The sequence below is a fragment of the Mesorhizobium sangaii genome (genome assembly GCF_014207355.1).
In the GTDB taxonomy this organism is placed as follows: domain Bacteria; phylum Pseudomonadota; class Alphaproteobacteria; order Rhizobiales; family Rhizobiaceae; genus Mesorhizobium; species Mesorhizobium sangaii.
Map to the genome: position 1 here is coordinate 445157 of NZ_JACHEF010000001.1, position 350746 is coordinate 795902.

The following is a 350746-nucleotide window of genomic DNA, read 5'->3' on the forward strand; positions in this document are numbered from 1 at the left end:
GCGTGGCCAGACCCGCTGTCCAGGCGGTGTGGATCAGCGGCCCGAGTTCCAGCACATGGTCGGAATGCAGATGCGTGATGAAGATCAGGTCGAGCGCCTTCAGCCCGATGCCGGCATCGACGAGACCCCGCGTCACGCCAAGTCCGCAGTCGACGACAATGCTGCGACCGCCGATCCGCAGCAGCGACGAGCTTGGCCATGGGCCACCCGGCCGCAGCGCCGGGCCGCCCTTCGAGCCCAAAAGCACCAGCCGGTCCGGCATGGACTCGCTGCTCAAGACCAGTCGCCCTCGGGCGTGCCGTTGAAGCGCTTCTTCAGATCGGCCCAGCAGTCGATGTAGTTGTCCTGCCGGGTTTCCAGTTCGGCGCCGTAGCGGGTCAGCATCTGCGGAAAACGGGTCTCGAACATGAAGGCCATGGTGTTGTCGAGCTTGACCGGTTTCAGGTCCGCGCGGAAGGCTTTTTCAAAACCTGTCGAGTCAGGCCCATGGGCCAGCATCAGATTGTGCAGGCTGATGCCTCCGGGAACGAAACCCTCCTCCTTGGCGTCATACTGGCCGTGGATCAGGCCCATGAATTCGCTCATGATGTTGCGGTGATACCAGGGCGGCCGGAACGTATCCTCCGCCACCAACCAGCGCGGCGGGAAGATGACGAAGTCAATGTTGGCGGTGCCTTCCTCGCCGCTGGGCGCCGTCAGCACGGTGAAGATCGACGGATCGGGATGGTCGAAGAGGATGGCGCCGACCGGCGAAAAGGTGGCCAGATCATATTTGTAAGGCGCGTAGTTGCCGTGCCAGGCAACGACGTCCAGCGGCGAGTGGCCGATCTCGGTCACATGGAAGTTGCCGCACCATTTCACCGTCAGCCGGCACGGTGTCTCCTTCTCCTCGAACCAGGCGCAAGGCGTCTTGAAATCGCGCGGATTGGCCAGGCAATTGGCGCCGATCGGGCCGCGGTCCGGCAAGGTCAGCTTGGCGCCATAGTTCTCGCAGACATAGCCGCGCACTTCGGCATCGACCAGCTCGACCTTGAAGACAAGCCCGCGGGGCAGCACGGCGATCTCGCCGGGCCGAAGCTCGATGACGCCCATCTCGGTGACGAAGCGCAAGGCGCCGACCTGCGGCACGATGAGCAACTCGCCATCGGCGTTGAAAAAATGGTCGTCAACCATCGAGCGGTTGGCGACATAGACGTGGGCCGCCATGCCGGTTTGCCCAAGCACGTCGCCGGCGGTGGTGATGCTGCGCATGCCGGCGATGAAATCGGTCGGCTCCTTCGGCATCGGCACCGGGTTCCAGCGGTACTGGCCGAGCGCCAGCTCGTGATCACCGACATTGGGAGCGCTCTTCCATAATGGATAGTCAGCCGGTTTGAAACGGCCGGTGTGCTTCACGCTCGGGCGGATCCGATAGAGCCAGGAGCGCTCATTGGTGCCGCGCGGCGCGGTGAAGGGCGAACCGGAAAGCTGCTCGGCATAGAGGCCATAGGCCGGCCGCTGCGGCGAATTCCGTCCCTGCGGCAGCGAGCCGGGCAAGGTTTCGGTTTCGAAGTCGTTGCCGAAGCCCGGCATGTAGGAAAAGGCCATCGCTTCCTCCCGGAATTGACCAAACTGGTTTCATTTGTAACCATCGAAAATGTAACTATCAATGCCAATGCTTCTGCCGGGATGTGCAACCATGGAAATCCTCGACCTGGAAAACTTCCTGCCCTACCGGCTCTATCGCCTGGCCGACGCGGTCAGCCGGGAATTCGCGGGGATATACAAGGACAGCCATGGCCTGACGCGGCCGGAATGGCGCACCCTTTCGGGGCTGGGCCAGCACGGCACGATGACGGCGACAGCCCTCGGCGAGCAATCGGCCATGCACAAGACCAAGGTGTCACGCGCCGTTGCCGAACTCGAACGACGGCGCTGGCTGACGCGCACTCCCGATGAAAACGACCGCCGCGTCGAGCATCTGACCCTGACCAAGGCGGGCCTTGCCGCCTATGGCGAAATGGTGCCGCTGGCGAAGGCGTTCGAAAGGGGGTTGCTGGAGGAACTGAGCAATGGCGACCGCTCGGCAATAAAAACAGCGTTGGCCACACTGGAAGCTTGCTTAGGAGTAAGTCACCCTGAACGAAAAGGCTAGGCGCTTGGAAATTGTCGAGTAAGCGACCAGTCTTCAGCAATGACTTCGATGGTGTCATCGCGAAAATAGAACAGGAATTGCCGCGATTCAGGTTCGTCTGAAGACAGAACTTCCCAGTCGTCCTCGCCAATTGGCCGACTATCGCCGATCACCTCGTAAAACTCGCCCCATTTTGGAGCTTGCTTGCCGTAGAGGCCTTTCCCTGCGAACCAAGCGTAATCGTTCGTGGAGTCCCATCGCCATCGGCTGCAGCCGATGAACCGAAGGGTTCCCGTCTCTCCCGTACTTGCGTCATAGGCCCACGAATTCAAGAGAAATACAAGCTGAACCGTGTCACCCTCAACCGTCAGCTCTACATTGGGAGCGTTGGGCTCAGCGTTCCAGTCCGAGTTCAGGTGACGAAAAAATAACTGCCTCACCAGTCCATCACCACCTTGCCGGAACCGCCGCTGCGCATCGCATCGAAGCCAGTCTGGAAGTCGTCGATTCCGATACGATGCGTGATCAGCCCGGAAACATCCAGCGGGCCCTGCACCAGCGCGATCATCTTGTACCAGGTCTCGAACATCTCGCGGCCGTAGATGCCCTTGAGATGCAGCATCTTGAAGATGACCTTGTTCCAGTCGATCTCGAAGCCGGTGGGCGCAATGCCGAGAATGGCGATCTTGCCGCCATTGTTCATGGTGTCGATCATGTCGCGGAAGGCGGGTGCCGCTCCCGACATCTCGAGACCGACGTCGAAACCCTCGGTCATGCCGAGCACCGGCATGACGTCGCGCAGCTTTTCCTTCGAGGCGTCGACGACATGCTGCACGCCAAGCTTTTTCGCCAGCGCCAGCCGCACCGGGTTGATGTCGGTGATGACCACCTTTCGCGCGCCGACGCATTGCGCCACCAGCGCGCCCATGATGCCGATCGGCCCGGCCCCGGTGACCAGCACATCCTCGCCGACCAGGTCGAAGGACAGGGCGGTGTGAACCGCATTGCCGAGCGGATCGAAGATCGCGGCGATCTCGTCCGGCACGTCGTCGGGGATCGGCACGACATTGTGCTGCGGGATCGCCAGATACTCGCCGAAGGCGCCGGGGCGGTTGACGCCGACGCCGAGCGTGTTGCGGCAAAGGTGCCCTCTGCCCGCGCGGCAGTTGCGGCAATGGCCGCAGACGATGTGGCCTTCGCCCGACACGCGCTGGCCGACTTTGTATTCGGTGACCGCGGCGCCGAAATCGGCAACCGTGCCGACGAATTCATGGCCTGTCACCATCGGTACCGGCACGGTCTTCTGCGCCCACTGGTCCCAATTGTAGATGTGGACGTCGGTGCCGCAGATCGCCGTCTTCCTGACCTTGATCAGCACGTCGTTCGGGCCGATCTCCGGCACCGGCACCTCTTCCATCCAGATGCCTGGCTCGGCTTTGGCTTTCACCAGCGCCTTCATCATGTTCGACATGCTTTTGTCCCTTGAATCTCTTGTTTCGAAATCGCTTTGCGATTTCGGCCTTTCAGGAAATCACCCCGAGCTCGCGCCCGACGGCGCCGAACGACTCCACTGCGCGGTCGATGTCGGCGCTGGAATGCGCGGCCGACATCTGCGTGCGGATACGCGCCTGGCCCTTCGGCACCACCGGGAAGGAAAAGCCGATGACATAGATGCCGCGCTTCAGCATGCGCGCCGCCATCTCCTGCGCCAGCGTAGCGTCGCCCAGCATCACCGGAATGATCGGATGATCGGCCCCGGCCAGCGTGAAGCCGAGCTTACCCATCTGCGACCTGAACCGCGCCGCATTGGCATATAGGCGCTCGCGCAAGGCGTCGCCATTGCGGATCAGGTCGAACACCTTGATCGAAGCGCCGGCGATCGCCGGCATCAGCGTGTTGGAAAACAGATAGGGCCGCGAGCGCTGGCGCAGCCAATCGACCACTTGGCTTTTGCCCGATGTGTAACCGCCGGATGCACCGCCGAGCGCCTTGCCGAGCGTGCCGGTGATGATGTCGACCCTGCCCTCGACGCCGCAATGCTCTGCCGAGCCGCGGCCATTCTGGCCGACGAAGCCGACCGCATGGCTGTCGTCGACCATCACCATGGCATTGTACTTGTCGGCGAGGTCGCAGACACCCCTGAGATTGGCGATGATGCCATCCATGGAAAACACGCCGTCGGTGGCGATCAGACGGAAGCGGCAATCCTTCGCCTCCTTCAACCGTGCTTCGAGGTCGGCCATGTCGTTGTTGGCGTAGCGGAAGCGTTTGGCCTTCGACAGTCGCACGCCGTCGATGATCGAGGCGTGGTTCAGCGCATCGGAAATGATCGCGTCGTCCTCCCCCAACAGCGTTTCGAAAAGGCCGCCATTGGCGTCGAAGCAAGAGCCGTAGAGGATGGTGTCCTCTAGACCGAGGAAGGACGAAATCGTCGCCTCGAGCTGCTTGTGCTCCTCCTGCGTGCCACAGATGAAGCGCACCGAGGCCATGCCGTAGCCATAGCGGTCGAGCGCCTGGCTGGCCGCCGCGCGCAGGTCAGCGCTGTCGGCAAGGCCGAGATAGTTGTTGGCGCAGAAATTGAGCACCTTCTGGCCGCCGACCTCGATCTGCGCCGACTGGGTTGAAGAGATCACCCGCTCGGATTTATAGAGGCCGGCCGACTTGAGCCCGGCGAGTTCGCTGTCGATGTGAGAGAGAAATGCTGCGGTCATGATCGGGCCTCGTTTGATGTGGCCCGACTGTCGTCCGGCCCGCTCGAAAAATCCATCGCAAAAACGACCGGATCGGTGGGCAGGCGGCCCCGATATCAATCGTCATGCGGCCGCGGAAGCGACGTCACGACAACGGTGCTGACCGACGACCGCTCAAATGCCGACACAGCGCTAAACCAGCCGATAACCATTTCGCGATCTTTAAGCGTTTCCCCCTCGCCGTCCGGCTGTCGATTTCCAGACCTGTTAACGTTTGCGCGCCAATGGTCCTCGCAACAAGAATCCGTTGGCGAGAGGGCCGCCCCCCAACATGTCGCAGCAGCCGGTGCAAACCGTTTCAGGCAAGCTCATACTGCTGATCAAGGCTGGCTACTGGCTGGCCCTGCTGATCATCGCCGCCATGGTGATAGCATCCTTCATCCTGCTGCAGCAGATGATGGCCACCCAGCAGCACAACAACACCTTGCTCGACATCGTCAGCACGCAAAAGACGCTGTCGCAGCGCATCGTCTTCCTTGCCGGCGCAACGAGTTCTGGTTCGCGTGACAAGCAGCCAGCGCTGGTCAGCGCTCTCAAGCAGGCGACGGCGGAGTTCGAGACGAACTACGATCTGCTGCTCGAGCAGACCAACGCCGACCCGATGTCCCCTGCCCGATTGGACCCGAAATCGACCGAGAGCGTGCTGTTCGCCAAGCCGTTCCATCTCGATTACTTCTCGGTAGGCCTCGTCGCCAATGGCAAGCGGCTGATTTCATCCTTTGAATCCCAGCTGACGGGCGCCAGTGACGGCTACAAGGGCAGCGGCGAGCGCGTCAATCTCGATGCCTCTGTCGCCAACGCGACCTTGTCGGGCTACGCAGCGCTTGGCCAGCGCATCAGCGCCGATGCCGACGAGCGCTCCGAGAAGCTGCTCGCGCTTCACCGCACGCTGTTCTACGCCACCCTCGGCGTGATCGTGCTGGTGGCGCTCTTCATCTTCAGGCCGATGTCGAACACCATCCTGCGCAAGACGCATGAGCTGATCGACGCGCGCAATTCCATGGCCTTCATCGCGGTGCACGATGGTCTCACCGGCCTGCACAACCGCACCTTCCTGACCGATCATTTCGATACGCTGATCAAGGGCTCACAACGGCGCCGTGAGCGGCTTGCCGTCGTCCAGCTCGACCTCGACCGATTCAAGCAGATCAACGATACGCTCGGCCACGCCGCCGGCGACTATGTGCTTGTCGTCACGGCGCAGCGCATGCGCGATTCCTGCCGGGCATCGGACCTGTGCGTACGCCTGGGTGGCGACGAGTTCGTCATGATCCTCGGCGGCGCCGGCGGTACCGAAGACATCAACATGCTGGCGCGGCGTATCCTGGCCCACATCAACGAGCCGATCGTCTTCCAGGGCACGAACATTCTTCCGGGTGCCAGCGCCGGCATCGCCGTCTACCCGGTCGACGCCGACAATGCGCAGGACCTGTTGGTCCACGCCGATCTGGCGCTCTACTCCGCCAAGAAGCTGGGAGGCAGCAACTTCTCGTTCTTCTCCGAGGAGTTGCGCCGCGAGCTCGACTATCGCAAGCAGCTCGAGCACGACATCAAGGTCGCCATCGCGGACCGGGCGTTCCAGGTCTATTTCCAGCCGCAGGTCTCGCTGACCAATGGCACGATCAGCGGCATCGAGGCGCTGGTGCGCTGGAACCATGCCGAGCGCGGCATGATCCCGCCCGGCGAATTCATTCCGGTCGCCGAAAAATGCGGCTTTATGCCGGAGATCGGCCGCATCGTCATCTCCAAGGCGATCAAGGAAGCTGCCGAATGGAACCGCGCCGGCATTGCCTTCGGGCGGCTTGCCGTCAATGTTTCCGGCACCGAACTGCGCGAGCACGATTTCGATGCGTTTCTTTTCGAGACGCTGGAGAAGGCCGGGCTGCCGCCGCAGAAACTGTCGCTGGAAATCGTCGAATCCGTCATTCTCGACGACGAGAAGACCGGCATCGCCGCCAAGCTGCGCCACATCAGGGCAGCCGGCGTCCATCTCGAACTCGATGATTTCGGCACCGGCTATGCCTCGCTCAGCCATGTCAACCCCAACGAGATCGACCGGCTGAAGATCGACCGCCGCTTCGTCCAGAACATCCATGAGAATGGCGACAACTCGAAGATCGTCCGCGCCATTACCGAGCTGGCGCGGGGCCTTGGCATTTCGATCGTTGCCGAAGGTGCTGAAACCGAGGCCGAGCTCGATTCGCTGATGGCGATCGGCTGCGACCAGGTGCAGGGCTATTCCATCGCCTTCCCGATGCCGCACGATAAGGCGCTGGAATGGCTTACGGCCCGCATGCCGAAGAAGGCCAGGCTGACGGTGCTGCAAGGAAGCCTGACGTAGGCGCTGCCCAAAGCGCGTCGCGCTTGAGCGGAGTCATGCGCCGCGCTTTGTGTCCTTGTCTAGTGCATGTCGCATTCCAAAACCGCTGCGCACTTTTGGGCGACATGCACTGGCCGCCTTGACAAGCCATTGTGGACATGGCGGCCTGTCGTCATCGCAATCGGATAGCGCAGTTGATGGCACCGTTTCGGTTTGTCCTGGCGGCACTGTTGATTTTTGCGTGCCCATGGGGCGGATCGCACCATCTATCTCACCTTTGACGATGGCCCGCTGAACGGCACCAGCAACATCCTCGACGTGCTGGAGGCCGAGCAGATTCCGGCGGCCATGTTCATGGTCGGTATGCATGCGCAAGCCAACGCCGCCAACAGATCGCTCGTCCAGCGCGCCAAACAGCTTCCGCTGGTGACGCTCGGCAACCACAGCTACAGCCACGCCAACAACCGCTACCAGCATTACTACGCCGACACCGAAGGCGTCGTCGCCGACATGATGCGGGCCAACGCTGTGCTCGGCCTGAAGCCGGTGGTGCACGCCCGGCTGCCGGGGCGCGACGTGTTCAGGCTGCCGTCGATGTCGAAGAACGACACCTCGCTTGGCCTGGCCCAGGAGGGGCGCGAGGAGCCCGACTATGAGTTTGTCGCGGCCTCAGGGTTTTATCTCTATGGCTGGGACCACGAATGGGTGCACAAGGACAGTGGCGAGCCGGTGCAGAGCGTCGACCATCTGGTCAGCGAGATCGATCACCTGTTCGGCTACGGCCGCTTCGTCAAGCCGCGCAAGCTGATCCTGCTGATGCATGACGAGATGTTCCAGGACAGTTTTGACGGCAAGGCGAAGCTGACCAACCTGATCACCGCACTGAAGCTGCGCCACTACACCTTTGGCGCAATCCAGAGCTACGACGACTGAGCCTCATCCTGCCTTAGCTTTCCACATTGGCCCGCAAGGCCTCCAGCACCTGCGCGAACTCCGCCAGCCGCTCGTCGGACAACCCCACCCGCAGCCGCTTGTCGAAAACAAGCGCTGCCTTGCGCAATGTCTCGAACATCGCTTCTCCGGCCTCGGTCAATTCGACCAGGTGAACCCGGCGATTGACGGGATCGCGGCGGCGCGTCAGCAGGCCCTGCGTCTCCATCGCGTTGAGATGGTGTGTCAGCGTCGCGCCCTGGATGCCGATCATGCCCGCAAGTTCGCGCTGGTTGGCAAGCTTGCTCGACTTGACCGAAAGCAGCGTGAGCCAGACAGGCAGCGTGCCGCCGGCTTCGACCAGGGCGGCATCGAAGGCCTGGGCGACAAGCTTGGCGGTGCGGCCGAGATTCATGCCGACTGGCGGGCGTTCGAAAGGCGTCATCACAAGACACTAGAACAAGGGAAAGGCCGATGGAACTGGCTCCGGTTTATACATTGACACCTAACCGTTAGATATCTAACTATATGGCAATGGCGGACGAAAGAGGAGAACCGGTCATGCAGTACGTCTACATCGTCGTTATCGGCCTTCACGTCATGGCCGGTGTCTTCTGGGCAGGCACGACGATCACGCTGGCGCGCGATCCCGATATCCGGGCCGAGCGCTTCATCCAGCCGCAAATGGGCGCGGCCGGCATGGTTTTCCTGACCGGCGCGCTGCTCTGGTATTTCTTCCACGGCGCCTATTTCGGCTCGATGGAAATGGTGCTGGCGCTTGGCATCCTGGCCGCTTTCGCCGCCGCGGGCGTGCTCGGCGCCATGGTCAGGGCGCCCAGCCGGCGGCTTGCCGGCGCAAATGCGGAAACCGAAACGCAAGTGCGCGCCAGAATGGCTAGGGGTGAGCGGATTGCGGCGCGGCTGCTGGTCGTCACCGTGTTCTGCATGGCCGTCGCCAGGATGGTCTGAGACGTAGCAACTCGTAGAATCGTACGTTGTCTGGCGACAAGCCAATGACGTGCGGGCGCGCGGTCTGACCGACGTACACGGGCTCTCGTACGCAGGGCCGACCGCGCGCCACCAACAATGCCGGGCACTTTTCGGTCCGATGGTTCAGATCCTATTTAATCATCGGAATCGTCCGAAAACCGCTGCGCGCTTTTCGGTCCGATGCTAATGAGCGGCAAATTCGAAGGAATGCTGCCATGACCGTAACCAAGAACCTCACCCAGCTCGGCGCACACGTCGAGACGCCACAGAGCCCCGATCAGGCGGTGCTGGAGACCGTGCCGTTTACGCGCGGCGACGGCCCGCCGGCTATCGTGCGCTTCACCTGCCCGGAATTCACCTCGCTGTGCCCGGTCACCGGCCAGCCGGATTTCGCCCACATCGTCATCGACTACGCCCCCGATGGACTGCTGGTGGAATCGAAGTCGCTGAAACTGTTCATGACCTCGTTTCGCAACCACGGCGCCTTTCATGAAGAATGCACCGTCATGATCGGCCGCCGCATCGTGGCGGCAACCAAGCCGCTGTGGCTGCGCATCGGCGGCTACTGGTTTCCGCGCGGCGGCATTCCGATCGACGTGTTCTGGCAGACCGGCGCGCCGCCGGAAGGTGCCTGGCTGCCGGATACCGGAGTGGCGCCCTATCGCGGGCGTGGCTGATGCATGTCGGCCAAAGATGGCCCCGGTTTTGGGCAACGCATGTATAAAAACAAAGACTTAAAGCGCGTCGCCAGAATCCGTTTCTCGCGACGCGCGTTTGGTCTCCCGCTCATTCGCACTGATATTGGCTGAGCGCCCATTCGCCGGTCACCGACAACAGGTCCGATATCTTCCAGTCGCCGTCGACCTTCCTGAACTTCCATTCCAGCCGGTGCGGGTTGCCGGCGACGACGAAGGCGACAATGACCTTGGCCTGGTCGCCACTGATCGCTTCAAGCGTCTTCAGGCTCTTGTCGATCTCGGCCTTGTCATAGTTCGCGTTGTCGAGCGCCATGTTGGGGTCGAGGCATTCGCCCTGTCCGGATTTGCGCAAGGCGTCGCTCTTGTCGAGAACGGTTTTCGCCGGATCGATGAAATGGCTGCGCTGCGCCGGATCGAGTTCGAGCCCGACCTGATCGTAAAATGGCCGCACCACCGCTGTCGGCGATCCCGGCTGGATGGGGGCGGCGGGCTCGCTGGGCGGCCATGCAACTGGGGGCGTTGCGGGTTCCGCCGCACCGCCGGGCGCATTTGCGGGTGGCGCCCCGCTGTCGCCCGGGGCGGTGTCAGCCGGCGCGTTTGCCGGCGGCGCACCGAACAGCCCTTGCGCGGCGGCGCCGCTCAGACCCGCCGCCAGCAGGCAAATAGCCGGCAGTGCCAGGAACAGGCGACGGACCATCGCCTTACTCCGGCGTCTGGCCGGCCGTGCATTCCAGCGCGCTGAGCTTCCAGGCGCTGGTCTTGGAGGCAATGTCCGATATCTTCCACTTGCCGCCGATCTTCTTCAGCGACCAGACCATTTCACGTTTGGAGTCATCGCCTTCCGAAAAAAGGCTGAAGGACGCTGTAACCTCGGCGTTGTCACCATCCAGCTTCTCGGCCAGTTTCAGCGTTTTCGAAACAGTCTTCTGATCGAAGTCCTGGGCGTCCAGGCCAGGATCGAAATCGATGCAGGCGACCTCGTCCGGGTTCTTTTTCGTTGCCTGGTCGTTCAGGTTGAACAGGTTCGTCACCGGCTCGGTGAACCGATCCCGGTATTGCTCGTCGGCCTCGAATTTGACCGCCGGCACATAGAAGAACTTCACCGCGTCGGACGCTGGTCCGGCGAAGGCGGCCGCGGGCAAGGCTATCGAAAGGGCGGCAACGAGCACTGTCAGTCTCATGCAGGATCTCCGGCTTTTGATGGCTTGAGGCTATCAATACCACACATCCTGCATATCGACTTTTTTGCGGCTCATGAAGTCCTGCGGCGCCTTGTTTCAGCCGTCCGGCCAAACGTTCTGGAGGTTCGCAAAAGCACGTCCGCGGTTAACTGCGGACGATACGGGCAGATACAATCGCCGCGAACATCACAGGATCCTCAGCCTCCGAAAGTCGCGACAGGCGCTTTGAGCCGGGAGCGCTCAGGCTTGACACCGAGCCCTGGCATCTGCGGGACGCATATATGCCCGTTTTCGATGACGACGGGGCTTACCGGGTCGGTATGCCCTTCGATGTATTCCTGCGCGATCCAGGCGCCCTCAAAACGGCTCGGCTCGACGGTAGCGGCGAGGTGCACGCAGGCCGCGGCGATGACGTCCCCACCCCAGGCATCGTCGCAGCTGTGCGGGAGCGATCGTATCGCACACAGGTCGCGCACCGTGACCATCTTGGTGAGGCCACCAAGGCGGGTGACCTTCAATCCGAATCCGTCCGCGATACCTGAGGAAACTGCCCGCAGGACGGCATTCAAATCCTCGGTATTCTCATCGAGGTAGACCGGATGGGTCACGCGCCCCTTGAGGCTCGCGACTTCCTCCATGGTGTTGCAAGGCTGTTCGAACACGAACGGGATTGCCTGGCAAAGCCGATCGATGTGCAGCGCGGCCGCGGCGGTGAGGCCACGATTGGCGTCGACAGCTATCCGGGCCTTGAAGCCAACCGCTTCCCATACCTTGTGCACGGTGGCGACGTCTTGCTCGAGATCCCGTCCGCCTATCTTGATCTGAAGTCGTGGGTATCCGGCCTTGACCTTGTCGACGGCAATACGCGCCGTCTCGTCCGGTGCACCGACAATAGTCGAGTAGTAAGACGGCACACGATCGGTGAGCGCCCCGCCCAGAAGTGTTGAAACCGGAACGCCCAGCCGCAGGCCGGCGAGGTCGAGGAAGGCTATGTCCAAGGCTGCCTTGGCATAGTTGTGACCGTTCAACCGCTCGTCCATTCTTTTCGCGAGGCGGCGCATGGACGCAGTGTCCTCACCAACGAGCCCAGGCGCTATTTCGGCAATTGCCGCTCTCGCACCCAGAGCATGCTGGGGCTGATAAACAGGGCCGACCGGGCACGTCTCACCCCAGCCTGACAGTCCGTCCTCGGTGGTCACTTCAACGAGTGTGCTATCCAGAATCTGCACGGTATCGCTAGCCATCCGGTAGGCGCCGCCTTTGACAGGCAGAAGGACCTGATAGACTTTGATCGACTCGATGCGCATACGGACCTCAACCCCCTTCGAGCCAAGCGATTCTGGCCATCTTGCCATCCGGGTCCATGACGGCGCTCTCGGTCACAAACATGGATCGAACTGCTGTGCTCAAGTCCGCACGTTGTGCTTGCGCTTCATGAAGTCCTTGGCGGTCTCGACCGCCACCGCGGCGTCGCGGCAATAGGCATCGGCGCCGACGGCCTTGCCGAATTCCTCGTTCAGCGGCGCACCGCCGACCAGCACGACGTAGTCGTCGCGGATGCCCTTTTCCTTCATCGTGTCGATGACGACCTTCATGTAGGGCATGGTCGTGGTCAGCAGTGCCGACATGCCGATGATGTCGGGCTGGTGCTGCTCGATCGCATCGAGATACTTCTCGACCGCATTGTTGATGCCGAGGTCGATGACGTCGAAGCCGGCACCTTCCATCATCATGCCGACGAGGTTCTTGCCGATGTCGTGGATGTCGCCCTTGACGGTGCCGATGACCATCTTGCCCTGCTTCGGCGCGCCGGTGGCGGCAAGCAGCGGACGCAGGATGAACATGCCGGCCTTCATCGCATTGGCCGACAACAGCACCTCGGGAACGAACAGGATGCCGTCGCGAAAATCCTCGCCGACGATGCGCATGCCTTCGACCAGCGCTTCGGTCAGCACCTTGTAAGGTACCCAGCCGCGCTCGAGCAGGATCTGCGTGCCTTCCTCGATCTCTTCCTTCAGCCCGTCGTAGAGATCGTCGTGCATCTGTTGCACCAACTCGTCGTCGGAAAGTTCGGAAAGGATGATCTCGTCGTCGGACATTTTGCCTGCGCCAATTGCTTGTCAGTGATTTACGGGCCGCCAGCACCTTTTGTCATAGGTGCCGGCGGCATTTGCTTGCACGTCTCGGGAGTTAAATCAGGCGTCCAGCCAAACGTTCTGGAAGTCCATTTCGTAGGTCTGGTGCATTCCGTAGTTCTTCACCTTCTTGCTCATGTGGCAGTAGAGCTTCTGCCAGAACGGCTGGATGATGACGCCGGAATCCTGCAGGATCTGCTCGACGTCCTTCATCACCTCCTTGCGCTTGGCAGGATCGGCCAGCGAAAGCGCCTGCTTCAGCTTGGCGTCGAAATCCGGGTTGGCATAGGCCGTTTCGTTCCAGGCCTCGCCCGAGCGATAGCCGAGCGCCAGCACCTGGACGCCCAGGGGCCGCATGTACCAGATGGTCATCGAGTACGGATACTTCGTCCAGTCGTTCCAGAAGGTCGAGCCCGGCAGCACCGTACGCTTCACCTTGATGCCGGCATCGCGCAATTGGCCGGCGATCGCATCGCCAGTGTTCTTCTGCCATTCGTCCTCGACGGTGATCAGCTCGTGCTCGAAGTCGGCCTGCCCGGCATCCGCCATCAGCTTCTTGGCGGCGGCGGCATCGCGTGTCTTCTTGGGTAGCGGATAGTATTCGGGATGGATGGGGGCGACGTGGTGGTTCTCGCCAACCGTGCCAAGCCCGGCGTAGCCGAGCTGCATGACGGCATTGTTGTCGACGGCCATTTGGAGCGCATTGCGCACCCGCTGGTCGTCATAGGGCTTGTGGGTGATGTTGGTGCGGGCAACGAGCGTGGTCGCCGTCGCGACCTCCGATTTCACCAGATCCATCTTATCGAGGGCGTCGATGAAGTCGGCCGGCGTCTCGAAATCGAGGTCGATCTCGCCAGATTCGAAGGCATTCAGCGTGGCGTTGAAGTCGGTGCCGTAGTCGATGAACTCGACACCGTCGAGCGGCGTTTCACCACCCCACCACTTGCCGTTCTCGCGACGCTTGACGACCGCCTTCGAACCCACGGCATAAGACACCAACTCGAAGGGTCCGGTACCGATCGGCTTCTTGATCGGGTCGGCGCCATCCTTATCGAAGTCGCGATGCACGACCAGCGCCGGATAGTCGGTGAAGCCCGGTATGATCGCGATGTCGGGTTCGGTCAGCTTCAGCTTGACTGTGAGGTCATCGACCTTGGTGATAGCGCCATCCCTGGCCTTGCCGGTCTTTGTGTCGATCAGCGCGCCGACGCGTGCCGCCATGGAATTGCCGGAAGCACCCTTCTCGCACCAGCGGTTCAGATTGGAGACCACGTCATCAGCGTTGAAGGCATCGCCGTTGTTCCAGGTGATGCCTTTGCGCAGATGCAGTGTGTATTCGGTGGCGTCGTCATTGACGTCCCAGCTTTCGAGCAGGACCGGCTCGAAAGTGAACTGGTGCGTATAGCGGACGAGCGGCTCCAGCCAACAACGGGTGACGTTTGCCATCTCGGTCCAGTCATAGGTGCGCGGATCCTTCTGCGCCTTGACCGACATCGCGACATGCAGCGTTCCACCCTTTTTCGGTTCATCGGCCAGGGCTTTTGTCGGCGCGGCAAGGCCGATCATGCCATAGGCGAAAGCCGTCGACGCGCCGAAGGCGCTGGCCAGCGCCAGGAATTCGCGCCGGTCCATGCGGCCTGCACGCGTCTCTTTCGCCATTGTCTCGATAGCGCCCGGCACGCAGTCGCCATTGCTTCTGAAGAGCGTCATGTTTTCCTCCCTTGGTTGTTCCGTCAGGTCTTCGCCTGACACATCAACTAACGCTGTCCGGCAGTTTTTCCTCACGCCGCGCGATCAAATCCTTGAGACCCTCGGCGATGCCCTCGTCGAGCTTCGGCTCCTCATAGTCGGCCAGCATGTTGCGCGCCTTCTCGCGGCCGCGCGTGTCGTGGTCCTTCGCGCCTTCGGCCTTCCACTGTTCGTACGAATTGAAGTCCATGATGGTGGGCATGAAGAAAGCGGACTCGAAATGTTCGAGCGTGTGCTGGGTGCCGAGGAAATGGCCCTGCGGCCCCACCTCGCGGATCGCGGCCATCGCTTCCTTGAAATCGTCGAACGGAAGGCCACCTGCATATTTGTACCAGCCGATAAGCTGCTCGCAGTCGGTGGCGAATTTCGAATAGCCGCAGGTGAGCCCCGCCTCCAGCCATCCGGCCGAGTGCCAGATGTAGTTGGCGCCGGCGAGGATGGCGGCGTGCATCAGCATGTTCGCCTCGTAGCCGGCCTGGGCGTCATTGAGCTTCGAGCCGACATGGAAGCCGGACGTGCGCCAAGGCAGCCGGTATTTCCGCGCCAGCGCGCCCATCAGGTACATCATCTGGGCGGCCTCCGGCGTGCCGCCCATCGGCGCCCCGGTCTTCATGTCGACCGTCACCATGAACTGGCCGTAGATCTGCGGCGACCCCGGACGCAGGAGCTGCGTGAAGGCGACGCCAGCGAGTGCTTCTGCATTGACCTGCGCCACCGCGCCGACGGCAGAGGCCGAGGTCGAGGCGCCGCACAGCGCGAAGGGCGCCAGGATCAACGGCTGGTTGCTGCGCGCATAGACCTTCATGGCGTCCAGCATGGTGGCGTCCCACACCAGCGGCGAGTTGCAATTGGTGATCGACACCAGCACCGGGTTGTCGCGGACGAACTCTTCGCCGAAGACGATGCCGGCCATCGCCATCGTGTCTTCGGCGCGCTCCTTCGAGGTGACGATGCCCATGAACGGCTTGTCGGAGTGCTTCAGCGCCGAATGGATGATGTGGAGGTGACGCTTGGGCACTGCAATTTCCATCGGCTCGCAGATGACCGAGCTCGACGAGTGCAGCGCCGGCGCCATGTAGGCGAGCTTGTGAAAATTGCTTAGGTCGGCGAGCGAACCGTAGCGCCTGTTGTTGTCCAGGTCGCGCACATAGGGCGCGCCATACATCGGCACGAAGATGGAATTCTTGCCGCCGACGCGGACGGTACGCTCGGGGTTGCGGGCATTGAGGGTGAATTCCGGAGGGACCTTCGAGACCAACTCCATCAAGAGCGCACGATCGATGCGGACGCGCGTCTCGGATACATCGGCCCCGGCGGCCTTCCACAGGGCGATCGCCTCATCGTCGCGGAATTCGCAGCCGACCTCTTCGAGGATCAAGAGCGATTCCTGGTGGATCAACTCCACCGCCTCGTCAGGCACCATCTGATAGGCGGGGATCTGGCGCACCAGCGTAGGAAACGAGGCTACGGGAGCGCCACGTATCGCCTTGCGCCCCAGGCGACCGCCGCTTCTGCGGTTGGCGTGTTCGTTCACTGCAACGGCCGGTTCATTCATGGCACTCATCCCTCCAACAGCCCGTCAACTTAGCGAGACGGAATATAGCTGTGACGCTGGAAAATCCTGATCTCTTGTATAAACTCTCCTTATGCGAAGCCTGCGCCACCTGCTGCCATCCGCCGGCAGCCTGATCGTCTTCGAGGCGGCCGGCCGGCTGTCGAGCTTCACCGCCGCCGGGCGCGAGCTCGGCATGACGCAGGCGGCCGTATCCTACGCCGTGCGGGGGCTGGAGGAACAGCTCGGCGCCAAGCTCTTCCAGCGCCGCCACCGCCAGGTTCTCTTGACGGAGGCCGGCGAGCGCTTCCACGCCGACGTCTCGCTCGGCCTGTCGCATATCCGCAAGTCGGCGGAGGATCTGCGCCTGCAGGCGACCGGCGGCCATGTGACGCTGGCCGCCTCGACCGCTTTTGGCTCGTTCTGGATGATGCCGCGCCTACAGCAATTCCGCGACGAACTGCCGGGCGTTGATCTGCGTATACAGACCGCCGACCGCGACCTCGACATCATCGCCGAGGGCATCCCGCTCGGCGTGCGCGGCGGCGTGCCGCGCGACTGGCCGGACTATCATTCGCTGTTGCTTGCAGACGAGGAGATCTTCCCGGTCGCTGGCCCCAGCTATCTGGCGAAGTTTGGGCTGCCAGAGACTGTCGCCGAACTTGCCATGCATCGGCTCATCCATCTCGAGGAGCCCTACCGCGAGGCCCCGAACTGGGACGAATGGTTCGCGGCAGCCGGAACCAGCCTTCGTAATGCCGAGCGCGGGTTGCGCATCAATGATTATGCCTTGGTGATTCAGGCGGTCATGGAGGGACAAGGCATCTCGCTCGGCTGGCGGCATCTCGTCGAGCGCCTCGTGGCATCAGGCCTGTTGGTGCCGGTGACGGATCATGTGCTGACGACCGGCATCGGATTCTACGTCATCTGGCCAAAGAACCGCGAGCTCAGCGACAATGCGCGCAAGGTAAGGGATTGGCTGGTGGCGCAGGCGTGAGAGGGGCTGAATCTTGCAAGGCCAATGAAGACCGCCGCGATCCTTCCCCCCTCTGCCCCGCCGGCATCGAAAGCTTCCGCATCCGTTCCGAATCCGCCTATACTATCTCCATGCCCATTCGCCAGCTTTCCGAAACGATGATCAACCAGATCGCCGCCGGCGAAGTCATCGAGCGTCCGGCAAGCGTGGTCAAGGAACTGGTCGAGAATGCGCTCGATGCCGGTGCCGGCAAGGTAGAGATCGTCACCGCCGGCGGCGGGTTGAACCTGATCCGCGTCACCGACGACGGCTCCGGAATTCCAGAGCCGGAGCTGGCGCTGGCGGTCGCGCGTCACTGCACCTCCAAGCTCACCGAGGATATCAACGACATCCGTTCGCTGGGCTTTCGCGGCGAGGCGTTGCCGTCGATCGGCTCGGTGTCACGGCTGTCGATCCGTTCGCGCACGGCAACAAGTGACAGCGCCGCCGAGATCGGCATCGAGGGCGGCCGCGTCTTGCCCGTCAGGCCGGCGGCGGCCAACCGCGGCACCACGGTCGAGGTGCGCGACCTGTTCTTCGCCACACCGGCAAGGCTAAAATTCATGAAGGGCGAGCGCGCCGAAAGCTCTGCCACCAGCGATGTAGTCAAGCGAATCGCCATCGCCTTCCCCGCCGTGCGCTTCACGCTGGCCGGCTCCGACCGCTCGACACTGGAATTACCCGCGACGGACGACAGCGCGGAAGGCAGCCTGCGCCGCGTCGCCCAGGTGATGGGCACCGACTTTCCAGACAATTCGATTGCCATCGACGCGATGCGCGAAGGCGTGCATTTGACCGGCCACGTGTCGATCCCGTCCTTCACCCGCGCCAACGCGCTGCAGCAATATGCATATGTCAATGGCCGCCCGGTGCGCGACAAGCTGATTGCCGGCGCCATTCGCGGCGCCTTCGCCGACGTCCTGCCGCGCGACCGCCACGCGGTGACGGTGCTGTTCCTGACGCTCGATCCGGCCGTCGTCGACGTCAACGTTCATCCCGCCAAGGCCGACGTCCGCTTCCGCGATCCCGGACTGGTGCGTGGGCTGATCGTCGGCGCCATTCGGCAAGCGCTCGCCGATGCCGGCATCCGCGCCGCCACCACGGGGGCGGCCGGCATGATGTCGGCGTTCCGGCCCGGTGCGGCATCCTACGGCCATGGCGGGCCCGCAAACGGCCATCGCAGTTACGAGGCTTCATACCATGCCTCAGGCTCAGCCGGCTTCGATCCGGCGCGATCGCCGCAGCGGCCGCTCGACATGCGGTTCGAAGGGGCGGGTTTCGAGGGCCCCGGTCAGCGCGGCTTGCGCGAAAATGAGCAGGCAGCGTTCGATGCCGGCCCGCTCACCAGCGCCGATGCTTGCGCTGGGCAGAGTGACGCGGCCGAGACGCTGCTTGGGGCAGTGCTGGGTGCGGCGCGCGCGCAGGTGCACGAGAACTATATCGTCGCTCAGACTAGGGATTCGCTCATCATCGTCGACCAGCATGCGGCGCATGAGCGGCTGGTCTATGAGGCGCTGAAGAATGCGCTGCATTCGCGTGCGGTGCCTTCACAGATGCTGTTGCTGCCGGAAATCGTCGACCTGCCGGAAGAAGACGCCGAACGGCTGGCGATGCATTCCGAGACGCTGGCCCGCTTTGGACTTGGCATCGAGCGTTTCGGCCCGGGTGCGGTCGCCGTGCGCGAGACGCCGTCGATGCTGGGCGAGACCAATGTCCAGCAACTGGTGCGCGACCTCGCCGACGAGATCGCCGACAACGACACCGTCGACACGCTGAAGGAGCGGCTGGACAAGATCGCGGCGACCATGGCCTGCCACGGCTCGGTGCGCTCGGGCCGCCTGCTCAAGGCCGAGGAGATGAATGCGCTGCTGCGGCAGATGGAGGCGACGCCCGGCTCCGGCACCTGCAACCACGGGCGGCCGACCTATATCGAGCTGAAGCTCGCGGATATCGAGAGGCTGTTCGGGCGAAGGTAAGAGGTTGGCGGCGGGGTGGAGTGCGAAAAGGGCCGCTTTCTTAGCGGCCCTTTCGATTCAAGTAATCCTTATAACTGTCTGATTCATCGCTTCAAATTCACCACGATAACACCGCCCAGCGCCAGTGCGCCGCCGAGCATGCCGAGCAGCGTCGGCACTTCGCCCAGCCAGAAGAAGCCGATCAGGGCGGACATGGGCGAAACCAGATAGAGGAAGTTCGAAGCACGTGCGGCCGGCAGGCGCGACAGCGCGGTCGCCCAGGCAGCATAGGCGATCAGGCTGGGCACGATGCCGAGAAAGAGCACGGCGCCGAGGCCGGCTGTATTGGCAACCGCTGCCTGCGTCAGGCCGCTCGGCAGGAAGGGCGCCAGGCAGAGCGCGCCGAGCACCATGTTCGAAGCCGAAATGGTCAGCGGGTGGTGGCGGGCGAACAGCGGTTTCTGGACGATGGTGTTGACGGCCGAGCACAGCGCCGAACCCAGCACCAGCAGCGCCCCGGCGTCGAAATGCAGGCCATCCCCATCGCCGATGGCGATAATGCCGATGCCGGCGAAGGAAATGGCGGTGCCAACCCATGCCATGCCTGAAAAGCGTTCGCCAAGCAGCGCCATCGCCATGATGGCGGTGAAGATCGGGCTGACATTGATGATGAAGCCGGCAGCGCCGGCCGAGACGGTCAGTTCGCCGAAATTGAGCATTGCCGTGTACAGCGCCACGAAAATGGCGCCGCCAAAGGCCAGGCGCCACAATTCGTCCAGCCTGGGCAGCGCCGGACGCTTGACGGCGAGGAAGATCGCCGCCGGCACCGCGGCGATGGCAAAGCGCAGCGCGCCGAGTTCCAGCGGCCCGAAGGAGGCAAGGCCGGCACGGATGGCTGGAAAAGCAGAGGCCCAGCCGACCACCGTCAGCGCCACTGCGATGGCTGCCGTGGTGTCCATCCGTTGTGTCGGATTCAACGTGCTGGTCATTGCGCTCATCTCACTGTCCTCGTGTTTCTCGTGCCCTGAGATGCAGAAAACGCCTTTTCGGGCCAGTTGACAAACGACCAAATCGAGGATCAGCTGTGACTATGGATCACAGCTCAGACACAATGGTGCCACTCGAAACGCTACGCGCCTTCGACGCGGCGGCGCGGACGGGCAGCTTTTCGGCGGCCGCTGAAAAGCTCAACATCACCCACGGCGCGGTCAGCCGGCAGATCGCCAAGCTCGAGGATTGGCTTGGGCTGAAAGTGTTCGATCGCGGCGCGCGCGGTGTCTCGCTGACGATCGAAGGCAACAGGCTACATCTGCGCACAGCGGAAGCTTTCGCACTGATATCGACCCATTCCGACCGCTGGGTCGAGCCACGCGGCACCGCCGTGGTGCGGCTGACCTCGATCCCCTCGGTCAGTGGGCTATGGCTGATGCCGCGCATGGCGGCTCTGGAGAACAATCCCTCCAAGCTGCGCATCGTGCTCGACGTCGATATCCGCCAGGCCGACCTTGCCGACGAGGGCATCGACCTGTCGATCCGCTGTGGACGCGGCGGCATTCCGGGTCGCGTCTCGGTGCAGCTTTTCGAGGAGCATGTTTTTCCCGTCGCGTCGCCCGAGCTTGCCCGCGAGATCGGCCGCGGCGACCCTGCCCGGCTGCTTAAATTTCCACTGATCAACGATTCCGACGCTTCGGCCTGGCGCGCCTGGTTTGCCGCGCAAGGCATGGACTATCGTCCGCGCCCACAGGATCGGCGCTTCGAGGACTACAATCTGGTGCTCGACGCCGCCGCCTATGGGCTCGGCATCGCGCTGGCGCGCCCACCCCTGACCGGGCATCAGCTGAAATCGGGCCGTATCACCGCGGTCGACGAGCGCACCGCCCTCAATCCGGTATCCTACTGGCTCGACCGGCCGATGGGACGGCCACGTGCGGCAGCGGCAGAACTGGCGCGCCGTATTGCGGTGCAGGCCGGGCTTGCATCGGAAAAGATGGAAGCCTTTATCGAGGCTGAGGGTTAGCGCAGCACCACCAGAACGAACCCGACGACCGCGGCGGCCAGCAGCCCGGCAGTCAGCGACATCAGCCCGACACTCGTCTGCCTGTTTTCAGGCGTGGCCGCTTCGCTCGGCCAGACGGTTGCACGCCTTTGCCTGGCCACGGCATCGTTGTCATGCGCGCGGCGCAGCGGCAACAGCTCGGATGCGAGAAGCGGCAACCATGGCAAGGTCGCCGGCCTTACCGGGGCACCCTCATCGCCCCTTCCCAAAGGCAGCGCCAAGCCGAGTTGCGCAGCGTCACCGTCCGCAGGTCTCCTCGTTGCAGTCGTTGAGGCCATCGCCGTATCCCCGGCTGTTTCGCCGTCCGGTTCCGCGAGTGCCAGATAGGCCTGGATTATTTCGGCCGAGGCCGACTGCTGCGCTCTTATGGCTGTCGCCTCCGACAGCATCGGCAAAGGCGGTGTCGCCGCAGGGCGCACGGGTGCGCCGGAGGGCGCCGGCGGCGCGACCAGCGCCTTCACCAGCGCCGTTTTGACCGGATCGGCCCTTGCCGACGGAACGGCCTGCGGCGTCATTGCTTCCTTGAGCAAGGCGGCAAGACGAGCGGAGGAAATGTCCATAGCGCCCCGACAACAGCATTTTTCCACCCAACAATGACCGATCAGCATTGTCTCAGGCTTGTCACCTGCTTGACCTTGCCGCCAATTTATGGCGATGAAATCCTCATGAACCTCGGCGCCGCTGTATGATGAACCGTTTCGAAGGCCCTGGCGGCAAGGAAGCCCGTATCCGCTATCTCGATGGCGACTTCCAGGTTACCAGCCCGGGCGCTTTCGTGCGCTGTGCGGTGACCGGCGAAAGCATCCCGCTCGACGAGTTGAAATACTGGAGCGTCGCCCGGCAAGAGCCCTACGTCAACGCCGCCGCCTCGCTGCGCCGCGAAATCGAGGTGCATCCGGAGATGCGCAGCCGGCGCTGATGTTCGCAAGTCGTTGTCGTCCGGCCGGCAACGCACTTCTGGATGACAGGTCAGCCCTTCAGCTTGCGTTGGCGCCAGGCGTCGAGCGTCTCGTCGATGATGCGTTCCGGCACGCGATCAAGCTCGAAAACGGTTTTGATTTCCAAGACCTCGAGTCGGCCGAGAAAGTCCTGTGGAGCGCCATGCCGCAGCCGGGCGGCGTCCTTGGCGGTCGTGATGAGGCCGAGCCCTTCGGCCCGCGCCGTCGCCGCCAGTTCGGCGAGCTCGTCCTCGCCATAGAAATGGTGGTCCGGAAACGGTCGCTTCAACGCCACTTCGCCGCCGGCCTCGCGCACCGTGTCGAAGAATTTTTCGGGATGGCCGATGCCGGCGAAGGCCAGGAACCGCTTGCCGGCAAGCCCCTGCTTGCCGCGCGGTTCGGTGTGGGCCTCGAAGATCGGCCGGGCGGCGCGCGCCGCCTGGCGGACCACGGCGTCGGCGGCGGTGCCCTCGCCCATCTTCAACAGCCCGCTGGTGAAGACCAGCTGGTCTACGATCCTGGCCCGGAGCGGACCGCCCGGAATGACGCGGCCATTGCCGATGCCGTAGCGGGCATCGACGACGACCAGCGCATAGTCGATATGGATGCGCGCGCTCTGGAAGCCATCATCCATGATCAGGAAATCGCAGCCATGCTTTTCCAGCAGCAGCCGGGCGCCGGCGGCACGGTTCGGCGTCACCGCCACCGGGGCGTGTTCGGCCAGCAGCAGCGGCTCGTCGCCGACATGCCTGGCGCTGTCGTGATGGGCATCGACGACATGCGGCTCGGCGAACAAACCGCCATGGCCCCGCGACAGGAACCCGGGTTTCAGCTGCATGCGCTTGGCCTGTTCGGCCAATGCGATCGCCACCGGCGTCTTGCCGGTGCCGCCAACGGTGAAATTGCCGATGCACAGAACCGGCGCCTCGATCTTCTCGCGCCGGGCCCGCCGCATGCCGCGGCCGGCGACGAGCGAATAGATGGCTGAGAGCGGCGACAGTGCCAGGACCCGCCAGTCCGGCTTTTCCCACCAGAATGGTGGTGCTTCGGAAGCCACCTTAGCGCCCGTTCGCGCCCTTCAGGCGCGACTTGATGACCAGAGGCTGGATGTAGGGTTCAAGCGATTTCAGCGTGCGCGCCAGCGCGCCGCGCATCTCGTCGACGGTCGCCACGCCAGCCGCCATCATCTCGTGACGCGCCACTTCGTTGGTCAGCAGGAAATTGACGGCGCCGGCCAGCATGTCGCGATCGCGCACCAGCTTGGCGCCGCCGCTGTCGAGCAGGCGCTGGTAGGCCTCGCGAAAATTCTGCACATTGCGCCCGGCAAGAACCGCCGTATCGAGCATGGCCGGCTCGAGCGGGTTCTGGCCACCCTCGGAAGTCAGCGAGCGGCCGACAAAGGCGATTTCGGTGAGCCTGAGATAGAGCCCCATTTCGCCGATCGTGTCGCCGAGCAGGATGTCGGTGTCGGCGGCGATCCTGTCACCCGTGCTGCGCCGCGCGACCGTCAGGCCCATGCCCGAAATCTGTGCGGCAAGCGCCTCGGCGCGATCGGGATGGCGCGGAACGACGATGGTCAGAAGACCATGATGACGTTTGTGCAGCGTCGCATGAACCTCGGCGGCAACCACTTCTTCGCCATCATGCGTCGAGATCGCCGCCCAGGTCGGGCGGGCGCCGATCTGACGCCGCAGTGTCGCCAGCACCCGTTCGTCGACGGGCGGCGGCAAGGTATCGACCTTGAGGTTGCCCGACACGGTCACCGGGCGGGCACCGAGCGCAAGGAATCGCTCGCCATCGACATCCGACTGGGCAACGACATGGGCGAGATTCTCGAACAGCGCCTCGGCGATGTTGGCCCGTTTCTTCCACGAGGTGAACGAGCGGTCTGATAGCCTGCCATTGACCAGCACCTGCGGCACGCGGCGCGCGCCAAGCTCGAGGATGGTCATCGGCCAGATCTCGGATTCGGCGATGATCGCCAGATCCGGCTGCCAGTGATCGAGAAACCGGCTGACCGCCGGCTTGAGGTCGAGCGGAACATATTGGTGGATGATGCGATCGCCGAGGCGCTCGTCGACGACCTGCGCCGAGGTCACCGTGCCGGTCGTCAGCACGATGTTGACGCCGTAATCGAGAATGCTTTCGACCAGAGGCACGACGGCCAGGGTCTCACCGACGCTCGCCGCATGGATCCAGATCATCGGTCCCTCGGGGCGCGGCCGGCCGGCGACGCCGTAGCGCTCGCGGCGGCGGCTGCGGTCTTCCTTGCCGCGCGAGGTGCGCCAGGCGACATACGGCCCAACCAGCGGATAGGCGGCGGCACCGGCGAAACGGTATGCCGTCAACATGGTTCGCGCCCAGCGACCGCTCATCGCGGACCATCCACGAGACGGTAGGCCTCGGCGGTCGCGGCATTGAGCGCGACCGTGATTTCCTGGCGCTTGCGCTCCATTTCGGCTTCGTCGGCGCCGGTCGGCACGAAGATCGGCGCGCCGATGACGATCGACGAGCGGCCGAACGGCAGGTTGATGGTGGTCTTGTCCCAGCTCTTCTCCAGCACCTTACGGCGGCTGGTGGTGATGGCGACGGGCAGCAGAGGCCGACCGGAGAGGCGTGCCAGGAGAACGATACCAAGCCCCGCGTCACGCGGCGTGCCGTGGGGAATGTCGGCGATCATGGCGACGTTCTTGCCGGCGGCGAGCGACTTTTTCAGGGCGATGAGCGCCTTTGCCCCGCCCTTGTCAAGATGCCTGGCATTTTCACGCCCGCCCGAACCGCGCACCGCCTCGATGCCGAACTTCCCCAGCATCAGCGCGTTGAGCTCCGCATCGGCGCTGCGCGAGACCATGGCGACCAGTGGCTTGCGCTTGGGGTAGTAGGCTGGCGTCAACAGATGCTGGCCGTGCCACAGGGCGATGATGCCGGGTTCGAACTCGGCATAAGCGCTGCTTGAGAACCGCGCCGACCCCTCGGCAACGCGATTGGTCAGGCGCACCAGCCGCACAAACTGGGCGAACAGGCTGGCGATGGCATTCTTGACGAATCGCGACTGCGCCAGCGGTTCGCGAATCCTGCGCCAGAAGGCCTTGGTCGTACGGCTGCGCCCCCTGCCCGTGGGCGCGGCCTCCGTGGCTGGCTCTTTCGCCAGGTCATGCTCCATCGAAGTCAACCGACAGCCTTGTTGTCGGGGTCCAGCAGCCGGTGCAGATGAACGACGAAGTAACGCATGTGGGCATTGTCCACGCTGGCTTGCGCCTTGGCTTTCCACGCTGTGTGCGCGGATTGATAGTCCGGAAAGATGCCGACGATGTCGAGCCCGTCGAGATCGCGGAACTCGGTGCCGCCAAGCTTCTTCAGTTCGCCACCGAACACCAGGTGCAAAAGCTGCTTTTTTCCGTCTTCCGCGGCCATGTCGGTCCTTCACATATCGTGAGTTTGTGACAGGTCTAGACCAAAGCCGTCGACTTTGGAACCTTCGAAAACGCTTTCACCCATCCAGCCCGGCAATGACGGCGGCGAGCACGGCCAGCAGTTCACCGCTGCCGGCGGCGAGCGCGCCGTGGCGGGTCACCTCGCCGGCATAGAGCGGCGCGCGGCCATGCCGGTCGAGCAACTGGCCTCCGGCCTCGCGCAAAATGAGATCGGCGGCGGCAATATCCCAGTCATGCGCGTTCGGCTTGACGAACGTGGCGTCGAGCGAGCCATTGGCGATCATGGCTAGCCGATAGGCGAGCGAAGGGCTGTAGGGCGCCCGCTTCAGCCGCGCCTGCCAGTCGGCAGGCACCAGGTCGGTCAACTGCTTCAGCCCGGAAATCTCGGCCGTATCCGCCAGCTTGCGCACCGCGATGCGCTTGCCGTTGCGGAAGGCGCCCTGTCCGGGCAGCGCCCAGTAGGTCTCGTCCATCGCCGGGCATTCCAGCACGCCGGCAAGCGTGCGGCCACGCTCGACGACGGCAACGCTGACGCACCAAGTGCGCTGACCTTCCAGAAAGCCGCGCGTGCCGTCGATGGGGTCGACGACGAAGGTGCGGCGCGCCGAAAGCCGGACTGGATCGTCGGCCGTTTCTTCCGACAGCCAGCCATAGTCGGGCCGTGCCGCAAGCAGCGTCTGGCGCAGATAGGCGTCGGCGGCATGGTCGGCTTCGCTGACCGGCGATGTGCCCCCCTTCATCCAGACTTGCGGGTTGTTGCCGAAGTAGCGCATGGCGATGACCCCGGCCTCGCGGGCGGCATCGCGCAGCAACGGCAAATCCTCAGTAGCACTGGCAGAGATCAGGTCATGCTCCGGCAAGGGTCATGCCTTCGATCAGAAGCGTGGGGGCAGCGGTGCCGAAATTGCGGTCGAGGTCATCGGCCGCCACCATGTTGAGGAACATGGTCTTCAGGTTCGAGGCGATCGTGACCTCGGCAACGGGATAGGCCAGCGCACCATTTTCGATCCAGAAACCGGAGGCACCGCGGCTGTATTCGCCGGTGACCATGTCGACGCCCTGGCCGAACACCTCGGTGACGTAGAAGCCGGTCTTGAGCGATTTGATCAGATCCTCGGGCGACCGTTCGCCCGGTTCGATGGCGAGATTGGTCGAGGACGGCGAGACGGACGAGCCGCCGCGCGCACCGCGCCCATTGGTGACGAGACCAAGCTCGCGCGCGGCCGATGTCGACAGGAACCAGTGGTTGAGCACGCCTTTTTCGACCATGAACAGCTTCTCGCCCTCGATGCCTTCGCCATCGAACGGGCGCGAGGCCTGGCCACGCTGCCTGAGCGGATCGTCGGTTACGGTGATGGCGGAGGCGGCGACCTGCTTGCCCATCATGTCGCGCAGGAACGACGTCTTGCGCGCGACCGAGGCGCCATTGATGGCGCCGGCAAGATGGCCGGCGATGCCGCGCGCGACGCGCGGGTCGAACACAACGTCGATCGGCCCGGTCGCCGCCTTGCGCGCGCCGATGCGGCGCACGGCGCGTTCGCCGGCCTTCCGGCCGATGTCTTCAGGCGCATCGAGATCGGCAAAATGCTGGCGCGAAGAGAATTCATAGTCGCGCTCCATGCCGGTGCCTTCGCCGGCAATGACGCTCGCCGAGCGCGAGAAACGCGAGCCGATATAGTGCCCGAGGAACCCGTACGAGGTGGCCAGCACCAGGCCGCCGAGGCCGGCACCGGCACTGGCGCCGGCCGAATTGGTCACGCCCTTGACGGCAAGAGCCGCCGCTTCCGCCGCAAGTGCTGCTTCCTTCATTTGATCGGCCGACACCTCGGTGGCGTCGAACAGGTCGAGATCGCGCGTCTGTTTCACAAGCAATGCCGGGTCGGCCAGCCCTTGATAGGGGTCCCGCGGCGACACTTTCGCCATCGCCACGGCACGCTCGGCCAGGGTTGCCGGATCGGATGCCGCGGTTGCCGAGACGCTGGCCACCCGCCCATCGACGAAGACGCGCAGCGAGACATCCTCGCTCTCGGCCGATTCGGTGCCCTCGACCTTGCCGAGCCGCACCGACACACCGGTCGAGCGGCTACGCACGGCGACTGCGTCGGCGGCATCGGCGCCAGCCTTCTTGGCAGCTTCGACCAAAGCCGCGACGCGATCGGTCAATTTTGCTGCATCTGTGATATCGGTCATGCGCGTGATCCTGCTGGCGCGGCGAGCTTTGGCCGCTGCCACCATCTATTGTTCCGGTCCGGCTTGTGCAATGGCATAGGCTTCAATCAAAATGCATCGGTTCACGGTTCACATCGCCAACTGAGGCATGGTAACCCGGCCCGCAGCCCGCTCGGAGCATTTTCGATGACGCCTTTCCATCTCGCCTTCCCGGTCCGTGATCTCGATGAAACCCGAGTTTTCTATGGCGAGGTGCTGGGCTGCGCGATCGGCCGCTCATCGGAGACCTGGGTCGATTTCGACCTTTACGGCCACCAGATGTCGGCGCATCTGCGGCCACAGGCCACGCCAGCCGCCAGCGACGGCAAGGTCGACGGCATCGTCGTGCCGATCCCGCATTTCGGCGCCGTGCTCTTGATGGACGATTGGCAGCGACTGGCGACGCGGCTGGAGGCGCGCGACGATATCGACTGGCTGGAACGGCCAATGGTCCGCTTCAAGGGCGAGCCCGGCGAACAGGCAACGCTGTTCATCCGCGATCCCTCGGGCAATGCGCTGGAATTCAAGGGCTTTCGCTCGCTGGAGCAGGTTTTCGCGCACTGAGCAGACCAGATCGTCGCGGGGCCGACGGCAGTTCAGGACGCCGCAACAGGCGTCCAGATGACGTCCTCGATCTTCTGCGCGCCGGTGGCCAGCATCACCAGGCGATCGAACCCGAGCGCGATGCCGCTGGCCTGCGGCATGATGGCAAGGGCTGCGAGAAAATCCTCGTCCAGCGGATAGCGCTCGCCATAGATGCGCTCTTTCTCGTCCATCTCGATGATGAAGCGTCGGCGCTGCTCATCGGGTTCGGTCAGCTCGCCAAAGCCGTTGGCGAGCTCGACGCCGCAGCAATAGAGTTCGAAGCGCTCGGCAACGCGTGGATCGCGCGAGCTCGGCCGCGCCAGTGCCGCCTCGGCGAGCGGATATTCGCACAGGATGGTCGCCCGACTTTGCCCGAGCAACGGCTCGACCTTTTCCACCATCACCCGGCTGAACAGATCAGCCCAGCTGTCGTCAGGCGCGGTGCGCAGGCCGGCCCGGACCAGGGCGGCGTAAAGCGCGTCGCGGTCGGTGGCGCCGTCGGCGGCGACCGTGGCCAGCAGATCTATGCCGGAATAGTGGGTGAAGGCATCCGCCACCGTCAACCGTTCCGGCTCGGCAAACGGATCGCAGTCGCGACCCCGAAAGGAAAGGCGCGTCGCCCCGGCTCTTGTTGCGGCCAGCGTCAGAAAGGCCGCGCAATCCTGCATCAGGCTCTCATAGGCCTCACCCACCCGGTACCATTCCAGCATGGTGAATTCGGGATGGTGCAAGGGACCGCGCTCGCGGTTGCGGTAGACCGGACCGAGGCTGAAAATGCGCTGTTCGCCGGCGGCGAGCAGTTTCTTGCAGGCGAATTCCGGCGAGGTGTGCAGATAGAGCGGCGATCGCGTGCCGTCAGGTCCGATCGCTTGCGTGGCGAAAGCCGCCAGATGCGCCTCGTTGCCGGGCGACACCTGCAGGGCCGCCGTTTCCACCTCGACGAAATCGTGGGCAGCGAACCACTGACGCAGGCTGGCGGCGATGGCGTTGCGCAGCATCAGCCGCGGTCGGCGGTCGGCGTGGACATGCGGCGTCCACCAGGGCGAGGCATCGGGCGACGTATCGTTCATGGGGTTCAGATCATATGGAATGGGGCTGGCGGTTGCGGCCAAGATGCGCTAGTCCGCAGCGGACGGCTGCTGAAGCCGATTTGTACCAATCAACCATTTCAGGATTGTAAGCCGTGGTGAAAGTCATCGCCAGTTCGCTCCGTAAAGGCAATGTCGTCGACAAGGACGGCAAGCTTTATGTGATCCTCTTTGCCGAAAACATCCACCCAGGCAAGGGCACGCCGGTCACCCAATTGGACATGCGCCGGATTGCCGACGGGGTGAAGGTTTCGGAGCGCTACCGCACCACCGAGCAGGTCGAGCGCGCCTATGTCGAAGAGCGCGAGCACACCTTCCTCTACGCCGACGGCGAAGGCTATCATTTCATGAATCCGGAAAGCTACGACCAGGTGGCGGTGTCGGAAGCCGTGGTCGGCGACATGGCGCCCTACTTGTTGGAAGGCATGGCGGTGCAGATCTCACAGTTCAACGGCATCGCCATTTCACTGGTGCTGCCGCAGCGCGCCACTTTCGAAGTGGTGGAGACCGAGCCGACGACCAAGGGACAGACGGCCTCGTCGTCCTACAAGCCGGCCGTACTCTCCAACGGCGTGCGCACGCTGGTGCCGCCGCACATCGCCCCCGGTACCCGCGTGGTGGTGATGACCGCGGACGGGGCCTATGTGGAGCGGGCGAAGGACTGAGACCAGCGCCTTCGCCCATAAGCCCTTTGGTTGTATTACTGCTTAAAGCAGTTCTCGCGGTGCCATTGCAGGAAATGAGGATGCGGGCGTTCGACTTGTCGACGAGGCGGAATCGCGCGGCGCGACTTGTTTATGAACCCATGCACGCTGTCGGGGTCGTTGACCTGTCGTGAGATCAGGATACCCAGATCATCGGACAAGCTGATTAATCCGCGATCGAACATCCAATGCGCAGTACCGGACAGTGCGATCCCATTGTTGACGACATCAGGTCCGTTCGCTTCGACTGGTCGAATGTGCGCGGCAGAAACCTCTGCCCGGCCACCGCGATTTATCAGCTTGAGACCCGTGATCGCGCAGCGCTCATCATAGGCGCGTAAGACGATACGACGGAAAATTCGGTCGCGCACGATACGCGACCGGAAATCCGCCCTTGATCGTTGAGTAGACCGCGCTCAACGAGACCGTCCACCCCGCTAAACGGAACATGATTGGCGAAATCGAGATAGGATCCGGGCTCTATCAACGCGAGGTACATGCCAGGCGCCACAGGGTCTGAAATAACCTGTTGGACTTTGGCTATGGCGAAATAGCCACGGGTGTCATCTACCTTGCTAGGTTCGTAGTAGATGATCCAATCGCCAACACAGGCTTCGACGCGGCGCAGATATTGGCTCGGAAACTGATATTGCTCAGCGGGGCTGTCATCGTAGATCGAATCCGAGCGGTGGATGAAGACCCCAAATCCCATGATCTTCCTGCGATACGTTCTTGGGAATAACTGCTTGCGATGTACCACCAAAATCCGATCTTGGGGGTTTAGTCCAGGCCGATCGAACTTCTCCCATGGAATCGGTCTTTCGTAAGCTCGCGCTGAAAGCTGCCCTTAGACTAAGCACCGCGACATTTTTCACGAAGCGTGTCGCAGAGGGCTCGCGCGGTTCGTCCTTTGTCAGAAGAAGGAGAACGCCATGCGAAAACTTATCGTCACCGAATTGATCAGCGTCGATGGCATTGCCGAGGTCGAGAAGCTGCCCAGCGTGACCTGGAACGATGAGATGAACAGGTTCAAGGAGGACGAGCTTGCCGACAGCGGCGCCATGCTTTTGGGGCGTACGACCTTTGAGATCTTTGCCGGTTCGTGGCCCAAGGAAACCGGAGATTTTGCCGACCGCTTCAACGCGCTGCCGAAATATGTCGCGTCGACCAGCCTGAAGGCGCTCGACTGGAAGCCGGCCGAATTGCTGATGGGAGCCCTGCCGGAAGCTGTCAGGGCGCTGAAGCAAGGCAGCGGCGGCAACATTTATGTGCATGGCAGCCTCAGCGTCGCGCGGGAACTGCTGCGCCACGGTCTGGTCGACCGTGTCAGGCTGCTCAGCTACCCCGGCGCCGTCGGCCAGGGCAAGCCGCTGTTCCCCGTCGGCGAGCCAGTGGCGCTCGAGCTGATTTCGGCCGCGCCGTTCAGCAACGGCGTGGTGGCCCTGGAATATGCGCCGGTGGCGGCGAAGTCGTAGTTGGCTTCCATGCTTGCATGACAACAGCGCTCGACCTAGATGATGGATTGTCGAGTCGCGCCGCCCCTCACCCGGCCTTCTTCCTCCGCCTCCCCTTGACGGCAGCGCCATTCCTAGCCTCCACCACCCGCTCCACTTCCCGCTTCAGTTGATCCTTTATGTCGGCCGTATCGTTCATCAAAGCGTCGATCTTCAGGAAATCGAGCACGCGGTATTTTGATACCGCGGGGCGGACCAGGATGTCGGGGCTGCACTGCTTCAGCTTGTTGGCGATGATCGACTGCATCATCAATTGTGTGGCGCCGAACATCAGGTCGACCGAGGTCGGATGCCTGCGGTCGGCTTCTTCCGGCGCACCGACGACGTCGACGCCGATGATGATGTCGGCATCGTTCTCGATCAGGTCGAACGGCACAGGGTTGTAGATGCCGCCGTCGATCAGCAGCCTTCCGTCGCGCGTCACCGGGCGGAACACGGCGGGTATGGCCGCCGAGGCGGCAAGTGCCGAGTGCAAGTCGCCGTCATGGAACACGGCGAGCTTGTGGCCGAAATAGTCCGTGGCCGTCACCTTGAGCGGGATCTTGAGCTCGGCGAAGCTCTCGGGAATGGCCTCGGGCAAAAAAGCCTTCAGGATGCGCTCGACGTTGAACTGGCTGACGCGGATGCCGTTCTGCATGGCTTCGGCGATGGTGCCCGGTCGCGCCCGCCACATCCGGCTCGCCACTTCGGCGCGGCGGCCGAGGATCGAGCGAGCGTAGTCGTGGATGTCCCTGCCGGTCATGCCGGAGGCCATGCCGGCGCCCATGATGGCGCCGATCGACGAGCCGGCAATGGCCACCGGCCTGATGCCCAGTTCGTCCAGCGCCTCGATCACATGGATATGAGCCAGCCCGCGCGCGCCGCCGCCGCCGAAGGCGATGCCGAAGGTCGGACTCATCCCTTGCCGGCCCCGGCCAGTTTCGGGCCGATGACCATGACGGTCGGCTCGGCCGACAGCAGTTTTTTCGCCGCCGCCTTGACCTGGTCGAGCGTCACCGCGTTGATGTAGCCGGCGCGGCGCTGCATGTAGTCGATGCCGAGATCGTCGAGCTGCAGTTCGACCAGCGTCGAGGCAATGGAACTTGAAGAGTCCAGATTGTTGATGGCGTAGGCGCCGATCATGTATTTCTTGGTCGCCGCCAGCTCAGCCTCGGTCGGACCTTCCTCGGCCAGTTGCTTGACCACGTCGCGGACGATGCCCAGCGTCTCGGCCGCCCGGTCCGACCGGGTCCCGGTGCTGACGACCAGCGCATCGGCATGGTCCTGGTTGATCAGCGAGGAGTTGACGCTGTAGGCCAGCCCGCGCTTTTCGCGCACCTCCTGGAACAGGCGCGAGGTGAAGGTGCCGCCGCCGAGGATCTCGTTCATCAGCACGGCGGCAAAGAAATCCGGCGCCTTGCGCTTCACGCCGGGATAGGCGAGCTGCAGCGAGGTCTGCGGCAGGTCGTAATCGACCTCGACATGCTGCGCCAGCTTCGGGTCGATATCGGCCACCGGCCTCAGCGCCTGGTTTTGCGGCAGGTCGCCGAACACCATGTCGAGTTTCTTCTTCAGCGTCTCGGGGTCGATGGCGCCGACCACGGCGACATGCAGGCCGCCGCGCGCAAACACCGCCTTGTGCAAGGCTTTCAAATCATCCGGCGTGATGGTGGCGATGCTCTGCCTGGTGCCCTGGTCTGAGCGGGAATAGGGATGATCGCCATAGAGTGCGCGCGCCCATTTGTCCTGCGCGACCGTATCGGGATCGTTCTCGCCGGCGATGATGCCGGACAGGATCTGGGCGCGGATGCGGTCGATCGGCGCTTGGTCGAAGCGCGGCTGGTTGACCGCCAACCGCAACAGGTCGAACGCCTCGTCGCGCTGCTCGGCCAGCATGCGCATCGAGCCATAGATGCCGTCGCGGCTCTCGTCGAAGCTCATTTCGGCGCCGGCATCGTCGAGCCTGATCTGGAAGGCTTCGCTGTCGAGAGGGCCGGCCCCTTCGTCGAAGAGGCCGGTCATCAGATTGGCCAGGCCCTCCTTGCCAACCGGATCCTGCGTCGAGCCGCCGCCGAAGACGAAGCGGATGGCGACGACCGGCACGGAATAGTCCTCGACCAGCCAGGCGCTGATACCTTTTGGCGAGGTGACGGACTGGATGTCCATGGCGCGCGCCGTGAGTGCCGGCAGGATCAGGAAGAGGATGGAGAGGAAGAGCGTTGCGAGTGCTGCGGCAGCGCGCCTTGGAGCGATCGCCTTGGAAAGATAATAGGTTCCGGCTTCCGATCGAGGCGAACAATTGTCGAAGCCGGCGCTGCCCCTCATCGCCCTGCCGGGCACTTCTCCCCGTATAGTGACGGGGAGAAGGGAACTAGCCGCAGCCGCAGCGCCTGTTTTGCAACGCTGATGACTGGCGAAACCGTCGATGACAGCGTCCCTCTCCCCGTCACTATACGGGGAGAGGATGCCGGCAGGCAAATGAGGGGCGGCGCCGGCTTCCGCAACGTGCGAAGGACGCCCAAAACGGGTTTGGAACATATCCAAGGACTGAAGCAGCCGCCCCGCGTGCATAAGAGTGAGATGCTCGGTCAAATCAGTTCTCCGCCTTGGCTTGCGGCAGCAAATAGCCGGTCGTCGACCGATCGAGCACCAGATAGCGCGCGGCGACGGCCTTGATCTCGTCTGTTGTGACCTTGCGGATGCGCTCCGGCCATTGCTGGACGTCTTGCACGTTGCCGCCGGTGGCCAGTGTCGAGCCGTAGATGTTGGCCATGGACTCCTGCTTGTCGCGGGCAAAGATCATCGAGCGCACATAGCGGTCCTTGGCCTTTTCCAGCTCCGACGGCGTGACGCCGTCCTTGGCGATGCGCGCCACCTCGGCATCAACGGCCGCTTCGACATCGGCGAGCTTGGCGTCGCCGCGTGGGGTCCCATAGACGGTGAAATTGGTGTCGTCGAGCATCGTGCCCTGGAAATAGGCGCCGGCGTTGGACGCGATGCCTTGCTGGACGACAAGTGCTTGGTAGAGCCGGCTGCGGTTGCCGCCCCCGAGGATCTCGGCCAGCAGATCGAGCGCTTCGGCCTCGCCCGGCTTGCCCGAATGATAGGACGGCACCACCCACTGCGTGGAAAAACTCGGCACGCTGACGCGAGCGTCGGAGAGCGTGACCGTGCGCTTGGTGTTCTGCTCGGGTTCAACCGGACGGATGCGCGGCGGCAGATCGGGCCCGCGCGCCACCTTGCCATAGGTCTTCTCGGCCAGCGCCCGCACCGTGTCCGGTTCGACATCTCCGGCCACGATCAGCACGGCGTTGTTGGGCCGGTAAAATTTGTCATAGAAGGCGGTGGCGTCGGTACGGTTCAGCTGCTCCATCTCCTGCATCCAACCAATGACCGGAATGCGGTAAGGCTGGTTCTGCCACAGCGTGGCGTCGACTTCCTCGTCCAGCACCGCCTCTGGATTGTTGTCGATGCGTGAACGGCGCTCCTCGAGGATGACGTCGCGCTCGGTCTTGATAACGTCGTCGGTGAGGATGAGGTTGCGCATGCGGTCGGCCTCGAAGCTCATCATCAGCTCAAGCGCCGACGGCGCCACCGTCTCGTGGAAGGCGGTGTAGTCGTAGGAGGTGAAGGCGTTGTTGGAGCCGCCAATGTCGGAGATGGCGCGGTCGAACTCGCCGGCCACATGATGGGTCGTCGCCTTGAACATCAGATGCTCGAAGAAATGGGCGATGCCGGATTTGCCGGGCGGCTCGTCGGCGCTGCCGATCTTGTACCACACCATGTGGGTGACGATCGGCGCGCGGTGATCGGGGATGACGACGACCTCCATGCCGTTGTCGAGCAGGAAATCCGTCACCTTGAACGCGTCTGGTGTCGCGTTGGCCAACACGGTGCTGTCGGCCAGGACCGGGCCGGTCATGGTGATAGCCAGCGATGTCGCCAGCAGTGTTGCGCGCAGCCATTCAACTCTAGATGTCATCAATGGCTCCGATTTCCAGGTAGGACGATAGGCAAGGCGCTGGCGACAGCAAAGTGAATTGTTGGTCATGTTGCCGGCAAAGGCGGCGGCAAAGAGGCCGGCATCGATGCAAGGCGTATCACGCAACCTCGATAAACCGGATCACCGTCTCGCCGTAATTGCGCTCGTCCAGCACGGAAAAGCCAAGACCCGGCTCGAAGGGGGCTACAGCCGCCTCCTCGACCACGCATAGCGCGCCGGGGCGAAGCCAGCCGCCTGCCCTGGCCGACTGCAGCGCGCGCTCGCCGAGGCCCTTGCCGTAGGGCGGATCGGCGAAGACGAGGCCGAAGGGAGCGAGCGTGCCAGCCTCGCCAAGGCCGGTGGCATCGCGGCGAAAGATCTTGGTTCGGCCGGTCAGGCCGAAGGCCTCGACATTGTCGCGGATCAGGCCACGGCCTTCCGCCGATTCCTCGATGAAGACGCCGTAGGAGGCACCGCGCGACAGCGCTTCGAGGCCGAGCGCGCCGGTGCCGGCGAACAGATCGAGCACGCGCGCCCCGTCCAGTTGCTCCGCAAAACGGTGCGCCAGCACGTTGAAGACAGCCTCGCGGGTGCGATCGGTCGTCGGGCGGATAACGCTGCTGCGGGGCGTCGCCAGGGGACGCCCGCGAAACTCACCGCCAACGATTCTCATCTTGCGCTGGGTCTCATTCCAATCCGGGCCTCATTTCGTCCTGGGACCCTTGGGGCCGCTGCGCGGCCGTTCGCCGCCACCGGCGCCGCCCGGACGCTCGCCACGCGGCTTGCCGAACGGCTTGGCGCCGGCCGGTTTGCCATAGGACGGCTTGAACGATGCCTTGCGCGCCTTGGCGTCGGCCGCCTTGGCGGCGTCTGCCTCAGCCCTGCCCTTGCCGATCGGCCGCGCGCCCGGTGCCATCCAGACATTGGCCTTGCGCTGGCCGGGCGGCTCGATCGGCCGCTGCTCGCGCTCGGATTTCTTACCACCGCCCGGCTTGCCGCCAAAACCACCGCGCGGCTTGTCACCAAAGCCGCCACGGGGCTTGTCGCTGAAGCTGCGTTCGGGCCGCGGACCGCGCTCGCCATAACTCTTTTCCGGCCCGGCGCCTTTGTCGGGACTTGTCGACAGCTTGCCCAGTGCCTCGTCGCGGCTGCCTTCACGGCGCTTGCGGTTCTTGATCAGCCCGCCCTCGCCGATCGGCCGGCGCTCGCCGTCACGGGTGAACTTCGGCCGTTCCGGCTCCGGCTCGCGGATCTCGGTGCGCCGCACCGGCTTGTTGGAAAACGGCTTTGAAATCTCGGCATCGAAATTGGCGCCGGATTCCTCGACCAGACGCTCGCCAAGCTGGTCGCGCAGCACCCGCCCCTTGATCTCCATCACGTGGCCCTCGGCGAGGTCATCGAGCTGGAACGGTCCGTAGGAAATGCGGATCAGCCGCGTCACATCCAGGCCAAGCGATCCGAGGATGTTTCTGACTTCGCGGTTCTTGCCCTCGCGCAGGCCGATCGTCAGCCAGGCATTGGTGCCCTGCTCACGATCGAGCGTCGCTTCGATGGCGCCGTAAAAGACGCCGTCGACGGCAATGCCTTCACGCAGGCCGGCAAGCGCGCTTTCCTCGACCTTGCCGTGGACGCGCACGCGGTAGCGGCGCAGCCAGCCGGTGGCCGGCAGTTCGAGCACGCGCGACAGGCCGCCATCATTGGTGAGCAGCAGCAGGCCTTCGGTGTTGATGTCGAGGCGACCGATGGTCATCAGCCGCGGCAATTCGGCCGGCAGCACGTCGAAGACGGTCTTGCGGCCCTCGGGATCGCGGTTGGTGGTGACGACGCCGGCGGGCTTGTGGAACAGGAACAGGCGCGTGCGCTCGATCGGCGGGATTTCCATGCCGTCGAGGTGGATGATGTCGCCGGGCATGACGTTGAAAGCCGGCGAGGTCAGCGCCCGGCCATTGACCTTGACTCGGCCGGCGGCGATCAGTTCCTCGGCATCGCGGCGCGAAGCAAGGCCGGCGCGCGCCAGCCGCTTGGCGATGCGCTCGCCTGCCTCTTCCGTCACTTCCGCAGAACGCGGACGCGGCTTGAAGCCGGCACCCGGTGCCCCTTGCGGCCGATCACTGAAGTCGCGCTTGGGGCGGTCAGCGAAGTCGCGCTTCGGACGATCGCCGCCGTCGCGCGGCGCGCGATCGCTGAAATCTCGCTTGGGACGGTCGAAGCGTTTTTCGCCGCCCTCCACCGCCGCAGCGGCCGGACGATCGCCGCGTGGTGCGTAAGGCTTGCGCGGTCCTTCGCGCTTTTCATACGGCTTGCGCTCGCCTTCGGTCGCCATGGGACGGTCGCCGCGCGGCGCATAGGGCTTGCGTGGTCCCTCGCGCTTTTCAAACGGCTTGCGCTCACCTTCGGCCGCCATCGGGCGGTCGCCACGCGGCGCATAGGGCTTGCGCGGTCCTTCGCGCTTTTCATACGGCTTGCGCTCGCCTGCGGCCGCCATCGGGCGGTCGCCGCGCGGTGCGTAGGGCTTGCGTGGTCCCTCGCGCTTCTCAAAGGGCTTGCCTTCGGGACGCGGCCCCTTGCCGAATGGCTTGTCGCCGCCCTTGAAGTCGCGCTTTGGCCGCTCGCCCTCAGCGGCCATTGGCCGATCGCCGCGTGGGGCGTAAGGTTTCTTGGCGCCAAAGGACGGCTTCCCGCCTTTGCCGGCGGCGCCATCACGGCTGCGTGGTCCGGCAGCTTTCGAGCCGCTCCTGACCGGACCCTTTTTGGGTCGGAATTTCTTGTCGTTATCGTCCATGTGGCCTTTGTCCGTTTGCGCTGCTACAGCGTGGCGCATCCTTTTGGGCGCGCAACGAACGCTGTAGCACTTTTGATTGGGCGCATGATCATTTCCGAAAACCGAGTCCGATTTTCGGGGTTATGCGCTCAATAACAGGATCACCGGAGTTTGTCAGGGAAAAGTGGAGACCGGTTTTCCGAGAGACAAACGAAAATCAAAAGCCTGGAGCAAGTGCGGTTCATTCTGAAACGGACTTGCTCCAGCGAGTGGCGAGGAGATAATCGGAATGGAGTTCGCGTGAAGCGGCCGGATTTCATGGCGCTGGCGCTGAGAGAGGCTGAAGCCGCCGCCTTGCGCGGCGAAGTGCCGGTCGGCGCCGTGATCGCCAGCGGCGGTACGGTCGTTGCCAGCGCCGGCAATCGCACCCGCGAACTCGCCGACCCGACGGCGCACGCCGAGATGCTGGTGATCCGCGAGGCCTGCCGCAAACTGTCGAGCGAGCGGCTCACCGGCCATGATCTCTATGTGACGCTGGAGCCTTGCGCCATGTGTGCCGGGGCCATTTCCTTCGCCCGGCTGCGTCGGCTCTATTTCGGCGCCGCCGACGACAAGGGCGGCGCGGTGATCAATGGCGCGCGCTTCTTCGCCTCGACGACCTGCCACCACGCGCCCGACATCTATCCGGGTATGGGCGAGACCGAAGCGGCCCTGCTGCTCAAAGGATTTTTCCGGGAGCGGCGCGATTGAACCGGGCGCACCGCAAAGGCAACGAAGCGTGGCCCGTTTTTACAGGGACGGCAGCCAGTCGAACCAGCCACTGCCCTTCTTGCCTTCCGCCTCTTTCTTCAGGCGGCGTTCCTTCTTGTACTCGTCTTCGCCAAGCTGATCTTTCGGCGCGGTGTCGGCGGCGACGCGATATTGCACCGGCGGCTCGCTCAGATACTTGCGGGTGTTCGGGTCGCCCTGCTTGCTTTCGACAAGGCGGCGCTGGATCTCGGCGGCACGACCCTTGTCGGAATCCGCGGGGCTCCACGCCGGCGGGTGGCTCGAGCCGGAATCCGCCATTGCCTTCTTGATCGATGCTGGATCGGTTTGCACGTCTTCGACGATCTCTGACTGATAAGCCGGATCGTTCTGATGAGCGGTCGCGTCGGCACGCAGGCGGGCGCGGCGCTGCTCCGGCGATTCGGGCCATTCGGCGCTCGCCGTCTCGATGCTGTCCTGCGGCGCCGGCAGCGCTTCCTTCTGGCCTGGCGCCGGCTTCACCAGCGTCGGGCGCGGCTTGTAGTCGATCCGTTCCTTTTGCTTCGGCGCAATAGAAAAGGCGCTTGAAATATCGCCGGCCAGCTGTTCGCCGGCGGTCTTGTCCGTGCCATAGGTCGGAGAGCTCATGCAGCCGGACAGAGCGAGGCCCGATGCGACAAGCGGCGCCAGCAGCGCCAGGCGCGCGTTGTATCTCTCGGTCATGCCAAAAAGTCCCACTGTAGACGGCCTCTCGATTGCCACCGGCCTTTATGTCCGGTTCCCCATCGTCCAAGCACTTGCGACGGAAATCCGGCGACAATTTGTCTTCCGGAGTTTCGCGTGTTTACCTCAACCACTCGTTAAGGGCAACGCGCGGGCGGTTTTCGCCCGCCCGGCGTGGCATTTGTGCACCGATAGCGGCTTTCTGCCCCATCAAAGCCGGCCAAGCGCCTTCAATTCGTGCAGCACCGCCGCATCCCTGGCCGAAACGTCGGGAAACGCAGCGTCCTGTCCGACGTCGGCGGTGTAGCGCCAGGAACGTGCGCATTTCACCAGGCCGCGATCCTCGGCCTTCTCGACCACGACGGCGACACCCCTGACGTCGTCGAGCGTGAAGGCGCCTGCCGGCACCTCGCCATGCGCGATGACCAGATCGCTGGTGATCGCCATCTCGGCCATGTCGACATCGGATATCGCCGCTTCGAGCGCTGCATCGTCGATGGTGACGACCGGCACCGCTTCCAGCGACGAGCCGATCACCTTCTGGGCGCGCGCGATCTCTAGCGCGCCGGTTACGACGCGTCGCACCTGCCGCACCTTGCGCCACTTTTCCGCCAGCGCTTCGTTCTTCCAGTCCGCCGGGATTTGCGGAAACTGGTCGAGATGCACCGAGACGGCGTCCGGATGACGGTCGAGCCAGGCTTCTTCCATGGTGAAAGGCAGCATCGGCGCCAGCCATTTCACCAGACAGTCGAAGAGATGGCGCACCACCTGCACCGAGGCCTTGCGCTTAACGCTCGACGGCGCGTCGCAATACAACGCGTCCTTGCGGATGTCGAAATAGAAGGCCGACAGTTCCACCACCATGAAATCAAGCAGCGTGCGCGTGATGCGCTTGAATTCGAAGGCGTCGTAGCCCGATCGCACCACCTCATCCAACTCGGCCAGCCGGTGCAGCATCAGCCGCTCCAGCTCCGGCATCCTGTCGAGCGGCACCTCTTCGCCATCGTCATGCGCAAGCGTGCCCAGCATCCAGCGGATGGTGTTGCGCAGCTTGCGATAGGCGTCGATGTTGGTCTGCAGCACATTCTTGCCGAGACGCTGGTCTTCCCAATAGTCGGTCGTCACCACCCACAGGCGCAGGATGTCGGCGCCCGACTGCTTGATGACGTCCTGCGGCACGACGGTGTTGCCGAGCGACTTCGACATCTTGCGGCCGTCCTCATCCATGGTGAAGCCATGGGTGACGACTGTTTCATAGGGCGCCCTGCCCCTGGTGCCGCAGCTTTCGAGCAGCGAGGAGTGGAACCAGCCGCGATGCTGGTCGGAGCCTTCGAGATAGACATCGGCCGGCCATTTCAAATCCGGGCGATCCTCCAGCGTGAAGGCGTGGGTCGAGCCCGAATCGAACCAGACGTCGAGGATGTCCATCACCTGCTTCCACTTGGATGCATCGTGGTTGCCAAGGAAACGCTCCTTGGCGCCAGCGGCGAACCAGGCGTCGGCGCCCTCCTGCTCGAAGGCGTCCATGATGCGCTGGTTGACCGCCTCGTCCTTCAGCACATTGCCGTCGGCATCGGCGAAGACGGCGATCGGCACGCCCCAGGCGCGCTGGCGCGACAGCACCCAGTCAGGGCGCTCCTCGATCATGGCGCGGATGCGGTTCTGGCCGGCGGCGGGCACGAAACGGGTGTCGTCGATCGCCTTCAGCGCGCGGCTGCGCAACGTCGAGCCGTCGCCGAGGTCCTTGTCCATATAGACAAACCACTGCGGCGTGTTGCGGAAGATGATCGGTTTTTTGGACCGCCAGGAATGTGGATAGGAGTGTTTCAGCCGGCCGCGTGCGAACAGCGCGCTGCGCTTGATCAGCTCATCGATGACCGCCTGGTTGGCGTTGCCCTTCTTACCATTGTCGTCGATGACGCGCGCGGCTCCGCCCTCGCGGTCCGGGCCAAAACCCGGCGCGTCCTTGGTGAAGAAGCCGCCATCGTCGACGGTGAACGGAATGGCGCTGTCGATGCCGCGTGCGCGCAAATCCGCCGCGGCATCCATCCAGGCGTCAAAGTCCTCGCGGCCATGGCCGGGCGCGGTGTGGACGAAGCCGGTGCCGGCATCGTCGGTGACATGGTCACCGGCGAGCATCGGCACCGGAAACTCATAGCCGCCGCCAAAACCCTTGAACGGATGGGAAAGCGTAAGGCTTCCAAGCTCTTGCGCCGAAACACTGCGAAGCCGATTCAAGGTGACCTTGGCCTTGGCAGCGGACTCTTCGGCCAGCGCGTCGGCGAAGATCAGCTTTTCGCCCGGCTGCGGGCCGAACGCGTTCTCGGCCACCGTCACCTCGTAGAGGCCATAGCTGATGCGCGGCGAGTAGTTGACGGCGCGGTTGCCTGGGATCGTCCATGGCGTCGTCGTCCAGATGACGACGTGGGCCTGCAACAGATCCAGCGCCCCTTCTGTCAGTTTGGTCACGCCGTCATCGACCGGCTGGACCAGGCTGACGACGGGGAACTTCACCCAGATCGTGTCGGACTCGTAGTCCTGGTACTCGACCTCGGCCTCGGCAAGTGCCGTGCGTTCGACCACACTCCACATCACCGGCTTGGAGCCGCGATAGAGCTGGCCCGACATGGCAAACTTCAGCAACTCGCCGGCGATGCGTGACTCGGCATGGAAAGCCATCGTCGTATAGGGATTCTTGAAATCGCCGATGACGCCGAGCCGCTGGAACTCGCCGCCCTGCACCGTGATCCAGTGCGCGGCGAACTCGCGGCATTCCCGGCGGAACTCGTTGACCGGAACCTCGTCCTTGTTCTTGCCCTTGGCCCGATACTGCTCCTCGATCTTCCATTCGATCGGCAGGCCATGGCAGTCCCAGCCCGGCACGTAGTTCGAGTCATAGCCGCGCATCTGGAACGAGCGGGTGATGACGTCCTTGAGGATCTTGTTCAGCGCATGGCCGATATGGATGTTGCCGTTGGCGTAGGGCGGCCCGTCATGCAGCACGTATTTGGTGCGGCCGGCCGCGCTCTCGCGCAGCTTGCGGTAGAGGTCCATGTCCTGCCAGCGCTGGACCAGCAGCGGCTCCTTTTCGGGCAAGCCGGCGCGCATCGGGAAATCCGTCTGCGGCAAATAAAGCGTCTTGGAATAGTCGATTGTTGAATTATTGGGCGTTTCGTCGGTCATTGGTCTGCCATGTACATTGCCCGGCGGCGAAGGGCTCGGGCGTGAGGTCTATGCTTTGACGCATATCGATTTCCCAAAACCGAAGCCACTTCTGGGCGATAAGCGCTGATGATCTGGAAAAAGCGCGAGAGGCCGCGCGCAAGATTCCCGGCGGCTCCGGCGACCCCTCAGGTCGCCCGGAACACCGGGCCGGTAATTCGTATGGTCAGCGCGTGAAGGCGCGAAAAGCTCATCATCGGTGGGCTTTTAGCGGAGATAGGCGCAGGAATAAAGTGTCTCTCGCTCGATTCCGTTACATCGTAAAATCGAAGCGATAGCTGGTCGACACGCCGATCATGAACTGATTGCGGTCGCCGCGTTGCCTGACCAGGCTGGAATCGGCCGCCGGTCCCATCAGGCGCGAATACTCACCGAACAGGCTGGCGGTCATCGGCTCCGTCACCTTCCAGGTTATGGCGCCACCGAGGCCGGTCGACTTCAGGCCGCCGCCGGGATCATATTCGCTGAGGCCGGAGGCCACAGCCTCCTGCGCGTCGACGCCGTAATAGGCGTCGAAATATTTGGCCGAGGCGAATGACACGCGTGGTCCGCCAGAAATCCGGACAGTTGGCGTGACGTCATAAAAAGCGTCGGCCGCAATATCGGCGACAAAGCCGTTATGAGCGCGGACGCCGTGGCGCAGTTCGGCGCGGGCGCGCAGCCAGTCAGTCGGATAGAATTCGAAGAAGCCGCCGACCTCGCCGCCCGAGCGCACTGGATCGAGGCCCTTCAGTTCATCGGCATTGTCGTCGTCACGGGAAAACAGGAACTTGCCGGTCAGGCCGGCGCGAACGCCGCCATCGTCGATCAGCGCCAGCGAGATGTTGTCGTTGCGCGAGGTGAAGCGGGCCGCCGGTCCGGCCTTGCCCAGCGAGATGATCGGTGAGGCGCTGAGCAGGTATTTCTTGCCGCCCTCGAAGTTCGGCGCGATCATGCCGGTTGCACCGACGGTCAGATACCAGTCGCCGGACAGCCAGCTCCCCTCGCCTGCATTGGCGGCGCCCGCGCCGCCAAGCAGCGCAGCGGCTAACACCACAGAGATTCTTCCGACCGGACTCATGGCCACTCCACTAACACAACGCGCACGGTTTACCGATGACAGCTTTGAAGGCCGTTTGGTAAAATTTGATTTAAATCCGAGACATCCGATCGCGGATTGCGGCGCTGCCTCCATAGGCCATCGACTGGACGTTGGCAGGCGCCGGGATTAACCTCCGCCTGGCAGTATCCCGCAGCCCCTGATGGAGACCGCGATAATGACCCTGCATGGCGACGCCTTGAGAACCGCGATGGAACAGACACGGACAAAATGGGGGTGGTTCGTCGCGCTCGGCGTGCTGCTGCTCATCTTCGGCGGCATTGCCTTCGGCAATCTGTTCATCGCCACGGTGGCTTCGGTCTATGTCGTGGGCTGGCTGATGCTGATGGCCGGCGTCATCGAAATCGTGCATGCCTTCGGCGTCAAGACATGGAGCCGCTTCTTCTACTGGCTGCTCAGCGGGCTGCTCTATGCCATCGCCGGATTTTTCGCCTTCGACAATCCGCTGCTGGCTTCGGCGGTACTGACGTTCCTGCTGGCGATCGCGCTGGTCGCTTCCGGGGTGCTCCGGGCCTGGGTCGGCTACAGCCACAGGCCGGAACCCGGCTGGGGCTGGATCGTTGCCGCCGGCGTCATCAGCGCGCTTGCCGGCCTGATCATCGCCATGGGCTGGCCTGTCAACAGCCTGTGGGTGCTCGGGCTGTTTCTGGCGATCGACCTGATCTTCCAGGGCTGGACCTTCATTGCCGTCGGCCTGGCGCTGAAAAAGTAAATTTTGCCTGGGCATGATCTTGCCCGAAAACCGGTTCCCACTTTTCGGGATCATGCTTCTTGCCTGGGCATGATCTTTTCCGAAAACCGGTTCCCACTTTTCGGGATCATGCTTCTTGCCTGGGCATGATCTTGTCCGAAAACCGGTTCCCACTTTTCGGGATCAAGCCTAGAAGGCCATGGCCGCGTCGAGTTCGGAGAGCGGCTTGACGCCGGCAAGCAGCGCGCGCGCTTCGGTTTCATCGCGCTTCATCTGCACGACCAGCGCGTCGAGCCCTTCGAACTTCAGTTCCGGGCGCAGGAAACCGAAGAAGGAAACCTGGCAGACCTCACCATAGAGGTCGCCTGAGAAATCGAAGACGAAGGTTTCCAGCAGCGGCGCGCCGTTGTCGTCGACGGTCGGGCGGCGGCCGAAGCTGGCGACACCGTCGTGAAGCGTGCCGTCGGCGCGACGAAAGCGGACGGCATAGATGCCCTCCTTAAGCGCGGCTTCCGTAGAAAGTCTCATATTCGCGGTTGGAAAGCCAAGCGTGCGGCCGAGCTGCTGGCCGCCCACAACCTCGCTTTCGACGGTGAAGCGATAGCCGAGCAGTCCGGCGGCCTCGGCCACCGCGCCCTCGCTCAGCAGGCCGCGGATGCGGCTCGACGACACCACCTCGTGGCCCTCGTCACGAAAGGCGTCGACGAGCGTGACACCGAAGCCATGACGCTCGCCGGCCGCCATCAGGTAGGCCGGGCCGCCTTGACGGTCCTTGCCGAAATGGAAATCGAACCCGGTCACGGCGTGGATAATGCCAAGGTTCCTTTCCAGCACGTCGGTCACGAATGCTTCCGCCGACAGCGAGGCGAAGTCGCGCGTGAACGGCTGCTCGACAAGCGCGGCAAAGCCCAGCAACGACAGCAGCCTCGCCTTCATCGGCGGCGGCGTCAGCACGAACAACGGCATGTCAGGCCTGAAGACCTTGCGGGGATGCGGTTCGAATGTCAGCACCAGGGCCGGCACCTGGCGCCGACGGGCTTCGGCGAGGGCTCGCTCGAGCACCGCCTGATGGCCGCGATGGACACCGTCGAAATTGCCGATCGCCACCACGCCGCGACGCAAATCGGCGGGCAGCGGCGCGGTTGACAAAATGTGCTGGAAGGCCGCCATCGTCACCTACCGCAGTCTGGGAATAACAGCCACCGGACGGTACCCATGCTTTTCCAGGAAGGTCGCCAGCCTTGCCGGATCGGGTTGCAATGCATCGCCATAGTCGCGCGCATGGATGCCGCCGGACACATAGAGAACGTCGAAACCATTGTCGACCGCGCCCTTCACGTCGGTCATCATGCCGTCGCCAATGGCCAGCACCTGCGAACGCTCTACCGGCCGGCCAAGAATCTCGGCAACCTCCTTGATCGCAACGTCATAGATCGGCGCGTAGGGTTTTCCGGCGATCAAGGTGCGGCCGCCGAGCTGGGCATAGTCGCGTGCCAGCGCACCGGCACACCAGATGATGCGTTCGCCGCGTTCGACCACGATATCGGGATTTGCACAGATGAAGGGCAGGTTCCTGGCGCGCAACCGCTGCAGAAGCTCGGTATAGTCCTCGGGCTTCTCGACCTCGTCATCGAACAGGCCGGTGCAGACGACGCCGGACGCCTCGAATTCCTCGACAAGCTCGACGTCGAGACCGTCATAGAGGGTGAAATCGCGGTCGGCGCCAATATGGAATATCTTTCGAGGCCCCTCGGCTATCAGGTCGCGGGTCACGTCGCCTGATGTGACGACCCGGTCGTAGGCTGATGGCGGGACGCCGATCGCGTTCATCTGCGCCACGACATCGGCACTTCTGCGTGGCGAATTGGTGATCAGGACGATGGGGATTTCTGCCTCGCGCGCCCTCGCCAGCGCCGAGGCTGCAACAGGAAAGTGCGTCTCGCCATTGTGCACTACACCCCAGACATCGCACAGGATTGCCGAGTAGCCCTTCGACACGTCTTCGAGCGAGCCGATGATTTCAGGCGAATCCGCCATGCCGTTTCCTTCAGTCATGATCATTGCGAGCGCCGCGGCCGACGGTTCGCCGCAGCCGGTTCCGATTAACCGAACCGCCCCGACCTGTCACCAGCTTTCGCCCGGATGCCGTGTTGGTTAGCGGTTGGTGAAGCGTGGACCAAGCAATCGAGCGGTTTCCCAAACCCGTCCTTCAGCGTTTTGTGGAAAGTTGGCGCCTGATCAAGAATCCGCCGGCGGGGGCCGCAGCAAGACATGCATGAACTCTGGCGCCAGTTCTGCCGCGACAAACGCGGCAACTATGCTCTTATGACGGTCGTTGCGCTGGTTCCGCTGATGGGCAGCCTGGCGATGGCGGTCGACTACACCGAGATGAATCGTCAAAAGCAGACGGTGTTGAATGCGCTCGATGCCGCCAACTTCGCCACGGCGCGACGGCTGACGGAAGGTGCGACCGACGACCAGTTGAGGGCCTATGCGCTCGACTTCTTCAACGCCAACCTCAACAGCGTAGATCCCGCCAACACGACGCTCAACGTCACCTTGCCAAGCAACACCAGCGGCGGCGGCTTGCTCAAGATGAGCGCGCGTCTTGACTACCAGCCCTATTTCTTTCCTGCCTTCGGCCGGCTCATCGGCAAATCCCAAACCGACGCGAACCAGAAGATCAGCTTCGACGTCTCCTCGGAAGTGCGGCTGAAGAACACGCTGGAAGTTGCCCTGGTGCTCGACAATTCCGGATCGATGACCACGACCGGAACCGGCTCTGGGCAAAGGCGCATCGATCTTCTCAAAACTGCTGCCAAGCAGCTGGTCGACACGCTGGCCCTGCAAGCGGCAATGATCAAGCAGGTGGACAAGCCGGTGCAATTCGGCCTCGTGCCATTTGCGGCCTCGGTCAATGTCGGTGCCAGCAACGGCAACGCGTCGTGGATGGACACCGAAGGCCTATCGCCGGTATCGAACGAGAACTTCGACTGGTCGACGCTGAACACGGCCAACAAATACGCCCAGCAGACCAACGGCATCTGGTACAAGCGCGGCTCCGGATGGGGTGCCGATGAAGGCCAGATGCTGACCCGGTTTTCGCTCTACCGTGACATGAAGGTCGTCGCCAATCACGAGCGCGTCACCAACAGCAAACGCGTGGTGTGCGACGAGTACAATTCGAACAACACCTGCAAACGAAGCCACGACGAGTATGACTACATCGATTCCTATGGCCCGTTCGCCAGTTGGCAGGGCTGCGTCGAAGCCCGGCCCTACCCCTACAATGTCAACGACGCGCCGCCGTCCGGCGGCTCGGCGAACACCGGCATAGGGGTCGGCGATCCGGCGACGATGTTCGTGCCGATGTTCGCCCCGGACGAACCCGGCAATCATTGGAAGCTCACCCAGGATCCCGATGAGGCCATGCCGACGACCTATGGCGCCGTGAACAGCTGGTGGAATGACGACCCGACGAGCAGCACTGGCCAATCCCGGCTGCGCAACATGGCCAAATATTTCCAGCCGCGGCCGATCGATGCGCCGGCGCTGCCGGCCGGAAACGGCCCGAACTACAGCTGCACCACCAACCCGATCACGCCGCTGACCGATGTCAGCGTCACCGACGGACTGACCTCGATCAAGGCCGCGATCGACCTGATGCAGCCGAATGGCGGCACCAGCGTTCCCGAGGGCATGGCCTGGGGCTGGCGGGTGGTCTCGAGCGGCGAGCCGTTCACACAAGGACGCCCGGAAACCGAAAGAGGCAACGACAAGGTCGTGATCGTGCTGACCGACGGCGCCAACACCTACTACACGCCTGCGTCGCTCGGCTATTCCGATCCCGCCGATTCAAAGTCGACCTACGCGTCCTACGGCTATCTCAACCCCGGCTACAACGGCACCTCGGTTGGCCGCATGTTTCTGGGCACATCGAGCGCCATTGGCCAGTTCGACTATTCGAACGGCAACTACACGAGCGCGCTCAACGAGCAGATGGCGACGCTTTGCAACAACGCCAAGGCGGCCAACATCATGGTGATGACGGTGGCGCTCGACCTGTCCACGACCAAAACCAGCGACCAGGCGGCGATCGCGGCGCTGAAATCCTGCTCGTCGAACTCTCGCTTCCGCAAGGATCCGACGGATCCGAGCAAGCCGGCCAAGCTGTTCTGGAACGCGACCGGCGCCACCTTGTCGAACGATTTCAAGGAAATCGGCAACGAATTGTCGAACCTGCGCGTCGTCAGCTGATCCGGGGGCACTGGCAGCCATCTGGCGCAACGGCTGGCGGCGCCATGGCCTTGCGAACGCCTGCCGGTGCGGGCAGAAAGTAGCCGCTTGCTTCCGCACCGGGGTGCGCAGGGGAACGAACAGATGCCCGAAACCGCCAATCATCTCGCCTTCGCGCTGGTCTGCCTCGGCATGGTGCTGACGCCAGGCCCCAACATGATCTACCTGATCTCGCGTTCGCTGTCGCAAGGGCCAAAGGCGGGGCTGATCTCACTTGGCGGCGTTGCGCTCGGCTTTGTCTTCTATGTGCTGGCGGCGGCATTCGGCATCACCGCGCTGCTGCTTGCCGTGCCCTATGCCTATGATGCGCTGCGCCTTGCCGGCGTGCTCTATCTCCTGTGGCTCGCCTGGCAAGCGGTGAAGCCGGGCGGACGCTCGCCATTCCAGGTACGCGAGCTGCCGCGGGACCGGCCGCGCAAGCTGTTCGCCATGGGCCTGATGACCAATCTGCTCAATCCGAAGGTGGCCGTGCTCTATCTGTCGCTGCTGCCACAGTTCATCAGCCTGGACAAAGGCCATGTCCTGTCGCAGCTGCTGGTGCTTGGTGCGACGCAGATATCGATCAGCCTGACCGTCAATGCCATCATCGCGGTGACAGCGGGCTCGATAGCCACCTTCCTCGCCGGCCGGCCGCTATGGCTGGTCATCCAGCGCTGGATGATGGGCACCGTACTGATGGCACTCGCGCTGAAGATGGCGACCGACGCACAGCGCTGAGCGCGGTTCCTTACATCGGCCGCCGGATTTGCTGCGCCCGCTCCGGCTCGACCACCTTGCGGTAGAGATGCCACGTGGCATGGCCGAGCACCGGCATGACCACGGCGAGCCCGGCAAACAGCGGGATCGAGCCGATCACCAGCAGCACGGCGACCATCAACCCCCACAGCGCCATCTGCAGCGGGTTTGCCATCACCGCGCGCGCCGAGGTCTCGATGGCCGAAACGGCGCCGACATCGCGGTCGAGCAGCAGCGGGAACGCAACCACGGTGGTGGCGAGCACGACAACGGCGAAGACGAAACCGGCGGCGTTGCCGGCGAGGATGAGGGTCCAGCCCTTGCCGGTCGTCAGCACCTCGCGGACGAAGTCGCCGATCGATGCCGGCGGCTGGTCGCCGAAGAGACCGGTGTAGATCGACTGCGCTGTGAAGAGCCACAACAGGAACAGCGCCACCAGCATGATACCGATCGCCGCGATCGACGGAATCGCCGGCGAGTGGCGCACATCGAGGGCATGCCGCCAGGAGGTGTTCATGCCGAGCTCGCGCCGGCGGCTGATCTCGTAAAGACCGATGGCGGCAAACGGGCCGACCAGCGCGAAACCCGACATCAGGGGATAGATGAGCTGGATGGCATTGGCGCCGGACGTCCATCGCGTCAGGATCAGGCCGACAACGGGATAGATCAGGCACAAGAACACGTAGTGCGATGGTTTTGCCCAGAAATCCTCGGCGCCGAGGCGCAGCGCATCCCTGAGATCCGCCGTGGTGATGCGGCGCACCGTGGGCTGTACGTGCATCCCGTGCGCGTCCGCCATGACATGAAAGCCGGCCATAACCTTCCTCCCAAGTGTCGGGGACGGTCACCGCCAGGATGGCCGCCCGCAGCTGCCACTAGTAGATGTAGCACCATAGCCGATTTGCCAGGGGTTGTCGCCGCGTCAATAGCTTGAAGCTGCTCCTCGTGCTCATCTCTCCCTGTCGCCTCTCATATGGCCGTGCGTTGGCAGGCTTTCGTTTGGTCGGCCATCTCGCTGCATTTAAGCATTACAAATTTTAGTAATTACTGAAATAGCGCGTAGAGACCCCTGGCGTATCACTTGGGCTTTACAGGTTTTGGCGAGGGGCGATGTTCGAATTGAAGAGCTTCTGGTCTTCGGAGCGCGGCAACTTTGCCATGGCGACGGCCATAGCAATGCTGCCGATAATGCTTGTCGTGGCCGGTACCATCGATCTGACCGGCACGAGCGACGACGCCGCGCAATTGCAGAATTCGCTAGACGCGGCTGGGCTTGCCGTCGGCACAAAGTACCTACCCAGCATGACCGCGAGTGATGTGCAGGAGCTTGGGCTGGCATTCTTTACGGCCAATATGAGCGTCGCCGACCAGCAGGAGTATGCGGGCAGCGTCTCCGCCTTTTCGGCAAGCGCCAGTGGCGACCCGAGTGCCTATTACATCTCGGTTTCGTCCAGCATCAGCCGTCCGAGCTTCATCAATGGCGCGGCCCCCTGGCCAGCCCACCGCTCGGCCACCGTCAAGATGGACCCCGGCGCGCAGGCCTGTGTGCTGGCGCTCGATTCACATGCGTCGGCCGCCGTGAGCCTGCAGGGCTCGACCGATGTCTCCATGAGCAGTTGCGTGATCGCGGCAAACTCGGATGCGTCCGATGCAGTCAGCAGGGGCGGTTCGGCGCAGGTGTCGGCGGGCTGCGTCTCGACCGCCGGCGGCACTTCCGGGCTGTCGCCGCCCAACGCCAATCTTACCTGCGGTGCGCCGCTCGAACATCAATATGCGTCTTTCGATCCACTGGCGGACGTCGTCCCACCCCCCTACACATTGTGCCTGCCCGTGCCGAACGGCAAAACTTACACGCTGTCGCCAGGCACGTATTGCGACAAGACCTTGTCGGGAAACATCACGCTCAATCCAGGCGTCTACATCCTGCGCGGCACCACCATAAAGCCGGGCGGCAACGGCAGCCTAAACGGCCAAGGCGTGACCATATTCCTCGTGGAGGACGCACAGATCTACATAAATGCAAATGAAGTGGTGAACCTTTCCCCTCCCACCAGCGGTCCATACGCTGGCATTACCATTTTCGAGAGTCATGGCAACACTTCGGCCTTGACGCTGAATGGCGGCGCAAATTCCGTGATCAGCGGGTTCGTCTATGCGCCTGACGCTCCCATTTCCTTTGCCGGCAACTCAGATATGAGCGGTCAAGGCGACTGCCTGAGGCTTGTTGGCCTGACCGTACTGATGACCGGCAACTCATCCATCAAGACCGACTGCACAGCCGTGTTTGGAAATCGCGAGATGTATGCAAGCCGCCTCGTCACCCTGGTGAAATGAGCGGGCAACTGCTGTTTCGATTCCAGATTTCCACCGCCCTGCCCGGCAAAAGCCATGATCGCGACTATCTCAGGCAGGCATGACCACTTCGGGAATCGAACACGACCAGATCGCGAACTTGAACAGGCGCAAATGGCTCAAGGCAGTCGGCCTTGCCGCCCTGGCCGGGCTCGCTGCCTGCAGCACCGTTTCGCTGCCGACCGGCGAAGGCGCCGGTGTCTCCTCGTCCGCCACCGGCACGCTGGCCAGCATCCGCGCCTCGGCCGGGCTTCCGCCGCTGGTTGCCGACCCACAGCTCGAGCAGGCCGCCCTGCAGCAGGCCGGCTACATGGCGCGGCGTGGCCGCATGAGCCACACCACCGGCTGGGGCAAGGATTTCGCCTCGCGCGTCAAGGACAATCGCATTGACGGCGCCGCCGCAGAGAATATTGCCGAGGGCCGTTTCGACCAGCAAAAGCTGTTCGACATATGGGAGCACTCGCCCGGCCACCGGCGCAACATGCTCGACCCGCGCTTCACCCGCTTTGGCCTCGCCTATGTGCGCGACGGCCACGATGGCGCCCTGCGCTACTGGAGCCTTGTGCTGGGAAGATAAGGCGGGATTCCTCTAGTTGGTCGTCCCCTTGAATTTCGAGGGCGACGACCTCTAGTCCATGTGGGCGGCTGGTGCGCCACCGGCCGGCGCCTGTTTTGGCTTGCGCAGCAGGAAAACAAACGGAATGGAAATCAGGGTCATCACCATGAGGATTTTGAAGTCATTGACGTAGGAGATCATCATCGCCTGCAGATTGACCATACGATCAACCTCCGAAAGCGCCATTGGATCACCGCTTGCGGCCGCCGGCGAGACCGCCCACAGATTGGGGTTGAACGGATTGATGAACGCCGAAAGCTCGGTGTGATTGACCTGCGTGTTGCGCACCATCAGAACCGTCACCACCGACACGCCGATGGACGAGCCAAGATTGCGCACCAAGCTGAACAAGGCCGTGGCATCGGTGCGGAAGCGCACGTCAAGCGTGGCGAAGGCCACGGTCGAGAGCGGCACGAACACCATTCCCATTCCCAGGCCCTGGATGACGCCGGAGGTGATGATCAGCCAGTTGTCCATCTGCGGCGTGAAGCTGGACATTGTGTAGAGTGATTGCGCGGTCAGCAGAAAGCCGATGACGACGAGGATCCTGGCGTCGATCTTGCTCATGAGCCGCCCGACTACGAGCATCGAAATCATCGTGCCGACACCACGTGGCCCAAGTACAACGCCAATGGTGATGGTCGGATAGCCGAAGATGGTCGACAGCATCGGCGGAAGCAGCGACATGCTCGCCAGGATGAGCACACCCATGACGAAAATGAACGCCAGGCCGGTGACGAAATTGCGGTCGAGGAATATCTTGGGATCGATGAAGGGATGTTCCGCCGTCACCGTGTGGATGATGAACACCCAGAAGCCGGTCAGCGAAAGACCAAGCTCGATCCAGATCTCATTCGAGGAAAACCAGTCGACCTCGCCGCCCCGATCGAGCAGCAGCTGAAGCGCGCCGACGCCGAGCGATATCATGGCGAAGCCGAAGAAATCGAAACCGCGCACCCGCCGGGCAACAGCCGGCAAATAGGCGGCCATGCCGAATAAGGCGACAATGCCGACCGGCAGGTTGATGAAGAACACCCAGCGCCAGTTGAAATTCTCGGTCAGCCAGCCACCGAGCGTCGGGCCCAGAATTGGCCCCAGCATGATGCCGGCGCCCCAGATGGCCATCGCCTGGCCATGGCGTTCCCTTGGGTTGATGTCGAGCAGGAAGGTCTGCGACAACGGCACGATCGCGGCGCCGAACACGCCTTGCATCAGCCGGAAGAACACTATGCTCTCCAGGCTCCAGGCGATGCCGCACAGCATCGAGAACACCGTGAAGCCGACCACCGCCGTCAGGAACAGTTCCTTGCGGCCGAAGCGGTCGGCCAGCCAGCCGGTGACCGGCGTCATGATGGCGGCGGCAACGATGTAGGACGTCAGCACCCAGTTGATGTTGTCCGGGGAGGCGCCGAGATCGCCGGTCATGGTCGGCAGCGCGACGTTGGCGATCGTCGTGTCGAGCGCCTGCATGATCGTCGCCAGCATGAGCGCGACCGTGATCAGGCCACGATGCGGCACTTCTTTGAAGGGTTCGGGCGTGCTCATGGTGCGGAACTTCCGGCAGGTAACAAAATCGTGTAGAACAGGTTTCCGGGCGGCGAGGCCTTCCGTTGAGAGACCCTCATTCGCGGTGGGACGCGATGGTCGATGTGGGGGTTACATCGACCGAAAGTCTCTGATGAGCGGATGCCTGCCGCCCGGAAACATGAGGACCGAGGGGTCCGTGTCGAAGATTTCAGATTCTGGTCGATCCGCGACGCGGCTCCAAGCAAACGCTGATTCTTCCCACTCCTCCCATCAGACCAATCCCCGCTATTGGCTTGCACCCGCTTGGTTCCCCACGGGCTTGCGCCGATTTTACTCCGCCGCCTAGCCCGCCGTAGCGTGGCCGAATATGGCGGGAAACCCGCGGGCAACGCCGGTGTCGACGGTAACGGTCGCGCTCATGCCGGTGCGCAACGCCATCTTTGCGTCGGCATCGGTCAGTTCCAGGCGCACCGGAATGCGCTGCGTGACCTTGACCCAGTTGCCTGTGGCATTCTGCGCTGGCAGCAGGGAGAATTCGGCTCCCGTGCCGGCGCCGATCGCCTTGACCGTCGCCTCGAAGGTTTTACCCGGATAGGTGTCGACCACGATCTCGGCCTTCTGGCCGGGCTTCATGTGGGTCAGCTGGGTTTCCTTGAAATTGGCGTCGACCCAGGTGTCGCCGGTCTCGACCAGCGAAAACAGCGGTGTGCCGGAGCCGACATACTGACCGACCTTGAACGAGGAGGCCTGGCTAACGACGCCGTCGGCCGGCGCCTTGACCGTGGTCTGCGCCAAGTCGTAGGCGGCCTTGTCGCGCGCGGCGAGCGCGGCCATCACGGTCGGATGCTTGTCGGTCTCGATGTCGGGATTGCCGCCAAGGCCTGCCTTGGCGCTGATGATGCCTTGCTCGGCAACGGCAAGCTGCTGCTTGGCCTTGTCGAGATCGTTCTTGGCCTGGTCGAGCGACGACTTGGCGTTGATGCCCTTCTGGGCAAGGTCGGCGGCACGGTCGAACTGCGACTGGGCGAAGGCGACCTCACTGGCATCGGACCTTTGCTGTGCCATCGACTGGCCATAGGCCGCGCGCAGCTGCTCGACATTGAGACGCGCGCCCGCCACCGCCGCGTCGGCCTGGGCCAGTGCGATCCGGTAGGGCTCCGGGTCGATGGCAAACAGCACATCGCCCTGCTTGACCAGCTGGTTGTCGAAAATGTCGACCTGAACGATGCGGCCGGCCGTGTCGGAAGCGATCGACACCTTGGCCTGCTGCAGATTGGCGTTCTCCGTCTCCTGGTAGCGGCCGCCGGTGATCCAGACGTAACCGCCGCCGATGGCCAGCGCCGCAGGCAGCGCAACCATCAGCAGGGAGCGGCCCAACCGGCGCTTTTTCTTCACCGGCGCCGGGGCCGGCTGCATCGGAGGAGCAACCGCCACTGGGGCCGCTGCCGGCTGCGCCGGCGCTTCCATTTCTAGCTCGGTCACCTTCTCGTCTATCTTGGCTACCGCGTTCATGCTGCTGCGCCTTCTGTACTCTTCACTTTTTCAACGGATGGCGTCTCGTCGTCAGTCAGGTTGCGGACCATCGTCTCAAGCCCCTCGATGAGGACGCGACGGGCTTCCGGTTTCACGCCGACCAGCGATTCCTCATAGACCTCTCCCGCAATGCTCTTGATCACGGCGTAGGCGTCACTCGCCTTGGGCGTCAGGAAGATCATGCGGACGCGGCGATCGGCTGCGTCGGGACGACGCTCGATCCAGCCACCCTCCTCCATGCGGTCGACCAGACGCGAAACGCTGATCGGCTCGATCTCGAGAAGTTCGGCCAACCGCGCCTGCGCGACACCATCTTCCTTGGCAACGCGGACCAGAAGCCGCCATTGCGCCGAGGAAAGCCCCAAGCCACTGGCCCTTGCCTCGAAGCGCTTGCGCATCAGGCGCTGCACGTCGTGGATCAAGAAGCCCAATCTGTCTATGCCATCAGAAACCATGAGCGGCATATATAATAAGCGTGCTTATTATTCAAGATGCTGGGTTGCTCCAAAAACCGGCAAATGTGCATGACAGCCGTGCTTCGCAATCATGGTTAGCGGGTGGTGAACGTCGGGTCGGTGGCAATGGCAGTCGGCATGACCGCATCTACCACATCAGGATGTGCGCACTAGAGAGGCGCCGCTTCGTGCCGCTGGTCGAGTGTGACAGATTGATGTACAGCCGCTGGTCAGGATCGGGGGATCAATGACATGCCGACGCTCTACGCTCTCAAGCCGGCTTTCCAGGGAAGGCTGCGGCCGCTGGTCAATCGGCTGGCGGCAATCGGGGTCACCGCAAACAGCATAACCATCCTGGCTGCCCTGATGTCGATCGCAGCAGGGACGGCCATCGCGATTTTGCATGAATGGCGCTCGCTGCTGCTCGTTCCCGTCGTAATGTTCGTGCGCATGGCGCTGAATGCCGTGGATGGCATGCTGGCGCGGGAACACGGACAGGCCTCGACGCTCGGCATGTATCTGAACGAGTTTTGCGACGTCGTTTCGGACCTCGCGCTGATCCTGCCTTTCGCCGCCTTTCCGCAGTTCAGCCCATGGGGCGTCGTCGCCTTCGCCCTGGCCGCCGTGCTGACCGAGTTCGCCGGCGTGCTCTGCATCGCCGCAGGGATCGGGCGAAATTATGCCGGGCCGTTCGGCAAGAGCGACAGGGCCCTGGCGCTGGGCGTGGTCGCCGTGCTGTGCGCCGCCGGGCTCTGGCCGGCTTCCATCGCGCCGCTTGTGTTTCCGGCCATGGCAACGCTTTCACTGTTGACCGCCATAAACCGGATACGCGCTGGCCTTATTGGCAGCGCCAGCTAAGCATCGAGGCTTCGCCATGCCGCCGGAGGGAAAGACCATGATGCACGAACCGATCGCCGCGGAAAGCCTTGAGCGGCAAGCGCAAGAGCGTGTCTTCCGCAGCCATGATGGGACGGAGATTTTCTACCGCTTCTGGCCGGCAGCTTCCGCCAATGCCAAGGGCGCGGTCGTGCTCTTCCACCGCGGCCACGAGCATGGCGGTCGAATGGCCCATCTCGTCGACGAATTGCAGATGCCGGACCACGCCTTCTATGCCTGGGATGCCCGCGGCAATGGCCGCTCGTCCGGCGAGCGCGGCTATGCCCCTTCCTTCTCGGCCCTGGTGCGCGACATCGACTGCTTCATGCGCGAGATTGCCGCCAGGGATGGCTTTGCCACGCAGGATATTGCGCTGATCGCGCAATCCTTCGGCGCCGTGCTCGCTGCGGCCTGGGTCCACGACTATGCGCCGAAACTGCGTGCCATGGTGCTGGCTTCACCGGCCTTTTCGGTCAAGCTCTACGTGCCTTTCGCCAAGGAAGGCATCGCGTTCTGGCAGAACATCAAGGGCCGCTTCTTCGTCAATTCCTACGTCAAGGCGAAGTTCCTGACCCATGATCCCGTGCGCATCGCCTCCTTCGAGAGCGATCCCCTGATCACGCGGCCGATCGCCTCCAACATCCTGGTCGAACTCTACCAGCACGCGGCTCGCATCGTTGCGGACGCCCGCGCCATCACCGTGCCGACGCAGCTTCTGCTTTCCGGCAGCGACTGGGTCGTGCGCCACGGCCCGCAGCACGCGTTTTTCGTCAATCTCGGCAGCCGCATAAAGGAACGCCATGTGTTGCCGGGTTTCTTCCATGACACGCTGGGCGAGCGCGACCGGGCGCAGGCCCTCGACCTGATCCGGCCGTTCCTGGAAAAGCAGTTCGCCTCGCCGGATGCGCCTGTCGACCTGAAGCAGGCCGATATCGCCGGGTACACGCGCGACGAGGCCGACAGGCTTGCCTCGCCGCTCGACCTTTTTTCGCCCAAGGGACTTTATTGGGCATTCAGCTGTGCTTCCATCCGCATGGGCGCCTGGGTCTCGTCGGGCATGAAGGCGGGCGTCACCACCGGCTTCGATTCCGGCTCGACGCTGGATTACGTCTACGAGAACGACGCGCGGGGTCTTACGCCGCTTGGCCGCTTCGTCGACCGCATCTTCCTGGAAGCCATCGGCTGGCGCGGCATCCGCCAGCGCAAGCTGCATCTCGAAGAGCTGATCGGCTCTTGTCTGGCGACGCTCAAGGCCACCGGCCGGCCGGCGCACATTCTTGACATCGCCGCCGGCCACGGTCGCTATGTTCTCGATGCCATCGTGAAGAGCGCCGACCAGCCGGCGAGCGTGCGGCTGCAGGATTATTCTGACCTCAATGTCCAGCTTGGCCGCAAGCTGATCGCCGAGCGGCAATTACCGGCGAGCGTCTCGTTCCAGCGCGCGGACGCTTTCGATGCCGACATGCTCGCCTCGATCGATCCGGCGCCCGACCTCGCCATCATTTCCGGACTCTACGAACTGTTCTCCGACAACGCCATGATCGCCCGCTCGCTCGGTGGATTGGCCAGCGCCATGCAGCCGGGCAGCCTGTTGCTCTACACCAACCAACCCTGGCATCCGCAGCTCGAGATGATCGCCCGCAGCCTGACTTCGCATCGCGGCGGCCAGGCCTGGGTGATGCGCCGGCGCACGCAAGGCGAAATGGACCAGCTCGTCGAAGCCGCCGGTTTCGAAAAGCTCGAGCAGCGCATCGACCAATGGGGCATCTTCACCGTCTCCGTCGCAAGGCGCCGCTGAACGGGATGGTGTCATCGCTTGCATCCACGGTGCGCGCAGAACCTTATGGCCGGGTGGTCGTCAGGGCAGCGCTTTGGCTGGCCTTCCTGGCGCCGTTCTTCTACCTCAGCTACGGCTTCGCCAACTGGCTGGCGTCGCGGCGCGACGACGTCGGCAGCATCGTGTTCGCCTGGGAACACAGCATCCCCTTCCTCGCCTGGACGATCGTGCCTTACTGGTCGATCAACCTGTTCTACGGCCTGTCGCTGCTGCTCAACGACAGCAGGCAAAGGGTCGACCGCCTGGCCGGGCGTTATCTCACCGCGCAGATCGTCGCAGTCGCCTGTTTCATCCTCTTCCCGCTGACGCTGACTTTCGTGCGGCCTGCAACGAGCGGCCTGCCGGGCTTCCTGTTTGCCGTGCTTGGCGGTTTCGACAAACCGTTCAACCAGGCGCCCTCGCTGCACATCGCCCTGCTGGTGATCATCTGGGATCACTGGCGCCACCGGCTCGGCGGCCTCCTCCTGCCGCTCTGGCATGGCTGGTGCTTCCTGATCGGCGCGTCGGTGCTGACGACCTGGCAACATCATTTCATTGACATCCCGACCGGCGCGCTGCTCGGATTTTTTGCCCTGTGGCTGTTTCCACGCACTGGCGAGCTGCCGTTTTCAGGCGCCCGGCTGACCGGCGATGCCAAGGCGCGACGGCTGGCGCTGTACTATGCGCTGGGCGCCCTCCTTGCGCTGGCCGGTGCCGCGCCAGGCGCCTTCTTTTCCGCCACAACACTTATTCTGCTCTGGCCGGCGCTGGCGCTGGCCATCGTCGCCTTCGGCTATGCCGGGGCTGGTGCAAAGGTGTTCCAGAAGACCGCGGAAGGTCATGTGTCCCTGGCAAGCCGCGTCCTGCTTTGGCCCTACCGGCTGGGCGCTGAGGTGAATGCGGCGATTTGGACGCGTAAGCTCCCGCCGTTCGTAGCCGTCAGCGACGGTGTCTTTCTCGGCCGATTTCCGACGGCAAGCGAGGCCAGCGGCTTCGGCACCGTGATCGACCTCACCGCCGAACTTGAAAAGCCGGCGGGAGCAGATTGCCGCTGGATCAGCTTTCCGATGATGGATCTGTTGCCGACGCCCGTGACGATGCTTGAGCAGGCGGCCAGCGCGTTGGAGAGTGTGCGCCGCGACGGCACTGTGCTGGTCTGCTGCGCGCTCGGCTTCCAGCGCAGCGCCGGCGTTGTCGCCGAATGGCTGGTGGCGACCGGCAGAGCCGGGACGCCGGCGCTTGCCCGCGAGGCGCTGATGGCCATCGGCCGACCGGTTCATCTTGCCGAAGCCGCGGAGCCGGCGGCGTCATGACGGGCAGTGCCGACCAGGAACGCGCCGGTCGCTTCGCTCGCTTGCTGATGCAGCAGGCCGCATGGCCGGCCGCGATTGTGGTGGCCGCAAATATCCTTGCGCCTTTGGCTGCTTCGGCGCGCGGCGCCTTCGAGACCTTGCCCGCGGCCATCGCGCTGTCGGTCACAGCCGCGAGCGCGGTCGCCGTGCTGGCGCTGTCGGCGCTCCTGGTGTTCGACGCGCTGTTGTTCCGGCTGATGGCCAGCCACGATGACGAGGCTTCCGGTGGTGCCGCGGTGGATGACATACTGGCGCGCATGCGCCTGAAACCCTCCCCGTCCACGACACGCTCGCTCGATGACCGCATGGCAGGCACCCGCCGCCTGTTGTTCAAGCAGCGCACCGCGCTGGCCCTGTTTGCCGCAGCGCTACTCGCCGCGGGTTTCTGGGCGCCGCGATGAGCATGCTTTCGCTCAAGACCTTCACCTTGCTGCAGACGGCAACCTCCGTCGGCCTCTCGGCGCTGGCCTGGGTGGTGACCGGGGTGCGTCCGATCTGGAATGGCAGCCTGCCGTCCGACCGGCAGCGCATCTATTTCGCCAATCACACCAGCCATGGCGACTTCATCCTGCTGTCGGCCTGCCTGAGCGAGAAGGAGCGCGCGGTCACCCACGCGGTTGCCGCCGGAGAGTATTGGGGAAACTCGCGGCTGCGCCGCTTCATCGCCGAGGACATGCTGTCGTCGGTGCTCATCAACCGGCAATGGACGAAACCTGAAGAAAATCCGATCGAGATCATGCTGTCGGTTCTCGACCAGGGCCATTCGCTGATCCTGTTTCCCGAGGGCACCCGCAACATGACCGAGGAGCCGCTGCTGGCCTTCCGCTCCGGGCTCTACAATCTGTCGATGGCACGGCCTGAGGTCGAGCTGATCCCCTGTTGGATCGAGAACATGTCGCGCGTGCTGCCCAAGGGCCAGTTCCTGCCGGTGCCGCTGCTGTGCCGCGTCGTCTTCGGCGCGCCTGTGGCGGTGGCTCCGGGCGAAGAACGCCGCGCCTTTCTCGAGCGCGCCCACGCCACGCTTCTGGCGCTCAACCCGCGCCCCGAGCGAGACGATTGATGCGCCACGAAATCTCCATTCTGATCATCGGCCTGCTTGCGGTGCTGACCACCGCCAGCATCGTCGCCGCCATACTTTCGGCACGGGCGCCGAAGCCGCTCAGTTCAACCCTGGTCAACCTCACCCAGCGCATCAACGCCTGGTGGGTGATGGTGGTGCTGATAACGGTCGCGTTCTTCTTCGGCAGCGACGGCATGACCATCCTGTTCGCGCTGATTTCGTTTGCGGCGTTGCGCGAATTCGTGACGCTGACGCATACAAGGCGCAGCGACCATTGGGTGCTGCTCGGCATGTTCGGCATCATCATACCGTTTCAATACTGGCTGGTGTGGACGGCCTGGTACGGGCTCTTCGTCATCTTCATTCCGGTCTATTGCTTCCTGCTGATGCCGGCCATCACCGCGCTGCATGGCGACACCGAACGCTTTCTCGAGAGGATCGCCGCACAGCAATGGGCGGTGATGATCTCGGTCTATTGCGTCAGCCATGTTCCGGCGCTGCTGACCCTCAATGTGCCAGGCTTCGAAGGCCGCAACCTGTTGCTGATCGCCTTCCTGATCATCGTCGTGCAAGGCAGCGACGTGCTGCAATACATCTTCGGCAAGCTGTTCGGAAAACACCGTTTTTCGCCGAACGTCTCGCCTTCGAAAACCTGGGAGGGCCTGATCGGCGGACTGGTGTCGGCGAGCCTGCTCGGTGCGCTGCTGTCGTTCGTGACGCCCTTCTCGCCGCTGCAGGCGGCAGCCGTGGCCTTCGTCGCCTGCTCGATGGGTTTTCTGGGCGGGCTGGTCGCCTCGGCCATCAAGCGCGACCAGGGCGTCAAGGATTGGGGCCACTTGATCGAAGGTCATGGCGGCATGATGGATCGCACCGACAGCCTGGTCTTCGCTGCCCCGGTCTTCTTTCACATCGTGCGTTATTTCTGGACGGTCTGAGCCCTGTTTGGAAACTCTACGCTGGGTCGGTTGAGCGCCAGATGCTTGACGGCGTTGGTGCGGCAGTCTCTTGTCCCGCCAGGCTCGGCCGGCAAAAGAGGTGCCACATGGAAAAGATCATACTGGACTGCGACCCTGGGCATGATGACGCTATCGCCATCCTGCTGGCGGCAGGCAATCCACAGATCGATCTCCTCGGCATCACCACGGTGTCGGGCAACCACAATGTCGAAAACACCACACGCAATGCCCTTTCGGTATGCACCGCCTACGGCATCAAGGTGCCGGTGGCGAAGGGCTCTCCCGGCCCGCTCCTCATCGATCAAGTGCTAGCCATCGAAATCCACGGCGAAACCGGGCTCGATGGCCCTGTGCTGCCGCCCGCCTCGTTCGAGCTCGACAAGCGCCATGCCGTCGACTTCATCATCGATACGGTCATGGCGCATGAGCCGAAGACGATCACGCTGGTGCCGGTCGGTCCCTACACCAACATCGCACTGGCCGTCCGCAAGGACCCCCGCATCGTCGAGCGGGTAAAGCGCGTCGTCGCGATGGGGGGAAGCTATACCAGGGGCAACATCACGCCCGCGGCTGAGTTCAACGTCTATGCCGACCCGGAAGCCGCCGATGTGGTGTTCCGGGCCAACTGGGACGTAACCATGGTGGGTCTCGACCTGACGCATCAGGCGCTCGCCACCAAAGAGCTTCAGGACCGGGTGCGCACCGTCGGCGGCCCGATGGCCAAGTTCATCCTCGATATCTGGGAGTTCATCGCGACCACGCATGGCGGCCTCCTGCAGATCGAGTATCCCGCCGTCCATGACGCATGCTGCGTCGCGGCCATGATCGACCCGACCGTCTTCACCACCGAGAAGGCCGACATCCGCGTCGAGCTTGCCGGACGGTGGACCAAGGGCATGACGGTGTGCAATTTCGAGAACATGGGTGGCATGCGCCATTTTGGCGGCACGGCGAGCGAGCAGGTCGACTTCCGCCACACCGTTGCGATGAAGCTCGACCATCAAAAATTCCGCGATTTGATTGTGGATGCGCTGGAGCGGCTGACGAGGCAGAAGGCATGACACACCCCTCCTCCGGATAGTCGTCGTAGCGATATTGCTATCTTCCACGCCCTCGACAGTGAAGCCATGCGCCACCGCAGGGCGGGGTCTGGACCCCGCCCTGGATCTGACAATCTACAAGAGCTTACTTGCCGGCAAGCTGCTTGGCGTTCTCGGGCGTAATCGCGGTCGTGTCGACGGTGACGGTCGTATCCACCGATGAGGCGCAGTCGAGCAGGATCTTCTTCGACATCTCGATCGCCTCCTTGGCACCGGTCGGATAGGTGAAGGTCGCGGCCCAGTCGCCTTTCGCCACCGCCTCGATGCCGCCGGCAGGTCCCGGCAAGCCATCGGTGCCGATGATCTTGACGTCCTTGCCGGCGCCCTTGGCGGCGAGCAGCGCGCCGGCCGCCATCATGTCGTTCGAGGCATAAAGCACCTTGATGTCGGGGTGCGCCTGCAGCATGGCCGCGAAGGCGGTCTGGGCTTTGTCCGGCACCCAGTCGGCGGCCTGCTCGGCGACGACTTGGATCTTGGCATTCTCCTTGACGCCATCCTTGAAGCCGTTCAACCGTTCGACTGCGGGCGTGGAGCTTGGCAGTCCTTCGAGCACGGCTGCTTCGCCACCGTCGGGCAGCAAGGTCTTGGCGGTATACTTACCCGCCTCGAGCGCGATCTTGTAATTGTCGCCGCCGATGAAAGCGGTGTAGTCCTTGCCGGGATCGCCGACCGTCTTGCGATCGAGTTCGATGACCGGGATGCCGGCATCCATGGCGCGTTTGACCGCCGGCGTCAGCGGTGCCGCCTCGAAGGGCGAGATGAGCAGCAGATCGACCTTCTGGGTGATGAAATTGTCGACCTGCGAGGTCTGCGTGTTGACGTTGCCGGCACCGTCGGCGATCTGCAGCGTGAAGCCCGGCACTTCCTTGGCCGCCGCGGTCAGCTCGTCATTGACGTGCTGACGATAGGGTTCGGCATTGTTGGCTTGCGAAAAGCCGATGATGAACTGGCCGTCCTTGGCGCAGGCCTTGACCATCGGGTCGGCAGCCTGTGCGGCTCCCGCGATGCACAGGCCAGCGCCTGCCAGAAGCACGGCCCTGAGGGCACGCCTTTGTCTTGTGGTTTTCATACTCACTCTCCTCCTCGTCGGGCCGGGGCCAGACCTTGGTTGACTTCTACTTGCTGCCACCAACCTCCTAACGACCCAAACCCTCGCGGCGGCGAACGAGGGATTGAAGCACTGCCGCCAGCACGATGATCGCGGCGGTCGCGAGCAGCTGCATGGCGGGGGTGATGTTGTTGAGCTGAAGGATGTTGGCGAGCGCGCCGAGCATAATGGTGCCGGCGACGGTGCCGACCATCGAGCCGGCGCCGCCGAACAGGCTGGTGCCGCCGATGACCACGGCGGCAATCGCGGTAAGCTCGTAGCCCATGCCGTCATTGGCACTGCCAAAATTGAACTGGCCGGCATGCACGATCCCGGCCAGTGCTGCGGCAAAGCCGGTGATGGCGTAGACCGATATCTTGACCATCGACACCGGCACGCCGGAAATACGCGCCGCGCGCTCGTTGCCGCCGACGGCAAAGACATAGCGGCCGAAACGTGTGGTGTTGAGCACGATCGTGGCGATCGCGGCAAAGACGATGAACACGATTGTCGCCACAGGCACGGTGTTGTCGAACAGCCGTTCACCCAGCACCGCGAACACCGGTGGCGCCAGCCCCGGCCCGTCGCCATAGGAAATGTTGATGTACTGATTGCCCGACACGACCAGCGCCAGGCCGCGCGCCGCCTGCAGGCCGGCGAGCGTCACGATGAACGGCTCGAGCCGGAAGCGGCTGGAGATGGTGCCCTGGATGACGCCGAAGGCGATGCCCATGGCGAGCACCGCGAGGATGGTGGGGATGAGCCCGAAGCCGCCCGAGATCATCATCGATGCGGTGACGACGCTTGAGAGCCCGAGCACCGCGCCGACAGAAAGGTCGATGCCGGCGGTGATGATGACGAAGGTCATGCCAATTGCGATGATGCCGGTCTCAGACACGGCGCGAACGATATTGGCGATGTTGTCGGGGTTGAGGAACAGGATTTCGCCATGCCGGCGCGGCGAGAAGATGACGCCGCCGATCGCCACGACGACGAGGCCGATCAGGCTCTGGAATCGCACCACCAAGGCTAGCGGATCGCGATGCACCGGTGCTGCGGCCACCGGGCCGCTTGCCGCCGAAATCTTCTGCTCAGACATCAGGCCTCCCTGCCATTTGCCGCATCAAGGACTGTGTGTTCGTCGACGCCGCCGATGAATTCCGCCACGTTGCGCCCTTGGCGCAGCACCACGATGCGGTCGCACAGGCCGATCAGCTCCGGCATCTCGCTGGAAGCGACCAGAATGCCGAGGCCCTGTGCCGCCAGTTGCCGCAACCGCGTGTAGATCTCACCCTTGGCGCCGACATCGACGCCGCGCGTCGGTTCGTCGAGCAGCAGCAGCCGGGGATTGCCGAGGATCTCCTTGGCGAGCACCACCTTCTGCTGATTGCCGCCCGAAAGCGCCCCGACGGCGATGTCGGGATTCTTAGGCCTGATATCGAACTGGCCGAAGGACTGCTTCACCGCGTCAGCCTGCCGGCGCGCCGACATCAGCCCGAAGGGTGAGATGCGCCGGATCACCGACATGACCAGGTTGAGGCCCACCGCCATCCTCAGCATCAGGCCGCTGCCGCGCCGATCGTCGGTGACGAAGGCGATGCCGGCGTCGCGTGCGGCCTTGATGGAATCGAGCTTCACCGGGCGGCCGTCGACCGCGACATCACCCTCCCAGCGGCCGGCAAGGCCGGTGCCGTAGAGCGCACTCAAGAGCTCGGTACGCCCTGCCCCCATGATGCCGGCCAGCCCGACGATCTCACCCGCCTTGACGTCGAGTGAGATGCCTGTCGGCGGCTGCCATCCAGCACTTTCATGGGCGAGCCTGAAGCTCGCATTGCGCAGGCTGAGCAGCATCTTGCCAGCCTCCCTGGCGCGTTCGGGATAAAGCTCATCCAGTGGTCGCCCGACCAGAAGGCGCACCAGCTCCGCCTGCGGCGCGTGCGGCTCGGTGACGCCGGCGACGCGACCGTCGCGCATCACCGTAACCCGGTCGGCGATCTGCGGGACCTCTTCCAGGCGATGCGAGATATAGACAATGCCGACGCCGCTGGCGGCGAGCTTGCGCATGATGTCGAACAGCCTTTCGACCTCGCTGACCGTCAGTGCTGCCGTCGGCTCGTCCATGATGAGCACGCGCGAGGCGTAGGACAGCGCCTTGACGATCGCCACCACCTGGCGCTGGCCGATCGACAGGTTCGCCACCATGCTGGCTGGATCGATGGCAAGCTCTATGGCTTCGAGCCGCTTGCGGGCCTCGCTGCGCATCGCCGGCACATCGAGGAAGCCGCCCGGCCGCATCAGCTCGCGGCCGAGGAAGAGGTTGGCAGCCACGTCGAGCGTTGGCACCAGATCGAGCTCCTGGAAAATGGTGGCGATGCCGGCCGCCTGCGCTTCACGCGGGTTGTTGAAGCGCACTGGCTTGCCGTCGATCTGGATGGTGCCCTCGTCCGGTGCATAGACACCCGACAACAGGTTCATGAGGGTTGACTTGCCAGCGCCGTTTTCACCGAGCAGCGCATGGATCTCGCCGGGTTTGAGGTCGAAGTCGACGCCACGCAGCGCCTGGACGCCGCCAAAGCGCTTGACCGCGCCGGTGACCGACAGCAGCGGCGCACTCATGCCGGCCTCGCGCAGGATTGACGGACCTGCAGCGTGGCCTGCAGCCGCACCGCCTGCGGCTCCAAACCGGTGGATGCGATGCGGGCGCAGAGCAAGGTAGCCGCCTGTCGTCCGATCTCGGTACAGGGTTGCGCGACGAGCGTAAGGCGCGGCTCGAAGCAGTCTGCCCATTCGAAATCGTCGAAGCCGGCAAGCGAAAGGTCCGCCGGTATCGAGAGGCCTCGTTCGCGGATCGCCCGCACCGCTCCGATCGTCGTCATGTTGTTGCCGGTGACCAATGCCGTAGGCGGCGAAGGCAATGACAGGATGGCGTGGGTCGATGCAGTTGCGCTCGCCGTGTCGACGTTCTCCGGCGAGACATAGTGCGGCAGGCACTCAAGTCCATTGGCGGCCAGCGACCCGCGAAAAGCGTCGATGCGCTCGCGCGTCGTCGCCAGGTCCGGCTGGCCGGCGATGTAGCCGATGCGCTTGTGGCCGAAGGAGGCGACGTGATCGATCAGCGCGCGCATCGACGACTGGTTCTCGACGCCGATCTGGTCGAAGCGGTCGTCGGCGAAGCGGTCGATGAGCACGCAGGGCAGCTTCTTCTCCGCCAGATAGTCGATGGCCCGCTGCGGCGCGCCCGACGGCGCCAGGATGACGCCGTCGACCCGCCGCTGGTGAAATGCGCGCACCACCGAAAGCTCGCGGTCGGGATCCTCCTGCGTATCAGAGAGGAAGACCATGAGGCCAAGGCGTGCGCATTCCGCCTCCACCGCGCAGATGATGTCGGTGAAATAGGGGTTGGAAATCGCCGAGATCGCCAGGCCCACGCTGTTGGTCGAGGCCACTTTCAACGATCGCGCCAGCTCGTTGGGCTGATAGCCCATGGCGGCGATCGCATCATTGATGAGCTGCGCCTTCTGCGGCGAGACAAAGCGGGTGCGGTTGATAACATGCGAAACGGTCGAAACCGACACGCCGGCGCGACGCGCGACCTCAGCCATTGTCGGCATGATAACTCAAACGGAGTGCTGGCAAGCGCTCCTCCCTGATGATGCGTTCCAGTCCGCTCTCATTGTTTTTGGCGGATTTTCACAAACCATAGTGTTATCGAAACGTTTGCGCAATCGCTTCGATAGCCTTTTCCGACCCAATTCTCGGCGCCCTGCAAGATGGGTGTATTGCCAGATCGGCGCATTCCATGAAACTGACCGGGTATCGCTTGCCGCTGTTGAGCGACGCTCTCCCGAGGCTTGTCCACTCAAGGCAACAGTCCCGGCCCGCGCCGTGCCGGGATCCTTGCCGCGCCGATAGCTCCAGGCGGTGGCGGTTCCCGCACAAGCAGACGACCAACTCAACCAAACATCGGAAAATTTTCAGAAACGAATCGGGATTTTTCGGCCCCGAAATCGCAAGACCATGCGGCTGGCGAAAAAGTCCGCACTGTTCAAGGAGAAGAAAAATGAGCATGTCAAAGACCAAGGTCCTCATTGCCGGCGCCGGGCCAACCGGGCTGACGCTAGCGCTCTGGTTGACGCGGCTCGGCGTGCCGGTCCGCATCTTCGACAAGGCGTCCGCTCCGGGCGAAACCTCGCGTGCGCTGGCCGTCCAGGCACGTACGCTGGAGTTCCATCGCCAGATCGGCATCGTCGAAGACGTGCTCGCCGCCGGCGTGCGGATCGAACAGCTCACCGTGCACACGCCGGCCGGCATAGCAGCCACGCTGCCGCTGGCCGACTTCGGCCGCGGCATCAGCCCCTACCCGTTCGCTTTCGCGTTGCCGCAGGACATCCACGAGCGCGTGCTGATCACGCACCTGGAACGTGCCGGCATCGAGGTTGAGCGCGACACGGAGCTGGTCGCCTTCGAGGACAAGGGCGATGCTGTCGTCGCTACCTTAAATAGGGACGGCCGCACGGAAACGGTCAGTGCCGCCTACCTGGCCGGTTGCGACGGCGCTCGCAGCGCCGTGCGCCACGGGCTGAACATCGGCTTTCCCGGCGGCACCTACGAACAGTCCTTCTACGTCGCCGACGTCGACGGTCGCGGCGACGTCACACGCAATGGCATGGACACTGTCATCAGCGCCTATGGCTTCGCCATCGTCATGCCGGTCCGGCAATCGGGCTCCCTGCGCCTGATCGGCATCGTGCCGAAAGCGCATGAGGCCGACGAGTCGATCACCTTCGAGACGATCCGCGCCGATGTCGAGCGCGACACCGGCGTGGCGGTCGACAAGGTCAACTGGTTCTCGACCTACCGCGTCCACCACCGGGTCGCAGAGCGCTTCCGCGTCGGCCGCGTGTTCCTCACCGGCGATGCCGGCCACATCCACAGCCCGGCCGGGGGCCAAGGCATGAACACCGGCATGGGCGATGCGGTCAACCTCGCCTGGAAACTCGCCGCCGTAGTGCAGGGCCGGGCCGATGCGCGCCTGCTCGACAGCTACGAGCCGGAGCGCATCGCCTTTGCCCGCAAGCTGATCGACAGCACCGACCAGGCGTTTCGGGTCGCCACCAGCCGCTCGCGGCTGGTCGGGCTGTTCCGCCGCTACCTGATGCCGAGGATCCTGCGCATAGCGCTCGGGACGACGACGGGATCGCGCGCGTTTTTCGGCCTGATCTCGCAAACCCGTATTCAATACCGCGAAAGTGCGATCAGCAGCGGCAAGGCCGGTAGGATCGAGGGTGGCGACCGCCTGCCTTATGTCGCCGGCGCCAAGGACGACAATTTCGAGCCGCTGCGATCGCTGGATTGGCAGGTGCATGTCTATGGCGAACTCAATGCCGAGTTCCGGGCGATGCTTGCGCCGGCCGGCATCCCAATCCATGCCTTCGCCTGGTCGGACATGGCCAAGGCCGCTGGTCTGCAGCGCGACGGCGCCTATCTGGTGAGGCCGGACGGCCATGTCGCTCTGGCCTCGCCGGTCCAGGAGGCAGCCGCCTTCCAGCGGTACATCGCAAGCCTCGCCATCAGGCCGCGGATCGCCGAGCGTGCGCCCTATCGCATCTCGGGCACCATGCACAGCCTGGCTTGAAATGCGCGGCGCCGGCCGACCGGCCTATCAACAATGCCCGCCAGCCGGCCACCCCAAGTCGCGCATTCGCGCGTTCTGAAAAGAAAGTTTCATCAAGACCAACATCGGGAGAGAGAAAATGCCTATCGAATCCGTGAAGAAAATCAGCGTGATCGCCACGGCGGCCGCAATTGGCCTCGCCGCCGTCGAGATCATCGGCGGCACCGTGCCGGCGCTGTCGCTCGTCAGCCAGGCCGAAGCGCGTATCGGTCAGCCCTGGACGCCCCGCAGTGCCGCAGGCGTTGGGCGGCGGACCACTGCATGGCGCGTGCTGAGACACACCACGGCCTGGGTCGCCACACTGCCGACAGGCTGCGTGCGCACCAAGGTCAACGGCTTCGATGTCTGGCGTTGCGGTGGTACCTACTACCGTGCCTATCAGGGCCGCTATATCGTGGTGGTCGTCGATTGACCGCCCTCGGACGTGGTCTCGCCGAGGGCGAGCCTGACGCCTTCGGCGAGATGCTCCGCGTCGGCCTTGTTCTCAAACGGTACGCCGCGCAGCGCATAGTCGATCGGCGAAAACGGATCGCCCGCCTCGATGAGGGCGATCTGCCGCCGCGCCCGTTCCATGTCGCCTATCTGAGCATAGCAAGCCGCCAGCCTGGTGCGTATCCAGGGTGCCGGACGCGTGGCTAGCTCCAGCGCCTCCGCCGCCTGCCGGTATTCCCCCATCATGTAGAGCGCCAGAGCCCGGTCAAACTGGTACCAGTGCGGGTGCAGGGGATCGATGCGGATGCCGCGAGCCAGCCACGTCAGTGCATCGAGCGGCCGGCCGCGCATGGTGAGCAGCATGCCCATCTGCTCGATGCAGTCGGCATCGTAGGGATTGAGCTGCAGCGCGATACGCATGTGATGCTCGGCCGCTTCATGGTCGCGCATATACAGCCTAATCAATGACTGCACACGATGGCCGGTCGGCTGGTCCGGCGACAATGCCAGGCCCTTGTCGGCGAGGTCGCGCGCATTTTCCAGCACTGCGTCGCTGGCGCGCCCGAATTCTCCATCCAGCGCCCGCGTCAGGGCGAGATAAGTGTAGGCCAGTCCATAGTTCGGATCCTTGGCGATTGCCGCCTCGAACATTGCCTCCGCCCCTTTCTGGTCGGTCTGGGCTGGATCGCGCAACAGCGCAAAGCCACGCAACGCCAGTTCATATGCGGCCAGGCTGGTGACCGGCTTGCGCGATGCCTGTTGCAGCCCTGCATTGGTGACCCGCGTAACCAGCCTGCCGACGATCTGCTCGACGACCTCCTGCTCGATGGCGAACAGGCCTGTGCCCTGCGACTGGTAGCGGTCGCCCCAGAGTTGGCTCGCAGTCGCGATGTCGATCAGGTTCACGGCTGTTATGACTTGCTCGCCTTGGCGTCGCAGCGATCCTTCGACAAGATAGTCTGCGCCGATGCGGGCGCGGATTTGAGACCACTCGTCGCGTCCGAAGGAGGCGAACGAAAAACTCGAATTACGGGCGAGCACCGTGACCGTCCCAAAGCGCGCCAGGCCGTTGATGATATCCTCGGCAAAGCCGTCGACCACCGCCTCGTCGGCCGGATCACCGCTGTCGTTGCGAAAGCGTATCACGGCCACGACCGGTTGCGCCCCGATCTCCGGCGCAGTCTCGGCTTCGGCGGCGAGCATATAGCCGCGCTTGGATACAGTGCGCACCATGTCATCGCCGAGCACCTTGCGGATTTCGCGGATCGACTGGGTCAGCGAATCCTCGGTGACGTAGACACCCGGCCATACGACATCCATCAGTTCCGATTTCGGAACGACGCGGCCCATGTTGCGGGCAAGGTGCGAAAGCAGCGCGTAGGCCTTCGGGCGCAGGAACAGCGGCTCGTTGACGCCACGCAACGTTCCCCTGTCGAGGTCGAGAGTGTATCCGCCGAACCGGAAAAGCTGACCGGCAGTCGCCGTCGTCATTGGGACCCCTCCCCGGACACTGCACATCGTGCCGCGTCGATCCCACATCAACGCGGCACGGGATTTGGTGCATTATTGCCCAGTGCGCAATTTCAATCAAACTGGCCGCTTGGAGAGACAGCAAGATGATCTGGCCAACGCGGGAAGGAACTCGATGAATCCGACGGAAAAAGCGCTGTGGTTCGTCGAGAGCCATCTGCTCGAAGCGGTCTCGCTCGACGATATCGCCCAAAGCAGTGGCGTGTCGCGCTTTCATGTGACGCGGGCTTTCGGGGCCGCCACCGGCCGCTCGGTGATGGGCTACATGCGCGCACGCCGGTTGACCGAGGCGGCGCGCAAGCTGGCTGGCGGAGCGCCCGACATCCTCTCGCTCGCGCTCGACGCCGGCTACAACTCGCATGAGGCGTTTACCCGCGCCTTCCGCGACCAGTTCGGCACTACGCCGGAACTGGTGCGCGCGCGAGGCACGCTCGACAACCTCGATCTCGTGGAGCCGATCCTGATGGACCAGTCCTTTCTTGCCACCCTCGAACCGCCACGCTTCGAAACCAGCCGGCCGTTCCTGATCGCCGGCCTCGGCGAACGCTATAGCTGCGAATCGAGCGCCGCCATTCCGATGCAGTGGCAACGCTTCGGCCCCTATATCGGCAACATTCCTGGCGAGACCGGCGATGTCGCCTATGGCGTCTGCGTCAACGGCGACGATGCCGGTAATTTCGACTACATCGCCGGCGTCGAAGTGTCGGATTTTTCCGACCTGCCGAAGGAGCTCAGCCGGGTACGCGTACCGGCGCAGAAATATGCCGTCTTTGCCCATCGCGAGCACATCTCGACCATCCGCCGGACCGTCAACACGATCTGGAACAAATGGCTGCCGGCCTCCGGCCACGAGATCGCGGATGCTCCCGAATTCGAACGCTACGGCACCGAATTCGATCCGCGCAGCGGCAATGGCGGGCTGGAGATCTGGATACCGGTGAAGGCGTAGTCGTTCATCCCATCGGCAGAGCGGGCCATCGCTCGACGATCCTGCCACCGGAGAACACCGCGATCGATCCGAACTGCTGCAGCACGGCCTCGCTCTGTGTCGGGCGCAGGAACGCGTAGTCGCCGGGCTTTGCGGTCGCATCAGCCGGCAGGCCCATGAATTGCTGGTTCGAGGAGAGGCCGAGCAGGCCGTTCGTCTTCATCCCTTGGGGAAAGACCGGCTCGACCATCCACTTGCCGCCATAGAGATAGCAGCCCTTGCGCGGAAACCGGCCCAGCGCCCGCAGCAGGCGGGTGACCGCCGGCGCACCGGGCAGCTCCGGCTCGACCACTTTCAGGATCGGTGTCGCGATAAAGGCCGCCGGCTGGAAGCCTTCGAGGCCGGGCGTATCGAAATCGCTGGGCAGCACAAAGGCCGAACCCATCGACACCTCGTTGGCAGTGCTGCGATGATGAAGCAGCGCGGTCTTGCTGCCGCCGATGTTGAGGATACCGCGCTGGTCGGCGCCGAGGCAGGCAACGAAGGCGGCGGCCTTTTCCGAAGCTTGTCCCAATGCCTTGGCTGCCCCCCCAAAGAGGTAGGGGATATGCGGCGCATGCGCTTCGTAGGCCATGACGCCTTCACAACGCAGCCGTTTGTGGGCCGGCAAGATACTCAATGCCTTCGACAAGGCCTCCGGGCCGGCAAAGCCGCCGCGATGCAGCCCGACATCGATCTCGAAGGCGATGCGAAGCTCGGCACCGAGTCCGTCCGCGAGCGCGCCGTACTCGGCCAGCCTCTCCTGGGTATCGATCAGCCAGCAGACGCGCGACCAGTCGGCGTCCCCTTTCACCAGTGCCGCCCTTGCCGCGTGGACCGGCATCGGCTTGCCATAAAGCAGATCGGCGTCTGGAAATGCCTTCAACACCGCTCCGCTGATCGGCGGATGGAAAGTCATGAAGCGATCGGTGCCTAGAGCCTTGCCAATGTGCGACAGCAGCGGCAGGCACGCCAGCGACTTGTCGACCAGCCGCACGGCAAGGCCGGGGTCAAGCCGGTCTTTCACCAGGGCAATGTTGCGGTCCAGCCGATCGCGATCGAGCAGCAGGCAAGGCTGGATGACGCCGGCTTGCTCCAGCGCGTCCGAAAGACTGGCGAAATAGGCGTTCATCGTTCGATGCCGAACAGGCCGGCCATGTAGGGCGAGATGAACCGGTTTTGCGGGTCGATGTCGCGGCGCACCGCCATCGCGTCGTCCCAGCGCGGATAGAGCTTTTTCAGGTCCGCAGCCTTCAGGCTGTGCATCTTGCCCCAATGCGGCCTGCCGCCATACTTGCGGAAGATCGGCTCCGCCGCCCGCATGAACGGCAGCGGATCGCTTGCCGCGTCATGGTGGATGGCGATCGAGCAGGTCAGCCTGTTGTGGAATGGCGAAAGCCAGAACTGGTCTGGTGCGACGGAGCGCACCTCCATCGGGAAATAGACTTCGGGAAAGCGCTTCTCCGTCAGGTCGATGATTTCGGCCAGCGCCTTCGGCCCCTCCTCGAACGGCAGATGATATTCCATCTCGTTGAACTTGGTCTGCCGGTCGCTGGCATAGACGTTGAGCCAGTCCTGCACATAATCCTCGGCGGGCACTTTTGCGACGGCGCCGCGGATCAGCCGGCGGCGGAGCGACGGCAACCAGGCGAGCCCAGTGCGCAGCCGGCGCAGCGTCCTCAACCCACCCTCGTCATCCTCGGTCGGGCGCACGGTGGTCGCCCCGGTGCTGAAATCGCTGGCGATGAACTGCGCATAGCCGGAAAAAGGGATGTAGTAGAATTCGGCCGAACGGTGCGCGGCCATCATCGTTTCGAAATCGCGCAGCATGTCGGCGATCGGCAGCACCCATTTGCGACGGCGCAGCCGGTAGGTCGCGATGTTGTTCAGCGTCACCTCGGTCATCACGCCGAACGCACCAAGCGCGACGCCGATAGCATTGATCGTCTCCTGATCCCCTGCCCGCTTGAAATCGCGCAATTTTCCCAGCCCGTCGACGATCTGCACCGTTTCAAGCTGGGTGTGGTAGGCGCCAAGAGTCGGTCCCGAGCCATGGGTGGCTGTGCCGAGCGCGCCACCAACGGCCTGGCGATCGATGTCGCCCATATTGGGCAGGCCCTGGCCGATGCCTTGCAGGATATGCATGAGCGGGCCGAGCCGGGTCCCTGCCCGCACGCGCGCCTGATGTTTTTCGACGTCGTGCGCGACCAGCCCTTCCAGTCTCTCCAAGGACAGGATCGCGCCCTCGGATTTCACCAGCGGCGTGAAGGAATGGCCGGCACCGACGACGCGGACCGGACCGGGTGCGGTGCGAACGAGATCACCGAGTTCACCGGCGTCAGTGGGGCTGGCAATCAGCTGTGGTTCGGCAGTGACAAAGCCCGACCAGTTGCTCCAGGTGTTCGCCATGTTGCCTCCTCAGGCGACGGCGCGGCGACGCCGCGACACGAGGATGAACAGGCCGAGCAGCGCCGCGCTGGCAATAGCGCTGGTAGCGGCGAATTCCGGCACCGGCCGAAAATCCTTGCCGTCGATGAGCAGCGACGCTGCGACCGGCCCGATCGCCAGGCCAAAGAGCTGCGCCGCCGGCACCAGCAGCACGGCGGTGCGCGTCTCATCGGCGGTGATCGCCAGCCGGATCTGGTAGGGCACGATGAACAAGAGGATGAAGCCCATGACCAAGGCGGCAACCCAGAATGTGATGAGGTCAGGTCCGCTTGCGAGGACCAGGGAGCTGACAAACGCAACGGCGCCGATCGCCGCGATGGCAAGGCGGTAATCGATACGCGCCTCGAACACGGTCGCTGTCATCGCACCCAGGACCTGAACTGCGAGGCTGGCCGAGACGATCAAGCCGACGGTGCGGCCATCGATGCCGTATTGTGCCCCAAGCGGCTCCAGAAAGGCCCACACCGCGCCAAAGAACATGAAGTAGCAGAAGACCGACAGCAGCGCGGTCATCGAAGGGGCCGTCAGCACATTGGCCAGGCTCTCTTCCTTGGGCAGATCGGCATAGTCACTGGGAACGGTGAAGGCGATGGCCAGCGACACGACGCAAACGATGGCGAGAACGATGAAGCCGCCCGCCGACCCGGCAGACGGGATGACATAGAGCGCCAGCAGCAGGGCAAGCGCGCATTGCGCCAGCGTCTGCATGGTGACGAAATAACCTCCGATGCGCTCGGCCCGCCGCGAGCGGGCAATGAGTTCGGTGGCGACCGCCACCAGGCCGCCCTCGGCCAGCCCGGCCAGGGCGCGGGCCGCGATCAGCATGTTGGCGCCGGCGGCATAGGCCGTCCAAACATTCGCCAGCCCCAACAGGAGCAGAAGGGCCGCACTTTTCCAGCGCATGTTATGGGCCGAAAGCAGCATCGCCACGATTGCCGAGCCGATGGCAATGGCGATCATCTCCGCGGTGGCGACCAGCGCCAGCTCATCGCCGCTGACATGGCCCTCGGTGAAAAGGGCGCCGAGCAGCACCGGCTGCAGTCCGAGGATGAGCAGGCCGACCGAACCGATCCACAGGGCCGAGGCAAGCTGCCTGCCGGTCGGATTGCCGACCAGCCAGTCGCCGCTTCCGGTGTGCCCGGTATCTGTCGAAGTCAAAGGCGCCTCCCAACGTCCTTGCCGTGCGGCAAAAAAACTGACAACCTGTCAGCATTTCAGAAACTGATACTTGATCATATTTTTTGTCAATCAGAATTTGGAAACTCGTGCGAAAGACCGGTGCACATGATGGAAGCGACGCGAACGGCCACCGAACCCAGGCGCAAACCCAAGCAGGAGCGCAGCCGCGAGCGCATCGACGCGATTCTGTCGACAACCATGCGGCTGATCGGCGAAAAGGGCATCGACGCCGTCACCATGAAGGAGGTCGGCATGCTGGCGGGCGGACCGATCGCCACCGTCTATCATTACTTCCCCAACAAGTCGGCGATCCTGGCAATGCTCTACGAGCGGTTTTCCGAGGTAAGCCGCACTCGGCTGACAGCGATCATCAGCGACATCCGCGAGGCCAAGGACGTGATCGTGGCCGCCGACCGGCTGCTTGACGACTATCACAGCCGTGTCGCGGGCGATCCGGCCATCCAGGATCTGCAGAACGCCATCCAGGCCGACAAGGCGCTCAAGAATCTCGACATCGCCGAAACCCGGCATCAAGCCAAGATGTTCTGCGACCACGTCATCGGCCTGCTCGAACCCGAGAAGCGGGAGCAATTCGAACGCATCGTGTTGCTGATATTCCAGCTAGCCGGTGGTGTGGTGCGCCTGGCGCTTGCCGAGGGAAAAGCGGAAAGTCGCCAGACCATCGAGGATTACCGGTCGATCATCCACACCCAATTGCGGCTCTTTCTCTAGCCACCGCCCCAGACGAAATTTCGTGCGTTTCGGAATTGCGCCGCGCCTTGACTCTGGCAGGCCGGCGGCCTATCTCAGCGCCACGTTGGCACTCGCCATTGGTGAGTGCTAACCGCATGTCCGGCACCGCCGGATGGAGGAACTGTTCTCACCGTTCTCATCGAGGAAGAAAAAATGGCAAAGTCGAAGTTCCGCCCGCTTCATGACCGCGTGGTCGTTCGCCGGGTCGAATCCGAATCCAAGACCGCCGGCGGGATCATCATCCCCGATACGGCAAAGGAAAAGCCGCAGGAAGGCGAGATCATCGCTGTCGGCTCCGGCGCTCGTGACGAAGCCGGCAAGCTCGTCCCGCTGGACGTCAAGGCCGGCGACCGCATCCTGTTCGGCAAGTGGTCGGGCACCGAAGTCAAGCTCAATGGCGAAGACCTTCTGATCATGAAGGAATCCGACATCATGGGCATCATCGGCTGATATCAGCACTTTCCGTCAACTGAATTCCCGGGCTCAATCCAAGCCCTTGCCAGGAGTTAAAAATGGCTGCCAAAGACGTAAAATTCTCCCGTGATGCCCGCGAGCGCATGCTGCGCGGCGTCAACATCCTCGCCGACGCGGTGAAGGTCACGCTCGGCCCCAAGGGCCGCAACGTCGTCATCGACAAGTCGTTCGGCGCCCCGCGCATCACCAAGGACGGCGTCACCGTCGCCAAGGAAATCGAGCTTGAGGACAAGTTCGAGAACATGGGCGCGCAGATGGTCCGCGAAGTTGCTTCGAAGACCAACGACATCGCCGGCGACGGCACCACGACCGCGACCGTTCTGGCGCAGTCGATCGTCCAGGAAGGCCACAAGTCGGTTGCCGCCGGCATGAACCCGATGGACCTGAAGCGCGGCATCGATCTGGCCGTGACCGAAGTCGTCGCGGCGCTTGGCAAGGCTGCCAAGAAGATCAAGACCTCCGAGGAAGTTGCCCAGGTCGGCACGATATCGGCCAATGGCGACGAGTCGGTCGGCAAGATGATCGCGGAAGCGATGCAGAAGGTCGGCAACGAGGGCGTCATCACGGTCGAGGAAGCCAAGACCGCCGAGACCGAACTCGAAGTCGTCGAAGGCATGCAGTTCGACCGCGGCTACCTCAGCCCCTACTTCGTCACCAACGCCGACAAGATGGTTGCCGAGCTCGAGGACGTCTACATCCTCCTGCACGAGAAGAAGCTTTCCAACCTTCAGGCCATGCTGCCGGTTCTCGAAGCCGTCGTGCAGACCTCGAAGCCGCTGCTCATCATCTCGGAAGACGTCGAAGGCGAGGCTCTGGCCACGCTGGTCGTCAACAAGCTGCGTGGCGGCCTGAAGATCGCCGCCGTCAAGGCGCCGGGCTTCGGTGATCGCCGCAAGGCCATGCTGGAAGACATCGCCATCCTCACCGGTGGCCAGGTCATCTCGGAAGACCTCGGCATCAAGCTCGAGAACGTCGGCCTCAACATGCTCGGCCGCGCCAAGAAGGTGTCGATCTCCAAGGAGAACACCACCATCGTCGACGGCGCCGGCAAGAAGGCCGAGATCCAGGGCCGCGTCGCCCAGATCAAGCAGCAGATCGAAGAGACCACCTCGGACTACGACAAGGAGAAGCTGCAGGAACGTCTCGCCAAGTTGGCGGGCGGCGTTGCGGTGATCCGCGTCGGCGGTGCGACGGAAGTCGAAGTCAAGGAAAAGAAGGACCGCGTCGATGACGCCCTCAACGCGACCCGCGCGGCCGTCGAAGAAGGCATCGTTGCAGGCGGCGGCGTCGCCCTGCTGCGCGCTTCGGCCAACATCAAGGCCACCGGCGCCAATGCCGACCAGGCTGCTGGCATCAACATCGTTCGTCGTGCACTGCAGGCTCCGGCCCGCCAGATCGCGGCCAACGCCGGTGCGGAAGCATCGATCGTTGCCGGCAAGATCCTCGAGAACAAGGGCGCGACCTTCGGCTACAACGCCCAGACCGGCGAGTATGGCGACATGATCGCCATGGGTATCGTCGATCCGGTCAAGGTCGTGCGCACGGCTCTCCAGGACGCGGCCTCGGTCGCTGGCCTGCTCGTCACCACCGAAGCCATGATCGCGGAGGCTCCGAAGAAGGAGTCGGCTGGCGGCGGCATGCCTGGCGGCATGGGCGGCGGCGGCATGGGCGGCATGGGCGGAATGGACTTCTAATCCAGCCCTATCAGCCTTCAAATACGGAAAGGGCGCCGAAAGGCGCCCTTTTTGTTCGCGTGCACCTTGATCGCAGCGCCTCGACTGGCCTCAGACCGCGGCATCCGCGCGTCGCCGTGCCTCTCCAGCCAGCACCGCGCCTTCAATCAGTGCCGCGACTTCGTCGGCGACCGCCTGCAATGGGGCGCGGTCGCGGGTGGCGCGCGCGATCACCATCAGCCCTTCCAGCGACGATTCGACCAGCAGCGCCAAGGCTTGCGCGCGGCGCCCGGGCACCCCTGCCCTGACGAAGGCCTCTCGCAGCAAGCCGATCCATTGCTCGAAGGCCGACCGGCACAGTTCGGCCAGCTCCGGCACATCGGTCGGCGAATCCAGCACCACGGGTGCGATCGGGCAGCCGAGCGTGAATTGATTCTCCTCGAGCATGTGTCCGACCTCTTGGTAGATATGGTGGACGGCCACTGCCGGATCCCGCTCAGCGGCGAGCGCCTCGCCCAGCCTTTGCGTCACCTTGTCGACGCTATCACGCGTCACCTCGATGACCAGCTGGTCCTTGCCGCCGGGAAAATGGAAGTAGAGCGAGCCGCGCGGCGCACCGCTGGCGCTCAATATGTCGTTGAGCGAGGTGCCGTGATAGCCGCGCTGCCTGAGCAGCAGCGCCGTCGTCTCGAGTATGCGGGTGCGGGTGTCGTTGGCCATGTCAACCTCTGTCAGCACGCATCATTATAGGTCTTGCATCGAATATGACAATCGGTCTACATAATATGTAGATCAGTCTACATATTATGTAGAGGCCGACATGCTCACCTATCGTCTTGAAGGGTCCGGCGGGACCGAATGCCTGGTGATGCGCGACGAGGTCCGGCCGGAGCCGAAACCGCATGAGATCGTGGTGCGCGTTCGCGCCACCTCGCTCAACCGGCGCGATACGATGATCCTCAATGGCACCTATCCGCTGACGCCGCGCCAGGGCATCGTTCCCCTCAGCGACGGGGCTGGCGAGATCGTCGCCATCGGCGATGCCGTCACCCGCTTTGCCGTTGGCGATCGTGTGACCGGTAGCTATTTCGCCCGCTGGGTCGACGGCCGTATCAACGCCGGGCTCATCGATCAGCTCGGCTGCACGCTGGATGGCATGCTGGCCGAATATGCCGTTCTCGACGAGCAATGGGCGGTGCGCCTGCCCGATCATCTTGACTGGCATGAAGCAGCAACGCTGACCTGCGCCGGGCTGACCGCCTGGAATGCGGTGACGGGCGCCGGAATTCCGAAGCCTGGCCAGTGGGTTCTGGCCATCGGCTCGGGTGGCGTCTCGCTGTTTGCGCTGCAGTTCGCCAAGCTGCTCGGCTGCCGCGTCGTCGCCGTCACCTCACGCGGCGGGAAGGCCGACAGGCTGCGCGCGCTCGGCGCCGACCTTGTGATCTCGACATCGGAGACGCCCGAATGGGGTGCGGCTGTCCGCGACCAAACCGGCGGCATCGACCTCGTGGTCGAAACCGGTGGCCCGGCGACCTTCGCGCAATCGCTGATCGCCAGCACGCTCTACGGGCACATCGTGCTGCTGACGCTCCAGGACCAGCAAGGCAGGTCAATCGAGATGCCGGCAGCGCTCTACCAGCGCAGCCTCGCCACCATCAGTCGGCTTTTCGTTGGCAGCCGGACCAATCTCGAAGCCATGCTGCGCGCTGTCTCACAGCATCGACTGCGGCCCGTCATCGACAAGGTCTTTGCCTTCACCGAAGCCGGTGATGCGTACCGCTATTTCCAGAAGGGCGACGTCTTCGGGAAAGTGGTCGTCGACGGCGCCTGACCCAGCCATTTCTCACAACCAAAGGAGCGCAGACAATGACAATTCGTGAAGCTTCGGCCGAATGGCAAGGCACGCTGAAGGAAGGTTCAGGCCGGCTACGGCTCGGCAGCGGTGTGTTCGAAGGCGCCTATTCCTTCCCGTCGCGTTTCGAAAACGGTCGGGGCACGAACCCGGAGGAACTGATTGCGGCGGCGCATGCCGGCTGCTTCTCGATGGCTTTGAGCGCTATACTGGGCGGCGCCAAGCACATCCCGACAAGCATTAGCACCATCGCCAAGGTGCATCTCGGCGCAACCGCTGCCGGGCCGACGATCACCCGCATCGAAATCGAGACCCAAGCCGAGATCCCGGGCATTGACCCGAACGAATTCCAGAACCTGGCGGAAACGGCGAAAGCCGCATGCCTTGTGTCGCGCGCCCTGGCCGGCGTGGCAACCATCACGCTCAAAGCCGAGCTCGTCGCGACCGCCACCACGCAACAATGAAATCAGGAGGATGAGATGAAACAGGACAGCAGCGTGACCCTTCATCCGGACGAACACTCCCGGCAGACAGCTGAAATCATGCAGCGCTTCAACGACGTGTTCCAGCTGCATGATCCGTCGGCACTCCCCCGCCTGGTCGCCGAGCACTGCGTGATCGAAAACACCGTGCCGGCACCGGACGGCGCCCGTCATGTCGGTCGGGAGGCATGCGTCCAGCTGTGGTCGGCGATCGCCACCCAGCCCGGCACGCGATTCGACCTTGAGGAGACATTCGTTGCGGGCGAACGAGCGACGATCCGTTGGCGCTATTGGCTCGCCGACGGCAACTCCATCCGCGGCGTCAATCTGATGCGCGTCGAGGACGGGCTGATCGTCGAAGCGATGGGGTACGTCAAGGGATAGCCGCCCCTGGCCGCGCGTCGCTAGCGGTCTGCCAACGCCAGTTTTGCGCCGAGCATGACAAACGCGCCAGCGAAGGTCCGGCGCATCCAGGTCAACACCATCGGCCGCGATACGACATGGCTGCGGATCGAGGCGGCGAAGACGCCGTAGCCGACGAAAACCACAAAGGTCAAAAGCATGAAGACGGAGCTGAGCTCCAGCATCTTCGACAGTGCATTGGGTTCGGTGGTGCTGACAAATTGCGGCAGGAAGGCGAAGAAGAAGATCGACAGTTTCGGATTGAGCACGTTGACGAGGATGCCGGTGGCAATCACCTTGCCGGCCGAGCGCGGCGTCACATCCTGCTCGACGCTCAGACCACCTTTCTCCTTCAGCGTGTTCCAGGCCATGTAGAGCAGATAGGCGACGCCGAGATATTTCAGCGTCTCGAAGGCAACCGCGCTGGTGTGTAGCAGCGCCGCAAGGCCGGTGATGGCGGCGGCCATGTGCGGAATGATGCCGAGTGTACAGCCGAAGGCGGCGATGATGCTGGCGCGCGCGCCGCGCGAAAGACCGGCGCTCAAAGTGTAGAGAACGCCGGTGCCGGGCGAAGCTACGACGATCAGCGAAGTCAACAGAAATTCGATGCTCACGATGGTTTCCTCCGGCGCCCTGCCTGCGAGGAAGGTATCGAGCTGTGGCGCGGCGCACAAGCGGCGGCGATTAGCGTAATCTCCCCTCGTGGGGGAGATGTCCGGCAGGACAGAGGGGGACGCGAAGGATCGCCATCCTCTCACTCCTTTTTGCCGTTCGAAAGCTGTTCAATAGTTTGGTTTGGAACCGGATTGATCCGTTGGCGGGACAGCGCCCCCCTCTGCCCTGCCGGGCATCTCCCCCACGAGGGGGGAGATCGGCAGTTCAACCGGCAATCCGTGCGCCCGGCGCGCCATCAGGCAATCGTCGTCGCCGGGCATGCAGGCGCGGCAGACATCCGGGCGGACTTCATAGATGCCGCAAGCGGTCGACTTGCCGATCTCGCCGGAGAGGGCCGAGCAGCGCACGCCCTCGCAACGCATGCCAGACAAGTTGGCCGCCACATATTTTTCCGGAATGCGGTCGAGCTGTGCGTCGTCCTCGGTGGAAAAGCGCGGCCACTCCGCCGAATAGGAACAGCAGGCGCCGCAGCTCTGGCAGTCGAAGACAGGATCGATGCGTTGCGACGACGAAAGGCTTGCAGCGCCTGCCGAGGCGAATAGCTCCGGCGCGGCAGGGTTGTGATCGGCGTCTTGCGGCAAGACGTTATTTCTTCTTGCCTGTCTTGCCCTTTGGCGCATCCACCGGCGACTTGAACAGATCGGTCGCGGCTTCGTTGGCTTTCGGCGCGGCAACCGGCTTGGCCGGTTTTGCAGCAGCAGGCGTTGCAGGCTGGTCCTTAGCGGAGAATTTTATGGCCATGTCAGTCCTCGTCGGCGAAGCGCGATGATGGTGCGCGCGGATTGCGCAAGCGGCCGATCAGCGCCGAAACCGCCGTGATGTTCATTTCCTCGGGCGACCAATTCTTCACCGCCTCGATGTGGTGGGACGCCAGTTCGCGATGCGTGCTGCCGCTGTAGGCGGCATCCTGATAAGTCACCCGCTCATGCGTCTTGGTGTCTTCGCGGACATATTCGATCAGGTAGTTCGGGCACTCAGCCCGGCCACGCACGCCGACGCGCACCTGCGCGTCGCCATGGGCACGCTTGCAGCGTTCGAGTTTTTCCAGCACGCGCCGGACATATTCAACCGGCTTGTCGAGGCCTTCGACCATGTCGGCAATGGTCGCGTCGGTCGCGATCGGCGTTGGCGGGACGCGCTTGGTGGCCATCAGCGTTTTCCGACTCGTTTCGGCAAGGCCGCAAGCGCCGCAGCCGCGGCCATCTCATCAGCCTCTTTCTCCAGGCGCTGTTCGCGCAGCCGCGCGGTCTTAGCTTCCCGGGCCTCGCTGACGGCATCGCGCTCGGAAATGATGCGGTTGAGCGACATCGACTGGGTCTGCGTCTTGCTGAACAGGGACGCGGCCTGATCAGGGGATGTCTTCGAATTGGCGGTCAAAATCTTTCTCCTGTCAGGAGCTGGTGCAGACATGGCGAGACCGGGTCTTCGGTCAGGACCACGCGCAAAGCAATGCGGCAGCGGATTCAAATTTCTGGAGCGTCCCTTAGCACGTTCAGGCCGACGCGCAGTGCACTTTCGGCGGCAAGACGCGCAAAATGAAAAAGGCCAGGCACCGCCTGACCTTCCATGAGAGCTCCGCGCATCCAGCGACATCCAGAAGGATGCACAGGGATGGATGCAAGGCAACGCCCTTCTCATGCGCATGACATGCCGTGGAGACTCAGGCCTCCGCGGCCATGCGCCCGAATTCGCCATTCACCGGTGCCAGTACATCCGTGGTCACCGGGAAGGCCGAATCCTGTTTTCAGGCCGCCTTCAACTGGTCGGCGGACATTTTGCCAGACTTGTTGTCGCGGACCATCTCGTAGCCGAGCTTCTGGCCCTCGACGATGTCGCGCATGCCGGCGCGCTCTACGGCCGAAATGTGGACAAAAACGTCGGCCGAGCCGTCGTCAGGCTGAATAAAACCAAAACCCTTGGTGGCGTTGAACCATTTAACTGTGCCGGTGCTCATGACGAACCCTTTCCATGGCAAATATTCGTTAATCGCCGTGCGAATGCACAACGATTTTTGTCTCGATTTTTGATGGGGAAGTTCGTCAAAAGCGCGCATGCGTGCGCGGATAACAAAAGTCGGTCAAACAAATATCGACGAAACTCTTGTAGGCTTCTTTTTGCGTCGTGTCAATTTCTGTTTAGCCGCCACCGGTAGCGGACGCGAAGTTGTCTGGCGAGAAGGAAGCGAAACGCGGCAGCTCCAAAAAAACGCAAAATGCCGGGAACCGGATCGGCGCCCGTGCATTTTGCCTGTGTCGTCAGCAGTTCTTGAGAGCAATCGAAGGAAAGGCTGATGGTAAAAGACGCCTCCCGCGCGATAAAAGGCGCGAGGGGCGTTTTGTTTTGGCCCCCGAACCTCACATCACGGCGGTCATCATTGGCAGGATCTCGTACCGAAAGCCCAACCCGGAACGAACCGTCGGGTCCGCCTCGGTCAGCGCCCCGACGGCGGCCTCATCGTCGGCACACACGATACCGAGCCCCCATGGACCGGCAGGATCGGCGACCGGCCCAAACAGGATGACACCCCCCTCACCCAATTTGCCGCGCAGTTAGTCCGAGTGCTGCTTCATCAGTGTTTTTTCTGCATCGGTCAGGGTGAAGGCAAAGTCGGGCCGAGGCGGGATCAGCCGGCAGTGGAACACGCCTTGTGGCTTGCTGCCGGCTTCATTGGTGAGGAAAGCGGCCAGCCAACCGAGCACGCGCTCCCAGCCGGAGCCGTGATCGCGGCACGCGCCTTGGCGGACTCCAAACCCTTCATGGCGTAAGGTCAGCCGGGTTGGGAGACAATCGTGGAAGGGGTGGCCGACTTCCTCGACCAGCACTGGCCGGACAGACAGGCGCCCTCCGCCGCATCGCCTGAAACCATATTTGCGGTTGCGCGGCTCGAAGCCGCACGCCAGGTCAGTCCTGTTCGTGCGGACCGGGCTCGGGCCAGGTTTCCTTGGCCGCTTCCGCGTACCAGTGACGCATTGCCGGCATTGAAAGCACCGCATCGACATAGGCTCTAGTGTCGGGTGCCAGGGTGCCACCATAGGTGTCGAAGCGGGTGACGATCGGCGCATACATGGCGTCGGCCGCGGTGAAATGGCCAAACAGGAACGGGCCACCCCTGCCGTGTTTTTCCCGGCACTCACGCCACAGTGTCTCGATGCGCTCCCGCTGCGCCTCGCCCTCGGCGTCGAGCGGCTTGTGGCCTTTCGGTCGACGCAAATTCATCGGCCAGCCATAGCGGACCTCGCGAAAACCGGAATGCATCTCGGTCGCAACGGAGCGCGCCAACGCACGGGCGCCGATATCGGCCGGCCAGAGAATCTTCTCGGGAAACAGATCGGCAAGATATTCAAGGATGGCAAGGGTTTCCCAGATGATCCTGCCATTGTGATTCAGGACCGGCACCAGCCCTGTCGGCGAGACCTTGCTGAGATTGGCAGCGGTCTCAGGCGTGCGCAGCCGCACAAACCCTTCCTCGAACGGAATCTCCAGATGCTTCATCGCCACCCATGGCCGAAGCGACCATGAGGAGAAGCACTTGTTGCCGATATAGAGTGTGAATTCAGCCATTTTTCTCCCCGCGCGCACGATTATCCTGAAGTCCTTTAGCCTGCCAGCCTTGCCGCCGAAAGCGGTTGCGCAACTTTGATCCGCGGCTGGGGAGGCTTGGAACCTAACCGACGCCGGCTCGTTAGCCTCCGCGGACGAATTCCTCGAATTCAAACTCCCAGGAGATGCGGAAAATGGTGAACAAGGATCAGGTCGCGGGCGTGGCCAAGCAGGTCAAGGGCTCGATCAAGGAAGCTGCCGGCAAGGCGACCGGCAACAGGCAGACCCAGGCCGAAGGCACGGCCGACAAGATCGCCGGCAAAGTGCAGAAGACCTATGGCGACGTGAAGGACAAGGTCAAGAAGGCGCTCTGATCCCCATCGGGTGTCGCTTTTGCCTGAAAAAGGTGGCCGCCGGGTCCGCCTTTTTCATGTGCTCCAGTCCTTGCTGAAGGCATTGGTGAAGGCGACCTCGCCATGATCACCGGTCGCCTCGCCCAGCACCACGTCCATGGCGTCGCTGGTCACCCTGGCCAGCGCGAAGCCACCCATATAGGCCGCCTTCGGCTTGATGAGGTCGAGCCCGTCACGGCGGTAGATCAGCGGCGTGTCGTGCTTGTGGCCGTGGAAAATGGCGACGACATTGTAGCCCTTAAGCGCCGCCAGTAGGGCCTGCCGGTCGGCCTCGCTCCACCAGTGCGGCGCGCCGGAACCGTCATCGTCATAGGTCTTTTTGGCGGCATCCCACCGTTCTATCGAGAAGGTGTCCCAGCCATAGTGCTGGAACAGGATGACCGGGCGGCCATCCGCCGCGTAGGTCGCCAGATCCTGCTTCAGCCATGGCAGGCTGCTGTCGGCGCCGTGCCCGGTGTCGCCGGCGAAACGATGCGTCTGCACAAGATGCAGGCCGCCCCAGTCCCAGGAATAACAATCGGTGTCGACGTCGTAGTCGGTGGCCGGCACCGGCGGCTTGAAGAACACGCCGGCGCGGTGATTGACCTCGACATAGTCGCGCATTTCGCGCCGGTACCAGTCGACATGGTGCGGCGGTCCGTTCTGGTCGAGATCGTGGTTGCCGAGCCCGACATAGACAGGCACATGCACGCGATCGGAACCGACGCCTTGCTGGTAGCGCTGGCTGAATTGGAGCAGTTGGGTGCCCTCGCTCGGCTGGGTGATCTGGCCGCCGCCATCGTCGGTGATGTCACCACCGACGACGAGGCCAAGCGGCGTGGCGATACGGCTGCCGGCCGAGCGCAGACCGGTGGCGACGCCGTTGATCTCGGCCGGCCAGTCCTTGTCGCCGAGTGCGTTCAGCGCCGCGACGTTGCGCAGCAGCGCGGCGTCGGTCTTGCCTTCCTTCTGGCAGTTGGGGCTCAAGCCGCTCACCATGCGACAGGCATGGACATCGGCGATGAACAGGAAGGTGGCGTCGATCGGCTGAATACGCTGCCCGGTCTGGCTGCGTGCCGGGCACGACAACGCGCCGGCCGCGGCAAATCCCGCGGCCTGGGCCAGAAAGCTGCGTCGAGAAAACAAACCAGGCGAGCGGCGATTCATCGTGAGGTGAATTTCAGCATGGAGAGCGGCCGGCCGTCCAGTTCAACGCGAGACATCGCGACAGCAGCGTGACAGAACAGCTCGATCACGTTTCGGGATCATTTCCAGGCCTCACCCTGCGCCGGCAGGCAGTCGCGCAGCACACCCGCATCCTGCGCCGTCTTGGCCATGGACATGGCGCCGGAATAGGTCGCTACGGCAAGTGCTGCAAAGCGCTGCGGGTCGGTGCCTTGCTCCCTGCCCTCCCGCTGGTCGGCCCTGACCTTGTCGGCGATCGCCTGGCGCCATGCCGAAAAGATGCGGGCAAGTGCCGCCCGGAAATCGGGATCGGCGAGCGACAGTTCATGCGCCAGATTGTTGAGTGGGCAGCCGCGCACGAAACCCTGTTGTTCCAGTTCGGCGGCCACAGCCTCGAACACCGCGCGCACGCCGTCGCGTGCCGAGGCCGCCGCCTGCACCGGCGCGATCCATGTCGCCTCGACCGCTGCCGCCACACGCTCGTCGATCACCGCCAGCGCCAGCGCCTTCTTGGTCGGGAAATGGTGATGCAGCGCGCCACCGCTGACACCTGCGGCCGCCATCAGGTCGCCAAGGCTGGAGGCATGATAGCCGCGCGCCTGAAACGCCGCCTCCGCGACATCGAGCACTTTGTTGCGCATGCCTTCGGGGTCATTGACGCGTTTTCGCGACCGAAGCCTTGCCATGGCGAATCTCCCCTTCTCCCCCTGTGGGAGAAGGTGCCTGAACGAAGTGAAGGCGGATGAGGGGTGCTCCAGCTTGGCACAGACGGCGCTCCGTCCAGCACCCCTCATCCGTCTTGGCGCTGCGCGCCAGTCCACCTTCTCCCACAAGGGGAGAAGGCAGAAGACGATAGCATGTTGACAAAACAGGACAACCGGTCTGTTTATAAACAGGACAACCGCCCTGTTTTTGGAGACTGACGGATGAACCTGCCCCTGAATGCCACGCCGCAACCTGCGGTGCTCGCCTCGCCTGTGGTCGAGCTGCGGCAATACACGCTGAAGCCCGGCAAGCGCGACACGCTCATCGACATCTTCGACGGCAGACTGATCGAGGGCCAGGAGGACGTCGGGATGACCATCATCGGCCAGTTCCGGGATCTCGATCGTCCGGACATGTTCGTCTGGATGCGCGGCTTCGACGGCATGGACGCGCGCAGGGATGCACTGACCGCCTTTTATGGCGGGCCGGTCTGGGCGGCGCACAGCAATCCAGCCAATGCGACAATGATCGATTCCGACGATGTGTTGCTGCTCAAGCCGGCATGGCCAGGCGCCGGTTTCGACCTCTCGGGCACACTGCGGGCAGGCTTCACCGCTGACAAGAAATCGAGCCGGAACAAACCCCTGTCGGCCATTGTTGTGACCCAGATTCATCATTTGCGGCCAGGCGCCGAGGGCATTTTCGCCAATCGCTTCGAGACCGAAATGGCGCCGCTGATGACGGCGCCCGGCGCGCGTCTGTTCGCCGCGTTCGTTACCGAGCATGCCGAAAACAGCTTTCCGCGCCTGCCGGTACGGGCCAGTGAAAACGTCTTCATCAGCGTCATGGGTTTTGACAGCCAGCAAACACACGCCCGCCTTGACGCCACGCTTGCCGGTTCGCCTGCATGGCAGGCGTTTTGGCAAGCGGCCCGGCAGGATCTGACCAGACCAACGGAGACATTGCGTCTGTCCCCGACCTCGCGTTCTCGACTTGGACATCAGTTCGATAGCAACGGTGCCGAAGCCCAGCAGGACGTGCCACCGGCACGCCCATTGTTCGGGCGCTAATCGAACCCGAAACTCTTACCGATGGCGTTGGCAACAAAGGCCGGATCCTCCCAATGAGGATTGTGGCCACACTCCTCGGCGTGCACGAGGCTTGCCCCAACAAGGGCATCCAACAGCCTCCGCTGATGCGCCTCGCCGAACAGCGGGTCGTGCGCGCCGGCAATGATCAGCGTTCGAGCCTGCACGGCTCGTGCCGCACCACTCAAATCCGTGCGGCGAATTTCCTTCAGGGTCGCTTGCCAGCGTGATGCCGGCATCTCCGAGGCGTCTTTCGCCAGGCCAGCGAGAAAGGCCCGGGGCACGCCAGGCCGGCAGGCATGCCACCAGGCATAGAACGGGTTGGCCGGCGATATCGGGTCGCGCAGAGCCTGAACGCCCATGACCAGTGGATGGTTCTGCGCCAGGTCGGGCTTCAATGTGCCGGCCAACAGCACCAGCCCGCCGATGAGCTCGTCATGCCGCGCAGCCAACGCGATAGCCACCATGGCGCCCAGCGAATGGCCGACGACCACCGGCCGGTCAAGCCGCAAGTGGACGATCAATCCGGCAATGTCACTTGCGAAATCAGCAATGCCAAAGCGCTCGCCAGTTTGCGAGCCGCCATGGCCGCGCAGATCCGGCATGACCAGCCGACGTCCCGCCAGATGCGGCGCCAGGAGCGAAAAGCTGCGGCTGGTGTCGGTGAAGCCGTGCACCAACAGCAGCGCCGGCTCGGCGCCGGCGACCTCGACATAGGCGATGTCGAGTGCGCCGCTGTTGACGAATTGCTTGCGGCCAGCCCAGCCGTCCTGTTCCGCCCAGGCATTCGGCAAGGCATCAAATGCTGCCGGTCTCACAGGCCAAGCTTTTCCTTGACCGCGGCAAGGCCGGGCTTGCCGTCGAATGTGGTGACGCCGGCAAGCCAGGTGTCCAGACGATCCTTGTTCAGCTTGATCGCCTTCAACCCCGCCTCTTCCGGCTTCATGCCGTCATTGATCAGGTATCCCATGCCGACATTCTCGATATCGATGTCAAAGGTGAGGTTTTTCAACAATTGCCCGGCATTCGGGCACTGTTGCAGATAGCCTTTACGCACCTGCGTGGTCACCGTCGCGGCACCGAGGTTGGGGCCATAAAATTTGTCGCCGCCGGTGAGATACTTGAAATCGTACATCGTGTTCATCGGATGCGGCGCCCAGCCCTGGAAGACGATGAATTGCTTTTCCTTGATCTCATAGCCGACCTCCGACAGCATGCCGGCTTCGCTCGACTCGACGACCTGCCAGCCGTCTAGGCCAAGCGAGGGATCGGCAATGGCATCCATCATCAGCTGGTTGGACCCAGGTTCGATGCCGTACATTTTCTTGCCGAACTTGTCGGCGAACTTGTGCAGGTCGGCAAAATCCTTGACGCCGGCGTCCCAGACGTAGGTCGGCACGGCGAAGGTGTATTTGGCGCCTTGCAGATTGACGCGCACGTCTTCGACCGAGCCATCCTTCTTGTAGGGCTCGTAATAGGTGACCATGGCCGGGTTCCAATAGCCGAGGAACAGGTCGAGATCGTTGTTCTTCATGCCTTCATAGATGACGTTGATGCCCAGCACCGAGCTCTGCGGCTGGTAGCCGAGTGCACCGAGCAGGACATTAGCAACGCCGGTGGTGAAGGCAAGATCGTTCCAGCCGGGTTCGGCCATACGGACCGCCCTGCACTGTTCGGCCTCGGTCGCTTCAGCCGCATGACAGGCCAACGCCAGGGCAGCGAGACAGGCACCATTTGCAAGGATGCGGAACATTTCGGTTCTCCTCATTTTCAAAATTGACCTTTTGGTCTGTTTATTGTCCCATTGGTCAATTGTTGATCTGGGCGGACGAAAATGTCAATGTGGAATCGCAATGCATGGATCGATCCGGTGAAACTCAAGCGTCTTAGCGAGATACGCCGCAGGGAACTGCGGCAGGCGGCGTTCGCGGTGCTGGAGCGCGAGGGCATTGCAGGCGCGACGCTGGAAAAGGTGGCGGCCCAGGCCGGCGCCTCGAAGGGAATCGTGCTGCACTATTTCCGCAACAAGCAGGAATTGTTCGAGCACGCGATGCGCGAAGCCAACGCGGTCCTGTGCCAGGCGGTGATCGCGCGGCTTCGCCGGGCGATCACCCCGATGGAGCGCATGGATGCTGTGATCGAGGGTAATTTCGAACCGCATCTTTTTCAGCCTCCTCTCTGCCATGCCTGGCTTTCGCTCTGCGCCGAGGTGCCGCGCGACGAGAAGATGGCGCGTATCCAGAGAGTGATCCACGCGCGCATGCGCTCGAACCTGTTGTCCGGCCTGCGCGGCCTCGCCTCGCCGGCGGATGCCGACGACATCGCTCTTGGCGTCACCGCGCTGATCGACGGGCTTTGGCTGCGGCTCGGCCTGCAGCCGGGCAGCGTCTCGCGCGAACAGGCGGTCCGCCAGGTCAAGAATTTTGTCGCGGGGCGGCTCGCCATTCGGGAGCCGGTGCGAGAGCCGGCGGTCGAAGTTAATACCGTCGGATAGGTCGATGGCTTGACCGCAGCCGCTTATATGCGGTGCTCTCGACGGCCAAGCTGCCTCGGAGCGTAGAATGAGACTTCACGACAAGCGCGCGCTGGTTACCGGCGGATCGGACGGCATAGGCCTTGCGATCGCCGAGTCCTTTTCGCGTGAGGGTGCCGACGTCCTGATCGTCGGCCGCGACACCAGAAAGCTCGATGCCGCCGCCAGGCAGCTCGGCGGCAATGTCGAGACGCTGTCGGCCGATCTTGCCACCGGCGCCGGCATCGAAGCCGTGGCCGGGCACGTGAAAAACTGCGCTCGGCCGCTCGATATCCTCGTCAACAATGCCGGGGTGGCTTTCCTGGTACCGTTCGAGACGGTCAGCGAGGAGCAGTTCCAGCAATCCTTCGCGCTCAATGTGACGGCGGTGTTCTTCCTCACACAGGCTCTGCTGCCGCATCTGGCAGCCGGCGCGTCGGTGATCAACATCTCGTCCTACTTCGCCAACAAGATGATCCCGAAGCGGCCGTCGAGCCTCTATTCCCTGTCGAAGGGCGCGGTGAACTCGCTGACCAAATCGCTGGCTTTCGAACTCGGCCCGCGCGGCATCCGCGTCAACGCCATCGCGCCCGGCACTGTCGACACCGCCATGCGGCGCAGGACAGTCGACTACCTGCCGGCCGAGGCAAAGGCGGCGCTGAGCGCCTATGTCGAGCGCAGCTATCCGCTCGGCCGCATCGGCCGCCCCGACGATCTGGCCGGTATCGCGGTCTATCTCGCCAGCGACGAGGCCACCTGGACCAGCGGCGGCATCTTTACCATCGACGGCGGCTACACGGCTGGGTGAGTGCCCCGGCTCTCCCGTCGAGGGGTGAAGGCTTCAACCGATTTGCATCCGTCCCGCCCGCAATCTCCGCTTGAAGCCGTTTATGCAACGCGATACGCCGTTGCCGACTTCGACAAGGAGAGACCCGTGACTGCTGCAAAGACCAGAACCGAAACCGACACGTTCGGCCCGATCGAAGTCGCCGCCGATCGCTATTGGGGGGCGCAGGCACAGCGTTCGCTCGGCAATTTCAAGATCGGTTGGGAGAAACAGCCGGCGTCGATCGTTCGTGCACTCGGCATCGTCAAGCGGGCGGCGGCGGAAGCCAACATGGAACTGAAGCGGCTCGACCCGGCGATCGGCAAGGCGATCATCGGGGCAGCGCAAGAGGTCATCGACGGCAAGCTCAACGACCATTTCCCGCTGGTTGTCTGGCAGACCGGCTCGGGCACGCAGTCCAACATGAACGCCAACGAAGTGATCTCCAACCGGGCGATCGAGATGCTGGGCGGCGTCATGGGCTCGAAGAAGCCCGTGCATCCCAACGACCACGTCAATATGAGCCAGTCGTCGAACGACACCTATCCGACGGCCATGCACATCGCGTGCGCCGAGCGCATCGTGCACGACCTGCTGCCGGCCCTGAAGCACCTGCACAAGGCGCTGGACGCCAAGAGCCGGGCTTTCGCCCACATCATCAAGATCGGCCGTACGCACACGCAGGATGCTACCCCCCTGACGCTCGGCCAGGAATTTTCGGGCTATGCCGCGCAGGTCGCCTCGTCGATCAAGCGCATCGAGCTGACGCTGCCCGGCCTGCAGGAGCTGGCGCAGGGCGGCACCGCCGTCGGCACCGGGCTCAATGCGCCCGTCGGCTTCGCCGAGAGGGTGGCGGACCGCATCGCCGCCATCACCGGCATCGCCTTCGTGACCGCGCCGAATAAGTTCGAGGCGCTCGCAGCCCACGATTCCATGGTGTTCTCGCACGGCGCCATCAACGCCTGCGCCGCCGCCCTGTTCAAGATCGCCAACGACATCCGCTTCCTCGGTTCCGGCCCGCGTTCGGGCCTCGGCGAACTGTCCCTGCCGGAAAACGAGCCGGGCTCGTCGATCATGCCGGGCAAGGTCAATCCGACCCAGTGCGAGGCAATGACCCAGGTCTGCGTGCAGGTGTTCGGCAACAATGCCGCGCTCACCTTCGCCGGCAGCCAGGGCCATTTCGAGCTCAATGTCTACAACCCGCTGATGGCCTACAACTTCCTGCAGTCGGTGCAGTTGCTCAGCGACGCTTCGGTCTCTTTCACCGACAATTGCGTCGTCGGGATCGAGGCGCGGGAGGACAACATCAAGGCGGCACTCGACCGCTCGCTGATGCTGGTGACGGCACTGGCGCCGACCATCGGCTACGACAATGCCGCCAAGATCGCCAAGACCGCGCACAAGAAGGGCACCACCTTGCGCGAGGAAGCGCTGGCCACCGGGCTGGTCAGCGAAGCCGACTACGACCGGCTGGTGCGGCCGGAGGACATGACGCACCCGGGGTAAGATTTGGCGACGGGAAAAATTACTCGCGTCGCGACCTCACTCGACGCGAATTTTGCGTAAGTCGCCCGATCACGGAAACGTAGGTACTGTGAACAATGTGTCGCCAGTCTGGCGGCTTTGGTGAACAGTCGGCTTGCTCTATTTGGGTTGTATTGAACCCTTCCAGAGAGAGCCACCATGTCCATCAACACTTCAGTCGCCGGTTCCGGCGCTTCCAATGCCTCAGCCACCATCCTCCTCGGCCGCGTCCTGCTTGCCGTGATCTTCCTGCTTTCAGGTTTCGGCAAGCTCACTACGATTGCCGGCACAGCCGCCTATTTCGGCAGCCTCGGCCTGCCCGTGCCGACCGCGACGGCCATCATCGTCGGCCTGATCGAGCTTCTCGGCGGCGCCGCCATCCTTGTCGGCTTCCAGACCCGGATTGCCGCCTGGGTGCTCGCTATCTTCACCGTCGCCACCGCGCTGGTCGCCCACACCGGTTGGGCCGATCAGATGCAGATGATCAACTTCCTCAAGAATCTGGGGATTGCCGGCGGCTTCATCGTGCTGGCCACCTCGGGCGCCGGCGCCTATTCGATCGACGCCAAGCGCGGCTGATCCACAGCCAGAATTCGAAAACAAAAGCGGCGCGGAATTTTCCGCGCCGCTTTTTCGTTGTCGGTGCACAAGTCCATGTCCCGATTTGCCAGCCGGATTTGTGCCCGCATTGCTGGTAGGATCGACCGTCGGATGTGCAACAGGACCAGCCGGCCCGAGTGACAGCGGAGATAAGCATGCCACGAAACGCACTGCTTCTGCTTTCCCGGCTGCTGCTTGCCGCCTTGTTCGTACCCTCCGGCTTCCAAGCGGTTTCCGACATTGCCGGCACGACGGGCTATTTCGCCGGCCTCGGCCTGCCGCTGCCGACCCTTGCAGCCTGGGGTACCGGCTTGTTCGAACTGATCGCCGGGCTGCTCATCCTGGTCGGTTTCCAGACCCGGGTCACCGCTCTGCTGCTCGCCGCCTTCTGCATCGTCGCTGGTTTCATCGGCCACTACGGCCAGGGCGGCGACGATGCGATGCTCGCCTTCCTGCATTCGCAGATGCTGATGAAGGACATCGCCATATCGGGCGGCTCTTTGGCGCTGGCGATGGCCGGCGCGGGTGCCTGGTCTGCCGACGGGCGCGGTTCGGCGTAAGGCCTACTTCACAGATACGTTCTATTTCACCGAAACGCTTGGACCGCCCTCGACGGCCAGCACCAGCCGGCGGTTGGTTATCCTTGCCAGTTGCGCCAGGCGCCCGGCCGGTCGTTCGCCATAGAGGTCGGCCAGCGATGCAGGCAGCACCAGCGCCAGCACGCCGTTGCCGCGCTGTTCCCATTTCAGCCGGGGCATGATGCCGGGCATCGATGCCGTCAGCAGATAGACGACGCGCATCATCGCCGCCAGCACGCGTGCCCGCTCCAGGTAACGCGGCGAAGCCAGCGCCTTGATCTCGGGTGCGATCGCTTCGTTGAAGATGCCGTCGTGACGATAGGCGTTGGCCAGTGCCAGGAAGGCACGGCCGGGATGGTCGACGCCGAAGAAGGACGCATGCGCGATGATGTTGAGCGACTGCTTGCCGCGATATTCGGGATGCGCGCGCCAGCCGATGTCGGCCAGCAATGCGGCGGCGTGGCGATAGCGCGCCTCGTCCTCGGTCTCGTCGATGCCGAAGGCGGCAAAGGTCCTGGCGGTCCAGTCGACAAGTTCATGCGCATGGGTGACGGAGCGTGAGCGCAGCCGGGCGAGTTCCTCCGACGCGGAAATCAATGGATCGGCCTTCTGCTCGGCCTGGTCGAGCAGGGAATAGAGAAAGCCCTCGCGCACACCGAGCGCCGAGACGATGATCTTCGACGGCTGCATCGCCGCCATGATCTCCTGCAGCACGATGGCGCCATAAGGCAGCAGAGAACGGCGGTTCTTCGAAACGCCTTCGATGCCCTTGACCTTCTCGATCTCTGCCTTGGCCACCTGCTTGAGGAAGTTCGTCGCACTTTCGGCGCTGATCTCGTAATGGTGCATGACGCCAAGTGGGTAATTTGTCATTTCCATGTGCAGCCGGGCGAGATTTCGCCAGGTGCCGCCGACAGCGTAGAAGGGCCTGCCCTGCCCGCCTTTCAACAGCTTGGCCCTCGACAGTTCGTCACGCGTGATCTTGGCCGCCTGGGTCAGCGAGTTCTTCGCCATGTCCTGCAGGCGCAGGCCGCCCAGCGGCAGCGTTATGCCGTCGCCGATCGCCTCGCCGTTGACGTCGACCAGTTCCAGACTGCCGCCGCCCAAATCGCCGGCGATGCCATTGGCCGGGTGGAAGCCCGAAATGACGCCGAGCGCCGAATAATAGGCTTCCTGGCGGCCACTGATCACACGGATCTCGGTCTTGAGCACGTCCTCGGCGCGATGGATGAAATCGGGACCGTTGATCGCCTCGCGGGCCGCGGCGGTGGCCAGGACATACATGTGCTCGGCGCCGGCCTGGTCGGAGAGCGCGCGAAAGCGGCGGAACTCCTCCATCGAGCGGGTCACCGCCTCGGGGTCGAGCTTGCCGGTGGAAACAATGCCGCGGCCGAGGCCGGCTAGCATCTTTTCGTTGAACAGCATGGTCGGCGAGCGCGCCAGCCCCTCATAGACGACGAGGCGGATCGAATTCGACCCGATGTCGATGATGGATAGCGGTCGGCGGTCCTGCAACCGGCCCTGGGAATCAGACAGCATCAGGTGGACGCTGCGGCGTTCTTCTTGCGGCGCTTGAACTGCGCGATGCGCTTGGGCGCGTGCGACTTCAGCGCGTCACCCCGTCCCGACAGGCTCGGATTGGTCATGAAATATTCCTGCGCGTTGAACGGTTCCTCGCCCTCCTCCAGCACGACGCGCCGGGAGGTTCCATCAGCCAATACGTCGAAACTTTGCTGATTGTCCATGATGTTGCCCAGCATGATCTGGCCCAGGATCTGTTCATGCACAGTTGGATTGGTGATCGGCACCATGGTCTCGACACGGCGGTCGAGATTGCGCGGCATGAGGTCGGCCGAAGAGATGTAGAGGATCGCCTCGTCCGATGGCAGCCCATGGCCGTTGCCGAAGCAATAGATGCGGCTGTGTTCCAGAAAACGGCCGACGATCGACTTGACCCTGATATTCTCCGACAGGCCCGGCACCTGCGGCCGCAGGCAGCAGATACCGCGCACGACGAGGTCGATCTCGACGCCGGCACGGCTTGCGTCATAGAGCGCATCGATGATGATCGGATCGACAAGCGCGTTCATCTTCATCCAGATGCGCGCCGGCCTCCCGTCCACCGCGTGGGCAATCTCGTCGGCAATATGCTTCAAGATGCGGCTTCTCAGCGTGAACGGTGAGATCGCCAGCCGCATTTCATCCGTCGGCTCGGCATAGCCAGTGATGAAATTGAAGAGCTGGGCGACATCGCGGGCGATCGTCGGGTCGGTGGTGAAGAAAGACAGGTCGGTGTAGATGCGCGCGGTGACCGGATGGTAGTTGCCGGTGCCGAGATGCACATAGTTGCGCAGCTTGCCGTCCTCGCGCCGCACCACCAGCGACATTTTCGCATGGGTTTTCAGCTCAAGGAAGCCGAACACGACTTGCACACCGGCGCGCTCCAGGTCGCGCGCCCAGCGGATGTTGGCTTCTTCGTCGAAACGCGCCTTGAGCTCGACCAGCGCGGTCACTGACTTGCCGGCCTCGGCCGCATCGACCAGCGCGCGCACGATCGGGCTGTCGTTGGAAGTGCGGTAAAGCGTCTGCTTGATCGCCACCACTTCCGGATCGGCCATCGCCTGGCGGAGGAACTGCACCACCACATCGAAGGATTCGTAGGGGTGATGGACGACGATGTCCTTCTCGCGGATGGCGGCGAAGCAGTCGCCGCCATGCTCGCGGATGCGCTCGGGAAAGCGCGGATTGTAGGGCGTGAACTTGAGGTCGTCGCGCGGGACGGCGACGATCTCGGAAATCTGGCTGAGCGCCAGCGGACCGGTCAGAACGCTGATGCGGCTCGACGATACGCCTAGCTCGCCGGCAACGAAGTCGCGCAGTTCGGCCGGCATCAATACGTCGAATTCGATGCGGATCACCGAACCGCGGCGGCGGCGCTTCAGCGCCGTCTCGAACAGGCGCACCAGATCCTCGGACTCCTCCTCGACCTCGATATCACTGTCGCGGATGATACGGAACGTGCCGGAGCCCTTGACCTCGTAGCCCGGGAACAGCTTGCCGATGTAAAGGCCGACCGCCTCTTCCAGAGGGATGAAGCGGACATGGTGCTTGCGGTCCGGCAAACGGATGAAGCGCTTCAGCGCCACCGGCAGGCGCAGAAGCGCGCTCATCTCTTCGCCGTTCTTGCGGTGGCGCAATTGCAGAGCCATCGAGAAACCGAGATTGGGGATGAACGGGAACGGATGCGCCGGGTCGATCGACAGCGGGGTCAGGACCGGAAACACCTGCTCCTGGAAATGGTCTTCCAGCCAGATCTTTTCGTCCTTGGTCAGTGCGTCGCGGGTGATGCTCTCGATGCCTTCCTTGTTGAGCAGCACGATGAGCGCCGAAAGGCTCTTCTGCTGGTCTTCCTGCAGCCGTTCGACCTCCCGCAGCAATTGTTCGAGCTGCTGTTCGGGGGTGCGGCCGTCAGGGCTCTTCAGCGTGATGCCCTCGCGCACCTGGCCGGCAAGACCGGCGACGCGGACCATGAAGAACTCGTCGAGATTGGCCGCCGAGATCGACAGGAAGCGGACGCGCTCCAACAGCGGGTGATTGAGGTTCAGCGACTCCTCGAGAACGCGCCGGTTGAACTGCAGCCAGGAAAACTCCCGGTTGACGAAGCGATCCGGGTTGCCGGCCTCCGGGCGAGCCACCTCGACATTCACGAATTCGCTCTGCACCGGCTTCAGTTCGTTCATTTTTCCTGCTCTTCCCTCACGCTCCGCCGCCGAGCGACGCAACCGTCCCGGATGCGCCGCAGGTGCCCTGAAGCGAGGCCTGACCCTCTCCGTAAACCGATTCCGTTTTCGGGGTCATTGCCTTAACCGGCTTAGCTTATCCTCTGACAGGCTTTTGCGACAGTTTGATTTCATCGAACTTGCAAAGAGACCGGTTATGATCCAGATGCAGAAGAGACTGCGTTAAGGAGACGACGATGGCAGGCGGTTCCATTCCCCATTTCCAGAACGATGCGGGCCACCCGGCGATCGACATCGGCGTCAAGGAATTCATGTGCACGGGCGCCAACCCGCCTTTCGACCACCCGCATGTGTTTCTCGACATGGGCGGCGACAACGAAAAAGTCTGCCCCTATTGCTCGACGCTCTATCGCTATTCGTCGAAGCTGAAGGCGACGGAAACGCTGCCTGCGGGCTGTATCTACATCGACCAGGCCGCCTGATTCCTTCGCGGCAAGCCCGATGGACGACACGCGGTCCCGGCAAATCGTCATCGCCGGGGCGGGCGTCGCCGGGCTGACCGCCGCGCTGGCGTTCGCCGAACGCGGCTACCGAGTGCAGGTGTTCGAACAGGCGCAGCGCCTGGAAGCGGCTGGCGCCGGCATCCAGCTTTCTCCCAATGCGACACGCATTCTTCGCCAGCTCGGCGTGCTCGACCGGCTGCTCCCGGCAGCGGTGCGGCCGGAAGCGGTGGTGTTGAAGGACGCCGCGACCTTGCGCGAACTGGCACGCGTGCGACTGGGACAAGCCGCCGAAGCCCGCTGGCAGGCACCCTATCTCGTTGCGCACAGGGCTGACCTGCAGAGCGCACTGACTGCGCGCGTTGCCGAGATGCCGAACATTGTTCTTTCTCCCGGCGCACATGTCAGCGGCGTTGCCAAAGGCAGCCATGGCGTCACCGTGGCTGCCGAGATGGCTGGCGAGACCGTCGAGGCCGAGGGCTTGCTGCTGGTCGGCGCCGATGGCGTCTGGTCATCCGTGCGCGGACTTGTCGATACAGCCAAGGGCGCGGCCTCGCCGAGAAGTCACTTTTCGGGCGAACTGGCCTGGCGTGCCACCGTTCCCGCCGACAGCGCTGCCGGACAAGCCTTTGCCGCGATCGGTGCCGCCAATTGCGTCACCACCTTCCTGCATCCCGGCTTCCACATGGTCGCCTATCCCGTCAGCAAAGGTGCTGCCTTCAATCTTGTCGCCTTCACCAAGGGCGAACGCATCGCCGAGGGCTGGTCCGGGAACGCCGACACCAGGATCTTGACCGGTGCCATGGGCGGTACGGCGGCAGCACTTGCCCGTCTGATCGAGGCAACCAGCCCGTGGACGGCATGGCCGATCCATACGGTTGACAGCAAACAGCCTTGGACGAACGACCGCATGGTACTGATCGGCGATGCCGCGCATGCGATGACGCCGTTCGCGGCGCAAGGGGCCGCCATGGCGATCGAGGATGCGGCGATGCTTGCAGATGTCGTTGCAGACTTGCCCGCCGATCCGGCACAAAGTCTTCAAATCTGGGAGAACCTGCGGCGGCTGCGCGTCGCCAGGGTCGCCCGTCGCGGCGCCCTCAACCGCCTCGCCTGGCATGCCGCGGGTCCAGTCTCCATCGCGCGCAATCTGTTCCTGAAAATGCGCTCGTCCGAAAAGCTCGCCGCCGATCTGGACTGGCTTTATGGCTGGCAGCAGCAGAAAATCATCCGACGCTGAAACCTGGGCATGGCCCGGATGCCGGCCGTAGGACGGAGTCAATTGTAGATTCGCATCGACAGGCCAAGCGAAGCCGGCAGCGGGTTCCACCAGCCGGTTCGCAAGCCGGCGGTACGCAAGGCCGCCGCCGTCCAGGTGTTGCAGCCGACCAGCGCGTTGAAATGGCCGTTGGCTTCATAGAAGCGGTCGAACCTGGAATAGGCCGCGCCCGGAACAAGAAGCGAGCCTTGCGGCCTCCGCTGGAAACTCGCATCGATGAAATCGAGTAGCGCCGCCAAACGCTCCTCGCCGATGTCGAAGCCGGCAACATCCGCATTCGGTTCCACGATGGCGCCAGCGACATCGACATGCATGACCGACGCGTCGAGGGTCAGTGCCTTCATCACCGGGACAGCCTTGAGTTCGGACCATGTCGGCGTCTCCAGGTAGAAGGCGCGACCACCCCAGCCGAAGACGATGTAGCGAACCTCCGGGCTATCGACCGGTATCCCGGCGTCGACCAGGAAATGGAACCGCTGGCGCACCCTGTCCTCGACCGGGATGGCGATGTCGGTGTGGATCGGATTGTTCAGCACCAGGATGTGGCGCGTGGTGGCGGGATTGGCGCCGGCCGGCCGCCACAGCGGCCGCGGCACGAAAGTGCCCAGCATCACAGCGAGCGCAACGACGGTCAACAGCAGGCCTAGAAAACGTCCGAGCTTTTTCATGAACGGCGGCCTTGCAAACGCACCCTGGCGCGACACAGACCGCCCGCCTCCTGCCCATACGCAAAAGAGCCCGGCACAGTTTCAGCCGGGCTCTTCCTGGTTATCGAAGGCCTAGTGCAGGATCTGCGACAGGAACAGCTTCGTGCGCTCATGGCGCGGATGGTCGAAGAACTCGGCCGGCGTGTTCTGCTCGACGATCTGGCCCTGGTCCATGAAGATGACGCGGTTGGCGACCTTGCGGGCAAAGCCCATTTCGTGGGTGACACACAGCATGGTCATGCCTTCTTCGGCGAGGCCGACCATCGTCTCCAGCACTTCCTTGATCATCTCCGGATCGAGCGCCGAGGTCGGCTCGTCGAACAGCATGATGCGCGGGTTCATGCACAGCGAGCGGGCGATCGCCACGCGCTGCTGCTGGCCGCCGGACAGCTGGCCCGGATATTTGTTGGCCTGTTCCGGGATCTTGACCCGCTTGAGGAAATGCATGGCGATTTCCTCGGCCTGCTTCTTCGGCGTCTTGCGCACCCAGATCGGCGCCAGCGTGCAGTTCTCCAGGATGGTCAGATGCGGGAACAGGTTGAAGTGCTGGAACACCATGCCGACCTCGCGGCGCACCTCGTCGATCTTCTTCAGATCGTTGGTCAGTTCCTTGCCGTCGACGATGATCTTGCCCTTCTGGTGCTCTTCCAGCCGGTTGATGCAGCGGATCATCGTCGATTTGCCGGAGCCTGACGGGCCGCAGATGACGATGCGCTCGCCGCGCATCACTCTCAGGTTGATGTCTTTCAGCACATGGAACTCACCATACCATTTGTGCATGGCGACGATGTCGATGGCGACATCGGTGTCGGAGATGTGCATCTTGGCGGCGTTGACCTTGATCTCTTCCGCGCTGACGGCGTTTTCGGTGGCCATGACAGGGTCCCCTTGTTCTTTTGTTTAGCGTTTGTGGCCGGTGTCGAGTCGGCGTTCCGTGTACATTGAATAGCGCGACATGCCGAAGCAGAACAGCCAGAAGACAAAGGCGGCGAAGATCAGACCCGACTTGGCGGTCTGCGCCGTCGCCCAATTGGCGTCGGAGAAGTTCTGCTTGACGATGCCGAGCAGGTCGAACATCGAAATGATCGTGACCAGGCTGGTGTCCTTGAACATGCCGATGAAGGTGTTGACGATGCCTGGGATGACCAGCTTCAGCGCCTGCGGCATGACGATGAAATACATCTTCTGCCAATAGCCGAGGCCAAGCGAATCGGCGCCTTCATACTGGCCCTTGGGGATCGCCTGCAGGCCGCCGCGCACCACTTCAGCCATATAGGCGGCGGCGAACAGCGACACGCCGATAAGCGCGCGCAGGTACTTGTCGAAGGTGACGCCCGGGGGCAGGAACAGCGGCAGCATGACGCTGGCCATGAACAGAACGGTAATCAGCGGAATGCCGCGTACGGCTTCGATGAAGATGACGCACAGCATCTTGACGACCGGCATCCTGGAGCGACGGCCAAGCGCCAGCATAATGCCAAGCGGCAACGACACGACGATGGCCACGAAAGACAGCGACAGCGTCACCAGCAAGCCGCCCCAGCGCGCCGTTTCGACATGCTCCAGACCGAACGCGCCACCGACCAGCAGGAAGAACGACACAATGGGGAGACCGACGATCAGCAGCAGGGCGTTGAGACCCTTGCGCGGCACGCTCGGCATCAGCATCGGCACCATGAGCACGACCAGCAATATGCCAACCAGGATCGGCCGCCAGCGCTCCTCTACCGGATAGGTACCGAACATGATCTGGCCGAACTTGGCGTTGACGAAGGCCCAGCAGGCGCCGGACCAGCCATCCGGCTGGATACCGCCCTGCGCCACCGTGGCGCACACGGTTCGGTTAGGTCCCGTCCACACGGCGTTGATGAAGGCCCAGTTGATGATCTGCGGCAAGATCATCACCACCAGCGCGAAACCGATGATGGTCAAAATGGTGTCGCCCGTCGACGCAATCAGGTTCTTGCGCACCCAGGCGCTGAAGCCTGTGACGCCGGCCGGCGCCGGCTGCGCCAGTGCCATTTCGGTGCGAACCCAGGACATATCATGTTCTTGCATGTCCTTACCTCTCCACCAGCGCCATCTTGGCGTTGAACCAGTTCATGAACAGCGAGGTCAGAAGGCTGATGGCCAGATAGATCACCATCATGATGACCACGCATTCGACCGCCTGGCCGGTCTGGTTGAGCACCGTGCCGGTCGTTGCCGTCAGATCGGGATAGCCAATGGCGATGGCGAGTGAGGAATTCTTGGTCAGATTGAGATACTGACTGGCCAGCGGCGGAATGACGATGCGCATGGCCTGCGGCACAACCACAAGCCGCAACGCCTGGCCGGCACGCAGGCCGAGGGCTGACGAGGCCTCGCTCTGGCCCTTGGCAACACCGCGAATGCCGGCCCGCACGATCTCGGCGATGAAGGCGGCGGTATAGAAGGACAGTGCCAGATAGAGTGACAGGAATTCCGGCTTGACGACGAAACCGCCAGTCAGGTTGAAAGTCGATTGCTTCGGAAAATCAAAGGTTACTGGGAAGCCGCTCAACACATAAGCGAGCAGCGGAAGCCCGATGATCAGCGCCAGCGACGTCCAGAACACCGGGAATTGCTGTCCGGTCGCCATCTGCCGCTGGTGCGCCTTGCGGGCGACGAACCACGCCATGGCGATGCCGACAAGCAGCCCCACCGGGATCAGCCAGGAGCCGTCGCCCCACACGGCACGCGGAAAATAGAAGCCGCGCTGGTTGAGGAAGGATCCGAACGGCAGGTTGATGCTATCGCGCGGCGCCGGCAGCACGGCCAGCACGCCGGAATACCAGAAGAAGATGACCAGGAGCGGCGGAATGTTACGGAAGACCTCGACATAGACGGTGCAGATCTTCTGGATCAGCCAGTTTTTCGACAGCCGACCAATGCCGACAATGAAACCAATGATGGTGGCGGTGATGATGCCGACAAACGCGACGATCAATGTGTTGATCAAGCCGACGATGATGGCCCGGCCATAGGTGGAGTCCGACGTATAGGCGATCGCCGTATCGGAAATGTCGAAGCCGGCGCGGCCTCTCAAAAAGGCGAAGCCGGAGGCAATATGCAGGTTCGTCAGGTTCACGATCGTGTTGTGGACGATCCACCAGACACCGGACACCAGCAAGGCGACGACCAGGCATTGATAGAAAATGCTGCGGACTTTTGGGTCATTTATGAGAGAAGCGCGACTTGGCTCCTCGCGAAGAACTTCCTGCGATGCCATTCGACCGTCCCCTGAAAGAGAAACCGGAAGGCAGACAATCTGCCTTCCGGATCACATTTCGATCAGCGGATCGGCGGAGCGTATTGCAGGCCGCCCTTGGTCCATAGCGCGTTGATGCCGCGGGCGATCTTGAGCGGGCTGCCCGAGCCGACATTGCGGTCGAACATCTCCCCGTAGTTGCCGACAGCCTTGACGATGTTGACGACCCAGTCATTGGAGACGCCGAGATCGGTGCCGATCTTGGTATCGGCTTCCTGGCCGAGCACGCGCTTGATCTCCGGGCTGGCGGAGTTCTTCATTTCGTCGACATTGGCCTTGGTGATGCCGAGCTCCTCGGCGTCGAGCAGCGCGAAATAGGTCCACTTGACGATGTGGTACCACTGATCGTCGCCCTGGCGCACGGCCGGTCCGAGCGGCTCTTTCGAGATGATCTCGGGCAGCACGACATGGTCGGCCGGCGCGCCCAGTGTCAGGCGAATACCGTAAAGACCCGACTGATCGGTGGTGTAGACGTCGCAACGGCCGGCATCATAGGCGGCGTTGACCTCTTCCAGCTTCTCGAAGACGACCGGATTGTACTCCATCTTGTTGGCCTTGAAGTAGTCGGCGAGATTGAGCTCGGTGGTCGTGCCGCTCTGCACGCAGACGGCGGCGCCGGAAAGCTGCAGCGCGGAATTGACGCCGGGCAGCTTCTTGGCGTTGATCATGAAGCCCTGGCCGTCATAGTAGGTGGTGCCAACGAAGTTCAGGCCAAGCGCCGTGTCGCGATTGATGGTCCAGGTGGTGTTGCGCGACAGTATGTCGACCTCGCCGGACTGCAGCGCGGTGAACCGCTCCTTGGCGCTGAGCGGCGTGAACTTGACCTTGGTGCCGTCACCAAAGACGGCGGCCGCGACTGCGCGGCAGAAATCCGCGTCGATACCTTGCCAGTCACCCTTGTCGTCCGGCGCCGAGAAGCCAGCCAGACCGGTCGAGACACCGCACTGGATGAAGCCTTTCGCCTTGACGGTGTCGAGCGTCGTTGCCGAGGCGGCGGACGCCATCAACCCAAGCGTGGCGGCGCCAAGAATGCTGATAGCAATATGTTTCATGACCCACAGACCCTTTTCTCTGTTTTTCAGGCAAACCCTGATCTTTTCCCGTGTGAACGCAGCTCCCATTCCGGCCCATACCCGGAACCCCGCATCGTAACCGACGCGCCGCCTCCCATTCACGAATGGCATCGAAGGCGATAATTCCTGTGAGGTCAAGGAAAATGACCGAATTCGAAAGAGTTTGAAAACCAACGGCCGCAAATGCCCGAATAGCAGCCAAGAGCGTCAGGAAATTAGCAAGCCGCGCAAACAAAATCGGCAAAGTCCGGTCGGCCGGGGTTCCGGACTATGCCAGCGAAATCTGTCCCACGGATTTACTGCGCGCTCCTGAAACTCCCCTAATGAATTGGCCTATCCAAAGACTAAACGCATGACGAGCAACCCGGGTCGCGTGGCCATGCCGCCCGGAAACGGGAGGAGCGCGAGCTCAGGATGCTTGGACGAGCAGCCAGGCGCCGATTGCCACCATCAGCGTGCCGGAGATGCGCGGGATCAGCCGCCCGGTCGGGACGGTCTTTTCCAGGAGAACGAGGATGGCGATGCCGGCGATCCACAGCACGTTCATAACGCCGCCGACGAACAGGAGCGCCATGAGCGCCCAGCAACAACCGAGGCAATAGGCGCCATGAACGATCCCGAATCGAAGCGCACCGAGCGGATCGGAACGGAACCCGCCATGACTGGCCAGAAATGCGATCGGTGCCTGGCATTGCTGCAGGCAGACGCCCTTCATCGGCGTCCATTGATAGAGGCCGGCCGCGATCAGGACGAGGCCGCCGAGAACCGTACTGTTGGTTGCCATCATCGGGCTCAGCAAAGCCTGACTGGCCAGCAGCCATTGCGCGTCGGCCGCGGCCAAGCTGAAGGCAACCCAGACGAGCAGATAGCCGGTAAAAAACCATGCAGTCGATGCTATGGGCCGCCCACCCGCCCGCGCCTTGCGACCGACCCCGGCATAGAGCAGCACCATCGGCGCGACCGACGGCGTCATCATGCCAACCATCATGACGGCCCACATGGCAAAGATGAAAGCGAAGTCGGCTGGCGCCCATGCGCGGAAACCGGGCGCCATCGTGGCGCCCACGTCCATGCCACCCATATCCATGCCCGGCATCTCCATACCACCCGAATCGGTACCGGACATGTCCATGCCAACCATGTCGCCAGTTGCGGCGCTCGGGGTGGCAGCATCCTGCATGGTCATGTCGGCGGCGAGCCACAGTACATAGGCCCATGCGAGCACGGCAATGATGATGAGCGCGGCCGTCACGACTGTGCGGTCGCGCCGCAGCACCGCCTCGAGAGCCGTGTCGCTCATTGGATCAGCTCAATGCACGATGCCACTTTGCGAGAGGTGCAAATTGGCGAAATGGCTGTGCGTATCCGCCAGTTCGAACTTGATCGGGCCGGTTGCCTTGGTCCAGCCACGCCCGACCTCGGCAAGCGAATATTCGAAACCATGCGTGAGGTCGATGCGCGCCCGATGCTCCGCACCGGTGACGGGATTCTTGATCGGCTCGCCGTGGCCCGAGGTTACGCCCGGCACGTGCAGGCGAGCCGCTCGGGCATCTATGTCGACTTCGAAGTCTATTGCGGCGAAGATCGGATCGTGAACCGTCTCCAGCGTCGTCGAAAAAACCTGGAATATGGTCGCGCCGGGTTCGGTGTCCTCACCACTGAGAATGCGAAGCAGCGCTCCGCGCTGCGCCTCGGTCGCCCGCTCGTCGATGACCACTGCCGCCTCACCCCTGCCTTGGTGAATTGCGCCAGGCCAGCGGAAGACACCGGCAAAGCGCAAGCCATCGAGCTTGGTGTCGCCATGATAGCCGCTCTCGATTTCCACGCCGACCACCGCGCGGCAGGATCCACCCGTCGGCAAGGCGTTGAACTGGCATGGGCAGCCATAGGCGCAGTTGCAGTTGACGAACTCGCGCGCCTTGATCATCCACTTGACGTCGGTCATGCCATTCCTCCCCTGGCTGCATTCATTGCTCTGCAACCGAGATGCCCGGATCGCGGGGGATCAGGAGGTCAACCGGGAAGGATCATCCGGCAGTGTCTGATCGACGCAATCCGGGGAAACTATTAGAAATCAATCATATATTTTTCCCGGCCGTCTTCAATAGACGATCGGCCAAGGGCGCAATGCGTTCGGACCGGGCAAGACTGTGCGCCCCTCCATCAGGAATCGACTTGGTACATCCGAAGTCGGTACCCTGGCGGGTGCAGGCCGGTTGCACGGCCAAAGCCGTCGCACTATGGCTAGCGCCTTGTCGAACAAGGCGAAGAAGAATGGCGAAAGACCGCGACGGGCAAGTTACCAGCAGCATGGGTATCAACACGCGGCTGGCCCATTCGGGCAACAATCCGCATGACTATTTCGGCTTCGTCAATCCACCGGTGGTGCATGCCTCGACCGTGCTTTATCCCGACGCGGCGTCGATGGCGGCACGCAGCCAGAAATACACTTACGGCACGCGCGGCACGCCGACGACCGATGCCCTTGCCGACGCCATAGATGCACTGGAAGGGTCGGCCGGCACGATCGTGGTGCCTTCGGGCCTTGCGGCGGTGACCGTGCCGTTGCTCGCGTTCGTGTCGGCGGGCGACCACCTGCTGATCGTCGATTCCGTCTATCACCCGACGCGCAACTTCGCCGACACGATGCTGAAGCGGCTGGGCGTCGAGGTCGAGTACTACGCCCCCCATGTCGGCGCCGGCATCGCGGCGTTGATCAAGCCCAACACCAAGGTGGTGTTCACGGAATCGCCGGCGTCCAACACGTTCGAGCTGCAAGACATCCCGGCGATCGTCAAAGCGGCGCACGCCGCAGGCGCCATCGTCATGATGGACAATACCTGGGCGACGCCGCTGTATTTCCGCCCGCTCGACCACGGCGTCGACATCTCGATCCACGCGGCGACGAAATATCCGGCCGGCCATTCCGACGTGCTGCTTGGCACGGTCTCGGCCAACGAAAGCTGCTGGAAGCATCTTTATGAAAGCTTCTGCACGCTTGGCTGCTGCGCCGGGCCCGACGATGTCTACCAGGTGCTGCGCGGCCTGCGCACCATGGGCGTGCGCCTCGAGCGCCATCAGCGCAGCGCGCTCGCCATCGCCTCCTGGCTCGAGGGCCAGAAGGGCGTGGCGCGCGTGCTCCACCCTGCCCTTCCCAGTCATCCGGACCACGGCCTGTGGAAGCGTGATTTCTCCGGCTCGAGCGGCATCTTTTCCATCGTGCTTGCCGGCGGCGGCCAGAAGCAGCAGCACGCCTTCCTCGACGCGCTGCAGATCTTCGGCCTCGGCTATTCCTGGGGCGGCTATGAGAGCCTTGCGGTGCCGGTCTGGCTCGCCGACCGCGTCGTCGCAAAGGGCCCGTATGAAGGCCCGTTGATCCGCCTGCAGATCGGCCTCGAGGATGTCGAAGACCTGAAGGCCGACATTCTGCGCGGCCTGACCGCCGCGGCTTCTGCCTGAGCGATCAAGGCACCAGCCAGCTGATTCAGCAGATCACGGAATTCTATTTCTCAAAACCGCCTCTTCGCGGATCAATTTGGCTTTCAACTTCGACGATGCCGCGTCATTGCGGTGCGATCATCAGTTTCAACTTTCCTCTGGAATACCGGCAGAGTTTTCCGACTCCCATGGCCTTTCGCCTTTTTGTTCCGATTCTTGCCGGCGCGACGCTGCGCGAGCGCATCATCGCCTGCATCGGGGCGACGATCGGCATTGCACTGACCGGCGCGATCGGCGGCCTGGTGCTCGGCAACGGCCCGCACGTGCCGCTGCTGGTGGCGCCGATGGGAGCCTCGGCCGTGCTCCTGTTCGCGGTGCCGGCCAGCCCGTTGGCGCAGCCATGGTCGATCATCGGCGGCAACACGATATCGGCCCTGGTCGGCGTGATCGTGGCGCATTTCATCCACGAACCCGCCCTTGCCACCGGCATCGCCGTGGCGCTTGCCATCGCCGCCATGTCGTTCACGCGCTGCCTGCATCCGCCGGGTGGAGCGGCCGCCCTGACCGCGGTGTTGGGAGGGCCTGCCGTCATCAGCGCCGGCTTCCTGTTTCCATTCGTGCCCGTGGCATTGAACTCGCTGCTGCTGGTGGCGCTCGGCTACGGCTTCCACAAGCTGGCCCGTCGCAACTACCCGCACGTGCCGATTCCCCCGACGAACAGCCATGGCACCGTCGATCCGCCGGCGCAGCTGCGCGTCGGGTTCCAGCCTGAGGATATCGATGCCGCGCTTGGCGCGCTCGACGAGACGTTCGATATCGATCGCAACGATCTCGACCGGCTGCTGCGGCAAGTCGAATTGCAGGCTCTGGTGCGCGCGCAGAAGGGCCTGCTGTGTGAGGATATCATGTCGCGCGATGTGATCTCGGTCGACGAACACACGTCCACCGAGGCAGCGCGCCATTTGCTGCTCGACCACAACATCCGTACCTTGCCGGTCGTCAACGCAGAGGCAAGGCTGGCGGGCACCGTGGGATTGCGGGAACTGGCGTTGGCCTCGGGAACGGTCGGATCCGTGATATCGCCGGCAGCGACAGCCGCCGCCGATTTCGCCGCCATGGGTCTGCTGCCCGTACTCACCGACGGCCGCAGCCATGCGGTCATCGTCGTCGACGACGACAAGCGCATTCTCGGGCTGATCACACAGACCGATCTGCTGGGGGCCACGGCGCGTCTGCAGGCTGCTGACAAGTCCTCGCCGGAAGCGGTACGATAGCCACCGCCGGACCCCACGAAAAATGGCCGGGAACCTTTTGCCGGCAATGCCATCCAATCTCTCAATCGGGTTGCTGTCCGGGATTGGGTTGAGGAACTGGTCATGCCTGCTGTCTTGACGGCCGTGCCTTCTGTCGCTTCGGGCGAGATGCAACTCGTGCGCCGCGCCTTGGCGCGCGAGGGCGACGCTTTCCGCACCATCATCAAGACGCACAACCAGCGGCTCTATCGCATCGCCCGCGGCGTGGTGCGCAACGACAGCGAGGCCGAGGACATCGTGCAGGAGGCCTATGTCAGGGCCTTCGCCCATCTCGATGCGTTTCGCGGCGATTCCTCGCTCGCCACATGGCTGTCGCGCATCGTCATCAACGAGGCGCTCGGCCGCCTGCGCAAAAGGCGCAGAACGGTGGCAATGCCGGAAAATCCACAAGCCGAGATCATCCGGTTCCCCCTCAACCCCAGCGACGATCCGGAACGGACGATGGCGCAACGGCAAATCCTCCAGCTGGTCGAACAGGCCACCGACAGCCTTCCCGATGTCTACCGCACGGTGTTCGTGGCGCGGGTGATCGAGGGGCTGAGCATCGAAGAGACCGCCGATCTTCTCGGCGTGCGGCCACAAACCGTCAAGACGAGGCTGCACCGCGCCCGCGCCCTGGTGCGCAAGGCGCTGGACGACCAGATCGGGCCGGTGCTGCTCGATGCGTTCCCCTTCGCCGGCCGACGTTGCGAAAGGCTGACCAACGCCGTGATGCGGCGGCTCGGCCTAGAAAGCTGACTTTCGCCGATTCGTTGGGAACGTTTGCCGCCGCCCGGCATCCAATGACCGTCAACCAAGAAACACAGTCCGGCGCGTGTCCTGCGTCCGGCGAAGGAGATGCCATGCTTATCCGACACACCGCTACCCTGGCCGCCATGCTGCTGCTTGGCACTGCCCCGTTCGCCCAAGCGGCCGACAAGCCGACCGACCCACAGATCGCCCACATCGCCTACACGGCCGGGGTCATCGACGTTGAAGCCGCCAAGCTGGCGATCGGGAAATCGAAGAACAAGGACGTCGTGGATTTCGCCAACGACATGGTGCGCGACCACGAAGCCGTGAACTTGCAGGCGCTCGACCTGGTCAAGAAGCTGAAGGTGACGCCGGAAGACAACGCTACCAGCCAGGCGCTGAGCAAGGCAGCCGCCGATGAAAGGGCCAAGCTTGCCAAGCTCGAGGGTGCTGCCTTCGACAAGGCCTATGTCGACAACGAGGTCGCCTACCACAAGCAGGTCAACGGCGCTCTCGAAACGCTGCTCATCCCGTCGGCCAGCAATGCCGAGCTGAAGAGCCTGCTGGAGACCGGTCTGAAGATCTTCCAGGGCCATGAGCAGCATGCCGAACATGTCGCCGGCATGCTGAAGTAAGGACAGCCAGCATGTCGAAACGCCATCTGTGGATCGCGCTGACGCTGGCAATCGGCATCGTTCCGGCGCAGGCTGAAACCATCCAGGTCACCATCGACAAACTGGTGTTCTCGCCAGCCAGTGTCGAGGCCAAGGCCGGTGACACGATCGAGTGGGTGAACAAGGACGTGTTCGCCCACACGGCCACCGTCAAGGGCGGCTGGGAGGTGATGATCCCGCCGAAAAAGTCCGCGAGCCTCACCCTGCAGAAGGCAGAGACGGTCGATTATTTCTGCCGTTTCCACCCCAACATGAAAGGCCGTTTGGTGGTGGCGCCCTGATCCAGCGCCAACGAGGCCCGCCTGGCCTCGTCAGGCCGCGCGATATGCGTCCATGAGCCGTCATGGCGCGGCGCGCGGCGCGTCAGCCAGGCATCCAGCCCTTCGCGCAGGTCGGCGGTCGGAGCCATGCGGGCAAACTGCTCGGCTTCGACCAGCAGGCCTTCCGCGATACTCTGGTTTAGGCCGCGCGCCACCGCTGTGAGGATGCCCGCGATCGCCAGATCGGAGTGCCGCAGGATACGCTTGGCGAGGCCAATTGCGGCCGGCATCAAATCGCCATGCGGCACCACCTGGTTGACGAGGCCAAGTTCGAGGGCGCGCTGCGGCGGAAACCAATCGCCGGTCAAAAGCAGTTCGAGCGCCCGCTTGCGCCCGGCAAGCCTGGGCAGGCGCTGCGTTCCGCCAAAGGTCGGCGGCATCGCAAGATTGATTTCCGGCTTGGCGAACAGGGCGCGTTCGCTGGCGATGGCCAGCGGCACGGCCTCGGTGATTTCGCAGCCGCCACCAAAGGCAATGCCATTGACGGCGGCGATGACGGGTTTGCGGAATGCTTCCAGCCTTGCGGTCAGCCGCTGCCCGCGCATGACAAAGTCACGCATCGCGACGTCGACGCCAAGCGCCACACTGGCCGAGAATTCGTGGATATCGCCACCCGCCGAAAACGCCCGCTCCCCTGCTCCGGTAAGAATGACCGCCCGAACGCCGGCATCGACTTCGATGTCGTCGAGGACCGCGAGCAGGCGGTCGATCAAGGCATAGTTCAACGCGTTGAGTTTCTCCGGCCGGTTGAGGGTGAGGATGGCAATCCCATCCCGGGTTTCGTTATGGACAAGATCGGTCATTTGGCTTCCTTCCCCAGTATGCTCATGGGCTGGAAGGTTACGCCCTTTGCCGCTTGTGTATATTCACTAGTCGGTATACATAGGCTGATGCCTGAAGCGCAAAGTCCTACCCGCAAACGTATTGTCGATGCCGCGACAAGACTGTTTTACGCTGAAGGCATTGGCAGGGTCAGTGTCGATGCCGTTGCCGAGGAAGCCGGGCTCACCAAGCGGACGCTCTATTACCACTTCAAGAGCAAGGACGACCTGATCGCCGCCTATCTCGATGGCCGCGACCAACCCAATCTGAAGCGGATGGCCGGTTGGTTCGATGCCGCCGAAGGCGGAGTGGATCGCAAGGTCGAGGCGATCTTCACCAATCTGGCAAAGGCCGCTCACCATCCCAAATGGAAAGGATGCGGCTTCCTGCGCACGGCCGCGGAACTCGCCTCGATGCCAGGACATCCGGCGATCAAGGTCGGGTCGCGACACAAGTCAAATTTTGAAACATGGCTGGCTGGCGAGTTGTCCGACTGCGGCGTCGAGGAGCCGCAAGCGCTGGCACGCGAGATCGTGCTGCTGATAGACGGCTCCTTTTCGATCATGCTGATCCACCGCAACCCCGATTACGTCGAGGCAGCCGGCCGCGCCGCGGCGACGCTTGTCCGGGCCCGAATTGCAGGCGACCAGGTCTAAAGCGCGTCGCGCTTGGACGGATTCAGGCAACACGCTTCAGGTCTTTTCATGCATGTCGCCCTCCCAAAACCGAGGCCACTTTTGGGCGTCCTGCATTAGAATCCAAACGCCAGCCATGCCGTGCCGACCACCAGCGTTATCAACGTCAGCGGCAAGCCGACCTTGAAGAAGGCGCCGAACGACAGCTGCGTGCCGGCGGTCCTTGCCTGCTCGGCGACAATCAGGTTGGCGACCGAGCCGAGCAGCGTGAAATTGCCGGCCAGCGTCGAGCTCATGGCCACCACCAGCCAGGCACGTTCGGGGTTTTCGAGGCCGGGTATGAAGGGCCGCAGCGCCAGCACGGCCGGGACATTGCTCATGATGTTGGAGAGTACCGCGGTGAAGCCGGACAGGCGCCAGACATCGTCCAGCCCAAGGTTCTTTGCCGAGGCGATCATGTCTGGCGTCAGCAGCGTCTTTTCCGCGCCGGCAACGACCACGAACAGACCGGCGAACATGAACAGCAGCGGCCCGTCGATCTCGCTGTAGATGCGTTCCGGTTTGATGGCACGGGTGAGCAAGAGGATGGCACCGCCGATGAGTGCCGCCTTGGCGACGGGCACGCCGGCGAAGAAGGCGATGGCCAATCCGATGCAGACCACGACCGCCTTCAGCACCTGTCCCTTGTGCACGCGGCCACGCGAGACTTCTGGGGTCAATTGGGCCGTGCGGGCGAATTCTGCCCGGTAGACGATGCGGATGATGACAATGACCGCGACCAGGCCAAACAGAGCGACCGGAGCAAGGGCTGCCGAAAAGGCAGGATAGGAAATGCCCGACAGCGCGCCGATCACCATGTTTTGCGGATTGCCGGTGATGGTGGCGACGCTGCCGCAATTCGACGCGGTGGCGGTGGCGATCAGATAGGGGATGGGGTTTCGCTTGATGACGCGGGTGACGTGGACGACGATCGGCGCCATGACGAGGCAGATGGCATCGTTGACCAGGAAGGCAGACAGCACGCCGGTCAGCAGCGTCACCATGACCAGGAGCATGAAAGGCGCGTGCGCATGCTCGATGGCGACGGCGCCAAGACCGCGAAAGGCACCGGACACCTTCAGATGCGCTACCACGATCATCATGCCGAGCAGCAGCGTGATGGTGTCGAAATTGATCGCGCGGTAGGCATCCTCCATGCTGACCGCGCCGACGGCGATCATCGCGGCCCCGCCGAGCAGCGCGATCCCTGCCCGGTCGAGGCGCAGGCCCGGGACACGGCCAATGGCGACACCGGCGTAAGTCAGGATCAGGATCAGCAGTGCCGCCGCGCCCATCAATATCATCGGTAAAAAGTCCTGCTCAGTCTGTGGCGCGCCGCTGCCCAGCTTTAGCGTGATGCCGAGGGTGTCCGCAAAGCCCGGGGGACGATGTGCCGCTAATGCAGATAGAAATCCAGCCGCCGTCGAAGTGCCTGCGAAGAAAACAGCTGCTCAACTGTCCGCCGCGCCTCGCGACCCACTGTCGCCCGCAGCTCCGGATCGGCTTTGAGGTCGGTCAGGATCTGCCGCGCTTGTTGCGTCGTCTCGAACAGAAAGCCATTTTGGCCATGCCTGATATGGTCGGCATAGCCACCATGCGAATGGCAGACCACAGGCAAACCACAGGACATCGCTTCGAACACCACCCGGCCGAACGTTTCCACATGCGAGCCGGTACGGTAGTAGAACACGTCGAGCGTCTGCAGGAACTCTTCGGCCGCAAACCGGCCTTGCGGAAGCAGTTCGAGTTGCGGATGCGGTTTGAGCTTGTCCTTGAGCAGCATCCCGCCCTGGATCCGCAGCGCGACGCCGCCCGCCAGCAATCCTTCGTAGAGCGGCACATCGTCCGCATGATGTTTGTCAGGGGTGTCGCGGCTCAATCGTCCCAGCGTGAACGGACGACCGGGCTTGGCCGGTTTTGGTGAAAAACGTTCGATATCGATCGGCGACGGATGCACGACGCCATCGACCCGCAGCATGCGTTTTTGAAAATCGGAAATCAGCACCAGTTCGGCGTCGGGCCAGTTGAGCATACGGGGCATGCGCGTCGTCAGCGCGATGACTTTCGGGTGAAAGGTATTGAAGACATAGATCAGCCGGCGCGGCCGCGGAATCAGGTAGGGCCATATTTTGTTGCGCCAATGCGTGCCGAGGAAGACGTAGGTACCGCCGTCCGGCACATTCGACTTTGGCAGCGAGATGCGGCGAATCGGAAATTGCCGCATCAGGTCGCCGGACACCCTGGAGGACGTTGCCCACAGACGCACCTCGGAGTCAGCGCTCAACAGCCGGTACAGTTCCAGGGTTTCGAGGTCACTGCCGCCAAAGGGGTTCTTAAAACCATTGAACAGATGAATCATAGTTGCCGCGCTGATCTTGCCTGAACCGTCCCGCCATTCGTTCGCCGGCATTGAGAAAGGCCGTGACTGGACCCCCGGTCCGGACGCTTGGTGAACTCAGGAAAGCAGTAACGTTTTTTAGCGCGATGTCAGCAAAGCGAAAGCACTGTCAGCGCGACAGTTTACTCAAATCAGGGTGCTGTGCCCGAGGTTTCGTGCCCAACCGTGACAGGAACGCGACGGTTCTAGTTTGCGACGACCATTGTCAATGCACGATGGCGCTGCTGGGCACCAGAGAGGCCCCTGTCGGATCAAAGCTGACTTGATCGCGTCCGTTCGATTTGGCCGCGTAAAGCCGCCTGTCGGCCGCCACGAAAATCTCTTCGAAAGTGGTCGGCCCGGAAAAGCTTGTGCCGCCAATGCTGACGGACAATGGGCATGGCCGCCCGCCCGGAGAGAAGTCCATCTCACGGATGCGCCGGCGAATGCTTTCGGCAACCACCCATGAATGCGAGGGATCGACGCCGGGCAGGAACACGCCGAACTCTTCGCCGCCGATACGGCCAACGATGTCGCCGCCGCGCAGTTGCCCTTTAATCGCCTGCGCGATCAGCTTGAGCGCCTGATCTCCGCAGTCATGTCCGTGCCGGTCGTTGATCGACTTGAAATGGTCGGCGTCGATGATCAGCAGTGCCCCCGAATGAACCTGCTCCTGTTTGCGGGTCTGCTCGAGATAGGCTTCGACCAGCATCGAGAAGGCGCCGCGGTTCAGCACTGCCGTCAGGCTGTCGGTCGCGGCAACGATGCTGAGATCGCGCTGGGCGATGGCCAGCTGGCGGATCTTCCACATCAGGAAAAACAGAAATGAGCCGCCGAGCACCAAAGGCAACATCAGATCAGTTAGTTGCGCCCGCCAAAGTGCCTCAGGTGAAAGATAGGGGAAATTGAAGGAATCGACGAAGAACGCCACGGCGATGAAGAATGCAGTGCCGGCTGCCGTGACAGCGATCACCCTGCCCCAGCTCGTCGGCGACAGATCGATCCTCATCGCGTTCCACTCCGTTAGCCGCCACTACTATGACGCACCAACACAAACAAATTGATAAGACTTTCCTTCCAATTCGATATCGGCAGACACGACAACGCAACGGCCACCGACGGCAGCCGTGCTCGCTCCCGCGGTGAAAACCGTCGCGTTGCTGGACTTCGGGTTGATCCAGGAATCCTGAATGTCAGCGGTTGGGCGCGGGTCCACCCAGCGCCTCGGCAACGAACGATGCCGCGATCAAGTCGTCGGCATCCAGTCGTAGGGAGCCGTCGCCTGCCCCCATGATGGCGGCGACCTTGTGAAACGTTTTCATCTCATGGTCGGAAATTTCGGCATCCTGCATTCTGGCCTTGAGTTCAGCGATACGCCGCCCCAACGCAGGGGACGTTCCAATTTCACGTTTCGACATAACCTGGCTTCTCCTCCCCCAACCCGCGCTTCTTTTACCCCACCCCATTCGTGGGCCCGCACATTGCCTTTTTTATGAGACACCGCGAATACAAGGCCCCGAACGCGTGGTGGGCGCTAAGGTTCCAACCCCGCAATATCACGAAATAATTCCGGATCGCTGCGCAGAGCCCAGGCTCAACTCCCTGTTGCACAAGGTGGTGGCGCTGGCAGTCGCGAGATGGCAGATCCAGCGGCCCTGAGCAGGCTACCCGGTACAAACTTTTGAAATTATTGGCGATCCCGACAGGATTCGAACCTGTGACCATCGGCTTAGAAGGCCGGTGCTCTATCCAGCTGAGCTACGGGACCGCTGGCCGGCCGCCGGGCCGGCTGAATACTTGACGCTGGCCGCCGGTCAATGCGTCCAGGGCGTCCTGCGGTCATAGCGGAAATTCTCCGCATAGGAAATCTGGCGGCGCTTGGTCTCTTTCGGCTCCTCGACGCGGAAGGCGAACCCTTCCTTTTCGGCGTAGGCCACCGCCTCTTCCCTCGTATCGAAGGTGAGCCTGATCTGGCTCCTCATGTCTCCCGACGTGGTGTAGCCCATCAAGGGGTCGATCTTTTTGCGCATCTCGGGGTCGAATTCCAGCACCCAATGGCCGGTCTTGGCCTTGCCGGACTGCATCGCGGTTTTGGCTGGGCTGAAAATGCGCGCGGACATGGCCACCTCGTTATTGTGCAAGGCAGCATCGCCACCCTGCGTCGTCATTACTGCGCAATGCGCAACACGGCAAGGTTTTTGCACTTGCCATGCAACACCGAAATGAATAGGCAACAGACCGTTCGGAGTGTAGCGCAGCCTGGTAGCGCATCTGGTTTGGGACCAGAGGGTCGGGAGTTCGAATCTCTCCACTCCGACCATCCCCTTAGACAATGCAATGTTGGCGCCACTTGCGCGACTGTATGGGCACGTTGCGCCGATTCCGGCTACGGGCCTTGTCCTGCTGAGAAATCCTAAATCTCGAACTCGCCCTGCCCCTCGTCCATGGCGCTGACGGTTTCGGCCGCCAATGCCCGCGTGATCGGTGTCTTGCGCTCGAGCGCTGTGCGGTCCAGCCGTTCCACCACACGCATCGCGGTCGCCAGCGAGCGCTCGATGCGGCGGACCAGATACTGCACGACATGCGGCTCGACCTCGACCTGGCGGTCGGCGAACAGCTTGGTGATGACGCCGGCGAGCAGGACGTCGTCGGGCTCATGGATCTCGACCGTCGCCGCCGCCTTCAGCCGCGAGGCCAGATCAGGCAGCGCAACACCCCAGGCCGATGGAAAGCGGCGCGCCGTCAACAACAGCGTCGAGCCGGCACCACGCACCGCATTGATCAGATGGAACAGGCCTTGCTCGTCCACCGCCCCGGTATCGACATCGTCGATCACTGCGGGCCGGGCGCCGAGATTGGCGATGGTGTCACCGATACGCCTGGCGTCGACCGCCACCGCGTTGGCGCGCGCACGCCAGATCGAGGCCAGATGCGTCTTGCCGGAGCCGGCGGGCCCGGCCAGCACCACCACCGGCGAGGGCCAGTCCGGCCAGCGGTCGACCAAAGCCACCGCTTGCGCATTGGTGCCGGAGACGACGAGGTCGTCGCGCGAATAGCCGGTGCCGTGGCCGAGATCGAGCGGCAACTGGCGCGGCGGGTCGGCTTTCTGGTCGCTCATACGGGCTCAGCCATGGGCCCGGCAAGGAACCTGGTCACCGGCCGGATCATGGCTTGATGGCCTTGCGCCGATCGGCCGGGAGCTCCGGCGCCGTGCTGCCATGGCCCTTGTAGAGCGGCGATTCGAGATAGCGGGCGATGGCAAAGCGCACCAGCACGGCAACTGCCGCCGAAGCCGGCACGGCAATCAGCAGGCCGACGAAGCCGAACAGCGCGCCGAAGGCAAACAACGAGAACATCAGCCACACCGGATGCAGGCCGACGCTCTTGCCGACCAGCCGTGGTTGCAGGATGTTACCCTCGATGAACTGGCCGATGAAAAACACCACCGCGACGGCGACGATCATCGCCCAGTCCGGCCAGAACTGGACGAAGGCGACGCCGACGGCCAGCACCAGTCCGGTGAGCGAGCCGACATAGGGGATGAAGGAGATCAGTCCGGCGAACAGGCCGATCAGGATGCCGAAATTCAGCCCGGTCAGCGTCAGCCCGGTGGCGTACATTGCCCCCAGCACCAGGCACAGCGTGCCTTGGCCACGCACGAAGCCGGCCGTTGCGGTGTTGATGTCCTTGGCGATGGCGCGCACCGTCGCGACATTGTCGCGCGGCACCCAGCTATCGATGACCGCAACCATGCGGTCCCAGTCGAGCAGCATGTAGAAGGCAACCACCGGCGTCACCACGAACAGGCTGACCACCGAGACCAGCGCCACGCCGGAACTCCAGATCGAGGTGAAGACCGTGGTGAGCAGGCCGAAGCCGGAGGTCAGCAGCGAATTCAGCCCGTCGCGCAAGCTATTGGCGTTGACGCCGAATTTCTGTTCCAGCCATTTCGGATCATACGACGTGATCAGGCTTTGCAGCCGGGTCAGATATTCCGGCAATTTGCCGGCGAAATCGGCCATCTGCGTCGCCAGCACGGGAATGAGGATGACGAAGGCCAGCACCAGCACGATGAGGAAGGTGATGAGGATGACCACCGTCGCCATGAAGCGGGACAGGCTAAGCCGCTGCAGCCGGTCGGCGACCGGATCGAGGAAATAGGCAAGCACCATGCCCGCAACAAAGGGCAACAGGATGGCACTGAAGACATAGAGAAAAAGCGCGAGCACGGCTGCGCCGGCCAGCCAGAAGAATATCTGCCGGCGGAAGGTGGAGGATGCGGCGAGATCGGCAGCCGCAGCCTCGATCACCGCCGCTTCTCTCTCAACCGCCGCTTCTCTCTCAGATGTCCGGATTGGAGCCTTCGCCATAGCCGCTCATATGCCTCAGCCAAGCCACGAGATAGGCCCCGGCCGAAGCCACGGTCAAGACCCCGGACAGCAATATGAGGGCTGGCCGCAGCGGGTCGAGGTGAACGGCAAGGGCGAGTTCGCCCAGCACAACCGCCGCCAGCACGATCTGGATGGCGGTGTTGGCCTTCGACACGAAAAGCGGCTTCATCTCGACTGGATGGGCCATGACGGACGACAACACAACGGCGCAGACGATCAGCGCGTCGCGCGACACCACAGTGACGACCAGCCACAGCGGCAATTGCCCGATGAAACCCATGACGATGAAGACCGAAACCACCAGCAGCTTATCGGCCATAGGGTCGAGATAGGCGCCGAGCCTGGACTGCTGGTTGAAACGGCGGGCGATGAAGCCGTCGACGCCGTCCGAAATGCCGGCAATGAGGAAACCGGCAAAGGCCCAGTCCCAGCGCGCCTGCAGCATCGCCAGCACCACCGCTGGCACCAGAACCAGGCGCAGGATGGTGATCAGGTTCGGGATGGTCAAATGCGTGCCTGTCGGGTTTGCTGGCTGATACATGATGGAGACGCAGGGTGGACGCAAGGGAGAAGCTGCCGATCTCTCCACGAGCGGAAGACTGGCATTTTTGGCGCCGCCCCCCACGCTTTTATCAGGGGGCAAAACTCCGGCATTCCGTCCGTTATCCTTGCGGACCGAAACCGTTCATGCGAAGAGCCCGCAAACGAGCAGGAAAATTGCGATGAGCAAGCGCGACACAAGCCAGCCCAAAATGGGCCAGCCCAAAACGGGCAAGCGCAAGAACGGGCTCACCTATGCCGAGGCTGGCGTCGATATCGATGCCGGCAATCTCATGGTCGAGAAGATCAAGCCGCTGGTGCGCGCCACGCGCAGGCCGGGCGCCGACGGCGAGATTGGCGGCTTTGGTGGCCTGTTCGACCTCAAGGCTGCCGGCTTCACCGATCCGGTTCTGGTCGCCGCCAATGACGGCGTCGGCACCAAGCTCAAGATCGCCATCGATGCCGGCAAGCACGATACGATCGGCATCGATCTCGTCGCCATGTGCGTCAACGACCTCGTCGTGCAAGGTGCCGAACCGCTGTTTTTCCTCGACTATTTCGCCACTGGCAAGCTCGATCCCGACCAGGGTGTCGCGATCGTCGGCGGCATTGCCGAGGGTTGCCGGCAGGCCGGCTGTGCGCTGATCGGCGGCGAGACGGCGGAAATGCCAGGCATGTATCACGGCAATGACTACGACCTAGCCGGCTTTGCGGTGGGCGCGGCCGAACGCGGGCAACTGCTGCCCACCGACGACATCGTCGAGGGCGACGTGCTGCTTGGGCTCGCCTCCTCGGGCCTGCATTCGAACGGATTTTCGCTGGTGCGCCGCATCGTCGCCGCCAGCGGGCTCGCCTGGAGCGATCCGGCGCCGTTCAACGACGAGGCGACGTTGGCCGAGGCGCTGCTCGAGCCGACCCGCATCTACGTCAAGTCGATCCTCAAGGCCATACGCGGCACGCATGGCATCAAGGCGCTGGCCCACATCACCGGCGGCGGCTTTCCTGAGAACATTCCGCGCGTGCTGCCCAAGGATTTTTCGGCCGAGCTCGACCTCGAGGCGATCGACGTCCCCGCGGTGTTCTCGTGGCTGGCCAAGACCGGCGGTGTTGCGCCGGAAGAAATGATGCGCACCTTCAATTGCGGCATCGGCATGATTTTGGCGGTCGCCTCCGGCCAGGCGGCGCAGGTCGCCGCCGTCTTGCAGGAAGCCGGCGAGACGGTGACGCCGATCGGCCGCATCGTGCCGCGCCGCGATGCCGGCGTCATCTACCGGGGCTCGATCGGCCTATGAGCGCGCAGAGGAAACGCACTGTTGTCCTGATCTCGGGACGCGGCTCCAACATGACCGCGCTGATCGCGGCAGCCAGCGACCCGGCTTTTCCTGCCGAGATCGTCGGCGTCATTTCCGACAAGGCCGACGCCGCCGGCCTCGGTGTCGCCAAGGCGCGCGGCATCGCCACACAGGTTATTTCCCGCGCCGGCCATGGCAGCAAGCAGGCGCACGACGCGGCGATCGATGCGGCACTTGCAGCATTCAATGCCGAGATCGTGGCGCTGGCCGGCTATATGCGCATCCTTACTCCCGGCTTCGTGCAGAAATGGCAGGGCCGCATGATCAACATCCACCCTGCCCTGCTGCCGGCGTTCAAGGGGCTCGACACCCATGCGCGCGCGCTGGCTGCCGGCATCCGCATCCACGGCTGCACGGTGCACTTCGTCACGCCCGAGATGGATGACGGCCCGATCATCGCGCAGGCTGCCGTGCCGGTGATGGTCGGCGACAATGCGGATACCTTGGCTGCCCGTGTGCTGAAGGCCGAGCACCAGCTCTATCCGCTGGCGCTGGGGCTGGTCGCCGAAGGCAAGGCGCGCATGGCTGCCGGCCGTACCGTGCTTGCCCACTTTGCCGACGATGCCGACAACGCCACCTCGGTGGTGATGGCGCCCGACCCGCTGCGCGAGGAAGCCGACCTCGAGCATTTGGCGCGGATAACCCCCTAAGCCGGGTAGATGGGGATGAAACAGCTTCTCCTGCTTCGCCACGCCAAATCGAGCTGGGAAGACCCTAAGCTCGCTGATTTCGACCGGCCGCTCGCCGGGCGCGGTTTGAAGGCCGCCGTGCTGATGGGACGCGAGCTTGCGGCGCGCGCCTGGCTGCCTGACTTGGCGCTGGTATCGACGGCGCTGCGAACCCGCGACACCTGGCGGCTGGTGGCGGCGGAGCTGCCTGCGCACCCCCGGGTCGCATTCACCGATGCACTCTACGATGCTTCGGCAGCGGATATTCTGAGCCAGCTGCGGCAGGCCGACGCTTCGAGCGACAGCTTGCTGGTGGTTGGCCACAATCCGGGCCTGGACGATCTGGCGAACCAGCTTGCCTCGCCGGAGTCGGAGGCCAAGGAGCGCAAGAGGCTCGAGGAAAAGTTTCCGACTGCAGCCCTTGCGCGCTTCGTCTTCGAGGGAGAGTGGTCCGGCCTGTCCTCGGCCCGACTGACGCATACTCTGCGGCCGAGGGATTTAGGCTAGGGTGCAAGACAGGTGTAACAGACAAGCTGCCGTGCACCCTGCTTAAGACATCAGTTGCCCCAAATGCCCTGGCCAGATTCGGGCAAGTCGATTGTGGCTTTCGTCTTGGTATCGGCAGCCTTGTAGCCAGCCATATCCGTGTTGTTGACCGCGCCAGTGATGGCATGATCGACGCCGGCGACCGGCGCAACCGTCTGGTTGGTATTGTCGGAGCCATAGTGGTCGCTGGCGGCGAAAGCGCTGCCTGTGGCAACGAGGATGGCGGTGGCGACGAGGGCAATCCTGTTCATTTTTCAAGTCTCCTGGTTCTTGGGTTGGGCGGCGTCTTGGGAGGACGGTTCCGCTAAGGACAAGACCCCAGGCAGTGCGGTTTTATTCCTTGAGACTGAACTTTTTGCCGACTGCGAAGATCGGTTGGCCCAGCGCGCCGTAGCTGGCGGCTATCCCTTTTGCGCAAAAACAAGAGCGGCGGGCCAAGCCCACCGCTCTTTGTAGTCAAGGTCTGCGTCGTGGATCAGCGGCCCCAGATGCCCTGGCCAGACTGAGGTGGTACGTTGGCATTGGCGTCAGCCTGTGCCTTTTCGGACTTCAGGATCGAGCCGGTGTGCATGGTGTCGATGTTGGAAACCGAATGGCTGGCGGCTGGCTGGTTGACGTTGCTGGAGCCATAATTGTCGCTGCTGGCGAAAGCGGTGCCCGTGGCAACGAGGACGGCGGCGGCGGTGAGCGCTATCTTGGTCATTTCAAATACTCCTGATCGAGGATTGATGGTTCTGGTCTGGGAGGGGCTGGACAGACGCCGGCTTACCGGCCCCAGATACCCTGGCCGGATTCCGGCTGGTTCGAATCGGGGGTCAGCCTGAAGCCCTGATGCTCGACTGGCCTACGGATCGAAGCCGTGAAGCTATGGTCGATTCTACCAACGGGCGCGGACACGGCCGGCTGGTTGACATTGTCGGAGCCATAGTGGTCGCTGCTGGCAAAAGCGGTGCCCGTGGCAACGAGCATGGCGGCGGCGGTAAGAGCGATCTTGGTCATTTTCTTAACTTCCAGTAGTTCTCAGTTCAGTCCGTCTAGTGGCGTGCCCTTGGGAGGAATTTCGCGTCGCTCGGACCACACCGAAATGGGTTTTCCGTTCGCCGACTTCCAATCACGAAGATGTTCCTCCGCGCTCCGAATCCAGGCCTTGAAACGAGGCCAGTAGCTGAAGCTGTTAGAATTTTCGTTATAAATATCAGATGGTTATCAGACGCATTAGCGAACCGTACGGTCGTCCGCCGAGCCGGCGTTCACCATCTCATCACGGTCCGTCAACATAAATTGAACCGACTGGTTCGATCGACAGTCGGCACTTGCGGCCACAAGCCCGGATATGCGCCGTAGGTACAAGAGATCCGGTGGCTTGCGCGGCCCAGCCTGCAAAAAACCCATTGTCATCAGCCGCAAGACCGCATTTATCTTGCGTTGAAATCGATACTGTCGCTCATTTCAGTCGGCATTGTCGGACGCCGCGGCTGATCAGGCCCGAGGCGGTGACTGAAGGCGGCGGATAGTGAGACAGCGATAGAAATGCGGCTGTTGCTTGTCGAAGACAATCTCGAACTGGCCGACTGGCTGGGCAAGACCCTGCGCCAGGCGAACTATGTCGTCGACGTCGTCCATGACGGCGAGGATGTCGAACACGCGCTGGCCGCCGGCGGCCACGCGCTTGTCATCCTCGACCTGGCATTGCCGCGCATGGGTGGCCTCGAAGTGCTGCGCATGCTGCGGGCGCGCGGCAACCGGGTGCCGGTGATCGTGCTGACCGCCAACGCCAGTCTCGACGGCCGGGTCAAGGGCCTCAATGAAGGCGCCGACGACTATCTGGCGAAGCCGTTCCAGATCGAGGAACTGGAGGCGCGCATCCGCGCGCAGTTGCGCCGCGCCAATGACCGCACCGCGCCTGTGGTTGCCTGCGGCGATCTCGTCTTCGACACCAACACGCGGCTGTTTTCGCTGGCCGGCGAAACGCTGGCGCTGACACCGCGTGAGCATGCGGTGCTCGAACAACTGATGGTCAAGGCCGGACGCACGGTGAGCAAGGCAGCACTGTCGGCGGCGATCTACGATTTCGAGACCGATGCCGACCCCAGCGCCATCGAAATCTATGTCCACCGTGTGCGCAAGAAGCTTGAAGGGTCGCGCGTCCAGATCGCCACCTTGCGTGGCCTCGGCTATCTCTTGCGTCATGAGGAGTAGCAGCCTCCGCCTGCAGTTGCTGGCCTGGGTGGTGCTGCCGCTCGCCGGGCTCGCCACCATCAATCTGTGGACCAGCCATGGGAACGCCCTGGCCACCGCCGACCTGGTCACCGACCGGATGCTGCTGGCTTCGGCACGAACCATCGCTGAACAGGTCGCCATGACTGACGGCGTGCTCGATACCTCGATTCCACCGGCGGCGATCGAGATGTTCGATACCGGCGATCGAGACAGTGTCTACTACCATGTCAAGACTGCCAGGGGGCGGCTGCTGACCGGCTATCCCGACCTGCCGGAGGCGCCGAAGCAGCCCAGCGTCGAGGCAACCTATCGCGATCACCGGCTGCGGCTGCTTACTTTCAGCCACACCGTGGTCGGCGCCGGAGACGACTCGCCGATATCCGTCACCGTTGGCGTCACGCTTGCCGGGCACGATGCGATGGTGCGGCATTTGTGGTTCAACGCTTTCGCCCAGCAACTGGCGCTGGTCGCTATTGCCGGCATCTTCGTGCTGCTCGGCCTGCGTCGCGGCCTGGCACCGCTAATCAGGCTGCGCGACGCCGTGCGGTCGCCAAGCCGCAGCGATCTCGATCCCGTGGAAGTACCAGGCGCGCAAAGCGAGATCCGGCCGCTCATCGATGCACTGAACGCCTATATGGAGCGGGTGCGGGCGCAGATGGCGGCGCAGCGCCGCTTCATCGCCAATGCGGCGCACCAATTGCGCACGCCGCTGGCGTTGCTCTCAACGCAGGCGAGCTACGCGCTGCGCGAAACCGTCCCCGACGCGCGCCAGGAAGCGCTGGTGGCGCTGCAGGCTAGCTCCGGCAGACTGGCGCGGCTGGCCGAACAGCTCCTGACCCTGTCGCGCGCCGAACCAGGCAGCCGGCGGCCACGCGCCGACCTCGTCGACTTGACCGAAGCCGCCCGCCACGTGCTCGAAACGCAGGCGCCGACGGCAATCGGTCGCAACATCGATCTCGGCCTTGAGGAGGCCGGACCCGTGCCGGTCATCGGCGACGGCACCATGCTGCGCGAGATGATCGTCAACCTTGTCGACAACGCGCTGCGCTACTCGCCGGCCGGCGGCAGCGTCACGGTGAAGCTGGCGGCCGTTGACGACGAAGCCGTGCTGACGGTCACCGACGACGGGCCCGGCATCCCGGTGGACGAGCGAGACCATGTTTTCGAGCGCTTCTACCGCGTTGCCGGATCGACCGAGGAAGGCAGCGGGCTTGGCCTCGCGATCGTGCGCGAGGTCGTCGAAAATGCCGGCGGCCGCGCCACCCTCGGGGATGGCGCGACCGGCGGCCTGGTGGTTGAAGTGCGGCTGCCGCTGTCGAGCAGCTAGGTTATGTCGCCGCTCACTGCGTTTCATGCAGTGGCTGAGGACGCCATTTCGCCAGGCGATTCTCGACCATGGTCATCAGATATTCGGCACCGAGCGCCACCACCATGACGATGATGATCGCGGCATACATGCCGGCGGCGTCGAAGGATCCCTTGGCGATGTTGATCAGCAGGCCGATGCCGTAACGCGAACCGACGAACTCGCCAACGATCGCGCCGATGATGGCAAAGCCGAAGCTGACATGCAGGCTGGCGAAAATCCAGCTCATCGCCGAAGGGACGATCACCGAACGGGTCAACTGCCAGTTGGATGCACCCAGGATACGCGCATTGGCGATCATCGCCCTGTCAGCTTCCCGGACGCCCTGGAAGGCATTGTGGAACACGACGAAGAAAACCATCACGAAGGCAAGTGCCACTTTCGAAGCGAGGCCGAGGCCGAGGATCATGATGAAGATCGGCGCCAGAACCACGCGCGGAATGGAGTTGATCACCTTGATGTAGATGGAGAAGATATCGGCGGCCATCCGGTTACGGCCGAGCGCGACGCCGATGATGATACCGGCAACCGAGCCGGTCACAAAGCCGATGACCGATTCCTCCATTGTGACATAGAGGTGGTACCACAGAGGCCCCTCCGACGTTCCTTCTGTCGTCCACTCGTACAGCCGCTGCGCGATCGCGCTCGGCATTGCGTAGAAGAACGGATCGATCCAGGCTTGGCGCGCGGCGATTTCCCACAGGCCGAGAAAGGCGATCAGAATGGCGACCCGCCAGAATATCACGGTGCGGCGGCGGTGCCGTGCCGCCTTCGCGGCGGCTGCCTCGATTTCCGCATCCGAAGTGCCCGGCCTGAAAGCTCCTGCTTTGATGTCAATGGCGGCATCGGTCATGGCGTTCCTCCTCAGGCTGCGGCGCGCGCATAGCTGGTTTCGACCTCTTCTTTGAGGTCGGCCCAGATCGTGCGCGAGTAATTGATGAAGCTCTGCTCGTAGCGGATATCGGCGACCACGCGCGGGCGCGGCAGATCGATGGTGTAGACCGACTTCACCGTGGCCGGTCCGGCAGTCAGGACATAGACCTTGTCGGCGAGCGCAATCGCCTCTTCGAGGTCATGCGTGACGAAGACCACCGAAGCCTTCGCCTCAGACCACAGGCGCAGCAATTCCTCGTGCATCAGCACGCGTGTCTGCACGTCGAGCGCGGAAAACGGCTCGTCCATGAGAAGAATCTCGGGTCCGTTTATGAAAGTCTGGGCCAACGCCACACGTTTGCGCATGCCGCCGGAAAGCTGATGCGGATAGTGCTGCTCGAAACGTGACAAGCCGACACGCGCCAGCCAGTCGCGCGCAGCGGCCGCAGCGTCAGGCTTCGCTCTACCGCGAAAAAGTGGACCAGCCATCACGTTTTCGATCACCGTTCGCCAGGGAAACAGGGCGTCACTTTGGAAAACAAAACCAATGCGCGGGTCTATTCCCGTGACCGGCGCCCCCATGACGCGAACCTCGCCGGCACTTGGGCTTGCCAGCCCCGTGACAAGGTTGAGGGTGGTGGACTTTCCGCAACCGGTCGGGCCGACAACGGCGACGAATTCGCCGCGTTCGACGGTCATGGTGAAATCGCGCAACGCTGTCAGCGATTTGCCGGTGGGTGAAAGGAAACGCCGGCTGACGTTGATCAGCTCGATCGCTGGTGCATTTTTTTCAATGGCCATGGTGGAACTCCTGGGTACGAGCAAACGCCCGCCGTCGGCCCAAGGCCGCCGGACGTGAAAACTGACGGGCACCGGCGCGATGTCGTTCATCGCGCCGGCACTGTCTGCTACTTGGCGTTCTTGACGAATTCCGACGTGTAGGTCTTGGAGAGGTCGATCTGCTTGCCCTGCAGTTCCTTCTTGAAGGCTGAAAGAACCGTCAGCACCGTCTCAGGGCCCCCTTCGGGCATTATCCCGTCCGGGGTGAACATTGCCTTGCCTGCATCGAGGGCCTTCACGTAACCCTCCTTGTCGCCGACATAATAGTCCTTCGGCATCTTGTCGGCGATTTCGGCGCCCGTATGGGTGTTGATGAATTTCTGCGTCTTGACGAAGGCATTGGCCAGCTTCTGCACGGTGTCCTTATGCGCTTCGACCCAATCGGTCTGCATATAGAGGGAGGCGGCCGGGTAGGTGCCGCCGAGAGCAGCCTTGGTGCCTTCCATTGTGCGCATGTCGATGAGAACGGACGCTTCGCCGGTCTTCAGCAGTCGCGTGATCGTCGGCTCGGTCGTCATGCCTGCCTGGATCTTGTCCTGCTGCATGGCGGCGATGAAGGTGGTGCCGGCGCCGACCGGAACCGAGGTGAAGTCACCGAGCTTCAAACCGTTTTTGACGGCGAGATATTCCGTAAGAAAATTCGTCGATGAGCCAAGACCGGTCACGCCCAAGCTCATTCCCTTGAAGTCGGCAGGCGATTTGATCTCGGGGTGTTTCGCTGAAACAAGCTCGACCTCGCCCGGCGCCTGGCTGAACTGGACGATGGATTCGACGAATTTGCCCTTTGCCTGCAGATCGATGCAATGATCGTAGAAGCCGACAACCCCTTGCACGGCACCGGCGAGCATCTCGTTTTCGGCATCGACGCCGGCCGGTTCATTCAGCAACTCGACATCGAGACCCTCGTCCTTGAAGTAGCCGAGCGCTTCGGTCAGCTTGGCGGGCAGATAGATCTGTTTCTCATAACCGCCGACCATGATGGAAACCTTTTCGTCGGCGCGCGCGGACGGCGCGGACAAGGCCATGGTGGCGACGAGTGCGGTTGTGGCGGCTGAATCAAGCAGTATTCGCGCGAGCGACATGGCCTCTTCCCTTTGTTCGTTTCCCGCGCCCTCTCTCTCCCATCGCTTTCCGCGACAAATATGGGCGCGCGCCCAAGACTTATGGCACCAACCTTTCATTCACCTTTCAAGGCCGAGCCGAAAGTCACCGCAAACCTTACGGATCGGTAAGCCGATGCTGACCCGATCATGATCTGGATAGAGCCAGTTTGGCTAATCACGAGATGCCGTCGCGGACCGTTCGCCTCGCTCGATCGCTCAATCCCAGCACATCGCGCATGTCATATTCACCGGGCGGGCGCCCCGCGACCCAGAGTGCGGCGGCGATGGCGCCACGGGCAAACATGGTGCGGTCGCCGGCCGAATGCGACAAGGTCACGGTCTCGCCCTCGGCGCAGAAGCTGACGCTGTGCTCGCCGACGATGCTGCCGCCGCGCATCACCGCAAAGCCGATCTCACCAGGCGGCCGCGGGCCGGTGACGCCATCGCGAACGCGCCTTGCGACCGTAGCCAGTTCGATGCCGCGTCCGCTGGCGGCGGCCTGTCCCAGCATCAGCGCCGTCCCCGACGGCGCATCGATCTTGTGGCGATGATGCGCCTCGACAATCTCGACATCCCAGTCGTTGGGATCAAGCGCTCGCGCCGCCTGCTCGACCAGTCCGACCAGCATGTTCAGCCCAAGCGAAAAGCTGCCGGAGCGGACGATGGCGATGGTTTTCGCGGCATCGGTCGCCAACTCGGCGGCATCGAAGCCTGTCGAGCCAATGACCAGGGCTGGCCCGCCGCGTTCGGCGCAAAACCTGGCCAGATCAGCCGAGGCCGCCGGCGTGGTGAAATCGATGACCACGTCGGCCGTGGCAAGCGCCTCGTCGCGGCCCACCAGCGCCTCGCCGACAATGCCCGGTCGGTGGAAGCTGGCGGCGAGCGCCAGTCGCGCATCGGCCTGGACGGCGTCCGCCATCTGGCGGCCCATGCGGCCAAGCGCACCCGCGATTGCGATCCTGATCGGTGGTTGGGGCATGGCGCTATCCCGCGGCTATTTCCACATGCCGCGCATGCGCGCGCCAATGTCGACGCGCACCTCCGGCCGAGGCGCCCTGCCCTGTGCCGCCTGCGCGCTCGGCCACGAGACCTGCTGGAAGGCGGCAAGGATGGAGGCCGGGATGAAACGGGTGCGCGAGGCATAGAGGTGGCGGTCGCCCCGCGCCGCCTGGCCGTGCGGAAAGAAGCGCTGCGGCATGACCAGGCTGAGATTGTCCTTGGCCCTTGTCATCGCCACGTAGAGCAGCCGGCGCTCCTCCTCGATGTCCTCCTTGGTGCCGACCCCAAGATCGGCAGGAATGCAGCCGTCGACGGTGTTGAGCACGAAGACATTCTTCCACTCCTGGCCCTTGGCCGAATGGATGGTCGACAGGATCAGATAATCCTCGTCGCGGTGCGGCGGTCCGGCCTGGTCGCTGGTGGCGTCCGGCGGGTCCAGCGTCAGCTCGGTGAGGAAGCGTTCGCGCGAGGCATAGCCCGAGCCGATCTGCTCGAGCTGCAACAGGTCGGCCCGGCGCGTGATCGCATCCTCGTGGATGCGCTCCAGATGCGGCTCGTACCAGAGCCTGACCTGTTCGAGATCGGCCGGCCATTTGGCGCCTGCCCGCAGGCTGGAATAGAGCGCGACGAAGCCCGGCCAGTCATCGGCCGCGCGTTGCGGCGGGCGCCAGCCGGCAAGGCCCATAGCCTCATCCAGCGCCGTGGTCATGGTCTCGACGATCTGCGCGGCGGCCGAAGGACCGATGCCCGGCATCAGCTGCAGCACACGGAAGCCGGCGACACGGTCGCGCGGGTTTTCGGCAAAACGCAGCACCGCCAGCACGTCCTTAACGTGAGCGGCATCGAGGAATTTCAAGCCGCCGAACTTGACGAAAGGAATGTTGCGCCGCGTCAGCTCGATCTCCAGCGGGCCGCTGTGGTGGGAGGCGCGAAACAGCACCGCCTGCGATTTCAGCGCCGTGCCAGCTTCTCGTTCGGCCAGAATGGTCTCGCAGACGAAATTGGCCTGCTCGACCTCGTCACGCACGGTCACCAGCCTTGGCTTGTCGGTGGATTTGCGCTCCGACCACAGGTTCTTGGTGAAGCGCTCCGAGGCCTCGCCGATCACCGCATTGGCGGCGGCCAGGATGGTCTCGGTCGAGCGGTAATTGCGCTCCAGCATGACCACGTCGGCGGCCTGCGCGAACTGCCGGGGAAAATCAAGGATGTTGCGGACCTCGGCGGCACGGAACGAATAGATCGACTGCGCATCGTCGCCGACCACCGTCAGACCGGCGCCATCGGGCTTGAGCGCCATCAGGATCGATGCCTGCAGCCGGTTAGTGTCCTGGTATTCGTCGACCAGTACATGGTCGAAACGCCCACCCAGATGCGCGGCTATTTCGGGCTCGGCCGCCATCTGCGCCCAGTACAGCAGCAGGTCGTCGTAATCGAGTACGTTCTGCGCCTGCTTGGCCTCGACATATCCGGCGAACAATTGCTTCAACTGCTCCGCCCAGCCGGCACACCAGGGAAAGGCGGACCCCAGCACTTCGCCCAGCGGCGCCTGCGCATTTACCGCGCGCGAATAGATGGCAAGGCAGGTGCCCTTGGTCGGAAAGCGCGCCTCCGTCTTCGAGAACCCCAACTCATGCCGGATCAGATTCATCAGGTCGGCTGAATCCTCGCGATCGTGGATGGTGAAGGCCGGATCGAGGCCAATCTCCAGCGCATAGTCGCGCAGCAACCGGGCGCCGATGCCGTGAAAGGTGCCGGCCCAGGTTAGCGCATCGGTGATCACCGCGGCGTCGCGGCCGAGCACCTCGCCGGCGATGCGCTCGACGCGCCTGGCCATTTCGGACGCGGCGCGGCGCGAAAAGGTCATCAGCAGGATGCGGCGCGGATCGGCCCCCTTGACGATCAGATGGGCGACGCGATGCGCCAGCGTGTTGGTCTTGCCTGAACCGGCGCCGGCAATGACCAGCAGCGGTCCTGCAATCTGGCCGTCGCCATGCTCGACGGCGAGGCGCTGGGCGTCGTTCAGCCGGGCGAGATAGGCAGGCTGGACGGTCGGTTCCCGAAAGTTCGAATCAGGCGTGGCGAGGTTCATCGCCCATCAAGCATCGTTTCTGCTTTGTTCGCAACGCCGATGCGAGAATGTCCAACTGCCCCGCAGCCGAAGCATGACAGCCGTGCCTAGCGCTGGGGATCGATCCCCATCGCAGCCGACTGGCGGCGCAAGGTCTCACGATCATGTTGCGATGGCGGCAGCAGCAGCGGGTCGACCGTGTCGGGCACGTCCTCGACCATCTTCCTGGCGATACGGTAAGTGACATAGGCCAAAGCGCCGGTGACAAGCAGACGGAACATGGTTGCAACACTCCATTGGAGCAGGACCAACCGGGGAAACGGCATTTGGTTCCCCTGCCGACCGTCTTGACCGCATAGTAGAAGATCGAGGCGCGGCGAATAGAGCTTCTTGGAGAAGAAGGCCGGCGCCGCTTGGGAGGAAGAATGAAGCGCCGGCCAAGCGGATAAATCAGGTCCGCCGCAACAACAGGCTAGCTGAGTCTTTCCCCTGCGTCACCGGGTGATTGTCTTCGTCAAACGCTGACAACCTGCACGTCGCCCCATCACGCCCGTGTCTCGACCATCATCCCGGCAATTTCCTTGAGGAGTTTCGCCGCCACGATGGCGGTCAGCTTGGCGATGTCGCGAAGCGGGTTTAGTTCAACGATATCAGCCGCCACGATCGGCTGGTTGACCGATTGAATCAGGTTGATGACCTGACGGGTGGTCAGACCGCCGGGTTCGCGGTGCGAGACGCCTGGCGCAAAGGCCGGGTCGAGCCCGTCGAGGTCCATCGAGATGTAGACCGGCGCGAAATCCTGGTCATCGGCGTCCGATCTCCGTCAACGGGGAATTTCAGTAAACGCGGGAGCTGGCAGGCGATAGCGATGGTGTTTTGGGCCAGCGGCGGGCGCGCCCTGGCAATCAAAACACAATCAACTCCCGGCTTCTCCGCCCAGTCTTTGCCTGACCATGGCGACATGGAAATCCGTGCCGAACAGCAGCCCGTCATCATTGAAGTCGTAGCTCGAATTGTGCAGCGGCGCCGACGCCTCGCCATTGCCGAGGAAGACGAAACAGCCCGGCACATGGTCGAGGAAGCGGGCGAAATCCTCCGAGGCGGTCATCGGCTCGCGGGCGACGGCAATGTTGCCGAGCTCGAAGACACTTCTTGCGGCAGCAAACGCCGCATCGACCAGTTCGGCATCGTTGCTTAGCGGCACGAATTCGCGGCTGTAGTTGACCTCGGCGGTGACATTGTAGGCGGCGGCGGTGCCCTCGGCGATGATGCGCATCTGCCGCTCGATCTCGGCGCTGACCTCGGGGCGGAAGCTGCGCGTATCGCCGAGAATGCGGGCAAGACCGGGCAGTGCGTTGCGGGTGCCGTCGGTGATCAGCTCGGTCACCGAAACCACTGAGATATCGGCCGGGCTCAGCCGGCGCGAGACGATGGTCTGCAGATTGGTGACCAGCGCACAGGCGGCGACCAGTGTTTCGTTGCCCGATTGCGGTCGCGCGGCGTGGCCGCCGAGCCCTTTCAGCACGATCTCGAAATTGTCCTCGGCCGACATGATCGGGCCGGCGCGGGTCTCGAAGTGCCCGATCGGCAGGCCGGGCATGTTGTGCAGGCCAAAGATTTCGTCGAAGGGGAAGCGTTGCATCAGGCCATCGTCGAGCATGGCCAATGCGCCCTTGCCCCATTCCTCGGCCGGCTGGAAGACGAAGCGCACGGTGCCGTCGAAACCGCCCTCGGCGGCCAGGCGTTTTGCGGCACCGAGCAGCATGGTGGTGTGGCCGTCATGGCCGCAGGCATGCATGACGCCGGGATTGCCGGAACGGTAGGGCGTGGCGGATTGCTCGGTGATGCGCAGCGCATCCATGTCGGCCCTGAGCGCAATCGCCCGGTTGCCGCTACCGCGCTTCAGCGTGCCGACGACGCCGGTGCCGCCGACGCCCTCGGTGACATCGTCGAGGCCGAATTCGCGCAGCTTGGCGGCAACGAAGGTCGCGGTGCGCCTTTCCTCGAAGCCGAACTCCGGATGCGCATGCAAATCGCGCCGCCAGACAATCATCTCCTGCTTCAGCGCGTCACGATCGAATTCGGACATTTCTTCTGTCCCCCTGACCTATTTCGCAAGGTCTGTGACCACATCAAGCAGGATGTTGGCGCCGGCAACAAGGTCGGCATCCTCAGTGTGCTCGCGCGGATTGTGGCTGATGCCGCCGGCGCTCGGCACGAAGATCATCGCCGCCGGCGCGATGCGCGCCATCATCTGTGCATCGTGACCGGCGCCTGATGTCATGCGTTTGACGCCGAGGCCGCGGTTTTTCGCGGCAGCCTCGATCAGCTCGACAATGCGGATGTCGAAGATCACCGGCTCGAAGCGGGCCAGCCGCTCGACCGAGATCGTCACGCCTTCGGCGACGGCAAGCTGTTCGAGACAGGCAGCAAGTGCGGCCTCCTCCGCCTGCAGGCGCTGCTCATCGGGATGGCGCAGATCGACGGTGAAGACGGCCTGGGAGGGAATGACGTTGATTGCATTCGGCTCGAAGCGGATCGTGCCGACGGTGGCGACCGTCGGCGTGTTCGAGGCTTTGGCCCTGTCGTGCAGGAAGGTGATGACCCGCGCGGCGGCGTGGCCGGCGTCGCTGCGCATCGACATCGGCGTGGTGCCGGCATGGTTGGCGACGCCGTCGATGGTGATGCGTTGCCAGGAGATGCCTTGCAGATTCTCCACCGCGCCGATCGGCACGCCTTCGCGCTCCAGCACCGGCCCCTGCTCGATATGCAGTTCGAGATAGGCGTGCGGCTTGAGGAAGCCGGGCTCCTTGTCGCCGGCATAGCCGATCCGGGCAAGCTCCTGCCCGAGCACGCTGCCGTCGGTGCCGACAGCCGCCAGCACTGTCTCGAAGCCGATGCCGCCGGCATGGACCAGCGAGCCCATCATATCGGGGGTGTAGCGCACGCCCTCCTCATTGGTGAAAGCGGCGATTGCGACCGGGCGCGGCGGCGAAAAGCCCGATGCCTTGAGGGTCTCGATCACCTCCAGCCCGGCGAGCACGCCGTAGCAACCGTCATAGATGCCGGCATCGATGACCGTATCGATATGCGAGCCGATGAGCAGTGGCGCCTGCCCGGCATTGTCCGGGCTTTGCCAGATGCCGAAGATGTTGCCGACCCGGTCTATGGCGACATCGAGCCCGGCCTGCCGCAGCCAGCCAACGAAGAGGTCGCGGCCCAGCCTGTCGGTGTCGGAGGCGGCCAATCGGATCAGCCTGCCCTCACTGTCACGGCCGACGGCGCCGAGTTCACGGATACGGCCAAGCAGGCGCTGCGCGTCAACCGCGATCACAGCGTTGCTGCCGCAAGCATCTTGCCGGCCAGCACATCGGCCGGGCTCATACCGACCAGTTCGGCATAGCGATGCGGGTCGGTGGCCCCTTCGGTGTTGATCACCAGCACCCGGGATTTGCCGTCGAGCCCAAGGTCGGCCTGGTGGTCGGCCACTGCCCGGATCAGCCCGGCAAGGCCGACGCCGCCGCTTTCGCCGGCGACGATCACCGGATCGCCGGCACTTGGCTGCGCCAGCCGCCGCATCACCGCGATGGCCTCGTCCTCATCCACCGTCATGAAGGCGTCGGCGGCACGCGCCAGCACCCGCCAGGCGACCGGAGAGGCCTCGTAGCATTCCAGCATCGCCATGACCGTCGCCTCGCCATGCGCAACCTTCACCACGCGCCCCGCCTGGGCGGCCGCGACAACGCACGCGGCACGCGCGGGCTCGACCACGATGAAGGTCAGCCTGGCATCGCCGAGCACGATGGCAAGATAGCCGGCGACCGCGGCGGCAATGCCGCCGACACCGGCCTGCACGAAGACATGGGTCGGAGGCTCCCGGAGCTGGCGCAGTGCTTCACGCACGATCGCCGTATAGCCCTGCATGACGAGGCCGGGAATGCGCTCATAACCAGGCCACGAGGTGTCGGAGACCACGGTCCAGCCCTTCTGAGCCGAAACTTGAGCGGCTTGCCTGACCGAGTCGTCATAGTTGCCATCGACGCGGATCATCTCGGCGCCATAGCGCGCGATGGCGGCGATGCGCTCCTCGCTGACGCCGGCGTGGACGAAGATCGCCGCACGCGCCCCGACGAGTTGCGCACCTTGCGCGACCGACCGGCCGTGATTGCCGTCGGTGGCGCAGGCAACCGTCATCGTCGCTGCAACCGCCCGGACATCCGGCTGATCAAGGTCGGCCACATCGACGGGTCGACCAAGCGACCGACCTGCCTCTTCCAGCACCAGACGGAAGACTGCATAGGCGCCGCCCAGCGCCTTGAAGCTGCCGAGGCCAAGGCGAAAGCCTTCATCCTTGACATGCAAGGCGCCGAGGCCGAGTTCAGTCGCCAGCGCCGGCAGCGCATGCAGCGGCGTTATGCAGTGATTGTCGCGATGGGCAAGGAAACGCTCGACCGTGTCAGCCCCGGCGACCCCAAGCGTTTCGGCATCGGCCGGGTCGAGCGGTTGGCGGTGCAAGACATTGTGGTTGGGCAGGAACACTGGGCGATTGGGCAGGAACACTGGCGGCCTCCTTGGCAGTTCAGCGAGAACATATTGCAGGATCGGCGCAAAAAGCGCTGTAATGCGACCCTCGAAATGCAAGTTTGTTTCGTCAGGGATGTCTCGATTGCCTGCATTGCCACCCTCACTCGACAGTTTCGATCTCGCCATCTTGCCATCCTACAGCGGGACAACACGACGCCGCAGCGGCTGATCGGCGAAGCCGTCAACCTTTCGGCGCCGGCAGTGCAACGCCGCATCAAGCGCATGGAACAGACCGGCGTCATTGCCGGCAATGTTGCGCTGGTCGCGCCGGCGGCGGTCGGCCAGCCGATCACCATCTTCGTCGAGGTGGAACTCGAGAGCGAACGCACCGAACTCATCGACGCGGCCAAGCGGCAGTTCTCGGCCGCCCCGGAAGTGCAGCAATGCTACTACGTCACCGGTGAGGCCGATTTCATCCTGATCATCACCGTGGCCGACATGGGCGCCTACGAGGCGCTGACGCGAAAACTGTTCTTCGACAGCAACAATGTGCGGAAGTTCCGCACCTTCGTCGCCATGGACCGCGTCAAGGTCGGGCTGACGGTGCCCTTGCCCGGATGAGAATTTGCTGGCAGGCACGCTCCGGCTGCCATGCTTTTGACATTCTCCGGACGCGAATTTGTTGGCGGAGGCGCGCTTGGACGACACCACCCCAGTTGCAATCATCGGTGCCGGGCCAGCGGGTCTGGCTGTTGCCGCATGCCTGCGGCAGGCCGGGGTTGACTTCGTTCTTCTCGAAAAAGAGGCGCAGGCCGCACCCGCCTGGCGACGCCACTATGAGCGCGTCCACCTGCACACGACCAAACGCTATTCCTCGCTGCCTTTCGTGCCCTTTCCCAGGGATTATCCGCGCTATGTGCCGCGCGATCTTTTCGCCGACTACCTCGATGCCTACGCGCAACGCTTCGACCTGCGGGCCCGTTTTGGACAGTCAGTGCGGATGATCACCCGGCAAGGTAGAGGCTGGCATGTCGAGGCGACATCCGGCGACCTGCATGCCTCTCACGTTGTGATCGCGACGGGCAACAACGCCGAGCCGTTGATGCCCGGATTTGCCGGCGCCGATGCCTTCAGGGGTGAAAGGCTGCATAGTGCCGACTATCGCAACGCCACGCCATTTGCCGGCCGGTCGGTGCTGATCGTCGGCATGGGCAACACCGGCGCCGAGATTGCGCTCGATCTGGTGGAAGGGGGCGCGCGGCCGACGATTTCGGTGCGCGGCGGCGTTCATATCGTGCCGCGCGAGCTGCTTGGCGTGCCTATCCAGATGATCGGCATGGCGGCTCGCCTGATGCCGCAACGCATCAATGATGCCTTGTTCCCCGTCATCCTCGATCTGACGCTGGGCAGGCTGGAGAAATACGGGCTCAAGCGGCCTAGCCAAGGGATGTTACAGCAGATCGCCGTGGCGTCGCGCATTCCCGTGATCGATGTCGGCACGGTCGACAAGATCCGCGAAGGCGCGATCAAGGTCGCACCCGACATTGCCGAGATCACCGAGCAAGGCGCCCATTTTGCCGACGGCAAGCACCACGAGTTCGATGCGATCATCTTCGCCACCGGCTTCCGGCCGGGCTATGCCAGGTTGCTGGAGCCTGGCATCCAGCCGGGCCGCAGCGGCGTCAACGCACGCGCTTCGGAGCTCGGCCTCTATCTCATCGGCTTTCACAATACGGTGACCGGACTGCTGCGCGAAATCTCGATCGAGGCAGGGCAGATCGCCGACGACATCCGGCTGCGACGGGATCGAAAGAATGCGGCCGAAATCCTGCCAATATGACTTGATGACTTGGCACGGGGAGCAGAGCTCTCTTCGGCCTCAGTCTGCCGCGCGCAGCCACACCTTGTTGTCGTGGAACGCAGCGCCACCATACGGTGCCGGCGCATCGGCGCCGGTCAGCACGTTGATGCCTTCGCCGCGCTCATGCGCGCTGTTTGGCCAGATGCCTTCGGCGATGACGACGCCGCGTTTGATCCCGTCGAACAGTCTTGCGTGCAGCACCACTTCGCCGCGCTGGTTGCCGACCTCGACGCGGTCGCCGTCGGCAAGCCCATGGGCCGCCGCATCGTCGGGATGCAGAAGCAGTTCCGGCCGCACTTCCTTGGCCTTCGACACCGGTGTTTCCGAAAATGTCGAGTTGAGGAAGTTGCGCGCCGGCGATGTCGCCAGCCGGAACGGATGCGCCTCGTCGGCGACCTCGATCAGGTCGACATGGTCGGGGAATTCCGGCAACCGCTCCACCGGGCCGAACAGGCCCATGCTCTTCGGCGGCCGGTTGGGTGCCGCCTGCCCGGTCCAGTCGGCGCGGAAGTGGAATTTCCCATCCGCATGGCCGAAACCCTTGATGAAATGCGCGGTGTCGAAATCCGGCTGCAGGTCGACCCACTTGTCTTCCTTCAAGCTGTCGAAGCTACCCAACCCGCGCTTGCCCAGGATGATGTCGATATGCTGCTGTTCGGTCAGGCCGAAGCCCGGACGATCGGCGACGCCGAGGCGCTCAGCCAGTTCCTCGATGACGAAATGGTTGGTGCGCGGCCCTTCCGGCGGGTCGATCAGCTTGGGGCCGAGCGTGATGTGTTGGTTGCCGCCGCCCTTGTAGACGTCGTCATGCTCGAGGAACATTGTCGCCGGCAGCACGACGTCGGCGAGCTTTGCGGTGTCGGTCATGAATTGCTCGTGCACGCAGGTGAACAGGTCGTCGCGCAAAAAACCCTGCTTCACCAGCCGCTGCTCGGGCGCGACATTCACCGGGTTGGTGTTCTGGATCAGCATCGCCGTCACCGGCGGACCGCCATAGAGCGCGTCCTTCGCCCCAGTCAGCACCGGGCCGATGCGCGAATGGTCGAGATAGCGGATCGAGGGATCGCGCATCCTCGTGCCTTCCAGCACCTCCTGGTTGAGCTTGAAGATACCGGAATTGGAATGGAAGGCGCCACCGCCCTCATATTGCCAGCAGCCGGTGACGGCGGCGATGGAGGCGGCGGCGTGCATGTTGACCGAGCCGTTGCGCTGGCGCGAAAACCCGTAACCGAGACGGAAATAGGTTTTCTTGGTCGTGCCGACGAGGCGGGCGAAAGCCTCGATCTCGGCGACCGTCAGACCGGTGATGCCGGCCGCCCATTCCGGTGTGCGCGTCCGCAGATGCTCTTCCAGCCCCTTGGGGTCGTCGGTGTATTTTTCGAGATAGGCGCGATCGGCCATGCCTTCCCTGAACAGGACATGCATGACCGCGCAGGCCAGCGCGCCATCGGTGCCGGGCTTCAGCACCAGGCCGAGGTCGGCCTGTTTCATCGTCGCGTTCTCGTAAACGTCGATGACGACGATCCTGGCGCCGCGCTCCTTGCGCGCCTTGATGGCGTGGGTCATGACGTTGACCTGCGTGACCACGGCATTGGTGCCCCAGATCACCACGCAATCGGATTTCGCCATTTCGCGCGGATCGGGGCCGCGCAAGGCGCCGGCCCCCATCATCCAGCCGGTCCAGGCCAGATTGGTGCAGATCGAACCGAAAAAGCCGGAGTACTTCTTGGCGTGGCGCAGCCGGTCGATGCCGTCGCGCTGCACCAGCCCCATCGTGCCGGCATAGTAGTAGGGCCAGACCGTCTCTGAGCCGTATGTCTTCTCGGCCGCGATGAACTTTTCGGCGACGAGGTCTAGCGCGGCCTCCCAACTGGCGTCCTTCCAGGCGCCGTCGCCCTTGGCGCCGGCCCGCACCAGCGGCTTCAGCAGACGGTCGGGATGATGGACGCGGTCGGCATAGCGCGCGACCTTGGCGCAGATGACGCCTGCGGTATAGCTGTTGGTCTTGGCGCCGTGGACACGGCCGATGCGGTTGCCATCGAGCAGCTCAACCTCGAGCGCGCAGGTCGACGGGCAATCATGCGGACAGGCCGAATGGCCGATGCGAAGCTTTGCGTGCTGGTTCATGCCGCGTACCTAACGGCTTTCGGGCGCGGTGTGTAGGGCCAGCTCTTACCCTCCCCTTGATCGGGAGGGTCGGCGCGCAGCGCCGGGGCGGGGTGAATCGTCGAGCTGCCCCCACCCCGCTCCGCTTCGCGGATCGACCCTCCCCCCAAGGGGAGGGTAATCACTCCGCCGTGCCTTCCTCGTATTCGGCCGACATGGTCAGCCATTTTTCCTCGTGGCCGGCCAGCGTCTGGGTCAACTGCGAGCGCTCCTTGGCCAGCCGGGTCGCCGTCGAGGGATCCTTCTCGTAGACGGCGGGATTGGACAGTTCGTCCTCGATGCCGTCGATGCGCTTGCGGATGCGGTCCATCAGCGCTTCGGTGGCGCGGATTTCCTTGGCCAGCGGCTCGAAGGCGGCGCGACGCGCTGCCGCATCGCGGCGGCGGTCGGCCTTTGACGCCTTGTCCGCCTCGCGCTTGCCGCGGCGGTCGCCCGACGCACCGGTGACAAGCGTCTTGTAGTCTTCGAGGTCGCCGTCATACGGGTTAACCGCGCCGTCCTTGACCAGCCACAGCCGGTCGGCGGTCGCCTCCAACAGATGACGATCGTGCGAGATCAGGATCACCGCGCCCGGAAATTCGTTCAGCGCATGGATTAGCGATTCGCGGCTGTCGATGTCGAGATGGTTGGTCGGTTCGTCGAGGATGAACAGGTTCGGGCCCTCGAAGGCCGACAGACCCATCAGAAGTCGCGCCTTCTCGCCGCCCGACAGATCCTTGGCGGCGGTGTTCATCTTCTCGGTGGTGAGACCGAACTGGGCGACGCGGCCGCGCACCTTGGATTCCGGAGCCTCCGGCATCAACCGGCGGACATGCTCATAGGCGTTCTCCTCCGGCCGGAGGTCGTCGAGCTGGTGCTGGGCGAAGATCGCCACCTTCAGGCCCGGCGCCACTGTCATGGTGCCGCTCTCCTGCTTCAGCCGGCCGGACAGCAATTTGGCGAAGGTCGACTTGCCGTTGCCGTTGGCGCCGAGCAGAGCGATGCGGTCGTCGGCATCGATGCGCAGCGTCATCTTCTTGAGGATCGGCTGCCCCTCGGTGTAGCCGACATTGACGTTGTTCAGCGCCACGATCGGCGAGGCCACCGTCTTCACCGGCTCGGGGAAAGAGAACGGCCGCACCGTATCGTTGACGATCGCGGCGATCGGCTTCATCTTCTCCAGGGCCTTGATGCGCGACTGCGCCTGCCTCGCCTTGGAAGCCTTGGCGCGGAAGCGCTCGACGAAGGATTCCATATGCTTGCGGGCGGCTTCCTGCTTGACCCGACCCTTCTCCTGCAGTTCCTTCTGCTCGGTATACTGACGCTCGAACTGATCGTAGCCACCACGCCAGAAGGTCAGCTTCTTCTGATCAAGATGAACGATAGAATTGACGGCGCGGTTGAGCAGGTCGCGATCATGCGAGATCAGAAGAACGGTGTGCGGATATTTCGACACATAGTTTTCCAGCCACAGCGTGCCTTCGAGGTCGAGATAATTGGTCGGCTCGTCGAGCAGCAAAAGGTCGGGCTCGGCAAACAGCACCGCCGCGAGCGCCACGCGCATGCGCCAGCCGCCCGAGAAGGACGAGGCCGGGCGGCGCTGCGCAACATCATCGAAGCCGAGACCGGCAAGAATGGTGGCCGCGCGCGACTCGGCCGAGTGCGCGTCGATATCGGCCAGCCGCATGTGGATGTCGGCGATGCGGTGCGGATCGGTGGCGGTCTTTTCCTCTTCAAGGAGTGCCGTCCGCTCGAGATCTGCCTTGAGCACGATCTCGATCAGCGGGTCCTCGGTGCCGGGTGCTTCCTGCGCCACCTGGCCGATGCGCGTGTTCTTGGGCAGGCTGATCGAGCCCGTCTCGGAGGCGAGGTCACCGGTGATGGCCTTGAACAGCGTCGTCTTACCGGTGCCGTTGCGACCGACAAGACCGGCCTTGGTGCCGGCCGGCAAGGTCAGCGAGGCGTGGTCGAGAAGCAGGCGTCCGGCCATGCGGAGCGAAAGGTCGTTGATGATCAGCATGGCCGCGCTTTTGCACCGGACATCAACGCTTCGCAAGACCTTGCGGGCCAGTTGGCCGCACAAGCCCTGAAAACGACGCCCGCAAAGGCGCCGTCAAGGCAGCCGATCAGCCCGCCTACCCGGCCGGGGCAGCGCTCAGGCAGTTCCCTTGCGCTTCGTCGTCTTGGCCACGACGGCCGGCGCTGCTGCCGGCTTGCGGCCAAGTCCCGTCGACTTTGCCAGCGCCGACCGTGTCGCCGAATAGTTTGGCGCAACCATCGGATAGTCCGGCGGCAAGCCCCATTTGGCCCGGTAGTCGTCCGGGCTCAGGCCATAGTCGGTCCTGAGGTGTCGCTTGAGCGACTTGAACTTCTTTCCGTCCTCAAGGCAGATGATGTAGTCGGGAAACACCGACTTCTTCGGGTTCACGGCCGGAACCAGGGTTGGGCTTTCAGTGACAGGCGCACCAGCCAGCTTGCGAACCGAAGCGCTGACGCTGGCAATCAACTCGGGCAGACCGGAAGCCGGAAGCGGATTGTTGCCTATATAGGCCGAGACAATATCGGCCGTCAGTTCGATAACGGTCTTATCATCGATATTTGACAATTCTTTCACCCTATTTGCGACAAAGTCGTCCACCCCAGTGAAGACTTGTCTCTTCGTATCTTTTTAACCGGCCCCCCCAACGGACCGCCAAGTCTCAACAAGGAATCAAGACTCGCAAAAATTACTTTTCATGGGAAATCGACGTCGCGCAAATTAGAAAATCTAATACTTGGGACTAGCAGACTTAGCAGCGCGACCGTCGGCCAATATCTCTAGAATACGCTTCCAACGGGCACAACGCCCGAAGTCCTTTTGCTCTATGGCCTTTTCGGCCTTCATGGCGGCATAAAGCGGTGCCTCGGCGCCGAATTCCTTGATCAGCCAATGCGCTTCCTGCCTGGCAAGACGTTCGTTTTCGTCAAACATGGTTCTCGGCCTCCGAACGTTCCACGCCAACCGCGACGCAACTGCCGATGACGAGGATGGCTCCGACAATGGCCGTCATCGTCAGCCTTTCGCCCGACAGCGTCAGCAGCAGCGTCGAAGCAATCGGGGTGAGATAGGCGACGACCGCGACCTTGCCGCTGCCTTCGAGCTTCAACGCGCGTGACCAGAAGTAGTAGCCCAAGCCCATCGGACCGGCGCCGAGATAGAGGCCGAGAGCCAAGTCCGTGCCGACGGGCCAGGCGAAGCCGTCGCGAGCGCACCACAAGAACGTCAAGGCGACACCGATGAGCGACGATGGCAGCAACAGGCGATCCGACGAGGTGGCAACCCGTCCCACCATGATCGAATAGAAGGCCATGCACAGTGCGGACCCGAATGCGGCGACATAGCCGACGAGATCGCCCTGGAGCCAGGATTGGTTACGGCCTCCCGAAATCACCAGTGCAACGCCGATGAAGCCCACGACCGCGGCGAGGCCCAGCAGCACCGGGCGCCGCGGATTCTGCAGAGCGATGACCGCCGCCGCGACCATCAACGGCCAGGTGTAGGCCACCAGATTGGCCTCGATCACCGGCATCGATGCGAAGGCGATGTATTGCAGCACCATGGTGCCGACCAGACCGATGAAGCCGACCGCGAGAGACACCAGCGCGGGCCCTGCCGAAACTGGCACGGCCCTTTCCCCGCTCATCAACCGGATGGCGGCGAAGACGAGGGCAGCTCCTGTAAACTGCAGGAACTGCACCTGCGACACCGGATGGCTGGCCAGCAGGGATTTGCCGACCAGCGCATTGGTCGACCACAACGCCACCGCGCCGGCGGCAAAGACCAGCGCGGATACCGAGCCGGATCCATGCCCAGGGAGCCGGCGTGGACCTCTATCTCTGTGTTCGACCATGATCCTGTCCGAAAACCGGTTCCCACGTTCCGGGATCATGGCTGATTACCATGATTCCCTGGATCCGCCCGGAATCGGCGCCTCGGACGACGCCGGGACGGGATGCTCTTGTTCGAACCGGCGATAGGCCGGCAACTGGTTGTTCCAGACGTCTTCGGCCAGTTCGCTGACCCATTCGCGGTCATGGTCGTTATCGGCGGCGAGATAGAACATGCGGTTGTCGTCGACATAGGGCTTGGCCACCGAGCGCTGGTTGAGCACCAGCGTGACGCGCTCGCCGAACCGGATCGGCGCGGTGCGATGCAGGACACCGAGAAACTGCCCAAGCGTGGCGTAGTTGATCTTGTGATCAATGCGCATGACACGGTTGCGCGGAATCTCGCGGCCGGATTCGAGGATGGCGCGGCCGGTTTCGGAGTCGTCGCAGTAGATTTCGAGATGGCCGCCGACCAGCGGATTGCTGATCGACAGCGGAATGAGCTCGGTGACCGGGACGCCATCGCAATGCCATTCCACGGCGCCATCCTTGGGATTCATGAAGGTCACCGTCGAGCCGACGATCGACAGCGGATAGGGCTCCAGCTTGGTGCCCATCATGTCGGAAAGCCGCTCCAGGCGCAGCTTGTCATGCAGCAACTCCTTGATCTCGGGGATAAAACGGTCGGCGCCGGTGATGAAGGTCAAGTCGAGGTGCTTGTGCACGGCATGGCTGGCCTTGAGCTTCAGAGCAGCCTCCTCAATTGCGGCAAGCAGTGCCGGATCATAGCCGTGCAGATATTGCGCAACGCCGAAACTCGACACTTTCCAGGCGGTTTCGTGACCGATGATGGCTTCGCGGCTCATCGCATAACGCAGTTCGGGGATGGTATGGGCGTTCATTGTACTTCTCCAGGATGGGGGCAACACTTGATAAACAGTCGATTAGATCACCCACCCCTGTAAAATTAGGAATGCTGGTGCTAGTGTAAGCCCAGCTTAAGGTCGAAACCGTGCGTCTGCTCAGTCAGGTCAACCTCAATTCGCTGAAAATCGTGGAGAGTGCTGCGAGGCACGGGAATTTCACGCGCGCCGGCGAAGAACAGTTTATCACCGCGTCAGCGGTCAGCCAGCGCGTCAAAAGCCTTGAGGATCAACTGCGTTTCAAGATTTTCCAGCGCGGCGGCAATGCAGTGTCGCTGACGCCGGAGGGCGAGACTTATGTCTCGCGCGTTCGCGAGGCGCTGGAGCGGATCGTCGCCGCCAGCATGGAGGCGACCGGGCAATCGCAGGAGCATCTGTTGAAGATATCGGTGCTGCCGACTTTTGCGGCACGCTGGCTGTTTCCGCGCCTGCCGCTGTTCCAGCGGCAACATCCCGATATTGTGATGCGGGTCTCGACATCCTACGCCACGCATGAATTCACGACTTCCGAGTTCGATCTCGAAATCCGCTATGGCGACGGCCACTTCCACGGGCTGCGGTCCGATCTGCTGTTTCGGGAAGACCTGACGCCGGTGTGCAGCAGGAAACTCTTCCACGAAATCCTGGGCGACAAGCCGCTATCGAAGGTGAGGCCCGAAGATCTGCGCCACTTCACGCTGCTGCATTCCGACACATGCACCCAGAACTGGCAATCATGGCTCGACTTCGCCGGCGCCGGCTTCGTGCTCCGGGAGACCAAGAGCATCTATTTCGATTCCTGCATGATGTCCTACGAGGCGGCTAACGCCGGATTGGGATTTGCAGTGGCCAATCGTGCCTATATGGCCAGCGATATCCGGGCCGAAAGGCTGGTGGCTCCATTCAAGGTGCACCACCCGAATACGGCGGGGTGGTATTTCGTCTGCCCCGACAAGGCGCTGCACGCTCGCAAGGTATCGCTGTTCAAACAGTGGATCGTGGCGGAAGCCGCACTGACGCAGAACCAGTTGGACAGCGAGACCGCCGGCTGAACTTCGAACAGCCCCAACCGGGATCAGGCGAAAGCCCTGCCCTCCTCGGTGCGCTGGAAGAGCATCAGGTCCAGACCCAGGCTTGGCCGTCCCAGGATGGTCAAGATCGTATGCGCCTGGCCGCGGTGATGCGTCTGGTGGTTGAAGACATGATCCAGCGCCGGTGCCAGCCTTTGCGAGACCGTGCGCATGTCCGAGACTGTCATGTAGGTGAAGCGGCCCGTCAACGCCTTGTCACTGAGGCCGCCGACCCAATCGACGATCCTCCTGTCCTCGGCTTCACGCGCCATCCGCAGGCCGGGCAAGCCCCGGTGGAGGACGGCATCCAGCGTCGTCGGCGCGTCGCCCTCGCCGGTGAAGCGCTTCATCCAGATGCGGTCGGCTGTCAGCAAGTGGTTGAGCGTGCCCATCATTGAGCCGAAGAAGGCACCGACATTGCGGTTGAATTCCTCTTCGTCGAGTTCGGCCGCAGCATCGTAGATGCGGTTGTTGGCCCATTGATTATAGGCCGCAAACATCATGAAATGCTGTCTCATGGCTTCCCTCGGCTCGCATCGATGCGGGGGCCTACCTAACCCGCTAGGACCCCAACGCCAATGACCATTCTGCTCTATGACCTCGTCGGACGCGACGCGAGCCGTCCGTTCAGCCCGCATTGCTGGAAGGTGGCGATGGCGCTTGCCCACAAGGGGCTCGACTTTTCGACCGCACCGACGCGCTTTCTCGAAGTGCCCGCTGTCGAGGGCGGCGTTTCGAAAACCGTTCCGGTGATCCGCGACGGCGAGACGGTCGTCGCCGATTCCTTCGCCATCGCGCTCTATCTCGACGAAACCTATCTGGATCGGCCGACGCTGTTTGGCGGCGAAGGCGGCAAGGCGATGGCGCGCTTCATCGAACGCTGGTCGCAACTGACGATCCATCCCTACGTCACCACCGCGGCGATCATCGACCTCCACGCCATGCAGGACGAGGACAACGCCGCTTATTTCCGCCAGAGCCGTGAGCAACGCCTTGGCAGGAAGCTGGAGGATGTCGTCACCGCGCGCGCCGCCGGGCTGGCAACATTCCGCGCCGCACTGGAGCCGCTGCGCTCAATGCTCGGCTACCAGCCCTACATCGGCGGCGCGTCGCCGCTGTTCGCCGACTACATCGTCTTCGGCGCCCTGCAATGGGCGCGTATTGCCTCGCCCTACCAGCTGCTCGACGACAGCGACGTGGTGGCGCAATGGTTCGCCCGCTGCCTCGACCTGCACGGCGGGCTGGCACGAAAGGTGGCGGCGGCGTGACGCCGTAGCGCCTGACCTTGGCGCTGGGCAGGCACGCGGGCCGTCAATCCCTTGCGGGGAAGGCCAGCTGCGAGATAGCCAAGCCTACTTGGCTGCCGCCTTTTTTGGCTTGCTGGTCTTTGTGGCAGGCTTCGCCACCTTGGGGGCGGCTTTTGCCTTGGGAGCGGCTTTTGCCTTGCCGGCGCCAGCTGCCTTTTTGGCCGCCGACTTCCCCCCGGCATCCTCCTGGTCGATGTAGGCTACCGCCTGATGCCAATGGCGATCATGCTGACCGGCCGGTTGTCCCTCTTCCAGCCAGATCTGATGCGCGCGGTTGCGAATGCGTTCCTGACGATCGTCTGCCATGATCATGTTGTCTCCCTTCGGGCCGACTTCAGCGCGGCGCCGACACGCAACTATAGCAAGCAAAGCATCGCATTGCAGCCATCCGATCTCGCCTGTTGTCCGCCTCATCGGCGCCGGCCTGACACAGAAACGCACAGCTGCTCCGGCCCTTCGCATCGCTGCGGGCGTTAGTTACTCTGAAAGCCAAGCAATTGGCTTTCCGTCCGCCTCGCTGACCATCCCTCGCCCCTTTGGCCTCACCCCTTGGCAATGGGCCGGGCGGCTTGTATAGAGCCCGCCACTCTCAATTCCATTCTCATCACAAGGACGACCCATGGCGCTCGAACGCACCTTTTCCATGATCAAGCCGGACGCTACCCGGCGCAACCTCACCGGCGCCATCACCAAGATGCTGGAAGAGGCCGGCCTGCGCATCATCGCCTCGCGCCGGGTCTGGATGAGCCGCCGTGAGGCGGAAGGCTTCTATGCCGTCCACAAGGACCGTCCGTTCTTCGGCGAACTGGTGGAATTCATGTCGTCGGCACCGACGATCGTGCAGGTGCTGGAAGGCGAGAACGCCATTGCCAGGAACCGCGAAGTGATGGGCGCCACCAACCCGGCCAATGCCGCCGAAGGCACCATCCGCAAGGTGCATGCGCTGTCGATCGGCGAAAACTCGGTGCACGGTTCCGATGCGCCGGAGACGGCAGCAGAAGAGATCAAGTACTGGTTCTCGGACACCGAAATCGTCGGCTGACACGACAGTCCAGACCTTTGAACCCCTGTAAAAAGGCCGGCGTTTCGCCGGCCTTTTTCATTGGCGCAACGATCTGCGCCCATTGAGATCGTCAAGGCCAAGGCGACGGTGGCGCTGGGGTGACGCCGGACCGGAATCAGCTTGCGGCGCTGAAGCGCAGGATCTCTCGGCCATGCTTGTCTGATATGACGAGCTTGCCGTCGCCGACACTGTATGACGCCGCCTTGGTCAAGGCATCGAACAGCGCCTTTTCCTCAGCCATCACTTCGGGCGCGCAGGCCTTGTAGGTCGAGCCGATGTCGCTGATCGCGATCGCCTGGCCTTCGACCTTGGCGGTGGCGAAATAGGTGTTGCAGGGACCGCTGCCACCCGCCTTGCCGGCCTCGCTGATCCTGAACGTGGCTTGCGGCGCGGAGATGGCGCCAATGCCGTCGACATAGTCGACCAGCCAGATCTGACCAATGACAGAAGCCGTCTGCTCGGCACTCGGCGTGACCATCTTCAGCACGATGGTCTGCGGCACGTCGGTCAGCGGATCGACCTGATGGCGCATATCGGAGATGAACAGGAGCTTGCCGTCGACGGTAATGCGGGCTTGCAAGGCGTAGTTCATCTGCGACCGGATGACGGACGAATCGAATTTGATCTCGAAGCTGATCGGCACCTGGCCGGCCGGCTTCACGTTCTGCTCGCCGATGATCGTGGCCGGCGCGTCGGCGACCGAGACATCGGCAAGCTGGACGGAGAGCACGGCACTTGGCGGCAAGGCGATGCGCTCGCGATAGATCACCTCGCCTCGAACGGTATTTTCGGCGGCAACAGACAGTTCCGGCACGGCCAATATGCCGACGACCAGAGGCACGAAACCGAAGACGAAAAACTCCGCGATCCTCTCCAGCATGACCATCTCCCTCGCCCCGGGCTGCCAATGCCCAAGCTGACCAACCGCGATCAATTGGCCAAAGGATTGCGGTCAATGCATGGCTGCGACAGGATTTTATTCGGACGGTTTCCAGCGCTGTGCGGCCTTGGCGTCGGCTTCCTTGGCCTCGACCCAGCCGCCCTCGGAGCCGTCTGCGCGATGTTCCTTCTTCCAGAACGGCGCACGCGATTTCAGGTAGTCCATGAGAAAGTTCGCTGCCTCGAACGCCGCCTGGCGATGCGCCGATGCCGCCACCACCAGCACGATGTTGTCGCCTGGCGCGATCTTGCCGTGGCGGTGGATGGCGGTGAGGCCTTGTAGCGGCCAGCGCTGAACCGCTTCAACGGCGATGCGGCTGATCTCGGCTTCCGCCATGCCGGGATAATGCTCGAGTTCGAGTGCCGAGAGCGCACCCTGCTCGTCGCGGCAAAGGCCGGAGAAGGTCACCACGGCGCCGATGTCGGCGCGGCCTTGCGTCAGCCTGGCGATCTCTGCAGCGACGTCGAAATCTTCGCGCTGGATCCGCACCGTCGGCACCACGGCGGCCGACATGGATCAGCCCCCGGTCATCGGCGGGAACAGCGCAATCTCGCGGGCGCCCGATATTTTCTCGCGATGCTCGACATGTTCCTGATTGATGGCGACGCGGATCACGTCGGGATATTGCAGCGCGTGCTCGTAGCCCTCGCCACGCGATTTCAGCCAGCGCAGGAGGTCGGCGACCGTCTCGATGCCGGCAGGCAAGTCGACGTCTTCCTCAGGCAGGCCGATCCGCTCGCGCACCCAGGCAAAATAGATGAGCCGGGTCGTCATCTCACTCGTCCATGATGTGCTTGAGGCCGGCGCGGAAATAGTCGTAGCCGGTGTAGAGCGTGACCAGCGCCGCGATCCACAGCAGCACCAGCCCGGTCTGGGTGGTCAGCGGGAAGATCTTGTCGCCGGCCGGCCCCGCCAGCAGGAAGGCGATGGCGACCATCTGGATCGCGGTCTTCCATTTTGCCAGTTGCGTCACCGGCACCGAGACCTTGAGCGCCGCCAGATATTCGCGCAGGCCGGAAACCAGGATTTCGCGGCACAGAATGATGATCGCCGCCCACAGCGACCAGCCGGCGATGCCGGCATGGCGATCGGTATCGGCCGCCAGCAGCAGCAGGCAGGTGGCGACCAGCAGTTTGTCGGCGATCGGGTCGAGCATCTTGCCGATGTTGGAGGTCTGCTGCCAGGCGCGCGCCAGATAGCCGTCCAGGTAATCCGTGACGCTTGCGAGCAGGAAGATGATCAGCGCCGACCAGCGGGCGAAGTCGCTCGACTTCAGATGTCCCTCGAGAAAAAAGCACAGCACCACGAGCGGCACCGCGACGATGCGGGCGTAAGTGAGCATGTTGGGCAGGTTGAACGCGCGCTTGGCCATATCTTCGGGGAACTCTTTCTGCCTGCCTACTCAAATCAGAAGCTGTTGTAGGGGGTCAACAGGCCAAAATCGATTGGCCAGCCGAAAAGTACCGAATCCGCGTCAAAGTGCGATGCAGGTCGTTGTCCCAAAACCGCTGCGCACTTTTGGGCGACATGGACTCTTCCTTCATGCATGTCGTTGTCCCAAAACCGCTGCACACTTTTGGGCGACATGGACTCTTCCTTCATGCATGTCGTTGTCCCAAAACCGCTGCACACTTTTGGGCGACATGCATCAGCTCTCGTGAAAATGATTGTAGACCAGTTTCGCCACCTGTTCGGAAATGCCGTCGACTTTCCTTAGATCCTCGATGGCGGCACGGCTGACCGCCTTGGCGGTGCCGAAATGCATGAGCAGGGCGCGCTTGCGGCCCGGGCCGATGCCGCTGATCTCGTCGAGCGGGCTCTTGACCATCTCCTTCTTGCGGCGCGCACGGTGCGAACCGATGGCGAAACGGTGGACCTCGTCGCGCAGCCGCTGGACAAAGTAGAGGACGGGATCGCGAACCGGCAACGAAAACGAATCCCTGCCCCTGACGAAGAAACGCTCGCGGCCGGCATCGCGGTCCTGACCCTTGGCGATGCCGATGGCCACGACGCGGTCCTCGATGCCGAGATCCGAGAGGATCTTGCGCACCGCCGTCATCTGACCCTGGCCGCCGTCGATCAGGATGACGTCGGGCCAGGCCGGGAAACTGCCTGAGATGTCGTCTTCGATATCATCGGCCGCCTCGCCTGCTGCCGCATCGTCGGCCACGACGACATCGCCATGCTCCTTGAGCAGGCGCGAGAAGCGCCGCTCCATCACCTCGCGCATCATGCCGAAATCGTCGCCCGGCGTGATCTCGGTCGAGCGGATGTTGAACTTTCGATACTGGTTCTTGACGAAGCCTTCCGGCCCGGCGACGACCATGGCGCCGACGGCATTGGTGCCCATGATGTGCGAATTGTCGTAGACCTCGATGCGCACCAGAGGCTTGGGCAAGCCGAAGGTCTCGGCAAAACCGGCGAGCAGCCGGCCTTGCGTCGAGGTTTCGGCCAGCCTGCGGCCGAGCGCCTCACGGGCATTCTGCAGCGCGTTGTCGGTCAGGTCCTTCTTCTCGCCGCGCTGCGGCACCGAGATCGCGACCTTCCGGCCGGCGCGGGTTGAGAGCGCTTCGGCCAGCAGTTCCTGGTCCTCGACGGGGCGCGACAGAAGAATGGTGCGCGGCGTCGGCTTGTCGTCATAGAATTGCGCCAGGAAGGAGCCCAGCACTTCTGATCCCTCCAGCGCCGGATCGGCCTTGGGGAAATAGGCGCGGTTGCCCCAGTTCTGGCCGGTGCGGAAGAAGAACACCTGGATGCAGACCTGGCCGCCTTCCTGATGGATGGCGAAGACATCGGCTTCGTCGACGGTCGCCGGATTGATGCCCTGGTGGCTCTGCACATGCGACAGGGCCGCCAGCCGGTCGCGATAGATGGCGGCGCGCTCGAAATCGAGGTCTTCCGAGGCCTGTTGCATGGCGGCCGAGATTTCCGTCTTCACCTTCTGGCTGCGGCCAGACAAGAAATCCTTCGCCTCGCCGACCAACTCGGCATAGTCCTCGTGCGAAACCTCTCCGGTGCAGGGGCCGGCGCAGCGCTTGATCTGGTAGAGCAGGCACGGCCGCGTCCGGTTCTCGTAGAAGGAGTTGGTGCAACTGCGCAGCAGGAAGGCGCGCTGCAGCGAATTGATGGTGCGGCCGACCGCGCCGGCGGAGGCAAAGGGGCCGAAATAGTCGCCTTTGCGCGAGCGCGCGCCGCGGTGCTTGTAGATGCCGGGCGAGACATGGTCGCCGGTCAGCAGGATATAGGGAAACGACTTGTCGTCGCGCATCAGAACATTGAATCGCGGCCGCAAGCGCTTGATAAGATTGGCTTCGAGCAGCAGCGCTTCGATCTCGGTGCGGGTGACGACGAACTCCATCGTCGAGGTCTCGCGAACCATGCGGCCGATGCGGCTGGTGTGGAACCTGCCTTGCGCGTAGTTGGTGACGCGCTTCTTCAGGCTGCGGGCCTTGCCGACATAAAGCACGTCGCCGGCCGCGTTCATCATGCGGTAGACGCCAGGCGCGTTGGGCAGCCGCTTGACCAGCGTCTGGATCACCTCGGCGCCGACCATGCCTTCAGCGTCGCCGGCATGCGGCGTCCAGTCGATTGCGGTGAAGGCTACGTCGGGCCCAGCGGGTTCGACGATCTCCTCCACCGCCTCGTCCTCAAGGTCGACTTCGGGAGGCATGTCTTCTGCGCCCCGGCCCGGCTTGCTTTTCTGATCCACGGGACTCATTCCGCCATGCCTGTCACATCGGGCGTCTGCCATGCAAGATGCTGGCCGCCATCGAGCGCGATCATCTGCCCGGTCACAGAGCGCGCTTCCCAAAGATACCGGATGGTGGCCCCGAATTCCGGCAATTCCGGGCCGCGCTTGAGGATCAAACCCTCGACCTGTGCGGCAAAATCGCTGTCGTCCTGGCGGGCATTCTTCAGGGTCGGCCCTGGGCCAATGGCATTCACCCGGATGCGGGGACCGAGCGCTTGCGCCATCATCTGCGTGGCCGTCCACAGCGTCGACTTGGACAGTGCGTAGGAGAAATAGCGCGGCGTCGGCCGCCAGACGCGCTGATCGATGATGTTGACGATCAGGCCCTCTTGTTCCTGCGGCAACGCCCGGGCGAAATTCTGCGCCAGCAGCGCCGGCGTCTTTACATGCACGGCAAAATGCCGATCCCAGGCCCGCCAGTCGAAGTCCAGCACAGAATCGTCCTCGAACAGCGACGCATTGTTGACCAGCAGTGAGAGCGGTCCGAGCGCTGCTTCCGCCTGGCCTACAAGGTCACCGGCGGCGTCCATGTCGGCCAAGTCGGCGGCGACCACGGCGGCGCGGCCACCGCTCCGGTTGATCAGCCCGGCCATTGCATCCGCTTCGTCGCGCGACCGATTGCAGTGGATGGCGACGGCAAAACCATGGGCGGCGAGATCCTCGACGATCGCCCTGCCGATCCGTTTCGCCCCGCCCGTCACCAGCGCCGTGGCAGTGGCTATGCTCATATGGTGTCAATCCTCAATTTCGGCCCGAAAACACGATGCCGGCGAAATATGGCCCCGCATGCGTTAAATGGCGTTCGCACCTTGGGCAGCATTGTGGCGAACCCACCGATTGGGCATTCCGACTCGTCCTGGGGTGGAGCAGCCCGACCGCAATATAGGACGCTGGACTCCTTGCACCAAGCGGTGTGCAGTGCAGCATGAGACAGCTCCTGCCATTTCGCTGTTGCGAAGATGCAACGTCAAGTTTCCGCCTCATTCGCGCCGGGGAATGACCCAAGTTCAGGTTCGCTTCAGCCGCATTTTGACACGACATTTGGAACCGACGAACGCCAGATCCGTTTCACCCCCCGGACGGGTCGATGGCGATCGTGAGAAACAAGCCTGTGTCCTGTGGCTTAAGGAGTAAAGAACAATGCAAGCCAATTTCAAATTCGCACGGCCGTTGGCCGTGGCGCTCGGGCTCTTCGCCCTCAGCGGAACCGCCTACGCCGCAGACGTCGTCCAGGAAGAGCCGCCGGCACCTGCCCCGGTTGCTGAATTGCCTGTGGCGTCCTGGGCCGGCCCCTATGCCGGTATCAATCTCGGCTATGGCTTTAGCGGCCGTACCAAAGAAAGGGATTTCGACGTTGAAACCGATACCAAGGGTTTCATCGGCAGTGTCTTCGGCGGCTACCAGTGGCAGCAGGAGAACTTCGTCTACGGTGCTGAAGCCGAACTCGGCTACAATGGCGTCAAGGGCGACGATAACGGCATCGACTCCAAGGCCGGCTTCGAAGGCTCGCTGCGTGCCCGTCTTGGCTATGCCGTGACCCCGGAAATCCTGCTCTACGGCACCGGCGGTCTCGCCGGCAGAAACCTGAAGGTGGAAGACACTGTCCTTGGCACCAGCGATAGCGCTACCATGCTCGGCTGGACCGCCGGTCTTGGCACCGACATCAAGCTGACCGACAACGTGTTCGGCCGCGTCGAGTATCGCTACACCGACTTTGGCAGCAAGGACTTCGGTGGTGGCATCGGCAGCGTCAAGGCAACCGACAACCGCGTCACCTTCGGCGTCGGTATGAAGTTCTAAGTCGTTCAAGCCACGACACGAAAAAGCCGGGCCTCGCGCCCGGCTTTTTTTGTGTTCAATGGATCACTTCACCCGGGGATGCAGCCTTTCAACTCGGGAAATTTCTCATCGAAGCGCGCTGCCCAGCGCGTCAGCCGGGCGCGGCCCTTTTCCCACTTTCCGGCAAAGCGCAATGCGAGATAGCCAAGGCAGGCGCGCAACGCGATCTGCCCGGCGGTGATCTTCTTCGGCAGCTTTGGCGGGTTGGCGTTGAGCAGATCGAGTGCTGCCGTGATCTTCGCCCACTGCCGGTCGAGCCAGGGCTGGTAGACCATCTCTTCAGGTCGCGTCCGTCGTTCATAGACCATCGACAGCGCGCAGTCGCAAATGCCGTCCGCCAACGCCTCCAGCACCTCCGCCTCGAGACGCTTGTCGGAGTTGCGCGGGAACAGTGCGTTTTTCGAAACACGGTTGAGGTGCTGGGTAATGGCGCGGCTGTCATGGATCGAGCGGCCGTCGTCGAGGATCAACACTGGAATCTTGCCGAGCGGGTTGGCCTCGATCAGCACCGCAGGTTTGTCCTCGGTCTTGACCGGCACCGCATCGATGGCGATGCCGGCATAGGCCGCGGCCATACGCACCTTGGAGCTGTAGGGAGAGGTTGAAGCGTAGAGCAGTCTGGGCATGATCGGGTTCCTGTTTGCCGGCCGGCACTTTTGACCGGGAGCGGCTGCCCGGCAATGGCCAGGCAACAAAAAACCAACTGCCAGAAACCCGGTGATGGTTTCCTGCGATGACCATCGTGACCTGGCTACAGACGGATACGCGATCCACATCGAGCGAGAGAAGACCACAGCAGAGCGGTACATCCGATCTGCTTTTCAATCCTCTGCAACCCCGGCTTGGCGGCGGGGCATTCGTTTCATTGCCAGGTGTGAGAGAAGACCAAACCGCGCGAGCAAGCGAAGCAGCCTGTCCGGCGCTTCGCTTTGCTGCCCTGGCCCCCTTCGCCGACGGTCTTGCGCACGGCCCGAAAACCAGTTGCGGTTTCCGGAAGGATCATGCGCCGATCGCAAGTGTCAGAGCGTTCTCCGCGCATCCAGCAGGACACGCAGTGCTCCAACCAGACCTGGTCTACTTCTTGGCCGGCGCCTTCGCCTTTGCCGGCGCTGCCTTGGCCTTGGGAGCCGCGGCTTTCTTCACGGCGGGCTTTGTCGCTGCCGCTGCCGCTTTCTTGGCCGGTGCTGCCTTGGCGGCGGGCTTGGCCGCGGCCTTCGCGGGCGCTGCCTTCTTGGCTGCGGGTTTCGCCGCCGCCTTGGCTGCCGGCTTCTTGGCCGGTGCTGCCTTGGCGACCGGCTTTGCCGCGGCCTTCGCCGGCGCTGCCTTCTTCACTGCCGGTTTTGCCACGGCCTTGGCCGCTGCCGGCTTCTTGGCCGGTGCTGCTTTTGCCTTTGCCGGTGCTGCCTTCGGCTTGGCTGCGGGTGCTGCTTTCTTCACTGCTGCCGCGACCTTGGCCGTTACTGCTTTCACAGGTGCTTTCTTTGCCGGTGTCTTGGATGCCGGCGCCTTAGACGACTGCTTCGCCATGTCATGCCCCTTGCGTTACGCCGACGGCCGTGAATGACCTCGACGGGCAATGCATATCTGACTCGCGGCTCTCTAGCCAGCGAAGCAATAGACTGATTTTCGCAGCTTAACTTTTGGTTACCAACGGCACACGATCATGCTGATCATCACAAAAATCCGCTGCTGATCTTCAATCATTGCCAGCAATTCACCGCCGACATTCTCCACGCCCTGCTAGACCGATCGCGCGGCGAAGCTCCGAAGGTCAGCGAGCGGCTTTGTGCATTGATCTTCGGCCGCGAACATCATCACCTGCCGCTTGTTCGGAGTGATCATCTCGTGCAGGCGAACGATCTACACAGATCACGAGAGCAATGCGATGACCGATCGCTGCATCACCTTGTCAAGCACGATCCCACCACGCTTGTAAGTGAGTTGACAGATAACTCTGGATCGCAGAGTATTCTGCATGAGATACGGGATTGCTTCGATGTCGATCGCACAAGAGCAGGCGGCGCTTTCCGGGATCGTCGGGACGGCGCGCCATGGCTTTGGCCGCGTCGATCGCAGCGCCTGGCTTGGCCGCACCGGAGCCGCTCGATGAGCGCCGACGAAATCATCCACCAGAGCACGCGGCTCAGGATCATGGCCACCCTGAACGCGCTGGAAAGGCGGGAAATGCTGGAGTTCACCCGGCTGAAGGCCATCGTTGGCGCCACCGACGGCAATCTCGGCGCGCATCTCGACACGTTGGCCAGGGCCGGTTACGTCGATATCGAAAAGCTGTTCGTCGGCCGCCGGCCGCAGACACGCATCAAGGCAACGACGAGCGGGCGGCGCTCGTTCCGCGGTCACGTCGCGTACCTGCGCAAGATCATCGATCGGGCCGAGGCGACGCAGCGCAGAAAATAGCGCCGCGATTGCGCGACGTCTCTCAGCGCGTGGCGACCACGGCGAAGCCGGCGCCGATCATCGCACCGCCCGCCGCGCGGTTGACCCGGCGCACGATCTTCGGCGTGCGCAACAGGCTGCGGGCGCGGTGGGCCAGGATGACGTGGCCGCCGATCACCACGACCTCGACAACCAGGATCACCATCGTCAGCACACCAAGATGACCAGCGTCGAGAGACGCGCCAACCACGCTCGGCAGCAGTGCCACGTAGAACAGCGGCATTTTCGGATTACCGAGGTTGAGCGCGATGCCCGTAGCGAAGATCGCCAGCAGCCCGCGCCGTCCAGAGATGGGTTGCAGTTCCGGCACCACCGGTACAGCGGTCCATAACCTGATGCCCATCCAAATCAGATAGAGCGCTCCGCCATAACGAAGCACCGTCATGGCGATCGCCATCTTGGTGGCGATGAAAGACAGGCCGAAGACGGCGAGGACCAGGAAGATGAGAATGCCGACCACCGTGCCTGCGCCATAGGCAATGCCCGATGCGGCACCGCTGGAAATCGTGCGGGCGACGATCGTCATGTTGTCCGGACCGGGACTGGCCGCGAACACGAAGAAGGCAGCCGTGAAGGCAAGGATGGTGGCAAGGTCCATGAGGACTCCCGAAAGTGAACTGTTGCTCTCGGGCGTTCAGACTAGCTGATTTGCCCATCGGCAACATCAGGAAATATCGAGCTCTGCGCGACGCGCATTTTCGTCATTGATAGCCGAGGCAGATGGCGCCGAGGGCGACGATGGCGCAGGCGCCGATCCGCCTCGGCGTCAGTATCTCGCCGAGAAACAGGCGTCCGATGAAAGCGGCGAAGACGACGCTGGTTTCGCGGATCGCAGTGATGGGAGCAGCCGGTCCGAGCGCGAAGGCCGCGACCACGACACCATAGGCCAAAAGCGCGAATAGGCCGCCCCCTAGCGCCTTCCAGGTTTCCGGCGCCCGCAGGTCGACGACGAGCCGGCCACGACAGGCAAGGAAGGTCGCCGGCAGCAATGCGCCATAGATCACGAGAACCCAGGCGGTGTAGGCGCCGGCATTTCCCGCCGCGCGAACACCGATCGCATCGACCGTCGCATAGGCAGCGATGATCGCTCCCGTTGCCAATGCATAGAGTATCGATGTCGTGGCGGCCCTGCCTCTCCCGAGCGAAAGGCCCATGATGCCCCCGGCGACCAGCGCGACGCCGAGGGTCTGCGGCTGGGTGAGCTGCTGGTTGGCCAGGAAGAAGCCGCCGAGCGCGACAAGCAGCGGCACGCTGCCGCGAACGATCGGATAGACCTGTCCCAGTTCGCCATATCTGTAGGCGGCCACAAGGAACACGCTGTAGCCGACCTGAAGGCAGGCCGAGAGCACGACATAGGGCCAGGCCGGTGCGGCCGGAAGGGCGAGGAAGATGGCGAAGGGGATGGCGAGCGCCGTACTGGAAAAACTCATGACGGTGACGGTCCACAACCTGTCGGCCCCGGTTCGCAGGAAGGCGTTCCAGGTGGCGTGCAAGATCGCGGCAAACAGCGCGAGCCCGATGACCAGCGGGCTCATCTCGGCCTGCGCGAAGCGGCGATGATGTCCAGGGCCGCCTTGCGGGCGTCGCGAATGGCGGTGTCCGCCTGCCCCATCTGCGCCAGCAGGGTCGCACCTTCGATCAGCATCAGCAGGACCGCAGCCACGCTTTCGGCGCGGCCACGCGGCATTTCCTCTTCGAGGATCAACTGCATGCGCTTCTTGAGGCCGTTCTTCTGCCTGGCGACAGCTTTGAACACCGGATGTTCCGGATCGCCGAACTCGGCCAGCGCATGCGCGAACAGGCAGCCATGAAAATCCGGGCTACGGAACCAGCGCTGGTGCCAGTCGAAGATCTTTGCAATTTTCTGCCCGGGCGTGGCGACCTCCTCGGCGAGGCGGTCCAACTGGCGGGCAAAACGCCTGGCGCGATAGTCGAGCACCTCGACGATCAGTTCGTCCTTGCTGGGAAAGTGACGGTACATCGTCATCTTGGCCACATCGGCCTCGGCGATGATCCGGTCGATGCCGGTGGCATGGAAACCGGCGCGCTTGAACAGCCCGTAGGCCGTTTCAACGACGTGCTGGCGTTTGTCGGAAGCAGGCGACGACGTCATGGCGCTTACCAAGTGGTGAAACAGGTCTGTCTCATATCTATGCGACGGATCGCCTCTCCTGTCAACACAGCACAAAAAAACGCCTGCAGCGGGTAGAGCCGCAGGCGCCAAAAGGAATCGGAAAGGAAACCCGCGCTCGAGAGGTTCACCGTTTCACGGAAACGCCGAACCTCTCTACCTCTTTGTTTTGACGCAATTCCTAAGGGAAAGCGCTACGCGCTTTCCCGGGAAAACCGTGTCACACTTTTCCTGGAATTGCTCTAGCGCAGGATGCGGCAGCGGCCGTTGTAGACCATCCAGCGGTCGAAGCCCGAGACGCAGAATTCGACATTGTCGCCGATCGAGGCGAAGCCCTGGCCTTCCTCGATCAGGTACCAGATCGTGCGATCGCGGCCGTCGGACAGGCTGACGGTGGCGCCGCAATAGCGGCGGCCGATCGGCCAGGTCTCGTTAGCCGCCAGATAACGATGCTGGTGGATGCGCCGGAAATCGGTGATCTGCACGTTGGGCAGATGCGGCACGTGATGCACCTGATGGGAAAAGCGGCTGGTGATCTTGTTCAACACCCAGGCTTCGCCACAGACGCCGCCATCGTCGTCGGAATAGACGCCAAGGTCGGCCGCCTGCACGGCTTGGGTAACGCCGAGAGGCACGGCAAGCGGAGTGCAGAGCGAAATCAGGGCAGCAAGTGCGGATTTGGCGAAGCGAGTCATGGCAGCCTCTCAAGGTCGATTGCGCGCACTCTGCGGATTCGCTTGGCGGCGGTCAAGCGGTTGCGGAAACAATGGTTTCCCAGTTCGGAACGGCGTTGGCCAAAGCCGGACCTTGCATGGAAACCGGAATGGCTCCGGGCACGTGGAGACCCGGACGCAAAAGAGAGCTCGAGCCCCCGCGCCTCTCTACTCGCCGGCCAGCCATTCCAGCGACCAGTGCGCCGGCTTTTCCACGGCTAGCACCCTGTGCAAGGCCGGCAGCAATGCCCGCAGTTCGCCCTCCAGCGTGAACGGCGGGTTGACCACCAGCAGGCCGCTGCCGTCGAGACTGGGTTGCGAAGAGGCGGGCCTGATCTCGAATTCTATGTCGAGCAGCTTCGGGATGCCGGATTGCTTCAGCGCCTTGCGGAAAGCGATGATCGACTTGCGGTCCTTGATCGGATACCACAGCGCATAGATGCCGCCAGGCCAGCGCTTGTGTGCCCTTATGAGCCCGTCGACGAGGCGCTCGAACTCACCCGCTTCCTCGAATGGCGGATCGATGAGCACAAGGCCGCGCTTTTCCTTCGGCGGCAGATGCGCGCCGAGCGCCAGCCAGCCATCGAGTTCGATGACACGGGTCTGGAAATCGCCGGCAAAGAGGGTCCTCAGCTTCGCGACATCCTTGGGATGCAGCTCGATCGCCGACAGCCGATCCTGCTTGCGCAGGAGTTGGCGCGCAATCAGCGGCGAGCCCGGATATTTCTGGATGCCGCCCTCGGGATTGAGCGACAGCACGGTCTCCAGATAGGGCGCGAGCAGTGCCGCCACCGGCGCGGCGAACGAGGCATCGATCAGCCGGCCAATGCCGCCTTGCCACTCGCCGGTCTTTTGCGCTTCGAGCGAGGACAGATCGTAGCGGCCGATGCCGGCATGGGTGTCGATGACGCGAAACGCCTTGTCCTTCTGCTTCAGATAGTCGAGCAATCGCGTCAGCACCACATGCTTGACGACATCGGCAAAATTTCCGGCGTGGTAGGCGTGGCGGTAGTTCACGTGGAGCCCCTGCCCCAGCGCGGCGGTGGCGGCTGCGAATTCGGATTTTCCGGCCGGCCGCCACGACTACGCAGGGAGAGCAAAAACCCGATCAGGCCGATCGCCATCAGCGCATAGCCGATCGGCCGCGCACGGCGGTCGATCTCCCCGGCACCGGAGCGAAGGATCAGATCGACCGCGCGCATCGGAATGTCATCGGCATCACCGGGTCCGACGGTGAAGAGGTACGGACCGGGGCTGACGCTCGCGATCACGCCGGCCTCATCGCGAAAAATCTTGTCGGGCAGTTGCGGGCTAGCCTGGCGTGGGTTGTCCGAATGGTTGAACTGCAGCGTCGAGGCAAGCACCGTTCGGCCATTGGTGGCCGATGTCAGCGTCAACACCGTGCGCTGCTGCGAGACGATGCGCTCGGCCCTCGCGGTCAGGTCGACCAGCACCCGAACCGGTGCGTCGCGGCTGCTAAGCGGCACCGTCAGCGGCTTGAAGCGGCCCTGCTCGTAGACGCGCCAGGTGCCGATCTCGTGGCCGGAGAAATTGCTCATCGCCCAAGGATAGATGAAACCGCTGCCGATGCCGGCGAGCAAGATCAGGACAAACAGAAAGCGCATTCAGACAGCCACCTTGTAATCGTACCTTGCCGGACAACTAGCTCGCATTGGTGCTGTCGCGCAGGCGTTCCATTTCATCCAGCAGCATCTCAAGGCCGAGCTCGAATGTCTTGTCGAAACCGGCCCTACCAAAATAGGCCCCAGCTGTCATGACGCTGGGAAAATCCCGCGCCAGCTCCTCATCGCTGACCGTGGTCACCGCCGAAGGACCCTTGGCGTAACCCGCGGTCTCGTCGAGGATCGCGCCCATAAGGTAGTAGCTCGCGGCGCGAAACAGTCGTGCGCTCAGTTCCGGACCGAAGCCACCTGCTTCGAACAGGCCGATGACACTATCCAGCTTGGCAAGACATGGCGGCGAATTCATGCGGTAGACGACAACGAATGGGGCGAAGGCCGGATGTTCGGTCGCGACGCGACGGTATTCCTGCATGCCGATGCGGATCCTTTCGCGCCAGGGCACGCTGGCGTCGGGGATAACAATCGCGCTGATCTGCCGATCGACCAGCGCCTCGTAGAGATGCGCCTGGGAGGGGAAGTGATGGTAGATGCTCATCGCCTCGCAGCCGAGCGCGGCCGCCAGCTTGCGCATCGAAAAGCCGGCAAGACCCTCGCGCTCGATCACCTGGAAGGCCGCGTCCTCGATCATCTCGCGAGACAGCCGACCGCGCACTCTCTTTTTCTTGATCGATGAGTCCATGGCTTCGCTTGACAACTTACACTGTAAGGTTCATTTTCGAGATTACCTTACACAGTAAGGCTAACAAAGACCAGAGGAGAAAACCATGTCGAACCGTCGCATTTCCAAATCCGTTCAGTCGTCCATCCGCCGTGCGTTCTTGCTCACCGCCGCAGCCTGCGTCCTGTCGCTCGGCGCGGCTCCGGCCCATGCCGATGAATACGATGCAACCATCAAGGACATCCAGTCGACCATGGGCGGTGTGCCCAGCTTTGTGAAACAGTTCCCCAAAGCCGGCCTGCCTGGGGCCTGGGCCGAGGTCAAGGCCATCCAACTCAGCGACAAGACAGCGCTGCCACCAAAGGTCAAGTCGCTGATCTCGCTGGCGGTGGCGGCGCAGATACCTTGCAACTATTGCATCTGGTCGGACACCCAGGACGCCAAGCGCGCCGGCGCCACCGACGAAGAGATCCAGGAAGCCGTGACAATGGCTGCGCTGACCCGCCACTGGAGCACCATCTTCAACGGAATGCAGGTCGATTTCGACACGTTCAAGAAGGAAATGGGCGGGGAGTAGCATATCCCGACCCTCGAAACGGGCAGCGATTCCGGGCCGATCCGGGATAGCTGGTCGCCTTGTTCCGTCGCTAATTCCTGACGGTGATGGCCCGCGGGATGCGGCCATCACTGTCTCAGGCACCCAGTCGCGCCCGGGTGCCGTTCCGCCCAGTGCCCGGTCGAGCAAACCGTGGAAGACGACACTCTTCCTGTGCGCTCAAAAGCCACGCTAAAATGACCGATACTCCCCTGTGAAATGTATACCTATGCGCGCATCGCCACAAAATGAGACGATTGCCACGGCCTTGGCGAAGAGGTGGCTTGATGCACGAGGATTACAAGCAAAACCTGGAAAAAGCGTGAGAGCCAACTTCAGCGCCGCTCAGCAATTTTTTTATCGCTTTTGGGCTTTTTGTTTTCTTTCGGTAACAGCAGGCTGTGACGCGTCAGCTTTTTATCAAGCTGCATTGATGAAATATGGACATCAAAATCTTTATATTTGTAGCCCGAGCGGTTTTGGGCAACAATCCCATTGCACGCTGAAGGTCTGACGATCGCCCCAGATAGCTTAAGTCTATTTTCAGTTGTATGTTTCCTGGATCATACTCTGAATTGGACCATGGGTGCCGATCCCGGCATTTCCTCGCCGTCAGGGCTTCGACATCGCTTCGAAACAGCTTGCCAGGCCTGTCGACGGATTTTTCGGCAGCGAACCAATACATTGATTCACAACGAGGATCCGCTTCCTAGAACCGGAGAGGCCGACCCGCTCATGATTAACCATTCGCGAACAGAGATGGTTAAGGATTCGCTAATTTAGTTGACTAGGATTTCCACAGGTATATTTTCAATGCGTTGGGATGTGCAATTTGGGCGAGCAATCGACGATGATGACACTGGCCGTGTGATCGCGATTTCGGGGCGCAGACAATGCTGAACGGCAGCATACAGATCGTGTAGCAGCACAAGCTCCGCGAGCCCAAGAACATTAGCGCACATCAATGATGGCGGTTCCGCAGATGCGGAGGTTTGCCACGTTCTGAAGGACGTGGCCGGGCAATGCTTTTGTCCCGGCCCGGGCGGTAGCGTGCGCGGTGCGTGAGAGGAAAGCATGAGTAAGCTCATCAAGGTTCTGAAACTGGAGTCCGGGAGCAGTCAAAGGGGCGCGAACCAAAACCGAAGCCGCGCCCTCGTTGCCGGAGGTGCGGGATTTTTGGGATCGCATCTGTGTGAACGTCTTTTGCGGGACGGATATGACGTTGTCGCGCTGGACAATTTCCACACCGGCAAGAGATACAATCTCAATGCCCTTCTGCGAAATCCCAGATTCACCTGCATCGAGCACGACATCGTCAATGCCCTTCCTTTGGGTCTTCAGTTCGATGAGATCTACAATCTCGCCTGCCCAGCCTCTCCGCCGCATTACCAGGAAGACCCGATCCACACCTTCAAGACGAGCGTGCTTGGATCGCTGAACCTTCTGGAACTGGCGCGACAGAACAACGCCAAGATATTCCAGGCCTCGACGTCCGAAGTCTATGGCGACCCTTTTGTTCACCCACAGCCCGAGAGCTACTTCGGCAACGTCAATACGCACGGACCACGGTCCTGCTATGACGAGGGCAAGCGCTCGGCCGAAACCCTGTTCTTCGACTATTCGAGAACATATGGCCTCGATATCCGCGTCGCCCGGATTTTCAACACCTATGGCCGCCGCATGCAGCCCGATGACGGGCGCGTGGTTTCGAACTTCATCGTCCAGGCGCTGCGCGGCCAAGACCTGACCGTCTATGGCAGCGGCATGCAGACGCGTTCCTTCTGCTATGCCGACGACCTGATCGAGGGCTTTGTCCGGCTGATGAATGCGCCGAGTGCGCCCGCGCATCCGGTCAACCTCGGCAATCCCGGCGAATTCACCATCATGGAACTGGCGACGCTGGTCATCAGCTATACCAACTCCCGATCGAAGATCGTGCATCGGCCGCTGCCGGTCGACGATCCCAGACAGCGCAAGCCGGACATTTCCTTTGCCAGGGCCAATCTCGGTTGGGAGCCGAAAATCAGCCTGAGCCAGGGGCTCGCGCAGACCGTCGACTATTTTGACACCCTGCTCTACGGAAGCAAACTGGTCAAAGGAGCCGCGGCGTCATGACTCGCCCGGCAATCCTGGTGACGGGTGGTGCCGGGTTCATCGGCAGCCACACCTGCAAACAGTTGGCGGGCGCCGGCTATTTGCCGGTGGTTTTCGACAATCTGAGCCGCGGCAACGAGAAATCCGTCGCCTGGGGCCCGCTTGTCGTCGGCGATATCCGGGACCGGGATGCGTTGCAGCGGGCGATGAAGACGTACCGGCCGACAGCGGTCATCCACTTTGCGGCGCTCGCCTATGTCGGCGAGTCCGTTCACGAGCCGGCTGACTACTATTCGACCAATGTGACGGGCACCATCGCCGTGCTCGATGCGGCGCGCGCAAACGCCATCGACGACATCATCTTCTCCAGCAGCTGCGCAACCTACGGCGTGCCGGAAGCGTTGCCCGTTCGCGAGACGTCCTCGCAAAATCCGATCAGCCCTTACGGGCGCACCAAGCTGATGGGCGAACAGATCATCGGCGACTATGCGTCCGCATACGGAATGAAATTTGCCATCCTGCGCTATTTCAACGCTTGCGGCGCCGATCCCGACGGCGAGCTTGGCGAGTGGCATTCGCCCGAGACGCACCTGATACCCAGAGTGCTCATGGCCGCATCAGGCATCATCGACGAGATCGAGGTTTTCGGCACGGACTACGACACGTCGGACGGCACGTGCGTACGGGACTACATCCACGTCAGCGATCTGGCCCGCGCCCATCTGAAAGCTCTCATGCATCTCGAGGGCGGCGGACAAAGCCTGGCGGTCAACCTCGGCACTGGACGGGGCGTGTCCATCAAGGAGATTGTCCAGGCAGTCAGCCGAGTGACGGCAAGATCGGTTCCGGCCGTCTTCAGGACCCGCCGCCCGGGAGACCCGGCGGAGCTCTACGCCGATCCGGGAAGCGCACGCGAATGTCTTGGCTTTGTGCCGGAGCTCTCCGACATCGACACGATCGTCAGGACGGCTGCCCCATTCTTTGGCCTGAAGACGAAACCGACGAGACTGCCGCTAGCCAAGACGGCAGCGCCTGTCGCCCTTCGCTGGCTCAGGAATAGCGGGGGCGGCAGCTCGCGCGCTGGCCAAATCCGCTAGGGCTGCAAATATAAGGCGAATTCCCCAGGAACGTGCCGCCGTTACCCGGATTGTAAGAGGCCTTTACCGGCGCCGGCGTGCGAGCCTTGATCCGCGGCGGCGATGCAAAAGCGTAGGCTCTTTCAATCGTCCGCGCCGCGCTCGTCATTTGGACAAGAGGCTCGCTTCTGGACGAATGAGCGATGAACATGGCGCGGACCGGCTCGACCGCGGGTTTGCTGCCAAGCGAGTGGACCACAGGCTTGCCCAAGACCGAATTGGTCTTGGTTGCATCGACGCTCTGGCAACCCGAAACCATCGCGACTGCCACCGCAGCCACAATCATGAATGCGTTATTTTTGCTCGAGCGAAACGCGCCCATTGCGGATTTTTTCATTAGGTGTCCCCTGTCGAAGGCGCGTTGCGATATACTTTGCGTTCGTCGCTTTCACGCCGCGTAAGCGACTGCTCGCTACCACATACGCAGGAACATTAGACTTCACTTATTAAGATTCATGAAAACCGAATGGTGAGCTTACCGTCTGGTCGTTCCGTCGGATTTTATTAGAATGCGATCAATTGCCGATGGCACTGGCCGGACTGCTTGAAGCTTCACGATAAGCGATTCGGCAATGCCTTGACAGGCACCCGACAGGAGCAGCCTGTCTCTCAAGACAGAGTCGGATCTGGGTCGTTTCTCGACCGGTCAGGATGGGTGCCGGCGCGGGGTTGCGAAAATCACTGGCTGTGTCAGGGCTAGTGCCAGGCGGCAGTTCCGCTCAACCGCCGCTTTTGACCGGCGCTGGCTTCTGATCAGGGCCGATCATCTGACGCATCTTGTCGAAAGTCGCAGCGGTCGTGTCGCCGGATTTGAACTTGTCGTACTCCTGCCCGGGCTGCGCCGGCGACGCCTGGAAAACATACCAGGAACCGCTCGGATCCTTCATCTGGTATATCGTGCCGCCCAATCGGTGATGGCTGAAGCAGGTTCGCCCCTGCGTGCTGCCGGCAAGCGTCTTCCATTTCGCATCCATGCATATTTTGCCATTCTTGGTGACCAGCCACCTGCCCTGGCCGATCGACGCGTTCGCGCCGCCGGTCCAGGCGCGAAGTTGGCGGCCATCCTTGGCAAAATAGGCAGCACCGTTTTCCCAGACCCATGTGCGGTCGGCATAGAGCGGAAACAGTTCCGCCGGGGTCAGCGGCGCAGCCGCGGCGACCGCAGACATATCAACGTCTTCGGCCGTCGCGGCGCCTGGGCCGCTGACCAACAACGGCGGCGCAACAATCATCGCCAACAGGAAGCAGCGGATCGACAGGATACCAACCACAGAAGTGATCCTCCAAATGACAACGGCTGAGGGTGAGACAGGGCGCGTCAGCGTACCACCTCTCTCTTCTGTCTGTCACCGCTTCTCGTTCCAGCCAGGATCGAAGTAGAAGTTGCGGTCGCCGGTCTCACCGCGGCCAGCGCCGGAAACCACATAGGCGATCCTGACGATGCGAACGCTGCCGGCGCCCTGCTGCAGCCCATAGATGCCTTCCAGTCCGCGGTCGTAAAATCCCGCCGCCGGAACCGAGAGCGCAACACAGGCGAGCGATGCCTGCCAGGCGAGTTTCATACCATTGGCGCGCAGCGAAATCCTGTTCTCGATGAGGTGCCTGGTGATGATCACAACCACAAGCAGCCCGTAGATCAGCGCATTGAATGCGGCGAACCAGTAAAAGCCGGTGGAATTCGAAGGATGGTCCACGAGAAGAACCGGCAATGACGCACCGATTGCAAGCACGACATAGGGAACGATGACGCGCGCCGGCAGAAGGTCCTTGGGGCCGCTGCCCTTGGGAGTAACGCGGAAATCTACGAAGGATTTGGTCAGATAGTCGCGGATCGACGACAGCGTTCCAGCGAGCACCCACGGCCAACGTGCGAAGAACAGGAACAGCGTCCCTTCCCAGCTTAGCGTCTTGGCTGTGATCGGGCGCGAAAGGCCGAACGCCTTCAACATCATCACCAGGATGATGAGGGCAATCGAGTTCGGGGCATAGTAGAATAGGAAGTCGATATACATCACGCTGGCGAAGTTCTGGCCCGAGCAGAGCGCGTAGATGGGCATGACGTACATCAGAAGCGCAAATGTCGCGAACAGCGGGTACCAGAGCTGGCAAAAAAGGAACTGAAATTTCAAGCGCGGCGGCAGCTTGGAAAGGTAGCTGGGCGAGTATTCGAGCAAGATCGTCATCAGGCTCCGCGACCACTGGAATTCCTGCGTGACAAGATCGGCAAAGGTCTGCGGGCCATCGCCATGCGCGATGGCGTCGATGGCATGCACACCTCGCCATCCGGCCGCATTGATCAGCATCGACGTTGAATGGTCCTCGGCCAGTTCCGGACCAAGACCACCCGCTTGCCTCAGCGCGGCGGTTCGCACGGCATAGTGCGAGCCGATGCAGAGCGGAGCTCCGCCGCCCGTATGGCCGGACTGCAAGGGGCCGTGGAACATCCCCTCCGGAAACAGCCTGCCGCGCGCCGACCAGCTCTCGGCGGCATTGTTGTCGCAAATGCTCGGCGCCGAGACATAGCCAACCGCGGGGTCGGCGAAGGGAAACAGGATCTCCCTGAGATAGGTTGGCGTCGGCACGTGGTCCGCATCGAGCTGAGCGACAAAATCATAGCGCTCATAGCCATAGTGATCGTAGAAAAATGCCAGATTCCCCTCTTTGCAGCGCGTCCGGCGCGGCCACACCTTGCGATGATAATCTTCCCGGCCGCGTCGGGTCGAAATCATGACGTTGTGGGCATCGCACCAGGCGATCGTCTCCTCGGATGGGTCCTCGTCTGCCAGCCAGGTATCGTGCGGATAGTCCTGCACCAGCATCGCTTCGAGCGTGCGCGCGACCACGGCAAAAGGCTCGGACGGCGCCTTGGTGACCACCATCGCGACCCGCGAATGCTCAGGGATTGCGTGAATTTTGGACGGCTTTTTCGACGCATGCACGTTCAGCAGGAAGTACAACGGCATGAGCGTGAGCCATACCAGAATGAGCGTCGCGAATGCGTATGGCCCGACATGCTCGACATGCTCGGGCTTCAGCCACCAGAACCAGAAAAAGCCGAGCGTGACGAACCAGAAGGCCAGTGCCAGTCTCAAGACCCATTGCTGTGTGGCCGACAGCACCGGCACCAGAAAAGGGCCCTTCCGCGCAGCGGCGAGAGCCGTCTCAGGTCGCCCCGCCCGCCTGCTCGCATGGTCGACAATGCCTGCCTGAACGGAAGCACTCATACACTTATCCGCCGCCACTTTGGGCTCTCCGCCGACAGATGGCCGAAAGCTCTCAAATCCCGGCGACAGAATCAGTCCGCGCTTTGTTAGAGTCAACTAAATTAAGCGTTCGTTAACCATGATTCTTGCGATCTGGTTAACCTAACACCTTGAATCGGGAGGGGAATAACCGCAACCGATGCAGCCCCGCAATGTCGAGCCGGCAAAGTTTTCTTGTGTCGGAAGTTCGCTGACGAGGCCTAGCCTGTTCGGCAGCGATCAGGCTTGAGAGCAGCGTTAACCATGTTGTGAAAGACAGGGTTAAGCAACCGTTAATTGCGCTTGACTCCTGGCCGCGACCGGCTCTTAATTTAACCAGGGATGATATATCGGGATATTGGCGCGAATTTGTGAGTATCGCGGCGAACCTTCTCTCTGTAACTCGTCGATGTCGGCGCCTTGAGAGATAGATAATCGTTTGGTGGGTTCTGTGCGAAGGTTCGCACACCCGCCTATGGTCGCTCAGAAATCCCGCGGATTCCACCAATAGGGCCGATCGGTTGGGTAGTCGTGTCGATCAAGCATCGGCGCGCACGGGCGAGGCTTCAACTTCCGCAGGATGTTGAAGCTATGGGAGTATCAAACATGAAACACACCACAGCAAATGCACTTGCGATCGCGCTTGTATTGGGCGCAAGCGCCGCGTTCCCCACTGCGGGAGGCGCCGGCTCAGTGGCCACGACCGACCCCGTTCAGACGAGCAGCGCCGCGTCGGCGTTCGGATCCTATGATCCCTACGGTGACTTCAGTGCCGACAAGAGCGCCAGCATCGAAGAGTTGTTCCTGCCCTGGGAAGACGTCGACCTGGCGAGCCTTCCCCTGGCCGACGCCTATGCCCTTCAGCGAAACCGGTCGCTGTTGATCACCATCGAGCCGTGGACTTGGTCGAAGGACTGGCGCATCACCCCGCCCGAACTGCGCAACGGCATATTGAGCGGAAAGTATGACGCCAACATGCGGGCAATCTGCAATCTGGTGGGGGCCATGAAGAGCCCGGTAACAATTCGCTGGGCGCAGGAAATGGAGGACAAGAACGGCCGCTTCACCTGGGCCAACTGGGCTCCCAAGGACTGGATCGCCGCTTACAAGCGCGAGGTCGATATCTGCCGCAAGGCTGCCCCCGCCGCCAAATATATGTGGTCACCCAAAGGCGAAGAGGGTCTGGAAAAATACTATCCCGGCGACGACTACGTCGACGTGATCGGCCTGTCGGTGTTCGGCCTGCAGAAGAAGGACAATAACGAGACCGGCCACGACCGGACGTTCGCCGAGGCGCTGAAGCCCGGCTATGACCGGGTCGCGGGCTTCAACAAGCCGGTCGTGGTGGCGGAGCTCGGCTATGTCGGGAAGCAGGAATATGTCTCGAAATGGGAAATCGATTCCCGCAAGTCCTATTCGGAATTTCCAGCCCTGACCTCGGTCGTCTACTTCAACCAGAAGGAAGTGTGGCCGTGGCTGGGGGACTATGGACTGCCCGATTGGAGGGTTACCCAGCATATCTTGCCCTAGGGGGTGCTGTACCGGGTGTGGTGCAAAACTGGGCGTGGCGTAAAATAGTGGGGTAGGGTCGTGAAACGAGTGTTGGGGAATTGTATCGGAACGGCGCTTGCTTGTTCCATTGGTGTCTTTGCCTTCCAGCTTCCCGCGGCAGCGGCGACAGCGGCGCAGGTCGCCGAACTGGCCAGCCAAGCGGAGGCGGTGCCCGATGCGGGTATCTACCAGATGTACCAGAACCGTTCGTGGCTCTGGGGTCAAAACGGCGCTGGATTTTTTGCCGTGCAGCGCCGCCAATTCAGCGCCTGGACCTCGGACAAAGGCAAACTGGGCTACGGCGACGGCATCTGGTTCCTCCCTGGAGGAGGCAAGCTCTGCTTCCGTGCAAAATGGCATGGAGCAGGCGGTGACTCCGATGCCCTCACCTGTTTCGAGCATCGCCAGGCCGGCAGGGTGGTTTACCAGCGCAAGATTCCGGATGGCGACTGGTACGTTTTCAGGAGCTCGGATCGCAACATGGCGGACGAGTTCATGAAAATAAAATACGGCGACTACGCCACCTGGAAACAAAACCGAATCAAGGCAAAGCCGTAGACAGTGTCATGCGCGACAAGGCCTACGCCTTGCGCTCCCAGCGCCGGTCCGCCGTCTGCTGCCAGTAGGTGACGGCGTGGCCGGCGTCCTTCATCGTCTTCCAGTGCCCCCGAGCCGCCTCGACCTGGGCGGCATCGTGGCCGTCGAACAGGAACACCGCACGCTCGTAGCCGCCAAGCTCGGGCGGCATGGCGCCATCGACCAGAAAGCGGATCTTTGCCTCGTTGGGATTGCCGTCGCCGGTGGTCAACAGGATCGGCTGTTCACCCGGAGAGGCCTCACGATCGGTTGCATGGGCGAGGAACGAATCGTCGCGAAAAGTCCAAAGATGCTGGTCGAGTGCATCGCGGCGCTCCTCGGTGCCGGTCTGCACCACGGCGCGCCAGCCACGGTCGATGCTGCGCTCCAGGAGGCCGGGCAGCGCATCTTCCAGCGTCGATTCGGTCAGGTGGTAGAACAGGACGTCGGCCATCGCCGCAGCCTATACCGGATGAACCCGCTCACTGCTCATAATTGTCTCGCACCAGCCGATCGAGCAGCCTGACGCCGAAACCGGAACCCCACGACTGGTTGACCTCGTTCGACGGCGAGCCCATCGCCGTGCCGGCAATGTCGAGATGCGCCCAAGGCGTCTCCTTGACGAAGCGCTGCAGGAATTGCGCCGCGATGATGGCGCCGCCATAGCGGCCGCCAATGTTCTTCATGTCGGCATTCTTGGAATCGATCAGCTTGTCGTATTCGGCGCCGAGCGGCATGCGCCACAGCCGCTCCTGCGTCGCCTGCCCCGCCGCCGTCAGCCTTTGCGCCAATTCGTCGTTGTTGGAAAACAGGCCGGCATAGTGCTGGCCGAGCGCCACCATGATAGCGCCGGTCAGCGTCGCCAGATTGACCATGAATTTCGGCTGGAAGCGGTCGTTGCAGTACCACAGCGCGTCGGCCAGCACGAGCCGGCCTTCGGCGTCGGTGTTGAGCACCTCGATGGTCTGGCCCGACATCGAAGTGACGATGTCGCCGGGGCGCTGGGCATGGCCGTCGACGGCGTTCTCGACCAGGCCGATGACGCCGACGACATTGGCCTTCGCCTTGCGCGCGGCCAGCGCATGCATTAGGCCGGTGACGGCGGCGGCACCTCCCATGTCGCCCTTCATGTCCTCCATGCCGGAGGCCGGCTTCATCGAATTGCCGCCGGTGTCGAAGGTGACGCCCTTGCCGACGAACGCAACCGGGCTGTCCTTTGGCTTGCCACCGTTCCACTGCATGATCGCCATGCGGGCGCCGCGCGGCGAGCCCTGCGCGACACCGAGCAGCGAGCCCATGCCGAGCTTCTTCATTTCCTTCTCGGCCAGGATCTCGACCTTGACGCCGAGCGCCTCGAGTTCCTTGGCGCGGGCGGCGAACTCAACCGGCCCAAGCACGTTTGCCGGTTCGTTGACCAGGTCACGCGCCAGAAGCACGCCGTCCATCACCGCCTCGGCGTCAGCGAAGGCCTTCTTCGCAGCGGCCGGAGCGGCGGTGTGGATGGTGACCTTGACCGGCTTTTTCGGCTCGGCCTCGTCCTTGTCCTTCCTGGTCTTGTACTTGTCGAAGGCATAGCTGCGCAGAAGAATGCCTGCCGCGAGGCTTGCCGCCTCCTTGCCGCTCGGCGAGGCGCCGACCATTTCGAGCACCACGGCCACGTCGGTCGCCTTGCGCAGCGACCCGGCAATGGTGCCGCCAAGCTTCAGCCACGCATATTCGTCGAGCCCCGACACCTTGCCGGCGCCGATCGCCACCAGCCTGTCGAGCGACGCTCCTTCGGGCGCCAGAACTTCGACGGTGCTGGCGAACTTGCCGGTGAATTCGGCGACCGGAAAGGCCCGCTCCAATGTCTTGCCCGGATCGCAAGCCTTGGCGGCGTCGCTCAGGCCGCCCTCATCCGCCGACAGCACGAAGACCGTGCCATTCTTCGGCGCGGAAAATTTGGCGAAGGCGATCGACGGTCTTTGGCTCATCATGTCCTGCTTTCGGAAAATGCGTAGCTTTTGGGGAAGTGGTTCGAAGCGATGCGCGACATTTGGTCGTTTTCCCGCATTTGGCAAGACTTTGCCAAATTCGCACCCCATATGACCAACGGAATCGATGGTGATTCTTCGCGGCACGGCCCCGCTTTTTGCCGCAACTTGTTGTTAACCATCGATGTTTTCCCTTTCTTATCCATTGCCGCCGACACTCCGACCCGCCGGGGCGCGCGCAATGTGGGACGGAACCGGATCGACCATCCATGGAGCCAGTTGTGCAGGCGCCGCCGGACAGCTACCTTGTGCGGTGGCATGATGCCGTTCGAGAAAATCGAGAAAAGCCTTCATGAAGGTCATTGAACGCTACATCATGCGCCGCGCTCTCGTGGTCTTCCTGGCTGCGCTGGTGTGGACGCTGGCCATCGTCTGGACGACGCAAGTGCTGGCCAAGATCGACCTGGTCACCGACAGCGGCCAGTCGTCGCTGACCTTCTTCGAGGTGGCCGCTCTCATCCTTCCCTCCATCATCCCGATCGTCGTGCCCTTTGCGGTGGTGGTGGCCGTGGCACAGACACTCAGTGTCATGAATTCGGATTCCGAGCTCGCCGTCGTCAACGCCGCGGGCGCCTCGCGCTGGACGATCGTGCGGCCGATCATGCTTCTGGCACTCGCCGCAAGCGTCTTTTCCTTTGCCGTCGACAATGGCATCGACCCTTATGCACGGCAGAAAAACCGGGCCCTGGTGGCGGCGTCGCACGCGGATCTGCTGTCGCTGATCATCCAGGAAGGCACCTTCCGCAAGATCGAGGATGGGCTGTTCCTGCAGATCGGCGAGCGGCTTCCCGATAATCGTCTGGGCGGCATCTTCGTCGCCGATTCGCGCGAAGAAGGGGTCAACCTCGTCTACTACGCCAAGACCGGCAGCATCATCGAACGCGGCGGCGAAAAGGTGCTGATGATGAATGACGGCGTCATCCATCGCAAAACACTGACCGGCGACCTGTCGGTCATCCGGTTTACATCCTATGCCTTCGACATGTCGGCCTTCATGGCGGCAGCCTCGGAGGTGACGCTGCTGCCGAAGGACCAGACGACGCAATACCTGCTCCATCCAAACCCCAACGACAAGAACTATCAGCAAATCCCCCTTGAATACCGGGCCGAGCTCAACCAGCGGTTTTCGGAATGGACCTATTCCATCGTCTTCGCGCTGATCGCGCTCGCGGTCGCCGGGGACGCGCGCTCGCACCGCGAGGCACGCGTCAATCCGCTGATCACGGCGATTTCAGTATCGCTGTTCGTGCGCTGGCTGGGCTTCTTTGCCGCCAGCAAGGCCGATGAGGTCCCGCAATATGCCTATATGGTCTACGGCGTGCCCATCGCGGCTTCGGCGGTGGCGATCTGGTTCATTGTCTCCAACCGAACCTTGGAACTGCCGGTAGCCTGGGCGGACTGGATGACCAACTTCGCCACCCGCATCGGCGACAGCTGGAACGCGTTGAAACTGCGCATGTCCGGGCGCGGCACTTCAGGGCAAGGGGTCAGCTGATGGGCTGGACGCTGGGCCGCTATTTCTTCTTCCGCTACGTGACGATCACCGTCTGGTTCTTCATCGGCCTCCTGGCGCTGGTGTTCCTGATCGATTTCACCGAGCTTTCCGGCCGCACCACTGGCCTGCCCGGCTTCACCTACGGGACGGCGGTGGCCATTTCCGGGCTGCGGATGCCGATGATCATGCTGCAGACGGTGCCGTTTGTCGGCCTCTTCTCGGCGATGGCGACGCTGGTGTCGCTCAACCGGCGCTACGAACTGGTCATCGCGCGTTCCGCCGGCGTTTCGGCCTGGCAATTCCTGTTGCCGTGCTGCATCGGAGCATTGCTGTTCGGCGTCCTGTCGGTTGGCGTCATCAATCCACTCGCTGCGCACGCCTTTTCCTGGTCAGAGCAGATCGAGACAGAGCTGCGCTCCGGCAAGTCGAACACGGTTTCGGCCGATGCGGCACCCTGGATCCGGCAGAAAACCAGCTCCGGGGACACCATCATCGGCGCGCGGGCCATCCTCAACCAAGGCCTCGAGATGGCCGATGTCGTCTTCTTCATTCTCGACCCGCAAGGCAACATAGTCGAGCGCAAGGATGCCGCGCGCGCCTTCCTGCGCGACGGCTATTGGGAATTGCAGGACGTCAGGACGTTCCAGAACGGCACGATCCAGACAGCGACAAACGATCGCGTGCCGACCAATCTGAAGCCCGAATTCGTACAGGAGCGGCTGGCGCGCCCCGAAACCATTCCTTTTTATGATCTGCCCGGAAAAATCGAGGTTGCCCGCTCCTTCGGCCTCAAGGCAAATGCCTTTGCCATGCAGTTTGATTCGCTCGTGGCGTTGCCGTTCCTTCTCGTCGCCATGACGCTGATTGCGGCAACGGTTTCAATGCGATTTGCTAGAATGGGACAGTCAGCAACGATGATTCTGGGTGGCATCGTCGCCGGGTTTCTGCTTTATGTCGTTTCGGTTCTGGTGAAGGCATTCGGCGTGGCGGGATTTGTGCCGACTGTCGTAGCCGCCTGGGTGCCGGTCGTGGTGGCTATGTTCTTCGGGGTGACTTTCCTGCTATACAAGGAAGACGGCTAGTGAGGGAGGCGTTTTTGCCCAGCAACAGGCAGGCCGGTTTGGTGCGCCTCTATGCGGCTAGCGCCTTGGCGTGCCTGCTTGCCTGCGCCGTGCCGATGCCCGCGCTCGCGCAGGATGTGAGCGACATGGCGGCCACGGTTCCGTCTGGCTCGCAGATGCTGCTGGCGGCCGACACGCTGGTCTACAACAATGACAACCAGACGGTGACCGCTGTCGGTGGCGTGCAGATCGACTACGGCGGCAATCGCCTTGTCGCCCAGCGGGTCGAATACAATCGCAACACCAAGCGGATGGTCGCGAGCGGCAATGTCGAGGTCGTCAACAGCGACGGCACCAAGATCAATTCGGAACATATCGACATCACCGACGATTTCGCCGACGGCTTCGTCAACGCATTGCGCGTCGAAACCATCGACAAGGCCTATTTTGCCGCCGAAAGCGCCGAGCGCATGGGCGGCGTGCTGACCACGTTCCACAATGGCGTCTACACCGCCTGCGAACCGTGCGAGGACAAGCCCAACAAGGCGCCGACATGGCGCGTCAAGGCCAGGAAAATCATCTGGAACGGCGAGAAGAAGACGGTTCGCTTCGAGAACGCGAATTTCGAGTTCTTCGGCTTCCCGCTTGCCTACCTGCCCGCGTTTGAGATTGCCGACCCGACAGTGAAGCGCAAGAGCGGCTTCCTGATCCCCAGCATCGTCTACAAGAGCGATCTCGGCGTCGGCGTAAAGGTTCCCTATTATTTCGCCTTGTCACCGACCTACGACCTGACCGTCACCGGCACCGGCTACACCAAGCAAGGCTTCCTCGGTGAGGCCGAGTGGCGCCAGCGCTTCAACAATGGTCAGTACAGTTTGAAGATTGCCGGAATTCAGCAGCGGGATCCTGATGCCTTCCTGGACACGGATGCATTCCCGGCCACCGCTGGCCACAACATCAATTCAGGTGAGATTGGCGATCCGAACAAATTCCGCGGCATGATGGGCACCCAGGGGCAGTTCGCCATCAATCCGCGCTGGAATTTCGGCTGGGATGTGCTGCTGCAGACCGACAAGAACTTCTCGAACACCTACAGCATCGACAAGTACGGCAGCAGCGTCCACCAGTCGTCGGTCTACCTGACGGGTCTCAACGGCCGCAACTATTTCGACCTGCGCGCCATGCACTTCGAGGTGCAGGAAGATACGCCCAACAGCAATATCTCCGCACGCAGCAACCAACAGCCCTGGGTGCTGCCGACGCTCGACTATGCCTACATCCCCGATATGTCGGTGGCCGGCGGTCAGTTGTCACTCAATGCCAACGCGCGCGTCATCCGCCGCGACGATCTCGATCAGACCTACTTCACTCCCTACACACCGGCGTCGGGTGTCCAGCGGGTCCGCGGCATCGAAGGCGAATCCGGACGTCTCACCACCGAGGCCGGGTGGAAGCGGTCCTTCGTCACCGATAATGGGCTGGTGCTGACGCCATTGCTGGCGCTGCAGGGCGATGTCGACTACGTCAACGCGTCGTCGGCTTCGCTTGCCGCCGTCAACCAGATGGCGACGAATTTGGGCCAGCAGGACGATATGCGTTCCTCGTTTGCTCGTTTCATGGCGACCGCCGGGCTCGAAATGCGCTGGCCGGTGCTGTTTTCGGCTGCCAATTCGAGCCATGTGGTCGAGCCGATGGCACAGGTCTTCATGCGCCCGAACGAGCAATATGTCGGCGGGCTTGCGGTTCCCAATGAAGACGCCCAAAGCATGGTCTTCGACGCGACCACTTTGTTCGAACGCGACAAGTTTTCCGGCTACGACCGTGTCGAAGGTGGTTCGCGCGCCAATGTCGGCCTGCGCTATTCCGGCTCCTACAACAATGGCTGGGGCACCAATGCCATCTTCGGCCAATCCTATCAGATTGGCGGCGAGAATTCCTTCGCCGCGCCGGATCTGGTCAATGTCGGCGCCTTTTCGGGCCTCGACAACACCAAGTCGGACTATGTCGGCCTGTTTGGCGTCAACAGCCCCAATGGCTTTGCTGCCTCGGTTAGCGGCCGGTTCGACGAACAGACTTTTGAAATGCGCCGCGGCGAGCTAAAGGCCGCCTATACCGGCCTGCCGGTATCGCTGACCGCCAAATACGCCTTCATCCAGGCACAGCCGCTTTACGGTTTCACGACCGACCGCCACGAGGTCTCGCTCGGTGCGTCGACGCATCTCGCCGAGAACTGGCGCATCTTCGGGACCGGAACCTACGATTTGCAGGAAAGCCTGCTGGTCAGGGACGGCGTCGGCTTCGCCTACAACGATTCCTGCTTCACCTATCTGATGACGTACTCGCAGTCGCGCGACCTGAACACCAGGGAGGTGTCGCAGACCATCGGCTTCAACCTGTCGTTCCGCACCCTCGGCGATTTCGGTTCGTCGAGCAGTGCCATCGACTCGATCCAGTAACAGTCGGCGACATCGTTTCGCCGCATAGGGCTGGCACGGATTTCGTGCACCCGGAACGCGTGAATTGGGCGGAACCGGGATAGAATTGGGATGCCAACGATGAGGAAATACCTCTTTTCAGCAGGGTTCGCGCTGCTTTTGGCGGCGACGTCCGTGTCGGTCACCGTTATGACGCCGGCTTTCGCCAGCGAGATCAAATACGTCGTCAACGACGTTCCGGTCACCTCCGGCGACATCGCGCATCGCGCCGCCTTCTTGAAGCTGCAGCGCAAGAAGGGCGATGCGGCGCAGGAAATGATCGACCAGACGCTGCGCCTGGCCGAGGCCAAAAGGCTTGGTATCCGCATCACCGATGCGCAGGTCGACGCTGCCTACCAGCGCTTTGCCTCGGGCAACAAGATGCAACTCAGCCAACTCGACGGCGTGATGGAGAAATCAGGCGTCACCAAGGGCCACTTCAAGGAATTCATCCGCGCCCAGATGGCCTGGAACCAGGCCTTGAGCGCGCGTTACCGTTCCGGCGATGGCACCGGCGCCGTCAGCGAGCAGGACCTTGTCAGGAAGATGCTCGAAAAAGGCGGCTCCAAGCCGAGCGCTACCGAGTACATGCTTCAGCAGGTCATCTTCGTGGTGCCGGCAGCGGAGCGCAGCGCGACGCTGGCCAAGCGCAAGCGTGAGGCCGACGCCATGCGCGCCCGCTTCAACGGCTGCAGCACGACGCATGAGTTCGCCAAGGGCCTGATCGACGTCACCGTTCGTGACCTGGGCCGGGTGCTGGCGCCGCAACTGCCGTCGGACTGGGCCGAGCAGATCAAGGCAACCAAGGTCGGCGGCGCAACCGTCACGCGCGAGACCGAACGCGGCGTCGAATTCATCGGCATCTGCTCGTCGCGCGAAGTGTCCGACGACAAGGTTGCCCAGATGGTGTTCCAGAGCGAAGGCGCCGGTGGCGACAAGAACGCCGATGAGCTCAGCAAGAAATATGTCGACGAGTTGAAGGCGAAAGCCCGCATCGTCAAGCGCTGACGTGGGCAGCACAGTGATTGCGCTCGCCTTGAGCGCCGGCGATCCGTCCGGCATCGGGCCGGAGATCGCGATTGCCGCGTTCATGGCTCGCGAGGCCACCGCCTTGCCTCCCTTCTATCTGCTCGCCGACCCGGCGCTGATCGCCTCCCGAGCCCGCCTCCTTGGCATTTCGTTGCCGATCGTTGAAACGACGCCCGCGCAAGCGGTGCAAGTGTTCGCCCGCGCCCTGCCGATCGTGCCGCTGGCCGCTCGCTGCATCGACAGCCCCGGCCGGCCGGGTCCGGCTAACGCGGCCGCCACAATCGAAGCCATCGACCGCGCCGTCGCCGACTGCCTTGCCGGCGACGCTTCCGCCGTCGTCACGTGCCCGATCGCCAAGAAGCCGCTCTACGATGCCGGCTTTGGCTTTCCCGGCCACACCGAATATCTGGCGCATCTGTCGGCCCGACACACCGGCGTCGAGGCGATGCCGGTGATGATGCTGGCCGGCCCGGACCTGCGCACCGTCCCCGTCACCATCCACATCGCGCTGGCGGAGGTGCCCAAGGCGCTGACCACCGAATTGATCGTCGCGACGGCGCGCATCACCGCCGCCGATCTCATCACCCGCTTCGGCATCGCCAGGCCGCGGCTGGCCGTTGCCGGGCTCAATCCGCATGCGGGTGAAGGCGGCGCCATGGGCCTCGAGGACGAGCGCATCGTGCGCCCGGCGGTCAACATCCTGCGTGCCGAAGGCATCGACGCTTTCGGCCCCCTGCCCGCCGACACATTGTTCCACGCCCGGGCACGGGCCCGCTACGACGCAGCCTTGTGCATGTATCACGACCAGGCGCTGATTCCGGCCAAGGCACTGGCCTTCGACGAGGCGGTCAACGTCACGCTTGGCCTGCCCTTCATTCGCACCTCGCCCGACCACGGCACCGCTTTCGACATCGCCGGCAAGGGCGTGGCGCGGCCCGACAGCCTGATGGCGGCATTGAAGCTCGCCAGGCGATTGGCCGACAGCGCCACAAGGGCCGCCGCCGCATGAGCGCTTTCTGCCAGAGCCTGCGCGCATGAGCATCGATGGGCTGCCGCCGCTGCGCGAGGTGATCGAGCGTCATGGGCTGCAGGCAAAGAAGGCGCTCGGCCAGAATTTCCTGTTCGACCTCAACCTCACCGGCAAGATCGCCCGCACCGCCGGCGACTTGTCCAATGCAACCGTGATCGAGGTCGGTCCCGGCCCCGGCGGGCTGACCCGCGCGTTGCTCGCCAACGGAGCGCGCCACGTCATTGCCATCGAGCGCGACGAACGCTGCCTGGCGGCGCTCGCCGAAATATCGGATCATTATCCCGGCCGGCTGGAGATTGTATCCGGCGATGCGTTGAAGACGGATTTCGCGGCACTTGCCCGTGGGGGAGCCGGCGGCCAGGTGAAGATCATCGCCAACCTGCCCTACAATATCGGCACGGAGCTGCTGGTGCGCTGGTTGACGGTCGGTGAATGGCCGCCCTTCTATGCATCGATGACGCTGATGTTCCAGCGCGAGGTGGCCCAACGCATCGTCGCGACACCCGGCAGCGATGGCTATGGCAGGCTTGGCGTGCTGGCCGGCTGGCGCACGCAGGCCAGGATCGCCTTCGACGTGCCGCCCCAGGCGTTCACACCGCCGCCCAAGGTCACCTCCTCAGTGGTGCATCTGGAGCCGCGCGCGACACCGCTGCCCACTGACGTGAAAAAACTCGGCCGCGTCACCGAAGCCGCCTTCGGGCAACGCCGCAAGATGCTGCGTCAGAGCGTGAAAAGTCTCGGCGGCGAAGCCTTGCTCGAACGCGCCGGCATCGATCCTACACGCCGCGCCGAAACACTCAGCGTCGAGGAATTCGTACGTCTGACCAACACGGTGTAGCTTTCTTCTCCCTGTTCACAGGGGAAGGAAGAGGCATCAGCCCGTCTTCTCGTCCAACAGCCCCGAGACGAAATCGAACAGGCCGGGCCGGCGATCGCGTCTTAGCCGCTCGGCGACGACGATGCCGCGCACTTCGGCGAAGGCGCGATCGAGGTCGTCATTGACGATGACGAAATCATATTCCTTCCAGTGCTCGATCTCGTTGCGGGCGTTCTTCAGCCGCGTCTCGATCACCGCCTCCTGGTCTTCGGCGCGACGCTTCAGCCGCGCCTTCAATTCCTTCATCGACGGCGGCAGGATGAAGATCGAGACGATGTCGGCGCGCATCTTCTCCTTGAGCTGCTGTGCCCCTTGCCAGTCGATGTCGAACAGCATGTCGCGCCCTTCAGCCAGCGCCAGTTCGGCCGGCTCGCGCGGTGTCGCGTAGCAATTGCCGTGCACTTCGGCCCATTCCAGCAAGGCGTCGGAATCGCGCAGCCGCTCGAAATCGCGCATTGTCCGGAAATGGTAGTGAACACCCTCGATCTCGCTACCGCGGCGCGGTCTGGTGGTGACCGAGACCGACAGTTCGAGGCTGGAATCGCTTTCCAGAAGGTTGCGCGCGATCGTCGACTTGCCGGCGCCGGATGGCGACGACAGGACGAGCATCAGGCCCCGGCGGCGAATGCGGGACCCTAAATCCTTGGCAACCATCGGCTACTCCAGATTCTGGATCTGTTCACGAAACTGGTCGACCACGGCCTTCAATTCCAGCCCGATCGCGGTGACCGTAGCGGCGTTCGACTTCGAGCACAGCGTATTCGATTCGCGGTTAAATTCCTGTGCCAGAAAATCGAGCTTGCGGCCGACCGCACCGCCGCCCTCGAGCAGTGCCCGACCAGATGCGACATGCGTTTTCAGGCGGTCGATCTCTTCGCGAATATCGGCTTTGGTGGCCAGGAAAGCCGCCTCCATGTGCAACCGGCTGGCGTCCAGATTGGCGGACGCGTCCATCAGCAGCCTGACCTGCTCGGCGAGGCGTTCGCGGATCGCCGCCGTCTCGCGCGACGGATCCGCCTCGGCCCGCAGCGTCAACGCCTCGATTGCGTCGATATGGCCCGCCAGCAGCAGCGCCAGTGCGGCACCTTCGCCCTGTCGCGCCTGTTCCAGTCCTTTGAGGGCCACCTCGAGCGCGGCCATGATCGCGATGTCGAGCGCGGCCCGCACCTCTTCGGTTTCGACGGTCTCGGGAATATCGAGCACGCCGCGCAGCGAAAGCAATCCGTCCGATGTCGCGGGGGCGACACCGAACTGCTCCTGCAACCGCTTGGCGAGCCCCGCCAGGTCCTTCAGAAAGACTTCGTTGACGACGGGCTGCGCCTGCGCGCCGGCGGCACGGCCAATGGTCAGCGTCGCCTGGAAATTACCCCGCGCAAAGCGCTTCTGAAGCGTCTGCCTGACAGCCGGTTCCAGCCGTTCGAAACCTTGCGGCAATCGCAGCCTCACCTCGACGCTCTTGCCGTTGACTGACTTGACCTCCCAGGCGATCGCGGTGCCTTCATGCTCGGCGACGGCACGTGCAAAACCGGTCATGCTCTGCAAATTCATATCGCCCACAAGTCCCTGGCACATCGCTTCCGAAACCGGTTTTCCGGAGGAGAGCACGTGCGGCTCAAATGACTGCGCCGCAGGCGCGTCGAAATCGGACGCGCGGCGCTCCTCCAAATGTCAGGGATGCCGCCTTGTGGCAACGCCCTTCTTCGTCCTACTGGGCAGCGCCCGCATCACCGCCGCCGCTGTCGTCGCCTCCGTCAGCCGGCTTGTCAGCATTGCTGTCAGCCGGCTTGTCGGCATTGCTGTCGCCGGCGCCGGTGGTGGAGGTGGCGCCTTTGGCGGCGTCGTCGGCCTGCTTCTTCTGCAAGGCGCGATAGCGGGCGACGTTCTCATTGTGCTCTTCCAGCGTCGCGGCAAAGACATGCCCGCCGGTACCATCGGCGACGAAGTAAAGATCGTCGGTCTTCGACGGATTGGCCACCGCCTCCAGCGCCGCACGACCCGGATTGGCGATCGGCGTCGGTGGCAGGCCGTTGATCATATAGGTGTTGTAGGGTGTCTGTTTCTGGATGTCCGACTGATAGATCGGCCGGTCCGCCGGCTTGCCCTTGCCGCCGAACAGACCGTAGATGATGGTTGGGTCGGATTGCAGGCGCATGCCCTTGGCGAGCCGGTTCAGGAAGACGGCGGCAACCCGTGAACGCTCGTCACCCTTACCTGTTTCCTTCTCGACGATCGAGGCCAGCGTGACGAACTCTTCGACATTGGCCAGCGGCAGGTCCGGCGCACGTCGCTGCCAGACATCGTCGACCAGCTTCTTCTGATCCGCCAGCAGCTTGTCGATCATCTGCTGGCGCGTCGCGCCGCGCGTGAAGCGCAGCGTGTCGGTGGCGAGGCTGCCCTCGGGAGGAGTGGTCGCCGGCATATCGCCGCTCAAGGCCGGCTCATCGGCGATGCGCTGCAGCGCCTGATCGACCGTCAACCCTTCTGGAACGGTCAGCGAATACATCACCGACTTGCCGCTCTTCAAAAGCTCCATGATGTCGCGCATGGAAGCCTTGGGCTTGATCTCGTACTCGCCGGCCTTCAGCGCCGAATCGTTGCCGTAGGCGCGCACGCCAAGGCGGAAGATCCGGGCGTCGCTGATCAGTCCGCGGCGTTCGAGCTGGTCGGCAATATCCTGGACGCCGGTATTCGGCTTGACCAGGAACGTGTCGCCATTGGCCGAGGGGCCAGCTCCAGTGAATTCCTGCTTGCCGAAATAGACCGCGGCGCCGGCCGCCAGAACCATCAGCATCACCGCGGAGATGATGAAGTTCATGAACACGACGACCTGGCTGCGCGAAGCACGCGAGCGCTTCGGCGGCGGTGTACCGGCTTCCGGCCGCAAGGCCTCGCTCGCCGTCTTCGGCACGATCGGACCAGATCCCGGACGCTGTCCGAATTCTCCGTTGCCCGCCGGATTTGTGTTCATTTTGCCCTACCGTTTGATCGCTCAACGAATCCCCTGCGGCAGAGTAGGGGCGAATATGGCAAAATTGACGGCATGCCGAAGCATCGCCGCGCAGTTGGACGGTCAGCCATTGTAGCGCTGGAAGACGAGCGAAGCGTTGGTGCCGCCAAAGCCGAAGGAATTGGACAGCGCAACGTCGATCTGGCGAGCGCGCGGCTTGTTGGGCACCAGGTCGATCGCGGTCTCGCGCTCCGGGTTGTCGAGGTTGATGGTCGCCGGCGCGACATTGTCTCTGATAGCGAGGATCGAAAAGATCGCTTCGGCAGCACCCGCCGCCCCCAGCAGATGGCCGATCGACGACTTGGTGGACGACATCGAAATCTTCGACGCGGCGTTGCCGACAAGCCGCTCGACGGCGCCGAGTTCGATCGTATCGGCCATGGTCGAGGTGCCGTGCGCATTGATGTAGTCGACATCGGCAGGCGTCAGCTTGGCCCGGTTCAACGCCGCCGTCATGCAGCGGAAGGCGCCGTCGCCGTCTTCGGCTGGCGCGGTGATGTGATGGGCATCACCGGTGAGGCCGTAGCCGGTCACCTCGGCATAAATCTTGGCGCCGCGCGCCTTGGCATGTTCGAGCTCTTCAAGCACGACGACGCCGGCGCCCTCGCCCATGACGAAGCCGTCGCGGTCGCGGTCATAAGGGCGCGACGCCGTTTGCGGCGCATCGTTGCGATCGGTCGACAGCGCCCGGCATGCGGCGAAGCCGGCGATCGACAGCCGCGTCACCGGCGCTTCGGCGCCGCCGGCGACCATCACGTCGGCATCGCCCCACATGATCAGCCGGGCTGCGTCGCCAATGGCGTGCGCACCGGTCGAACAGGCGGTAACGACGGCGTGGTTCGGACCTTTCAGCCCGTGCCTGATCGAGACCTGTCCGGAAACGAGATTGATGATCTGGCCCGGGATGAAGAACGGGCTGATGCGGCGCGGGCCGCGTTCCTTGAGGATCATCGCGTTCTCGGCGATGCCTTCGATGCCGCCGATGCCGGAGCCGATCAGCACGCCGGTGGCGCACTGCTCGGCATGGGTCTTCGGTTCCCAGCCGGAATCCTTCAGCGCCTCGTCGGCGGCGGCAATCCCGTACAGGATAAAGTCGCCGATCTTGCGCAATTCCTTCGGCTCGAGCACGGCCTCGGGATTGAAGGTGGCATTGCTGCCATCGCCACGCGGGATGACGTGGGCGATCTTGCAGGCAAGATCCTCCACCTCAAACTCGGTGATGCGTTTTGCTGCGCTGCGGCCGGTCAGAAGTTCCTTCCAGCTGTGCTCGAAGCCCATGCCGAATGGCGACAACAACCCAAGGCCCGTGACGACGACACGCCTCATCGCAGGTCCTCCCCGGTGATGACTGCGGAAAGCGTCAGGCGGATGCCTTGTCGATATACTTCACTGCGTCGCCGACGGTCAGGATGGTCTCGGCCGCATCGTCGGGAATCTCGACGCCGAATTCTTCTTCGAACGCCATCACGAGTTCAACCGTGTCGAGGCTGTCGGCGCCCAGATCATCGATGAAGCTCGCCTGCTCCGTCACTTTGTCGGCATCGACGCCAAGGTGCTCGATGACGATCTTCTTGACGCGCTCTGCGGTGTCACTCATTTGGGGCATCCTCGTCTTTTGTTTGTCTGTCTTCGTTAGCGGGCAGAATGCCGCTAATCAAGCTGAAAGATGGTCCTGCCGGAAACGCAACGGCCACGGACCGGTTTTTGCCCGAACCGCCGGGTTGCGGGCCGCATTACACGAAAAAGTGCGGAGGTCCAAGCCGAAATGGTCTGTTTTCACAAGCCGGCAACAAACTCCACCGGACCTCGTTCAGATCATCGCCATGCCGCCATTCACATGGATGGTCTGGCCGGTGACGTAGGCGGCTTCGTTGGAGGCGAGATAGGCAACGGCGGATGCGACTTCAGCGCCGGTGCCCATGCGGCGCGTCGGGATCGCCGCCATGATCGCCTCCTTCTGCTTGTCGTTGAGCTTGTCGGTCATGGCCGATTCGATGAAGCCCGGGGCGACGCAGTTGACTGTGATGTTGCGGGTGGCGATCTCCTGCGCCAGCGATTTGGAAAACCCGATCATGCCGGCCTTGGAGGCGCAGTAGTTGGTCTGGCCGGGATTGCCGGTGACACCGACAACCGAGGTGATGTTGACGATACGGCCGTGACGGCGGCGCATCATTGGATGGGTGAGTTCGCGGGTCAGCCTGAAGACAGCGGTTAGGTTGACCTCGAGTACGGTGTCCCAGTCGGCGTCCGACATGCGCACGAACAGCCCGTCCTTGGTGATGCCCGCATTGTTGACCAGGATGTCGACACCTTCGAGGTCGGCCTCCGCCTTCTGGCCGAGCGCCTTGACCTCGTCACGGTTCGACAGGTTGGCAGGGAACAGCTTGACCCGATCGCCAAGCTCGGCGGCCAGCGTCTCCAGTTTCTCGACCCGCGTGCCATGCAGGCCGACGATGGCGCCTTGCGCATGCAGCACCCTGGCGATCGCCTCGCCAATGCCTCCCGATGCGCCGGTGACGAGTGCCTTGCGGCCAGTCAATTCGAACATTTTTGTCTCCTGATTGAGAAGAGAACACCCTTTGCACAGGCAGGGTCAAATGGCACTAGATTAAGCAAGCGTCGCCAGCACCGCCTCGACATCAGCCGCGGAGCCGACCGACGTGGTGGCGATGTCGCGGTTGATGCGCCGCGCCAGGCCTGAAAGCACCTTTCCGGCGCCGATCTCATAAAGCGTGGCGACGCCGTTTGCGCCGAACCATTCCACCGTCTCGCGCCAACGCACGCGGGCAATCACCTGCTCGACCAGACGCCGCGCGATCTCGTCCGGATCACTGGTCGGGGTGACGGTGACGTTGGAGACGATGGGAACCACAGGGGCGGCCTTCGCCACGCTGGCCAGGGCCTCGCGCATGATCTCGGCCGCCGGCGTCATCAGCGCGGAGTGGAAAGGCGCCGAAACCTCCAGCATCAGCGCCCGCTTGGCGCCCTTTTCCGTGCAGAGCTTCGCCGCCAGTTCCACGGCGGCCTTTGTGCCTGAAATGACCAGTTGGCCGCCGCCATTGTCGTTCGCCACCTGGCAGACAGAGCCAGCCCCTTGGGCAGCCTCGGCGCAGGCGGCTTCGACATCCGCCTGCTCGAGCCCGATGATTGCCGCCATGGCGCCCTCGCCGGCCGGCACCGCCGCCTGCATGGCATTGCCCCGGATGCGCAGCAACCTGGCGGCATCGGCAACCGAAACGAAGCCGGCGGCCGCGAGCGCCGAATATTCGCCCAGCGAATGGCCGGCGACATAGGCGACCTTGTCCTTCAGCGAGAAGCCGCGCGATTCCAGCGCCCTGATCGCTGCCAGCGACACCGCCATCAGCGCCGGCTGCGCATTGGCGGTCAGCGTCAACGTCTCCTCCGGCCCTTCCCAGATCAGCTTCGACAGGTTCTCGCCAAGCGCGTCGTCAACCTCCTGGAAGATCCTGCGCGCCTCGGGAAAGGCATCGGCGAGATCCTTGCCCATGCCGACAGCCTGGCTGCCTTGTCCAGGAAAGGTGAATGCAACGGCCATGCGAGGGCTCCCAAGGGCTGGTTTTGCTTGCCTGATAGTCGGGTTTTTCTTGCCTGTGACGCAAGGCAGGCCGCCAAGTCAAGCCCAGTTCGACCCTGGCCGGCGGCACCATCGCCGGCCGAGTGCCTGTTCCGAAAGGCTTTTTGGCGATCACTCCTGATGAAAACCGCTCACGAATCGTTTGCTGGCTCTTCTTATTTCCGCCACAGGCGCTAGCTTTGCGTGACAATTATATGACAATCGAGTGACGAGTTTGTCGCTGGGTGGGGAAGTTAAAGTGGCAATGAGTTCTAAACGCGTCGGCAAAGCCGCGCCACAGTTCCTGGAAGACGACCCGTCCACCGGCTATCTGCCGGGCAGGACATGGCCGGTCGTGCGCTATGGGCTGGTCAGCCTGGCAATCGCTGCCGTCATGGTGTTTGCGATCGAATTGATCGTGCGCGGCGACTTTGCCGGGACGGTCGCCTTCTTCCTGCAGCCGCTCAAGCCGGGCTGGACCACCATCGTCGTGTTTGCGCTGATCCTGATCGGCCTCGATGCCGTGCTTGGCCGCAGCCACCAGAGCCTTATGATCGTCGCGCCGCTGACCCTGTCCCTTGCCTTCGTCGGCCACCAGAAGTCGCATTATCTCGGCGATCCGCTCTATCCCACCGATTTCCTCTATGCCCGCCAGATCTTCGCGCTGTTGCCGCTCCTAGTGCGCGACCGGCCGATGACAGCGCTCGCCATGGTGGTCGGCATCGTCGCCGGCCTGTCGCTGCTCGTCTATGGCTGGCGGCGATGGCGCCGCAAGGTTCCGGCGCTCAGCCGCAAGGGCCGCCTTGCCCGGCTGACGCTGGCGGTGCCGCTGCTCGCCTTCTTCGTTTCGATCATGGACTACGCCACCTTCTCCTGGACCAGGGACCGGCTGCAGATCATCCCGATCATGTGGGACCAGAAGGAAAACTATGCCTCCAACGGCTTTGCCCTGGCCTTTGCCCTCAACGTGCCGATGGCGCATGTCTCGGCGCCGCCAGGCTATTCCGACAAGGCAATCGCGGCGATCGACAGGACCGATGTGACCGCCTCTATGCCTGCCGAAAAGCCCGACATCATCATCGTCATGAGCGAATCCTTCTGGGATCCGACCAAGCTGCCCGGCGTCACAATCACGCCCGACCCGATCCCCAACGTGCGCGCGCTGCGCTCGGGCTCGATGTTCTCGCCCGAATTCGGCGGCATGACCGCCAACATCGAGTTCGAGGCGCTGACCGGCTTTTCCAACGCCTTCCTGCCGGCCGGCAGCATCCCCTATCAGCAATATGTGCGCACGCCGACGCCTTCGCTCGCGACGTTCCTCAAGAGCCAGGGCTACCGGGCGCGCGCCATCCATCCCGGCACCAACTGGTTCTGGAACCGTGGCGCGGTCTATGCGGATTTCGGCTTCAACGATTTCAAATCAGAAGAGACGCTGCCGCCCTTGCAGAAGCGCGGGCCGCTGGCGTCCGATGCGGCGATGACCGACGAGATCATCAGCGAGGCCGACGCCAGCGATGAGCCGGTGTTCTTTTTTGCGGTCAGCCTGCAAAACCACGGCCCTTACGAGCCGAACCGCTATTACAATCCGACACACACGGTGCAGGCACCGATCAGCCAGTGGGCGCGCGAATCGCTGCTCAGCTATGCCGAAGGCTCAGCCGACGCCGATCGTGGCCTTGAACGCCTTGTCGAATGGGCGAAGAAACGCTCCCGTCCCACCGTGATCGCCTTCTTCGGCGACCATCTGCCGCCGCTGGGGCCGGTCTATGTCGAAACCGGCTTCCTTAAAGACAATGTCGCGCCGCGCAAGGAACCAACGCCGCAAGCCGCGCTTGAACATCACCAGACGCCGCTGATTATCTGGTCGAACCAGTCCGGTCCGGTCGAGAACCTGGGCGCGGTGAGCCCGGCGTTCCTGCCCTATCATATCCTCACCACCGCCGGCATCACCCACCCTTACTACACCGGCTTCCTGGGTGAGATGCGCGAACGCTACCGCGTCGTCGACCGCAATTTGTTGCTGACGCCGACGGGCGAAGCCACGCCCGATTGGGCACGGCAGAAGGAGATCGACCCGACGATCCGCGATTTCCGGCTGCTGCAGTACGACATGATGTTCGGCAAACGCCTCGCGGCGCCGGACTTTTTCCCCGAAACGGTCGACAAAATTGTCGCCCATATGACCCATATGAGTTGAGCCAAACGATCCCGAGAGGATCCGGCCCGGCGCCCTTGGGTCACACGTTCAATCCGTCAATTGCAGCTTCGAGAACTTGTTGGCGATCTGCTGGAAGACATCCGGCAGCTTGGTCGGATCGTTGACGGCATAGTAGCCGCTCGGATCCGAGGCGCACGCGCCGTAAAGCGCGCGGTTGGCGGCGGTGTCGGATTGCAGCACCATGGTGTAGATCTGCACGCCCTCGTTCTTCAATTGCGTGCAAACGCTTTTGGTCCAGCCGTCGACGTTGCGCGCCGCGGTCGTCTGGCTGTCCGATCCGAAACGGCCACCTGCCAGATAGCCATAGGATGTGTAGTCGGACTTCGTCGGCTGTTCGCTGGCGCCATAGACGACGTTCTCACCGTCGGTGAGCAACAGCACGATCTTGCTGACGCCGGGCGTCTTCCACGGCGCTCCATCGGTGTAGGGCGCGGCGGGCGACAGCACCCGCATGCCCCACGACAGGCCCTCGGAGACATTGGTGCCTGAACCGTTCCACTCGGTCATCTGGCTTGCTGCCTTGCGCAGCTTGTCGAAATCGTCGGTCAGGGGGACGACGGGTGTGGGGCAGGCGCGGTTCGGGCCAACGGTGACGGGGGTGCCGGCCTCGGTGATGAATTCCTTGGCGGGCGCAACATATTTGGCGACCTTCTCCTTGGCGCTCGTACCGGGTGTCAACAAATCGCCGAGGAGATCGCCAAGATCGATGCCGAGAAGGTTGCCCTTCTGCTTGGCGAGCTTGGTCTTGTCGCTGACGTCGTCGAGATAGGAATTGTTGTAGTATTTATCCGAATTGCCATAGGAGGCAGACGGCTTCTGGGCATCTTCAGGATCGTCCGGCGCAAAATACGGAACGAACAGCGTGTCGGGCTTGTCCGGGTCGGGTGGCGTGTCGGAAATGTTGTAAGCGCCCGGCCGCGCCTCGACGCAGCCCTTCCATCCGGTGTTGTTCCATCCGGGCTCAGTCCATCCGGTCTGCTTGAGCTGCTTGAAAAGCGCCATATGGTTGGGACGCTTGCCGTCGATGACCGGGAAATTGACGCCGTTGGTAGAGGACTTGCCGTCCATGTCGATCCAGGACGGGTCGAATTCATCGCCATCGACGTTGACCGCCGTGACGAACGGAACCAGCGAGGCGCGGATCTGGCGCGTCGGCGATTTTGTCGCCTCGAGCGTGTCGAGCAATGATTTGGTCGCCGTCCTCAATGCCGTCATGCGCGCGCCGGCCATGGAGCCGGTGTTGTCCAGCACCAGCACGACTTCGAGCTGGTTGTTCGATTCGACGGCGGAGGCATCGACCTCGATGTGCTTTTCCTTGCCGAACAGGAAGGCGAAGTTGAGATTGACGTCGGCTGAGGCAACCGCCTTCGTCTTGACGAAGTTGATGCCCCTGTCGACGGTCAACGTCGCCTTCGCATTGCCGAGTTCGCCATGGCCGGCGATGTTGGCCTGGAAATAGCGGTCAAAGGCGTTATTGCGGGTGATATCGAGATCGCCAAGATGCGAAGAGGCAAGGTTTGCCGCATCGAGGGCATTCTGCAGGTTGCTCTTGGCCCGCATCAGGGTGGAGACATCGGTTGCGAAGGCGACAGCCGTCAGGATAGCCGGCAACCCCAGCCCCAGCACAAGCGAAAAATTGCCGCTCGTTGAGCGCCAGAACTTGTTGAGAAGCATCCTTACCCCCGGAAATGCTTGCCGCTTTTGTGCGCAGATTGGCCTGGCTTCTGCGCCTCCCTTGATGAATCGACCGTTGACGGCGGCATTTCAACTCCACACAACCTGACATTGTGGTTAAAGCCTGGTTGCAGGAAACCACGAAGCCTGGCCGTTGTTGCCGCTTGATTTTTCCGCCCCTGCGACACAAGGGAATGCCGCTTGCGCTTGCGTTGTGGGCGGATTGCTGTATAGACGCCCCCAATCTGCCGGTCCCAGCTGGGGGCTGAACGGAGGGCCGGAGGTTTTTTCGAAAACCTTCGTGTGAAGCCAGAAGTGCTTCCGCCTCCCGTGTCTCCGCTCTCGACCGTCTCGTCATGCTCCTTTCTTCCCCGCCCCCTTTTACCGGGAACGGCGGGTCAGAGAAGTTGCAGAGGCTTTTGCCGCCGGGAACCGGGAGAGAAACGAAGAAAGGCACTGATACACTATGGCTCTTTACGAACATGTGTTTCTTGCCCGGCAGGACCTCTCGCAGCAGCAGGTCGATGCGCTTGTCGAACAGTACAAGGGCGTCATCTCCGCAAATGGCGGGTCCGTCGGCCGGGTCGAGAACTGGGGACTGAAGTCCCTCACCTACCGGGTCAACAAGAACCGGAAGGCTTACTACACGCTGATGGACCTGAACTGCCCGCCGGCGGCGCTCAACGAGATGGAGCGCCAGATGGGCCTGTCCGAAGACGTGCTGCGTTTCCTGACCATCAAGGTCGAGGCGCATGAGGAAGGCCCGTCGGCCATGATGCAGAAGCGCGAAGAGCGCTCGGAACGCGGTGGCTTCGGCGACCGTGACCGTGGCGATCGTGGTCCGCGCTCGTTCGGCGACCGTGATCGCGGCGACCGTGGCGATCGTCCGCCGCGCTCGTTCGGCGACGCCGGTGCCGATCGTGGTCCGCGCCGTCCGCGCGAAGGCTTTGAAGGGGGTGCAGAATAATGGTCGACATCAACCAGATCCCGACCCGGCGCCCGTTCCATCGCCGCCGCAAGACCTGCCCGTTCTCCGGCGCCAACGCGCCCAAGATCGACTACAAGGACGTGCGCCTGCTGCAGCGCTACATTTCCGAGCGCGGCAAGATCGTGCCGTCGCGCATCACCGCCGTCAGCCAGAAGAAGCAGCGCGAACTCGCCAAGGCGATCAAGCGCGCCCGCTTCCTCGGCCTGCTGCCCTACGTGGTTCGCTAAGACTTTCGAGCGGGCGGCTGGCCGCCCGCTCTTTTCACCTCGGCGACGGGCGCCGCGGGGATCGCATTCAAATCCCGAGTTGAGGTCAAACCTCTAACTGCCTGAACAGGCAGGACAGCGACACCGGCGCCAAAGCGCGCCCCAAGCTTCCTGACCTGTTCCCAAGACATTCGGCGTCGACCCCAACGATTGGCGCCCAACCGAAGGAACAAAACCATGGAAGTCATTCTTCTCGAACGCGTTTCCCGCCTCGGCCAGATGGGCGATACCGTCAAGGTCAAGGACGGCTTTGCCCGTAACTTCCTGCTGCCGCAGGGCAAGGCGCTGCGCGCCAACGAAGCCAACAAGAAGAAGTTCGAAGGCCAGCGCGCCCAGCTCGAAGCCCGCAACCTCGAGCGCAAGTCGGAAGCCAGCCAGGTCGCCGAAAAGCTCGACGGCAAGAGCTTCATCGCCGTGCGTTCGGCTGGCGAAACCGGCCAGCTCTACGGCTCGGTGTCGACCCGTGACATCGCGGATCTGCTGACGGCGGAAGGTTTCACGGTCAACCGCAACCAGATCCTGCTGAACCAGCCGATCAAGACCATCGGCCTCACCAATGTGGCGATCGCGCTGCATCCGGAAGTCGAGGTCACGATCACGCTCAACATCGCCCGCACGGCCGACGAAGCCGAACGCCAGGCCAAGGGCGAGACGCTGACCACCGCCGAAGCCATCTATGGCGACGACATCAACGACAATGCGCGGCCGGAAAACTTCTTCGACCCGAACACCGAGTTCGAAGGCGGCGAAGACAACGCCTGACGGTCTGAATTGCTGGCGCGCCCTGCCGGGCGTGCCGCACAGCTTCGATCCCAGTTGGCCTCAGCCATACTGGACCAATGCCCGGGTCTCTCGCCCGGGCATTTTTGTGCCAAATGGAACTTTGCGAACCCCTATATATTGATGCAGACTACAGCGTCGCGCGTCCATTGGCCGCGCAAAGGACGCTGTGAAACTTTGGTTTGGCGCACGATCCCTTTCCCGAAAATCGATTTCGATTTTCGGGGTCGTGCGCCGAGACAGCCTGTCTGAGGGGACATTTGGTCATGAATATTCTGCTCAAGCGCGTTCTCGACCGCCTGGTGCGCACCGGCAATCTCAAGGTAACCGGCCCCAAGGGCGCCGCGGTGGTGTTCGGCGACGGCAGCGGCGAGCCGGTGCACATGCACATCAAGACCGCGCATGCCGAGCGCGCCATCACCTTCGATCCGATGCTGGCGGTGCCGGAAGCCTATATGGACGGCGAACTCGATATTCTCGAAGGCGGCGTGCTGGGTGTGATGCGCATCGCCTTCCAGAACATGGGCAGCGGCGGCATCGACGCTACATGGTCGAAAGCCATAGAAGGCCTGCGCCATGCTTTCCGCCGCCTGCAGCAGATCAACACCGCCTCGCGCTCGCGCCGCAACGTGCAGCGCCACTACGACCTGTCGGGCGAGCTCTACCGGCTCTTCCTCGACGAGGACATGCAGTATTCCTGCGCCTATTTCGAGCAGCCGGACATGACGCTCGACGAAGCGCAGGCCGCCAAGAAACGCCACATCGCCGCCAAGCTCAGGCTGAAGGCCGGCCAGACGGTGCTCGACATCGGGTCCGGCTGGGGCGGGCTCAGCCTCTATCTCGCCAAGGCGTTCGACGTCGACGTGCAAGGCGTGACGCTGTCGACCGAACAGCATGGCGTTGCCACCGACCGCGCGCACGCGCAAGGGTTGGAAAGCCGCGTGCATTTCGAGCTGAAGGACTACCGCGAGCTCAACGAGCGTTTCGACCGCATCGTTTCCGTCGGCATGTTCGAGCATGTCGGCGTCAACCACTACCGCACCTTCTTCGACAAGTCGGCGACACTGCTCAAGCCGGATGGCGTCATGCTGTTGCACACGATCGGCCGCTCCGGCGTTCCGTGGGCGACCAGCGCCTTCGTCCGCAAATACATCTTCCCGGGCGGCTATATCCCCGCGCTCTCAGAAGTCATGCCGGCGATCGAGAAGTCGGGGCTGGTCGTCACCGACATCGAAATCCTGCGGCTGCACTATGCCGACACGCTGAAGCACTGGGGCGAGCGCTTCGCCGCCAACCGCGACAAGGCCAAGGCGATCTATGACGAGCGCTTCTGCCGCATGTGGGAGTTCTACCTGGCCGCTTCGGAAGCCGCTTTTCGCTGGCAGGATCTGGTGATCTTCCAGATCCAGATCGCCAAGAAGAACGACACCTTGCCGACGACGCGCGACTACATGGCCAAATGCGAGAAGGCGCTTGAGATGCGCGATATGGGGCACCGTGAAACGGATCCCATCAAGAAGAGCCCGGCTGCCAAGCCAGTCCGCCGCCGCAAGGTTGCGGACTAAAGCGCGCCGCGTTTGAACGGACGCATGCGACGGTCTTTGTTGTTATGCATGTCGTTCTCCCAAAACCGGAGCCACTTTTGAGCGACACGCATTGGAAATAGTATTGCCGCTTGCCATTGCCCGCCCATGCACTGAAAAAGGTCCCGTGATCGCCACCGGACCTTTTTGATGACCTATGTCCTCTATGTCGCTGCCGCACTGGCCGAGATCGCCGGCTGCTTTTCGTTCTGGGCGTGGTGGCGGCTGGAGAAGTCGCCTCTATGGCTGCTCCCTGGTCTCGCCTCGCTCGCTCTGTTCGGTTTCCTGCTGGCGCTGGTCGATGCCAATGCCGCCGGCCGCGCCTACGCCGCCTATGGTGGCATCTACATCGCGGCGTCGCTTGGCTGGCTGTGGCTGGTGGAGGGCGTGCGCCCCGACCGCTGGGACCTCGCAGGCGCAGCGCTCTGCATCGTCGGCGCATCGGTGATCCTCGTCGCGCCACGCGGGGTCTGAGCATGGAGTTACCGGCCCCACTTCGCCAGGGTGTCGAGCGCCTGCTCGAAAACGTTCCGCTGGCGACGCTGAAGCAGGCGGCAAAAACCCTGTCCGACCGCTACCGCGCCGAGTTGCGCGACGGCCGGCTGCATATGGCGGAGAACTTGGCCGTGCAAGCCTACCTCGCGACGCGGCTACCGGCGACCTACGCCGCCGTCCGCGCCAGCCTCGATGCGCTCGGCGACGCCAGGCCCGGTCTTCAACCCAAGAGCCTGCTCGATGTCGGGGCCGGTCCTGGTACGGTGCTTTGGGCCACGAGCGACCTATGGCCCGATCTCGAACAGGCGGTGTTGGTCGAAGCCAGCGCCGCGGCGCGCAAGGTCGGCGAAACGCTTGCCGCCGGCGCGATTGCCTCCCGAACCAGATGGCTGGCCGGCGACGCCACCATCGACCTCGCCGACCTCGAGCCGGCCGATCTGGTCACTTGCGCCTATGTGCTCGACGAAATTGTCCCTGCGTCTCTGCCAAAGCTCATCGGTCGGCTGTGGCAACTCACCGGCGATACGCTGCTGGTCGTCGAGCCGGGCACGCCGGCCGGATGGCAGCGCATTCTTGCCGTGCGCCGGCAGCTGATCGAGGCGGGCGCGCATGTGCTTGCGCCCTGCCCGCATCAGGCGCCCTGCCCGCTCGCCCCGCCCGACTGGTGCCATTTTTCCCGCCGCGTCGCCCGCTCGCGCCTGCACCGGCTGGCCAAGGAAGCCGACGTGCCATGGGAAGACGAGAAGTTCATCTATGTCGCCGCTTCGCGACAGGCTGCACCTTCCCCGCAGGCACGGGTCATCGCGCCGCCAAAATCAGGATCCGGCAAGGTGGTGCTGAAACTTTGCGAGAGCAACGGCAGTGCCGGCGAAAGGCTGTTCACCAAGCGCGACGGCGAGACGTTCAAGGTTGCGCGGCGGTCGGACTGGGGCGACGTTCTGGAGATTTGACCGGCACAATTGTTCTTGCTTCGTTCTTGTTTTTCGGGTAAATTGTTCCCCTGCCGAGTCAACTGAAATCGGGGCACGGGAATTCTGTCCTGTGGACGATTTGTTGTTCCTGTGAACAAGCGAGCATTGATGTTGGTTGGCATCGGCACTGTTGCAGATAAGTCAGCACTGACTTTTGCCATTCTGGTATCGAAGAGCCGGGATCGAAATCGGGGATATCATGGTAGAGGCAGCGCGAAAATTCGGCGTCGCGGAAACACCGCTTTATCGTGAAGCGCCAAACAACATCGAGGCCGAGCAGGCACTGCTTGGCGCCATCCTGGTCAACAACGACGCCTTCTACCGCGTCTCGGACTTCCTGAAGGCCGGCCATTTCTACGAGCCGCTGCACCGCAAGATCTATGAGGTGGCGTCAGAGTTCATCCGCATGGGCAAGGTGGCGACGCCGATCACGCTGAAGACCTTCCTGCCGGCCGACGAGAAGGTCGGCGACATGACGATGGCGCAATATGTCGTGCGGCTGGCGGTGGAAGCCGTCACCGTCGTCAACGCAACCGACTATGGCCGCGCCATCTATGATCTTGCGACGCGCCGCGCGCTGATCACCGTCGGCGAGGACATGGTCAACATCGCCTATGACGCGCCGGTCGACATGGCGCCCACCGAACAGATCGAGGACGCCGAGCGGCGGCTGTTCGAGTTGGCCGAAAACGGCCGCTACGACGGCGGCTTCGAGAGTTTTTCCGATGCGTTGAAGAACGCCGTGGACATGGCGAGTGCCGCCTATATGCGCGATGGCCACCTGTCGGGCATCGCGACCGGCCTGCGCGATCTCGACCACCGCATGGGCGGCCTGCAGCCGTCGGATTTGATCATCATCGCCGGCCGCCCTGGCATGGGCAAGACGTCGCTGGCCACCAACATCGCCTACAATATCGCTGCCGCCTATGAGCCCGCCCAGCAGGCCGACGGCTCCGTCAAGGCGGCCAATGGCGGCGTCGTCGGCTTCTTCTCGCTCGAAATGTCGTCGGAGCAATTGGCCACCCGCATCATTTCCGAGCAGACCGAAATCCCATCGTCGAAAATCAGGCGCGGCGACCTGACGGAAGCCGATTTCGGCAAGCTTGTTGCCTACACGCAGGAGAACCACAAACGCCCGCTCTACATCGACCAGACGGGCGGTATCTCGATTGCTCAGCTTGCGGCTCGCGCCCGCCGCCTCAAGCGCCAGCGCGGGCTGGATCTGATGGTCATCGACTATATCCAGCTCATGCAGGGTTCGTCCGCCAAGGCGTCGCAGAACCGCGTCCAGGAAATCACCGAGATCACCACCGGACTGAAGGCGCTTGGCAAGGAGCTTGGCGTGCCGATCATCGCGCTCTCACAGCTCTCGCGTCAGGTCGAAAGCCGCGACGACAAGCATCCCCAGCTGTCCGACTTGCGCGAATCGGGTTCGATCGAGCAGGACGCCGACGTGGTGCTGTTCGTGTACCGCGAGGAATACTACATCAAAAACAAGGAGCCCGAGAAAGGCACGCCCGAGCACCTCGCCTGGGAAACAAAGATGGTCGAGGTCCAGGGCAAGGCCGAAGTGATCATCGCCAAGCAGCGCCATGGACCGACCGGCACTGTCAGCCTTGCCTTCCAGGGCGAATTCACCCGCTTCTCCGACCTTGCCGAAGAGCATCATTTGCCGGAAAGGTTCGAGTGACCTCTTGAGAAAGGTCTCGTTCGTTCGCCAGGCAGCATCCAACTGATGGCCAAATCGCGCGTTCAGTTCATCTGCCAGAACTGCGGATCGGTGCACCAACGCTGGGCCGGCAAATGCGATGCCTGCGGCGAGTGGAACACGCTGGTCGAGGAAGGCACGTCCGGCGGCATCGGCTCAGGACCAGCCAACACGCGAAACGCCCGCAAGGGCCGCGCAGTGGTGCTGACAACGCTGTCGGGCGACATCGAGGACGCGCCACGCATCATCTCGGGCATCGGCGAACTCGATCGCGCCACCGGCGGCGGTTTTGTACGCGGCTCGGCGCTGCTGGTCGGCGGCGATCCCGGCATCGGCAAATCGACGCTGCTCACCCAGGCCGCCGCAGCACTCGCGTCCAAAGGCCACCGCATCGTCTATGTCTCGGGCGAAGAGGCCGTCGCACAGATCAGGCTGCGGGCGCAGCGGCTCGGTGTTGCCGCAGCCCCGGTGGAGCTTGCCGCCGAGACCAATGTCGAGGACATCCTCGCCACCATCGCCGACGGCAAGCGGCCGGACCTGGTGATCCTCGATTCGATCCAAACGCTGTGGACAGACCTTGCCGATTCGGCGCCTGGCACCGTCACCCAGGTGCGAGCTGCCGCCCAGGCGATGATCCGCTATGCGAAATCCACGGGTGCCGCGATCGTCCTGGTCGGCCATGTCACCAAGGAAGGCCAGATCGCCGGGCCGCGCGTCGTCGAGCATATGGTCGACGCCGTGCTCTATTTCGAGGGCGAAGGCGGTCACCATTTCCGCATCCTGCGTACGGTGAAGAACCGGTTTGGGCCGACCGACGAGATCGGCGTCTTCGAAATGTCGGACAAGGGCCTGCGCGAGGTCGCCAATCCGTCCGAGCTTTTTCTCGGCGAGCGCCATGCGAAAGCGCCGGGTGCCGCGGTTTTCGCCGGCATGGAGGGTACAAGGCCTGTGCTGGTCGAGATCCAGGCGCTGGTCGCCCCCTCCTCGCTCGGCACGCCGCGCCGCGCCGTCGTCGGCTGGGACGGCGCCCGGCTGTCGATGATCCTGGCGGTTCTGGAAGCCCATTGCGGCGTGCGCTTCGGCAGCCATGATGTCTATCTCAACGTCGCCGGGGGCTATCGCATTTCGGAGCCCGCGGCCGATCTGGCGGTGGCGGCGGCCCTGGTTTCCTCGCTCACCGGTCTTGCCCTTCCCGCCGATTGCGTCTATTTCGGCGAAATCAGCCTTTCGGGCGCCGTGAGGCCGGTTGCGCATGCGCAACAGCGCCTCAAGGAAGCCGAAAAGCTGGGTTTTGGAAGCGCGGTTCTGCCCTTGGGCAGCGAGGAACTTGCCGGGGGGATCGGGGCCGGCGCTTTCCAGCCGACCGAGCTTGCCGACCTCGTGGCACGCATAGCCGGCACACGCCGAAGCCGCGTGGACGAGCAGGACTAGAGCATCGGACCCAAAACTGGGAACCGGTTTGGGAAAACCCGATGCTCCGCGCTATAATGCGGCTCATGGAGTGGGGCGAAAGAACATGCCGATTACGCTGCTTGACGGAATTCTCGTCGGCTTCACCCTGGTCTCGGCGATGCTTGCCATGGTTCGCGGCTTCTCGCGCGAAATCCTGTCCGTCGTCTCCTGGGCAGCGGCGGCAGCGGCGGCGTTCTTCTTCTACAAGCCGGTCCTGCCTTACCTCAAGCCTTACATCGACAACGAAAAGATCGCCATGGCGGCCGCCGCCGGCATCGTCTTCGTCATCGCGCTGATCGTCGTCTCGGTCATCACCATGAAGCTCGCCGACTGGATCATCGATTCCAGGATCGGCGCACTCGACCGCACGCTGGGCTTTCTCTACGGCGCGGCGCGCGGCATTCTGGTCGTTGCCGTCGCCCTGCTGTTCTTCAACTGGCTGGCAGGCGCCAAGGCACCAGCCTGGGTCACGGATGCCAAGTCGCGGCCGTTGCTGGAGCAGATCGGCGCCAAGCTCGAAAGCCTGCTGCCCGAGGATCCGGAAAACGCCATCCTCAAGAAGCTCAATCCGAATCAGCCGGCCGCCGAGACGCCCGCCGCTCCGGATGCACCGGCCGCGGATGCCCCGGCAGGTGGCGAGGATGCCAACACGCCCGCTCCCGACGATGACGCGGCAACACCGCCCGCGGAGAACGCCCCGGCCAATCCGGCGCCGGCGGCACCGGCAAACTGACCCCCGGAACGGGCGCCGGGAACTGACGATGGTGTGAACGGCTGCACGGTGCGCGTTGCTTTCGACGCGAACCCGCACTATATGGCGATTTTAGCGGAGCTTAAGATGGCAGACGCAGACGACGTGCTTTCCGCCGAGGCCGACGACCATTTCCACGACGAATGCGGCGTGTTCGGCATTTTCGGCCGGCAGGATGCCGCAGCGATCGTTACACTTGGCCTGCATGCGCTGCAGCATCGCGGCCAGGAAGCGGCCGGTATCGTTTCCTATGACGGCACCCAGTTCCATGTCGAACGCCATGTCGGCCTGATCGGCGATACCTTCACCAAGCAGCGCGTCATCGACAGCCTGCAAGGCAACCGCGCCATCGGCCATACGCGCTACGCCACGACGGGCGGCGCAGGCATGCGCAACATCCAGCCCTTCTTTGCCGAGCTGGCCGATGGTGGCTTTGCCGTCGCACACAACGGCAATTTGACCAACGCCATGACCGTGCAGCGGGCGCTGCAGAAGCAGGGCGCGATCTTCTCCTCCACCTCCGATACCGAGACGCTTTTGCACCTCGTCGCCACCAGCAAGGAGCGCGATTTGAACTCGCGTTTCATCGACGCGGTGCGCCAGGTCGAGGGCGCCTTCTCGCTGGTGGCGATGACATCCAAGAAGATGATCGGCTGCCGCGATCCGCTCGGCATTCGGCCGCTGGTGCTCGGCGATCTCGACGGCGCCTGGATCCTGGCGTCGGAAACCTGCGCGCTCGACATCATCGGCGCGCGTTTCGTGCGCGATCTCAAGCCCGGCGAGATGGTCGTCGTCACGTCCAAGGGCATTGAAAGCCTGTTCCCGTTCGAGCCGCAAAAGACCCGCTTCTGCATCTTCGAATATGTCTACTTTGCCCGGCCGGATTCCTCGGTCGAGGGCCGCAACGTCTATGAGGTGCGCAAGCGCATCGGCGCCGAACTGGCGCAGGAAAGCCCGGTCGAGGCCGACATCGTCGTGCCGGTGCCGGATTCCGGCACGCCGGCCGCGATCGGCTTTTCGCAAGCCGCAGGCATTCCCTTCGAACTCGGCATCATCCGCAACCACTATGTCGGCCGGACCTTCATCCAGCCGGGCGATTCGATCCGCCACATGGGCGTCAAGCTGAAGCACAACGCCAACCGCCGCATGATCGAGGGCAAGCGCGTGGTGCTGGTCGACGACAGCATCGTGCGCGGCACCACCAGCCAGAAGATCGTGCAGATGGTGCGCGATGCCGGCGCCAGGGAAGTGCATATGCGCATCGCCTCGCCGCCGACGCGTGCCTCCTGCTTCTACGGCGTCGACACGCCGGAAAAATCGAAGCTTCTGGCATCGCGCATGTCGGTGGAAGAAATGGCCGAGTTCATCCGGGTCGATTCGCTCGGCTTTCTCACCATCGATGGCCTTTATCGCGCCGTCGGTGAGGCCAGCCGCGACAACGACCAGCCGCAATTCTGCGATGCCTGCTTCACGGGCCAGTACCCGACCCGCCTGCTCGACTTCGAAGGCCACGACAATGTGCGCACGCTGTCGCTGCTGGCGACGAGCGGGTCGTAGGATTGCCGGACCGTCATCCGCGTTAGTCAAATTCCCGGAATCCATAGCATGACCCTCGACCTTACCGGCCGCGTTGCGGTCGTCACCGGCGCCTCGCGCGGCATCGGTTATTTCATCGCCAAGGAGTTGGCTGCAGCCGGCGCGCATGTCGTCGCGGTAGCGCGTACCGTCGGCGGGCTGGAAGAGCTCGATGACCAGATCAAGGCGGCCGGCGGCCAGGCGACGCTGGTGCCGCTCGACCTCGCCGACATGGCCGGCATCGACCGGCTGGGCGGCGCCATCCACGAACGCTGGGGTAAGCTCGACATTCTCGTCGCCAATGCCGCCGTGCTCGGCGTCATCTCGCCGATCGGCCATGTCGAGGCGAAAACGTTCGAGAAGGTGATGACCATCAACGTCACCTCGACATGGCGGCTGATCCGCTCGGTCGACCCGCTGCTGCGGCTCTCCGACGCCGGCCGCGCGATTTTGCTATCCGCGAATTCGGCCCACTCGGCGCGCGCCTTCTGGGCGCCCTACGCGGCGTCCAAAGCGGCGGTCGAGACAATGATGCGCTCCTGGGCGCAAGAGACGCAAAGCCTCCCGCTCAGGGTCAACGCCGCCGACCCAGGCCCCACCCGCACCGCGATGCGCGCCCAGGCCGTACCCGGCGAGGATCCGGCAACACTCCCGCATCCCTCGGAGGTCGCCAAACTTATCGTGCCGCTGGCCAGCCCGGACCTGAAAGAGACCGGACTGATCTTCCAGGCCAAGCACAACCGCTTTGTCGCCTATCGTCAGCCCGAATAGCTGCTTTTTGCCGGAAGATTCTCGGCACCGCCAACGTTGTTCGAAGGTCAGATATTCGAAACCTGAACGGAGGACCGCCATGCGCAGACTGCTTCTCGCCACCGCCGCCGCCCTGATCGCGGCAGCGGGCGCCGCCTATTCGCAAGACGCAAAGATGAGCTTCTTCGTCACCAGCGTTGGCTCCGGCAAGGGCGCCGACCTCGGCGGCCTCAAGGGTGCGGACGCGCATTGCGCCTCGCTGGCGGAAGCCGCCGGCGTCACAGGCAAGAGCTGGGCCGCCTATCTGTCGACCAGCGACACCGACGCGCGCGACCGTATCGGCAAGGGGCCGTGGGTGAACGCCAAGGGCGTGAAGATCGCCGACGATGTCGCCTCATTGCACGGCGACGCCAATGGCATCACCAAGCAGACGGCGCTGAATGAGAAGGGCGAAGTGGTCAACGGCCGTGGCGATAAGCCAAACCGCCACGACATGCTGACCGGCTCCAAGCCCGATGGCACGAAGATCGCCGACCAGACCTGCGGCGACTGGACGATGAGCGGGGCAGAAGGTGCCGCGATGATGGGCCATCACGACCGCACCGGCCTCGACGATTCGGCGGCTGCCAAATCCTGGAACTCCTCGCATGCCTCGCGTGGCGGCTGCAGCCAGGAGGCGCTGAAGGGCACCGGCGGTGACGGCCTGTTCTATTGTTTTGCCACCAACTAAGCCCGCTTGGGTTCAAAATTGGGGGCTTGGATCAGCCATGACATCACGCGCCTGTGATGTCATGGCGGAAGGCTGCACGGCGGTCATGCTTTCGTCATTTCGGCGGAGTTGATAGGATCGCAGCGACTCCCGCAACAAACGCCCTGGCTGGGCAGAACAAGGAAATTCCCCATGGCTTCGACTGTAGCGTTGGTCTGGTATCTGGTAATCGCCGGCCCGCAGGGCGGCATGGTCGTGCTGCCCAGCACCTTCGACAAGCGCGAACAATGCACCGCCGCCATCACCGAATATCAGAAGCAGCCGACACCGACCGGCTGGTCAGTGCAATGTGTGCCGAGCGCCTCGCCTTTCACCGACGAGGGCGACGCCGAGCAGCCGGCGGCGCAGTAAGCATCCGGCGCACGGCGTTTCAGCGCCGTGCGCTCACCGTCAACTCCGGCTTCTGGTTGATGGTCTGGAACACCACGCAATAGCGCTCGGTCAGCTTTAGCAGCGAATCTATCCGCTCCTGCGGCTCATCGGTATCGAGACTGAATTTGAGCCGGATGGCGCGAAAGCCGACCGGCGCATCCTTGGCGACACCAAGCGTGCCGCGAAAATCGAGGTCGCCTTCGGCCTCCACCGTGGCAGCACCCAGCTTGAATTCCAGCGCCGTCGCCACCGCCTTCAGCGTCACCCCGGCGCAGGCCACCAGCGCCTCCAGCAGCATGTCGCCAGAGCAGAGCTCGAGACCTGAGCCACCGGTTGCCGGATGCAGTCCGGCGATCGCGATCGCCCTGCCTGTCTCCACCTTGCAGGCAACCGCCTGGTCGTCGATCGACCCTTTGGCGCGAAGCGTGATCAACGCCTGCGAAGCGTCGTCGCGATAGGCCTGCTTCAGTGGCGCCTGCATGGCCTTCAGTTCGGTCGCGTCCATTTCCGTTCCTTCGCTCTCGTGGCCGGCCAGCGGCGTGGCTTTGTCAGATAATGGCTTTGTCAGATATAAAGTGCCGATTGCCTTCTGGAAGCAAGGTCGCCATCCCCTGCCCCAACGCAAGCTTAGGGCTGGCGTAGCGCTGCGCCGACTTTCGCCCGTATAGCTTCTGCTACGGGAGACTCCTCTCGCGTCGCTCCACACAACATTTTTGTCGCCTCCTGCAACTCTGGTCCCGCGCCTTATGGCCGATGTCGCGATTCTCGAAACACGCGAAAGGGTTCTCGCCGGAATCCTGCTGACAGGTGCGGCCTATTTCCTGTTTTCGACGCAGGATGCCTCGATCAAGTTGCTGGTCACCGGCATGACGGTCTGGCAGATCATGTTCTTCCGCAGCATCACCACTCTCAGCGCCTGCGCCGCGATCGGCGGGCGAAAACTGTTTGCCGATACGGTGCGCTCGCCGATCGTGCGGCCGATGCTGGTGCGCAGCGCCTTCACGCTCGCCGCCTGGCTTTGCTATTACAACGCCGCGCGCAGCCTGCAGCTTGCCGAACTGACCACCGTCTACTACGCGGCACCGATCATCGTCACCGTGCTTTCGGTGGTGATGCTCGGCGAAAAGGTGCCGATGCTGCGCTGGCTTGCGGTGCTGATCGGTTTTGCCGGCGTCTTCGTCGCTTGCGACCCGACCCATCTCGGCCTGTCCGTGCCGGTGCTGCTGGTGCTGGCGGCGGCCTTTTTGTGGGGCATTGCCATCGTGCTTCTGCGCAAGACGGCGCTTGCCGAGCGCTCGATGATCCAGCTTCTCCTCAACAACTTCTATTTCCTGCTCTTTTCGGCGGGACCGGCGCTGCTCTGGTGGCAGACGCCGGACTGGACCCAGTTGCTGCTCCTTGCCAGCGTCGGCGCGCTCGGTGGGTTTGCGCAATATCTTCTGTTCGAAGGTATGAAGCGGACAGCGGCTTCGATCCTCGCACCCCTCGAATACAGCTCGCTGTTGTGGGCGTTCGCGCTCGGCTTTGCGATCTGGGGCGACGTGCCGCGCCGTGAAGTGTTCTTCGGTGCCGCCCTTATCATCGCCGCCGGGCTGCTGATTGTCGGCACCGAGCATTTCCGCAAGCGGCTATGATATGGATCGCCGTCACTGCTGACGCTACGATGTCAGGACGCAACGGCGTAGGCTGGCAACATGAGTGACATTGCAGCCACGCGGGACAGCACCACTGAGCGCACGCTGGGTATCCTGCTGGTGTCGTCATCGGCGGCGGTGTTCGGCCTGACCGGGGTGCTGACCAAGTCGATCCATGCCGATCCGCTGACCATCACATGCTGGCGCGGCTTTGTCGGCTCGATCCTGATCAGCCTCTATGTTCTGTGGCGACGACATCGCTCCGGCAACCGCGAAACGTTGCGCCTTGGCTGGCGCGGCTGGCTGCTGGCGGTGGAAGGGGCACTGGCCAGCATCGCCTTCATCTCTGCATTCAAGTTCACCTTCGTCGCCAATGTCGCGATCATCTATGCCACCGCGCCTTTCATCACAGCGCTGCTGGCCTGGGTTCTGACGCGCGAGCCGTTCCGATTGCAGACGATGGTCGCCGCCGCCGTCTCGCTGTGCGGCGTGACGATCATGGTCTGGTCCGGCTTCGGCACCGGTCATCTGTTCGGGGACGGGTTGGCGCTGCTTATGACCATCGGCAGCGCGCTCTACATGATCATGGTGCGTGCCTTCCGAGACACGCCAGTGGTGTGGGCTGGCGCAGTTTCGGCTTTCCTGTTGTTCGTGCTCGGCTGGTTCGTCAGCGATCCGCTGGCGGTCACGCCACGCGACGCGATGCTGCTTGCCACCTTTGGCTCATGCTTTGCGCTGTCCTCGATCCTGTGGACGGAAGGTGCGCGGCTCATTCCGGCGGCCGAATCCGGTCTGCTCGGCTCGGCCGAAGTGCCGTTCGCCATCCTATTTGCGTTCCTGTTCCTGGGCGAGATCGCACCAGCCGCCAGCATGATCGGCGGCGCCATTGTGTTGTGCACGGTGTTTGCCCATGCGGGACGGGATTGGCTGATGGCCCGCTCGCAACGCGTGGCGTCAAATATTTCGTAAAAAAGTTACAAAGTCACGGAACCATCATCCGGCTCATGCATTGTTGGTGTGACGGGCCACCCCCAAGTCCCCCCAAACCCCTCGGCCCGTCCTACTCCCAAGCCGACCGTAAGGTCGGCTTTTTCTTTGGGCGTTTGATCCGCAGCGAGATCAGATCTTGTCGATTCAGCCTAGGAGCCCGGGTGGAGCCAAATTGCCACTGAACAGTGCCGCCAGATCGGCTGCCGGACCATCGGCACCGGCGCGCAGCTGTATCGCAAACTCCGCTATCGGAACCTGCGGCAGACCAAATTCGCGCGGCGCCTCGACAATGCCGGAATGGGCAAAGCGCGCCGTGCGTAGCGTCAGCGCAACACCCGCATTCACCGCCGTGCGCAGGCCGGCCAGGCTGGCGCTACCTGCGGCGATGCGATAGCGGCGGCCGGCCGCATCGAGCGCCGCAAGTGCGGCTTCGCGAAAGCCGCAATAGGGATCGAGCAGCGCCAGCGGCAATTCTTCCTGGCGCGAGGCCAGCCCTTTTTGCGAACACAGCCATATCATCGGCTCGCGCAGCACACCGACTTCGTCCGACGTTGCCACCTGGCGCATGACGATTGCCAGATCGAGCCCGCCGGATTGCATCGCTTGCGCCAGTTCGGCGGAGCGGCCGACACGCAATTCGATCCGGACGCGCGGATGGCTGACGGCGAAGGCGCGCAGCAGCTCTGGCAAACCGCTGTCGGAAAAATCCTGCGTCGTCCCGATGGCAACGCGCCCGGCAGCACGCGCGCCCTTCAAGGCCAACCATGCCTCGCGGTGAGCGGCAAGGATGCGCCTTGCATGGCCGACGAGATCCTCGCCGGCCGGCGTCAGGCCTCGGCCCCGGCCCTGCGGCGCCAGGAGCGCCTCGCCGACGATTTCCTCGAGCCGCTGCATCTGCGCTGTGACCGCCGAGGGTGAACGGCTGACGCTTGCCGCCTATGGCTATGGCGGCAAGACGCAGGAGTTCCGCTTCATCAGCGGGCGGTTGAAGGCGGCGTGAGGAATATTGGCAGGAGGAAGGGATAGCGCCCCCTCTGCCCTGCCGGGCATCTCCCAACAAGGGGGAAGGAAGAGCGCGCTGCGCCTCCACATTGACCTTGCCCTCCATTCCGCTACGCTCTGCCCCGAAGCGGTCGCAAAGAGCCGCGATGCTAAGATCGTTGGGAGAGAAGCGGCATGATCCTGACACTGGCGTTGCTTGCGGGTCTTGTTCTTGCCTGGCTGCTGATCGGCGTGGTGGAGAAATTCCGCCTCGGCCTGCGTTTCACCCAGGCACTGCTCTATGTGCCGTTCAAGCTCGCCTACCGTGTCAGCGACGATCGCATCAGGATCGCCCGCAAGGCTCAGGCCCCCGTCATCTACGTCATCTCGCATCAATCGCGTTTCGAACCGGCGCTGATGCTGTCGCTGCTGCCGGACGACACGCTCCATATACTCGACGAGGTCTCGGCGCGGTCGCCATGGCTCGAACCGTGGCGCGAGCTTGGCCGCACCATCGCCTTCAACGCCGAACATCTCTTCGTCAGCCGCCGGCTGGTGCGCGTGCTGAAAGGCAAGGGACGGCTCGCCGTCTATCTGCCGGACGCGGTCGAGCCCGACATCAAGACGTTTCGGCTGTTTCGCGCCGTCACCCGCATCGCCATGCAGGCCGACGCCAAGATCGTGCCGATCTTCGTCGCCGGCGCGCGCGGTCTGCCGGTGTCGCTGACCCAGGCGGACAAGGCGCCGCGGCACTGGTTTCCGCAGCTGTCGATCAGCGTGCTGGAACCGATGACCGTCGCCGAACTGGCAGCGCGCAACCCGGACCAGGCCTCGAACACCAACGCGCTGTTCGACCGTGTCGCCGAGGCCCGGCTTTTCGGCGCCGACCTCGATCGTGGCCTGTTCCTGGCGATGCGCGACGCCGCTGCCCGTGTCGGCGCCTCGCACCCGATCATCGAGGACGTCATCTCCGGCGCGCTGAGCTACCGCAAGATGTTCATCGGCGCCCGCGTCCTGGGCCGCCGGTTCGAGGCGGTGACGGCGCCGGGCGAAGCGGTCGGCCTGCTTCTGCCCAACGCCAATGGCGTGGTGCTGTCGTTTGTCGGCCTATTGTCTGGCGCCCGGGTGGCGGCAATGATCAACTACACCGCCGGCCCGGCCAGCGTCACCGCCGCGGTGCGCACGGCGGTGATCCGCACGGTTGTCTCCTCCCGTGCCTTCATCGAGAAGGCCGACCTCGCCGATATCGTCGCGGCGGTCGAGAACGGCGGCGCCAAGCTGCTTTGGCTGGAGGATGTGCGGGAAAGCGTCACCGCGCTCGACAAGCTTGCCGCGGCCTTGCTGTGGCGCTGGCCGCTGCAGCAGCAGGATGCGGCCAAGCCTGCGGTGGTCCTGTTCACCTCGGGATCGGAAGGCACGCCCAAGGCAGTGGTGCTGTCGCACAAGAACCTGCTTGCCAACGCCATGCAGGCCGAGGCGCGCATCACCATCTCGCCCGCCGACATCCTGCTCAACGTGCTGCCGGTATTCCACTCCTTCGGCCTGACGGGCGGCACCATCCTGCCGCTGGTCACCGGGGTGAAACTGTTCCTCTACCCCTCGCCGCTGCACTACAAGATCATCCCCGAGATCGCGCGCAAGGTGAAACCGACCGTCATGTTCGGCACCGACACGTTCCTCGCCAACTATGCGCGCACCGCCAAGGACGGCGACTTTTCCAGCCTGCGCTTCGTCGTCGCCGGCGCCGAGGCGGTGAAGCCGGAAACCCGCCGCGTCTATCGCGAACGCTTCCAGGCCGAGATCATCGAAGGTTTCGGGCTGACTGAAGCCGCACCCGTCGTTGCCGTCAACACCGCGATCCATGGCCGCGACGGCACGGTCGGCCGGCTGCTGCCGGCGATGCGCATGAAGCTGGAGCCGGTCGAAGGCATCTCCGACGCCGGCCAGTTGTGGCTCGACGGGCCGAACCTGATGATGGGCTACATGACTGCCGATCGCCCCGGTGAGCTACAGCCGCTGACCGGCTGGCACGACACCGGCGACATCGTCGCCGTCGACCGCGAAGGCTTCATCACCATTCGCGGCCGCGCCAAGCGCTTCGCCAAGATCGCCGGCGAGATGGTGTCGCTGGGTGCTGTCGAGATGCTGGTGCAGTCGCTGTGGCCGGAAGACCGCCATGCGGCAGTGGCCGTGCCGGACAAGAGACGCGGCGAGCGCATCGTGCTGGTCACCACCGCCGACGATGCCAATCCCGACGAGTTGCGCAAGTTCGGCAAGCAGGCGGGCGCCGCAGAACTGATGGTGCCGAACGACATCATCAAGGTCGAGGAAATCCCGGTTCTGGGTTCCGGCAAGACCGACTATGTGTCGACCAGAAAGCTGGCGATCGACAGGCTGGGGCTCGGCGTCGCGGCCTGAAGAAAATCTTCGTCATCCCAGGGCAGACGCGGAAGCGGCGCGCAGACCCCAGAATGACGAATGCGGAGCGGGCTTCGAGAAACCCTACCCGATGTCCGAAGGCGGCACTTTCTCGCCCTCCTGCCTGGCGCGCTTCGAATAGGCGCGCACGCTGAACGGCAGGAAGAGCAGATAACCGGCGACCGAGGCGGTCAGCGTGTACCAGGGATAGGTCATCAGCAGCAGCACGTAGAGCACGACGCCAAGGATGATCGGCAGCACCTTGTCGCCTGGTACTCTCAGGCTCTTGCCGGAATAGACCGGCAGCCGGCTGACCAGCAGGAAGGCGACCAGGATGGTGAAGCCGGTGGCGACGAAGGCAGCCGGGCGACTGGGCTCCAGACCTGTGCGCAGGAAATAGAGATAGAGCGGCAGCATCACCAGCACGGCGCCCGCCGGCGCCGGCACGCCGACGAAATATTCGGACTGCCATACGGGGCGCTCGGCCTTCTCGTCGTCGAGCACGTTGAAGCGGGCAAGCCTGAGCCCGCAGGCGATGGCGAACAGAAGTGCGGCGATCCAGCCCGGCGATCCGGCGCGGTCGAGCAGGAAGGCATAGAGCACCAGGGCGGGCGCAACACCGAAGTTGACGATGTCGGCCAGCGAATCCATCTGCGCGCCGAATTTGGAGGTCGCCTTCAGCATCCGCGCCAGCCGCCCGTCAATGCCGTCCAGGAAAGCCGCGAGCAGCACCATCACCACTGCCGGTTCGAAGCGGCCCTCAAAGCCGAAACGGATGCCTGACAGGCCGGCACAGATGGCCAGCACCGTGACGAGGTTGGGCAGCACCATGCGCATCGGGATCTCGCGGATGCGCGGGCCGCCGCTGGCATGGGCTTCGAACTTTTTGTATTGCGTGCCCACCGGTCAGGAAATCCGCACGAGGGGGGTGCCGGCGACACCGCCGAATTCGGCCAGCACGGTTTCGCCACCGACCGCGGTCTGGCCGACGGCAACGCGCGGCGTGGCGGCGAGCGGCAGGAATACGTCGACACGGGAGCCGAAGCGGATCAGGCCGAAACGCTCGCCGATGGCGATCGAGCCGCCGGCCTCGGCCCAGCAGACGATGCGGCGCGCCACCAGGCCGGCGATCTGGACAGCCGCGACCGTGCCGTTGGGGCTGTCGATGACCAGGCCGTTGCGCTCGTTCTCGGTGCTCGCCTTGTCGAGTTCCGCATTGAGGAATTTGCCCGGCCGGTGCTCGATCTTGGATATGCGGCCACGCACCGGGGCGCGGTTTACATGGCAGGAAAACACGTTCATGAACACCGAGATGCGGGTCATCTCGATATTGCCGAGGCCAAGTTCGCGCGGCGGCACGGCTGGTCCGACCGCCGAGATGATGCCGTCGGCGGGGCTCACCACCAGGCGGTCGTCGACCGGCGTGACGCGCTCGGGATCGCGGAAGAAATAAACGCACCAGGCGGTGAGGATAAGGCCGACCCAGAACAGGATCGACGAGAAATAGCCGAGGAAAAGCGTCGCCGCGCCGAAGGCCGCGATGAAGGGATAGCCTTCGCGATGGATCGGTACGAACGCGTTCTTGACCGTATCGACAAGGCTCATCGGGCTGGGGCAGGCTCCGTTTCAAGTCCGGCCTCAATAGCCGAAAGCCCAATTCATCGCAACGCAACAATCGGCAAGGCCGTATTGGCCGCAATTGGGAGCCGTGCGAACTGAAAATTGTTGCGCGGTGCCTGTCGGCAACCCGCCCGCTCGCCCGTCCTTGGTGAAGACAGCGCTTCATCACGCCCGCGAGGGCCGACGACGCGTGCAACGGAGGCTCCCGATCATGCAGGCATCATCTGGCAACAAAGCTCGTGTCGTGACGGAAGGCCTCGCCTTCGGGGAATCGCCGCGCTGGCATGACGGACGCCTGTGGCTCTGCAACTGGGGTACCGGCGAGATCATCGCCGTCGACGACCACGGCAACCGCGAGATCGTCCTCACCGTGCCGGCTGTACTGCCCTACTCCATAGACTGGCTGCCTGACGGTCGCCTGCTCGTCGTCTCCGGTCGCGAGGGGTTGCTGCTCAGGCAGGAAGCCGATGGCTCGCTCGTCACGCATGCCGATTTGCGAGGTCTGTCGAAAAGCCCGTGGAACGAGATCGTCGTCGACGGGCGCGGCAACATCTATGTCAATGGCGGCGGCCCGGCGCCGGCTCCCGGCCAGCAATTCGGCCCAGGTACCGTCGTGCTGGTCACGCCGGACGGCGCGGTCCGGCAAGTGGCGGAAAATATCGCCTTTGCCAACGGCATGGCGGTGACGCCGGACAACAGGACGCTGATCGTCGCCGAATCGCACGCCAACCGGCTGACCGCGTTCGACATCGCCGCGGACGGCAGTCTCGCCAACCGCCGCGTCTGGGCCGACCTCGATGGTTTTCCCGACGGCATCTGCCTCGATTCGGAAGGGGCGGCCTGGTACGCGGACGTCCCCAACAAGCACTGCGTGCGGGTGGTCGAAGGCGGCGAGGTGCTGCAGACCGTCAATGCCGATCGCGGCTGCTTTGCCTGCATGCTGGGCGGCGCGGACAGGAAAACACTGTTCATCGCCGCCGCCGAATGGCGCGGCTTCGAGCATATGACCGGGGATGCCCGCACCGGCCAGGTGCTCAGCGTTGAAGCGCCGGCACCTGGCGTCGGCTGGCCGTAGGAGCGTTAGACCCCGGGAATCCGCTGATAGTTGGCGATGTCAGCCCGCACGCCGAGCCGGGCGATCGTCTCCTGCGGATTGAAACCGGCACGCGCATGCTCGGCCTTGACGATCGGTACGACCCGGTCGACAGCCGCCTGGCTTTCCCATTCGACGATCGTGACGAGGTTGAATTCGCCCGGGCCCGAGAATTGCTCGAGCAGGAAATCCTGCACGAAGCCATCCTGCCGGCGCAGCACCTCATGCGTTGCCCTGACCTTGGAGAGTATCTCTTCGCGGGCGGCGGCAGGGACGACGAACTTGTCCACCCTGAACACGCTGCCGCCATCAGCACTCTGATTTATCTTGCTCATTTTCGATTGTTCCGTTCCTGGATCTTGGTGTTTGCGGGCTCCAAGAACGGCCTACAATCTCAACTAAAGTTGAGGTCAAGCGATTTTTTTCCCTTCTCCCCTTGTGGGAGAAGGTGGATCGGCGCGCAGCGCCGAGACGGTTGAGGGGTGTTGGAAGAAACGAGGCATCGGAGATTGAGCGAAGGTACGACCAAGCTGGAACACCCCTCATCCGGCCGAGCTTTCGCTCGGCCACCTTCTCCCACAAGGGGAGAAGGAGAGCTGCCGCTATGACACCTCAGACGTGCGGCGGCGGACGATGACGCCAAGCTCGTCGCCCTCGCGGGCGATGCGCAGCCGCTCCTCGGCCTCGGTCGCTTCGCGCTGGCGGTCCCACATCGAGGCGTAGAGGCCATGCTTGCGCATCAGATCGGCGTGGGTGCCGCGCTCGGCGATCTGGCCATCCTGCAGCACGATGATCTCGTCGGCGGAAATCACCGTCGACAGCCGGTGGGCGATGACGATGGTGGTGCGGCCACGGCTAACCAGGTCGAGTGCGGCCTGGATCTCCTGCTCGGTGTGGCTGTCGAGCGCCGATGTCGCTTCATCCAGCATCAGGATCGGCGGCGCTTTCAAAATCGTACGGGCGATCGCCACGCGCTGCTTCTCGCCGCCGGAGAGTTTCAGCCCGCGCTCGCCGACCATCGACTTGTAGCCATCGGGCAGCCGCTCGATGAACGGGCCGATCTGGGCGAGTTCGGCCGCCTTGCGCATGTCCTCCTCGCTGGCGCCGATGCGGCCGTAGCGGATGTTGTAGGCGATGGTGTCGTTGAACAGCACGGTGTCCTGCGGCACCATGCCGATCGCCCCTCGCAGGCTCTCCTGCGTCACGTCCCTGATATCCTGGCCATCGATCAGCACCTGGCCGCCCTGGACGTCGTAGAAGCGGAACAGAAGCCGCGAGATGGTCGACTTGCCTGCGCCCGATGGCCCGACGATGGCGACCGTCTTGCCGGCCGGCACCTCGAAGCTGATGCCCTTCAGGATCTTGCGGTTCGGGTCATAGGAGAAATGTACGTCGCGGAACTCGACCTTCCCTGCGCTGACGGCGAGTGGCCTGGCATCCGGCTTGTCGACGATCTCCTGCGGTACATCCAAAAGGTCGAACATCTGCTCGATATCGGTCAGCCCCTGGCGGATTTCGCGGTAGATGAAGCCGATGAAATTGAGCGGCACCGACAGCTGCATCAGCATGGCGTTGATGAAGACGAAGTCGCCGACCGTCTGCGTGCCGGCCTGCACTTCCAGCGCCGACATGCACATGACGATGACGGTGCCGAGACCGAAGATGATGCCCTGGCCGAAGTTTAGCCAGCCGAGCGAAGTCCAGATGCGCGTCGCGGCGATCTCGTAGCGCGCCATGGAACGGTCGAAGCGCTCGGCCTCCATGCCTTCATTGTTGAAATATTTGACCGTCTCGTAGTTGAGCAGCGAGTCGATCGCCTTGGTGTTGGCGTCGGTGTCGCTGTCGTTCATGTCGCGGCGGATCGAGATGCGCCAGTCGCTCGCTCGCACCGTGAACCAGACATAGACCCAGACCGTTACCGCGACGACGACGACGTATTTCCAGCCATAGGTGTAGGCGAAGATGCCGGTGGTCAGCGCAAATTCGAGGATGGTTGGAGCGGTGTTGAGCATGATGAAACGCACGATCGTCTCGATGCCCTTGGTGCCGCGCTCGATGATGCGCGACAGGCCACCGGTGCGCCGCTCCAAGTGAAAGCGCAGCGACAGTTCGTGCATGTGGACGAAGGTGCGGAAGGCGAGCTGGCGCACCGCGAACTGGCCGACGCGGGCAAACAGCGCGTCGCGCAATTGGTTGAAGCCAAGCTGCACCAGGCGCACGACATTGTAGGCGACGACCAGCATGACGGGCGCCAGCAGAAAAGTCGGCAGCGGCGGCACGGACTTGGCGTCGCCGGCCAGCGCGTCGGTCGCCCATTTGAAAAAATAGGGACCGGCGACCAGCGTCAGCTTGGCGACAACCAAGAGAAGCGTCGCCCAGGTGACCCGTGCCCGGAGATCGGCGCGGTCCGCCGGCCACATGTAAGGCCACAGATTGAGCAGCGTCTTGAAGGTCGAGGAGTCGGAGACGGTCTTCTTGGCCATTTTTAGTGCCTTCTTCTTATTTTCAGCGGCCGGAGCAGCAGGAATTGACGAGCGCGGCGACCGAAGCGGAAACATCGGCGAGCGCGGCGTGGTCGACCGCATAGCGCGAGCGCTGGCGATCAGGCTCGAAGCGGACCAACCCGGCCTCGACCAGTATCTTCAGGTGTTGTGACACGGTGGACTGCGCCAGATCGAAACGATCGACGACTTCACGGCAGCAACAGGAGTTGCTGGCTGACAGGTGCTTTATGATTTCGATGCGTGCCGGATGCGAAAGAGCGGCAAGGCGGGCTGCGACAACGCGGCTGTCCGGGTCGCAGTTGCGCGGCGCGGGGCGGCATCCGTCTGTTTCGAAGGGGGATTCGGTCATCGTCTATCGGCGATAAACGATGACCACCCGTGAGGCAAGCTAACCCGATGGGTAGAACTGCCAATCTCCCCCACAGGGGGGAGATCACGCGCTCAGTCGCTGGCTGACTACTTGGTCTTGGGCGGAGCCGTCGTCGCCTGCTCGCCCATTGCCTTGAGATCAGCGGCTTCGCCTTCCTTCGACTTTTCCGGGACCTTGAACACCTGCCCCGGCCAGATGCGGTCGGGATCGCTGATCTGATCCTGGTTGGCGAGGTAGATGGTCGAGTAGCGCACGCCATGACCGTAGACGCGCCGCGAAATCCGCCACAGCGTATCGTTGCGGCGGATGATGACGGCACTGCCGGCATGCTCGAGCTTGGGCGCCACCGTCTCGGGCACACCGCCTGGCGGCGTTGCCGCAGCCACTACTCCCGGAGCGTCGGTGGCGGGAGCGGGCGTCGTGGCCGGTGCCGTCCCGGCCGGAGCCTGGGTGGCCGGTGCAGCAGGAGCCGATGCGGATTCCGCCGGAGCGGCCCCGGCGACGGCGGGCGCGGCCGGCTTTGCTTCGGCGGGCGCCACGGCGGCGACAGAATCACCCGGCTCGCGCTCGAACGGTACGGCTGCGCGGGTCACAACGGTCACTCCATCGGCATCGAGGCCGTCGACATGGATGGTGTAGCTGCCAACCGGAATGTCGCGCGTCGCCTCGACCAGGAAATGACCATCGCGCGACGTCTGCGCGTCGCCGAGCAGGATGTCATTGGCATAGGCGCGCACCTTGCGGCCGGCATCGGCGAGACCGGCGACAAAGATCTTCTTGCCGTCGATCTCGACCGCTTCGACGACGATCTTGGGTTCGGCCACCGATGCGGCGGGCGGCGTGGCCGGTGCCGCCGGAGCGGGTGCTGCCGCGACCACGGCTGGCGCTGGAGCCGCCGGGGCGGCGGCCTGGTCGCCGGCGGCCGGTGCGGCCGGCTTTGTCTCGGGCGCCGGAACGGTGAGCAGTTCGGCCGGCTTGCCCGGCTCCTCGACCATCGCCAGCACCTGGCCTGCCGCATCCTTGGGAACCGAGACGACGGCGGTTTGCGCCGAGGCGGTCACGACATCGCCGGTGGTGGCGCGCAATGCGATTGTATAGTCGCCGGGTTTCAGCGGATCGTCGAGCACGATGACAAAGGCGCCATCGGGGCCGGCGACCGTCGAGCCGAGCACGGTGGTGCCGTTGAGGATCTCGACCTTGGAATTGGGCGCCGCATTGCCGGCAATGACGATCGAGCCATTGCCCTCGACGCGCACCACATCGAAGGACGGCACGATCGGACCGGCTGTAGCGGGCGCCGCCGCATCCGTTGCGGGCGCGGCCGGGGCCGTCGCCTGAGGCGCCGCGGCGGGAGCGGCCGGAACCGCCGCTGGCGGCAGCCGCGCTTCCGTGCCGGGATCGGCTGGTTTCGGCGTCGCGGGAGGGGTCAGTGCTGCCACTTCCGCCGGCGGCGTGCGATTGAGATATGGGTCGAGTGCGCCTGATATGTAGGCGGTTCCTGCGGCCGCAACGGTCCCACCCGCTGCGAACAGGAACGCCTTCAGTGGATTAATCGCCATATTTCCCTACCCCTTAGCCACCTAATGCCGGTCTAGCCTGTTTTGCCAAGGCCGACAAGAAAAAGCCCGCCCCGGGCTTGACCCCGCTTTCAGACCCAATCACCAATCATCAGTATGAACACGATTCGATCCGTCTGCGTCTATTGCGGCTCGTCTCCGGGCCGCGATGAAACCTATGCCAAGGCCGGTCACCTGCTTGGGCGCTCGATTGCGCGCTCCGGCCTCAGGCTGATTTACGGCGGCGGCACCAAAGGCATAATGGGCGCCGTCGCCGAGGGCGCCTTGCGTGCCGGCGGCAAGGTGACGGGCATCATTCCGCGCTTCCTGATCAACAAGGAGGCGACCGAAACCGCGCTTGACCGGCTCGACGAACTCGTAATCACCGACAACATGCATGAGCGCAAACACAGGATGTTCGAAAAATCCGACGCCTTTGTGGCGCTGCCAGGCGGCATCGGCACGGTCGAGGAGATCGTCGAGGTCATGACCTGGGGGCAACTCGGCCATCACCGCAAGCCGATCGTCTTCGGCAATATCGGCGGATTCTGGGATCCGATGCTGGCGCTGCTCGACCACATGGCCGCCGAGGGCTTCATCCATACCGCGCAACGTGTCAAGCCGCTGGTGGTCAACGACCCCGAGGCAATCGTCGCCGCCATCATGGTGGCAGGCTCCTCGGTCGACGCCCCGACCGAGGGCATGCAGTCGGTGATCGACAAAATGTAGGAGGAGGAGGCCAGTAGCCCTACTGTCTCATTGTCCTACTGTCTCACTGTCCTACTGCCCTACCCTCTTCCTCCGCTGCCTCCCGCAGGCCGGCGATCACCGTGCGACGGTCGTGACGCCGCCAGGCAAGATGGATGGAAACGGTGCGCTCGAACCATGGCAGGTCGCGAAACACGATCCGTGACGGTGCGGCGGTACGCAGGCTGGCCTGCACCGTGGCCAGGCCAAGACCGGCGCTGACCAGACCGAGCGAGGTCAACGGATCGGCCGTCTCATAAGCGATGTCGGGGTGAAAGCCGGCCTTGGCGCAAGCAGCCAGGAACTGGCCCCGGTTGGTGTCGACAGGTTGGCGCACGACGGTGATCCAGGTGCGGCCGTCTAGGTGGCGCGGCCTGATGTCCGACAACCCTACAAGCGGGTCATCTTCGGGGATCGCCAGCACCAGCGGTTCATGGCGCAGCGCGATGGTGGCGATGTCCGCGTCATCTTCAGCCGGCGGCGAATAGACGAAACCCAGGTCGAGCGAGCGCTGCCGCAGTCCCTCCAGTTGCGCCGCCGACCGCAGGCTTCGTAGCTGAAGGTGAAAATCCGGCCGTTCGCGACGGAACTGACGCAGCATCCCGGCGACAAGCCCGGCATGCACGGCGCCTTCGACATAGCCGATGGCGAGACGGCCGACGGCGCCGCTGGCCAGGTTGCGGCCGAACTCCTCCAATCGTCGCGCGTTGGACAGCAGCGAGCGGGCCTCGGTGAGGAAGGCGCGGCCCTCGGCGTTGAGATGGACCCGTTGCCTGGCTCTTTCAAAAAGGGGTACGCCAAGCTGCTCCTCGAGCTGCATGATCTGCCGGCTGAGCGGCGATTGCGAAATATGCAGCATCCCGGCGGCGCGGCCGACATTGCCGGTTTCGGCGACCGTGACGAAATAGCGGAGCTGGCGCAGGTCGAACATTTTTTCTCCGAGCTTCAAGTCCTTCGAGGTCTCAATTTTATCCTATTCAGTCTTGGACAGTCTGACTAGGCGCGGCGATAGTTGGGCCATCCCAACCAAAGGAGACCCGCCATGCAGTTCTTTGCCCTTCTCACCCGCAACACCGAAAAGTTCACCGACGCCGATTTTGCGCCGCTGCTGCCCGGCGAGGCCGAACAGCGGCGCACGCTCTATGCCGAAGGCGCCGTGCGACAGGTGTGGAACCGCGGCGACATCCCGGGCAGCGGCATGATGTTCGAGGCCGGCAGCGACGCCGATGTGCGCCACCATCTCGCCACCTTGCCGCTGGTCAAGGCAGGCATGATGGACATTGCCGCCATCGTCCCGCTCAACCCCTATCCAGGCTTCGGCCCGAAGCGCTGACGGGCGCAGGAGCCACGGCGGTCGGCCAAGCTTGCCGCCCGCTCTCCCTCCAAGACGTTCGCCGGATCCGGTGAGCAAGCTCGTCCTGTAGCGATTTCCGTTTGCGGCTCGCGGGCGAGTTGGCTATCGGGGAATATCTACAGGGGGACAAACTTTGGAGAACAGATCCGAGACGGGAACAGATCTCGCTCCACGCGCCTCCGTCGTCATGACCGTCTACACCGACCAGCGTTTCCTCGACGCGGCGGTCGACAGCATCCTAACCCAGGAGTTCCGCGATCTTGAGCTTGTGATCGTCGACGACGCGACGGGCGACGACGCGGTCTTCGAGGCACTGGCACGCCGTGATCCGCGCATCCGGATCGTGACCAATCCCACCAATCTTGGCCCAGCCGCCGCCGCCAACCGCGGCATCGAGGCGGCCCGCGGCGACATCATCGTGCGTCTGGATTGCGATGACATTGCCGAGCCGACGCATGTCGGGCGGCTGGTCGCCGCGCTGGACGAGGACTCCGAGCTTGGCCTCATCGGAAACGCGGTAACGCTGATCGACGAGGCCGACCGCGTCGTCGGCGGGCAATTGATGCCCGAAACGGATCTTGCGATCCGGTGGACCATCCTGTTCCACAATCCATTCTATCATTCATCCATGGCCTATCGCCGCAGCGGCTTCGAGGCCGTCGGGGGTTACAAGGCCGATCAGTGGATATCGCATGATCACTATCTGTGTTTTGCCCTGCTGCCTTTGTGCCGGGCACGAAACCTTGCCGAGCCGCTGACGCGCTACCGGCTGAACACGCAAGGGCTGAGCACGAAGCACTCGAAGAACGCGCGCAACCGGACGCATCCGATCCGCGAGGCGCTTTGGGCCAAGCTCGGCCTGACCTACGATCTTTATGACGACGCCTTCGCGCGCGATATGACCGAATTCATCCGGGGGCATGAGATCGCCGTCGAGCGGCGCGCCGCCGCCTACTGCAAGCTGCTTCGCGTGCTTCGCGTCTTCCTCGCCGCGGCCCGGCCGTTCGAGCGGGCCGAGGATGCGGATGCCGCCAGGCAGCTGGCGCATGACCTCGTTGCCCGCATGCTGGCCAGTCCGCCGTTGCGGATACACGAGATGCTGAGGGTCTGTTCCCTGTGTTGGCCGCTCGACCGGCGTGCTGCGACCAGAGCGGCAATGAGGCGGCTAGCGGCTGGCCTGAGGGCTCGGTTGCGCGCGACGGGGAAGTGGCTCGGCGAAACCGCGAAAATCGAGCCTTCACCGGCACCCCCGCCGGGCGTGCCGGCACTGCCGCGGGAGGCTGACCAGGCGCGCGACATCGCCGAAAAGAGCGTCGAATTTGTGCTGATTGCCGAGGCGGGCATTCTCGAAGCGCAAGCCCTGCTGCTGTGCGAGAGCATACGATGTTTCGCCGGTGCCTATTCGCGGTGTCCGATAACGGTCGTGTCGCCCAGGAGCAGCCGTCGCCCATCCGTGTCGACGCTGCGCAAACTTGAGCAGATGGATGTCGAATATCTGCCGATCGAGATCGAGAGTTACTGCCCGCAATATGGCACGTCGTATCGCATTCACGCGCTTGCTCACGTCGAACGTCGGCCGGGCCCGCCTATCATTGTGCAGCTCGACAGCGATACGATATTTGTCGCCGAGCCCGATTTTTCGTTGGGTGCAAGTTCGGCCGCCGCGCGCCCTGTAGACGTCAAGGGAATGTGCACGACGGGTCCTGGCGACCCCTTCGACAGCTACTGGAGAAAGTTGTGCGCCCTTGTCGGCGTCGACTATGAACATCTGCCCATCGTGCACACAACGGTCGGTGGCCAGGCGGTCAGGGCGAGCTACAATGGCGGGCTTTTTGTAGCAAAAAGGGCGTGCGGGCTTTTCCAGCGCACCGAAGACATTTTCAGACAATTGGTGGCCGCCGATATGAAGTCGTGGGCCGACGGGCCAACCTACAACACCGGGACCGGGGTTCTGCACGGAGAGGCCACCGCCTATTGGGGTACAAGCCAGGCCGCCTTCTCGCTGGCGGCAGTCGCTGGAAACCACTCCGTGCGAATCTTGCCGGATACGCACAATTTTCCCCTCAACAACCTGGCGGGGCTGTCGGCACCCGACGCGGCGCGATTGGTCCACATCCACTATCATCACTTGTTCAGCGCCGGATCGGCAGAGGCAAATCCGATATTGGACGGAACGCTGGCCCTTCCGGCAGCAATTTCCGAATGGCTCCTGGCCCGGCTGCCGCTGCAGGAACACCCGCAGCCGACGGTCACGACGCGTGACCTCCCACTCGACCATGACGCACTTGTTCGCACCAACCACGACCTCAGCCTCCAACGCGACATGCTCGTCCGCGACCGAGACGCTCTCCGCGTAGAACGTGACGCGATCCTCGCGTCACGCAGCTGGCGGCTGACCGCACCATTGCGTTGGGCGTTAGGCCCGTTCGCGCGCCGAAGATGACGGGCAACATCGAAAGCGATGCCGGTGATCGGCAGACTGTGATCGACCGTCAAGAAACCGTCACACGCAAGCGGACTCGTCCGTGCTAGAAATCGCGGTCAGGCTGCCGCCACGCGGCGCCATGTCCGAAAATCGCATCTGGTACTGCCCATGGATGTCGCTCTTGCCCCGGTAGGCACCGACCTGTCGCCTTACCTGCCCGACGAGCACGGGCTGTTCTTCATCTATCATTTCACAACCGATGGCCTGCGCACCAAGGACCCGGCACAGGCGTGCTGGACCTGGCGCAGCTATCAGATCACCGACCTGCATGCACGCCAGGAGATCGGCGCTGAAAGAGCTTTGCCGGGACCGGTGCGCGACGCCTTCCTTGCCCCCAGCCATGGCTGTCACATCGACTTCGAGGATGGCTGGCTCTATGGCGATCTGCCGGATCTCAAACACGACTTTTCGGAGGCGCGCGGGCTTGTCCATTTCCGCTTTGCCTTCAACGAGACGATGCTGGTCGGCGCGCGCAAGCAGCCGCTGGAATCGGTCGATGCCGTCCGCAAGGCGGTGGAGAATGGATCGCGGAAATTCCGCTCGCCGGCGGAACTGATCGAGGCGGTCACGGGCCAGTCGCTCGACGGCATGTCGGTCGAGCTCGGCAAGCTGGGCGACACGCTCGACGGCATCGAGGACCGCGTCGTGCGCGATGCATGGCACAATGAACGACAGGCGCTGGTCGAGGCGCGCCGGCAGCTGGTGGTGATCCATCGGCAGATGGCGACGATCACCAATCTGTTCCGGCATCTCGACCATTCGCATCGCAATGAGCTGCCTGACCCGATCAACGACATGGCGGCAAGGCTCTCGCAGCGGGCGCATACGCTCTATCATGACGGCGAGCAGTTGCAGGCGCGCACAAGGCTGTTGCAGGACGAGCTGATGGCTAAGCTCACCATGCAGTCGAACCAGTTACTCTATGTACTCTCTGTCATGACCGCGGTGCTGCTGCCGATGACCATCATCTCGGGCCTGTTCGGCATGAATGTCGGCGGGCTGCCCTTGGTCGACACGCCCATGGGTTTCTGGGTGGTGACCGCGGTCTCGGTGTTTATCGCGGCAGCCACCTATCTGTTCGTCAGGCGGCTTGGCCGGGGGTTGTAGCGCACGGCCGGCGGTATTTACGCTGTGGCGCGAAGATCCTCGATGATGGTGCCGGCGGCATGGATTTCCGCCTCGTGGTCCGGGTCGCGCCAGGTCTCGGCAAGGCCGGCCGCATACCATTCCCGCATCGCCGGCAGATTGAGCAGCTGTGCCGGATAGGCCGCAGCCGCCCCCTCGAAGGTGAGCCCATAGGACTGCGCCCGAAACGCCACCGGGGCAAAGAAGGCATCGACGGCGGTAAAATGGGCGCCGGCGAGAAACGGCCCGCCGAAACGGGCAAGGCCATCGTTCCATAGGTCGCCGAGGCGGAAGAGATCCTGCTTCAGTGCATCGGACATCGGGAACGGCTTGATGCGAACGCCGCAACTCATCGGGCATGCGTCGCGCAGTGCGGTGAAACTCGAATGCATTTCGGCTGCGGCCGAGCGCGCCCAGGCGCGCGCCTTGGCCTCGACGGGCCAGACGCCATGGTGACGCTCGGCCATATACTCGACGATGCCAAGTGAATCCCAGACCGCCCAGCCATCGTCGACCAGGCTGTTGTCTATCAAGCATGGGACCCGGCCGCTGGGTGAGAACGGCCGGTAGAGATCCCAGCTCGATCCGGCCGGAAATGGCGTCAGCCGCTCCTCGAATGGAATATCCAGCTCGCGCATGAGCACCCATGGCCGCAGCGACCATGAGGAATAATTCTTGTTGGCAATGTGCAGCAGGTACATGGAAACTCCTTATCGGACAGAAGCCTTGCGCGCGCTCGTCAGCATCGACCAGGAATAGATCGCCAATGCCGCCCAGATCAGGGCAAAGGCAACGGCCTGGGTGGTGCCGAAGGGTTCGTCGAAGATCAGGACGGCGATCAGGAACACCATGGTCGGCGCGATGTATTGCATGATGCCGATGGTCGAGAGGCGTAGCAGCTTGGCACCGAAGGCAAACAGCAGCAGCGGCACCGATGTGACTGGACCGCAGCCGATCAGCAACGCCGTATCGGCGCCACTACCGGATACGATGTGGTCCTGCCCGGTCGCTATCAGGTAGGCGATGTAACCGAGGGCCGGCACCGACAGCAAAAGCACTTCGAGCAGGAACCCCTGGCTCGGGCCGATCGGCAGCGTCTTGCGGAAGAAGCCGTAGGCGGCGAAGGAAAACGCCAGCGCCAGCGACACCCAGGGTAGCTTGCCGCCCTCGATGGTCAGCACCATGACGGCGACTGCCGCCAGCACCACCGCCGCGATCTGCAACCGGTCGAGACGCTCGCCCAGCAGCAGCGCACCGACGACGACGTTGACCAGCGGGTTGATGTAGTAGCCGAGCGCGGTCTCGACGGTGCGGTCGACGGCGATCGCCCAGACATAGATGCCCCAGTTGACCGAAATCAGCGCCGCTGTCAGCGCGGCCATGGCGATGGTGCGGGGCGAGCGAAGCGCGGCCTTGAAATCCGCCGTACGGCCGGCCCAGACCAGTACGGCAGCGGCGATCGGCACCGACCAGACGATCCGGTGGGCGATGACTTCGGCCAGCGGCAGGTGAGCGACCGCCTTCATATAGAAGGGCAGCAATCCCCACAGCAGATAGGCGCCTAGCGCCAAGAGAAAGCCGCGGCGGGCCTTTGAATCGGTGTCCAGGGCAATTGCTTCAGTGGCCATGGGCCAACGCTATGGCCCAGCCACCTTGCCAAGACCATCACAAAGTTCTGATGGATCAACGGACTTTCGCTGATGGTTCAACCTACTCCGCCGCCACCAGCCCGGCCATTTCGCGGTTCTTCATCAGTTTGTAGACGATGGAATCCATGAGAGCCTGGAACGAGGCGTCGATGATGTTTTCGGAAACGCCGACCGTCCACCAGCGCGCGCCGGTGGCATCATGCGATTCGATCAGCACGCGGGTGATCGCCTCCGTGCCGCCATTGAGGATACGCACCTTGAAGTCGGCGAGTTCCATGTCCGCGATCTCGTTCTGGAATTTGCCGAGATCCTTGCGCAGGGCAATGTCGAGCGCGTTGACCGGGCCATGCCCCTCGGCCACCGACATCTTCTCCTCGCCGTCGACCAGCACCTTCACGATCGCCTCGGACACCGTCTTCAGCTGGCCGTTGGCGTCGAAGCGGCGCTCGACCATGCAGCGGAACGAGGTGACGTTGAAGAACTCCGGCAGGCCGTGCAGCATCTTGCGCGCCAGAAGCTCGAAGCTGGCATCGGCGCCTTCATAGGCATAGCCTTCGGCCTCGCGTTCCTTGACCACGGCAATCAGCGCGTCGAGCCGGTGGTCGTCCTTCGGCACATCGATGCCGCGCCGCTTCAGTTCGGCGAGGAAATTGGCCTTGCCGCCCTGGTCCGAGACCATGACGCGGCGGCGGTTGCCGACCGCCTCCGGCGGCACGTGCTCGTAGGTCGCCGGCTCCTTGGCCAGTGCGGAGGCATGGATGCCGGCCTTGGTGGCGAAGGCCGAGGCGCCGACATAGGGCGCCTGCGCTTCCGGTGCACGGTTCAAGAGTTCATCGAAGGCGCGAGATAGCCTGGACACGCCGGCGAGCGCCTCCGCCGAAACACCTGTTTCGAAGCGGGTGGAGAAGGCCGGCTTCAGCGCCAAGGTAGGCACGATCGAGATCAGATTGGCGTTGCCGCAGCGCTCGCCGATGCCGTTGAGCGTGCCCTGGATCTGGCGCACGCCGGCCTCGACCGCGGCCAGCGAATTGGCGACCGCCTGGCCGGTGTCGTCATGGGCATGGATGCCGAGATTGCCGCCGGGGATACCTGAGCCGATGACCTTCTCGGCAATGGCGCGGACTTCCGACGGCTGCGTGCCGCCATTGGTGTCGCACAGCACCACCCAGCGCGCGCCGGCATCAAAGGCAGTCCTGGCACAAGCCAGGGCGTAGTCGGGATTGGCCTTGAAGCCATCGAAGAAATGCTCGCAATCGACCATCGCCTCCTTGCCGGCGGCGATCGCCGCCTCGACGGATGCCTTGATGGCGTCGAGGTTCTCCTCGTTGGTGCAGCCGAGCGCGACGCGGACGTGGTAGTCCCAGCTCTTGGCGACGAAGCAGATGGCGTCCGACTTCGATTGCACAAGGGCTGCAAGGCCGGGATCGTTGGACGCCGATACGCCTGCCCGCTTGGTCATGCCGAAGGCGACGAATTTGGCGCGCGCCGTGCGCTTCTCCTGGAAGAAGGCGGTGTCTGTCGGATTGGCGCCGGGATAGCCGCCCTCGACATAGTCGAGGCCGAAAGCGTCGAGCAATTTTGCGATGGCGATCTTGTCCTCGACGGAAAAGTCGATGCCCGGCGTCTGCTGGCCGTCGCGCAAGGTGGTGTCGAAGAGATAGAGGCGCTCGCGAGTCATGGTCATTTGCCCGCAAACTTGTCCGTCGCCCGGATCAGCCGATCCAGGATGCCCGGCTCCGAATAGGCATGACCGGCGCCCTCGATCAGGTGAAAATCCGCCTTCGGCCAGGCCTTGTGCAGCGCCCATGCATAGTGCGCCGGACACGGCATGTCGTAGCGGCCATGGACGATGGTGCCGGGGATATCCCTTAGTTTCCAGGCATCGCGCAGCAACTGCCCCTCTTCCAGCCAGCCGGCATGGACGAAATAATGGTTTTCGATACGGGCAAAGGCGACGGCATAGTCGTCTTGTCCGAAAGGCCCGCTGGTTTCGGGGTCGGGCAAAAGCGTGATCGTCTCGCCTTCCCACAGGCTCCAGGCGCGGGCGGCCTCGATCTGCGCCTTGCGGTCGCTTCCCACCAGCCGCTTGCGGTAAGCCGCCATCATGTCGCCGCGCTCAGCCTCCGGGATCGGCTCCAGGAACCGCTCCCATTTGTCCGGGAACATTTCCGAGACGCCGAACTGGTAATACCATTCGAGCTCCGCACGGGTCAGCGTGTAGATGCCGCGCACCACCAGTTCGCTGACGCGATCAGGATGGGTCTCGGCATAGGCAAGCGCCAGGGTCGAGCCCCAGGAGCCGCCGAACACCAGCCATTTGTCGAAGCCGGCCATCTCGCGCAGGCGTTCGATGTCGGCGACCAGATGCCAGGTGGTGTTGGCTTCGAGGGAGGCGTTGGGCGTCGATTTTCCACAACCGCGCTGGTCGAACAGGATGACGTCGTAAAGTTTTGGGTCGAACAGCCGCCGGTGTCTTGGCGAGATGGTGCCGCCCGGCCCGCCATGCAGGAACACCGCCGGCTTGGCGCCCCTGGTGCCGGAGCGTTCCCAATAGATCTGATGGCCGTCGCCGACGTCGAGCATGCCGGACTCGAACGCCTCGATCTCGGGATAGAGGGTACGCAATTGACTGCTCATAGCTGCAAACCTTTGGTCGGCCAGTCAGCCGCTTCGTGGTCGGGATGCTGGAAGGAGATGATTTGCTCCTGCCGGGCGTAGTAATCGGGGTCCTGGTGGACGGGCTGGTCGAAGATCGTCTCCACCCAGGGCAGCCGCGCGGCGTAGTTGACCTGGATTTGCGGGGCGAGATCGGAGCGGTCGTCGAAGGCGCCGATGGCGATCTCCAGTCCGCCGGGTTGCCGATAGGTCAGCGGCGTGCCGCAGCGGGCACAGAAGCCACGATCGATGTTGACCGACGACTGGAAATAGCTTGGCTCCTCATGGGTCCATTCGACGCCATCCTTGGGCACCGTCACCAGCGCACCAAAGAACGAGCCGAACTGCTTCTGGCACATGCGGCAATGGCAGATCGACGGGCGGCCGAGCGCCCCCTTGATGCGGAAGCGCACCGCGCCGCACTGGCAGCCGCCGGTTCGTATTGTCTCGGTCATGATCTTTCCTTCGGCGGCCATTGTTCGGTGTCGTGGTCCGGGTGCTGGTAGGATACGAGATCGGCCAGGTAGGGGGCCGACGACATGTCCGCCATCGTCTCCTCGCCCGGCAATTGCGGGATCGTGTCGACATAGGGCAGCTTTGCCTCGGTGCCCCACTGGATCAGCGGCACGATCTCCGCCGGATTGTCGAACGCGCCGATGGCGAGGCCAACGCCGTCCGGCGCGGTGAAGGTCAGCGGCGTGCCGCAATTGGCGCAAAAACCACGATCGACATGGCTGGACGAGCGGAAATATTTCGGCTCACCACGCGTCCAGTCGAGCTTTGCACCGCGCACCGATACCAGCGGCGCGTAGAACGAGCCGAACGCCTTCTGGCACATGCGGCAATGGCAGATCGAAGCGTCGCCAAGCGCGCCCTCGACGCGAAAGCGCACCGCGCCGCACTGGCAGCCGCCGGTATAGATCGGCCGGTTGTCGAGGCTCATCGCGGTTCACTCCGGGGCATGGCAGACGGCCTCGACATTGTTGCCGTCGGGATCGAAGACGAAGGCGCCGTAATAATTCGGGTGATAATACGGCCGCAGGCCCGGCCCACCATTGTCCTTGCCGCCGGCGGCGAGGGCCGCGGCATGGAAGGCATCGACCTCGGCGCGGCTGCGCGCGGTGAAGGCGACGTGCTGGTGGTCTTTCGGCTTGTCCTTGCCGGAACTCAGCCAGAACACCGGCCGGTCGCGGCCATAACCGCCGACCTTGGCGCCGCCGGTGTATTCCAGCGGCACCATATACAGCAGCGAGGCACCCAGCGGCGCCATCGCCTTGTCGTAGAAAGCCTTCGAAGCATCGAAATCGGCGACGGTGATACCGAGATGGTCGATCATGGAACGGACTCCTTTGCTGGTTCGCTCGCCAGCATTTCGGCACCGGCAAGGCCGGCTTCGATCACGATGTGCTGGCAGACATTGTCGATATCGCGAATGACGTCGTCGTTCCAGAAGCGCAGCATGGTCCAGCCTAGGGCTTCGAGCTTGGCAGTTCTCATGGCGTCGGATGCCGAAGCTTCAGCCTGAGCATGCTGAGAACCATCCAACTCGACGATCAGCTTCTTGCTAGAGCAGGCAAAATCGACGATGTAGCCGGCGATCGGCATCTGGCGTCGAAACGCCAGCCCCATGAGCCGATGCGCGCGAATCTCATTACAGAGTTTCAGCTCGGCATCGGTCATAGCCTTGCGCATCTTGCGCGCATTGTTGCGGTTGCCGACGGGCACTCGATAATGCGTCATCGCGGTTCGCCCCCCTCTGCCCTGCCGGGCATCTCCCCCTCAAGGGGGGAGATCGGCAGCTTGTCCGGAAACGCCCAATGATCAACGGAGACGGTTGGCGAAAGCCGATGTGACATCCAATCTCCCCCCTTGAGGGGGAGATGTCCGGCAGGACAGAGGGGGGTGTTTCGCGCCACCCTCACCGCTTCACCTCCCACGTCGTCACGCGCTCTCCGGTGACGGGGTCCTTGCCGTCCTTCAACTGTACGCCTTGTGCCAGCAGTTCGTCGCGGATGCGGTCGGCCTCGGCCCAGTTCTTCGCGGCGATGAGCGCGAGGCGATCGGCGATCGCCTTGGCAACACCACCTTCATCAATGTCGGCCGAGGCGACATCGAAGCCGAGGAACAGCAGCGACGCCTTCAGCGAAGCCGCCGCTTCGTTGCCGTCCACGGCCTCGGCGGCCAACTGCGTCAGGACCTGGAAGGCGGCGTAGGTGGCGAGATCGTCCGACAACGCATCGATGACCTCCACCGGCAACTGCCCCGCGGCCGGCGCAAGATCCGCCGCCCGTTTCCATTTGCGCAGCATGTTTTCGGCCTCCTCCAGCTTGCGCACGGAAAAGTCGATGGGTTCGCGATAATGCGTCATCAGCATCGCCAGCCGCAGCACCTCGCCCGGCCATTTGCGGTCGCCAAAGGTCTTCGTCTCCAGCAACTCGTTGATCGAATAGAAATTGCCGAGGCTCTTCGACATCTTCTGGCCTTCGACCTGAAGGAAGCCGTTGTGCATCCAGATGTTGGCCATGACGTCGGTGCCATGGGCGCAACGCGACTGGGCGATCTCGTTCTCATGGTGCGGGAAGATCAGGTCGAGGCCGCCGCCATGGATGTCGAAGACCTCGCCGAGATAGGCGGCCGACATTGCCGAGCATTCGATGTGCCAGCCCGGCCGGCCCCTGCCCCATGGGCTGTTCCAGCCCGGCTCTTCCGGTGACGACAGCTTCCACAGCACGAAATCGCCGGGGTTTTTCTTATGCGCGTCGACAGCGATCCGAGCGCCGGCCTGCTGCTCGTCGAGATTGCGCTTCGACAATTGTCCGTAGTCCGGCATCGAGGCGGTGTCGAACAACACTTCACCCGCCGCGACATAGGCATGGCCGCGTCCAATCAGGCTTTGAATCAAGGTGATCATGTCGGCCTTGCCATCAGCGCGGGGCTCGACGAATTCGGTGGCGCGCGGCTCGACCGTCGGCTCCAGGCAGCCGAGAACAGCCACATCCTTGTGGAACTGGTCGGCGGTCTTTTCGGTGACGCGCCGGATCGCCTCGTTGAGAGAGAGCGTGCCTGAAGCGATCTCGCCGCCGAAGTCCCGCAAGGCGCGCGCATTGATCTTGTCGTCGACGTCGGTGATGTTGCGCACATAGGTGACGTGCGTCTCGCCATAGAGATGGCGCAGCAAGCGGAACAGCACGTCGAAGACGATCACCGGCCTGGCGTTGCCGATATGGGCAAAGTCGTAGACCGTCGGACCGCAGACATACATACGCACATTGAGCGGATCGATCGGAACGAAATCCTCTTTCGTCCGCGTCAGCGTGTTGTAGAGGCGCAGGCCATGCGATGCGTCAGACATTCGTGCCTTCCCGGTTCGTTATGTTTTGACCGGAGCCGGGCGCCCGTCGAGGCGCAAAACGGACTCCAGCCTGCTGGCCGGGGCGTTTGTCCAATCTGGGGAAGATGAGGCGAAAACGTCCGGACCAGCGCGAGGCTAGCCAATAATGCAAATGCCACAAATGGCGAAAGACGTTTTCATGGGCGGCTTTATCGCCTTGGCCGGTGTTGCCGTCAAGTCGCTAGTTTCAGCAAAAACGTCGTTGGATCACAGGTAAAGGGGCAGTGAAACATTTTATTAAACATGTCGGCACAGTGATGAAACATTCGTCGACTAGTTCAGCAGGCGTCACGATTTGGTCAGAATCGGCTATCAAACGGCAGACACGAAAATGTTACCTGGGAAGAGAGACATGCCCCGAACCAAGCAGGAATCCAACCGCGCCAAGCAACCGGCGCTGGCCAACCACTACCGCGCCATCGGCCCGGCTGCGATCGTCGCCGCCCTTCTCCATACCGCGAAGAAGAAAAAGCCGACGCAGAAGATCGTATCGCCTCGCGCCGCCTGAACTGGTGCGCGACCGCCCCGAAGGCGCCGGCAACATAGCGCTGACATGTGCCTCTAAAGCTGACATGCGCCTCTAAAATAGCGTCATCTGACTGTCGTCCGCGCCAGGCTTCTGGCGCCTGACCTTTTCGGGCTCCGGCCTGATCTCGCCTCTCTCCTGAATCTCCGGTCCGGTGTTGGCGACCTTGTTGACGAGGTCGGACACGGGAATTGCCTCGAAGAAATCAGTCTGCGCCGGGCGCAACAGGTCGGCGACGTCGCGCGGCTCGAGCGTGCGGCAATCCAGCCAGCGGGCAAAGTCGCTGGGATCGATCACCACCGGCATGCGGTCATGGATATGGGCGATATCAGCATTGGCATTGACGGTCAGGATGGCGCCGGTGTCCATTTCCGAACCGCCCGGCTCGGCATAGGTCTCGATCAGTCCGGCAAAGGCGACCACGCCGCCATGCCTGGGCCGTATCCAATAAGGTTGCCCCTTCTTGCCCCCGGTTTGCCGCCACTCGTAAAAGCCGGATGCCGGCACCAACGCACGGCGATGGCGCATGGCGGCCTTGAACGAGGCCTTTTCGGCGGCCCCTTCCGAGCGTGCGTTGAACAGCAGCGGAAACTCTCTGGTGTCCTTCACCCAGGTCGGAATCAGCCCCCAGCGCACCAGCATCGGCTGGCGGTCCGGCAGATTGGAGCCCGGCGCCCGCGGAGCACCGGCGATCGCCACCAGGATCGGCTGCGTCGGCGCGATGTTGTAGCGGGCCGGGAAATCCTCAAGCCCCGCCACGCCCAGAAAGGCGGCGGTCCGATCCGGCGTCGCGGTCAAGGCAAAACGTCCGCACATGGTCGACTGGTGCCTTCGAATGGTTCGGCCGAATGGTTCAGTTTGAAAGTGGCGATGGAACCGGCGTTGCGCAATCGCTAAAGCTTCCCCATGCTGGGCGGTCCACAACAGACCTGCCTTCAAATGAGCCTGATCGGGAATTCATGAACGAAACGCGCAAGACACTTCCGGCCGTCTCGGTGGCCGTCGTGCGCGGCGACGCCGTGCTCCTGGTCAAGCGGGCGCGGCAGCCATCGCAAGGGCTCTATGCCTTTCCGGGCGGCAAGGTCGAGACCGGCGAGACGCTGGAGGCCGCGGCAAAGCGCGAATTGCTGGAAGAAACCGGCTTGCACGCCACCGACTACCGCCCGCTTCGGGAAATCCACATCGACGGCAGGGATGACGGCCACCCGGTCGATTACCTTCTGACAGTGTTCGGAGCCGCCTATGCCGGCGGCGAGGCAGTGGCAAGCGACGACGCCGAGACAGCCGCCTTCTACACGCTTAGCGAGATGGCGGTGCTGCCGCTCGCCGGCTCGGTGTTCGCGGTCGCCGAAGACTTGCTGGGCCTTGGCGCAAACGCCGGGCTGCTCTGAAAATCGCCTTGCGGGCGACAAATTGTTTCGCCACAAAGGCTTATGCCGTTTGGCCAAGAGAACTTATGAACCGTTCATCCCTGCTCCTCGCCATATGTCTGGCCGTCAGCTCGGCCGTCTCGACGCGGCCGGCGCTCAGTGCCGAATCGCCATTTGAACCGGGGCTGATGCGGCTGGCGGAAGTTCTGGGATCGCTGCATTTCCTGCGCAATTTGTGCGGTGAGAAAGGCGACCAGTGGCGTGTCGAGATGCAGAAGCTGCTCGATTCGGAAAATCCGGACGCCGAGCGGCGCGCCCGCTTCATCGCCAGCTTCAATCGCGGCTACCGCTCCTTCGGCGGCACCTACACGCAGTGCACCCCCTCGGCCACCGAAGCCATCAGCCGTTATATGAAGGAAGGCGAGACGCTGTCGCGCGACATCGCCTCGCGTTATGGCAACTAGGCATTCCGAACTGCCCATCCACAGATATCCGGACCATCACTGGCAACGACCGACATATCCGACTTGTGCCAGGTGACATCTTGGTGCAATCCTTATGTGGCACTTCTGCAACAGTCTTAACGAAACCTTACTCCGCGAATGCGGAATTAACTCAAACTGAAGGTTTTCGCCCCGCAGGCCGCCCTAATCGGCTAAGTTTGACCCGAGTTGAACGCAGCTTCGCGCAAGGCAATCGGGCTTTGTAAAAGACGACCAAAAAAATGTCGTATTTACAGATACTTAATTGACCCTGCGTGTGAAATGAACAGATCAAGCCTGATCCACATCGACGGATCGCCGCTTGAAAGGGTGGACATCGCATATGGAACATGGTGTCAACGACATCGACGCGCTGGTCAGGGAAGAGAAGCGCCTGACCGCCGTGGAAAGCCACAGCGAAGCCTGGGCGGAAGGTCTCTCCGCCGGCATAGAGCCCGAGATTATTGCCGAGGCAGCGCTCGAGACGGCGTTCGGCGAGATGTTGCGTGCCAATGGCGAGACCTCGGCCCTTGCCCTGCTCGACCGTATGCGTGAAAAGGTGATTGCTGGCGCCTTCGAACCTGAACGGCTGCGGCACTGAACCGACATCCGGTTCTTTGACGGCAGAATGCCGCTCGGGCGTCATGCCCGGAAGCAGGGAGAAACGGGCAGTGAGTTTTTCGATGTCAGGCAAGCCGGTTGGCTTGGTCCTCTACATCTGCTTCGCCGCTGGCTGTGCCGCGATCCCCCTGGTTCTCGTCAGCAGCCCCGCTTATGCGCTGAGTGAGATCAAGCGCGAAGAGCTCCCCGCACCCGTCGCGCCGCCGGCGGACGACGACATGTCGCCGCCGGGAAGCACCGTGCCAATGCCCGACCCCCTCGGAACGCCGCCTCCAACCAGCAAGCCGGCCGGCTCTGACGAAGCCGAGCCGGACAGCCCGCCAAGCGGTGGCGGCGTGACCAGGCCGCGCGTCGATCCGGAAACGCCGGTGCCCGAGGTCGTCTACGATCTTAGCAAGCTGCCGGAACCGGTGCGGCGCATGCACGACCTGATCGTCGAAGCCTGCAAAGGCGGCGACATCGAAAAGCTGCGGCCTTTGATCGGCACGGGCGACAACACCACACAATTGTCGCTGACCGATATAGACGGCGACGCCATCGCATTCCTCAAGGGTCTCTCCGGCGACCCGGACGGCCAGGAGATCCTGGCCATCCTGGAAGAGGTGCTGAGCGCCGGCTACGTCCACCTCGATGCCGGCAAGCCGGAAGAGCTCTATGTGTGGCCGTATTTCTTCGCGCTGCCGCTGGACAAGCTCGACGCCAAGCAGAGGGTCGAACTGTTCAAGATCGTCACCGCCGGCGATTTCGACGACATGAAGCAGTTCGGCGCCTACATCTTCTACCGCGTCGGCATCACGCCCACCGGGCAGTGGACATTCTTCGTCGCCGGCGATTGAGCCTTTTTGGACCCGCCTTGCGGGATGTAGGCGCTTAGCGAGGCAATGCCTCGGAAAACTCCACCGCCCTGCCCTGGCCCGGCGTGACGATCTCGCCTTCCCACATGATGCGGCGGCCGCGAATGACGGTGCCGACCGCCCAGCCGGTCACTTGCTTGCCGTCATAAGGCGTCCAGCCGGCTTTCGAGCCGGCCTGCGCATTGGTGACGATTTCCTGCCGTTTCATATCGACAATGGTGAAATCGGCGTCGTAGCCGGCGGCGATGCGGCCTTTTCTCGCCATGCCGAAGATGCGCTGCGGACCGTGGCTGGACAGGTCGACAAAGCGCTGCAACGTCAGCCGGCCGGCGTTGACATGGTCGAGCATGATCGGCACGAGCGTCTGCACACCGGTCATCCCCGACGGCGAGGCCGGATAGGGTTTGGCTTTCTCGGCCAGCGTGTGCGGCGCGTGGTCGGAGCCGAGCACATCGACGATGCCTTGCGCAATGCCATGCCAGACGCCATCGCGGTGTCTGATGTCGCGCACCGGCGGATTCATCTGGATCAGCGTGCCGAGCCGGGCGTAATCGTAAGCCGACAGGGTCAGGTGATGCGGCGTCGCCTCGCAGGTCGCGACATCCTTGTGCTGTTGGAGGAACAGGATCTCCTCGGCCGTCGAGATGTGCAGGACATGGATGCGGGCGCGAACAGTGCGGGCGATGCGTACCAGCCGCTCGGTGCAGCGCAAGGCGGCGATCTCATCGCGCCAGATCGGGTGCGATGACGGGTCGCCTTCGATGCGTTCGCCCTGACGCTCGCGCAGCCGGAATTCGTCCTCGGAGTGAAAGGCGGCGCGGCGGCGCGTGTTCCTCAGGATCGAGGCGACGCCTTCATCGTCCTCGACCAGAAGGTCGCCGGTGGACGAACCCATGAAAACCTTGATCCCGGCCGCACCCGGCAGCCGCTCGAGTTCACCGACGTCTTTCGCATTCTCGCGGGTGCCACCAACCCAGAAGGCAAAATCGCAGTGCATGCGACCGCCGCCGCGGCGGACCTTGTCGGCAAGCGCTGCCTCGCTGGTGGTCAGCGGATTGGTGTTGGGCATCTCGAACACGGCGGTGACGCCGCCCAGCACCGCCGCCCGCGAGCCCGTCTCCAGATCTTCCTTGTGCTCAAGCCCGGGCTCGCGGAAATGCACCTGGCTGTCGACGACACCCGGCAGGATATGCAGGCCGCGGCAGTCGATCGTCTCGCCAGCCGAGGCCTGGCCGAGATCGCCGATGGCAGCGATGCGGCCGTCCTTCACACCGACGTCGCGAGCCCCTTCGCCGTCATGGTTGACCACAGTGCCGCCTGTCAGGATGAGGTCGTAGGTCATGGCCATGCTCTCTTGCGGGGGGAGTGCCAGCGGCTTACGTAAAGGCCGACCGTTTTGCAAGATCAGGCTGCTTTCGCCAATGCCCTTTGCCCAGCTCAAAGACCGCGCACTCATCTCCGTCTCGGGCCCCGATGCCGAGCATTTCTTGCAGAACATCCTGACCACCGATCTCGACGTATTGGCACAGGGCCAAGCAAAACCGGGCGCGCTGCTTTCGCCGCAAGGCAAGATCCTGTTCGATTTCCTGATCTCGCGTGCCGGCGACAATGCATTCAGGCTCGAATGCCGTGCCGACATTTCAGATGATTTCGTACGCCGGCTGACACTCTACAAGCTGCGCGCCAAGGTCGAGATTGCCAAGGCCGATCAAGCGCTTGTCACCGTCGCATGGGGAGATGAGTCAACCATCTCACAATCTGATTCAACGGCGGCCGACGCGCGCTTTGCAAACGGCGCCGTCACGCGTTCCTATGGCCAAGCGGATGAGCGGAGCGACCTTGCCGCATGGCAGGCCTCCCGCATCGCCAGCGGCATTGCCGAAAGCGGCAGCGACTACCAACTTGGAGACGCCTTCCCGCACGACGTGCTGCTGGACGAAACCGGCGGTGTCGGTTTCAAGAAGGGGTGCTATGTCGGCCAGGAGGTTGTCTCGCGGATGCAGCATCGCGGCACGGCCAGGCGGCGCGTGCTGATCGTCCAGGCTGCACTTCCCCTGCCCGTCGCGGGAACCGAACTGACCGTCGAGGGGCGGCCGGTCGGCACGCTTGGCTCGAACGCCGGCACGACCGGGCTCGCCATTGCCCGCATCGACAGGGTCAAGGCGGCGCTCGACGCCGGCCAGCCGATCATGGCGGGCGACGTGCCGGTTACCGTGGCCATCCCCGCCTGGGCGAAGTTCAGCTTTCCGCAGGAAGCCGTCAGCGCGGAGGAGGCCTGATGGCGGCTGATCGCGTCGGCGCGCCGCCGCGCGCCTGGCAGCGCATGCTATCCGGCCGCCGGCTCGACCTGCTCGACCCCTCGCCGCTCGACATCGAGATTTCGGACATTGCGCATGGGCTCGCCCGCGTTGCCCGCTGGAACGGCCAGACCAGAGGTGAGCACGCCTTTTCGGTCGCCCAGCACTCGCTGCTGGTGGAGGCGCTGTTTTGCGACCTCGTGCCTGCGCCTTCGGCCGACGCCCGGCTGGCGGCGCTGCTGCACGACGCCCCCGAATATGTCATCGGCGACATGATCTCGCCGTTCAAATCGGTGATGGGCGGCAGCTACAAGGACTGTGAATTGCGATTGCAGCGTGCCATCCATCTGCGCTTCTCGCTGCCGCCGGAACCAGCCGCGACGCTGCGCAAGGAGATCAAGCGCGCCGACCAGATCGCCGCCTATTTCGAAGCGACGCTGCTTGCCGGCTTTTCGACCGCCGAGGCGACCGAGTTCTTCGGCCGTCCGCGCGGCTTCAATGCCGATCGCTTCGATTTCACGCCACGCTCGGTCACCTCAGCGCAAAATGCGTTCCTGAAGCGCTTTTCGGCAATCGAGAAGTCGCGTCACCAGGTTCCGGCACCCGTGATTGGCTAAAAAACGCTAAATTAACCGGCGGCGACCACACTAGCCAGTTCGATCACGATCCGCAGGCGCTCCTTATGCCCGTCGCTGATGCCAAGGATGGTTCGGCCGTCCCGGAACCGGGGGCCGAAGGCATGGATCGGCCGCGCTCCATTGAAGACGAATTGCGCGAACAGAACGAACGCTTTTCGGCTGCGGTCGAGAACATGTCGCACGGGCTGTGCATGTTCGACGCCGACGAGCGCATGATTATTTGCAACGTCAACTACATCAACATCTTCTGCCTCGACCCCAAGGTGATGCGGCCCGGCATCCGGTTCCTCGACATCCTGCGCCACAGCGTCGACATCGGTATCGCCTCGCAAAGCGCCGAAGAACTCTACGCCATCCGCAAGCCCTATATCGACCAGGCGAAAGCCTCGACCTACGAGGAGACGCTGTCGGACGGTCGTATCATCAACATTTCGCATCGCCCGCTGGCTTCGGGCGGCTGGGTCTCCATCTACGAGGACATCACCGAACAGCGACGCGCAGAGCGGGATCTCAAGGAGCAGCATCGCCGCTTCGACGCAGCACTTGCCAACATGTCGCAAGGCCTGCTGATGTATGACGCCGACGGCAGGCTGATCGTGCGCAACCAACGCATTCTGGAGCTCTATGGTGTCAGCGAGGCAGACCTTCCGTTGGGCATGGGTCTGCGCGAACTCCTTGAGCGGCTTGTACGCCTGGGTGTCTATCCGCCCATCGATATCGATGGCGAGGTCCTCAAAACTGAAGCCCGCCTGCAGGTCGGCCAGACGCGATCGACCCCCCGTCAGCTTGCCGACGGACGAACGCTGATGATCGCGCGTCGGCCGATGAGTGGTGGCGGCTGGGTCGCCACATTCGACGACGTCACCGAAAGCAGGCTGGTCGAAGAGCGCATGACCCATCTTGCGCATCACGACACGCTGACCGGACTGCCCAACCGCTCGATGCTTCGCGAACGGCTCGACCAGGCGCTGGAGGATGCGACTTCACCGCTGGCGATCTTCTCTCTCGATCTCGACCGCTTCAAGGCGATCAACGACACCATGGGGCATCCGGCCGGCGACTGGCTGCTGAAAAGCGTGGCCGAGAGGTTGCGGCGTTGCCTGCGCGACGAAACAGACATCGTCGCCCGTTTCGGCGGTGACGAGTTCGTCATCATCCAGTCTAACTTCAAAGACCTTGTCGATGCGGAAAAACTGGCGAAACGTATCGTCGAGACTATCGCACAACCGTTTCGCGACAAGAGCCGGGAGATGCATGTCGGCATCAGCCTTGGCATCGCCGTTTTCCCCAACGACGGCAGGGATGCCGATACGCTGCTGAAGAACGCCGACACGGCGCTGTACCGGGCGAAGAGCGAAGGACGCAACCTGTACCGATTCTTCGAGCCAGCAATGGACGCCACGGTGCAGGCGCGCCGGGCGCTTGAGGTCGACCTTGAGACAGCGCTGCCGCGCCACGAATTCGATCTCGATTTCCAGCCCATCATGAACATAGGATCCGGCGGGATCGTCGGCGCGGAAGCCTTGATGCGCTGGCATTCGCCGACACGCGGCACAGTGGCGCCGGACAACTTCATTCCGGTCGCCGAAGAAACCGGGCTGATCGTGCCGCTTGGCGAGTGGGCATTGAGGAAAGCCTGCGTGGCGGCGGCAAGTTGGCCTTCCCTGCGCATTGCGGTCAATGTCTCGGCCGTGCAGCTCAAAAGCGGCGGCTTTCCCCGCAGCGTCATCTCGGCGCTGGCCTTCTCCGGCGTCCCGGCCAGCCGGCTGGAACTGGAAATCACCGAAACCGTGCTGATGGACGAAAGCGAGACCGTGCTGAAGACGTTGCGTCAATTGCGCGGGCTGGGCATCCGCATTGCGCTCGACGATTTCGGCACCGGCTATTCCTCGCTCGGCTATCTCCGGCGTTTTCCCGTCGACAAGATCAAGATCGACCGTTCGTTCATTCGCGACATCGGCAACCGCGACACAGCGGCGATCGTTCGCACCGTCATCGGGCTGGGCGCCGAGCTCGGCATCACGGTCACCGCCGAGGGTGTCGAGACCGAGATGCAGTTCGACTTTCTGCGCGCCAATGGCTGTGTCGAAGCGCAGGGCTATCTAATCGGCGTGCCGTCAAAGGCGGCGGATATTCAGCGCCTGCTGAAATCGCGCGCGTTGCACAGCCAGACCGGCTGAGGTCGGCGCAGCATCAGCGCAATGTCTCGATGTATTTTTGGTGGAAGCTGACATAGCCCGGTTCGACCACCTTCAGATGCCGCTCGATCAGCGCATGAAACTGCGGCAATTGATGAAACGGCACTCCGGGATAGGCATGATGCTCGGCATGGAACGGCATGTTCCACGTCAGCTTGCGCACCAGCCAGTTGGTCAGCGTGGTCCTGGTATTCTCCAGCATGTTGGCGACGAACGGACAGCGGCCGTGCTCGGCCAGGAGATAGAGGCGCAGAAATGGCTGCCCGAGCAAGGCCGGCACAATCCAGACATAGAGAAGCACCGTGAGCCGGAAATAGACGGCCAGCAGGATGACCACGGCATAGATGGCAAACATGGCCCGCGCCTCGATGCGCACCTTGGCGTAGCCTTTTGGCGGCACATAGCCTTCGCCGCCGCGACCCATCGCATTGCCACAAAGCGTCTTGAGGTGCCCCCACCACACGGGGATGCCGGAGACATGGACGAGGTATTGCCGCCATGTCTCCGGTTTGGGGAAAGCCAGTTCCGGATCATTGTCCGGGTCCTGGGTGTATCGATGGTGGGCGAAATGGAAATAGCGGAACCAGTCCGCCGGCAGCGCGATCGCCAGGCTGCATACCCGCGCCACGGCATCGTTCAGCCACTGCGTTTCGAAGGCCGTGCGATGCACCGTCTCGTGCAGCAGCGTGAACAGGAAGACGATCAAGATGCCTTGCGGCAGCATCAGCAGCGGCCAGAACGGGACCCTGGCGGCGATCAGCGATCCGATGATGACGATCGCACCCCAATGAGCGCCAAGCTGGACAAGGCCCGCGACGTCCGATTTGGCGGTCAGGCGATTGCGCTCTTCCTGCGTCAGGGATGCAATTACGTCGCGATGGTCCACTGGCGTCATCCGGGGTTCGAAAATGTCGACGCTCATCCTATTCAACAAGAAAGCTTTCTAAAAACGAGGAATTATGCAATTTAGATAAGGTTACCTTATCTATCGGGCAGCATGATCGCTTTTCCATCCTTGCGCGGGCTCCAGGCTTTTGAAGCGGCGGCGCGTTCCGGCAGCTTTGCCGCGGCCGCCCAGGAGCTGTCCATCTCGGCTGCCGCGGTCAGCCAGCTGATCCGGACCATCGAAGACCAGATGGGCCGCAAGCTGTTCAACCGGGTCAACCGCCGCGTCGTCCTCACCGACGCCGGCAGGGAAATACTGCCTCGGCTGACAACGGCATTCGGTGAGATCGGCAGCGTGTCACGCGAACTGGGCGGCGCCGAGTCCCGCTCCCGGCTCGTCGTATCGGTCCCGCCATCCATGGCGATGGGGTGGCTGTCATCGCGCCTGGCGGGCTTCGTCGCGGCCCACGGCGCTGTCGACATATCGCTCAGAGGCGAAGACGATCCGGTATCGTTCGACCGCGACCTGATCGATATCCGCCTTTCCTATGGCCGTTCGCACTATCGCGACCAGGCAACGGAGGACATCGCCACGGATGCCGTCTATCCGGTTTGCGCCCCTGATCTCGTCGCGACGAACAGATCTCTGGACGCCACCGCCCTCACCGGCCTGCCGCTGATCCACACCGACTGGGGACCGACGGGCGCGTCGTTCCCGTCCTGGCGCAACTGGTTCGAGGCGATGGGCATCGAGCCTGGCCGGGCAGCGCAACGCGGCCTTTCGGCCAATTCGTCGCGGGCCGCACTCGATCTTGCCATTTCCGGCCTTGGCGTGGCGCTGGCGCAAGGGGTCTATTGCGCCGAGGCGCTGGAAGGCGGCCGGCTGGTCAGGCCGCTGACCCAGGCGCTGGAGCTGCGCCAGCCCTATTGCCTGACAATCCCGGAGCGCAGCGCCAGACGCGAGGTGGTGGCGGCATTTCGCCAGTGGTTGATCGAGGAATGCGTACGGACGGTCAAATCGCCGGCGCTGATCGAGAGCCGTTGACGGCTCCCCCTCAGAGGTGCCCGCTCAATGCCGCAACCATGTCCTTGTTCGTCGCCACGGGGACGATCTCGAACTCCACCAAATCCGCCCATTCGATGACCCAGCGCTGCAGCAGCGTGACGTCATCGGCCTCCACCAGCAGGAAGCAGCGGCTCATATCCGCCGCGATCCAGCTATGGTGCACGAGAAGCTCGTCCGGCTTCAGGCGACCACGGTCGTGGAAGCGGCGGTAGATCTCCTTGCGATCGCAGCCGGTAAAATCCTCGATCACGATGAACAGCATCTTTTCCCCTCGGTGATTACCGGCCTGGCCGGTCCAGCCGCTCCAGGAACCACTGCGTCAGCCGCACCCAGACCTCGTCCTTTTCGCCGGAATCCTCCCAGCCATGGTCGAGGTTCGGATTGTCGTTGACCTCGATGACGAAGACGCCATCCTTTGTTTCCTTGAGGTCGACGCCATAGAGCCCGTCACCGATGCAACGCGCCGCCTTCACCGCCGTCTCGACGACATGCGCCGGGGTTTCCTTCAGCGTGAAGGTCTTGATGCCGCCCTGGTCGGGCTTGCCGTTGGCCTTGTGGTTGACGATCTGCCAGTGCTTCTTGGCCATCAGATAGTGGACGGCAAACAGTGGCTGGCCGCCGAGCACGCCGACACGCCAGTCATATTCGGTCGGAATGAATTTCTGCGCGATCAGAAGGTCGGAATCCTCAAGCCATTCCGTGGCCAGCGTCTTCAACTCCTCGAAGTCAGCGCATTTCTTGACGCCGCGCGAGAACGACGAATCGGGGATCTTCAACACCAGCGGAAAGCCGAGCGTCTGCGCCGCCAGTTCGAGATCCGAGCTGCCGGCGATCATCACGGTCGGCGGCACCGGCACCTTGTTGTAGGCCATCAGCTCGTTGAGATAGACCTTGTTGGTGCAGCGGATCATCGAAAGTGGATCGTCGATCACCGGCATACCTTCCTGCTGGGCACGGCGGGCGAAACGATAGGTGTGATTGGAGATCGAGGTGGTCTCGCGGATGAACAGCGCGTCGTAGTTGGCGAGCTTGGCGAGGTCCCGCTTGGTGATCGGCTCGATTTCGACGCCCATCTTTTCGGCGATCTTGGCCCAGTAGCGCAGCGACGAGATCTCCGACGGCGGCAATTCCTCATGCGGATCGACCAGCGTGGCGAAGGTGTAGCGCGCCGGCGTGCGGCCCTTGGTGTCGCGCCACTCGCGGCTGGTGTAGGTCTCCAGGCACTGGATGAAGGTTGTTTCTTCGTCCTCGGTCATCCGCGCCAGCGGATGGAAGCCGATCTTGCGGATCGAGGCCCACTCGGCGCTGTCCTTGATGTGGACTTCGAGCGCCGGTGCGCGGAACCAGTCGAACAACAGCTTGGCGAAACGGTCCCAGATTTTCGAGGGGCCGATGCCGAAGAAAATGCAGACCTTGGTTGGAAAGGCGCCGCCGAGATCCTTGCGGCACTTGTTGAGTGCCAGTTCCAGTTCCGGCAACGCATGTTCGTAGAGCTTGCGCTCCGACAGGTCGATCATCGTCTCGACGGTCGGAATGACCTTGTGGCCACGTGAGCCCGCCAGCAGCGAGGCGTAATAGCCGCGGCTCTGGTAGCCGTAATTGTTCGACAGGTTGATGACCTTCGGCCGCTGGCCGCGAAACAGCGACGGATGCGCAAGATAGTCACGGTTGGTGATGATCTTGTGCGGTGTCGCCACCTGGTCGAGATCGCTCTGCCGGCCGGTAAGGATGACCCAGGTCATTGTCTGTCGCGCTTTCCCAGAGTGATGGCGGCACGCAGTCCGTCGCGGCCGAACTGCGCCATGTTCATGAAGATGCCGTAGGGCACAGGAATGTTGGCGGCATCAAGTATGGTCTCCTGTCTTTCGTCCTCGACCCAGGGATCGTGGATCAGGATATGGTCGCCGTCATCGCCGATCGCCAGCACCCAGTGCGGCACCTTCTTGCCGAACATAAGGAAACCGCTGATCAGCACCAGCACCAGTTTTCCCTCCGCGATCGCGGCGCGAATGTCGTCGATGGTGAATGGACGGTAATTCACCGGGATGCCGTAGAGTTCCGCGCGGCGGCGAAAGTCGACCTGGGCCAGTTCCATCACCCGGCGCTTGTCCTCGCTGCGCACCGACTGCAGAAACAGCGCGCCGTAGAACGAAACATAGATCTCCGCCGCAAGCCCGCTTTCGTAGCCCGAGACAGCCAGGCCGAACGGTTCGCAGCCACCGGGTCCCGACATCATGAAGACCGTCGTCGCCTCGCGCCACAGTCGGATTTCCATGACCGGATCCGGCACGAAGCCGCGATCGAAATTGGCCATCGCCATCATCAGGCAGCATGGGCCGCAGGTGAATTCACAGGTCTGCTGGTAGAACGGCACCTTGGTGGCGATCGGAATGTCGCCGCGCAAGGTCTTTTCATAGCGAAGCGCTGTCTCGCCGTCCTCGTAGTAGCCGGATTCGCGGCCGATCTTGCGATAGCCGGCGTGCTCATAGATGCGGATGGCCCGGCTGTTGTCTTCGCGCACCTCGAGACGCAGCATCATGCGGCCGTGCTCGAAGGCGGCGTCTTCCGCTGATCCGAGCAGCATGCGGCCAACACCCAGCCCACCGAAGAAGGGACCAGTGGCGATCGAGTAGAGGCGTGCCACGCCGCTACCCTTGCGAAACAGCACGATTGCATAGCCGGCCACGCGGCCATCGACTTCAGCGACCAGCGTCTCGGCGGTTTCGCGCTCGATGAACAGGCGGAAGGAGCGGCGGGAAATGCGGTCGCTTTGGAAAACAGCTTTCTCGATGGCGGCGAGATCATCGACGTCAGACGCGCGGGCCGTGCGGATCTCGGCAGGCATGCGGCTTGAGAAAACCTCGATTGGTGGTGGGAAATGTCCTACTCGAAAACGCTCAAGACATCAGCGGAAATACGGATGGCCATAAAGCGCTATCGCTCCTCGAATAGGGCCGAATTGTGACAGATTCGGCAGCAGCCTGGCGATGCAAAACGCTTTGAACAGGATCACTATTCATGGATTGGCGTCGCCATCAAAGCGGCGCCTTTTCAACTGGCCAAGCCAGCCATAAGCTGGCCATAGGCGCTCTTTGCCACGACGGCCAATTGCTCGCGCGGCAGCGAACCAACGACGGCACAGCCATAGCCCTTGTCCAGCCAGTAGACGGCTTGGGGACCGTCTTGCGCCGATGCATAGGTGCCCTTGGCATTCTGCGACGATTGCGCCGTGACGAACAGAGATATGCGCTCGCCCTTGTCGTCCTCGTAGAGCAGCATCGCGGCCTTGCTTTCTCCGGCCGGCAGCAACCGGCCACCGACCAGTTGGAAGCCGTTGGCGGTCAGGTCCGGCGCCACCAGCTTCAGCCCGACCCGGTTGGACAGCCAGGTCTGCAGATGATCCTTGTCGCTTGCCGGCACCTCGACCGCATGCCGCTTTTCGGCGGCGAAGACGACGTGGGCCGCGATCGCCTGTTCGGCCAGTTGATCCTCGGCCGGATTCTCCTGTCCGACGCGGTCGATGCCGGCAAGGTAGCCGCCAAGCCCGCCGGCGACCACAAGCACGGCCGCCGCGGCGGCAAGCCACCAGCGCGAGCGTGACACCGCAGCCTTGACCGGCGTCTCGCCGAACACGACCTTGCGCAACCGCACGGGGACGGCTTCGTCCAGCACGCCGGCGAAGGCGGCGCGCAATGCCGTCCGATCGGCGGTGAAACGGGCGCTCCTGGCCTTCATCTCGGGATTGGCGTCGAGCCAGGCATCATAGGCGGCGCGCTCGTCAGCTGGCAGCTCGCCATCGATCGCCATGTGGATGTCACGTTCGGAGAAGTCGCGGCGGATCATTTCTCGACGATCCTTATTGCGCGACGGCGCGCCGTGTCGTCCAGCAGCCCGCGCAATTCCTCACGCCCGCGCGCGATGCGCGACATCAGCGTGCCTGCAGGGACGCCCAGAATGTTGGCGGCTTCGGCATAGGAAAACCCTTCGATGGCGACCATGACAAGAGCTGCACGGCGGTCGGGGCTGATCGCCTGCAATGCGTCGATGATCTCGCGCGAAGCGATGCTCTCCATTTGCTCGGCCGGCTGGGCCACCGCCTCGCCGGCTTCCAGCGGAAGCATCGTCGCCTCGCCGCGACGGTTCACCTTGCGCATCTGGTCGATGAACAAATGATGCATGATCGTAAACAGCCACCTCCTGGGGCTTTCTCCCGTCTGCCAGTTGTCGAGCCGGACAAGCGCCCGCTCGAGGCAATCCTGAACGAGATCGTCGGCAGCATCGCGGTCGCGCAAAAGCGAGCGTGCGTAGCGGCGCAGTCGCGGTATTTCGCCAAGGATTGCTGCCTTCTTTTCGTGCATGACCGCTGGTTCTGGGTCGCCCTTGTTGATCCGATATTGAACGCGCCTTCTCGGCGCGGCGCAAGCGGCCAGCGCGAAGCGGTCCGCCGCCCCGGTCACCCAAGCAATGAGATAACGAGATGACCGGCCGTTTTATTCCCACCGATCAGGGGAGAAGCCGAATTATCCTAAATCCGTTAGCAAGAAATCGTTACCCTTGTAGAGCAGCGGAACATTGAGGGTCTTCGCACAAGCATAAGCGAAACAGTCACCGAAATTCAGATCGGCTTGATGCCCAATGGCCTTGCCATAGCTAGCGCTGGCATTGATGGCGTGGAAACCGATCTCTTCACCGATCACCACATTTTCTCCGCCAATTTCCAAAGTGAATTGATCGACCAGATCACGAGCCTTGAGGAGGGCCTCAGCCGTCGGTTTGCGGGAGCCGGAGGCTGCGCGCGCCAGCGCCTGTGTCGCTTCAAAACGCACCAATGGAGAAACGTAGAACGGGCCGGAAAAACCGGAAAGCCGCTTGATCAATTCCTCCCAACCCGGTTCCCGGTTGAGAATGGCGACGATCACCGACGCATCGACAAACATCAGTCTTCCCACATCTCGTCGGTGAACTTCTTCATGTCGAAGTCGGGATTTGGCAGCCCTATCTTGGTCGCCTCCGCCTGCAGCCTCGCGAGCCGGTCGAGCAGCGGCACCTTGGCGCGATTGCGCTCGAGTTCGTGCACAAGTGCGGTCCTAACCGCCTCCGTCTTGCTCGGAGCGTTCGTCTCGCGCTGCAATTTGGCGGCCAGCGCATCCACTTCGTCGTCACGGATATAGAGCGGCATCTGAATATCTCCTAATCGATATGCAGATATTCCATCTTGCATATTCTATCAAGGATGCATCTTCATGTTCCTTTTGCCGCCCGCGTCAAGAGCCGCTGGTAGAACAGGCCGATGCCGATGAGCACGGCGCCAAGGCCGATGAAGGACAACGCCCGCAACACGCCTTCCAGCTCCGACATGTCAAAGACAAAGACCTTTAGCACGGCTACCGAGATCAGGACGGCCGAGGCAATGCGCAGCACCTGCGATTTCAGCCAGACGCCGGCGGTGAGCAGGACCACACCGATGACCAGCCAGAGTGCCGAGTAGGTGTAGGTTTCCAGCTGGCCGAGACCGCTCCACAGGCCAATGAACTCGCCCTTGAACAGACGCCTCACCGACAGGGTGGCATAGGCGAAGGCAAGCACGGCCGCCACCAGCGCCAGCATCTGCGCATACCATTTCGGTCGCTTGTCCCTGGCATAGAGCGCCAGTCCGCCGGCAGCGATTGCCGGCAGGAGATAGGCGAGGAACAACAGGTTGAAGACCGGGATCTGGCCTGTCGATTCGTCGGTGAACAGCGGATTCAGCACCACGAAATGCCGGACAACGATGAAAGCCACCGAAACCACGCCCGCCGCCATCGAGCCATAGCGCAGCACCGAGCTTGGCGAGCGCATGTCGATGGCGACCAGGATGGCGCCGGCGCCGATGGCGATCAGCGTGTAGATCGCCTGCTCGGCGAGCGTCATCGCACCCGTGTCGATGACACCGCCATGCATGGCATGGCGGACCAGCATGGCGAGCGCGAGCAGCGCAAACAGTGCCGCCGCCGCTTCCATGGCGAGGCGTGGACGGCCGCTGGTGGTGCGGGCAAGCTGCCAGGCGGCGAAACCGAAGGCGAGCGCCGGCACGCCGTAGCCCGGCAGCAGCCAGTTGAACACAGGTGTCGTCGACAGGAACTCCGCGCCGACAATGGTCGGATCGAAGGCGACGCGGCCGAGCACGGCAATCACCGCGCCAACCGAAATCCAGCCGAGCACCGGATAGGAGCGCCAGCGCGTCGCCAGCGCCGGCACGATCGCCGCCGCGCCGAGCAGGATGGTGGTCCAGCCGGAATTGAACGCCATATGCAGCATCAGGAGGCCGGCGACGGCCGCACCACCCAGGGCAAACGACACCGCCACGCCGCCCTTGAGAGGCGGCTCTTCGCTGCGTGCGATCCACTCGCTGCCGGCCGCGAAAGCCGTGACCAGCAGTGCCGCGACGGCGGCGTAGACAAGGTCGCGGTCGAGATTGCCGAAGGTGGACCAGAGCGCCAGCAGGATGATCAGCGGGACGATGACGCCCCACGCCGCCCATGAGGCCGCGCGGATCTGTGTCGCGGCGGCAAACCTGCGGGCGGCCCAGAAGCCGGCGCCGATGAAGACCAGGCCAAGCGCGATGCCGATGCGCAATGTCAGCGCGTTTGACGTGGCCACGGGCAGGCCATCGACGCCCAGAGCACCGGCCGAAAAGTCGGAGGCGATCGAGGTCGGCGGGATGATGCCGAGATAGATCATCACCGTCACTAGTCCTGCGGCATAGAGGAGCGGCAGCGCCAGTGGGCGATAAAGCGCGACGGCCACCATGGCGGCGATCAGCACGGCGCCCGGCAAGGCATCGCCGGCGGCGGCGAAGACCGGGTCGACTGACAGGCCGAGCGCCGAGAATGCGACGAACAGGCCAGGTACGATGGACGGCCAGTCGAAAGGCTTGGCTGGTCCGGCCTCGTCAGCACGGCGGCCGAGCCAGACAAACGCAAGTACGGCCAGCGTGACGGCGTCGATGAACAGGATGGTGGAGAGGTTCGCGCCCGGTGCATCGGTCATGTAGAGGATGGTCCAGGCACCGGTGCCGAAAAAGGCCGCCGCCATCAGCAACGTCCAGTCGCGCATGCGGGCGATGACGCCGGTGGCGGCAAGCACGATTGCGAGATAGCCGAACAGGGCCCACGGATTGGGTGCCTGCGAGGCGACCAGCATGGGCGTCACCATGGCGCCGACGAGGCCAATGCCGGCCAGCGCCTGGCCATGGACCAGGGCTGCGGCGATGGTCGCCACGCCGATGGCGCCGAGCAGCGTGAAGGCGAGCGCCGGGCCGATGAAGCCGTAAATGCCATGTGCGGCATAGACGGTGCCGAACAGGATGAAGGCACCGGCCGCCGTCAGGATCGCTGGAATATAGGCGCCGGCAGCGCCTTGCACCGGCACCTTGAAGCCGGTGCGGCGGATGAATTCGCCGCCGGCGACCAGCGCCAGGCCGAGAACCGCGGCCATGGTCAGCCGCACGCCGGGACCGAAAATGCCAGCCTCGATGGTGTAGCGGATCAGGAACAGGCCACCCAGCGCCAGGGCGATGCCGCCAACCCAGACCGCCCAGCGGGTGCCGAGTGCCGTTTCGACATCTGACTGGCGGGCGGCTTTCGCTGCCACGGCCGGCGCCGCAGGTTCCGCTGCCGTCGGCGCCGCGTCACTTGGAGCCCATGGCCCGGGAACGGCCTCGCCGGTCGGGATTTCTGCCTCCGTCACCGGAGCCTGCACGGCGACCGCTTCGCTCACCGCCGGTAAGACGATATCGGCCGCTGCCGCAACGGCCGGAGCCACATCGGCGGGCGGCGCGCTGTCGGCCGCTGCCTGCTCGGACGGCTTGGCCGCATGCGGCACGGCGCCCGAAAGGACAAAGCTGCGCAGCGCGCCAAGCTCGCGCTCGATCAGGCCGATGCGGCTCTGCTGGCGCGAAATGATCACGAACAAGGCAATGATGGCGACAAGGCCGATCAGGCTTTCAAACATGGCGGTTCCCCCAAACCAGGCCAGTTTTCACTGACGTTCAGTCTCACTGACATTCAAATGCGGCGGCCAAACGGCCTGAAAGTCAACGCGCCGCCAGATTGGCCGCAGGAAAGATCGAGCATGTTTCGGTGCCAAAAGCCAGCAGCTTGCCGCTGGCGTCCTTCAGCGTCGCTTCCGACACCGCGAGCGTACGACCCTTGTGGATAACCTTGCCCTCGCAGACCACCTCGCCGGTCTTCGGTGTGATGGGTCGCGTCAAATTCACCTTGAACTCCGCGGTCGTGGAGGCCTCACCCTTTTCGAGCAGCGTCTGCACGGCACAACCCAATGCCGAATCGAGCAGCGTCGCGGCCCAGCCGCCATGCACGCTGCCGAGCGGGTTGAGGTGGCGCTCGTTGGGCACGCCACGGAACACCGCACGGCCTTCCGACACTTCGGTCAGCGCGAAGTTGAGCTGGAAGGAGATCGGCGGCGCCGGATACTTGCCGTCGATGATACGCTGCAGCAGGTCCAGGCCGGTGTATTCCAGGATGTCGGCATGCGGAATCGTGCCGAGGCCGAGCAGTGAGACCCAGCCCGGATACAATTCGACCTCGCTCATGCTGCGTTCTCTCCGGCAATGGTCTTGCTGCGCGCGTGGTGTTTGCGCAGTGCGGCAAGGAAGCCGGCGCGGGCGTCGGGCGGCTCGATGCCGCGGGGCTCATAGACGTGGCGGGTGAAGAAGAAGCCGGTCAGCCGGAAAGCGTCGTCGACCGCTGCCGGATCGCCGCGCTGGCCTGAGCCGCGCTGCAGGAAGGCCGGCAACGCCAGCATCTTGTCGCGCCAGGGCAAGCCTGCTTCACGAGACACGGCGCGTCCGGATTTCGGCGAAACATAGGCCAGGTCCTGCCGCGTGCCGGTGGCGGCGCATTGGCTGAGGTCGAGGCCAAAGCCGAGTTCGTCCAGCACCAGAAGCTCGAAGCGCGCCACCAGTTCGCCGGCAGCGTCGGCATCGTCGAGATGGACGATCATCACGGCAAGCGTTTCGTAGAGACCTTCATGAGCGTCGCGCTCGGGCAACAGGCGCAGATGCGCGGCCATGGTCTGCAACCCGTAGACGGCCACGGCGCTGTCCATCAGCCGGGCGGCGTTCATCTCGATCGCCTCGGCCTGGAACGTGCCGAGATGCTCGTCAAGCCGCGCCCGCCACAACAGGTCGACGCGATTGCCGGGCTGGAGGACGGGCTGCTGCTTGCGCGAACGGCCGCCACGCACGAGACCGAGATGACGACCATGCGCACGTGTCATCACCTCGAGAATGGCGCTGGTTTCGCCATGCTTGCGGGTGCCGAGAATGATTCCCTCGTCGCGCCATTCCATTTCCAGAGCTTTTCACCGGTTGGATGGCGAAATCAAGGTATGGCGTTTGGCTCAACCGACAGATCGTTACAGCACAGTGCACAAAAAAACGCCCGCAGCGATAACGCTGCGGGCGGCTGGTGAGATCAATCGATCCGCTAGAACGAGCGCTGGAAGCGGAGAATGCCGCCGACGCTGCTCTTCTTGTTCGCTTTGGTCCAGTTGCTGAAGTCGGCGTCGTCGAACTTTCCAGCATTGAGGTAATCAACTTCGGCCGTGACCGTAAAGCCGGGCACAACGGTGTAAGCAACGTTGGCGGCGACGCCGAGGTTCTTCCAGTCGTCATAGGAGATCTGGGCGTTGAACGCGGTCTTGTCGTTGAACTTGTAGGTGCCGCCGCCCCAGACTGCCCAATTGCCGCCCCACTGCTTGTAGAAGCCGCGACCTTTGGCATCGATGGCGTTGGTCGGATCGTTGAGGTTGTCGTCGGTGCCATAACCGCCGATGATGAACAGCGACAGTTCCTTGGTGACATTCACGTCCAAACGAACCTTGCCGGCCACTTCCTCGTAATTGCTGTCATAGGCAACGACGCCTGTGATCGCACCCCAGTCGCCCTTGTACTTCAAGCCGCCGACGACGTGCGGGACATAGCTGTCGATGGTGCCTTTGCCGGCGCCTTCTTCGAGAGAGACCAATCCCGTGAAGCCGTTGCCTGCGTCGAAGTAGTACTGAACGACGTTGCTCTCCTGCCCGCCATACGGAACCAGCGTGTCCTGGATGACGCTGCCGGCATAGCCGATGAACGTATCGAAGGCGGTATCGTCCTTGCCGACGCGCAGGCCGCCGAGCTGAATCCAGGCGAAACGCAGCGAGAGAGACTTGTTACGGCCTTGCCAGTCGTCCGCATTGGAGGCGGCCTGGTTAAGATAGTCGCCGCTGCTGTTGCCGTAGTTGAAGCGGGTCTCGGTGTAGGTCTTGAGGGTACCGAGCTCGGTCTCCTGACCGGTCCAGGTCTTCAGCGTGAAGCGGGTGTTCTTATAGTAGGTCGAGTGCGTGTCACCGGCGCTCTGGTGGTCCGGAACGTGGTTGACGCCATCGAACGAGCCGGCATCGCCGACGCCGATGTCATAACGGACATAGCCGCCGATGCGCAGGCAGGTTTCGGTGCCCGGGATGTAGAAATAGCCGGCGCCGTAGACGTCGCAGATCTTGACGTATTCGGCCGGTTCCGGTTCGGCGACGACGACAGCGTCAGCCGCGCGCGCGCCGCTGACCGCGATCATTGCCGCGGCTGAGCCGAGAAGGAGGCTCTTGATGTTCATTTTCTGACTCTCCAGTCATAGTTTTAAATGGCTTCGGATTTGTGGCTGGCGGCAATGTTTTCCCGCCTCACCCCCACAATGAAAAATGCGCGCACCGCTCGCCTTTTTCCGCGGCGAACATACCCATCGACCTTCTGCCTTCAATGACGATTCCGGAAATAATCCCGATTCCACCAACAGATTAATTCCGTGTTGCACAAATAACACTTACCGTATTTGGAGTTGGCACAATTGGAACAACGTCATATATTCAATATACATTCACATAATTTCGCGGCTAACTATTTTTTTGAGACATCAAATTTCTACAATTGCGCCCTGAACGCGAAATATGCGCCTGTTTTCGGCGAAAAACTGACTGGATATTTCTTTAACCTCCGACCATCCGATGACATCCGTCCGCCGATCGCGCTCTGGCGCTGCGCCGAAATGCAGGGCGACGCCTGCCCGGCCAGTTTTGCTTTTGCCGAGGCGATCGAACTCGCCGGAGCGCTGTTGTGTCGCTGATTGTGACGGCAGCCAACCGTTGAAGACGATTCCATGTGGTTGGTCACGCGCCATTCGAGGCGACTCGTCCTGTAGCGACAAGACAGCCGAGCGATGTCTGTCCGGCGGAAATATCGGAAATCTTTCAGAAAGCGCTCGGGATTTTTGGCCGCGCCGGCGTCAATAAGAACGGGTCGGCCAGCGCGGTCGGTACGGACCTGTCGAACAATTCGGCTGGTCCGTTTCCAGATGCACGTCGACCGATCGGGCAGCCCGGCGACCTCTCATGACCAACCTGCCCGCCGAGAGGATCCGACATGAATTCCGTCCCGAGCCTGGTGCGAAGGCACCAGCTGACCACCTTCTTTTCGCTTGCGCTTGGCCTGACCTGGCTGGCGTTCATCCCCTTCTGGCTGTCGAATGGCGACAGCATTCCCTGGTTCACCTTCGGTCCTATGGCCGCCGGCTTCATCGTCGCGGCCCTGTCCGGCGGCTGGGGTTCGGTCAAGGCCATCCTCGCCTCGATGGTGAAATGGCGGGTTCACCCGTTCTGGTACCTGGTGGCATTCGGCCTGCCCTTCGGAACACAGTTGATCTCGATCCTGATCAATCCGCTGTTTGGCGAGACGGCACCGGCCTGGAGCAATATTCCGGCCCTCTCCGAGATGCTGCCGATCATAGCGCTATACGCAGTCTTCAGCGGCCCGCTCGGGGAAGAGCCTGGCTGGCGCGGCTTTGCGACGCCACGCCTGCTCGCCAGCCATTCAGCACTGAGAGGCAGCCTGATCCTCGGCGTGATCTGGGCCATCTGGCACTTCCCGCTCGGCCTGGTCGGTGACCTCAGCCTCTACAGCACGATCAATGTCGTGCTGGCCGGAATTGTGTTCACCTGGCTCTATCAGAACACCGGGAGCGTGCTGCTTGCCTTCATTATGCACGTGACGCACCAGAACAGCGTGCGCTTCCTCGGCAAGGTCTTCACCGGCGGCGACTATGTGCAGCAGCAGTGGATCGGCGTGGCCATCTGGGCGATCATCGCCGTCGCCATCGTCGGCTATTACGGCACCGAGAGCTTCGTTCGCCGACCAAGGACGCAGCTTGCCGTGGCTGGCGCTGTCTAGGCGCGCAATGAGCGCGGTGTCCGAAGCCGGGCACCGCGCCTTTTTCGACGGCGCGGATGGGTATTGCTGGCGCTCGGGGAGCAGCGAAAGCCCCGCCAACAGGGCGACATCACGTCATCCGTGCATGGTCGACAAGCACTTCATCGATCCCCGGGATTAGCGCGGGAATTCGAGCCCCATCTCGCGATAGCGCTCGGGGTCGTCGCCCCAGTTCTCGCGCACCTTCACGAACAGGAACAGGTGCACCTTCTGTTCGAGGATGCCAGCGATCTCCATGCGCGCTGCCTGCCCAATGGCGCGGATGGTTTCGCCCTTGTGGCCGAGCACGATCTTCTTCTGGCTGTCGCGCTCGACATAGATTGTCTGGTCGATGCGCACCGAGCCGTCCGGCTTCTCTTCCCATTTCTCGGTTTCGATATGGGAGGAATAGGGCAGTTCCTGATGCAGCCTCAGATAAAGCTTTTCGCGGGTGATCTCGGCCGCCAGCTGGCGCATCGGCAAGTCCGAAATCTGATCTTCCGGATAATACCAGGGGCCGGCCGGCAGGGCTTCGGCCAGATAATCGAGCACGTCCTTGCAGCCGGAACCGGTCAGCGCCGAGACCATGAAGGTGCGCTTGAACGGCACTCTCTCATTCGCTGCCGCGGACAAAGCCAGCAGCGCCTCGTGCTTGACCCGATCGACCTTGTTGAGGATCAGCACCATCGGCTGGCGGACATCCTTCAGCCGCTCGAGGATGGCATCGGCATCACCCCTGATGCCGCGCTCGGCGTCAATCAAAAGCAGCACGATATCGGCATCCTTGGCGCCGCCCCAGGCGGTGGTCACCATTGCCGTGTCGAGCCGCCGCTTGGGTTTGAAGATGCCAGGCGTGTCGACGAAGACGATCTGCGCATTTTCGTGCGTGGCGATGCCGCGCACGATGGCCCGGGTCGTCTGCACCTTGTGGGTGACGATCGACACCTTGGCGCCGACCAGCTGGTTAACCAGTGTCGACTTGCCCGCATTGGGCGCGCCGATCAGTGCCACGAAGCCGGAGTGCGTGGCCGCGACCTCCGTTGCCGGAGAGGTGTCTTCGGTGGCGGTCATGCCGCGCTCCCTTCCTTAGAGGGCCGCGCGTCGATCTGGACGCGCAAAGGACGCTCTAAAACTTTGACTCTACGCATCGTGCTTTCCAAAAAACGGCTCCGATTTTTGGGCCGATGCGTTGGCCCAGACGCCTTCACGCAACAGAAATGCCGAAGCCGCCGCTTCTTCGGCAGCCCTGCGGGAGCCGCCGGTGCCGGTGGAAGGCGCAAAGCCGCTGACCTGCAAGGACACGGTGAAGACCGGCTGGTGGTCGGGCCCTTCGCGCTTTTCGATCACATATTCGGGGCGCGCATCGCTGGTCTTGGCGATCCATTCCTGCAGATCGGATTTCGGATTGAGTGGCTTTGCCACAACCGTGCGCGAGCGCGGCTCCCAGTAGCGCAGGACGAAGCGCCGCGCGGCGTCGATGCCACCGTCAACATAAACCGCCGCGATCAGGGCTTCGACCGCATCCGCCAGATAGTTTCCGCCCGAGCCACGCGACCGCGTCTTCAACGCAGCGTCGGCCCGAACCAGGTCCTCCAGTTGCATTTCGATGCCGATCTCGGAGCATGTTTTCGCATCCACCAGCGCATTGAAGCGTGGTGCGATTTCACCTTCAGGCGCGTCGGGAAATTTTTCGAAAAGCATATCGGCGACGATAAGCCCAAGCACGCGGTCGCCAAGGAATTCAAGACGCTGATTGTTGCTGGCCGCCTTGATCGCACTGGAGTGCGTCAAGGCGGTCTCGAGCAAGCGGAGATCCTTGAAGACATGGCCGGTCTTGGCCTTCACCAAACCGGCCAGTGTTTCCCCTGTCGGGCGCTTCAAAGCCATCAATTGACGAAGTGGAACAGGCGCGAAGCGCGCATCAGCGTCGGCCATTTCCAGATTTCGAGCGGGCTCGCCTTGCCGGCGATCGAGAAGAAAACAAGATTGGCGCGGCCAACCAGATTTTCAGCCGGGACGAAGCCGACGGTGAAGCGGCTGTCCGAGGAATTGTCACGGTTGTCGCCCATCATGAAATAGTGGCCAGGCGGCACGTTCCATTCGCGGGTGTTGTCACCGATCGAATTGGGCGAGATGTCCAGCGTGTCATAGCTGACGCCGTTGGGCAGCGTTTCCCGGTAGACGTCGATCGGCCGAGGCTCTTCGGTGATGTCGGGATTGTCGATCTGGCCGGTTTTCACACGCGGCACGCCGACGTCGTTGATGAACAGCTGACCGTCCTTGACCTGGATCTTGTCGCCCGGCAGGCCGACCACGCGCTTGATGTAGTCGACGGACGGATCAGGCGGGAACTTGAACACCACCACGTCGCCGCGCTTCGGCTCGGAGCCCCAGATGCGGCCCGAAAAGATATCGGGGCCGAAAGGCAGCGAGTAACGGGAATAGCCGTAGGACCATTTGGTGACGAACAGATAGTCGCCTTCCAGAAGCGTCGGGCGCATCGATCCCGATGGGATCGAAAAAGGCTGGAACAACAGCGTGCGGATGACCAGGGCGAGCAAAAGCGCCTGCACGATGACGCTGACGGTCTCGCCAAGGCCGCCGGATTTCTTCTCAGATTTATCAACCACGCTCATGTCGTCCTCGATTGTGCGTTGGATGGTATAGAGTCTCGGCGCGCGCTGGGCAACGTCGTGCCGGTCGTCAGATGCAATCAATGTGGCGCTTCTTCGACGGGCAACGCCTCGATGATCACAAAGGCTTGAGCGAGCGGGAAATCATCGGTGATGGTGAGGTGGATTGCCGCCCGATGGCCCTTGGGCAGGATTTTGTCCAGCCGCGCCCGTGCCCCTCCCGTCAGCGCCATGGTCGGCGCGCCGCTGGGCAGGTTGACGACACCCATGTCGCGCCAGAACACGCCCTGTGCCAGGCCGGTGCCCAACGCCTTGGCGCAGGCCTCCTTGGCCGCGAAGCGCTTGGCGTAGGATGCCGCACGCGCACGGCGGTTCTCGGAGCGGGCCTGCTCGAGATCGGTGTAGATTCTCTGGATGAAGCGCTGGCCGTGACGCTCCAGCGACTTTTCAATGCGTCTGATATCGATCAGGTCACTGCCGATGCCGATGATCATCGTGCGGCGGAACCGATGCTTCCGCCGGGATGAGTCGATTGCCCATGCCGCCTTGCGCGCTCGGCAAGGCGCTTGCGCCGTTGCTCACGGAAAGCGTTCATGCCCCAGCGTGTGATGCCATAGAACAAGAGACCGAACACCAGCCCGAGCGGGATCGCGCCGATCAGCATCGGCTCAAGCACGGGCTTCCACAATTGCGCGAAGGAAAGCTTGTGCAGCATCTCGCCCAGATGCGCCGGCGGACCATGAGCAGGCAGGCGGTCATGCAGGATCAACTTACCGGTTTCCCAGGAGGCGCCCCACAGCAGCGGAAAGGTCAGCGGGTTGCCGAAAAAAACCGCTGCAAGGGCCGCCGCCACCAGATTGCCGGCAATCACCCAGCACAGGATGGCGGCAATGGCGAAATGAAAACCCACGGGAAAGAACGAAGCGAAGACGCCGGCGGCGACACCGGCCGCCACGGCGTGCGGTGTGGCCTTCAGCCGCAGGATGCGCTTGGAGAAATACTGAAGCGAGCGCGAAAATGATCGGCGCGGCCACAAATAGGTACGCACCCGCTCGAGAAGGCCATCAGGCTTGCGGCGTCGAAAAAGCACTCTATACCCGTTTCACAGCTCCCGCGCCGGCACTTTCGGCCGGGCGTAACAGCACCATCTTGCGCTTGACGATCGCCCAATGGCAATCTCAACCTTGATGTAGCGACGCGCGGGCAGAAAAACAACCAAACCGCCTGTGCGGCGCGCGTTTGTTGCCGCCCTTTCGGGGCGGGCACTCCTCGCTTCGAACATTGGACAATCGCGCGAATTTAAGGAGCCGGCATTGCCGCATGGCCGAAAGGCGCGGCGGCGTCGGCGGCTACGGCAAATATTCGCTGACCTCGACCAGATTGCCGTCCGGGTCGCGGAAATAGACCGACATCATCGGACCACGAGCCCCGACGCGTTCGACCGGTCCAAGTTCCACCACCACGCCATTGGCGGCAAGCCGGGTGCTGACTTCGCCCAGCGGCCGGTCGGTGATCAGGCAGAAGTCGCCCGAGCCGGGCGTCGGCGCCTTCGCCTTCGGCTCGAAGGTGCGGCGGACCTCGTGCACATTGATCTTCTGGGTGCCGAAAGCCAGCGCTGTCGGCCGGCCTGGCGCATCTATGCGTTCAAAGCCCAGCACGCGCTGGTAAAAGGCACAGGTCACTTCCAGTGACGCCACCGTCAGTACGAAATGATCGATGCCTGCGATCATCTCCAATTTGTTTTCATGCATGTCGTTAACCCAAAACCGCTGCACACTTTTGGGCGACACGCATGGGTCAGATATTGCGGCTGCCCGGCTTGACCGCCGGTATGGCGGCCAGCTCCGGCGGCAGCCGGTCGGCCGGATAGGCCGGAACCTCATATTCGGCGAGCGCTATAAGCGGCACGCCGACATGGGTCTTGCCGGCCGAACGGTCAATGATGCAGGCGGCGGCAACCACTTCGGCGCCGAGCTCGCGCAGGCACTCGATGGTCTCGCGGATCGACAGGCCGGTGGTGACGATATCCTCAACGATGACGACGCGCGCGCCGCTGGCGATCTCGAAGCGGCGCAGGCGGAATTCGCCCCCTTCCCGCTCGACCCAGATCGCCGGCACGCCGAGATGGCGCGAGGTTTCGTAGGCCGGGATCAGCCCGCCGATCGCCGGACCGACGACGTAGTCGATCTTGCCCGGCACGCCAGCGCGGATCTTTTCGGCCAGCGCCTTGCACAGCCGCTCGGTCTTGTCGGCATGCATGAACACGCGTGCCTTCTGCAGGAAGACCGGGCTTCTCAAGCCCGATGTCAAAATGAAATGCCCTTCGAGAACAGCACCCGCCTCGCGGAAAATCCCCAGCACTTCATCGGTGTTCATTTCTGCCTGTCCCCACACAGTCGTGTCAGCCGTTGACGCGCCTTGCATCGCTGACGCTCGAATTGTCCTTGAGCTGCGACAGCAGCCGGTTGAGGTGCTTCAGATCCCAGACTTCGAGATCGATCAGCATTTCGGTGAAGTCGGGCGCGGTGCGCACCATCGACAGCGTATGGATGTTGGCGTCGTTGGACGCAACGACCTGGGCGATATCGGCGAGCGAACCGGGCGCGTTGATGGCGGTGACCGAGACGCGCGCCGGAAACCGTTCCTTGGTGCGCTCGTCAATGTCCCAGCGCACGTCGATCCAGCGTTCGGGCTGGTCGTCGAAGGCCTGCAGCGCCGGCGACTGGATCGGATAGATGGTGATGCCGGTGCCCGGCTGGACGATGCCGACAATGCGGTCGCCAGGCACCGCCCCTTCTGGCGCAAAACGCACCGGCAGATCGCCACGCACGCCGCGGATCGGCACGGCGCCATCGCGCGGCTGGTCCTTGTCCTTGCGCGCCGCGCGGCCCGGAATCTGGAACAGCATGCCGGCGGCGTTGCGGATTTTCGACCAGCCCTCCTCGCGCTGCTTGGGCGCGGCGGTGGTGACACGCTCGTCCTTGTAGTCGGGGAATACCGCCTTCATGACATCGGTGGAGGCGAGCTCGCCACGGCCGACCGAGGCCAGCACGTCCTCGATATCCTTGCGCGCCAGCCGGTGCAGCACCTGCTTCAGGCTCTCCTTGGTGAAGGTCTTGCCGGCGCGCTCGAAGGCGCGTTCCAGGATGCGAATGCCGAGACCCGAATACTGCTTGCGGATGGCATTCTTGGTGGCGCGGCGGATGGCCGAGCGCGCCTTGCCGGTGACGACGACCGATTCCCAGGCCGCCGGCGGCACCTGCGCCTTGGAGCGGATGATCTCGACCTCGTCGCCGTTCTTCAGTTCCGTCATCAGCGGCATGATGCGGCCGTTGACCTTCGCGCCGACGCAGGTGTCGCCGACATCGGTGTGCACCGCATAAGCGAAATCGATGGGCGTAGCACCTCGCGGCAAGGCTATCAGCATGCCTTTCGGCGTGAAGCAGAACACCTGGTCCTGGAACAGTTCCAGCTTGGTGTTTTCGAGGAAGTCTTCCGGATTGTCACCCTCGGCAAGCTGCTCGATGGTGCGCCGCAGCCAGGCATAGGCGTTGGTTTCCTTCGAGATCGCATGGGCGGCGCCATTGGTCTTGCCGCCGGTGTCCTTGTAGATCGAATGCGCGGCGACGCCGTATTCGGCGATCTTGTTCATCTCGCGGGTCCGGATCTGCAGCTCGACGCGCTGACGCGAAGGCCCGACGATCGTCGTGTGGATCGACCGGTAGTCGTTCTGCTTCGGCGTCGAGATGTAATCCTTGAAGCGGCCGGGCACCATCGACCAGGCGGTGTGGATGGCTCCAAGCGCACGATAACAATCCTCGACCGTATCGACCACGACACGGAAGCCGAAGATGTCGGACAACTGCTCGAAGGACAGGGCCTTGGCCTCCATCTTGCGGAACACCGACCACGGCTTCTTCTGACGGCTTTTCACGCTGGCCTTGATCGCATGCTTTTCGAACAGCGCGGACAACGCCTTCTCGATTTCGGATAGCACATCCTTGTTGCGCTCGAATATCTCGGCGAGCCGGGCCGTGACGGCGCGATAGGCTTCCGGATTGATATAGCGGAAGGCGATCTCCTCCAGCTCCTCGCGCATGCCTTGCATGCCCATGCGCCCGGCCAGCGGCGCATAGATGTCCATCGTCTCCTCGGCGATGCGCAGGCGCTTGGCCTCCGGCATATGGTCGAGGGTGCGCATGTTGTGCAGGCGGTCGGCAAGCTTGACCAGAAGGACGCGGACATCTTCCGAAATCGCCAGCAGAAGCTTGCGCAGGTTTTCCGCCTGCTCGGCCTTCTTCGACACGAGGTCGAGCTTCTTGAGCTTGGTCAGCCCCTCGACCAGCTTGCCCATTTCGGGCCCGAACAGCTCATCGATCTCGGCCCGCGTCGCCGTGGTGTCCTCGATGGTGTCGTGCAGCAGGGCGACCGCGATCGTCGCCTCGTCCATGTGCATTTCGGTGAGGATGGCGGCGACTTCGAGCGGATGCGAGAAATAAGGATCGCCGGAAGCGCGCTTCTGGTGGCCATGCTTCTGCATGGCATAGACATAGGCCTTGTTGAGCAACGCCTCGTTGACGTCAGGCTTGTAGCGCTGGACGCGCTCGACAAGCTCATACTGACGCATCATGGGCGGGATCTCGCAGCGGTGAAATGAATCATGCGCCGCACTGCTGTACGGCGCATGCCATAGATAGCCACGAAACTGCCGATACGGAAGTGCCGGACGATTATTCCAGCGACCTCCAGAACGGAGGCTCGCTTAGTAGTCGTCGCTCTTTTCCGGGGGCACCAGGCCCTCGATGCCGGCCAGGAGATCTTCCTCGGTCATCCGATCGAAGGTGATGTTCTCCTCGGCGTCGTCGGCATCGGTGGCCGCGACGGCGGCGCCGGTCTGGTCGGCAATCGCCTCGCCATCGGCCTCGGGCTCGTCGACCTCGACATGCTTCTGCAGCGAGTGGATCAGGTCTTCCTTGAGGTCGTCGGGCGACAGTGTCTCGTCGGCGATCTCGCGCAGCGCCACGACCGGGTTCTTGTCGTTGTCACGCGGCACGGTGATCGGCGCGCCCTGGCTGATCTGGCGGGCACGGTGGCCGGCAAGGAGCACCAGCTCGAAGCGGTTGTCGACCTTGTCGATGCAATCTTCAACGGTTACGCGGGCCATGGATTGCCCCTTTCATGCGATGGATTTGATGGAAATCAGGCGCGGTCCTTAACCCGAACGCCGCTAAAATACAAGCATCATGGCAATGGCCGGGTTGCAGGCCCCCCAATCGCTTCATTTAAACACCGATCGGCAAAATCAGGCTGCATCCATGGGTTCGGCGCGCGATCACAATTGCTTGCAGTGCGGCAACCGCCCTTGGATTGCCGTGAAACTGGCGTTATCTCGGATAGCGCGAAGGTCAGCCGGTTTATTATGAGCCTGACCGATAGTCGCTATCGCATTTCGTTAGACGGCCGATTATTTCGAAAAGGACTATTTTCCATGTTCGACCCTCGTGAAAAAATCGCCCTATTCATCGACGGCGCCAATCTCTACGCGACGTCGCGCGCGCTCGGCTTCGACATCGACTATCGCAAGCTCCTGTCGAGCTTCCAGAAGCGCGGCTATCTGCTGCGCGCTTACTACTACACCGCGCTGGTCGAGGATCAGGAATACTCCTCGATCCGTCCGCTGATCGACTGGCTCGATTACAACGGCTTCAAGGTGGTCACCAAGCCGGCCAAGGAATTCACCGACTCGACCGGCCGCCGCAAGATCAAAGGCAATATGGACATCGAACTCACGGTCGATGCGCTGGAACTCGCCGATGTCGTCGACCATTACGTCATCTTTTCCGGCGACGGCGATTTCCGTACGCTGGTCGAGGCGCTGCAGCGGCGCGGCCGCAAGGTGTCGATCGTCTCGACCATGGCCTCTCAGCCGCCGATGATCAGCGACGATCTGCGCCGCCAGGCCGACCATTTCATCGACCTGACAACGTTGAAGAACGAGGTCGGTCGCGATCCGTCCGAGCGGCCGATGCGCCGGCCCGAGCCCGCCGAAGTCGACGAGGACGACTACTGAGGCCGGTCGCGTTGACCGCCCTTTCCATCTCCGAACCAGGCCGCGACTGCCCGCTCTGCCCGCGCCTGCATGAGTTCATCGCCGAATGGCGGCAACGCGAGCCATCCTGGTTCAACGCGCCGGTGCCGACTTTTTTGCCACCCGACGGTGATGATGCCGTCCGACTTCTGATCGTCGGTCTGGCGCCCGGCCTGCGCGGCGCCAACCGCACCGGACGCCCCTTCACCGGCGACTATGCCGGCGACCTGCTGTACTCGACCTTGATTTCGCACGGTTTTGCGCGCGGTGAGTTCAAGGCGCGGCCGGATGACGGGCTGGAGCTGGTCGGCACGGCGATCACCAATGCGGTGCGCTGCGTGCCGCCGGAGAACAAGCCTGTGGGCGCCGAGATTGCCACGTGCCGGACGTTCCTGGTGCCGACGATCGCCCGCTTTCCCAACCTGCGCGCCGTGCTGGCGCTGGGATCGATCGCGCACCAGTCGACGGTGCGTGCGCTGGGTGGACGCGTCGCCGCCTATCCGTTCAAGCATGGCGGGCAGCTGCCGGCCGGGGGCATCACGCTGTTTTCGAGCTATCATTGCTCGCGCTACAACACCAACACAGGTGTGCTGACCGAGGCGATGTTTGTCAGCGTGTTCAGCCAGATCGCTGCGTTCCTGCAGGAATAGCGCCGCGCTTCAGAACCCCTCCAGCACGATCTTGCCCTTGGCCTTGCCCGTCTCGATCAGCGCGTGGGCGCGCTTCAGATTGGCGGCATTGATAGGACCGAAGGTCTCGCCCAGTGTCGTGCGGATAGTCCCGGCGTCGACAAGCCGGGCCAGTTCGTTGAGGTGCTCGCCCTGCGTGGCCATGTCCTGCGTCTCGAACATCGAGCGGGTGAACATGAACTCCCAATGCACAGAGACGCTCTTGCGCTTGAACGAATTGATGTCCAGCGATTTGGGATCATCGATCAAGCCGAAACGGCCTTGTGGCGCGATCAATTCGGCGATCTCGGCCAGATGCCGGTCGGTGTTGGTTGTCGAGAACACAAAGGCTGGTGCGCCGAGGCCAAGGGCTGCGACTTCGGCGGCGAGCGGCCTGGAATGATCGACGACATGATGAGCGCCAAGCCCAAGCGCCCAGTCGCGTGTCTCGGGCCGCGATGCGGTGGCGATCACCGTCAGATCGGTCAGTTGGCGCGCCAGCTGCACCGCGATCGAACCGACGCCGCCGGCGCCGCCAATGATCAGGATGGGCTTAGCCGCGCCAGCCACAGGTTTCCTGACATCGAGGCGGTCGAACAGAGCCTCCCAGGCGGTGATCGCCGTCAAGGGCAGCGCCGCCGCCTGCGCATAGCCGAGCGAGCCGGGTTTGCGGCCGACAAGGCGCTCATCGACACGGTGGAACTCGGCATTGGTGCCTTGTGGCGCCAGGGCGCCGGAATAGAAGACATCGTCGCCCGCCTTGAACAGGCTGGCCTCCGGACCTGCCGCAACGACCCGGCCGGCAGCGTCCCAGCCGAGCACACGCCACGCTCCGGCCTCGGGTCTGGCGCTTTGCCGCACTTTCGTGTCGACCGGGTTGACCGAGATTGCCTTCACCTCGACCAGCAGCTCACGGCCTTTCGGCTCCGGCTTGGGCAAATCGATATCGACCAGGGAGGTCTCATCGGTGATGGGGGCTGGGATTTGATAGCCGACGGCGCGCATTTTGGTCTCCGCGATTGTAGTTGAGTGTTGTTCGGAGCAGAGATGCGGATTATGTGCCGGGAGCGCAAGAATGCACATATAAAGCACATAGTGTCGAAAAGGATACCGCAATGCCGCGCATTCGCCATGAGCGATTCGATTGCAGCCCCGGCTGCACCGTGGAGGGCACACTCCGCTACATCGACGGGAAGTGGAAAGGCGTTGTGCTCTACCATCTGTTCGAGGGCACGCTGCGCTTCAACGAGATACGCCGGCGCATTCCGAACTGCACGCAGCGCATGCTGACCAACCAGCTCCGCGAACTGGAGGCCGATGGGTTGATTGCGCGCAAGATCTATCCTGAAGTGCCGCCGAAGGTGGAGTACAGCCTGACGCCGCGCGGCAGAAGCCTGGAACCGGTGATCACCGCGCTCAAGGTCTGGGGCGATGCCAATGTCACGCTCGCGCCCGAGGTTTCCCAGGCTGCGGCATGAGACAGCGGGCGAGCGAGGTTCCTGAATGGCTTCGGGAGATCACTTGGCTTTGGGAGGTCACTTGGCTTCCGGAGCGATCGATCCCGATGATGGCGCGGACAGTGCGGCCAACACGGCCGGACCACCCTGCAGCACATTCAGATCGACATCGCCGTTGATGCCGTCGACGCGCCCCTTGTTGTGATACTGCCAGTAGATCCAGTCGCCGCGGTCCGGCTGCAGCAGCAATGAGCGGAGCCAGAGCGGCCGGGCGGGGATACGGCCGGCATAGGCCTGCTCAGCCTCGTCGGTCAGGTAGACAATCGCCGGCTTGCCGAACGCGGCCTCGACTGGAGCGAGGAACGCGGCGAGTTCTGCGTTCAGTTGCTCGGGTGTTGGCCGCTGCGGGCAATTGCCGCCGAACTCGATGTCGACCACCGGTGGCAGCAGAGGCTGGTCGTGCGGCACCACCGAGATGAAATTCTTCGCCTGGTCGGCGCCCGGCCGGCAGAAGGTGAAGAAATGATAGGCGCCGACGGCAAGTCCGGCCGCGCGGGCCTCACGCAGATTGGTGGAGAAGGCATCGTCGACATGATCGCCACCTTCGGTCGCCTTGATGACGGCAAAGGCGACATCGTCGGCGGCAACGCGGCGCCAATCAATCTGGCCCTGGTGATGGGACACATCAATGCCCCGCACCGGATATTTGCCATGGTCTGGCGAGAATGCCCTGAAATAGAGATAGCCGCCCGCAGCGATGAAACACACCAGGACCAGGCTGGCCAAACCCCAAAGGACAATCCGGCTCGTCAAACGAATGCCCCTGCCTACCCCCGCTCTTTCAAGAGCCTGCCCTTCTCGCGCGACCAGTCGCGCTGCTTCTCGGTTTCGCGCTTGTCGTGCAGTTTCTTGCCGCGGCCAACGGCGAGCAGCAGCTTGGCGCGGCCCTGATCGTTGAAATAGATCTTCAGCGGCACCAGCGTCATGCCTTCGCGGTCGACGCTCTGTGCCAGCTTGGCCATCTCACGCTTGTTGAGCAGGAGTTTGCGCCGCCGGCGCGGCTCGTGGTTGAAGCGGTTGGCCTGCAGATACTCCGGCAGATAGGAATTGATCAGCCAGATCTCGCCGCCTTCGACCGAGGCATAGCTGTCCTGGATGTTGGCCTGGCCCTGGCGCAGCGACTTAACCTCGGTGCCGGTCAGCACCAAGCCGGTCTCGATCGTGTCGAGCACCTCATAGGAAAACCGCGCCTTGCGGTTTTCCGCAACGGTCTTGTTGTTGGGATCGGCTTTTCTGACTTGATTCATGATGTGGAGAGGTGGCGCCTCATCCCTAGTTTATCAAGCCGGCGTGCTTCATCGCCGCATCGATCCTGTCGGCGGTCGACTGTTCGACCGTCATCAGCGGCGAACGCAGCACGTTCTCGACCTTGCCCAGCTTCGACAGCGCATATTTCGCGCCTGAAACGCCGGGCTCGAGGAAGATCGCCTTGTGCAGCGGCAGCAGGCGGTCCTGCAAGTCCAGCGCCTTGGCGCTGTCGCCGGAAAGCGTTGCTTCCTGGAATTCGGCGCAGAGCCGCGGCGCGACATTCGACGTCACCGAAATGCAGCCGACGCCGCCATGCGCGTTGAAGCCGAGCGCCGAGGCGTCCTCGCCCGAAAGCTGGATGAAATCCTTGCCGCACGTAGCGCGCTGCTCGGAAACCCGCTCGACCTTGCCGGTGGCATCCTTGACGCCGATGATGTTCTTGAAGTCGTGCACCAGCTGGCCCATCGTCTCCGGGCTCATGTCGATCACCGAGCGCGGCGGGATGTTGTAGATGATGATCGGCAGGCTGGTTGCCCTGGCGACGGCGGCGAAATGCGCGTAGAGGCCGCGCTGCGTCGGCTTGTTGTAATAGGGGGTGACGACGAGTGCGGCGTCGGCGCCGGCCTTCTCGGCATATTGCACCAGCCCGACCGCTTCCTCGGTGTTGTTGGAGCCGGCGCCGGCGACGACCGGGGCGCGGCCCCTGGCCACCTCGATGCAGACCTTGACGACATGGCGGTGCTCGTCATGCGACAGCGTCGGCGACTCGCCGGTGGTGCCGACGGGGACCAGGCCCGTCGTGCCCTCGGCGATCTGCCAGTCGACGAACGCGCGAAAGGCTTTCTCGTCGAAACGCCCGCTCTTTTCGAACGGTGTCACGAGCGCAGTAAGCGAGCCTCTCAGCATGTCGTCCAACTCCTTGGCACTTCTTTGTTCATGCATGTCATTGTCCCAAAACCGGTACCCACGTTTAGGCGACATGCATCGGTGTTTTGTCGTGCGCGCCTTCTAGCCGAAAGCGAAGCGGCGCACCATAGTCTCGACATTGTTGCGCGGCAAGCATTGCCATGGTGCCAGCAAGCGCAATTCGAACGACCGCGCTAACTCTTTGTTTACGGCCTCTTCACGACCTAAGTTTGGGCTTCGAAGCCTCTGCGCCTGCTGGTAGAATGCCAGGACAAGGAAAGACGTAAAGACCATGCCGACAAGTCGGCCTCACCTCTTCGCGCTGCTTGGCGCCACGCTCGCGCTGATGCCGGGCATGGCGATCGGCGGCAGCGTCGATGTGCAGGTCACTTCGACCATCCCGATGCCAGACCTGCAGGCCGAGGCGCAACAGGTTGCCTCGCCCAGCGTCGCCCTGTTGAAAAGCGGGCTGGATGCGCTGGCGGCTGGCGACATTCCCGGCGCCCGTGCGGTGCGTGATGCCCTTCCCGGCCACTCGCTCGACCAGCATATCCTTGCCTGGGCGATCGCGCTTTACGGCGGTGACAAGGTTCCGAGCGGCGATATTGCCGCCGCAGCGAAGATGCTGCCCAACTGGCCCGGCACCCTCGCCTTGCGCAAGAACAGCGAGCGGGCGCTCTATCGCGAGAACCCTGCCCCCAACACCGTCATTGCGGCATTCGACGGCAGCCAGCCACAGACATTCGAAGGCGTGATGGTGCTCGCCCGCGCCTTTGTGGCGTCGGGCAATGCCAAGGCGGCGCGTTCGGTGCTGTCGCCATTCTGGCGCACCGCAATCCTGGAGGCCAAGGACGAGTCGGCGCTGCTCAAGGAATTCGGCAGCCTGATCCCAGCCGCCGACCACCGTTTTCGCATGGAGCGCATGTTCTATGCCGATCGGGCGAATTCGGCGCAGCGGGTCGCCGGCCTCGCCGGTGCCCAGCAGCTTGCCGACGCCTGGGCGGCGGCGGACAGAGGCGACAAGAACGCGCCGAAACTGCTGAAGGCAGTGCCGGCGGCGCAGCGTTCGGCCGGCTATTTCTTCGCGCAGGCCGAATATCTGCGCAAGAAAGAGAACTTTGCCGACGCCGCGGCTGTCGTGATGCAGGCACCGGCCGATCGCGAAGCTTTGGTCGATCCGGACGCCTGGTGGGTCGAGCGCCGGGTGTTGTCGCGCGAACTGGTCGACGAAGGAGACATGAAGACGGCCTACCGGATCGTCGCCACGCATGCCGCCGAAAGCGCCACCAATGCGGCCGAGGCCGAGTTCCATGCCGGTTGGTATGCGCTGCGTGGCCTGAACGATCCAAAGCTTGCTGCAACGCATTTTGCGCGCATCGCCGACCTCGCCCAGGGACCGATGACCCTGTCGCGCGCCTACTACTGGCTCGGCCGTGCGGCGGAAGTCGGCGGTCCGGGCAGCGCCAAGGACTATTTTGTGCGCGCCGCTGCCTACGGCACGACATTTTACGGCCAGCTTGCCGCCGAACGTGTGGGCCGGCAGGCGCTCAACATCGCCTACCCGCAGCCCGATGCCGCCGACCGGCAGAATTTTGCCGGCCGCGAGGCCGTCAGCGCCATCAAGCGGCTGCAGGAGGCGGGCTATGACCGCTATGCCGATACACTCTATCGCGACCTTGCCGGGCAGTTGACCAGCCCAGGCGAGCTGGCGCTGCTCGCGGTCTTGGCGGAAAAGCAAGGCAACCATTTCATGGCGCTGAAAGTCGGCAAGATCGCCGGCGCGCGCGGCATCGATGTCGGCGCGCTGTCGCATCCGCTCGGCGTCATTCCCGATTCGGCCAATATCTCCGGCTCGGGCAAGGCGCTGGCCTATGCGATCGCCCGCCAGGAGAGCGAATTCAACATCGGCGCAGTGTCGAGTGCGGGCGCCCGCGGGCTGCTGCAGCTGATGCCGGGCACCGCCAAGCAATTGGCGAAAAAGGCCGGCATGCAATTCTCGCAGACACGACTGACCACCGACGCCGGTTACAACGCGACGCTTGGTTCGGCCTTCCTTGGCGAACAACTCGACCGCTTCAACGGCTCCTATGTTCTGACCTTCGCCGGCTACAATGCCGGTCCCAACCGGGCCAGCCAGTGGGTCGCGAAATACGGCGACCCGCGCGGCAAGGACATCGACGCCGTCGTCGACTGGATCGAGCGGATTCCCTACACGGAAACAAGAAGTTACGTGCAGCGCGTGATGGAGAATTACGAGGTCTACAAGATGCGTATTTCCGGCAAATACGACATCGTTGGAGATCTGGTGAACGGGCGCAGCTGACGAAGCCGACCCCTCAAAAGGCGACTTCGCCGATGCTGTCGATTCTGCCCCTCGCGGTTTGGCGGCTCTCTCCAACCCGGTCTCAATTTGACCCCACCTTCCCTCGCCTGTAGCAGTCGGAAGACGATCAGGCAGCCGGAAGGAATCGCGTCCCGATGTCGAACAGCGAAGGTTTTTCCGACTTTTTCTACAGCGCGCCGGATGGGCTAAAACTTCACGCCCGCGTCTATGGTGACGCGAATTCCGGACACTGGCCGGTCGTCTGCCTGCCCGGTCTGACCCGCAATGCCCGGGATTTTCATGAGCTTGCGCTCCATCTTTCTTCTCGAGTTCAGGCTCCGCGCAAGGTCGTTGCCTTCGATTATCGCGGGCGCGGGCAGTCTGCCTATGATGCCGATATCAGCCATTACAATGTCGGGGTCGAAGCCGCCGACATCCTTGCCGGGCTGGCGGCATTGGAAATAGAGGCGGCCGCCTTTATCGGAACATCACGCGGCGGGCTGATCATCCATGTGCTCGGCATGATGCAGCCGGCTATCCTGAAAGCCATTGTTTTCAACGACATCGGGCCGGTGATCGAGGTGGCCGGCCTCGCCCATATCAAGTCCTATCTTGAACGGACACCGACCCCCAGAACCTTCGCCGAGGCCGTGGCTGCCCAACGCAGCGTTCACGGCCAGGACTTTTCCGCGCTCACCGACGCGGATTGGGCGCGGATGGTACGGGCGCTCAACCGCGAGACGAATCAGGGCCTGTTGCCGGATTTTGACCCAAAGCTGGTCGACACCGTCGCAAGTCTCGACCTAACACAGCCTTTGCCTGCTCTATGGGCGCAGTTCGACGCGTTGGCCGCGATCCCATTGCTCACCATCCGCGGCGCCAACTCGAGATTGCTGTCCACAGACACGCTACGGCAGATGCAAGAACATCATTCCATGATGGAAACGATCATCGTCGAGGGCCAGGGCCACGCGCCTTTCCTCGAGACCGGCGACTTGCCGGACGCCATCGCGGCTTTCCTTGATCGCGCCGAACGACAGTACATCTAAAGCAAACCTCAAGACCAAACAAGGTCCTGGGGTCGTCACAACAGTATAGGGCAGATCGCCCGCCTATTTGGCTTTTGACTTTTTCCGAGGCGCTTTCGGCGAGGCCGCAGCTGATTCGTCCCGCTGTTTCCGTGCTGTGGACGGGGATGAAGGCGTGGTCACAGGCGACGAAAACATGGAGCCTTCCCCACTGCTTGCCGGTTGCTCGCCGCGAGGTGTTTCCAGGACAACCACACAGCCATCGAGGTCATTGGTGGCCAGATGCGCATAACGCATGGTCATCGACAGCGTCTGGTGACCGAGCCACATCTGCACACGGCGGATGTCGATCCCACCCTGGACGAGACGCGAGGCGCAGGTGTGTCGCAAGATATGCGGCACCACCTGGTCATCGGCGCCAAGGCCGACTTCGGCTTTGGCATCGTTCCAGATGGCACGGAACTGTGCCTGGCTGAGTTTGGTGAACGGGCCTTTGGGCCGGCGGCCTTCGGCAGCCGGGAGCTTGATGACCTCCTTGACCCGCTCGGTCATCGGAATGGTGCGGCTGCGGCCGGATTTGGTGATCCAGAAACTGACGCGATGCTCCTGTATGTCGTTCCAGATCAGCCCAAGCGCCTCACCGAGACGGCATCCTGTATCGACCAGGAAGACTGAAAGCCTGTAGGCATCCTCGCTGCGGCTCCTGATGGCGGCGAACAGCCGTGCCTCTTCGTCCCTCTCGAGGAAACGAATCCGTCCCGCCCGCTCCTTCTGGCGGCGGAACTCGGGCAGGCTGTGGATATCTCCCATCTTGTAAGCCTTGCGCAGCAGTTTGCTGAGGGCAGCCATCTTTCGATTGATGGTTGCGTTGCTGTTGCCGCGCTGGCGCAAGGTACCAATAAGGTTATCCAGGGTACTCTGGTCAAAGGCGCTGAATCGCTCTCCAAGGAGAAGCTCATCTATCTCGCCGATGAAAGAGCTGACATTGTACTTATGCCGCCCATCATCCCATAATATGTCCCGGTATGCTAAAAAGAGCTCTCGAACCCTATACGACTTTACTTCTCTGATCTTGTTGTAACTGTATCGTATATTCGCATTTTGAGAAGAAAACATCGAAAAATGATCAGAAGGCTCACCCTCTTGAATCGCTTCGGTCGTCATCATTTGCCACACCCCCGAGTGGGATAGATCAGCCCTATCCGCTTGGAGGCGTCCTTTCAAGAGATTTGAATCACGCAGTTGTGATTTCATCCGCCCATCAGCGGATCCCACGAAATCACCCACGGACCCTATTCAGCTACCGTTACCCCCTGTTCCTTCTGTCTGCCTTGACCCAGTCACGAAACAAAAACAGCCCGGGCGTTTGCGCGCCCGGGCTGGATTTCACCTGTGTAGAACCAGCCCTTAGAACGAGCGCTGGAAGCGGAGGATACCGCCGACGCTGCTCTTCTTGTCGGCATTGGTCCAGTTGGAGAAGTCGGCGTCGTCGAACTTGCCTGCATTGAGGTAGTCGACTTCGGCCGTGATCGTCATGCCGGGAACGATGCTGTAGGCGATGTTCGCGGCAACGCCGAGATTCTTCCAATCGTCATACGAGATCTGAGCGTTGAACTTGGTCTTCTCGTTGAACTTGTAGGTGCCACCGCCCCAGACTGCCCAGTTGCCACCCCACTGCTTGTAGAAGCCGCGGCCGCCGGCATCGATGACGTTGTTCGCGTCGTCGTCAAGATTGTCATCCGTGCCGTAGCCAGCCATGACCCACAGCGTCAGGGCGTCGGAGGCAGTCACGTCCAAACGAACCTTGCCGGCAACTTCTTCGTAGTTGCTGTCATAAGCGACGACGCCGGTGATGGCGCCCCAGCCCTGCGTCCACTTCACGCCGCCGACGACATGCGGAACGTAGCTGTCGATGGTGCCAACGGTGCCTGCACCTTCTTCGAGCGAGACGACGGCCGAGAAGCCGTTGCCAGCGTCGAAATAGTACTGGACGACGTTGGTGTCGAAGCCGCCGTAGGGAACCAGCGTATCCTGGATGACTTCGCCGGCGTAGCCGATGAACGTATTGAAGGCCGATTCATCCTTACCGACGCGCAGACCACCAAGCTGGATCCAGGCGAAGTTCAGGCTGGCGCCCTTGCCATGAGCGGGGTTGTCGGTGAAGGCGCCCGAGACTGGATCGAAGTCGGCGTAGGCGTTGTCGTTGCCGAAGTTGAAGCGGGTCTCGGTGTAGGTCTTCAAGGTGCCGAGTTCGGTTTCCTGGCCGGTCCAGGTCTTGAACGTGAAGCGGGCATTCTTCTGCCACGTGTCATGGATGTCGCCGTCCTGGTGGTCGACGTTCTGAGCGCCGTCGAACGAGCCGACGTCGCCGCCGGCGATGTCGTAACGGACATAGCCGCCGATGCGCAGGCAGGTTTCGGTGCCGGGGATGTAGAAGTAGCCAGCGCCGTAGACGTCGCAGATCTTGACGTATTCAGCGGGCTCCGGCTCGGCGACGACGACGGCGTCGGCGGCGCGCGCACCGGAAACTGCGAGCAGAGCCGCAGCGGAGCCGAGGAGAAGGCTCTTAATGTTCATTTTCTGACCTCCAGTCAAAAGTTAAAAAACGGGTCTGGGTATTCTTTGCTGAAGGACAGCGTTCCCTGCCCCATCCCCACTACCGAAAAAGATGCGCACCGCGCCGCTCCTTCGAATTCGACATTACCCATGAGACGGCGGCGTTCAACCACGATCGTACCGGCGAAAGGGCTGTTCGGCTGCTATCCCCTGGCGTTGTTGCACAAATGACACGATTTGGCCTCACTCAGAAAGCTCTCGTTAACCATTAGGGCCGCCGCAACCGCTTGTTTCCAGTCGAATCCGGCGATCGGCAGACGGAATCATGGCGAGGTCCCGAGTCGCCAGCCAGGAAACTGCCGCAGAACCGCCGCATCCATGGAAAGCAGCAACTCGGCGCGTTCTTATTTTTCCATATAATGACGCGGGCTTGTTGATTGTGCCGGCGCTTTTCTTTATCCAGCGGCGCAACGGAGAGGTGGCCGAGTGGTCGAAGGCGCTCCCCTGCTAAGGGAGTAGAGGTCAAAAGCTTCTCGTGGGTTCGAATCCCATCCTCTCCGCCATCGCTGCCTGCTTCGAAGGCGGCACATCAAACATTATCCCATTAAAACAGCTTGATAGGCAGATATTCCGTTGCCGCCGGAGCGCGACTCCGCGCCAAAATGCACTGAAAACAACGCTGCTTTGTTCGATTCTGACTGGAGGTCAGAAAATGAACATCAAGAGCCTTCTCCTCGGCTCCGCTGCGGCTCTCATCGCAGTTTCCGGTGCGCGCGCCGCCGACGCCGTCGTCGTCGCCGAGCCGGAGCCCGCTGAATACGTCAAGATCTGCGACGTCTACGGCGCTGGCTACTACTACATCCCCGGCACCGAAACCTGCCTGCGCATCGGCGGCTATGTCCGTTACGACATCGGCGGCGGCGACGTCGGCTCGTTCGATGGGGCGCGCGCCGAAAACCAGCTTGGCGATCCCAAGCTGCAGGACACGTGGGCGAAGAACACCCGCTTCACGCTGAAGACCTGGACCGGCCAGGAAACCGAGCTGGGCACGTTGAAGACCTACACCGAAACCCGCATCCAATTCGGCAACTCCAACGGCTATGGCGACGAATTCGGCAATGATGCCCACAACAAGGGCATCACGCTGAACTTCGCCTGGATCCAGCTCGGTGGTCTCCGCGTCGGTAAGGACGAATCGGCCTTCAATACGTTCATCGGCTACGCCGGCGAAGTCATCCAGGATACGCTGGTTCCCTATGGTGGCTTCGACACCAATGTCGTCCAGTACTATTTCGACGGTGGCAACGGCTTCTCGGCCGTCGTCTCGCTCGAAGAAGGCTCCAGTGATGCTGGCGCTGCCACCTTCGACGGGGCCGGCAACTATCTCTTCAACGCGACTTCCGGCAACGACACGATCGACAGCTACGTTCCGGACGTGGTCGGCGGCGTGAAGTACACGCAGGGTTGGGGCACCATCACCGGCGTGGCCTCCTATGACAGTACCTGGGAAGAGTGGACCGGCAAGGTTCGCCTGGACGTGAAAGCGTCTGACGCCCTGACCCTGTGGATCATGGGCGGCTATGGTTCGGACGATCACATAGACCGCAACTTCTACAAGCAGTGGGGCGGCAACTGGGCAGTCTGGGGCGGCGGCACCTACAAGTTCAACGAGAAGACCTCGTTCAACGCTCAGGTGTCGGCTGATGACGCCAAGAACGTCGGCGTCGCGGCCAACGTTGCCTACGACATCGTCCCCGGCTTCACGGTCACGGGCGAAGTCGACTACAACCACGATGGCAAGTTTGGCGATGCCGACGATCGCAACTGGGTCAACGCCGACAAGAAGAACAGCGTCGGCGGTATCCTCCGCTTCCAGCGCTCGTTCTAATAGACTAATAGATTCGACTTGTCGAAATCGAAAACCCGGCGGGCAACCGCCGGGTTTTTTCAACACTTTGTGCGACCTTTGCATCCGGTGCTGCAGCTCACGGTCTTAACTTTGGTTCGGCCTCAACAGCGCAGGTCGCGAACGCATTGCGCGCTTCACCACCACCCACTCTGCATATGCTCGATTGCTGGTGAAAATTCACTGAGCCCGAGGCCAGGCCAAGGTGGTAGCAGGGGGTTCTTTGGCTCCTCGTTGGCCGCGCGTGCGAAATACCGCAAGGCCGCGTCATCGTCGTAGCCCAAGCACACGGTCCCCAAAAATATACAGGGCGAGTGGATGGTTAGGCGTGCGCGCCAGCCAACCGAAGGCACAGCTCCTGAGCCTCGTTAAGCCGCTTGGCCTGCTGAAACTGGTACGCCTGCTCCAGCAGCGCGTCGTCTGCCTGCGTACGCGAAAGCGGATTTTCTTGCCGCAGATTTTGCTGCGGGAACTTGGGTTTCGGCCCGGTTTGGACCTTAAGGTGCTTGGACCAGGCTGGCGGAAGACGATTGTTCATCGTGTCTCGCTAGCAAAAAGAGGCGAAGGAATCCAGCATTGCGGTTGGGGGCCGCGCGCAACTTGCACCGACCATGCGGGCAGGCTAGCAAGAAGGCCCTTTTCAAGCGAGCTCCCACCATGCGCCCACACCCTCCCCTCACGCCGCTCGTCGCAGCGCTTCCCTCGACGGTGCCTTTTGTTGGTCCCGAGGCACAGGAGCGCGAGCGTGGCCGCGCTTTTCGCGCCCGCATCGGCGCCAATGAGAGCAGTTTTGGTCCTTCTCCGCGCGTCATCGAGCGCATGGCCGGAATTGCCCGCGACATGTGGATGTATTGCGATCCCGACAATCACGACCTGAAGGTGGCAGCCGCCGCGCATCACGGCGTCAAGGTCGAAAACGTCGTGGTCGGCGAAGGCATAGACGGGCTGCTCAGCTTGGTCGCACGCATGTATGTGGCGCCCGGCGATGCCGTGGTCACGTCGCGCGGCGCCTATCCGACCTTCAACTTCCATGTCGCCGGTGTCGGCGGGCGGCTGGTCACCGTCCCCTATCACAACGACAAGGAAAGCCTGGACGGCTTGCTCGCGGCTGTGCGCAAGGACAAGGCGCCGCTGGTCTATCTGTCCAATCCGGACAATCCGATGGGCAGCTGGTGGGAGGCCGACGAGCTCATCCGCTTCATCGAGGCGCTGCCGGAAACCACCATGCTGGTGCTCGACGAGGCCTATGGCGAACTCGGACCGGCCTCGGCACTGCCGCCGATCGATATCTCGCGGCCGAACATCATCCGTATGCGCACCTTCTCCAAGGCCTATGGGCTCGCCGGCATACGCTGCGGTTATGCGGTGGCCGAGGCCCAGGTGATCCGCGATTTCGAGAAGATCCGCAACCATTACGGCGTCAGCCGCATGGCGCAGATCGCCGGCGTCGAGGCACTTGCCGATCAGGACTATCTGCAGAGTGTGGTGGCGCGGGTTGCGGCCGGCCGCCGACGCATCGCCGGCATAGCCGAACAGAACGGGCTGAAGCCGCTGGCCTCGGCAACCAATTTCGTCACCATCGACTGTGGTGGCGATGGCGCGTTCGCGCTGAAAGTGTTGCAGGGGCTGCTGTCACGCGACATCTTCATCCGCAAGCCGATGGTGCCGGTGCTCGACCGCTGCATCCGCGTCAGCGTCGGCCTGGATCACGAACTGGACATTTTCGCCGAGGAACTGCCCGGCGCGCTGGCGGCGGCGCGGGGGAATTAGAGCTGCTCCATCCCAATGGAACGGCCGGGTCGCGCTTACAAATCCAGCTCCCAGGTCTGGCCGGTCAAGTCCTTGCCAAAACTGTGGTGGCGCTCCTCCGAGACCAGTTTGAAACCGGCACGCTCATAGATCGCGCGCGCCGCGACGAGGATATCGTTGGTCCACAGCACCAGTCGCTTGTAGCCGCACGCGCGGGCCCGGCTCACGCATTCCGCGACCAGGCGTTTGCCGATGCCCAGGCCGCGTGCCGCCGCCTCGACGTGCAGCATCCTCAGCTTGGCCACCTCGTCGTCCAGATGGACCAGGAACACCGCGCCGACTGGCTCCCCGCTGCCGCGCTCGGCAATCCAGCAGAAATCGCGGCCGGGCACGAAATTGCGGATGAAGTCGGCGCCGATTTCGGCAAGCATGGCTTCGAACTCGATGCTCCAGCCATATTCATCGGCGTAGAGCTGGGCCTGCCGCTGCACGACCCAGCCGACGTCGCCGACGCGGTGCGGCCGCAGCGTCACCTCGGCGTTTTCGCTGGCGGGATCACCCAGCAATTCCCCGGCCTTGCGCAACGCGTCGCCCAGCTCGTGCAGCCTGTCGTCGGGGATGCTTTCGATCAGCCGCGCCGTGTCCTGATCGGCCGCCGCCTGAAGCCTCGCAAGAGCGGCCTCGCCCCTCGACGTCAGCGACAGAACCCTTCGGCGCCGGTCGGCCGGATCCGTCCGGGCCTCGGTCAGGCCCTCGCCGGCGAACTTGCGCAAGATCCGCGTCAGATAGGCGGCATCGACACGCAATTGGCTGGCGATTTCGGCGGCCGCCGGGCCGTTCTCCAGCCGAAATGCCCCGGCCAGGAAACCGCGTTCGCCTGCGATCTCGGCCGAAGCCGGGCGGCTGTGGTGGCCGAGTTCGAACAGCACCCGCGCCTCGGTCAAGGTGAACGCGCTCTGGGTCAAGGTCTCGTCGAGAAGGCCGACGGTGCGGGTGTAGAAGCGGTTGAAGTGGCGGATCTGCGCCACCAATGCTTTGCGTTCGTCCAACATCGGCGTCCAACCCCAATGGCAGCAGCCGATTTTCCAAAATTAATGGACTGAGTCAACTAAATTTCAAACCCGGAAGGCCCGAGGTCGTGCGCACAATTCAGGTTGCATTCCCTGAGCCATGCGCCAGATTCCAGGGAGACAGGCTTGGAGAGATTTCATGGCTGGTCATCGCAGGGAAGTACGGGCGCGCGTCTACGGCAATGTGCAAGGCGTCGGCTTCAGGATCTGGGTTCGGGGCGAGGCCACAAGCCTTGGCCTTGCGGGCTGGGTTCGCAATGAAGCCGACGGGACTGTGACGACCCAGATTGCGGGACCCGATGAAGCGGTCTCGACAATGATCGAACGACTATGGAAAGGGCCGTCCGAGGCTTCGGTCTCCAGGGTCGACGTCGAGGAGTTGGCTGCCGGAAACGCTTCTATCGAGTTCAGGATTGTCGCATGACGATGGACTTGGCTCGAGCTCTCTTGAATTAATTGAACGTTCGTTTTATTATTGTCCCGCAAAGGGGCTGACATGGCGCGCACCACCGGATCCGATGGCGAAAAGACCGAAGCGACCATCCGCGAGGCGGCCGTCAATCTGATCGCGCGGTTTGGCTACGAGGCAATGTCGATGCGTCAGCTCGCCACCGAAGTCGGCGTGCAGGCAGCGGCGCTCTATCGCTATTTTCCGACCAAGGAAGGGCTTTTGTTCACGCTGATGCGCGAGCATATGGAAGGCCTGACCGATGCATGGGAAGCAGCCCGCCCGACCAGCGCGGATCCCGTGCGGCGGCTCGCTGCCTATGTCGAAAACCACATCGCTTTTCATATCGAGCGTCGCCATGCCACGCATGTTTCGAACATGGAGTTGCGCAGCCTGTCGCCCGAAAGGCTGACACAGATCCTGCGGATGCGCACGGCTTACGAAAAGGAGTTGCGCGCCATCCTGCGCGACGGCGCCGAGGCCGGCGTCTTCGACATCGATGACACAGGGCTGACGGCCATGGCGCTGATTCAGATGATGACCGGCGTCATCGTCTGGTTTCGGCCGGGCGAGCGGCTGTCGATCACTGAAGTGACGGCGACATATCTTTCAATGACAATGCGCCTGGTTGGCGCCGCATCGAGTACAGCGCCGCGCTTCCTTTCGGGCGCGCAAAGGACGCTGTAGCATTTTATTTCGCGTATGATCCCTTTCCGAAGATCAAAGTCGATTTTCGGAGTCATGCGGCAGGAGGAAAGCATGTACACGAACACGCTCAGCTTCGGGCATGACGAAGACATCGAGGCGCTGCGTGACTTGGTGCGGCGCTTCGCGCAGGACAGGATCGCGCCGGTCGCCGCCGACATCGACCGCTCGAACGAATTCCCGGCGCATCTGTGGGGCGAACTCGGCGCGCTCGGACTGCTCGGCATCACCGCCGACCCGGATTTCGGCGGCAGCGGCATGGGCTATCTTGCGCATGTGATCGCCGTCGAGGAAATCTCCCGCGCCTCGGCTTCCGTCGGCCTTTCCTACGGCGCCCATTCCAATCTCTGCGTCAACCAGATCAATCGCTGGGCGACGCCGGCGCAGAAGGAGAAATTTCTCCCTGCCCTGTGTTCCGGCGAGCGGGTCGGTGCGCTGGCGATGTCGGAATCCGGCGCCGGCTCGGACGTCGTCTCGCTCAAGCTGCGTGCCGACAAGCGCAATGACCGCTATGTGCTCAACGGCACCAAGATGTGGATCACCAATGGGCCGGACGCCGAGACCCTGGTCGTCTATGCCAAGACCGATCCGGATCGGAAATCGCGCGGCATCACCGCCTTCATCGTCGAGAAAGCGATGGCCGGGTTCTCGGTGGCGCAAAAACTCGACAAGCTCGGCATGCGCGGCTCCAACACCGGCGAGTTGGTGTTCGAGAATGTCGAAGTGCCGTTCGAAAACGTGCTGCATGAGGAAGGTCGCGGCGTCGAGGTACTGATGTCGGGCCTCGACTACGAGCGCACCGTGCTCGCCGGCGGGCCGATCGGCCTGATGGCGGCGTGCCTTGACGTGGCGATCCCCTATGTGCACGAGCGCAAGCAGTTCGGCCAGCCGATCGGCGAATTCCAGCTGGTGCAAGGCAAGCTCGCCGACATGTACACGACGATGAACGCTGCGCGCGCCTACGTCTATGCCGTCGCCGCCGCCTGCGATCGCGGCCAGACGACGCGCAAGGATGCCGCCGGCTGCGTGCTGTTTGCCGCCGAAAAGGCAACGCAGATGGCGCTCGATGCTCTCCAGCTGCTGGGCGGCAATGGCTACATCAACGACTATCCGACCGGCCGGTTGTTGCGCGACGCCAAGCTGTACGAAATCGGCGCCGGCACCAGCGAGATCCGCCGCTGGCTGATCGGGCGGGAAATCATGGCTGAGGGGGTGTGATGTCGCCGCGCAAAGACTGGCACCGCGTCCGTGACAATGTGGATTGCTCGCCACGGCAAATAGCTGTCTCTTCAACGACTGCGGCATACGGAGATAGGCGAGGCGAAAGATGGTTCCGCTACGAGTGAATCCCGTGAACAGGCGCAGGCTATTGTCGATGATTCTTTCTACGCTCTTTGCCAGCCTGCCGCGGCGAGCCAATGCACAGAAGCAGCGCTTTCCCGACATAGCGGAATTCAGAGGCCTTGTGATTGCCGCCATTAGGCGGCAGCCGGGTGTAGACACCGTGGTTGCGGATCCATCTGATCCCGCGAGGATCAATTCGAAGATCGACGATGTCGATATAGGCTCGGATGTCACGAACCTGTTTGGCTATTTGAATTCGTACCCCGATGAAGACGCCGACGCCGCCATCGAGCGGTTCGCCCGAGCTTCGGCGGGAGCTCGTCTCTCCAAGGTCGGAGAGAATGATCTCGTCGCCGTGATCCGAACCCAACAGCATATCGATCAACTCAAATCGATGGGTACGGATCCTCTGCATGAGCCGTTGGTTGGCGAACTTGCGGTCGTATACATGGCCGACCTTCCCGACTCGTTGTCACCGGTTGCGCCAAAGGATTTCCCTGCACGAGCGCTGTCCGATTTGCGCGTCATAGCGCTGAACAACGTTAAAAAATGGCTGCCCAAAATCGTCTCCGACGACGGGTCCGATATCCTTCATCTGTACTACGTCGACGGCAATACGATGCTTTCAACGAGCCTTGTTCTGCTCGATGAATTCTGGCTTACGATCAGTGCGAATTTCCCCGGCGACGTCTTGTTCGCGGTGCCCCGCCGTGACCAATTGTTCGTCTTCGACGCAAGCAATCCGAAGGCGCAAAACGCAGCCAGGCAGATAATAGACGTCACATTCAAGGATGGCTTCAATCTGCTGTCCGACAAGATTTTCGAGCGCCGTAACGGCAAGCTCCTGGCTCAAGCGTAGAGTTTGGCAATGGCGGTATTGCAATCCCAGATCTCCCCGTCCTCCGACACCTTCCGCGCCAATGCCGAGCGCATGCGGGCGCTGGTCGCCGACATTGCGGACAAGGCGGCAAGCGTCGAGCGCGGTGGCTCGGAGGAGGCACGTGAGCGCCACGTTTCCCGCGGCAAACTCCTGCCGCGCGAGCGCCTTGCGCAGTTGCTGGACATCGGCTCGCCCTTCCTCGAGATCGGCCAGTTCGCCGCATGGTCGATGTATGGCGAGGAGATTTCCGCGGCCGGAATGATCGCCGGCATCGGCCGCGTTGAAGGCACCGAGGTGATGGTCGTCGTCAACGACGCCACGGTGAAGGGCGGCACCTACTATCCGTTGACAGTGAAGAAGCATCTGCGGGCGCAGGAGATCGCGCTGCAGAACAATCTGCCTTGCATCTATCTGGTCGACAGCGGCGGCGCCAATCTGCCCAACCAAGATGAGGTGTTTCCCGACCGCGAGCATTTCGGCCGCATCTTCTACAACCAGGCCAACATGTCGGCGGCCGGCATCCCGCAGATCGCCTGCGTGATGGGTTCCTGCACGGCGGGCGGCGCTTATGTGCCGGCGATGTCCGACGAGACCATCATGGTGCGCAACCAGGCGACCATCTTCCTCGGCGGCCCGCCGCTGGTGAAAGCCGCCACCGGTGAAGACGTCAGCGCCGAGGACCTCGGCGGCGCGGACGTGCACACGCGGCTTTCCGGCGTTGCCGACCACTATGCGCTGGATGACGACCATGCGCTTGCCATCTGTCGTCGTATCGTCAAGAATCTCAATCGAAACAAGACTGTAAGCCTGCACTTACAGACATCGATTCCGCCGCTTCACGCAGCCGATGAACTCTACGGCATCGTGCCGACGGACCTGCGCCAGCCCTATGACGTGCGCGAAGTGATCGCGCGCATCGTCGACGGCTCCGAATTCGACGAGTTCAAGCAGAACTACGGCACCACGCTGATCACCGGCTTTGCCCATCTCCATGGCATGCCGGTCGGCATCGTCGCCAACAATGGCGTGCTGTTTTCCGAGAGCGCGCTGAAGGGCGCGCACTTCATCGAATTGTGCTGCCAGCGCAAGATCCCGCTGGTCTTCCTGCAGAACATCACCGGCTTCATGGTCGGTCGAAAATACGAAGCGGGCGGCATCGCCAAGGACGGCGCCAAGCTGGTGATGGCTGTGGCCACCGCCAGAGTGCCGAAGGTCACTGTTATCATCGGCGGTTCGTTCGGCGCCGGCAATTACGGCATGTGCGGCCGCGCCTATTCACCGCGCTTCCTGTGGATGTGGCCGAACGCCCGCATCTCGGTGATGGGCGGCGAGCAAGCGGCGACGGTGCTCGCCATGGTCAAGCGCGAAGGCATCGAGCGCAAGGGTGGCGAATGGAGCGCCGAGGAGGAGGCGAAATTCAAGAAGCCGATCCTGATGAAATACGAGCATGAAGGGCACCCGCTCTACTCGTCCGCCCGCCTTTGGGACGACGGCATCATCGACCCGGCGAAGACGCGCGACGTGCTGGCGCTAAGCCTGTCCGCCGCGCTCAATGCCGAGATCGAGGAGACGCGCTTCGGCGTGTTCAGGATGTGACATGAACGACCGTCCGCGGATTCAGGTTCATACCGGCGACATCACCAAGCTGGCAGTCGATGCCATCGTCAACGCCGCCAACACCTCGCTTCTCGGTGGTGGCGGGGTCGATGGCGCTATCCATCGCGCTGCCGGCCGCGAGCTCGAGTTCGAATGCCGCATGTTGAATGGATGCAAGGTCGGCGAAGCCAAGATCACCAAGGGCTATGAACTTCCGGCGCGGTACGTCATCCACACGGTCGGCCCGGTTTGGCAAGGCGGCGGCAAGGGCGAAGCCGAACTGCTGGCCTCCTGCTATATCCGCTCGCTCGAACTCGCCACGGCCAATGACTGCCGCACCGTTGCGTTTCCGGCGATCTCGACGGGTGTCTACCGCTATCCGAAAGATGAAGCGACGCAGATCGCCGTCGACACGGTCAGCACGTTCATCGAGAAACGAACAATGCCGGAAGCCGTCACTTTTTGCTGCTTCGACGACCAAACGGCGGAACTATACCGGCAGGCCGTTGCTGCCCTGCGAAAAGGCTGAGCTGCATGGACCAACCGATTCACCAGAATAGGCTGCGCCGAATCTCCGCTGGCCAGCTGACGGCGAGACAAAATATTCGCTATCGCTCATCCTGCACAGTGCAATGGGGACAGGGCGGAAATGAAACTGAAATATTCCCAGAAGACGATTGCTTCGATTCTTGCAAGTTTGCTCATATTCGCAACGCATGGCATCGGCTCGGCGGAATCGCTGGCGGGCAAGATGGGCGACAAGCGGTTTTCTCCGACCTTGTCGCTCGACCCGAAGGAAGCCTGCTACAAATCCTACCTTGCCTATATCGCGGCGAGCGGCCATTCAGCCTACGCCACGACGTTCTATTCACGCGTCGTCGATCTCCACATTTTCTGCAGCGGAAAGCTGAACGCACCTTTGCAGAAGGCCGCCGAGGAGACTGCCTTGCGTATCTGTCGGAGCGGCTTCGTCAGGTGGAAGGTCAAGACCGCAAGCGGCGGCTGCGCGATCGCTGCGTCGAAGTAAGCCGGCGGCCAGACTGGCGCCGCCCGAGGCAAACCCGGGAGGCTCCATGTTCGCCAAGATCCTGATCGCCAATCGCGGCGAGATCGCTTGTCGTGTCATCCGCACGGCGCGCAAGCTGGGCGTGCACACCGTTGCCGTCTATTCGGATGCCGATGCGAAATCCCTGCATGTCGAGTTGGCCGACGAAGCCGTGCACATCGGCCCCTCGCCTGTCGGCGAAAGCTATCTGCGTGGCGACAAGATTGTCGCCGCGGCGCTGGCGACCGGCGCGCAAGCCATTCATCCCGGTTACGGCTTCCTGTCGGAAAACCCCGATTTCGTCGATCAGGTAGCGGCGGCGGGGCTGGTCTTTATCGGCCCGTCGGCGGCCTCGATCCGTGCCATGGGGCTGAAGGATGCCGCCAAGCGGCTGATGGAAAAGGCCGGCGTGCCGGTGGTGCCGGGCTACCATGGCGAGGCGCAGGAGATCGTGGTGCTTGCCTCCAAGGCGCGCGAGATCGGCTATCCCGTCCTGATCAAGGCGCGCGCCGGCGGCGGCGGCAAGGGCATGCGCCGGGTCGAGCATCCCGATGAGTTTTCCGAGGCGCTGTCCAGCGCGCGACGCGAGGCAAAGGCCGCTTTCGGCGATGACCGCGTGCTGGTCGAGAAATATGTCGACAAGCCGCGCCATATTGAGGTGCAGGTGTTCGGCGACAACTTCGGCAATGCCGTGCATCTCTACGAACGCGACTGCTCGGCACAGCGCCGCCACCAGAAGGTGATCGAGGAAGCCCCCGCACCCGGCATGACTCCGGCGTTGCGCAAGGCGATGACGGACGCGGCGGTGAAAGCCGCCCAGGCGATCAATTATTCCGGCGCCGGCACCATCGAGTTCATCGTCGATGCCTCGCAGGGCCTCAAGGCCGACCGCTTCTGGTTCATGGAAATGAACACCCGCCTGCAGGTCGAACACCCGGTCACCGAAATGGTCACCGGCACCGACCTGGTCGAGTGGCAATTGCGGGTCGCCAGCGGCGAAAAGCTGCCGAAGACGCAGAGCGAGATCGCGCTTTCCGGTCATGCCTTCGAGGCCCGCATCTATGCCGAGGACGCGACAAAGGGGTTCCTGCCGGCGACCGGCACCTTGCATCATCTGAAGTTTCCGGACGCGGCCCCTGAAGGCGCCACGATGCGCATCGAGACCGGCGTGCGGGCCGGCGATGCCATCTCGCCCTATTACGACCCGATGATCGCCAAGTTGGTCGTCCACGCAAAGGATAGGCCAGCGGCCCTGGAAGCGCTCGGCACGGCGCTGTCGCAAATCGAGATCGCCGGCTCGACCGTCAACACTGCCTTTCTCGCCGCTCTGGCCGCCGATCCGGACTTTGCCGCGGGCGATGTCGACACCGGCTTGATCGCCAGGCATCAACCGGCATTGACCGAGGTCGCGCGGCCGAGCGATGAAGCCGTTGCGGCAGCCGCGCTTGCGGCCTCGGGTGCCGGCGCATTGCCGTCGTCGAGCGACCCATGGTCGTCGCTTGCCGGCTATGCGCATTTCCACAGCGTGGCCCGGCGCACACGGTTGAAGTTCGGCGAAATCGATATAGCGGCAAGGGTTTCGATGCGACCGGACGGGCGGTTCCAGGTGGCGCTGGACGAGCCCTATGACAATGCCAACGCGCATGATTTTCGCGCCACGCCACGCCTCGCCCGCTGGCCAGGCCATATCACTGTGTTCGAAGGCGCTGTTGGCCATACCTTCGCGGTGCCGGACCCGCTGGCACGGGCGGATGAGGCGGCGGCAGGCGCCGGCAGCCTGCGCGCGCCGATGCCGGGACTGGTCAAGCTGGTGCGCGCGGCAAAAGGCGATGCCGTGATCAAGGGCCAGCCGCTGCTGATCCTTGAAGCGATGAAGATGGAGCACACCATTGCCGCGCCGCATGATGGGGTGATCGCCGAGATCGCTACCGAAGGGGCGCAGGTCACCGACGGGACGGTGCTGGTGCGGTTCGTCGAGGATCAGAGCGCCCCGACCGCGGCCGCAAGCTGATAGCCGAAAGCGGGCGATGGATTGCAAGGGAAATGGTCGGGACGCCGGCGGGCCTGGGTCCCGCCAGCGCGCGTTTCGGTGAAGCGATGGCGGGACCGCGTTGCATGACGTGTCGGCGTCGCCCTCGTTGACCAGACATCTCTGCCGCCGCTCTGGCCGCAGCGCGCCGGCACGGGCGAGCCGCCCTTCAGTGGTGATGAGCGGAAACGCTCTTGACGTATTCGGACACCATTTCCCTCGGTGCCGACTGACTGACGTCGCCGACGCTAAGGATGCCGACCATCCGCATATTCTTGTTGATCACCGGCAACCTGCGGATTTTCAGTTCTTCCATGTGCTGTACGGCCTTGGCCAGATCGTCGTCTTCCCGGCAGCAGTGAATGCCGGTCGTCATGACATCGCGCGCCGTTGCCGTGCGGCCGTCGAATCCATCGTCCGCCAGTCCTTTGCAGACAATATCGCGGTCGGTCACCATTCCGATCAGTCGGTCGTTCTCTCCAATGGGAATCGACCCGATATCCTGGGCTCGCATCATTTTCGCCAGTTCGGTGACATCAGTTTCGGGGCTGACCCAGTCGACACCCTTATGCATTGCGTCTTTGACTTTCATGGCGGACCTCCCTTGCTGGGTTGGTGAATGTCCCCCTGTCCCATCTTAACGCGGGCGGGGTTTGACTGCCAGAGGCCATCATCCAGACCCGCGTTTTAGAATGGTTATCGGTGTCGCCGATGACCCCTTTTGCGGTTGGTTGTCATGCGTCCGATACACTCCGCAATAGCGCCTACATCTCGTTGTTTTCGGTGATGCCGGCTTCGCCTCCTCGCCGATATATCTTTCAGCCGACGGAACGTTTGTACTCGCCCGGTGTTATCACCATGATCTCCGCATAGGGATCATAAAGGGCCTTGCCCCCTCCAGGCCCTGGTTTGAGTCCGCTGTCTCCCCGGCAGCGGACCCGACACATTCAGTGATCGCTCGATCCCTCCAAACGCAAAATGCCCTACGACCTAACTGCCTCCGGCTCGACTGAATACAACCGTGCCATCGTCTTTGCGTATTTCCACCGCTACGATACCGTCATCCCGCTTCCGAGCGGCAAAGGTCGCAAAGACGTGGTCCCTCGCAGCCTTCTCGGCATCGAATGGCGTCTTTTCAACGACGCCCTGTTTCCCATACCAAATCACTGTGTAGGCCACCGCTGCGATGCTCCTTACTCCGCCGATCCATTGTCGGCAAAGGGTGAGGCGCTCGGGACGCACTGCAGTGACCAGCCGGCCGGTGTCGGCTGCTTCTGATATTCGGTGATGGCGGCGGTGCATTGTTCGCGCTTGTCGAAGGTGCTGGGCAGCACGACCATTCCGCCTTGCGGACCGGCGATTACTAGATACCAGATCAACGCTGCGGTCGAAGCCATGGGAAATTCCTTTTTTCCGCCCGCTCGGGAGCCGCGGATGGGTCGGACGACGTCAATTAGACTTCGGCCGGGTGGCGAAAGCATGGCCGGCGCGCAAGCTTCGCCCTCGCAAGGGCGTGCTTGACCATTTCAGTAGGAGGAAGAAGGCCGGCGCCAGGAGGCGCCCGGCCAAACTGGGAATTGCCGCGACGAGATGGCTTCTGGCGGCGCTTGGCCACCAATAAAATATAAAGCGCAATCCCGGCTCATATTGTCGAGATTATCAGTTCGACCTTGATGATCATCCGATCGGCCGTAGCAGAAAATCATATATATACAGTTTTACTTAAAGACCTTTTTCCCGTCAATCCTGCGGAAATTTGCTTTAGGTTTATTTGTGGCCTATGCTTTCTGCAGGGTTTGATATCTGCAAACAATGGGTTAGCGTTGACGGGATCGGGCGGATTTCCTTACGCGGCCTTTCGGGGGAAAACCCATGAAGCCTTCAATCAAAGCGCTCGCTTTGACCGCCGCATTTCCGTTGCTGTGGTTCAGTCCCGCTCAGGCAGCGACCGCTACCGGCAACATGACAGTCCGGATAACCATCCAGGCGGAGTGCAAGGTTCAGACCGCGACCGATATGGATTTCGGCACGAACGGTGTCATTGACGCCAATGTCGACCAGACCAGCACCATTTCAGTGCAATGCACCAACAGTACGCCCTACAATGTGGGCCTGAGTGCTGGTGCTGGCGCCGGGGCGACGATTGCCGTCCGCAAGATGACTGGCCCAGCGGCCGCGGTCGTCAACTACTCGCTTTATCGTGACGTCGCGCGAGCCCAGCTATGGGGCACCACCATAGGCACCGACACGGTGGCCGGCACCGGCAATGGCGCCGCGCAACCGCTGACGGTCTATGGACGCGTGCCGCCGCAAACAACGCCAGGCGCGGGTGTCTACACAGACACGGTTGCGATCACCGTCACCTATTAGGGTGCTGTCAAACAAGGAGGACGCCATGCGTTCCATGCTCAAAAGCATTGGCGCGATCGCGCTTTTACTGCTCGCGGCCGGTTTGGCGCAAGCAGCGTCGCTTCGGGTGGCGCCGACCAACATCGAGATGATCGCGCCGGACAGCGCGGCGGTCTTGACCCTGCGCAATGAGGCGAAACAGCCCATCAACGTACAGATGAGGGTGTTTCGCTGGACGCAAGAGGGCGGCATCGAACGGCTCGAGCCGACCAGTGATGTTGTTGCCAGTCCCCCGGCTGCGAAGCTTGGCCCCGGCGCCAACTATCTGGTGCGGGTTGTGCGCGTATCGAAATCAGCCGTTGCGGGCGAGGAAAGTTATCGTGTCATCATCGACGAACTTTCTGATCCGTCGAGAAAGAAGGCCGGCACCGTCAGTCTGGTCCTGCGCTATTCAGTTCCGGTGTTCTTTCGCAATCCCGATGCGGCTGCTCCAAATGTTTCCTGGAGCCTCTCGGGCAAGGGTCGCAAGCTGGTCCTGACAGCAAGAAACTCCGGCGAAAGTCGCTTGAGATTGTCCGATTTGACGCTGACGCAAAGCGGGCGAAAACTCGGCAGCCGAAACGGTCTTGTCGGCTACGTGCTCGGCGGTGCGACCATGCAATGGCCGGTCGCGGGGAAGGCGCTTTCGGGCGGGGCAGTTTCGCTGTCGGCCCAGAGCGATTTTGGACCGTTCGATGCCAACGTTGCGATCAAAGGCCAGTAGGGTCGCAATCACCGCTGTCGTGGCCGCATTTCCCACCATGCAGGTCAAAGCCCAAGATGTGTTGCCGGCCGCCTCGGTGACGGATTCCACAGCGGCCGCGGCCGACGGCCGCGATCTGTATCTGGAAGTCTTCGTCAACGACGTCTCGACGGGGCTGATCGGCGCTTTCAAGCAGCTATCGGATGGCGGCCTGGCTTCCACGCCGGACGAATTGCAGCAGGTTGGGCTGGAGCCTGTCGAAAGTGCGATGGGTGCCGATCACCTGGTGCGGGTCGATCGGCTCCCGGACGTCTCCTATCGTATCGATGAAGCGACCCAACGTCTCTATGTGACGGCCACCGATGCGGCACGCTCCGCCCACGTCATCGACATTGCCCAGCAGGGCAAGCAGGACAGCCTCGAGCCACAAGCCGGTTTTGGCGGTGTGCTGAACTACTCGCTGTTCGCCAGCACCAACGATCTGAAGGATAGCACCTCGCAGCTCTTTCGCGGCGTCTCAGGCGGTTTCGATGCGCGGCTTTTCAGCCCTTACGGAACGCTGAGCCAAGGCTTTATCGCCAGCCTGTCCGACGGCGAACTTGCCGGCTTCACCCGGCTGAACACGACCTGGAGTTATTCCGATCCCGAGCGCTTGCTAACCTACAAAGCGGGTGACTTCGTCTCGGGTGGACTGGCGTGGACCAGGCCTGTGTATCTCGGCGGCTTTCAGCTCCAGCGCAATTTCTCCTTGCGTTCCGATCTGGTCACCTTGCCGCTTCCGAGCTTTTCGGGAACGGCTGCTGTCCCCTCGACGCTCGAGGTCTACACACAGAATGCGCGGACCTATAGCAGCGACGTCCCGGCCGGGCCGTTTCAGGTGACAAACCTGCCAATATTCACTGGCGCTGGCGAAGCCCAGATTGTCCTGCGCGACAGCCTCGGCCGCGAAACCACCGTGACGTTGCCATTCTACAATTCCAACATGCTTCTGAAACAGGGCCTGCTCGATTTCACCGCCGAGGTCGGCTCTCCAAGGCGCAATTTCGGTGTCGAATCCTATGATTATGACGGGGCCATTTATGGCTCGGCAAGCGCGCGCTACGGGCTGACCAACTGGCTGACACTGGAAGGCCACGTCGAGGGTGGCGAGGATCTTGTGAATGGCGGCGCCGGCATGGCGTTTCCGCTCGGCTATTTCGGCGCTGCCTCCGTCGCGGCGGCAGGCAGCCGTCACGACGGCCAGACGGGTGCGCTCGTCAACGCCTCGCTTGAGTTGAGCCACGACGGATGGTCCCTCTATGGCCGCATGCAGCGCGCGTTCGGCGACTACGAGGACATTGCATCGGTCACCGCCGATATCGACGCTGTACCGGGTCCGGACGAATTCCCGATCTTCAGCGCCGGCGTTCCTCGCGCGCTCGACCAGGTGACACTAAGCGTACCGATGCCGCTTGATTTTTCAAACCTCAACCTCTCCTACGCGCACATAGAGAGCGCCGAGGGAGAGAGCAGCCAGATCGTGGGCGTTTCGTACAGCCAGACAGTGTTCAAGGACGGCAGCCTCTATGCCACTGCCTTCACCGACCTTGACGACAAAAACAGCTTTGGCGTGTTCGCAGGGATCTCCATGCCGCTCGGCGATGATGTCACCGCCTCGACCGGGGTCGCAGACGGTCCTGATGGCGCGTCGGTGTTCGCCGACATCGCCAAATCCGAACGGTTGGAGAACGGCAGCATCGGCTGGCATGCGAGGACGTCCGAGGGCGGCACGCCCAATCGGTCGGCTGCCGTCAGCTACCGTTCACCATGGGCACGAGTGGAGACCGGCATCCAGCAATTCGACAAGAGCGTTCGTGGAACCGCAGAGGTCGATGGGGCAATCGCCATCGCCGGCGGCGGCATTTTTGCCAGCAACCGTATCGACGACGCGTTTGCGGTTGTCGATGTCGGCGTTGCTGGCGTGGAAGTCCAGCACCAGAACAGGCCGGTCGGCGTCAGCAACCGGCAGGGAAAGATCCTGGTTCCCGATCTGAACTCCTACGAAGACAACATCATTTCCATCGATCCAAGGAACTTGCCGGTCGATGCCGACGTGCCGGAGACGCGCAAAATCGTCGTGCCGGCCGATCGAAGTGGCGTCGTCCTTGATTTCGGCGTTTCAAAGGCCGCTGATGCGGCGCTTGTCTCCCTGGTCGACGGCAAAGGCACGCCGATCGCCGTCGGCGCCAAGGGCCGCGTCGAGGGCTCCGACGAGGAATTTGTGATCGGGTATGACGGCGAGGCCTATATCCGCACCCTTCACCGGCAAAATGCCGTGGCCATTGAATTGCCGGATGGCAGCTCGTGTCGAGCTGAATTCGCCTATCGGGCAGTACCCGGCCAACAGGTGATCATCAAGCAGGTCATCTGTTCTTGAGGCGAGGACGAACAATGCTCCGTTTCGTTATGCTGTCGGCCGCCCTGCTGTTGCCGACCGTTGCCTGTGCCCAAAGCTGCAGCTTTGGCGTATCGGCGATGAATTTCGGGCTGGTCGATACGCTTTCCGGTTCGCCGAGCAATTCAACAGCCACACTCAGCGCAAACTGCACTGGATTGTTGTTGCAGCGCATTCTCGTCTGCCCAAATCTGGGTACGGGCACCGGCGGCGCCACGGCTTCGGCCCGTCAAATGCTGAGTGGCGCCAATCATCTCGACTACCAGCTTTATTCGGATTCCGCGCGCTCGGCGGTGTGGGGCTCCTATGCGTGGCCGTATCCGCCCGGGGCGCCGCCCTTTGCCCTGACGCTGAACGCGCTCGGCAGCGGTTCCAGCAGCCAGACGATCTATGGCGCCGTATTGGGCGGACAGGCGATTACCGCGGTGCCGGCGACCTATCTCTCCACATTCTCCGGGAGCCACGTCGAGTTCCGTTATCGATACAGCCTGCTGAACGATTGCAGCACCAGCGCCGGCTCAGTCGACAGACCCACATTCACGATCAATGCGACCGTTCCGGCCAATTGTTTGCTGGCAATCCAGAACATCGATTTCGGATCAAACGGCATTCTGGGCGCCAATGTCGATGCGACCGGCGAAGTTTCCGTCAGATGCACTCCGGGCACGCCTTACACAGTGTCGCTTAACGGCGGAACGACCGGTTCGCCGCCGACCTCGCGCAAGATGTCCAAGGGCGCGGAAACCGTAACCTACGGCCTCTACAAGGATGTCGCACGCAGCCAGCCATGGGGCGATGCGTCGACGCCAGGCAGTACCGTGGCGGGAAGCGGCGACGGTGCGGCGCATGATCTCACCGTCTACGGCCGTGTTCCCCCGCAGACGACACCCTCGGCAGGTGTCTATACCGACACCGTTGTCGTTACCGTGACCTATTAGGTCGTTGCATCAAAGCGCCGCGCATCCAGAAGAACGCGCGGCGCTGCAATGCCTTGTCAGCGATTACTGCGCGATTGGCGCGTACTTGCCGTCATGCCACTGGTTGATGTCGTAGCTGGCATTCTTGAGGTCGCCCTTTTCGTCGAAGGTGACGTTGCCGACAACGGTGCTGATCGGCGTGCCGTTCTTCAACGCTTCGGCAACCTTGCCCGGATCGTCGCTGCCGGCGCGCTTGACGCCTTCGGCGAAGGCCTGGACCACCGCGTAGGAGAACAGCGTGAAGCCCTCCGGTACGAAGCCGCCCGCCTTGATCTTCTCGACGGCTGCCTTGGCTTCTGGCTTTGCCTGCGGATCCGACGGGAAGACGAACATCGTGCCTTCGCCGGCCGGGCCGGCAACCTGCCAAAACTCCGGCGAAGCGATGGAGTCCGGCATGATCAGCTGGAACTTCAGGTTCTGTTCCGCCGACTGGCGCAGGATCAGGCCGGCTTCAGGATGGTAACCACCGAAATAGACGACGTCGGCCTTCAGATCCTTGAGCTTGGTGACGAGAGCCGAATAGTCCTTCTCGCCGGCATTGATGCCGTCATAGTACACCTCCTTGAGGCCACCGGCATTCATGGTTGCCCTGACGGCGTCGGCCACGCCCTGTCCGTAGGCGCTCTTGTCGTGCAGGACGACGACGTTCTTGGCTGCAAACTTCTTGGCGATCCATGGGCCGATGAAGGCGCCTTGCGCATCGTCACGCGTATAAAGCCGCATGATCGTCGGCCAGCCGGCCTTGGCCGCGGCGTCGGTCAGCACCGGGTTTGACGAGGCCGGGCTCATCATGAGGGCGCCGGCTTCGGCATAGACGGCAGAGGCCGGGATGCTCGAACCCGAACAGGCGTGGCCATCGACGAACTTGACGCCATCGGCGACGATGCGGTTGGCGACCGACACGGCCTGCTTGGGATCGCACTGGTCGTCCTGGATGCTCAGCTTGATCTGGCGGCCGTCGACACCACCTGCCGCGTTGATCGCATCAGCAGCGGCCTGTGCGCCCTGCTTGAACTGATCGCCGATGGTGGCGAGTTGCCCCGTCATCGGACCGACCACCGCAAAGGTGATGTCGTCGGCGAATGCGACCGGCGCACTCATCATCAGGCCAAAAACGGCCGCGCTCAAAATACTCATTTTTTTCATGGTGATAGAACTCCTCCACTCACGCGCGGCCGCCCGGCCGCGCTTCTTCCAGAGAGGCGGGACAATTTCATCCTTCACCGGACCTGTCTAGGCGCATCGGCGGCACTCGATTGGGCCTGCAAGATGTCATCCACGCAAAAAAGCCACGCCAGCCTTGTTCCGGCTGGTCGTGGCTTTTTGCTCGTCAAGCGGCCCCAAGCGCCCCCGCGCCCCGAAATCCCGCTCGCCTTCCCCGCATCGCGCGACTGAGCCCGGCCGGCCTGTCGCGTTCTTTTCATTTCTTGTTTGAGCCTGGTTCCGAAAACCGTGCTCCAGGTCGTCGACCGTCTTGCGCGGCCTTCCATTCCGCCGGGTCCGGCCGTCTGTGCGGTCTTGATCCCGGGCTTCCCTGTCTTGGATAGGTCTATCCGCGGTCGGCGGATCTCAGTGCATGGTCATCCATTCGCGAGCTTCGCGAAGCGCCTTCGCGATCTCGACCTTAGACATCGCTGCCGACAGTTCGGAACGCAGTTCCGCGGCGCGGGCCGAGCCCTTGATGGCGGCAATGTTGAACCATTTGTGGGCGGCAACGACATCGGTCTCGCAATCGCGACCCGTCGCATACATCATGCCCAGTTCGAAAAGAATGTCGGCCTGGGCAGTTGCCCCCATGGCGCCGAAGCCTGCTTCAAGCATTTCAAAACGTGCCATTTTTCAATCCCCTGTTCTGGCCCTGTCTGGCTCCCGAGAGCTGCCTTCGTTTGTCCTTGCGGGCTGCTCTTCCGATGCTTTCGAGAATGCCGTGGAGGCTTGAATCCGCCGTTAAATGGCGTGCTTAATTTGAGGAAAACAAAGCTAAAACAAGAGGTAAACGCGGAAATTCGTTAAGGATACAAAGCCAGCAATCGCGCCGGTTTTATTCAAATTCGACGAAAATTCTCGCGGCGAGAATCAACACTCCGCTAACCACGGGAAACAAACACGATCCGCGGATGCTTTCCCTTCTTGCCTGTGCGGCCCGCGCGGGGCGCCTTTCAGAATCGCGAAATCTTACGCTGCGGCACCGCTTTTGTTTTGCCAGGAGCTGGATTAGCTTACGTTTGCGTAAGCGGCAGACCGGCGAGGCGGAGCGTCGGGCCGCATATCCAAAGGGAGGAAGCCCATGTTTCGAAAAGTGAGCCTGGCCCTGGCGGCCACATTGATCATGGCGGGTGCGGCGTGGGCCGATCCGATCGAAGGCAATTGGAAGACACAGGCCGGAGATACCGCAGCCATCGCCGGCAGCGACACATTTTCCATCACGCTCAAGTCGGGCAAATTTGCCGGCAAGACCATCGGCTCGCTCAAGGCCGCAGGCGACAACAAATATGCCGGCAACATCACCGATCCGGCAAACGACAAGACCTATTCAGGCAAGGCGACATTGTCGGGCACCTCGCTCAAGATGAGCGGCTGCGTGCTTGGCGGACTGATCTGCAAGAGCCAGACCTGGCACAAGCTCTGATCGACCGCATCCTCACGACATGAAAACGGGGCCTCGACTGGCCCCGTTTTTATTTGTCCGGGCGCAAGGAGCCTGCCCGTGGTTCGCCTCCCACCGTACCTGCCGGACTGACGCCGGCCCCGTCAGAATCCGATCAACCAATTTGAACCGCAGATGAACGCCGGCATCAGAGCCGGTTCAGTCGCGCTCGGGCATTCTCCTGCGTGTTGAAGGAGACACGACCCAATGCTTGCGCGCCGCTTCACCATCGTCTGCCTGCTGATGAGCCTGTTTGGAATGTTCTTCGCCATCCTCGTCGCCGAAACGGGCCGTCCGGCCCGCGCCTGGGACGAAGCCGGTTCCAGGACCTGCCACCTCGCCTGCCCCAACCACCTTCGCAACTGAACAAAGAAACCAAGACCTCGAAAAGAAAAGCAGAACACCATGAACCGCATCGCCGCCAACGCTCTCAAGACCCTTCGGCTTCTGCCGCGGGCGGCGCTTATCCTGATGGTTCTGGCTGCTCCGGTCCTGGCTGTGCCGATGATGCGCGCCGATGCCGGCTCGACGATCGAAGCGCCAGCCTTGAGGAAGTCCGGCGTCGGCTTCGTGCTCCTGGTCAGCCTGCAGCGCGGTTAAAGAAAAAGGACGCTTTGGCAGCCTTCGGTCGCGACACCCCTCCCAAGAGCCGATCCAAGTCTCTATATTGAGCCATGGAAAAGCGAATCTATCCACAAGCCATCGAATCGGTCGTCATGCCGGAGCCTTTTGGCCGGCAAAGCTTTGATAACCCCAAAAAGGCCGTCGCCGCACTGCAGGCGTTGTACGACCGCAACACCAAGTTCCTTCGCGATTCCTTTGCGGCGCTGGCGGCAGCGGGTGGCGACAACAGCAAGCGCTACCGCGCCTTCTACCCGGAGATCGGCGTCACCACCAATTCGTTCACCCAGATCGACTCGCGCCAGGCCTACGGCCATATGCCGACGCCGGGACATTTTTCGACCACCATCACCCAGCCGGGCCTGTTCGAGAGCTACCTGGTCGAGCAGTTGCGCCTGATCATGCGCAATCATGGCGTCGCGGTCACCGTGTCGGAATCGACCACCCCCATACCGTTGCATTTCGCCTTTCTCGAAGGCACCCATGTCGACGGCTCGGCCGCCGAGCGCATCAAGCGGCCGATCCGCGACCTGTTCGACGTGCCGGACCTCGACGGCACCGACGACCAGATCGCCAACGGCACTTTCGAAGTGGCCTTCGGCGAACCACGGCCGTTGGCGCCCTTCACGGCGCAGCGCATCGACTATTCGCTGCACCGCCTGTCGCACTATACGGCGACCACGCCGCAGCATTTCCAGAACTTCGTGCTGTTCACCAATTACCAGTTCTACATCGACGAGTTCGTTGCCCGGGCGCGCGACCTGATGGCCAGCGGCGGCGGCGGATATAGCGAGTTCGTCGAGCCGGGCAATGTCGTCACCAAGGGCGGGCAAAGCGCGCCGAGCGAAGGGGTCGCGCCGCCACGCCTGCCGCAGATGCCGGCCTATCATCTGAAGAAGCCGAACCATGGCGGCATCACCATGGTCAATATCGGCGTCGGGCCTTCCAACGCCAAGACGATCACCGACCATATCGCGGTGCTGAGGCCGCATGCCTGGGTCATGCTTGGCCACTGCGCCGGGCTGCGCAACACCCAGGCGCTCGGCGACTATGTGCTGGCGCATGCCTATGTTCGGGAGGATCACGTTCTCGACGACGACCTGCCGGTCTGGGTGCCGATCCCGCCGCTGGCCGAGATCCAGGTGGCGCTGCAGGAGGCAGTTGCCGAAGTCACCGGCCTGTCCGGCTATGACCTCAAGCGCATCATGCGCACCGGCACCGTCGCCACCATCGACAACCGCAACTGGGAGCTGCGCGACCAGCGCGGACCGGTGCAGCGTCTATCACAGTCGCGCGCCATCGCGCTCGATATGGAATCGGCGACGATCGCGGCCAACGGCTTCCGCTTCCGCGTGCCCTACGGCACGCTGCTGTGCGTTTCGGACAAACCCCTGCATGGCGAGTTGAAGCTGCCCGGCATGGCGACCGAGTTCTACAAGCGGCAGGTGGCGCAGCACCTGACCATCGGCATCCGGGCGATGGAGAAACTCGCGGAAATGCCGATGGAACGGCTGCATTCGCGCAAGCTGAGAAGTTTTTCGGAGACGGCGTTCCAATAGGCTAATTGCGCATCGCACAACGCGTGTCGCGTTGAAACCGCCGCGCATTTTTGGGCGACATGCATTTTGTTTTATGCATGTCGTTGCCCCAAAACCGCTGCGCACTCTTGGGCGACATGCATTTGTTTTATGCATGCCGTTGCCCCAAAACCACTGGGCACTTTTGGGCGACATGCATTGGGCATTTCGTCATCTTGATTGGGCCGCATTTTTGCCGATAACCGTGCAGCATCACAGTTGGCAACCCGTGCAGACCTGACCCGATGAGACGCAGTCGAGACATGGCAGCTTCACTGGCATTCATCGCGATGATGATGTTCTCGGTTGCCGTGGTCGCCGGGTTCTTCGGCGCCTTGCACCCGGCCTTCGATTCCTTCTCGCATTTCCGGGTTCATCTTGCCGTGCTGATGGCGCTTTGCGCGCTGCCGCTGTTGGCCACGACATTTCGCCTGCAAGCGGCCGCGGCGTTACTTTTTGCCGTGGCGGCCTTTGCCACCACAATGAGCGCGCTACCACAGCCGTGGCCGGTGGAAGCGGTCGCCAAGCCCGCTGGCCAGATGGTCTACAAGCTGCTGCAGATGAACCTGCGCTACGACAATCCGACGCCGAAGAAGGTGCTGTCGCTGATCGGCCGGACCAATCCCGACGTGATCACCCTCGACGAGGTGTCGGCGATGTGGACCACCGAGCTTAGCTATATCAGCAGCGCCTATCCATACCGGATCCTCTGTCCCTACCCCAACGGCATATTCGGCGTCGCGCTGCTCTCGCGGCGGCCCTTTGCCGCCGGCACCGAGCCGCATTGCGAGCGGCGCGGCGCCATGGCGACAGCGACCGTCGACTTCGGCGGCATTGGCGTCGATGTCGCGGCGATCCATCTCAGCTGGCCTTGGCCACGCGAGCAGCACTGGCAGATCGGTGAGCTAGCCGAGTCGCTCTCCTCGCTCGGCGAGACAGCCATCATGGCGGGCGACTGCAACGCCGTGCCATGGAGCGCCGCCGTGCGCCGCGTCGCCGCGCTCGGCGGGCTGACCGTCATGCCATCCGCCGGACCGACCTGGACATACATCAAGCTGCCGGACTTCCTGCGGCGTTTCGCCGGCCTGCCGATCGACCAGGTTTTCAGCAAGGGCGGCGTGACCATTCATTCCGCGACACGGCTGGAAGAAACTGGCTCGGACCATCTGCCGGTGCTGGTCGAGTTCTCGCTCAGGCTGAACGAGCAAAAGCCGACCGACGAACACGAGACCGCGACTGCGATGCTGACACCGACGGGAAAATCGCGAAACGGATATCAGGGTTAGAGGCCGTTAGAAGATGATCCTTTCCGACAACCGGATTCCACTTTTTGGGATCATACTCTAAGTCGGAGTTCGGACCCTTGGCGTGTTCGATTTGACATGGCTCGATGGTCCGCCGAAGGTCGGCCAGCTCAACATACGGGGTGCCGTGCATGTCGCCCACCTTCATCGTCAGACGCGCCACGCCGGAGGACGAAGCTGGGGTAAGCGAGTTGCTTCTCGCTTCATACCCCGGCCTGATGCGCACTACATACGATCAGACCATTCTTGAAGCTGCGCTGCCTTTGATCACTCGGGCAAATCCTGCGCTGCTTTCGGCTGGCACCTACTATCTCGCGGTCAATGACGATGGCTTTGCCGTCGGCTGCGGCGGTTGGTCCCGGGAACGGCCCGGAAGCTCCGAGGTAGAGCACGGACTCGCGCACATCCGACATTTCGCCACACGTCCCGAATGGTTGGGCCGTGGGATCGGGCGCCAGCTTTACCGGCGTTGCGAAGAAGATGCAGGCTCGTCCGGTGTGCGCCGTTTCGAATGCCAGGCAAGCCTCAACGCAGAGGGGTTCTATGCAGCCTTGGGCTTCAGGTCGGTAGGGCGGATCGAAGTGCGCATTGGCCCTGGGCCGATGTTGCCTTCCGTCCTGATGGAACGGACCATTTGAACGTCAAGCCTGGCGCAGTGTGCTCGTTCCCGCCGATTGATTTTTGCCCCTAGGGCCGCTCCAGGGCCTCGACCAGATATTCTACGTGACCGCCTTCCCGGTGTTCGCGCGCGTCGAAGGCATTCTGCCTGGCTTCATAGTCGACAAAGACCGCGTCGATCCGCCGCCGCGCCTCACGCCGTGCCTTGGAACACTGGGGGTCATTGGAGACTGTCAGGCCCCTGAGCGATTTCTCGGTCGCACTCATCATCTGCCTGGCAATGTCGCCATGGGTCGCCTCATGCGCGCGAACGCCGGCGAAGAACCGCGCCCAGCGCTTGTCGAGGGCCGGCGGGAGGGCGGACGCGACACGGGGGTAGGTGAAATTCAGGTTGAGCGTTCCGTTGACTTGCCCGATGCGGCAGGTGCCCTTGACCTCAACAAGGTCGAACTCCCAGGCCTTTGTATAGCTTGTCTGTGCGATGGCGCGAGCCATGAAGCCGTGCCTCGGCCCGTTGCGGTCCATGGACTCGATCAGAGCCTCTCCGGTCTTGCCGGAGATGTCGTATGTCTGCGTCTTTACCAGGATTTTCACGCCGGCCGATGCGGCCGTCGCGGAACCGCACAAGGCGCCGACGATCGCCAGACCTGAAAGAATGAACAAGCGCATATCCGGCTCCTTTCCATGACGATGAGTGGACCGGCGGCAGAGTACCGCCGGCGCGATCCACTTCACATGCCCTGGTAGACCGGTCCCTCGCCGCCCTGCGGCGGGACCCAGTTGATGTTCTGGTTCGGATCCTTGATGTCGCAGGTCTTGCAGTGGACGCAGTTCTGCGCGTTGATGACGAAGCGCACGTCCTTCGCCGCCGGATCGGCGGCGGCGTTGCCGTCCTTGTCGACCCACTCATAGACGCCGGCCGGACAATAGCGTGTCGAAGGCCCGGCAAAGACATCGTGCTCGGAACGCTTCTGCAACTCCATATCACCGACAAGCAGGTGGACCGGCTCGTTTTCCTCATGGTTTGTGTTGGACAGGAACACCGAGGACAAGCGGTCGAAGGTCAGCACCCCGTCGGGCTTCGGATAGGCGATCTTCTGGTGCTGGGCGGCAGGCTCGAGCGTCGCATAGTCGGCCTTGCCATGCTTAAGCGTGCCGAAGGGCGAGACGCCGAACAGCGTGTTCAGCCACATATCGAGGCCGCCGAGACCGACACCGACGATTGTGCCGAAGCGCGACCACAGCGGCTTGACGTTGCGCACCTTCTTCAGGTCCTTGCCGATGTCGGTTGCCCGCCAGGCCGCCTCATAGGAGGAAAGCTCGTCATTGGCCCGGCCAGCGCCGATCGCCTCGGCGACATGTTCGGCCGCCAGCATGCCGGACAGCACGGCATTGTGCGAGCCCTTGATGCGCGGCACGTTGACGAAACCGGCCGCGCAGCCCATCAGCGCGCCACCGGGGAACGACAGTTTCGGCACCGACTGCCAGCCGCCCTCGGTGATGGCGCGCGCACCATAGCCGAGGCGCTTGGCACCATCGAAGGTGCCCCTGATCGCTGGATGCGTCTTGAAACGCTGGAATTCCTCGAACGGCGACAGCCAGGGGTTCTTGTAATTGAGGTGGAGGACGAAGCCGACCGCCACCTGGTTGTCCTCGAGATGGTAGAGGAACGAGCCGCCGCCGGTCTTCATGTCGAGCGGCCAGCCGAAGGAATGCTGGACCAGGCCCGGCCGGTGGTTTTCCGGCTTGACCTGCCAGAGTTCCTTGAGGCCGATGCCGTATTTGCCGGGCTCGCGGCCATCGGACAGCTTGTATTTGGCGATCAACTGCTTGGCGAGCGAACCGCGCGCGCCCTCGCCGATCAGCACATATTTGCCCATCAGCGCCATGCCAGGCGCGAAGCCCGGGCCGTGCGTGCCGTCCTTCTCGACGCCCATGTCGCCGGTGACGACGCCGGTGACGGCACCTTCCTCATTGTAGAGCAGGCCGGCGGCGGCAAAGCCCGGATAGATCTCGACGCCAAGCGCCTCGGCCTTGGTCGCCAGCCAGCGGCAGACATTGCCCAACGAAACGATGTAGTTGCCGTGATTGTTCATCAGCGGCGGCATCAGGATATTGGGCAGACGGAACGAGCCGGCCGGGCCAAGCACCAGGAAATGATCATCGGTCACCGGCGTCTTGAACGGGTGGCCTTCCTCGTCGCGCCAGCCCGGCAGCAGCCGGTCGATGCCGATCGGATCGACGACGGCGCCGGAGAGGATATGGGCGCCGACCTCGCCGCCCTTTTCCAAGACGACGACCGAAAGTTCGGGATTGACCTGCTTGAGGCGGATCGCCGCGGCAAGGCCGGCGGGACCGGCGCCGACAATGACCACGTCGAATTCCATGCTTTCGCGTTCGATGTCGCTCATCAACCCCTCCGCACTGGCTTATCCCTTTCGGGTATCTTGCTGGCTCCTGCGCTGCATAGCGCATCAATTGGCGACAGGAAACCGGCGCATACGTGACAATGCCGTTTTGGCCAAAAAGTCGCGCATCGCGAGGGCTTGGCGGCTGTTTTTCGTCTTGCAGGGCCGTCGGCGCTTATGTTTTTAATTGTTCGACGGCTCGCTTATCGGCCATACTTCATGCCATGCGCATTCCTGGGCCAGGCGGCTTTTCATCGACGCGCTTTCCATCGACGCCCGGCCGGGCCTGCCGGGCGCTTCTTTTGGCCCTTCCGATGCTGGCACCGGGTCACGTCGCCGCAGACGAGGTGAAAGTCTGGGCGACTGGAGCCTACTCTTTCTCCGACGAGCTTGGCGGCTTCCACATCACCGGCGCTTCGGGCATCGGCACCAAGGACGATCCGCTCGTCATCACCGAAGAGCTGAATTCGTCAACGCCGGTGACGCTGACCATCCGCACGACAAAGCCGATCCAGGCCTTCGGTAAGGCCGGCGAATTCGCCAATGGCATCATGTATATGCGCATCGACGTGCTCAACAACAGCGGCCAGGCCTGGGTCGAATTCCAGTTCGAGCTGCAGGAAATCCTGAACCAGCCAAGCGTGTTCGGCGACGGACTTTCGTTCGACCAGCGCAACAAGACACCGGACAATATCTGGTCGAGCAGTTTCGCCGATTTCGATCGCGATTTCGAACCCTATGACCGCCTGCTGTTCAAGAACGGCAAGGTCGACCCTCTGAAAACCGCCAGGTTCGAATTCCTGATGACCGATTATACGCCGCGCTGGACGTTCTATCTGGTGCAGGACCCACGCATACCGACGGGCTAGAGCAAGCGGCCAGCCTTGCAAATTCCAGTCATGCGGACGAATGTGCCGCCATGACTGCCGCTTCCCCAATCAACAGACAGGACCTTGCCGACCTGCTGGCCTTTTATGCCAGCGCCGGTGTCGACGAGGCGCTTGAAGACCAGCCGGTGAACCGGTTCGCCGAGGCGCCAAAACCGGCGGAGCGGGCGGTGGCGCCGCCCGCCGACGCGGTTGCGCCGCCTGGCTCGACGAGCACGTCGCGCCCCGAACCGGCCGACAGGGCAAATCTGCCGCCCGTGACGCGTGCACCGTTGATAACCGCTGCGGTTCCAGACGAGGCGCAGGCGGCGCTGGCGCGCCACCTGGCAACGACGGCAACGACGCTGGACGAGCTTCGCCAGCACATGGCGGCCTTCGACGGCTGCAATCTCAAGGCCACCGCCAAGAACCTGGTGTTCGCCGACGGCAACCCGGAGGCCGCCGTCATGCTGGTGGGCGAAGCCCCCGGCCGCGACGAGGACATCGAGGGCCTGCCCTTCGTCGGCCGCTCGGGCCGGTTGCTCGACCGGATGCTGGCGGCGATCGGCCTCGACCGCACTTCGGCCTATATCGCCAACGTCATTCCGTGGCGGCCGCCGGGCAATCGCACGCCGACGCCGCACGAGACCGAAATCTGCCGGCCGTTCATCGAGCGGCAAATCGAGCTGGTCAATCCGAAGGTGCTGATCAATCTCGGCGGCCCGTCGGCCAAGACCTTGCTCAACACCTCGGAAGGTATCTTGCGGCTGCGCGGCAACTGGCGCGTCCACACGACAGCTTCCGGCATCGCCATCCCGGCCATGCCAACCCTGCATCCGGCCTATCTCCTGCGAACCCCTGCGCACAAGAAGCTGGCATGGCGCGATTTTCTCGAAGTGAAGGCGAAGCTGCGGGCACTTGGTTGAAGCGCGGCAGCTCTTCCCTTCTCCCCTTGCGGGAGAAGGACAGGGCCATAACCTCCCAGGTAATTGAAATCATCCACTGCCAGCCTAACCATGCCCCCATGACAACACTTCAAAATTCCGCCGGTAGCCTCATCCGGGAATGGCGCACCCGCCGCCGCATGAGCCAACTCGACCTCGCCATGGAAGCCGAAATCTCGCAGCGCCATCTGAGCTTCGTCGAGAGCGGGCGTGCCGTGCCCTCGCGCGACATGGTGCTGCATCTGGCAGAGCAATTGTCGATCCCGCTCCGGCAGCGCAACCAGTTGCTGCTTGCCGCGGGCTTTGCGCCGAGCTTCGGCGAGCGGTCGCTCAGCGACGCGACGCTGGCGCCGGCGATGGCGGCGGTCGAGATCGTGCTCAAGGGACATGAACCCTTCCCGGCGCTCGCCGTCGACCGGCACTGGAACCTGGTTTCGGCGAATGCCGCCATCGCTCCCTTCCTTGCCGATGTCAGCGAGGCTTCGCTGCTGACGCCGCCGGTCAACGTGCTTCGCCTAAGCCTGCATCCGGGCGGCATCGCACCGCGCATCGTCAATCTCCAGGAATGGCGCACGCACCTGCTCGAGCGTCTCAAGCACCAGAACGACGCCAGTGGCGACCCGGGGCTGATCGACCTGGAGCGCGAACTGCGGACTTATCCGTCCGGGCTGAACGGCAGCCGGCCGGCTCCTGTGGAGCCGAATGCCATCGTGCATCCGCTCAGGCTAGCGCATGGCGATCAGGTGCTGTCGTTCATCAGCACCATCACGGTGTTCGGCACGCCGCTCGACGTGACGCTGTCGGAACTGGCGATCGAATCGTTTTTCCCGGCCGACGAACAGACGAGGACGGTGCTGGTGCGGCTGGCAAAGGAGCAGGCCGAACGATCGTAGTCACCCCTGGGGCAGAGTCGCCTTTCGCGTGCGGGTGCGCTCCAGGCCGAGCTGGCGCTCGCGCCAGATGATGAAGATGCCTGCAGCGACGACGATCAGGCCGCCGACGAGCATGTTGAGCGTGGCAACGTCGCCGAAGACGAGATACCCGACAACGACGCCAAGGATCATCGAGGTGTATTCGAAGGGCGCCACGACCGAGGCTTCGGCATGGCGATAGGCCGAAGTCATCAGGATCTGGCCGAGGCCGCCGCAGAAGCCGGCGGCAACCAGAAGTGCCGCCTGGAGCGGCGTCAGCGCCTGCCAACCGAACGGCAGCGACAGCAGCGCCATGACGCTCGCCGTTACCGAAAACCACAGCACGATGGTCGCGGTGCGTTCGCTTTGCACGAGATTGCGCACGAGCAGCATGGCAACGGCCGAGATCGCCGCCGCGACAAGGGCGGCGATGACGCCGAGCACCTCCTGGTCGTCAAGCGCCTCGTCGGAACTCAGCAGCGTCAGTTCCGGCCAGGAGATGATCAGCACGCCGACCAGGCCGACGGCGACTGCGCTCCAGCGATAGACGCGGATGGCTTCGCCGAGGAAGATCGAGCTGAACACCACCACCAGCAGCGGCTGCGCGTAGTTCAGCGTGATCGCCTCCGGCAGCGGCAGCCGCGTCAGCGCGAAAAAGCCAAGTCCCATGGCGCAGACGCCGACGACACCGCGCGCAATGTGATTGAGCGGGCGCTTGGTCGAAAAAGCAGTGCCGAGTTTTCCCTTGAAGGCAAGAAAGGCAATGATCGGAAAGATGGCAAAGAAGGAGCGGAAGAAGACGATCTGGCCCGCCGGCACGGTGCCCGCCGCCTTGATGCAAGTCGACATCCCGACGAAGACCGCCACCGACACGATCTTGAGCGTGATGCCGGTGAGCGTGCTGTGCCCGACGGGATGGTCGCTGGCTGCTAAGGCCTGACCCGGTTTTGCTGTCACGCTCCCGTCGCTTCCTGGATCGTTGCCCAGATGCGCGCCGGCGTCGCCGGCATGTCGATGTGCTTGACGCCGTAGGCGCGCCAGAGCGCGTCGGTCACCGCGTTGAGTGCCGCCGGCGTCGAGCCGATGGTGCCGGCCTCACCAGCCCCTTTGATGCCGAGCGCATTGGTGGTCGAAGGCACGTTGCGGGTCTCGAAATGGAAGAACGGAAAATTGTCGGCGCGCGGCATGGCGTAGTCCATGAAGCTTGCCGTCAAGAGCTGTCCATCCTCGCCATAGATGGTGTCCTCGGTCAGCGCCTGGCCAATGCCTTGCACCACGCCGCCATGCACCTGACCTGCGAGCAGGATCGGATTCACGGTGACGCCGAAATCGTCGACGATGGTGTAGCGGACGATGTCGGTGGTGCCGGTGTCGGGGTCGATCTCGACCTCGCAGATATGGGTGCCGTTGGGATAGGTGCACTCGTCCTGCACGAACTCGCCGAACCCCTTGAGATCATCCGGCGTCTTGGCGGCCTTGGCGATGGCGGAAAAATCGATCGTGCGGTCGGTGCCGACGATGCGGGCAACGCCGTCCGACAATTCGATGTCGCCGGCCGAGGCCTCCAGCTCGTCGGCGGCGATGCGTTTGATCTTGTTGGCCAGGTCCTCGCCGGCGCGCGACGCCGAGACGCCGCCGAGCGGAATGGAGCGCGAGCCGCCGGTGCCGCCGCCAGCCTTCAGCTCATCGGTATCACCCTGGCGGACATGGATCTTGTCGATGTCGAGATTGAGCTTTTCCGACAGGAACTGCGCATAGGCGGTGGCGTGCCCCTGGCCGTTGGTCTGGGTGCCGATCTTCAGCGTCACCGTGCCGTCGCCGTTGAGTTCGACAAAGGCCGGTTCCGACCCCGGAAAGGCGCAGGCCTCTATATAGGTCGCCATGCCGAGGCCGCGGATTTTTCCACCCGCTTTCGACTGTTCGAGCCGCGCCGGAAACGCCTTCCATTCCGCCTGTTCGATGGCGCGGGTCATGTGGCCCTCGAATTCGCCAGTGTCATAGAGGCGGCCGGTCTGCGTGCGGTAGGGAAACTGCTCGGGCCGGATGAAATTGCGGCGCCGGATTTCTTCGACGGGCAGACCCAGATCGTGGGCGCAGGCATCGACTAGCTTTTCCAGCAGGAACGCCGCTTCCGGCCGGCCCGCGCCGCGATAGGCATCGACCGGGCAGGTGTTGGTGTAGAGGCCGGTGACCGACACGTCGAGCGCCTGGATGTCGTAGACGCCGGTCGACATGGTGACGCCGATATACGGAATGAAGGGACCGTATTGCGAGACATAGGCGCCCATGTTGGCGAGCAGGTCCACCTTCATGCCAAGGAAGCGGCCGTCTCTGTCCAGCGCCATCTCGGCCTTCACGACATTGTCGCGGCCTTGCGCGTCGGTCAGGAAGTGTTCGGTGCGGTCGCCCGCCCATTTCACTGGACGGCCAAGCCGCTTCGCCGCCTCAAGCACCAGCGGATATTCGCGGTAGACGAAGCTCTTCGGCCCGAAACCGCCGCCGACATCCGGCGTGATGACGCGCAGCTGGTTCTTCTTGATCTTGAACAGGCTGACCAGAATGTACTGCATGGAATGCACGCCCTGCGACCCCGTGGTCAGCACGAAGCGGTTCTCCTCAACGTTCCACTCGCCGATCGCCGAGCGCGGCTCCATGTAGTTGCAGACCAGCCGGTTGTTGACGAATTCGATGCGGGTGACATGGGCGGCCCTGGCGAAGGCCGCGTCCGTCTTTTTCTTGTCGCCCGTATGGTAGCTGAAGGCCCGATTCGAGCCGAGTTCCGGCCAGACCAGCGGCGTGCCTTCGGCGAGCGCCGTCGCCGTTCCGGACGCCGCATCTTCGCTGTCATAGTCGACGTCGATCAGTTCGGCGGCATCCTGCGCCAAAGCGCGGCTGTCGGCGACGACGAAGGCAACGGCGTCGCCGACATAGTTGACGCGGTCACGGCACAGGACCGGTATGTCGCGGGTCGGCGCCTTGGTGCCGTCCGGCTGTTCCTGCATGACGCCGGACTTGAGATCGCCGAGATGAGCAAGGTCCTTGCCGGTCAGCACCAGATGCACGCCGGGCGCTGCCTTCGCCGCCTCGGTCGAACCGATGGTGAAGCTGGCCTTGGCGACCGGCGAGCGCAGGACATAGCCATGCAGGACGCCGGTTGGCTGGATGTCGTCGGTGTAGCGGCCCTGGCCCTGGATGAAAGCAGCATCCTCGCGCCGCAGCACGGATGCGCCCATCCCGAATTTCGGCGTGACGACGGTCATGGATGCCTCGTGATGATGACTTGGAGGAGGAACGCCTGAAATAGGCGCTGTCTCAGTTTTGTCGAGGGGCTGTTTCGTGTAAAGAGCGCGAACTTCAATTTTCTTGGACCAGCGGAAACAACCCGCCGCCAACGCAATCGACAGGAAAACCCACGGAATGCGCACGGACACCGGCCAGGTCTTCAAGCTCGAAGACTACCGCCCCAATGACTACCTCATTCCGCAAACCAACCTCACCTTCCGCCTTTCGCCAGACGCAACGCGCGTCACCGCCGTGCTCACGGTCGAGCGCCGTGACGGCGTATCCGCGTCGGCTCCACTGGTGCTCGACGGCGACGGGCTGACGCTCAAGCGCATCGAGATCGGCGGCAAGAAAGCGAAACCGGCCGAAATGCTGGTAACGCCCGACCAACTGACGATCCTCGAGCCGCCGGCCGCGCGGCGCTTCCAGCTGCTCATCGAGACCGAATTGACGCCGGTGGGCAACGAAGCCCTGATGGGCCTTTACCGTTCGAGCAATGTCTACTGCACGCAATGCGAGGCCGAGGGCTTTCGCCGCATCACCTATTTCCTCGATCGCCCCGACATCCTGTCCGTCTACACGGTGCGCATCGAAGCCCTGCGCGAGGAGGCACCGCTGCTTTTGTCCAACGGCAACCCGGTCGACAAGGGTGACGTCGGCGATGGCTGGCACTATGCGGTGTGGCACGACCCCTTCCCCAAGCCGTCCTATCTGTTCGCGCTGGTGGCCGGCAATCTCGGCAAAGTCGCCGACAGTTTCGTCACCCTATCCGGCCGCATGGTCGAGCTCGGCATCTATGTCGAGCCCGGCAAGGAGAAGCTGGCTGGCTACGCGATGGACGCCCTGAAGCGGTCGATGAAATGGGACGAGGAGGCGTTCGGCCGCGAATACGACCTCGACGTCTTCAACATCGTCGCCGTCTCCGACTTCAACATGGGCGCGATGGAGAACAAGGGCCTCAACATCTTCAACGACAAATATGTGCTGGCCGACCAGGAGACAGCGACGGATGCCGATTTCGCCAATATCGAGGCGATCATCGCGCATGAGTATTTCCACAATTGGACAGGCAACAGAATCACTTGCCGCGACTGGTTCCAGCTCTGCCTGAAGGAAGGGCTGACGGTTTTCCGCGACCACGAATTCTCCGCCGACCAGCGCTCGCGCGCGGTCAAGCGCATCGCCGAAGTGCGCACGCTGCGCGCCCACCAGTTTCCCGAGGACCAGGGCCCCTTGGCGCATCCGGTGCGGCCGCGCCGCTACCGCGAGATCAACAATTTCTACACCGCGACGGTCTACGAGAAAGGCTCCGAAGTGGTGCGCATGATCCGCACCATTCTCGGGCCCGATGCCTTTCGTGCCGGCATGGACCTCTATTTCGAGCGTCACGACGGCGACGCGGCGACGATCGAGGATTTCATCAAGGTGTTCGAGGATGCGTCCGGCCGCGATCTGTCGCAGTTCGCGCTCTGGTACCACCAGGCAGGCACGCCCAATTTGACCATCAGTTCGACGCACAATCCGGCGTTGCAGGAGTTCATGCTCGAAATCGAGCAGTCGGTGCCGCCGACGCCCTCCGAAAGCCGCAAGCGGCTGATGCATATCCCGCTCGCCTTCGGCCTGATCGGCGCCGGCGGCCAGCCGGTCGACTATAGCGGCGTCGAGGGCGCCAGCGTCGAGGACGGCGTCATCCATGTCCGCAAGCGCCGCCACATGGTGCGGTTCTCAGGTGTTGCCGAACGCCCGGCGGTGTCGCTCAACCGCGGCTTTTCGGCGCCGGTGACGCTGTCCGTCGAGCAGAAGGCCGACGACCAGTTCTTCCTCGCCCGCCATGACAGCGACTCCTTCTCGCGCTGGCAGGCCTTCAACACGCTGTTGACCGACGCGCTGATTGCCGCCTCCCGCGAGATCCTCGGCGGCAGGCAGCCGGTTTTCGCGTCGCGGCTGACCGAACTCGCCGGCGCCATCGCCGGCGACGAAACGCTGGAGCCGGCCTACCGGGCGCTGGCGCTGGCGCTGCCTGGCGAGGCCGACATTGCCCGCGACATCGGCAGCAACATCGACCCCGACGCCATCTACGCTGCCCGCGAGGCACTTGCACTGGCAATAGGCACCGCCAACCCTGACAATTTTGCCGGCCTCTACGACAGGCTTGCCGACAAAGCGGCGTTCAGCCCGGATGCGGCGAGCGCCGGACGACGGGCCTTGCGCAACACCCTGCTTGACTATCTCTCGATGCAGCTGGGGGGAGCAGCACTTGCCGCCGGACATTTCCAATCGGCGACCAACATGACCGACCGCGCGGCGGCCCTTGCCGTGCTTGCCCATCGCCACCACTGTTCGCCCCAGGCGATCCAGGCGCTGGCGGCTTTCGAGACGACTTATGGCTCCGACCCGCTGATCATGGACAAATGGTTCCAGATCCAGGCCAGCGTGCCCGGCCCGCAGGCCGTCGACACGGTGCGCGCGCTGACCGCTCATCCCGCTTTCTCGATGCACAATCCGAACCGGGTGCGCTCGTTGATCGGCACATTCTCCAGCGCCAACCAGACCGGCTTCCACCGCGCGGATGGCGAGGGCTACCGGTTCTTCTCGCAGACCGTGCTCGAGGTTGAAAAGCGCAATCCGCAATTGGCGGCGAGGCTGGCGACGGCACTCCGCTCATGGCGTTCGCTCGAACCTGGCCGACAGGCCAAGGCCAGGGAAGCGCTGCTTTCGATCGCCAAAGCCGGAGACCTGTCGGCGGATCTGAGCGATATTGTCGATCGCACCCTGGCGTAGGCCTGCGCTCTCTCCCGGAAAAGGCCGTTTCGGCACTATTTTAGTCGATTTTTAATCTTTTTTCGCCGGACCACTGGACAAGGCGAATCACCTTTGATTCTTTACTGACGATTCGGATGTGCGGCGTTTGCCGGATCAAAGCAGCATAGGCAACTTCGGGGAGTGCCATTTATGGCGAAGGCGGACGCGTGGGGCGCGCCCGGGGGGAAGGTTTTTGCGCATCGCGAGACGCGAAGCGACGGCCTTGCCGGGAACACGCGGCTCATCGCCGAACCGGCCTACCGGCGGCTTCTGGCCGCCGAGCCGCTGCTGCGCCGATCGATACCGGCCCTCATCATCACCTTCCTGATCGTCATCGCAGCATTGCGGGTCCTGTCGCTGATGAACGAGCGCGACGATGTCGAACGCAACGCCAAGGCGATCCTCACGCTGGCGGCGGGTCAGCTGGCGAGTTCGCTCGCCACCACTTCGGACACGATGCCGGGCGCCATCCAGGACCTGCTGGAGACCACCAGCCGTCAGGGCGCGATGGGGCGCAGTCATGTGCTCGTCATCACCGACAGCGCTTTCAAGATCGTCGCGGTGACACCGCGCTCGATGCCATGGCAAAGCCATTCGCTCGACGGCCTCGTCCAGGGCGGCCAGCCATTGTTTATGTTCGGCGACCGCGCCGGCGTGATGGAGGTCAACATCGGCGGACGGGACTGGTATGCGGCGGTCAGCCTGGCGAACGGGCGAAAGGGTGCCGCGGCGGCCCTGGTCCCACAGGACGCGGTTTTCGACACCTGGCGCAAGACTGTTTCGTTGAACGTCACCCTGTTCGTGCTGACGGCCGGCGTGCTGATCGTCATCCTCTACGCCTATTTCGGCCAGGCGGCACGCGCGCAGGCCGCCGATCGCATCTATCTCGAAGCGCATCAGCGCATCGACATGGCGCTGGTTCGCGGCCGCTGCGGCCTGTGGGACTGGGACATGGTGCGCGGCAAGATGTACTGGTCGCGCTCGATGTACGACATGCTCGGCTACAAGCCTTGCGACACGATGCTGTCCTTCGGAGAGGTCGACGAGATCATCCATCCCGAGGACGGCGACCTGTTCGAGCTCGCCAACAGAATCGTCGCACGCGAAATCGACCATATCGACCAGGTGTTCCGCATGCGGCATGCCGACGGCCAATGGGTCTGGATGCGCGCCCGGGCACAGGTCATCGATCCTGAAGCGCCGGAGATCCAGCTCATCGGCATCGCCGTCGATGTCACCGAACAGCGCCATCTGGCGCTGCGTTCCGAGGCGGCCGACCTTCGCCTCCGAACGGCGATCGAAAACATCAACGAATCCTTCGTGTTGTGGGATTCGGCCCAGCGACTGATCATGTGCAATTCCAAATACCAGCAGGACAACGGGCTTTCGGACCGCGACGTGATGCCGGGCACCGCGCGCGCGGTGCTGGAAGAACGGATGCTGGCCTTTGCTTCCGAACGGCGGCTTGCCAACACCAGCGGACTGCAGGGCGGCGCCACTTTCGAGCGGCAGCTGGCCGACGGCCGCTGGCTGCAGGTCAACGAACTGAAGACCCGTGACGGCGGCATCGTCTCGGTCGGCTCCGACATCACCCAGATCAAGCTGCACCAGGAGAAGCTGGTGGACAGCGAGCGCCGACTGATGGCGACGATCCATGATCTGAGCCTCGCGCGCCGGGCCGAAGAGGAGCGATCGCGCGAACTGGTCGACCTCAACCGCAAATACATGAAGGAAACCGAACGCGCCGAAGCGGCGAACCGGGCGAAATCCGAATTCCTGGCCAACATGTCACACGAATTGCGCACGCCGCTGAACGCCATCATCGGCTTCTCCGAACTGATGGAACAGGGCCTGTTCGGTCCGCTGGGGTCGGAGCGCTACGAGGAATATGCCACCGACATCAACAGCAGCGGCAAATATCTGCTGGGTGTCATCAACGACATTCTCGACATGTCCAAGATCGAGGCTGGCCAATTCTCGCTGGACCAGGAACAGATCGACCTCGGTCCGCTGATCAGCGAGACGGTTCGCGTCGTCTCGCTGCAGGCGGCGCAAAAGGCGATCACCGTGGAAACACGCATCGCCGACGCGCTGACGCTGTTCGCAGATCGCCGCGCGATCAAGCAGATCGTCATCAACCTCTTGTCCAACGCGGTGAAATTCACCGGTCAGGGCGGCCACATATCGGTCAGGGCCCGCAACACCTCCGGCGCACTGGTGCTGACCATCGAGGACAATGGCTGCGGCATCCCTAAAGACGCGCTCGGCAAGCTCGGCCGACCCTTCGAACAGGTGCAGAACCAGTTCTCCAAGAGCCATGCCGGATCCGGCCTTGGCCTCGCCATCTCACGCTCGCTGGCCGAGCTCCAGGGTGGCGCGCTGAAGATCCGTTCGACCGAAGGCGTCGGCACGATCGTCTCGGTGCGTATTCCGGTGAAGAAGAGCGCGCCTGCGATCAAGGTCGCGGCCTGAGCAACCACAGGCTCCGACTGACGTCGCCGGAGCCTGGATCGGACAGCCTCACTGCATGCCGCCTTCGTTGTCGTCGCCATCCCATTCATGATGACGACCAAAGCGGCCGCCCTTCGGCAGTTCGCTCTTCTCGATCTTGCCGTCATTGTTCCTGTCGAGCATGGCAAAGACCTTCTTCTGGCGACTGGTGATGTCGTCTGATGTCAGCGTGCCATCGCCCCTGGTGTCGTAGCGGGCGATGATGCGTTTGGCCATCTGCTCAAAACGCGCCTTCTCCAGTGCATCGGCGAGCTGGGCGACGGTCAGTTTGCCGCCATTGTCGGCGACGAGTTTCTTCAGCCGCGCGTTCATGGCGTCGGAAAACTGGTCGAAGCTGATGGTGCCGTTGGAATCGCTCATCGCCTTGCTGAGGCGCATCATCGTGCCCTCGCGCAGCTTTTCGCTGGCATTGTTTTCGGCATAGGCAGTGGTTCCGACGGCGCCGGCCAGGGCGACGAAGGCAAGGGCAAGCTTGGTTGTCGTTCTCATGGTCTTCTCCTGTTGCATCGTCACCCCCGATGCGGTCAGAGATAACCGCTCGTCGCGATCATCCCGTACGAAGCAAAAGGTCAAAGTCCTTCCTGACCTTTTGCGACGTCTCCTTGAGGTGCGCTTCCAGCACACCGAAATCCGGCAGGTCAGTCACCGCCAGAAGCAGATCCGAAAGCCCCGGCGGAACATCGTCGCGCTCGAAAGGTCCGGTGAGGCACAGCCGCGTCATCTGGGTCAGCGCCAGATAGAGCGCATAGGCATCGCCAAGTTCCTGCCTGACCCCGGCATCGGCAAAGCCCGGCGCCAGGCGCGACAGGATTTCGGCCGTGCCGGTGGCACGTATAACGGACGAGGCACGTGTAACGGCCGGGGCACGTGCAACGGCCGGGGCACGTGCAACGGTCGGGGCACGTGCAATTGGCACGGCCGGGGCACGCGGCGCGGCTTCGACCTGCCCGGTGAGTACGGCTACCTGGGCGATGAATTCGAGATCGATCAGGCCGCCGGGGATCAGTTTGATGTCCCATATGTCGCGCGGCGGCTTTTCCTTTTCGATCATGGCGCGCATTTCCGAGGCCCCGGCCATCACCTTTTTCGCATCGCGCGGCTGGCCGAGCACTGCCGCCACTTCCGCCTCAACCTCGCTGCACAGGCCGGCATCGCCGGCAATGGCACGCGCCCGCGACAGCGCCATGTGCTCCCAGGTCCAGGCCTCCTGGCGCTGGTACTTCTTGAAGGCATCGATGTGGGTGGCGACTGGACCCTTGTTGCCGGATGGCCGCAGGCGCAGGTCGAGTTCGTAGAGCACGCCTTCCGCGGTTGGCGCGGACACGGCCGCGATCAGCCGCTGCGTCATGCGGGTGTAGTAATGCGAAGGCGCCAGCGGCTTGTCGCCATCGGATTCCTCGGCGTCCGGCGCGTGGTCGTAGAGCAGGATTAGGTCGACGTCCGATCCGGCGGTCAACTCGCGGCTGCCGAGCTTGCCCATGCCGAGCAGCGAAACCACGCCGCCGGCAATCGTGCCATGGCGTGCCGCGAATTCAGCGGTCACCGCCTGCAACGCCGCCTCGATGGTGAGATCCGCCAGATCGGAAAAGGCGCGGCCGGCTCGAGCCGGATCGATCGAGCCGGCCAGCAGCCGGACACCGATCAGGAACTTTTGCTCGGAGGCAAAAATACGCAGCCGGTCGAGCACGTCCTCATAAAGCCGGTCGCCCTCGACAAAGGCGGAAAGCCGCGCCGACAGATAGGCACGGTCCGGCAATTCGGTCAGCAAGGCCGGGTCGAGCAAGCCATCGAAGACATGCGGCCGGCGCGTGATGATCGCCGCCAGCCGGGGTGCGGCACCCATGATCGTCGCCATGAGCTTCAACAGGGCCGGATTGGACTGCAGCAACGAAAACAGCTGGATGCCGGCAGGCAGGCCAGCGAGAAACTCGTCGAAGCGTATCAAGGCTTCGTCGGCCCGGCGCGTCTGGCCGAAGGACCGCAGCAGCGCCGGCGTCAGTTCCGTCAACCGCTCACGCGCTTCCGCCGACTGAGTGACGCGATAGCGGCCGAAATGCCAGCCGCGGATGACCCGGCAGATGTCGCTCGGCCGCTGAAAGCCGAGACCGTGCAAGGTCCGCAGCGTGTCGGGATCATCGACATCGCCGGTGAAGACCAGATTGCCGATGCCTGTCGAAAGCTCCGGCGCGGTTTCGAACAGCGCTGCGTAGTGGCGTTCGACCTTTTGCAGCGAGGCGCGGAAGGCCTGGGAAAAGGCGGCGGCATCGTCAAAGCCGAGCATGTGGGCGATGCGCTCCAGCCCTTCGTCGTCTTCCGGCAGCGTGTGCGTCTGCTCGTCGGCAACCATCTGCACGGCATGTTCGACACGCCGCAGGAACCAGTACTGTCGGGCCAGCGCATCGCCGGCGTCCGATGTGATCCAGCTGCGCGTCGCAAGCTGGCCGAGCATCGGCACGGTCTCTCGCCCGCGCAGTTCCGGGAAACGTCCGCCGGCGATGAGTTGCTGGGTCTGGACGAAGAACTCGATCTCGCGAATGCCGCCACGACCGAGCTTGACGTTGTGGCCCTTCACGGCGATCTCGCCATGGCCCTTGTGGGCGTGGATCTGGCGCTTGATCGAATGGACATCGGCAATCGCCGCGTAGTCCATGTATTTTCGCCAGATATAGGGCTGCAACTCCTTGAGGAAGGCAGCGCCGGCGGCGAGGTCGCCGGCGACCGGACGCGCCTTGATCATCGCGGCGCGCTCCCAGTTCTGGCCGCGCGCCTCATAATAGCGCAGCGCGGCTTCGACAGGGATCGCCAGCGGTGTCGAACCGGGATCGGGGCGCAACCTCAGATCGGTGCGGAATACATAACCATGCTCGGTGCGGTCCTGCAGGATGCGCACCAGGCGACGCGTCAGGCGCGAAAACAGCTCGGTAGCGTCGAGCGGATCGACGACGGCGGGCGCTTCCGGATCGAAGAAGACGACGAGATCGATGTCGGAGGAAAAATTCAGCTCGTGCGCGCCGAGCTTGCCCATGCCGAGCAGGATCCAGCCCGATTGCTTCGATGGATCGTCGAGATCCGGCAGTTTGAGCTTGCCCTGGCCATGGGCGTCGCGCAGCAGGAAGTCGACGGCGGCGCGGGTGCAGGCGTCGGCAAGGTCGCTCAACCGCCGCACGGTCAGCGCCGTTTCGGCTTCGCCGGCAAGATCGGCCAACGCGATCAGGAAATGCGCCTCGGCCTTCCACTGGCGCAGTTCCATCATCAGGCCGGATTCCGAGACCGCCTCGGCCAAATGCGCTTGGCCGATGGCGGCGCCGATCGCTTTCAGCCGCGCCTCGACAGTCTGCTCGAACAGTCCGTCCAGGATCTCCGGCCGGCGACGCGCCGTATCGCGCAGGAACGGCGACAGATCGAAGACGGCTGCCAGAAAATCCTGGCCTGGCCCCTTATCGGCGAGGAATTTGGCCAACCGCGCCAGCCCCTCTTCCCGCGCTGCGGAAGCGATCTCGGCCAGCCCTTGCCCCGCCCGGTTTTCGTCGAGCGGAGCAAGACTGGCGACCAGCTTCAGCAGCCAGTCTGTCTCCACCTGCTCGGCAGCCGTGCTCATCAGTGATCCTCCCGCGAGGGGAAACTCATGACCACGGATAATCCGGGATCGCCAGGCAAGAGATCAAGCCGGCCATTGTGGAATGTCATGACCGCCTTGGCGAGGCTCAGGCCAAGACCGGAACCCGGCTGCGAACGGCTTTTCTCCAGCCGCACGAAACGCTCGGTCGCGCGGGAACGGTCGCCATCGTCGGGAATGCCATGGCCATTGTCGACGACCGACAGCCGAACTTCAGTGCCGATCCGCTCAACCGCCACGCGCACGGCCGGTTGGGCGTTGGAGTCGGTCGAATATTTGATGGCGTTGTCGACGATGTTCGACAGTGCCTGGCCGATCAATTCGCGGTTGCCGTTGACGAAGACCGTCTCCCGCACGTCTGTCTCCAGCGAGACACCTGCCTCCTCCGCCACCGGCTCGTAGAGCTCGACGACGTCGCGCACGGCTTCCGCAAGGTCGACGCGGTTGGTGTTCTCGGAGGAGTAGCCAGCCTCCAGCCGGGAGATCATCAGGATGGCGTTGAAGGTTTTTATGAGCTGGTCGGACTCGGCAATCGTGCCTTCCAGCGCCTGGCGGTAATCGGTCGTCTTGTGCTTGCCCGCAAGAGTCGCCTCGGCCCGGTTGCGCAGCCGAGTCAGCGGCGTTTTCAAATCATGCGCGATGTTGTCGGAAACCTGTTTCAGGCCTTCGTTGAGCGTGGCGATCCTGGCCAGCATGGAATTGAGGTTTTCGGAGAGCCGGTCGAACTCGTCACCGGCGCCGGTCACGGGCAACCGGCCGGAAAGATCGCCGCCCATGATGCGGCGGCTGGCTTCCGACACGCTGTCGATGCGCTTCAGCGCGGCGCGGCCAACAAAGAACCAGATCAGCAGTCCGCCCAGCCCCATCATGCCAAGCGCCAGCATCAGGGCGCGGCGAATGACGGCGCGGAACCGCTCCGGCTCGCCGAGGTCGCGGCCGACCAGCATGATCATCTGGTTGGGCAGCCGAAGCACCAAGGCAATGGCGTTGTGGCCCTTCTCGCCCTGCGCCTGCGCTTCGTTCGGGTCGGATTGAGTGGTGCTCTGGTCCGCCGGCAGGTTGCGCTGCCGCTCGAGCTCGCCCTCGCCAAAGCGCTGATAGGAGAACGGGCTGTTGGTCCAGCCTTCGGTTTCGAGCACGCCCGGCTCCAGGCTCTGCACGTTGCCGGTCAGGATCTGGCCGTTGGCGTCGGCGATCAGATAGAGGTTGGCGCCGGGCTGGCGCGAGCGCTGCTCGACAACGCGCACCAGGATCGGCAGGCCGCCACGCTGATAGGCGCGGGCAAGGCCAAGCACTTCGTCGTTGATGGTCTCTTGCGTCTGCGCGGTCAGCATGCGCGCCGACAGCGAGGTCATGTAGAAGACGAGCAGTACGGCGCAGAGGGCGAAGAGCAGGAGGTAGAGCGCCGAAAGCCGCGCTGCCGTCGTCTTCATGATGGCTGGCACGGAAAGGGCCATGCTGCAGCTAGCCGCTCTTCAGCATGTAACCGGCGCCGCGAACCGTATGCAGTATGGCCTTGTCGAAACCTTTCTCGATCTTGCCGCGCAGCCGCGAAACATGGACGTCGATGACATTGGTCTGCGGATCGAAATGGTAGTCCCAGACATTTTCGAGCAGCATGGTGCGCGTCACCACCTGGCCGGCATGGCGCATCAGATACTCCAGCAGGCGAAATTCGCGCGGCTGCAGCGTGATCTCCCGCGCCGCGCGGCGGACCGAATGCGACAGCCTGTCGAGTTCCAGATCGCCGACGCGGTAGACGGTTTCCGCTTCCTTGGCGCTGGCGCGGCGGTTCAGCACCTCGACGCGGGCCAGAAGCTCCGAGAAGGCATAGGGCTTGGTCAGATAATCGTCGCCGCCAGCGCGCAGGCCGGTGACCCGGTCGTCGACCTCGCCGAGCGCCGACAGGATCAGCACGGGCGTCGTATTTCCCCTGGACCTCAGGCCGGCAATGACCGACAGGCCGTCGCGGCGCGGCATCATCCGGTCGATGACCATCACGTCGTAGTCGCCGGCGTCGGCGAGCGCAAAGCCGGTTTCGCCGTCTCCGGCAACATGGGCAGTGTGACCGGCCTCGGTGAAGGCTTTCTGCAAGTAATCCGCAGCCTCGCGATCGTCTTCTATGACGAGAATCTTCATAGGACTGTTATACGCGATTTCGCTGGAAGGTTGAGTGGCAGACATCTGCATTGTGGCCTTTGCCAAAGCGCATCGCGATCAAGATCATCCGAAGCCGCGCGCGATAAAAATCCTTGTCCGACGTCGTTGCGCCAAGACCGCTGAACGCTTTTTTGACGACATGCCTGGGGTGCGGCAGCGGGCGATGGGAAGCCCGCTGCCGCCGGGGAGAGCGCGATGACTGACTAACGCGCGCTCCTCCATGCTTTCCCGTACGTCGGCTCGGGGGTGTTGAAACCGCCGCACTGGAAAAGTCGAACCTGCCGCCGGGGCGCCCTCATCCGCAGGGAGAAGACAAGAACGCTCCGGAGACGTGCCTCAGCCCTTGGCGACGGGCAGTGCGACGAAACGATTGTTGTCGTCGCGGGTGATCTGCATCAGCACGGCCTTGCGGCCGGACTTGACTGCCTCGGTCATCGCCTTGGTGACGTCGTCGGTGGCGTTCACTTCGGTCGAATTGACCGATGTGATGATGTCGCCCGGCTGGATGCCGCGGTCGGCGGCATCGCTGTCGGGATCGACATCGGTCACCACCAGCCCCTTGCCGTTTTCGGACTTGGTGACGGTCATGCCGAGATCGGCCAGCGAGTCGGGCTTGGCCGGAGCGGCAGGCTGCTGCTGGTCGGCAGAAGCCTGCTTGTCGCTCGAGGGCAGTTTGCCGAGATCGACCTTGACCGTCTGGCTCTTGCCATCACGCCAAACGGTGACGTCGACCGACTTGCCGGGCGAGTAGGCGCCGATCAGACGGGCCAGTTCCTTCGGCGAAGCAACGTCCTTGCCGTCGACCTGGGTGATCACGTCACCAGCAATGATGCCGGCCTTCTTGCCGGGACCCTCGTCCTGAGCGCTGGAAACCAGTGCCCCATTCTGCGACTTCAGGCCCAGCGATTCGGCGATGTCGGAGGTGACCGGCTGGATTTCGACACCGAGCCAGCCACGCTGCACGGAACCGCTCTTCATCAGGTCCTGAACGACCTGCTTGGCGGTCGACGCGGGAATGTCGAAGGCGATGCCAACGCTGCCACCTGACGGCGAGAAGATCGCGGTGTTGATGCCGACGACCTGGCCGTTGAGGTTGAAGGTCGGGCCGCCCGAATTGCCGCGATTGACCGAAGCGTCGATCTGGAGGAAGTCGTCATAGGGGCCAGCGCCGATGTCGCGGCCACGGGCCGAGACGATGCCGGCGGTAACCGTGCCGCCGAGGCCGAACGGATTGCCTACGGCCACCACCCAGTCGCCGACGCGGACCTTGGAGTCGTCCGCGAAGTCGACATAGGTGAACTTGCCGACGCCGTCGACCTTGAGCACGGCGAGATCGGTGCGAGGATCGGTGCCGATCAGCTTGGCGTCGAGTTCCTTGCCGTCGTTCATCACCACGGTGAATGCCGAGCCTTCCTCGACAACATGGTTGTTGGTGACGAGATAGCCGTCATCGGAGATGAAGAAGCCGGAGCCCTGCGCCACTGGGCGCGGCTGGTCGTTGTTGTGATCGCGGTGGCCGAAGCGACGGATACCACCCTGGCCATTCTGGTCGCCAAAGCCACGGAACTCCTTGAAGAAGCGGCGCAGCTGCGGATTGTCGGGCAGGTTGTTCATGCCGTCCGGATCGTCGGACTGATCGGAGCCATCATCGGCCGCTGGGCTGATCTTGGCCTTGACCTTGACGCTGACCACAGCGGGAGAAACGCGCTCGACGACGTCGGCGAAGCCCGGCACCTGCGGCGCCTCGACACGCACGGCATCGGCCAGAACGGGCCCTGTTCCAGTCGTCAGCGCACCGATACCGATCGCGCCGGCAACGGCGATGGATGCGACGGCGGCCATCAGACGCTTGCGGGTGACGGAATATGAATTGGGGGCAATATTCATGGGGTCTCGTATCCTCTTTCAAATGGACGCCCTTGATCGGCATCCTCGGGAAAGAGAATTAGAGAGGCGCACATTACAGCGCCATTTCCGACACATGAAACTTTGGTAATGTTGCGGGGTCACCGCAGCCGTCAGTCGCGGCGCAAAATGGCGTCCAGCGATGCCTGCTCTTCCGCGGACAGGGATTTTGTTGCCAGCGTGCGACGCGACCGCGCCGTCATCACAATGAACATGCCGCCAACGAGCAGCAGAATGACCGGCGTACCCCACAGCAACGCATTGCGCAGGTCGAAGCGCGGCCTCAGCAGCACGAACTCGCCGTAACGCGACACGACATAGTCCATCACTTGCTGATCGGTATCGCCGGCAACGAGGCGTTGGCGCACAAGGATGCGCAGGTCACGGGCGAGATCGGCGTCGGATTCGTCGATCGACTGGTTCTGGCAGACCATGCAGCGCAGGCCTTCGGACAGCGCCCGCGCCCTCGCCTCGAGCGCCGGATCGGCCAGCATCTCGTCCGGCTTCACGGCCTGTGCCGCGCCGGCAAAGAGAAGCGCCAGCAGCAGAACGATCGAAGCCAGCGAAAGCCGGGCGCTCATGGCAGGCCCGTGGACGGAATGGCGCTGGCCTGCTTGCGCCGGCGCGACGGTGCTCCGACACGCAGGCGCCTGTCCATCAGCGACATGGCAGCGCCCGCCATCATCACCAGGCCGCCGCCCCAGATCAGCGTCACCAGCGGCTTCCACCACAGGCGCACCACGACGGAGCCATCCTTGCCCTCGTCGCCGAGCGAGATGTAGAGCTGGGAGAGGCCCATCGTCCTGATGCCGGACTCCGTCGTCGTCATCTGCCGCACCGAATAGAAGCGCTTGGCGGAGCTGATTTCGCCAATTGCGCTGCCGCTGACGCCGATCAGTTCGAAGCGGCCGCGATCCTCGCTGTAGTTCGGACCCTGGGCAGGATAAAGCCCGACGAAGCGCAGCGTGTGGCCGGACAGCTCGACGGTTTCGCCGGCATGCATCGACAGGATCTTTTCAGTGCCGAAGCAAAGCGTGCCGACGATGCCGAGCGTGGTCAGGCCAAGGCCAAGATGCGCAAAGGCAGTGCCGAAGACCGAGCGCGGCAAGCCGAGCAGGCGCCTGACCATGATCCCGGTTGCTACATTGCCGAAGCCTGACTTGACCGCGAGATCGGTGAGCGCGCCAAGGATCAGCCAGACGGCGAGGCCGACGCCAAGCGCGGCGAACACCGAGGCGCCGTCGATGAACAGAGCGGTGACCAGCGTCGCCAGAAGGGCTGCGGCAAAGGCCACCATCAGGCGCTGGGCGACAGCGAAGACGTCGCCGCGCTTCCAGGCCAGCAGCGGCCCGAACGGAACCAGTACCAGCAGCGGCACCATCAGCGGGCCGAAGGTCAGGTTGAAGAACGGCGCGCCGACCGAGATCTTGTCGGCGGAAAAGGCTTCGACGGCGAGCGGATAGAGCGTGCCGACGAGCACGGTCGCAGTCGCCGTGGTCAGGAACAGATTGTTGAGGACGAGCGCGCCTTCGCGCGAAATCGGGTGAAACAGACCGCCAGCCGTCAACCGGGAGGCGCGCAAGGCGAACAGCACCAGCGAACCGCCGATGAACAGCGTCAGGATGCACAGGATGAAGACGCCGCGCGTCGGATCGGTGGCGAAGGCGTGGACGGAGGTCAGCACACCCGAGCGCACCAGGAAGGTGCCGAGCAGCGACAGCGAAAAGGTCAGGATGGCGAGCAGCAGCGTCCAGATCTTCAGCGCCGAGCGCTTTTCCATGACGATTGCCGAATGCAGCAGCGCGGTGCCCGCCAGCCACGGCATGAAGGAGGCGTTCTCGACCGGGTCCCAGAACCAGAAACCACCCCAGCCAAGCTCGTAATAGGCCCAGTACGATCCCATGGCGATGCCGCCGGTCAGGAACATCCAGGCGACCAACGTCCACGGCCGCACCCAGCGCGCCCAGGACGCGTCGATGCGCCCTTCCATGAGGGCGGCGACCGAGAAGGAAAAGCAGATCGAGAAGCCGACATAGCCGAGATAGAGAAACGGCGGGTGGATGGCGAGGCCGAGGTCCTGCAGGATTGGGTTGAGATCGCGGCCTTCGATCGGCGCCGGATTGAGCCGGATGAACGGATTGGACGTCGCCAGGATGAACAGGAAGAAGGCGGCACCGATGGCGCCTTGCACGGCAAGCACATTGGCGCGCAGCGTTGCCGGCAGGTTTGATCCGAAAGCGGCGACAAGCGCGCCGAAGAAGGTCAGGATCAGCACCCAGAGCAGCATCGAGCCTTCGTGATTGCCCCAGGTTCCGGTGATCTTGTAGATCATAGGCTGGAGCGAATGCGAGTTTTCCCATACGCTCGCCACCGAGAAGTCGGAGCTCGCATAGGCGCTCGCGAGCGCCCCGAAGGACAGCGCCGTCAAGGCAAAGCCGGTCACCGCAACCGGCCCGCCGACCGCCATCAGGCGCTGGTTGTTCAGGCGTGCGCCGAACAGCGGCACGATCGTCTGCACCAGGGAAAGCGCAAACGCCAGGACCAGCGCGAAATGTCCGGTTTCAACCATGGTTGCGCCCAGACTTTTGTTTGGCCGCAGGTTCTTGCCGCAAAACCGTGGGACACTTTTGCGGAACCTGCCTATTCACTCTTGCTCTCCTGCCAGACGCCCTTGGCCTTCAGGCCGTCGGCCACCTCCTTGGGCATATAGCGCTCATCATGCTTGGCCAGCACGCTGTCGGCAACGAAGGTGCCGTCAGGGCCGAAACTGCCCTCGGTGATGACGCCCTGCTCTTCGCGGAAAAGGTCGGGCAGGATGCCGGTGTAGGTGACCTTGACCGATTTGTGGGTGTCGGTGACCGAGAAGGCGACGGTCGCCCCCTGCCCACGCTGGATCGTGCCTTTCTCGACCAGCCCGCCCAGCCTGATGCGCTGGCCGGGCTGCACGCTGGCGGTGGTGAGGTCGGCCGGCATGTAGAAATAGGACGCCTTCTGGCCGAGCGCATAGAATGTCAACCCGGTGGCGGCACCCAGGAAGGCCAGCCCGCCCGCGATCACCGACAATCGTTTCTGCTTACGCGTCATATCAAGGTCTACTCCGTCGCCGTCAGGCCAAGCGAGGCGGCAAAGGCGGTGAATTTCTTGGCTTCGTCACTGTCGGCTCCGAAGACGGCAATTGCGCGACCCAGCGCGTCACGCGCCTGGTCGGCCTTGCCGAGCACGACATACGAACGAACGAGCCGCATCCATCCTTCCGGGTCACGCGGATTTTGCCGCAGTTTGTCGTCGAGACCGGCAACCATGGTGTTGATCATGGCTTCCCGGTCGGCGGGAGACATGGAGGATGCAGCGTCGACATCGCCGGCATCGGGGCCGTTGGTGGCGCCGCCGGAGGCGACTTCGGGGCTGCCGGATTTGGCCAGCGCCTGTTCGATCGCACCGCGCCATGGCGAATCCGGCGGCAGCCTGCCCAGCATCGCCTGCCAGGCCGCGACCGCTTCCTTGGCGCGGCCCTCCTGCGCCAGCGCCATGGCCAGGTAGAAGCTGGCTTTCGCAGTGGCCGGATCGAGCTTCAAGGCCGCCTCAAAGGCATCCTGGGCATCGGCCGACACAATGCCGCCTGCCGCATTGGCGATCGCCTCGCCAAGACCGGCCCTGCGGACCGCGCTGTCGCCGTCGAGGCGAATAGCATTGCGATAGGCCGCCGCCGCATCGGAAAAGCGCTGCATGCGCAGATAGACGGGGGCGAGCACGTCCCATCCCCTGCCATCGGAAGGATTGGCGGCAAGATGGGCTTCGGCGCGCGCCACCAACTCGTCCACCGAACTGTCGGCCGGATTCTTGGCCAACCGCTCACTGAGTGGCTGCGATGGCAGGTCGGGAGAGCCGAGCTGGCTGTAGAGACCCCAGCTGACCAGCGGGACCGCCAGAACGGCCGCCGTCGCCACCAGCCTTGCCGCGACCGAGGCCTGCCTGGTGGATGCCTTGCCGGAAGCTGCCGCATTGTCGAGGCGAAGGATGCGGCGCGCGATCTCGGCGCGCGCTTCAGTCGCTTCCGCCGGCTGGATCAAGCCACGCGCGGCGTCGCGGTCGAGTTCGGACAATTGATCGCGATACACTTCCAGATCGTGATCGCCGGTCGACGACGTGCCCTTCGAACCGGCGGCCAACGGCAGCAGCACCGCCAGGCTCGCACCCAGCGTGAGAATTGCGGCTATGACCCAGAACAGCATGGTTCTTCCAATAAAGGCAGAGCCATGCCCTGCCAACAGATGCATCCTGCGACGCTTTGACGGCAGACGCGCCGCATGTCCTTGATCGACATCAACCGGCCGGATACCAGCCGGACCCGGGTCAGGTCAGCGGCGTCCAGCTGCCGTCGGCGTTGCGGCAAGCGGTACCGCGCGCCGTCACCCCGGCTCCGCCGGCAAACACCGTCTGCGTATACTGGCGACAGTCCTGCGAACCAACGCGGTAGGGTTGGCCCGGAACCACCTCGCCATAGTGCGAAGCCTGGTCGCCCTTCCATGCCACTTTCTGGCCACTGGTCGTATATTCGAGCGCCTTGTATTCCGCCTCGAGCGCGCTGCGCTTCTCGGTCTCGCTCAGGCCGTTGCCGATCGAGCCGCCGACCAGGCCGCCGTCCATCGCCGAAATGATCGTCGTGGTGACCTTGCCGCCGGAAGGAGGCGTCGAGGCCGGTGTCGGCGCGATGGTGGGGCCCTTGCCGCTCAGGGTGGTGCAGCCGGAAACGGCCAGCAAAGCGGAAACAAGGGCGACGCGAATCTTCATGCCAACAACCGGTTTTCTTGAGTTGGAGCCTGTCATGGATGAGCCGGGGGCCGCGTCATCGAAGAAGTCGGCATGGCCATAGTATTGATATTTGTCGGAAATTTGGCCGCTGGGACCAATCGGCATACCGCCATAGTAAATACTGTCCGTCGATCTCGGATTGATCCGGGAAGGCATCATTGAAGGCTCCGCAATCGCACCATCGCCTTCAATCCGCCCATGCCGGACCGTTCGAGCGCCAGAACGCCTCCATACTCGTTGACGAGGTCGGCGACAATGGCCAGCCCAAGGCCTGTTCCGGGCTTTGTCTCATCCAGACGCCGTCCACGCTTCATCGCCTCGCGCGCCTTGTCCTCGGGAATCCCCGGGCCGTCATCCTCGATGCTGATCTCAAACAGGCTGGCCGCCTCGTCCTTGCCGGTCAAAGGCAAGACCGAGACCAACACCGCGCTCTTGGCCCATTTCATCGCGTTTTCGAGCAGATTGCCCAGCAATTCCTCAAGGTCCTCCCGCTCGCCGGCGAAGACGATCTCGGTCGCCGGCATGGTCAGCGACAGGTTGGTCTGCGGGTTGAGTTTCTGCAAAACCCGCACCATGCGCTGCACCAGTGGTGCCACCGGCGTGCGGTAGACGACGCTATCGCGTTGCGCCGCGACGCGGGCACGCTGCAGATAGTGATCGACCTGCTTCTGCATGGAAGCGGCCTGTTCGGCAATCAGCTGCCCCTTGGCGCCGCCAAGCGCACGGCCCTCGTTGAGCAGCACCGCCAGCGGCGTCTTCAGCGAATGGGCGAGATTGCCGACCTGGGTTCGCGACCGCTCGACGATGCGCCTGTTGTTTTCGATCAACGCATTGGTTTCGTTGGCAAGCGGTTCGATCTCGGCCGGAAACTGGCCGTCGAGCCTGTGCGCAGTGCCCTCGCGCACCATGGCAAGGGCATTCCTGACCCGACGCAGCGGCTGCAGGCCGAGCAGGATGGCGATCGCGTTGATGGCGATCATGCCGACACCGAACAGGCTGAGATAGGTCAGCAGGCGGCGCTGGAAGGTCGAGATTTCCTGTTCGAGTTCGCTCTGGTTGCCCATGACGCGGAAGCGTGCAGCGCGGTTCTTGGAGTCGAGAACGAATTCGCTCTCGAACACTTCGAGTTGCTCGCCGTTGATGCCTTCGGTCGGATAGCTGCGCTGGAAACTGGAGTTGAAAGGCACATCGGCAACATCGGGCGATGGGATCGTCTTGGTCATCGACGACGAGTGAAGATCTCCGTGCACGCCTTCCGAAGCAGGTTCCACCGACCAGTACCAACCCGAATTCGGCTCCGAGAACCGGAGGTCGCCAAGGTCGGGAGCGCCGGTGAGAGCACCGCTGTCGGAAATGCCGATGGAGCCGATCAGGTTGAACAGATGCGCCGAAAGCAGGCTGTCGAAGCCGCGCTCGCTGGCCTGGCGATAAAGCGTGGTGATCAGGGTGAAGATGATGACAAGGGTCACGATCGCCCACACCGTGGAAAAGGCGATCACACGGAACGTCAGCGAACGCGGCCACAAACGCAGCGAAAGCGGCGTCCTTGCGGTTTGTTTGAGCGGTTCCGAGTTACGCCTCCGGCTCACGCATGCGGTAGCCCATGCCGCGCACGGTTTCGATCATGTCGATGCCCATCTTCTTGCGCAGCCGCCCGACAAAGACCTCGATGGTGTTGGAATCGCGGTCGAAATCCTGATCGTAGAGATGTTCGACCAGTTCGGTCCGCGAGACCACCTCGCCCATATGGTGCATCAGATAGGCAAGCAGGCGAAATTCGTGCGAGGTGAGTTTCAGCGGCACGCCGTCGACATCGGCCTTCGACGCCTTGGTGTCGAGGCGCAGCGGTCCGCAGGTCAGTTCGGACGAGGCATGGCCGGCGGCGCGCCGGATCAGTGCCCTCAGCCTCGCCAGCACCTCCTCGATGTGGAACGGCTTGGTGACATAGTCGTCGGCGCCGGCGTCGATGCCGGAGACCTTGTCGCTCCAGCGGTCGCGCGCCGTCAGGATCAGCACCGGCATCTTGCGGCCGCCACGACGCCAGCGCTCGACCACGCTGATGCCGTCCATCTGCGGCAGGCCGATGTCGAGCACGACCGCGTCGTAGGGCTCGGTGTCGCCGAGGAAATGCCCCTCCTCGCCATCGAAGGCGCGGTCGACGACATAGCCGGCATCGACCAGCGCGTCCGATATCTGCCGGTTGAGATCCTTGTCATCCTCGACGACGAGTACGCGCATGCGAAAATCGATACCTGTTGATGGGCTGGGGCCAGATATAGGCCGATTCCGGCGGCCTGGGAAACGAAGGCCTGTAAGATGAAAGACTGGTCAGTTCTGCGGCACGACGATTTCGGAACGGCGCGGACGCTGCCCGTCCTTGCCCGGGACGAGCACGACGATGACGCAGACCGGCTGGCCGCCGCGTGTCGATTGCGAGGCCTTGGCCAGCGTTCCGCCATTCTGCTCGGCCACCTGCTGGCCGATGGCGTAGCAATCGGAAGCCGCCAAAACGATCGGGCCGCCCTGGTCAGGCGCGACGACCGGTGTCGCCATCGCCTGCGACGCAAACAGCCCGGCAGCACAGAGCGCCAGTGTCGCGGTTCGGAAGTGGGAGCGAAGCGTTTTCATGGCTGGCGTTGTAACGCATCGGTGCTGAACGTGAAATGAACGGTGAACGCCACCAAGACCATGCCCGCTACCCCCTGAAACGCGAGACAACCGATCGGATTTCGCCGCCCACCCGGCGAAACCCCGGAAGTGTTAGTCTAGACCCCGTTTGGACCATATTGGAAGCGCATCAATCATTATCCTGCGTTATGGCGCGAAAACGCAGCAAGCCATGATGCACCAGCAGGTCCTCGTCATAGCGCGCCTCGGCAAACTCCAGCACGAGACGTGTCTGTCCACGCGGGCCGATGATCAGCACCGCGTCGGCGAGGCGCGCCTTGATGCTGTCCATGATGGCACGCGTTTCGGCCTCGCCATGGGTCTTCGACCAGACATGCAGCGTGACCAGCTGATCGGCATCGTTCTGGACCCCGGTATCCCAGTCGAAAGCGCTGGTCTGGCCGCAGGTTACGTGGGGAAAGGCGGCATTGTCGGCCGCGTGTTCAAGCAGCCCGGCGCCGCCCAGCAGCGCCGACAGCGATGCATCGCTCCTCAATCTCTGGAACAATGCCTGCTGCAAATCGCCGGACGCGGTCATCGTTTTCCCTCATCGAAGCGGCTTGCGGATCATGTGCCGTGATTGCCCTTCAAGGGTATCCGGATTCTGCCCGGCTTGCCAATCAGCGAACGCCGCGCAACCTAACCACGAAACTGCGCAGCGCAAGCACCAGCACCGTGATGATGATCAGAATCACCGAAAGCGCAGCGATCGCCGGATCGATGTTGTCGCGCAGGCCCATCCACATCAGCCTGGGCAGCGTGATGGCGTTGACCGAGGTGATAAACAGCGTGACGCCGATCTCTTCCCAGGACAGCACGAAGGACAAAAGTGCCGCGGTGATGATGCCGAACATGATGTTAGGCATGATGATGCGGGTGGCGCGCTCCCATACCGACGCGCCAAGGCCGCGCGCGGCGAGATCGATGCGCCGGTCGAGTTGGCTCAGTGAGACCAGCATCAGCACGGTGGCGAAGGGCACCGTCATCACCGAATGCGCCATGGCAACGCCAAGCCAGGTGTCGTAGCCGAAGAGCGAGCTGAAGCCCGAGATCGAAGTGAGCAGGAAGTAGAGCGTGATGGCCGAGACCACCGGCGGCACGACCATGGGCAGTAGTACGAAGCCGACGAGTGCAGCGGTGAAACGCGGCTGGAACATCCACACGCCGAGGCTGAAGCACAATGCCAGCACGGTGGAAAAAGCGCTGCTGACGATGCCGATGCGGATGCTGAGCAGGATCGAATCGATCCAGCGCGGATCCTCGATCAGCGCCCTGTAGTGGCGCAGCGACAGTTCACCGGACGGCATGGCCAGCATGCGGCTCGGCGTCAGCGATACCGGGATGACCGCGAGCAGCGGCATCAGCAGGAACAGCGCCACGAAGGCTGCGATGATCAGGGAGACGGGACCAGGGCGGTAAGTCGGCATCAGATCAATTGCTTCGGTCTGACATAACGGAACAAGAGCGCCATCAGCGCGCCGACGAACAGCACCAGCACGACGCTGATCGCCGCGCCCAGCCCCCAGTCAGGGCTCTGGAATATCCTGAGATAGATCAGCTCGGCGACCATGACGCTGCGACCGCCGCCGAGGATCGCCGGCGTCACGAAGAAGCCCAGCGAAAACACGAAGACGATGAGGGCTGCACCGATGATGCCGGAGCGGGTCATGGGCACGAAGACCGACCAGAAGGTGCGCATGCGGCTGGAGCCGAGCCCGCGCGCCGCCAGCAGCACACGATCGTCAAGGCTGCGCATGGCAGACGCCAGCGGGAAAACGGCGAAAGGAATGAGGAAATGCGTCATGCCGACAATGACGCCGAATTCGTTGCGCACCAGAGCCAACGGTTCGGAGATGAAGCCGATCGCCTGCAGCCAGGTGTTGATCAGGCCGCGATTGGACAAAAGCGCCACCCAGCCGAAGGCCCGGGTCAGCACCGAGATCCAGAAGGGAACGAGAATGCAGAACTCGGCAACCAGGCGCTGAGCCGGGGTTCCGCGCACCCAGACGACCGTGATGGCATAGGCAGCCGCCACCGAAACCACGGTGACGACCGCCGCTATGCGCAGCGTGCGGATGAACACCGACTGCACCAGATCGTCGGTGAGCAGCGCCTCATACTGGCCGAGCCCCGGCGTCGGCAGCGTAAAGCTCCATTTGACGACACCGAGGAACGGCCAGGCATAGGCCAGCACTAGAAACAGGAGCAGCGGCGCCATCAACAGCGCCGCGCCCATCCTGTCGGAGAGATATGCTCTCATGTCGACCCGATAACCCCTGCCTCTGTCAGGCGGAGATGATCTTGGTGTATTCGTCGAGTGCTGGTCCGTAGTTCTTGGCGTACCAGTCCATATCGAGCGCGATCTGCTTCTTCATGTTCTCGGGGTCGACCGGGTTGATGCGCTTCTTGTCGGCGGGGATCAGCGCGTCGGCGGCCGGGTTTGCTGGACCCTGGCCGAGCTTGTCGAACATGACCAGCTGCTTTTGCGGGTCCTGGGCGCTGGCGATGAACTTCATGGCCGCATCCTTGCCGCCGGGATTGCCCTTGAGCACGGCGAGCGCGCCGGGCGAGATCAGCCCCTGGTCCCAGATGAACTTGATCTTGCCGCCGGAATCCTGCTCGATCAGCGAAGCGCGGGTCGACCAGACGATCGCCATCGAGGCCTCGCCATTGAGCAGCACGCTCTGGCTCTCGGCACCGCCGCCCCAATAAGCGACGACATTCTCCTTGAAGGCGGCGATCTTGTCATGCGCGCGCTTCAGGTCGAGCGGATAGAGCGAGGCGGGCGCGATGCCGTCGGCCAGAAGGGCCGCCTCCCAGCTCGACACGCCCCATTTGTAGAGCGAGCGCTTGCCGGGGAATTTCTTCACGTCGAAGAAATCGGCCATGCCGGTCGGGGCGTCCTTGCCGTATTTCTCGGAATCATAGGCGATGACATAGGAGAAGAAATAGGTCGAGGCGGCATAGTCCCAGCCGAAGCCGGGCCGCATCTTCTTCTTGTCGACGATGTTGTAGTCGATCGGCTCGAGCATGCCTTGCGCGCCGAGCGTGATGGCCGAGAAGGGATCGACGTCGACGAGATCCCAGGTCGGGGCGCCGCTCTTGAACTGCGCGGCGATCGCGCCTTCGGTCGGGCCGGAGCCGTCCATCTTGACAGTGATACCGGTGTCCTTGGTGAAGGCCTGGCCATAGGCGGCATCATAGGCCGTGATGGCGTCGCCGCCCCAGTTGACCAGCACCAGTTCCTTCGCCGCGGCAAAGGCTCCGGTCGAGCGCATCAGCATCGGCGTGCCGGCCAGCACGATTGCCGCCAGCTGCGCGAATTGCCGGCGCGAAATCTCGCCGCGCCCTGCCCTTGCGGACAGGCTCTCGATGGCCTGTTTCTTGGCGTCGCCAGTTTTTGAATTGCTTGTCATGTCAGTTCCCCTTTTTGTTGTTGATAGTGCCGGAAAAGCGATGGTGCCGATATCTCGCCACACCGTTCGTCATTGTCCTCCATGCGGAAGGAGGAAACCCTTGTCCGCCGGCCAGGTGAGCCAGACGGAGTTGCCCTTGCCCAGCGCAGCGGCAGCTATCTCGTTCGGCACCGAGACGGTGACCTTCGCGCCTTGCCGCGTCGTCAGGTCAAGCCGCGTTGCCGCGCCAAGATAGGTGGAGTTGGTCGCCGTCGCGGCGATGCCGTTCTCGCCGGCTGTGGCCTCGCCCGATATCGACATGTATTCAGGCCGGATCGCCAGGATTGCATCGCCGCGCACCGTCTCAGCCTTGCAGCGCATGGACACCGCGCGGTCTTCGCAGAGGCCGGTTGAGCCATTGTCGGCCGGGCGCACCCCCTTCAGCGGCAGCATGTTGATCTCGCCGAGGAACTCGGCGACGAAGCGGTTGTCCGGCCTGTCGTAAACCTCGTCGGGCGCTCCGACCTGCAGCAGTTTGCCATGGTTGAAGATGGCGACGCGCGACGACAGCGCCAGTGCCTCGCTCTGGTCGTGGGTGACGAAGACAAAAGTGGTGCCGGTCTCCTGGTGCAGCCGCTTCATCTCGGCCTGCATCTGGCCGCGCAGGCCCTTGTCGAGGGCGGAGAACGGTTCGTCGAGCAACAGCACGCCCGGCTCGAACACCAGCGCGCGGGCGAGCGCGACGCGCTGCTGCTGACCGCCCGAAAGTTGCGCCGGCAGTTTCTTCTCATGGCCCTTGAGGCCCACGCGCTCGATCATCTCGCCGACACGGCGCTTGATGTCGGCCGCCGATTTCTTGCGCACCTTGAGTGGGAAGGCGATGTTGGCTTCGACGCTCATATGCGGAAACAGCGCGTAGCCCTGGAACACCATGCCGGCTGCACGCTGTTCGGCCGGTCGTTCGGTGATGTCGATGCCATCGCTGAACAGCCGGCCCTCGGTCGGCTGCACGAAGCCGGCAAGGATCATCAGGAAGGTGGTCTTGCCCGAACCAGACGGCCCGAGCAGGGTCAGGAACTCGCCACGGCCAATATCGAGCGTCAGATTGTCCAGCGCACGGAACGAGCCGAAGCTCTTGCCGATTCCGATTGCCTTGATCTCTGCGGCCCGGCCGGGTTGCTGCATCCTGCCTGTTTCCTCAATTCCGGTAGAAATCGTAGGGCAGCGTGCGGCCTCACCGCAACCGAATAGTTTTCGCCGGATCGGCAAATTCCATTCATCTGTCCAATCGGTGGCGCCCGTGGTCGGCCATGACCTTGGCTATGCTCTCCGCGAGTTTCGATCGCAGCCATCCGGCAAACGCGTCAAGCACCGGGTGCGTCGCCTTGGCGTGTTCGGAGACGAGGAAGTAGGAGCGCGGCGATTTGATCGCGATGTCGAACGGACGCACGAGCCTGCCTTCGGCCAGGGCCTTGCCGCTGGTCAGTTCGTCGCCCATGGCCATGCCCTGGCCGGCGATGGCGGCCGAGAAGACGAGATTCATGTCGGAAAAGAAGATACCGCCTTCCGGGTCGGGGTTCTCGACCTTGGACAGCGCCAGCCAGCGCGCCCAATCCTCGGTGTCGCCGAGATGCAGTAGATTGGCACGCAGCACATCGGCGGGCTTGGAGAATCCGCCGACCTTGTTGAGGAGCGTCGGGCTGCAGAGCGGCGTAAAGGAAATCTCGCACAACAGTTCGGCGGCCCGGTTCGGCCAATTGCCAACGCCAAAGGCGATGAAGGCGTCGGCGTCGGCGTTGCTGACATCGTCCAGCCGGCGCGGCGTCAGGATGCGCAGCGCGACATCGGGATACATTTGCCTGAACTCGCCGATATGGGTGCACAAGAACAGCGAGGCGAAGCCCGGCGTGCAGCTGATGCTGAACGAGCCACCGACGCCGGTGCCGGCATGGCGCGTCACCGCATCGCCGAGCACGGTCAACGCTTTGCGCACGTCGCTGGCATAGCGTTGGCCACGCGGCGTCAGCGCCACACCCTTGCCGATGCGTTCGAGCAGATCGAAGCCGAGGTCGCGTTCAAGCAGGCGGAGTTGATGGCTCACGGCGCTGCGGGTCAGATGCAACTCGTCGGCGGCGCGCCAGACGCTGCCGTGACGAGCGAAGCTGTCGAGCGCGCGCAGCGCCTGGGTGGATGGTATGCGCAAGAGGCCTCAGGTGAACCGAATTTGCATGAGCCGGGAAAACATATCACTTTTTGGCGAACCGCTTCACTGCTTTCTTCTCGTCTCATGGAGGAACCCGTGGCCACCTCGGCGCAAACAACCGCCCTTGCCTGTCTCGACGACATCCAACCGTTGCTGTCGGCGTGGACGCGCACCATTTTCGACTTCGGCGAGACCGCATGGCGCGAGTATCAGTCCGCCGCCTGGTACGTGGAGCGGTTGAGGCGCGAAGGCTTTTCCGTCGAAGAAGGTTCCGGTGGCATGCCTACCGCCTTCTGTGCGCATTGGACCAACGGTCCCGGCCCGACCATCGGCATGTACGCCGAATACGACGCGGTGCCGGGCAATTGCCAGGATGCCGCGACGGTCAAGCGTCCGCGCCCAGGCCTCTCCGAACATGCCGGCGGTCATACCGACCCGCATTCAGGCCTGGGCATTTCGAGCCTCGGCGGGCTGCTGGCGACCAAGGCGGCGATGCAGCGTCACGGCATACCAGGCACGCTGCGGTTCACCGGCGAGCCGGCGGAAAAGGTGCGCGGGTCAAAGCCGATCCATGCCGCCAAGGGCTATTATGACGGCCTTGCCGGCATGATCTCCTTCCATCCGTTCTACATGCTGCCGCTCTGCAACACGGCGCGCTGGGACACGCATTGCGGCGCGGCCTACGCCATGATCTATCGCTTCATCTGCGACCAACCGGAGCGCTGGGCGCGCGCGGCGGGTGGCGCGGCGCCCATTCCGCAGGCGCATTCGGCGGTGCGCGCGCCCGGCACCAACGACGCGCTCATGATGATGTACATGGCGTCCAAGGCGCTGCGCGATTCCATGCTGCCGCACCAGGGCGGCTGGTCGATCAGCGAGGCGATCCTCACCGCCGGCCAGGCGACCGCCGACAACCTGCCGGCCGAGCTGGCCGAGATCCAGTACATGATCCGCGTGCCGACGCTGGCGATGGCCGAGCAGGTCACCGCCGTGCTCGACCGCAATGCCGAGGGCGCTGCCGGCATGAGCGGCTGCCGCCATGAGCGGCATTGGGTGTCGAAGTCGCGGCCGGGGCTGGCCAATCACACCATGGCCGAAATCGCCTATGAAGCGCTGTCGACCGTCGGGCCGCCGCGCTGGGACGAGGACGCCAAGGCAATCGCGCGCGACATGCAGGTCAATGCCGGGCGCATGGCGAGCGACGAGCCGTTCATCGAAGAACTTGAGCGCCTGATCGAGCCGCAGGCGGCGGAAGCGATCCTGCGCCGCGATCTGCCGCCCTCGCAGGTGAATTCGACCTCCGACGATTACACCGACATGAGCTGGCATGCGCCGACTGCGCGATTCTATGTCGCCCGCCCGGCGCTGCGCTCGGAAACCGGCTACCCCTATCCATCATGGGTGATGAATGCGCTGGGCGGCATTCCCGCCACCATCGACCCGATGGTCACCTGCGCGTCGAAGACCATTGCGCTCGCCGCCCTTCGGCTGCTGGAAGACCAGGCCGCCCGCGATGCGGCGATGAATGAATTCGTCGCCCGCACCGGCGGAGGAATCGGCGGCTCGAACTGGATCGCGCCGCTTTGCGACTACGAACCGCCGATTGGATTTCGTTGGCCGGAATATGTCACCACCCCGCGCGGACGAGACTGGTGGATACCGGGCAACCAGCCCAAGTCAAACGCATAATCCATAATCAAAGCACGAGGAGAACCCCATGACCGTTCATGACCGCATCGTCGCCGAGCCGTTTTCGCTGCAGCGCCGCAACCCGGCCGGCGGCACCAAGCCTCTGACCGCCTGGGGCTTTGCCAACGAGACCGATGTCTTGACCGACGTGCTGCTTGGTTCGCCCAATTTCCTGCGCCACCTGTCGACCAGTTCGCTGTCGCGCAAGCATCTGCGCGAGGCGCCTTGCAACGTCCAGATCGCGCAGGCGCAGCACAAAGACCTTGTCGCCGCCTATGAGCATTTCGGCGTCAACATCCACTGGCACGAGCCGACGCCGGAACTGCCGATGCAGGTCTATTCCCGCGATTCCAGTGTCATGACGCCTTACGGCGCCTTCATCACTGCGATGGCCAACTGGTGGCGGCGCGGCGAGAATTATGCCGCCATCCGCACCTACGAAAAACTCGGCATTCCAATCTACGACATGGTCACGGCGGGCACGTTCGAGGGTGGCGACTTCAACGTCATCGAGGAGGGCGTCGTATTGATCGGCTGCGGCGGGGCCCGCACGCAGGAAGAAGGCGCGCGGCAGGTGCAGGCCTGGTTCGACAAGGAAGGCTGGGAAACCCGCATCGCCTTCATCGACGAGTACTATGTCCATATCGACCTGATGGTGGTGCCGATCGCCGAGAAACTGACCGCCGTATGCCTCGCCTGCACCGAACCCGGCATCGTGGACTGGCTGAAGGGCAAGGGCCACGAGATCATCGACGTGCCGTTCCAGGATACGATGGCGCTCGGCTGCAACTTCATGTCGCTGGGCAAGGACCGGGTGATCGCGCCGACCTCCAGCCAGACGCTGATCGGCCAGCTCAAGGCGCGCGGTTTCGAAGTTGCGGCGATCGACATGAGCGAGATCTCGAAGACCGGCGGCGGCATCCACTGCATGGCGCAAGCGCTCAAGCGCGAACCGGCCTGAGGAGTGGAATAGCGCTGCGCTGCTTCGTTCACATTCGCATCAGCATGATCGGCATTCTGCCGGCCGAGGGTGCAAGGTCGGGCGTGAAAACCGGGTGAGATCGCCGGCTGGCAGAAAGCTGAGATCGCCGGCTGGCAGAAACATGTGCCCAAGCCAATGCAATCACTACATTGGCTGCGGACGCCCGCTTGGGCGCCGCAACGCTGGCCAATGCGAAACTTGCACGATATCTAATATAAGCGCACAGTAAAAATGTTCTTTGGGGAGGGGGACGGCTCATCTGCAAATCGGGAGGAAACCATGAACACCATGAGCCTCACCACGCTTGAACGCGGCAAAACCATAATCGACGCTGCTGCCCTGGAAGCATTTTCGGCACAATTGCGCGGCACAGTGCTGAGCGAAGGCGATGCCGCTTACGACGAAGCACGGACTGTCTGGAATGCCACGGTCGACCGACGGCCTGGGTTGATCGTGTGCTGTGTGGGCGCTTCCGACGTCATCAGTGCCGTGAATTTCGCCAGGGAGAACAGACTTCTCGTCTCCGTGCGAGGCGGCGGCCACAACATTGCCGGAAGTGCGGTCTGCGATGGTGGCCTGGTGATTGATCTGTCGTTGATGAAGTCGGTGCGGGTCGATGTCGCTGCGCGGCGGGCATGGGTCGGGCCTGGCGCGACGCTTGCCGATGTCGACAAGGAAACGCAGGCCTTCGGGCTGGTGGTGCCGACCGGCATCAACTCGACCACCGGCATATCCGGCCTGACACTGGGTGGCGGCTTCGGCTGGATCACCCGCAAATTCGGCCTGACCATCGACAATCTTGCCTCCGCAGATGTGGTCACCGCCGACGGCAAACTGCTCCGGGCCAGCCAGACCGAAAATCCGGACTTGTTCTGGGCGCTGCGCGGCGGCGGCGGCAATTTCGGCGTCGTCACGGCATTCGAGTTCCAGCTCCATGAGCTTGGACCGCAGGTGCTGGCGGGGCTTGTCGTCCATCCCTTCGCCGATGCCAAAAAGGTGCTGCAGGAGTATCGCAAGGCGCTCGAAACCGCTCCTGACGAGTTGACCTGCTGGGTGGTCATGCGGCAGGCGCCGCCGCTGCCCTTCCTGCCGGCCGAGTGGCATGGCAAGGAGGTGCTGGTTCTGGCCATGTGCTATTGCGGTGACATCGACGCAGGCGAAAAGGCGACGCATAAGCTTCGAGCCATCGGCACGCCGATTGCCGATGTCGTCGGCCCCAGCCCGTTCACCGGCTGGCAGCAAGCATTCGACCCGCTACTTGCGCCCGGCGCCCGCAACTACTGGAAGAGCCATGACTTCACCGAGTTTTCCGAGGAGGCGGCTGCGGTCGTCACGGGGGCAATAGCCAAGCTGCCGGGACCCGAATGCGAGATATTTGTCGGCCATGTCGGCGGCGCGGCGGGTCGCGTCAAGGCGGATGCAACGGCGTTTCCACAGCGCAGTTCGCATTTCGTTATGAACGTTCACGCCCGCTGGCGCGAACCGGCGATGGACAAGGCCTGCACCGACTGGGCTCGTGCTATCTACGAGGCGGCCAAGCCTTATGCGGCCGGCACCGTCTATGTGAACTTCATGCCGGAGGACGAGGTTGACCGGGTCGAAGCGGCCTATGGCGGCAACCATCGGCGGCTTCTGGAAATCAAGCAGCGCTACGACCCACTGAACCTGTTCCGCATGAACCAGAATTTGCGCCCGAAAGAGAACCTGCGAGCCGCTTGAAGCGTTCAATCGCAGATCGCTTTGACGTCGAGCCAGACCCCCTGACCTGCCAGTTCGAGGCACACCGTTTCGAACTGGCGATCGTCGACATGAGCGAGATCTCAAGACCGGCGGCGGCATCCACTGCATGGCCCAGACGTTGAAGCGCGAGCCGGCCTGAGGAGACTGTTTGGAAATTCTACCCTGGCGGCCATCTGTTGGCGTTTTCTGCGCTTCCGCTGCTCACGGACCAAATGTCCGCTGCGCTACGGTTCTCGAAACCACCACCATATGACTCGCCAGAGCGAATTTCGAAACAGTCCCTAAGGCGGCTCGGCCTTCTCGCAACAAACCCCGGCACTGTGTCTTCGCCGCCCTTGTGAGAACTTGAGAAATGGAGGAATAGTCTCCCACGGTGGATCGCCCTGAAATTGCCGGTTTGCGGTCTTCAGGTCGCGCCATCGCCGAGCCGGATTTCCGAATGGCCAGTCCTGAACCGCACAAGAGAAGAGGTCCGATCGCCGCCCGGCTGCTGGCGCTCGATGCATGGCTCGATTCCTCGCTCTACGAGATCGGTTTTAAAGCGCGCCAGTTCTGGGAAGCCGCGACGATCTTCTCGCGGCGCTTTCGAGTCAACGGCTGGCGCCGCGGCATCATCGAACTGCTGAGCGAAGGTTTTACGCTGGGCGCCGGTGGCATTGTGGTGATGCTGGCGCTGGCCGTTCCGGCTTTCCAGGATACGGCGGGCGACTGGCGCGCGCAGGGCGACTTCGCCGTCACCTTCCTCGACCGTTACGGCAACGAGATCGGCCAGCGTGGTATCATCCAGCGCGATTCGGTGCCGGTCGACGAAATGCCCGATCACGTCATCAAGGCGGTGCTCGCCACCGAGGATCGGCGCTTCTTCGATCACTACGGCATCGACGTGCTTGGCCTTTCACGCGCCATCTTCGAGAATGTACGGGCGAACTCCGTCGTCCAGGGCGGCTCGAGCATCACCCAGCAGTTGGCCAAGAACCTGTTCCTCACCAACGAGCGCACCCTGGAGCGCAAGATCAAGGAAGCCTTCCTGTCTCTGTGGCTCGAGGCCAACCTGTCGAAGAAGGAAATCCTGCAGCTCTATCTCGACCGCGCCTATATGGGCGGCGGCACGTTCGGCATCGAGGCGGCCGCCGACTTCTATTTCGGCAAGAGCGTCAAGGACCTGAACCTCGCCGAGGCGGCGATGCTGGCCGGCCTGTTCAAGGCGCCGACCAAATATGCGCCGCACATCAATCTGCCGGCGGCGCGTGCGCGCGCCAATGTGGTGCTGTCCAACCTTGTCGATTCCGGTTTCATGACCGAGGGTCAGGTCCTGCAGGCAAGGCTGCACCCTGCCGATGTCGTCGATCGCGGCGAACAGAAAAGCCCGGATTATTACCTCGACTGGGCGTTCGACGAGGTCAAGAAGATCGCCAAGCCGGGCCAGCACTCGCTGGTGGCGCACACCACCTTCGACGCCAATATCCAGAAGGCGGCGGAAGAATCGGTGGAGTTCCACCTGCGCCAGTTCGGCAAGGAGTATAACGTCACCGAAGGCGCCGTCGTCGTCATCGAGACCAACGGCGCCGTCAGAGCCATCGTCGGTGGCCGCGACTATGGCGCCAGCCAGTTCAACCGCGCCACCAAGGCGCTGCGCCAGACCGGTTCATCGTTCAAGCCCTATGTCTATGCAACGGCGATGGAACACGGTTTCACGCCCAACTCCATCATTTCCGGCGGCCCGATCAGCTGGGGCACCTGGTCGCCGCACAATTACAGCGGCGAATCGGCCGGCAAGATCACGCTGATCATGGCGATGGCCAAGTCGATCAACACCGTGCCGGTGCGGCTGGCCAAGGACTATCTTGGCATTCCGCCGATCAAGGCAATGGCCGAGGCGATGGGGGTGGAATCGCCCCTCGAAGCGCACAAGACGATGGTGCTCGGCACCTCGGGCATGACGGTGATGGATCAGGCGACGGGCTACAGCGTGTTCGCCCAGAACGGCTTCGTCGGCTCCCGGCACGGCATCACGCAGCTCGTCACCCGCACCGGCGAGGTGGTTTATGATTTCGCCAAGGATGCGCCGCCGCCGCACCGGGTGCTGTCCGAGCAGGCGCTCAAATCCATGAACACCATGCTGGCGGCCGTGCCGGTGATGGGCACGGCGCGCCGCGCGCAAATTCCCAACATCGTCGTCGCCGGCAAGACCGGCACGACGCAATCCTACCGCGACGCCTGGTTTGTCGGCTTCACCGGCAACTACACGGCGGCCGTATGGCTGGGTAACGATGATTTCACGCCGACCAAGAACATGACAGGCGGCTCGCTACCGGCAATGGTTTGGCAGCGTCTCATGGTCTATGCCCATCAAAACATCGACCTCAAGCCGATCCCCGGCATCGACAAACCTTTTGTCGACGAAGAGATCGCAGCCAAGGCCGAGGAAGCGCAGAAGAAGAGCGACGACCAGGCGGCAGCCGATGCAGCGGCCGAACGGCCGCCGGTGTTGTCCAGCCGGACCACGCAGACGTTGAGGGACATGACCAAGCAGTTCCAGTCAGCGCCGGCCATCGCCGCGCCTCAACCGCCGGAAAAGCTGTCGGCACTGTGATTGCCGCACCGAGCGACCCCAGCCACAAGGCTTGTCTGCAATTCTGCACCCGCCGCTTGCCACGGGACCCCACGCCGCGATATCCCCGAGCGGCAACTCTTCGTGTCCCCGGCCCTTCATGCTCAAGAATGCACTCCTGACGCTGCTTTCGCTTGTCATAGCCATCGGCGGCGGTGGCGGCAGCGTCTGGTATGCGCTGAAAGCCCAGGATGGTGTCGGCGCCATCCGGATCGGCCAATGGACGGCTTTTCCCGATATCGGCACGCCGGCCGCCGACCCCTATTCGAAGGCCCGCGTGGCGCGCGAAGGCGTGCTTGCGCTTGGCCGCGCCGAAGGGCTGTCCTTCGTCGCCGAGCGCGACGCTGGCGGCGGCGAACTCAAGCGCGAATGCACCTACACGATCGAGGGTGGATTTCCGACGGCACGGTTCTGGACGCTCTATGCCGCCGATCAGTCGCTCGGCGTGGTCGAAACCGGCAAATCACGGCCTGCGGCGCTGCAATCCTATGGGGTGGTACGACAACCCGACAACTTGGTCATCATTTCCGCCAGCGATCACCCGATGCCGGGCAACTGGCTGCTTACTGGCGGCTTCGGCAGGATGTATTTCGTGCTGACATTCTACGACACGCCGATCGCCAGCAGCACCGGCCTGTCGGACGTTTCGCTGCCGCGGATCCTGAAGGTCGGCTGCAATGCGTAGCTCTTATGCGGCGATGCGCAAGCTTCTGCATGCTGTCCTGCTCGGCCTGGTCGGTGCCGGCATCGTGCACATCGTCGTGTTGCTCCTGGTGCCCGAATTTTCCGAACGCGACGCCTGGTCGCGGCTGTCGATGGCCTCGGACCTCTACAGGATGACCCGTCTCGATGCGGAGGCCGGTGGCGCGCCAGTGGTGAAATCCGTCGACCCGTTGTTTTACGCCACGGCATGCCGGTTCGACCTGGGCGAAGGAGTGGTTCGCATCAAGGCGCCCGGACATGTGCCGTTCTGGTCGGTGTCGGTCTACGACCGCAGCGGTCACAACATCTATTCCTTCAACGACCACACCGCGAACGACGGCGTGCTGGATGCCGTCGTGCTGACACCGGCGCAGATGATCGACGTGCGCAAGGACCTTCCCGAAGACCTTCAGGGAGCAATCTTTGTCGAGGCGCCGATCGAGGAAGGCATCTTCGTCATCCGCACCTTCGTGCCCGATGACAGCTGGAAGCCGATCGTATCAAGCTTCCTCGAAAAGAGTTCCTGCGAGCTGCAGGACTTCTAGTGGTGAGGAACCGGCTTCGTCCCTGGCGATCCCGGCTTGTCGGGATCGACCGGCCGCACCTCGCCGGCATGCGACCGCTCGTAGCGGATGCCGGGGAAGATGATCACCGCCGCCGGAATTTCGGCGGGTTGCTTTGTCCGATTGCTTGGTGCCGTACGCGGCACGAAAGACAGTACCATGCCCATGATTCGCGCATTCCTCTCGGTTTCCCCGGAGCACAACGCAACGCCTCCAAATATCATTAAGGACGGCAGAGGGTTAACGGAGCGCTAACGGATCGTCGCTAACTTGATCTTTGTCTCGAGGTCAGGGCGTTCTGACCCGCGGCAAACGCGAAACCGACACGGTCCCGGTGAGCGTGGTCGAGTTTGTGTCGAGTACGGGCGTATCCTTCGTGTCATCTTCCGACTTCAGGCAAATCGCGATACGGACGGACTCGGGCAAAGCTGAAAGGCTGTTCCGCGCCGCGGTATCGGCGTTCTGCTCGCTCACCCGCCCGTCACGCCGCGAGATCGGTCAGCTCGAAGACCTGACGCTGCCGCTGTTCGACAATGTGTCCGTCGAATCACGCCGTTACGTGGCGGCCGCTCTTTCCGAATGCGAATATGCCCCCGCCGCATTGGTACGCCGCCTGTGCGAGGAGCCGGTCGACATTGCCGCGCCGTTGCTCATCCGCTCACGCGCGGTCAGCGACATCGACCTCATCGCGCTGATCGGGCGGCACGGCCTGCCGCATGCACGCGCCATTGCGCGCCGCAAGGACTTGAACCCGACCATCGCCGATCTGATCAGGGCGCTCGAAAGGCCGACCCTGGTACGGGTGCGGGAGCCGGAAGCGAAGGCCATGGCAGCGGACGGGGCCGCGCCAGTAGCGGACAGAGCCGCAACGGCCGCAGCGGACAAGATTGCACCGATGAGTACGGAATCCGTCTCCGAAGGGCTCGCCAGAGAACGAGCGGCCGGCATTGCCGCCGAAAACGCACGACGCAGGCTGCGCTCCATGATGCGCAGCGGCGACGATGCGGCGACAAACGCTGATCCGTTCACCGGCGCGGACACCTATGTCAAATTGCGCGAGACGGCGCTGACCGGAAACGCGGCGTTCTTCCAGACCGCGCTCGCCGACGCACTCGATATCGATTTCTCGGTCGCGCGATCGCTCACCGGCAACCAGAACTATGCCTCGCTGCTGGCAGCACTGCGCTCGCTCGACCTCAGCGAGGATCGGGCATTCCTGATCACGGTTGCGGTCTATCCCAGCCAATTCCCGCATCCGCAGGCCATCCGCGCCTTCCTCGACCGCTACCGCCTGCTCCATCGCGATGCGGCCCAGGACAAGGTACGGCTGTGGAAAGCCGAGACACTTTCGAGAGCGGTTCGCGACGCGGCACCGGCAAACGGCGATACCCGCACGGCATCGAACAGCGACGATACGGCGGCTTCGTCCGGCCTCAAGGCATCTTCACGGAAATAAGCTCCTCGATAGGAACGGCGCCGGCCTCGATCTCGACCACCCAGATGTCTGGATCGAATTTCTTTTCCCGTTCCAGCCGTGCTTCGAGCACGGCGGCATCATCGCCGGCACCGAGAAGGCTGAAGAAGCGATCGTCGGGCTTCGCCGAATCGTAGCTTGTCTGCGGTGCCGGCCCGAACAGCGCAATGTCTCCCGACCTGCCGCGCGCCAGCACGAACACAGCGCCGGCTTCGGTTGCGCCGCGCTTGACCACGGCGGCAAATCCGCCGGCGCCGAAAACCCGGCGCAACAGGGCCGAGACCCACAGATCCGATGTGACGCGCATGAGAGAACTCCAGAAGGCGTGCGGGCTATCTATCGATATTTCCGCCACTCCGCGAGCCGTCGTTTCAGCCCTCAGTTGGTCAGGCCGATTTCGCGCATCTTGACGTAAACGAGCTCATCGGGCTCGCCGGTCTGGGGCAGCCCGAACAGCGACTGGAATTCCTTGATCGCCGCCTTGGTGCGCGTGCCGACGACGCCGTCCAGCTGCATGTCGTCATTGCCGAATGCCTTGAGCCCGGCCTGGATCTTGACGATGCGGGCATCGGGTGCCTGCGTCTGATCGGCATTCGCCTGCCCGGTGTTCGTCTGCCCGGAATTGGTCTGCCCAGAATTCGTCTGCAGCGATACTGGAACGGCGGCCGGCATATCCGGGCGCGGCTGCGGTCTCGGTATGACGGCCGCCGTTTTCGGCGTCGCGCCCAATTGGTCCAGAAGAAGCGCGTCGATCTCGCCGGACGCATTGAGCCCGACCTTCTGTTGATAGGCCTCGATGGCCTTGCGCGTGTTGGGCCCGGAAATGCCATCGACCGTTCCGGAGTAGAAATCGAGATCCTTCAGTATGCCCTGCACCTGCTCGACCACCGGATCGCCCTTGATCGGTGCCGGCGCGCCGAATGGCCGCACGATGTTGAATGTCGTCTCCGGTTCGTCGGCGGTGTGCTGGAAGCCTTGCATGCTGCGGGTCGCGAAGAACGCGCCGGCATGCGGGAAAGGCTGGTACCACAAGGCATTGGCGGAAACGTAGAACAGCGTCACCAGGAATGCCGTCGACCCGCCCACCAGGACGGGATTGCGCGAGATCATGCCGCCAACCGCGACGGCGCCGTCCTGAAAGGCGTTGCTGCGGCGCTTGACCGCCTTAGGCCGTTTTGCGGAGCGAGCCATTTCTGTCCCCTTTCGCCATGGCCACCGGCATCGTCAGCACTCCGGCCTTCTCCGCCTGATGTCCTTTCGGTCCGTTCACCGGCAGGCTGATGGTCACCGTGGTGCCCTCGCCCGGCATGCTTTCGATGGACATCGTGCCTTCGTGCAGCGCCACCAGGCCCTTGACCAGCGAAAGGCCGAGGCCAGTCCCCTCGAACCGGCGGGTGTAGTCGTTCTGAATCTGCATGAATGGCTTGCCGAGATTGGCAAAATCCTCCTCGGCGATGCCGATGCCGGTGTCCCTGACCCAGAAGTGCAGGCGCGAACCAATCCGCTTGGCGCCGACGACCACATCGCCACCATCGGGGGTGAACTTGATCGCATTGGAGACAAGGTTGATGAGCATCTGCTGTACGGCACGCCGGTCGGCATTGATGTCGCCGGCGTCCGGCGCGATCTGCGTCTGCAGATCGATGTTCTTCGCCTGCGCTTGCAACCGCAGCATGGACTGGCACATGTCGACCGCTTCCGCGAAACGGAACGGCTCCGGTTCGGTCGCATAGACGCCCGACTCGATCCTGGACACGTCGAGTATCGAAGTCACGACGGCAAGCAGATGCTGGCCCGAATCCCTCACCAGACCGACATATTCCTTCTGGCGCGGATCCTTGAAGGCGCCGAACATCTCGTGCAGCAGCATGTCCGAGAAGCCGATGATGGCATTCAACGGCGTGCGCAGTTCGTGGCTGACCACCGCCAGGAAGCGTCCCTTGGCGACTTCGGCCGAGGCCGCTGCTTCATTGGCCGCCGCGAGATTTTCGCGCAGCCGGGCAATGTCGTCATTCTCGCGCAGGACAAGCATGAAGACGTCGCCCTGTTCTTCACCCCGCACCAGATCGAGCGCGAACGGCCGGTAATTGTCGACCGCATGGCCATTGCCGTTCTGAGGCAGCCTGATGCGCAATTCGAGCCGGCGCGACAGCGCGCCATCGCGCATGTCGGCCAAAGCACTGAGATAGGAGACGCGATCCGACAGGTGGACGCGATCGAAAAAGCCGTTTCCGGACAGCAGCTCGGGCGGCAGCTTCAAAAGCGTGCGCGCCTTTGACGAAGCGTCCAGAACCTCGCCATGGCGGGCGACGCGCAGCACCACCGCATCGATGATGTCTTCAAGACGGTCGGCCGTTTCGGCGACATCGGCCGCACTGGTCGTGTTTTGAAACGCGGACGCGCGCGGGATCAATGTGAGCGCCCAGGCCAACGGCAACAGCCAGTGCCACGCGGCAATCTGCGCTCCGGCGAACGGCAACAGAATTCCTGCCCCAGGCTGCGCCAGGATGGCGACAGCGGCCGACACGGCTCCCCACAGTACCGCACGCCGCGAGGCGCCGATCCACCAGGCTTCGAACGGCAGCGCCACAACGAGCATGGCGACGGGAGAGCTCAACCCGCCGGCGGCGGCGATGAGGCCGCCGAGCGCAATGCCCGCCATCGCCAGGGCGACCTGGGCAGCGATGGCCATCTTGCCGGTCGCCGCCACCAGCAAGGCGACAAACCAGCACAAGCCAAAGGCCGCAAAGATGGCGGCCACGGTGATGGCGGCACCCATGCCCGACGTGACCAGCGTGACCGCGGCACCGGCGGCAAAGAAAGGCGCCGCCAGCATGACGCCGATGAAGCGGCGCTGGCGCTCGCGGTCGCTCGGTCCAAGGATGGACGGGTGCACCATACGTTCGCAACCAGCGGCCATCGCGCCAGGCAATTCAACGTATCTGGCCTTGATCGAACTCAACTCAACGCACCCGTACTCGTCGTGGACAGCTCTGCTTTGGCAGATTGTTTTGGTTGACTCCGAAACTCGCATCCAGCGTTTAAGGAATGGATAAGGCAGCGCCGACCAAGACCCGGCCTGCGGCAAATATTGGGATGCGGGCGGCCGAAAGCCCCGGCAAATGCAGCCATAGTAAACGGAGAGTTATCCAGTGCCGGCGTGCATGGGGTGGATTCGGCCGGCGCCCGGACTTCCGGGTTTCACGAAAAACGCATTCAAGACAGACAGATAGATGGTTATCCGGCGTTAAGGAAAATCGTTCGGATTTGAAACAAACTGATTGCACAATGGTTCGTTTCGGATTTGCCTAAAATTTGCGGAAAATTCTCGGCGAACCTGCAAGCCGTCCTTTGCGCCTGTGTGCCACCATCCTGCCTACAAAAGAGGTCATGCCATATGGATGCATGATCCGGGTCACGACGAGAGGCAAGGGAATGGTCTTCCTGATAAGAATGGCTTTCTGGTTCTCGCTGGTGCTGCTGGCGCTGCCACTTGCTGTCGGTCCCGATGAATCGGGCCGCGAGAGCGTCGGGCCGATCCAGGCGCTGTTTGCGGCGCGTGAAGCGGTTGGCGACATCGCCGGCATTTGCGAACGCAAACCCGACGTCTGCGAAACCGGCAAGTCGGCCATGCACACCATCACCGCCCGCGCCAAGGAGACCGCCAAGATCGCGGCAGCGATGCTGGACGACAAGTCCACCGCGGGCCCTGACATTTCGACGATGACCGGCAGCCTGCCGGAGGAAATCGTCTTGCCCCAAACGGTCAATTTGCCAGTCAACCTGCCGGTCCAGAATTAAGCCGTCTCGACGGCGCACCGCGGGCTGTCTGCCCTCTCGACGCCCGCGGTGTCCTTGTTTTTTCCGTGACGTGGCGCCGCCGCGTGACTATATCCAAACTATGACGACGACGATCCAGACGATCCGCGACGACTTCTCGTTCCTTGAGGAATGGGAAGACCGCTATCGCTACGTCATCGAACTCGGCGAGGCGCTGCCGCCATTTCCGGACGATGAGCGCAACGCCGCCAACAAGGTGCCGGGCTGCGTCAGCCAGGTCTGGCTGACCACCGAACGCGGACCGGGGGCCGATCCGGTCATCACCTTCACCGGCGATTCGGACGCCCATATCGTGCGCGGGCTGGTCGCGATCATGCTGGCGCTGTTTTCCGGCAGGACCGCCAGCGCGATCCAGAAGACCGACGCGGAAGCAACGTTGAAAGAGTTCGGCCTCGACGAACATCTTTCGCCGCAGCGCGCCAACGGCCTTCGCTCCATGGTCAAGCGCATCAAGCGCGACGCCGAGGCGGCGCTGAAGCAGACAGCCTGACAGCCCGAGCGGTTCATCGTTTCACGGAACGTAGGACGCAATTCCGGACGGAAAACCGTCTCACACTTCTCCTGGAATTGCTCTCTTTGTTTAACGCAATTCCG

350 protein-coding genes, 3 tRNA genes and 3 pseudogenes (1 of these 356 only partly in view) are annotated in these 350746 nt (G+C 63.0%); 149 read left to right on the forward strand and 207 right to left on the reverse strand.

All coding sequences use genetic code 11. From position 1 onward, the window contains the following. Both HNQ71_RS02295 and hmgA read right to left on the reverse strand, forming a co-directional pair. Positions 1 to 262, reverse strand: partial view of an MBL fold metallo-hydrolase gene (locus tag HNQ71_RS02295; protein ID WP_184872207.1) — the 5' portion only. 593 nt of this gene lie to the left of the window's left edge; 262 of the gene's 855 nt are visible here — the first part of the coding sequence; its start codon is at positions 260 to 262; its stop codon lies beyond the left edge, outside the window. 11 nt (positions 263 to 273) lie between these two features. Next, the gene (hmgA, locus tag HNQ71_RS02300) at positions 274 to 1587 is read right to left on the reverse strand and encodes a homogentisate 1,2-dioxygenase (RefSeq protein ID WP_184870988.1); all 1314 of its coding nucleotides are present in this window, start codon (positions 1585 to 1587) and stop codon (positions 274 to 276) included. A gap of 91 nt (positions 1588 to 1678) precedes the next feature. On the opposite strand from hmgA, the gene HNQ71_RS02305 reads away from it, so the two are divergent. Then, positions 1679 to 2134, forward strand: a complete 456-nt coding sequence (locus tag HNQ71_RS02305; RefSeq protein WP_184870989.1) for a MarR family winged helix-turn-helix transcriptional regulator — start codon at positions 1679 to 1681, stop codon at positions 2132 to 2134. Here HNQ71_RS02305 and HNQ71_RS02310 read toward each other — a convergent pair. The 3 genes from HNQ71_RS02310 to HNQ71_RS02320 are packed head-to-tail and all read right to left on the reverse strand — an operon-like array spanning position 2131 to position 4824. Further along, positions 2131 to 2553: a hypothetical protein gene (locus tag HNQ71_RS02310; protein ID WP_184870990.1), complete on the reverse strand. Its 423-nt coding sequence runs from the start codon at positions 2551 to 2553 to the stop codon at positions 2131 to 2133. The genes HNQ71_RS02305 and HNQ71_RS02310 overlap by 4 nt on opposite strands. Beyond that, the gene (gene tdh, locus HNQ71_RS02315; protein WP_184870991.1) at positions 2550 to 3584 is read right to left on the reverse strand and encodes an L-threonine 3-dehydrogenase; all 1035 of its coding nucleotides are present in this window, start codon (positions 3582 to 3584) and stop codon (positions 2550 to 2552) included. The genes HNQ71_RS02310 and tdh overlap by 4 nt, the downstream gene beginning before the upstream one ends. A gap of 52 nt (positions 3585 to 3636) precedes the next feature. After that, on the reverse strand, positions 3637 to 4824 hold the full coding sequence (locus tag HNQ71_RS02320; protein ID WP_184870992.1) for a glycine C-acetyltransferase: 1188 nt from the start codon (positions 4822 to 4824) through the stop codon (positions 3637 to 3639). Between the two features lie 310 nt (positions 4825 to 5134). Between HNQ71_RS02320 and HNQ71_RS02325 the strand changes: the two genes are divergently transcribed. After that, positions 5135 to 7204, forward strand: a complete 2070-nt coding sequence (locus HNQ71_RS02325; protein ID WP_184870993.1) for a putative bifunctional diguanylate cyclase/phosphodiesterase — start codon at positions 5135 to 5137, stop codon at positions 7202 to 7204. Between the two features lie 216 nt (positions 7205 to 7420). Further along, positions 7421 to 8116, forward strand: coding sequence for a polysaccharide deacetylase family protein (locus HNQ71_RS02330; protein WP_184870994.1), 696 nt, complete (start codon positions 7421 to 7423; stop codon positions 8114 to 8116). 13 nt (positions 8117 to 8129) lie between these two features. On the opposite strand, the gene HNQ71_RS02335 is transcribed toward HNQ71_RS02330, so the two are convergent. Next, positions 8130 to 8558, reverse strand: coding sequence for a MarR family winged helix-turn-helix transcriptional regulator (locus HNQ71_RS02335; RefSeq protein ID WP_184870995.1), 429 nt, complete (start codon positions 8556 to 8558; stop codon positions 8130 to 8132). A gap of 116 nt (positions 8559 to 8674) precedes the next feature. Between HNQ71_RS02335 and HNQ71_RS02340 the strand changes: the two genes are divergently transcribed. After that, complete coding sequence (locus HNQ71_RS02340) at positions 8675 to 9082, forward strand: hypothetical protein (RefSeq protein WP_184870996.1); 408 nt, start codon at positions 8675 to 8677, stop codon at positions 9080 to 9082. Positions 9083 to 9318: 236 nt separating this feature from the next. After that, the gene (queF, locus tag HNQ71_RS02345; RefSeq protein WP_184870997.1) at positions 9319 to 9780 is read left to right on the forward strand and encodes a preQ(1) synthase; all 462 of its coding nucleotides are present in this window, start codon (positions 9319 to 9321) and stop codon (positions 9778 to 9780) included. A 109-nt stretch (positions 9781 to 9889) separates the two neighbouring features. Here queF and HNQ71_RS02350 read toward each other — a convergent pair whose 3' ends face one another. The 6 genes from HNQ71_RS02350 to HNQ71_RS02375 all read right to left on the reverse strand — a co-directional run bounded on the left by HNQ71_RS02350 (position 9890) and on the right by HNQ71_RS02375 (position 16421). Continuing rightward, a complete protein-coding gene (locus tag HNQ71_RS02350) occupies positions 9890 to 10498 on the reverse strand; it encodes a hypothetical protein (RefSeq protein ID WP_184870998.1) in 609 nt (202 codons plus the stop codon). Between the two features lie 4 nt (positions 10499 to 10502). Continuing rightward, positions 10503 to 10982 carry a DUF3828 domain-containing protein gene (locus tag HNQ71_RS02355; protein ID WP_184870999.1) on the reverse strand — a complete coding sequence of 160 codons (480 nt, stop codon included), beginning with the start codon at positions 10980 to 10982 and terminating at the stop codon, positions 10503 to 10505. Positions 10983 to 11179: 197 nt separating this feature from the next. Further along, positions 11180 to 12289: a mandelate racemase/muconate lactonizing enzyme family protein gene (locus HNQ71_RS02360; RefSeq protein WP_184871000.1), complete on the reverse strand. Its 1110-nt coding sequence runs from the start codon at positions 12287 to 12289 to the stop codon at positions 11180 to 11182. A gap of 99 nt (positions 12290 to 12388) precedes the next feature. After that, positions 12389 to 13081 carry a corrinoid protein gene (locus HNQ71_RS02365; protein WP_184871001.1) on the reverse strand — a complete coding sequence of 231 codons (693 nt, stop codon included), beginning with the start codon at positions 13079 to 13081 and terminating at the stop codon, positions 12389 to 12391. Positions 13082 to 13177: 96 nt separating this feature from the next. Further along, positions 13178 to 14827, reverse strand: coding sequence for an ABC transporter substrate-binding protein (locus HNQ71_RS02370; RefSeq protein ID WP_184871002.1), 1650 nt, complete (start codon positions 14825 to 14827; stop codon positions 13178 to 13180). Positions 14828 to 14870: 43 nt separating this feature from the next. Beyond that, positions 14871 to 16421, reverse strand: a complete 1551-nt coding sequence (locus HNQ71_RS02375; protein ID WP_184871003.1) for a trimethylamine methyltransferase family protein — start codon at positions 16419 to 16421, stop codon at positions 14871 to 14873. A gap of 91 nt (positions 16422 to 16512) precedes the next feature. On the opposite strand from HNQ71_RS02375, the gene HNQ71_RS02380 reads away from it, so the two are divergent. Further along, a complete protein-coding gene (locus HNQ71_RS02380) occupies positions 16513 to 17415 on the forward strand; it encodes a LysR substrate-binding domain-containing protein (protein WP_184871004.1) in 903 nt (300 codons plus the stop codon). Between the two features lie 110 nt (positions 17416 to 17525). Continuing rightward, positions 17526 to 19409, forward strand: a complete 1884-nt coding sequence (mutL, locus tag HNQ71_RS02385; RefSeq protein ID WP_184871005.1) for a DNA mismatch repair endonuclease MutL — start codon at positions 17526 to 17528, stop codon at positions 19407 to 19409. Positions 19410 to 19492: 83 nt separating this feature from the next. Here the strand turns inward: mutL and HNQ71_RS02390 are convergent, their stop codons facing one another. After that, positions 19493 to 20386, reverse strand: coding sequence for a DMT family transporter (locus HNQ71_RS02390; protein WP_184871006.1), 894 nt, complete (start codon positions 20384 to 20386; stop codon positions 19493 to 19495). Positions 20387 to 20478: 92 nt separating this feature from the next. Between HNQ71_RS02390 and HNQ71_RS02395 the strand changes: the two genes are divergently transcribed. Continuing rightward, positions 20479 to 21405, forward strand: coding sequence for a LysR family transcriptional regulator (locus tag HNQ71_RS02395; protein WP_246461156.1), 927 nt, complete (start codon positions 20479 to 20481; stop codon positions 21403 to 21405). Here HNQ71_RS02395 and HNQ71_RS02400 read toward each other — a convergent pair. Next, positions 21402 to 22004 carry a hypothetical protein gene (locus tag HNQ71_RS02400; protein ID WP_184871007.1) on the reverse strand — a complete coding sequence of 201 codons (603 nt, stop codon included), beginning with the start codon at positions 22002 to 22004 and terminating at the stop codon, positions 21402 to 21404. The two genes, HNQ71_RS02395 and HNQ71_RS02400, sit on opposite strands and share 4 nt — an antisense overlap. A gap of 125 nt (positions 22005 to 22129) precedes the next feature. Here HNQ71_RS02400 and HNQ71_RS02405 point away from each other — a divergent pair, with 125 nt between their 5' ends. Beyond that, the gene (locus HNQ71_RS02405; protein WP_184871008.1) at positions 22130 to 22363 is read left to right on the forward strand and encodes a DUF2093 domain-containing protein; all 234 of its coding nucleotides are present in this window, start codon (positions 22130 to 22132) and stop codon (positions 22361 to 22363) included. Positions 22364 to 22413: 50 nt separating this feature from the next. On the opposite strand, the gene lpxK is transcribed toward HNQ71_RS02405, so the two are convergent. From lpxK to HNQ71_RS02435, 6 genes are all read right to left on the reverse strand, one after another. After that, complete coding sequence (gene lpxK, locus HNQ71_RS02410; protein ID WP_184871009.1) at positions 22414 to 23439, reverse strand: tetraacyldisaccharide 4'-kinase; 1026 nt, start codon at positions 23437 to 23439, stop codon at positions 22414 to 22416. A gap of 1 nt (position 23440) precedes the next feature. After that, the gene (gene waaA / locus HNQ71_RS02415; RefSeq protein ID WP_184871010.1) at positions 23441 to 24757 is read right to left on the reverse strand and encodes a lipid IV(A) 3-deoxy-D-manno-octulosonic acid transferase; all 1317 of its coding nucleotides are present in this window, start codon (positions 24755 to 24757) and stop codon (positions 23441 to 23443) included. After that, the gene (locus tag HNQ71_RS02420) at positions 24754 to 25545 is read right to left on the reverse strand and encodes a lysophospholipid acyltransferase family protein (protein WP_184871011.1); all 792 of its coding nucleotides are present in this window, start codon (positions 25543 to 25545) and stop codon (positions 24754 to 24756) included. The genes waaA and HNQ71_RS02420 overlap by 4 nt, the downstream gene beginning before the upstream one ends. Before the next feature lie 5 nt (positions 25546 to 25550). Next, positions 25551 to 25796: a DUF4170 domain-containing protein gene (locus HNQ71_RS02425; RefSeq protein ID WP_111545860.1), complete on the reverse strand. Its 246-nt coding sequence runs from the start codon at positions 25794 to 25796 to the stop codon at positions 25551 to 25553. A gap of 76 nt (positions 25797 to 25872) precedes the next feature. Next, complete coding sequence (locus HNQ71_RS02430; RefSeq protein ID WP_184871012.1) at positions 25873 to 26676, reverse strand: 3'(2'),5'-bisphosphate nucleotidase CysQ; 804 nt, start codon at positions 26674 to 26676, stop codon at positions 25873 to 25875. Continuing rightward, positions 26663 to 28006, reverse strand: a complete 1344-nt coding sequence (locus HNQ71_RS02435) for a TldD/PmbA family protein (protein WP_184871013.1) — start codon at positions 28004 to 28006, stop codon at positions 26663 to 26665. The genes HNQ71_RS02430 and HNQ71_RS02435 overlap by 14 nt, the downstream gene beginning before the upstream one ends. Positions 28007 to 28171: 165 nt before the next feature. On the opposite strand from HNQ71_RS02435, the gene HNQ71_RS02440 reads away from it, so the two are divergent. Then, complete coding sequence (locus HNQ71_RS02440; protein ID WP_184871014.1) at positions 28172 to 28588, forward strand: VOC family protein; 417 nt, start codon at positions 28172 to 28174, stop codon at positions 28586 to 28588. A 32-nt stretch (positions 28589 to 28620) separates the two neighbouring features. Here the strand turns inward: HNQ71_RS02440 and epmA are convergent, their stop codons facing one another. Continuing rightward, positions 28621 to 29679 carry an EF-P lysine aminoacylase EpmA gene (gene epmA, locus HNQ71_RS02445; protein WP_184871015.1) on the reverse strand — a complete coding sequence of 353 codons (1059 nt, stop codon included), beginning with the start codon at positions 29677 to 29679 and terminating at the stop codon, positions 28621 to 28623. Positions 29680 to 29792: 113 nt separating this feature from the next. On the opposite strand from epmA, the gene efp reads away from it, so the two are divergent. Next, the gene (gene efp / locus HNQ71_RS02450) at positions 29793 to 30362 is read left to right on the forward strand and encodes an elongation factor P (protein ID WP_184871016.1); all 570 of its coding nucleotides are present in this window, start codon (positions 29793 to 29795) and stop codon (positions 30360 to 30362) included. A gap of 35 nt (positions 30363 to 30397) precedes the next feature. Here the strand turns inward: efp and HNQ71_RS02455 are convergent. Then, a pseudogene (locus tag HNQ71_RS02455) lies at positions 30398 to 31113 on the reverse strand (HNH endonuclease). Between the two features lie 220 nt (positions 31114 to 31333). Between HNQ71_RS02455 and HNQ71_RS02460 the strand changes: the two are divergent. After that, positions 31334 to 31876, forward strand: a complete 543-nt coding sequence (locus HNQ71_RS02460) for a dihydrofolate reductase family protein (protein ID WP_184871017.1) — start codon at positions 31334 to 31336, stop codon at positions 31874 to 31876. 67 nt (positions 31877 to 31943) lie between these two features. Here HNQ71_RS02460 and HNQ71_RS02465 read toward each other — a convergent pair whose 3' ends face one another. From HNQ71_RS02465 to HNQ71_RS02485, 5 genes are all read right to left on the reverse strand, one after another. Then, positions 31944 to 32813, reverse strand: coding sequence for a patatin-like phospholipase family protein (locus tag HNQ71_RS02465; protein WP_184871018.1), 870 nt, complete (start codon positions 32811 to 32813; stop codon positions 31944 to 31946). Beyond that, a complete protein-coding gene (locus HNQ71_RS02470) occupies positions 32810 to 34219 on the reverse strand; it encodes a M16 family metallopeptidase (protein WP_246461158.1) in 1410 nt (469 codons plus the stop codon). Before HNQ71_RS02470 ends, HNQ71_RS02465 begins: the two co-directional genes overlap by 4 nt. Positions 34220 to 34487: 268 nt before the next feature. Continuing rightward, positions 34488 to 35876 carry a M16 family metallopeptidase gene (locus HNQ71_RS02475; RefSeq protein WP_184871019.1) on the reverse strand — a complete coding sequence of 463 codons (1389 nt, stop codon included), beginning with the start codon at positions 35874 to 35876 and terminating at the stop codon, positions 34488 to 34490. A 118-nt stretch (positions 35877 to 35994) separates the two neighbouring features. Beyond that, entirely contained in the window at positions 35995 to 36549 is a 555-nt protein-coding gene (gene rsmD, locus HNQ71_RS02480) for a 16S rRNA (guanine(966)-N(2))-methyltransferase RsmD (protein ID WP_184871020.1), read from the reverse strand. 30 nt (positions 36550 to 36579) lie between these two features. After that, entirely contained in the window at positions 36580 to 38658 is a 2079-nt protein-coding gene (locus tag HNQ71_RS02485) for a pseudouridine synthase (protein ID WP_184871021.1), read from the reverse strand. Positions 38659 to 38937: 279 nt separating this feature from the next. On the opposite strand from HNQ71_RS02485, the gene HNQ71_RS02490 reads away from it, so the two are divergent. Then, entirely contained in the window at positions 38938 to 39387 is a 450-nt protein-coding gene (locus HNQ71_RS02490; protein ID WP_184871022.1) for a deaminase, read from the forward strand. 39 nt (positions 39388 to 39426) lie between these two features. Here HNQ71_RS02490 and HNQ71_RS02495 read toward each other — a convergent pair whose 3' ends face one another. The 3 genes from HNQ71_RS02495 to HNQ71_RS02505 form a co-directional block, all read right to left on the reverse strand. Then, positions 39427 to 40107, reverse strand: a complete 681-nt coding sequence (locus tag HNQ71_RS02495; protein WP_184871023.1) for a hypothetical protein — start codon at positions 40105 to 40107, stop codon at positions 39427 to 39429. A gap of 210 nt (positions 40108 to 40317) precedes the next feature. Beyond that, complete coding sequence (gene ileS / locus HNQ71_RS02500; RefSeq protein WP_184871024.1) at positions 40318 to 43290, reverse strand: isoleucine--tRNA ligase; 2973 nt, start codon at positions 43288 to 43290, stop codon at positions 40318 to 40320. Positions 43291 to 43582: 292 nt separating this feature from the next. After that, positions 43583 to 44389 carry a MipA/OmpV family protein gene (locus tag HNQ71_RS02505; protein WP_184871025.1) on the reverse strand — a complete coding sequence of 269 codons (807 nt, stop codon included), beginning with the start codon at positions 44387 to 44389 and terminating at the stop codon, positions 43583 to 43585. 196 nt (positions 44390 to 44585) lie between these two features. Here HNQ71_RS02505 and HNQ71_RS02510 point away from each other — a divergent pair, with 196 nt between their 5' ends. After that, the gene (locus HNQ71_RS02510) at positions 44586 to 45140 is read left to right on the forward strand and encodes an HdeD family acid-resistance protein (protein ID WP_184871026.1); all 555 of its coding nucleotides are present in this window, start codon (positions 44586 to 44588) and stop codon (positions 45138 to 45140) included. Positions 45141 to 45308: 168 nt separating this feature from the next. On the opposite strand, the gene HNQ71_RS02515 is transcribed toward HNQ71_RS02510, so the two are convergent. Together HNQ71_RS02515 and HNQ71_RS02520 are read right to left on the reverse strand one after the other, a co-directional pair. Next, positions 45309 to 46289, reverse strand: a complete 981-nt coding sequence (locus tag HNQ71_RS02515; RefSeq protein ID WP_184871027.1) for a bifunctional riboflavin kinase/FAD synthetase — start codon at positions 46287 to 46289, stop codon at positions 45309 to 45311. Positions 46290 to 46295: 6 nt separating this feature from the next. After that, positions 46296 to 47156, reverse strand: a complete 861-nt coding sequence (locus HNQ71_RS02520) for a TIGR01459 family HAD-type hydrolase (protein ID WP_184871028.1) — start codon at positions 47154 to 47156, stop codon at positions 46296 to 46298. 234 nt (positions 47157 to 47390) lie between these two features. On the opposite strand from HNQ71_RS02520, the gene HNQ71_RS02525 reads away from it, so the two are divergent. After that, on the forward strand, positions 47391 to 49376 hold the full coding sequence (locus HNQ71_RS02525; protein WP_184871029.1) for a TadE/TadG family type IV pilus assembly protein: 1986 nt from the start codon (positions 47391 to 47393) through the stop codon (positions 49374 to 49376). A gap of 123 nt (positions 49377 to 49499) precedes the next feature. Then, entirely contained in the window at positions 49500 to 50132 is a 633-nt protein-coding gene (locus tag HNQ71_RS02530) for a LysE family translocator (RefSeq protein WP_184871030.1), read from the forward strand. A gap of 10 nt (positions 50133 to 50142) precedes the next feature. Here HNQ71_RS02530 and HNQ71_RS02535 read toward each other — a convergent pair whose 3' ends face one another. After that, the gene (locus HNQ71_RS02535; protein ID WP_184871031.1) at positions 50143 to 50967 is read right to left on the reverse strand and encodes a DUF2189 domain-containing protein; all 825 of its coding nucleotides are present in this window, start codon (positions 50965 to 50967) and stop codon (positions 50143 to 50145) included. Positions 50968 to 51260: 293 nt separating this feature from the next. Between HNQ71_RS02535 and HNQ71_RS02540 the strand changes: the two genes are divergently transcribed. Both HNQ71_RS02540 and HNQ71_RS02545 read left to right on the forward strand, forming a co-directional pair. Continuing rightward, positions 51261 to 52484 (forward strand): TadE/TadG family type IV pilus assembly protein, encoded by a 1224-nt coding sequence (locus HNQ71_RS02540; protein ID WP_184871032.1) that lies wholly within the window; start codon positions 51261 to 51263, stop codon positions 52482 to 52484. A 79-nt stretch (positions 52485 to 52563) separates the two neighbouring features. After that, entirely contained in the window at positions 52564 to 53079 is a 516-nt protein-coding gene (locus HNQ71_RS02545; protein ID WP_184871033.1) for a CAP domain-containing protein, read from the forward strand. A 51-nt stretch (positions 53080 to 53130) separates the two neighbouring features. Here the strand turns inward: HNQ71_RS02545 and HNQ71_RS02550 are convergent, their stop codons facing one another. The 3 genes from HNQ71_RS02550 to HNQ71_RS02560 all read right to left on the reverse strand — a co-directional run bounded on the left by HNQ71_RS02550 (position 53131) and on the right by HNQ71_RS02560 (position 56633). Beyond that, positions 53131 to 54663 (reverse strand): DHA2 family efflux MFS transporter permease subunit, encoded by a 1533-nt coding sequence (locus tag HNQ71_RS02550; RefSeq protein ID WP_184871034.1) that lies wholly within the window; start codon positions 54661 to 54663, stop codon positions 53131 to 53133. A gap of 324 nt (positions 54664 to 54987) precedes the next feature. Then, a complete protein-coding gene (locus HNQ71_RS02555; protein WP_184871035.1) occupies positions 54988 to 56157 on the reverse strand; it encodes an HlyD family secretion protein in 1170 nt (389 codons plus the stop codon). Then, positions 56154 to 56633, reverse strand: a complete 480-nt coding sequence (locus HNQ71_RS02560) for a MarR family winged helix-turn-helix transcriptional regulator (protein ID WP_184872211.1) — start codon at positions 56631 to 56633, stop codon at positions 56154 to 56156. Before HNQ71_RS02560 ends, HNQ71_RS02555 begins: the two co-directional genes overlap by 4 nt. A 252-nt stretch (positions 56634 to 56885) precedes the next feature. Here HNQ71_RS02560 and HNQ71_RS02565 point away from each other — a divergent pair, with 252 nt between their 5' ends. The 7 genes from HNQ71_RS02565 to HNQ71_RS02595 all read left to right on the forward strand — a co-directional run bounded on the left by HNQ71_RS02565 (position 56886) and on the right by HNQ71_RS02595 (position 63754). Next, positions 56886 to 57491 carry a CDP-alcohol phosphatidyltransferase family protein gene (locus tag HNQ71_RS02565; protein WP_184871036.1) on the forward strand — a complete coding sequence of 202 codons (606 nt, stop codon included), beginning with the start codon at positions 56886 to 56888 and terminating at the stop codon, positions 57489 to 57491. 37 nt (positions 57492 to 57528) lie between these two features. Beyond that, entirely contained in the window at positions 57529 to 59307 is a 1779-nt protein-coding gene (locus tag HNQ71_RS02570; RefSeq protein WP_184871037.1) for a bifunctional alpha/beta hydrolase/class I SAM-dependent methyltransferase, read from the forward strand. Positions 59308 to 59312: 5 nt separating this feature from the next. Continuing rightward, positions 59313 to 60638, forward strand: coding sequence for a phosphatase PAP2/dual specificity phosphatase family protein (locus tag HNQ71_RS02575; RefSeq protein WP_184871038.1), 1326 nt, complete (start codon positions 59313 to 59315; stop codon positions 60636 to 60638). Continuing rightward, positions 60635 to 61078, forward strand: coding sequence for a hypothetical protein (locus HNQ71_RS02580; RefSeq protein ID WP_184871039.1), 444 nt, complete (start codon positions 60635 to 60637; stop codon positions 61076 to 61078). Before HNQ71_RS02575 ends, HNQ71_RS02580 begins: the two co-directional genes overlap by 4 nt. Then, entirely contained in the window at positions 61075 to 61737 is a 663-nt protein-coding gene (locus tag HNQ71_RS02585; RefSeq protein ID WP_184871040.1) for a lysophospholipid acyltransferase family protein, read from the forward strand. Before HNQ71_RS02580 ends, HNQ71_RS02585 begins: the two co-directional genes overlap by 4 nt. Continuing rightward, a complete protein-coding gene (locus HNQ71_RS02590; protein ID WP_184871041.1) occupies positions 61737 to 62672 on the forward strand; it encodes a phosphatidate cytidylyltransferase in 936 nt (311 codons plus the stop codon). The genes HNQ71_RS02585 and HNQ71_RS02590 overlap by 1 nt, the downstream gene beginning before the upstream one ends. Before the next feature lie 107 nt (positions 62673 to 62779). Then, positions 62780 to 63754, forward strand: a complete 975-nt coding sequence (locus HNQ71_RS02595; protein WP_184871042.1) for a nucleoside hydrolase — start codon at positions 62780 to 62782, stop codon at positions 63752 to 63754. Between the two features lie 124 nt (positions 63755 to 63878). On the opposite strand, the gene HNQ71_RS02600 is transcribed toward HNQ71_RS02595, so the two are convergent. From HNQ71_RS02600 to HNQ71_RS02615, 4 genes are all read right to left on the reverse strand, one after another. Next, positions 63879 to 64862 carry a substrate-binding domain-containing protein gene (locus HNQ71_RS02600; protein WP_184871043.1) on the reverse strand — a complete coding sequence of 328 codons (984 nt, stop codon included), beginning with the start codon at positions 64860 to 64862 and terminating at the stop codon, positions 63879 to 63881. A gap of 67 nt (positions 64863 to 64929) precedes the next feature. After that, positions 64930 to 65979 (reverse strand): ABC transporter permease, encoded by a 1050-nt coding sequence (locus tag HNQ71_RS02605; protein WP_184871044.1) that lies wholly within the window; start codon positions 65977 to 65979, stop codon positions 64930 to 64932. After that, positions 65979 to 67496, reverse strand: coding sequence for a sugar ABC transporter ATP-binding protein (locus tag HNQ71_RS02610; RefSeq protein ID WP_184871045.1), 1518 nt, complete (start codon positions 67494 to 67496; stop codon positions 65979 to 65981). The genes HNQ71_RS02605 and HNQ71_RS02610 overlap by 1 nt, the downstream gene beginning before the upstream one ends. Further along, positions 67493 to 68491, reverse strand: a complete 999-nt coding sequence (locus HNQ71_RS02615) for a LacI family DNA-binding transcriptional regulator (protein WP_184871046.1) — start codon at positions 68489 to 68491, stop codon at positions 67493 to 67495. The genes HNQ71_RS02610 and HNQ71_RS02615 overlap by 4 nt, the downstream gene beginning before the upstream one ends. A gap of 449 nt (positions 68492 to 68940) precedes the next feature. Between HNQ71_RS02615 and HNQ71_RS02620 the strand changes: the two genes are divergently transcribed. Together HNQ71_RS02620 and HNQ71_RS02625 are read left to right on the forward strand one after the other, a co-directional pair. After that, complete coding sequence (locus HNQ71_RS02620) at positions 68941 to 70515, forward strand: FAD-dependent monooxygenase (protein WP_184871047.1); 1575 nt, start codon at positions 68941 to 68943, stop codon at positions 70513 to 70515. A 118-nt stretch (positions 70516 to 70633) separates the two neighbouring features. Then, on the forward strand, positions 70634 to 70966 hold the full coding sequence (locus HNQ71_RS02625) for a hypothetical protein (protein ID WP_184871048.1): 333 nt from the start codon (positions 70634 to 70636) through the stop codon (positions 70964 to 70966). Here HNQ71_RS02625 and HNQ71_RS02630 read toward each other — a convergent pair. Next, complete coding sequence (locus HNQ71_RS02630) at positions 70942 to 72477, reverse strand: winged helix-turn-helix domain-containing tetratricopeptide repeat protein (protein ID WP_184871049.1); 1536 nt, start codon at positions 72475 to 72477, stop codon at positions 70942 to 70944. The two genes, HNQ71_RS02625 and HNQ71_RS02630, sit on opposite strands and share 25 nt — an antisense overlap. Before the next feature lie 154 nt (positions 72478 to 72631). Here HNQ71_RS02630 and HNQ71_RS02635 point away from each other — a divergent pair, with 154 nt between their 5' ends. After that, complete coding sequence (locus HNQ71_RS02635) at positions 72632 to 73465, forward strand: AraC family transcriptional regulator (protein ID WP_184871050.1); 834 nt, start codon at positions 72632 to 72634, stop codon at positions 73463 to 73465. Between the two features lie 4 nt (positions 73466 to 73469). Here HNQ71_RS02635 and HNQ71_RS02640 read toward each other — a convergent pair whose 3' ends face one another. Genes HNQ71_RS02640 through HNQ71_RS02650 form a run of 3 tightly spaced genes read right to left on the reverse strand, consistent with a single transcriptional unit; the run spans position 73470 to position 77089 of the window. Further along, positions 73470 to 74615, reverse strand: coding sequence for an alanine racemase (locus HNQ71_RS02640; protein ID WP_184871051.1), 1146 nt, complete (start codon positions 74613 to 74615; stop codon positions 73470 to 73472). Further along, positions 74612 to 75892: a D-arabinono-1,4-lactone oxidase gene (locus tag HNQ71_RS02645; protein WP_184871052.1), complete on the reverse strand. Its 1281-nt coding sequence runs from the start codon at positions 75890 to 75892 to the stop codon at positions 74612 to 74614. Before HNQ71_RS02645 ends, HNQ71_RS02640 begins: the two co-directional genes overlap by 4 nt. 9 nt (positions 75893 to 75901) lie before the next feature. Next, a complete protein-coding gene (locus HNQ71_RS02650; RefSeq protein ID WP_184871053.1) occupies positions 75902 to 77089 on the reverse strand; it encodes an MFS transporter in 1188 nt (395 codons plus the stop codon). A gap of 126 nt (positions 77090 to 77215) precedes the next feature. Here HNQ71_RS02650 and HNQ71_RS02655 point away from each other — a divergent pair, with 126 nt between their 5' ends. The 3 genes from HNQ71_RS02655 (at position 77216) to groL (ending at position 80031) form a co-directional block, all read left to right on the forward strand. Then, a complete protein-coding gene (locus tag HNQ71_RS02655) occupies positions 77216 to 77842 on the forward strand; it encodes a TetR/AcrR family transcriptional regulator (protein WP_184871054.1) in 627 nt (208 codons plus the stop codon). A 174-nt stretch (positions 77843 to 78016) separates the two neighbouring features. Beyond that, positions 78017 to 78313, forward strand: a complete 297-nt coding sequence (groES, locus tag HNQ71_RS02660; RefSeq protein ID WP_006203049.1) for a co-chaperone GroES — start codon at positions 78017 to 78019, stop codon at positions 78311 to 78313. Between the two features lie 62 nt (positions 78314 to 78375). After that, the gene (gene groL, locus HNQ71_RS02665; RefSeq protein WP_095086076.1) at positions 78376 to 80031 is read left to right on the forward strand and encodes a chaperonin GroEL; all 1656 of its coding nucleotides are present in this window, start codon (positions 78376 to 78378) and stop codon (positions 80029 to 80031) included. A gap of 90 nt (positions 80032 to 80121) precedes the next feature. On the opposite strand, the gene HNQ71_RS02670 is transcribed toward groL, so the two are convergent. Further along, positions 80122 to 80730, reverse strand: a complete 609-nt coding sequence (locus tag HNQ71_RS02670) for a TetR/AcrR family transcriptional regulator (protein WP_184871055.1) — start codon at positions 80728 to 80730, stop codon at positions 80122 to 80124. A 100-nt stretch (positions 80731 to 80830) separates the two neighbouring features. On the opposite strand from HNQ71_RS02670, the gene HNQ71_RS02675 reads away from it, so the two are divergent. The 3 genes from HNQ71_RS02675 to HNQ71_RS02685 are packed head-to-tail and all read left to right on the forward strand — an operon-like array spanning position 80831 to position 82728. Next, a complete protein-coding gene (locus HNQ71_RS02675) occupies positions 80831 to 81841 on the forward strand; it encodes a zinc-dependent alcohol dehydrogenase family protein (RefSeq protein ID WP_184871056.1) in 1011 nt (336 codons plus the stop codon). 35 nt (positions 81842 to 81876) lie between these two features. Beyond that, positions 81877 to 82326, forward strand: a complete 450-nt coding sequence (locus HNQ71_RS02680) for an OsmC family protein (RefSeq protein WP_184871057.1) — start codon at positions 81877 to 81879, stop codon at positions 82324 to 82326. Positions 82327 to 82341: 15 nt separating this feature from the next. Beyond that, positions 82342 to 82728 (forward strand): nuclear transport factor 2 family protein, encoded by a 387-nt coding sequence (locus HNQ71_RS02685; protein WP_184871058.1) that lies wholly within the window; start codon positions 82342 to 82344, stop codon positions 82726 to 82728. Positions 82729 to 82748: 20 nt separating this feature from the next. Here the strand turns inward: HNQ71_RS02685 and HNQ71_RS02690 are convergent, their stop codons facing one another. From HNQ71_RS02690 to HNQ71_RS02725, 9 genes are all read right to left on the reverse strand, one after another. Beyond that, positions 82749 to 83360, reverse strand: coding sequence for a LysE family translocator (locus HNQ71_RS02690; protein ID WP_111549411.1), 612 nt, complete (start codon positions 83358 to 83360; stop codon positions 82749 to 82751). Between the two features lie 168 nt (positions 83361 to 83528). After that, positions 83529 to 84002 (reverse strand): YkgJ family cysteine cluster protein, encoded by a 474-nt coding sequence (locus HNQ71_RS02695; protein ID WP_425492163.1) that lies wholly within the window; start codon positions 84000 to 84002, stop codon positions 83529 to 83531. Positions 84003 to 84006: 4 nt separating this feature from the next. Next, a complete protein-coding gene (locus tag HNQ71_RS02700; protein WP_184871060.1) occupies positions 84007 to 84162 on the reverse strand; it encodes a hypothetical protein in 156 nt (51 codons plus the stop codon). Between the two features lies 1 nt (position 84163). Then, the gene (locus HNQ71_RS02705) at positions 84164 to 84571 is read right to left on the reverse strand and encodes a hypothetical protein (protein WP_184871061.1); all 408 of its coding nucleotides are present in this window, start codon (positions 84569 to 84571) and stop codon (positions 84164 to 84166) included. After that, positions 84571 to 84798: a hypothetical protein gene (locus tag HNQ71_RS02710; RefSeq protein WP_184871062.1), complete on the reverse strand. Its 228-nt coding sequence runs from the start codon at positions 84796 to 84798 to the stop codon at positions 84571 to 84573. The genes HNQ71_RS02705 and HNQ71_RS02710 overlap by 1 nt, the downstream gene beginning before the upstream one ends. Positions 84799 to 85165: 367 nt before the next feature. Further along, positions 85166 to 85375, reverse strand: a complete 210-nt coding sequence (locus tag HNQ71_RS02715) for a cold-shock protein (protein WP_010915421.1) — start codon at positions 85373 to 85375, stop codon at positions 85166 to 85168. 400 nt (positions 85376 to 85775) lie between these two features. Next, entirely contained in the window at positions 85776 to 85958 is a 183-nt protein-coding gene (locus tag HNQ71_RS34685; RefSeq protein ID WP_246461160.1) for a YciI family protein, read from the reverse strand. A gap of 12 nt (positions 85959 to 85970) precedes the next feature. Further along, positions 85971 to 86243 carry an SRPBCC family protein gene (locus HNQ71_RS34690; protein ID WP_246461162.1) on the reverse strand — a complete coding sequence of 91 codons (273 nt, stop codon included), beginning with the start codon at positions 86241 to 86243 and terminating at the stop codon, positions 85971 to 85973. Positions 86244 to 86322: 79 nt separating this feature from the next. Next, positions 86323 to 86982: a glutathione S-transferase family protein gene (locus tag HNQ71_RS02725; RefSeq protein WP_184871063.1), complete on the reverse strand. Its 660-nt coding sequence runs from the start codon at positions 86980 to 86982 to the stop codon at positions 86323 to 86325. A 164-nt stretch (positions 86983 to 87146) separates the two neighbouring features. Between HNQ71_RS02725 and HNQ71_RS02730 the strand changes: the two genes are divergently transcribed. Next, positions 87147 to 87335 (forward strand): CsbD family protein, encoded by a 189-nt coding sequence (locus HNQ71_RS02730; protein WP_184871064.1) that lies wholly within the window; start codon positions 87147 to 87149, stop codon positions 87333 to 87335. A 54-nt stretch (positions 87336 to 87389) separates the two neighbouring features. On the opposite strand, the gene HNQ71_RS02735 is transcribed toward HNQ71_RS02730, so the two are convergent. Both HNQ71_RS02735 and HNQ71_RS02740 read right to left on the reverse strand, forming a co-directional pair. Beyond that, a complete protein-coding gene (locus HNQ71_RS02735) occupies positions 87390 to 88520 on the reverse strand; it encodes a metallophosphoesterase (protein ID WP_184871065.1) in 1131 nt (376 codons plus the stop codon). Between the two features lie 98 nt (positions 88521 to 88618). Further along, entirely contained in the window at positions 88619 to 89224 is a 606-nt protein-coding gene (locus HNQ71_RS02740) for a TetR/AcrR family transcriptional regulator (RefSeq protein ID WP_246461164.1), read from the reverse strand. A 240-nt stretch (positions 89225 to 89464) separates the two neighbouring features. On the opposite strand from HNQ71_RS02740, the gene HNQ71_RS02745 reads away from it, so the two are divergent. After that, complete coding sequence (locus HNQ71_RS02745) at positions 89465 to 90313, forward strand: NIPSNAP family protein (RefSeq protein WP_184871066.1); 849 nt, start codon at positions 89465 to 89467, stop codon at positions 90311 to 90313. Here HNQ71_RS02745 and HNQ71_RS02750 read toward each other — a convergent pair. Then, positions 90310 to 91149: an alpha/beta fold hydrolase gene (locus HNQ71_RS02750; RefSeq protein WP_343068005.1), complete on the reverse strand. Its 840-nt coding sequence runs from the start codon at positions 91147 to 91149 to the stop codon at positions 90310 to 90312. The two genes, HNQ71_RS02745 and HNQ71_RS02750, sit on opposite strands and share 4 nt — an antisense overlap. Beyond that, positions 91146 to 92084, reverse strand: coding sequence for a choline ABC transporter substrate-binding protein (gene choX / locus HNQ71_RS02755; RefSeq protein WP_184871067.1), 939 nt, complete (start codon positions 92082 to 92084; stop codon positions 91146 to 91148). Before choX ends, HNQ71_RS02750 begins: the two co-directional genes overlap by 4 nt. An 81-nt stretch (positions 92085 to 92165) precedes the next feature. On the opposite strand from choX, the gene betI reads away from it, so the two are divergent. The 5 genes from betI (at position 92166) to HNQ71_RS02780 (ending at position 96353) form a co-directional block, all read left to right on the forward strand. Continuing rightward, positions 92166 to 92825 carry a choline-binding transcriptional repressor BetI gene (betI, locus tag HNQ71_RS02760; protein ID WP_184871068.1) on the forward strand — a complete coding sequence of 220 codons (660 nt, stop codon included), beginning with the start codon at positions 92166 to 92168 and terminating at the stop codon, positions 92823 to 92825. Between the two features lie 67 nt (positions 92826 to 92892). Then, on the forward strand, positions 92893 to 93651 hold the full coding sequence (locus HNQ71_RS02765) for an SDR family NAD(P)-dependent oxidoreductase (protein ID WP_184871069.1): 759 nt from the start codon (positions 92893 to 92895) through the stop codon (positions 93649 to 93651). Between the two features lie 126 nt (positions 93652 to 93777). Continuing rightward, entirely contained in the window at positions 93778 to 95175 is a 1398-nt protein-coding gene (gene fumC, locus HNQ71_RS02770; RefSeq protein ID WP_184871070.1) for a class II fumarate hydratase, read from the forward strand. A 177-nt stretch (positions 95176 to 95352) separates the two neighbouring features. Continuing rightward, a complete protein-coding gene (locus HNQ71_RS02775; protein ID WP_184871071.1) occupies positions 95353 to 95772 on the forward strand; it encodes a DoxX family protein in 420 nt (139 codons plus the stop codon). A 176-nt stretch (positions 95773 to 95948) separates the two neighbouring features. Further along, entirely contained in the window at positions 95949 to 96353 is a 405-nt protein-coding gene (locus HNQ71_RS02780) for a DoxX family protein (RefSeq protein WP_184871072.1), read from the forward strand. A 21-nt stretch (positions 96354 to 96374) separates the two neighbouring features. On the opposite strand, the gene ppx is transcribed toward HNQ71_RS02780, so the two are convergent. Then, a complete protein-coding gene (gene ppx / locus HNQ71_RS02785) occupies positions 96375 to 97910 on the reverse strand; it encodes an exopolyphosphatase (RefSeq protein ID WP_184871073.1) in 1536 nt (511 codons plus the stop codon). Beyond that, complete coding sequence (locus tag HNQ71_RS02790; protein ID WP_184871074.1) at positions 97910 to 100111, reverse strand: RNA degradosome polyphosphate kinase; 2202 nt, start codon at positions 100109 to 100111, stop codon at positions 97910 to 97912. The genes ppx and HNQ71_RS02790 overlap by 1 nt, the downstream gene beginning before the upstream one ends. A gap of 236 nt (positions 100112 to 100347) precedes the next feature. Between HNQ71_RS02790 and HNQ71_RS02795 the strand changes: the two genes are divergently transcribed. Beyond that, positions 100348 to 100593: a zinc-finger domain-containing protein gene (locus tag HNQ71_RS02795; RefSeq protein ID WP_184871075.1), complete on the forward strand. Its 246-nt coding sequence runs from the start codon at positions 100348 to 100350 to the stop codon at positions 100591 to 100593. A gap of 19 nt (positions 100594 to 100612) precedes the next feature. After that, positions 100613 to 101851, forward strand: a complete 1239-nt coding sequence (locus HNQ71_RS02800; RefSeq protein ID WP_184871076.1) for an FAD-dependent monooxygenase — start codon at positions 100613 to 100615, stop codon at positions 101849 to 101851. Positions 101852 to 101889: 38 nt separating this feature from the next. On the opposite strand, the gene HNQ71_RS02805 is transcribed toward HNQ71_RS02800, so the two are convergent. From HNQ71_RS02805 to HNQ71_RS02835, 7 genes are all read right to left on the reverse strand, one after another. After that, a complete protein-coding gene (locus tag HNQ71_RS02805; protein ID WP_184871077.1) occupies positions 101890 to 102558 on the reverse strand; it encodes a TIGR02117 family protein in 669 nt (222 codons plus the stop codon). A 111-nt stretch (positions 102559 to 102669) separates the two neighbouring features. Beyond that, on the reverse strand, positions 102670 to 103419 hold the full coding sequence (locus HNQ71_RS02810; protein ID WP_184872215.1) for an amino acid ABC transporter ATP-binding protein: 750 nt from the start codon (positions 103417 to 103419) through the stop codon (positions 102670 to 102672). Positions 103420 to 103497: 78 nt separating this feature from the next. Then, on the reverse strand, positions 103498 to 104655 hold the full coding sequence (locus HNQ71_RS02815) for an amino acid ABC transporter permease (RefSeq protein WP_184871078.1): 1158 nt from the start codon (positions 104653 to 104655) through the stop codon (positions 103498 to 103500). A gap of 4 nt (positions 104656 to 104659) precedes the next feature. Then, entirely contained in the window at positions 104660 to 105847 is a 1188-nt protein-coding gene (locus tag HNQ71_RS02820; protein ID WP_184871079.1) for an amino acid ABC transporter permease, read from the reverse strand. A 62-nt stretch (positions 105848 to 105909) separates the two neighbouring features. Continuing rightward, positions 105910 to 106938: an amino acid ABC transporter substrate-binding protein gene (locus tag HNQ71_RS02825; RefSeq protein ID WP_184871080.1), complete on the reverse strand. Its 1029-nt coding sequence runs from the start codon at positions 106936 to 106938 to the stop codon at positions 105910 to 105912. 430 nt (positions 106939 to 107368) lie between these two features. Beyond that, positions 107369 to 108259: a DUF2182 domain-containing protein gene (locus HNQ71_RS02830; RefSeq protein WP_184871081.1), complete on the reverse strand. Its 891-nt coding sequence runs from the start codon at positions 108257 to 108259 to the stop codon at positions 107369 to 107371. A 9-nt stretch (positions 108260 to 108268) separates the two neighbouring features. Beyond that, the gene (locus HNQ71_RS02835; protein WP_184871082.1) at positions 108269 to 108904 is read right to left on the reverse strand and encodes a DUF1326 domain-containing protein; all 636 of its coding nucleotides are present in this window, start codon (positions 108902 to 108904) and stop codon (positions 108269 to 108271) included. 329 nt (positions 108905 to 109233) lie between these two features. Between HNQ71_RS02835 and HNQ71_RS02840 the strand changes: the two genes are divergently transcribed. From HNQ71_RS02840 to HNQ71_RS02860, 5 genes are all read left to right on the forward strand, one after another. Further along, a complete protein-coding gene (locus tag HNQ71_RS02840) occupies positions 109234 to 110418 on the forward strand; it encodes a cystathionine beta-lyase (protein WP_184871083.1) in 1185 nt (394 codons plus the stop codon). A gap of 167 nt (positions 110419 to 110585) precedes the next feature. After that, entirely contained in the window at positions 110586 to 111671 is a 1086-nt protein-coding gene (locus HNQ71_RS02845) for an HPP family protein (protein ID WP_184871084.1), read from the forward strand. Positions 111672 to 111773: 102 nt separating this feature from the next. Beyond that, the gene (locus HNQ71_RS02850; RefSeq protein WP_184871085.1) at positions 111774 to 112448 is read left to right on the forward strand and encodes an RNA polymerase sigma factor; all 675 of its coding nucleotides are present in this window, start codon (positions 111774 to 111776) and stop codon (positions 112446 to 112448) included. A gap of 104 nt (positions 112449 to 112552) precedes the next feature. Then, complete coding sequence (locus tag HNQ71_RS02855) at positions 112553 to 113077, forward strand: DUF4142 domain-containing protein (RefSeq protein ID WP_184871086.1); 525 nt, start codon at positions 112553 to 112555, stop codon at positions 113075 to 113077. An 11-nt stretch (positions 113078 to 113088) separates the two neighbouring features. After that, positions 113089 to 113397: a cupredoxin domain-containing protein gene (locus HNQ71_RS02860; RefSeq protein WP_184871087.1), complete on the forward strand. Its 309-nt coding sequence runs from the start codon at positions 113089 to 113091 to the stop codon at positions 113395 to 113397. On the opposite strand, the gene HNQ71_RS02865 is transcribed toward HNQ71_RS02860, so the two are convergent. Continuing rightward, positions 113343 to 114239 carry a crotonase/enoyl-CoA hydratase family protein gene (locus HNQ71_RS02865; protein ID WP_184871088.1) on the reverse strand — a complete coding sequence of 299 codons (897 nt, stop codon included), beginning with the start codon at positions 114237 to 114239 and terminating at the stop codon, positions 113343 to 113345. The genes HNQ71_RS02860 and HNQ71_RS02865 overlap by 55 nt on opposite strands. An 87-nt stretch (positions 114240 to 114326) precedes the next feature. On the opposite strand from HNQ71_RS02865, the gene HNQ71_RS02870 reads away from it, so the two are divergent. Then, entirely contained in the window at positions 114327 to 114914 is a 588-nt protein-coding gene (locus HNQ71_RS02870; RefSeq protein WP_184871089.1) for a TetR/AcrR family transcriptional regulator, read from the forward strand. Between the two features lie 95 nt (positions 114915 to 115009). Here the strand turns inward: HNQ71_RS02870 and HNQ71_RS02875 are convergent, their stop codons facing one another. The 6 genes from HNQ71_RS02875 to HNQ71_RS02900 all read right to left on the reverse strand — a co-directional run bounded on the left by HNQ71_RS02875 (position 115010) and on the right by HNQ71_RS02900 (position 119429). Beyond that, positions 115010 to 116236, reverse strand: coding sequence for an anion transporter (locus HNQ71_RS02875; protein ID WP_184871090.1), 1227 nt, complete (start codon positions 116234 to 116236; stop codon positions 115010 to 115012). A 92-nt stretch (positions 116237 to 116328) separates the two neighbouring features. Next, positions 116329 to 117342 carry a glycosyltransferase family 4 protein gene (locus tag HNQ71_RS02880; RefSeq protein ID WP_246461166.1) on the reverse strand — a complete coding sequence of 338 codons (1014 nt, stop codon included), beginning with the start codon at positions 117340 to 117342 and terminating at the stop codon, positions 116329 to 116331. Between the two features lie 193 nt (positions 117343 to 117535). Beyond that, complete coding sequence (locus HNQ71_RS02885; RefSeq protein WP_184871091.1) at positions 117536 to 118318, reverse strand: GGDEF domain-containing protein; 783 nt, start codon at positions 118316 to 118318, stop codon at positions 117536 to 117538. Positions 118319 to 118502: 184 nt separating this feature from the next. Continuing rightward, positions 118503 to 118727: a hypothetical protein gene (locus HNQ71_RS02890; protein WP_095086203.1), complete on the reverse strand. Its 225-nt coding sequence runs from the start codon at positions 118725 to 118727 to the stop codon at positions 118503 to 118505. A gap of 273 nt (positions 118728 to 119000) precedes the next feature. Further along, positions 119001 to 119077 (reverse strand) — tRNA-Arg (locus HNQ71_RS02895). Between the two features lie 46 nt (positions 119078 to 119123). Continuing rightward, positions 119124 to 119429: an ETC complex I subunit gene (locus tag HNQ71_RS02900; RefSeq protein WP_095086744.1), complete on the reverse strand. Its 306-nt coding sequence runs from the start codon at positions 119427 to 119429 to the stop codon at positions 119124 to 119126. Between the two features lie 123 nt (positions 119430 to 119552). Between HNQ71_RS02900 and HNQ71_RS02905 the strand changes: the two genes are divergently transcribed. After that, a tRNA-Pro gene (locus tag HNQ71_RS02905) sits at positions 119553 to 119629 on the forward strand. 93 nt (positions 119630 to 119722) lie between these two features. Here the strand turns inward: HNQ71_RS02905 and hdaA are convergent. Genes hdaA through HNQ71_RS02920 form a run of 3 tightly spaced genes read right to left on the reverse strand, consistent with a single transcriptional unit; the run spans position 119723 to position 122208 of the window. Beyond that, the gene (hdaA, locus tag HNQ71_RS02910) at positions 119723 to 120427 is read right to left on the reverse strand and encodes a DnaA regulatory inactivator HdaA (protein ID WP_184871092.1); all 705 of its coding nucleotides are present in this window, start codon (positions 120425 to 120427) and stop codon (positions 119723 to 119725) included. Between the two features lie 46 nt (positions 120428 to 120473). After that, positions 120474 to 121679, reverse strand: a complete 1206-nt coding sequence (locus tag HNQ71_RS02915) for an AI-2E family transporter (RefSeq protein WP_184871093.1) — start codon at positions 121677 to 121679, stop codon at positions 120474 to 120476. Continuing rightward, positions 121651 to 122208 (reverse strand): CDP-alcohol phosphatidyltransferase family protein, encoded by a 558-nt coding sequence (locus HNQ71_RS02920; protein WP_184872217.1) that lies wholly within the window; start codon positions 122206 to 122208, stop codon positions 121651 to 121653. Before HNQ71_RS02920 ends, HNQ71_RS02915 begins: the two co-directional genes overlap by 29 nt. Positions 122209 to 122422: 214 nt before the next feature. On the opposite strand from HNQ71_RS02920, the gene purM reads away from it, so the two are divergent. Genes purM through HNQ71_RS02935 form a run of 3 tightly spaced genes read left to right on the forward strand, consistent with a single transcriptional unit; the run spans position 122423 to position 124767 of the window. Continuing rightward, on the forward strand, positions 122423 to 123532 hold the full coding sequence (purM, locus tag HNQ71_RS02925; RefSeq protein WP_281391353.1) for a phosphoribosylformylglycinamidine cyclo-ligase: 1110 nt from the start codon (positions 122423 to 122425) through the stop codon (positions 123530 to 123532). Beyond that, positions 123529 to 124242, forward strand: coding sequence for a phosphoribosylglycinamide formyltransferase (gene purN / locus HNQ71_RS02930; RefSeq protein WP_184871094.1), 714 nt, complete (start codon positions 123529 to 123531; stop codon positions 124240 to 124242). Before purM ends, purN begins: the two co-directional genes overlap by 4 nt. 15 nt (positions 124243 to 124257) lie before the next feature. Then, positions 124258 to 124767 (forward strand): SixA phosphatase family protein, encoded by a 510-nt coding sequence (locus tag HNQ71_RS02935; RefSeq protein ID WP_184871095.1) that lies wholly within the window; start codon positions 124258 to 124260, stop codon positions 124765 to 124767. Between the two features lie 50 nt (positions 124768 to 124817). On the opposite strand, the gene HNQ71_RS02940 is transcribed toward HNQ71_RS02935, so the two are convergent. The 3 genes from HNQ71_RS02940 to HNQ71_RS02950 all read right to left on the reverse strand — a co-directional run bounded on the left by HNQ71_RS02940 (position 124818) and on the right by HNQ71_RS02950 (position 125805). Continuing rightward, positions 124818 to 125057 (reverse strand): DUF680 domain-containing protein, encoded by a 240-nt coding sequence (locus HNQ71_RS02940; protein ID WP_184871096.1) that lies wholly within the window; start codon positions 125055 to 125057, stop codon positions 124818 to 124820. A 224-nt stretch (positions 125058 to 125281) separates the two neighbouring features. Further along, positions 125282 to 125509 carry a DUF680 domain-containing protein gene (locus tag HNQ71_RS02945; RefSeq protein WP_184871097.1) on the reverse strand — a complete coding sequence of 76 codons (228 nt, stop codon included), beginning with the start codon at positions 125507 to 125509 and terminating at the stop codon, positions 125282 to 125284. A 62-nt stretch (positions 125510 to 125571) separates the two neighbouring features. After that, positions 125572 to 125805, reverse strand: a complete 234-nt coding sequence (locus HNQ71_RS02950; RefSeq protein ID WP_184871098.1) for a DUF680 domain-containing protein — start codon at positions 125803 to 125805, stop codon at positions 125572 to 125574. Between the two features lie 531 nt (positions 125806 to 126336). On the opposite strand from HNQ71_RS02950, the gene HNQ71_RS02955 reads away from it, so the two are divergent. Beyond that, positions 126337 to 127005, forward strand: coding sequence for a response regulator (locus tag HNQ71_RS02955; RefSeq protein ID WP_184871099.1), 669 nt, complete (start codon positions 126337 to 126339; stop codon positions 127003 to 127005). Continuing rightward, positions 126995 to 128353 carry a sensor histidine kinase gene (locus HNQ71_RS02960; RefSeq protein ID WP_184871100.1) on the forward strand — a complete coding sequence of 453 codons (1359 nt, stop codon included), beginning with the start codon at positions 126995 to 126997 and terminating at the stop codon, positions 128351 to 128353. Before HNQ71_RS02955 ends, HNQ71_RS02960 begins: the two co-directional genes overlap by 11 nt. Positions 128354 to 128366: 13 nt before the next feature. On the opposite strand, the gene HNQ71_RS02965 is transcribed toward HNQ71_RS02960, so the two are convergent. The 10 genes from HNQ71_RS02965 to HNQ71_RS03010 all read right to left on the reverse strand — a co-directional run bounded on the left by HNQ71_RS02965 (position 128367) and on the right by HNQ71_RS03010 (position 138814). Next, positions 128367 to 129245, reverse strand: coding sequence for an ABC transporter permease (locus HNQ71_RS02965; RefSeq protein WP_184871101.1), 879 nt, complete (start codon positions 129243 to 129245; stop codon positions 128367 to 128369). Positions 129246 to 129256: 11 nt separating this feature from the next. Continuing rightward, the gene (locus HNQ71_RS02970; RefSeq protein ID WP_184872219.1) at positions 129257 to 130066 is read right to left on the reverse strand and encodes an ABC transporter ATP-binding protein; all 810 of its coding nucleotides are present in this window, start codon (positions 130064 to 130066) and stop codon (positions 129257 to 129259) included. Positions 130067 to 130173: 107 nt separating this feature from the next. Further along, the gene (locus tag HNQ71_RS02975) at positions 130174 to 131130 is read right to left on the reverse strand and encodes an ABC transporter substrate-binding protein (RefSeq protein WP_425492188.1); all 957 of its coding nucleotides are present in this window, start codon (positions 131128 to 131130) and stop codon (positions 130174 to 130176) included. 253 nt (positions 131131 to 131383) lie between these two features. Then, positions 131384 to 132187, reverse strand: coding sequence for a 4-hydroxy-tetrahydrodipicolinate reductase (dapB, locus tag HNQ71_RS02980; RefSeq protein ID WP_184871103.1), 804 nt, complete (start codon positions 132185 to 132187; stop codon positions 131384 to 131386). Positions 132188 to 132202: 15 nt separating this feature from the next. Further along, positions 132203 to 134296, reverse strand: coding sequence for an ATP-dependent helicase (locus tag HNQ71_RS02985; RefSeq protein ID WP_184871104.1), 2094 nt, complete (start codon positions 134294 to 134296; stop codon positions 132203 to 132205). 86 nt (positions 134297 to 134382) lie between these two features. Next, positions 134383 to 134556 carry a hypothetical protein gene (locus tag HNQ71_RS02990; RefSeq protein WP_184871105.1) on the reverse strand — a complete coding sequence of 58 codons (174 nt, stop codon included), beginning with the start codon at positions 134554 to 134556 and terminating at the stop codon, positions 134383 to 134385. Between the two features lie 263 nt (positions 134557 to 134819). Then, positions 134820 to 135056, reverse strand: a complete 237-nt coding sequence (locus HNQ71_RS02995) for an arginase family protein (RefSeq protein ID WP_343068106.1) — start codon at positions 135054 to 135056, stop codon at positions 134820 to 134822. Between the two features lie 135 nt (positions 135057 to 135191). After that, a complete protein-coding gene (locus HNQ71_RS03000; RefSeq protein WP_184871107.1) occupies positions 135192 to 136364 on the reverse strand; it encodes a M20 aminoacylase family protein in 1173 nt (390 codons plus the stop codon). Positions 136365 to 136382: 18 nt separating this feature from the next. Then, on the reverse strand, positions 136383 to 137609 hold the full coding sequence (locus tag HNQ71_RS03005) for an allantoate amidohydrolase (RefSeq protein ID WP_184871108.1): 1227 nt from the start codon (positions 137607 to 137609) through the stop codon (positions 136383 to 136385). Beyond that, a complete protein-coding gene (locus HNQ71_RS03010) occupies positions 137606 to 138814 on the reverse strand; it encodes a diaminopropionate ammonia-lyase (protein WP_184872220.1) in 1209 nt (402 codons plus the stop codon). Before HNQ71_RS03010 ends, HNQ71_RS03005 begins: the two co-directional genes overlap by 4 nt. A gap of 118 nt (positions 138815 to 138932) precedes the next feature. On the opposite strand from HNQ71_RS03010, the pseudogene HNQ71_RS03015 reads away from it, so the two are divergent. Both HNQ71_RS03015 and HNQ71_RS03020 read left to right on the forward strand, forming a co-directional pair. Then, positions 138933 to 139420 (forward strand): annotated as a pseudogene (locus tag HNQ71_RS03015) (Lrp/AsnC family transcriptional regulator). A gap of 76 nt (positions 139421 to 139496) precedes the next feature. After that, on the forward strand, positions 139497 to 140639 hold the full coding sequence (locus tag HNQ71_RS03020; RefSeq protein WP_184871109.1) for a flavin-containing monooxygenase: 1143 nt from the start codon (positions 139497 to 139499) through the stop codon (positions 140637 to 140639). A gap of 39 nt (positions 140640 to 140678) precedes the next feature. Here HNQ71_RS03020 and HNQ71_RS03025 read toward each other — a convergent pair whose 3' ends face one another. The 6 genes from HNQ71_RS03025 to HNQ71_RS03050 all read right to left on the reverse strand — a co-directional run bounded on the left by HNQ71_RS03025 (position 140679) and on the right by HNQ71_RS03050 (position 147574). Then, the gene (locus HNQ71_RS03025; RefSeq protein ID WP_184871110.1) at positions 140679 to 142787 is read right to left on the reverse strand and encodes a molybdopterin-containing oxidoreductase family protein; all 2109 of its coding nucleotides are present in this window, start codon (positions 142785 to 142787) and stop codon (positions 140679 to 140681) included. Positions 142788 to 142947: 160 nt separating this feature from the next. Continuing rightward, positions 142948 to 144825 (reverse strand): ABC-F family ATP-binding cassette domain-containing protein, encoded by a 1878-nt coding sequence (locus tag HNQ71_RS03030; protein WP_184871111.1) that lies wholly within the window; start codon positions 144823 to 144825, stop codon positions 142948 to 142950. 135 nt (positions 144826 to 144960) lie between these two features. Next, on the reverse strand, positions 144961 to 145410 hold the full coding sequence (locus HNQ71_RS03035) for a Ros/MucR family transcriptional regulator (RefSeq protein WP_184871112.1): 450 nt from the start codon (positions 145408 to 145410) through the stop codon (positions 144961 to 144963). Positions 145411 to 145572: 162 nt separating this feature from the next. Next, entirely contained in the window at positions 145573 to 145776 is a 204-nt protein-coding gene (locus tag HNQ71_RS03040) for a hypothetical protein (protein ID WP_184871113.1), read from the reverse strand. Continuing rightward, positions 145769 to 146695, reverse strand: coding sequence for a DMT family transporter (locus HNQ71_RS03045; protein ID WP_184871114.1), 927 nt, complete (start codon positions 146693 to 146695; stop codon positions 145769 to 145771). Before HNQ71_RS03045 ends, HNQ71_RS03040 begins: the two co-directional genes overlap by 8 nt. Before the next feature lie 45 nt (positions 146696 to 146740). Beyond that, entirely contained in the window at positions 146741 to 147574 is an 834-nt protein-coding gene (locus HNQ71_RS03050; RefSeq protein WP_184871115.1) for a hypothetical protein, read from the reverse strand. Between the two features lie 110 nt (positions 147575 to 147684). Here HNQ71_RS03050 and HNQ71_RS03055 point away from each other — a divergent pair, with 110 nt between their 5' ends. Continuing rightward, positions 147685 to 148626 carry a LysR substrate-binding domain-containing protein gene (locus HNQ71_RS03055; RefSeq protein WP_184871116.1) on the forward strand — a complete coding sequence of 314 codons (942 nt, stop codon included), beginning with the start codon at positions 147685 to 147687 and terminating at the stop codon, positions 148624 to 148626. Between the two features lie 23 nt (positions 148627 to 148649). Here HNQ71_RS03055 and HNQ71_RS03060 read toward each other — a convergent pair whose 3' ends face one another. After that, positions 148650 to 149162 carry a DinB family protein gene (locus tag HNQ71_RS03060; RefSeq protein WP_184871117.1) on the reverse strand — a complete coding sequence of 171 codons (513 nt, stop codon included), beginning with the start codon at positions 149160 to 149162 and terminating at the stop codon, positions 148650 to 148652. A gap of 60 nt (positions 149163 to 149222) precedes the next feature. Between HNQ71_RS03060 and HNQ71_RS03065 the strand changes: the two genes are divergently transcribed. After that, positions 149223 to 149912 (forward strand): glutathione S-transferase family protein, encoded by a 690-nt coding sequence (locus tag HNQ71_RS03065; protein WP_184871118.1) that lies wholly within the window; start codon positions 149223 to 149225, stop codon positions 149910 to 149912. An 84-nt stretch (positions 149913 to 149996) separates the two neighbouring features. Here HNQ71_RS03065 and HNQ71_RS03070 read toward each other — a convergent pair whose 3' ends face one another. Next, entirely contained in the window at positions 149997 to 150263 is a 267-nt protein-coding gene (locus HNQ71_RS03070) for a DUF2934 domain-containing protein (protein ID WP_184871119.1), read from the reverse strand. A gap of 307 nt (positions 150264 to 150570) precedes the next feature. On the opposite strand from HNQ71_RS03070, the gene ndk reads away from it, so the two are divergent. Beyond that, on the forward strand, positions 150571 to 150993 hold the full coding sequence (ndk, locus tag HNQ71_RS03075) for a nucleoside-diphosphate kinase (RefSeq protein ID WP_184871120.1): 423 nt from the start codon (positions 150571 to 150573) through the stop codon (positions 150991 to 150993). 136 nt (positions 150994 to 151129) lie between these two features. Here ndk and HNQ71_RS03080 read toward each other — a convergent pair whose 3' ends face one another. The 7 genes from HNQ71_RS03080 to HNQ71_RS03110 all read right to left on the reverse strand — a co-directional run bounded on the left by HNQ71_RS03080 (position 151130) and on the right by HNQ71_RS03110 (position 156433). After that, positions 151130 to 151894 (reverse strand): YbaY family lipoprotein, encoded by a 765-nt coding sequence (locus HNQ71_RS03080; RefSeq protein WP_184871121.1) that lies wholly within the window; start codon positions 151892 to 151894, stop codon positions 151130 to 151132. Positions 151895 to 151990: 96 nt separating this feature from the next. Then, on the reverse strand, positions 151991 to 152467 hold the full coding sequence (locus tag HNQ71_RS03085; RefSeq protein WP_184871122.1) for a molybdenum cofactor biosynthesis protein MoaE: 477 nt from the start codon (positions 152465 to 152467) through the stop codon (positions 151991 to 151993). Between the two features lie 3 nt (positions 152468 to 152470). Beyond that, positions 152471 to 152728, reverse strand: coding sequence for a molybdopterin converting factor subunit 1 (moaD, locus tag HNQ71_RS03090; RefSeq protein ID WP_095086303.1), 258 nt, complete (start codon positions 152726 to 152728; stop codon positions 152471 to 152473). 1 nt (position 152729) lies between these two features. After that, positions 152730 to 153326: a CDP-diacylglycerol--glycerol-3-phosphate 3-phosphatidyltransferase gene (pgsA, locus tag HNQ71_RS03095; protein WP_027034531.1), complete on the reverse strand. Its 597-nt coding sequence runs from the start codon at positions 153324 to 153326 to the stop codon at positions 152730 to 152732. Positions 153327 to 153361: 35 nt separating this feature from the next. Continuing rightward, positions 153362 to 153556: a hypothetical protein gene (locus tag HNQ71_RS03100; protein ID WP_184871123.1), complete on the reverse strand. Its 195-nt coding sequence runs from the start codon at positions 153554 to 153556 to the stop codon at positions 153362 to 153364. A gap of 46 nt (positions 153557 to 153602) precedes the next feature. Then, a complete protein-coding gene (uvrC, locus tag HNQ71_RS03105; RefSeq protein WP_184871124.1) occupies positions 153603 to 155672 on the reverse strand; it encodes an excinuclease ABC subunit UvrC in 2070 nt (689 codons plus the stop codon). After that, complete coding sequence (locus HNQ71_RS03110) at positions 155669 to 156433, reverse strand: SDR family oxidoreductase (RefSeq protein ID WP_184871125.1); 765 nt, start codon at positions 156431 to 156433, stop codon at positions 155669 to 155671. Before HNQ71_RS03110 ends, uvrC begins: the two co-directional genes overlap by 4 nt. Before the next feature lie 412 nt (positions 156434 to 156845). Here HNQ71_RS03110 and HNQ71_RS03115 point away from each other — a divergent pair, with 412 nt between their 5' ends. Further along, positions 156846 to 157505 carry an outer membrane protein gene (locus tag HNQ71_RS03115; RefSeq protein WP_184871126.1) on the forward strand — a complete coding sequence of 220 codons (660 nt, stop codon included), beginning with the start codon at positions 156846 to 156848 and terminating at the stop codon, positions 157503 to 157505. A 68-nt stretch (positions 157506 to 157573) separates the two neighbouring features. On the opposite strand, the gene HNQ71_RS03120 is transcribed toward HNQ71_RS03115, so the two are convergent. Further along, positions 157574 to 158170, reverse strand: coding sequence for a glutathione S-transferase family protein (locus HNQ71_RS03120; protein ID WP_184871127.1), 597 nt, complete (start codon positions 158168 to 158170; stop codon positions 157574 to 157576). Positions 158171 to 158618: 448 nt separating this feature from the next. Continuing rightward, positions 158619 to 159014, reverse strand: coding sequence for a hypothetical protein (locus HNQ71_RS03125; RefSeq protein ID WP_184871128.1), 396 nt, complete (start codon positions 159012 to 159014; stop codon positions 158619 to 158621). Between the two features lie 636 nt (positions 159015 to 159650). Between HNQ71_RS03125 and HNQ71_RS03130 the strand changes: the two genes are divergently transcribed. Beyond that, entirely contained in the window at positions 159651 to 159962 is a 312-nt protein-coding gene (locus tag HNQ71_RS03130) for a transcriptional regulator (RefSeq protein WP_184871129.1), read from the forward strand. A 22-nt stretch (positions 159963 to 159984) separates the two neighbouring features. On the opposite strand, the gene HNQ71_RS03135 is transcribed toward HNQ71_RS03130, so the two are convergent. From HNQ71_RS03135 to HNQ71_RS03165, 7 genes are all read right to left on the reverse strand, one after another. Beyond that, positions 159985 to 160599 carry a LysE family translocator gene (locus tag HNQ71_RS03135; RefSeq protein ID WP_184871130.1) on the reverse strand — a complete coding sequence of 205 codons (615 nt, stop codon included), beginning with the start codon at positions 160597 to 160599 and terminating at the stop codon, positions 159985 to 159987. Between the two features lie 103 nt (positions 160600 to 160702). After that, a complete protein-coding gene (locus HNQ71_RS03140; protein ID WP_184871131.1) occupies positions 160703 to 161536 on the reverse strand; it encodes a DMT family transporter in 834 nt (277 codons plus the stop codon). Beyond that, complete coding sequence (locus tag HNQ71_RS03145; RefSeq protein WP_184871132.1) at positions 161533 to 162114, reverse strand: TetR/AcrR family transcriptional regulator; 582 nt, start codon at positions 162112 to 162114, stop codon at positions 161533 to 161535. Before HNQ71_RS03145 ends, HNQ71_RS03140 begins: the two co-directional genes overlap by 4 nt. Positions 162115 to 162374: 260 nt before the next feature. Next, entirely contained in the window at positions 162375 to 162827 is a 453-nt protein-coding gene (locus HNQ71_RS03150) for a hypothetical protein (protein WP_184871133.1), read from the reverse strand. Between the two features lie 186 nt (positions 162828 to 163013). Then, positions 163014 to 163862 carry a 23S rRNA (adenine(2030)-N(6))-methyltransferase RlmJ gene (locus tag HNQ71_RS03155; RefSeq protein WP_184871134.1) on the reverse strand — a complete coding sequence of 283 codons (849 nt, stop codon included), beginning with the start codon at positions 163860 to 163862 and terminating at the stop codon, positions 163014 to 163016. Further along, positions 163859 to 164470, reverse strand: coding sequence for a hypothetical protein (locus tag HNQ71_RS03160; protein ID WP_184871135.1), 612 nt, complete (start codon positions 164468 to 164470; stop codon positions 163859 to 163861). The genes HNQ71_RS03155 and HNQ71_RS03160 overlap by 4 nt, the downstream gene beginning before the upstream one ends. A 37-nt stretch (positions 164471 to 164507) precedes the next feature. After that, positions 164508 to 165167, reverse strand: coding sequence for a TetR/AcrR family transcriptional regulator (locus HNQ71_RS03165; RefSeq protein WP_184871136.1), 660 nt, complete (start codon positions 165165 to 165167; stop codon positions 164508 to 164510). An 85-nt stretch (positions 165168 to 165252) separates the two neighbouring features. On the opposite strand from HNQ71_RS03165, the gene HNQ71_RS03170 reads away from it, so the two are divergent. The 4 genes from HNQ71_RS03170 to galE all read left to right on the forward strand — a co-directional run bounded on the left by HNQ71_RS03170 (position 165253) and on the right by galE (position 168932). Continuing rightward, a complete protein-coding gene (locus HNQ71_RS03170) occupies positions 165253 to 165723 on the forward strand; it encodes a carboxymuconolactone decarboxylase family protein (protein ID WP_184871137.1) in 471 nt (156 codons plus the stop codon). Positions 165724 to 165970: 247 nt separating this feature from the next. Then, entirely contained in the window at positions 165971 to 166255 is a 285-nt protein-coding gene (locus HNQ71_RS03175; RefSeq protein WP_184871138.1) for a hypothetical protein, read from the forward strand. Between the two features lie 560 nt (positions 166256 to 166815). Then, positions 166816 to 167856 carry a UDP-glucuronic acid decarboxylase family protein gene (locus tag HNQ71_RS03180; RefSeq protein WP_184871139.1) on the forward strand — a complete coding sequence of 347 codons (1041 nt, stop codon included), beginning with the start codon at positions 166816 to 166818 and terminating at the stop codon, positions 167854 to 167856. Beyond that, entirely contained in the window at positions 167853 to 168932 is a 1080-nt protein-coding gene (gene galE / locus HNQ71_RS03185; RefSeq protein WP_184871140.1) for a UDP-glucose 4-epimerase GalE, read from the forward strand. Before HNQ71_RS03180 ends, galE begins: the two co-directional genes overlap by 4 nt. Here galE and HNQ71_RS03190 read toward each other — a convergent pair. From HNQ71_RS03190 to HNQ71_RS03200, 3 genes are all read right to left on the reverse strand, one after another. After that, positions 168886 to 169308 carry a hypothetical protein gene (locus HNQ71_RS03190; protein WP_246461169.1) on the reverse strand — a complete coding sequence of 141 codons (423 nt, stop codon included), beginning with the start codon at positions 169306 to 169308 and terminating at the stop codon, positions 168886 to 168888. The genes galE and HNQ71_RS03190 overlap by 47 nt on opposite strands. A gap of 382 nt (positions 169309 to 169690) precedes the next feature. Beyond that, positions 169691 to 170242 carry a DUF995 domain-containing protein gene (locus tag HNQ71_RS03195; protein ID WP_210333728.1) on the reverse strand — a complete coding sequence of 184 codons (552 nt, stop codon included), beginning with the start codon at positions 170240 to 170242 and terminating at the stop codon, positions 169691 to 169693. A gap of 75 nt (positions 170243 to 170317) precedes the next feature. Continuing rightward, positions 170318 to 172195: a glycosyltransferase family 2 protein gene (locus tag HNQ71_RS03200; protein ID WP_184871142.1), complete on the reverse strand. Its 1878-nt coding sequence runs from the start codon at positions 172193 to 172195 to the stop codon at positions 170318 to 170320. Positions 172196 to 172819: 624 nt separating this feature from the next. Here HNQ71_RS03200 and HNQ71_RS03205 point away from each other — a divergent pair. Beyond that, complete coding sequence (locus tag HNQ71_RS03205) at positions 172820 to 173743, forward strand: glycoside hydrolase family 26 protein (protein ID WP_184871143.1); 924 nt, start codon at positions 172820 to 172822, stop codon at positions 173741 to 173743. Positions 173744 to 173803: 60 nt separating this feature from the next. Then, the gene (locus HNQ71_RS03210) at positions 173804 to 174322 is read left to right on the forward strand and encodes a DUF995 domain-containing protein (protein ID WP_184871144.1); all 519 of its coding nucleotides are present in this window, start codon (positions 173804 to 173806) and stop codon (positions 174320 to 174322) included. Between the two features lie 22 nt (positions 174323 to 174344). Here HNQ71_RS03210 and HNQ71_RS03215 read toward each other — a convergent pair whose 3' ends face one another. Beyond that, positions 174345 to 174794 carry a DNA polymerase III subunit chi gene (locus HNQ71_RS03215; RefSeq protein ID WP_184871145.1) on the reverse strand — a complete coding sequence of 150 codons (450 nt, stop codon included), beginning with the start codon at positions 174792 to 174794 and terminating at the stop codon, positions 174345 to 174347. 28 nt (positions 174795 to 174822) lie between these two features. Continuing rightward, on the reverse strand, positions 174823 to 176313 hold the full coding sequence (locus HNQ71_RS03220; RefSeq protein ID WP_184871146.1) for a leucyl aminopeptidase: 1491 nt from the start codon (positions 176311 to 176313) through the stop codon (positions 174823 to 174825). 51 nt (positions 176314 to 176364) lie between these two features. On the opposite strand from HNQ71_RS03220, the gene HNQ71_RS03225 reads away from it, so the two are divergent. The 7 genes from HNQ71_RS03225 to rsmA all read left to right on the forward strand — a co-directional run bounded on the left by HNQ71_RS03225 (position 176365) and on the right by rsmA (position 184300). Next, positions 176365 to 176679 carry a hypothetical protein gene (locus HNQ71_RS03225; protein WP_184871147.1) on the forward strand — a complete coding sequence of 105 codons (315 nt, stop codon included), beginning with the start codon at positions 176365 to 176367 and terminating at the stop codon, positions 176677 to 176679. Then, on the forward strand, positions 176666 to 177868 hold the full coding sequence (gene lptF / locus HNQ71_RS03230) for an LPS export ABC transporter permease LptF (RefSeq protein ID WP_184871148.1): 1203 nt from the start codon (positions 176666 to 176668) through the stop codon (positions 177866 to 177868). Before HNQ71_RS03225 ends, lptF begins: the two co-directional genes overlap by 14 nt. After that, complete coding sequence (gene lptG / locus HNQ71_RS03235) at positions 177865 to 178950, forward strand: LPS export ABC transporter permease LptG (protein ID WP_184872222.1); 1086 nt, start codon at positions 177865 to 177867, stop codon at positions 178948 to 178950. Before lptF ends, lptG begins: the two co-directional genes overlap by 4 nt. After that, entirely contained in the window at positions 178950 to 181385 is a 2436-nt protein-coding gene (locus tag HNQ71_RS03240) for an LPS assembly protein LptD (RefSeq protein WP_184871149.1), read from the forward strand. Before lptG ends, HNQ71_RS03240 begins: the two co-directional genes overlap by 1 nt. Positions 181386 to 181475: 90 nt before the next feature. Further along, positions 181476 to 182411 (forward strand): peptidylprolyl isomerase, encoded by a 936-nt coding sequence (locus HNQ71_RS03245; protein ID WP_184871150.1) that lies wholly within the window; start codon positions 181476 to 181478, stop codon positions 182409 to 182411. Between the two features lies 1 nt (position 182412). Then, entirely contained in the window at positions 182413 to 183441 is a 1029-nt protein-coding gene (gene pdxA, locus HNQ71_RS03250; RefSeq protein ID WP_184871151.1) for a 4-hydroxythreonine-4-phosphate dehydrogenase PdxA, read from the forward strand. A 25-nt stretch (positions 183442 to 183466) separates the two neighbouring features. Continuing rightward, on the forward strand, positions 183467 to 184300 hold the full coding sequence (gene rsmA / locus HNQ71_RS03255; protein WP_184871152.1) for a 16S rRNA (adenine(1518)-N(6)/adenine(1519)-N(6))-dimethyltransferase RsmA: 834 nt from the start codon (positions 183467 to 183469) through the stop codon (positions 184298 to 184300). 36 nt (positions 184301 to 184336) lie between these two features. Here the strand turns inward: rsmA and gmk are convergent, their stop codons facing one another. From gmk to fabD, 7 genes are all read right to left on the reverse strand, one after another. After that, positions 184337 to 184993 (reverse strand): guanylate kinase, encoded by a 657-nt coding sequence (gene gmk, locus HNQ71_RS03260; protein WP_095086392.1) that lies wholly within the window; start codon positions 184991 to 184993, stop codon positions 184337 to 184339. Between the two features lie 3 nt (positions 184994 to 184996). Beyond that, positions 184997 to 185887: a YicC/YloC family endoribonuclease gene (locus tag HNQ71_RS03265; protein ID WP_184871153.1), complete on the reverse strand. Its 891-nt coding sequence runs from the start codon at positions 185885 to 185887 to the stop codon at positions 184997 to 184999. Positions 185888 to 186044: 157 nt separating this feature from the next. After that, a complete protein-coding gene (gene mltG, locus HNQ71_RS03270) occupies positions 186045 to 187307 on the reverse strand; it encodes an endolytic transglycosylase MltG (RefSeq protein WP_184871154.1) in 1263 nt (420 codons plus the stop codon). 102 nt (positions 187308 to 187409) lie between these two features. Continuing rightward, on the reverse strand, positions 187410 to 188672 hold the full coding sequence (gene fabF, locus HNQ71_RS03275) for a beta-ketoacyl-ACP synthase II (RefSeq protein ID WP_095086397.1): 1263 nt from the start codon (positions 188670 to 188672) through the stop codon (positions 187410 to 187412). 34 nt (positions 188673 to 188706) lie between these two features. Further along, entirely contained in the window at positions 188707 to 188943 is a 237-nt protein-coding gene (locus HNQ71_RS03280) for an acyl carrier protein (RefSeq protein ID WP_006203723.1), read from the reverse strand. A gap of 213 nt (positions 188944 to 189156) precedes the next feature. Further along, positions 189157 to 189894 (reverse strand): 3-oxoacyl-[acyl-carrier-protein] reductase, encoded by a 738-nt coding sequence (gene fabG, locus HNQ71_RS03285; protein WP_184871155.1) that lies wholly within the window; start codon positions 189892 to 189894, stop codon positions 189157 to 189159. A 60-nt stretch (positions 189895 to 189954) separates the two neighbouring features. Then, positions 189955 to 190902 (reverse strand): ACP S-malonyltransferase, encoded by a 948-nt coding sequence (fabD, locus tag HNQ71_RS03290; RefSeq protein WP_184871156.1) that lies wholly within the window; start codon positions 190900 to 190902, stop codon positions 189955 to 189957. A gap of 283 nt (positions 190903 to 191185) precedes the next feature. On the opposite strand from fabD, the gene HNQ71_RS03295 reads away from it, so the two are divergent. Next, entirely contained in the window at positions 191186 to 193117 is a 1932-nt protein-coding gene (locus HNQ71_RS03295) for an LTA synthase family protein (RefSeq protein ID WP_184871157.1), read from the forward strand. Between the two features lie 48 nt (positions 193118 to 193165). Here the strand turns inward: HNQ71_RS03295 and HNQ71_RS03300 are convergent, their stop codons facing one another. Continuing rightward, positions 193166 to 194812: a pilus assembly protein gene (locus HNQ71_RS03300; protein WP_184871158.1), complete on the reverse strand. Its 1647-nt coding sequence runs from the start codon at positions 194810 to 194812 to the stop codon at positions 193166 to 193168. 466 nt (positions 194813 to 195278) lie between these two features. On the opposite strand from HNQ71_RS03300, the gene rpsF reads away from it, so the two are divergent. From rpsF to HNQ71_RS03365, 13 genes are all read left to right on the forward strand, one after another. Next, positions 195279 to 195779: a 30S ribosomal protein S6 gene (gene rpsF / locus HNQ71_RS03305; protein WP_023761609.1), complete on the forward strand. Its 501-nt coding sequence runs from the start codon at positions 195279 to 195281 to the stop codon at positions 195777 to 195779. Next, a complete protein-coding gene (gene rpsR / locus HNQ71_RS03310) occupies positions 195779 to 196027 on the forward strand; it encodes a 30S ribosomal protein S18 (protein ID WP_006203718.1) in 249 nt (82 codons plus the stop codon). Before rpsF ends, rpsR begins: the two co-directional genes overlap by 1 nt. A gap of 216 nt (positions 196028 to 196243) precedes the next feature. Beyond that, on the forward strand, positions 196244 to 196828 hold the full coding sequence (gene rplI, locus HNQ71_RS03315) for a 50S ribosomal protein L9 (RefSeq protein WP_095086410.1): 585 nt from the start codon (positions 196244 to 196246) through the stop codon (positions 196826 to 196828). Between the two features lie 284 nt (positions 196829 to 197112). Further along, positions 197113 to 198411 (forward strand): cyclopropane fatty acid synthase, encoded by a 1299-nt coding sequence (locus HNQ71_RS03320; protein WP_184871159.1) that lies wholly within the window; start codon positions 197113 to 197115, stop codon positions 198409 to 198411. A 168-nt stretch (positions 198412 to 198579) separates the two neighbouring features. Next, the gene (locus HNQ71_RS03325) at positions 198580 to 198903 is read left to right on the forward strand and encodes a YnfA family protein (protein WP_184871160.1); all 324 of its coding nucleotides are present in this window, start codon (positions 198580 to 198582) and stop codon (positions 198901 to 198903) included. Between the two features lie 2 nt (positions 198904 to 198905). After that, positions 198906 to 199874: a small ribosomal subunit Rsm22 family protein gene (locus HNQ71_RS03330; RefSeq protein WP_184871161.1), complete on the forward strand. Its 969-nt coding sequence runs from the start codon at positions 198906 to 198908 to the stop codon at positions 199872 to 199874. Positions 199875 to 200094: 220 nt separating this feature from the next. Continuing rightward, complete coding sequence (locus HNQ71_RS03335) at positions 200095 to 201585, forward strand: replicative DNA helicase (RefSeq protein ID WP_184871162.1); 1491 nt, start codon at positions 200095 to 200097, stop codon at positions 201583 to 201585. Positions 201586 to 201630: 45 nt separating this feature from the next. Further along, on the forward strand, positions 201631 to 203034 hold the full coding sequence (radA, locus tag HNQ71_RS03340; RefSeq protein WP_184871163.1) for a DNA repair protein RadA: 1404 nt from the start codon (positions 201631 to 201633) through the stop codon (positions 203032 to 203034). A gap of 85 nt (positions 203035 to 203119) precedes the next feature. Next, on the forward strand, positions 203120 to 203788 hold the full coding sequence (locus HNQ71_RS03345; protein ID WP_184871164.1) for a CvpA family protein: 669 nt from the start codon (positions 203120 to 203122) through the stop codon (positions 203786 to 203788). A gap of 105 nt (positions 203789 to 203893) precedes the next feature. Continuing rightward, entirely contained in the window at positions 203894 to 205363 is a 1470-nt protein-coding gene (gene purF / locus HNQ71_RS03350; protein ID WP_095086431.1) for an amidophosphoribosyltransferase, read from the forward strand. Positions 205364 to 205411: 48 nt separating this feature from the next. Then, the gene (locus HNQ71_RS03355) at positions 205412 to 206152 is read left to right on the forward strand and encodes an SDR family NAD(P)-dependent oxidoreductase (RefSeq protein ID WP_184871165.1); all 741 of its coding nucleotides are present in this window, start codon (positions 205412 to 205414) and stop codon (positions 206150 to 206152) included. 79 nt (positions 206153 to 206231) lie between these two features. Next, on the forward strand, positions 206232 to 206861 hold the full coding sequence (locus HNQ71_RS03360) for a hypothetical protein (protein ID WP_184871166.1): 630 nt from the start codon (positions 206232 to 206234) through the stop codon (positions 206859 to 206861). A gap of 171 nt (positions 206862 to 207032) precedes the next feature. Further along, positions 207033 to 207251: a hypothetical protein gene (locus HNQ71_RS03365; RefSeq protein ID WP_184871167.1), complete on the forward strand. Its 219-nt coding sequence runs from the start codon at positions 207033 to 207035 to the stop codon at positions 207249 to 207251. Between the two features lie 19 nt (positions 207252 to 207270). Here HNQ71_RS03365 and HNQ71_RS03370 read toward each other — a convergent pair whose 3' ends face one another. Beyond that, positions 207271 to 207777: an OsmC family protein gene (locus tag HNQ71_RS03370; protein ID WP_184871168.1), complete on the reverse strand. Its 507-nt coding sequence runs from the start codon at positions 207775 to 207777 to the stop codon at positions 207271 to 207273. Between the two features lie 241 nt (positions 207778 to 208018). On the opposite strand from HNQ71_RS03370, the gene HNQ71_RS03375 reads away from it, so the two are divergent. Together HNQ71_RS03375 and HNQ71_RS03380 are read left to right on the forward strand one after the other, a co-directional pair. Then, positions 208019 to 208906, forward strand: a complete 888-nt coding sequence (locus HNQ71_RS03375; RefSeq protein WP_184871169.1) for a DMT family transporter — start codon at positions 208019 to 208021, stop codon at positions 208904 to 208906. A 60-nt stretch (positions 208907 to 208966) separates the two neighbouring features. Then, complete coding sequence (locus HNQ71_RS03380) at positions 208967 to 209875, forward strand: DMT family transporter (RefSeq protein ID WP_184871170.1); 909 nt, start codon at positions 208967 to 208969, stop codon at positions 209873 to 209875. Between the two features lie 165 nt (positions 209876 to 210040). Here the strand turns inward: HNQ71_RS03380 and HNQ71_RS03385 are convergent. Next, positions 210041 to 210832, reverse strand: a pseudogene (locus HNQ71_RS03385) (LysR substrate-binding domain-containing protein); the annotation flags it as partial. Between the two features lie 240 nt (positions 210833 to 211072). Here HNQ71_RS03385 and HNQ71_RS03395 point away from each other — a divergent pair. Continuing rightward, a complete protein-coding gene (locus tag HNQ71_RS03395; protein WP_184871171.1) occupies positions 211073 to 213295 on the forward strand; it encodes an AMP-binding protein in 2223 nt (740 codons plus the stop codon). An 84-nt stretch (positions 213296 to 213379) separates the two neighbouring features. Here the strand turns inward: HNQ71_RS03395 and HNQ71_RS03400 are convergent, their stop codons facing one another. Together HNQ71_RS03400 and HNQ71_RS03405 are read right to left on the reverse strand one after the other, a co-directional pair. Then, on the reverse strand, positions 213380 to 214198 hold the full coding sequence (locus HNQ71_RS03400) for a CDP-alcohol phosphatidyltransferase family protein (RefSeq protein ID WP_184871172.1): 819 nt from the start codon (positions 214196 to 214198) through the stop codon (positions 213380 to 213382). 3 nt (positions 214199 to 214201) lie between these two features. Beyond that, on the reverse strand, positions 214202 to 214900 hold the full coding sequence (locus HNQ71_RS03405; protein WP_184871173.1) for a phosphatidylserine decarboxylase: 699 nt from the start codon (positions 214898 to 214900) through the stop codon (positions 214202 to 214204). A 226-nt stretch (positions 214901 to 215126) separates the two neighbouring features. Between HNQ71_RS03405 and HNQ71_RS03410 the strand changes: the two genes are divergently transcribed. Continuing rightward, the gene (locus HNQ71_RS03410; protein ID WP_184871174.1) at positions 215127 to 215990 is read left to right on the forward strand and encodes an SMP-30/gluconolactonase/LRE family protein; all 864 of its coding nucleotides are present in this window, start codon (positions 215127 to 215129) and stop codon (positions 215988 to 215990) included. A 5-nt stretch (positions 215991 to 215995) separates the two neighbouring features. On the opposite strand, the gene HNQ71_RS03415 is transcribed toward HNQ71_RS03410, so the two are convergent. From HNQ71_RS03415 to HNQ71_RS03430, 4 genes are all read right to left on the reverse strand, one after another. Further along, positions 215996 to 216343, reverse strand: a complete 348-nt coding sequence (locus HNQ71_RS03415) for an antibiotic biosynthesis monooxygenase (protein WP_184871175.1) — start codon at positions 216341 to 216343, stop codon at positions 215996 to 215998. A 267-nt stretch (positions 216344 to 216610) separates the two neighbouring features. After that, complete coding sequence (locus tag HNQ71_RS03420; RefSeq protein ID WP_184871176.1) at positions 216611 to 218491, reverse strand: ABCB family ABC transporter ATP-binding protein/permease; 1881 nt, start codon at positions 218489 to 218491, stop codon at positions 216611 to 216613. 22 nt (positions 218492 to 218513) lie between these two features. Then, complete coding sequence (locus HNQ71_RS03425; protein WP_184871177.1) at positions 218514 to 218861, reverse strand: ArsR/SmtB family transcription factor; 348 nt, start codon at positions 218859 to 218861, stop codon at positions 218514 to 218516. Between the two features lie 107 nt (positions 218862 to 218968). After that, positions 218969 to 220441 carry a LysM peptidoglycan-binding domain-containing protein gene (locus tag HNQ71_RS03430; protein WP_184871178.1) on the reverse strand — a complete coding sequence of 491 codons (1473 nt, stop codon included), beginning with the start codon at positions 220439 to 220441 and terminating at the stop codon, positions 218969 to 218971. Positions 220442 to 220555: 114 nt separating this feature from the next. Here HNQ71_RS03430 and HNQ71_RS03435 point away from each other — a divergent pair, with 114 nt between their 5' ends. Next, a complete protein-coding gene (locus tag HNQ71_RS03435) occupies positions 220556 to 221167 on the forward strand; it encodes an LOG family protein (RefSeq protein ID WP_184871179.1) in 612 nt (203 codons plus the stop codon). A 43-nt stretch (positions 221168 to 221210) separates the two neighbouring features. Here the strand turns inward: HNQ71_RS03435 and HNQ71_RS03440 are convergent, their stop codons facing one another. After that, positions 221211 to 222116, reverse strand: a complete 906-nt coding sequence (locus tag HNQ71_RS03440) for a LysR substrate-binding domain-containing protein (protein ID WP_184871180.1) — start codon at positions 222114 to 222116, stop codon at positions 221211 to 221213. Positions 222117 to 222227: 111 nt separating this feature from the next. Here HNQ71_RS03440 and HNQ71_RS03445 point away from each other — a divergent pair, with 111 nt between their 5' ends. From HNQ71_RS03445 to HNQ71_RS03455, 3 genes are all read left to right on the forward strand, one after another. Beyond that, complete coding sequence (locus tag HNQ71_RS03445) at positions 222228 to 222518, forward strand: muconolactone Delta-isomerase family protein (RefSeq protein ID WP_184871181.1); 291 nt, start codon at positions 222228 to 222230, stop codon at positions 222516 to 222518. 154 nt (positions 222519 to 222672) lie between these two features. Then, positions 222673 to 224982, forward strand: coding sequence for a glycosyltransferase family 2 protein (locus HNQ71_RS03450; RefSeq protein ID WP_184871182.1), 2310 nt, complete (start codon positions 222673 to 222675; stop codon positions 224980 to 224982). Positions 224983 to 225132: 150 nt separating this feature from the next. Beyond that, a complete protein-coding gene (locus HNQ71_RS03455) occupies positions 225133 to 226131 on the forward strand; it encodes a transporter (protein WP_184871183.1) in 999 nt (332 codons plus the stop codon). A gap of 17 nt (positions 226132 to 226148) precedes the next feature. On the opposite strand, the gene HNQ71_RS03460 is transcribed toward HNQ71_RS03455, so the two are convergent. From HNQ71_RS03460 to cysS, 9 genes are all read right to left on the reverse strand, one after another. Beyond that, complete coding sequence (locus tag HNQ71_RS03460) at positions 226149 to 226850, reverse strand: glutathione S-transferase family protein (protein WP_184871184.1); 702 nt, start codon at positions 226848 to 226850, stop codon at positions 226149 to 226151. 9 nt (positions 226851 to 226859) lie between these two features. Beyond that, a complete protein-coding gene (gene rarD, locus HNQ71_RS03465) occupies positions 226860 to 227777 on the reverse strand; it encodes an EamA family transporter RarD (protein ID WP_184871185.1) in 918 nt (305 codons plus the stop codon). 82 nt (positions 227778 to 227859) lie between these two features. Beyond that, positions 227860 to 229482 (reverse strand): citramalate synthase, encoded by a 1623-nt coding sequence (cimA, locus tag HNQ71_RS03470; protein ID WP_184871186.1) that lies wholly within the window; start codon positions 229480 to 229482, stop codon positions 227860 to 227862. Then, a complete protein-coding gene (gene pip, locus HNQ71_RS03475) occupies positions 229479 to 230435 on the reverse strand; it encodes a prolyl aminopeptidase (protein ID WP_184871187.1) in 957 nt (318 codons plus the stop codon). Before pip ends, cimA begins: the two co-directional genes overlap by 4 nt. Next, positions 230432 to 230908 (reverse strand): GFA family protein, encoded by a 477-nt coding sequence (locus HNQ71_RS03480; protein WP_184871188.1) that lies wholly within the window; start codon positions 230906 to 230908, stop codon positions 230432 to 230434. The genes pip and HNQ71_RS03480 overlap by 4 nt, the downstream gene beginning before the upstream one ends. Further along, a complete protein-coding gene (locus tag HNQ71_RS03485; protein WP_184871189.1) occupies positions 230905 to 231396 on the reverse strand; it encodes a GFA family protein in 492 nt (163 codons plus the stop codon). Before HNQ71_RS03485 ends, HNQ71_RS03480 begins: the two co-directional genes overlap by 4 nt. A gap of 6 nt (positions 231397 to 231402) precedes the next feature. Beyond that, on the reverse strand, positions 231403 to 231789 hold the full coding sequence (locus HNQ71_RS03490; RefSeq protein ID WP_184871190.1) for a VOC family protein: 387 nt from the start codon (positions 231787 to 231789) through the stop codon (positions 231403 to 231405). After that, positions 231786 to 232193, reverse strand: coding sequence for an endonuclease domain-containing protein (locus tag HNQ71_RS03495; protein ID WP_184871191.1), 408 nt, complete (start codon positions 232191 to 232193; stop codon positions 231786 to 231788). Before HNQ71_RS03495 ends, HNQ71_RS03490 begins: the two co-directional genes overlap by 4 nt. A gap of 178 nt (positions 232194 to 232371) precedes the next feature. Then, on the reverse strand, positions 232372 to 233805 hold the full coding sequence (cysS, locus tag HNQ71_RS03500) for a cysteine--tRNA ligase (RefSeq protein WP_184871192.1): 1434 nt from the start codon (positions 233803 to 233805) through the stop codon (positions 232372 to 232374). Between the two features lie 391 nt (positions 233806 to 234196). Here cysS and HNQ71_RS03505 point away from each other — a divergent pair, with 391 nt between their 5' ends. Next, positions 234197 to 234352, forward strand: coding sequence for a hypothetical protein (locus tag HNQ71_RS03505; protein WP_184871193.1), 156 nt, complete (start codon positions 234197 to 234199; stop codon positions 234350 to 234352). Positions 234353 to 234424: 72 nt separating this feature from the next. Here the strand turns inward: HNQ71_RS03505 and HNQ71_RS03510 are convergent, their stop codons facing one another. Further along, the gene (locus HNQ71_RS03510; RefSeq protein WP_184871194.1) at positions 234425 to 235186 is read right to left on the reverse strand and encodes an SOS response-associated peptidase; all 762 of its coding nucleotides are present in this window, start codon (positions 235184 to 235186) and stop codon (positions 234425 to 234427) included. Between the two features lie 143 nt (positions 235187 to 235329). On the opposite strand from HNQ71_RS03510, the gene HNQ71_RS03515 reads away from it, so the two are divergent. From HNQ71_RS03515 to HNQ71_RS03530, 4 genes are all read left to right on the forward strand, one after another. Beyond that, the gene (locus HNQ71_RS03515; protein ID WP_184871195.1) at positions 235330 to 235761 is read left to right on the forward strand and encodes an NUDIX hydrolase; all 432 of its coding nucleotides are present in this window, start codon (positions 235330 to 235332) and stop codon (positions 235759 to 235761) included. A gap of 65 nt (positions 235762 to 235826) precedes the next feature. Beyond that, entirely contained in the window at positions 235827 to 236204 is a 378-nt protein-coding gene (locus HNQ71_RS03520; protein ID WP_184871196.1) for a TIGR02301 family protein, read from the forward strand. 361 nt (positions 236205 to 236565) lie between these two features. Then, positions 236566 to 236823, forward strand: a complete 258-nt coding sequence (locus tag HNQ71_RS03525; RefSeq protein ID WP_008874920.1) for a hypothetical protein — start codon at positions 236566 to 236568, stop codon at positions 236821 to 236823. Positions 236824 to 236893: 70 nt separating this feature from the next. Continuing rightward, positions 236894 to 237679, forward strand: coding sequence for a hypothetical protein (locus HNQ71_RS03530; protein WP_184871197.1), 786 nt, complete (start codon positions 236894 to 236896; stop codon positions 237677 to 237679). Positions 237680 to 237713: 34 nt separating this feature from the next. On the opposite strand, the gene HNQ71_RS03535 is transcribed toward HNQ71_RS03530, so the two are convergent. Further along, on the reverse strand, positions 237714 to 239045 hold the full coding sequence (locus tag HNQ71_RS03535; protein WP_246461171.1) for a dihydroorotase: 1332 nt from the start codon (positions 239043 to 239045) through the stop codon (positions 237714 to 237716). Positions 239046 to 239118: 73 nt separating this feature from the next. Between HNQ71_RS03535 and ygfZ the strand changes: the two genes are divergently transcribed. The 3 genes from ygfZ to HNQ71_RS03550 all read left to right on the forward strand — a co-directional run bounded on the left by ygfZ (position 239119) and on the right by HNQ71_RS03550 (position 242812). Beyond that, complete coding sequence (gene ygfZ, locus HNQ71_RS03540; RefSeq protein WP_184871198.1) at positions 239119 to 239976, forward strand: CAF17-like 4Fe-4S cluster assembly/insertion protein YgfZ; 858 nt, start codon at positions 239119 to 239121, stop codon at positions 239974 to 239976. Next, positions 239976 to 240611 (forward strand): HD domain-containing protein, encoded by a 636-nt coding sequence (locus tag HNQ71_RS03545; protein ID WP_184871199.1) that lies wholly within the window; start codon positions 239976 to 239978, stop codon positions 240609 to 240611. Before ygfZ ends, HNQ71_RS03545 begins: the two co-directional genes overlap by 1 nt. A gap of 65 nt (positions 240612 to 240676) precedes the next feature. After that, positions 240677 to 242812 (forward strand): putative bifunctional diguanylate cyclase/phosphodiesterase, encoded by a 2136-nt coding sequence (locus tag HNQ71_RS03550; protein ID WP_184871200.1) that lies wholly within the window; start codon positions 240677 to 240679, stop codon positions 242810 to 242812. A 13-nt stretch (positions 242813 to 242825) separates the two neighbouring features. Here HNQ71_RS03550 and HNQ71_RS03555 read toward each other — a convergent pair whose 3' ends face one another. Then, positions 242826 to 243716, reverse strand: a complete 891-nt coding sequence (locus HNQ71_RS03555; protein ID WP_184871201.1) for a fatty acid desaturase — start codon at positions 243714 to 243716, stop codon at positions 242826 to 242828. 111 nt (positions 243717 to 243827) lie between these two features. On the opposite strand from HNQ71_RS03555, the gene HNQ71_RS03560 reads away from it, so the two are divergent. Next, the gene (locus HNQ71_RS03560) at positions 243828 to 244760 is read left to right on the forward strand and encodes a LysR substrate-binding domain-containing protein (RefSeq protein ID WP_184871202.1); all 933 of its coding nucleotides are present in this window, start codon (positions 243828 to 243830) and stop codon (positions 244758 to 244760) included. A gap of 10 nt (positions 244761 to 244770) precedes the next feature. Here the strand turns inward: HNQ71_RS03560 and HNQ71_RS03565 are convergent, their stop codons facing one another. The 11 genes from HNQ71_RS03565 to HNQ71_RS03615 form a co-directional block, all read right to left on the reverse strand. Next, the gene (locus HNQ71_RS03565) at positions 244771 to 245043 is read right to left on the reverse strand and encodes a DUF3303 domain-containing protein (protein WP_184871203.1); all 273 of its coding nucleotides are present in this window, start codon (positions 245041 to 245043) and stop codon (positions 244771 to 244773) included. A gap of 16 nt (positions 245044 to 245059) precedes the next feature. Next, entirely contained in the window at positions 245060 to 246523 is a 1464-nt protein-coding gene (locus tag HNQ71_RS03570) for a RimK family protein (protein ID WP_184871204.1), read from the reverse strand. Further along, positions 246520 to 247626 (reverse strand): peptidase C39 family protein, encoded by a 1107-nt coding sequence (locus tag HNQ71_RS03575; protein ID WP_184871205.1) that lies wholly within the window; start codon positions 247624 to 247626, stop codon positions 246520 to 246522. Before HNQ71_RS03575 ends, HNQ71_RS03570 begins: the two co-directional genes overlap by 4 nt. Positions 247627 to 247832: 206 nt before the next feature. Further along, on the reverse strand, positions 247833 to 248624 hold the full coding sequence (locus HNQ71_RS03580; protein WP_184871206.1) for an anti-sigma factor family protein: 792 nt from the start codon (positions 248622 to 248624) through the stop codon (positions 247833 to 247835). Further along, positions 248621 to 249139 carry an RNA polymerase sigma factor gene (locus tag HNQ71_RS03585; RefSeq protein ID WP_184871207.1) on the reverse strand — a complete coding sequence of 173 codons (519 nt, stop codon included), beginning with the start codon at positions 249137 to 249139 and terminating at the stop codon, positions 248621 to 248623. Before HNQ71_RS03585 ends, HNQ71_RS03580 begins: the two co-directional genes overlap by 4 nt. 162 nt (positions 249140 to 249301) lie before the next feature. Further along, positions 249302 to 249718: a type II toxin-antitoxin system VapC family toxin gene (locus HNQ71_RS03590; protein ID WP_184871208.1), complete on the reverse strand. Its 417-nt coding sequence runs from the start codon at positions 249716 to 249718 to the stop codon at positions 249302 to 249304. Further along, positions 249718 to 249960, reverse strand: coding sequence for a type II toxin-antitoxin system VapB family antitoxin (locus tag HNQ71_RS03595; RefSeq protein ID WP_184871209.1), 243 nt, complete (start codon positions 249958 to 249960; stop codon positions 249718 to 249720). The genes HNQ71_RS03590 and HNQ71_RS03595 overlap by 1 nt, the downstream gene beginning before the upstream one ends. 62 nt (positions 249961 to 250022) lie before the next feature. Then, positions 250023 to 252773: a DUF2339 domain-containing protein gene (locus HNQ71_RS03600; RefSeq protein ID WP_184871210.1), complete on the reverse strand. Its 2751-nt coding sequence runs from the start codon at positions 252771 to 252773 to the stop codon at positions 250023 to 250025. Positions 252774 to 252855: 82 nt separating this feature from the next. Continuing rightward, positions 252856 to 253374 carry a PaaI family thioesterase gene (locus tag HNQ71_RS03605; RefSeq protein WP_184871211.1) on the reverse strand — a complete coding sequence of 173 codons (519 nt, stop codon included), beginning with the start codon at positions 253372 to 253374 and terminating at the stop codon, positions 252856 to 252858. Beyond that, the gene (recO, locus tag HNQ71_RS03610; RefSeq protein WP_184871212.1) at positions 253371 to 254132 is read right to left on the reverse strand and encodes a DNA repair protein RecO; all 762 of its coding nucleotides are present in this window, start codon (positions 254130 to 254132) and stop codon (positions 253371 to 253373) included. Before recO ends, HNQ71_RS03605 begins: the two co-directional genes overlap by 4 nt. 137 nt (positions 254133 to 254269) lie before the next feature. Next, positions 254270 to 255436 carry a porin gene (locus HNQ71_RS03615; RefSeq protein WP_184871213.1) on the reverse strand — a complete coding sequence of 389 codons (1167 nt, stop codon included), beginning with the start codon at positions 255434 to 255436 and terminating at the stop codon, positions 254270 to 254272. Between the two features lie 231 nt (positions 255437 to 255667). Here HNQ71_RS03615 and HNQ71_RS03620 point away from each other — a divergent pair, with 231 nt between their 5' ends. Continuing rightward, complete coding sequence (locus HNQ71_RS03620) at positions 255668 to 255943, forward strand: hypothetical protein (protein ID WP_184871214.1); 276 nt, start codon at positions 255668 to 255670, stop codon at positions 255941 to 255943. Between the two features lie 296 nt (positions 255944 to 256239). Beyond that, a complete protein-coding gene (locus tag HNQ71_RS03625) occupies positions 256240 to 257043 on the forward strand; it encodes a CPBP family intramembrane glutamic endopeptidase (RefSeq protein WP_184871215.1) in 804 nt (267 codons plus the stop codon). 156 nt (positions 257044 to 257199) lie between these two features. Here HNQ71_RS03625 and era read toward each other — a convergent pair whose 3' ends face one another. From era to rpoZ, 9 genes are all read right to left on the reverse strand, one after another. Then, positions 257200 to 258132 (reverse strand): GTPase Era, encoded by a 933-nt coding sequence (gene era / locus HNQ71_RS03630; RefSeq protein ID WP_184871216.1) that lies wholly within the window; start codon positions 258130 to 258132, stop codon positions 257200 to 257202. Positions 258133 to 258201: 69 nt separating this feature from the next. Continuing rightward, positions 258202 to 258948, reverse strand: a complete 747-nt coding sequence (gene rnc, locus HNQ71_RS03635; protein WP_184871217.1) for a ribonuclease III — start codon at positions 258946 to 258948, stop codon at positions 258202 to 258204. Further along, complete coding sequence (gene lepB, locus HNQ71_RS03640) at positions 258948 to 259697, reverse strand: signal peptidase I (RefSeq protein WP_095086791.1); 750 nt, start codon at positions 259695 to 259697, stop codon at positions 258948 to 258950. Before lepB ends, rnc begins: the two co-directional genes overlap by 1 nt. Before the next feature lie 77 nt (positions 259698 to 259774). After that, positions 259775 to 260188, reverse strand: a complete 414-nt coding sequence (gene acpS, locus HNQ71_RS03645; RefSeq protein ID WP_184871218.1) for a holo-ACP synthase — start codon at positions 260186 to 260188, stop codon at positions 259775 to 259777. Beyond that, positions 260185 to 260784: a DUF2062 domain-containing protein gene (locus HNQ71_RS03650; protein ID WP_184871219.1), complete on the reverse strand. Its 600-nt coding sequence runs from the start codon at positions 260782 to 260784 to the stop codon at positions 260185 to 260187. Before HNQ71_RS03650 ends, acpS begins: the two co-directional genes overlap by 4 nt. A 259-nt stretch (positions 260785 to 261043) precedes the next feature. After that, the gene (locus tag HNQ71_RS03655; RefSeq protein WP_246461173.1) at positions 261044 to 261445 is read right to left on the reverse strand and encodes a VOC family protein; all 402 of its coding nucleotides are present in this window, start codon (positions 261443 to 261445) and stop codon (positions 261044 to 261046) included. Between the two features lie 46 nt (positions 261446 to 261491). Further along, positions 261492 to 262070, reverse strand: a complete 579-nt coding sequence (gene pyrE, locus HNQ71_RS03660) for an orotate phosphoribosyltransferase (protein WP_095086590.1) — start codon at positions 262068 to 262070, stop codon at positions 261492 to 261494. A 25-nt stretch (positions 262071 to 262095) separates the two neighbouring features. Continuing rightward, the gene (locus HNQ71_RS03665; RefSeq protein ID WP_095086593.1) at positions 262096 to 264324 is read right to left on the reverse strand and encodes a RelA/SpoT family protein; all 2229 of its coding nucleotides are present in this window, start codon (positions 264322 to 264324) and stop codon (positions 262096 to 262098) included. Between the two features lie 132 nt (positions 264325 to 264456). After that, positions 264457 to 264858, reverse strand: a complete 402-nt coding sequence (gene rpoZ, locus HNQ71_RS03670) for a DNA-directed RNA polymerase subunit omega (protein ID WP_095086596.1) — start codon at positions 264856 to 264858, stop codon at positions 264457 to 264459. A gap of 324 nt (positions 264859 to 265182) precedes the next feature. On the opposite strand from rpoZ, the gene HNQ71_RS03675 reads away from it, so the two are divergent. Then, positions 265183 to 265764 (forward strand): LabA-like NYN domain-containing protein, encoded by a 582-nt coding sequence (locus HNQ71_RS03675; protein WP_095086599.1) that lies wholly within the window; start codon positions 265183 to 265185, stop codon positions 265762 to 265764. 11 nt (positions 265765 to 265775) lie between these two features. Next, positions 265776 to 266432: a uracil-DNA glycosylase gene (locus HNQ71_RS03680; RefSeq protein WP_184871220.1), complete on the forward strand. Its 657-nt coding sequence runs from the start codon at positions 265776 to 265778 to the stop codon at positions 266430 to 266432. A gap of 9 nt (positions 266433 to 266441) precedes the next feature. On the opposite strand, the gene HNQ71_RS03685 is transcribed toward HNQ71_RS03680, so the two are convergent. Beyond that, entirely contained in the window at positions 266442 to 267455 is a 1014-nt protein-coding gene (locus HNQ71_RS03685) for a zinc-binding alcohol dehydrogenase family protein (protein WP_184871221.1), read from the reverse strand. A 110-nt stretch (positions 267456 to 267565) separates the two neighbouring features. Here HNQ71_RS03685 and HNQ71_RS03690 point away from each other — a divergent pair, with 110 nt between their 5' ends. After that, complete coding sequence (locus tag HNQ71_RS03690; RefSeq protein ID WP_181823960.1) at positions 267566 to 267928, forward strand: winged helix-turn-helix transcriptional regulator; 363 nt, start codon at positions 267566 to 267568, stop codon at positions 267926 to 267928. Positions 267929 to 267985: 57 nt separating this feature from the next. Here the strand turns inward: HNQ71_RS03690 and HNQ71_RS03695 are convergent, their stop codons facing one another. The 3 genes from HNQ71_RS03695 to dapA are packed head-to-tail and all read right to left on the reverse strand — an operon-like array spanning position 267986 to position 270121. Further along, on the reverse strand, positions 267986 to 268693 hold the full coding sequence (locus tag HNQ71_RS03695) for a glycoside hydrolase family 25 protein (protein ID WP_425492169.1): 708 nt from the start codon (positions 268691 to 268693) through the stop codon (positions 267986 to 267988). A gap of 41 nt (positions 268694 to 268734) precedes the next feature. After that, on the reverse strand, positions 268735 to 269214 hold the full coding sequence (gene smpB, locus HNQ71_RS03700) for an SsrA-binding protein SmpB (protein WP_013896388.1): 480 nt from the start codon (positions 269212 to 269214) through the stop codon (positions 268735 to 268737). A gap of 25 nt (positions 269215 to 269239) precedes the next feature. Continuing rightward, positions 269240 to 270121 carry a 4-hydroxy-tetrahydrodipicolinate synthase gene (dapA, locus tag HNQ71_RS03705; RefSeq protein ID WP_095086797.1) on the reverse strand — a complete coding sequence of 294 codons (882 nt, stop codon included), beginning with the start codon at positions 270119 to 270121 and terminating at the stop codon, positions 269240 to 269242. 292 nt (positions 270122 to 270413) lie between these two features. Between dapA and HNQ71_RS03710 the strand changes: the two genes are divergently transcribed. Both HNQ71_RS03710 and HNQ71_RS03715 read left to right on the forward strand, forming a co-directional pair. Beyond that, positions 270414 to 272444, forward strand: a complete 2031-nt coding sequence (locus tag HNQ71_RS03710) for a lytic transglycosylase domain-containing protein (protein ID WP_184871223.1) — start codon at positions 270414 to 270416, stop codon at positions 272442 to 272444. 155 nt (positions 272445 to 272599) lie between these two features. Then, positions 272600 to 273493 (forward strand): alpha/beta fold hydrolase, encoded by an 894-nt coding sequence (locus tag HNQ71_RS03715; RefSeq protein WP_184871224.1) that lies wholly within the window; start codon positions 272600 to 272602, stop codon positions 273491 to 273493. A gap of 63 nt (positions 273494 to 273556) precedes the next feature. Here the strand turns inward: HNQ71_RS03715 and HNQ71_RS03720 are convergent, their stop codons facing one another. Then, a complete protein-coding gene (locus HNQ71_RS03720) occupies positions 273557 to 274639 on the reverse strand; it encodes a tyrosine-type recombinase/integrase (RefSeq protein WP_184871225.1) in 1083 nt (360 codons plus the stop codon). A 240-nt stretch (positions 274640 to 274879) separates the two neighbouring features. Further along, the gene (locus tag HNQ71_RS03725; protein WP_184871226.1) at positions 274880 to 276049 is read right to left on the reverse strand and encodes a porin; all 1170 of its coding nucleotides are present in this window, start codon (positions 276047 to 276049) and stop codon (positions 274880 to 274882) included. A 451-nt stretch (positions 276050 to 276500) separates the two neighbouring features. Between HNQ71_RS03725 and HNQ71_RS03730 the strand changes: the two genes are divergently transcribed. Then, positions 276501 to 276591, forward strand: a tRNA-Ser gene (locus HNQ71_RS03730). Positions 276592 to 276740: 149 nt separating this feature from the next. Continuing rightward, positions 276741 to 277916 (forward strand): porin, encoded by a 1176-nt coding sequence (locus HNQ71_RS03735; protein WP_184871227.1) that lies wholly within the window; start codon positions 276741 to 276743, stop codon positions 277914 to 277916. A 340-nt stretch (positions 277917 to 278256) separates the two neighbouring features. Here the strand turns inward: HNQ71_RS03735 and HNQ71_RS03740 are convergent, their stop codons facing one another. After that, positions 278257 to 278472 (reverse strand): hypothetical protein, encoded by a 216-nt coding sequence (locus HNQ71_RS03740; RefSeq protein ID WP_184871228.1) that lies wholly within the window; start codon positions 278470 to 278472, stop codon positions 278257 to 278259. Between the two features lie 119 nt (positions 278473 to 278591). Between HNQ71_RS03740 and HNQ71_RS03745 the strand changes: the two genes are divergently transcribed. After that, a complete protein-coding gene (locus tag HNQ71_RS03745) occupies positions 278592 to 279704 on the forward strand; it encodes a pyridoxal phosphate-dependent aminotransferase (protein ID WP_184871229.1) in 1113 nt (370 codons plus the stop codon). 35 nt (positions 279705 to 279739) lie between these two features. On the opposite strand, the gene HNQ71_RS03750 is transcribed toward HNQ71_RS03745, so the two are convergent. Further along, positions 279740 to 280735 carry a bifunctional helix-turn-helix transcriptional regulator/GNAT family N-acetyltransferase gene (locus HNQ71_RS03750; RefSeq protein ID WP_184871230.1) on the reverse strand — a complete coding sequence of 332 codons (996 nt, stop codon included), beginning with the start codon at positions 280733 to 280735 and terminating at the stop codon, positions 279740 to 279742. A gap of 157 nt (positions 280736 to 280892) precedes the next feature. Between HNQ71_RS03750 and HNQ71_RS03755 the strand changes: the two genes are divergently transcribed. The 8 genes from HNQ71_RS03755 to HNQ71_RS03790 all read left to right on the forward strand — a co-directional run bounded on the left by HNQ71_RS03755 (position 280893) and on the right by HNQ71_RS03790 (position 288782). Beyond that, the gene (locus HNQ71_RS03755) at positions 280893 to 281177 is read left to right on the forward strand and encodes an acylphosphatase (protein ID WP_184871231.1); all 285 of its coding nucleotides are present in this window, start codon (positions 280893 to 280895) and stop codon (positions 281175 to 281177) included. Positions 281178 to 281249: 72 nt separating this feature from the next. Beyond that, the gene (locus HNQ71_RS03760) at positions 281250 to 281888 is read left to right on the forward strand and encodes a TetR/AcrR family transcriptional regulator (protein WP_184871232.1); all 639 of its coding nucleotides are present in this window, start codon (positions 281250 to 281252) and stop codon (positions 281886 to 281888) included. Positions 281889 to 281960: 72 nt separating this feature from the next. Next, a complete protein-coding gene (locus tag HNQ71_RS03765; protein ID WP_184871233.1) occupies positions 281961 to 283124 on the forward strand; it encodes an isovaleryl-CoA dehydrogenase in 1164 nt (387 codons plus the stop codon). A gap of 151 nt (positions 283125 to 283275) precedes the next feature. Next, on the forward strand, positions 283276 to 284109 hold the full coding sequence (locus HNQ71_RS03770; RefSeq protein ID WP_184871234.1) for a DUF1444 domain-containing protein: 834 nt from the start codon (positions 283276 to 283278) through the stop codon (positions 284107 to 284109). A gap of 9 nt (positions 284110 to 284118) precedes the next feature. After that, positions 284119 to 285726, forward strand: a complete 1608-nt coding sequence (locus HNQ71_RS03775) for a carboxyl transferase domain-containing protein (protein WP_184871235.1) — start codon at positions 284119 to 284121, stop codon at positions 285724 to 285726. A gap of 1 nt (position 285727) precedes the next feature. Then, complete coding sequence (locus HNQ71_RS03780; protein WP_184871236.1) at positions 285728 to 286255, forward strand: O-acetyl-ADP-ribose deacetylase; 528 nt, start codon at positions 285728 to 285730, stop codon at positions 286253 to 286255. A 120-nt stretch (positions 286256 to 286375) separates the two neighbouring features. Then, the gene (locus HNQ71_RS03785) at positions 286376 to 286753 is read left to right on the forward strand and encodes a hypothetical protein (protein WP_184871237.1); all 378 of its coding nucleotides are present in this window, start codon (positions 286376 to 286378) and stop codon (positions 286751 to 286753) included. Positions 286754 to 286799: 46 nt separating this feature from the next. Then, on the forward strand, positions 286800 to 288782 hold the full coding sequence (locus tag HNQ71_RS03790) for an acetyl/propionyl/methylcrotonyl-CoA carboxylase subunit alpha (protein ID WP_184871238.1): 1983 nt from the start codon (positions 286800 to 286802) through the stop codon (positions 288780 to 288782). Between the two features lie 187 nt (positions 288783 to 288969). Here the strand turns inward: HNQ71_RS03790 and HNQ71_RS03795 are convergent, their stop codons facing one another. Next, complete coding sequence (locus HNQ71_RS03795) at positions 288970 to 289392, reverse strand: CBS domain-containing protein (RefSeq protein WP_184871239.1); 423 nt, start codon at positions 289390 to 289392, stop codon at positions 288970 to 288972. Between the two features lie 601 nt (positions 289393 to 289993). After that, positions 289994 to 290197, reverse strand: coding sequence for a hypothetical protein (locus HNQ71_RS03800; protein ID WP_184871240.1), 204 nt, complete (start codon positions 290195 to 290197; stop codon positions 289994 to 289996). Between the two features lie 475 nt (positions 290198 to 290672). Here HNQ71_RS03800 and HNQ71_RS03805 point away from each other — a divergent pair, with 475 nt between their 5' ends. From HNQ71_RS03805 to HNQ71_RS03820, 4 genes are read left to right on the forward strand one after another with little or no spacing between them, the layout of a single operon-like run. Next, positions 290673 to 291170 (forward strand): Csu type fimbrial protein, encoded by a 498-nt coding sequence (locus HNQ71_RS03805; RefSeq protein ID WP_184871241.1) that lies wholly within the window; start codon positions 290673 to 290675, stop codon positions 291168 to 291170. A gap of 25 nt (positions 291171 to 291195) precedes the next feature. Continuing rightward, positions 291196 to 291912: a fimbrial biogenesis chaperone gene (locus HNQ71_RS03810; protein WP_184871242.1), complete on the forward strand. Its 717-nt coding sequence runs from the start codon at positions 291196 to 291198 to the stop codon at positions 291910 to 291912. Beyond that, a complete protein-coding gene (locus HNQ71_RS03815; protein ID WP_184871243.1) occupies positions 291884 to 294307 on the forward strand; it encodes a fimbria/pilus outer membrane usher protein in 2424 nt (807 codons plus the stop codon). Before HNQ71_RS03810 ends, HNQ71_RS03815 begins: the two co-directional genes overlap by 29 nt. Positions 294308 to 294321: 14 nt before the next feature. Further along, on the forward strand, positions 294322 to 295263 hold the full coding sequence (locus HNQ71_RS03820; protein WP_184871244.1) for a Csu type fimbrial protein: 942 nt from the start codon (positions 294322 to 294324) through the stop codon (positions 295261 to 295263). A gap of 63 nt (positions 295264 to 295326) precedes the next feature. Here the strand turns inward: HNQ71_RS03820 and HNQ71_RS03825 are convergent, their stop codons facing one another. Beyond that, positions 295327 to 296448: an ABC transporter substrate-binding protein gene (locus HNQ71_RS03825; RefSeq protein WP_184871245.1), complete on the reverse strand. Its 1122-nt coding sequence runs from the start codon at positions 296446 to 296448 to the stop codon at positions 295327 to 295329. Positions 296449 to 296871: 423 nt separating this feature from the next. Continuing rightward, complete coding sequence (locus HNQ71_RS03830) at positions 296872 to 297138, reverse strand: SEL1-like repeat protein (protein ID WP_010915070.1); 267 nt, start codon at positions 297136 to 297138, stop codon at positions 296872 to 296874. 451 nt (positions 297139 to 297589) lie between these two features. Here HNQ71_RS03830 and HNQ71_RS03835 point away from each other — a divergent pair, with 451 nt between their 5' ends. From HNQ71_RS03835 to HNQ71_RS03860, 6 genes are all read left to right on the forward strand, one after another. Further along, positions 297590 to 297931 (forward strand): DUF2147 domain-containing protein, encoded by a 342-nt coding sequence (locus HNQ71_RS03835; protein WP_184871246.1) that lies wholly within the window; start codon positions 297590 to 297592, stop codon positions 297929 to 297931. 225 nt (positions 297932 to 298156) lie between these two features. Further along, positions 298157 to 298315 (forward strand): hypothetical protein, encoded by a 159-nt coding sequence (locus HNQ71_RS03840; RefSeq protein ID WP_167391977.1) that lies wholly within the window; start codon positions 298157 to 298159, stop codon positions 298313 to 298315. A 39-nt stretch (positions 298316 to 298354) separates the two neighbouring features. Then, positions 298355 to 298549, forward strand: coding sequence for a hypothetical protein (locus HNQ71_RS03845; protein WP_111549141.1), 195 nt, complete (start codon positions 298355 to 298357; stop codon positions 298547 to 298549). Between the two features lie 116 nt (positions 298550 to 298665). Continuing rightward, positions 298666 to 300129, forward strand: coding sequence for an AMP nucleosidase (locus tag HNQ71_RS03850; RefSeq protein WP_484502675.1), 1464 nt, complete (start codon positions 298666 to 298668; stop codon positions 300127 to 300129). Positions 300130 to 300410: 281 nt separating this feature from the next. Beyond that, entirely contained in the window at positions 300411 to 301433 is a 1023-nt protein-coding gene (locus HNQ71_RS03855; protein WP_184871248.1) for an endonuclease/exonuclease/phosphatase family protein, read from the forward strand. Positions 301434 to 301582: 149 nt separating this feature from the next. After that, entirely contained in the window at positions 301583 to 302089 is a 507-nt protein-coding gene (locus tag HNQ71_RS03860) for a GNAT family N-acetyltransferase (RefSeq protein ID WP_184871249.1), read from the forward strand. Between the two features lie 49 nt (positions 302090 to 302138). Here HNQ71_RS03860 and HNQ71_RS03865 read toward each other — a convergent pair whose 3' ends face one another. Both HNQ71_RS03865 and HNQ71_RS03870 read right to left on the reverse strand, forming a co-directional pair. After that, positions 302139 to 302738 carry a DUF922 domain-containing protein gene (locus HNQ71_RS03865; RefSeq protein ID WP_184871250.1) on the reverse strand — a complete coding sequence of 200 codons (600 nt, stop codon included), beginning with the start codon at positions 302736 to 302738 and terminating at the stop codon, positions 302139 to 302141. A 62-nt stretch (positions 302739 to 302800) separates the two neighbouring features. Next, positions 302801 to 304480, reverse strand: coding sequence for an electron transfer flavoprotein-ubiquinone oxidoreductase (locus HNQ71_RS03870; protein WP_184871251.1), 1680 nt, complete (start codon positions 304478 to 304480; stop codon positions 302801 to 302803). A gap of 221 nt (positions 304481 to 304701) precedes the next feature. On the opposite strand from HNQ71_RS03870, the gene HNQ71_RS03875 reads away from it, so the two are divergent. From HNQ71_RS03875 to HNQ71_RS03885, 3 genes are all read left to right on the forward strand, one after another. Then, a complete protein-coding gene (locus HNQ71_RS03875; RefSeq protein ID WP_184871252.1) occupies positions 304702 to 305346 on the forward strand; it encodes a hypothetical protein in 645 nt (214 codons plus the stop codon). 50 nt (positions 305347 to 305396) lie between these two features. Further along, positions 305397 to 306269 carry a uracil-DNA glycosylase gene (locus HNQ71_RS03880; RefSeq protein ID WP_184871253.1) on the forward strand — a complete coding sequence of 291 codons (873 nt, stop codon included), beginning with the start codon at positions 305397 to 305399 and terminating at the stop codon, positions 306267 to 306269. A gap of 98 nt (positions 306270 to 306367) precedes the next feature. Further along, a complete protein-coding gene (locus HNQ71_RS03885) occupies positions 306368 to 307180 on the forward strand; it encodes a helix-turn-helix domain-containing protein (RefSeq protein WP_184871254.1) in 813 nt (270 codons plus the stop codon). Here the strand turns inward: HNQ71_RS03885 and HNQ71_RS03890 are convergent, their stop codons facing one another. Next, positions 307181 to 308155 (reverse strand): EamA family transporter, encoded by a 975-nt coding sequence (locus HNQ71_RS03890; RefSeq protein WP_184871255.1) that lies wholly within the window; start codon positions 308153 to 308155, stop codon positions 307181 to 307183. Then, a complete protein-coding gene (locus tag HNQ71_RS03895) occupies positions 308152 to 310458 on the reverse strand; it encodes a xanthine dehydrogenase family protein molybdopterin-binding subunit (protein ID WP_184871256.1) in 2307 nt (768 codons plus the stop codon). Before HNQ71_RS03895 ends, HNQ71_RS03890 begins: the two co-directional genes overlap by 4 nt. Positions 310459 to 310615: 157 nt before the next feature. On the opposite strand from HNQ71_RS03895, the gene pepN reads away from it, so the two are divergent. After that, entirely contained in the window at positions 310616 to 313261 is a 2646-nt protein-coding gene (pepN, locus tag HNQ71_RS03900) for an aminopeptidase N (RefSeq protein WP_184871257.1), read from the forward strand. A gap of 171 nt (positions 313262 to 313432) precedes the next feature. Further along, a complete protein-coding gene (locus tag HNQ71_RS03905; RefSeq protein WP_184871258.1) occupies positions 313433 to 315754 on the forward strand; it encodes a PAS domain-containing sensor histidine kinase in 2322 nt (773 codons plus the stop codon). Positions 315755 to 315802: 48 nt separating this feature from the next. Here the strand turns inward: HNQ71_RS03905 and HNQ71_RS03910 are convergent, their stop codons facing one another. From HNQ71_RS03910 to HNQ71_RS03925, 4 genes are read right to left on the reverse strand one after another with little or no spacing between them, the layout of a single operon-like run. Beyond that, positions 315803 to 316282, reverse strand: a complete 480-nt coding sequence (locus tag HNQ71_RS03910; RefSeq protein ID WP_184871259.1) for an EF-hand domain-containing protein — start codon at positions 316280 to 316282, stop codon at positions 315803 to 315805. A gap of 58 nt (positions 316283 to 316340) precedes the next feature. After that, a complete protein-coding gene (locus HNQ71_RS03915; protein ID WP_184871260.1) occupies positions 316341 to 319391 on the reverse strand; it encodes a bifunctional [glutamine synthetase] adenylyltransferase/[glutamine synthetase]-adenylyl-L-tyrosine phosphorylase in 3051 nt (1016 codons plus the stop codon). Next, entirely contained in the window at positions 319391 to 320866 is a 1476-nt protein-coding gene (locus HNQ71_RS03920; RefSeq protein ID WP_184871261.1) for a sensor histidine kinase, read from the reverse strand. Before HNQ71_RS03920 ends, HNQ71_RS03915 begins: the two co-directional genes overlap by 1 nt. 7 nt (positions 320867 to 320873) lie before the next feature. Further along, on the reverse strand, positions 320874 to 321548 hold the full coding sequence (locus HNQ71_RS03925) for a response regulator transcription factor (RefSeq protein WP_184871262.1): 675 nt from the start codon (positions 321546 to 321548) through the stop codon (positions 320874 to 320876). A 34-nt stretch (positions 321549 to 321582) separates the two neighbouring features. On the opposite strand from HNQ71_RS03925, the gene HNQ71_RS03930 reads away from it, so the two are divergent. Then, positions 321583 to 321768: a hypothetical protein gene (locus HNQ71_RS03930; protein ID WP_184871263.1), complete on the forward strand. Its 186-nt coding sequence runs from the start codon at positions 321583 to 321585 to the stop codon at positions 321766 to 321768. A 137-nt stretch (positions 321769 to 321905) separates the two neighbouring features. Here the strand turns inward: HNQ71_RS03930 and HNQ71_RS03935 are convergent, their stop codons facing one another. The 15 genes from HNQ71_RS03935 to HNQ71_RS04005 form a co-directional block, all read right to left on the reverse strand. Continuing rightward, on the reverse strand, positions 321906 to 323456 hold the full coding sequence (locus HNQ71_RS03935; protein WP_184871264.1) for a Do family serine endopeptidase: 1551 nt from the start codon (positions 323454 to 323456) through the stop codon (positions 321906 to 321908). Between the two features lie 131 nt (positions 323457 to 323587). Then, the gene (locus HNQ71_RS03940) at positions 323588 to 324055 is read right to left on the reverse strand and encodes a cytochrome c-type biogenesis protein (protein ID WP_184871265.1); all 468 of its coding nucleotides are present in this window, start codon (positions 324053 to 324055) and stop codon (positions 323588 to 323590) included. Continuing rightward, positions 324052 to 326043 carry a heme lyase CcmF/NrfE family subunit gene (locus HNQ71_RS03945; protein WP_184871266.1) on the reverse strand — a complete coding sequence of 664 codons (1992 nt, stop codon included), beginning with the start codon at positions 326041 to 326043 and terminating at the stop codon, positions 324052 to 324054. Before HNQ71_RS03945 ends, HNQ71_RS03940 begins: the two co-directional genes overlap by 4 nt. 71 nt (positions 326044 to 326114) lie before the next feature. After that, positions 326115 to 326558: a cytochrome c maturation protein CcmE gene (gene ccmE / locus HNQ71_RS03950; protein WP_095089931.1), complete on the reverse strand. Its 444-nt coding sequence runs from the start codon at positions 326556 to 326558 to the stop codon at positions 326115 to 326117. Positions 326559 to 326566: 8 nt separating this feature from the next. Continuing rightward, positions 326567 to 327706 (reverse strand): c-type cytochrome biogenesis protein CcmI, encoded by a 1140-nt coding sequence (gene ccmI, locus HNQ71_RS03955; protein WP_184871267.1) that lies wholly within the window; start codon positions 327704 to 327706, stop codon positions 326567 to 326569. Between the two features lie 121 nt (positions 327707 to 327827). After that, on the reverse strand, positions 327828 to 328265 hold the full coding sequence (locus HNQ71_RS03960) for a hypothetical protein (RefSeq protein WP_184871268.1): 438 nt from the start codon (positions 328263 to 328265) through the stop codon (positions 327828 to 327830). A 176-nt stretch (positions 328266 to 328441) separates the two neighbouring features. After that, positions 328442 to 329875, reverse strand: a complete 1434-nt coding sequence (locus tag HNQ71_RS03965) for an ATP-binding protein (protein WP_184871269.1) — start codon at positions 329873 to 329875, stop codon at positions 328442 to 328444. After that, positions 329859 to 330524, reverse strand: coding sequence for a response regulator transcription factor (locus tag HNQ71_RS03970; RefSeq protein WP_023812809.1), 666 nt, complete (start codon positions 330522 to 330524; stop codon positions 329859 to 329861). The genes HNQ71_RS03965 and HNQ71_RS03970 overlap by 17 nt, the downstream gene beginning before the upstream one ends. Positions 330525 to 330614: 90 nt before the next feature. After that, entirely contained in the window at positions 330615 to 330914 is a 300-nt protein-coding gene (locus HNQ71_RS03975; protein ID WP_184871270.1) for a hypothetical protein, read from the reverse strand. 169 nt (positions 330915 to 331083) lie between these two features. Next, the gene (locus HNQ71_RS03980; RefSeq protein ID WP_184871271.1) at positions 331084 to 331491 is read right to left on the reverse strand and encodes a DUF3168 domain-containing protein; all 408 of its coding nucleotides are present in this window, start codon (positions 331489 to 331491) and stop codon (positions 331084 to 331086) included. An 82-nt stretch (positions 331492 to 331573) separates the two neighbouring features. Further along, on the reverse strand, positions 331574 to 332380 hold the full coding sequence (locus HNQ71_RS03985) for an ABC transporter permease (RefSeq protein ID WP_184871272.1): 807 nt from the start codon (positions 332378 to 332380) through the stop codon (positions 331574 to 331576). Next, positions 332380 to 333213, reverse strand: a complete 834-nt coding sequence (locus HNQ71_RS03990; protein ID WP_095089919.1) for an ABC transporter permease — start codon at positions 333211 to 333213, stop codon at positions 332380 to 332382. Before HNQ71_RS03990 ends, HNQ71_RS03985 begins: the two co-directional genes overlap by 1 nt. A 25-nt stretch (positions 333214 to 333238) precedes the next feature. Then, positions 333239 to 334369, reverse strand: a complete 1131-nt coding sequence (locus HNQ71_RS03995; protein WP_184871273.1) for an ABC transporter substrate-binding protein — start codon at positions 334367 to 334369, stop codon at positions 333239 to 333241. Between the two features lie 69 nt (positions 334370 to 334438). Then, entirely contained in the window at positions 334439 to 335533 is a 1095-nt protein-coding gene (locus tag HNQ71_RS04000; RefSeq protein WP_184871274.1) for an ABC transporter ATP-binding protein, read from the reverse strand. Between the two features lie 91 nt (positions 335534 to 335624). Beyond that, positions 335625 to 336551 carry a LysR substrate-binding domain-containing protein gene (locus HNQ71_RS04005; RefSeq protein WP_184871275.1) on the reverse strand — a complete coding sequence of 309 codons (927 nt, stop codon included), beginning with the start codon at positions 336549 to 336551 and terminating at the stop codon, positions 335625 to 335627. An 84-nt stretch (positions 336552 to 336635) separates the two neighbouring features. On the opposite strand from HNQ71_RS04005, the gene HNQ71_RS04010 reads away from it, so the two are divergent. The 6 genes from HNQ71_RS04010 (at position 336636) to HNQ71_RS04035 (ending at position 344820) form a co-directional block, all read left to right on the forward strand. Next, positions 336636 to 338240: a zinc-binding metallopeptidase family protein gene (locus HNQ71_RS04010; RefSeq protein ID WP_184871276.1), complete on the forward strand. Its 1605-nt coding sequence runs from the start codon at positions 336636 to 336638 to the stop codon at positions 338238 to 338240. A gap of 28 nt (positions 338241 to 338268) precedes the next feature. Beyond that, the gene (locus tag HNQ71_RS04015; RefSeq protein ID WP_184871277.1) at positions 338269 to 339201 is read left to right on the forward strand and encodes a dimethylarginine dimethylaminohydrolase family protein; all 933 of its coding nucleotides are present in this window, start codon (positions 338269 to 338271) and stop codon (positions 339199 to 339201) included. Between the two features lie 300 nt (positions 339202 to 339501). Continuing rightward, a complete protein-coding gene (locus tag HNQ71_RS04020; RefSeq protein ID WP_184871278.1) occupies positions 339502 to 340941 on the forward strand; it encodes an FAD-binding oxidoreductase in 1440 nt (479 codons plus the stop codon). A 460-nt stretch (positions 340942 to 341401) separates the two neighbouring features. After that, positions 341402 to 343555, forward strand: a complete 2154-nt coding sequence (locus HNQ71_RS04025) for a transglycosylase domain-containing protein (protein ID WP_184871279.1) — start codon at positions 341402 to 341404, stop codon at positions 343553 to 343555. A 118-nt stretch (positions 343556 to 343673) separates the two neighbouring features. Next, entirely contained in the window at positions 343674 to 344258 is a 585-nt protein-coding gene (locus HNQ71_RS04030) for a DUF1214 domain-containing protein (protein ID WP_184871280.1), read from the forward strand. Next, the gene (locus HNQ71_RS04035; protein WP_184871281.1) at positions 344251 to 344820 is read left to right on the forward strand and encodes a DUF1254 domain-containing protein; all 570 of its coding nucleotides are present in this window, start codon (positions 344251 to 344253) and stop codon (positions 344818 to 344820) included. Before HNQ71_RS04030 ends, HNQ71_RS04035 begins: the two co-directional genes overlap by 8 nt. On the opposite strand, the gene HNQ71_RS04040 is transcribed toward HNQ71_RS04035, so the two are convergent. Then, on the reverse strand, positions 344817 to 345005 hold the full coding sequence (locus tag HNQ71_RS04040; protein WP_246461176.1) for a hypothetical protein: 189 nt from the start codon (positions 345003 to 345005) through the stop codon (positions 344817 to 344819). The two genes, HNQ71_RS04035 and HNQ71_RS04040, sit on opposite strands and share 4 nt — an antisense overlap. Before the next feature lie 209 nt (positions 345006 to 345214). On the opposite strand from HNQ71_RS04040, the gene HNQ71_RS04045 reads away from it, so the two are divergent. Then, positions 345215 to 346294 carry a hypothetical protein gene (locus HNQ71_RS04045; RefSeq protein WP_184871283.1) on the forward strand — a complete coding sequence of 360 codons (1080 nt, stop codon included), beginning with the start codon at positions 345215 to 345217 and terminating at the stop codon, positions 346292 to 346294. Here HNQ71_RS04045 and HNQ71_RS04050 read toward each other — a convergent pair. The 3 genes from HNQ71_RS04050 to HNQ71_RS04060 all read right to left on the reverse strand — a co-directional run bounded on the left by HNQ71_RS04050 (position 346272) and on the right by HNQ71_RS04060 (position 349211). Further along, on the reverse strand, positions 346272 to 346619 hold the full coding sequence (locus HNQ71_RS04050; RefSeq protein ID WP_184871284.1) for a DUF1491 family protein: 348 nt from the start codon (positions 346617 to 346619) through the stop codon (positions 346272 to 346274). The genes HNQ71_RS04045 and HNQ71_RS04050 overlap by 23 nt on opposite strands. Before the next feature lie 71 nt (positions 346620 to 346690). Then, positions 346691 to 347503, reverse strand: a complete 813-nt coding sequence (locus HNQ71_RS04055) for a peptidoglycan-binding domain-containing protein (RefSeq protein ID WP_184871285.1) — start codon at positions 347501 to 347503, stop codon at positions 346691 to 346693. Further along, a complete protein-coding gene (locus HNQ71_RS04060; RefSeq protein WP_184871286.1) occupies positions 347478 to 349211 on the reverse strand; it encodes a sensor histidine kinase in 1734 nt (577 codons plus the stop codon). The genes HNQ71_RS04055 and HNQ71_RS04060 overlap by 26 nt, the downstream gene beginning before the upstream one ends. Positions 349212 to 349747: 536 nt before the next feature. Between HNQ71_RS04060 and HNQ71_RS04065 the strand changes: the two genes are divergently transcribed. After that, positions 349748 to 350113 (forward strand): DUF5330 domain-containing protein, encoded by a 366-nt coding sequence (locus HNQ71_RS04065; RefSeq protein WP_184871287.1) that lies wholly within the window; start codon positions 349748 to 349750, stop codon positions 350111 to 350113. Between the two features lie 100 nt (positions 350114 to 350213). Continuing rightward, positions 350214 to 350642 (forward strand): SufE family protein, encoded by a 429-nt coding sequence (locus HNQ71_RS04070; protein ID WP_184871288.1) that lies wholly within the window; start codon positions 350214 to 350216, stop codon positions 350640 to 350642. Positions 350643 to 350746: the final 104 nt, after the last annotated feature.

Coding starts and splice junctions, on each gene's coding strand:
- hmgA (WP_184870988.1), bottom strand. CDS start 1,587: ATGGCCTTTTCCTACATGCCGGGCTTCGGCAACGACTTCGAAACCGAA.
- HNQ71_RS02305 (WP_184870989.1), top strand. CDS start 1,679: ATGGAAATCCTCGACCTGGAAAACTTCCTGCCCTACCGGCTCTATCGC.
- tdh (WP_184870991.1), bottom strand. CDS start 3,584: ATGTCGAACATGATGAAGGCGCTGGTGAAAGCCAAAGCCGAGCCAGGC.
- HNQ71_RS02320 (WP_184870992.1), bottom strand. CDS start 4,824: ATGACCGCAGCATTTCTCTCTCACATCGACAGCGAACTCGCCGGGCTC.
- HNQ71_RS02325 (WP_184870993.1), top strand. CDS start 5,135: ATGTCGCAGCAGCCGGTGCAAACCGTTTCAGGCAAGCTCATACTGCTG.
- HNQ71_RS02335 (WP_184870995.1), bottom strand. CDS start 8,558: ATGACGCCTTTCGAACGCCCGCCAGTCGGCATGAATCTCGGCCGCACC.
- HNQ71_RS02340 (WP_184870996.1), top strand. CDS start 8,675: ATGCAGTACGTCTACATCGTCGTTATCGGCCTTCACGTCATGGCCGGT.
- queF (WP_184870997.1), top strand. CDS start 9,319: ATGACCGTAACCAAGAACCTCACCCAGCTCGGCGCACACGTCGAGACG.
- HNQ71_RS02350 (WP_184870998.1), bottom strand. CDS start 10,498: ATGGTCCGTCGCCTGTTCCTGGCACTGCCGGCTATTTGCCTGCTGGCG.
- HNQ71_RS02355 (WP_184870999.1), bottom strand. CDS start 10,982: ATGAGACTGACAGTGCTCGTTGCCGCCCTTTCGATAGCCTTGCCCGCG.
- HNQ71_RS02360 (WP_184871000.1), bottom strand. CDS start 12,289: ATGCGCATCGAGTCGATCAAAGTCTATCAGGTCCTTCTGCCTGTCAAA.
- HNQ71_RS02365 (WP_184871001.1), bottom strand. CDS start 13,081: ATGTCCGACGACGAGATCATCCTTTCCGAACTTTCCGACGACGAGTTG.
- HNQ71_RS02370 (WP_184871002.1), bottom strand. CDS start 14,827: ATGACGCTCTTCAGAAGCAATGGCGACTGCGTGCCGGGCGCTATCGAG.
- HNQ71_RS02375 (WP_184871003.1), bottom strand. CDS start 16,421: ATGAATGAACCGGCCGTTGCAGTGAACGAACACGCCAACCGCAGAAGC.
- HNQ71_RS02380 (WP_184871004.1), top strand. CDS start 16,513: ATGCGAAGCCTGCGCCACCTGCTGCCATCCGCCGGCAGCCTGATCGTC.
- mutL (WP_184871005.1), top strand. CDS start 17,526: ATGCCCATTCGCCAGCTTTCCGAAACGATGATCAACCAGATCGCCGCC.
- HNQ71_RS02390 (WP_184871006.1), bottom strand. CDS start 20,386: ATGAGCGCAATGACCAGCACGTTGAATCCGACACAACGGATGGACACC.
- HNQ71_RS02395 (WP_246461156.1), top strand. CDS start 20,479: ATGGATCACAGCTCAGACACAATGGTGCCACTCGAAACGCTACGCGCC.
- HNQ71_RS02400 (WP_184871007.1), bottom strand. CDS start 22,004: ATGGACATTTCCTCCGCTCGTCTTGCCGCCTTGCTCAAGGAAGCAATG.
- HNQ71_RS02405 (WP_184871008.1), top strand. CDS start 22,130: ATGATGAACCGTTTCGAAGGCCCTGGCGGCAAGGAAGCCCGTATCCGC.
- waaA (WP_184871010.1), bottom strand. CDS start 24,757: ATGAGCGGTCGCTGGGCGCGAACCATGTTGACGGCATACCGTTTCGCC.
- HNQ71_RS02420 (WP_184871011.1), bottom strand. CDS start 25,545: ATGGAGCATGACCTGGCGAAAGAGCCAGCCACGGAGGCCGCGCCCACG.
- HNQ71_RS02425 (WP_111545860.1), bottom strand. CDS start 25,796: ATGGCCGCGGAAGACGGAAAAAAGCAGCTTTTGCACCTGGTGTTCGGT.
- HNQ71_RS02435 (WP_184871013.1), bottom strand. CDS start 28,006: ATGACCGATATCACAGATGCAGCAAAATTGACCGATCGCGTCGCGGCT.
- HNQ71_RS02440 (WP_184871014.1), top strand. CDS start 28,172: ATGACGCCTTTCCATCTCGCCTTCCCGGTCCGTGATCTCGATGAAACC.
- epmA (WP_184871015.1), bottom strand. CDS start 29,679: ATGAACGATACGTCGCCCGATGCCTCGCCCTGGTGGACGCCGCATGTC.
- HNQ71_RS02460 (WP_184871017.1), top strand. CDS start 31,334: ATGCGAAAACTTATCGTCACCGAATTGATCAGCGTCGATGGCATTGCC.
- HNQ71_RS02465 (WP_184871018.1), bottom strand. CDS start 32,813: ATGAGTCCGACCTTCGGCATCGCCTTCGGCGGCGGCGGCGCGCGCGGG.
- HNQ71_RS02470 (WP_246461158.1), bottom strand. CDS start 34,219: ATGAGGGGCAGCGCCGGCTTCGACAATTGTTCGCCTCGATCGGAAGCC.
- HNQ71_RS02475 (WP_184871019.1), bottom strand. CDS start 35,876: ATGACATCTAGAGTTGAATGGCTGCGCGCAACACTGCTGGCGACATCG.
- rsmD (WP_184871020.1), bottom strand. CDS start 36,549: ATGAGAATCGTTGGCGGTGAGTTTCGCGGGCGTCCCCTGGCGACGCCC.
- HNQ71_RS02485 (WP_184871021.1), bottom strand. CDS start 38,658: ATGGACGATAACGACAAGAAATTCCGACCCAAAAAGGGTCCGGTCAGG.
- HNQ71_RS02495 (WP_184871023.1), bottom strand. CDS start 40,107: ATGACCGAGAGATACAACGCGCGCCTGGCGCTGCTGGCGCCGCTTGTC.
- ileS (WP_184871024.1), bottom strand. CDS start 43,290: ATGACCGACGAAACGCCCAATAATTCAACAATCGACTATTCCAAGACG.
- HNQ71_RS02505 (WP_184871025.1), bottom strand. CDS start 44,389: ATGAGTCCGGTCGGAAGAATCTCTGTGGTGTTAGCCGCTGCGCTGCTT.
- HNQ71_RS02510 (WP_184871026.1), top strand. CDS start 44,586: ATGACCCTGCATGGCGACGCCTTGAGAACCGCGATGGAACAGACACGG.
- HNQ71_RS02515 (WP_184871027.1), bottom strand. CDS start 46,289: ATGGCGGCCTTCCAGCACATTTTGTCAACCGCGCCGCTGCCCGCCGAT.
- HNQ71_RS02520 (WP_184871028.1), bottom strand. CDS start 47,156: ATGGCGGATTCGCCTGAAATCATCGGCTCGCTCGAAGACGTGTCGAAG.
- HNQ71_RS02525 (WP_184871029.1), top strand. CDS start 47,391: ATGCATGAACTCTGGCGCCAGTTCTGCCGCGACAAACGCGGCAACTAT.
- HNQ71_RS02530 (WP_184871030.1), top strand. CDS start 49,500: ATGCCCGAAACCGCCAATCATCTCGCCTTCGCGCTGGTCTGCCTCGGC.
- HNQ71_RS02535 (WP_184871031.1), bottom strand. CDS start 50,967: ATGGCCGGCTTTCATGTCATGGCGGACGCGCACGGGATGCACGTACAG.
- HNQ71_RS02540 (WP_184871032.1), top strand. CDS start 51,261: ATGTTCGAATTGAAGAGCTTCTGGTCTTCGGAGCGCGGCAACTTTGCC.
- HNQ71_RS02545 (WP_184871033.1), top strand. CDS start 52,564: ATGACCACTTCGGGAATCGAACACGACCAGATCGCGAACTTGAACAGG.
- HNQ71_RS02550 (WP_184871034.1), bottom strand. CDS start 54,663: ATGAGCACGCCCGAACCCTTCAAAGAAGTGCCGCATCGTGGCCTGATC.
- HNQ71_RS02555 (WP_184871035.1), bottom strand. CDS start 56,157: ATGAACGCGGTAGCCAAGATAGACGAGAAGGTGACCGAGCTAGAAATG.
- HNQ71_RS02560 (WP_184872211.1), bottom strand. CDS start 56,633: ATGGTTTCTGATGGCATAGACAGATTGGGCTTCTTGATCCACGACGTG.
- HNQ71_RS02565 (WP_184871036.1), top strand. CDS start 56,886: ATGCCGACGCTCTACGCTCTCAAGCCGGCTTTCCAGGGAAGGCTGCGG.
- HNQ71_RS02570 (WP_184871037.1), top strand. CDS start 57,529: ATGATGCACGAACCGATCGCCGCGGAAAGCCTTGAGCGGCAAGCGCAA.
- HNQ71_RS02575 (WP_184871038.1), top strand. CDS start 59,313: ATGGTGTCATCGCTTGCATCCACGGTGCGCGCAGAACCTTATGGCCGG.
- HNQ71_RS02580 (WP_184871039.1), top strand. CDS start 60,635: ATGACGGGCAGTGCCGACCAGGAACGCGCCGGTCGCTTCGCTCGCTTG.
- HNQ71_RS02585 (WP_184871040.1), top strand. CDS start 61,075: ATGAGCATGCTTTCGCTCAAGACCTTCACCTTGCTGCAGACGGCAACC.
- HNQ71_RS02590 (WP_184871041.1), top strand. CDS start 61,737: ATGCGCCACGAAATCTCCATTCTGATCATCGGCCTGCTTGCGGTGCTG.
- HNQ71_RS02595 (WP_184871042.1), top strand. CDS start 62,780: ATGGAAAAGATCATACTGGACTGCGACCCTGGGCATGATGACGCTATC.
- HNQ71_RS02600 (WP_184871043.1), bottom strand. CDS start 64,862: ATGAAAACCACAAGACAAAGGCGTGCCCTCAGGGCCGTGCTTCTGGCA.
- HNQ71_RS02605 (WP_184871044.1), bottom strand. CDS start 65,979: ATGTCTGAGCAGAAGATTTCGGCGGCAAGCGGCCCGGTGGCCGCAGCA.
- HNQ71_RS02610 (WP_184871045.1), bottom strand. CDS start 67,496: ATGAGTGCGCCGCTGCTGTCGGTCACCGGCGCGGTCAAGCGCTTTGGC.
- HNQ71_RS02615 (WP_184871046.1), bottom strand. CDS start 68,491: ATGCCGACAATGGCTGAGGTCGCGCGTCGCGCCGGCGTGTCGGTTTCG.
- HNQ71_RS02620 (WP_184871047.1), top strand. CDS start 68,941: ATGAGCATGTCAAAGACCAAGGTCCTCATTGCCGGCGCCGGGCCAACC.
- HNQ71_RS02625 (WP_184871048.1), top strand. CDS start 70,634: ATGCCTATCGAATCCGTGAAGAAAATCAGCGTGATCGCCACGGCGGCC.
- HNQ71_RS02630 (WP_184871049.1), bottom strand. CDS start 72,477: ATGACGACGGCGACTGCCGGTCAGCTTTTCCGGTTCGGCGGATACACT.
- HNQ71_RS02635 (WP_184871050.1), top strand. CDS start 72,632: ATGAATCCGACGGAAAAAGCGCTGTGGTTCGTCGAGAGCCATCTGCTC.
- HNQ71_RS02640 (WP_184871051.1), bottom strand. CDS start 74,615: ATGAACGCCTATTTCGCCAGTCTTTCGGACGCGCTGGAGCAAGCCGGC.
- HNQ71_RS02645 (WP_184871052.1), bottom strand. CDS start 75,892: ATGGCGAACACCTGGAGCAACTGGTCGGGCTTTGTCACTGCCGAACCA.
- HNQ71_RS02655 (WP_184871054.1), top strand. CDS start 77,216: ATGATGGAAGCGACGCGAACGGCCACCGAACCCAGGCGCAAACCCAAG.
- groES (WP_006203049.1), top strand. CDS start 78,017: ATGGCAAAGTCGAAGTTCCGCCCGCTTCATGACCGCGTGGTCGTTCGC.
- groL (WP_095086076.1), top strand. CDS start 78,376: ATGGCTGCCAAAGACGTAAAATTCTCCCGTGATGCCCGCGAGCGCATG.
- HNQ71_RS02670 (WP_184871055.1), bottom strand. CDS start 80,730: ATGGCCAACGACACCCGCACCCGCATACTCGAGACGACGGCGCTGCTG.
- HNQ71_RS02675 (WP_184871056.1), top strand. CDS start 80,831: ATGCTCACCTATCGTCTTGAAGGGTCCGGCGGGACCGAATGCCTGGTG.
- HNQ71_RS02680 (WP_184871057.1), top strand. CDS start 81,877: ATGACAATTCGTGAAGCTTCGGCCGAATGGCAAGGCACGCTGAAGGAA.
- HNQ71_RS02685 (WP_184871058.1), top strand. CDS start 82,342: ATGAAACAGGACAGCAGCGTGACCCTTCATCCGGACGAACACTCCCGG.
- HNQ71_RS02700 (WP_184871060.1), bottom strand. CDS start 84,162: ATGGCCATAAAATTCTCCGCTAAGGACCAGCCTGCAACGCCTGCTGCT.
- HNQ71_RS02705 (WP_184871061.1), bottom strand. CDS start 84,571: ATGGCCACCAAGCGCGTCCCGCCAACGCCGATCGCGACCGACGCGACC.
- HNQ71_RS02715 (WP_010915421.1), bottom strand. CDS start 85,375: ATGAGCACCGGCACAGTTAAATGGTTCAACGCCACCAAGGGTTTTGGT.
- HNQ71_RS02725 (WP_184871063.1), bottom strand. CDS start 86,982: ATGGCTGAATTCACACTCTATATCGGCAACAAGTGCTTCTCCTCATGG.
- HNQ71_RS02730 (WP_184871064.1), top strand. CDS start 87,147: ATGCGGAAAATGGTGAACAAGGATCAGGTCGCGGGCGTGGCCAAGCAG.
- HNQ71_RS02735 (WP_184871065.1), bottom strand. CDS start 88,520: ATGAATCGCCGCTCGCCTGGTTTGTTTTCTCGACGCAGCTTTCTGGCC.
- HNQ71_RS02740 (WP_246461164.1), bottom strand. CDS start 89,224: ATGGCAAGGCTTCGGTCGCGAAAACGCGTCAATGACCCCGAAGGCATG.
- HNQ71_RS02745 (WP_184871066.1), top strand. CDS start 89,465: ATGAACCTGCCCCTGAATGCCACGCCGCAACCTGCGGTGCTCGCCTCG.
- choX (WP_184871067.1), bottom strand. CDS start 92,084: ATGTTCCGCATCCTTGCAAATGGTGCCTGTCTCGCTGCCCTGGCGTTG.
- betI (WP_184871068.1), top strand. CDS start 92,166: ATGTCAATGTGGAATCGCAATGCATGGATCGATCCGGTGAAACTCAAG.
- HNQ71_RS02765 (WP_184871069.1), top strand. CDS start 92,893: ATGAGACTTCACGACAAGCGCGCGCTGGTTACCGGCGGATCGGACGGC.
- HNQ71_RS02775 (WP_184871071.1), top strand. CDS start 95,353: ATGTCCATCAACACTTCAGTCGCCGGTTCCGGCGCTTCCAATGCCTCA.
- HNQ71_RS02780 (WP_184871072.1), top strand. CDS start 95,949: ATGCCACGAAACGCACTGCTTCTGCTTTCCCGGCTGCTGCTTGCCGCC.
- ppx (WP_184871073.1), bottom strand. CDS start 97,910: ATGCTGTCTGATTCCCAGGGCCGGTTGCAGGACCGCCGACCGCTATCC.
- HNQ71_RS02790 (WP_184871074.1), bottom strand. CDS start 100,111: ATGAACGAACTGAAGCCGGTGCAGAGCGAATTCGTGAATGTCGAGGTG.
- HNQ71_RS02795 (WP_184871075.1), top strand. CDS start 100,348: ATGGCAGGCGGTTCCATTCCCCATTTCCAGAACGATGCGGGCCACCCG.
- HNQ71_RS02800 (WP_184871076.1), top strand. CDS start 100,613: ATGGACGACACGCGGTCCCGGCAAATCGTCATCGCCGGGGCGGGCGTC.
- HNQ71_RS02805 (WP_184871077.1), bottom strand. CDS start 102,558: ATGAAAAAGCTCGGACGTTTTCTAGGCCTGCTGTTGACCGTCGTTGCG.
- HNQ71_RS02810 (WP_184872215.1), bottom strand. CDS start 103,419: ATGCACATCTCCGACACCGATGTCGCCATCGACATCGTCGCCATGCAC.
- HNQ71_RS02815 (WP_184871078.1), bottom strand. CDS start 104,655: ATGCAAGAACATGATATGTCCTGGGTTCGCACCGAAATGGCACTGGCG.
- HNQ71_RS02820 (WP_184871079.1), bottom strand. CDS start 105,847: ATGGCATCGCAGGAAGTTCTTCGCGAGGAGCCAAGTCGCGCTTCTCTC.
- HNQ71_RS02825 (WP_184871080.1), bottom strand. CDS start 106,938: ATGAAACATATTGCTATCAGCATTCTTGGCGCCGCCACGCTTGGGTTG.
- HNQ71_RS02830 (WP_184871081.1), bottom strand. CDS start 108,259: ATGAGCGACACGGCTCTCGAGGCGGTGCTGCGGCGCGACCGCACAGTC.
- HNQ71_RS02835 (WP_184871082.1), bottom strand. CDS start 108,904: ATGACCGACGTCAAGTGGATGATCAAGGCGCGCGAGTTCGTCAACTGC.
- HNQ71_RS02840 (WP_184871083.1), top strand. CDS start 109,234: ATGGCGAAAGACCGCGACGGGCAAGTTACCAGCAGCATGGGTATCAAC.
- HNQ71_RS02845 (WP_184871084.1), top strand. CDS start 110,586: ATGGCCTTTCGCCTTTTTGTTCCGATTCTTGCCGGCGCGACGCTGCGC.
- HNQ71_RS02850 (WP_184871085.1), top strand. CDS start 111,774: ATGCCTGCTGTCTTGACGGCCGTGCCTTCTGTCGCTTCGGGCGAGATG.
- HNQ71_RS02855 (WP_184871086.1), top strand. CDS start 112,553: ATGCTTATCCGACACACCGCTACCCTGGCCGCCATGCTGCTGCTTGGC.
- HNQ71_RS02860 (WP_184871087.1), top strand. CDS start 113,089: ATGTCGAAACGCCATCTGTGGATCGCGCTGACGCTGGCAATCGGCATC.
- HNQ71_RS02865 (WP_184871088.1), bottom strand. CDS start 114,239: ATGACCGATCTTGTCCATAACGAAACCCGGGATGGGATTGCCATCCTC.
- HNQ71_RS02870 (WP_184871089.1), top strand. CDS start 114,327: ATGCCTGAAGCGCAAAGTCCTACCCGCAAACGTATTGTCGATGCCGCG.
- HNQ71_RS02875 (WP_184871090.1), bottom strand. CDS start 116,236: ATGATATTGATGGGCGCGGCGGCACTGCTGATCCTGATCCTGACTTAC.
- HNQ71_RS02880 (WP_246461166.1), bottom strand. CDS start 117,342: ATGCCGGCGAACGAATGGCGGGACGGTTCAGGCAAGATCAGCGCGGCA.
- HNQ71_RS02885 (WP_184871091.1), bottom strand. CDS start 118,318: ATGAGGATCGATCTGTCGCCGACGAGCTGGGGCAGGGTGATCGCTGTC.
- HNQ71_RS02890 (WP_095086203.1), bottom strand. CDS start 118,727: ATGTCGAAACGTGAAATTGGAACGTCCCCTGCGTTGGGGCGGCGTATC.
- HNQ71_RS02900 (WP_095086744.1), bottom strand. CDS start 119,429: ATGTCCGCGCGCATTTTCAGCCCAGCCAAAACCGCGATGCAGTCCGGC.
- hdaA (WP_184871092.1), bottom strand. CDS start 120,427: ATGAGCGACCAGAAAGCCGACCCGCCGCGCCAGTTGCCGCTCGATCTC.
- HNQ71_RS02915 (WP_184871093.1), bottom strand. CDS start 121,679: ATGGCGAAGGCTCCAATCCGGACATCTGAGAGAGAAGCGGCGGTTGAG.
- purM (WP_281391353.1), top strand. CDS start 122,423: ATGAGCAAGCGCGACACAAGCCAGCCCAAAATGGGCCAGCCCAAAACG.
- purN (WP_184871094.1), top strand. CDS start 123,529: ATGAGCGCGCAGAGGAAACGCACTGTTGTCCTGATCTCGGGACGCGGC.
- HNQ71_RS02935 (WP_184871095.1), top strand. CDS start 124,258: ATGAAACAGCTTCTCCTGCTTCGCCACGCCAAATCGAGCTGGGAAGAC.
- HNQ71_RS02940 (WP_184871096.1), bottom strand. CDS start 125,057: ATGAACAGGATTGCCCTCGTCGCCACCGCCATCCTCGTTGCCACAGGC.
- HNQ71_RS02945 (WP_184871097.1), bottom strand. CDS start 125,509: ATGACCAAGATAGCGCTCACCGCCGCCGCCGTCCTCGTTGCCACGGGC.
- HNQ71_RS02950 (WP_184871098.1), bottom strand. CDS start 125,805: ATGACCAAGATCGCTCTTACCGCCGCCGCCATGCTCGTTGCCACGGGC.
- HNQ71_RS02955 (WP_184871099.1), top strand. CDS start 126,337: ATGCGGCTGTTGCTTGTCGAAGACAATCTCGAACTGGCCGACTGGCTG.
- HNQ71_RS02960 (WP_184871100.1), top strand. CDS start 126,995: ATGAGGAGTAGCAGCCTCCGCCTGCAGTTGCTGGCCTGGGTGGTGCTG.
- HNQ71_RS02965 (WP_184871101.1), bottom strand. CDS start 129,245: ATGACCGATGCCGCCATTGACATCAAAGCAGGAGCTTTCAGGCCGGGC.
- HNQ71_RS02970 (WP_184872219.1), bottom strand. CDS start 130,066: ATGGCCATTGAAAAAAATGCACCAGCGATCGAGCTGATCAACGTCAGC.
- HNQ71_RS02975 (WP_425492188.1), bottom strand. CDS start 131,130: ATGGCCTTGTCCGCGCCGTCCGCGCGCGCCGACGAAAAGGTTTCCATC.
- dapB (WP_184871103.1), bottom strand. CDS start 132,187: ATGCCCCAACCACCGATCAGGATCGCAATCGCGGGTGCGCTTGGCCGC.
- HNQ71_RS02985 (WP_184871104.1), bottom strand. CDS start 134,296: ATGAACCTCGCCACGCCTGATTCGAACTTTCGGGAACCGACCGTCCAG.
- HNQ71_RS02990 (WP_184871105.1), bottom strand. CDS start 134,556: ATGTTCCGTCTGCTTGTCACCGGCGCTTTGGCCTATGTCACTTACCGT.
- HNQ71_RS03000 (WP_184871107.1), bottom strand. CDS start 136,364: ATGTCCGAATTCGATCGTGACGCGCTGAAGCAGGAGATGATTGTCTGG.
- HNQ71_RS03025 (WP_184871110.1), bottom strand. CDS start 142,787: ATGAACCAGCACGCAAAGCTTCGCATCGGCCATTCGGCCTGTCCGCAT.
- HNQ71_RS03030 (WP_184871111.1), bottom strand. CDS start 144,825: ATGCTGATCATCAACGACCTTTCGCTCCGCATGGCCGGACGCCTGCTT.
- HNQ71_RS03040 (WP_184871113.1), bottom strand. CDS start 145,776: ATGTTTGACGAAAACGAACGTCTTGCCAGGCAGGAAGCGCATTGGCTG.
- HNQ71_RS03045 (WP_184871114.1), bottom strand. CDS start 146,695: ATGGTCGAACACAGAGATAGAGGTCCACGCCGGCTCCCTGGGCATGGA.
- HNQ71_RS03050 (WP_184871115.1), bottom strand. CDS start 147,574: ATGAACGCCCATACCATCCCCGAACTGCGTTATGCGATGAGCCGCGAA.
- HNQ71_RS03060 (WP_184871117.1), bottom strand. CDS start 149,162: ATGAGACAGCATTTCATGATGTTTGCGGCCTATAATCAATGGGCCAAC.
- HNQ71_RS03065 (WP_184871118.1), top strand. CDS start 149,223: ATGACCATTCTGCTCTATGACCTCGTCGGACGCGACGCGAGCCGTCCG.
- HNQ71_RS03070 (WP_184871119.1), bottom strand. CDS start 150,263: ATGATCATGGCAGACGATCGTCAGGAACGCATTCGCAACCGCGCGCAT.
- ndk (WP_184871120.1), top strand. CDS start 150,571: ATGGCGCTCGAACGCACCTTTTCCATGATCAAGCCGGACGCTACCCGG.
- HNQ71_RS03080 (WP_184871121.1), bottom strand. CDS start 151,894: ATGCTGGAGAGGATCGCGGAGTTTTTCGTCTTCGGTTTCGTGCCTCTG.
- HNQ71_RS03085 (WP_184871122.1), bottom strand. CDS start 152,467: ATGTCGGCCGCCGTGGTGCCGACGGTGCGGATCCAGCGCGAAGATTTC.
- moaD (WP_095086303.1), bottom strand. CDS start 152,728: ATGACGACCCGGCTCATCTATTTTGCCTGGGTGCGCGAGCGGATCGGC.
- pgsA (WP_027034531.1), bottom strand. CDS start 153,326: ATGGCCAAGCGCGCGTTCAACCTGCCCAACATGCTCACTTACGCCCGC.
- HNQ71_RS03100 (WP_184871123.1), bottom strand. CDS start 153,556: ATGAAGGAAGAGTCCATGTCGCCCAAAAGTGTGCAGCGGTTTTGGGAC.
- uvrC (WP_184871124.1), bottom strand. CDS start 155,672: ATGAGTCCCGTGGATCAGAAAAGCAAGCCGGGCCGGGGCGCAGAAGAC.
- HNQ71_RS03110 (WP_184871125.1), bottom strand. CDS start 156,433: ATGAGCATAGCCACTGCCACGGCGCTGGTGACGGGCGGGGCGAAACGG.
- HNQ71_RS03115 (WP_184871126.1), top strand. CDS start 156,846: ATGCAAGCCAATTTCAAATTCGCACGGCCGTTGGCCGTGGCGCTCGGG.
- HNQ71_RS03120 (WP_184871127.1), bottom strand. CDS start 158,170: ATGCCCAGACTGCTCTACGCTTCAACCTCTCCCTACAGCTCCAAGGTG.
- HNQ71_RS03130 (WP_184871129.1), top strand. CDS start 159,651: ATGAGCGCCGACGAAATCATCCACCAGAGCACGCGGCTCAGGATCATG.
- HNQ71_RS03135 (WP_184871130.1), bottom strand. CDS start 160,599: ATGGACCTTGCCACCATCCTTGCCTTCACGGCTGCCTTCTTCGTGTTC.
- HNQ71_RS03140 (WP_184871131.1), bottom strand. CDS start 161,536: ATGAGCCCGCTGGTCATCGGGCTCGCGCTGTTTGCCGCGATCTTGCAC.
- HNQ71_RS03145 (WP_184871132.1), bottom strand. CDS start 162,114: ATGACGTCGTCGCCTGCTTCCGACAAACGCCAGCACGTCGTTGAAACG.
- HNQ71_RS03150 (WP_184871133.1), bottom strand. CDS start 162,827: ATGACTCGCTTCGCCAAATCCGCACTTGCTGCCCTGATTTCGCTCTGC.
- HNQ71_RS03160 (WP_184871135.1), bottom strand. CDS start 164,470: ATGCGCTTTCTGTTTGTCCTGATCTTGCTCGCCGGCATCGGCAGCGGT.
- HNQ71_RS03165 (WP_184871136.1), bottom strand. CDS start 165,167: ATGGACTCATCGATCAAGAAAAAGAGAGTGCGCGGTCGGCTGTCTCGC.
- HNQ71_RS03170 (WP_184871137.1), top strand. CDS start 165,253: ATGTCGAACCGTCGCATTTCCAAATCCGTTCAGTCGTCCATCCGCCGT.
- HNQ71_RS03175 (WP_184871138.1), top strand. CDS start 165,971: ATGCGCGCATCGCCACAAAATGAGACGATTGCCACGGCCTTGGCGAAG.
- HNQ71_RS03180 (WP_184871139.1), top strand. CDS start 166,816: ATGAGTAAGCTCATCAAGGTTCTGAAACTGGAGTCCGGGAGCAGTCAA.
- galE (WP_184871140.1), top strand. CDS start 167,853: ATGACTCGCCCGGCAATCCTGGTGACGGGTGGTGCCGGGTTCATCGGC.
- HNQ71_RS03190 (WP_246461169.1), bottom strand. CDS start 169,308: ATGAAAAAATCCGCAATGGGCGCGTTTCGCTCGAGCAAAAATAACGCA.
- HNQ71_RS03200 (WP_184871142.1), bottom strand. CDS start 172,195: ATGAGTGCTTCCGTTCAGGCAGGCATTGTCGACCATGCGAGCAGGCGG.
- HNQ71_RS03205 (WP_184871143.1), top strand. CDS start 172,820: ATGAAACACACCACAGCAAATGCACTTGCGATCGCGCTTGTATTGGGC.
- HNQ71_RS03215 (WP_184871145.1), bottom strand. CDS start 174,794: ATGGCCGACGTCCTGTTCTACCACCTGACCGAATCGACGCTGGAAGAT.
- HNQ71_RS03220 (WP_184871146.1), bottom strand. CDS start 176,313: ATGAGCCAAAGACCGTCGATCGCCTTCGCCAAATTTTCCGCGCCGAAG.
- HNQ71_RS03225 (WP_184871147.1), top strand. CDS start 176,365: ATGCGCGACATTTGGTCGTTTTCCCGCATTTGGCAAGACTTTGCCAAA.
- lptF (WP_184871148.1), top strand. CDS start 176,666: ATGAAGGTCATTGAACGCTACATCATGCGCCGCGCTCTCGTGGTCTTC.
- HNQ71_RS03245 (WP_184871150.1), top strand. CDS start 181,476: ATGCCAACGATGAGGAAATACCTCTTTTCAGCAGGGTTCGCGCTGCTT.
- rsmA (WP_184871152.1), top strand. CDS start 183,467: ATGAGCATCGATGGGCTGCCGCCGCTGCGCGAGGTGATCGAGCGTCAT.
- gmk (WP_095086392.1), bottom strand. CDS start 184,993: ATGGTTGCCAAGGATTTAGGGTCCCGCATTCGCCGCCGGGGCCTGATG.
- HNQ71_RS03265 (WP_184871153.1), bottom strand. CDS start 185,887: ATGAATTTGCAGAGCATGACCGGTTTTGCACGTGCCGTCGCCGAGCAT.
- mltG (WP_184871154.1), bottom strand. CDS start 187,307: ATGAACACAAATCCGGCGGGCAACGGAGAATTCGGACAGCGTCCGGGA.
- fabF (WP_095086397.1), bottom strand. CDS start 188,672: ATGAGGCGTGTCGTCGTCACGGGCCTTGGGTTGTTGTCGCCATTCGGC.
- HNQ71_RS03280 (WP_006203723.1), bottom strand. CDS start 188,943: ATGAGTGACACCGCAGAGCGCGTCAAGAAGATCGTCATCGAGCACCTT.
- fabG (WP_184871155.1), bottom strand. CDS start 189,894: ATGTTCGAATTGACTGGCCGCAAGGCACTCGTCACCGGCGCATCGGGA.
- fabD (WP_184871156.1), bottom strand. CDS start 190,902: ATGGCCGTTGCATTCACCTTTCCTGGACAAGGCAGCCAGGCTGTCGGC.
- HNQ71_RS03295 (WP_184871157.1), top strand. CDS start 191,186: ATGAGTTCTAAACGCGTCGGCAAAGCCGCGCCACAGTTCCTGGAAGAC.
- HNQ71_RS03300 (WP_184871158.1), bottom strand. CDS start 194,812: ATGCTTCTCAACAAGTTCTGGCGCTCAACGAGCGGCAATTTTTCGCTT.
- rpsF (WP_023761609.1), top strand. CDS start 195,279: ATGGCTCTTTACGAACATGTGTTTCTTGCCCGGCAGGACCTCTCGCAG.
- rpsR (WP_006203718.1), top strand. CDS start 195,779: ATGGTCGACATCAACCAGATCCCGACCCGGCGCCCGTTCCATCGCCGC.
- rplI (WP_095086410.1), top strand. CDS start 196,244: ATGGAAGTCATTCTTCTCGAACGCGTTTCCCGCCTCGGCCAGATGGGC.
- HNQ71_RS03320 (WP_184871159.1), top strand. CDS start 197,113: ATGAATATTCTGCTCAAGCGCGTTCTCGACCGCCTGGTGCGCACCGGC.
- HNQ71_RS03325 (WP_184871160.1), top strand. CDS start 198,580: ATGACCTATGTCCTCTATGTCGCTGCCGCACTGGCCGAGATCGCCGGC.
- HNQ71_RS03330 (WP_184871161.1), top strand. CDS start 198,906: ATGGAGTTACCGGCCCCACTTCGCCAGGGTGTCGAGCGCCTGCTCGAA.
- HNQ71_RS03335 (WP_184871162.1), top strand. CDS start 200,095: ATGGTAGAGGCAGCGCGAAAATTCGGCGTCGCGGAAACACCGCTTTAT.
- radA (WP_184871163.1), top strand. CDS start 201,631: ATGGCCAAATCGCGCGTTCAGTTCATCTGCCAGAACTGCGGATCGGTG.
- HNQ71_RS03345 (WP_184871164.1), top strand. CDS start 203,120: ATGCCGATTACGCTGCTTGACGGAATTCTCGTCGGCTTCACCCTGGTC.
- purF (WP_095086431.1), top strand. CDS start 203,894: ATGGCAGACGCAGACGACGTGCTTTCCGCCGAGGCCGACGACCATTTC.
- HNQ71_RS03355 (WP_184871165.1), top strand. CDS start 205,412: ATGACCCTCGACCTTACCGGCCGCGTTGCGGTCGTCACCGGCGCCTCG.
- HNQ71_RS03360 (WP_184871166.1), top strand. CDS start 206,232: ATGCGCAGACTGCTTCTCGCCACCGCCGCCGCCCTGATCGCGGCAGCG.
- HNQ71_RS03365 (WP_184871167.1), top strand. CDS start 207,033: ATGGCTTCGACTGTAGCGTTGGTCTGGTATCTGGTAATCGCCGGCCCG.
- HNQ71_RS03370 (WP_184871168.1), bottom strand. CDS start 207,777: ATGGACGCGACCGAACTGAAGGCCATGCAGGCGCCACTGAAGCAGGCC.
- HNQ71_RS03375 (WP_184871169.1), top strand. CDS start 208,019: ATGGCCGATGTCGCGATTCTCGAAACACGCGAAAGGGTTCTCGCCGGA.
- HNQ71_RS03380 (WP_184871170.1), top strand. CDS start 208,967: ATGAGTGACATTGCAGCCACGCGGGACAGCACCACTGAGCGCACGCTG.
- HNQ71_RS03395 (WP_184871171.1), top strand. CDS start 211,073: ATGATCCTGACACTGGCGTTGCTTGCGGGTCTTGTTCTTGCCTGGCTG.
- HNQ71_RS03405 (WP_184871173.1), bottom strand. CDS start 214,900: ATGAGCCTTGTCGATACGGTCAAGAACGCGTTCGTACCGATCCATCGC.
- HNQ71_RS03410 (WP_184871174.1), top strand. CDS start 215,127: ATGCAGGCATCATCTGGCAACAAAGCTCGTGTCGTGACGGAAGGCCTC.
- HNQ71_RS03415 (WP_184871175.1), bottom strand. CDS start 216,343: ATGAGCAAGATAAATCAGAGTGCTGATGGCGGCAGCGTGTTCAGGGTG.
- HNQ71_RS03420 (WP_184871176.1), bottom strand. CDS start 218,491: ATGGCCAAGAAGACCGTCTCCGACTCCTCGACCTTCAAGACGCTGCTC.
- HNQ71_RS03425 (WP_184871177.1), bottom strand. CDS start 218,861: ATGACCGAATCCCCCTTCGAAACAGACGGATGCCGCCCCGCGCCGCGC.
- HNQ71_RS03430 (WP_184871178.1), bottom strand. CDS start 220,441: ATGGCGATTAATCCACTGAAGGCGTTCCTGTTCGCAGCGGGTGGGACC.
- HNQ71_RS03435 (WP_184871179.1), top strand. CDS start 220,556: ATGAACACGATTCGATCCGTCTGCGTCTATTGCGGCTCGTCTCCGGGC.
- HNQ71_RS03440 (WP_184871180.1), bottom strand. CDS start 222,116: ATGTTCGACCTGCGCCAGCTCCGCTATTTCGTCACGGTCGCCGAAACC.
- HNQ71_RS03445 (WP_184871181.1), top strand. CDS start 222,228: ATGCAGTTCTTTGCCCTTCTCACCCGCAACACCGAAAAGTTCACCGAC.
- HNQ71_RS03455 (WP_184871183.1), top strand. CDS start 225,133: ATGGATGTCGCTCTTGCCCCGGTAGGCACCGACCTGTCGCCTTACCTG.
- HNQ71_RS03460 (WP_184871184.1), bottom strand. CDS start 226,850: ATGTACCTGCTGCACATTGCCAACAAGAATTATTCCTCATGGTCGCTG.
- rarD (WP_184871185.1), bottom strand. CDS start 227,777: ATGGCCACTGAAGCAATTGCCCTGGACACCGATTCAAAGGCCCGCCGC.
- cimA (WP_184871186.1), bottom strand. CDS start 229,482: ATGACCATGACTCGCGAGCGCCTCTATCTCTTCGACACCACCTTGCGC.
- pip (WP_184871187.1), bottom strand. CDS start 230,435: ATGAGCAGTCAATTGCGTACCCTCTATCCCGAGATCGAGGCGTTCGAG.
- HNQ71_RS03480 (WP_184871188.1), bottom strand. CDS start 230,908: ATGACCGAGACAATACGAACCGGCGGCTGCCAGTGCGGCGCGGTGCGC.
- HNQ71_RS03485 (WP_184871189.1), bottom strand. CDS start 231,396: ATGAGCCTCGACAACCGGCCGATCTATACCGGCGGCTGCCAGTGCGGC.
- HNQ71_RS03490 (WP_184871190.1), bottom strand. CDS start 231,789: ATGATCGACCATCTCGGTATCACCGTCGCCGATTTCGATGCTTCGAAG.
- HNQ71_RS03495 (WP_184871191.1), bottom strand. CDS start 232,193: ATGACGCATTATCGAGTGCCCGTCGGCAACCGCAACAATGCGCGCAAG.
- cysS (WP_184871192.1), bottom strand. CDS start 233,805: ATGTCTGACGCATCGCATGGCCTGCGCCTCTACAACACGCTGACGCGG.
- HNQ71_RS03505 (WP_184871193.1), top strand. CDS start 234,197: ATGCCCCGAACCAAGCAGGAATCCAACCGCGCCAAGCAACCGGCGCTG.
- HNQ71_RS03510 (WP_184871194.1), bottom strand. CDS start 235,186: ATGTGCGGACGTTTTGCCTTGACCGCGACGCCGGATCGGACCGCCGCC.
- HNQ71_RS03515 (WP_184871195.1), top strand. CDS start 235,330: ATGAACGAAACGCGCAAGACACTTCCGGCCGTCTCGGTGGCCGTCGTG.
- HNQ71_RS03520 (WP_184871196.1), top strand. CDS start 235,827: ATGAACCGTTCATCCCTGCTCCTCGCCATATGTCTGGCCGTCAGCTCG.
- HNQ71_RS03525 (WP_008874920.1), top strand. CDS start 236,566: ATGGAACATGGTGTCAACGACATCGACGCGCTGGTCAGGGAAGAGAAG.
- HNQ71_RS03535 (WP_246461171.1), bottom strand. CDS start 239,045: ATGGCCATGACCTACGACCTCATCCTGACAGGCGGCACTGTGGTCAAC.
- ygfZ (WP_184871198.1), top strand. CDS start 239,119: ATGCCCTTTGCCCAGCTCAAAGACCGCGCACTCATCTCCGTCTCGGGC.
- HNQ71_RS03545 (WP_184871199.1), top strand. CDS start 239,976: ATGGCGGCTGATCGCGTCGGCGCGCCGCCGCGCGCCTGGCAGCGCATG.
- HNQ71_RS03550 (WP_184871200.1), top strand. CDS start 240,677: ATGCCCGTCGCTGATGCCAAGGATGGTTCGGCCGTCCCGGAACCGGGG.
- HNQ71_RS03560 (WP_184871202.1), top strand. CDS start 243,828: ATGATCGCTTTTCCATCCTTGCGCGGGCTCCAGGCTTTTGAAGCGGCG.
- HNQ71_RS03565 (WP_184871203.1), bottom strand. CDS start 245,043: ATGCTGTTCATCGTGATCGAGGATTTTACCGGCTGCGATCGCAAGGAG.
- HNQ71_RS03570 (WP_184871204.1), bottom strand. CDS start 246,523: ATGACCTGGGTCATCCTTACCGGCCGGCAGAGCGATCTCGACCAGGTG.
- HNQ71_RS03575 (WP_184871205.1), bottom strand. CDS start 247,626: ATGCCTGCCGAGATCCGCACGGCCCGCGCGTCTGACGTCGATGATCTC.
- HNQ71_RS03580 (WP_184871206.1), bottom strand. CDS start 248,624: ATGATCCGCCGCGACTTCTCCGAACGTGACATCCACATGGCGATCGAT.
- HNQ71_RS03585 (WP_184871207.1), bottom strand. CDS start 249,139: ATGCACGAAAAGAAGGCAGCAATCCTTGGCGAAATACCGCGACTGCGC.
- HNQ71_RS03590 (WP_184871208.1), bottom strand. CDS start 249,718: ATGTTTGTCGATGCGTCGGTGATCGTCGCCATTCTCAACCGGGAACCG.
- HNQ71_RS03595 (WP_184871209.1), bottom strand. CDS start 249,960: ATGCCGCTCTATATCCGTGACGACGAAGTGGATGCGCTGGCCGCCAAA.
- HNQ71_RS03600 (WP_184871210.1), bottom strand. CDS start 252,773: ATGTTTGAAAGCCTGATCGGCCTTGTCGCCATCATTGCCTTGTTCGTG.
- HNQ71_RS03605 (WP_184871211.1), bottom strand. CDS start 253,374: ATGAGCGAGGTCGAATTGTATCCGGGCTGGGTCTCACTGCTCGGCCTC.
- recO (WP_184871212.1), bottom strand. CDS start 254,132: ATGGAATGGCGCGACGAGGGAATCATTCTCGGCACCCGCAAGCATGGC.
- HNQ71_RS03615 (WP_184871213.1), bottom strand. CDS start 255,436: ATGAACATCAAGAGCCTCCTTCTCGGCTCAGCCGCGGCAATGATCGCG.
- HNQ71_RS03625 (WP_184871215.1), top strand. CDS start 256,240: ATGAATTCCGTCCCGAGCCTGGTGCGAAGGCACCAGCTGACCACCTTC.
- era (WP_184871216.1), bottom strand. CDS start 258,132: ATGACCGCCACCGAAGACACCTCTCCGGCAACGGAGGTCGCGGCCACG.
- rnc (WP_184871217.1), bottom strand. CDS start 258,948: ATGGCTTTGAAGCGCCCGACAGGGGAAACACTGGCCGGTTTGGTGAAG.
- lepB (WP_095086791.1), bottom strand. CDS start 259,697: ATGAGCGTGGTTGATAAATCTGAGAAGAAATCCGGCGGCCTTGGCGAG.
- acpS (WP_184871218.1), bottom strand. CDS start 260,188: ATGATCATCGGCATCGGCAGTGACCTGATCGATATCAGACGCATTGAA.
- HNQ71_RS03655 (WP_246461173.1), bottom strand. CDS start 261,445: ATGCATGAAAACAAATTGGAGATGATCGCAGGCATCGATCATTTCGTA.
- pyrE (WP_095086590.1), bottom strand. CDS start 262,070: ATGAACACCGATGAAGTGCTGGGGATTTTCCGCGAGGCGGGTGCTGTT.
- HNQ71_RS03665 (WP_095086593.1), bottom strand. CDS start 264,324: ATGATGCGTCAGTATGAGCTTGTCGAGCGCGTCCAGCGCTACAAGCCT.
- rpoZ (WP_095086596.1), bottom strand. CDS start 264,858: ATGGCCCGCGTAACCGTTGAAGATTGCATCGACAAGGTCGACAACCGC.
- HNQ71_RS03675 (WP_095086599.1), top strand. CDS start 265,183: ATGTTCGACCCTCGTGAAAAAATCGCCCTATTCATCGACGGCGCCAAT.
- HNQ71_RS03685 (WP_184871221.1), bottom strand. CDS start 267,455: ATGCGCGCCGTCGGCTATCAAATCCCAGCCCCCATCACCGATGAGACC.
- HNQ71_RS03690 (WP_181823960.1), top strand. CDS start 267,566: ATGCCGCGCATTCGCCATGAGCGATTCGATTGCAGCCCCGGCTGCACC.
- smpB (WP_013896388.1), bottom strand. CDS start 269,214: ATGAATCAAGTCAGAAAAGCCGATCCCAACAACAAGACCGTTGCGGAA.
- dapA (WP_095086797.1), bottom strand. CDS start 270,121: ATGCTGAGAGGCTCGCTTACTGCGCTCGTGACACCGTTCGAAAAGAGC.
- HNQ71_RS03710 (WP_184871223.1), top strand. CDS start 270,414: ATGCCGACAAGTCGGCCTCACCTCTTCGCGCTGCTTGGCGCCACGCTC.
- HNQ71_RS03715 (WP_184871224.1), top strand. CDS start 272,600: ATGTCGAACAGCGAAGGTTTTTCCGACTTTTTCTACAGCGCGCCGGAT.
- HNQ71_RS03720 (WP_184871225.1), bottom strand. CDS start 274,639: ATGATGACGACCGAAGCGATTCAAGAGGGTGAGCCTTCTGATCATTTT.
- HNQ71_RS03725 (WP_184871226.1), bottom strand. CDS start 276,049: ATGAACATTAAGAGCCTTCTCCTCGGCTCCGCTGCGGCTCTGCTCGCA.
- HNQ71_RS03735 (WP_184871227.1), top strand. CDS start 276,741: ATGAACATCAAGAGCCTTCTCCTCGGCTCCGCTGCGGCTCTCATCGCA.
- HNQ71_RS03740 (WP_184871228.1), bottom strand. CDS start 278,472: ATGAACAATCGTCTTCCGCCAGCCTGGTCCAAGCACCTTAAGGTCCAA.
- HNQ71_RS03745 (WP_184871229.1), top strand. CDS start 278,592: ATGCGCCCACACCCTCCCCTCACGCCGCTCGTCGCAGCGCTTCCCTCG.
- HNQ71_RS03750 (WP_184871230.1), bottom strand. CDS start 280,735: ATGTTGGACGAACGCAAAGCATTGGTGGCGCAGATCCGCCACTTCAAC.
- HNQ71_RS03755 (WP_184871231.1), top strand. CDS start 280,893: ATGGCTGGTCATCGCAGGGAAGTACGGGCGCGCGTCTACGGCAATGTG.
- HNQ71_RS03760 (WP_184871232.1), top strand. CDS start 281,250: ATGGCGCGCACCACCGGATCCGATGGCGAAAAGACCGAAGCGACCATC.
- HNQ71_RS03765 (WP_184871233.1), top strand. CDS start 281,961: ATGTACACGAACACGCTCAGCTTCGGGCATGACGAAGACATCGAGGCG.
- HNQ71_RS03775 (WP_184871235.1), top strand. CDS start 284,119: ATGGCGGTATTGCAATCCCAGATCTCCCCGTCCTCCGACACCTTCCGC.
- HNQ71_RS03780 (WP_184871236.1), top strand. CDS start 285,728: ATGAACGACCGTCCGCGGATTCAGGTTCATACCGGCGACATCACCAAG.
- HNQ71_RS03785 (WP_184871237.1), top strand. CDS start 286,376: ATGAAACTGAAATATTCCCAGAAGACGATTGCTTCGATTCTTGCAAGT.
- HNQ71_RS03790 (WP_184871238.1), top strand. CDS start 286,800: ATGTTCGCCAAGATCCTGATCGCCAATCGCGGCGAGATCGCTTGTCGT.
- HNQ71_RS03795 (WP_184871239.1), bottom strand. CDS start 289,392: ATGAAAGTCAAAGACGCAATGCATAAGGGTGTCGACTGGGTCAGCCCC.
- HNQ71_RS03800 (WP_184871240.1), bottom strand. CDS start 290,197: ATGGCTTCGACCGCAGCGTTGATCTGGTATCTAGTAATCGCCGGTCCG.
- HNQ71_RS03805 (WP_184871241.1), top strand. CDS start 290,673: ATGAAGCCTTCAATCAAAGCGCTCGCTTTGACCGCCGCATTTCCGTTG.
- HNQ71_RS03810 (WP_184871242.1), top strand. CDS start 291,196: ATGCGTTCCATGCTCAAAAGCATTGGCGCGATCGCGCTTTTACTGCTC.
- HNQ71_RS03815 (WP_184871243.1), top strand. CDS start 291,884: ATGCCAACGTTGCGATCAAAGGCCAGTAGGGTCGCAATCACCGCTGTC.
- HNQ71_RS03820 (WP_184871244.1), top strand. CDS start 294,322: ATGCTCCGTTTCGTTATGCTGTCGGCCGCCCTGCTGTTGCCGACCGTT.
- HNQ71_RS03825 (WP_184871245.1), bottom strand. CDS start 296,448: ATGAAAAAAATGAGTATTTTGAGCGCGGCCGTTTTTGGCCTGATGATG.
- HNQ71_RS03830 (WP_010915070.1), bottom strand. CDS start 297,138: ATGGCACGTTTTGAAATGCTTGAAGCAGGCTTCGGCGCCATGGGGGCA.
- HNQ71_RS03835 (WP_184871246.1), top strand. CDS start 297,590: ATGTTTCGAAAAGTGAGCCTGGCCCTGGCGGCCACATTGATCATGGCG.
- HNQ71_RS03840 (WP_167391977.1), top strand. CDS start 298,157: ATGCTTGCGCGCCGCTTCACCATCGTCTGCCTGCTGATGAGCCTGTTT.
- HNQ71_RS03845 (WP_111549141.1), top strand. CDS start 298,355: ATGAACCGCATCGCCGCCAACGCTCTCAAGACCCTTCGGCTTCTGCCG.
- HNQ71_RS03850 (WP_484502675.1), top strand. CDS start 298,666: ATGCCGGAGCCTTTTGGCCGGCAAAGCTTTGATAACCCCAAAAAGGCC.
- HNQ71_RS03855 (WP_184871248.1), top strand. CDS start 300,411: ATGGCAGCTTCACTGGCATTCATCGCGATGATGATGTTCTCGGTTGCC.
- HNQ71_RS03860 (WP_184871249.1), top strand. CDS start 301,583: ATGTCGCCCACCTTCATCGTCAGACGCGCCACGCCGGAGGACGAAGCT.
- HNQ71_RS03865 (WP_184871250.1), bottom strand. CDS start 302,738: ATGCGCTTGTTCATTCTTTCAGGTCTGGCGATCGTCGGCGCCTTGTGC.
- HNQ71_RS03870 (WP_184871251.1), bottom strand. CDS start 304,480: ATGAGCGACATCGAACGCGAAAGCATGGAATTCGACGTGGTCATTGTC.
- HNQ71_RS03875 (WP_184871252.1), top strand. CDS start 304,702: ATGCGCATTCCTGGGCCAGGCGGCTTTTCATCGACGCGCTTTCCATCG.
- HNQ71_RS03880 (WP_184871253.1), top strand. CDS start 305,397: ATGACTGCCGCTTCCCCAATCAACAGACAGGACCTTGCCGACCTGCTG.
- HNQ71_RS03885 (WP_184871254.1), top strand. CDS start 306,368: ATGACAACACTTCAAAATTCCGCCGGTAGCCTCATCCGGGAATGGCGC.
- HNQ71_RS03895 (WP_184871256.1), bottom strand. CDS start 310,458: ATGACCGTCGTCACGCCGAAATTCGGGATGGGCGCATCCGTGCTGCGG.
- pepN (WP_184871257.1), top strand. CDS start 310,616: ATGCGCACGGACACCGGCCAGGTCTTCAAGCTCGAAGACTACCGCCCC.
- HNQ71_RS03905 (WP_184871258.1), top strand. CDS start 313,433: ATGGCGAAGGCGGACGCGTGGGGCGCGCCCGGGGGGAAGGTTTTTGCG.
- HNQ71_RS03910 (WP_184871259.1), bottom strand. CDS start 316,282: ATGAGAACGACAACCAAGCTTGCCCTTGCCTTCGTCGCCCTGGCCGGC.
- HNQ71_RS03915 (WP_184871260.1), bottom strand. CDS start 319,391: ATGAGCACGGCTGCCGAGCAGGTGGAGACAGACTGGCTGCTGAAGCTG.
- HNQ71_RS03920 (WP_184871261.1), bottom strand. CDS start 320,866: ATGGCCCTTTCCGTGCCAGCCATCATGAAGACGACGGCAGCGCGGCTT.
- HNQ71_RS03925 (WP_184871262.1), bottom strand. CDS start 321,548: ATGAAGATTCTCGTCATAGAAGACGATCGCGAGGCTGCGGATTACTTG.
- HNQ71_RS03935 (WP_184871264.1), bottom strand. CDS start 323,456: ATGAATATTGCCCCCAATTCATATTCCGTCACCCGCAAGCGTCTGATG.
- HNQ71_RS03940 (WP_184871265.1), bottom strand. CDS start 324,055: ATGAGCGCCCGGCTTTCGCTGGCTTCGATCGTTCTGCTGCTGGCGCTT.
- HNQ71_RS03945 (WP_184871266.1), bottom strand. CDS start 326,043: ATGGTTGAAACCGGACATTTCGCGCTGGTCCTGGCGTTTGCGCTTTCC.
- ccmE (WP_095089931.1), bottom strand. CDS start 326,558: ATGACGCGTAAGCAGAAACGATTGTCGGTGATCGCGGGCGGGCTGGCC.
- ccmI (WP_184871267.1), bottom strand. CDS start 327,706: ATGCTGTTCTGGGTCATAGCCGCAATTCTCACGCTGGGTGCGAGCCTG.
- HNQ71_RS03960 (WP_184871268.1), bottom strand. CDS start 328,265: ATGAAGATTCGCGTCGCCCTTGTTTCCGCTTTGCTGGCCGTTTCCGGC.
- HNQ71_RS03970 (WP_023812809.1), bottom strand. CDS start 330,524: ATGCGCGTACTCGTCGTCGAGGATGACAAGGATCTCAACCGGCAGATA.
- HNQ71_RS03975 (WP_184871270.1), bottom strand. CDS start 330,914: ATGAAAACGCTTCGCTCCCACTTCCGAACCGCGACACTGGCGCTCTGT.
- HNQ71_RS03980 (WP_184871271.1), bottom strand. CDS start 331,491: ATGACCGCGTCCGGCGATTTGCAGCAGGCATTGTTCCAGAGATTGAGG.
- HNQ71_RS03985 (WP_184871272.1), bottom strand. CDS start 332,380: ATGCCGACTTACCGCCCTGGTCCCGTCTCCCTGATCATCGCAGCCTTC.
- HNQ71_RS03990 (WP_095089919.1), bottom strand. CDS start 333,213: ATGAGAGCATATCTCTCCGACAGGATGGGCGCGGCGCTGTTGATGGCG.
- HNQ71_RS03995 (WP_184871273.1), bottom strand. CDS start 334,369: ATGACAAGCAATTCAAAAACTGGCGACGCCAAGAAACAGGCCATCGAG.
- HNQ71_RS04000 (WP_184871274.1), bottom strand. CDS start 335,533: ATGCAGCAACCCGGCCGGGCCGCAGAGATCAAGGCAATCGGAATCGGC.
- HNQ71_RS04010 (WP_184871276.1), top strand. CDS start 336,636: ATGGAGGAACCCGTGGCCACCTCGGCGCAAACAACCGCCCTTGCCTGT.
- HNQ71_RS04015 (WP_184871277.1), top strand. CDS start 338,269: ATGACCGTTCATGACCGCATCGTCGCCGAGCCGTTTTCGCTGCAGCGC.
- HNQ71_RS04020 (WP_184871278.1), top strand. CDS start 339,502: ATGAACACCATGAGCCTCACCACGCTTGAACGCGGCAAAACCATAATC.
- HNQ71_RS04025 (WP_184871279.1), top strand. CDS start 341,402: ATGGCCAGTCCTGAACCGCACAAGAGAAGAGGTCCGATCGCCGCCCGG.
- HNQ71_RS04030 (WP_184871280.1), top strand. CDS start 343,674: ATGCTCAAGAATGCACTCCTGACGCTGCTTTCGCTTGTCATAGCCATC.
- HNQ71_RS04035 (WP_184871281.1), top strand. CDS start 344,251: ATGCGTAGCTCTTATGCGGCGATGCGCAAGCTTCTGCATGCTGTCCTG.
- HNQ71_RS04040 (WP_246461176.1), bottom strand. CDS start 345,005: ATGGGCATGGTACTGTCTTTCGTGCCGCGTACGGCACCAAGCAATCGG.
- HNQ71_RS04050 (WP_184871284.1), bottom strand. CDS start 346,619: ATGCGCGTCACATCGGATCTGTGGGTCTCGGCCCTGTTGCGCCGGGTT.
- HNQ71_RS04055 (WP_184871285.1), bottom strand. CDS start 347,503: ATGGCTCGCTCCGCAAAACGGCCTAAGGCGGTCAAGCGCCGCAGCAAC.
- HNQ71_RS04060 (WP_184871286.1), bottom strand. CDS start 349,211: ATGGTGCACCCGTCCATCCTTGGACCGAGCGACCGCGAGCGCCAGCGC.
- HNQ71_RS04065 (WP_184871287.1), top strand. CDS start 349,748: ATGGTCTTCCTGATAAGAATGGCTTTCTGGTTCTCGCTGGTGCTGCTG.
- HNQ71_RS04070 (WP_184871288.1), top strand. CDS start 350,214: ATGACGACGACGATCCAGACGATCCGCGACGACTTCTCGTTCCTTGAG.